This window comes from Arthrobacter sp. NQ7 (assembly GCF_029581595.2).
Taxonomy (GTDB): Bacteria; Actinomycetota; Actinomycetes; order Actinomycetales; family Micrococcaceae; genus Arthrobacter; species Arthrobacter phenanthrenivorans_B.
This window is the reverse complement of the sequence record NZ_JARFXU020000001.1, coordinates 1-455,026: the sequence shown is the minus strand read 5'-3', so window position 1 is coordinate 455,026 and position 455,026 is coordinate 1. Positions and strand designations below refer to the sequence as shown.

General features: G+C 66.8%; 424 protein-coding genes, 4 tRNA genes and 3 pseudogenes (1 of these 431 cut by a window edge). 187 read left to right on the top strand and 244 right to left on the bottom strand.

The genetic code is table 11. The features are described from left to right. The 9 genes and pseudogenes from PUN71_RS02150 to PUN71_RS02110 all read right to left on the bottom strand — a co-directional run. A protein-coding gene (locus tag PUN71_RS02150; RefSeq protein WP_277797196.1) for a Na+/H+ antiporter crosses the window boundary here: on the bottom strand, positions 1–694 show its start. Its footprint begins 878 nt before the window's first position; only the first 694 of its 1,572 coding nucleotides appear in the window; its start codon is at positions 692–694; its stop codon lies off the left edge, out of view. Between the two features lie 21 nt (positions 695–715). Then, a complete protein-coding gene (locus PUN71_RS02145; protein ID WP_043454075.1) occupies positions 716–1,372 on the bottom strand; it encodes an SDR family oxidoreductase in 657 nt (218 codons plus the stop codon). A gap of 84 nt (positions 1,373–1,456) precedes the next feature. Then, positions 1,457–2,254, bottom strand: a complete 798-nt coding sequence (gene yidC / locus PUN71_RS02140) for a membrane protein insertase YidC (RefSeq protein WP_277797195.1) — start codon at positions 2,252–2,254, stop codon at positions 1,457–1,459. A 368-nt stretch (positions 2,255–2,622) separates the two neighbouring features. After that, on the bottom strand, positions 2,623–3,234 hold the full coding sequence (locus tag PUN71_RS02135) for a tyrosine-type recombinase/integrase (RefSeq protein WP_277797292.1): 612 nt from the start codon (positions 3,232–3,234) through the stop codon (positions 2,623–2,625). A gap of 304 nt (positions 3,235–3,538) precedes the next feature. After that, complete coding sequence (locus PUN71_RS02130; protein WP_277797194.1) at positions 3,539–3,790, bottom strand: hypothetical protein; 252 nt, start codon at positions 3,788–3,790, stop codon at positions 3,539–3,541. Between the two features lie 281 nt (positions 3,791–4,071). Next, positions 4,072–4,145 (bottom strand) — tRNA-Met (locus PUN71_RS02125). A 60-nt stretch (positions 4,146–4,205) separates the two neighbouring features. Continuing rightward, a tRNA-Thr gene (locus PUN71_RS02120) sits at positions 4,206–4,277 on the bottom strand. Between the two features lie 308 nt (positions 4,278–4,585). Further along, positions 4,586–6,631, bottom strand: coding sequence for a DEAD/DEAH box helicase (locus PUN71_RS02115; RefSeq protein ID WP_277797193.1), 2,046 nt, complete (start codon positions 6,629–6,631; stop codon positions 4,586–4,588). 395 nt (positions 6,632–7,026) lie between these two features. Continuing rightward, a pseudogene (locus PUN71_RS02110) lies at positions 7,027–7,679 on the bottom strand (MOSC domain-containing protein). A gap of 180 nt (positions 7,680–7,859) precedes the next feature. Between PUN71_RS02110 and PUN71_RS02105 the strand changes: the two are divergent. Genes PUN71_RS02105 through PUN71_RS02090 form a run of 4 tightly spaced genes read left to right on the top strand, consistent with a single transcriptional unit; the run spans position 7,860 to position 12,359 of the window. Further along, positions 7,860–8,465, top strand: a complete 606-nt coding sequence (locus PUN71_RS02105) for a Tat pathway signal protein (RefSeq protein WP_277797192.1) — start codon at positions 7,860–7,862, stop codon at positions 8,463–8,465. Between the two features lie 12 nt (positions 8,466–8,477). After that, positions 8,478–9,680: a glutathionylspermidine synthase family protein gene (locus PUN71_RS02100; RefSeq protein ID WP_502859817.1), complete on the top strand. Its 1,203-nt coding sequence runs from the start codon at positions 8,478–8,480 to the stop codon at positions 9,678–9,680. A gap of 13 nt (positions 9,681–9,693) precedes the next feature. Continuing rightward, positions 9,694–11,187: an APC family permease gene (locus PUN71_RS02095; protein WP_277797190.1), complete on the top strand. Its 1,494-nt coding sequence runs from the start codon at positions 9,694–9,696 to the stop codon at positions 11,185–11,187. Next, positions 11,184–12,359 carry an acyl-CoA dehydrogenase family protein gene (locus PUN71_RS02090; RefSeq protein ID WP_277797189.1) on the top strand — a complete coding sequence of 392 codons (1,176 nt, stop codon included), beginning with the start codon at positions 11,184–11,186 and terminating at the stop codon, positions 12,357–12,359. The genes PUN71_RS02095 and PUN71_RS02090 overlap by 4 nt, the downstream gene beginning before the upstream one ends. 9 nt (positions 12,360–12,368) lie before the next feature. Here the strand turns inward: PUN71_RS02090 and PUN71_RS02085 are convergent, their stop codons facing one another. The 5 genes from PUN71_RS02085 to PUN71_RS02065 form a co-directional block, all read right to left on the bottom strand. After that, complete coding sequence (locus PUN71_RS02085) at positions 12,369–13,139, bottom strand: SDR family oxidoreductase (protein ID WP_277797188.1); 771 nt, start codon at positions 13,137–13,139, stop codon at positions 12,369–12,371. Positions 13,140–13,164: 25 nt separating this feature from the next. Beyond that, a complete protein-coding gene (locus tag PUN71_RS02080) occupies positions 13,165–14,514 on the bottom strand; it encodes an MFS transporter (protein WP_277797187.1) in 1,350 nt (449 codons plus the stop codon). Continuing rightward, entirely contained in the window at positions 14,511–15,017 is a 507-nt protein-coding gene (locus tag PUN71_RS02075) for a winged helix-turn-helix transcriptional regulator (RefSeq protein WP_277797186.1), read from the bottom strand. The genes PUN71_RS02080 and PUN71_RS02075 overlap by 4 nt, the downstream gene beginning before the upstream one ends. Positions 15,018–15,172: 155 nt before the next feature. After that, entirely contained in the window at positions 15,173–16,336 is a 1,164-nt protein-coding gene (locus PUN71_RS02070) for a cystathionine gamma-synthase (RefSeq protein WP_277797185.1), read from the bottom strand. A gap of 31 nt (positions 16,337–16,367) precedes the next feature. Then, entirely contained in the window at positions 16,368–17,753 is a 1,386-nt protein-coding gene (locus PUN71_RS02065) for a cystathionine beta-synthase (protein ID WP_277797184.1), read from the bottom strand. A 59-nt stretch (positions 17,754–17,812) separates the two neighbouring features. On the opposite strand from PUN71_RS02065, the gene PUN71_RS02060 reads away from it, so the two are divergent. Continuing rightward, complete coding sequence (locus tag PUN71_RS02060; RefSeq protein WP_277797183.1) at positions 17,813–19,000, top strand: SLC13 family permease; 1,188 nt, start codon at positions 17,813–17,815, stop codon at positions 18,998–19,000. Positions 19,001–19,009: 9 nt separating this feature from the next. Here PUN71_RS02060 and PUN71_RS02055 read toward each other — a convergent pair whose 3' ends face one another. After that, positions 19,010–19,417: a VOC family protein gene (locus tag PUN71_RS02055; protein ID WP_277797182.1), complete on the bottom strand. Its 408-nt coding sequence runs from the start codon at positions 19,415–19,417 to the stop codon at positions 19,010–19,012. A 134-nt stretch (positions 19,418–19,551) separates the two neighbouring features. On the opposite strand from PUN71_RS02055, the gene PUN71_RS02050 reads away from it, so the two are divergent. Both PUN71_RS02050 and PUN71_RS02045 read left to right on the top strand, forming a co-directional pair. Beyond that, a complete protein-coding gene (locus tag PUN71_RS02050) occupies positions 19,552–20,535 on the top strand; it encodes a DNA-3-methyladenine glycosylase family protein (RefSeq protein WP_277797181.1) in 984 nt (327 codons plus the stop codon). Positions 20,536–20,657: 122 nt separating this feature from the next. Continuing rightward, positions 20,658–21,170, top strand: coding sequence for a hypothetical protein (locus PUN71_RS02045; protein ID WP_277797180.1), 513 nt, complete (start codon positions 20,658–20,660; stop codon positions 21,168–21,170). A 10-nt stretch (positions 21,171–21,180) separates the two neighbouring features. Here PUN71_RS02045 and PUN71_RS02040 read toward each other — a convergent pair whose 3' ends face one another. Beyond that, on the bottom strand, positions 21,181–22,857 hold the full coding sequence (locus PUN71_RS02040; RefSeq protein ID WP_043454051.1) for an AMP-binding protein: 1,677 nt from the start codon (positions 22,855–22,857) through the stop codon (positions 21,181–21,183). 103 nt (positions 22,858–22,960) lie between these two features. Between PUN71_RS02040 and PUN71_RS02035 the strand changes: the two genes are divergently transcribed. Then, the gene (locus tag PUN71_RS02035) at positions 22,961–23,239 is read left to right on the top strand and encodes a putative quinol monooxygenase (RefSeq protein WP_277797179.1); all 279 of its coding nucleotides are present in this window, start codon (positions 22,961–22,963) and stop codon (positions 23,237–23,239) included. Between the two features lie 61 nt (positions 23,240–23,300). On the opposite strand, the gene PUN71_RS02030 is transcribed toward PUN71_RS02035, so the two are convergent. After that, positions 23,301–23,738, bottom strand: coding sequence for a thioredoxin family protein (locus PUN71_RS02030; protein WP_277797178.1), 438 nt, complete (start codon positions 23,736–23,738; stop codon positions 23,301–23,303). Between the two features lie 92 nt (positions 23,739–23,830). Continuing rightward, on the bottom strand, positions 23,831–24,385 hold the full coding sequence (locus tag PUN71_RS02025) for an acyl-CoA thioesterase (protein ID WP_277797177.1): 555 nt from the start codon (positions 24,383–24,385) through the stop codon (positions 23,831–23,833). 71 nt (positions 24,386–24,456) lie between these two features. Here PUN71_RS02025 and PUN71_RS02020 point away from each other — a divergent pair, with 71 nt between their 5' ends. Beyond that, on the top strand, positions 24,457–25,191 hold the full coding sequence (locus PUN71_RS02020; RefSeq protein WP_277797176.1) for a potassium channel family protein: 735 nt from the start codon (positions 24,457–24,459) through the stop codon (positions 25,189–25,191). 403 nt (positions 25,192–25,594) lie between these two features. Continuing rightward, positions 25,595–26,578, top strand: coding sequence for a LysM peptidoglycan-binding domain-containing protein (locus PUN71_RS02015; protein ID WP_277797175.1), 984 nt, complete (start codon positions 25,595–25,597; stop codon positions 26,576–26,578). 88 nt (positions 26,579–26,666) lie between these two features. Here PUN71_RS02015 and PUN71_RS02010 read toward each other — a convergent pair whose 3' ends face one another. The 3 genes from PUN71_RS02010 to PUN71_RS02000 form a co-directional block, all read right to left on the bottom strand. Beyond that, positions 26,667–27,092 (bottom strand): CBS domain-containing protein, encoded by a 426-nt coding sequence (locus tag PUN71_RS02010; RefSeq protein WP_277797174.1) that lies wholly within the window; start codon positions 27,090–27,092, stop codon positions 26,667–26,669. A 184-nt stretch (positions 27,093–27,276) separates the two neighbouring features. Further along, a tRNA-Tyr gene (locus PUN71_RS02005) sits at positions 27,277–27,358 on the bottom strand. A gap of 165 nt (positions 27,359–27,523) precedes the next feature. Continuing rightward, the gene (locus tag PUN71_RS02000) at positions 27,524–27,778 is read right to left on the bottom strand and encodes a hypothetical protein (RefSeq protein ID WP_043454040.1); all 255 of its coding nucleotides are present in this window, start codon (positions 27,776–27,778) and stop codon (positions 27,524–27,526) included. Between the two features lie 186 nt (positions 27,779–27,964). On the opposite strand from PUN71_RS02000, the gene PUN71_RS01995 reads away from it, so the two are divergent. The 4 genes from PUN71_RS01995 (at position 27,965) to efeB (ending at position 32,192) form a co-directional block, all read left to right on the top strand. Next, entirely contained in the window at positions 27,965–28,456 is a 492-nt protein-coding gene (locus PUN71_RS01995) for a YajQ family cyclic di-GMP-binding protein (RefSeq protein ID WP_009357171.1), read from the top strand. Between the two features lie 239 nt (positions 28,457–28,695). Continuing rightward, positions 28,696–29,559, top strand: coding sequence for an iron uptake transporter permease EfeU (gene efeU / locus PUN71_RS01990; RefSeq protein ID WP_277797173.1), 864 nt, complete (start codon positions 28,696–28,698; stop codon positions 29,557–29,559). 36 nt (positions 29,560–29,595) lie between these two features. Beyond that, positions 29,596–30,822, top strand: a complete 1,227-nt coding sequence (gene efeO, locus PUN71_RS01985; RefSeq protein ID WP_436976207.1) for an iron uptake system protein EfeO — start codon at positions 29,596–29,598, stop codon at positions 30,820–30,822. After that, positions 30,819–32,192: an iron uptake transporter deferrochelatase/peroxidase subunit gene (gene efeB / locus PUN71_RS01980; RefSeq protein WP_502859809.1), complete on the top strand. Its 1,374-nt coding sequence runs from the start codon at positions 30,819–30,821 to the stop codon at positions 32,190–32,192. The genes efeO and efeB overlap by 4 nt, the downstream gene beginning before the upstream one ends. A gap of 220 nt (positions 32,193–32,412) precedes the next feature. Here the strand turns inward: efeB and htpX are convergent, their stop codons facing one another. Both htpX and PUN71_RS01970 read right to left on the bottom strand, forming a co-directional pair. Next, positions 32,413–33,279: a zinc metalloprotease HtpX gene (gene htpX, locus PUN71_RS01975; protein WP_043453815.1), complete on the bottom strand. Its 867-nt coding sequence runs from the start codon at positions 33,277–33,279 to the stop codon at positions 32,413–32,415. A gap of 28 nt (positions 33,280–33,307) precedes the next feature. After that, positions 33,308–34,579 carry an MFS transporter gene (locus PUN71_RS01970; protein ID WP_277797172.1) on the bottom strand — a complete coding sequence of 424 codons (1,272 nt, stop codon included), beginning with the start codon at positions 34,577–34,579 and terminating at the stop codon, positions 33,308–33,310. Between the two features lie 80 nt (positions 34,580–34,659). On the opposite strand from PUN71_RS01970, the gene PUN71_RS01965 reads away from it, so the two are divergent. The 3 genes from PUN71_RS01965 to PUN71_RS01955 all read left to right on the top strand — a co-directional run bounded on the left by PUN71_RS01965 (position 34,660) and on the right by PUN71_RS01955 (position 37,407). Further along, positions 34,660–35,145 (top strand): Fur family transcriptional regulator, encoded by a 486-nt coding sequence (locus tag PUN71_RS01965; RefSeq protein WP_277797171.1) that lies wholly within the window; start codon positions 34,660–34,662, stop codon positions 35,143–35,145. Between the two features lie 7 nt (positions 35,146–35,152). Beyond that, entirely contained in the window at positions 35,153–36,634 is a 1,482-nt protein-coding gene (locus tag PUN71_RS01960) for a catalase (protein WP_277797170.1), read from the top strand. Positions 36,635–36,771: 137 nt separating this feature from the next. Next, complete coding sequence (locus PUN71_RS01955; protein WP_277797169.1) at positions 36,772–37,407, top strand: DUF2461 domain-containing protein; 636 nt, start codon at positions 36,772–36,774, stop codon at positions 37,405–37,407. 135 nt (positions 37,408–37,542) lie between these two features. Here PUN71_RS01955 and PUN71_RS01950 read toward each other — a convergent pair whose 3' ends face one another. From PUN71_RS01950 to PUN71_RS01910, 9 genes are all read right to left on the bottom strand, one after another. After that, a complete protein-coding gene (locus PUN71_RS01950) occupies positions 37,543–39,105 on the bottom strand; it encodes an amino acid permease (protein WP_277797168.1) in 1,563 nt (520 codons plus the stop codon). A 219-nt stretch (positions 39,106–39,324) separates the two neighbouring features. Further along, on the bottom strand, positions 39,325–39,732 hold the full coding sequence (locus PUN71_RS01945; RefSeq protein WP_277797167.1) for a DUF779 domain-containing protein: 408 nt from the start codon (positions 39,730–39,732) through the stop codon (positions 39,325–39,327). Beyond that, positions 39,732–40,754: an alcohol dehydrogenase AdhP gene (gene adhP, locus PUN71_RS01940; protein WP_277797166.1), complete on the bottom strand. Its 1,023-nt coding sequence runs from the start codon at positions 40,752–40,754 to the stop codon at positions 39,732–39,734. The genes PUN71_RS01945 and adhP overlap by 1 nt, the downstream gene beginning before the upstream one ends. 51 nt (positions 40,755–40,805) lie before the next feature. After that, positions 40,806–42,329 carry an acetaldehyde dehydrogenase ExaC gene (exaC, locus tag PUN71_RS01935; protein WP_043453793.1) on the bottom strand — a complete coding sequence of 508 codons (1,524 nt, stop codon included), beginning with the start codon at positions 42,327–42,329 and terminating at the stop codon, positions 40,806–40,808. Between the two features lie 134 nt (positions 42,330–42,463). Further along, positions 42,464–43,834, bottom strand: a complete 1,371-nt coding sequence (locus tag PUN71_RS01930; protein ID WP_277797165.1) for a GAF domain-containing protein — start codon at positions 43,832–43,834, stop codon at positions 42,464–42,466. A gap of 73 nt (positions 43,835–43,907) precedes the next feature. Next, entirely contained in the window at positions 43,908–45,188 is a 1,281-nt protein-coding gene (locus PUN71_RS01925) for a glycosyltransferase (RefSeq protein WP_277797164.1), read from the bottom strand. After that, positions 45,188–45,778 (bottom strand): TetR/AcrR family transcriptional regulator, encoded by a 591-nt coding sequence (locus PUN71_RS01920; RefSeq protein ID WP_277797163.1) that lies wholly within the window; start codon positions 45,776–45,778, stop codon positions 45,188–45,190. The genes PUN71_RS01925 and PUN71_RS01920 overlap by 1 nt, the downstream gene beginning before the upstream one ends. A gap of 79 nt (positions 45,779–45,857) precedes the next feature. Beyond that, positions 45,858–47,318: an FAD-dependent oxidoreductase gene (locus tag PUN71_RS01915; protein ID WP_502859804.1), complete on the bottom strand. Its 1,461-nt coding sequence runs from the start codon at positions 47,316–47,318 to the stop codon at positions 45,858–45,860. A gap of 45 nt (positions 47,319–47,363) precedes the next feature. Then, positions 47,364–48,359 carry a DNA topoisomerase IB gene (locus PUN71_RS01910; RefSeq protein WP_043453778.1) on the bottom strand — a complete coding sequence of 332 codons (996 nt, stop codon included), beginning with the start codon at positions 48,357–48,359 and terminating at the stop codon, positions 47,364–47,366. Between the two features lie 119 nt (positions 48,360–48,478). Here PUN71_RS01910 and rarD point away from each other — a divergent pair, with 119 nt between their 5' ends. Further along, entirely contained in the window at positions 48,479–49,507 is a 1,029-nt protein-coding gene (gene rarD / locus PUN71_RS01905) for an EamA family transporter RarD (protein ID WP_277797162.1), read from the top strand. 100 nt (positions 49,508–49,607) lie between these two features. Here rarD and gabT read toward each other — a convergent pair whose 3' ends face one another. Both gabT and PUN71_RS01895 read right to left on the bottom strand, forming a co-directional pair. Next, positions 49,608–50,978: a 4-aminobutyrate--2-oxoglutarate transaminase gene (gabT, locus tag PUN71_RS01900; RefSeq protein WP_043449094.1), complete on the bottom strand. Its 1,371-nt coding sequence runs from the start codon at positions 50,976–50,978 to the stop codon at positions 49,608–49,610. Between the two features lie 58 nt (positions 50,979–51,036). Beyond that, a complete protein-coding gene (locus tag PUN71_RS01895) occupies positions 51,037–52,467 on the bottom strand; it encodes an aminobutyraldehyde dehydrogenase (RefSeq protein ID WP_277797161.1) in 1,431 nt (476 codons plus the stop codon). A 168-nt stretch (positions 52,468–52,635) separates the two neighbouring features. Between PUN71_RS01895 and PUN71_RS01890 the strand changes: the two genes are divergently transcribed. Then, entirely contained in the window at positions 52,636–54,072 is a 1,437-nt protein-coding gene (locus PUN71_RS01890; RefSeq protein ID WP_277797160.1) for a PucR family transcriptional regulator, read from the top strand. A 39-nt stretch (positions 54,073–54,111) separates the two neighbouring features. Here PUN71_RS01890 and PUN71_RS01885 read toward each other — a convergent pair whose 3' ends face one another. Next, positions 54,112–55,698, bottom strand: coding sequence for a CYTH and CHAD domain-containing protein (locus PUN71_RS01885; protein ID WP_277797159.1), 1,587 nt, complete (start codon positions 55,696–55,698; stop codon positions 54,112–54,114). 135 nt (positions 55,699–55,833) lie between these two features. On the opposite strand from PUN71_RS01885, the gene PUN71_RS01880 reads away from it, so the two are divergent. Together PUN71_RS01880 and PUN71_RS01875 are read left to right on the top strand one after the other, a co-directional pair. Continuing rightward, the gene (locus PUN71_RS01880) at positions 55,834–57,162 is read left to right on the top strand and encodes an MFS transporter (protein WP_277797158.1); all 1,329 of its coding nucleotides are present in this window, start codon (positions 55,834–55,836) and stop codon (positions 57,160–57,162) included. 4 nt (positions 57,163–57,166) lie between these two features. Beyond that, on the top strand, positions 57,167–57,847 hold the full coding sequence (locus PUN71_RS01875; RefSeq protein ID WP_043449105.1) for a FadR/GntR family transcriptional regulator: 681 nt from the start codon (positions 57,167–57,169) through the stop codon (positions 57,845–57,847). Positions 57,848–58,031: 184 nt separating this feature from the next. Here PUN71_RS01875 and PUN71_RS01870 read toward each other — a convergent pair whose 3' ends face one another. Further along, positions 58,032–58,571, bottom strand: a complete 540-nt coding sequence (locus PUN71_RS01870) for a hypothetical protein (RefSeq protein ID WP_277797157.1) — start codon at positions 58,569–58,571, stop codon at positions 58,032–58,034. A gap of 158 nt (positions 58,572–58,729) precedes the next feature. On the opposite strand from PUN71_RS01870, the gene PUN71_RS01865 reads away from it, so the two are divergent. Genes PUN71_RS01865 through PUN71_RS01855 form a run of 3 tightly spaced genes read left to right on the top strand, consistent with a single transcriptional unit; the run spans position 58,730 to position 61,154 of the window. Beyond that, the gene (locus PUN71_RS01865; protein WP_043449107.1) at positions 58,730–59,020 is read left to right on the top strand and encodes a hypothetical protein; all 291 of its coding nucleotides are present in this window, start codon (positions 58,730–58,732) and stop codon (positions 59,018–59,020) included. 3 nt (positions 59,021–59,023) lie between these two features. After that, the gene (locus PUN71_RS01860) at positions 59,024–59,854 is read left to right on the top strand and encodes a DUF1206 domain-containing protein (RefSeq protein ID WP_277797156.1); all 831 of its coding nucleotides are present in this window, start codon (positions 59,024–59,026) and stop codon (positions 59,852–59,854) included. A gap of 28 nt (positions 59,855–59,882) precedes the next feature. Beyond that, positions 59,883–61,154 carry an SRPBCC family protein gene (locus PUN71_RS01855; protein WP_277797155.1) on the top strand — a complete coding sequence of 424 codons (1,272 nt, stop codon included), beginning with the start codon at positions 59,883–59,885 and terminating at the stop codon, positions 61,152–61,154. 73 nt (positions 61,155–61,227) lie between these two features. Here the strand turns inward: PUN71_RS01855 and PUN71_RS01850 are convergent, their stop codons facing one another. From PUN71_RS01850 to PUN71_RS01820, 7 genes are all read right to left on the bottom strand, one after another. Further along, positions 61,228–62,694, bottom strand: coding sequence for an FAD-dependent oxidoreductase (locus PUN71_RS01850; protein ID WP_277797154.1), 1,467 nt, complete (start codon positions 62,692–62,694; stop codon positions 61,228–61,230). A 23-nt stretch (positions 62,695–62,717) separates the two neighbouring features. After that, a complete protein-coding gene (cobA, locus tag PUN71_RS01845) occupies positions 62,718–63,974 on the bottom strand; it encodes a uroporphyrinogen-III C-methyltransferase (protein WP_277797153.1) in 1,257 nt (418 codons plus the stop codon). Positions 63,975–64,061: 87 nt separating this feature from the next. Beyond that, the gene (locus tag PUN71_RS01840) at positions 64,062–64,508 is read right to left on the bottom strand and encodes an SRPBCC family protein (protein WP_277797152.1); all 447 of its coding nucleotides are present in this window, start codon (positions 64,506–64,508) and stop codon (positions 64,062–64,064) included. A gap of 199 nt (positions 64,509–64,707) precedes the next feature. After that, positions 64,708–65,673, bottom strand: coding sequence for an ABC transporter permease (locus PUN71_RS01835; protein WP_277797151.1), 966 nt, complete (start codon positions 65,671–65,673; stop codon positions 64,708–64,710). Further along, positions 65,663–66,388, bottom strand: a complete 726-nt coding sequence (locus PUN71_RS01830; RefSeq protein ID WP_277797150.1) for an ABC transporter ATP-binding protein — start codon at positions 66,386–66,388, stop codon at positions 65,663–65,665. The genes PUN71_RS01835 and PUN71_RS01830 overlap by 11 nt, the downstream gene beginning before the upstream one ends. A gap of 27 nt (positions 66,389–66,415) precedes the next feature. Then, the gene (locus PUN71_RS01825) at positions 66,416–67,546 is read right to left on the bottom strand and encodes an ABC transporter substrate-binding protein (protein WP_277797288.1); all 1,131 of its coding nucleotides are present in this window, start codon (positions 67,544–67,546) and stop codon (positions 66,416–66,418) included. Between the two features lie 130 nt (positions 67,547–67,676). Beyond that, positions 67,677–68,843: an RtcB family protein gene (locus PUN71_RS01820; protein ID WP_277797149.1), complete on the bottom strand. Its 1,167-nt coding sequence runs from the start codon at positions 68,841–68,843 to the stop codon at positions 67,677–67,679. A 74-nt stretch (positions 68,844–68,917) separates the two neighbouring features. Here PUN71_RS01820 and PUN71_RS01815 point away from each other — a divergent pair, with 74 nt between their 5' ends. Continuing rightward, positions 68,918–69,355 carry an SRPBCC family protein gene (locus PUN71_RS01815; RefSeq protein ID WP_277797148.1) on the top strand — a complete coding sequence of 146 codons (438 nt, stop codon included), beginning with the start codon at positions 68,918–68,920 and terminating at the stop codon, positions 69,353–69,355. A gap of 96 nt (positions 69,356–69,451) precedes the next feature. On the opposite strand, the gene PUN71_RS01810 is transcribed toward PUN71_RS01815, so the two are convergent. The 5 genes from PUN71_RS01810 to PUN71_RS01790 are packed head-to-tail and all read right to left on the bottom strand — an operon-like array spanning position 69,452 to position 75,199. Then, complete coding sequence (locus tag PUN71_RS01810) at positions 69,452–70,861, bottom strand: sulfate adenylyltransferase subunit 1 (protein WP_277797147.1); 1,410 nt, start codon at positions 70,859–70,861, stop codon at positions 69,452–69,454. Continuing rightward, entirely contained in the window at positions 70,861–71,805 is a 945-nt protein-coding gene (cysD, locus tag PUN71_RS01805; protein WP_043449136.1) for a sulfate adenylyltransferase subunit CysD, read from the bottom strand. Before cysD ends, PUN71_RS01810 begins: the two co-directional genes overlap by 1 nt. Next, on the bottom strand, positions 71,802–72,530 hold the full coding sequence (locus PUN71_RS01800) for a phosphoadenylyl-sulfate reductase (protein WP_277797146.1): 729 nt from the start codon (positions 72,528–72,530) through the stop codon (positions 71,802–71,804). The genes cysD and PUN71_RS01800 overlap by 4 nt, the downstream gene beginning before the upstream one ends. Beyond that, complete coding sequence (locus PUN71_RS01795) at positions 72,530–74,275, bottom strand: nitrite/sulfite reductase (RefSeq protein ID WP_277797145.1); 1,746 nt, start codon at positions 74,273–74,275, stop codon at positions 72,530–72,532. The genes PUN71_RS01800 and PUN71_RS01795 overlap by 1 nt, the downstream gene beginning before the upstream one ends. 54 nt (positions 74,276–74,329) lie before the next feature. Next, the gene (locus tag PUN71_RS01790; RefSeq protein ID WP_277797144.1) at positions 74,330–75,199 is read right to left on the bottom strand and encodes a sirohydrochlorin chelatase; all 870 of its coding nucleotides are present in this window, start codon (positions 75,197–75,199) and stop codon (positions 74,330–74,332) included. Between the two features lie 60 nt (positions 75,200–75,259). Between PUN71_RS01790 and PUN71_RS01785 the strand changes: the two genes are divergently transcribed. Both PUN71_RS01785 and PUN71_RS01780 read left to right on the top strand, forming a co-directional pair. Continuing rightward, entirely contained in the window at positions 75,260–75,913 is a 654-nt protein-coding gene (locus PUN71_RS01785) for a trimeric intracellular cation channel family protein (RefSeq protein ID WP_043449146.1), read from the top strand. A 52-nt stretch (positions 75,914–75,965) separates the two neighbouring features. Next, entirely contained in the window at positions 75,966–76,394 is a 429-nt protein-coding gene (locus tag PUN71_RS01780; RefSeq protein ID WP_043449149.1) for a hypothetical protein, read from the top strand. A 112-nt stretch (positions 76,395–76,506) separates the two neighbouring features. Here the strand turns inward: PUN71_RS01780 and PUN71_RS01775 are convergent, their stop codons facing one another. The 4 genes from PUN71_RS01775 to PUN71_RS01760 all read right to left on the bottom strand — a co-directional run bounded on the left by PUN71_RS01775 (position 76,507) and on the right by PUN71_RS01760 (position 81,053). Next, entirely contained in the window at positions 76,507–77,358 is an 852-nt protein-coding gene (locus PUN71_RS01775) for a DUF559 domain-containing protein (RefSeq protein WP_277797143.1), read from the bottom strand. A 486-nt stretch (positions 77,359–77,844) separates the two neighbouring features. After that, complete coding sequence (locus PUN71_RS01770; RefSeq protein ID WP_043449154.1) at positions 77,845–78,945, bottom strand: polyprenyl synthetase family protein; 1,101 nt, start codon at positions 78,943–78,945, stop codon at positions 77,845–77,847. Further along, complete coding sequence (locus PUN71_RS01765; RefSeq protein ID WP_277797142.1) at positions 78,942–80,273, bottom strand: geranylgeranyl reductase family protein; 1,332 nt, start codon at positions 80,271–80,273, stop codon at positions 78,942–78,944. Before PUN71_RS01765 ends, PUN71_RS01770 begins: the two co-directional genes overlap by 4 nt. A 3-nt stretch (positions 80,274–80,276) precedes the next feature. Beyond that, positions 80,277–81,053, bottom strand: a complete 777-nt coding sequence (locus tag PUN71_RS01760; RefSeq protein WP_277797141.1) for a demethylmenaquinone methyltransferase — start codon at positions 81,051–81,053, stop codon at positions 80,277–80,279. Between the two features lie 120 nt (positions 81,054–81,173). Between PUN71_RS01760 and PUN71_RS01755 the strand changes: the two genes are divergently transcribed. From PUN71_RS01755 to PUN71_RS01740, 4 genes are all read left to right on the top strand, one after another. Then, positions 81,174–82,598: an isochorismate synthase gene (locus PUN71_RS01755; RefSeq protein WP_277797140.1), complete on the top strand. Its 1,425-nt coding sequence runs from the start codon at positions 81,174–81,176 to the stop codon at positions 82,596–82,598. Positions 82,599–82,783: 185 nt separating this feature from the next. Then, complete coding sequence (locus PUN71_RS01750) at positions 82,784–83,737, top strand: ABC transporter substrate-binding protein (RefSeq protein WP_043449165.1); 954 nt, start codon at positions 82,784–82,786, stop codon at positions 83,735–83,737. 35 nt (positions 83,738–83,772) lie between these two features. Next, on the top strand, positions 83,773–84,732 hold the full coding sequence (locus PUN71_RS01745) for an amino acid ABC transporter permease (protein ID WP_277797139.1): 960 nt from the start codon (positions 83,773–83,775) through the stop codon (positions 84,730–84,732). Then, the gene (locus tag PUN71_RS01740) at positions 84,729–85,505 is read left to right on the top strand and encodes an amino acid ABC transporter ATP-binding protein (protein WP_043449170.1); all 777 of its coding nucleotides are present in this window, start codon (positions 84,729–84,731) and stop codon (positions 85,503–85,505) included. The genes PUN71_RS01745 and PUN71_RS01740 overlap by 4 nt, the downstream gene beginning before the upstream one ends. Positions 85,506–85,607: 102 nt before the next feature. Here the strand turns inward: PUN71_RS01740 and menD are convergent, their stop codons facing one another. From menD to PUN71_RS01700, 8 genes are all read right to left on the bottom strand, one after another. Continuing rightward, a complete protein-coding gene (menD, locus tag PUN71_RS01735; protein ID WP_502859874.1) occupies positions 85,608–87,347 on the bottom strand; it encodes a 2-succinyl-5-enolpyruvyl-6-hydroxy-3-cyclohexene-1-carboxylic-acid synthase in 1,740 nt (579 codons plus the stop codon). A gap of 147 nt (positions 87,348–87,494) precedes the next feature. Beyond that, the gene (locus PUN71_RS01730) at positions 87,495–89,561 is read right to left on the bottom strand and encodes a PhoX family protein (protein ID WP_277797137.1); all 2,067 of its coding nucleotides are present in this window, start codon (positions 89,559–89,561) and stop codon (positions 87,495–87,497) included. A 171-nt stretch (positions 89,562–89,732) separates the two neighbouring features. Further along, positions 89,733–90,110 carry a hypothetical protein gene (locus tag PUN71_RS01725; RefSeq protein WP_277797136.1) on the bottom strand — a complete coding sequence of 126 codons (378 nt, stop codon included), beginning with the start codon at positions 90,108–90,110 and terminating at the stop codon, positions 89,733–89,735. Between the two features lie 41 nt (positions 90,111–90,151). Further along, complete coding sequence (locus PUN71_RS01720) at positions 90,152–91,153, bottom strand: o-succinylbenzoate synthase (protein WP_277797135.1); 1,002 nt, start codon at positions 91,151–91,153, stop codon at positions 90,152–90,154. Positions 91,154–91,214: 61 nt separating this feature from the next. Then, on the bottom strand, positions 91,215–92,231 hold the full coding sequence (locus PUN71_RS01715) for a magnesium and cobalt transport protein CorA (RefSeq protein WP_043449181.1): 1,017 nt from the start codon (positions 92,229–92,231) through the stop codon (positions 91,215–91,217). Then, entirely contained in the window at positions 92,228–92,779 is a 552-nt protein-coding gene (locus PUN71_RS01710; RefSeq protein ID WP_277797134.1) for a GbsR/MarR family transcriptional regulator, read from the bottom strand. The genes PUN71_RS01715 and PUN71_RS01710 overlap by 4 nt, the downstream gene beginning before the upstream one ends. After that, positions 92,776–94,398, bottom strand: coding sequence for an ABC transporter permease (locus tag PUN71_RS01705; RefSeq protein ID WP_277797133.1), 1,623 nt, complete (start codon positions 94,396–94,398; stop codon positions 92,776–92,778). Before PUN71_RS01705 ends, PUN71_RS01710 begins: the two co-directional genes overlap by 4 nt. A 1-nt stretch (position 94,399) precedes the next feature. Further along, entirely contained in the window at positions 94,400–95,386 is a 987-nt protein-coding gene (locus PUN71_RS01700; RefSeq protein ID WP_277797132.1) for an ABC transporter ATP-binding protein, read from the bottom strand. A gap of 53 nt (positions 95,387–95,439) precedes the next feature. Between PUN71_RS01700 and PUN71_RS01695 the strand changes: the two genes are divergently transcribed. Both PUN71_RS01695 and PUN71_RS01690 read left to right on the top strand, forming a co-directional pair. After that, positions 95,440–96,624 carry an MFS transporter gene (locus PUN71_RS01695; protein ID WP_277797131.1) on the top strand — a complete coding sequence of 395 codons (1,185 nt, stop codon included), beginning with the start codon at positions 95,440–95,442 and terminating at the stop codon, positions 96,622–96,624. Between the two features lie 36 nt (positions 96,625–96,660). After that, entirely contained in the window at positions 96,661–97,566 is a 906-nt protein-coding gene (locus PUN71_RS01690) for a phosphatase PAP2 family protein (protein ID WP_277797130.1), read from the top strand. A gap of 233 nt (positions 97,567–97,799) precedes the next feature. On the opposite strand, the gene PUN71_RS01685 is transcribed toward PUN71_RS01690, so the two are convergent. The 6 genes from PUN71_RS01685 to PUN71_RS01660 all read right to left on the bottom strand — a co-directional run bounded on the left by PUN71_RS01685 (position 97,800) and on the right by PUN71_RS01660 (position 101,480). Continuing rightward, positions 97,800–98,180: a VOC family protein gene (locus PUN71_RS01685; protein WP_277797129.1), complete on the bottom strand. Its 381-nt coding sequence runs from the start codon at positions 98,178–98,180 to the stop codon at positions 97,800–97,802. A gap of 299 nt (positions 98,181–98,479) precedes the next feature. Then, positions 98,480–98,977 carry a hypothetical protein gene (locus tag PUN71_RS01680; protein WP_277797128.1) on the bottom strand — a complete coding sequence of 166 codons (498 nt, stop codon included), beginning with the start codon at positions 98,975–98,977 and terminating at the stop codon, positions 98,480–98,482. Next, on the bottom strand, positions 98,978–99,622 hold the full coding sequence (locus PUN71_RS01675) for a signal peptidase I (protein ID WP_277797127.1): 645 nt from the start codon (positions 99,620–99,622) through the stop codon (positions 98,978–98,980). Next, positions 99,612–100,220: a hypothetical protein gene (locus PUN71_RS01670; protein ID WP_277797126.1), complete on the bottom strand. Its 609-nt coding sequence runs from the start codon at positions 100,218–100,220 to the stop codon at positions 99,612–99,614. Before PUN71_RS01670 ends, PUN71_RS01675 begins: the two co-directional genes overlap by 11 nt. Before the next feature lie 74 nt (positions 100,221–100,294). Beyond that, positions 100,295–100,834: an alternate-type signal peptide domain-containing protein gene (locus PUN71_RS01665; protein ID WP_277797125.1), complete on the bottom strand. Its 540-nt coding sequence runs from the start codon at positions 100,832–100,834 to the stop codon at positions 100,295–100,297. A gap of 163 nt (positions 100,835–100,997) precedes the next feature. Beyond that, complete coding sequence (locus PUN71_RS01660; protein ID WP_277797124.1) at positions 100,998–101,480, bottom strand: TetR/AcrR family transcriptional regulator; 483 nt, start codon at positions 101,478–101,480, stop codon at positions 100,998–101,000. A gap of 184 nt (positions 101,481–101,664) precedes the next feature. Between PUN71_RS01660 and PUN71_RS01655 the strand changes: the two genes are divergently transcribed. Further along, positions 101,665–102,015, top strand: coding sequence for a cupin domain-containing protein (locus tag PUN71_RS01655; protein WP_277797123.1), 351 nt, complete (start codon positions 101,665–101,667; stop codon positions 102,013–102,015). Between the two features lie 63 nt (positions 102,016–102,078). Here the strand turns inward: PUN71_RS01655 and PUN71_RS01650 are convergent, their stop codons facing one another. Beyond that, positions 102,079–102,753, bottom strand: a complete 675-nt coding sequence (locus tag PUN71_RS01650; protein WP_277797122.1) for a TetR/AcrR family transcriptional regulator — start codon at positions 102,751–102,753, stop codon at positions 102,079–102,081. 100 nt (positions 102,754–102,853) lie between these two features. Between PUN71_RS01650 and PUN71_RS01645 the strand changes: the two genes are divergently transcribed. Further along, positions 102,854–103,984, top strand: coding sequence for a flavin-containing monooxygenase (locus PUN71_RS01645; protein WP_277797121.1), 1,131 nt, complete (start codon positions 102,854–102,856; stop codon positions 103,982–103,984). Here PUN71_RS01645 and PUN71_RS01640 read toward each other — a convergent pair. Further along, the gene (locus PUN71_RS01640; protein WP_277797120.1) at positions 103,953–104,654 is read right to left on the bottom strand and encodes an esterase/lipase family protein; all 702 of its coding nucleotides are present in this window, start codon (positions 104,652–104,654) and stop codon (positions 103,953–103,955) included. The two genes, PUN71_RS01645 and PUN71_RS01640, sit on opposite strands and share 32 nt — an antisense overlap. A 91-nt stretch (positions 104,655–104,745) precedes the next feature. After that, positions 104,746–105,324, bottom strand: coding sequence for a TetR/AcrR family transcriptional regulator (locus tag PUN71_RS01635; protein WP_277797119.1), 579 nt, complete (start codon positions 105,322–105,324; stop codon positions 104,746–104,748). Positions 105,325–105,452: 128 nt separating this feature from the next. Between PUN71_RS01635 and PUN71_RS01630 the strand changes: the two genes are divergently transcribed. Next, positions 105,453–106,130 carry an NADPH-dependent F420 reductase gene (locus PUN71_RS01630; protein ID WP_277797118.1) on the top strand — a complete coding sequence of 226 codons (678 nt, stop codon included), beginning with the start codon at positions 105,453–105,455 and terminating at the stop codon, positions 106,128–106,130. A gap of 23 nt (positions 106,131–106,153) precedes the next feature. Further along, positions 106,154–107,008, top strand: a complete 855-nt coding sequence (locus tag PUN71_RS01625; protein ID WP_277797117.1) for an SDR family NAD(P)-dependent oxidoreductase — start codon at positions 106,154–106,156, stop codon at positions 107,006–107,008. A 10-nt stretch (positions 107,009–107,018) separates the two neighbouring features. Here the strand turns inward: PUN71_RS01625 and PUN71_RS01620 are convergent, their stop codons facing one another. The 3 genes from PUN71_RS01620 to PUN71_RS01610 form a co-directional block, all read right to left on the bottom strand. Further along, complete coding sequence (locus PUN71_RS01620; RefSeq protein ID WP_277797116.1) at positions 107,019–108,236, bottom strand: MFS transporter; 1,218 nt, start codon at positions 108,234–108,236, stop codon at positions 107,019–107,021. A 145-nt stretch (positions 108,237–108,381) separates the two neighbouring features. Continuing rightward, positions 108,382–108,819 (bottom strand): hypothetical protein, encoded by a 438-nt coding sequence (locus PUN71_RS01615; RefSeq protein WP_043449218.1) that lies wholly within the window; start codon positions 108,817–108,819, stop codon positions 108,382–108,384. A gap of 131 nt (positions 108,820–108,950) precedes the next feature. After that, the gene (locus tag PUN71_RS01610) at positions 108,951–109,565 is read right to left on the bottom strand and encodes a PAS and ANTAR domain-containing protein (RefSeq protein ID WP_277797115.1); all 615 of its coding nucleotides are present in this window, start codon (positions 109,563–109,565) and stop codon (positions 108,951–108,953) included. Positions 109,566–109,756: 191 nt separating this feature from the next. Here PUN71_RS01610 and PUN71_RS01605 point away from each other — a divergent pair, with 191 nt between their 5' ends. Then, a complete protein-coding gene (locus tag PUN71_RS01605; protein WP_043449220.1) occupies positions 109,757–110,098 on the top strand; it encodes a hypothetical protein in 342 nt (113 codons plus the stop codon). A 72-nt stretch (positions 110,099–110,170) separates the two neighbouring features. On the opposite strand, the gene trxB is transcribed toward PUN71_RS01605, so the two are convergent. Beyond that, the gene (gene trxB / locus PUN71_RS01600) at positions 110,171–111,148 is read right to left on the bottom strand and encodes a thioredoxin-disulfide reductase (protein ID WP_043449223.1); all 978 of its coding nucleotides are present in this window, start codon (positions 111,146–111,148) and stop codon (positions 110,171–110,173) included. Positions 111,149–111,170: 22 nt separating this feature from the next. Beyond that, entirely contained in the window at positions 111,171–111,605 is a 435-nt protein-coding gene (locus tag PUN71_RS01595) for an arsenate reductase ArsC (protein ID WP_277797114.1), read from the bottom strand. A gap of 157 nt (positions 111,606–111,762) precedes the next feature. Between PUN71_RS01595 and PUN71_RS01590 the strand changes: the two genes are divergently transcribed. Next, positions 111,763–112,086 (top strand): hypothetical protein, encoded by a 324-nt coding sequence (locus tag PUN71_RS01590; protein WP_277797113.1) that lies wholly within the window; start codon positions 111,763–111,765, stop codon positions 112,084–112,086. A gap of 188 nt (positions 112,087–112,274) precedes the next feature. Here PUN71_RS01590 and PUN71_RS01585 read toward each other — a convergent pair whose 3' ends face one another. Beyond that, complete coding sequence (locus tag PUN71_RS01585) at positions 112,275–112,718, bottom strand: hypothetical protein (protein ID WP_277797112.1); 444 nt, start codon at positions 112,716–112,718, stop codon at positions 112,275–112,277. Between the two features lie 62 nt (positions 112,719–112,780). After that, positions 112,781–113,299, bottom strand: a complete 519-nt coding sequence (locus tag PUN71_RS01580) for a MarR family winged helix-turn-helix transcriptional regulator (protein ID WP_043449232.1) — start codon at positions 113,297–113,299, stop codon at positions 112,781–112,783. Between the two features lie 204 nt (positions 113,300–113,503). Between PUN71_RS01580 and PUN71_RS01575 the strand changes: the two genes are divergently transcribed. After that, a complete protein-coding gene (locus PUN71_RS01575; protein ID WP_277797111.1) occupies positions 113,504–114,280 on the top strand; it encodes an ANTAR domain-containing protein in 777 nt (258 codons plus the stop codon). A 556-nt stretch (positions 114,281–114,836) separates the two neighbouring features. Here the strand turns inward: PUN71_RS01575 and PUN71_RS01570 are convergent. Both PUN71_RS01570 and ftsW read right to left on the bottom strand, forming a co-directional pair. Continuing rightward, on the bottom strand, positions 114,837–116,111 hold the full coding sequence (locus PUN71_RS01570; RefSeq protein ID WP_277797110.1) for an MFS transporter: 1,275 nt from the start codon (positions 116,109–116,111) through the stop codon (positions 114,837–114,839). Next, entirely contained in the window at positions 116,095–117,369 is a 1,275-nt protein-coding gene (gene ftsW / locus PUN71_RS01565; protein WP_277797109.1) for a putative lipid II flippase FtsW, read from the bottom strand. The genes PUN71_RS01570 and ftsW overlap by 17 nt, the downstream gene beginning before the upstream one ends. A gap of 201 nt (positions 117,370–117,570) precedes the next feature. Here ftsW and PUN71_RS01560 point away from each other — a divergent pair, with 201 nt between their 5' ends. Further along, positions 117,571–119,109 carry an LCP family protein gene (locus tag PUN71_RS01560; RefSeq protein ID WP_043449237.1) on the top strand — a complete coding sequence of 513 codons (1,539 nt, stop codon included), beginning with the start codon at positions 117,571–117,573 and terminating at the stop codon, positions 119,107–119,109. A gap of 214 nt (positions 119,110–119,323) precedes the next feature. Here the strand turns inward: PUN71_RS01560 and PUN71_RS01555 are convergent, their stop codons facing one another. After that, positions 119,324–121,024: an HNH endonuclease signature motif containing protein gene (locus tag PUN71_RS01555; RefSeq protein ID WP_277797108.1), complete on the bottom strand. Its 1,701-nt coding sequence runs from the start codon at positions 121,022–121,024 to the stop codon at positions 119,324–119,326. Between the two features lie 125 nt (positions 121,025–121,149). Between PUN71_RS01555 and PUN71_RS01550 the strand changes: the two genes are divergently transcribed. The 3 genes from PUN71_RS01550 to PUN71_RS01540 are packed head-to-tail and all read left to right on the top strand — an operon-like array spanning position 121,150 to position 123,275. Further along, entirely contained in the window at positions 121,150–121,476 is a 327-nt protein-coding gene (locus tag PUN71_RS01550) for an ArsR/SmtB family transcription factor (protein WP_043449369.1), read from the top strand. Further along, positions 121,473–122,351: a cation diffusion facilitator family transporter gene (locus tag PUN71_RS01545; protein ID WP_277797107.1), complete on the top strand. Its 879-nt coding sequence runs from the start codon at positions 121,473–121,475 to the stop codon at positions 122,349–122,351. The genes PUN71_RS01550 and PUN71_RS01545 overlap by 4 nt, the downstream gene beginning before the upstream one ends. 3 nt (positions 122,352–122,354) lie before the next feature. After that, a complete protein-coding gene (locus PUN71_RS01540) occupies positions 122,355–123,275 on the top strand; it encodes a cation diffusion facilitator family transporter (RefSeq protein ID WP_277797106.1) in 921 nt (306 codons plus the stop codon). A gap of 92 nt (positions 123,276–123,367) precedes the next feature. Here PUN71_RS01540 and PUN71_RS01535 read toward each other — a convergent pair whose 3' ends face one another. After that, positions 123,368–124,537 (bottom strand): acyltransferase family protein, encoded by a 1,170-nt coding sequence (locus tag PUN71_RS01535; protein ID WP_277797105.1) that lies wholly within the window; start codon positions 124,535–124,537, stop codon positions 123,368–123,370. A gap of 409 nt (positions 124,538–124,946) precedes the next feature. Beyond that, on the bottom strand, positions 124,947–126,437 hold the full coding sequence (locus tag PUN71_RS01530; protein ID WP_277797104.1) for an FAD-dependent monooxygenase: 1,491 nt from the start codon (positions 126,435–126,437) through the stop codon (positions 124,947–124,949). Between the two features lie 194 nt (positions 126,438–126,631). Here PUN71_RS01530 and PUN71_RS01525 point away from each other — a divergent pair, with 194 nt between their 5' ends. Both PUN71_RS01525 and PUN71_RS01520 read left to right on the top strand, forming a co-directional pair. Continuing rightward, a complete protein-coding gene (locus PUN71_RS01525) occupies positions 126,632–126,967 on the top strand; it encodes a YciI family protein (protein ID WP_277797103.1) in 336 nt (111 codons plus the stop codon). Beyond that, positions 126,967–128,154, top strand: a complete 1,188-nt coding sequence (locus PUN71_RS01520) for an RNA polymerase sigma factor (RefSeq protein WP_277797102.1) — start codon at positions 126,967–126,969, stop codon at positions 128,152–128,154. Before PUN71_RS01525 ends, PUN71_RS01520 begins: the two co-directional genes overlap by 1 nt. A gap of 329 nt (positions 128,155–128,483) precedes the next feature. On the opposite strand, the gene PUN71_RS01515 is transcribed toward PUN71_RS01520, so the two are convergent. The 4 genes from PUN71_RS01515 to pdhA (PUN71_RS01500) all read right to left on the bottom strand — a co-directional run bounded on the left by PUN71_RS01515 (position 128,484) and on the right by pdhA (PUN71_RS01500) (position 133,694). Further along, positions 128,484–129,497, bottom strand: coding sequence for a glycoside hydrolase family 16 protein (locus tag PUN71_RS01515; protein WP_277797101.1), 1,014 nt, complete (start codon positions 129,495–129,497; stop codon positions 128,484–128,486). A 290-nt stretch (positions 129,498–129,787) separates the two neighbouring features. Continuing rightward, positions 129,788–131,341 (bottom strand): dihydrolipoamide acetyltransferase family protein, encoded by a 1,554-nt coding sequence (locus tag PUN71_RS01510; protein ID WP_277797100.1) that lies wholly within the window; start codon positions 131,339–131,341, stop codon positions 129,788–129,790. A 2-nt stretch (positions 131,342–131,343) separates the two neighbouring features. Continuing rightward, a complete protein-coding gene (locus tag PUN71_RS01505; protein WP_277797099.1) occupies positions 131,344–132,471 on the bottom strand; it encodes an alpha-ketoacid dehydrogenase subunit beta in 1,128 nt (375 codons plus the stop codon). Next, entirely contained in the window at positions 132,468–133,694 is a 1,227-nt protein-coding gene (gene pdhA, locus PUN71_RS01500; protein ID WP_277797098.1) for a pyruvate dehydrogenase (acetyl-transferring) E1 component subunit alpha, read from the bottom strand. Before pdhA (PUN71_RS01500) ends, PUN71_RS01505 begins: the two co-directional genes overlap by 4 nt. A 160-nt stretch (positions 133,695–133,854) precedes the next feature. Between pdhA (PUN71_RS01500) and PUN71_RS01495 the strand changes: the two genes are divergently transcribed. Continuing rightward, a complete protein-coding gene (locus tag PUN71_RS01495) occupies positions 133,855–134,316 on the top strand; it encodes an Lrp/AsnC family transcriptional regulator (protein ID WP_277797287.1) in 462 nt (153 codons plus the stop codon). A 61-nt stretch (positions 134,317–134,377) separates the two neighbouring features. Then, complete coding sequence (locus PUN71_RS01490) at positions 134,378–134,821, top strand: YdeI/OmpD-associated family protein (RefSeq protein ID WP_277797097.1); 444 nt, start codon at positions 134,378–134,380, stop codon at positions 134,819–134,821. 172 nt (positions 134,822–134,993) lie between these two features. Here PUN71_RS01490 and PUN71_RS01485 read toward each other — a convergent pair whose 3' ends face one another. Continuing rightward, entirely contained in the window at positions 134,994–135,206 is a 213-nt protein-coding gene (locus PUN71_RS01485) for a hypothetical protein (protein ID WP_043449261.1), read from the bottom strand. Positions 135,207–135,797: 591 nt separating this feature from the next. Then, positions 135,798–136,727, bottom strand: coding sequence for a lipid kinase (locus PUN71_RS01480; protein ID WP_277797096.1), 930 nt, complete (start codon positions 136,725–136,727; stop codon positions 135,798–135,800). A gap of 261 nt (positions 136,728–136,988) precedes the next feature. Between PUN71_RS01480 and PUN71_RS01475 the strand changes: the two genes are divergently transcribed. Next, entirely contained in the window at positions 136,989–137,750 is a 762-nt protein-coding gene (locus tag PUN71_RS01475) for a glycosyltransferase family 2 protein (RefSeq protein WP_277797095.1), read from the top strand. Between the two features lie 58 nt (positions 137,751–137,808). On the opposite strand, the gene idi is transcribed toward PUN71_RS01475, so the two are convergent. Continuing rightward, positions 137,809–138,348, bottom strand: a complete 540-nt coding sequence (gene idi / locus PUN71_RS01470) for an isopentenyl-diphosphate Delta-isomerase (protein WP_277797094.1) — start codon at positions 138,346–138,348, stop codon at positions 137,809–137,811. 35 nt (positions 138,349–138,383) lie between these two features. On the opposite strand from idi, the gene PUN71_RS01465 reads away from it, so the two are divergent. The 14 genes from PUN71_RS01465 (at position 138,384) to PUN71_RS01400 (ending at position 151,131) form a co-directional block, all read left to right on the top strand. Then, positions 138,384–139,451: a polyprenyl synthetase family protein gene (locus PUN71_RS01465; protein WP_277797093.1), complete on the top strand. Its 1,068-nt coding sequence runs from the start codon at positions 138,384–138,386 to the stop codon at positions 139,449–139,451. Next, entirely contained in the window at positions 139,448–140,362 is a 915-nt protein-coding gene (locus PUN71_RS01460) for a phytoene/squalene synthase family protein (protein ID WP_277797092.1), read from the top strand. The genes PUN71_RS01465 and PUN71_RS01460 overlap by 4 nt, the downstream gene beginning before the upstream one ends. Beyond that, on the top strand, positions 140,359–141,984 hold the full coding sequence (gene crtI / locus PUN71_RS01455) for a phytoene desaturase family protein (protein WP_502859763.1): 1,626 nt from the start codon (positions 140,359–140,361) through the stop codon (positions 141,982–141,984). The genes PUN71_RS01460 and crtI overlap by 4 nt, the downstream gene beginning before the upstream one ends. Next, positions 141,981–142,322: a lycopene cyclase domain-containing protein gene (locus PUN71_RS01450; RefSeq protein ID WP_043449270.1), complete on the top strand. Its 342-nt coding sequence runs from the start codon at positions 141,981–141,983 to the stop codon at positions 142,320–142,322. The genes crtI and PUN71_RS01450 overlap by 4 nt, the downstream gene beginning before the upstream one ends. Next, the gene (locus PUN71_RS01445) at positions 142,319–142,684 is read left to right on the top strand and encodes a lycopene cyclase domain-containing protein (protein ID WP_277797090.1); all 366 of its coding nucleotides are present in this window, start codon (positions 142,319–142,321) and stop codon (positions 142,682–142,684) included. Before PUN71_RS01450 ends, PUN71_RS01445 begins: the two co-directional genes overlap by 4 nt. Continuing rightward, positions 142,681–143,544, top strand: a complete 864-nt coding sequence (locus PUN71_RS01440) for a prenyltransferase (protein ID WP_277797089.1) — start codon at positions 142,681–142,683, stop codon at positions 143,542–143,544. Before PUN71_RS01445 ends, PUN71_RS01440 begins: the two co-directional genes overlap by 4 nt. Before the next feature lie 362 nt (positions 143,545–143,906). Then, complete coding sequence (locus PUN71_RS01435) at positions 143,907–144,494, top strand: hypothetical protein (RefSeq protein WP_277797088.1); 588 nt, start codon at positions 143,907–143,909, stop codon at positions 144,492–144,494. 137 nt (positions 144,495–144,631) lie between these two features. Beyond that, complete coding sequence (locus tag PUN71_RS01430; protein WP_277797087.1) at positions 144,632–145,366, top strand: YcnI family copper-binding membrane protein; 735 nt, start codon at positions 144,632–144,634, stop codon at positions 145,364–145,366. A gap of 13 nt (positions 145,367–145,379) precedes the next feature. Next, the gene (locus PUN71_RS01425; protein WP_277797086.1) at positions 145,380–145,943 is read left to right on the top strand and encodes a copper resistance CopC family protein; all 564 of its coding nucleotides are present in this window, start codon (positions 145,380–145,382) and stop codon (positions 145,941–145,943) included. A 431-nt stretch (positions 145,944–146,374) separates the two neighbouring features. Further along, complete coding sequence (locus PUN71_RS01420; protein ID WP_277797085.1) at positions 146,375–146,824, top strand: hypothetical protein; 450 nt, start codon at positions 146,375–146,377, stop codon at positions 146,822–146,824. A gap of 73 nt (positions 146,825–146,897) precedes the next feature. Beyond that, positions 146,898–148,034 (top strand): COG1470 family protein, encoded by a 1,137-nt coding sequence (locus PUN71_RS01415; protein ID WP_277797084.1) that lies wholly within the window; start codon positions 146,898–146,900, stop codon positions 148,032–148,034. Between the two features lies 1 nt (position 148,035). Beyond that, positions 148,036–148,539 carry a hypothetical protein gene (locus PUN71_RS01410; RefSeq protein ID WP_277797083.1) on the top strand — a complete coding sequence of 168 codons (504 nt, stop codon included), beginning with the start codon at positions 148,036–148,038 and terminating at the stop codon, positions 148,537–148,539. Continuing rightward, positions 148,536–150,668 carry an OmpL47-type beta-barrel domain-containing protein gene (locus tag PUN71_RS01405; protein WP_277797082.1) on the top strand — a complete coding sequence of 711 codons (2,133 nt, stop codon included), beginning with the start codon at positions 148,536–148,538 and terminating at the stop codon, positions 150,666–150,668. Before PUN71_RS01410 ends, PUN71_RS01405 begins: the two co-directional genes overlap by 4 nt. Positions 150,669–150,732: 64 nt before the next feature. Then, positions 150,733–151,131 (top strand): nuclear transport factor 2 family protein, encoded by a 399-nt coding sequence (locus tag PUN71_RS01400; RefSeq protein WP_277797081.1) that lies wholly within the window; start codon positions 150,733–150,735, stop codon positions 151,129–151,131. A 68-nt stretch (positions 151,132–151,199) separates the two neighbouring features. Here the strand turns inward: PUN71_RS01400 and PUN71_RS01395 are convergent, their stop codons facing one another. Continuing rightward, positions 151,200–152,432: a glycosyl hydrolase gene (locus PUN71_RS01395; protein WP_277797080.1), complete on the bottom strand. Its 1,233-nt coding sequence runs from the start codon at positions 152,430–152,432 to the stop codon at positions 151,200–151,202. A 381-nt stretch (positions 152,433–152,813) separates the two neighbouring features. Between PUN71_RS01395 and PUN71_RS01390 the strand changes: the two genes are divergently transcribed. Together PUN71_RS01390 and PUN71_RS01385 are read left to right on the top strand one after the other, a co-directional pair. After that, entirely contained in the window at positions 152,814–153,032 is a 219-nt protein-coding gene (locus PUN71_RS01390) for a hypothetical protein (RefSeq protein WP_277797079.1), read from the top strand. Between the two features lie 232 nt (positions 153,033–153,264). Beyond that, entirely contained in the window at positions 153,265–154,170 is a 906-nt protein-coding gene (locus tag PUN71_RS01385) for a DMT family transporter (protein WP_277797078.1), read from the top strand. An 11-nt stretch (positions 154,171–154,181) separates the two neighbouring features. On the opposite strand, the gene PUN71_RS01380 is transcribed toward PUN71_RS01385, so the two are convergent. Beyond that, positions 154,182–154,541: a hypothetical protein gene (locus PUN71_RS01380; RefSeq protein WP_277797077.1), complete on the bottom strand. Its 360-nt coding sequence runs from the start codon at positions 154,539–154,541 to the stop codon at positions 154,182–154,184. 167 nt (positions 154,542–154,708) lie between these two features. Between PUN71_RS01380 and PUN71_RS01375 the strand changes: the two genes are divergently transcribed. Further along, the gene (locus tag PUN71_RS01375; protein WP_277797076.1) at positions 154,709–155,434 is read left to right on the top strand and encodes a hypothetical protein; all 726 of its coding nucleotides are present in this window, start codon (positions 154,709–154,711) and stop codon (positions 155,432–155,434) included. 29 nt (positions 155,435–155,463) lie between these two features. On the opposite strand, the gene PUN71_RS01370 is transcribed toward PUN71_RS01375, so the two are convergent. The 6 genes from PUN71_RS01370 to PUN71_RS01345 all read right to left on the bottom strand — a co-directional run bounded on the left by PUN71_RS01370 (position 155,464) and on the right by PUN71_RS01345 (position 163,989). Further along, positions 155,464–156,333, bottom strand: a complete 870-nt coding sequence (locus PUN71_RS01370; RefSeq protein ID WP_277797075.1) for a class II glutamine amidotransferase — start codon at positions 156,331–156,333, stop codon at positions 155,464–155,466. A 23-nt stretch (positions 156,334–156,356) separates the two neighbouring features. Beyond that, complete coding sequence (gad, locus tag PUN71_RS01365) at positions 156,357–157,757, bottom strand: glutamate decarboxylase (RefSeq protein ID WP_277797074.1); 1,401 nt, start codon at positions 157,755–157,757, stop codon at positions 156,357–156,359. A 255-nt stretch (positions 157,758–158,012) separates the two neighbouring features. Next, entirely contained in the window at positions 158,013–158,363 is a 351-nt protein-coding gene (locus tag PUN71_RS23140) for an acyltransferase (protein ID WP_502859872.1), read from the bottom strand. A gap of 433 nt (positions 158,364–158,796) precedes the next feature. Continuing rightward, positions 158,797–161,007: an acyltransferase family protein gene (locus tag PUN71_RS01355; RefSeq protein WP_277797072.1), complete on the bottom strand. Its 2,211-nt coding sequence runs from the start codon at positions 161,005–161,007 to the stop codon at positions 158,797–158,799. A gap of 105 nt (positions 161,008–161,112) precedes the next feature. Next, the gene (locus PUN71_RS01350; RefSeq protein WP_277797071.1) at positions 161,113–162,363 is read right to left on the bottom strand and encodes a MinD/ParA family ATP-binding protein; all 1,251 of its coding nucleotides are present in this window, start codon (positions 162,361–162,363) and stop codon (positions 161,113–161,115) included. A gap of 795 nt (positions 162,364–163,158) precedes the next feature. After that, positions 163,159–163,989, bottom strand: a complete 831-nt coding sequence (locus PUN71_RS01345; RefSeq protein WP_277797069.1) for an MBL fold metallo-hydrolase — start codon at positions 163,987–163,989, stop codon at positions 163,159–163,161. A gap of 347 nt (positions 163,990–164,336) precedes the next feature. Here PUN71_RS01345 and PUN71_RS01340 point away from each other — a divergent pair, with 347 nt between their 5' ends. From PUN71_RS01340 to PUN71_RS01320, 5 genes are all read left to right on the top strand, one after another. Further along, positions 164,337–165,791 carry an O-antigen ligase family protein gene (locus PUN71_RS01340; RefSeq protein ID WP_277797068.1) on the top strand — a complete coding sequence of 485 codons (1,455 nt, stop codon included), beginning with the start codon at positions 164,337–164,339 and terminating at the stop codon, positions 165,789–165,791. A gap of 533 nt (positions 165,792–166,324) precedes the next feature. Then, the gene (locus PUN71_RS01335) at positions 166,325–167,806 is read left to right on the top strand and encodes a tyrosine-protein kinase domain-containing protein (RefSeq protein WP_277797067.1); all 1,482 of its coding nucleotides are present in this window, start codon (positions 166,325–166,327) and stop codon (positions 167,804–167,806) included. A gap of 142 nt (positions 167,807–167,948) precedes the next feature. Continuing rightward, positions 167,949–169,466, top strand: coding sequence for a lipopolysaccharide biosynthesis protein (locus tag PUN71_RS01330; RefSeq protein ID WP_277797066.1), 1,518 nt, complete (start codon positions 167,949–167,951; stop codon positions 169,464–169,466). Positions 169,467–169,498: 32 nt separating this feature from the next. Continuing rightward, the gene (locus tag PUN71_RS01325) at positions 169,499–170,533 is read left to right on the top strand and encodes a polysaccharide pyruvyl transferase family protein (RefSeq protein WP_277797065.1); all 1,035 of its coding nucleotides are present in this window, start codon (positions 169,499–169,501) and stop codon (positions 170,531–170,533) included. 2 nt (positions 170,534–170,535) lie between these two features. Beyond that, positions 170,536–171,549, top strand: a complete 1,014-nt coding sequence (locus PUN71_RS01320) for a glycosyltransferase family 4 protein (RefSeq protein ID WP_277797064.1) — start codon at positions 170,536–170,538, stop codon at positions 171,547–171,549. 85 nt (positions 171,550–171,634) lie between these two features. On the opposite strand, the gene PUN71_RS01315 is transcribed toward PUN71_RS01320, so the two are convergent. Together PUN71_RS01315 and PUN71_RS01310 are read right to left on the bottom strand one after the other, a co-directional pair. Then, positions 171,635–173,500: a glycosyltransferase gene (locus PUN71_RS01315; RefSeq protein ID WP_277797063.1), complete on the bottom strand. Its 1,866-nt coding sequence runs from the start codon at positions 173,498–173,500 to the stop codon at positions 171,635–171,637. Positions 173,501–173,540: 40 nt separating this feature from the next. Then, the gene (locus tag PUN71_RS01310; protein WP_277797062.1) at positions 173,541–174,695 is read right to left on the bottom strand and encodes a glycosyltransferase; all 1,155 of its coding nucleotides are present in this window, start codon (positions 174,693–174,695) and stop codon (positions 173,541–173,543) included. A 442-nt stretch (positions 174,696–175,137) separates the two neighbouring features. Here PUN71_RS01310 and PUN71_RS01305 point away from each other — a divergent pair, with 442 nt between their 5' ends. The 5 genes from PUN71_RS01305 to rfbA all read left to right on the top strand — a co-directional run bounded on the left by PUN71_RS01305 (position 175,138) and on the right by rfbA (position 180,867). Further along, on the top strand, positions 175,138–176,523 hold the full coding sequence (locus PUN71_RS01305) for a sugar transferase (protein WP_277797061.1): 1,386 nt from the start codon (positions 175,138–175,140) through the stop codon (positions 176,521–176,523). 43 nt (positions 176,524–176,566) lie between these two features. Beyond that, on the top strand, positions 176,567–178,432 hold the full coding sequence (locus PUN71_RS01300; RefSeq protein WP_277797060.1) for a DUF4012 domain-containing protein: 1,866 nt from the start codon (positions 176,567–176,569) through the stop codon (positions 178,430–178,432). 169 nt (positions 178,433–178,601) lie between these two features. After that, positions 178,602–179,216: an LPXTG cell wall anchor domain-containing protein gene (locus PUN71_RS01295; RefSeq protein WP_277797059.1), complete on the top strand. Its 615-nt coding sequence runs from the start codon at positions 178,602–178,604 to the stop codon at positions 179,214–179,216. 292 nt (positions 179,217–179,508) lie between these two features. Beyond that, positions 179,509–179,895 (top strand): VanZ family protein, encoded by a 387-nt coding sequence (locus PUN71_RS01290; protein WP_277797058.1) that lies wholly within the window; start codon positions 179,509–179,511, stop codon positions 179,893–179,895. A 66-nt stretch (positions 179,896–179,961) separates the two neighbouring features. Continuing rightward, positions 179,962–180,867 carry a glucose-1-phosphate thymidylyltransferase RfbA gene (gene rfbA, locus PUN71_RS01285; protein WP_277797286.1) on the top strand — a complete coding sequence of 302 codons (906 nt, stop codon included), beginning with the start codon at positions 179,962–179,964 and terminating at the stop codon, positions 180,865–180,867. 69 nt (positions 180,868–180,936) lie between these two features. On the opposite strand, the gene galU is transcribed toward rfbA, so the two are convergent. From galU to paaA, 12 genes are all read right to left on the bottom strand, one after another. Next, the gene (gene galU / locus PUN71_RS01280) at positions 180,937–181,827 is read right to left on the bottom strand and encodes a UTP--glucose-1-phosphate uridylyltransferase GalU (protein WP_043449325.1); all 891 of its coding nucleotides are present in this window, start codon (positions 181,825–181,827) and stop codon (positions 180,937–180,939) included. A 59-nt stretch (positions 181,828–181,886) separates the two neighbouring features. After that, on the bottom strand, positions 181,887–182,801 hold the full coding sequence (locus PUN71_RS01275) for a nucleotidyltransferase family protein (protein ID WP_277797057.1): 915 nt from the start codon (positions 182,799–182,801) through the stop codon (positions 181,887–181,889). 5 nt (positions 182,802–182,806) lie between these two features. Continuing rightward, positions 182,807–184,357 carry a tyrosine-protein kinase domain-containing protein gene (locus PUN71_RS01270; protein WP_277797056.1) on the bottom strand — a complete coding sequence of 517 codons (1,551 nt, stop codon included), beginning with the start codon at positions 184,355–184,357 and terminating at the stop codon, positions 182,807–182,809. Between the two features lie 45 nt (positions 184,358–184,402). Continuing rightward, positions 184,403–185,620: a PqqD family protein gene (locus tag PUN71_RS01265; protein WP_277797055.1), complete on the bottom strand. Its 1,218-nt coding sequence runs from the start codon at positions 185,618–185,620 to the stop codon at positions 184,403–184,405. A gap of 4 nt (positions 185,621–185,624) precedes the next feature. Then, positions 185,625–185,885: a PqqD family protein gene (locus tag PUN71_RS01260; protein WP_277797054.1), complete on the bottom strand. Its 261-nt coding sequence runs from the start codon at positions 185,883–185,885 to the stop codon at positions 185,625–185,627. A gap of 23 nt (positions 185,886–185,908) precedes the next feature. Next, positions 185,909–186,508: a hypothetical protein gene (locus PUN71_RS01255; protein ID WP_277797053.1), complete on the bottom strand. Its 600-nt coding sequence runs from the start codon at positions 186,506–186,508 to the stop codon at positions 185,909–185,911. A 172-nt stretch (positions 186,509–186,680) separates the two neighbouring features. Next, positions 186,681–187,466, bottom strand: a complete 786-nt coding sequence (locus PUN71_RS01250; RefSeq protein ID WP_277797052.1) for an enoyl-CoA hydratase/isomerase family protein — start codon at positions 187,464–187,466, stop codon at positions 186,681–186,683. 41 nt (positions 187,467–187,507) lie between these two features. Further along, a complete protein-coding gene (gene paaE / locus PUN71_RS01245) occupies positions 187,508–188,734 on the bottom strand; it encodes a 1,2-phenylacetyl-CoA epoxidase subunit PaaE (RefSeq protein ID WP_277797051.1) in 1,227 nt (408 codons plus the stop codon). Positions 188,735–188,743: 9 nt separating this feature from the next. Continuing rightward, positions 188,744–189,274, bottom strand: a complete 531-nt coding sequence (paaD, locus tag PUN71_RS01240; RefSeq protein ID WP_277797285.1) for a 1,2-phenylacetyl-CoA epoxidase subunit PaaD — start codon at positions 189,272–189,274, stop codon at positions 188,744–188,746. A gap of 5 nt (positions 189,275–189,279) precedes the next feature. Continuing rightward, positions 189,280–190,206 carry a 1,2-phenylacetyl-CoA epoxidase subunit PaaC gene (paaC, locus tag PUN71_RS01235; RefSeq protein WP_043449336.1) on the bottom strand — a complete coding sequence of 309 codons (927 nt, stop codon included), beginning with the start codon at positions 190,204–190,206 and terminating at the stop codon, positions 189,280–189,282. Further along, entirely contained in the window at positions 190,203–190,598 is a 396-nt protein-coding gene (gene paaB / locus PUN71_RS01230; protein ID WP_043449338.1) for a 1,2-phenylacetyl-CoA epoxidase subunit PaaB, read from the bottom strand. The genes paaC and paaB overlap by 4 nt, the downstream gene beginning before the upstream one ends. Next, on the bottom strand, positions 190,595–191,599 hold the full coding sequence (gene paaA, locus PUN71_RS01225) for a 1,2-phenylacetyl-CoA epoxidase subunit PaaA (RefSeq protein ID WP_277797050.1): 1,005 nt from the start codon (positions 191,597–191,599) through the stop codon (positions 190,595–190,597). The genes paaB and paaA overlap by 4 nt, the downstream gene beginning before the upstream one ends. Before the next feature lie 401 nt (positions 191,600–192,000). Here paaA and PUN71_RS01220 point away from each other — a divergent pair, with 401 nt between their 5' ends. From PUN71_RS01220 to PUN71_RS01210, 3 genes are all read left to right on the top strand, one after another. Continuing rightward, entirely contained in the window at positions 192,001–193,020 is a 1,020-nt protein-coding gene (locus PUN71_RS01220) for a hypothetical protein (protein ID WP_277797049.1), read from the top strand. A 331-nt stretch (positions 193,021–193,351) separates the two neighbouring features. Beyond that, the gene (locus PUN71_RS01215) at positions 193,352–194,563 is read left to right on the top strand and encodes an alcohol dehydrogenase catalytic domain-containing protein (protein ID WP_277797048.1); all 1,212 of its coding nucleotides are present in this window, start codon (positions 193,352–193,354) and stop codon (positions 194,561–194,563) included. Positions 194,564–194,681: 118 nt separating this feature from the next. Next, entirely contained in the window at positions 194,682–195,656 is a 975-nt protein-coding gene (locus PUN71_RS01210; RefSeq protein ID WP_277797047.1) for a hypothetical protein, read from the top strand. Between the two features lie 76 nt (positions 195,657–195,732). Here the strand turns inward: PUN71_RS01210 and PUN71_RS01205 are convergent, their stop codons facing one another. Next, the gene (locus tag PUN71_RS01205; protein WP_277797046.1) at positions 195,733–196,149 is read right to left on the bottom strand and encodes an MmcQ/YjbR family DNA-binding protein; all 417 of its coding nucleotides are present in this window, start codon (positions 196,147–196,149) and stop codon (positions 195,733–195,735) included. Positions 196,150–196,339: 190 nt separating this feature from the next. Between PUN71_RS01205 and PUN71_RS01200 the strand changes: the two genes are divergently transcribed. Together PUN71_RS01200 and PUN71_RS01195 are read left to right on the top strand one after the other, a co-directional pair. Next, positions 196,340–197,128 carry an MBL fold metallo-hydrolase gene (locus tag PUN71_RS01200; protein ID WP_283532389.1) on the top strand — a complete coding sequence of 263 codons (789 nt, stop codon included), beginning with the start codon at positions 196,340–196,342 and terminating at the stop codon, positions 197,126–197,128. Positions 197,129–197,364: 236 nt separating this feature from the next. Further along, the gene (locus PUN71_RS01195) at positions 197,365–198,009 is read left to right on the top strand and encodes a hypothetical protein (protein ID WP_277797044.1); all 645 of its coding nucleotides are present in this window, start codon (positions 197,365–197,367) and stop codon (positions 198,007–198,009) included. Between the two features lie 224 nt (positions 198,010–198,233). Here PUN71_RS01195 and PUN71_RS01190 read toward each other — a convergent pair. Further along, positions 198,234–199,114: pseudogene (locus PUN71_RS01190) on the bottom strand (helix-turn-helix transcriptional regulator). Between the two features lie 92 nt (positions 199,115–199,206). Between PUN71_RS01190 and PUN71_RS01185 the strand changes: the two are divergent. The 4 genes from PUN71_RS01185 (at position 199,207) to PUN71_RS01170 (ending at position 202,663) form a co-directional block, all read left to right on the top strand. After that, positions 199,207–200,088, top strand: a complete 882-nt coding sequence (locus PUN71_RS01185) for an aldo/keto reductase (RefSeq protein ID WP_277797284.1) — start codon at positions 199,207–199,209, stop codon at positions 200,086–200,088. Between the two features lie 10 nt (positions 200,089–200,098). Next, entirely contained in the window at positions 200,099–201,127 is a 1,029-nt protein-coding gene (locus PUN71_RS01180; RefSeq protein WP_277797043.1) for an aldo/keto reductase, read from the top strand. A gap of 42 nt (positions 201,128–201,169) precedes the next feature. Next, positions 201,170–202,000: an oxidoreductase gene (locus PUN71_RS01175; protein ID WP_277797042.1), complete on the top strand. Its 831-nt coding sequence runs from the start codon at positions 201,170–201,172 to the stop codon at positions 201,998–202,000. A gap of 228 nt (positions 202,001–202,228) precedes the next feature. Beyond that, complete coding sequence (locus PUN71_RS01170; RefSeq protein ID WP_277797041.1) at positions 202,229–202,663, top strand: hypothetical protein; 435 nt, start codon at positions 202,229–202,231, stop codon at positions 202,661–202,663. A gap of 265 nt (positions 202,664–202,928) precedes the next feature. On the opposite strand, the gene PUN71_RS01165 is transcribed toward PUN71_RS01170, so the two are convergent. Genes PUN71_RS01165 through PUN71_RS01150 form a run of 4 tightly spaced genes read right to left on the bottom strand, consistent with a single transcriptional unit; the run spans position 202,929 to position 205,764 of the window. Continuing rightward, complete coding sequence (locus PUN71_RS01165; protein WP_277797040.1) at positions 202,929–204,290, bottom strand: FAD-dependent oxidoreductase; 1,362 nt, start codon at positions 204,288–204,290, stop codon at positions 202,929–202,931. A gap of 15 nt (positions 204,291–204,305) precedes the next feature. Further along, positions 204,306–204,716: an arsenate reductase ArsC gene (locus PUN71_RS01160; protein ID WP_043452278.1), complete on the bottom strand. Its 411-nt coding sequence runs from the start codon at positions 204,714–204,716 to the stop codon at positions 204,306–204,308. Then, complete coding sequence (locus PUN71_RS01155; protein WP_277797039.1) at positions 204,713–205,417, bottom strand: aquaporin; 705 nt, start codon at positions 205,415–205,417, stop codon at positions 204,713–204,715. The genes PUN71_RS01160 and PUN71_RS01155 overlap by 4 nt, the downstream gene beginning before the upstream one ends. Continuing rightward, positions 205,414–205,764, bottom strand: a complete 351-nt coding sequence (locus PUN71_RS01150; RefSeq protein ID WP_277797038.1) for a metalloregulator ArsR/SmtB family transcription factor — start codon at positions 205,762–205,764, stop codon at positions 205,414–205,416. Before PUN71_RS01150 ends, PUN71_RS01155 begins: the two co-directional genes overlap by 4 nt. A gap of 147 nt (positions 205,765–205,911) precedes the next feature. Between PUN71_RS01150 and map the strand changes: the two genes are divergently transcribed. Next, positions 205,912–206,685 (top strand): type I methionyl aminopeptidase, encoded by a 774-nt coding sequence (gene map / locus PUN71_RS01145; RefSeq protein WP_277797037.1) that lies wholly within the window; start codon positions 205,912–205,914, stop codon positions 206,683–206,685. A 3-nt stretch (positions 206,686–206,688) separates the two neighbouring features. On the opposite strand, the gene PUN71_RS01140 is transcribed toward map, so the two are convergent. Continuing rightward, positions 206,689–207,207 carry a GNAT family N-acetyltransferase gene (locus tag PUN71_RS01140; RefSeq protein WP_277797036.1) on the bottom strand — a complete coding sequence of 173 codons (519 nt, stop codon included), beginning with the start codon at positions 207,205–207,207 and terminating at the stop codon, positions 206,689–206,691. Positions 207,208–207,375: 168 nt separating this feature from the next. Here PUN71_RS01140 and PUN71_RS01135 point away from each other — a divergent pair, with 168 nt between their 5' ends. Next, positions 207,376–207,816: a hypothetical protein gene (locus tag PUN71_RS01135; RefSeq protein WP_277797035.1), complete on the top strand. Its 441-nt coding sequence runs from the start codon at positions 207,376–207,378 to the stop codon at positions 207,814–207,816. On the opposite strand, the gene PUN71_RS01130 is transcribed toward PUN71_RS01135, so the two are convergent. Next, positions 207,785–209,761 carry an APC family permease gene (locus tag PUN71_RS01130; protein ID WP_277797034.1) on the bottom strand — a complete coding sequence of 659 codons (1,977 nt, stop codon included), beginning with the start codon at positions 209,759–209,761 and terminating at the stop codon, positions 207,785–207,787. The genes PUN71_RS01135 and PUN71_RS01130 overlap by 32 nt on opposite strands. Positions 209,762–209,935: 174 nt before the next feature. Here PUN71_RS01130 and PUN71_RS01125 point away from each other — a divergent pair, with 174 nt between their 5' ends. Further along, the gene (locus PUN71_RS01125) at positions 209,936–210,688 is read left to right on the top strand and encodes a DUF4386 family protein (protein ID WP_277797033.1); all 753 of its coding nucleotides are present in this window, start codon (positions 209,936–209,938) and stop codon (positions 210,686–210,688) included. A 42-nt stretch (positions 210,689–210,730) separates the two neighbouring features. Here PUN71_RS01125 and PUN71_RS01120 read toward each other — a convergent pair whose 3' ends face one another. Together PUN71_RS01120 and PUN71_RS01115 are read right to left on the bottom strand one after the other, a co-directional pair. After that, on the bottom strand, positions 210,731–211,414 hold the full coding sequence (locus PUN71_RS01120) for a response regulator (protein WP_277797032.1): 684 nt from the start codon (positions 211,412–211,414) through the stop codon (positions 210,731–210,733). Continuing rightward, positions 211,411–213,981 (bottom strand): DUF4118 domain-containing protein, encoded by a 2,571-nt coding sequence (locus tag PUN71_RS01115; RefSeq protein ID WP_277797031.1) that lies wholly within the window; start codon positions 213,979–213,981, stop codon positions 211,411–211,413. The genes PUN71_RS01120 and PUN71_RS01115 overlap by 4 nt, the downstream gene beginning before the upstream one ends. A 168-nt stretch (positions 213,982–214,149) precedes the next feature. Between PUN71_RS01115 and PUN71_RS01110 the strand changes: the two genes are divergently transcribed. The 4 genes from PUN71_RS01110 to PUN71_RS01095 are packed head-to-tail and all read left to right on the top strand — an operon-like array spanning position 214,150 to position 217,816. Further along, on the top strand, positions 214,150–214,350 hold the full coding sequence (locus PUN71_RS01110) for a DUF2795 domain-containing protein (protein WP_277797030.1): 201 nt from the start codon (positions 214,150–214,152) through the stop codon (positions 214,348–214,350). A 43-nt stretch (positions 214,351–214,393) separates the two neighbouring features. Beyond that, complete coding sequence (locus PUN71_RS01105; RefSeq protein ID WP_277797029.1) at positions 214,394–215,140, top strand: ABC transporter permease; 747 nt, start codon at positions 214,394–214,396, stop codon at positions 215,138–215,140. Positions 215,141–215,170: 30 nt separating this feature from the next. Then, on the top strand, positions 215,171–216,283 hold the full coding sequence (locus tag PUN71_RS01100; RefSeq protein ID WP_277797028.1) for an FAD-dependent monooxygenase: 1,113 nt from the start codon (positions 215,171–215,173) through the stop codon (positions 216,281–216,283). A 57-nt stretch (positions 216,284–216,340) separates the two neighbouring features. Further along, positions 216,341–217,816: a TrkH family potassium uptake protein gene (locus PUN71_RS01095; protein WP_277797027.1), complete on the top strand. Its 1,476-nt coding sequence runs from the start codon at positions 216,341–216,343 to the stop codon at positions 217,814–217,816. A gap of 6 nt (positions 217,817–217,822) precedes the next feature. Here PUN71_RS01095 and PUN71_RS01090 read toward each other — a convergent pair whose 3' ends face one another. Beyond that, positions 217,823–218,368, bottom strand: a complete 546-nt coding sequence (locus PUN71_RS01090) for a YceI family protein (protein WP_043452293.1) — start codon at positions 218,366–218,368, stop codon at positions 217,823–217,825. A gap of 145 nt (positions 218,369–218,513) precedes the next feature. Between PUN71_RS01090 and PUN71_RS01085 the strand changes: the two genes are divergently transcribed. Together PUN71_RS01085 and PUN71_RS01080 are read left to right on the top strand one after the other, a co-directional pair. Beyond that, the gene (locus tag PUN71_RS01085) at positions 218,514–218,942 is read left to right on the top strand and encodes a hypothetical protein (RefSeq protein WP_277797026.1); all 429 of its coding nucleotides are present in this window, start codon (positions 218,514–218,516) and stop codon (positions 218,940–218,942) included. Positions 218,943–218,984: 42 nt separating this feature from the next. Next, complete coding sequence (locus tag PUN71_RS01080) at positions 218,985–219,728, top strand: CDP-alcohol phosphatidyltransferase family protein (RefSeq protein WP_277797025.1); 744 nt, start codon at positions 218,985–218,987, stop codon at positions 219,726–219,728. Here the strand turns inward: PUN71_RS01080 and PUN71_RS01075 are convergent. The 6 genes and pseudogenes from PUN71_RS01075 to PUN71_RS01055 all read right to left on the bottom strand — a co-directional run bounded on the left by PUN71_RS01075 (position 219,715) and on the right by PUN71_RS01055 (position 222,746). Then, positions 219,715–220,140 carry an alpha/beta fold hydrolase gene (locus PUN71_RS01075; RefSeq protein WP_277797024.1) on the bottom strand — a complete coding sequence of 142 codons (426 nt, stop codon included), beginning with the start codon at positions 220,138–220,140 and terminating at the stop codon, positions 219,715–219,717. The two genes, PUN71_RS01080 and PUN71_RS01075, sit on opposite strands and share 14 nt — an antisense overlap. Next, positions 220,034–220,540, bottom strand: a pseudogene (locus tag PUN71_RS23135) (alpha/beta fold hydrolase); the annotation flags it as partial. The pseudogene PUN71_RS23135 and the gene PUN71_RS01075, both read right to left, overlap by 107 nt. Positions 220,541–220,592: 52 nt before the next feature. Beyond that, positions 220,593–221,264 (bottom strand): haloacid dehalogenase type II, encoded by a 672-nt coding sequence (locus PUN71_RS01070; protein ID WP_277797023.1) that lies wholly within the window; start codon positions 221,262–221,264, stop codon positions 220,593–220,595. A 38-nt stretch (positions 221,265–221,302) separates the two neighbouring features. Beyond that, a complete protein-coding gene (locus PUN71_RS01065) occupies positions 221,303–221,911 on the bottom strand; it encodes a flavodoxin family protein (RefSeq protein WP_277797022.1) in 609 nt (202 codons plus the stop codon). 114 nt (positions 221,912–222,025) lie between these two features. Continuing rightward, a complete protein-coding gene (locus PUN71_RS01060; protein WP_277797021.1) occupies positions 222,026–222,442 on the bottom strand; it encodes a DUF302 domain-containing protein in 417 nt (138 codons plus the stop codon). 46 nt (positions 222,443–222,488) lie between these two features. Next, positions 222,489–222,746, bottom strand: coding sequence for a metal-sensitive transcriptional regulator (locus PUN71_RS01055; RefSeq protein WP_142117514.1), 258 nt, complete (start codon positions 222,744–222,746; stop codon positions 222,489–222,491). A 124-nt stretch (positions 222,747–222,870) separates the two neighbouring features. On the opposite strand from PUN71_RS01055, the gene PUN71_RS01050 reads away from it, so the two are divergent. The 7 genes from PUN71_RS01050 (at position 222,871) to PUN71_RS01020 (ending at position 228,267) form a co-directional block, all read left to right on the top strand. Then, on the top strand, positions 222,871–223,488 hold the full coding sequence (locus PUN71_RS01050; RefSeq protein WP_277797020.1) for a rhodanese-like domain-containing protein: 618 nt from the start codon (positions 222,871–222,873) through the stop codon (positions 223,486–223,488). Continuing rightward, on the top strand, positions 223,485–224,243 hold the full coding sequence (locus PUN71_RS01045; protein WP_277797019.1) for a sulfite exporter TauE/SafE family protein: 759 nt from the start codon (positions 223,485–223,487) through the stop codon (positions 224,241–224,243). The genes PUN71_RS01050 and PUN71_RS01045 overlap by 4 nt, the downstream gene beginning before the upstream one ends. Positions 224,244–224,276: 33 nt before the next feature. Continuing rightward, positions 224,277–224,618: a rhodanese-like domain-containing protein gene (locus PUN71_RS01040; protein WP_277797018.1), complete on the top strand. Its 342-nt coding sequence runs from the start codon at positions 224,277–224,279 to the stop codon at positions 224,616–224,618. Positions 224,619–224,667: 49 nt separating this feature from the next. Beyond that, the gene (locus tag PUN71_RS01035; protein WP_277797017.1) at positions 224,668–224,964 is read left to right on the top strand and encodes a rhodanese-like domain-containing protein; all 297 of its coding nucleotides are present in this window, start codon (positions 224,668–224,670) and stop codon (positions 224,962–224,964) included. Between the two features lie 51 nt (positions 224,965–225,015). After that, the gene (gene trxA / locus PUN71_RS01030; RefSeq protein ID WP_277797016.1) at positions 225,016–225,378 is read left to right on the top strand and encodes a thioredoxin; all 363 of its coding nucleotides are present in this window, start codon (positions 225,016–225,018) and stop codon (positions 225,376–225,378) included. Positions 225,379–225,487: 109 nt separating this feature from the next. Beyond that, positions 225,488–226,888 (top strand): MBL fold metallo-hydrolase, encoded by a 1,401-nt coding sequence (locus tag PUN71_RS01025; RefSeq protein WP_277797015.1) that lies wholly within the window; start codon positions 225,488–225,490, stop codon positions 226,886–226,888. A gap of 110 nt (positions 226,889–226,998) precedes the next feature. Next, positions 226,999–228,267, top strand: coding sequence for an MFS transporter (locus PUN71_RS01020; RefSeq protein WP_277797014.1), 1,269 nt, complete (start codon positions 226,999–227,001; stop codon positions 228,265–228,267). A 9-nt stretch (positions 228,268–228,276) separates the two neighbouring features. Here PUN71_RS01020 and PUN71_RS01015 read toward each other — a convergent pair whose 3' ends face one another. The 8 genes from PUN71_RS01015 to PUN71_RS00980 are packed head-to-tail and all read right to left on the bottom strand — an operon-like array spanning position 228,277 to position 235,967. After that, positions 228,277–228,519 (bottom strand): acyl carrier protein, encoded by a 243-nt coding sequence (locus PUN71_RS01015; RefSeq protein ID WP_277797013.1) that lies wholly within the window; start codon positions 228,517–228,519, stop codon positions 228,277–228,279. A 22-nt stretch (positions 228,520–228,541) separates the two neighbouring features. Continuing rightward, positions 228,542–230,005: a dihydrolipoamide acetyltransferase family protein gene (locus PUN71_RS01010; protein WP_277797012.1), complete on the bottom strand. Its 1,464-nt coding sequence runs from the start codon at positions 230,003–230,005 to the stop codon at positions 228,542–228,544. Next, positions 229,998–230,978, bottom strand: coding sequence for an alpha-ketoacid dehydrogenase subunit beta (locus PUN71_RS01005; RefSeq protein ID WP_277797011.1), 981 nt, complete (start codon positions 230,976–230,978; stop codon positions 229,998–230,000). The genes PUN71_RS01010 and PUN71_RS01005 overlap by 8 nt, the downstream gene beginning before the upstream one ends. Then, entirely contained in the window at positions 230,975–232,018 is a 1,044-nt protein-coding gene (gene pdhA / locus PUN71_RS01000; RefSeq protein ID WP_277797010.1) for a pyruvate dehydrogenase (acetyl-transferring) E1 component subunit alpha, read from the bottom strand. The genes PUN71_RS01005 and pdhA (PUN71_RS01000) overlap by 4 nt, the downstream gene beginning before the upstream one ends. Before the next feature lie 19 nt (positions 232,019–232,037). Continuing rightward, positions 232,038–233,906, bottom strand: coding sequence for an acetate--CoA ligase (gene acsA, locus PUN71_RS00995; RefSeq protein ID WP_277797009.1), 1,869 nt, complete (start codon positions 233,904–233,906; stop codon positions 232,038–232,040). After that, on the bottom strand, positions 233,885–235,243 hold the full coding sequence (locus PUN71_RS00990) for a phosphoribosyltransferase family protein (protein WP_277797008.1): 1,359 nt from the start codon (positions 235,241–235,243) through the stop codon (positions 233,885–233,887). Before PUN71_RS00990 ends, acsA begins: the two co-directional genes overlap by 22 nt. Before the next feature lie 5 nt (positions 235,244–235,248). After that, complete coding sequence (locus tag PUN71_RS00985) at positions 235,249–235,596, bottom strand: CU044_2847 family protein (RefSeq protein ID WP_277797007.1); 348 nt, start codon at positions 235,594–235,596, stop codon at positions 235,249–235,251. Positions 235,597–235,610: 14 nt separating this feature from the next. After that, positions 235,611–235,967 carry an SPW repeat domain-containing protein gene (locus PUN71_RS00980; RefSeq protein ID WP_043452311.1) on the bottom strand — a complete coding sequence of 119 codons (357 nt, stop codon included), beginning with the start codon at positions 235,965–235,967 and terminating at the stop codon, positions 235,611–235,613. Between the two features lie 297 nt (positions 235,968–236,264). On the opposite strand from PUN71_RS00980, the gene PUN71_RS00975 reads away from it, so the two are divergent. Beyond that, positions 236,265–237,506 carry an alkaline phosphatase family protein gene (locus tag PUN71_RS00975; RefSeq protein ID WP_277797006.1) on the top strand — a complete coding sequence of 414 codons (1,242 nt, stop codon included), beginning with the start codon at positions 236,265–236,267 and terminating at the stop codon, positions 237,504–237,506. Further along, complete coding sequence (locus tag PUN71_RS00970) at positions 237,481–239,124, top strand: phospholipase C (protein ID WP_277797005.1); 1,644 nt, start codon at positions 237,481–237,483, stop codon at positions 239,122–239,124. The genes PUN71_RS00975 and PUN71_RS00970 overlap by 26 nt, the downstream gene beginning before the upstream one ends. A gap of 8 nt (positions 239,125–239,132) precedes the next feature. On the opposite strand, the gene PUN71_RS00965 is transcribed toward PUN71_RS00970, so the two are convergent. Continuing rightward, positions 239,133–240,287, bottom strand: coding sequence for a carboxylate-amine ligase (locus PUN71_RS00965; protein WP_043452313.1), 1,155 nt, complete (start codon positions 240,285–240,287; stop codon positions 239,133–239,135). Positions 240,288–240,565: 278 nt separating this feature from the next. On the opposite strand from PUN71_RS00965, the gene PUN71_RS00960 reads away from it, so the two are divergent. After that, a complete protein-coding gene (locus PUN71_RS00960) occupies positions 240,566–240,823 on the top strand; it encodes a hypothetical protein (protein ID WP_277797004.1) in 258 nt (85 codons plus the stop codon). Here PUN71_RS00960 and PUN71_RS00955 read toward each other — a convergent pair. Further along, complete coding sequence (locus PUN71_RS00955) at positions 240,798–242,219, bottom strand: phenylacetate--CoA ligase family protein (RefSeq protein WP_277797003.1); 1,422 nt, start codon at positions 242,217–242,219, stop codon at positions 240,798–240,800. The genes PUN71_RS00960 and PUN71_RS00955 overlap by 26 nt on opposite strands. Before the next feature lie 167 nt (positions 242,220–242,386). Here PUN71_RS00955 and PUN71_RS00950 point away from each other — a divergent pair, with 167 nt between their 5' ends. The 8 genes from PUN71_RS00950 (at position 242,387) to PUN71_RS00915 (ending at position 250,966) form a co-directional block, all read left to right on the top strand. After that, positions 242,387–243,109, top strand: coding sequence for a VIT1/CCC1 transporter family protein (locus PUN71_RS00950; RefSeq protein WP_277797002.1), 723 nt, complete (start codon positions 242,387–242,389; stop codon positions 243,107–243,109). 66 nt (positions 243,110–243,175) lie between these two features. Next, the gene (locus PUN71_RS00945) at positions 243,176–243,661 is read left to right on the top strand and encodes a hypothetical protein (RefSeq protein ID WP_043452317.1); all 486 of its coding nucleotides are present in this window, start codon (positions 243,176–243,178) and stop codon (positions 243,659–243,661) included. A 168-nt stretch (positions 243,662–243,829) separates the two neighbouring features. After that, a complete protein-coding gene (ctaC, locus tag PUN71_RS00940) occupies positions 243,830–244,717 on the top strand; it encodes an aa3-type cytochrome oxidase subunit II (protein WP_043452319.1) in 888 nt (295 codons plus the stop codon). Between the two features lie 13 nt (positions 244,718–244,730). After that, the gene (gene ctaD / locus PUN71_RS00935) at positions 244,731–246,485 is read left to right on the top strand and encodes an aa3-type cytochrome oxidase subunit I (RefSeq protein WP_502859702.1); all 1,755 of its coding nucleotides are present in this window, start codon (positions 244,731–244,733) and stop codon (positions 246,483–246,485) included. Between the two features lie 209 nt (positions 246,486–246,694). Beyond that, on the top strand, positions 246,695–247,750 hold the full coding sequence (locus tag PUN71_RS00930; protein WP_043452321.1) for an iron ABC transporter substrate-binding protein: 1,056 nt from the start codon (positions 246,695–246,697) through the stop codon (positions 247,748–247,750). Positions 247,751–247,754: 4 nt separating this feature from the next. Continuing rightward, the gene (locus PUN71_RS00925; protein ID WP_205622246.1) at positions 247,755–249,344 is read left to right on the top strand and encodes an ABC transporter permease; all 1,590 of its coding nucleotides are present in this window, start codon (positions 247,755–247,757) and stop codon (positions 249,342–249,344) included. Beyond that, positions 249,341–250,498, top strand: coding sequence for an ABC transporter ATP-binding protein (locus tag PUN71_RS00920; protein WP_277797001.1), 1,158 nt, complete (start codon positions 249,341–249,343; stop codon positions 250,496–250,498). Before PUN71_RS00925 ends, PUN71_RS00920 begins: the two co-directional genes overlap by 4 nt. Before the next feature lie 195 nt (positions 250,499–250,693). Further along, positions 250,694–250,966 (top strand): hypothetical protein, encoded by a 273-nt coding sequence (locus tag PUN71_RS00915; protein WP_043452323.1) that lies wholly within the window; start codon positions 250,694–250,696, stop codon positions 250,964–250,966. Positions 250,967–250,994: 28 nt separating this feature from the next. Here PUN71_RS00915 and nhaA read toward each other — a convergent pair whose 3' ends face one another. Beyond that, a complete protein-coding gene (gene nhaA / locus PUN71_RS00910) occupies positions 250,995–252,347 on the bottom strand; it encodes a Na+/H+ antiporter NhaA (RefSeq protein WP_277797000.1) in 1,353 nt (450 codons plus the stop codon). An 82-nt stretch (positions 252,348–252,429) separates the two neighbouring features. Further along, a complete protein-coding gene (locus PUN71_RS00905; RefSeq protein ID WP_277796999.1) occupies positions 252,430–253,110 on the bottom strand; it encodes a PAS and ANTAR domain-containing protein in 681 nt (226 codons plus the stop codon). A gap of 265 nt (positions 253,111–253,375) precedes the next feature. Between PUN71_RS00905 and PUN71_RS00900 the strand changes: the two genes are divergently transcribed. The 8 genes from PUN71_RS00900 (at position 253,376) to PUN71_RS00865 (ending at position 262,702) form a co-directional block, all read left to right on the top strand. Next, positions 253,376–255,502: a heavy metal translocating P-type ATPase gene (locus tag PUN71_RS00900; protein WP_277796998.1), complete on the top strand. Its 2,127-nt coding sequence runs from the start codon at positions 253,376–253,378 to the stop codon at positions 255,500–255,502. A gap of 50 nt (positions 255,503–255,552) precedes the next feature. Continuing rightward, complete coding sequence (locus PUN71_RS00895) at positions 255,553–256,059, top strand: hypothetical protein (protein ID WP_277796997.1); 507 nt, start codon at positions 255,553–255,555, stop codon at positions 256,057–256,059. A 55-nt stretch (positions 256,060–256,114) separates the two neighbouring features. Beyond that, positions 256,115–256,744 (top strand): DUF305 domain-containing protein, encoded by a 630-nt coding sequence (locus tag PUN71_RS00890; RefSeq protein ID WP_277796996.1) that lies wholly within the window; start codon positions 256,115–256,117, stop codon positions 256,742–256,744. Between the two features lie 135 nt (positions 256,745–256,879). Continuing rightward, on the top strand, positions 256,880–257,554 hold the full coding sequence (locus tag PUN71_RS00885; protein WP_277796995.1) for an arsenate reductase/protein-tyrosine-phosphatase family protein: 675 nt from the start codon (positions 256,880–256,882) through the stop codon (positions 257,552–257,554). 132 nt (positions 257,555–257,686) lie between these two features. Beyond that, a complete protein-coding gene (locus PUN71_RS00880) occupies positions 257,687–258,823 on the top strand; it encodes an LCP family protein (RefSeq protein ID WP_277796994.1) in 1,137 nt (378 codons plus the stop codon). A gap of 240 nt (positions 258,824–259,063) precedes the next feature. After that, the gene (locus tag PUN71_RS00875) at positions 259,064–260,752 is read left to right on the top strand and encodes an alkaline phosphatase D family protein (RefSeq protein WP_277796993.1); all 1,689 of its coding nucleotides are present in this window, start codon (positions 259,064–259,066) and stop codon (positions 260,750–260,752) included. Positions 260,753–260,973: 221 nt separating this feature from the next. After that, on the top strand, positions 260,974–261,765 hold the full coding sequence (locus PUN71_RS00870; RefSeq protein ID WP_277796992.1) for a histidine phosphatase family protein: 792 nt from the start codon (positions 260,974–260,976) through the stop codon (positions 261,763–261,765). Next, positions 261,749–262,702 (top strand): ADP-dependent NAD(P)H-hydrate dehydratase, encoded by a 954-nt coding sequence (locus PUN71_RS00865; protein ID WP_277796991.1) that lies wholly within the window; start codon positions 261,749–261,751, stop codon positions 262,700–262,702. The genes PUN71_RS00870 and PUN71_RS00865 overlap by 17 nt, the downstream gene beginning before the upstream one ends. Positions 262,703–262,866: 164 nt before the next feature. Here the strand turns inward: PUN71_RS00865 and PUN71_RS00860 are convergent, their stop codons facing one another. From PUN71_RS00860 to PUN71_RS00850, 3 genes are all read right to left on the bottom strand, one after another. Then, entirely contained in the window at positions 262,867–263,289 is a 423-nt protein-coding gene (locus PUN71_RS00860) for an Hsp20/alpha crystallin family protein (RefSeq protein WP_043452334.1), read from the bottom strand. A gap of 594 nt (positions 263,290–263,883) precedes the next feature. After that, a complete protein-coding gene (locus PUN71_RS00855; protein WP_277796990.1) occupies positions 263,884–265,533 on the bottom strand; it encodes an FAD-dependent monooxygenase in 1,650 nt (549 codons plus the stop codon). Positions 265,534–265,545: 12 nt separating this feature from the next. Continuing rightward, positions 265,546–266,109 (bottom strand): hypothetical protein, encoded by a 564-nt coding sequence (locus tag PUN71_RS00850; RefSeq protein ID WP_277796989.1) that lies wholly within the window; start codon positions 266,107–266,109, stop codon positions 265,546–265,548. A 135-nt stretch (positions 266,110–266,244) separates the two neighbouring features. Here PUN71_RS00850 and PUN71_RS00845 point away from each other — a divergent pair, with 135 nt between their 5' ends. Continuing rightward, complete coding sequence (locus PUN71_RS00845) at positions 266,245–268,467, top strand: S9 family peptidase (protein ID WP_277796988.1); 2,223 nt, start codon at positions 266,245–266,247, stop codon at positions 268,465–268,467. Positions 268,468–268,558: 91 nt separating this feature from the next. On the opposite strand, the gene PUN71_RS00840 is transcribed toward PUN71_RS00845, so the two are convergent. Further along, on the bottom strand, positions 268,559–269,011 hold the full coding sequence (locus tag PUN71_RS00840) for an SRPBCC family protein (RefSeq protein WP_277796987.1): 453 nt from the start codon (positions 269,009–269,011) through the stop codon (positions 268,559–268,561). Positions 269,012–269,172: 161 nt separating this feature from the next. Between PUN71_RS00840 and PUN71_RS00835 the strand changes: the two genes are divergently transcribed. Both PUN71_RS00835 and PUN71_RS00830 read left to right on the top strand, forming a co-directional pair. Continuing rightward, positions 269,173–269,379: a hypervirulence associated TUDOR domain-containing protein gene (locus PUN71_RS00835; RefSeq protein ID WP_043452340.1), complete on the top strand. Its 207-nt coding sequence runs from the start codon at positions 269,173–269,175 to the stop codon at positions 269,377–269,379. A gap of 4 nt (positions 269,380–269,383) precedes the next feature. Further along, positions 269,384–270,580: an NAD(P)/FAD-dependent oxidoreductase gene (locus PUN71_RS00830; protein WP_277796986.1), complete on the top strand. Its 1,197-nt coding sequence runs from the start codon at positions 269,384–269,386 to the stop codon at positions 270,578–270,580. Here PUN71_RS00830 and PUN71_RS00825 read toward each other — a convergent pair. Next, positions 270,564–271,142 carry a GNAT family N-acetyltransferase gene (locus PUN71_RS00825; protein WP_277796985.1) on the bottom strand — a complete coding sequence of 193 codons (579 nt, stop codon included), beginning with the start codon at positions 271,140–271,142 and terminating at the stop codon, positions 270,564–270,566. The genes PUN71_RS00830 and PUN71_RS00825 overlap by 17 nt on opposite strands. A 129-nt stretch (positions 271,143–271,271) precedes the next feature. Here PUN71_RS00825 and PUN71_RS00820 point away from each other — a divergent pair, with 129 nt between their 5' ends. Continuing rightward, a complete protein-coding gene (locus tag PUN71_RS00820) occupies positions 271,272–272,414 on the top strand; it encodes a TRAP transporter substrate-binding protein (protein WP_277796984.1) in 1,143 nt (380 codons plus the stop codon). Between the two features lie 48 nt (positions 272,415–272,462). Here the strand turns inward: PUN71_RS00820 and PUN71_RS00815 are convergent, their stop codons facing one another. Both PUN71_RS00815 and PUN71_RS00810 read right to left on the bottom strand, forming a co-directional pair. Further along, positions 272,463–273,626: an acetate kinase gene (locus PUN71_RS00815; protein ID WP_277796983.1), complete on the bottom strand. Its 1,164-nt coding sequence runs from the start codon at positions 273,624–273,626 to the stop codon at positions 272,463–272,465. Between the two features lie 55 nt (positions 273,627–273,681). Next, the gene (locus tag PUN71_RS00810) at positions 273,682–274,038 is read right to left on the bottom strand and encodes a VOC family protein (RefSeq protein ID WP_277796982.1); all 357 of its coding nucleotides are present in this window, start codon (positions 274,036–274,038) and stop codon (positions 273,682–273,684) included. Between the two features lie 112 nt (positions 274,039–274,150). Here PUN71_RS00810 and PUN71_RS00805 point away from each other — a divergent pair, with 112 nt between their 5' ends. Then, positions 274,151–274,441 (top strand): hypothetical protein, encoded by a 291-nt coding sequence (locus tag PUN71_RS00805; RefSeq protein ID WP_043452346.1) that lies wholly within the window; start codon positions 274,151–274,153, stop codon positions 274,439–274,441. Positions 274,442–274,510: 69 nt separating this feature from the next. On the opposite strand, the gene PUN71_RS00800 is transcribed toward PUN71_RS00805, so the two are convergent. The 4 genes from PUN71_RS00800 to PUN71_RS00785 all read right to left on the bottom strand — a co-directional run bounded on the left by PUN71_RS00800 (position 274,511) and on the right by PUN71_RS00785 (position 279,470). Then, entirely contained in the window at positions 274,511–275,707 is a 1,197-nt protein-coding gene (locus PUN71_RS00800) for a fumarylacetoacetate hydrolase family protein (RefSeq protein ID WP_277796981.1), read from the bottom strand. Beyond that, a complete protein-coding gene (locus PUN71_RS00795) occupies positions 275,704–277,212 on the bottom strand; it encodes an aldehyde dehydrogenase (NADP(+)) (protein WP_277796980.1) in 1,509 nt (502 codons plus the stop codon). The genes PUN71_RS00800 and PUN71_RS00795 overlap by 4 nt, the downstream gene beginning before the upstream one ends. Next, positions 277,209–278,588 (bottom strand): enolase C-terminal domain-like protein, encoded by a 1,380-nt coding sequence (locus PUN71_RS00790; protein WP_277796979.1) that lies wholly within the window; start codon positions 278,586–278,588, stop codon positions 277,209–277,211. The genes PUN71_RS00795 and PUN71_RS00790 overlap by 4 nt, the downstream gene beginning before the upstream one ends. Positions 278,589–278,747: 159 nt before the next feature. Continuing rightward, positions 278,748–279,470, bottom strand: a complete 723-nt coding sequence (locus PUN71_RS00785; protein WP_277796978.1) for a GntR family transcriptional regulator — start codon at positions 279,468–279,470, stop codon at positions 278,748–278,750. A 273-nt stretch (positions 279,471–279,743) separates the two neighbouring features. Between PUN71_RS00785 and PUN71_RS00780 the strand changes: the two genes are divergently transcribed. Beyond that, positions 279,744–281,075, top strand: coding sequence for an MFS transporter (locus tag PUN71_RS00780; protein WP_277796977.1), 1,332 nt, complete (start codon positions 279,744–279,746; stop codon positions 281,073–281,075). Positions 281,076–281,167: 92 nt separating this feature from the next. Here the strand turns inward: PUN71_RS00780 and pta are convergent, their stop codons facing one another. Then, complete coding sequence (pta, locus tag PUN71_RS00775) at positions 281,168–283,246, bottom strand: phosphate acetyltransferase (protein ID WP_277796976.1); 2,079 nt, start codon at positions 283,244–283,246, stop codon at positions 281,168–281,170. Between the two features lie 302 nt (positions 283,247–283,548). Here pta and PUN71_RS00770 point away from each other — a divergent pair, with 302 nt between their 5' ends. The 5 genes from PUN71_RS00770 to PUN71_RS00750 all read left to right on the top strand — a co-directional run bounded on the left by PUN71_RS00770 (position 283,549) and on the right by PUN71_RS00750 (position 287,702). Next, the gene (locus PUN71_RS00770; RefSeq protein ID WP_277796975.1) at positions 283,549–284,019 is read left to right on the top strand and encodes a hotdog fold thioesterase; all 471 of its coding nucleotides are present in this window, start codon (positions 283,549–283,551) and stop codon (positions 284,017–284,019) included. A 7-nt stretch (positions 284,020–284,026) separates the two neighbouring features. Beyond that, on the top strand, positions 284,027–285,397 hold the full coding sequence (gene paaK, locus PUN71_RS00765) for a phenylacetate--CoA ligase PaaK (protein ID WP_277796974.1): 1,371 nt from the start codon (positions 284,027–284,029) through the stop codon (positions 285,395–285,397). A gap of 63 nt (positions 285,398–285,460) precedes the next feature. Then, positions 285,461–286,120, top strand: coding sequence for a TetR/AcrR family transcriptional regulator (locus PUN71_RS00760; RefSeq protein ID WP_277796973.1), 660 nt, complete (start codon positions 285,461–285,463; stop codon positions 286,118–286,120). A 123-nt stretch (positions 286,121–286,243) separates the two neighbouring features. Continuing rightward, the gene (locus PUN71_RS00755) at positions 286,244–287,383 is read left to right on the top strand and encodes a S1C family serine protease (protein ID WP_277796972.1); all 1,140 of its coding nucleotides are present in this window, start codon (positions 286,244–286,246) and stop codon (positions 287,381–287,383) included. Positions 287,384–287,396: 13 nt separating this feature from the next. Further along, complete coding sequence (locus tag PUN71_RS00750) at positions 287,397–287,702, top strand: hypothetical protein (RefSeq protein WP_043452355.1); 306 nt, start codon at positions 287,397–287,399, stop codon at positions 287,700–287,702. 97 nt (positions 287,703–287,799) lie between these two features. Here PUN71_RS00750 and PUN71_RS00745 read toward each other — a convergent pair whose 3' ends face one another. Both PUN71_RS00745 and paaZ read right to left on the bottom strand, forming a co-directional pair. Then, positions 287,800–288,207, bottom strand: a complete 408-nt coding sequence (locus tag PUN71_RS00745) for a VOC family protein (protein WP_277796971.1) — start codon at positions 288,205–288,207, stop codon at positions 287,800–287,802. A 169-nt stretch (positions 288,208–288,376) separates the two neighbouring features. Continuing rightward, the gene (gene paaZ, locus PUN71_RS00740) at positions 288,377–290,488 is read right to left on the bottom strand and encodes a phenylacetic acid degradation bifunctional protein PaaZ (RefSeq protein ID WP_277796970.1); all 2,112 of its coding nucleotides are present in this window, start codon (positions 290,486–290,488) and stop codon (positions 288,377–288,379) included. A gap of 144 nt (positions 290,489–290,632) precedes the next feature. On the opposite strand from paaZ, the gene PUN71_RS00735 reads away from it, so the two are divergent. Both PUN71_RS00735 and PUN71_RS00730 read left to right on the top strand, forming a co-directional pair. Then, the gene (locus PUN71_RS00735) at positions 290,633–291,076 is read left to right on the top strand and encodes a PaaI family thioesterase (RefSeq protein WP_277796969.1); all 444 of its coding nucleotides are present in this window, start codon (positions 290,633–290,635) and stop codon (positions 291,074–291,076) included. A 104-nt stretch (positions 291,077–291,180) separates the two neighbouring features. After that, on the top strand, positions 291,181–291,888 hold the full coding sequence (locus PUN71_RS00730) for a DUF4397 domain-containing protein (protein ID WP_277796968.1): 708 nt from the start codon (positions 291,181–291,183) through the stop codon (positions 291,886–291,888). Positions 291,889–291,953: 65 nt separating this feature from the next. Here PUN71_RS00730 and PUN71_RS00725 read toward each other — a convergent pair whose 3' ends face one another. Beyond that, complete coding sequence (locus PUN71_RS00725) at positions 291,954–294,176, bottom strand: S1 family peptidase (RefSeq protein ID WP_277796967.1); 2,223 nt, start codon at positions 294,174–294,176, stop codon at positions 291,954–291,956. A 58-nt stretch (positions 294,177–294,234) separates the two neighbouring features. Next, positions 294,235–294,945, bottom strand: a complete 711-nt coding sequence (locus PUN71_RS00720; protein WP_502859681.1) for a tyrosine-protein phosphatase — start codon at positions 294,943–294,945, stop codon at positions 294,235–294,237. Between the two features lie 158 nt (positions 294,946–295,103). Between PUN71_RS00720 and PUN71_RS00715 the strand changes: the two genes are divergently transcribed. Beyond that, entirely contained in the window at positions 295,104–296,009 is a 906-nt protein-coding gene (locus PUN71_RS00715; protein ID WP_277796965.1) for an SGNH/GDSL hydrolase family protein, read from the top strand. Between the two features lie 40 nt (positions 296,010–296,049). On the opposite strand, the gene PUN71_RS00710 is transcribed toward PUN71_RS00715, so the two are convergent. Then, positions 296,050–296,667, bottom strand: coding sequence for a GNAT family N-acetyltransferase (locus tag PUN71_RS00710; RefSeq protein WP_277796964.1), 618 nt, complete (start codon positions 296,665–296,667; stop codon positions 296,050–296,052). A gap of 74 nt (positions 296,668–296,741) precedes the next feature. Between PUN71_RS00710 and PUN71_RS00705 the strand changes: the two genes are divergently transcribed. Beyond that, a complete protein-coding gene (locus PUN71_RS00705; RefSeq protein WP_043452363.1) occupies positions 296,742–296,975 on the top strand; it encodes a DUF6480 family protein in 234 nt (77 codons plus the stop codon). Between the two features lie 25 nt (positions 296,976–297,000). On the opposite strand, the gene PUN71_RS00700 is transcribed toward PUN71_RS00705, so the two are convergent. The 4 genes from PUN71_RS00700 to PUN71_RS00685 all read right to left on the bottom strand — a co-directional run bounded on the left by PUN71_RS00700 (position 297,001) and on the right by PUN71_RS00685 (position 300,712). Further along, positions 297,001–297,873 (bottom strand): 3-hydroxyacyl-CoA dehydrogenase family protein, encoded by an 873-nt coding sequence (locus tag PUN71_RS00700; RefSeq protein ID WP_277796963.1) that lies wholly within the window; start codon positions 297,871–297,873, stop codon positions 297,001–297,003. Between the two features lie 3 nt (positions 297,874–297,876). Beyond that, the gene (locus PUN71_RS00695; protein WP_277796962.1) at positions 297,877–298,692 is read right to left on the bottom strand and encodes an enoyl-CoA hydratase/isomerase family protein; all 816 of its coding nucleotides are present in this window, start codon (positions 298,690–298,692) and stop codon (positions 297,877–297,879) included. Further along, positions 298,692–299,918, bottom strand: a complete 1,227-nt coding sequence (locus tag PUN71_RS00690; RefSeq protein WP_277796961.1) for a thiolase family protein — start codon at positions 299,916–299,918, stop codon at positions 298,692–298,694. Before PUN71_RS00690 ends, PUN71_RS00695 begins: the two co-directional genes overlap by 1 nt. Before the next feature lie 119 nt (positions 299,919–300,037). Continuing rightward, positions 300,038–300,712 (bottom strand): pentapeptide repeat-containing protein, encoded by a 675-nt coding sequence (locus PUN71_RS00685; RefSeq protein ID WP_277796960.1) that lies wholly within the window; start codon positions 300,710–300,712, stop codon positions 300,038–300,040. Between the two features lie 129 nt (positions 300,713–300,841). Here PUN71_RS00685 and PUN71_RS00680 point away from each other — a divergent pair, with 129 nt between their 5' ends. Further along, positions 300,842–301,018: a CsbD family protein gene (locus PUN71_RS00680; protein ID WP_043452369.1), complete on the top strand. Its 177-nt coding sequence runs from the start codon at positions 300,842–300,844 to the stop codon at positions 301,016–301,018. 158 nt (positions 301,019–301,176) lie between these two features. Here the strand turns inward: PUN71_RS00680 and PUN71_RS00675 are convergent, their stop codons facing one another. Further along, positions 301,177–302,247, bottom strand: a complete 1,071-nt coding sequence (locus PUN71_RS00675) for a DNA polymerase IV (protein WP_502859673.1) — start codon at positions 302,245–302,247, stop codon at positions 301,177–301,179. A 129-nt stretch (positions 302,248–302,376) separates the two neighbouring features. Between PUN71_RS00675 and PUN71_RS00670 the strand changes: the two genes are divergently transcribed. After that, positions 302,377–302,757: a dienelactone hydrolase family protein gene (locus PUN71_RS00670; RefSeq protein ID WP_502859870.1), complete on the top strand. Its 381-nt coding sequence runs from the start codon at positions 302,377–302,379 to the stop codon at positions 302,755–302,757. A gap of 86 nt (positions 302,758–302,843) precedes the next feature. On the opposite strand, the gene PUN71_RS00665 is transcribed toward PUN71_RS00670, so the two are convergent. Next, the gene (locus PUN71_RS00665) at positions 302,844–304,307 is read right to left on the bottom strand and encodes an amino acid permease (RefSeq protein ID WP_043452372.1); all 1,464 of its coding nucleotides are present in this window, start codon (positions 304,305–304,307) and stop codon (positions 302,844–302,846) included. 208 nt (positions 304,308–304,515) lie between these two features. Between PUN71_RS00665 and PUN71_RS00660 the strand changes: the two genes are divergently transcribed. Further along, on the top strand, positions 304,516–305,277 hold the full coding sequence (locus PUN71_RS00660) for a CPBP family intramembrane glutamic endopeptidase (protein WP_277796959.1): 762 nt from the start codon (positions 304,516–304,518) through the stop codon (positions 305,275–305,277). 39 nt (positions 305,278–305,316) lie between these two features. Here PUN71_RS00660 and PUN71_RS00655 read toward each other — a convergent pair whose 3' ends face one another. The 4 genes from PUN71_RS00655 to PUN71_RS00640 are packed head-to-tail and all read right to left on the bottom strand — an operon-like array spanning position 305,317 to position 310,258. Next, positions 305,317–307,062 (bottom strand): hypothetical protein, encoded by a 1,746-nt coding sequence (locus PUN71_RS00655; protein ID WP_283532388.1) that lies wholly within the window; start codon positions 307,060–307,062, stop codon positions 305,317–305,319. Positions 307,063–307,101: 39 nt separating this feature from the next. Next, positions 307,102–308,034, bottom strand: a complete 933-nt coding sequence (locus PUN71_RS00650) for a carbohydrate ABC transporter permease (protein WP_043452375.1) — start codon at positions 308,032–308,034, stop codon at positions 307,102–307,104. A gap of 3 nt (positions 308,035–308,037) precedes the next feature. Continuing rightward, complete coding sequence (locus PUN71_RS00645) at positions 308,038–308,979, bottom strand: carbohydrate ABC transporter permease (RefSeq protein WP_277796957.1); 942 nt, start codon at positions 308,977–308,979, stop codon at positions 308,038–308,040. 4 nt (positions 308,980–308,983) lie between these two features. Next, positions 308,984–310,258: an extracellular solute-binding protein gene (locus PUN71_RS00640; protein WP_277796956.1), complete on the bottom strand. Its 1,275-nt coding sequence runs from the start codon at positions 310,256–310,258 to the stop codon at positions 308,984–308,986. A 161-nt stretch (positions 310,259–310,419) separates the two neighbouring features. Between PUN71_RS00640 and PUN71_RS00635 the strand changes: the two genes are divergently transcribed. The 4 genes from PUN71_RS00635 (at position 310,420) to PUN71_RS00620 (ending at position 314,000) form a co-directional block, all read left to right on the top strand. Then, positions 310,420–310,860, top strand: coding sequence for a VOC family protein (locus PUN71_RS00635; RefSeq protein ID WP_277796955.1), 441 nt, complete (start codon positions 310,420–310,422; stop codon positions 310,858–310,860). 22 nt (positions 310,861–310,882) lie between these two features. Next, positions 310,883–311,836, top strand: coding sequence for a 1,4-dihydroxy-2-naphthoyl-CoA synthase (locus tag PUN71_RS00630; RefSeq protein ID WP_043452376.1), 954 nt, complete (start codon positions 310,883–310,885; stop codon positions 311,834–311,836). Between the two features lie 12 nt (positions 311,837–311,848). Then, positions 311,849–313,042, top strand: coding sequence for an AMP-binding protein (locus tag PUN71_RS00625; RefSeq protein ID WP_277796954.1), 1,194 nt, complete (start codon positions 311,849–311,851; stop codon positions 313,040–313,042). Positions 313,043–313,118: 76 nt separating this feature from the next. Then, positions 313,119–314,000: a 1,4-dihydroxy-2-naphthoate polyprenyltransferase gene (locus PUN71_RS00620; protein ID WP_277796953.1), complete on the top strand. Its 882-nt coding sequence runs from the start codon at positions 313,119–313,121 to the stop codon at positions 313,998–314,000. On the opposite strand, the gene PUN71_RS00615 is transcribed toward PUN71_RS00620, so the two are convergent. Next, on the bottom strand, positions 313,997–314,311 hold the full coding sequence (locus tag PUN71_RS00615) for a DUF4229 domain-containing protein (protein ID WP_277796952.1): 315 nt from the start codon (positions 314,309–314,311) through the stop codon (positions 313,997–313,999). The two genes, PUN71_RS00620 and PUN71_RS00615, sit on opposite strands and share 4 nt — an antisense overlap. A gap of 61 nt (positions 314,312–314,372) precedes the next feature. On the opposite strand from PUN71_RS00615, the gene PUN71_RS00610 reads away from it, so the two are divergent. Together PUN71_RS00610 and PUN71_RS00605 are read left to right on the top strand one after the other, a co-directional pair. Next, entirely contained in the window at positions 314,373–314,762 is a 390-nt protein-coding gene (locus PUN71_RS00610; RefSeq protein WP_043452380.1) for a PLD nuclease N-terminal domain-containing protein, read from the top strand. A 5-nt stretch (positions 314,763–314,767) separates the two neighbouring features. Further along, positions 314,768–315,322: a hypothetical protein gene (locus PUN71_RS00605; RefSeq protein ID WP_277796951.1), complete on the top strand. Its 555-nt coding sequence runs from the start codon at positions 314,768–314,770 to the stop codon at positions 315,320–315,322. On the opposite strand, the gene PUN71_RS00600 is transcribed toward PUN71_RS00605, so the two are convergent. From PUN71_RS00600 to PUN71_RS00555, 10 genes are all read right to left on the bottom strand, one after another. Further along, positions 315,319–316,812: a dynamin family protein gene (locus PUN71_RS00600; RefSeq protein ID WP_277796950.1), complete on the bottom strand. Its 1,494-nt coding sequence runs from the start codon at positions 316,810–316,812 to the stop codon at positions 315,319–315,321. The genes PUN71_RS00605 and PUN71_RS00600 overlap by 4 nt on opposite strands. After that, entirely contained in the window at positions 316,809–318,710 is a 1,902-nt protein-coding gene (locus tag PUN71_RS00595) for a dynamin family protein (protein ID WP_052260131.1), read from the bottom strand. Before PUN71_RS00595 ends, PUN71_RS00600 begins: the two co-directional genes overlap by 4 nt. A gap of 123 nt (positions 318,711–318,833) precedes the next feature. Beyond that, positions 318,834–319,892, bottom strand: coding sequence for an IniB N-terminal domain-containing protein (locus tag PUN71_RS00590; protein WP_277796949.1), 1,059 nt, complete (start codon positions 319,890–319,892; stop codon positions 318,834–318,836). Between the two features lie 164 nt (positions 319,893–320,056). Continuing rightward, on the bottom strand, positions 320,057–322,141 hold the full coding sequence (locus PUN71_RS00585; RefSeq protein WP_277796948.1) for a LuxR C-terminal-related transcriptional regulator: 2,085 nt from the start codon (positions 322,139–322,141) through the stop codon (positions 320,057–320,059). A gap of 1 nt (position 322,142) precedes the next feature. After that, the gene (locus tag PUN71_RS00580; protein WP_277797282.1) at positions 322,143–324,239 is read right to left on the bottom strand and encodes an Hsp70 family protein; all 2,097 of its coding nucleotides are present in this window, start codon (positions 324,237–324,239) and stop codon (positions 322,143–322,145) included. 184 nt (positions 324,240–324,423) lie between these two features. Beyond that, the gene (ccsB, locus tag PUN71_RS00575) at positions 324,424–325,512 is read right to left on the bottom strand and encodes a c-type cytochrome biogenesis protein CcsB (RefSeq protein WP_277796947.1); all 1,089 of its coding nucleotides are present in this window, start codon (positions 325,510–325,512) and stop codon (positions 324,424–324,426) included. Further along, positions 325,512–327,308: a cytochrome c biogenesis protein ResB gene (gene resB / locus PUN71_RS00570; RefSeq protein WP_277796946.1), complete on the bottom strand. Its 1,797-nt coding sequence runs from the start codon at positions 327,306–327,308 to the stop codon at positions 325,512–325,514. The genes ccsB and resB overlap by 1 nt, the downstream gene beginning before the upstream one ends. After that, complete coding sequence (locus PUN71_RS00565; RefSeq protein ID WP_043452386.1) at positions 327,308–328,063, bottom strand: cytochrome c biogenesis CcdA family protein; 756 nt, start codon at positions 328,061–328,063, stop codon at positions 327,308–327,310. Before PUN71_RS00565 ends, resB begins: the two co-directional genes overlap by 1 nt. A gap of 13 nt (positions 328,064–328,076) precedes the next feature. Continuing rightward, positions 328,077–328,637 carry a TlpA family protein disulfide reductase gene (locus PUN71_RS00560; RefSeq protein ID WP_277797281.1) on the bottom strand — a complete coding sequence of 187 codons (561 nt, stop codon included), beginning with the start codon at positions 328,635–328,637 and terminating at the stop codon, positions 328,077–328,079. Positions 328,638–328,690: 53 nt separating this feature from the next. Then, complete coding sequence (locus PUN71_RS00555) at positions 328,691–329,371, bottom strand: histidine phosphatase family protein (RefSeq protein WP_277796945.1); 681 nt, start codon at positions 329,369–329,371, stop codon at positions 328,691–328,693. A gap of 211 nt (positions 329,372–329,582) precedes the next feature. Between PUN71_RS00555 and PUN71_RS00550 the strand changes: the two genes are divergently transcribed. Both PUN71_RS00550 and PUN71_RS00545 read left to right on the top strand, forming a co-directional pair. Continuing rightward, positions 329,583–330,131, top strand: a complete 549-nt coding sequence (locus tag PUN71_RS00550; RefSeq protein ID WP_043452388.1) for a YceI family protein — start codon at positions 329,583–329,585, stop codon at positions 330,129–330,131. A gap of 208 nt (positions 330,132–330,339) precedes the next feature. Then, positions 330,340–331,203, top strand: coding sequence for a Yip1 family protein (locus PUN71_RS00545; protein ID WP_277796944.1), 864 nt, complete (start codon positions 330,340–330,342; stop codon positions 331,201–331,203). 127 nt (positions 331,204–331,330) lie between these two features. On the opposite strand, the gene PUN71_RS00540 is transcribed toward PUN71_RS00545, so the two are convergent. Then, entirely contained in the window at positions 331,331–332,035 is a 705-nt protein-coding gene (locus tag PUN71_RS00540) for a redox-sensing transcriptional repressor Rex (RefSeq protein WP_043452391.1), read from the bottom strand. 10 nt (positions 332,036–332,045) lie between these two features. Next, positions 332,046–332,300, bottom strand: a complete 255-nt coding sequence (locus tag PUN71_RS00535; protein WP_043452392.1) for a glutaredoxin family protein — start codon at positions 332,298–332,300, stop codon at positions 332,046–332,048. A 78-nt stretch (positions 332,301–332,378) separates the two neighbouring features. Between PUN71_RS00535 and PUN71_RS00530 the strand changes: the two genes are divergently transcribed. After that, positions 332,379–333,197 (top strand): HAD family hydrolase, encoded by an 819-nt coding sequence (locus PUN71_RS00530; protein ID WP_277796943.1) that lies wholly within the window; start codon positions 332,379–332,381, stop codon positions 333,195–333,197. A gap of 109 nt (positions 333,198–333,306) precedes the next feature. On the opposite strand, the gene PUN71_RS00525 is transcribed toward PUN71_RS00530, so the two are convergent. The 8 genes from PUN71_RS00525 to PUN71_RS00490 form a co-directional block, all read right to left on the bottom strand. Next, a complete protein-coding gene (locus PUN71_RS00525) occupies positions 333,307–333,405 on the bottom strand; it encodes a 30S ribosomal protein bS22 (protein WP_003792170.1) in 99 nt (32 codons plus the stop codon). A gap of 151 nt (positions 333,406–333,556) precedes the next feature. Continuing rightward, positions 333,557–333,769: a helix-turn-helix domain-containing protein gene (locus tag PUN71_RS00520; protein WP_043452394.1), complete on the bottom strand. Its 213-nt coding sequence runs from the start codon at positions 333,767–333,769 to the stop codon at positions 333,557–333,559. Between the two features lie 144 nt (positions 333,770–333,913). Next, positions 333,914–335,035, bottom strand: a complete 1,122-nt coding sequence (locus PUN71_RS00515) for a 3-deoxy-7-phosphoheptulonate synthase (RefSeq protein WP_277796942.1) — start codon at positions 335,033–335,035, stop codon at positions 333,914–333,916. A gap of 312 nt (positions 335,036–335,347) precedes the next feature. Further along, entirely contained in the window at positions 335,348–336,367 is a 1,020-nt protein-coding gene (locus tag PUN71_RS00510; RefSeq protein WP_277796941.1) for an acetylxylan esterase, read from the bottom strand. Between the two features lie 77 nt (positions 336,368–336,444). Beyond that, positions 336,445–337,944: a rhamnulokinase gene (locus PUN71_RS00505; RefSeq protein WP_277796940.1), complete on the bottom strand. Its 1,500-nt coding sequence runs from the start codon at positions 337,942–337,944 to the stop codon at positions 336,445–336,447. After that, complete coding sequence (locus PUN71_RS00500) at positions 337,941–339,977, bottom strand: bifunctional aldolase/short-chain dehydrogenase (RefSeq protein ID WP_277796939.1); 2,037 nt, start codon at positions 339,975–339,977, stop codon at positions 337,941–337,943. Before PUN71_RS00500 ends, PUN71_RS00505 begins: the two co-directional genes overlap by 4 nt. Before the next feature lie 6 nt (positions 339,978–339,983). Beyond that, positions 339,984–341,150 carry an L-rhamnose isomerase gene (gene rhaI / locus PUN71_RS00495; protein ID WP_277796938.1) on the bottom strand — a complete coding sequence of 389 codons (1,167 nt, stop codon included), beginning with the start codon at positions 341,148–341,150 and terminating at the stop codon, positions 339,984–339,986. A gap of 78 nt (positions 341,151–341,228) precedes the next feature. After that, the gene (locus PUN71_RS00490; RefSeq protein WP_277796937.1) at positions 341,229–341,570 is read right to left on the bottom strand and encodes an L-rhamnose mutarotase; all 342 of its coding nucleotides are present in this window, start codon (positions 341,568–341,570) and stop codon (positions 341,229–341,231) included. Between the two features lie 151 nt (positions 341,571–341,721). On the opposite strand from PUN71_RS00490, the gene PUN71_RS00485 reads away from it, so the two are divergent. After that, the gene (locus PUN71_RS00485) at positions 341,722–342,744 is read left to right on the top strand and encodes a LacI family DNA-binding transcriptional regulator (RefSeq protein WP_043452401.1); all 1,023 of its coding nucleotides are present in this window, start codon (positions 341,722–341,724) and stop codon (positions 342,742–342,744) included. 14 nt (positions 342,745–342,758) lie between these two features. Here PUN71_RS00485 and PUN71_RS00480 read toward each other — a convergent pair whose 3' ends face one another. Then, the gene (locus tag PUN71_RS00480) at positions 342,759–343,136 is read right to left on the bottom strand and encodes a DUF7793 family protein (protein ID WP_043452402.1); all 378 of its coding nucleotides are present in this window, start codon (positions 343,134–343,136) and stop codon (positions 342,759–342,761) included. A gap of 278 nt (positions 343,137–343,414) precedes the next feature. On the opposite strand from PUN71_RS00480, the gene PUN71_RS00475 reads away from it, so the two are divergent. Then, the gene (locus tag PUN71_RS00475; RefSeq protein ID WP_277796936.1) at positions 343,415–343,981 is read left to right on the top strand and encodes an ABC transporter substrate-binding protein; all 567 of its coding nucleotides are present in this window, start codon (positions 343,415–343,417) and stop codon (positions 343,979–343,981) included. A gap of 108 nt (positions 343,982–344,089) precedes the next feature. Here the strand turns inward: PUN71_RS00475 and PUN71_RS00470 are convergent, their stop codons facing one another. The 6 genes from PUN71_RS00470 to PUN71_RS00445 form a co-directional block, all read right to left on the bottom strand. Beyond that, positions 344,090–344,743 (bottom strand): DUF1961 family protein, encoded by a 654-nt coding sequence (locus tag PUN71_RS00470; protein WP_277796935.1) that lies wholly within the window; start codon positions 344,741–344,743, stop codon positions 344,090–344,092. Next, positions 344,744–345,436: a rhamnogalacturonan acetylesterase gene (locus PUN71_RS00465; protein ID WP_277796934.1), complete on the bottom strand. Its 693-nt coding sequence runs from the start codon at positions 345,434–345,436 to the stop codon at positions 344,744–344,746. A gap of 24 nt (positions 345,437–345,460) precedes the next feature. Continuing rightward, the gene (locus PUN71_RS00460) at positions 345,461–346,333 is read right to left on the bottom strand and encodes a carbohydrate ABC transporter permease (protein ID WP_043452406.1); all 873 of its coding nucleotides are present in this window, start codon (positions 346,331–346,333) and stop codon (positions 345,461–345,463) included. Then, the gene (locus PUN71_RS00455; protein WP_277796933.1) at positions 346,333–347,307 is read right to left on the bottom strand and encodes an ABC transporter permease; all 975 of its coding nucleotides are present in this window, start codon (positions 347,305–347,307) and stop codon (positions 346,333–346,335) included. The genes PUN71_RS00460 and PUN71_RS00455 overlap by 1 nt, the downstream gene beginning before the upstream one ends. After that, on the bottom strand, positions 347,308–348,837 hold the full coding sequence (locus PUN71_RS00450) for an extracellular solute-binding protein (protein ID WP_277796932.1): 1,530 nt from the start codon (positions 348,835–348,837) through the stop codon (positions 347,308–347,310). Positions 348,838–348,967: 130 nt separating this feature from the next. Further along, positions 348,968–349,639 (bottom strand): YesL family protein, encoded by a 672-nt coding sequence (locus tag PUN71_RS00445; protein WP_277796931.1) that lies wholly within the window; start codon positions 349,637–349,639, stop codon positions 348,968–348,970. A gap of 252 nt (positions 349,640–349,891) precedes the next feature. On the opposite strand from PUN71_RS00445, the gene PUN71_RS00440 reads away from it, so the two are divergent. Beyond that, a complete protein-coding gene (locus tag PUN71_RS00440) occupies positions 349,892–351,097 on the top strand; it encodes a Gfo/Idh/MocA family protein (RefSeq protein WP_277796930.1) in 1,206 nt (401 codons plus the stop codon). Continuing rightward, a complete protein-coding gene (locus PUN71_RS00435; RefSeq protein ID WP_277796929.1) occupies positions 351,097–354,375 on the top strand; it encodes a family 78 glycoside hydrolase catalytic domain in 3,279 nt (1,092 codons plus the stop codon). The genes PUN71_RS00440 and PUN71_RS00435 overlap by 1 nt, the downstream gene beginning before the upstream one ends. Here the strand turns inward: PUN71_RS00435 and PUN71_RS00430 are convergent. The 5 genes from PUN71_RS00430 to PUN71_RS00410 are packed head-to-tail and all read right to left on the bottom strand — an operon-like array spanning position 354,362 to position 359,491. Then, positions 354,362–355,633, bottom strand: coding sequence for an MFS transporter (locus PUN71_RS00430; protein ID WP_277796928.1), 1,272 nt, complete (start codon positions 355,631–355,633; stop codon positions 354,362–354,364). The genes PUN71_RS00435 and PUN71_RS00430 overlap by 14 nt on opposite strands. A 2-nt stretch (positions 355,634–355,635) precedes the next feature. Next, positions 355,636–356,268 (bottom strand): Poxvirus protein I5, encoded by a 633-nt coding sequence (locus PUN71_RS00425; RefSeq protein ID WP_277796927.1) that lies wholly within the window; start codon positions 356,266–356,268, stop codon positions 355,636–355,638. Positions 356,269–356,286: 18 nt separating this feature from the next. Beyond that, positions 356,287–357,201, bottom strand: coding sequence for a carbohydrate ABC transporter permease (locus PUN71_RS00420; RefSeq protein WP_043452414.1), 915 nt, complete (start codon positions 357,199–357,201; stop codon positions 356,287–356,289). Beyond that, complete coding sequence (locus tag PUN71_RS00415) at positions 357,198–358,151, bottom strand: carbohydrate ABC transporter permease (RefSeq protein ID WP_277796926.1); 954 nt, start codon at positions 358,149–358,151, stop codon at positions 357,198–357,200. Before PUN71_RS00415 ends, PUN71_RS00420 begins: the two co-directional genes overlap by 4 nt. Positions 358,152–358,201: 50 nt before the next feature. After that, positions 358,202–359,491 carry an ABC transporter substrate-binding protein gene (locus PUN71_RS00410; protein ID WP_043452416.1) on the bottom strand — a complete coding sequence of 430 codons (1,290 nt, stop codon included), beginning with the start codon at positions 359,489–359,491 and terminating at the stop codon, positions 358,202–358,204. Between the two features lie 176 nt (positions 359,492–359,667). Here PUN71_RS00410 and PUN71_RS00405 point away from each other — a divergent pair, with 176 nt between their 5' ends. After that, a complete protein-coding gene (locus tag PUN71_RS00405; RefSeq protein WP_277796925.1) occupies positions 359,668–361,683 on the top strand; it encodes a beta-galactosidase in 2,016 nt (671 codons plus the stop codon). Positions 361,684–361,953: 270 nt separating this feature from the next. Here the strand turns inward: PUN71_RS00405 and PUN71_RS00400 are convergent, their stop codons facing one another. The 3 genes from PUN71_RS00400 to PUN71_RS00390 form a co-directional block, all read right to left on the bottom strand. Next, positions 361,954–363,312: an ABC transporter substrate-binding protein gene (locus tag PUN71_RS00400; RefSeq protein WP_277796924.1), complete on the bottom strand. Its 1,359-nt coding sequence runs from the start codon at positions 363,310–363,312 to the stop codon at positions 361,954–361,956. 245 nt (positions 363,313–363,557) lie between these two features. Then, complete coding sequence (locus PUN71_RS00395; protein ID WP_277796923.1) at positions 363,558–364,499, bottom strand: carbohydrate ABC transporter permease; 942 nt, start codon at positions 364,497–364,499, stop codon at positions 363,558–363,560. Beyond that, entirely contained in the window at positions 364,489–365,433 is a 945-nt protein-coding gene (locus PUN71_RS00390; protein ID WP_043452421.1) for a carbohydrate ABC transporter permease, read from the bottom strand. Before PUN71_RS00390 ends, PUN71_RS00395 begins: the two co-directional genes overlap by 11 nt. Positions 365,434–365,775: 342 nt before the next feature. Between PUN71_RS00390 and PUN71_RS00385 the strand changes: the two genes are divergently transcribed. Genes PUN71_RS00385 through PUN71_RS00370 form a run of 4 tightly spaced genes read left to right on the top strand, consistent with a single transcriptional unit; the run spans position 365,776 to position 371,431 of the window. Next, positions 365,776–367,071: an ABC transporter substrate-binding protein gene (locus PUN71_RS00385; protein ID WP_277796922.1), complete on the top strand. Its 1,296-nt coding sequence runs from the start codon at positions 365,776–365,778 to the stop codon at positions 367,069–367,071. Between the two features lie 43 nt (positions 367,072–367,114). Then, a complete protein-coding gene (locus PUN71_RS00380; RefSeq protein WP_277796921.1) occupies positions 367,115–368,236 on the top strand; it encodes an acetylxylan esterase in 1,122 nt (373 codons plus the stop codon). 31 nt (positions 368,237–368,267) lie between these two features. After that, positions 368,268–370,319, top strand: coding sequence for a DUF6807 family protein (locus PUN71_RS00375; RefSeq protein WP_277796920.1), 2,052 nt, complete (start codon positions 368,268–368,270; stop codon positions 370,317–370,319). After that, positions 370,316–371,431 carry a M24 family metallopeptidase gene (locus PUN71_RS00370; RefSeq protein WP_277796919.1) on the top strand — a complete coding sequence of 372 codons (1,116 nt, stop codon included), beginning with the start codon at positions 370,316–370,318 and terminating at the stop codon, positions 371,429–371,431. Before PUN71_RS00375 ends, PUN71_RS00370 begins: the two co-directional genes overlap by 4 nt. Positions 371,432–371,659: 228 nt before the next feature. Here the strand turns inward: PUN71_RS00370 and PUN71_RS00365 are convergent, their stop codons facing one another. From PUN71_RS00365 to PUN71_RS00345, 5 genes are read right to left on the bottom strand one after another with little or no spacing between them, the layout of a single operon-like run. Further along, positions 371,660–373,111: an aldehyde dehydrogenase (NADP(+)) gene (locus PUN71_RS00365; RefSeq protein ID WP_277796918.1), complete on the bottom strand. Its 1,452-nt coding sequence runs from the start codon at positions 373,109–373,111 to the stop codon at positions 371,660–371,662. 33 nt (positions 373,112–373,144) lie between these two features. Next, positions 373,145–374,248: a mandelate racemase/muconate lactonizing enzyme family protein gene (locus PUN71_RS00360; RefSeq protein WP_277796917.1), complete on the bottom strand. Its 1,104-nt coding sequence runs from the start codon at positions 374,246–374,248 to the stop codon at positions 373,145–373,147. After that, the gene (locus PUN71_RS00355; protein WP_043452425.1) at positions 374,248–375,153 is read right to left on the bottom strand and encodes a 5-dehydro-4-deoxyglucarate dehydratase; all 906 of its coding nucleotides are present in this window, start codon (positions 375,151–375,153) and stop codon (positions 374,248–374,250) included. Before PUN71_RS00355 ends, PUN71_RS00360 begins: the two co-directional genes overlap by 1 nt. Further along, positions 375,150–376,115: an NAD-dependent epimerase/dehydratase family protein gene (locus tag PUN71_RS00350; protein ID WP_277796916.1), complete on the bottom strand. Its 966-nt coding sequence runs from the start codon at positions 376,113–376,115 to the stop codon at positions 375,150–375,152. Before PUN71_RS00350 ends, PUN71_RS00355 begins: the two co-directional genes overlap by 4 nt. A gap of 9 nt (positions 376,116–376,124) precedes the next feature. Continuing rightward, entirely contained in the window at positions 376,125–377,576 is a 1,452-nt protein-coding gene (locus PUN71_RS00345) for a Gfo/Idh/MocA family protein (protein ID WP_277796915.1), read from the bottom strand. A gap of 351 nt (positions 377,577–377,927) precedes the next feature. Here PUN71_RS00345 and PUN71_RS00340 point away from each other — a divergent pair, with 351 nt between their 5' ends. After that, on the top strand, positions 377,928–378,962 hold the full coding sequence (locus PUN71_RS00340; protein WP_277796914.1) for a LacI family DNA-binding transcriptional regulator: 1,035 nt from the start codon (positions 377,928–377,930) through the stop codon (positions 378,960–378,962). A 38-nt stretch (positions 378,963–379,000) separates the two neighbouring features. Here PUN71_RS00340 and PUN71_RS00335 read toward each other — a convergent pair whose 3' ends face one another. Next, positions 379,001–379,729, bottom strand: a complete 729-nt coding sequence (locus tag PUN71_RS00335) for a FadR/GntR family transcriptional regulator (protein WP_277796913.1) — start codon at positions 379,727–379,729, stop codon at positions 379,001–379,003. 61 nt (positions 379,730–379,790) lie between these two features. Here PUN71_RS00335 and PUN71_RS00330 point away from each other — a divergent pair, with 61 nt between their 5' ends. Beyond that, complete coding sequence (locus PUN71_RS00330; RefSeq protein ID WP_277796912.1) at positions 379,791–381,128, top strand: alpha-hydroxy acid oxidase; 1,338 nt, start codon at positions 379,791–379,793, stop codon at positions 381,126–381,128. Between the two features lie 3 nt (positions 381,129–381,131). Here the strand turns inward: PUN71_RS00330 and PUN71_RS00325 are convergent, their stop codons facing one another. Further along, the gene (locus tag PUN71_RS00325) at positions 381,132–381,839 is read right to left on the bottom strand and encodes an ArsR/SmtB family transcription factor (protein WP_277796911.1); all 708 of its coding nucleotides are present in this window, start codon (positions 381,837–381,839) and stop codon (positions 381,132–381,134) included. A gap of 80 nt (positions 381,840–381,919) precedes the next feature. Then, the gene (locus PUN71_RS00320) at positions 381,920–383,131 is read right to left on the bottom strand and encodes an acetoin utilization protein AcuC (protein ID WP_277796910.1); all 1,212 of its coding nucleotides are present in this window, start codon (positions 383,129–383,131) and stop codon (positions 381,920–381,922) included. Between the two features lie 104 nt (positions 383,132–383,235). On the opposite strand from PUN71_RS00320, the gene PUN71_RS00315 reads away from it, so the two are divergent. Both PUN71_RS00315 and PUN71_RS00310 read left to right on the top strand, forming a co-directional pair. Beyond that, on the top strand, positions 383,236–384,669 hold the full coding sequence (locus tag PUN71_RS00315) for a TrkH family potassium uptake protein (protein ID WP_277796909.1): 1,434 nt from the start codon (positions 383,236–383,238) through the stop codon (positions 384,667–384,669). Beyond that, positions 384,662–385,348 carry a potassium channel family protein gene (locus PUN71_RS00310; RefSeq protein WP_043452434.1) on the top strand — a complete coding sequence of 229 codons (687 nt, stop codon included), beginning with the start codon at positions 384,662–384,664 and terminating at the stop codon, positions 385,346–385,348. The genes PUN71_RS00315 and PUN71_RS00310 overlap by 8 nt, the downstream gene beginning before the upstream one ends. A gap of 7 nt (positions 385,349–385,355) precedes the next feature. Here the strand turns inward: PUN71_RS00310 and proC are convergent, their stop codons facing one another. The 5 genes from proC to PUN71_RS00285 all read right to left on the bottom strand — a co-directional run bounded on the left by proC (position 385,356) and on the right by PUN71_RS00285 (position 392,344). Next, positions 385,356–386,189 carry a pyrroline-5-carboxylate reductase gene (proC, locus tag PUN71_RS00305; RefSeq protein ID WP_277796908.1) on the bottom strand — a complete coding sequence of 278 codons (834 nt, stop codon included), beginning with the start codon at positions 386,187–386,189 and terminating at the stop codon, positions 385,356–385,358. A 220-nt stretch (positions 386,190–386,409) separates the two neighbouring features. Further along, positions 386,410–387,402, bottom strand: a complete 993-nt coding sequence (locus tag PUN71_RS00300) for a Ppx/GppA phosphatase family protein (protein ID WP_043452436.1) — start codon at positions 387,400–387,402, stop codon at positions 386,410–386,412. A gap of 7 nt (positions 387,403–387,409) precedes the next feature. Then, the gene (locus tag PUN71_RS00295; protein WP_277796907.1) at positions 387,410–387,829 is read right to left on the bottom strand and encodes an SseB family protein; all 420 of its coding nucleotides are present in this window, start codon (positions 387,827–387,829) and stop codon (positions 387,410–387,412) included. Positions 387,830–387,867: 38 nt separating this feature from the next. Beyond that, the gene (topA, locus tag PUN71_RS00290; protein WP_277796906.1) at positions 387,868–390,594 is read right to left on the bottom strand and encodes a type I DNA topoisomerase; all 2,727 of its coding nucleotides are present in this window, start codon (positions 390,592–390,594) and stop codon (positions 387,868–387,870) included. 112 nt (positions 390,595–390,706) lie between these two features. Beyond that, complete coding sequence (locus tag PUN71_RS00285; protein ID WP_277796905.1) at positions 390,707–392,344, bottom strand: DUF7059 domain-containing protein; 1,638 nt, start codon at positions 392,342–392,344, stop codon at positions 390,707–390,709. A gap of 43 nt (positions 392,345–392,387) precedes the next feature. Here PUN71_RS00285 and PUN71_RS00280 point away from each other — a divergent pair, with 43 nt between their 5' ends. Both PUN71_RS00280 and PUN71_RS00275 read left to right on the top strand, forming a co-directional pair. Further along, entirely contained in the window at positions 392,388–392,864 is a 477-nt protein-coding gene (locus PUN71_RS00280) for a DUF6023 family protein (protein WP_277796904.1), read from the top strand. Positions 392,865–392,914: 50 nt separating this feature from the next. Further along, a complete protein-coding gene (locus PUN71_RS00275) occupies positions 392,915–393,475 on the top strand; it encodes a DUF6023 family protein (protein ID WP_043452442.1) in 561 nt (186 codons plus the stop codon). A 2-nt stretch (positions 393,476–393,477) separates the two neighbouring features. On the opposite strand, the gene trhO is transcribed toward PUN71_RS00275, so the two are convergent. Further along, positions 393,478–394,374: an oxygen-dependent tRNA uridine(34) hydroxylase TrhO gene (trhO, locus tag PUN71_RS00270; protein WP_277796903.1), complete on the bottom strand. Its 897-nt coding sequence runs from the start codon at positions 394,372–394,374 to the stop codon at positions 393,478–393,480. 130 nt (positions 394,375–394,504) lie between these two features. Here trhO and PUN71_RS00265 point away from each other — a divergent pair, with 130 nt between their 5' ends. Further along, positions 394,505–395,197, top strand: a complete 693-nt coding sequence (locus PUN71_RS00265; RefSeq protein WP_277796902.1) for a GNAT family N-acetyltransferase — start codon at positions 394,505–394,507, stop codon at positions 395,195–395,197. 84 nt (positions 395,198–395,281) lie between these two features. Then, the gene (locus PUN71_RS00260) at positions 395,282–397,657 is read left to right on the top strand and encodes a DEAD/DEAH box helicase (protein ID WP_277796901.1); all 2,376 of its coding nucleotides are present in this window, start codon (positions 395,282–395,284) and stop codon (positions 397,655–397,657) included. A gap of 153 nt (positions 397,658–397,810) precedes the next feature. On the opposite strand, the gene PUN71_RS00255 is transcribed toward PUN71_RS00260, so the two are convergent. From PUN71_RS00255 to ssd, 7 genes are all read right to left on the bottom strand, one after another. Continuing rightward, positions 397,811–398,212 carry an Rv3654c family TadE-like protein gene (locus PUN71_RS00255; protein WP_277796900.1) on the bottom strand — a complete coding sequence of 134 codons (402 nt, stop codon included), beginning with the start codon at positions 398,210–398,212 and terminating at the stop codon, positions 397,811–397,813. Continuing rightward, complete coding sequence (locus PUN71_RS00250; RefSeq protein WP_436976254.1) at positions 398,212–398,580, bottom strand: TadE family type IV pilus minor pilin; 369 nt, start codon at positions 398,578–398,580, stop codon at positions 398,212–398,214. The genes PUN71_RS00255 and PUN71_RS00250 overlap by 1 nt, the downstream gene beginning before the upstream one ends. Positions 398,581–398,759: 179 nt before the next feature. After that, the gene (locus PUN71_RS00245; RefSeq protein ID WP_277796899.1) at positions 398,760–399,179 is read right to left on the bottom strand and encodes a DUF4244 domain-containing protein; all 420 of its coding nucleotides are present in this window, start codon (positions 399,177–399,179) and stop codon (positions 398,760–398,762) included. A 206-nt stretch (positions 399,180–399,385) separates the two neighbouring features. Next, entirely contained in the window at positions 399,386–399,991 is a 606-nt protein-coding gene (locus PUN71_RS00240; protein WP_277796898.1) for a type II secretion system F family protein, read from the bottom strand. After that, a complete protein-coding gene (locus tag PUN71_RS00235; RefSeq protein ID WP_277796897.1) occupies positions 399,988–400,788 on the bottom strand; it encodes a type II secretion system F family protein in 801 nt (266 codons plus the stop codon). Before PUN71_RS00235 ends, PUN71_RS00240 begins: the two co-directional genes overlap by 4 nt. Next, positions 400,785–401,951 (bottom strand): TadA family conjugal transfer-associated ATPase, encoded by a 1,167-nt coding sequence (locus tag PUN71_RS00230; protein ID WP_277797279.1) that lies wholly within the window; start codon positions 401,949–401,951, stop codon positions 400,785–400,787. Before PUN71_RS00230 ends, PUN71_RS00235 begins: the two co-directional genes overlap by 4 nt. Positions 401,952–402,085: 134 nt before the next feature. Continuing rightward, the gene (gene ssd / locus PUN71_RS00225) at positions 402,086–403,126 is read right to left on the bottom strand and encodes a septum site-determining protein Ssd (RefSeq protein ID WP_277797278.1); all 1,041 of its coding nucleotides are present in this window, start codon (positions 403,124–403,126) and stop codon (positions 402,086–402,088) included. Positions 403,127–403,658: 532 nt separating this feature from the next. Between ssd and PUN71_RS00220 the strand changes: the two genes are divergently transcribed. Continuing rightward, positions 403,659–405,386, top strand: coding sequence for a bifunctional 3'-5' exonuclease/DNA polymerase (locus PUN71_RS00220; protein ID WP_277796896.1), 1,728 nt, complete (start codon positions 403,659–403,661; stop codon positions 405,384–405,386). Between the two features lie 170 nt (positions 405,387–405,556). Further along, on the top strand, positions 405,557–405,748 hold the full coding sequence (locus PUN71_RS00215; protein ID WP_043452451.1) for a YegP family protein: 192 nt from the start codon (positions 405,557–405,559) through the stop codon (positions 405,746–405,748). Between the two features lie 2 nt (positions 405,749–405,750). Here PUN71_RS00215 and PUN71_RS00210 read toward each other — a convergent pair whose 3' ends face one another. The 3 genes from PUN71_RS00210 to PUN71_RS00200 are packed head-to-tail and all read right to left on the bottom strand — an operon-like array spanning position 405,751 to position 408,654. Then, a complete protein-coding gene (locus tag PUN71_RS00210) occupies positions 405,751–406,428 on the bottom strand; it encodes an NUDIX hydrolase (RefSeq protein WP_277796895.1) in 678 nt (225 codons plus the stop codon). Continuing rightward, on the bottom strand, positions 406,425–407,219 hold the full coding sequence (nth, locus tag PUN71_RS00205; protein ID WP_277797277.1) for an endonuclease III: 795 nt from the start codon (positions 407,217–407,219) through the stop codon (positions 406,425–406,427). Before nth ends, PUN71_RS00210 begins: the two co-directional genes overlap by 4 nt. A 43-nt stretch (positions 407,220–407,262) precedes the next feature. After that, entirely contained in the window at positions 407,263–408,654 is a 1,392-nt protein-coding gene (locus PUN71_RS00200; protein ID WP_277796894.1) for a hypothetical protein, read from the bottom strand. Positions 408,655–409,061: 407 nt separating this feature from the next. Here PUN71_RS00200 and acs point away from each other — a divergent pair, with 407 nt between their 5' ends. The 5 genes from acs to PUN71_RS00175 all read left to right on the top strand — a co-directional run bounded on the left by acs (position 409,062) and on the right by PUN71_RS00175 (position 415,428). Then, the gene (gene acs / locus PUN71_RS00195; RefSeq protein ID WP_277796893.1) at positions 409,062–411,083 is read left to right on the top strand and encodes an acetate--CoA ligase; all 2,022 of its coding nucleotides are present in this window, start codon (positions 409,062–409,064) and stop codon (positions 411,081–411,083) included. A gap of 205 nt (positions 411,084–411,288) precedes the next feature. Beyond that, positions 411,289–412,599: an ABC transporter substrate-binding protein gene (locus PUN71_RS00190; protein ID WP_052260138.1), complete on the top strand. Its 1,311-nt coding sequence runs from the start codon at positions 411,289–411,291 to the stop codon at positions 412,597–412,599. A 105-nt stretch (positions 412,600–412,704) separates the two neighbouring features. After that, positions 412,705–413,670 (top strand): carbohydrate ABC transporter permease, encoded by a 966-nt coding sequence (locus PUN71_RS00185; RefSeq protein ID WP_043452456.1) that lies wholly within the window; start codon positions 412,705–412,707, stop codon positions 413,668–413,670. Further along, positions 413,667–414,581: a carbohydrate ABC transporter permease gene (locus tag PUN71_RS00180; protein ID WP_043452457.1), complete on the top strand. Its 915-nt coding sequence runs from the start codon at positions 413,667–413,669 to the stop codon at positions 414,579–414,581. The genes PUN71_RS00185 and PUN71_RS00180 overlap by 4 nt, the downstream gene beginning before the upstream one ends. Before the next feature lie 58 nt (positions 414,582–414,639). Next, positions 414,640–415,428 carry a DeoR/GlpR family DNA-binding transcription regulator gene (locus PUN71_RS00175; RefSeq protein WP_277796892.1) on the top strand — a complete coding sequence of 263 codons (789 nt, stop codon included), beginning with the start codon at positions 414,640–414,642 and terminating at the stop codon, positions 415,426–415,428. A gap of 15 nt (positions 415,429–415,443) precedes the next feature. Here PUN71_RS00175 and PUN71_RS00170 read toward each other — a convergent pair whose 3' ends face one another. Together PUN71_RS00170 and PUN71_RS00165 are read right to left on the bottom strand one after the other, a co-directional pair. After that, positions 415,444–416,472, bottom strand: coding sequence for a LacI family DNA-binding transcriptional regulator (locus PUN71_RS00170; protein WP_430929404.1), 1,029 nt, complete (start codon positions 416,470–416,472; stop codon positions 415,444–415,446). Positions 416,473–416,477: 5 nt separating this feature from the next. Continuing rightward, positions 416,478–417,680 carry a Gfo/Idh/MocA family protein gene (locus tag PUN71_RS00165; RefSeq protein WP_277796891.1) on the bottom strand — a complete coding sequence of 401 codons (1,203 nt, stop codon included), beginning with the start codon at positions 417,678–417,680 and terminating at the stop codon, positions 416,478–416,480. A gap of 182 nt (positions 417,681–417,862) precedes the next feature. Between PUN71_RS00165 and PUN71_RS00160 the strand changes: the two genes are divergently transcribed. The 5 genes from PUN71_RS00160 (at position 417,863) to aroQ (ending at position 424,084) form a co-directional block, all read left to right on the top strand. Continuing rightward, entirely contained in the window at positions 417,863–418,795 is a 933-nt protein-coding gene (locus PUN71_RS00160) for a carbohydrate ABC transporter permease (protein WP_277796890.1), read from the top strand. 10 nt (positions 418,796–418,805) lie between these two features. Beyond that, positions 418,806–419,729, top strand: coding sequence for a carbohydrate ABC transporter permease (locus tag PUN71_RS00155; protein ID WP_043452463.1), 924 nt, complete (start codon positions 418,806–418,808; stop codon positions 419,727–419,729). Between the two features lie 84 nt (positions 419,730–419,813). Then, the gene (locus PUN71_RS00150; RefSeq protein ID WP_277796889.1) at positions 419,814–421,157 is read left to right on the top strand and encodes an ABC transporter substrate-binding protein; all 1,344 of its coding nucleotides are present in this window, start codon (positions 419,814–419,816) and stop codon (positions 421,155–421,157) included. Positions 421,158–421,308: 151 nt separating this feature from the next. After that, positions 421,309–423,501 carry an alpha-galactosidase gene (locus PUN71_RS00145; RefSeq protein WP_277796888.1) on the top strand — a complete coding sequence of 731 codons (2,193 nt, stop codon included), beginning with the start codon at positions 421,309–421,311 and terminating at the stop codon, positions 423,499–423,501. 118 nt (positions 423,502–423,619) lie between these two features. Then, positions 423,620–424,084 (top strand): type II 3-dehydroquinate dehydratase, encoded by a 465-nt coding sequence (gene aroQ / locus PUN71_RS00140; RefSeq protein WP_043452466.1) that lies wholly within the window; start codon positions 423,620–423,622, stop codon positions 424,082–424,084. A 9-nt stretch (positions 424,085–424,093) separates the two neighbouring features. Here the strand turns inward: aroQ and PUN71_RS00135 are convergent, their stop codons facing one another. Continuing rightward, a complete protein-coding gene (locus PUN71_RS00135; protein WP_043452467.1) occupies positions 424,094–425,278 on the bottom strand; it encodes a MarP family serine protease in 1,185 nt (394 codons plus the stop codon). Between the two features lie 195 nt (positions 425,279–425,473). Here PUN71_RS00135 and PUN71_RS00130 point away from each other — a divergent pair, with 195 nt between their 5' ends. After that, on the top strand, positions 425,474–426,151 hold the full coding sequence (locus PUN71_RS00130) for a Crp/Fnr family transcriptional regulator (RefSeq protein WP_011775987.1): 678 nt from the start codon (positions 425,474–425,476) through the stop codon (positions 426,149–426,151). Positions 426,152–426,203: 52 nt separating this feature from the next. Here PUN71_RS00130 and arfA read toward each other — a convergent pair whose 3' ends face one another. From arfA to sp36, 8 genes are all read right to left on the bottom strand, one after another. Then, the gene (gene arfA / locus PUN71_RS00125; protein WP_277796887.1) at positions 426,204–427,742 is read right to left on the bottom strand and encodes an arabinosylfuranosidase ArfA; all 1,539 of its coding nucleotides are present in this window, start codon (positions 427,740–427,742) and stop codon (positions 426,204–426,206) included. A gap of 55 nt (positions 427,743–427,797) precedes the next feature. Next, complete coding sequence (locus PUN71_RS00120) at positions 427,798–428,694, bottom strand: carbohydrate ABC transporter permease (protein WP_043452470.1); 897 nt, start codon at positions 428,692–428,694, stop codon at positions 427,798–427,800. A 2-nt stretch (positions 428,695–428,696) separates the two neighbouring features. Further along, on the bottom strand, positions 428,697–429,605 hold the full coding sequence (locus PUN71_RS00115; RefSeq protein WP_277797276.1) for a carbohydrate ABC transporter permease: 909 nt from the start codon (positions 429,603–429,605) through the stop codon (positions 428,697–428,699). Positions 429,606–429,702: 97 nt separating this feature from the next. After that, positions 429,703–431,037, bottom strand: a complete 1,335-nt coding sequence (locus tag PUN71_RS00110; protein WP_277796886.1) for an extracellular solute-binding protein — start codon at positions 431,035–431,037, stop codon at positions 429,703–429,705. Positions 431,038–431,253: 216 nt separating this feature from the next. Continuing rightward, positions 431,254–432,255, bottom strand: a complete 1,002-nt coding sequence (locus tag PUN71_RS00105) for a LacI family DNA-binding transcriptional regulator (protein ID WP_043452472.1) — start codon at positions 432,253–432,255, stop codon at positions 431,254–431,256. A gap of 59 nt (positions 432,256–432,314) precedes the next feature. Then, positions 432,315–433,226, bottom strand: a complete 912-nt coding sequence (locus PUN71_RS00100; RefSeq protein ID WP_277796885.1) for an NUDIX hydrolase — start codon at positions 433,224–433,226, stop codon at positions 432,315–432,317. Between the two features lie 15 nt (positions 433,227–433,241). Then, entirely contained in the window at positions 433,242–433,775 is a 534-nt protein-coding gene (locus PUN71_RS00095; RefSeq protein ID WP_277796884.1) for a RidA family protein, read from the bottom strand. Next, on the bottom strand, positions 433,775–433,930 hold the full coding sequence (gene sp36, locus PUN71_RS00090) for a Sp36 family protein (protein ID WP_009359196.1): 156 nt from the start codon (positions 433,928–433,930) through the stop codon (positions 433,775–433,777). The genes PUN71_RS00095 and sp36 overlap by 1 nt, the downstream gene beginning before the upstream one ends. Positions 433,931–433,967: 37 nt before the next feature. Here sp36 and PUN71_RS00085 point away from each other — a divergent pair, with 37 nt between their 5' ends. From PUN71_RS00085 to PUN71_RS00065, 5 genes are all read left to right on the top strand, one after another. Continuing rightward, positions 433,968–436,286 (top strand): transglycosylase domain-containing protein, encoded by a 2,319-nt coding sequence (locus tag PUN71_RS00085; protein ID WP_043452478.1) that lies wholly within the window; start codon positions 433,968–433,970, stop codon positions 436,284–436,286. A gap of 6 nt (positions 436,287–436,292) precedes the next feature. Beyond that, the gene (locus tag PUN71_RS00080) at positions 436,293–437,237 is read left to right on the top strand and encodes a metallophosphoesterase (protein WP_277796883.1); all 945 of its coding nucleotides are present in this window, start codon (positions 436,293–436,295) and stop codon (positions 437,235–437,237) included. A gap of 136 nt (positions 437,238–437,373) precedes the next feature. Beyond that, positions 437,374–439,182 (top strand): ABC transporter ATP-binding protein, encoded by a 1,809-nt coding sequence (locus PUN71_RS00075; protein ID WP_277796882.1) that lies wholly within the window; start codon positions 437,374–437,376, stop codon positions 439,180–439,182. Next, positions 439,179–441,008, top strand: coding sequence for an ABC transporter ATP-binding protein (locus tag PUN71_RS00070; protein WP_277796881.1), 1,830 nt, complete (start codon positions 439,179–439,181; stop codon positions 441,006–441,008). The genes PUN71_RS00075 and PUN71_RS00070 overlap by 4 nt, the downstream gene beginning before the upstream one ends. An 83-nt stretch (positions 441,009–441,091) precedes the next feature. Next, positions 441,092–441,168, top strand: a tRNA-Pro gene (locus tag PUN71_RS00065). A gap of 154 nt (positions 441,169–441,322) precedes the next feature. On the opposite strand, the gene PUN71_RS00060 is transcribed toward PUN71_RS00065, so the two are convergent. Next, positions 441,323–441,553, bottom strand: a complete 231-nt coding sequence (locus tag PUN71_RS00060; protein WP_043452485.1) for a hypothetical protein — start codon at positions 441,551–441,553, stop codon at positions 441,323–441,325. Positions 441,554–441,684: 131 nt separating this feature from the next. On the opposite strand from PUN71_RS00060, the gene PUN71_RS00055 reads away from it, so the two are divergent. Then, positions 441,685–442,950 carry a helix-turn-helix domain-containing protein gene (locus tag PUN71_RS00055; protein WP_043452488.1) on the top strand — a complete coding sequence of 422 codons (1,266 nt, stop codon included), beginning with the start codon at positions 441,685–441,687 and terminating at the stop codon, positions 442,948–442,950. 60 nt (positions 442,951–443,010) lie between these two features. Here the strand turns inward: PUN71_RS00055 and PUN71_RS00050 are convergent, their stop codons facing one another. Then, positions 443,011–443,949 (bottom strand): phosphoribosylaminoimidazolesuccinocarboxamide synthase, encoded by a 939-nt coding sequence (locus PUN71_RS00050; RefSeq protein ID WP_277796880.1) that lies wholly within the window; start codon positions 443,947–443,949, stop codon positions 443,011–443,013. Between the two features lies 1 nt (position 443,950). Continuing rightward, entirely contained in the window at positions 443,951–445,267 is a 1,317-nt protein-coding gene (purD, locus tag PUN71_RS00045) for a phosphoribosylamine--glycine ligase (protein WP_277797275.1), read from the bottom strand. 99 nt (positions 445,268–445,366) lie between these two features. Here purD and PUN71_RS00040 point away from each other — a divergent pair, with 99 nt between their 5' ends. Genes PUN71_RS00040 through PUN71_RS00030 form a run of 3 tightly spaced genes read left to right on the top strand, consistent with a single transcriptional unit; the run spans position 445,367 to position 448,427 of the window. Further along, entirely contained in the window at positions 445,367–446,953 is a 1,587-nt protein-coding gene (locus PUN71_RS00040) for a molybdopterin-dependent oxidoreductase (protein ID WP_277796879.1), read from the top strand. A 48-nt stretch (positions 446,954–447,001) separates the two neighbouring features. Beyond that, positions 447,002–448,018 (top strand): asparaginase, encoded by a 1,017-nt coding sequence (locus PUN71_RS00035; protein ID WP_277796878.1) that lies wholly within the window; start codon positions 447,002–447,004, stop codon positions 448,016–448,018. A 31-nt stretch (positions 448,019–448,049) separates the two neighbouring features. After that, positions 448,050–448,427, top strand: coding sequence for a sterol carrier family protein (locus PUN71_RS00030; RefSeq protein ID WP_277796877.1), 378 nt, complete (start codon positions 448,050–448,052; stop codon positions 448,425–448,427). 27 nt (positions 448,428–448,454) lie between these two features. Here the strand turns inward: PUN71_RS00030 and PUN71_RS00025 are convergent, their stop codons facing one another. From PUN71_RS00025 to PUN71_RS00010, 4 genes are all read right to left on the bottom strand, one after another. Beyond that, entirely contained in the window at positions 448,455–449,117 is a 663-nt protein-coding gene (locus PUN71_RS00025; RefSeq protein ID WP_277796876.1) for a Pr6Pr family membrane protein, read from the bottom strand. An 88-nt stretch (positions 449,118–449,205) separates the two neighbouring features. Next, complete coding sequence (locus PUN71_RS00020) at positions 449,206–449,967, bottom strand: SDR family oxidoreductase (RefSeq protein WP_277796875.1); 762 nt, start codon at positions 449,965–449,967, stop codon at positions 449,206–449,208. 13 nt (positions 449,968–449,980) lie between these two features. Then, entirely contained in the window at positions 449,981–450,724 is a 744-nt protein-coding gene (locus PUN71_RS00015) for an aspartate/glutamate racemase family protein (protein ID WP_277796874.1), read from the bottom strand. Positions 450,725–450,782: 58 nt separating this feature from the next. Continuing rightward, complete coding sequence (locus PUN71_RS00010; protein WP_277796873.1) at positions 450,783–452,351, bottom strand: NCS1 family nucleobase:cation symporter-1; 1,569 nt, start codon at positions 452,349–452,351, stop codon at positions 450,783–450,785. A gap of 309 nt (positions 452,352–452,660) precedes the next feature. On the opposite strand from PUN71_RS00010, the gene aceE reads away from it, so the two are divergent. Next, positions 452,661–455,026 (top strand): pyruvate dehydrogenase (acetyl-transferring), homodimeric type (gene aceE, locus PUN71_RS00005; RefSeq protein WP_277796872.1); only part of this gene is annotated, 2,366 nt, incomplete at its 3' end.

Here is a 455,026-nt window from a genome sequence, read left to right as displayed (position 1 = left end):
GGACTTCCTCGGCAAGGATGTAGGCGGCAAACGGCACCACCAGGGTGACCGCGCTGCGGGCCACCATGGAGCTGACCAGCCGGGTGACCAGGGCGATCAGCCAACCCATCGCAACGCCCACCAGGACGGCAAGTGCCGCGCCCACCAGGAACTGCAGGACGACGTCGGGCCGCACCTTGCTGCCGCCCACTGCGGCAGCGACGGCGGCCTGGAAGATGACGATGGCGGCGGCGTCGTTGAAGAGGCCCTCGCTTTGAAGGACCGTGGTCAGGCGGCGCGGCATATGCACGCGGCCTGCCACGGATTCCACGGCCACAGGATCCGGCGGTGCCACCATGGCGCCCAGGGCGATGGCGGCCGGGACCCCGATGCCCGGGATCATCAGCCATGCCGCCCCGGCCACCACGGCCGTGCTGATGACCACCAGGGCCACCGCCAGCATAATCAGCGTCCGCCACCTGACCCTGAACACGGCCCACGAGCTTCGCTGCGCGGTGGCGAACAACAGCGGTGGCAGGAAGATGGGCAGGATCAGTTCGGGGTCGATCTCCAGCGCAGGGAAGCCCGGGATGAACGTCAGGGCAACCGCCAGGAGGAGCATCAGGACCGGATACGGCAACCGCAGCCTGTCCCCCAGGCCCACGGCCACCACCGTGGCCAGGAGCAATCCAACGATGAGGGCAAGCTGATCCATCAGCCTCTTCCCGGCCCGCCGCTACGGGCGGGGATCCAGTGCCGCCGCCACGGGGAGCCTGCCGTCGCAGAACTCGATGGTCCGGCCCGCGGTGTGCGGCAGGTCCAGCACGGCCGCGGCCACGATCGCCGCGTTGACCCGGGACGTGTCAGCTTCCTCTTCGGGTGAGGGGTCCACATGGATCCGCCCGGTTCCGGGGCCGTCGGTCAGGGCACTTGGGCCAAGGATGGTCCATGCCAGGCCCGAGTTCCGCAGGTGCTCATCCGCCGCTGCCTTCGCTTCGGCGTAGGCAAAGAAGCTGTTGCTTTCCGGAACCCCGTGGTCCTTGCCGGCGCCGAAGTAGGACACCATGACATAGCGGTCCACGCCGGCCTGTTCCGCGGCGTCCATGGAACGGATGGCGGCATCACGGTCCACTGCATAGGTGCGCTCGGGATTGCCCCCGCCGGCACCGGCAGACCAGACCACGGCGTCGTGGCCCTTCAGCGCTTCGGCGATGTCCGCCGTCGTCGAATGTTCCACGTCCAGGACCGCGGGGACGGCACCGGTGGCAGCGACGTCAGCCGAGTGATCCGGGTTGCGGATGAACGAGGTGACCGAGTGGCCTTCGCCGGTGAGGAGTTCGGACAGGAGGAGGGCCACTTTCCCGTGGCCGCCGATGATGGCGATGCGTGTCATGCCTTCATTCTGCCTGCTGGGTCAACATCTGTAACGCACGTACACCACGCCGGCTGCGCCCTGGGCCCGCTCTTCCCGCAGGCATCACGTCCGGGTGGGCTCCCGGGACACCAGCGATTGCTGTCCCAGGGTCCAGAGGTTGGAAACCGTCCAGTAGACCAGGACGCCGATGGGAAAGAAGATCCCGCCCGCACCGAAGACCAGCGGCAGGACATAGAGGAGGATCCTCTGCTGGCGCACCAGCGGACTGTCGCTGTCCTGGCCGGCCATGGCACGGGAGGCTGCCAGCTTCTGCGTCACGAATTGGCAGGCGGTCATCACCAGGATCATGGCGACGGCGAGCACGGCCACCGCGGCGAGGTTGCCGCTGCCGTGCAGCAGGGAGGCCGACAACGGCGCCCCGAAGATGCTGGACGAATCGAACTGAACCACTTGGTCCGGGCGCATGGTCCCGATGCCTGTGCCCTGCCGCGCGGCGTTGGAGATTCCGGACAGTACCTGGAAGAGGGCCAGGAAGAACGGTGCCTGGATCAGCAGCGGAAGGCAGGCGGAGAACGGATTGGTGCCGTGTTTCTTGTACAGGGCCATCTGCTCCTGGGCCATGGCCTGCCGGGACGCCTGGTCCGTCCGGCCCCGGTACTTGTCCTGGAGCTCCTTCAGGTCCGGCTGCAGCAGCCGCATGCGGCGCTGCGCGCGGACCTGGGCCAGGAAGACCGGGATCAGCGCGGCACGGATCACCAGCACCAGGCCAATGATGGACAGCGTCCAGGTCCAGCCACTGGCCGCCGGCATGCCCGCGCCCGCCAGGAAGTCGTGGCATACGACCATTGTGGCGGACACGAGCCACCGGAACGGCTCCATCACCGCTGCCAGAATGTCCACCGAATCCCCCGTCCGCCAGTTGCTGCCAAGCTACTGCGCAATGGTGTGTCTTGTCACGACCCGCAGATTCCCTTCCGCACCCCATGGTCCATGTCGAGGCCCGGATGCGGGCAGCGCAGGTGAATATCCCTGGCGGGAATGGTTCAGCGCGTCGCTTGCGCCTGGATGGGCGGAGGCATCGTGCCCGGGAAACAGGAAAGCCCCCGGAATCTCGGGGGATTCCGGGGGCTTGGCCTGTAGCGGTGGGGAGGCTCGATCTCCCGACCTCACGATTATGAGTCGTGCAGTTCCGCTTCGTTTTTACTGCGCACATACGAACTTTTGTAGCCATTCTGTAGCCACCTTCTTTCTCTTCGCCACCTCCGTGGTTAAGCAACGTCGCCATTCAGCAGGGCATCCACAGCCCGTGCTGAGGAATGAGCATCGTGGGCGAAGAGTTGGGCGTACACGTCGAGCGTGGTTACTGCAGAGCTATGCCCGGCTATCTGCTGGACCACTTTCACGTTGGCCCCGGCACTGATCGCCAGGGTGACGGCGGTACGCCGGAGGTCGTGAAAGACAATCTCGGGGAACGTCGAGTCCAATGCCCGGCATCGTTCCACTGCTGGATGGAACACGCGCCGGGCAAAGTTGGAAGCCCTGAGTTGGGTACCGGTTGGCGAAGTGAACACCAGACCAGTGGGGGCCATAGGCCTCACGTGCACCTCAAGCTCACTCGCAACTGAGCGAGGGATAGGTACCGTGCGAGGCTTGCGCCCCTTGGTCGTCTCCCTGAACTGCAACCGCCCGTCCACCGGGACAAGGGTAGATCGGACGACAACCTCGGGGTTGTCGCCAAACATGAGGGTACCCGCCTTCAGGCCAGAGACTTCCGACCATCTCAACCCCGTGGTTCCAGCGAAGAGAATCAAGAGTTTGTAGGCATCGTGAGAGTGCCCGGCGTAGCGTCCGCCCGTGGCGGCCTGCTCCGCGAGCGCCATGAGTTGCGGGGCGGTGAGGGCGGCAGGTTCCCGTGCGGGCTCAGGGGTGGGTACGTTATTGATCGTGGCGTTACGTGCGGGGTTGGCGGCAAGGTAGCCCGAGTCCACCGCGTACTGCAACATCCTGCCGAGCTGCCGGTACGCCCGGCGTCGGGCGTCATCTGTGCTGAAGGTCGCCAGCCAGTCATTAATTACTGGAAGCTGCGGCCCTCCATGACCTGCTGGCAGGGCCTACAAGGGAGCAGGAAGCTAAGAGCGGTACCGGAGCGCCCTCTTTGAATTTGAGCCCATAAAGGGCCTGAGATCAAGTCTGCTTCTCAGCGTCCTCATCGTCTTCGTACCGGAACTCGTGTTGCAGGTCCTTGATCATCTTCCTCGCCAGGAACCAGAAGAGGATTGCCGCAATCACGGCGAGACCGGCCCACCAGAACCGCTCGGCCGTGGGGGCCTGCACAGCGAAGAAGATGAGGACAAGGGCAAGACCCGTAAAGCCGACTGCCTGCGCATTCCAATAGATCGTGCCGCGTCGCACTGTTGGATGGACCCACCCCTTCACAGAACCTCCTTAGTCCACTGACTTACGGAAGAACTTCAGCGTAAGCCGTGCATCTTCAAGCTCACAGAGGCTTGACGGGAAATTGATTGATTGTGGCAAGTGGGCAAGGCTAAGCCGCCGAACCCTTTGACGCGCTCCCGGAGCGCAGTAGCCATTTTGTAGCCACCGTGTGGAGATTCGGAGGGATTTCGGGGGAAACCAGGAGAATGCTCCACTCACCTGCATCTTCCCCCAAACAGGAAAGCCCCCGGAATCTCGGGGGATTCCGGGGGCTTGGCCTGTAGCGGTGGGGAGGCTCGATCTCCCGACCTCACGATTATGAGTCGTGCGCTCTAACCAACTGAGCTACACCGCCACGAATGAGAAAAACCTGCGTCAAGCCGGTCAAACCGCCTTGACGCAGGCCCTCATTCAGAGCCCCCCACCGGAATCGATCCGGTGACCTCGTTCTTACCAAGAACGCGCTCTACCACTGAGCTAGGGGGGCAACGAGTAAATACTCTACCGGAAGATTTCCGCACCAACAAATCGGCCCTCCGGGTGCTCCCACGATCCGGAATCGCGCACTTTTCCTGGCGCTTGTCGGTGGAAATTCCGCGGGATTCCGGGCCTGCAGAGGCCATGGAGCGGCGGGCGTACGACGGCGGAAGCCGCCGCCCGGGGCCCCTCCCCAAGGTCTTGGGCGCCAAATGTGTCGAGCCCCACACCGGCCGGACCTGGCCCCCGGTTAAATGCCGATGGGCCGGCTCGAAAGCCGGCCCATCGACGTCGTCAATTACTCAACGTCCGGAAGGTTTACCACTTGCCCTTGCGGTTGAAATCGCGGTGGCCGCTGTCACCGGCGCTGCGGGGCTTGCGGGAGCCATCGCCGTGGCCGGCGAAACGGGAGTCACCACGGTCGCTGAAGGAACGCTCGGAACGGTCGCTGTAGGAACGGCCGCCGCGGTCGGCGGAGGACCGCTCGCCGTCGTTCTTCCGGAATTCCTTCTTGAACCCGCCGTTGCCCTTGAAGTTGCCGCCCCGGTTGCCCTGGTAGGCGCCACGGTCACCGGAGGGCTTGCGGCCGTTGTCCAGCTCGAGGTGGATCAGCTCACCGCCGATCCGGGTGCGGGACAGTGCACGCAGCTGCTCGGCGCTCAGGTCCGCGGGCAGCTCCACCAGGGAGTGGTCCGAGCGGATGTCGATGCCGCCGATCTGGGCGGAGGAGATGCCGCCCTCGTTGGCGATGGCGCCCACGATCGAGCCGGGCATGACCCGCTGGCGCCGGCCCACCGCGATGCGGTAGGTGGCGTTGCCCTCGGTCAGGGCGCGGGTCGGCCCGCGGGAGCCGAAGCCGTCCTTGGAGCGTTCGCGCTTCTGGAACTCGGGCGCAGCAGGCAGTTCCTTGACCAGCAGCGGCTGCCCGCCCTGTGCCATGACGGCCAGTGCCGCAGCGATTTCTGCTGCCGGCACCTTGTGCTCTTCCTCGTAGGAAGCGATCAGGTCGCGGAACATCGAGACGTCCTCGGACTCGAGGGTCTCGGTGATGCGCTCGGCGAACTTGCCCAGGCGCAGCGTGTTCACGGTCTCGGCGGTGGGCAGGTGCATCTGCTCCACCGGCTGGCGGGTGGCCTTTTCGATGGCGCGCAGCAGGTACTTCTCGCGCGGCGTCATGAACAGGATCGCGTCGCCGTTGCGGCCGGCGCGGCCGGTGCGGCCGATCCGGTGCACGTAGGACTCGGTGTCGTGCGGGATGTCGTAGTTGACCACGTGGCTGATGCGCTCCACGTCCAGGCCGCGGGCGGCGACGTCGGTGGCCACCAGAATGTCGATGCGGCCTTCCTTCAGCGCGTCAACGGTGCGCTCGCGCTGCTGCTGCGGGATGTCGCCGTTGATGGCGGCAGCCTGGAAACCGCGGGACTTCAGCTTGTCAGCCAGGTCCTCGGTGGCCATCTTGGTGCGCACGAAGGCGATGACGCCGTCGAATTCCTCAACCTCAAGGATGCGGGTCAGCGCGTCCAGCTTGTGCGGGCCCATGACCTGCAGGTAGCGCTGGCGGATGTTGGTGCCCGTGGAGGTCTTGGTCTTGACCGAGATCTCGGCGGGATCGTTCAGGTACTGCTTGGACATCCGGCGGATCTGGCTGGGCATGGTGGCCGAGAACAGGGCAACCTGGCGGTCCTCGGGGGTCTGCTGGAAGATCTGCTCCACGTCTTCGGCGAAGCCCATGCGCAGCATCTCGTCGGCCTCGTCCAGCACCAGGTACTGGAGTTCGGACAGGTCAAGGGATCCCTTGGCGATGTGGTCGATGACGCGGCCGGGGGTGCCAACAACCACCTGGGCGCCGCGGCGCAGGCCGGCCAGCTGGGGACCGTAGGCTGAGCCGCCGTAGACGGGCAGCACGGTGAAGTCATCGATGTGCTTGGCGTAGGAGGTGAAGGCCTCGGCAACCTGCAGGGCCAGCTCGCGGGTGGGGGCCAGGACCAGGGCCTGGGTCTTGCGGGACGGGCCGTTGAGGTCGTGGAGTTCGGCCAGGCGGGACAGCGCCGGCACTGCGAATGCTGCAGTCTTGCCGGTACCGGTCTGGGCCAGGCCAACGACGTCGCGGCCTTCGAGCAGCAGCGGGATGGTGGCTGCCTGGATGGGTGAGGGCTTTTCGTAGCCGACATCCTGCAGGGCGGCCAGGACGCGGCCGTCGATGCCGAGGTCGGCGAACTTCACGGTGTTTTCGTCATCCTGCTGGGCCTGCGCGGTTGCGGGAGCTTCAGGGGCTTCACCGGCCGGAGCGGCCGCGGGAGCCTCAGCGGCGGCCACGGGAGCTTCTTCGATGACAGCGGTGGTTTCGTTCAGGTTTTCGGGCATAGGGAGATGTTCCTCATCCATAGGGGGCCAGGCGGCACTACCCGAGGTGAGCGGAGCCGCAGTACACGTGCCGATGGTGCCGGGCAAACGTTGACCGGCCGGTCACAGAAGTCCGGCGCTTTCGCAATCCCATGGCAGGACTTCGCGCTGCATCTCTTGGCTGCTATCCCAGCAGTCTGTACAGCGTTTTCTTTAGCCGGCTCTCCCTATGAAAATGCCCGCATCGCTTGCGCGGGCCCCAACACTTGCCAGTCCTGCCTCAAAAATTGGGCAGGAATAAGGGATTTCCGGAGTGGGGGATGTTTCAAGTGTAAGGCACGCAAGTGCCACGGTGCCAATCGGACGGACGACGGCGGCGGTGAGCTTGCGCACATGCCCCGCCCCGGGCGGGGCTGCTACTGCCCCAGCCGGCGCAGCAGCACCCCGAACTTGTGTGGTATTCGTCCTGCAGCCGGATCTCGCCGTCGGCTTCGGCACCCCGCAGGGCCGCGACCACGTCTGCATCCGGCTCGCTGAACCATCTGCCGATGGTGATGCCGTGGCGCGGGACGAACGTCCGCTCGATGGGATCCCCCGCCTGGATGCTGCCGGTGCGGATCACCCGCAGGTACGCCCCCACCCGGCCTTCCTCGGTGAAGCGCTTCACCCACTGGGGTTCCTTCATCCGCCGCTGGAAGGTGGCGCAGGGAACCCTGGGCGAGGTGACCTCCAGCTCGACGTCGGTCCCCACTTTCCAGCGCTCCCCAATCACGGCGTGGGTGGCTTCGATGCCGGACACCCGCAGGTTCTCCCCGAAAATTCCCGGCGGCAGCTCCCGGCCCAGGGCGCCGGCCCAGAAATCGGCGTCATTCTGGGAATAGGCGTAGACAGCCTGGTCTTCCCCGCCGTGGTGCACCCGGTTGGCCTGGACGTCGCCGCGGAGGCCCAGCTTGTGGACCTTGACGGGACCCCTGGCCGGGCGTTTGTCGATGGCCGTGACGCCCACGCTGCCCTGGTCACCGAGGAGCTGGTGGACGCGGCAGACGGCAAGCACAGAACCTGATTCCATGGCATCAGTCTAGGGTTTTCCCGCTGCACCGCCGCCCGGCGCCGGCCATGGGCACCTCTCCCCTGCTGCCGGGGCGGGTTCGTGCTCGCGGGCCGCACCGCCAGGGACTACGCTGATTCGAGACTTGCATGTGGGGGTGCAGTGCTGCGCCCAAACCGTTTAACAACTGAGGGGGACGCCGTGGACTCGGACGGGAAAGACCCGGAAAAGGATCCGGCAAACGGGCCCGAAAACACCGACAGCAGCGGCGGCAGCCCTGCCAAGCCACCGCCCTGGCAGGTCCCCAAGCCGGAGCTGCGGCCGGAACTCCTGAACGGGCCTGTTACCCCCGTGGATCCGTTCGCGCGCGAGCGGGAGAAGCAGCTCAACGAGGCGGCAGCGCGGAAGAAACGGTCCCAGCGGCGCACAGTGGTAGTTGGCTTGGGTGTTACCGCCCTCCTGGCCGGCACCATCACGGCAGTGGTTGCCAGCAACGAGGACGATCCCGAGTACGCGCAGGTGTGCTTCAACGACGAAACCGGCGAGCGCGTGGCAGACACCAACTGCGACAGTTCGGCCGGCCGCAGCGGCGGTGTCTACGCCTGGTACTTCTACTCCCGCGGGGCAAGCGTTCCGCCGATCGGGCAGAACCGGTCCACCGCACCGAACTACACCCGGACCATCCCCAGCGGCGCCAAGGCGTCCACCGGCTACAGCAGCAGCGGCGGCACGGTCAGCCGTGGCGGCTTCGGCACCAGTGCCAAGAGCGGGTCAAGCGGTGGCGGCGGCAAGGTCTCAGGGGGTTAACAAGTGAAGCGCATGTCCTCCCAGCCCCGCCCCGGCTGGAAGCAGAAGATCGAAGAACAGGGCCTGGTGTTCTCCACCACCACCATGGACGACGGCCGGAAGATCGAGTACTGGAACGAATCGGCCTACTACGAGTTCACCATGGACGAGGTGGAAACCCTTGAGGAGACCGCCGAAGAAATGCACCGAATGTGCCTGGAGGCAGCCAGGTTCCTGGCCACCGGCGCGATGGGCAGCATCGGCATCGGTCCCCAGGCCCTTGAGCTGGCGGCGGCCTCCCTGCAGGCCGGCGACGTGGACGTGTACGGCCGGTTCGACTTCATCTACGACGGGCAGGGCGGCCCAGCCAAGATGCTCGAGTACAACGCCGACACCCCCACCGGGCTCATCGAGGCCGCCGTTGCGCAGTGGTTCTGGCTGCAGGACGTCCACCCGGGGAAGGACCAATGGAACGGCATCCATGAGGCCCTGATCCGGCAGTGGAAGAAGTTCCAGTACCGCACGGGCATGAGCACCCTGCACGTGGCCCATTCTGAAGTGGAGGAATCCGGCGAGGACTGGATGACGGCGGCCTACATGCGGGACGTGGCCAGCCAGGCCTGCTGGACCACCATCGGCATCAACATGTCCGATATCGGCTGGGACCCCAACCTGAACCGCTTCGTGGACCTGGACAACTTTCTAATCAGCACCATCTTCAAGCTCTATCCCTGGGAGCTGATGATGAAGGAGCCCTTCGGCCACCGGCTGCTGGAGCGCGCCCACAACCCGCGCTGGGTGGAACCGGCCTGGAAGATGCTGCTCTCCAACAAGGCGCTGCTGGCCGCGCTCTGGCATCTGTACCCGGACCACCCGAACCTGCTCCCCGCGTACCTGTCCGATCCGGGTCCGCTCAAGGAATGGGTGGCCAAGCCCCTGCATGGACGCGAAGGCGACAACATCCGGATCCACGCCGACGGCATCCGCCTGGAGCAGCCCGGCGGCTACGGCCGCGAGGGCTGGTGCTACCAGCAGTACCACGCCCTGCCGGACTTTGACGGCAACCATCCTGTCCTGGGCCTCTGGGTGGTGGACGGCGAATCCGTGGGCTGCGGCATCCGCGAGTCGGACGGGCCCGTCACCGACTACTTCTGCCGCTTTGTCCCCAACACCATTGACGCGCCGGCGCCGCTTTCGGCAGTGGCCAATTCCACCAAGGCAGGTACCGCACTATGAACCCGGGAGCAGCATGAGCACGGACATGACGACGGCGGGCGGCCCCGGAGGCGCGCCCGGCACTCCGGTGCCCGCAAAGGGACTGCGGGCCGGGATCCTGGACCTGGGCGACTCCGTGATGCTGGGGCTGGCGTCCACCGCACCGGTGTATTCGCTGGCCGCCACGCTGGGCCTCATTGTTGCCGTCAACGGCGACTACACCCCCCTGGTCCTGGTGCTTGGGTTCATTCCGGTCCTGTTCATTGCCTACGCGTTCCGCGAGCTCAACAGCGCCATGCCGGACTGCGGCACCACCTTCACCTGGTCGCGCCGCGCGTTCGGTCCCTGGGCCGGCTGGCTCGGCGGCTGGGGCGTGGCACTGGCCGGGATCGTGGTCCTCGCCAACCTGGCCCAGGTGGCGGGGAAATATCTCTGGCTCCTGGTGGGTGACGGATCGCTGGCCGGCAACACGCTGCTGGTCACCGGCACCGGGGTCCTGTTCATCGTGCTGATGACGCTGGTGAACTACCGGGGCATCCGGCTGGGTGAGCATGTCCAGCGGGTCCTGACGTATGTGCAGTACATCGCGCTGGGCATCTTTGCCCTGGCCATCGTCTTCCGCATCGTTGGCGGTCCGCCGGAGGGCCAGGCCTTCGACGTCGAGTGGTTCAACCCGGTGGGCGCCTTCGCCGACCCCGGAGCCGTGGTGCACGGGGCTTTGCTGGCCCTGTTCATCTACTGGGGCTGGGACACGTGCCTGGCGGTCAACGAGGAGACGGAAAACCCGGCAACCACCCCGGGCCGCGGCGCCGTCATATCGGCGTTCGTGCTGGTGGCGATCTACGTTTCCGTGGCGCTCCTGGTGATGATGTACGCCACCGTGGGCTCAGAGGGGATCGGCCTGGGCAACGAGGCCAACCAGGACGATGTCTTCCTGGCCATGAAGGACGTGGTGCTCGGCCCCTGGGGCTGGCTGATCGTCGTCGCGGTGCTGGCGTCTGTCCTGTCCTCGACGCAGACCACCATCCTGCCCACGGCCCGCGGGACGCTCTCCATGGGCGTCCACGGCGCGCTGCCGGCCAGGTTCGCCGAGGTGCACCCGCGCAACCAGACGCCCGGGTTTTCCACCCAGGTGATGGGCGGTGCCGCCGCGGCCTACTACGTGGCCATGAGTTTCCTGAGCGAGAACCTGCTGGCGGACTCCATCAGCGCCATCAGCCTCTTCATCGCCTTCTACTACGCCCTGACCGGCTATGCCTGCTTCTGGTACTTCCGGGGAACACTGCGTGCGTCCGCGCGGAACCTGTGGTTCCGCGGCATCCTCCCCCTGTTTGGTGCGGTTCTCCTGACGGCTGCCTTCTTCATCTCGGCCGTGCAGATGTGGGACCCGGCCTACGGCGACACACAGATCTTCGGCATCGGCGGCGCCTTCGTGAGCGGCGTGGTGCTGCTGGCGCTCGGTGCGGTGCTCGCCGTCGTGTGCCGGTTCCTGCCCTCCACCCGCGGATACTTTGAGGTAAAGCCATGACCGCCGGCCCGTCCGACGTCCTGGACCTCGATTCCCTGCTGTCCGCAGAGGAACTGGACCTCCGGCAAAAGGTCCGCGACTTCACCCGGCAGCGGATTAAACCGGACATCGCCCGCTGGTACGACGACGCCGTCTTCCCCCTGGAGCTGGCGCAGGAACTGGGCGAACTCGGCGTCCTGGGCATGCACCTGGACGGCTACGGCTGCCCGGGCCGCTCCGCCGTCGACTACGGCCTGGCCGCAATGGAACTGGAGGCCGGCGACTCCGGCATCCGCACCTTTGTTTCCGTCCAGGGTTCGCTGGCCATGACGGCCATCCACACCTGGGGCTCGGAGGAGCAGAAGGAGGAGTGGCTGCCGCGGATGGCCGCCGGGGAGGTGATCGGCTGCTTCGCCCTGACCGAGCCGACCGCCGGTTCGGACCCTGCCTCCATGGCCACCGTCGCGGTCCGGGACGGCAGCGGGGACGGCGCCGGCTGGGTGCTCAACGGCACCAAGCGCTGGATCGGGCTGGCCTCGGTGGCCGGCGTCATGGTGGTGTGGGCCATGACGGACGACGGCGTGCACGGCTTCCTGGTGCCCGCCGGAACGCCGGGCGTGACGGCCACGCCCATCCGGCAGAAGCTGTCCATGCGCGCCTCCATCCAGTGCGACGTGGTGTTCGACGACGTCCGGCTGGGTCCCGGGGCCCTGCTCCCGGCTGCGCGCGGGCTCCGCGGCCCGTTCACCTGCCTTAACGAGGCCCGGTACGGGATCGCTTGGGGTGCCATGGGCGCCGCCCGGGATTCCTACGAGGCAGCACTGGATTACTCACTGGAGCGGCTGCAGTTCGGCAAGCCGCTGGCGGGATACCAGCTCACGCAGGAGAAGCTGGTGGACATGCTGCTCGAGATCCAGAAGGGCACCCTGCTGGCCCTGCACCTGGGCCGGCTCAAGGATGCGGGAACACTCCGGCCGGAGCAGATTTCGCTGGCGAAGCTCAACAACGTCCGCGAGGCGATAGCGGTGGCGCGGGAGGCCCGGACCATCCTGGGCGGCAACGGGATCACCGGGGACTATTCCCCCCTGCGGCACGCCGCGAACCTTGAATCCGTGCGGACGTACGAGGGCACCGACGAGGTGCATACCCTGGTCCTGGGCCGGTACATCACGGGCCTCGACGCTTTCCACTGACCCCAGGACCTAGGCCGAGAACCCGCCGTCCGCCTTGATCAGCTGCCCCGAAACCCAGCGGCCGGCCGGGGAGAGCAGGAACGCCACGGTCGCGGCCACGTCAGCCGGGGTACCCAGCCTGCCGGTGGGCTGCTGCGCCGCCAGGGCTGAGCGGACCTCGTCGTCCATCCAGCCGGTATCCACCGGACCAGGGTTCAGGACGTTCGCGGAAATTCCCTGCGGGCCCAGCTCACGCGCGGCGGCAATCACGATCCGGTCCAGCGCGCCTTTCGAAGCGCCGTACGGAAGGTTGAACGCCGTGTGGTCGCTGGTCAGCGCAACGACCGCGCCGCCGTCGTCCGTTGCCTGCCGCGCGAACGCGGCAATCAGCTGCCAGCTGGCGCGGGTGTTCACGGCGAAGTGCCGCTCAAAGGATTCCAGGCTGGTGTCCAGGATGCCCGAGTCGACGGACTCCGCGTGGCTGAGCACCAGGCCCTGCAGCGGCCCGGCCAGCTGCACGGCGTCGGCGACGAGCCTGTCCGGCACCGCGGGGTCCTGCAGGTCAGCGGGCAGCGTATGGACCGTGGCGCCGATGGCTTCGAGCTCGGCGGTCAGGCGGAGGACGTCGTCGGGTTCGCTCCCCCACGGCATGCGGGCGTCGTAGCCGGCCCAGTAGGAAATGACCAGGTCCCAGCCGTCCGCCGCCAGCTGCCGGGCGATGCCGGCTCCGATGTTCTCCAGCCGTCCGGCGCCGGTGACCAGGGCAACGGGGCGGGCAGGGACGGCTGCAACGGGTTCCATCCGACCAGCCTAGCGGCCGCCGGCGTCAGGCCGGCGCGGGCTCCGCTTCCTGCGGAGTGCGGTTCCTGCGGATGGTGGCGCTGATGACCGCGGCGATGGTGCACATGGCCGCGGCGCCAAACCAGGCGTAGGTGTAGTGGCCGGTGGCATCGCGCAGGGCGCCGGCGGCGATGGCGGCCGCGGCGGCGCCCAGCTGGTGGGCGGCGAAGACCCAGCCGAAGACCACGCTGCCGTCCGCTCCGAACGTCTCCCGGCAGATCGCCGCCGTCGGCGGGACGGTGGCCACCCAGTCGAGGCCGTAGATCACCACGAACACGATCATGCTGGGCTGGACCTCGGCGTTCAGCAGCAGCGGAAGCACCAGGAGGCCGATGCCGCGGAACTGGTAATAGACCGCGAGCAGGACGCGAGGGTTGAAGCGGTCGGTGAGCCAGCCGGAGGCGATGGTCCCCACGATGTCGAAGATTCCGACGACGGCGAGCAAGCCTGCGGCGGTGGTTTCCGGCATGCCGTGGTCGTGGGCGGAGGGGATGAAGTGGGTGCCGATCAGGCCGTTGGTGGTGGCGCCGCAAATGGCGAAGCCGGCGGCGAGCGCCCAGAACGTGCGGACCCTGCTGGCCCGGCGGAGCACCTGCAGGGCACGGACGGCGGCGTTGGGGCGGTCCCCCGCTGTTGTGGCGGGCTGTTCCACCGCCCCACCCTCCGCGGGAGCGGCTCCATAAGGCAGCACCCCTGCGTCGGCGGGCGAGTTTTTGAGGAACTTCAAGACCAGCGGCACCACGGCCAGGGCGCCGGCGGCAATCAGCAGCGATGCCTGCCGCCAGCCGGGGTCCTGCGCCAGGATGGCAATGAAGGGAAGGAAGACCAGTTGGCCCGCGGCGCTGCCGGCCGTAAGGATGCCGATCACCAGCCCGCGACTCCTGCTGAACCAGGTGTTGGCGATGGTGGCGGCGAAGACCAGCGCCATGGAACCGGTGCCCAGCCCGATCAGCAGCCCCCACGTGAGCAGGATCTGCCAGGACTGGTTGACCAGCACGGTCAGCGCGCTGCCCATGCCGATCAGGACCAGTGCTGTGGCGGTAACGGCGCGGATCCCGAAGCGTTCCATCAGCGCGGCGGCAAACGGGGCCGTCAGGCCGAACAGGACCAGGTTGATGCTGACCGCTGCCGAGAGGACTGTAGTTGACCAGCCGAACTCCTGCTGCAGGGGCACCATGAGGACGCCGGGGGCGGCCCGGAAGCCGGCTGCCCCGACCAGGGCGAGGAACGCCACGGCGGCCACGATCCAGGCGGGGTGCAGGCGGCGGCGCGGTCCGCGCGGCTGGAAGGCTTGGGCCGCCGGAATGTCGGCTGCTTCGTCCGGCAGGGTGCTCACTGTGCTGCTTCCTTCCCGGCTGCGGTGGACAGCCGGATGGGCTGTTCGGACCGGGACCGGCTGTGCCAGCTGGTGTTGGCCGCCGTGAGCCGCTCGCCGCATTCGGTGCAGGTGTCGGCCGAAGTGGTGGGTTTTCCGCAGCCGGCGTGGATCACGTAAAGGTGGGCCTGGTCCGAGGGCGCAGGCAGGTGCTTTTCCGCCCAGATGGTGACAGCATTCAGGACCGGGAGCGCATCTTCACCTTTTGGGGTGAGGACGTACTCCTGGCGGGTGCGGCCGCCGTCGTCGTAGGCCCTCTTCGCGAGCAGCCCTGACTCCACCAGGCCGGCCAGGCGTTTGGTGAGCACGGAGTCCGCCACTTCCAGCCGGGCCTTCATGGCGTCGAAACGCCCGTTGCCGAAGAAGACCTCGCGGAGGACCAGGATGGACCAGGGGTCACCCAGGATGTCCAGGCCTCGGGCCATGCTGCAGCTGCGTTGGGACCAATCGGAACGAAGAGGCATGCCTGAACCCTAACTGACTTCCCTAAAGAAAGCCAGCCCCCGCAAGATAACGGCAGTCCGGGGCGCGGACACTGCGATTGGGCCCACGCCCGCAGGGTTCCCTGGCCGAGCTTGCGAGGCGAGGGGGCGGGTGGGGACCATCTCGCGGGGAGGGGTTACGGGATCGCGGAGAACGCCTGCTCCAGGTCAGCGATCAGGTCCTCCACGTCCTCGATGCCGCAGGACAGCCGGAGCAGGTTCACCGGGACGGCCAGCTCAGTGCCCTTGACCGAGGCGTGGGTCATCTCCGACGGGTAATTCATCAGCGATTCGATGCCGCCCAGCGACTCGGCGAGGGTGAACACGGACGTGGACTCCGCCACCTTCCGGGCCGCTGCCTCACCGCCCTTGAACTGGACGGAGACCATGCCGCCGAAGCTGCGCATCTGCCGCTTGGCCAGCTCATGGCCGGGGTGCGTGGGCAGGCCCGGGTACAGGACGGCCTCGACTTCGGGCCGCTCCAGCAGCCATTCGGCCACGGCCTGGCCGTTGGCGCTGTGCCGGTCCATCCGCACGCCCAGGGTCTTCAGGCCGCGGGTGGTGAGGAAGGCATCCATCGGCCCGGACACGGCGCCGACGGCGAACTGGACGAACCCGATCTTCTCGGCCAGTTCGGCGTCCTTCACCACCACGGCGCCGCCAACAACGTCGGAGTGGCCGCCGATGTATTTGGTGGTGGAGTGGACTACGACGTCGGCACCCAGGGCGAGCGGGTTCTGCAGGTAGGGGGACGCGAAGGTGTTGTCGACCACCAGGAGGGCCCCGGCGTCGTGCGCTATCCCGGCGAGCGCGGCGATATCGGTGATCTTCATCAGCGGGTTGGATGGCGTCTCCACCCACACGAAGCGGGTCTTGTTGGCAGCGACGGCGCTGCGGATGGTGTCCAGGTTGGCCATGTCCACCGGGGTGTTGCCGATGCCCCAGTCCCCCAGTACGCGGCTGATCAGCCGGTACGTGCCGCCGTAGGCGTCGTTGCCGAGCACGATGTGGTCCCCGGGGCGGGTCAGTGCCCGGATGAGGGCATCTTCCGCGGCGAGCCCGGAGCTAAAGCTGTAGGCATGGGTGCCGAGTTCCAGGGCGGCGAGCTGTTCCTGCAGGGCATCGCGCGTCGGGTTGCCGCCGCGCCCGTACTCGTAGCCGCTGCGCAGCCCGCCAATCCCGTCCTGCGCGTAGGTGGAGCTGAAGTGCAACGGCGGCACCACCGCTCCCGTGCGGGGTTCGAAAGCCTGTCCGGCGTGGACGGCGCGGGTGTTGAAGCCTTGGTTTTCGGAGGCGGACATGGTGCTCCTTTGCGGGGAAACGTGCAGGGGTTCAGTGGCTGAGGTAGGCCAGCAGGTCGTGCCGGGTCAGGATGCCCACGGGCGCGCCCACGAAGGTGACCATGAGGGTATCCGAGTCCGAGAGCAGTTCCCTGGCGGCGGAGATGGTTTCCAGCGATCCGATCACGGGCAGCTTGGGGCCCATGTGCTCGGAGATCTTGTCCGTCAGCTTTGCTTCGCCGCGGAACAGTTTGGCGGTCAGGGTGCGCTCGTCCACGGCACCCAGGACTTCGCCCATGACCACCGGCGGTTCCTGGGAGAGGACCGGGATATGGCTGACGCCGAACTCGGTCATGATGTTGATGACGTCGCGCACGGACTCGTTGGGGTGGATGTGCACCAGGTCCGGGAGCTCGCCATTCTTGGACTTGATGACCTCGCCCACGGAGGTTTCCTCCCCACCGGAGAGGAAACCGTAGGACCGCATCCATTGGTCGTTGAAGATCTTGGCCAGGTAGCCGCGGCCGGAGTCGGGCAGGATGACGACGACGACGGCGCTTTCCGGCAGGTCGCGGGCCGCCTGCAGCGCGGCGACCACGGCCATGCCCGAGGAACCGCCCACCAGCAGGCCCTCTTCGCGGGCCAGCCGCCGGGTCATGGTGAAGGAATCGGCGTCGCTAACGGCGATGACCTCGTCCGGGATGGACTTGTCGTAGTTGGCCGGCCACATGTCCTCGCCCACGCCTTCAACGAAGTAGGGCCGTCCGGTGCCGCCTGAGTAGACCGAACCCGCGGGGTCCGCGCCGATGATCCGGACCACGCCGCCGTCGGATTCCGGCCGGTGCGCCGAAACCTCCTTCAGGTAGCGGCCGGTGCCGGTGATGGTGCCGCCCGTGCCGGCGCCGATGACGCAGTGGGTCACCCTGCCGTCGGTGTCCCGCCAGATTTCGGGACCGGTGGTCTTGTAGTGGCTGCCCGGCGCGGCCGGGTTGGAAAACTGGTCCGGCTTGTACGCGCCCGGGGTCTCGCGCGTGATCCGGTCGGAGACCCCGTAGTAGCTTTGCGGGCTTTCCGGCGGAACCGAGGTGGGCGTCACCACCACTTCGGCGCCGTAGGCCTGCAGGACGGCGCGCTTGTCCTCGCCCACCTTGTCCGGGACCACGAAGACGCACTTGTAACCCTTCTGCTGGGCCACGAGGGCCAGGCCTACGCCCGTGTTGCCCGAGGTCGGTTCCACGATGGTGCCGCCGGGCTTCAGCTTGCCCTCGCGTTCGGCGTCCTCGATCATCTGCGCCGCGATGCGGTCCTTGATGGAACCGCCGGGGTTCAGGTACTCCAGTTTGACCAGGACGGTGGCCCTGATGCCCTCGGTGACGTGGTTGAGCTTGATGAGCGGGGTGTTGCCGATGAGGTCCAGGACGGACTGGGCGTACTTCATAGATACAAAGCTACCGCTTCCTGCGGGCCGTTCCCTGCCGGGGGTGCGAGGATAGGCCGGTGAAGCAGTTCGCATGGCTGAAAGCCGCCCGCAGCTACCTGCTGCCCGGCGCTGCCCTGGCCGCAGGGGCGGCCACTTTGGCCGCCGGGGCCCTCCCCCTCCCCGCCTTCGGGGAGCTTGCGTCCCGGACCATCCCCATCCTGGCCTTCGTGCTGGCGATGTCCCTGGTGACCGAACTGGTGGACGAGGCGGGGTTGTTCAAGGTGCTGACGGACCGGCTGGCCGCCTTCGGCCGAGGACGGGTGTTCTCCCTGTGGCTGCTGGTAGTGGCCGTGGCGGCGGTCTCCACCGTGTTCCTTTCCCTGGATACCACGGCCGTGCTGGTTACTCCCGTGGTGGTGCTCCTGGCTGTCCATGCCCGGATCCCGCCGCTGCCGTTCGCCCTGACCAGTATTTGGCTGGCGAACACCGCATCCCTGCTGCTTCCGGTGTCCAACCTGACCAACCTTCTGGCCCAGGACCGGCTGGGCCTGAACCCGTTGCAGTTCGCGGGCCTGGTGTGGGCTCCGGCGCTGGTGGGCCTGCTGGTTCCGGTCGTGCTGCTCTGGCTGGCTTTCCGGCGGGACCTGCGGGGAACGTACGGGCCGCAGCCTGCGCACCGGGTGGGAGACCGGCTCCTGCTGCGGGCCGCGGCGGCCACCTTGCTGATACTGCTGCCCGCCCTGGTGTCCGGGGTTCCGGTGCAGTATCCGGCCCTTGCGGCCGCGGCCGTCCTGCTCGCCGTCTTTGCCTGGCGGCGGCCGGCGGTCCTGCGCTGGTCGATGGTGCCGTGGCGCCCGCTGATGCTGACCGTGGGCCTGTTCATGCTGATGGAGGCCCTGCACGCGCACGGGTTGACCGACCTGCTGGCGGGGGTGGCCGGGGCCGGGGACAGCCTGCCTGCCCTGCTGCAGCTGGCCGGGGTGGGAGCGGGGGCGGCAAACGCCGCAAACAACCTGCCGGCCTACTTGGCGCTGGAACCGGTGGCCGGCTCCCCTGCCCGTCTTGCCGCCCTGCTGATCGGAGTCAACCTGGGCCCGCTGGTAAGCCCCTGGGCATCCCTGGCCACGCTGCTCTGGCACGAACGGCTGCGGGTGCTGAATGTTCCGATCCGCTGGGGCGGGTTTGCCCTGGCGGGACTTGTGGCCGTTTTGCTGACGGTTCCGTTGGCCGTCCTGGCGCTCTGGCTGGCGTCCGGGGCGCCCTGAGCGTACCGGTCAGCTGCCCGCGGCCGCGCCGCCTTCGCCGGCGGGAAGGTTCTCCCAAAGGCCCAGCACGTTTCCTTCCGGATCCCTGAAATAGGCGGTGTAGCCCATCCCGGGAATCTCATTCCTGGGCACCACCACCGAACCGCCCAGCTCCTCCACGGCCTTGAGGGTGGCGTTGATGTCCGGCACGTCAATGGTGATGACCGGGCTGGTGATCTGCCCATCCCTGGCCATCATTCCGCCGTTGATGGCTCCTGGAGTTGTTGATTGCCCGGCGTCGTCCATTCCCGTGGTGATGACCATGGTGTAGTCCATGCCGGGCACCGGTTCGATCCGCCAGCCCAGTGCCTGCCGGTAGAACTTCCTGGCCCGGTCCTGGTCGTCGGCGGGGATCTCGAAATGCACTACTCCACCCATGGTGGCCCTCCTTTTTTCGCACCGCTTTTTTCGCACCGCTTTCTTTGCACCGCGGCGATCGTAAACCCGGGTTCCAAGGAGGAGAAGGGACTATGGTCCCGCCGCTGTCGGCGGTCCGTGGGACGATGGGAAACATGACGATCGCAGAGGCACCTCCCCGGCTGGCGGCCGCGGCGGACATGTCCGCGCGGTGGTATCCGGGGGCGCCATACAGCCTTTCCCGTACCCTCGGACCGCTCCTGCGCGGCAACAGCGATCCATCGTTCTTCGTGCAGGGCGACGTCATCTGGAACGCGTTGACGACGGCGGCAGGCCCGGCAACACTGCGGCTCGCCCCCGCGGGCGGTGAAGCGGGCGGCCCGCTCGTGGACATCCAGGCCTGGGGCCCCGGCGCCGCGGCAGCCGTGGCAGCAGCGCCGCGCCTCCTCGGGGCCGACGACGACTGGCAGGGCTTCGATGAACCGTCCTTCCACGCCACGCTCCCCCGGATGGTCCGCGAGGCGCGGCGGCGCAGCATGGCCATCCGGCTGCCTGCAAGCGGACGCATGGTGGATCAGCTGGTGCCGATCATCCTGGAACAAAAGGTGACGGTGATCGAGGCGCGGCGTGCCTACCGGTACCTGGTGCATCGATACGGGACTCAGGCTCCCCCCGCCGGGACGTCCACGCCTGGCGGCCTGGTCGTGGCGCCAACGGCCGAACAGTGGCTGCAGGTTCCCAGCTGGGAGTGGCACAAGGCCGGGGTGGGGCCGCAGCGGTCGGCCACCGTGATGCGGGCGCTGCGCTCCGCCGCGGCACTCGAACGCCTCGCCACGCTGCCGGCCGCGCTCGCCGCGGAAAAGATGCAGGTCATCCCGGGCATCGGGGTGTGGACTGCCGCCGAGGTGGTGCAGCGCACGCACGGCTGCCCGGACTCCATCTCCGTGGGCGACTACCACCTCGCTGCCTATGTGGGGGCAGCGCTGACCGGGCGCAGGACCGACGACGCCGGCATGCTCCGGCTGCTGGAACCGTGGCGGGGGCACCGGCAACGCGTGGTCAGGATGATCCAGGCCACCGGTTTCCGCAAGCCCACCTTCGGCCCCCGGATGACCATCCAGGACCACCGGGGGCACTGACCGGCGCATCCTTGTTGCGTCTCTTCCGCACATCACTGCTTGATCCGCCCTGCGATGGGTACGGCCACAGGTGACAGCCTCCCGCGGGGGCGGAACGCGGCACCACGACGGAAAGGACTCCAATGGCTTCCCCTTCAGGCAGCTCGGACCCGGCAGCAGATGAAAAGGTGCGGCTCCAGCTGGCCATCTTCGACGTCACCCGGGAGGCTGACGGCAGGAGCCTGGCCGAGATCCGGGAGATGCTGCTCGCCGCCTTTGCGCGTTACGAAGTGGAGCCGCCGCCGGCAACCTGGGTGGAGTCGGTGGCGTCGTCAGCCTTCTACGGCGAGCCGTATATCGTGGATCTTTCCGCGGCAGTGGCGGCGGACGCCTTGGCGCCCGCCCCCGACGGAGACGTGCGCGAACGGCTGGCCGCCCGGCGCGAACTCCAGCAGGAGAAGCTGCCGGCGGATATCTTCCCGGCGCCATCGGAGTGGAACGTCCCGGTCACCGAAGCCGCGGACGGCAGCACCCGCACGGTCTCGCTGACCAAGTGGGACAGCGGCGTGGTCCTGGCCGTGGCCGCGCTGGCGGCAGCGGTGGTGGCCGTCATTGCAGTCCGGGCAGGCACCTCCCGGCGCAGGGCGGCAGCCTAGCCCCGGAGAGTCAGAGCCCCAGCCGGGCCACGGCCTCCTCCCGCATCTGCACCTTGCGGATCTTCCCCGAAACAGTCATGGGGAAACTTTCGCGCACCTCCACATAGCGCGGGATCTTGTAATGCGCCAGCTTCCCGCGGCAGAACTCCGCGAGCGCCGCAGCGTCCAGCGGGTGGGCCCCCGGCTTGAGGATGATGCAGGCCATGAGCTCCTCGCCGTACTTGGGGTCAGGGACGCCGATCACCTGCACGTCCTGGATGGCAGGGTGCGTGTAGAGGAACTCCTCGATTTCCCGGGGGTAGATGTTTTCACCGCCGCGGATCACCATGTCCTTGATCCGGCCCTCCACCACCACGTAGCCGTCCTCATCCATCCGGGCGAGGTCGCCGGTGTGCATCCACCCGTCGGCGTCGATTGCCTCTGCGGTCTTGTCAGGCTGGTTCCAGTACCCGGCCATGACCGCGTAGCCTCGGGTGCAGAGTTCGCCGATCTGGCCGCGTTCCAGTTCCCCGCCGGTGGCGGGGTCCACGATCCGGCTTTCCAGCTGCGGCATGGTGCGGCCCACCGTCTCGGTGCGCTGCTGCAGGGTGTCGCCCTTGCGGGTCATGGTCGACACCGGGGAAGTCTCGGTCATGCCGTAGCAGATGGCCACGTCCACCATGTGCATTTCCGAGATCACCCGGTTCATCACCTCGATGGGGCACAGTGAACCGGCCATGACGCCGGTACGGAGGGTGGAGAGGTCGTAGGAGGCGAAGTCGGGCAGTGCGAGTTCGGCGATGAACATGGTCGGGACTCCGTACAGCGAGGTGCCGGCAAAGTCCTGGACTGCCTCCAGGGCTGCCGCCGGCGAAAAGCCGCGGCCGGGAATGATGGTGGCGGCGCCATGGCTGAGCGCGTTGAGGTTGCCGATCACCATGCCAAAGCAGTGGTAGAACGGCACCGGAATGACCACGCGGTCCCGCTCGGTGTACCCCAGCAGCTCACCAATGGCATAGCCGTTGTTCAGGATGTTGTGGTGGGTCAGGGTGGCGCCCTTGGGGAACCCGGTGGTGCCGGAGGTGTACTGCAGGTTGATGGGGTCGTGCGGGCTGAGCTCGGCCATGCGGGCTTTCAGGGCAGCATGGCCGACGTCGTCCGCGCGCCTGAGCAGTTCGGTGTACGTGAGTTCGGCGTCGCCTTGGGGGCTGCCGGCGTCCAGCGCATCCAGCCCGTGGTCCGGGAGGAAGACCAGTTCGTGCAGGTCCGGGCAGGTCAGGAGTGCCTGGCGGGCCATGGCCACATAGTCGCTGTTCTGGTCCGACGGTGCGGTGAACAGCATGCGCATGCCGTTCTGCTTGACCACGAACTCGAGTTCGTGGCTCCGGTAGGCCGGGTTGACGTTGACCAGGATGGCGCCGGCCTTGGCGGTGGCGTACTGCAGCAACGTCCACTCGGCGCAGTTGGGGCTCCAGATGCCCACCCGCTCCCCCTTGGCCACCCCCACTGCCAGGAGTGCCCGTGCCAGCCGGTCGACGTCGTCGTTCATCTTGGTGTAGCTCCAGCGGCGCGCATCCGCGCCCGGCACCGGGGCGGCCTCGATCAGGGCGTCATGCAGCGGGAACTGCGCGGCCACGCGTTCAAAGTTCGCGCCAATGGTTTCCTCCAGGAGCGGGACGTCAGTGTCCCCGGCTGTGTAAGCACGCATGCTGGCACGCTACCAACCCGATGGCGGCAGGAGAAGGAGGACAGGGCCGGAAGCCGGCGCAACACGGCCGGAACGCCCCATGGCGCCCGGTATTGTGAAATCCATGAGTGCACCCATTGACCTTGTAGCAACGTTCATCCCCAACGAGGGCGAGTTCTTCCGCGTGAAGCTGGCCTTGGAAATCGCGATCGATGAGGTGGTGAAGGAGCCCGGCTGCATCCGTTACGAGCTCACCGAAGCAACCGAGGAGAAGCTGGTGCTGACCGAACAGTGGGCGTCCGAGGAGGATCTGGACAAGCACTCAAAGGGCACCGCCGTGCAGGACCTGAACGAGTCGCTCAGCGCGCTGCTGGCCGAACCGGTCACGGTGGAACGCGTCTGAGGCAGACGCAAAAAGTGCAGGACCTCCGGTGGGAGGTCCTGCACTTTTGCTTTAAGGGGTCTTAGAAATCCGGGATCTGCGTGCCGTCCTGGGGACCACCCTGGGAACCGGCCGGCTTTCCGGCGGAGGCCGCCGCTTCCTCCCGCTGGCGGGCCACATGGGCGTGGACCTCTTCCATGTCCAGCGCCTTCACGGCGTCCACCACCTGTTCCAGCTGCTGGGCGTTCAGCGCGCCGGGCTGCGAGAACACCAGGACCTTCTCGCGGAAGGCCATCAGCGTGGGGATGGAGGTGATGCCTGCCTCCGCGGCGAGCTGCTGCTCCGCTTCGGTGTCCACCTTGGTGAAGAGGACATCCGGGTGCTTCTCGGAAACTGCCGCATAGGTGGGGCCGAACTGCTTGCAGGGGCCGCACCATTCTGCCCAGAAATCGACCAGGACAATGTCGTTGCCTTCGATCGTCGCTGCGAACTGTTCACCTGTGATGTCAAGGGTTGCCATGTGTCCACGGTACGCGTCCCGCCGGTGCGTGTCGCGGTTGTTCGCTCCCCGCGTCATTGGGAATACGGGTAAGGACGACGGCGGCGGAACGGTTAGGAGCCGGCGCCCCAAAGGTGCGGGGCGGGTGTGCGGCTGCCGGGGAGGGCGCTGGAGGCGCGCCAGTCGTGGATCCAATCCGGGAGCACGAGGTCGGCCGGAGGGGCGCCGAATTCGGCCATGATGTCCTCCTGGCTGACCGGACCGGCCTTGGTGACCAGCCGGGTGGCGATGTAGGCACGCGCATAGATCTCGCCGTCGGCCACCATGCGCTGTTCGAAGTAGATCGCCTTGGTGTCCAGCCCGATGATCCGGGTTTCGATGGCGTACTCCTGCCAGAGCTGCAGGGACTTGCGGAAGGAGATGGTTTCCGCGGACACCACCGGGCTCCAGCCGCGGCGGCGCATCCGCTTCCAGACGCCGCTGCGGACCATCAGGTCGAACCGGCCCAGGTCCATCAGGGACAGGTACATGCCGTTGTTCACATGCATGGCGATGTCGATGTCCGTGGGCAGGACGCGCAGCGGCAGGGAAGCCGGGTCCCACACGGACAGCGGCTGGCGGCGGCGGGAGCGGAAGAGCATCAGGAGGGTTCTCAGGAGCAGGTGCATGCGTCAATGTTACCCGCCAGTAACATTTTGCGGCAGGTGCTGCGCGGCCCCTCCCCCGTAGGATTTCCTGCATGACGCAGCAACGCTACCGGGCCTTGGCGGAGTGGCCCCTCATGGCTACGGCGCTGGTTTTCCTTGGTGCGTATGCCTGGCAGGTGATCGGCCGGGTGGAGGGCAGCGGGGCAGACTGGCTTGAAGGGCTGATGTGGGCAACCTGGTGCGTCTTCGTCCTGGACTACGCCGCGAACCTGTGGCTGGCGGAGAACCGCAGGCAGTGGTTCGTCCGGAACCTGCATGAGCTGCTGATCGTGGCGTTGCCGTTCTTCCGGCCCCTGCGCCTGCTGCGCCTGGTGACGCTGCTGTCGGTTCTGCACCGGACGGTCGGCGAAACGCTCCGCGGCCGGGTGGTGACGTACGTGGCATCCTCCGCAGCGCTGCTGGTCTTCGTCGGCGCCCTGGCGGTGCTGGATGTGGAGCAGTGGGCGCCGGACGCCAGGATCACCACCTTCGGCGATGCCCTTTGGTGGGCCACGGCCACCATCACCACGGTGGGCTACGGGGACATGTACCCCGTCACGGCCATCGGGCGGCTCGTGGCCACGGCGCTCATGATGAGCGGCATCGCGGTCCTGGGTGTGGTGACCGCGTCCATCGCCTCCTGGCTGGTCCAGCGGGTGGAGGATACGGCTGAGACGGTGGCCGAGGCCGTAGAGGAGCCGTTGCGCATCGAGGTGACCGAACTGGTGGCTGAGATTGCTTCGCTCCGGCGCGAGATCGCGGAACTGCGGGAACGCCGGACACTGTAGCCCGCCGCAGCCCCTGCGTCCGGCGCCCCAACGCGTGCTGCGGTTGCAAGGGCGCGCGGGGGCAAGTATCCGGGCTTCGCGGCCTGAGTAGCGGCGCCGCCCCCGGCGGGTAGCGCAGCCTGAAACTCGGGTAATTCCTACTGGTGCCTGCGCTGCGGCGTCATTCCTAGACTCGGGATTCCTAGGACCAAACATGCACTGGCAGGTCCCCCGGGTGGCTTCCGGGAATGCCCGCCTTCACGCGGAGCTCCGCATTTTCTGGGTATGCGGATGCCTCCAACCTGTGCCGCCTGCGGCTTCGGCAGATGCCGGGGCCGGCGGCGCACCACATCTCGATCCGTCCGGCGACCTGGCATGCCCCAAAGGCACTGCCTGGCCGGACCGTACCCGGATGGGCCTACCCATGAAACAGAAAGAATTCACCTCACCCGACGGCACGAGCAGAAGCTTCGCCACCGACGAACCAAGGACGGACCTTAACACCGTCCGCCCGGCCATCAGCAACAAGTTGTGGGCCGGCATGGCAACAGCGGCCGTGGTGGCCGCAGTGGGAGTGGGCGCCATGGCAGCGCCTCCCGCCACCTTCAGCGGCGGGGCCACGACGGCGGCCCAGGTGGCAGAGGCCGCTGCACCGCCGGCAACAACTACGCCCACCGAGCCCGCACCGTCCCGCGCCGGCAGCCAGGGTGACGAGGCTGCCGCACCGGCTGCCGCAGCTCCGGCGGCCGAAGCAGCACCGGCAGCGCCGGACCCGGTTCCCGCCCCCGCCCCGGAACCTGCCCCCGCTCCGGCACCCGAACCGGCCGGTGACCCCAATCTGTACACCGTGGCGCCGGGCGACACTGTCGGCGCGATCGCCGCCAGCCATGGCGTGGACATGAACGCGATGCTGGCGGCCAACGGACTGAGCGCCTACAGCATCATCTACCCCGGCCAGGCACTCCTGCTGACCGGTCCCCCGGTGGCGGTGGCGGCACCTGCCCCGGCTCCGGCGGCTGCGGCACCCGCGCCGGCTCCTGCCGCCGCCCCGGCGCCCGCGCCGGCACCCGCAGCGCCCGCCATCCGGACCATCTACGTTGCCGGCTCCGGCGGCCAGGCCATGGTGGACGCCTGCATCGGGCCGATCCACTTCACGCCGAACGACGGCTACTCGCTGTTCATCACCGAGCACGACTTCTGCGGCGGGTGGGCACGGTTCTCCGGCATCGGCGTGGGCGAGACGGTGAGCATCCCCGGCTATGGCACGTACACGGTGACCGGCCGCGGAACAGTCCCCAATCCAGGCACCACCAACGATGTGATTGCGGTCTTCGGCGGCTTCCCCCGGGCCATCCTGCAGACCTGCATCCCGGGCACCAGCCAGATGCTCCTGATCGCACTGAACTGATCCGCCCAGCCAACACTTCACAAGCTTGTCCGCGGGTCCGGCCCCCAAGGGGTGGATCCGCGGACAAGGCCACGATGCGCCGCCGGCGCTACACGCCGTGCCGCTCCGAGATGTGTTCAACCAGTTCGCCCACGCGCTGCTCGGAGTAGTTGCGCGCGATGTCGCCCTGGCTGATGATACCCACCAGCCTGTGGTCCGAGATCACGGGAAGGCGGCGGACCTGGTGCTTCTCCATCATGTCGATGGCAGCGTCAACATTCGCGTCGGCATCGATGCAGTACGGCTTGCCCGAGGCGAGGTCGCGGGCCATCATCTGCCCGGGATCGCGGCCGGCGGCGACGCACTTGAGCACGATGTCGCGGTCGGTGATCATGCCCTTGAGCTTGCCGTCGTCCCCGCAGATCGGCAGGGCGCCGCAGTCGAGGTCCATCATCATCCGGGCCGCGTCCACAAGGGACTCGCTTTCACCGATGCATCGCGCATCCGTGGTCATGAATTCACGTACAGCACTCATTGGCTCCTCCTTCATCGATGGATTATCGACGCAGGGCATCGGGCGCGTGCGCCGATTCTGCCAGACTACGCCCGCACCACCTTGGTGTCGACGGCGATTTGCGGCTCCGCGAAGGCCGGCCGCCACGGGCGTCGGACAACAAAAAACCTCCGGAACCTGATGGTTCCGGAGGTCTTTCCTTGGGTGGCAGATGAGGGATTCGAACCCCCGTAGGCGTTGCCAGCTGATTTACAGTCAGCCCCCTTTGGCCGCTCGGGTAATCTGCCGAACTTCAAAGAAGTACCCGCCGATGCAGTGTTCGGAGCGTCCGTTTCCGGGCCGTTCCGCTTCAGTAACCGCGGGCAAGACAACTTTACAGAACTTCCGCCGAAGAATCGAATCGGGCTCCGGGATGCCCCCGAAAGCCAGCACCGGCGCGGAAAACCCCGGGGTCACGAGCCGCCGAGGATGCGCCCGGCAAGCTTGGCCTCGAAGCTTAGGGCCTGCTCCTCGGTAATCTGGTTCAGCTGCACGGCCCGCTGCAGGTCCGCCCGCACCCCGTCCATCCGGGACGAGGCATCCGCCGCCGGGCTGAAGATGATGGAGGCCGCCACCGCAGCTGCAGCCACGGATGTCGCCGCCGTTGCCACCGCCCCCGCTGCTGCTGTCGTGGTGCGGGTGACGTAACGGGCGGCTTTGCGGTGCATGGTGTTCCCTTCGAACTGCGGTACAACTGCTCCAACTTTGGCCGGCGCTCCTTCGTTCCTTCAGGGTGTCCGCTGAGAGGGAACTGTGAATCCCGCACCCCCACCCGCCCGTGCATCCGTACTAGGCTGGATGGCAGTGATTTAGGCCCTGTTCCCGCGCAGGGCTCCCATCAACAAAGGAGAGTCATGGCAGGCGAGTCAACGTTCGACGTCGTAAGCAAGGTGGACAAGCAGGAAGTCGCCAACGCCCTCAACCAGTCGCAAAAGGAAATTGCCCAGCGCTACGACTTCAAGGGTGTCGGCGCGGAGATCGACTTCAGCGGCGAGAAGATCCTCATGAAGGCCAACTCGGAGGAACGCGTCAAGGCCGTCCTGGACGTCTTCCAGTCCAAGCTGATCAAGCGCGGCATCTCGCTGAAGTCCCTGGACAGCGGCGAGCCCTACGCCTCCGGCAAGGAGTACCGCCTGGAAGCTTCCATCAAGGAAGGCATCGCCCAGGACCTCGCGAAGAAGATCAACAAGCTCATCCGCGACGAAGGGCCCAAGTCGGTCAAGTCCCAGATCCAGGGCGACGAACTGCGGGTCTCCTCCAAGTCCCGCGACGATCTGCAGGCCACGATGGCCCTGTTGAAGGACTTCGACGAAGCCGACCTGCAGTTCGTGAACTTTCGCAGCTGATCTCCGCGCCGCGGTTTTCGACGCGCCTACAGTTTTCCGCTGCAGCTGAAGGCCGGCGCACCCCATATTCGGGGTGCGCCGGCCTTTTTGCGTGTCACGGGAACGCCCCGGGCGGCCCGGGGACGGGCCTCGTAACGTGGATCGGATTACGGCACATTTAGTTTGCGTAATCATCCATGGCAGGTAACCTCTTCCTTAGGACTGCCTAAGTAAGGGCAGCCTGAGCGAAAGAACACTTCATGACTGCCAACTTCCTGATCGGCCTGCGCGAAGGACTCGAAGCCACCCTGGTGGTGGTCCTCCTCATGGCCTACCTGGTCAAGACGGACCGCCGCCACCTCATCCCCCGGCTCTGGGCCGGGGTTGCAGCCGCGGTGGCGGTGTCGGCCGGATTCGGCGCGCTGCTCACCTTCGGGCCCAAGGGCCTCACGTTCGAGGCGCAGGAGGCGATCGGTGGCGGCTTGTCCATCATCGCCGTCGGTTTGGTGACGTGGATGGTCTTTTGGATGGCCCGCACTGCCCGGACGCTGGGACGCGACCTGAAGAGCCGCGTCGACCGGTCCGCCGGCGGAGCCGGCTGGGGCCTGGCCGTGGTGGCCGCGATTGCCGTGGGCCGCGAAGGCCTGGAAACGGCACTCTTCCTCTGGGCGGCTGCCAAGGCCACCGGCGAGTCCACGCAACCTCTGATCGGCGCCCTGCTGGGCCTGGCCGCGGCGGCAGCGTTCGGCTACCTGCTGCACCGGGGCGTGCTCAAGGTCAACCTCTCGCGCTTCTTCACCTGGACGGGCGCGGCCCTGATCGTCATCGCCGGCGGCGTCCTGTCCTACGGCATCCATGACCTCCAGGAAGCCCGCATCCTGCCGGGACTGCACTCGCTGGCCTTCGACATCAGCGCCGCCGTCCCGCCGTCGTCCTGGTACGGCACCCTGCTCAAGGGCACCGTCAACTTCTCCCCGGCCACCACGTGGCTGGAAGCTGCGGCTTGGCTGCTCTATGTAGTACCGGCGCTGTTCCTGTACCTGCGCACGCACTTCAAGCCACTGCCGCCCAGCACTGCCCCGGCCGGAAACGGGACCCCCGCCCAGACCCCGGCCGCTGCCTGACCCCTCACCGCCACCCCGCACCCAAAGGAATACCCCATGCCCGGCTTCACCCTGCCCCGGAACCCCATGCTCCGGACCCGCCAGCCCGGAACTTCCCGCCCCGCCATCCGGAACACGCGTACCGCACTTGCCGCCGCCGCCGTCGCCGTCCCGCTGGTCCTCACCGGCTGCACGGACAACACCAAGGCCGCGGACAGCTCAACCGGTGCCATCGAGGTTGTCAGCTCCAACACCGAGTGCAAGGTCTCTGCCAGCAGCGTGCCCAGCGGAAACCTCACCTTCTCCGTGAAGAACGAGGGCACCGAAGTCACCGAGTTCTACCTGCTGGCAGCAGACGGCCTGCGGATCCTGGGCGAAGTGGAGAACATCGGGCCCGGGCTGACCCGCAACCTGGTGGTCACCGCCCCGGCAGGCACCTACACAACGGCCTGCAAGCCGGGGATGGAGGGCGACGGGATCAGGGCTTCCCTGGACGTGACCCAGTCCGGAAACCAGCCGTCGGCCGATGCGGATTTCCAGCACCTCCTGGATACCGCCACCACGCAGTACGGGTCCTACGTCAAGGACCAGAGCGAACAGCTGCTCACCGGCACCGAGCAGTTCGCGGCGGCGTTTGCGGCCGGCAATGCGGAGCAGGCGCGCTCGCTCTACGCTGCCACCCGCCAGCACTGGGAACGGATCGAGCCCGTGGCAGAGTCTTTCGGGGACCTTGACCCGCAGCTCGATGCCCGTGAGGCGGACCTTGAACCGGGCCAGGAGTGGACCGGCTGGCACCGTGCCGAAAAGGACCTGTTCCCGCCGGCCGGTTACACGGCCATGGCGCCGGCGGAACGCTCCGCCATTGCAGACCGGATGGTCGCCGACACCAAGGACCTGGTGGAGCGCACGCGCACGCTGGAGATTTCCGCGGACATGCTGGGCAACGGAGCGAAGGAACTGCTGGATGAGGTGGCCACCGGGAAGGTGACCGGCGAGGAGGAGATCTGGTCGCACACGGATCTCTGGGACTTCCAGGCCAACGTCGACGGCGCCCGCATCGCCTTCGAGAGCCTGAAGCCTGCCCTGCTCCAGAAGGATTCCGCCCTGGCAGCCTCGCTCGATGAGAAGTTCGCCGCGCTGCAGGCTGAGCTGGCTACGCACGCCCAGGGTTCCGGCTTCACTTCCTACGACAAGCTGGCTCCGGAGCAGGTCCAGAAGCTGGCGTCCCTGGTGGACGCGCTCGGGGAACCGCTGTCCCGGCTGACCGCCGCGGTGGTCCTGTGACCGGCTGCCCCTTTGGCGGCCGGCCGCCGGAAACGTCCGCACCCCGGGGTGACGCCGCCGGAGAACTGCAGCGGGGCGCCGCGGACAAGGAGCAGCCGACGCCGGGCGCACGCTTGAGCAGGCGCGGCCTGTTTGGCATCGCCGGGCTGGGCGGTGCTGCCGCGGGGCTTGCGGCAGGTTTCCTGGGCCACGACGCCGTCGCAGCCTCCGCCGCCCCTCCTGCTGCCGACAGCCCGGTGGTTCCCTTCCACGGCGACCACCAGGCGGGCATCACCACCCCGGCGCAGGACCGGCTGCACATGGCCGCGTTCGACGTCACCACCACCAAGCGCGACGAACTCATCCAGCTGCTCGAGGACTGGACGCAGGCCGCGGAAGCCCTGACCCAGGGCCGCCCGGCCGGCGCGACCGGCGCGGTGGACGGCCCCTACGGAGCCCCTCCCGAGGACACCGGCGAAGCCCTGGACCTCAACGCCGGCAAGCTGACCCTGACCTTCGGTTTCGGTGCCGGCCTGTTCGAGAAGGACGGGGTGGCCCGCTTCGGCCTGGACGGGCGGAAGCCCGAAGCCCTGATCGACCTGCCGCACTTCCCCGGCGATGACCTGGATCCGGCCCGCAGCGGCGGCGACCTGGTGGTGCAGGCCTGCGCCGATGACCCCCAGGTGGCCGTCCACGCGATCCGGAACCTGGCCAGGATCGGCTTCGGGAAGGTGCGGGTCCGCTGGTCCCAGCTGGGCTTCGGCCGGACCTCGTCCACGTCCCGGTCCCAGCAGACGCCGCGGAACCTCTTCGGGTTCAAGGACGGCACCAACAACCTCAAGGTCGAGGATGAACAGCTGCTGGACCAGCACGTGTGGGCAGCAGCGGCCCGGCCCCAGGATGCCTGGATGGCCGGCGGCAGCTACCTCGTGGCCCGCCGGATCCGGATGCACATCGAAATCTGGGACCGCACCTCGCTGGGCGAACAGGAAGGGCTGATCGGCCGGACCAAGGGCTCGGGAGCGCCGCTGTCCGGCGGCGGGGAGTTCACCGAACCCGACTTCACCCGGCAGGGCAAGGCCGGCAAACCGCTGATTCCGCTCGATTCGCACGTGCGGATGGCCCACCCCAACCAGAACAGCGGAGTACGGATGCTGCGCCGGGGCTACAACTACACCGACGGTTCCGACGGCGTGGGGCACCTGGACGCCGGACTGTTCTTCATTGCCTTCGTCACCGATCCCCGGACACACTACGTCCCCATGCAGATGGCGATGGCCAAGGGCGACACGCTCGCGGTGGAGTACCTGAAGCACACGGGCTCCGGACTGTTCGCGGTACCTGGCGGGGTCAAGCCCGGCGGCTTCATCGGCGAGGGACTCTTCGCGTAAGGGGCTCTTCTTGTAGCCTGACCGCCCAAGCCGGCCCCGCCCCGCCGTCGTCCGCGACGCGTAAAAGGCTCAACGCTGCGCAGGTTCCTTAACGCACCCGAAATACCAGGGGCGCCAGGGAATCTGCGCAGCGAAAATGAAGGTGCGCGTCGCCGGGCGGCGGCGCGGGTCGCTGGTGGAGTAAGGGCGCCGGCGTGCAGGCCCGACGGCGGGTTCCCGGCTACAGCTGCCGGCCGGCCATCCGTTCCAGCCGGGCAATCCGGTCCCGCATCGGCGGGTGCGTGGCGAACAGCTTGTTGATGGCGCCGCCGCGGAACGGGTTGGCGATCATCAGGTGCGAGGCGTTGACCAGCCGCTGGTCCTGCGGCAGGGGCGCGATGCTGACGCCGCGCTCGATCTTGGCCAGGGCCGAGGCGAGCGCCAGCGGATCGCCGGTGAGCTGCGAACCGTCCTCGTCGGCGTCGTACTCCCTGGTGCGGGAGATGGCCATCTGGATCAGCGACGCCGCGAACGGTGCAAGCAGGGCCATGGCGATCATGGCCAGCGGGTTGGCGTTGCGCCGGTCCCCGCCGCCGAAGAACAGCAGCATCTGCCCCACGGAGGTGATGACCCCGGCGACGGCGGCCGCCACCGACGAGGTGAGGATGTCCCGGTTGTAGACGTGCATGAGTTCGTGGCCCAGCACGCCGCGGAGCTCGCGTGCATCCAGGAGCTGCAGGATGCCTTCGGTGCAGCAGACCGCCGCGTTTTGCGGGTTCCGGCCGGTGGCGAACGCGTTGGGGTTCATGGTGGGCGAAACGTAGATCCGCGGCATGGGCTGGTTGGCGCGCGCCGAGAGCTCCCGGACGATCTGGTACAGCTGTGGCGCCTGCGCCTCGGTGACCGGGAAGGCCTGCATGGACCGGATGGCGATCTTGTCGCTGTTCCAGTAGCCGTAGAACGTGGTGCCGACGCCGATCAGGGCCATGATCCAGATGGGCGCCGAACTGCGCGTCCCGACGCCGATGAGCCCGCCAAGGCCCAGCAGCACTGCCCACAGCACCCCGAAAAGGGCCGCGGTCTTCAGGCCGTTGTGGTGGTTGTGCACGTTTCCTCCTCACTACTGGAACGGCTTGCTAGGGCACCGGGTTCCGCGCGTCGTACCTGCGGAAGCCGGGCTGCAGTTTCGCCGCCAGCCATGCCCCCGCGATGCACAGCACACCGCCGAACAGCAGGACCCAGCCCTCATTGAGAATCCTAGTCGCGCCGCCGGCCAGCAGGTCTCCTATCCGGGGGCCGCCGGCAACCACCACGATGAAGACGCCCTGCAGCCGGCCCCGCAGGTGGTCGGGTGCCGCGGCCTGCAGGATGGTGTTCCGGAAGACGCTGCTGATGGAATCCGCAATGCCGGCCAGGGCGCAGCAGACGGCGGCCGGCGCCAGCCACAGTGTCGTCCCGCCGTCCGGTGCGGGGCCTGCGAGCAGCACCACCAGGCCGAAGGCGGCGATGGATGCGCCCCATCCCATCACGGACACCACCACGGCGGTCCCCTGGCGGCGCACGCTGCCCAGGGGACCGGAGAACAGGCCGGCCAGGAAAGCCCCGACGGCGGTGCACGCCAGCAGGATGCCCACGGTTGCTTCTCCGCCGCCCAGCATGAGGGCCGTGACGGCGGGCAGCAGCGCCCTCGGCTGGGCCAGGACCATGGCGATGAGGTCGATGATAAAGGTCATCCGGAGGTTGGGCCGGGTGCCGAGAAAGGCGAAGCCTTCGATGACGGAGCGGACCCCTGCCTTGTGGCTGCTCCCGGTAGGTGCCATGGGTGGAAGCCGGTACACGGCCCAGAGGACGAAGGCGAAGCTGGCGAAGTCGATGGTGTAGGTCCAGCCGAACCCGAACCAGGCCACCAGGAGGCCCGCCAGCAGCGGCCCGGCGGTCATGGCAAGCCCCAGGGACAGCATGCTCAGGGCGTTGGCGGCGGGCAGGAGTTCCTTGCGCAGGAGCATGGGGATGATGGCGCTGCGGGCCGGCTGGTTGATGGCCTGCGCCCCGCTTTGCAGCGCCACCAGGAGATACAGCACCCACACACTGCCCAGGTGCAGCCAGGCCTGAAGCGCGATCAGGCCGGTGGTGAGCCACAGGACGGTGGTGGCCAGCAGGGCTATCCGCCGCCGGTCGTGCGCGTCCGCGATGGACCCGCCCATCAGGCCACCCACCACCAGGGGAACCAACGCAAAGATTCCCAGCAGGCCAACGTAGAAGCTGTCCTGGGTCAGCCGGTACACCTCCAGGCTCACGGCCACCAGGGTGAGCTGGCTTCCGACGGCGGACACCGCCGTGCCCAGCCACAGCCTGCGGAATGCGGGGCTTTCCTTCAACGGAGTGACATCGGCAAGTAATTTCCCCACCCCGTAACAGTAATGGGCGACACGGAAAGGTTAGCCACGCCTTATTGTGAGTTGATCAAAATAAGTGTTTCAATGGAGCCATGACGGAGCACTTTGACGGCCAGGACGCATGGGCCGCAGCCCTGCGCGCACACGGCCGCAGGGTGACCAGGCAGCGGCTGGCCGTGCTGGCCGCCGTCGAACGCCACCCGCACTCCCCTGCCGAAAGCATCCTTGCCGCCGCCCGGGCGGAACTGCCGGAACTGACGGCCCAGTCCGTCTACGTTGTCCTGGGCGACCTGACGGACCTGCACATGCTGCGCCGCTTCGAGCCGCCGCACTCCCCCGCGCTGTACGAAACCCGGGTGGGCGACAACCACCACCACGCCATCTGCATCAATTGCGGACGCGTGGAGGACGTGGACTGCGCCGTCGGCCACGCCCCGTGCCTCACGCCGCACTGGAACCCGGACGCCAAGCCCATGACCATCCAGATCGCGGATGTCATGTACCAGGGCATCTGCCAGGACTGCCAGCAGGCCCAACAACTTCCTCCCCACAATCCCTCGCAAGAAAAAGAGAAATAGGAGAACAATGACTGCCGTTTCCACAACCCAGTCAGGTGCGCCGGTTACATCCGATGCACACTCGAAGTCAGTTGGTGCCGATGGTGCCATCATCCTGACTGACCACTACCTGGTTGAAAAGCTCGCCCAGTTCAACCGTGAGCGGGTTCCGGAGCGCGTTGTGCACGCCAAGGGCGGCGGTGCTTTCGGCACGTTCAAGACCACCGAAGACATCTCCAAGTACACCAAGGCCGCGTTCCTGCAGCCGGGCGTCGAGACCGAGATGCTCATCCGCTTCTCCTCCGTCGCCGGCGAGAACGGCTCCCCGGACACGTGGCGCGATCCCCGCGGTTTCGCCGTGAAGTTCTACACCACCGAGGGCAACTACGACCTCGTGGGCAACAACACCCCCGTCTTCTTCATCCGCGACGGCATCAAGTTCCCGGACTTCATCCACTCGCAGAAGCGCCTGCCGGGCACCCACCTGCGCGACGCCGACATGCAGTGGGACTTCTGGACCCTGTCCCCCGAGTCCGCCCACCAGGTCACCTGGCTCATGGGTGACCGCGGCCTGCCCGCCTCCTGGCGTGAAATGCAGGGCTACGGCTCGCACACCTACCAGTGGATCAACGCCGAGGGCGAGCGGTTCTGGGTCAAGTACCACTTCAAGTCCAACCAGGGCGTGAACTCCATGACCGGCGAGCAGGCTGAAGCCCTGGCCGGTTCGGACGCTGACTTCTACATCCGCGACCTGTCCGAGAACATCGAAGCCGGCAACTTCCCGTCCTGGGACCTGCACGTGCAGGTCATGCCGTACGAGGATGCCAAGACCTACCGCTTCAACCCGTTCGACCTGACCAAGGTCTGGCCGCACGCTGACTACCCGCTGATCAAGGTGGGCACCATGGAGCTGAACCGGAACCCGGAGAACTACTTCGCACAGATCGAGCAGGCCACCTTCGCGCCGTCGAACTTCGTGCCGGGCATCGCCGCCTCGCCGGACAAGATGCTGCAGGCCCGCATCTTCTCCTACGCCGACGCACACCGCTACCGCGTGGGCACCAACCACGCCCAGATCCCGGTGAACCAGCCGAAGAACCAGGTCAACAACTACAGCCAGGACGGCGCCGGACGTTTCCTGTTCAACGCCCCCTCGGTTCCGGTCTACGCCCCGAACACCTTCGGCGGCCCAGCTGCCCTTGAGCCGCAGAACCCGGCCGGAGGCTGGGAGAACGACGGCGAGCTGACCCTCGCCGCGCACTCCCTCCACGCCGAGGACGGCGACTTCGTCCAGGCCGGCGCGCTGTACCGCGAGGTCTACGACGAGGCCGCCAAGGCCCGCTTCCTGGACACCATCACCGGTGCGGTGGGCGGCGTCAAGCGCTCCGACATCAAGGAACGCGCCATCCAGTACTGGACCAACGTCGACGCCGAGCTGGGCGCCAAACTCCGCGCCAACCTCGGCGTGCCAGCCGCCTCCGATGCTGAGGCAGCCAACAAGATCGGCTAATCAGGCTTCCTGCCTGCTGAACTGATAGAACACCCCGTCACGGGCTTCCGTGGCGGGGTGTTCTGCTGTCCGGCCGCTTTTGCACATACGGCGGCGGGGATCTGGCCGGTTGCGGCCGGCCGCCCTAGGCTCCGTAGATGAACACTTTCGCAGGCATCCCCCTCGAGGCCTTCCGCTTCTACGCGCAGCTGGAGGACAACAACAACCGCGATTGGTGGCTGGAACACAAGGCAACGTACGACTCATCGGTCAAGGAACCACTCACCCTCCTGCTCTCCGAGCTGGAGCCCGAGTTCGGACCGGCCAAGCTTTTCCGCCCCAACCGCGATGTCCGCTTTTCACTGGACAAGTCGCCATACAAAACTGCCCAGGGAGCATTCGCTGCACGCCAGGAAGGCGTGGGTTTCTATCTCCAAATCAATGCCGACGGACTGTTGATCGGTGGCGGCTACCACTCCCATACCCCCGCCCAGCTGGCACGGTTCCGTGCGGCCGCCGACGCTTCCGCCAGCGGCGCCGCCCTGCAGGACATTGTTGATGCCGTGGCCGGCGCCGGTTTTGCCATCGAGGGCGAGAAGTTGAAAACCGTTCCGCGGGGATTCGACAAAGACCATCCCCGTGCCGAACTGCTCAAGCACAAATCGCTGTCCGCGGGAATCGAGGTGGGCCAGCCGGAGTGGGTTTCCACACCCGCCGCGAAGGAGCGGATCGCGGAACGGTGGCGGCAGCTGCGTCCGCTCGTGGAGTGGGTGGGCCGGTACGCTGCACCCTGACCCATTGCCGCCGGTTCCCGTGGCGCGCTGGCCGCAGGTCCGGTGGAGAGGCGCCGAAAATGCGGCTGCCCGCCCGGCGAAGGCCGGGCGGGCAGTTCAGGAGGCGGCAGTTCAGGAGATGTGGGTGGCGGGCCGTCAGGTGCGGCTCAGCTCATCCTCGTCGTCCCTTTCAGCGGCGGGGGCTGCCGCTGAACCCGCGGGGCGGTTAACGCTGGCGTTGGCCTCGGCGAAGCGCTCATTGAGCCGGGAGTGCCGCTGCCCGTAGGCGAAGTAGATCGCCAGGCCCAGGACCAGCCAGAACGCGAAGAAGATCCAGGTCTCCACGGCAAGGTTGGTCATCAGGTACAGGCAGAGGACTGCCGAGACGATCGGCAGCACCTTGCCGAACGGAACGCGGAAGGCCGGCTTCAGGTCCGGGCGCTTCCGGCGGAGCACCAGGATGCCCAGGCTGACCACAACGAATGCGGAGAGCGTGCCGATGTTGATCATCTCCTCCAGCAGGTCCACGTTGGTGAGTCCTGCCACCAGGGCCACGGCGGCACCGCAGATGATCTGGAGGCGGGCCGGGGTGGAGCGTTTGTCGCTGGTCTTGGACAGTGCCCGGGGCAGCAGGCCGTCGCGGCTCATGGCCAGCACCACGCGGGACAGCCCCATGAGGAGCACCATGATCACGGTGGTCAGGCCCACCAGTGAACCGAAGGCGATGACCTTGGCGGCGGACGTGTCGCCCACGGCTTCGAAGGCGGTGGTGAGGGTGGGGCTCTTGGCCTCGGCAAGCTGCGTGTAGGACACCATGCCGGTCAGGGCCAAGGAGACGAGGATGTAGAGCAGTGTCACCAAAGCCAGTCCGCCGAAGATGCCGCGGGGCAGCGTCTTCTGCGGGTTCTTCACTTCCTCGGCCGAGGTGGCCACCACGTCGAATCCAATGAAGGCGAAGAACACCAGTGCGGCACCGGCGAAGATCCCCATGGTGCCGTACTGGGCGGGCGCGGCACCGGTCAGGAAGCCGAAGAATGACTGCTTGAGGACATCGGCGGCCCCGGTGCCTGCCGTGGGCTCGGCGGCCGGAACGAACGGCGTGTAGTTCTCGAACTTCACATAGGTGAAGCCCACCACGATCACGAACAGCACGACGGCGATCTTGATCAGGGTGAAGATGTTGCCCACGCGGGCCGAAAGCTTGGTGCCCAGCACCAGCAGGACGGTGAAAATGGCCACGATCAGGAAGGCGCCCCAGTAAAGGTCAACGCCGCCCAGCGAGATGGCGGGGGGAACGTCCAGGCCGGTGAGCGCAAAGACCTTGCTGAGGTAGATGCCCCAGTACTTGGCAATGACGGCGGCGGCGGTGAACAGTTCAAGGATCAGGTTCCAGCCGATGATCCAGGCAAGGAGTTCGCCCATGGTGGCGTAGGTGAAGACGTAGGCGGAGCCCGCTACGGGGATGGCGGTGGCGAACTCGGCGTAGCACATGATGGCCAGTGCGCACGTGACGGCGGCGATCGCGAAGGAGACGGTCACGGCGGGGCCGGCAAAGTTGGCGGCGGCCTTGGCTCCAACGGAGAAGATGCCGGCGCCTACAGCAACGGCGACGCCCATGATCATGAGGTCCCAGGTGCTGAGGGAACGCTTGAGCTTGCGTCCGGGCTCATCGGCGTCGGCGATCGACTGCTCGATGGATTTTGTCCGCAGAAGGTTCATAGGGGGTTCACAATCCTGGTTTGTGATGGAAACAGACCTATCAACGATAGTGTCCATCCACTGGACGGCCCCAATCGTCCCGAATAATGAGACGGTCCGTTTGCCGAACTTTGTTCTGCCAAAAGGTGCGGGACCCTCCTTTCGGAGGGTCCCGCGTGCTTTCGGCCGAACGGCGCAGGATTGCTGAAGCGCGCCTCCAACCCCGCCGTGGTGCTGGCCCTAGCCCGGCCAGTCCACCAGCGTGGACCTGATCAGGAACCGTTTGCCTTCCGGGGCTTCCACCGAGAAGCCGCTGCCCCGGCCCTGGACCACGTCAATGGTCAGGTGCGTATGGCTCCAGTAGTTGAACTGTTCCCGCGACATCCAGAATTCCAGCGGCAGAGGTTGCAGCCCCTCCGCCAGGTCGAACAGCCCCAGCAGGACGTCCGAGTCGCCCGTGATGAACTCCCCCGCCGGGTAGCACATGGGCGAGGAACCGTCGCAGCAGCCCCCGGACTGGTGGAACATGAGCGGGCCGTGCCGGTCCCACAGCATCCGCAGCAGGTCCACGGCAGCGGGCGTGAGCGCCACCCGGGAAAAGTCTTCCCCGGGCAGCGTCACGGCGGCATCAAGCCGGTCGGGGGCCATCAGAACCTCAGGACCACGCGGCCATCGATCTTGGCGTGCTTCATCTCGTCCAGGACCGCGTTAACCTCGGCCAGCTCCCGGACGGAGACGGTGGGATGGATTTTCCCCTGGGCATAGAAGTCCAAGGCCTCGTCCATGTCCTGCCGGGTGCCGACGATGGAGCCGCGCACCGTCAGCCCCTTGAGCACGATGTCGAAGATCGGTGCCGGGAAGTCGCCCGGCGGCAGGCCGTTGAACACGATGGTTCCGCCCCGGCGCGCCATGCCGATCGCCTGGCCGAAGGCGGAGGGGTGCACGGCCGTCACCAGGACGCCGTGGCAGCCGCCGGTTTCCCGCTGGATGACCTCCACCGGGTCCTCGTGCAGGGCGTTGACCACCACCTCGGCGCCGTGTGACTTGGCCAGGGCCAGCTTGTCGTCCGCGATGTCCACGGCAGCAACCCGCAGGCCCATGGCCACCGCGTACTGGACGGCAATGTGGCCCAGCCCGCCGATGCCCGAAATGGTGACCCACTGCCCCGGCCTCGCCTCGGTCATTTTCAGGCCCTTGTAGACGGTGACGCCGGCGCAGAGCACCGGCGCCACCTCGACGGGGTCGGATCCCGCCGGTATGCGCGCCGCGAAGCGCGAGTCCACCAGCATGTACTCCCCGAAGGAGCCGTCCACGCTGTAACCGCCGTTCTTCTGCGCCTCGCACAGTGTTTCCCAGCCGGTGCGGCAATACTGGCAGTCCCCGCAGGCGGACCAGAGCCAGGCGTTGCCCACCAGGTCGCCCACGGCGAGGTCGGTGACGCCCTCTCCCAGTGCCACCACCTCCCCCACGCCTTCATGCCCGGGGACGAAGGGCGGGGCGGGCTTGACCGGCCAGTCCCCTTCTGCGGCGTGGAGATCGGTGTGGCAGACGCCGGTGGTGAGGACCCTGACCAGGGCTTCGCCCGGTCCCGGTGTTGGGATGTCGAGGGTCTGGACCTGCAGGTCCTTGCCGAATTCGGTTACTACGGCTGCTTGCATTGTCGTCGTCATTGGCGATCCTTGCGTTGTGGTGGTCGGTGGGGATGGGGTGTGCTGTGCGGCCTAGAAGAAGCCCAGCTTGTTCTCGTCGTAGCTGACCAGCAGGTTCTTGGTCTGCTGGTAGTGGTCCAGCATCATCGCGTGGTTCTCACGGCCGATGCCGGAGGACTTGTAGCCGCCAAACGCGGCACCTGCTGGGTAGGCGTGGTAGTTGTTGACCCAGACGCGGCCGGCCTGGATTTCGCGGCCTGCGCGGTACGCCACGTTGCCGTTGCGGGACCACACGCCGGCGCCGAGGCCATAGAGGGTGTCATTGGCGATGCCCATGGCGTCGTTGTAGTCGCTGAATTTTGTCACCGCCACCACCGGGCCGAAAATCTCCTCCTGGAAGATCCGCATCCTGTTGTGGCCCTCGAACACGGTGGGCTGGACGTAGAAGCCGCCGGCCAGGTCGCCGGGAAGTTCGGCGCGGGCGCCGCCCGTGAGCACTTTGGCACCTTCCTGCTTTCCGATGTCGATGTAGGACAGGATCTTCTCCAGCTGGTCGTTGGACGCCTGGGCGCCAACCTGCGTTTCGGTGTCCAGCGGGTTGCCCTGGATCATTTTCTCCACCCGGGCCACGGCGTCCGCCATGAAGGAGTCGTAAATCTCCTCCTGCACCAGCGCGCGGGACGGGCAGGTGCAGACTTCGCCCTGGTTGAACGCGAACAGCGCGAAGCCCTCCTGGGCCTTGTCGTAGAACGCGTCGTTCTCCTGTGCCACGTCGCTGAAGAAGATGTTGGGGCTCTTGCCGCCCAGTTCCAGGGTGACGGGGATGAGGTTCTGGCTGGCGTACTGGCTGATCAGCCGGCCGGTGGTTGTCTCGCCGGTGAAGGCGATCTTCCGGATCCGGGAACTGGAGGCCAGCGGCTTGCCGGCCTCCACGCCGAAGCCGTTGACGATGTTGAGCACCCCTGCGGGCAGCAGGTCCCCGATGAGTTCCACCAGGACCAGAATGGAGCTTGGCGTCTGCTCCGCGGGCTTGAGCACCACGGTGTTTCCGGCGGCGAGCGCGGGGGCCAGCTTCCAGACGGCCATGAGGATGGGGAAGTTCCACGGGATGATCTGGCCCACGACGCCCAGCGGCTCGTGGAAGTGGTAGGCGGTGGTGTTCTCGTCCAGCTGGGAGAGGCTGCCTTCCTGGGCCCTGACCGCGGAGGCGAAGTAGCGGAAGTGGTCAGAAGCCAGCGGCAAGTCCGCGTTGAGGGTTTCCCGGATGGGCTTGCCGTTGTCCCAGGTTTCGGCCACGGCGAGCATTTCGAGGTTCTCGTCGATGCGGTCGGCAATTTTGTTCAGGATCGCGGCGCGCTCCGCCACGGAGGTCTTGCCCCAGGAGGGTGCCGCCTTGTGCGCGGCGTCCAGTGCCAGTTCGATGTCCTCCGCCGTGCCGCGGGCAACCTGGCAGAATGCCTTGCCCGTCACGGGGGTGATGTTCTCGAAGTACTGGCCCTTCACCGGGGCCACCCACTCGCCGCCGATCCAGTTTTCGTAGCGGTCCTTGAAGGTGACCTTCGAACCGTCGGTTCCCGGCTGTGCGTAAACGGTCATGTGCTGAGCTCCTTTGCTGTGCAGAAGGCTGGCCCACAGGGGTGCCTGCCATTGCAGTAAGCGTAGGAGCGGGGAGGTTGCAGCCAGGTTGCAACAATGCGATCCAGGTCACACAAGGCGACGCCGGTGCAAACCTAGGCGCGGAGCTCGGCTTCCAGCTTTTCGATGTCAGCCACAACGGCGGCCCGCTTGGGTGAGCGCGGCGGCAGGAGGCGGAGCGCGGCACGGCGGATGCCGACGTCGTCCCTTGCCTCGGGCAGGGCAGCGTACTTGAGCAGGGACTCGGCGCTGCCGTCCGTGAGGACCGCTTCCCGGAGCAGGGATGAGACCCTGGCCCTCAGCTCGACGATGCCGGGGGCCTCGGAGCGCGGGAGCACCTCGCCGCGGTAGATCTCCAGGGCGATCCGGTGCGCCCCCCGCTGCAGGCAGCTGAGCACCTGGCCCGTGTCCGGCACCAGGTCGATGGGCAGCCGGTAGGGGCGGGAACCCGGGACGGCGTCCGGGCTGAGCTGCTGGACCACCTTGCGCAGGCGGACCATCTCGGCCCGCAGGGTGATGGTGGAGCCCTCCCCGGGGTACAGCAGCAAGCCCAGTTCCTCGGCGGTGAGGCCCTCCGGGTGGGTGCTGAGCAGGGCGAGGATTTCGCTGTGCCGGGCGGACAGGGCGACCGTCCGGCCGCCGAGGCTCAGCAGGGCCTGGTCGCGGCCCAGCAGTTGCAGGCTGTTCCGGTAGAGGCTGCCTTCCGCGGCACCCCCGCCGTGCGCGGCGCCGGCAGCCGGGGAGCGCCGTCGTGCTGGTTTCCTGGCCAGCTCCGCGGCGTGCTGCAGGCGCTCCACCCGCAGCTGCGCCTGTGCGGCGGCCACCGTGGCCTCCACCAGCGACAACGTATGGGGCGCCACCGCGGTGTCCGTGCCGGTAATGTCCACGACGCCGAGCACCGCACCGGAGTCGGGGTCATGGAAAGGCACTGCGGTGCAGCTCCAGGGGTGGACAGTGCGTTGGTAGTGCTCAGCGCCGGCGATCTGGATCCCGCGCCCCAGGGCCAGCGCCGTGCCGGGCGCGCTGGTGCCGACGCTGGCCTCGGACCAGTCCGCCCCGGGGACGAACATCATGCCTTCGGCGCGGCGCTGCAGGGCAGGGTCGCCGTCCACCCACAGCAGCCTGCCCACTTCGTCTCCCACGGCCACCAGGAGCCCGCTGTCGTGGCTGGGCTGGACCAGGAGCTTGTTGATCACGGGCATGATCGCGGCCAGGGGGTGCTGCCGGCGGTAGTCCTCCAGTTCGGCCCAGTCCAGGGCCAGCGGCGCTGCCGGGTTGTCGGGGTTGGCTTTGAAGCCCGCTGACCGCTGCCAGGATTCACGGATGAGTTTGCGGAGCCCGGGGATTTCAGGGGTACCGCCGCCGAAGCTATCGTCCGCGCCCTGCTTCGGCCCGGCGCCGCCCAGGCGCTCGTGGCCCGCAAGCGCGGCACGCTGGCGCGGTTCGGGCTGGAGCAGGTTCGTCATCGAACTCCCGGGAGGGTGCAGGGGTGTGGCGGCTATTCTAACCCTGCCGGTACGGAAGCCGGCAGGGCGCCGGTTATCGGGCCGTGCGTGGCAGCCGGACCAGTTCCTCCAGGGCATCCGCGCCGGCAGCAGCACCGCCGGCGGCCGCGTATCCTTCGGCAACCCGGCGTGCCCCCGGTGCCTTCGTGAGGGCCTGCTGCACGGCCGCCCTCAACCGGTCCGGCGTGAGGTTTGTCCGGCCAAGCCTCACGCCGGCGTCTGCGGCTACCACCCGTGCGGCCACCTCGTGCTGGTCCCGGCCGAACGGGACCACCACCACCGGCACGCCCTTCGACAGCGCCTTTTGGGTGGCGCCCATGCCGCCGTGCGTGATGGCGACCGCGGCGTGGTCCAGGACCGGGCCGTGCGGGACGAAGTGTTCCAGCCGGGCATTCGCCGGAACAGGGCCGAAGGCGTCGGTCCCGGATGCCCGGTGGGCGCCGGCGGACCCGGTGCGGGCAGCGGGCAGGGTGGCGACGATGGTGAAGGGTTCAGCGGCCAGGCCTGCCAGCGCCGCCCGGACAATGGCCTCGTCAGCCTGGTATTCGGAGGATGTGGTCACCAGGACCATGGGTTCCGTGCTGTCCCGGAGCCATGCGGGCGGCTCGGCGGGCGGTTCCCAGTCCAGCGCGCCGATCATCCGCACATCCGGAGCCCAGTCCGGATGGGGGTATTCGAACGGCTCAGACGTGGTGACGAGCATCAGCGGCGCGGTGCGGAACATCTCGTCGGCACCGCCCACCGGCGGGAGCGTCCCGCCGGAGAGGTCGGCGCGCAGTGCATTGATGCGCGGCAGCATCAGCTTCTCCACGGCGCCGATCACCAGGCGGCGCACCACGGCGTCACGGAGCGTCCCGAGGGGCCCGGACATCGGAAGCAGGCCGGGTCCGAAGGGAGGAGTTCCGCGCGACTGCAGCGGCGGGGTGTAGGGGCTGAACGTGGCCCAGGGCAGGCCGGATTCCTCGGCGGCTATCCTGGCTCCCCACGAGTTGATGTCCACGAGGAGCAGGTCCGGGCGCACCGCCATGGCTTGGCGGAGGTCCGGGGCATCAAACCGTGCCCGCGCCGCGAACGTGTCCACACTCGAGGCGAGGGCCTCCTTGGTTGAAGCCGCCGTGTAGTCGTGGGCCTCGATGTCCATCAGCCGCCCGTCCACCGGCCCGGTGTGCAGGCCGAGGGCAGACAGGGTGGGAACGTGCTTCGGAAGGGTGCGGACGTGGACTTCGTGGCCGCGGGCCTTCAGCTCCAGCAGTAACGGAACCATCGGGAACAGGTGTCCAATGGCGGGCGAGGTGTAGGCAAGGACGGTGGACATCACGGCCTCCGGGTCAAGGGCTCCAGCATTTCGATCAGGGAAAGTGCCACCTGGTCGCGGCTGAGCCCGGCATCGAGGCGCAGCAGTTTCCACGTGTAGACATCGCAGATGGCGACGAACTGGGCCAGCCGGCGGCCGTGGTCCGGCGTGCCGGCCAGCGGTTCGAGGAAGGGCCCGAAAACGCGGTCGCACCACTGCCGGTGCAGGTTCCGCCCGGCTGCGGTGATCCCGGCAAGTACCGGGGAGGTGTGTTCCTCGGCCAGCATTTTCAGGGCCAGGGCGCCGGTGGTCTCGTAGTGGTCCACGAGGTTCCCGACGGCGGCACGGACATTGCCGGCAGGGGCGGCGCCGCGTTGGCCTGCCACCCGCGCGGAGACGGATTCGGCAGTGGCGGTGATCAGTCCCATCCGGTCACCGAAGCGGCGGATCACGGTCTGGACTGTTACGCCGGCCTTCGCCGCCACGGCGTTCAGGGTGAGGTCCGCGAGGGGACCTTCCATGAAGAGGTCCTCGGTGGCCTGCAGGATGCGGCGGCCGGTTTCGGCAGCAGCGGAAGCACGCTTCCGGGCGTCGTAGGGTCGGCTTTTCACGCCGTCCATATTCATGTTAATCATACTAACTCGAATATGGGCGGTCCAACAGGGCCTGGGGAAGTTTCCTGCGGGCGGGTCAGCCGCGGGAAATGCGGATCATATCCTCGCGCGGAACCACCTTGATCCGCTCCCGGACCACATGGTCCAGGCCCTCGGGGCCGGTCCAGGCGGCGCCCAGGCCTGCCTCGTGGGCATCGAGCTTGTTCCAGCCTTCCCAGGTGGTGTACTCGATGCCGCGCTCTTCAAGCAGGTCGATGATGGCCTGGGGGTCGGGGTTTTGTGCCGCCGGCAGGTTCAGCCGGTCCTCCAGCAGGAACCCGATGGTTTCCAGCGCATCGCCCTTGGTGTGCCCGATCAGGCCGACAGGGCCGCGCTTGATCCACCCTGTGGTGTAGATGCCAGGGACGGGATTGCCCTCCGCATCCAGCACCCTGCCGCCTTCGTTGGGGATGACGCCGCGCTTGGCGTCATATTCCAGTTCGTCCAGGGCGGAGCCGTGGTAGCCGATGGCGCGGTAGACGGCCTGGACCGGGTACTCGATGTACTCCCCCGTGCCCTTGGCGTTGCCGGTCCCGTCCAGCTGCATCCGCTCGAACTTGATGCCGCCCACTTTGCCCGTGCCGTCGTCGAGCACTTCAACGGGGCTGTGCAGGAAGTGCAGGTGCAGCCGGCGGGAGGAGGGATTCTCCGACTCGGCGTGCTCTTCCACCAGCCAGTTGGTGAGGGTGTTCACCATGGTCTTGACCTGGTTGTTGGTGCGGATTGCTTCATCCGAGGCTTCGTCGAATTCAAAGTCCTCGGGGTAGAGGACGATGTCGACGTCGTCCATATGGCTGAGCTCGCGCAGTTCCAGCGGGGTGAACTTGACCTGGGCGGGGCCGCGGCGGCCGAAGACGTGCACGTCCGTGACGGGCGAGGCCTTCAGGCCGGCGTAGACGTTGTCCGGGATCTCGGTGCTGAGCAGTTCTTCGGGGTGCTTGACCAGCATGCGGGCCACGTCCAGGGCCACGTTGCCGTTGCCGATGACCGCGATCTCCTTGGCGTCCAGCGGCCATTCGCGCGGCACGTCCGGGTGCCCGTCGTACCAGGACACGAAGTCGGCGCCGCCGAAGGAGCCCTGCAGGGTGATGCCGGGAATGTCCAGGTCCGCGTCCTTGATGGCGCCGGTGGAGAAGATCACGGCGTCGTAGAAAGCCCGGAAATCGTGCAGGGTGAGGTCCCGGCCGTAGGTCACGTTGCCCAGGAACCGGATGTCGCCGCGGTCCAGGACCTTATGCAGGGCGTTGACGATGCCCTTGATGCGGGGGTGGTCCGGGGCCACGCCGTAGCGGATCAGGCCATAGGGCGCAGGGTAGGCCTCGAAGAGGTCGATGCTGACCTGGAAGTCGCCGTCCTTGACGCCGCTGGACTTGGTGAGGATGTCCGCAGCATAGACCCCTGCCGGTCCCGCGCCGACGATGGCGACGCGGAGGGGACGGTTGGCGGCGGTTTCGCTGTGGTTGGACACCGGGAGCCCTTCTGAACTGGTCCTGCTCATGATCCATGAGGGTGCGCAGCGTGGTGCTCCGCACAGTCCCCCATTCTAGTTGGCGGCAAGTGCCACCACCTTGCCTTCGCGGTACAGCAGCGCCCGGAGTTCGGCCTCCGCAGAGTCCAGGCGCTTCGGATCGATGGTTTCGCCGTCGTGGTAATGGTCCAGCACCCTGGGATCCACGTAGCTTTTGCGGGCGATGGACGGAGTGTTGCCGAGCGTTTCGGCGGCCTCGTGCATGGCGCGGCTGATGGCCCGTTTCCGTTTCGCGGCCGTGCGCTGCGGACCGGTGCGTGCCAGGCTCGCCGCGGCCGCGACGGTACCCCGCAGTGTCCGGAAGTCCTTGGCCGTGAAGTCGGAACCCGTGCGTTCCTTCACGTACGCATTGATGTCGGCGCTGGTGACCGGGCGCCACGTCCTGCCCTCCTTATAGGCCAGCAGCCGGGCGTTCGGGCCGCGGCGCTTAAGCAGGCGCAGCAGCACGGCGAGGTCGGGGTCCCGGATTTCCGATTCCCAGTCCTTGCCGCTCTTGGCCGGGAACCGCAGCATGATCCGGTCCTTGCGCACCTGGACGTGGGCGCAGAGCAGGGTGGCCAGGCCCCGGCTGCCGTTCTCGTTGGTGTACCGCTCGGAACCCACCCTCAACGAACCGCTGTCCAGCATCCGGAACGCGCCCGCCAGGACCCGCTCCCGGGTGAAGCCTTCACTGCGCAGGTCCATCGTGACCAGGCGGCGGGCTGCCGGCAGCGATTCGGCCAACTGGAGGGACCGGTCGAACTTCACCCGGTCCTTTCTTTCGCGCCACTCCGGGTGGTAGATGTACTGGCGCCGGCCCACCGCGTCCACACCGGTTGCCTGGATATGGCCGTTCTCGAACGGGGCAATCCATACATCGGTCCACGCCGGTGGAATGCCGATGCTTTCCAGCCGGTCCCGGACGGGTCCCGGCGGCAGGGTGGACCCGTCCAGGTCGCGGTAACTGAAGCCCTTGCCGGCAGGGACCCTGCGGTAGCCGCGGCCGGAGGCGTTGCTGCGCCGGAGCCTCATCGGGCCTGCTCCGGGATACGGGCACGTGTCATGAAAGCAAGCCTACTGACTATTTTTCCGTTTTCCCGCCTGCCTGCTGGAATACCTGTCCGGCGGCTGCTGTTATGGACATCGTGCCCATGCCAGAAGGAATCCCCGCCACGTCCGTAGCCACCTCCCCCACCGGCGCTTCCCCGGCGCCGGGCTCCGCGGCGGATACCCCTTCAGCCAAGGGTCCCGGGCCCATGGCAAAAGAGACGACGGCGGGAATGCTGTTCGGCATCGGCGCGTACGTCTTGTGGGGGCTGCTCCCGCTGTACTTCTTCATTCTCATGCCCGCCGGCGCCGTCGAAATCGTGGCCAACCGGGTGGTGTGGTCACTGCTGTTCTGCGCCCTCCTGATCACCGTCACCCGGGCATGGGGCGTCCTGGGCACCGCCCTGAAGGACCGCCGGGTCTTCGGCTCGCTGGCACTGGCGGCGTTCCTGATTGCCATCAACTGGCTCACCTACACCTACGGTGTCACCACCGGGCAGGCCGTGGAAACGTCCCTGGGCTACTTCATCAACCCGCTGGTCTCGGTCCTGCTCGGCGTGCTCGTCCTGAAGGAAAGGCTGCGCCCGCTCCAGTGGGCAGCGGTGGGCGTCGGGTTCGTGGCGGTGGGGGTCCTCACCTACTCCTACGGGAAGCTGCCGTGGATCGCGCTGACCCTGGCATTCAGCTTCGGCCTGTACGGCTTCGTCAAGAACCGGGTGGGTTCCAGGGTGGATGCCATCACCAGCCTCAGCGTGGAGACCATGGTGCTTGCACCGCTGGCTGCGGTGGCGATGGTGGTGCTGGCGGTGAACGGCAGCTCCACCCTGGCCTCGGAAGGTCCCGGGCACTTTTGGCTGCTGCTGGCGTCCGGCGTGATTACCGCCGTCCCGCTGCTCTTCTTTGGCGCGTCCGCGCGGCGCCTGCCCATGACCACCATTGGGCTGCTCCAGTACTTCGCCCCCGTCCTGCAGTTCCTGGTGGCCCTGCTGGTATTCCGGGAGGCCATGACCGTTGAGCGCTGGATCGGGTTCGGTGTGGTGTGGCTGGCCCTGCTGCTGCTGACCCTGGACATGCTGCGGACCGCCCGCAGGAACTCGGTGGCCCGAAAGGCAGCGCGCCGCCAGGTTGCCTGACCCGCCCCACGACATCCTCCACCGAGGCACTGCGAAGACACAGAAGGTGGGCTCCCGGCCGGGAGCCCACCTTCTGTGCGTTGCGGGAGGAGTGTTCTGCCTAGGCGTTGGCCTTGATGGCGGCGGCCAGGACTTCGAGGCCGTCGGCCAGCAGTTCGTCGGTGATGACCAGCGGCGGCAGCAGCCGGATCACGTTGCCGTAGGTGCCGCAGGTCAGGATGATGACGCCTTCCTTCAGGCAGGCGGCGGCAACAGCCTTGGTCAGTTCCGGGTTCGGTTCCTTGGAGCCGGCCTGGACAAGTTCAATGGCCAGCATGGCACCGCGGCCACGGACATCACCGATCACGGCGGTGCCGGCAGCAGCCAGTTCGGCCTGCAGGTCGCGGAGCCGGCCGAGGGCGAGTTCCTCGATGTGGCGCGCACGTCCGTTCAGGTCGTATTCCTCCATGGAGCCGATGGAAGCCAGCGCGGCGGCGCAGGCCACCGGGTTGCCGCCGTAGGTTCCGCCCAGGCCGCCCGGGTGGACGGCGTCGAGCAGGTCGGCGCGGCCGGTGATGGCGGACAGCGGCATGCCGCCGGCGATGCCCTTGGCCATGGTGATGATGTCCGGGACGACGCCTTCGTGGTTGACGGCGAACCATTCGCCGGTGCGGCAGAAGCCGGACTGGACCTCGTCCGCGATGAAGACGATGCCCTTCTCCTTGGCCCAGGCTGCCAGCGCCGGGAGGAAGCCTTCGGCCGGGACGATGAAGCCGCCTTCGCCCTGGATGGGCTCGATGATGATCGCGGCCACCTGGTCGCCGCCGATCTGCTTCTCGATCATGGTGATGGCGCGCTTGGCGGCCTCGGCGCCCGTGATGGCGGGGTTTTCCTCGCGGTACGGGTAGCTCATGGGCATGCGGTAGACCTCGGGCGCGAACGGGCCGAAGTTGGTCTTGTACGGCATGGCCTTGGCGGTCAGCGCCATGGTCAGGTTGGTACGGCCATGGTAGGCGTGGTCGAAGGCGACGACGGCGTCCCGGCCGGTTGCCAGGCGGGCCACCTTGACGGCGTTTTCCACGGCCTCGGCACCGGAGTTGAAGAGGACGGTGCGCTTTTCGTGGTCGCCCGGGGTGAGGCGGTTCAGCTGCTCGGCGACGGCCACGTAGCCCTCGTAGGGGGTGACCATGAAGCAGGTGTGGGTGAAGTGCTCCACGGCTTCCTTCACGGCGCCGACGACGGCGGGATCGGACGCGCCCACGCTGGTGACGGCGATGCCCGATCCGAGGTCGATGAAGGAGTTGCCGTCGACGTCATGGATGATGCCGCCGTCGGCGTCGGCAACGTAGACCGGGACGCTGGAGGCGACGCCGGCAGCCACCACGGACTTGCGGCGTTCGGTCAGTGCCACGGACTTGGGGCCCGGGAAGTCGGCCTGGACGTTGCGCTTCTGCTCCAGGCGGTAGGTGATGTCTGATGCGGTGGTGGTCATTGGGGTTCTTTCTTTCTACGTTTCCGGGGTTTCGGCAGGCTCGGCCGGCGGGGAATGGTCAGGCGTCGAGTGCGGACATGACGTGCTTGATGCGCGTGTAGTCCTCCACGCCGTACATGGAGAGGTCCTTGCCGTAGCCGGACTGCTTGAAGCCGCCATGCGGCATTTCGGCGGTCAGCAGGATGTGGGTGTTGATCCAGACGGCCCCGAAGTCCAGGTCGCGGCTCAGCCGCATGGCGGTGCCGTGGTTGGAGGTCCAGACGCTGGAGGCCAGGGCGTAGTCCACGTCGTTGGCCAGTTCCACTGCTTCGGCTTCGGTGCTGAACTTCTGCACGGTGATGACGGGGCCGAAGGTTTCCTTCTGGACCACGTCGTCGGTCTGCTTTGCGCCGGTGATGATGGTGGGCTCGAAGAAGTAGCCCTTCTCCCCTGCCCGGTGGCCGCCGGTCTCGATGCGGCAGTTGGCCGGCAGGTTCTCCACCACTGAGGTCACCGCGTTGAAGTGGTTGACGTTGTTCAGCGGGCCGAAGTAGTTGTCCTCGTCGTTCTGGGAGCCGGTGTGCAGGGTCCGGGTGTGCTCCACCATGGCTGCCACGACGTCGTCGTGCACGGACTCCTCCACCAGCACGCGGGTGATGGCCGTGCAGTCCTGGCCGGCGTTGAAGAACGCAAACTCGGCGATGGCCGCAGCGCTCTTCTTGATGTCGGCGTCCTTGAAGACGATGGCCGGGGCCTTGCCGCCCAGTTCCAGGTGGGCGCGCTTGAGGCTCTTGGCGGCGCCGGAGGCGACGGCGATGCCGGCCCGGACGGACCCGGTGATGGAGACCAGGCCAGGGACCTTGTGCTCCACCATCATGGCGCCGGTTTCGCCGGTGCCGAGGACCACGTTCAGGACGCCTGCGGGCAGGATGTCGCCGGCCAGGCGGGCCAGCACCAGGGTGGATTCGGGGGTGGTGTCGGAGGGCTTCAGGACCACGGTGTTGCCGGCAGCCAGGGCGGGGCCGATCTTCCAGATGGCCATCAGGAACGGGTAGTTCCACGGGGCCACCTGCGCCACCACGCCAATGGGTTCGCGGCGGACGTAGGAGGTGTGGCCCTCGAAGTATTCACCGGCGGACTTGCCTTCGAGGATGCGGGCGGCACCGGCAAAGAAGCGCAGCTGGTCGGCTCCGGCGGCCACCTCCTCGGAGGCAATGAGGGAGCGGACCTGGCCGGTGTTGCGGTGCTGGGCTTCGACGAGTTCGTCGCTGTTGGCCTCGATGGCATCGGCGAGCTTGAGCAGCATCAGCTGCCGCTGGCCGGGCGTGACGTGCTTCCAGGTCCTGAAGGCGTCCTTGGCGGCCGCCATGGCGGCGTCGACGTCTGCCTGCACCGAAACGGGGGCGTGCGCCACGACCTCGCCGTTGGTGGGGTTGACCACGTCCAGCAGGGTGGTGCCGGCGGGGGTGACGAACTTCCCGTTGATGAAGTTCTGCAAGGTTTGGACCACGGTGTGCAACCTCTTTCGTAAGGGCCATCGGCGGCCGGGCGGGCACCAGGACGGATGGATGGAACTGCATTGAGCCTATGCCAGCGACCTATGCGGGTGAATAGCCACCTGCACACCCTTCCGGAACAGGTTTAGTGCGGTTGCCCAGCTCACGTTTATCCTTGCTTCATGGCCATTTCCCTTGCTGCCCTGGTGGGCGTGACGTCCCTGAAGCTGTCCAAGGCGGGCGTCGCGGAGACCACCTGGAACCAGGACATCAACTGGGTGGCGGTTACCGAGCTTGAGGATCCGCAGCGGTTCCTCAACGGCGGCGAGCTGGTGCTCACCACCGGCCTGCGGCTCCGGTCAGCGCCCGAGCAGCGCCGGTTTGTCCGCCAGGTGCAGCGCGCCGGAGCGGTGGGCATCGGATTCGGCGTCGGGCTGTCGCACGAGGTGGTGCCCCCGGCCCTCCTGGCGGAAGCCAACCGCTGGGGCCTGCCGGTGGTGGAAGTACCGTATGAGACCCCCTTCATCGCCATCACCAAGCTCGTGGCGGACGCGCAGTCTGCGGACCACTACGCCAAGCTGGAACGGCTGATCGCCGGGCACCAGGTGCTGGCCCGGGCGCTGCTGACCGGCGGCGGCCTGGCCGAGCTGCTGAAGAACCTGGGCGGCATGCTGCGCACGGACATTGCCCTCACCCAGTTCACCGCCCAGCTGTACAACAGCAGCACCGCCGGCCCGTCGGCAGACACCTGGTCCAGCTACCCCGTCCCCACCGGGCGGCGCGACGCCTGCACCCTGTGGGTGCGCCAGCCCTTCGAGGACACCGGCATCATTGGTTACGCGCAGAACCTGATCAGCGTGGAGCTGAACAACATGGTCAAGCAGCGCCAGGCCCAGCGCGCCCTTTGCGGCCAGGTGCTGGAGGACGTGATCCACGGGGCGCTGGAGACCAGCGAGGCCCAGCGCCGGCTGGCCGGCGTGGGCGTGAACAGCACCCGCAAGAATGTGGTGCTGCTGGCCGTGTCGGCCGCCCACGGCAAGGCCCTGGGGAGCACGTCGGTGCCGCAGGAGCTGGAGAAGGCCGTGGCCGCCGTCGTGGGCAAGGACCTGGTGCTGGTGATTAACGACGACGGCGGGACCGCGCCGGCGCTGGCACGGAAACTAAGCGACCACCTTGCCGAGGCGGGCATTCACGCCACGATCGGCATCGGCGGTGCCTACACCAAGCCGAACGGACTGCGCTGGAGCTACTTCGAGGCCCGTGATGCCGCCAACCACGGCCTGCCGGTCAACGAACCCGAGCGGCTGAGCCTGACCTCGCTGCTGCTGGCCAGCGAGGACGTGCCGTTGGCGGACATGGCGCACGAGTCCCTGAACCCGCTGCGCTCCTTCGACGCCTCGCACGGCTCCGAGCTGGTGGCCACGCTGGAAAGCTACCTGAACAACAACGGCTCGGTGGCTGCGGTGGCCGAGGAACTCACGCTGCACCGCAACACCGTGCGCTACCGGCTGGCCCAGATCACCGAGCTGACCGGCTACGACCCCGCCGTCACCGCGGACCGCGTGCAGCTGTGGCTCGCCCTTGCGGTGGCCCGCCTCTCGGCCCGGCAGGGCAAGTAACGCCGCAAGTCACATAGGCGCACCTGCCGTGCCGGTCCGTCAGAGGACCCCGTGGCCCAACAGCTCGCGCGACTTCTTCCGCGCCTTCCGGTAATCGGTCCGGGCCGCCTGCATCTTTTCCTCCTGCAGGTTCAGCAGCTGCGCGTAGATCCCGGCGGTGGCAGCCTCTCCGTACTCCGCCGAAAGGGCGGCCAGCAGGTCACGGGCCACCACCGCATCCTGGAACCGGCCGAGGATCTTCTGCTGCCGGCGGGCCGCCTTGGCCACCTTGCCGGCGCTCTTCCCATGGACCAGGGCGGCCGACTCCGCCACGTGCCGGAGCCGCTTGGCATCCTTGCGCACCCGGTGCAGGGCAAGTTCCTGGTCCCTGCCGCGCCTGGCGTCCTTGACCGCCTTGTGCGAGCGCCGCAGCCGCTTGGCGGCTTTGTCCACTGCCTTCGAGGCGGCCCGCCGTCCCGGCTTTACCGCGTCGGCACGCACCGGCGGGTTGTCACGGAAATCCTCAAGCTTGTCCAGGAGCCGGAAGTAGCGGGCCGATTCCAGCGCTTCATGCAGCAGGCGGTACCCGGCGTCGAAATCGCCGCCGGCGCGCTCCTCCACCGTGCTTGCGGCAGCGGCAATCCCGTCAGCCGGGGGCAGTTCGCCCAGCTGGTCACGCAGCTGGGACCGCAGGATTTCGGCGTCGCGCGGCCGGCCGAGCAGTTGCCCCAGCCACTTCAGCTCGCTGCGCAGCTTCCGCACCGACGACGCGCGGTAGAGCCTGCCGTACGCGGCCAGGACCGAACGGATGCGGCGGGTGGCGGAGCGCATGTTGTGGACGGCTTCGGGTTCCTCGAGCCGGACGGCGGCGTCCCCGGCGAGGATCTGGTCGATCTGCGCGGCCACGTAGACGGTGACGACGGCGGCCGCCGGGGCACGTTTTCCCGCCAGGAGCGCCGGGGTGCTTTCGCCGCCGCCGCTGTCGGGAGCCTCCGCAGCGGCGGCGCGCTTCCCGGCTTTCTTGTCGGTGCCCAGGGCGCGGGCCAGCTTGGAGGCGTGGCCTGCCGGCCGGGCGCCGGCAGCGGTGAGCAGTTCCTCCACCGGTCCGAAGAGGTCCGGCTTCCCGTGGACCAGTTCCAGTTCCCATTCGCGCCACTGCAGGGCGTCCCCGGCCCCGTCCTCCAGCCGTACGGCCGTGACCTGGTCATCGGCGAGGTCGGCCAGGTGCACGCCGTCCTCGCCGTACAGCGGGTGGGTGGTGCGGCGGGTTTCCAGCCGCACCACGGGTGCGGGCACGGCACCGCGAAGGTAAGCCTGGAGGTGGGGCAGCAGGGCGTCGGGGACGACGTCGGGCCGGCCCAGGGGTGCGTGCAGTTCCGTCCGCTGCTGGGGCCCTTCCCCGGCCAGGGGGGCTGCCGGCGGCAGCTTCAGGTGCCAGCCGGCGTCTTTGCCGCCCGTGCGGCGGCGCAGCGTAATGCGCCGGGCTGCGAGGGCATGCTTGGGGGTGTCGAAGTACACCGCCTCGAGGACGTCGGTGTGCGGTTTGCCGGTCCGGGCCACCCCGGCGGCCTGGTCCAGCGGCGGCACTTCGGCGCCGGCATCGACGTCGTACTTCTTCTCGATCTCCAGTCCCCGGGAAGCCTCCACAGCCGTCCTTCCGCACCGCCTGGTCCGCGCCAGGCCCTCCGACAGTCCCTTGGAAGTCTATTCCAGCCGTCCACGGCTGGAGAGGTTCGCCACAAAACCTCAAACATCAAACGTCTAACCTTTAGAGTGGACAGTATGCCCGCCACTCCCCCCGCTTCCGCGCCAGCAGCCGCCCACGCTCCCGCCACCGGCACGGCTGCCCCGCCCAGTGCTGCCCCGCCCAGCGCCGCTCCCGGCGGTGCGGCTCCTGCGCGGCCGCGCTCCGCCGTCGTGTTCGGCGTCATTGCGCTGGTGCTGATCGGGCTCAACCTTCGGGCGGGCATTACCGGAGCTTCGGCGCTGCTGCACGATCTCCAGGCGGTCCTGGGCTACGGTGCGCTGGTGGCGGCCATCATCCCGTCCATTCCCACGCTCTGCTTCGCCCTGGCCGGCGCCGCCACCTCCTGGCTGACGGGCAAACTCGGCGTGGAGAAGGCCATCCTGCTGTCGCTCGCGCTGCTGGCCGGTGGCCTGCTGTTGCGCGGCATCCCCGCCACCGGAATGCTCGTGGCCGGCAGCGTGGTGGGCATGTCCGGGCTGGCTGTCTGCAATGTGGCCATGCCGTCCTTCATCCGCGAGCACTTCGCCTCGCGCACCTCACTCATGACGGCCGTCTACACGGTGACCATGACCACCGGCGGCACGCTGACCTCCGTCCTGGTCGTTCCGCTGGCCCAGGCGCTGGGATCCCCGTCCGCCGCCGTGGGCGCCGTGGGCATTGCTGCCGTGGCCGCCTTCCTGGGGTTCCTTCCCGTGGCACTGCACGCCCACCGGCACGCCGCCCCGGCCATGGCCCTCCGGGTGTCCCCCTGGCCGCTGCTGCGGACCCGCAAAGGGCAGCTGCTCACCGCGATCTTCGCCCTCCAGGCCCTGCTCGCGTACGCCCTGCTCAGCTGGTTTCCCTACATGCTCACCACCATGGGGCTGGGCGCTACGGACAGCGGGCTGATGTCTGGGTTGATGCAGCTGGTCTCCGTTCCTGCCGGCATGGTGCTGATCGCCCTCGGAGCCCGGCCCGGCATGCTGCGGCCGGCGTTCTACCTGGTGAGCACCACCATGATGGCCGGCATCGCGGCGCTGCTGGTCCTCCCCGTGGGGCTCGCCATTATCCCCGCCGTGCTGCTGGGTTTTGGCCTGGGCATCTTCCCGCTGGTCATGGTGATGATCAGCCGCAGCGGTACCAGCACGGCGGAGACCACCGCGCTGTCCACGCTGGCGCAGTCCTCGGGTTACCTGCTGGCCACCGTGGGCCCGTTTGGCATGGGCCTGCTGCACAGTGCCACCGGCGGCTGGACGCTGCCCCTGGTCCTGCTGCTGGTGCTGGCACTTGTCCAGATCGTGGTGTCCCACCTCATTACCCGCCCGGCCATGGCCGGTAAAGCGTCCGGCACCGCCAGCCGCCGGACCGCGGCAGGAAGGAAGTAGCAGCGTGTCCCTGAGCCCCTCTGTCCGTCCGCCGCTTGCCGCTGAAGTGACCGCCAAGCTGCGGGAAATGGTCCACTCCGGCGAATGGCCCCTCAATGGCCGGATCCCGCCCGAGCCTGAGCTCATGGCCAAGCTCGGCGTGTCCCGCGGCACCCTCCGGGAGGCCGTGAAGGCCCTTGCGCACGGCGGCATGCTCGAGGTCCGGCGCGGCGACGGCACTTATGTGCGCGCCACCAGCGAGATGTCCGGCGCGGCCCGGCGGATGTACCAGGACCATACCGAGCAGCACATCCTGGAGGTCCGGCTGGGACTGGATACCCAGGCCGCCCGCCTCGCCGCCCGGAACGCCACCGCCGGGGACATCACCGAATTGCGCGCCTTCCTGGCAACCCGGGACCACGCCTGGAACCAAGGGGACTTCGGGGCCTGGGCCGACGCCGACTGGCAGTTCCACGAAGGCATCGCCCGGGCTTCGGGCAATCCGCTGCTGCATGAGCTCTACGCCAGTTTCGGGACCGTGTTCCACCAGGATCTGCTCACCCAGCAGCCCCGGCCCGGCTTCAACGGGCTTCCCCGGGACGGCCACGAAACCCTGCTTGAAGCGTTGGAGCGCCGGGACGAGGACGCGGCAGTGGCCACCGTGAACCGCAACCTTAATTCCTGCGCGGAGTGGCTCGCGGAATAGTGCCCTGCCGGCCGGCTACCCGGTCTCCCCTTGCGTCGCGGAAATTCCCTGGCGCGGCGATACACGGGGCGCGTCACGGAATCTCCGCGTCCCGGCTGCATGTGCGCAGCGAGAAGCCAGACGTGCGGCGGCCCGGCACTTTGGTGCCGGGCCGCCGTCGTAAGCTCTGTGTTCTTTACCCGTCCTAGTCGCGGCGCAGGCCCGCGAGGACGTTCTTGGGGCGCTGCATCTCTCCGTGCTTGGCGCCAAGGACGATCACCAGGCCGGCAAAGCCGGGGATGATCCACTGCAGGAACTTGAGCTGCTGCTGGGCTGCCTTCAGTTCATCCGCGGCTGCACCGTGCGGCTCCGTTGCACCTTCGGCGCCCTCACCGGCAAGCTTCTCCACCTTCTTGCCCAGGATGCCGGAGTAGAGGGTCACGGCGGCGCCTGCCACGGTGACGGCCGTCTTGATGACGGTGTCGCGGGCCACGCCCTCCTGCTTGGCGATGCGGCCCTTGTTCTCCCAGGCGATCGCCAGGTCCGCCACCAGGTGGGAGGCGAACGCGGCCGTCTGGAACGGGGCCCACTTCATCCAGCCGGCGCTGGAAAGGCGCGTGCGCTCGGCCGGGTCCTTGGCCTGGGCCGCCGCGCCGTTGAGTCCGATGGCACCCATCAGTGACCCGCCGAACCATGCTGCTGCCGTCAGGTCGTGAACTGAACGGGCAATGAGATTTCCTGCCATGATGCGCATTCCTAACGTTATGAACTGGTTCCGGTTGCCGCTGTCCGCGGCCTTAGCTTGCTGTGTCCCATCGAGGTAGGGTGCGCCCATGGTAAGCACACTTACTAATATTACGAAAGCCCGGCCGGGACAGAGGCCGACCGCGTAATATCGTCGCCATGGGAAACACAGGGACATTGTTCGGCTGGGCCTTCGGCGATCCGGCCCGCGAAAGTGACGGCGGCTACGTTGACGGCCTGCAGCGCGAGGCGTTCGGCAACGCAAAGGAAACAGCGAAGGCCAAGGGCGTTGACGTGGTGGCGGGATCCGAGGTGTTCACCGTCCTCAGCGCAGATGATTCCCTGGTGGAGCTGGACAACGCCCCCGGCCAGCTGGTGGTCCGGTGCACCGTACACGTTGAGGGCCCCGGCGCGGAGAAGCTGCGGGCCGAAGGGCCCATGAACGGCTAGGTAATGTCCGACGGCGAATCCACCCTCAGCCAGGCAGCAGACGCTGTCGAGGAGGCGTCCAACCATAAGGTCCTGGACGTCCTGGCGCGCGCCGGGTTCGCCGTCATGGCCCTGCTCCACATCATCGTGGGGGTGATCGCCATTGCCATCGCGTTCGGCCATTCCGGTGAGGCCGAGGCCACGGGTGCCATCGCGCAGCTAGCCGACAACCCATGGGGTCCGGTGGTCATGTGGGGCTGCGTGGTGGCGTGCCTGGGCCTGGCGCTGTGGCAGGCCAGCGAGGCAACCCTGCGGATGCGCGGCGAACCACGCAAGGACCGGATCGCGAAACTCATTTCCTCCGGCTTCCTGGCCATCGCCTACGGCAGCGTGGGGCTCAGCTTCGCAGGCTTCGCCGTGGGCCTGCGCGGCGACTCCGGCGACAGCACACGCGACTTCAGCGCGGCACTGATGGACCAGCCGCTGGGACTGTGGGTGCTGGTAGCGGTGGGGCTGACCATCATCGGCATTGGCGTCTACTTCGTGGTCAAGGGCGTCTCCCGCGGGTTCAAGAAAGAGGAGCTTTTCCACTTCAACGGAACACGGCGGGGCACGGTCATCGATTCCCTCGGCGCCGTGGGCCATGTGGCCAAAGGCGTTGCCCTGGGCCTTACCGGGCTGTTGTTCATCATTGCCGCCGCAAAACACAGCCCCGAAGAAAACACCGGCCTCGATGGCAGCCTGAAGGCGTTGCAGGGGCATCCGTTCGGGCCCACGCTGCTGGTGGCGATCGGCGCCGGCTTCATCGCGTACGGGATCTTCGCCCTGATCAGGGCCCGGTTCGGACGTATGTAGTCCTGCGGTTTATGGGTAGGAAGGACGTATGACCCAGCAGCTGAGCCTTCTCTCCGCCGTCACCGGAAGCGCCGGGCAGGCCTTTGCTGCCCTGTTCCGGCTCCTGAAAATCGCCCGGCCCGACCGGCCCATCCACCCCGAGGGACTGGGGCTCGCCGGGACCCTGGCCAGGACCGGCAACCCAGCGGGACCCAGCGGCATCGACTGGCTGGACACCGCCGGAACCGACCAGGTGGTAGCCCGCTTCTCGCGGTCCCTGGGGCTGCCGCAGGCGCTGCCCGACATCCTGGGCCTCGCGCTCCGCGTTTCACCGTCGCGGGGTGCGGACGCTAAGGGTGCGGACCCCGGGGGCACCCACTTCAGGGACACGGGCGCCGGCCCCGCCGACTCCCGGGACACCGCCGCCGGCCCCGCCGACGTCCTGTTCGCCTCCACTGGCTGGGGACTTCCGGGCCGGTTCCTGCTGATGCCGCGGCTGGATGTTGCCGGAGCGGCCATGACCACGCTGATGCCGTACCGCGGCCGGAACGGACCCGTGCTGTTGGGGCTGCGGACCCGGAGCCTCCCGGCCGGATCCCTTGCCTCCGGCGAGTGGGTGCTGGCCCTGCACTGGGCGGCGCCGGGTGGCCGCTGGCGCAAATGCGGTGAGCTGCGGCTGACCGCGGGAGCCGACCCTGCGGACATCCCGCTGCGGTTCGACCCCCTCGAAAACCAGCCGCCCGGAGCCCGGACGTACGCGTGGAGCCGGCGGCTGCGGAAGCCGTCCTACCGGGCCGCCCGGCGGCCCACACCTCCCGCCGTCGGACGCCCGGCGGAACCGGCCCCCGAGCAGAGCACCACCGGAAGGAACTCCATGTCCACCGTCTCGCAGTTGTTCGAATGCCCCTCCGCGGACGTCTGGCGGGTCATCGCCGACGGCTGGCTGTATTCAGGCTGGGTGGTGGGCGCCTCCAGGATCAGGGACGTGGACGCCGAGTGGCCCGGGCTTGGAGCGCACCTCCACCACTCGGTGGGCGCCTGGCCGCTGGTGATCAACGACAGCAGCCGCGTCACCGCTGTGGAGCCCGGCCGCACGCTGGAGCTGGTGGCGCGCGGCTGGCCGATGGGCGAGGCCAAGGTGGACATCACCCTTGAGGACCGGGGCAGCCAGTGCCTGGTGACCATCGCCGAAGATGCGATCCGTGGCCCCGGCAAGCTGATGCCGAAATTCCTGCGGGACCCGATGATTTCGGCCCGGAACCGCGAGACACTGCGCCGCCTGGAACTGATGGCCATCGGGGGCGCAGGCAAACCCAAATAGCGCAGGCGGGTTAAACCGTTAAAAGCAGGAACCGCGGCACCGTCCGGTACCGCGGTTCCTGCTGTTCCAGCTCCTAGACCTGGGCGGACACGCCGTCACGCGAGATGTCCACCATGTCCTCGCGCGGCACCACCTTGATGCGCTCACGGGTGACCTCGACACCGTGCGAGCCGCCGGCCTCCGTGGCCGTCGCGCCCAGGGCGAGCTCGTGTGCGTCCAGTGCCAGCCAGCCTTCCCAGGAGGTGAACTTCACGCCGCGTGAATCGAGGAGGTCAACGACGGCGTCCTCCGCGGGAACGGTGGCGACGGGCAGGTTTTCGCGGTCTTCCAGCAGGTAGGTCACGGTCTCCAGGGCGTCACCCTTGGTGTGGCCGATCAGGCCCACCGGTCCGCGCTTGATCCAGCCCGTGGCGTAGAGGCCCGGCACATGCTGGCCTGATGCATCCAGGACGCGGCCGCCGTCGTTCGTGACGACGCCCTTCTTGTGGTCGAACTCGACGTCCGGCAGGGCGGAGCCGAAGTAGCCGATGGCGCGGTAGACGGCCTGGACGGGGTAGTCCACGAACTCGCCGGTGCCGCGGGCGTTGCCGGTGCCGTCCAGTTCGGTGCGCTCGAACTTGATGCCGGCCACCTTGCCCGGGGTCTCGGCGTCGTCGTAGATCTCCACCGGGCTGTGCAGGAAGTGCAGGTGCAGGCGGCGGGAGGCCTTGAGCTCGGAGAGGTCCTCGGGCTGCTCGGCGATCCAGTTGGTGAGCGTGCCCACCATGGTCTTGGTCTGGTTGTTGGTCTGGATCTGGCGGTCCGATTCCTCGTCGAACTCGAAGTCCTCCGGGTACAGGATGATGTCCACGTCCTTGGAGTGGGACAGTTCGCGCAGCTCCAGCGGGGTGAACTTGACCTGGGCGGGGCCGCGGCGGCCGAAGACGTGCACGTCCGTGACGGGCGAGGCCTTCAGGCCGGCGTAGACGTTGTCCGGGATCTCGGTGGTGAGGAGGTCGTCGGCGTGCTTGGACAGGACGCGGGCCACGTCCAGGGCCACGTTGCCGTTGCCGATCACGGCGATCTCCTTGGCCTCCAACGGCCATTCGCGCGGCACGTCCGGGTGCCCGTCGTACCAGGACACGAAGTCGGCGCCGCCGAACGAGCCCTCCAGCTCGATGCCGGGGATGTTCAGGTCCGCGTCCTTGATGGCGCCGGTGGCGAAGATCACGGCGTCATAGTGGGTGCGCAGGTCCTCGATGGTGAGGTCGGTGCCGTAGTCCACGTTGCCGAAGAAGCGGATGTCGCCGCGGTCCAGTACCTTGTGCAGCGCGTTGACGATGCCCTTGATGCGGGGGTGGTCCGGCGCCACGCCGTAGCGGATCAGGCCGTAGGGTGCCGGGTAGCGGTCAAAGAGGTCGATGCTGACGGTCAGCTCGCCGCTCTTGACGGCTTCGCTCTTGGTGAGAATGTCAGCGGCGTAAACGCCGGCCGGGCCGGAGCCCACGACGGCGACGCGCAGCGGACGTTCGGCAGAACCTACGGAGGTGCTTGATGACACGGCTGTGTTCCTTTTGTTCGGTCTTAGGCGGTGAGGACGCGGGGCTTGTTCGGGGTGGTGGTGCTGTAGTCAGCGGTTTTGAAGTGCGACGGCGCGAACGGGCTCACGCGCACCACGTCACCGATGACAATCACGGCAGGATTTGCGACGCCGGCCGCCTGGGCCTGGTCGGCGATGGAACCGAGCGTGCCGATGGTGACGCGCTGGTCCGGCAAATAGCCGTTTTCCACGATACCAACAGGGGTGTCGGCGGGCAGTCCGGCTTCGCCCAGCGCGGACGCGGATTGGCGCAGCTGGCCGACGCCCATCAGCAGGACGATGGTGTGGTCGGCGCGGGCGGGGACCTCGGAGAGTTCCTCGTGGCCGGTGACCACGCTGAAGCCCTTGGCCAGGCCGCGGTGGGTGACGGGAATGCCTGCCGCGGCGGGAACCGAGATGGCGGAGGTGACGCCGGAAACCACTTCCACCTCCACGCCGTGCTGCCGGCAGTATTCGGCTTCCTCGCCGCCGCGGCCCAGCACGTAGGGGTCGCCGCCCTTGAGCCGGACCACGCGGTGGCCCTTGAGGGCTTCCTCCACCAGGACGCGGTTGATCTCTGCCTGCGGCACGGGGTGGTGGCCGGGGGTTTTGCCCACTTCAATGACGCGGACGTCGGGGGCGAGTTCGTTCAGGAGTTCCCGCGGGCCGAGGCGGTCGGCCACCACGACGTCCGCCTGGCCCAGGAGGCGGCGGCCGCGGACGGTGATGAGGCCGGTGTCCCCGGGTCCACCGCCGACGAGGGCGACGCTTCCCCGGTGCGCACGGCGGCGGCGCAGCGGCAGGTCGCCGGTTTCCAGGGCCGTGGCGACCGCGTCACGGACGGCCATGGCGCGGCGCGGGTCTCCCCCTGCGTTGACGGCGATCTTGACGTCGTCCACGTGGGCGACGGCGGGGGTCCAGGCGGCAGAAGCTTCATGGTTGGAGGCGTTGACGCACCAGACCCGCTGCGCCTCGGCGTCGGCCGATACCCGGGCATCCACCCCGGGATCCCCGGTGGCGGTCTGGACGAACCAGACGCCGTCGACGTCCTTGGAGTCATACGGGCGCGCTTCCCAGGTGAGCAGGCCGGCGTCGGCCATGTCCTGCAGCGCGGGTGAGGCAACCGGAGCCACGACGGTGACGACGGCACCGGCGTCGAGCAGCCCCTTGGCGCGGCGGGCAGCAACGGGGCCGCCGCCCACCACCAGCACGGGACGGCCGAGCAGCCGCAGCGCGGTGGGGTAAATATCCTGAATTGCCATGGATCAACGGTAGGTCCGCGTCACATTCGCCCACAAAGGCCGAGCAACACCAGTTCACGCAAGGTAATGCTGCGTCACAAACGTTCCCTAGCCGCAGGTGGCAAGGAACTGCCCCCTGCGGACGATGAGTCGCTCCAGATACCGCGCCAGGAAGAGCCGCTCGACGGCGCGGCCCAGGAAACCAAGCGGCGCGCTGAACTCCACCCTGTCGATCATGACGCTTCCCGTGGCCGTCGGCGCGAAGTCGTGGACGTGACGGAAGGCCTTGAAGGGGCCCTTGACCTGTTCGTCCGTGAAGCTGTGCGGGTAGTCGAAGGCGGTAATGCGGCTGGTCATGGTGAGCGGTATGCCGAAGTGCGTGGCCCGCCAGGTGACGTCCTGGCCGTCGCCGATCAGTCCGCTGGTGACGCCTTTCACGGCCCGCTCCCCCGCTTGTTTTTGGGAGTCGAGGTGCAGGTCGATGTTGCGCGCCCGGTCGAAGAGCTGCTCCACGGGGAGCGCGGATACGGTGCGGCACTCGAAGCTCGCGGTCATCCGGCCAGTCTGCCACCGGTTCTTATCGGGCGTGACGCAGTTGCGTGATTTTCGGGCCTTTGCCGACTGGCAGCCCCCGTGGTTTGGGGGCCAAGGGCGAGGGGACGGCTAAAAGTGGCGCAAACGCGTCGGGACAGCAGAGAGCCCGACGGCGGGAGGTCGCCGTCGGGCTCTTGCGGTGCGTTGGGAGGGGGTTTGGTCAGCGGGTGCTGCCGGCCAGGAGGCCCCGGCGGCGCAGGAGCCGTTTCTCGATGGGTCCGAACACCAGGAGCTCGATGAGGATGCCGACGCCAAGGATCAGCAGGATCGCAGCCATGACCACGGACATATCGGACAGCGTGCGGCCCTGGTCGAGGAGGGAGCCCAGGCCGAAGCCGATGGTGCCGCCCACCGCGATGATTTCCGCGGCCATGAGGGAGCGCCACGAGAACGCCCAGCCCTGCTTGAGGCCCCCGAGGTAGCCGGGCAGTGCAGCGGGAAGGACCACCTGCAGGGCCATCTGCAGCCGGTTGGCCCCGAGGACGGTGCCCACGCGCCGGTATTGCGGCGGGATCTGGTCCACACCCGAGATCAGGCCGTTGATGATGGACGGGATGGCGCCCATGAACACCACGAAGTAGACGGTGGCGTCGGTCAGGCCGAACCAGATGATGGCCGCCGGGACCCATGCCACGGACGGCAGCACCTGGAGGCCGGAGATCAGCGGACCGAACGCACGCCGCAGCGGTGCCACCTGCGCCAGCAGCAGGCCCACCGGCGTGGCGATCGCCACCGAAATCAGGAAGCCCACCACCCCGCGCTGCAGCGAGGTCCACATGGATTCCTGCAGCTTGCCTTCATTCCAGAGCGAGCCCATCTGCGCCACCACGTCCAGCGGCCCGGGGACCAGGTCGCGGCGCTTCACACCGAGCGACACATAGAACTGCCAGACCAGCACCAGGACCACCAGAGCGGCCACGGGGAGCAGGATCCGGCTCCAGTCGATCCGGTGCTTGCGGTCGGCGTCGGACTGCAGCGAATCCAGGCCGGACTCAAGCTCCCGAAGGTCCTCATTCCCGGTGGACGTCCGGGTCAAAGCGGCATGCACGTGTCGGGTTTCGGTACCCGTGGTTTCGACAGGCTCAACCACCGGCTCCTCCTCGACCATGGGTGGGTTACTTGGCATGGCGGCGAATCTCCTCCCGCAGCCGGGCGGTGATGACCCCGGTCAGCTGGCCGGCGAGCCCGGCGTCGGTTCGGTGTTCTTCGGTGACGGCCCATTCCTGGACCACGCGGCCGGGGCGGGACGACAGCAGCAGCACGCGCTGGCCCAGCCGGACGGCTTCGCGGACGTTGTGGGTGACGAAGACGATGGTGCGCCCGGTTTCCTTCCAGATGCGTTCCAGCTCGTCGTGCAGCAGGTCGCGCGTGATGGCGTCCAGGGCGGCGAACGGTTCGTCCATGAGCAGCAGCTGCCGGTCCTGGGCCAGTGAGCGGGCCAGGGAGACGCGCTGCCGCATGCCGCCGGAGAGTTCGTGCGGGCGCTTGTCCCCGGCCGAACCGAGGTGCACCAGTTCCAGGAGTTCCTGGGCTTTGGTACGGCGTTCGGCCTTGCCCACGCCGCGCAGTTTCAGCGCGAGCTCGATGTTTTCACGGGCGGTGAGCCAGGGGAACAGGGCGGCGTCCTGGAACATGAAGGCGGCACCGTCGCTGGGCACTTCCAGGGCGCCCGACGTCGGCGCTTCCAGTCCCGCGATGATGTTCAGGAGGGTGGACTTGCCGCAGCCGGAGGCACCAAGGAGGGCAACGAACTCGCCCCTCCCGATGTTGGCGTTGACGTCGTCCAGGACCGGGGCGCCGTCGCCGAAGCGCTTGCCCAGGTGTTCCAGTACCACTGGCATGGTGGCGTCCTTCAGTAGTTGGGTTGGTCAGTCCTGGCCGAGGCCGGCCGCTGAAATCTTGTCGGTGCTGCCGGTGACCCCGTTGAGTGCGCGGAGGTCGAAGAGGCCGTTGATGTCGGCGTTCCTGGTGGTTCCTGCATCCACGCCGTCCTGCAGCAGCTTGGGGTAGCTGCCGGCCAGCGGGTCGAGGGTGAAGGTGATGTTCGCCAGCGACCTGGCCAGGACATCGTTCGGCAGTGCCGCGCCGGCGGTTTCCTGCAGGGCGGCGTTGATGAGGTTCGCCTTCTCGTCGGCCGGGGCCGAGTTGAGCCAGGCCACCGACTCCGCGTTGCCCTTGATCAGGGCTTTGACGGTGTCCGGGTGGTCGGCGGCGAACTTCTGGTTCACGATCAGGATGGTGGTGGGGAACTCGCCGGGCTTGCCGGTGCCGGTTCCGTCCCACAGGTCTTTTTCATCCACCAGGACTTTGGCTCCGGCGGTGAGCACCAGGCGGGACGCCCACGGTTCAGGCAACCACGCGCCGTCGATCTTTCCGTCCTGGAACAGCTTGAGCGTCTGGGCGTTGTCCGTGGGGTTGATGGCGACGTCGCCGCTGCCGTCCACGTTGGTCTTGTAGCCCTGCCTGGTCAGCCAGGCCCGGAGCGCCACATCCTGGGTGCCGCCGAGCTGCGGCGTCGCCAGGGTCTTGCCCTTCAGGTCCGCGGCCGAGGTGATCCCCGGCTTGACCACCAGCTGAGCACCGCCGGCCGCGGCGCCGGCAATCACGCGCACGGACTGGCCCTGGCTTTTGGCGAACGAGTTGATGGCGGGGTTGGGGCCGATGTAGGCGGCGTCGATGGCCCCGGCGTTCAGGGCTTCGATGGCGGCCGGGCCGGCGTTGAAGGTCTCGGTACTGAGCCGGGTGCTGCCCAGGGCACCGGCCAGGAATCCCTTTTTGACGCCTACCAGGGCGGCGGCGTGCGTGACGTTGCCGAAGTAGCCGAGCTTCAGTTCGGCGGCAGGGCTGGGCTCGGCAGCCTGGGCCTCGGTGTTGCGGGAGACGTTAGACGCCACAATGGCCCCAAAGGCGATCAGCAGGACCAGCCCGAGGGCCAGGGCAGCCTCGATGGCACGCTTGCGCTTGGGGACCGCGCTTTCGCCTGCCACGATGCGGGTCATCCCGGGCTTGGAACTAGTCATTGTTTCACCATAGGGAGTGGCCCAAACCCGTTCAATGAAGCGGAAACGGGGGGTCACGCACGTTCATCTAGCGTCACATTCGGCCGCGCTGCTGCCCGGTTTGGCAGGTTCAGTTGCCTTTGACGTTGACCAACTGCCGCAGCTTGTGCCGCACCCTGACAAGGTCCGCGGCGTCCTGCATCACCTGGTCGATCGGCTTATAGGCGGCCGGGATCTCGTCGATGAAGGCCTCCGACGCGCGGAACTCAATCCCGCGCATGGCCCGCTTGAGTTCCTCCAGGGTGAAGGCCTTGCGGGCGGCGTTGCGGGAGTACTCCCGGCCGGCGCCGTGCGGGGACGAGTTCAGTGACGCCGGGTTGCCCAGGCCTTCCACCACATAGGACGCCGTCCCCATGGACCCGGGAATCAGTCCGGGATCGCCCGGCGCCGCTTTGATGGCACCCTTCCGGGACACCCATACCGACTTCCCGTAATGCGTCTCCTGCTCGGTGAAGTTGTGGTGGCAGTTGATCCGTTCTCGTTCCCGCACCGGGCCGCCTACCCAGCGGCTGAACCGGGCCGTCACGCGGTCCATCATTTCCTCCCGGTTCAGCAGCGCGAAGTGCTGGGCCCAGCGCAGCTCGGCGATGTAGCGCTCAAACTGCGGAGTGCCCTCGTCCAGGTAGGCGAGGTCGGGGTCCGGCAGGTAAATCTGGTGCTTCCTGCTGACGTGCTGCGCGACGCCGATGTGGTGCTGGGCGATCCTGTTGCCGATGCCCCGCGAGCCCGAGTGCAGGAAGAGCCACACGCCGTCGTCCTCGTCCGCCGACACCTCAATGAAGTGGTTACCCGAGCCCAGGGACCCCAGCTGCAGTTCCCACTTGTCGACGTACTGCCCGGGGTTGAAGCCGGCCTTCGCGGCCCGGCGCTTCAGCTCGGCAATCCGCGGCTCCGCCGTGGCCAGGACTTTCCGGTTGTTGTGCCCGGCGGACAGCGGAATGGCCCGTTCGATGTCCTCCCGCAGGCTCTTCCGGTCCTTGGGCAGGTCCTTCACCGAGTACTGGGTGCGGACCGCGATCATGCCGCAGCCGATGTCCACACCCACTGCCGCGGGGATGATGGCGCGCAGCGTGGGAATCACGGAGCCCACCGTGGCCCCTTTGCCCAGGTGCGCGTCCGGCATCAGCGCCAGGTGCGGGTAGATGAACGGCAGCCCCGCCGTCATCACTGCCTGTTCGCGGGTCTTCTCATCCAGGATGGACGCCCAGTTCAGAAGCTTGGGACTGATGGTTTCCACAGCCGCCTCCCGCCGCGGTGACCAGGACTAGGGTAAGTCCTAGGCTAACCCCGCCTTCGAGAGGAGAAGCAGCCATGGTCAACGTCCAGACGGACATCCACATCAACAGGCCGCGCGCCGACGTGGCGGGCTTCGCGGCGGACCCGGACAACGCCCCCCGGTGGTACGTCAACATCCATTCCTCGCAGCGGCTGGACGGCGGCCCGTTGGGCACGGGCTCAAAGGTGGCCTTCACCGCGAAGTTCCTGGGGCGGGAGCTCAACTACACCTACGAGTTCGTGGAGTACGTCCCGGGTGAAAAGCTGGTGATGCGCACGGACCAGGGACCGTTTCCCATGCAGACCACCTACACGTGGACGGACGACGGCGGCGGGACCCGGATGACCCTGGGCAACAGCGGGAGCCCCTCGGGTTTCTCCCGGCTGGCCGGGCTGGTCATGGAGCCGATGATGCGCCGCGAGAACCGGAAGGACCTGGAGCGGCTCAAGGCGATCCTCGAGGGACGGCAGTAGGCCCCGGCCCTGGACACGACAAAACCGCGGCTTGTTCGCGTGTCCGTCCCTTGAAGGTTCGGATCTGCGAACAAGCCGCGGTTTCGGGGGCAGGACCTAGATGCTGTAGCGCTCGTCCTCGTGGTCGCCCGGGTGGTCCTTGACCAGGCCGGCGGCCAGCGTGTTGCCGTCCAGCGGATCGATCACCAGGAACGCACCGGTGCGGCGGTGGTGCAGGTAGTTCTCCAGCGGCAGCGGTGCGGCGAGCCGGAGCTGCGCGTGGCCGATGTCGTTCAGTTCCAGGGTGGACGCCGGCTCCAGCTTGAAGGAGGCCAGGTCCAGCTTGCCGGTGACGTTGCGGACCATCGCCTGCACGGTACGGGTGCCGTGCTTGACCAGCACCTTCTGGCCTTCCCGGAGGGGCTTGGGCGAGAGCCAGCAGAGTGCCGCGTACAGATCCGCGGAGGCTTCGCGGACGGTGCCGGCAGCAGCGATGGTGTCTCCGCGCGCGACGTCGAACTCGTCCGCCAGCCGGATGGCCACGGACTGCGGCGCGGCGGCTTCCTCAAGGGAGGCACCGGAGAAGTCGATCCCCACCACGGTCGTGGTGCGCGGGTCCTGACCGGGAGTCAGGACGGAGACCTTGTCGCCCACCTTCACGGAACCTTCAGTGATCTGGCCGGCGTAGGCGCGGTAGTCACGGAAGGCCTCAACGTCCAGGCCCGCGGCCACGGCGTCCGGTGCGAGGGCACCCTGCGGCCGGATGACCAGCTGCACGGGGAAGCGGAAGCTTTCCAGGTGGCTTTCCAGCTCGTCGGCCGCCGGGAGGGTTTCGAGGACCTCGAGCAGGGCCGGCCCGGTGTACCAGGGGGTGCGCTCGGAGCGGTCCACCACGTTGTCGCCGTCGAGGGCGGACACGGGGATGACAAGCAGGTCGCTGATGCCGTCGGAGCCCAGGCCCAGTTCGCGGCCCACCTGCTGCACGTCGGCTTCGATGTCGCGGAACACGGATTCGCTGAAGTCCACCAGGTCGATCTTGTTCACGGCCACGATCACGTGCGCCACGCGCAGCAGCTGCAGCACGGACAGGTGCCGGCGGGTCTGCTCCAGGACGCCCTTGCGGGCGTCGATGAGCACGACGACGGCATCCGCGGTGGAGGCGCCCGTCACCGTGTTCTTGGTGTACTGCACGTGCCCGGGGCAGTCGGCCAGGATGAAGCTGCGGCGGTCCGTGGCGAAGTAGCGGTAGGCCACGTCGATGGTGATGCCCTGTTCGCGCTCGGCGCGCAGGCCGTCGGTCAGCAGGGCCAGGTCGATTCCGCCCTTGTCTCCGCCGAAGCCGCGGTCGGCCGAGGTGCGGGCGACGGCGTCGAGCTGGTCGGCGAGGATGGCCTTGGAATCGTGGAGGAGGCGGCCCACCAGGGTGGACTTGCCGTCGTCGACCGATCCTGCGGTGGCGAACCGGAAGAGGGTGGTGGGCAGGGCTTCGTTGATGGATTCGGCCGGAATCTCAGAAATCGTGGTCATTAGAAGTACCCGTCCTTCTTGCGGTCTTCCATGGCGGCCTCGGAGATGCGGTCATCTGCGCGGGTGGCGCCACGTTCGGTCAGGGTGGAGGCGGCGACTTCAACCACGACGTCGGACACCGTAAACGCGTTGGACTCGACGGCGCCGGTGCAGGACATGTCGCCCACCGTGCGGTAGCGGACGGTCTTGGTGATGACTTCCTCATCCGGGCGGGGCTGGGACACCTCGCCCACGGCGCGCCACATGCCGTCGCGGGCGAAGACCTCGCGCTCGTGGGCGTAGTACAGGCCGGGAAGTTCAATGTTCTCGCGCTCGATGTAGCGCCAGATGTCCAGCTCGGTCCAGTTGCTGATGGGGAACGCACGGACGTGCTGGCCCACGGTGTGGCGGCCGTTGTAGAGGTTCCACAGCTCGGGGCGCTGGTTGCGCGGGTCCCACTGGCCGAACTCGTCACGGAGGCTGAGGATGCGCTCCTTGGCGCGGGCCTTGTCCTCGTCGCGGCGGCCGCCGCCGAAGACGGCGTCGAACTTGTTCTGCTGGATGGCGTCCAGCAGCGGGACGGTCTGCAGCGGGTTGCGGGTGCCGTCGGCGCGCTCGGCGAGTTCGCCGCGGTCGATGAACTCCTGCACGGAGCCCACCACGAGCTTCAGGCCCAGGCGCTCGACGGTGCGGTCGCGGAAGTCGATGACCTCGGGGAAGTTGTGCCCGGTGTCCACGTGCAGCACGGGGAACGGCACCTTGCCCGGCCAGAACGCCTTGGTGGCCAGGTGCAGCATCACCACGGAGTCCTTGCCGCCGGAGAACAGCAGCGCGGGCTTCTCGAACTCGGCAACAACCTCGCGGATGATGTGAATGGCTTCGGATTCGAGGGTGTCCAGGCTGGACAGGCGCGTGGTTACGGCGGTGTCAGTCACCTGGGTCTCCTCGGAAAGGGATGTGCTCATACGTGAAGTCCGCATTCTGTCTTGTCGGTTCCTGCCCAGCGGCCGGCGCGGGGGTCTTCGCCGGGCGCCACCTTGCGGGTGCAGGGCTGGCAGCCAATGGAGGGGTAACCCTGCGAGAGCAGCGGGTTGACGGGGAGGAGGTTGTCCTCGGAGTACTGGACCAGCTGGTCGAAGGTCCAGGCTGCCATCGGGTTGACCTTGACCAGCCCGTTCTTCTCGTCCCAGGTGATCAGCGGGGTGTTGGTGCGCGTGGGGGCTTCGTCGCGGCGGACGCCGGTGAACCAGAGTTCGTAGCCGGCAAGGGTCCGCTGCAGCGGGGCCACCTTGCGGAGGGCGCAGCACTGGGCGGCGTCCCGGGCGAAGAGGTCCTTGCCCAGCAGCCGGTCCTGCTGCTCCACGGTGTTCTCCGGCAGCACGTCCACCACGTTGACGCGGAGGTTCGCGGCCACCTCGTCACGCGTGGCGTAGGTTTCCGGGAAGTGGTAGCCGGTCTCCAGGAACAGGACGTCGACGCCGGGCATCTGGTCCGCCACCAGGGCGGGCAGGACGGCGTCGGCCATGGAGCAGGCGACGGCGACCGCGGGCAGGTCGAAGTTGCGCTCCACCCAGGCGATGACGTCGCGGGCGGGGGCGTCCCAGCCGAGCTCGGCGGCGCCGGCTTCGGCGAGGGCCTTCAGCTCTTCGACAGGGCGCTTGGCCGGTGCGGGTGCGAGATGCTTTGCCATTACTGCAGTGCCTCCTCGTCTGCTGCGTGGGCCCATTCGGCGAAGGTCTGGCCTTCGGCGCGGTCGGCGACGAACCGGCGCACCACGCGCTCCACATAGTCGGGCAGGTCGTCGACGTAGACCTTCAGGCCGCGCACGGTGCGGCCCAGGCCGGCTTCCTCGCGGTCGTTGTTGGCCAGCCCGCCGCCCAGGTGGACCTGGAAACCCGGGGAGGGATCGCCGTCGGGCGTTGGCAGCATCATGCCCTTGAGGCCGATGTCCGCGGTCTGGATGCGGGCACAGGAGTTGGGGCAGCCGTTGATGTGCAGCGACAGTGCCTGCGGCAGCTGGCCGGAGCCGGCGAGGTCGGCCAGGCGGCGTTCCAGCTCGGCGACGGCGGTGGCGGCCGTGTACTTGGTCTCCACAATGGCCAGCTTGCAGTACTCGATGCCGGTGCAGGCGATGGTGCCGCGGCGGAACACGGACGGCCGGGCGGACAGGCCAAGGGTGTCCAGCTCGGTGATGAGCGGCTCCACCTGGTCCTTCTCGACGTCCAGCACCACAATCTTCTGGTGCGGAGTGGTGCGCAGGCGGTAGGAGCCGCGGGCCTCGAGGGTGTCGGCGAGCTTGACCAGGGCGGCGCCCGAGAGCCGGCCGGCGATGGGGGTGGCGCCGATGAAGAACTTGCCGTCCTTCTGCTCGTGCACGCCCACATGGTCGCCGGGAGTGGCCGGCTTAGGGGCGGCGGGACCGTCGGCCAGCTTGTAGCCCAGGTATTCGTCCTCCAGGATCTGGCGGAACTTTTCCGGGCCCCAGTCGGCCAGCAGGAACTTCAGGCGGGCCTTGGTGCGCATGCGGCGGTAGCCATAGTCCCGGAAGATGCTGGTGACGCCCAGCCACACGTCTGCGGCCTGGTCCGGCTGGACGAAGGCGCCCAGGCGCTTGCCGAGCATCGGGTTGGTGGACAGCGCGCCGCCCACCCAGAGGTCGTAGCCAACGCCGAGCTCGGGGTGACGGACCCCCACGAAGGCGCAGTCGTTGATCTCGTGGACCACGTCCTGGCTGGGGTGCCCGGTGATCGCGGTCTTGTACTTGCGCGGCAGGTTGGACAGCAGCGGGTTGCCGATGAACCGCTCCCCCAGCTCGGCGATGAGCGGGGTGGGGTCGATGATCTCGTCCTTGGCGATGCCGGCGACGGGCGAACCCAGGATGACGCGGGGCACGTCGCCGCAGGCCTCGGTGGTGGACAGGCCCACGGACTCCAGCCGGTTCCAGATCTCGGGGATGTCCTCCACGCGGATCCAGTGCAGCTGGATGTTCTGCCGGTCCGTGAGGTCGGCGGAGTCCCGGGCAAAGTCCACGGAAATCTGGCCGATGACGCGCAGCTGCTCGGTGGTAAGGGCACCGCCGTCGATCCGCACGCGCAGCATGAAGTACTTGTCCTCAAGCTCGTGCGGCTCAAGCGTTGCGGTCTTGCCGCCGTCGATCCCGGGCTTGCGCTGGGTGTAGAGGCCCCACCAGCGGAAACGGCCGTGCAGGTCCTGGCCGGGGATGGCGTCGAAGCCTTCCTTGGCGTAGATGGTCTCGATACGCTCGCGGACGTTCAGGCCGTCGTCTTCCTGTTTCCAGGTTTCGTTGGCGTTCAGCGGCGTCTTGCCGTCCACTTTCCACTGCCCGTGCGGTTTTGCAGCGGGGCGGGACGGGCGTGCGGGGCGCTTGGCGGCAGCGGAGTCCGCCGACGCTCCGGCTAGAGCTGTATCAGTCATGCATCGACTGTAGGGCGACGCCGAATAGCGTCACAAAGGCCCGGAAACGCTAAGTCACCTAGGGAAATATTTCGTCACGAAACGCCGGACGGCCTTGAAGAAGCCTCCCTGCTGTGCATCGGCGGGCACCTCGATGGGGGCTGCGGCGGGAGCCGCGGGGGCGGCCTGTCCGGGGGCCTCGGCGGGGGTTGAATTCATCCGGGCGACGGCGGCGTCGTACCTATCCAGTGCAATTTCGGCCAGCACGCGGGAGGGCAGCAGCGGCGCGGTCACGACGTCGGCACCCGCCTTGGCCAGCTGGTCGTGGAAGAAGCCCGGCGCCAGGAAGTACGAGGCAACCACCACGCGCCCGCCGACGTCGACCGCCCCTGCGGACTCCCCCGCCCCGGCACCCCCGGCAAGTTCCTCGCGAAGCATGGCGACGGCGTCGGGCACGGACGGCTTGGCGGACGCACCGTAGGCGGCCACGATGCGGTTGGACCGCAGCTCCCGCAGCTGGCCCACCAACTCCTCCACGCTGACGGCGGCGTTCGGGTTGGAGGAGCCGGCCGCGGCCAGCACGATGACGTCGTTGTCCGTGGTGCCGGCCTCCCGCAGCCGCTGGTCCAGCAGTTGGGCGAGCCGCGGGTCGGGACCCAGCGGCGCGGCGGCCGCACTGCCCGGACGGCTCTTCACGGCACGGGCAATATCCACTTTCACGTGGTAGCCAACGCTCAGCAACAAAGGAACCACGACGGCGGGTTCCCCGCCCGGCAGGCCCGCCACCACGTCCACCAGGTCGGGCTGCTGGACGTCCACATACGCCTCCCGGACATCCAGTCCGGGGCGGAGTTCGGCGATGGCGGCGCGCAGGGCGTTGACCTCCGCGGCTCCCTGTGTGTTGGACGTCCCATGGGCGCAGGCGATCATGATGGGGCTGTTCATAGGGGTTAGCGTAACGTTGGAGCCGCCCTGTCCGCCCTCTTTGAATTGCCGGGACGCTCCATGACATTCGCCTTTGACAACTCCCCGGTGTGGCTGGATCTGCTGGGCGTGTTCTTCTTTGCCGTCTCGGGCTCGCTGCTGGCCGCGCGGAAGCAGATCGATATTGTCGGATCCCTGCTGCTGGCCTCCCTGGTGGGGCTTGGCGGCGGCGTGATCCGCGACATCATCCTTGCCGTGGTTCCCGCAGCCTTCACCAACCCCGCGTATCTGGTTCCGCCGCTGCTGGCCACCGTGCTGGTGTTCTTCCTGTTCTCCAGCGTCCAGCGCTACACGTCGCTGCTGGTCCTGTTCGACGCCGCCGGCCTGGCGCTGTTCTGCATGACCGGCACGCTGAAGGCGCTGGCCACGGGGTTGAATCCGGTGGCTTCGGTGCTGCTGGGAGTAACGACGGCGGTGGGCGGTGGCCTGCTGCGGGACATTACCGCCAACGAGGTTCCGGAACTGTTCAACCCCAAGGACATTTATGCCCTGCCCGCGTTCCTGGGCTCCTTGTTGACGGCGATCCTGTGGGTTTTCGGCGTGTTCAACGTCCTCACGGCGGCAGGCATCGCGGCCGTGGTTTTCACGTTCCGGGTGCTTGCCTGGCGGCGCTCCTGGCAGGCGCCCCTCGCGGTGCGTGGCTGGCAACGCCGGGCGGCCGATCCGGGCCTCTGAGGGTTCGGCGCGATGTCATTTTGGGGCCCTCCGGATTGGCTAGGATATGAGCATGACTGACATGTTCCTCGAGAAGTTCCGTGCGCTTGTTCCGAAGTATCTCGAGGATGAATGGCAGGAAGAGGACGGCCTGACGCCCGAGGAGCTGGACAAGGCCCTCGCCGACCACCAGTTCCAGATCCCGCTGGTCCTGCGCGAGTTCTACCTCGCCCTGGGCGGCTGCGAGGACCTGATGGAGGCGTACCACTACTTCTGGGACCCCGAGGAGCTCGAGGTCGATGACGAGGGCTTCCTGATGTTCCTCGAGGATGAAGAGGAACAGTTCACCTGGGGCTTCCGCGTAGGCGACCTCGGCGTCCCTGACCCCATCGTGTACCGGCGCAACAATGCCCGCGGCCAATGGAAGTCCGAGGAAGGGACCTTCTCCGAGTTCGTCTTCGACATGTTCGAGTGGGCGTTCGAGGACGAAGAGGAAGAGTAAGGGGCTTCCTTCTCTGGGCCCGCTGCCTTCAGCGTAAATGCGTCATCTATAGGTCATTTCAGGATCAGGCCTCCGGGATTGCAGGGGTTCACACCCTCTGCTGGCCTATAAATTACGCAAACGTGTTGCCGTCCCGGTTGTTCGTTGGCCTTCGCCACCTGCGCAACACCGCCTGGACTTCTGCCACCATGGCGTCGGGACGGTGGATGACGTCGTCATAGTAATAGCGCAGCACCAGGTAGCCCCCGATGATGCTTTGGTTGTTGCGGCGTTGGTCCCGCTTGACGGATTTTGGTTCGAAGTGGGTTGAACCATCTGTCTCCACCACCAGGCACTCCTCCACCAGGAAGTCCACTTCGCCTACTCCTGCGATGTAAACATGCCGCCGGAGCCGCAGTCCGGCGCGAGCAAAGTGGACATTTGCAAGTACCTCAAGCACGGAGTCCGCTCGGGGAATCACCAGGTCCAGCACCGATCGTGCCCGCCCGTTCCGGCGCCCCTGGCAACGCCCGTAAAGGAAATCAAGCGCGATGTCACCGCGGCCCACAGCCGACTGCACCATCACCAGCGCCTCAAGCTCCGGCAGGCAATGCAGCGCATGCAAAAGGACGTCTGCCAGACCCAATGCAGGCAGCCAGGAATGGCGCGGATGTTTGGGGCGGCCGTGGTCAATGACGCCAGGCGTATGTACGGGGTGGCTCCGGCTGACATGCAGGACGGCTGGATCGCCGAGGGTCCACAGGTCGTAGATCGGCGCTGCGGATAGACAAGTGAGCCGCCCGCCGGCGGCCACAGCCCGGACAGCGCGTTTGTCGCCGGGCAGCGAGTACACACCCCGCCTGATTTTCAGCACGAGGCCAAGAGCTACCGCCCGGCCCACCTTGGTACGCGTGAAGCCGGCCTTATGCAGCTCCAGCGATCGAGCAGCTCCGCCGCGCCTGGCCAGGTAGTCGCAGATATCCATCCTTCATCGTGCGTGGGGGGAGCACTCGCGGGAGCAGAGGGATGTGTCCATGTGGATAAGCGACAACGAAGCGGCCGACCCGTTGTGCGTAATTTACGCGGCGCAGCAAATCGAGGGTGCGCGTAAATACGGGGCTGGCACCTCGCGGCGAAGCCATAAGTAACGCATTTGGGGTAGGACCTCCCCCGCGAAAACTCTTTGACAGGGGAGTTACACGGGGACTTGCGTATTGTGACAAAGCTGTCATAAGCTATTCACGGATCCGCTAAACGCCTCCGGCGGGTCTGATGCGAACGGAGAGACAGCCCCGGTTCACAGCAGCTTCGGTTGCTGCGGACCGGGGCTGTCCCGTTAACGCCCCATCCATCGATTGCTCCGTAGTTGTCGTTATGGCGCGTCAAAACGACAACTACAGAGCAATCGATGAAGAGAAGAAGCCCGGCCCCACCTGGACAACCAAGGGAACCGGGCTCCTGACAGACCCAATCAGCTGGCGCGGTCCACCACGGCCAGCGCGAAGTTGGACAGCGACTCCTTGACCACGCCCTCGGGCAGCGGAGCCAGGGCGGCGATGGCCTCGTCGGCCCAGCGGCGCGCCACCACCCACGACTCTGCCGTCACGGGGTGCTCGCGGAGGCCGGCGACAGCGGCGGCGAGGGCCTCGTCCGAGGACAGGTCGCCGTCGATGAGCCTCAAAAGGTCGACGGCGGACTGGTCGCCGTCGGCGGCTGCCTTGCGCAGCAGCAGCACCGGCAGGGTGGGAACTCCTTCGCGCAGGTCGGTTCCCGGGGACTTGCCGGACTTGACCTTGACGCCGGTGACATCGATGACGTCGTCGGCCAGCTGGAAAGCCACGCCCACCTTCTCGCCGTATTCCACCAGGATGTCCTCGAAGGCCTCGTCGGCGCCGGAGAAGATGGCACCGAACTGGCCGGAGGCCGCCACCAGCGAACCGGTCTTGTCCGCGATCACCGACAGGTAGTGCTCCACCGGGTCCTCGTCCGGCCGGGGGCCGACGGTTTCGTGCAGCTGGCCCAGGCACAGGCGCTCGAAGGTGCGGGCCTGGATTCCGAGTGCCCGGCCGCCAAGCTCGGACACCAGGATGGACGCGCGGGCAAAGATCAGGTCCCCGGTGAGGACGGCCACGGAGTTGCCCCACACCTCGTGGGCAGTCGGCGCTCCGCGGCGGAACGGGGCGGAGTCCATGACGTCGTCGTGGTAGAGGGTGGCCAGGTGGGTCAGTTCAACCACGACGGCGGCCTGCACCACCGCAGGCAGGGACGCGTCGCCGAGGTGGGCGCAGAGCAGCGTCAGCAGCGGCCGGATACGCTTGCCGCCGGCTTCCACCAGGTGGCGCGACGTTGCGTCAGCCAGGGGATCCGAGTTGGCGATGGCTTCGCGGAGCTTCTTCTCCACCTTGGCCAGGTTGGTGGTGATGGCAGGGCCCAGTTCATCGTCCGCTGCGATGGCCGCGAAGCCGGCCGGCAGCTGGAGTCCCGTGGCGATGGCCGTGGTGTTGAGGCTGGGTTCGGAGTCCGGCAGGCCGTGCCCGGCGTGCGTCCAGCTGTGGTCTGCGGATTTGGTCACGGGTTAACCCTAACTTTTTGTTGCGGATACCGCTGGTTCGGAGCTGACGGGGTATTGGATGTGGCCGGAACCAGCGATTCCAGGACGCGGATCACCCGGTCCTCGAAGCCTTTCGCGGAGCTGTCCGTGAGGTTCGCCAGGAGCCGCACCACGAACCGCATCAGCACGGGGATGGGCATTCCGGTCCGCAGGGCCAGCTTCATGACGGCGGGCTTGCCGATCAGCGCGGCGAAGGCCCGGCCGAGGGTGAAGTGCGATCCCCACTGGTCCCGCACGTAGTCCGCGTACCGCGCAAGGTGCGCGTCGGCGTCGTACGTTCCGCCCGAAGCAGCCATGCGTGAGGAGGCGTCGATGATGAACTCCGCGGCGAAGCGGGCCGACTCCATGGCGTAGGAGATGCCCTCGCCGTTGAACGGGGACACCATGCCGCCGGCGTCGCCGATCAGGAGGAGCCCGGGTGAGTAGTGCGGCGTGCGGTTGAAGCCCATGGGCAGGGCGGCACCGCGGATTTCGCCCACCTGGTTTTCCGGCGTGAAGCCCCAGTCGGCGGGCATGCCGGCGGTCCATTCGCGCAGGACCTGCTTGTAGTCGAGCTTGCCGAATTCCTTCGAGGAGTTGAGGATGCCCAGGCCTACGTTGGAGGTGCCGTCGCCCACGCCGAAGACCCAGCCGTAGCCAGGCAGCAGCTTGCCGTCCCGGCCGGGGAGCTCCAGCCAGCCCTCCATCCAGTCGTCGTTGGTGCGCGGGGACGTGAAGTAGGTGCGGACGGCGACACCCAGCGGGCGGTCGTCGCGCTTCTGGAGCCCCATGGACACGGCGGTGCGGGTGGAGTTTCCGTCGGCAGCGAGCACGACGTCGGCGGGAAACTCGAGCGTCTCCCCCGTCTTGCGCCCGGACTCATCAAGGAGCGCTGCGCGGACCCCGGTGACGCGGCCGGCGTCGTTTGTCAGGGCATCGGTGACGCTGTGCCGCTCAAGGATGGTGGCACCGGCGGCCTGTGCGTGCCGGGCCAGTTCCTCGTCAAAGCCCAGGCGGGTGCGGATGAGCCCGTACTGCGGGAAGTCGGACACCTCGGGCCAGGGCAGTTCGATGGTGCGGCCGCCGGCGATGAGGCGCAGGCCCTTGTTCCGGCGCCAGCCGTCGTTCTCGGGGTGCGGCAGGCCGAGCTTCTGGATCTCGCGCACGGCACGGGGCGTCAGGCCGTCGCCGCAGACCTTCTCCCGCGGAAACGACGTCTTCTCCAGGACCGTGACGTCCAGGCCGGCCTTGGCGAGGTAGTACGCGGCGGTGGACCCGGCGGGACCGGCGCCGACAATCAGAACCTTCACAGGTCAGCGGACGATGTTGCGGCGCAGCTTGGCCACCGGGCCCTTGTGCGCGGCGATGGCGGCAGCGGCGCCGTTGGATGCCGAATTCGCGGGCTTGAACGCGCGGTGGACCGCCACGATGCCGCCGGTGAGGTTGCGGTAGGTGACATTCTCCCAGCCGCTTTCCTGCAGCCAGGCGGCCAGGTGGTCCTGGTCCGGCCAGGCGCGGATTGACTCGGCGAGGTAGACGTAGGCGTCCGGGTTGGAGGCGACTTTGGTGGCGATGGCGGGCAGCGCGCGCATCAGGTACTCGGTGTACATGGTGCGCCACAGCGGGACCACGGGCTGGGAGAACTCGGCGATGACCAGGCGGCCGCCGGGCTTGGTGACGCGCAGCATTTCCTGCAGCGCCTTCCTGGGCTCGTTGACGTTGCGCAGGCCAAAGGAGATGGTGGTCGCATCGAACGTATTGTCCGCGAACGGCAGGTTGGTGGCATCCCCTGCAACGAAGTTGATGTCCGGCCGCCGGCGCTTGCCCACCTTGAGCATGCCAAGGGAGAAGTCACAGGCCACTACATCTATGCCGGCGTCGGCATATGGCTCGCTGGAGGTACCGGTGCCGGCCGCGAGGTCCAGGACGCGCTGGCCCTTGGAGACTTCCATCGCGTCCACCACGATCTTCCGCCAGCGGCGGGTTTGCCCCATGGAGAGGACATCGTTGACGACGTCGTATTTCGGTGCGACGTCGTCAAACATCGTGGCTACTTCGTCCGGACGCTTATCCAAGGATGCTCGGTTCACCATGACATTGTCTCAAATGTTCCCGGAGGTCCTGACCAGCCCCGCCAGGAATGGATCCCTACTGGGTTCTATCCAGGCCACACAGTAAAACTCAGCAGAACACAGTAAGTTGGAGCAATCATGACGAGCACGCTCCGCACCTTGACATTTCCCCTCAACGGACACCAATACTCCGGGGGACTGCCCTCGTTTCTGGTCCGGGACGACGTCCTCTGCTGGAGCCGCCGCGAAGCCGGACTGGCAGGCTTTGGTGAGACCGCGCGCTTCACCGCCACTGGTCCCGACCGGTTCCTGGAGGCCGACATCTGGTGGCGGCACCTGGTCCTGGAAGCCGAGGTGACCGACTCCGTGGAGCTGCCCGGGACCGGTCCGGTGGCGTTCGGCTCCTTCGCTTTTTCCAAGACCTCCGCCCATGAGTCCCGGCTGATCGTGCCGGAGATCGTGGTGGGCGTGCGTGACAACCAGGCCTGGCTCACCCAGCTGACGTTCGACGACGGCCCCCTCACCGAGGAGACGGCCCTCGCCGCCCTGGACAGGTGGCTTGGCAGTGGTGCCGCCGGCACTCCGGTCACCGAAGGAACCGGCGAAGGCGCGGGTGAAGGCGCGACGGCGGCAGCGGACTCCGCCGGGGACGGCACCAGGGTGAGCGTGCCCGGCACGGCGGGGGGCGCCGTCGTACGCCCGCTCCGGCTGGCGGCCGGCGCGACACTGCATACCGGATCGCTCAGCGAGGAAGCCTGGATGGACGCCGTGGCCGCCGGGGTTGCCGAGATCCGCACGGGCGCGCTGGAGAAGCTGGTGCTGGCGCGGGACGTAGTGGCAACCATTCCTGCCGGCGTCCATGCCGCGGATGTGCTGCGCGAGCTCGCCGCCCGGTACCGCGAATGCTGGACCTACGGCGTGGACGGGCTCGTGGGAGCGACGCCGGAAATGCTGATCCAGGTGGAGGGGCGCACGGCGCAGGCCCGGGTTCTCGCCGGCACCCTGGACCGCCGGGACGCCCACGGCGAGGACGGCGCACCGATGGATTACGCAACGCGGGTCCTGGCCGGCTCCGAGAAGCAGCGGCATGAGCATGAGATCGCCATCCAGTCGCTGACCAGGCAGCTGGCGCCCTTCTCCGAGGCCATGAACGCCCACGATGAGCCCTTCATCCTGGAGCTGCCCAACGTCTGGCACCTGGCCTCGGACGTCAAGGCGGAACTCACCGAGGTGGAGGGCCACGTGCCCACCTGCCTTGCCCTGATCAACGCACTGCACCCTACGGCGGCAGTCTGCGGAACACCCACGCTGGTGGCGGGCGAGCTGATCCGGAAGCTGGAGCACCTGGACCGCGGCCCCTACGCCGGGCCGGTGGGGTGGCTGGATGCGGCAGGCAACGGTGAGTGGGGAATCGCGCTTCGCGGCGCCGTGATCGAATCCCCCGAGACTGTCCGGCTGTATGCCGGCTGCGGCATCGTGGACGGTTCGCAGCCGGAGGCCGAGCTCGCGGAGACGTGGGCCAAGTTCCGGCCGATGCTTGAATCGCTGGGCATCAGCAGCTGAAGTTTTACCCCTATCCGGGCGATGAGTCTGGGATGACAGACTATTCCCTTCCTTGAAGGCTTGATTTTGCCCCCGATACAGTTATCCAATAGTGAAACTTAGTTGCGTGTGACGTACCTCTCTTGTTGAGCGTTACACTATAAGCCGCGTTAGTACCTCATAGCCCCTGCAACAAAAGGTAAGAAATGCAGACTCCCCGTACCCTCCTGGGCACTTCCAAGCTGACTGCCGCCACCATGATCGCCATCAGCGCCCTGGCCCTCTCAGCATGCACGAACGCCTCGGAAACGGGCCCCTCCAGCGCGGCCACTTCATCCGGCAGCGCGGCCGCCAGCTTTGACCCCACCACCGTCAAGAAGGACGATGCCCTGGCCGCAATGGTTCCGGATGCCATCAAGTCCAAGGGCACCATCACAGTGGGCTCGGACACCAGCTACGCCCCTGCTGAGTTCCTCGGTCCGGACGGCCAGACGCCTGTTGGCTACGACGTTGACATTGCCAAGGCCATCGGAGCCACCCTGGGTCTCAAGGTCCAGGTGCAGACTGCAGAGTTCACCGGCATCCTCCCGGCCCTTGGCCCCAAGTATGATCTGGGCATCTCCTCGTTCACCATTAACCCGGAGCGCCTCGGCGCGGTGAACATGGTCAGCTACTTCAACGCCGGCACCGCCTGGGCCGTCAAGAAGGGAAACCCCAACAAGTTCTCCCTGGATGATGTTTGCGGCAAGTCCATCGGCGTGCAGACCGGCACCGTCCAGGAAGACCCGGACCTCGCCGACCGCAACAAGAAGTGCGTCGCCGACGGCAAGAAGCCCATCGACATCGTCACCCTGAAGAACCAGACGGATGTCACCACGCGCCTGGTCAACGGCAGCATCGACGCCATGGCAGCGGACTCCCCCATCATCGGCTACGCCCTGACCCAGACCAACGGCCAGCTGGAGAAGCTGGGCGACGTCTACGATTCCGCTCCGCAGGGCATCGCCGTGGCCAAGGCTGACACCGCCTGGGCAGAGGTCATCCAGAAGACCGTCACCAAGCTGATGGAAGACGGCTCCTACAAGAAGATCCTCGAAGGCTGGGGCAACTCCGAAGGCGCCATCTCCAAGTCCGAAGTTAACCCGGCGGTCAAGTCTTGAGTTTTCGGGTAACCGACGACAAGTCAGGTGTTCACATGCACGGGCAGCATAAGGACGAGGCACCGGTACTGAACAATCCGGTACCGGTCCGCCACCCCGGCCGCTGGGTCAGCGCTGCCGTCATCCTCCTCCTGGTTGCAGGTTTCCTGCAGAGCATGTTCACCAACCCCAACTTCCGTTGGGACGTCGTGGGCACCTACATCCTGGACGTCAAGGTTGTCCAGGGTGTGGGCTGGACGCTGTTGCTGACTGTCGCTTCCATGGTTTTGGCCATCGTCCTGGCCATTCTCCTGGCGGTGATGCGGCAGTCCGACAATCCGGTGTTCCGCTGGACCAGCTGGGTCTGGGTGTGGTTCTTCCGCGGCACCCCTGTCTACACGCAGCTGGTGTTCTGGGGACTGGTGACGGTTCTCTATCCTGCGATCACGCTGGGGATCCCGTTCGGACCGGAACTGTTCAGCTATGCACTCTCGGATCCCAGCAAGGGTCTGATTCCTGCCATCCTCGGTCTTGGCCTGAACGAATCGGCCTACCTCGCGGAAATCTTCCGGGCCGGCCTCAAGTCGGTTGACAAGGGGCAGCAGGAAGCCGCCGAGGCGCTCGGCATGTCCAAGGGCAAGATCATGTGGCGGATTATCCTGCCGCAGGCCATGCGGATCATCGTTCCGCCCACAGGCAACGAGACCATCGGCATGCTGAAGACCACTTCCCTTGTCCTCGCGGTCCCGTTCACCCTGGACCTGACGTTTGCCACCAATGCACTGGCAAACCGTATCTACCTTCCCATCCCCCTGTTGATCGTTGCGGCATTCTGGTACCTCCTGGTGACCAGCCTCCTCATGGTGGGCCAGCACTACCTTGAGGCCTACTACGGCAAGGGCGTGGACAACCTCGCCCCGGCGGCGGTGAATCCTGCCGCGGCCAAGGCAGCCGGTGCCGGCGCAGATGCCCAGCACTCGATGAAGACGGACTTCCCCGAGGAGAGTGCACGATGACGGTCACAGCAGAAATGCCGCTGGTCAAGATTGAGGGCCTCCATAAGTACTACGGGCACCACCATGTGCTCCGGGGTATCGACATGACGGTCAAGCAGGGCGAGGTGTCGGTGGTGATCGGTCCTTCCGGGTCCGGCAAGTCCACCATGCTTCGCTGCGTCAACCTGCTGGAGACCATCAGCGCAGGGCGGATCTCCGTAGGCGGCCAACTGATCGGCTACCGCGAGGTCAACGGCAGGCTCCACGACCTCAAGACCAAGGAGATCGCGGCCCAGCGCCGCGAGATCGGCATGGTGTTCCAGCGGTTCAACCTGTTCCCGCACAAGACGGCGCTCCAGAACGTCATGGAAGCACCAATCCATGTGAAGGGACAGTCGAAGTCCGAGGCCCAGAAGCGTGCGCTTGAGCTTCTGGACCGCGTGGGCCTCGGTGACCGTTCCGGCCACTACCCGTCCCAGCTCTCCGGAGGACAGCAGCAGCGGGTAGCCATCGCCAGGGCCCTGGCCATGGAGCCCGAACTGATGCTCTTCGACGAGCCCACGTCGGCGCTTGACCCGGAACTGGTGGGTGACGTGCTGAACGTGATGAAAGACCTGGCAAAGTCCGGCATGACCATGATCGTGGTGACCCATGAGATCGGCTTCGCCCGCGAAGTGGGCGATACCCTGACCTTCATGGACGGCGGCGTGGTGGTGGAATCGGGCGATCCCCGCGAGATCATCGCCAACCCGCAGCACGCACGGACCAAGGAGTTCCTCGGCCGCGTGCTCTGACGCCCCGCTAATTCATTTTCGACACGCAAATGCCCTGTCGCTACCGGCATATCGGTAGCGGCAGGGCATTTCCGCGTCAGCGGCTAGTTTGCGCGTCGGCAGCTACTGCCCGGCCAGCACGCCCTCGACGGCGGCGGCCACCGCTTCCTTGATCCGGGCGTGGAGTTGCCGGAGGTGCCGGCGGTCCGTGCGGACCTCCACGATGGTGCGCCCCTGCACAGGCTGGCCCAGCGCTTCGGCGAGTCCCGCCGTCGTGCTGACCAGTGAATGGCCGACGCCGTACGCTGCGGCGAGTGCCGCGATGTCCGCCGAGTGCGGGGTTCCGAAGAGGCGTTCGACGGCGTCCCCGTAGCGGCCGCCCTCCTCGACTCCCCCGTGCTCGAGCAGCCCGAAGATGGCACCGCCGGAATCGTTCAGGACCACGATCCGCAGGTCCGGCTGTTCTTCACCCGTGCCGAGGAGGAGCCCGCCGGCATCGTGCAGGAAAGTCACGTCGCCCATCAGCACCGTAGTTTCCTGCCGGCCGCCCAGCGCGATGCCGGTGGCGGTGGAAACAGTGCCGTCGATGCCGGCCAGGCCTCGGTTGGCGTACACGGTGGCGGCGGGATCCGGAGCGGGCAGCCCGGCCAGATCGACGTCCCGGATGCCGTTCGAGGACCCGAGCAGCAGCTGGCCGCGCGCATGCTTCCAGACCAGGGACGCGACCGAGGGACCGGTGGCGGCCGCCCCCGCGGATACCACCTGGTCCAGCGCGTGCTGCGCGGCCGAGCCGGCCAGGAGCCAGGTGTCCAGCCAGGCCGGGGTCCCGCGCCCGGCGAATTCGGCGAGGTCGGCCAGGTTTTCCAGCGGCAGTTCCGTACGCCGTCCGGGTTCGTACCAGGCCACGGGCACTGGCTGGTAGAGGGCTGACTCGATATCGGCCCGGGCCAGGAGGGCAGCCACGGGGCGGGACAGCGTGGGCCGGCCGAACAGCACCACACGCTCGATCGGCTGCGCCGAGCCGGACCCGAAATGCTCCAGCAGCAGCCGGTAAGGCCCCAGCGCGTTCGGTCCAAAGCGGGCATTGGAGGATGGTTCAGCGAGCAGCGGCAGGTTATGGGCGCGGGCGAAGGCCTCGGCGACCGGCCCGGCGTCGTGCCCCGCCAGCACCACCGTCCGCCGCTCCGGCATGGAATCGGGGGCCGGCGGCAGGTTCATGACCAGCGGCTCGGTGCCCACCCGGTAGCGCTGACGCTCCACCACATCCGGCAGCCCCTCGCCCGCGGAGGGAACCAGGGGGTCGCGGAACGCGAGGTTGAGCTGCACCGGGCCCGGCGGCAGGTCGGGGAACGCTCCGGTGGCTGCCGAGATGGCAGTCTGGACGGCGCGTTCGGGGCTGGTCCCGGCAGGAACGTCGGCGGCGAACCGGACCTGCTCGCCGAAGAGGTCCGGCTGCACGGTGGTCTGGTTGGCGCCCGTCCCGCGCAGTTCCTCGGGCCGGTCCGCAGACAGGACGATCAGCGGCACGGCGGCGTGGTTGGCTTCCATCACCGCGGGCATCAGGTTCCCGACGGCGGTCCCGGACGTGGTGAGCGCGGCGGCCGGCGACCCGGTGGACAAGGCCAGGCCCAAGGCCGTGAAGCCGGCGGACCGCTCGTCAATGCGGACCAGCAGCTCAACGCGGCCGGCCGCCGAAGCCTCGGCCAGCGCGTACGCCATCGGGGCCGACCGCGAACCCGGCGACACCACCACGTGCCGCACGCCGCCGTCGAGCAAAACCTCGACGGCGATCCGCGCCGCAGCCAGCGCGCTCAGTTCAGGCGCGTCCACCTCGGGGACATTCGGTGCAGATTCGTTCGGCAAAGTCACCCAACCAGTCTGCCACCCCCCGACGCCCCATCACTTCCTGCCGCAAAACACCCGACGCCCCATCACCTCCTGCCGCTGTGGACCGGAAGGTGATGGGGCGTCACCGAAAAGCCCACGGAAGGTGATCGGGCGTCCGGGAGGTTAGCCGCGGAACACCTGGACCACGGCGGGACGGGGCGCGCGCACCATGCCCGGTGCCGGCGTCGTGCCTGCCGGGACGTAGTCCGGGAAGAAGGAGTGCGGAGCCTCGAAGGTGCCTTCCTCGCCCGGGTGCTGGACGGAGACGAACACGGTGCGCTCGTCATCGCGGATGACCGGGCCGCAGGTTTCGGCGTCGCGCGGGACGGACAGGAACTGCTCCACCTTGCCGCGCTCGGCGCCGTCCAGGGTCACTTTGAAGAGGCCATCGTTGTAGCCGATGCCGGAGGGGGCGCCGTCGGTGGAGATCCAGAGGTTGCCCACGGAGTCGAACGCCACGTTGTCCGGGCAGGAGATGGGCGAGACCTTGTCCGCCGGGTAGCCGGAGAAGTAGGTGACATCGCCCTGCGCCGGATCGCCGCAGACCATCAGGAGGGTCCAGTTGAACTTGGTGGACGTCTGGTCGCCGGTTTCGGTGATTTCCACGATGTGGCCGTCGCGGTTCTGCGTGCGCGGGTTGACCTCCGTGGCGCCTTCCTTGGTGCCGGTGCCGCGGTCGGAGTTGTTGGTGCAGACAACGTAGACCTTGCCGGTGTGCAGGCTGGGCTGGACGTCCTCGCAGCGGTCCATCTTGGTGGGGCCCACCTTGTCCGCAGCCAGGCGGGTGTACACCAGGACCTCTTCGACGGACATGCCGGGAACCGCGGACTTGCCGCCGACCACCAGCGGCAGCCACTCGCCGGTGCCGTCAAAGGCCCCGTCCGAGGGGAGCGCCCCGGTTCCGGTGATTTCTGCTGCCGGTGAGTTGCCGGTGAACTTGGCGACGTAGAGGTCGCCCTCGGACAGCAGGTTCATGTTGTGCCTGCGGTCGCCCTCACGGTACTTGTCCGCCGAGACGAACTTGTAAAGGTAGTCGAACTTCTCGTCGTCGCCCATGTAGGCCACCACGTGGCCGGATTCGGCCACGATCACATTGGCGCCCTCGTGCTTGAAGCGGCCCATTGCAGAGCGCTTCTTGGGCGTGGAGGTGGGGTCGAACGGGTCGACTTCCACGATCCAGCCGAAGCGGTTGGCTTCGTTTTCGTAGCCGGCGTTGCGGGTGTCGAAGCGGGGGTCATCGAGTTCCCACTGGCGGGCGGTGGGCTTGGCGGTGAGGCCGTAGCGCTTGTCGGTGGCGGAGGTGCCGCCGGCAACGAAGTAGCCGTTGAAGTTCTCCTCGCCGGAGAGGATGGTTCCCCACGGGGTGGTGCCGCCGGAGCAGTTGCCGAATGTGCCCTTGATGGCGCGGCCGGACGGGTCGGCCACAGTCTTGACCAGCGCGGAGCCGGCAACGGGGCCGGTCAGTTCGTAGGTGGTGTCCGAGAGGTAGCGCCGGTTGAGCGGCGCACCCTTGACGTAGCTCCACGGCTTGGTGGTGTTCTGGCGCTCCAGTTCCACCACGGCCAGGCCGTGCGCGGCGCGGCCGATGGCACGGGTTTCCACGGGGTCGTAGCCGGCGGGCACCATGATGTTTTCGTTGGTGTACTCGTGGTTGGTGAACAGCACGGCGCGGCGGCCCTTGCTCCCCGGGATTTCCACGATGTCCGTGTAGTCGTTGTTGTAGCCGAACTGGCGGGCCTGGGCGGCGGCGGTCTGGTTGTTCAGGTCGAAGTCAGGCGAGTCGGCGAACAGCGGGTCGCCCCAGCGGATGATTGGCTGCCAGGTGAAGCCCTCCGGCACCGTGAACGCGTCAACGGCCTTGTCGACGGGCTTGATCGCGGTGAACTGCAGCTTGGAGTTTCCGAAGCCTTCCTTGGCGGCTTTGGACAGGCCCGCGGCGGAGGCAGGTTGGGCGGAGCTTACGGCTGAACCGAGGGCGACGGCGAGGGCACCGGCGGCGCCCAGGCCCAGGGCGGCGCGCCGGGACAACGTGGTGGAGGCGATGTCGCGGAAGTAGCTGTTGGAACTGGTGTTGCAAACATCGCCGGCGCAGGCGTTGTCGCATTTGAGCGCGCAGGTGACGGGGCTGCGCTTGCCCTTGGTATGGCCAAGCATGGGCAGCAGGGTGAACTTGCGGGCAGTTTCAGACATGGGAACCTTCCAAGGAATCTCACTGGGGTGCCCACCCACCCTTCCAGCCGCTTCCTACGGGACCCCATCGATTGGATGAAGTTCCGGTGAACTGCCCGTGACCCGCAGGAACATTGCCCAGTCCCTCATCGATTGCTGCGTAATTGTCGTTGTGGAGCCCCACAACGACAATTACGCAGCAATCGACGGTTTAGGCGGGAAGAAGGCGCGGACCGGCAGCAGGAGCCCGAGCAGCGAGAGCGCTATGAAGAGCACCTGGTGGACGTGGTCATCGCCTGGCGGGAGGTTCCCGATCAGATGCACCAGCCAAAAGAACGGGTAGAACCAGAGTGCATACCAGGCCCACCGCTCGCGCCGCCGGTACGGCACCAGCACGATCAACATACCGAACAGGCCCAGTCCTGCAGAGGCCAGCCCGTCCGCACGGTACACACCGGCATTCCCGTCCGGCGGAAACAGGGCAACCACCACACCGAACACCAGGATGCCCACGCTGACGGCAGCGAGGCAGAGCCACCCTAGCCGCACTGTCAGATTCACCCCGCGCACACAGCCACCCTACTGCCCGGTGGTATCGCTGGGCGCGCGTGTCAGCTGGTGAGGTGGGCGTGGACGCGGCGGAGCCGGGCCAGCCACCAGTCCCGGCGTTCGGGCGGCGCCGCGAACCGCTCCAGCAGCCCGGCGTCGGCGGCGGCGTCGCGGAGCCGGATGGCGCCGTCGTCGGCCACCAGCGGGTCCAGGGTGATGTCCGATTCGAACAGCGACACCGTCCCCAGGCCGCAGGCGTAAGGCAGGTCCGGCAGGGCGGCGGCGAGCGCCAGGCCGGCGCGGATGCCCACGGAGGTGTCCAGGGCGGAGCTGACGACGGCGGGAAGTCCGGCCTGCGCCACGATGTCCAGGGCACGCCGCACTCCCCCAAGCGGCGCCACCTTGACCACGATCAGGTCCGCCGCGCCGGCGCGGGCAACGCGGAGGGGGTCGGTTTCCTTCCGGACGCTCTCATCCGCCGCGATCAGCACGGGAGTCCCGGCATCCCGCAGCCGGGCCCGGACCTCGGCCAGGCCCTCGATGATGGGCACGGGCTGCTCCGCGTACTCCAGTCCTATCGGCGCGAGCCGCGTCAGCGCCTCCACCGCCCCCGGTACGTCCCACCCTCCATTGGCATCGACGCGGACGGCAGCCTCCGGCAGCGCGGAGCGGACCGCCCGCAGCCGGGCGACGTCGTCGTCCAGCGACTGCCCCTGCTCCGCCACCTTGACCTTGACGGCGTCCACCCGGCCGAACCGTGCCAGCACGTCCGGCACCCGGTCGGCGGAAACGGCCGGAACCGTGGCGTTCACCGGCACCACGGAACGCAGCGGGGCCGGAAAACCCTGCCACCCCGCCTCAATGGCGGCGGCCAGCCAGCGGGAGGCCTCGGCGTCGCCGTACTCCGGGAACGGGCAAAACTCGCCCCAGCCCAGGGGGCCGCGGAGCAGGAGGGATTCCCGCTGCATGATGCCGCGGAACTTCACCCGCATGGGCAGGCTGACCACGAAGGCGGCCGCCAGCAATTCGTCCAAGGGGGGGATGCGGGAATCGGAGGCAGGCATGGATTCACTGTACCGGCGCCGCCGGAACAGGCCGCCCGGGCACCTGCGCTATGTGGACAACCTAGATCCACTTGTTGTGCTTGAACGCCAGGTAGAGGACAAGGCCCATGGCCACCATCAGCCCCAGAGCGTAGGGGTAGCCGTAGGTCCAGGACAGCTCGGGCATATTGGCGAAGTTCATGCCGTAGATGGATGCCACCAGGGTGGGGGCGAACAGGATGGCCGCCCAGGAGGAAATGCGCTTGACCTGCTCGTTCTGTTCGAAGCTGGACTCGGTCATCCGCTGCATCTCGTCGTTTTGGCGTTGGGCCACCAGGGCAGCGTTGACGGCGAGCGCGTTCTGGAGCAGGGCCCGGAAGGAGGCCACGCGCTCATTGAGCCGGAGGACGTGGTCCAGGACGTCCCGGTAGTGGTCCCGAAGCTCGGTGGCTTCACCACGGTCCGGAGCACCGGCCATCAGGGCCTGCAGGATACCGGCCAGCGGGCTGGTGGCCCGCTGGAACGTGATGACCTGCCGGGACAGTTCGTAGATGCGGCGGGAGACGTCCGGGTCGGCGCCAAAGAGGTCGTCCTCGATCTCATCAATGTCGTTCTCGAGGCCGGCCACCACCGGCTCGTATTCGTCCACCACCTGGTCGAGGATTCCGTAGAGCACGGCGTCGGGCCCGAGGGCCAGGAACTCCGGCATGGACTCCATCCTCCGCCGGACCTTGGCGAGGTCCGGGGACTCGGCGTGCCGTACAGTCACCACGTACTCATCGCCGACGAAAACGTGGATCTCGCCGAAGTCCACCTTTTCCTCGTCATCCCGGTACCGTGCCGGCCTCAGCACCAGGAACAGGCACTCGCCGTAGTGCTCCAGCTTGGCCCGCTGGTGACCGGCAAGGGCGTCCTCCACGGCAAGGGCATTCAGGTCGAACTCCTCGCCCACGGACTGGAGTTCCCCGGCGTCCGGCCGGTACAGCCCAATCCATGCCATCCCCTCGCGCTGGCGGAGCAGGAAGTACGTCTCATCAAGGTCTTCCGGGTCCTCCGTCCGGACGCCATTGACGTAGACCGCGTTGTCGATGATGGTCACTGTCCGGCCTCCGTGGCCCGCTCCCGCTCCCAGTCGTCCAGCAGCGCCGGCATACGGGATTTGAGGAACCGGTAGAACCTTGCCATCTCCGCCACCCGGGCCCGCGCGGCCGACCCCTCGGGCAGCGCTTCGGCGGTGGCATCGGTCAGGGCCGCGAGCTTTTCGTATACCGGGCTGTTCCGCATGGACACCACGTACCACTCGTCCTCGTGCAGGGCGTAGAGGTCGCGGCGGCTTCCTGGCTGCGACACCCGGTGCACGAAACCCACGGTCTGCAGGTACCGCACGGCCCCCGACACCGCCGCGGCACTGGCCCCCAGCCGCTCAGACAGTTCCGCGGCCGTCAGGCTACCCTGCTCGGAGGACACCAGGGCCAGCAGCGCACGTGCGGGCATCTTCGGGAACCCGGCTGCGGCGAAAGCGGCTGCCGTCCGCTCGGCAGCGGCAGCGGCGGCGGCAGCGGCAGCGGCAGCGGCAGCAGCAGCAGCAGCAGGATAGCCGTCCGTTGAAGAAGGGGCCACAGCCTCCACCCTGGCACCGGTGCTCATGCCGAACCCACCTCCCGCCGGCGCATCGCCGCAACCGCCAGCGCCCCGGCCAGGAGGGCGATGGCCAGCATCCACCACGCCCCGCTCCAATCCGTGGCGTCCCCGTGCGGCACGGGCGTGTGGGTGAACGGCGACAGGTCGCGCAGGCTTTGGTCGATGCCCAGCATGCCGCCGAAAATACCCAGCAGCACGCCCAGGGCCAGCAGTGCCCAGCTGGTCCCGATGGCCGCCGCCGGCCACAGGACGAACACCAGCGCCGGAAGGGCGAGGTAGATCAGTGCCGCCGGCAGCTGGGCCAGGGCGGTCTGCCACAGCGCATCTGCCGGCATGGACTGGTCGCCGGAACCGTTAAGCGTGGCCCAGGCACCCACCCCCGTCAGGCCCACCACCAGCACCACGGCCCCCGCGCCCAGCAACAGGTAGCCGGCCAGCCAGCGGACCCGGCCGACCGGAACCGAGAGCAGGAGTTCGGCTGTTCCGGCCGCCTCCTCCTGCCGCATCCGAATCACCGCCTGCAGCGCGCAGGCCGCGGCCAAGACGCCGGCCATGGAGAAAAGCACCGAGACCATGAGCTGGGTGAGCGAGACCCCCTGCGCCTGGAGCATGGCCCGCATGACGGCGGTGATGTTGGTGTCCGGGGTGTCGACGGCGGCAATCGCCTTTCCCAGCGAGCCCGCCAGCAGCCCCAAGGCCAACCCGCTGAAACCCCAGCCGATGATCGATCCGGACTGCAGCCGGAGGGCGAGGGCCACCGGACTTCCAAGTCCGCGGCGGGCGGCCGCGCGTCCCGGCCGGGCACCCCAGATGCTGGCGCCGCTGTCCCGGCTGCGGAGGATGAGCCAGGCGGCGGCGATGCTGCCGGCACCCAGTGCCACCGGCAACAGCAGCGGCCAGCCGCGGTCTCCTGTGTAGGCATAGGTCTGCTGGCCCCATCCGATGGGCGAGAACCAGCTGGCCGCCCCCTCGGTCATGGTGGTCCCGTCCGGGCCGGGCGTGCCGGTGGCATCGCCGATGCCGCGCAGCAGATAGGCAAGGACAACCAGGGCAGCAGACACGCCGTTCGCACCGCGGGAGGTCCCCATGAACTGGGCCACCAGCAGCCCGACGCCAAGGAAGGCGAAGCCGACGGCGCCCGTTGCGGCGCCCGCGATCAGGGAACCCTGCGGGTCCAGGCCTTGGGCCGCGAACCCGGCGGACACCGCGATCGCCACGAGGAGGTTCGCCGTGGTCCCGTGCAGCAGGGTGGCGGCGGACGGCAGCAGGCGGCCGGCCGGCGTGGCGGCCACCAGTTCCGCGCCGCCGCTTTCCTCGTCGGCACGGGAATGGCGTACCGCCAGGAACGTACTCATCAGGCCCGCCAGCAGGGCGAGGAAGGCGTAGATCAGGAAGAACGTGAACGCGCCCTGGTCCGCCCCGCGGGGCAGGCCGCGCAGCAGCAGGATGGCCGGGGTGGCAATGGCCACCTGAAGGATTTCGGTCCGGCTGGCCACGTTGCCGTAGGTCTGGGAGACGGCAGCCGCCGCGAACACCGCAAACGCGCCGATGGCCACCACCCAGCTCAGGAGCTGCCAGCGGTCCCGGCGCAGCCGCTGACCCCAGAGGACCAGGAGGACTCCCATGTCAGCTGCGCCCCCTCGCCCCGAGAAGGTGGCGGCGGGCCGCCCGGCCGCCGTCCTCAGCGGGATCCACGGCCCCGGACGCCGCGGAGGCGTCGCCATAGTGCCGCAGGAACAGTTCCTCCAGCGACGGCGGGACGATTGTCAGGCCCTGCACACCCAGGGCGCCCAAGGCGGGCAGCACCTCGGCGATCCGGTCCGAGTCGGCGCTGAACCTGACCCGGCCGGCGTCGACCGTCAGGTCGTGTACGACGCCCAGGCGGGCCAGGGCGTCGGGGTCCAGCCCGTCCGCCGCAAAGGACACCTCCGACCTGGTGAGGTGCCGCAGCGAATCCAGCGTGCCGCCGTCGACAATCCTGCCGGCGCGGATGATGCTCACCCGGTGGCAGAGCACCTCCACCTCGGACAGGATGTGGCTGGAGAGGAGCACGGTGGCGCCGCGTTCGACGGCGGCGAGCAGCTCGCGCCGGAAGACCTCCTCCATGAGCGGGTCAAGCCCGCTGGTGGGCTCGTCCAGGAGGTAGAGCTCGGCCTCGGTGGCAAGGGCCGCGATCAGCGCCACCTTCTGCCGGTTGCCCTTGGAGTAGGCACGCCCCTTCTTGGCGGGGTCGAAGTCGAACACCTGGCACAGGCGGTCCTTCCGGCGGCGGTACGCTTCGCCGTCGGCCGTACCGCCGCGCAGCCGCGACAGCAGGTCGATGGTTTCGCCGCCCGACAGGTTCGGCCACAGCCGGACGTCACCGGGAACGTAGGCCAGGTGCCGGTGGAGTTCCACGGCCTGGGTCCAGGGCTCGAGGCCCAGGACGGTGGCGGACCCGGAGGTCGCCTTGGCCAGGCCGAGCAGGATTCGGAGGGTGGTGGACTTTCCGGCGCCGTTGGGGCCCAGGAAGCCGTGGATTTCACCGCGCCGGACGTCGAGGTCGAGTCCGTCCAGGGCCCTGACCTTTCCAAAGTGCTTGTGCAGGTTCGCCGTGTGGACAACGCTGTTCATGCCTCAAGTCTTCGAAGTTTTCACAACTTTGTGAAGGTACTAAAGTCCCCCGTATGAGCCCTGACAAACCCGTGCCCAGCCAGCAGGCAACCCGCGGGTCCTCGGCACCGCTTTATGCCGCAGGGTTCGTCACCGCCTTCGGCGCGCACAGCATCGCGGCGGGCCTGGGCGCGGAGAGCGGCAACATCGGCCTCAGCCTGCTGAACCTCGGCATCCTGCTGGCCCTCTATGACGTCGCCGAGGTCTTCCTGAAGCCGGTCTTCGGCGCGCTCAGCGACCGTATTGGCGCCAAACCCGTAGTGGTCGGCGGCCTGGCCGCCTTTGCCGCCCTGTCACTGATCGGCCTTGGCGCGGCGGACCCCCTGGTCCTTGCCCTCGCCCGGCTGGGACAGGGCGCCGCGGCCTCGGCCTTTTCACCGGCGTCGTCCGCCATGGTGGCCAGGATGGCCCGCGGCGGCAAGGCCGGCACCTACTTTGGCCGCTACGGATCCTGGAAGAGCCTGGGCTACATCATCGGGCCGCCACTGGGTGCCGGCCTGATCCTGGCGGGCGGCTTTCCCCTGCTCTTCGGCGCGCTGTCCGTGCTCGCCGCGGTGACTGCGGTATGGGTGCTGGTGTCCGTGCCGCATCTGGCGCCGCTGCCGCGGAAGCGGTACACGGTGATGGACCTGGCGCGGCAGGTGGGCGAGCGCCGTTTCCTGGTGCCCACGCTGGTCCTGGCCGCCTCCACCGGCGCGCTGGGTGCCGCCGTCGGCTTCCTTCCGGCGCTGGCCACCCGCCATGGCCTGGACGCCCTTGCAGGTACGGCGGCGGTGAGCGTGGTGGCGCTCGGCTCGGTGCTGACCCAGCCGTGGATCGGCAGGTTGCGGGACCGGCACGCGGTCACGGACAACAAGGGTACGACGGCGGGCCTGCTGCTGATCGCTGCAGGCGTGGGTTTGGTGGCGGCTGCGCCGGGCGTGGTCACCATTTTCGTTGCGGCGGCACTGGTGGGCACCGGAATCGGTGCTGTCACTCCCCTGGGCTTCGCGCACCTTGCCGACACCACGCCACCCGAGCGGATGGGCCGGACCATGGGCTCGGCCGAGCTGGGACGCGAACTGGGCGACGCCGGCGGCCCGTTGCTGGTGGGCGGCATCGCCACGGCAACCGCGTTGCCTTTCGGGCTCGGCGCGCTGGCCCTGCTGGTGGCGGCGGCAGCGATCCCCCGGCTCGACCCGGTCAAACCCGCCGCCTGAGCGGCCTTCCAGCTTTCTGTGTCACCCTTAACCGCGATGACTTCTTCACGGCAACTATCCACCAGGACTCCTGCCCGGCCCGCTCCGGGCTCGGCCTTCCTGTTCGTGCTGTCCACCCTGGCCTGCATTGCCGGACTCGTTGCCACCTACTACTTCTTCGTCCAGACCACCACGGGACAGTTCATTGACGAGTCCGCGCTGGTGGAGGCTGTGGAGATCCATGGCCCCGCCGGCAAGGCCGCCACCCGGTTCCTCGACTGGCTGCCCACCATCTCACTGGTGATGGCCGCCGTCGTGGTCCTGTTTGTGACCGTGATCCGGCGGCACTGGGCCGAGGCCGGGATCGCCGTGGCCGCGTGCGTCGGCGCCAACATAGCCACCCAGGTCCTGAAGGACCTGCTGCCGGCACGCCCGGATAAAGGCGTGCTGACGCTGGAACTGAATTCGCTGCCCTCCGGCCACACCACTCTCGCGGCGTCCGCAGCCGCCGCCGTGTTCCTCATGGCATCACCGCGCTGGCGCCCGATGGCTGGTTTCGTTGGCGGCACCTTTGCCATCGCCTCCGGGGTGTCGACGCTGATCAACCAATGGCACCGGCCTGCCGACGTGGTGGCCGCGTTCCTGTTGGTGGGCGCGTTCATGATCCCGGCCGGGTGGCTGATCCTGCGCCGCGGATCGTGGAACGAGTGGGACGGGTTCGGCGGCCACATCGGCTCGGCCCGGATCTGGCTCACGCTGCCGGTGCTGATCGGACTCGCCTCCGCCGGGGTGGCGGTATATTCGCTGATCCGGATCGCGCCCAGCCCGTGGCAGGAAAGCAGTACCACCAACTACTTCTGGGCCGGGATCTCCCTGATTGTGATCGCGGGCTACCTGGCCACCGTTGCCACCACTTCCCTGTTCGCCTTCGCCGCGCGACGGCGGGACGTACCCAGGCTGTAGGGCCTTCAGGCCATGCACGGCCTGCCCTAGCATGGAACACCGGCCGGCGGACGACTCTTGAGGAAACCTTGAGGAATTCGACCCCCTAAGCTTGAGCCGCCCCAGGCATAGTGGCAAGTGCTTGGCCGGCGTTTTGAAGTGGGCGCCGCCAGGCACACCCCTGTTCGCGCTCCCTCGTCCCCGAGGGAGCGTTGCAGTTTAAGGCGCAGGTTCCAGGGCGCCGCAGGACCTGGTTACAGGGCGTCCAGCCGCTTGCGCAGCAGGCAGAACTCGTTTCCTTCCGGGTCCTGCAGCACGTGCCATTGCTCGCCGCCGGCCTGCCCCACATCCGCGGGCCGGGCCCCGAGGGCCAGCAGGCGTTCCAGCTCGGCGTCCTGGTCGCGGTCCACCGGGTTGACGTCGATGTGCAGCGGAAGCCTTCCCACCCGCGGATTGGTGCTGGGGCTCAGGATGATCGTGGGCTGCGGTCCGCCGAATCCCGCGTCCGGCGGCCCGATTTCGATCGCCCCGTCCTCCCGGTCGAGCTCCACGTAACCCAGCACGTCACTCCAGAACCGGGCCAGCAGTTCGGGGTCGGCGCAGTTCAGGACAAGTTCACTGATTCGGCATGACATGGTGCCAGTGTACGGACGGCCGGCCGGTGGGCTGGTGCCGGACACGGGGCATTGGGTACGACGGCGGCAGATCCTTCCCGGGGCCGTGCCACCTTCGGCGCGGGTCACCGTCCGCGACGCGCATCTCCTCTTTCGACCCGCATATTCCCCTGCGCGGCCCGGATAACAGTGGCGGAAACAAAGCTGCGTATCGGTGGTGAATATCCGCGTCGCTGCTCCAGCTCGGCGGGAGGCGGTGCCGCTGCGTGGGGGGTTTTGCAGCGGCACCTTCTTCCACCGAGCTGGCGGTCCAGGGCCGGTTAGAAAGCGGTGGACAGGCAGGTGACCTTGTCGCTGTTGTTGCCTTGCTCCAGCGCCACTTTTGCCGTGGCCGTGCTTTGGCTCTGGTCCGGGTAGGTTGCCGTGACGCGGATGGTCAGTGGCGTTGTTGTCCGGTTGGCCAGCACGATCTGCGAGGTGATCGTCAGGGCAATGGTGCTTGTCGTTCCAAGGCTCACGGATTCGTTGTAGGACGGCCCGTAGGTTCCGTTGGCCTGGAGCGCAGCGTAGGTCAGGGTGGTGGGCGCCTTCGATCCGGCAGCTGTCAGCGTGGCCACTTTCTGCGGACTGTCGTTGGTGCAGGTGAAGTTCGAGAACCCGGCCGTGGGCCAGGTGCCCGATGCCGTGACGGTCATGGTCGCCGTCGCGCTCTGTTGCCAGAGTGCCGAGGCCGACGCCCCGCCAATTCCCAGCAGCACCGTGAGCACGAACGCGCCGAGGGCCAGGCCTGCGCCGGGAAGGTTACGGAACTTCTCCATCTATTCCACCCCAGCGCCCGGGGCGTCGTGCGGTTTCCGGGCTTTGCGCACCGACGTGTAGACGGTGATCGCCCCGTACCCGATCAGCGCGACGGCCGCGACGACCGTCCACATTCCGCGGTCCGAGTTGCCCAGGAAATTCGCTACGAAGCCCACATACGGGACGGCGTAAAACAGCTTGCCCTTGACCTGGATGGCGCGCACCGGGTTGGGGTCATTGGCGCCGTTGTTGTCGCCCTTGGTGATCAGCGTCTTCTCGCCCGCCTGGGTGGAGCCGAAGCCGACGATCCGGTGCGTTTCCACCTCGGGCTTTCCGGAGTACAGCTGGAAGGTGATGACGTCGCCGTACTTGAGGTCCTCGAACGGTGCCGGCTTCATCACCATGAAGGTTCCTGGCGGAAACTTCTGGGCCATGGAGTTGGTCAGGACCGTATAGGTCTGCGAGCCGGTCGCCACCGGCACCACGATGAGCACCAGGGCGGCAAACAGTGCCGCCAGCATGACGGCCATGCTGGCAAGACGTCCGACGACGGCCCAGGCACCGCGGCGTATACGTCCCGGCCGCGGAGTGGTTGCCGGCGTTTCCCCGCGGTTCCCAGGATCGGTGCCACCACCCAGGAGTCGTTCGGTCAGGTCAGCAGCCACTGGGCACCCCGCAAAGTTGACGTGCGGTGAGTTGGAGCGAGATGTTCACTGCCTGTCCTTTCACTGTGGATGGGGCGCTGGAGCTGAGGCTGACCTGGAAGCAGAAGACGGTGGTCCCGCCCTTGGCAACCGTCGGCGAGACGAGCCCGCCCGTACCCACCGGCGCAAAGCCGGTGGCGGTGCTGCACTCCGCCGAGGATGTTGCGTTCTTGGCGTTGACGCTGACGTAGCCGGCGAGGGCTCCGCCATTGACGTTTGCGATGCTGGGCTGGCTGGCCGTGATCGCCGTGTTGAACTGGCCGCCGGCGTTGGTGGTGTTGGTGACCACGACGCCGCCGTAAACGGAGGTGCCGGGACCGAGGGTCCCTGCGGGAGACAGCGTGAGCGTGGCTGCCGTCCCGTCCGCGAGTGTCATCGTCGTCGTCTGGCCTGTGTTGACGGCTGTGAGCCCCGTATCGAAGGATGCCGACGACACAATTCCCGGCGAGGCGGCTGCCGACGCACTCCACAACGCGTACGTTCCCTGCACCGTTAACAGGCCCAGGAGCACTGCCGCGGCAGCCAGCGCGGCCGCCTGCAGTCTGCGCTTGATGCGCATGGTCTCCTCCTGGTCCTGGTCCGCTGTGGTTGCCTTGGGCGGGTGGCTGGTCAGCAGCCACCCGCCTTCGGTGATCAGGAAAGGCCGGGCTGGGTTACCTGGGTCAGCTGGAATGCCACGTTGTTGAAGTTGTAGCTCACGCTGGTGTCCGCGCGGCCAGCGGTGCTGGAGAGGAACTCGAAGGTGATGGTCGCCGTGACCGTCTGGGCGGACCCCGTGGCCTTCAGCGGGTTGGCGACGGCAGTGCCGCCCAGGGTGAGTGCAGGACCACTCACGGATACGTTGGCCGGGGTGAAACCGTTGGTGGCGGTGATGCCGGTGGTGGCAACGTTGGCGGCCATTTTGTCTCCGACAAGGGTCACGGTGAGGTCCTGGGTGAAGGTGAGCTTGTCACCGGGGACCACCTTGTAGGTGGTGATGTCGATGGTGGCACCGGTGCGGTCCTTCCAGACGCCGGCAGCGGTCTTCGCGACGTTCAAGTCGCCGGAAACGATGGTGCCGGGAGCTGCGGTTGCCTCGGCGTTCCAGTTGGCCAGCGTTCCGCCGCCGCCCAGCAGCAGTGCGGCACCTACGGCGATGGCTGCGGTTCCCTTGATCAGCGTGCTGTTCTTCATGATGTCCCCTCAGACTTTGTTGGTGTGGTGTGGTCTAGCTGGGGACAACATTGCATGGCCAAGCTCAGGAAGTGAGGGGGTAAAGAGTCAACAAATGCTCAAGGTATTTGAAATTTCAACTAGGGCTTGACCTGCGCTTTTACTGTCCGGGCCGTGCCGGCTGTCACTGTCCTGCAAGGGCGGCACAGAGGACGGCCAGGGCATTGCCGCGCATCACGTCGAACGCCTGTCCAGGAGGGAGCCCCGCGACGTCCCGCAGCCACACGTAGGGTTCGATGCCGGCGACAGAGCGCAGCCTGACGGCGAGGGCGGCGGTGTCGCAGCCCGGTTGTGCTGACTCCAGCGGGGACAGGGCATCCCGGTACCAGGCGATGGCGCGGCCGCCGCGAAGCGTGGGGCGCGAGGTGCCGGGCGTGAGGGACAGCCGCAATGCGGCGCGCAGCTGTGGTTCCCAGGTCCGGATGAACTCGAAGTGGGCGTCCAGGGTGCGTGCAAGGCGGGCATGCACGTCCGACGGCGGGTCCTCACCAAGCAGCGAGCCGGCTCCGGCTTCGGGGAGCGCGGCGTGCAGGAGCGCCTCCTTGTCCGGAAAGTACCGGTAGGCAGTGGTCCGGGAGATGCCGGCGATCGCCGCCACTTCCGCCACTGACGGATCACGCCCGGCTTCGAGTTGGTCCGCAGGACGCCGACCAGGGCCTCGCGGGTACGCGACTTTTGCCTGGTCCTCCCGCTCAGCAAATATTTCTCATTGTGGTGTCCGGACACAGCTTTTATGATACCTACGTACCGTTATGGTACGCACGTCCCATGAAGCATGTGAGGGGTTTACCGTGGCCGATCCCATTGCAGTCAATCCGCAGCATTACCGGCTCGTCTTCGAAAATGAGCGGGTCCGCGTCCTGGAGTACACGGACGGCCCCGGTGACAGCACCGGCACCCATTCCCACCCGGACAGCGTGATGGTGACGCTGAGTTCCTTCGCCCGCAGGCTGCGTTCCGGAGACCGGGAGGCCGACGTGGAGCTGCTGGCAGGGCAGGCCCGCTGGCTGGATGCGCAGGAGCACTCCGGAACGAACATCGGCTCAACCCCCACCCATTGCCTCTTCGTGGAACTGAAGGAACCCCTCGCCGCAGCAGCCAGCGAGCAGCATGCCGGCCGCCTGGGCCCGTCCACATCCTGACCCCGCACGTCCGGAAGGAAGCAGTCCCGGAAGGAAGCAGTCCCCAAGGAAGCAGGGCCGTAATCACGTGCCGCTGTCCGGTGCCGGGACCGTACGGAGCAGCAGCCGGCACCAGGCGTCGGCCAACCATGCCGCAAACTGGTCGGGACTCCAGCCGCGCTGGTCCACCAGCAGGACCCAGTACTCCGGCCCGTTCATGCTCCACACCGCGTCGGCGAGCTCGGCGGCCGGGCGGTCCGCGCGGAGCTCCCCAGTGGCGGCCAGTTCGTCCACGAACCGGCGCATGTTGGCCGCACGCCGGTCGGAGATCTCGCGCCACAGCGCGGCACAATCGGGATCGGTGCCGGCGGCATCCCGCAGCGCCACATAAACCGGCGCCAGGCGGGGCTGGATACCGGCCAGGGCCTCGGCATAGATCCGGATCTTTTCGCCCGCATCCGCGGCATCCCGCACGCGGAGGACGTAGTCGCGGCGCTCCGCCGGCACTGCCTGGCCGGTCCCTGAGATGGCCGCTTCCACCACTTCCCGCAACAGGTCCGGCTTGCGCCCGATGGTGGCATAGATAGTGTCGACGGCGACCCCGGCCTGCCGCGCGATGGCCGCCACGGTGGTGGAACGGTACCCCTCCCCCACGAACAACCCGCGCGCGGCAGCCAGGACGGCGTCCCGGGTTGCTGCTGCCTGTTCCTTGCGCCGGGGCGAGTGGTAGCGGCGTGCCGGGGCATTGACTTCGTTCATTGCCGGACCTAGCCTTAATTAATCCGAATATGCTTCGGACGAATTCTAGCAGTACTCCGGCGACGCCGCGCAGCGGCGACGGGCAGAAGGGCAGGCCATCATGTCAGAACACTTCGACACCGTGGTGATCGGCGGCGGCCAGGCCGGTCTGGCCATGGGCTACCACCTGTCCCGCCTGAAGCGTCCCTTCCTCATCCTGGATGAAAATACCAGGACCGGGGACAGCTGGCGGACGCGCTGGGACTCCCTGAGGCTGTTCACTCCGGCGCGCTATGACGCCCTCCCCGGCAGCCGCTACCCGGCGCCGCAGTGGTCGTACCCAGCCCGCGAAGAGTTTGCCGATTACCTGGCAGGGTATGCGGACCGGCTCAGGCTGCCGGTGCGGCACGGCGTCCGCGTGACCAGCCTCAGCCACAACGGGCGCGCCTTCGTCGTCCAGGCTGACGGCGTGGTGTTCGAGGCGGACAACGTGGTGGTGGCTCCGGGCTGGGACCGGAAACCCAAGGTGCCCGAGTTCGCGCGGCAGCTCAGCCCGGAGCTCCGCCAATTGACCGCAGGGAGCTACAGGAACCCCGGGGACCTCGCTCCGGGCCCGGTCCTGGTGGTCGGGGCCGGCAACTCGGGCGCGGATATCGCCCTCGAGCTTGCCCCCATCCATAAGACCTACCTTTCCGGCCGGCACCCGGGGGAAATCCCGTGGCCCATCGACGCCACGGCGTCCAGGCCCCTCACGCTGGCTGTCTTCTTCGCCTTCTCGCACCTCCTGACGCTCAACACGCCCCTGGGCAGGAAAGCCCGGCCACAGATCCTTGCGCACAGCGGACCACTGGTCAGGGTGAAGAACCGGGATCTGGTGCGCGCCGGCGTCGAACGCGTCCCCCGGACGGAAGGCGCCCGGGACGGGTGGCCGGTGCTTGCGGACGGCAGGACCCTCGAGGTCTCCAACGTTGTGTGGTGCACAGGGTTCGGGCCGGACCTGGACTGGATCCAGCTGCCGGTGTTTGGCCGGGACGGGCAGCCGGATCAGCACCGGGGCGTGGCCGCGGCGCAGCCTGGGCTGTTCTTCCTGGGCGCCACTTTCCAGCAGTCGCTGGCATCCTCCATGGTCCACGGCGTGGGAGCCGACGCGGCGTTCATCGCGCAGCACATTGCCTCCCGGACACCGGCAGCACCAGAGGCCACGCAGGCGGCGGACGCGGTCAGGCCGGAAGGTTCAGCTGCTCCACAATGATCCTCGCCGTCTCGGGATCGCCCAGGATTTTGAAGTGCCCCGCCACGGGCAGTTCAATGTTGGTGGCGCCGGGCAGCACGCTCCCCTCCGGAATGTGCGGATCGAAGGGCCCGTAGATGGACGTGATGCGGCCGTTGATGGCCAACTCGCGGGACATCTGGAGGGTCAGGGCGTTCCGCGGCGAGAAGATCCGCAGGCTGGGCAGCAGGATGTACCGGGCATAGCGCGAACCGGAAAACGGGGCGCAGACGGCGATCATCCGGTCGATCCGGTGCCCGGGATCCAGCTGCAGCATGGTGTATTTGCCGATCAGGCCGCCCTTGCTGTGTGCCACCAGGATGGCATCGCGCAGCCCGGCTTCCTCCAGGTGCTGGGCCACCAGCCGGGCGGCGTCGGGCACCTTCAGCTTGTTGCGCTGCAGGACGGTGACCACGTGCACGGGATGTCCGGCGTCGTGGATCACCTGGATGAGCGGCATCATGAACTGCCAGTTTTCGTAGACGCCGGGAATGATCACCACGGGGGCGCGGGTTCCGTTGCGGAACGACCCCGGCTGCACGCGCGACAGGAATCCGCGCACCTGCCAGGCCGCGGCGTACACATAGTCCTGCGCCCACCACACGGCTTTCTGCAGTGGACTGATGCGGAGCTCTGCGCCAGGGTCACTCATGTGTTGAGGATAACGCGCCCCTGCGACACTTCCTGCGAACACCACCAGCGGCACGTCAAGCCAGGGCCAAACCCTGCAGGCTTTCCGCCAGTTAGAGCCCCGCGCAGGCGTCGTCGACGAGGCGCCGGGCAAGATTCAGGGCGCGCTTGCCGTAGAGGGCGCCGTCGAGAACCGCGCCCGTGGCGTAGGCCCCGTTGAGGACGATGAGCAACTCTTCGGCCAGCTCATCCGGATCACGCACTCCAGCCTCGACTGCAAGGGATTGGAACCAGTCCCGAACTTGCTGCTTGTGTCCCACCGCCGCCAGGTGCGCCGGATGGTTTCCCTCCGGGAACTCCGTGTTCGTATTCAGCATCGGGCACCCGCGGTAAGTGGCGCCCGCGGTGTCCTCCGCTAAAACCCGAAAAACGGCCATGAGCTTTTCCCGGGGTTCGTTGCATTCGTCGGCCACCTGCCGCATCCGCTCAAACCAGGCATCCGCGCGCCCCTGTACATATGCCGTAGCGAGGGCGTCCTTGGTGGGGAACTGACGGTAGATGGTGGCGTTCCCCACCCCGCACTCCTTGACCACGGTATCCATTCCCACCGCACGGATCCCCCGCTGGTAGAACAGCCGCGTGGCCACCTCAAGCACATTGCGCCGGTTCTCCTCGCCGCTCTTGCGTGCCACGGACAACCCACCTTCCACGTTCAAAACCACATGTCCTGCCTCCAAGTTTGACAGACGGATCGATCCGTCACAAACTTGTGAACGTTCCGTCACATACGGCGGCACCCACCAGCAGATAGGAAACCACCATGAAGATTGCCGTCCTTGGAACCGGCGTTGTAGGCCGCACCCTTGGCGCGCGGTTGGCAGAGCTCGGACACGCGGTGACCATTGGTACCCGCAGCCCCGAAGCCACACTGGCCCGCACGGAGCCCGGCGCCATGGGCACCGAACCCTTCGCCGACTGGGCCGCAGCCAACCCCGGCATCACACTGGCCAGCTACGCCGGCGCCGCCAGCGGGGCAGAGCTCATCGTCAACGCCACCACTGGCAGCGCCTCCCTGGATGTCCTGGCGCAGGCGGGCCGCGAAAACCTCGACGGCAAGGTCATCCTGGACATCGCCAACCCACTGGACTTCAGCCACGGCATGCCGCCGACCCTCTTCGTCAAAGACACCGATTCGCTCGGTGAACAGATTCAACGCGAATTCGCCGGCGCCCGCGTGGTGAAGTCGCTCAACACCCTCAACGCTGACCTCATGGCACGGCCGGGTACGCTTCCCGGGAGCAGCACCGTCTTCGTCTCAGGAAACGACGCTGACGCCAAGCACACGGTCACGGGGCTGTTGAAGGATTTTGGCCACGAGGACGTCATCGACCTCGGTGACATCTCCACCGCCCGTGGCACGGAAATGCTCCTCCCCGTCTGGCTTCGCCTCTGGGGCGCACTGGGCACCCCCGCGTTCAACTTCAAGATCGTTCGCTGACCCGGTTCGCCAAGGGGACTAGCATGGCATCCATGGATGGCACCGTGGCGATGGTGACAGGCGCGGCGAGCGGCCTGGGTCAGGCTGTGGCAACCGGTCTCGCACGCGAAGGCGCACTGGTCGTCGTAGTTGGCCGCTCACCCGCCCGCGCGGAAGCGGCAGCGAGCGCCATTCAGAGCGTCCTCCCTTCCGCCCTCCTGGAGCCACTGGCCTGCGACCTGTCGGTCCAGTCCTCGATCCACGCCGCGGCGGCTGACCTCCTCTCACGCCACGGCAGGCTCGATGTCCTGGTGAACTCGGCCGGAGTGTTCCGTAAGGAGCGCCAGGTAACGCCGGACGGGCTGGAACTGACGTTCGCCACCAACGTCATGGCATACTTCCTGCTCACCAACCTGATGCTTGACGCGCTCAGGAACGCCGCGGCGGTGGCAGGCACGGCCCGGATCGTGAACATCGCATCAAAGTACGGCAACACCAGAGTCAACTTCGACGACCTCCAGACCGCCAAGGGCCGGTACAGCTACCTTCGTTCCACACCACCCACCATGCTCGCCCGCGTTCTCCTCACGCAGGAGTTTGCCGAACGCCTGCGGGGCTCAGGCGTGGTGGCCAACGCCGTCCATCCGGGGCTGGCCAAGAACACGTCACTCCTCAAGGACGTTGGCGGCCCGTTCCGTCTGCTCACCAACATCTTCGGTGCACCGGCAGAAGAAGCGGCAGACACCGCCCTCTGGCTGGCGACATCAAGCGAAACAGCGGGAGTATCCGGGAAGCTCTGGGCGAAACGCAGGGAGCTTGGTACGCCGGGCATGGGATCGGACCCGCAGGCCCGCAAGCGCCTGTGGGACGCCTGCGCCGGCCTGGCCCACTTGCCGTGACTTGCGGGCGTCAGTAGTTCCGGCGGTGCTTCAGGCGGGGAATTTCGACGGCGAACACGGCCGCCGCCGCGAACCCCAGGAGGCCGGTGGCTGAGATCCCCGGGCCAAGCGAGGCGAGCGCCGTGACCCCGGAGAGCAGCACCGGTCCCCCGGTTGAGCCGGCATCCGCCATGAAGCGCCACAGGCCCAGGAACTGGCCGCGGCCGCGGTCCGGCGAGAAGTCGGCGCCGAGTGTCATCACCAGCCCGGAGCTGATGCCGTTGCCGAACCCGATCAGCAGCGCCGCCAGCAGGAGCCCCGTGAAGGACCCGGTGAGCGGAATCAGCAGCAGCGCCGTCCCCATGAGGAGGGTCGATGGCACCGCCACCCACTGCCGTCCCTTGCGGTCCATCAGCTTCCCGGCGGGATAGAACACCAGCATGTCGATGGCACCGGACAGCCCGTAGACCAGGGACGCGGAGGTAGCGTCCATGCCCAGGTGGTCGGCCCAGAGTGGAATCACCACCTGGCGGGAGGAGCGGAGGGCGCTCAGCAGCAGGATGCCTACGCCCAGCGAAAGGAACACCCCGGCGTGCGAGACCGCCACGCTCCGGAGCGTCGGCTGGGGGCCGGCATCCCTGCCGGGCTGGCCGTCCGGCGCCGCGAGGTCAGGGATGGTGAGGGAGAGCAAAGCGGCGGCCGCCATGGCCACCACGCCCACCCAGTAGGCACCGGCCAGCCCGAAGAACTGCATTACGGCAGCCCCCGCGAACGGCCCGATGAAGACGCCGATGCGGTTGACGCCGCCCAGCGTGGACAGCGCCCGGGCCCGGAAGGCCACGGGCACGGCCTCCGTCAGGTACTTCTGCCGGGCCAGGCCGAACACGGCACCGGACATTCCGACGACGGCCATCGCCACGGCCAGCAGCCACAGTCCGTTCGGGGCCAGGGCAGCAGTGGCAGCGGCCACCAGGGCCAGGCCGGCGGCGACGGCGGCCCCCACAATGGACCAGCGCTCACCGAAACGGAGGGTCACCAGGGAGGCCGGCAGGTTGAAGAACCAGGATCCCAGGCCAATGAGGGTAACGATCAGTGCTGCCACCGCCACGGAGGCACCCAGCCCGCGGGCGGACAATGCCACCACCGGAAGGATGGCGCCCTGGCCGATTCCGAAAAGCAGCGTGGGGCCGAAAGCGGCCACGGCAATACTGCGCAGGCTGAAGGGCTGGGGATCATCCGGGGAAGTCATCAGATTTATCCTATGGCCGGCTCCTTGCTCCACAGGGTCGGGTGTGACTCACCGGACAAGGCCATTGCTGCCCGGCGGGAAGGTCCTCGGGCGCGCGGCGGGAAAATCCTCGGCCGCCCGGCGGCCAGGGCCAAAGGCGCCCGGCTTAGCGCGGTCTGGGCTCGAACCCGGCCAAGGCACGGAAGAGGTTTACCAGCTCAACGATGGCGCCGATGATCGAGCCCGCGATTCCGAGCACCAGGAACACCCGGACCAGCACCGGCCAGCCGGGCCAGTTGCCGCCGAAATCGAAGGGGAAGACCTCCCATAGCCGGAGCAGCGCCGCCAGGCCTATACCTATCGACACCAGGTTTCCGAGGGCCAGGAGGGCCCTGGAGCGGATGACTGCGCACACCAGGTTGACCACGATTCCTGCGACCAGGGTTGCGTTGATGAGGTCCAGCACGCGGTCCATGTCCGCAGTCAGGAAGGGCACGATCCGCCAACCCGGCCAGATGTTGATGCCGTAGAGCAGCAGGGCGTTGACCACGGCGGAGCCGATGCTGCCGCCGCGCGTCCGGCTGGTCGAGGTCCTGTCCGCCATGCCAACAGGGTCGCCCTGGGTGCAGCCGGGCCGGAAGTGCCGAAGGTCCCAGCAGCCCGCCTGGGAACCGGTACTCCGGGAACCGGTCCTCCGGGAACCGGCGGCCGCCCGGACCGGCCGACGAGGCCTCCTCAGAAGCCCGTCAGGACTTCCCTGGCTTTGCCGTTGACTGCCGCGTTCACCAGTTCCTCGGCCACGATGTGCAGCTTGACGTTGGCATGCTGGCTGCAGGTGGCCAGCATCTCGAAGGCTGCCGGAGGTTCAACCCCCTGCAGCGCCATGATGATCCCCTTGGCCTGCTCAATCACGGCCTTGTGCGCGTAGGCGCCCTCAATTGCCTCCGTGGCTGCCTGCTGGGATTCGATGCGGAGGCTTTGGGTTACGTCCACCATGAACCCGCGCGCCTGCTCCACGCGCCCGGACGCTGCGGGCACCGCCTGGAGGGCCGAGAAGACGCGCCGCTCCCTTCCGCGCACGTCGATGATGCGGTGCAGCAGGGCGCCCTGGCCTCCGGACTGCAGCAGGTTCTTCCACAGGGCAAGGATCGGTTCACGGTCCTGTGGGTGTTTGTGGGACATCAGCAGTTCGAACGTGGGAACCACTTCCCCCGGGCGCAGCCCGTGGATGCCGAACATCCCGTCGGACCATTTCATCTTCCCGGTGGCGACATCCAGTTCAAAAGTGCCTGAGGGACATACCGTGCCGGCCTGGAGAGGAAAAAGGTAGGTATCAAGGTTTGACCACATATCTTTCTCCAAAGTTGTCTTATCTCCCCCTCGGTCGGCTGTCGGCATCACAATAGCCCAAATTCCGTTCCTGCGAAGCAGTCGAAAGACCCTGGGGCCCGCAAAAACGGGGGTCACAAACGCGCCCGCGAGGAGTAGCGTTCGCCTTATGGGGCACTGAAGCGCGTCCCAATCCAAGGGGAGGTCAATTCATGGGTGAAGTATGGATCCGCACGCTGGGCAACGGGCTGGTCCGCGCAGACCGGGTCACCGAAATATCATCCACCCGCGGGTCCCTTCATGAGGACCAGGGGTTTTCACTCAAGGTCATCGTGGACGGCAAGGGCCACGTAGTGATCGACGACGGCGGGCTGCAGGGTTCGCTGCCGGAGCGGCTGGAGTATGCCAGGCATGTGGAGGACGCCTTGCTGCTGGCCATTGACGAGGCGAACGGGAGCGATACATCCATGGTGGTCTCGTACGAGCCGGAGCGGGAGCGCTGGTCGGCTGCTCCGGTTTCAGTATTAACGGGACGGCTTCCCGAAGTCGTCTGACGCCGGAACGGCGCAGGACAACAGGAACCACGGCGGACTGCCCGGGCAGCCGAGGGTGCCCGGGCAGCCTCTCTAGCTGTGGGTCGGCTCCTCCACCAGTGCGGTAGCGATGCTTGCTGCATCTTCCAGTGCTGCCAGGAACCGCTCGGCGTCGAGGGCCGCGGCACACCCGGTACCCGCGGCGGTGATGGCCTGGCGGTAGCGGTGGTCCACGGCGTCGCCGCAGGCAAAAACACCGGGCAGGTTGGTGCACGTGGTGGGTGCATCGACCTTGATGTAGCCTTCGTCGTCCAAATCCACCTGGCCGGCCACCAGTTCGGTGCGCGGCAGGTGCCCGATGGCCACGAAGATGCCGGTGGCGCCCTGGTGCCTGGTTTCGCCGGTGCGGGTGTCGGTCAGGGTGACCCCGGTGACCTTGCCGTCGCCGTGGATGGCGGTCACGGCTGAGTTCCAGGCGAAGGAGATCTTGGGGTTGTCCTTGGCGCGCTGGGCCATGATGCGGGAGGCGCGCAGTTCACCCTTGCGGACCACCACGGTCACGGACTTTCCGAACCGGGTCAGGAAGGTTGCCTCTTCCATGGCGGAGTCGCCGCCGCCCACCACAATGATGTCCTGGTCCCGGAAGAAGAACCCGTCGCAGGTGGCGCACCAGGAGACGCCGTGGCCGCTGAACTTTTTCTCCTCCGGCAGCCCGAGTTCCTTGTAGGCGGAGCCGGTGGCCAGGATGACGGCGGGTGCCTCGTAAGTCTCCCCGGCGCCGGTGACCACACGCTTGACGGAACCTTTGAGATCAACCGAGGTGGCGTCGTCGTACTCAATGCGCGCGCCGAACTTTTCCGCCTGCTGCTGCAGCCCGTCCATCAGCTCGGGGCCCTGGATGCCGCCGGGGAAACCCGGGAAGTTTTCCACCTCGGTGGTGTTCATCAGCGCACCGCCGGCGGTGACGGACCCTGCCAGGACCAGGGGGTTCAGGCCGGCGCGGGCGGCGTAGATTGCGGCGGTGTAGCCGGAGGGGCCGGAGCCGATGATGATCAGCTGTTCTTTGCTCATGGAGTGTCCTTCGGTGGCGGTACTACTGGGCGTCCGCGTGCTGCGCGGGCAGGAGTTCGGTGATCAGTTGTTCAACGCGTGCCTTGATCTCATCACGGATCGGACGGACGGAGCCAACGCCCTTGCCGGCCGGATCCTCCAGCACCCAGTCCTCGTAACGCTTGCCCGGGAAAAACGGGCACTCGTCACCGCATCCCATGGTGATCACCACGTCCGATTCTTTCACCGCCTCGGTGGTCAGCACCTTCGGCACCTCAGCGGACATGTCGATACCCACCTCTGCCATGGCTTCGACGGCGGCCGGATTCACCTTCTCCGCGGGCTGGGAACCGGCCGAGCGGACCTCAACCGCTCCCCTGGACAAGGAGGCGAGGAATGCCGCGGCCATCTGTGACCTGCCGGCGTTGTGGACGCAGACAAAGAGGACGGACGGCTTATGGGCGGGCGGGATGGTCATGCGGCGCTCCTGAAACTGATAGCGGTCTTCGCAGGTGTAACAAACATCACCGTGTTGCGTGCATCACATTCGTTGCCTAATCTAATGGAGGCTCATGCAAACGGGCCATTGCAAGAAGCTGCAGCGTTGCAGCCAATGCCGGGGAAGGCTTTACAACTTGAACTCTAAGCTGAACATCGTAGTACGGGTGGATCTGGATCACAGCAAGGCCCAGGTGATTGCAAAGGGGCACATCACCGTCCATAGCATCAACGCACTGTATGTCGTGGCAAAACGCGCCAACTCCCTCAAGGGGGGCCTGGACCTGGAACTCGATATTTCCGGAGCCTGGGTGGATGAGGAAGCGCTGGATATGCTCCGCTCCGCCTCCGAGTCCAGGCAGCTGCCCGCCATGATCGATCCGGCCCAGCAGCCATGCACCCTCAGCGTGCTGGCCGGCCGGCGACATCCGCGTCCGTCAGCAGCCAGCCTGGCTGCATAAAACATTTTCCGGCCCCTCGCCGCGCCCAGGATTCGGGCCAGAGCCGGCCGACAATTTTCGAACTTCATCTCCATAACCCGAAGTGCAGCTGCATCTGAAGAGACGGATGGCTGCGCTTCAGGGTTTGCGGAGCATGACACCAATCGGGGCCTGCCTGAGGCAGGCCCCGCCCCTACCTGATTTTCGGGCTAGACGATCCTCTGGCCGTCGGCCAGAAATTCCTGAAGTTCCGCCGCACTAAGGCCTGCGGCCTCGCTGAGTGCCTCCTGGCAGGCGCCGAGCCGTGACGCGTTCCGGAGGGCAGTGCCAAACCGCTCCTGCGCCGTATCAAGTTCCCACTGAATGCTTTCCACCCTGGCCGACGCCAGGCGGACGGCCTCGAGCGGATCGCCGGCCGGGCCACCGTCCATCCGGTAACCGCAGGCGCAGCACCACTCGGACGAACCCAGCTCCAGCGGCGCCCATCCCAGTGAGGCGATGGGAATGGGAGACTCGGTCATTGCCACGCCGCAGTGGAAAGGCGCGCCCGGTTCAGGAAGCACCGCGGCAACTGCCGGCTGGTGCGGGAGGACTTCATAGGTATCCGCGGGAGTTGACTGTCCCGGCGCCTGAGGTTCAAGTACTGCAGTCATGCGATCCGCCATCCGGTAGTTAACTAACAATGTAGCTAGTCTAACTAGGATTATCCCTTTGTCTACCGGACAGTAGCGCCGGCCGGGGAATTCACCGCATCCACTGCTTCACGCATGCGCATCAGGAAGTGCATCACGGCCCGGATTTCCTCCTGGGACAGCGATTCGGCAGCCTCAAGCATGCGGGTATGCATCTGGTTGAGGTTGTGCCGGACCTCTTCGTCGGCGCCCGGGGTGGGCCGGAGGATGACCGCGCGGCGGTCGGACGGGTGAGGTTCGCGGGTGACGTAGCCATTGGCCACGAGCCGGTCAACGAGGCTGGTCATGGAGGCGGAGGTGATCCCCAGGCGGGCAGCGAGTTCCGTGGGCCGGATTCCGGTGCCGGCGGCGTCGGCGTCGATGAGGTAGCGCAGGGCCAGGAGGTCCGTCTCCCCCATCGCGACAGACGATCGGGTCCGCCTTCTCATGGCGGTCTCTGACGTACGGAACTCGCGGAGGGCGTTGATGACATCAACCGCTCCGGGCTGGGCGCCTTCCGTGGGCGGGTACCTGTATCCTTCGCTTGCACCATGCGGGTTCATGCGAATTCCTTCGATATCCTACTTGCTTGGCTGTCTAACAAACCTATGGTAGCCCACTCTGCCTCCCACCACCTCCACAACGTCGGGCAGCCCGTCCAAGTACCCGCGCAGGTGGTGCGAAAAAGTAGAGTACCGGCTACTCGTGCCGCGCGCGCACCCTGCTAATACATTGCAATGAAACCCGCGGCACCAGGGCCAAGGGACATGACGGGATGGGGGTGCAGGGTGGCAGGTGGCGGCCCGGCGAACAACAGGGAGCCCGAGCGGCAGGGATTCCTCCTGGACCTGGTGACAGGGGCCGACGGCGACGCAGAGTCCCTGCAACGACTTACCGATGCTGCCGCGCGCTGGATCAGCACGACGGCGGGCACAAGAATCGAGTGCGCCGCTGTCCTGCACCGGCAGCGCGCCTGTTATGCCACCGCCGGGAGCACGCCGGCCGCAGCAGGGCTTGCCGCTTCCGAGGACGAGCACGGGGATGGACCTGCAGCGCTGGGTTCGGCCCTGGCAGCGCCGGCGGTCATCAACCATGCCGGCTCCCGGTGGCAGGCATACCGGAAGCGCCTGCTGGACAACGGCTTCGGCTCCGCCCTAGCAGTCCCCCTTGAACTGCAGCCGGGCTCCGCCGCTGCCCTCATCCTGCTGGGCCCTCCCGGTTACGGGTTCACGGCCAAGGTCATCGGAGAAGCAGCCTGGCTTGGCGGGGTGGCGTCGCACAGCCTCAAGCTGGCGCTGGATGTGCACGGCATCATCCGGGCCGGCGACAACCTGAAGCAGGTATTGGAGAGCAGGACCAGCATCGACGTGGCCTGCGGGGTGCTCATGGCACAGAACCGCTGCTCTTACGCGGAAGCGTTCAGCAAGCTCGCCGGCACCTCGCGGCACCGCAACCTCAAAGTACGCAGCGTTGCGGACAGCATCCTGAAGGCCATGCCCAGCGGCCTGCCCGCGACGCGGTTCGAGCCGCCGGCCTTCGCCTAGGGCAGGCGCGTTACAGAAGCTGCCATCCGGGAAAATGCCGTAGCGCAGCATGAACGCCACCCGCATCCACCCGGGGCAGGCGCTTCACAGAAGCTGCCGCCCGGAAATGCCGTGCCGCCGTGTCAAACTAGTGCCGGGCCCGTGCCCGGATCAGGCCTGCTGCCACCAGCCCTGCGCATCCGAGTGAAGCCAGCATGCCGCCAAGAGCCACGAAGTAATCGGTAATGGTCATTGTCCTGCGCCCCTTCCCTACTGCCTACTGCGGTGATGAGCCCAAACTACGCCGCGAATCTCAGCGTTGACTGAAGGATCGCGCCGGGTTTTGGTCAAGATCCGGTTAAGAAGGGCTGCGGCGATCCACATACTTTCGGCCGCGAACTTCTCTTTGCGGGGCTGTTCCGTATTATTCATGCATGTGGACAAAACAAAGCCAGTGCTTCTGCCCCACGTGCGGCAGGACCACCAATCACGTCACCCATTTCCATAAGGACGACGCCGGTTCCCTGGTTGCTGACGTCCGCTGCGTTGAATGCCCCGAGACAGCGGGAGCCGTCGCCTAGGTGTTTTTCTTCCCCGAAGACCCCCGTTTACTGCTGCCGGCAACGGTTGAATGCGGCCGCACTATCGCGAAGACGGCCAGTGCCGCCGCCTGGACAACCGTTATGGTGACGGCCAGCGCCGGTACCGACTGTTCGTAGAGCAAGCCGATAAGCAAGCTTCCCGCCAGCCAGGCAAGGCCGTAGCAGGCCGTAAACATTCCATAGGCACTCCCCCGCCGGGCTGCCGGTGCAAGCCCTGCCACGCCGGCCCGCATGGTGCTTTCCTGGACTCCCATGGCTGCTCCCCACACCAGCGCCCCCACTACGGCCAGCGGGGCGCTGTTGCTGAAGCCCAGCCATGGAACCGCGGCGGCAAGGACCGGAAGGACCAGGAGTACCTTCAACCCCACCCGGTCATAGAGCCAGCCGGAGAGCAGTGCGGCCACGGCATCCACGCCCATGGCCGCCGCGTACAGGACCGGAACCAGGGCCGGCGCAAGGAGTCCTGTGGCCACCGCATGGAAGGAGAGCAGCCCGAATGTGGCATAGCCGAACATCGTCAGGCTGCTGAAGGCGGCGTAGAGCCAGAACTGGCGGGGCATCGGGGTGGCAGCGGGCGCGGCAGCCAACACGCCTGCCGGAGATGCGCCATCATCCATGCGCACCACGGTTTCGAAGGCGCCGGGATCAGGGACCCTGCGCTTGAGCCGGAACAGGATCAGCATCGCCACAAGACCGGGAACGGCCAGCAGCAGGAAACCCGGGCCGTAGCTGCCGGAGAGCGCCAGGGCCGCACCCACCAGCAGCGGGCCAACGAACGCGCCCGCCTGGTCGAGGGCTTCATGCAGCGCGAAGGCCTTTCCCCGGCCCAGGGAGGATCCGGCCTCGGCGAGCATGGTGTCCTTCGCCGGACTCCGGACTGCCTTGCCGAGCCGTTCGGCCAGGACCAGGAGGCAGGCGATCCACAGTGCATCGGTGATGCCCAGCAGGGGGACGGACAGTGCGGTCAGGCCGTAGCCGCTGATCGCCAGGGTCCACCGCAGGGCGGGCCGGTCTGCGAGCCGCCCAAAGACCAGGCGGAGGACCAGGGCCACTGCCGCACCGGCCCCCGTCACCACGCTGACCAGGAGCGCCGAGGCGCCGAGCGTGCCAAGGTACGGTCCCGTGACGCTGCGGGCACCCTCGTACACCATGTCCATCAGCGCACTGACAATCCCGAAGACCAGGATGAAGCGGATGGCGGTCATGGGCACCGCGGGACCGGTCCCCCCGGCGCTACCGCTGGTACTCATGCTCCCTGGGCTGCTTTGCGGTGCCGCCGCGGCTGTCCCGGCCCCGCGGGGCCGCGGCGGCGTGCAGGGCTCCGCTGGCAGGTGCCTGATCGGGACGGGTTACCGCCAGGATGACCCCGATTCCGGCAAGGGAAGAGACCATGGCCGAGCCGCCGTAGGAGATGAACGGAAGCGGCACGCCGATGACCGGCAGCAACCCGCTGACCATGGCGATGTTGATCACCGCCTGGCCCAGGATCCAGGTAATCACGCTGCAGGCGACGATGCGCGAGAACGTGTCCGTGGTGCGGGCGATGGTCTTGAAGACAGTGATGGCCAGGATGGCGAAGAGGCCCAGGACCAGCAGTGTCCCGGCCAGGCCAAGCTCTTCGCCCAGGATGGAGAAGATGAAGTCGTTGTGGGCTTCAGGGATCCAGTTCCATTTCTGCCGGCTCTGGCCCAGGCCCACGCCGAACCAGCCGCCGGAGGCAAGGGCGTAGGCGCCATGTTGGGCCTGGTAGCCCATGCCCTGGGCGTCCTCCGCGGATCCCATGCCGAGCCAGGATGAGATGCGGCCCATCCTGTTGCCGCTGGTTGCTGCAAGCAGCAGGGCCGCCACCACGCAGATCATGCCTGCCACCGAGAACACCTTCATCCGCACGCCGCCGTAGAACATGGTGGCGGCCAGGATCATCATGATGATCATGGTGGTGCCGAGATCATGCCCCAGCGCCACGACCAGCATGATCAGTCCGCCCGCAGGACCCAGGGGAACCACGGCATGTTTCCAGTTGGCCAGCAGCGCCTGTTTCCGGTCCAGGATGGCGGCGGCCCACACGATCAGCGATAGCTTGGCGAATTCTGATGGCTGTGCGGTGAAGCCGCCCACGCTCAGCCAGTTCCGGTTGCCGTTGACGGACATACCGAGCGGTGTGAACACCAGGACAAGGGCGATCAGGGAACCTATCAGCAGCGGCCAGCCCAGACGACGGATCCGCCGCACGGGCAAGCGGGCCAAGACCAGCATGATCACCACGCCGGCCACGGTCCACATGGCCTGCTTCAAGGGGAGATCGTACGGATTGTTGCCTTGTGCCACGGATTCAACGGACGACGCCGAGGCCACTTCCACGAGTCCGATTGCGGAGAGCGTGAGGACCACCGCCAGGATAAGGGGCCGCAGGCGTCCCGGGGAGTCATCTTCGAGCCACACCGCTACTTTGCCCAGCCCGCGCCGGGCAGGACGGCCCGTCGCGCGCTGCTTTTGTCCTGTATTCATCTGTCCGTTCCTCAGCCTGCACACCAGGACTTCCCCCATGGCCGGGCCCAGCTCCGGGGCGGTACCGCCGAGAAGAAAGAGTACGCCTCCCCACGCCGATGATGGCGGCAGCAGGGCCGCGCGCCTGATCGTTCTGAGGGAATTGCCAGCTAAGGCCTGTAGGGTATCCGAAACCCATCCCCTCCCGAAGGTCATTTTGCCGTGTTCGGTTCCAGAAAGTCCCCCGGCCAGGATCAGGTTGGCTCCAGCCCGAGTGCCTATCCCGGCCAAGGTGAGCTCTATGCCGCCAGTTCCCGCCACCGCCGGCCTGCCCGCCGGGTACCGCGCTGGCTCAAAGCCGTTACGGCCGTGGTGTCGGTCCTGCTCCTGGGCGCCGTGGCTTTCGGCGGCTACTGGGCCTGGCGCCTGCAGTCCAACATCAGCACGTCCGAGCTGACGGCGGGCGGGGAGCGGACCGAAGGTGCCGTTAATGACAGCACCGACCGGCTGCAGATCCTGGTCCTGGGATCGGACACGAGGGACGGAAGCAACAGCCAGTACGGCAGCGCCGAGGACTCCTCCGGCTACGGGCAGTCCGATGTGATGATGCTGTTGGACATCTCCGCGGACAACAAGCATGTGAACGTGGTCAGCTTTCCCCGCGACCTGCTGGTCGATGTTCCGGCCTGCACCGATCCCAAAACCAAGCAGGCTTATCCTGCGCGGCAGGACGTCATGATCAACAGCGCCATGGCGCAGGCTGGAATTGGCTGTGCGGTGGACACCGTGAACAAGTTGACCGGTTTGGAAGTGGACCACTTCATGATGGCTGACTTCAATGCGGTGAAGGAGCTGTCCAACGCCGTGGGTGGCGTGGAAGTATGCGTCAGTGATGCCGTGCACGATCCGGACAGCGGCCTGAACCTGCCCGCCGGCACATCGCAGGTTCAGGGCGAACAGGCCCTGGCATTCCTCCGCACGCGGCATGCATTCGCCAATGGCGGGGATTTGGGGCGCATCCAGGCCCAGCAGGGATTCCTGGCTTCGCTCAGCCGAAAGCTCAAGTCCGAGGGCACGCTGGGAAACCCGCAAAAGACCCTCACCATTGCCGATACCATCACGAGGAACCTGACGGTCGACTCGGGCCTGTCGTCCATCCCCTCCTTGCTGACTATCGCCAACAGGCTGAAGAACATTGACCCCGCCAATATCAACTTCATCACCACGCCAACAATGCCCGCGCCACAGGACCCCAACCGGCTCACCCTTGCTGAGCCGGCGGCGTCAACCTTCTTCACTGCGTTGCGCAACAGCCCGGACCTGAGCCAGCCCGCCCCGGCATCCCCAACACAAGCGCCCGCAACGCCCGCGGCGCCCGCCTACGACAAGTCGCTGCAGCCGATCTCCGTCGCCAACGGCACCGGCTTGGCGGCCCGGAGCAACGCGATTGCCGGGCTGCTCTCTGATGCAGGCTTCACGAAGCTGACCAAGTTCCAGGCCCAGACGCAGGACAAGACGATGGTGTACTACTCGGCCGGGTTCGAGGATGTGGCCGCCGACGTAGCCGTCCTGTTTGGACTGCCGGCAAGCAGCGTCCAGCAGGTTGGCAATATCCAGGGCGTGCAGCTCTACGCGGGCACCGATTTCACCACCGGCACCAAACCCACCGTGCCGCCGTCGACCCCGGATTCCCCGGGTGGCGTGGTGGCACAGACCGGCAGCGACCAGACCTGCCAGTCGGCCAACCCCACCGGCTACTAGGCGACGGGCTGCTCTGCGAACGCGGTCGCGGTGTATCGGCGGCCGGCCCGGCTTCCAGTCCGGGGGGATATGCGAGCCGGCGCCGATTCCAGCTATTCCGGACCGGCCGGTTGTCCTCCCCACCGGTGACGGCAGACCGGCCGGCCCGGCTTCCAGTCCGGGGGATGGCGAGCCGGCGCCGATTCCAGCTATGCCGAACTGGCCGGCCCGGCTTCTAGTCCGGGGGGATGTGCGAGCCGACGCCGTTTGCCTCAGGACAGGGCCAGCTGTTGAACGAAGGCCTCTTCCACAAGGCTCCGTTCTCTGCGTGGCTCGGTTCTCTAATTGGGATCCGTTGCTTGATTTTGCTGCGCACGCGAGGCAGGAACCCGGGAGGCCAGTGGGGTGGCTCCCAGTCCTGGTGTTCGCTGGCGTAATAGCGGCCTGTGGGTGAGGTCCAGCCGGGTGGTTCGTTTTTGGTCGCGGGGCTGGGTTTCCAGCCGGTGGTGTGGCGTAGTTTGTGGTGTTTGGGGCAGGGTTGTCCCAGGTTGCTGATCCCGGTGGTGCCGCCGTTGGCCCAGCCGAGGAGGTGGTCGGCCTCGTTGTCCAGGGAGTGGTTGCTGCAGCCCGGGAACGGGCACTTGCCGTCCCGCATCCGCAGCCACGCCCGCATCGCTTTCGTGAGGCGGTAGCTGGTCCTGCCGATCTCCAGCGGCGCTCCGTCCCGTGGATCCACCAACACCCGGTAGAACGAGCCGGCTCCGTCCGCGATTAGTTCCCTCGCCATGGACGGCGGGACGGGCCCGTACCCGTCCAGCATTGCCGGTTCATCGGTCAGGCCCAGCAACGAGAACACGGGAACGGTGACCAGCACCTGGGCCCTTATTGATGTCGGCGGGACATCTGTTTCTTCAACGCTCCCGGCAGCGGTACGGCAGTCTCCCCCGCCGCTGCTGTCGCTGTGGCGGGCCCGGGCGCCACCGGCCGTGGCGGGGGAAGCATCCGTGCCGGTGGACGTCGTGCTGGCATCCCTGCCGGCGGACGTCCCGTGGACGTCCGTGCTGGCTGCCGTCTTGTGGGCGTCCGCGCTGGTTCCAGTCGCGTGGGCGTCCGTGCGGTCTGATGTGCCGCCGCCCAGGACAGTGGCAGCAAACAGGTCCGCGCGGAGCTGGGTCAGGGTCCGGCGTTCGTCCGGGCCCTGCAGGGCACGGGCGACGGCGGTGAGCCGGTTCCAGCCCGCCACCGCCTGGTCCGCGGGCAGGCACGCGCTAAGCCAGGCCATTCCGTCCCGGTCCGGCCGGAACTCCACCCGCCGTTCCACCACCCCCTGGGCGTGCCGCTTCTCGATCGACTCCGAGTGGTGGCGTTCCCTCCAGGACCGGGCCTTGACCCGGAACCGGTGCGCCGGCAACTGCCCCACCGGGCACCCCCGCGCCGGGTCTGGGGCGTCGGGGTCCAGGAAATGGGCTTCCAGCGCCCCCGCCCCCGCGGCATCCAGGCTGGCGGTTTCATCGGCCATCACCACCGCGTGCTGCCAGGAAATCGTCCCGGCCTGCAAAGCCTCCAAGGTCCGCGGCAATGAGGAAACAACGGCGTGCGAGGTGGCCAGGAACGACCCCGCGGCCCGCGGCCCCAACGCCAACACACACCCGATCTCGGCCGTGACCGCCATCTCCTGCGCCACCACCGGCACATCCGGGCCCGCAACGGCACAAGCAGCCTCCGAATACTTCACCGCGGCCTTCGCCTTCAACCCCGCGAACCCGGCCTCCACCTCCCGCGCACCAGCCAAAATATCCAGGCACCTATCCGCCAAACCACCGAGAGGGTCAGCTGCAGAAAACGGCACCGAACCGGCCCCATCCAGCTCAGCATTCAGCACCGCTATGGCAGCCCGGATCTCCCCGAACGCCTGAGCCACCGCCGCTGTCCCCATAAACCCATCATCGCAAGGGGGTCTGACAATCACAGGGCCCACGTACCTATCCCGGCCACGGATCCCGGGCCCCGGCAAATGAATCCATGTTTGCGTGAATACATCGTCGGCTGTACTTTGGGGACATGCAGACCGTCACGCAGGCTCCGGTGCTGGCCCGTTTTGGCTACGCCGTATCGGACCCCACCCGCGCCCGTGTCCTCCTGGCCCTCGCGGAAGCGCCGTCCTATCCCTCGGATCTGGCGGACAGTCTGGGCGTCTCCCGGCAGAGCATGTCCAACCACCTGACCTGCCTGCGCGGCTGCGGCCTGGTGGTTGCCGTCCCCGACGGGCGGCGCAGCCGGTACGAACTGGCCGACGCGCGGATCGGCCATGCCATCAAGGACCTAATCAACGTTGTACTGGCCGTGGATCCGGCCTGCTGCGCCCCGGACGGAGAGTGCCTGGCATGACCACCGCCCTCTACCTTCCCACCATGGAACGCCGCCGGGTACTTAGCCGGCGGATCAGGCTTTTCGCGGCCGCGACCATCACCTACAACATCATCGAAGCGGTTGTGGCGTTGTGGGCGGGCGGCACCGCGGACTCCTCGGCCCTGATCGGCTTCGGGCTGGATTCCATCATCGAAGTGGCATCGGCCGTGGCCCTGTCCTGGCAATTTTCCGCCAAGGATCCGGAGCGGCGGGAACACGTGACCCTGCGGATCATCGCAGTTTCGTTCTTCGCCCTGGCCGCGTTCGTGGCCGTCGACGCCATCCGATCCCTGGCTGGTGCGGGTGAAGCGCAGCACTCCGTGCCGGGCATCGTGATCGCGGGCCTGAGCCTTGCCGTCATGCCGGTCCTGTCCTGGGCACAGCGGCGTGCAGGACGCGAACTCGGTTCACGGACGGCCGTGGCGGATTCCAAGCAGACCCTGCTCTGCACCTACCTTTCTGCTGTGCTTCTGGTGGGCTTGGTCCTGAACAGCACCCTGGGCTGGTGGTGGGCCGACGCCGGAGCGGCACTGGTGATCGCCGGCATCGCCATCCGCGAAGGCGTCAACGCCTGGCGCGGGGACGCGTGCTGCGCGGTTCCCCACGCCGCGGACCTCGGCGGACAGGAGGACGCGTGCTGCGCCACTCCCGGCGCCGCAGCACCCGGCGAACCGACAGACACCTGCTGCCCCGCTCCGAGCACCGCAGCACCCGCCAAAGCAGAAGACCCCGGCGAAGCGGCCACGCTTCCGGGGACCACAGAAGGGGACGGCTGCTGCCCGGGCTGCTCCAGCACGGCGGCCACGTCCGCCAAACACCAACCTCTGGGCCTGCCGATCGTCCGGAAGGGCTGACCGGTGGGCAGCGGCCACAACCATAGCCACAGCGCGGACGCCCACAGCCAGCGGGGCAAACTCCTGCTGGTTTTCGCCATCACGTTCACGGTGATGGTGGCCGAGGTGGTCGGCACGGTCCTCACGGGCAGCCTGGCGCTGCTGGCCGACGCGGGACACATGTTCACCGATTCGGCCGGGCTGCTCATTGCGGTGATTGGGGCGTCACTGGCCCTGAAACCCGCCACCTACAAGCGCACGTGGGGGTACAAGAGGGCGGAGATCATCGCAGCAGCCGGCCAGGCCGCACTGCTGCTGGGCGTCGGCGGGTTCGTCATCGTCGAGGGCATCCGCCGCCTGGTTGAACCACCCGAGGTTGGTGGGCCACTGATGCTGTGGTTCGGCGTCGTGGGCCTGGCAGGCAACGCGGTGGGACTGCTGGTGCTCGCTTCCGCGCGCCACCACAGCTTCAACATGAAAGCGGCCTTCCTTGAGGTGCTCAACGACGCCCTCGGCTCAATCGCGGTGATCGTGGCCGCGCTGGTTATTGCGCTGACCGGATGGACCCGGGCGGACGCCGTCGTCTCCCTGCTCATCGGCGTGCTGATCATTCCCCGGACACTGAAACTGCTCCGGGACACCGTGAACGTGCTGATGGAGAGCACTCCGCCGGGCCTGGACCTGTCCGAGGTCCGACGGCACATCCTGGCGCTCCCGCATGTCATCGACGTGCATGACCTGCATGCCTCCCTGGTCGCCTCAGGCGTCCCCGTGCTCTCCGCGCATGTCACCGTCCAGGATCAGTGCATGCGCGACGGGCACTCGGCCACCATCCTGGCCGACCTGCAGCGCTGTGTTGCCCAGGACTTTGACGTCAGCGTGGAGCACTCCACCTTCCAGATCGAACCCGCAGCCCACCGCGACCAGGAAAGCATCCCGCACTGACGGCGCAGCCGCGCCAGCGGCACCCAAGCCGCCTGCCGCCGTCGGCCCCGAACACTGTGACACCGCACGCCGGCAGGTCCGGGCTCCCCGCCCTACGCCGGCACGGACTCCTTGGCCCGTTCCGGGGCGGAAGGCACGACGGCGGGATCCAGCCTTTTGTTGGCCCAGCGGCGGAGCGGCCGCTCCACGCAGCGGAAGGACGCGTAGGCCAGCAGCACGGTGAGGACGGCGGTCAGGGCGATGCGGACGGGAAGGTGCGGGATGAGGGGCATCAGCAGCAGGTAGACGGGCAGGTGCCAGAGATACAGGCCGTAGGACAGGTCGCGGCCGGGGCGCGCCAGCCACGGATGGCTGAGGAGGCGCGACAGGAAACCGGCCGGCTGCAGGACCAAGGAGCCGATCAGGATTGCGGCCAGCAGCGCGAGCGCCGTGGGTCCGGCCGTCCAGAACGCGTTGAACCACGGGCCGGGAGTGTCGGGTTCCTTGAGCAGGAACAGCGCTGCCACCAGCGCGAGGCCGGCGGGGGCAGCGGCCCAGCGGGCTGCGGACACGAGGACGGTGTGGAGCCGGGAGCCCTGGCGTACAGCGGTGAACAGCAGGGCAAGGGCGCAGCCGACCAGGAGTTCATCGGCCCGGGTGTCCGGTCCGTTGTAGATCCGGTCCAGCGGTTCGCCGGCAGTGACCAGCAGGAACCGGTTCAGCACGAACGCGCCGGCCAGGGCCACCGTGGCCAGGGCTGCCGTGCGGATCTTCCAGAAGCGGAGCATCACCAGCAGGAGCACCGGCCACACCAGGTAGAACTGTTCCTCCACGGCCAGGGTCCAGGTGGGCCCCAGTGTTTCACCGGCAATCGAGTCGCCGAAAAAGCCAAAGTGCGCCAGGTTCATCACGTAGGCGGCCGCCGGCAGGACAAACCCGGCCTGGCCACCCCAGCCCGACCCGGGAAACACAAGACCGGTGGCCACAATCACCGCGCAGAGCGCCAGGAGCGCAGGCCACAGCCGGGCCAGCCGCTTGGCATAGAAGATGCCGAGATGGAGCCTGCCGGTGGCAAGGCGCTCCTTCATGATCAGCAGGGTGATCACGAAGCCGCTGAGCGTGAAGAACACGTCCACGCCGATGGATCCGCCCGGCATGGAATCGGTGGCGGTATGGAAGAAGAACACGCCCGCCACGGCGATGGTCCGGAGCCCGTCCAGGGCATGCTTGCGCCCGGCGATGACCCCTGCTCCGGGTGCCGAGGGCCTTCCTGATGCTGACACTTTTGCGCTGCTTATCCTCAAAACCACTAAGCAAGCATATATAACGTTTCCATAACTGCGCTGGGTGGAGGCTGGGCGCCGGCTGAAACTGCGGCGTCCGTCGGCCCTTGTTTCCGGGTAGTTGGCGGCGCAGAACTGACGATGCTGCACCGGAGTCCGGGAGCCAGCCACGCTGCTGGCTCCCGGAGCGTAAGGCGTGGATGTGGCCCACCCCCGAAAACTGGTTTCCCTTGGGCCACATCCGCGCCGGCTATGAGGGCACGGCCGTGCCGGGAGGTGGCTGGTGCGTGGCAGGGGCGGTCATGGCTTGGTCCTTCGACGGCAACTGAAGGCCGTCTGCCTGACCCGGGGTCAGCTTACAAGACCCGCCGCCGCTGCAATAGGGGGTTCAGCCGTAGTTTTCGCTCAATTACCCCGTATTAATGGATGTGTGGCGGACGGCCCCGGGTTCCTGGACCGGCCGGCCAAACCAGGAGGCAAGGGCATCCGCCAACCCGTCCGCGGAGCCTTCGCCCACCCAGGCGACGTAGCCGTCCGGGCGGACCAGGACTGCCGCCGGGGCGGCGACCTTGCCCAGCACGGGAAGCTGCCACGCGCCGTCGTAGGTTGCGGTGACGTGCTCTACGCGCCCTGACCAGCCGCCCGCCTGCAACGTTTGGCCGCCGAACTCCAGCAGCACCGGCCGGGCCCGGTGCAGCAGTTCGTAGACCCGCATGGAGCCGCGCGGGGTGGAGATGTCCAGGTCCGGCATCCGGCGGCCCAGCAGCGGGTGGCCCGTCCCAGGGTGGTAGGAAACGTCCAGGCCGGAAATGAGTGCGGCGACCGGCGTGCCCGCCCCGTCGACCCGCAGGACCTCGTCGAGCAGTCCCCGCAGCGCCTCCTGCCGGGGGTCGGCTTTTTGGAAGAGGGACTGTGCCATGGTGTACCCCAGCGCCCTGGCCCCGGCGGGATGGCGCTCGGCATGGTAGGTGTCCAGCAGGCCTGCACCTGAGATTCCCCGGACCACCTGCCCCAGCTTCCAGCCAAGGTTCACGGCGTCCTGCAGTCCCAGGCCGATGCCCAGCCCGCCGGTGGGTGAATGGACATGCGCGGCGTCACCGGCCAGCAGCACGCGGTCCTTCCGGTAGGACTCCGCCTGCCGGGTGGCATCCGTGAACCGTGACAGCCAGATGGGGCTGTGCACGCCGAAATCCGTCCCGAACACGTCCGTGAGGGCCTGCCGCAGGTCCTCCATGGTGGGCTCGGCGGCCGGACCCAGAGCAGTCTCGGTAACCACTACCCGCACGATCCCGTTTCCCATCGGGTAGAGCCCGTGGATTCCTCGGGCGTCCACCTTCCCCTGCTGCGCGGGTTCCCCGGCAACCTTGACCTCGGCGATCAGGCTGCTGCGGGTCGCGTCCGGACCCGCCATCGGAATGCCGGCAGACCGCCGCACCATGCTGCGCCCGCCGTCGGCGCCCACGACGTACCCGGCCCGCACTGGACCGGCGCCGGCAAGCTCAACGTCCACGCCGTCGTCGTCCGCGGAAACTCCGATGACCTCCACGCCGCGCCTGATCGGCACCCCAAGCTCCTCCACCCACTCCAGCAGCAGCCGCTCGATATGGTTCTGGAACAGAGCCAGGGTGTAGGGGTGGCGCGTGGGCAGGCTGCCCAGGTCCAGCTGCGTGCCGCCAAAAGAGGCCGTCTGGACGGTCTTGCCTTCGGCGAGGAACCGTTCCGCGATGCCGCGCTGGTCCAGCAGCTCGATGCTCCTCGAATGGATCCCGCCGCCGCGGGACCCGGCCAGTTCCTGGGAAGGCCGCCGCTCCAGGACCAGCGCGTCCACTCCCGCCAGCCGGAGTTCCCCCGCCAGCATCAGCCCGGTGGGCCCGCTTCCCACAATCACTACCTCGTGCATCCCAGCCTGTCCCCTCGTTCGTGGACCGCCAGTATGCGCCAGCCCCGGGCCCTTGCCGCAAGGCCCCCTGCGCGCGGTACCTTGGAAATGGAAGGGGAATTTCCCTGGCGCTGTCGATCTCCGCTTCCCTTGTGCGTCGTATTGGTAGAGGCTCCAGTGAGGAGCCTTTGAAGCCAAGCGAACGGAGCACAAAGATGTCCAAATACCTGATCCTGATCTACCAGGACGAGTCGGTGGCCAGGCAGGCCGAGGGCGAATCGATCAGCGCCAGCTACCAGGAATTCATGCAGCGCCGCGGTTCCTCCCTGCTCAGCGGAGCCGCGCTGCATCCCTTCTCCACGGCGACGTCCATCCGGCGTGACGGGGCCGGCGGCTTCCTGGTGACGGACGGCCCGTTCATCGAGTCGAAGGAAACCCTGGGCGGCTACTACCTCATCGAGGCGGCAGACCTCGACGAGGCGATGGAGATTGCCAAGGAGGTTCCCGCCGGCGTCGGGGTAGAGGTGTGGCCGGTGCGGGTGGTCAGCTGATGCAGCGGGCTGCCGGCACGGAGGTTGCCGCCGCGGTGGCGGATGCGCACCGCCGCGAGTGGGCCTTTGTGCTGGCGGCAACGGTGCGCGTCGCGGGTGACATCGACACCGCCGAGGAAGCCGTCCAGGACGCGTATGCCAGTGCGCTGTCGGCGTGGGGCTCGAGCGGGATTCCAGGGAATCCGGGGGCATGGCTGACCGTGGCGGCCCGACGGCGGGCCCTGGACATGCGCCGGCGTGCGGCTACGGCGCAGCGGGCCCTGCCCAAGCTGCTGGACCCGGAGGAACGCGGCGGCAGCGGGCCTGACATCGGCGGACAGGAGATTCCGGACGACCGGCTCCGGCTGATCTTCACCTGCTGCCATCCGGCCCTGGCACTTGAGGCCCGGGTGGCGCTGACCCTCCGGCTGCTGTGCGGACTGTCCACCGCGGAGGTGGCGCGCGCGTTCCTTGTCCAGGAACCCACCATGGCAGCGCGGATCACCAGGGCAAAGAAGAAGATCGCCGCGGCGAAAATCCCGTACCGCGTACCGGCGGTTTCCGAGCTGCCTGGGCGGGTGGAGGCAGTCCTGTCGGTGGTCTACCTGGTGTACACCACCGGGCATACCGCCCCCTCGGGAGGTGACCTGATGCGCCGGGACCTGGCCGAGCGCGGCCTGGAGCTGGCAAGGATGCTGCGGGTCCTGTTGCCCCATGACCCCGATGTTGCGGGGCTCCTGGCCTTGATCCTCCTCACGGAAGCCAGGACCGCCGCACGGGTGGACGGGCATCATGACGCCGTCCTGCTGGAGGACCAGGACCGGTCGAAATGGGACCGCCGGGCCATTGCGGAAGGCACGGCCCTCCTGCGTGAAGCTTTGGCATCGCGTCCGCCCGGCCGCTTCGCCCTCATGGCGGCCATCGCCGCTGTCCACGACGAGAGCGGCTCCTGGGCGGAGACCGACTGGGACGAAATCCTGGGCCTGTACAACCTGCTGATGGAACGGTGGCCCTCCCCGGTGGTCCGGCTGAACCGGGCCATTGCCCTCGGCTTCGCCGCAGCCCCGCCGACGGGCTGGCTGAGCTCGACGCCCTGGGAGCCGAACCGCAGCTGGCGCGGTATCCGTACCTTTCTGCCGCCCGCGGCGAGTTCCTTCTCCGGCTCGGCCGCCTGGAGGAAGCGCGCACAGCGTTTGAGGAAGCCATGATCCTCACGGACAACGAAGCAGAACGCCGCAACCTCCGCAGCCGGCTGGACAGGCTGGCCCGCTAACCCCGGCGGGCAAGGGGAAAGCCCCTCCTAGGAGGGGCTTTCAACGTTATTGTCACTTGTCTTCAGGTAATGGTCAGCGGTGATGCACTCCCCCTTCCCGGACGCCCCGGCGCCCATCCGGACTATGACCTACATCACTTTAATAGGGCCCGGAGGTGGGGTAAAGGGGTTCCGTGCCAAAAATTGGAAGGACGTACGACGCCGTCCTGCCGCCCGGGCGGGCAGCCCGGCTTTCCAGGATGGACAGCCTGTGCCCCCGGAACCCTATTCCCTGGTCCAGATAGAGACCCAGTCAAGCAGGACATGTCCCTGCGTTTCAGGCGCGGGGCAGCTGGGCGAGCAGGATTCGGTCTGCAGGATGTAGTGCATTGGCTTGGTTGGCGTGAATCTGGTGGAAATGCCAATGGATTTTCCGTCGAGGAAGAATTCGATGCCGTCGGGCCGCCACTCCGTGGTGGCGATGTGCCAGTCACCGTAGGGCTGGTTGGGCCGGAGGACGTCATTGTCGTGGATGCCGTTGTCCATGCCATGCACGGCAGCATAGATGACCTTGGACAGGTCCCCTTCGGGGAAATCGATCTCGCCGTCCTCGGGCCACTGCTTGCTGTCGGGCCACAGCAGCCACGCCAGCTTGAAGCCAGGCAGGACGTCGGCCTTGAAGCGCACGGAGTAGCGGCCGTACACCTGGCTGTTGTAGGGCCGCTGGCTGGCGCCGTCGAATTTGGGTGATGGCGCGGCACCCATGGCAACGCCGGCTTCAGAGTGCAGGAACATGTCCAAAACGCCGTCGTGGACGCTCAGGACTTTTGAGGGGAAATACCCGGATGTCCGCTGGCCCTTCGGCTGCTGCTGGGCGGCCGTGTCCGGCGTACCGTCAGCGTAGTTGGCGCTCCATCGCGTGCTGTAGACGGGGCCCGGGAAGCCGCCCAGGCCAACATCTCCTTCGGCGAAATCCTCTGCGAAGACCTGGCGCCAGCCGGGGAGGTCGCCGACGGGCACGGCATTGGAGGCCGCGGACGGGTCTGCGGGCCGGGACGGCAGCGGGGTGACGACGGAAGGCTCGGCGGTACTGAGGGGATCGGCGCCGGGAGGAGGCGCATCCGGGGTTGGGTCCGCCGAACCGGTGGCAGGTTCGGTGTCAGGGTTCTGGGGCGTCCGGTCGGCACTTTGGGGCGGCCCGGAACCCGCAGGACCGCTGAGGTCGCCACAACCCACAGCAGTCAGGGACATCACCGACACGAGGGCAAGAGCCCCGGCGAAGTGCTGGAATGTCTTCATTGGCGTCCCTCCTGCCACAAGGAGTGATTGGATTCTACCGCCGGGGCATTCCAAGCCGGCACCGGAGTTGCTGCGGCTGCTTGCATGGCCATCCCCCTTGGACTCGCGGAGGGACGCCGGGTGAAGTCCTGCCCGGCAGCCCTATCCCCTTGTCCGGTCCACCCTACGGGCTGCCCGTCAGCCGGTCATGAGTACCGGGTACTCATGTTTCCGGATCCTCACCCGGGGCGGGCACCCCGGGTACCTGTTTTGGCTCAACAGACCCCGGGCAACCCGCCCCGTCGGGGGGCTTAGAGGTCGAGCAGCAGCCCCTGCGGGTTCTCGATCGCATCGGCCACGAAGCGAAGGAAGCCGCCCGCCGTTCCTCCGTCGCAGACGCGGTGGTCGAACGTCAGGGTCAGCTCGGTGACCTTGCGGACGGCGAGCTCCCGGTTGACCACCCACGGCTTGTCGATGATCCGGCCCACGCCGAGGATGCCCACCTCCGGGTGGTTGATGATCGCCGCTGAGCCGTCAACGCCGAACACCCCGTAGTTGTTCAGCGTGAATGTTCCGCTGCCCAGCTCCGCCGGGGTTGCCTTGCCGTCGCGGGCCACCTGGGTGAGGCGGCGGATCTCGGTGTCCAGTTCCCGGGCGCTGAGCTTTTCGGCGCCGCGGACCGAAGGCACCACCAGGCCCCGGTCGGTCTGGGCGGCGAAGCCCAGGTTGATGCCGTCGAACGACACGATCTCCTGCGACCCGTCCCCGGATGTTTCGATCCGGGTGTTCAGTTCCGGGTACTTCTTCAGCCCCGCGGTGACGAACCGGGCGATGAAGGCCAGCAGCCCGGGGACTTCCGCGCCTGTGGCCTTGAGGCCTTCGCGCAGGTCCAGCAGCGCCGTGGCGTCCACGTCCACCCATACGGTGGCTTCGGGGATCTCGGAGCGGCTGCGGGCCATGTTCGCCGCAACCGCCTTGCGGACGCCCCGGACGGGGGTCCGCGCGGCGATGCCAAGGCCGGTGCGGGCGTCGCGGTCCTGCGGTTCTGCGGACTCGACCGGAGCCGACGGCGCTTCAACAGGTTCGGCTTGAGGCGCGGCTTCCGGTGCTGCCGCCGGTGCAACCGTCCGCAGGGCGGCCTCCACGTCGCGGCGCATGATCAGTCCGCTGTCGCCGGACCCGGAAATCTCCCCGAGGTCCACGCCGTGCTCCCGCGCCATCCGACGGACCAGCGGTGAGATCACGGCGCCCAGCTTTCCGGGCACCCGGGTACGCAGGAGCGCGAGCTCGTCTTCCTTGGACAACTCGGGAGCAGCGGAGTCGGCACGGTCAGCCACCGCCACAGAAGACTTCCGGGCACGGGTACGCCGTGCAACGCCATGCCCACCGGGAGTTCCATACCCGATCAAAACATTTCCAGATCCAGCTTTTTCTTCCTCCCGGTACGTTTCCGCCTCAGCTGCCGCGGATGATGCCGCCCCGGGAGTGGCATCGGGCCTGTCGGAGCCGGCAGCATCGTCCGCAGGACGAATGCTGCCCGGCGAAGGGGCGGGGGCGGCATCATCCGCGGCGGCAACCGGGTCGCCCAGTTCGGTTTCGGTGGGCTTGGTCTCAGGCTCACCGACAGGCGTCACCGAGATCAACGGCTTCCCCACGTCAATGGTCTCCCCCGGCTTCCCGTGCAGTTCGGCCACGATCCCGGCGTAGGGTGACGGCACCTCGACGGCGGACTTGGCGGTTTCCACCTCGGCGATCGGCTGGTCAACGGCGATCTCGTCCCCAACCGAAACATGCCAGGAAATCAGTTCGGCTTCGGTGAGGCCTTCGCCCAGGTCCGGCAGCAGGAATACGCGTGGTTCGCTCATGGTCAGTTCTCCCACTGAAGGTCGTCAACGGCGTCGAGGATGCGGTCCACGCCGGGCAGGTAGTACTTCTCGAGTTTGGGCGCCGGGTACGGGACGTCGAACCCGGTGACGCGGCGGATGGGGGCGGCCAGGTAGTGGAAGCAGCGCTCCTGCACCCGGGCCACAATCTCGGAGGACACGGAGGCGAAGCCGTGGGCCTCCGCGATGACCACGGCGCGGCCGGTCTTCCGCACGGACTCGCAGACGGTGTCGTCGTCGAACGGGACAATCGTGCGCACGTCAATGACTTCCAGCGAGCGCCCTTCCAGCGCCGCGGCTTCGGCGGCGGCCAAAGCAGTGGGCACGGAGGGACCGTAGGCAATCAGCGTCGCGTCGGTGCCGGGACGCGCGACGGCGGCCCTCCCCTCCGAGGTGCGTCCCGCCGTCGTGCCTTCCATGGAAGCAGCCTCCTCGTGGAGGCGCCGCAGCTCACCGAGGTCCACCGAGTCCTTGGTCCAGTACATCTTCTTGGGTTCCATGAAGACGACGGGATCGTCGGAGTCGATGGCTTCGCGGAGCATCCGGTAGCCGTCCGCCACGGTGGCCGGGGTGTAGACCTTCAGGCCTGCGGTGTGGGCGTAGTAGGACTCGGAGGAGTCGCAGTGGTGCTCCACGCCGCCGATGCCGCCGCCGTAGGGGATGCGGATGACCATCGGCAGCTTCACGGCGCCCTTGGTGCGGTTGTGCATCTTGGCCACGTGGCTGACGATCTGCTCGAACGCCGGGTACGCGAACGCGTCGAACTGCATCTCAATGACGGGGCGCATGCCGTTGATGGCCATGCCCACGGCCATGCCGACGATCCCGGACTCGGCCAGCGGGGTGTCAAAGCAGCGCTGCTCGCCGAACGTGGCGGTGAGCCCGTCGGTAATGCGGAAGACGCCGCCCAGCATGCCCACGTCCTCGCCGAACACCAGGACGGAGGAGTCCGCGTGCATGGCGTCGGCGAGCGCGGTGTTCAGGGCTTTGGCCATGGTGACGGGCTGGGGTCCGGCGGCTTCGGCAGACGCCGCGGCGGAGGCTGCGGCCCGGGCGGTGGCGGCGCTGACGTTGCCGTTGGCCTCGGACGAGGTGGTGATGGTGGGGCTCACTTGCCGGCCTCCTTTGAATCTGTAGCTGCTGCGTCGCGGGCAAGCTCGTCGGCCAGCATGGCGGACTGCTCTTTCAACTGCGGCGTCTGCCGGGCGAAGACGTGGCGGAACAGTTCCTGCGGGTCCACGGGGACGTCCTCGCTGAGGCCCTCCCGGAGCTGAGCGGCAACCGCCTCGGCGTGCTCACGGATCCGCGCTTCGCCGTCGTCATCCAGCAGGCCCCGCTCGGTGAGATACACCCGCATCCGGTTGACCGGATCCTTGGCCCGCCACTCCGCAACCTCGCTGTTTTCCCGGTAGCGGGTGTCGTCATCGGCATTGGTGTGGGCCTGCATGCGGTACGTGTTGGCTTCCACCAGCAGCGGCCCCGAGCCCTCGCGGGCGAGCTTCACGGCGCGGTCCAGGACGGCAAGGAGGGCCACAACGTCGTTGCCGTCCACGCGTTCGCCCGCCATGCCGTAGCCCACGGCCTTGTGCGCCAGCGACGGCGCCACGGACTGGTGCGCCAGCGGCACCGAGATGGCGTACTTGTTGTTCTGGACGAAGAAGATCACCGGCAGGTGGAAGACGGCGGCGAAGTTGAGGGCTTCATGGAAGTCACCTTCGCTGGTGGCGCCGTCACCGCACATGGCCAGCACCACGGTGTCCTCGCCGCGGAGCTTGGCGGCGTGCGCAACCCCGACGGCGTGCAGCAGCTGGGTGGTCAGCGGCGTGCACTGGATGCCCACCTTGTATTTGAGGGGGTCGTAGCCGCCGTGCCAGTCGCCGCGGAAGATGGTCATCACCTGGACGGGGTCCACGCCGCGGGTCATCACGGCCACGGCGTCGCGGTAGGTGGGGAACATCCAGTCGGCGTCCGAGAGGCACAGTGCCGCGGCCACCTGGCAGGCTTCCTGGCCGTGGCTGGAGGGGTAGACGGCCATGCGGCCCTGCCGGACCAGGGCGGAGTTCTGGTCGTTGACGCGGCGTCCGACGACGAGCTGCTCGTAGGCTGCCAACAGTTCAGTATCGCCGGGCACGGGGTATTCGTGGCCGGGCTGGGTGCCCTGCTCACCTTCAGGGATGAGCCGGCCGTCCGGATCCACCATTTGGATCTGGTGCCGGGCGGGGAGCATGTAATCCTCCACCGTGATGCCGAACTTCTTCACAGCTTCCGTCAGCGCATCGTCTGCGGGTGCGGTGCTGGCGGTGTCCGGCGCGGTGTGGTCTGCGGAGATCGTCATTGGTCCGTCCTTCGGTAGCCACTATTCCCTCCCAGTATTGTCCTGAGCGAGGTTTCGTATCCAGTACCTGCGCGGATCGTGGAGAAGCTGCGTTGAAGTGCCTACTATGGAAGACGATTTGTAACTGTGACGTGCATTACCGACGGGAGCCGTGGACAAAATGGCGGGCAAGGATGCGGCGGCTGAGGTTCCGCTGGATGAGATCGACCGGCGCATCATCAGTGAACTCACCCGGGACGGCCGGATGTCCGTGACGCAGGTGGCGGAGAATGTGCACATTTCGCGGGCACATGCGTATTCCCGGATTGCCCGGTTGACCGGCGACGGGGTGCTCACCAGGTTCACGGCACTGGTGGATCCGATCAAGGCGGGGCTGAAGTCCTCCGCCTACGTCACCCTGAAGCTGAAGCAGGATTCGTGGCGCGAGCTCCGGGACCAGCTGGGCGCCATCCCGGAAGTGCACCACATTGCCCTGGTGGGCGGCGACTTCGACGTGATCCTGCTGGTGCGGGCAGTGGACAACATCGACCTGCGCCCGGTGATCTTCGACCAGCTCCAGACCATGCCCGGCGTGCTGGACACGCAGACGTTCCTGGTCTTCGAGGACGTTGATACGCGGTAAGACCGGATGATGTCCGCGTGCCCGCGCGTGGTTGCCCCTCAAACGGCCGCATACTGTGGACATGAAATTCACCACCACCATCCAGGGCAGCGGCAACACCACAGGCATCGAGGTACCCGACGAGGTGGTCAGCGCCCTGGACGCCGGACGCGGGCCGCCGGTGGTGGTCACGATGAACGGTGCGAGCTATCGCAGCAGCATCGCCGTGATGGGCGGCAGGAACATGGTCAGCCTGAGCGCCGCCAACCGGCAGCTCACCGGGGTCGCTGCCGGCGATACGGTGGAGGTGGGTCTGGAACTGGACACGGAGCCGCGGGTGGTGGAGGTTCCCGAGGACCTTGCCGCCGCCCTGGCGGCCGAACCCGAAGCGAAGGACTTCTACGGCACGCTTAACTACAGCAGCCAGCGCCGCTACGTTGAGCCCATTACCGATGCGAAGACCCCGGAAACCCGCTCACGCCGGATCGCCAAGGCGGTAGAAGACCTCAAAGCGAAGAAAAAGTAGGCGCCGCGGCAGCAACCCGGCGGCCACGCGGCCCAGCTGCGGCAGGGCCCTGAGCGTATGGAACGCAGCGCCACACTGCTGGACACTACGCCCTTTTATCAGTGTACTTACTATCTCCGCGAATGTAAGGGGAAGCAGGCGTGCGTCAGCGCTGCTTCCCGCCCAGCCGGCGCTACCCCTGCTCAGGTATCCAGTAGGGGGCATCCACTCCTGCGCCGGTCAGGTTGTCGCAGCGGACCAGCTGGGTGCCGATGCGCTCCAATGGACAGTCAACGTAGGTATTGAGGACCTCGTCGTCATAGCCCGTGGTTGCGGCATCGGGCAACGGAATGAGGAAGAGTGCCGGGAAAACGGCAGCAAAAACCGGGACGTGGCGCTTGAACACGGCTGGGCTCCTTGAATTCAGCAAGGAAGGTTTGGGGGGGCAGCCAGCCCAGGACCTGGGCGGGTGCAACTGGATCCCCCAGCCGATTCCAACATGCGAGTTCCGCTAACGCGGGACTCTCCGGCAGACCCAAGGTACACCGGCGCCGCTCCCGCCAATAAGGGTGGCCGCACCCCAAATAGAGCCAACGGGCTACCCCAACAACAAGGCCTGGCTACCCAAATGGCGAGGGGTAGTGCATTGGGGAATCCCCCCGCTGTGGTCCTTAAATCGCCGTGCCGCACAAATGACCGTGCCGCCGTAACGTGGGCCTGTAAAAATTGAGGCGACCTTGATGCATTCTTGACCAAATCCGCGCAAGTCCTTGAGGCACGCCCTCCACAGTGATGCGTGAAGGACGGGAGCGCAGCTTGATGCACCTGGGTACTGGGCCCAGCACCCCGCGCCTGCGTCGGATAAAACCGATGGTCTCAGTTGCCTGGCGGCGCTAAGCAATCGCGCCGCCAGGCAACCACCCCCCATTCCACTAAAGCCAGGGGCCTGCGGCGGAGGCACGGATCAGCGTCGATCCGAAAAAGCTGCCAGGCCCCACTATCCGTCCAGCACCGCCGCGCTGCTGTGCCGCGGCACCACAACGTGTACGGCGTTGCGCTCCACGGTGAAGTCTGCCGGCGTCATCGTGGCGATCTCGCCGTCGAGGTTCACCGGCAGCGGCGGCTCGGTGACCAGCCTGGCGTGCTGGGTGGTCAGGTGGTGGACACCGTCCCGCTCCACGAAGCTGCCGTCCTTGAGCAGCCGGGCGATCCGTACATGCTCCCTGAGCGGCGCTCCCGGAATGGCATAGATATCCAGGGTGTGGTCGTCGATTCCTGCGGTGGGCGAGACCGCGTTGCCGCCCCCGTAATGCCGGCCGTTGCCTATGGCCACCTGCAGCATGTCGTCGAGTTCCAGCGTTCCGTGGTCCCCGTTGGGGAATTCGAGGCGGGCCCGAAACGGCTTGTGCCGGGCATAGGCGCGGACCGCCGCAACAGGGTACGCCAGCGGCCCGAGTGACCGCTTCAGGCGCGGGCTGAGGCTTTCGGTCACCCCCACTGACAGGCCCACGGACGCGACATTGAGGAACGGCTCGCCGTTCACCCGCCCAAGATCGATGTCCACTACCTTCCCGTCGGCGAGCGCCGCGCACGCCGCGTCCAGGCCGGCGGGGATCTCCAGGGTGCGGGCCAGGTCGTTGGCGGTTCCCAGTGGAAGGACCCCCAGCACGATCCCGGTTCCGGCGAGCCGGCCGGCGGCAAAGGAGACGGTGCCGTCACCACCGCCCACCACCACCAGGTCATGCCCGGCGGCAACCACCTGCTCCAGGGTCCCGGCCAGGTCGGCGCCGGACCGGACGTGGTGCACGGCGGAAATTGGCAGGCCTGCCTTCTGCAGCTTGCCCACCGCCAGCTCCGGCGCAGCCCCCAGGCGCGCCCCCGCATTGATCACCAGCGCAGCGGAGTCCGCATCCCGGGCAGCTTTCATGGGGACCATCCTAGGTGGGTGGAGCTGGGAGGTTCCTGACGGGTCACTTCCTGCGGCGCACCACCAGCACGATGTACAGGGCGGCGGCCACGGCCACCAGAGCCCCGATGCTGACCCCTGCGCTTGGACCGTCCATGCCGGAACTCCTTTGCAACCTCGTGGCTTATCGACATCACCAGCCTACGTCCGGCCCGGCGACTGCCGCCGCTCCGCCAAGTCGCAACCGCGGAAAGACAGCGCGAAACCGGTTAGCATCGGGGCATGCCGTCCCTGTCCGTGGTCATCCCGTGCAAAGACGACGCCGAATTCCTCGAGCACTGCCTCCAGGCCCTGGCGTCCCAGACCATTGCGCCGCTGGAGATCATCGTGGTGGACAACAACTCGGCGGACCACACGGCGCAGACCGCCGCCGCGCACGGCGTCCGCGTGCTGCACGAGGCCGTCCCCGGGATCACGGCCGCGGCGTCCGCCGGCTACGACGCGGCCCGCGGGGACGTCATCGCCCGGTGCGATGCGGACACTGTTCCGCCGCCGGACTGGCTGGAGCGCATCGCCGCCCGGTTTGACCGGGAGCCGGACCTTGCGCTCCTTACCGGGCCCGGGGTCTTCTACGGCACCGGCAAAATCCGCAGCCGGCTCGCCGGCATCGCCTACATCAAGGCCTACTTCGTGCTGATGGGTGCCGCGATGGGCCACTGGCCGCCCTTCGGCTCGAACTGCGCGTTCCGGCGCCGGGACTGGGAGCGGGTCCGCACCCGGGTGAGCCGGCTGGACCGGGACGTGCACGACGACGTCGACCTCGGCTTTGCGCTCGACCCCACCCGGCGCACGGCCTACGACAGCTCGCTGCAGGTGGGCATTTCGGCCCGGGCACTCGCTGGCGGAGCGGCGGCGAGGCTGCGCTTCAAACGCGCCTTCCACACTCTGGCCGTGCATTGGCGGCAAGTGCCGCCGTGGGAGCGCTGGAACCGGACCCTGGACGCGAACCGCGGGCGCCGCCGTCGGACGTCACCCCCAAGCTGATCCCGGGAACACGAGCCTGCCCCGGGAACCCAGCCAACGACCTATGCCAACCAACGACCTATGCCGGGCCGAACCGCTCCGGGTACAGCAGCGGCAGCTGCAGGGTGAGCCAGGGGCTGAACGCCCAGGGCGTGGCAGCCACGGCGGCGGTGATCAGGGCAGGATCGGTCCACTGCCATTCCATGACCTCGTCCGCACGGGGCTGCAGCGGCGACGCGGCACGGGCCGTGAAGACGGGGCAGATCTCGTTTTCCACCACACCTGAGGCATCCACGGCGCGGTACCGGAAGTCGGGCACCTTGAGCTCCACCCGGTCCAGTTGCAGGCCCAGCTCGTACTCCCCCCGGCGCCGCACAGCGTCCTCAATGTCCTCCCCGGGGGCAGGATGGCCGCAGAAGGAATTGGTCCAGACGCCGGGCCAGGTCAGCTTGGACAAGGCGCGGCGGGTGATGAGGATCCGGCCGTCGGGATCGTACACGTGGGTGGAAAAAGCCAGGTGCAGCGGGGTGGCGGACGAATGCACCGAGGCCTTGTCCTCTACGCCGACCGGTGACCCGTCGTCCGCGGCCAGGACCACCTGCTCTGCCTCTGCGTTCAATTGCCCTCCCATGGGTGCCCGTGTTTACTTTACCTATGGATATGGGGACCACGCTGGCGCACACCGATGACGGCCAACTGGTCAATGAAGTTCTGGATTCGTTCTTCACGCAGGCCAAGGCGAGGGCCGGTGCCATGCATCCGCATTACCTCCGCCTGTGGCAGCACCTTGAAGCCTGCACGGTGGGCGGCAAGCGCTTCCGCCCGCGGCTGGTCATGACCGTGTACTCCCTGCTGGGTGGCCGCGACAGGAGGGCGGCAGCCACCGTGGCCGCGTCCTTCGAACTCCTGCACACCGCCCTGATCGTGCACGACGACGTGGTGGACCGGGACTTCACCCGCCGCGGTGTCCCCAACCTCGCCGGCACCTACCGCAGCCTGGCCGCGGACCAGGGCGGCGACGCTGACCGGGCCGAGCACACCGGCCTGTCCGCCGCCGTCATCGCCGGCGACCTTGCCCTCTCCAACGCCTACCGGCTCCTGGCGGACGCCGCTGCGGAACCGGACACGCGGCAGCGGCTGGGCGACCTGCTGGACGAAGCCGTCATGGCGTCCGCGGCCGGTGAACTCCTGGACGTGCTGGCCCCGCTGAACCCGAACCCCCAGGCGGTGGACGAGGTCCTCGAGATGTCCAAGCTGAAGACGGCCGTGTACTCCTTTGACGTACCGCTGCGCGCAGGGGCCGTCCTGGCCGGAGCGGAGCACGCGCTGGTGGACGCCCTGGGCGAGTTCGGGCGGATCATCGGGACCGCGTACCAGGTGGCGGACGACCTGGTGGGCGCGTTCGGCGACGAATCGAGGACCGGCAAGACCGGCTGGGGCGACCTGCGCGAGGGCAAGCGCACGGCCCTGATCTCCTACGCGGCGCAGCAGCCGCACTGGACCCGCATCCAGGAACTGCTCTCCCGGGACCTCACGGCCAGGGACGCCGCCGAAATCCGCGAACTGCTGGTGGCGTCCGGGGCGCGGGACAAGACCCTGAAGCTCGCCGCCGACCTCACGGAGCGGGCGCTGGACGTCCTGGTCCAGCCGCTCGTGCCGCAGGTGCTGCGCGACGGCCTCTCCCCGCTGTCCCGCCTGGTGACCGAACGCATGGGCGCATGAAGCGGGACCGCGACGCGCTGGCCGACTACACGGCAGCCGCCCTCAAAGCCTCCGGCGTGGTGCTGCGCGCCTACTCCAGTTCCTTCGGCCTGGCGTCCCGGCTGTTCGACGACGGCGTGCGCCGCCAGGTGGACTCCGTATACGCGCTGGTGCGGGTTGCGGACGAGATTGTCGACGGCGTGGCCTCCGCCGCGGGCCTGTCCCCTGACGACAGCCGGCGGCAGCTGGACGGGTTCGAGCAGGAGACCGAACACGCCCTGGCCACCGGCTACAGCACCAACCTGGTAATCCATGCCTACGCGGACACCGCCCGCCGGACCGGCATCGGCACCGACCTCACCCGCCCCTTCTTTGCCTCCATGCGCGCGGACCTGGAGCAGGTGGAGCACACCGAGGAGTCCTTCACACGGTACGTCTACGGTTCGGCGGAGGTGGTGGGCCTGATGTGCCTGCGCTGCTTCCTGTACGGGCACCCGATAGCTGCGGAGGAACGGGCGCGGCTGGAGCGCGGCGCCCGGCACCTCGGCGCAGCCTTCCAGAAGATCAACTTCCTCCGGGACCTCGCCGAGGACTTCACCTCCCTGGGCCGCAGCTACTTCCCCGGCGTCTCGCCCGCCAATTTCGACGAAGCCCACAAGATACGGCTGCTGGCGGACATCGACCACGACCTGCACGAGTCCCGTGCGGTGCTGCGCGGCCTGCCCGGCTCCAGCCGGCTGGCGGTGGCCCTGGCCCAGGAGCTCTTTGCCGAGCTCGCCGAGCGGATCCGCGTCACGCCGGCGCCGGACCTGATCAGCGCCCGGATCAGCGTGCCCACCCACGTGAAGCTGCGGATCGCTGCCGCGGTGCTCACCGGCCGGCGGGGTCTGGAATCCGCAGGCCCCGGCCCGGCGCCGGTGGCAGCACAATGAGGAGGGTGCCCGTACGGACCGGGCAGGCGGTGGTGGTCATCGGCGGCGGCATCAGCGGATTGGCGACGGCGGCCCTGCTCGCCACCGAGGGGCACCAGGTCACCATCCTGGAGAAGCAGGAAGCCCTGGGCGGCCGCGCCTACACGTTCAGTGAGGCCGGTTTCCGGTTCGACGCCGGGCCCTCCTGGTACCTGATGCCGGAAGTCATCGACCACTACTTCCAGCTCCTGGGCAGCTCCGCGGAGCAGGAACTGGACCTGGTGAAGCTGGACCCAGGCTACCGGCTGATCTCCGAGGGAGCGGGCGGACCGGTGGATGTGCCGGCCGGGCGCTCCAAGGTGGTGGAACTGTTCGAGCGGCTGGAGCCCGGCGCCGGTGCCCGGCTGGAGCAGTACCTGGACTCCGCCGCCGAAACCTACACCATGGCCAAGCGCCGGTTCCTGTACCCGACCTTTGAGTCGTTTGCCCCGCTGTTGACGCCGGACATCCTGGCCCGGCTCCCCCGGCTTGCCCGGCTGCTGCTGCAGCCGCTGCACTCCTACGCCAAACGCTATGTCAGCAACCCCAGCCTGCAGCAGATCCTGGAGTACCCGGCGGTGTTCCTGGGCGCCTCGCCGTTCACCGCGCCCAGCATGTACCACCTGATGAGCCACCTGGACCTGGACGTGGGCGTCTCCTACCCCATGGGCGGTTTCGCCCGGCTGGTGGAGGCGCTGGAACGGCAGGCACGCGAGGCCGGGGTGACCATCCAGTCCAACACGGAAGTCCTGGCGATCGAAACGGTTCCCACCGGCTCCCGGCGCCGCCCGGCGGCCGTGCGCGGGGTGCGCTGCCGCATCGGTGACGGCGCGCAGGAAAGCCTGGCGGCCGACGTCGTTATTTCCGCTGCTGACCTGCACCACAGCGAAACTGCCCTGCTCCCCCGGCACTTCCAGACCTACCCCGAACGGTACTGGTCGCGGCGCACCGCCGGCCCCAGCGCGCTGCTGCTCTACCTCGGCGTGCGCGGCGGGCTGCCGCAACTGGAGCACCACACGCTGCTGTTCACCGCGGACTGGGAGAAGAACTTCAGGGCGATCTTCGGGAAGGACACGTTCATCCCGGAGCCGGCGTCGATGTACGTCTGCAAGCCCAGCGCCACGGATCCCGGGGTGGCGCCGGAGGGGCATGAGAACGTGTTCGTGCTGGTCCCCATCCCGCCGGACCCGGGGCTGGGCGGCAGCGGCGACGAGCGGCTGGAAAAGGCGGCCGACGCCGTGATCGGCCAGCTCAGCGAGTGGGCGGGCATCCCGGACCTGGCGGAACGCATTGTGGTGCGGCGGATGTACGGTCCGGCGGATTTCGAGCGGGACTACCACTCGTGGAAGGGCACCTCCCTGGGACCGGCACATACCCTGAAGCAGAGTGCATTCTTCCGGGCGGGCAACGTCAGCCGCAAGGTGCAGGGGCTGTACTACGCCGGGGCATCGACCATTCCGGGAATTGGCATTCCGATGTGCCTGATCAGCGCCGAACTGGTGGTCAAGCGGCTGCGCGGAGACACCAGTACAGGCCCGCTCCCGGTGCCGTTGCGTCCGGCCATGGCGGAGCGGGGAACCCTGCCGGACGGCACGCCGGCATGACGGCGGCGGCGTACCTGGTGTTCCTGCTGGCGTCGCTGGGCTGCATGGTGCTCCTGGACCAGCGGCTGCGGTTGTTCTTCTGGCAGGACGCGCGCCGGGCAGCCGTGGTGCTCGCCGCGGGGCTGGCGTTCTTCCTGGCCTGGGACCTGGCAGGCATCGGGCTGGGCATCTTCTTCCGCGGGCACAACAAGACCATCGGGATCGAGCTCGCCCCGGAGCTGCCGCTGGAGGAACCGGTGTTCCTGCTGTTCCTCTGCTACCTGGTGATGAACCTGTTCCAGCTGTTCCGTCGCTTCCTCGAAACCCGCTCACTCCACCCCGGGAAGGTGGACTCTTGAGCTACTGGGCCCTGAATGCCGTGTTCCTGCTCGCCGCCCTTGCCGCCGGAACCGCCGCAGCCTTCGCCCTCAAAGGCCGCGCCCGCAGCCGAGCCCTCGCGGCGGCAGGCGGGACGGCCGCCGTCGTCCTGGTCCTCACGGCCGTCTTCGACAACCTGATGATCGCCGCGGGCCTGTTCACCTACGCCCCGGACATGATCTCCGGGGCCCTGCTGGGCCTGGCCCCGCTGGAGGACTTCGCGTACCCGGTGGCCGCCGTGCTGCTGCTGCCGGCGCTGTGGATCCTGCTGGAGCGGAATTCCAAAACCGCTGCGCCGAAGACCCGCACGCCCACGGACCGAGCGCCAAAGGGGCGGCCATGAAAACCTTCCGGATGCTCCTGCTCTCCTCCCGCCCGCTGTCCTGGGTGAACACGGCCTACCCGTTCGCCGCCGCGTACCTGCTCACGGCACGGGAAATCGACCTCGCCTGGGTGATCGGCACACTGTACTTCCTGATCCCGTACAACCTGGCGATGTACGGCATCAACGACGTGTTCGACTACGAATCCGACCTCCGGAACCCGCGCAAGGGCGGCGTGGAGGGCGCGGTCCTGGACCGGACCATGCACGCCATCACGCTCCGGGCGGCGATCGGCACCAACGTGCCCTTCCTGGTGGCGCTGGTGATCCTGGGCAGTCCGCTGTCCTGGCTGGTGCTGGCCATCAGCATTTTCGCGGTGGTGGCGTACAGCGCGCCCGGGCTGCGGTTCAAGGAGCGGCCGTTCCTTGATTCGGCCACGTCCAGCACGCACTTCGTGAGCCCGGCGGTGTACGGGCTGGTGCTGGCGCAGGCACAGTTCACGGCCCCGCTGTGGGCGCTGCTGGGGGCGTTCTTCCTCTGGGGCGTGGCCAGCCATGCGTTCGGCGCGGTGCAGGATGTGTTGGCGGACCGCGCCGGCGGCATCGGCTCGATCGCCACCGTGATCGGCGCCAAGGCCACGGTGCGGTTTGCGGTTGTGGCGTACCTGGTCAGCGCCGCGCTGCTGCTGCTCACGCCGTGGCCCGGACCCCTCGCGGCCCTGCTCCCGCTCCCCTATGCGCTCAACATCCTCCCCTTCGCCGGCGTGACGGACGAGGACTCCGAGCGGGCGCACCGCGGCTGGGAGCGGTTCCTGTGGCTGAACTACGTCACCGGGTTCCTGGTCACCATGCTGCTGATCTGGTTCGTGTCGGTGCGGTAAGCGGGCACGCGCGTTTTTTGGGGACGACGGCGGCCCGGCAGCTTCCGCCGCGAACCCCACGTCCCGACCCGCATCCTCGCCACCGACGCGCATCGCCACCTGCGACGCGCATCCGGCTTCCCGACGCGCATCCGGCTTCCCGACGCCCACCCGGCTTCCCGACGCGCACCCTCACCACCGACGCGCATATTCCTTTTCGCGACCCACATTTGGTGCGCGCCAGGGAATCTGGGCCGCACAAATGACTATGCGCGTCGAATTCGCGGCAGCCCAGGCGATTGTCACCGGCCCGATTACCTGCCGAACCACGGTTTTCCCTAGAGTGGAGGGTGGCAACAGCGGATGGAAGGGCGGCGAGTGGCATGAGTGCTCCGTTCCGCTTCCCCCGTGCCATAGCGTTCACCGCGGCCATGTTCGCCCTCGCCGCGGGAGCCCACGTTCTCGCAGGGGGCCTGCTGCCGCAGCCGGCCATCGTCGCGGGCATCGTGGCTCTGGTCCTGGCACCGGTCACGATCCTGTCGAAGACCAAGATCAACATGCCGGCGATGATCGCGCTCCTGGGCTCCAGCCAGCTGGTCCTGCACTGGGCCTTCGACGCGTTCTCGGTGTCCGCATCGTTCACTCCCACCGCCGCCAGCCACGTCCATGACGCCTCGGCAGTGCCCCTTTCAACGGCCCTGATGCCGGAACATGCTGCCGTACCGGGTGCCCTGATGCTGGCCCTGCACGCCGCGGCAACCCTGGCCACGGCGTTGGTCCTGGCCAAGGGCGAGGCGGCTGTCTGGGCGCTGGCCGCCTGGCTGCGGCCGCTGGTCCGGATCCTGTCTGCCGTCGCCATCCCCGAGTGGCCGCACGTTCCCGCGCCGGCCGCCGTCGTCATTCCTTTCCAGTGGCGGAGCCTGCGCCTGCCTGCGCTGCGCGGGCCGCCGGCCTTCCACGCCGCAACCTGACGCGGCTCCCGACTTTCCGCGCCGCCCCCACCTGCCCACAGGCACCTGCCCCGGCGAGGAATGGGCCGGCCGCGTTGTCCCCTTTTTTGCGCCGCCGCACGCGGTTCTTTTTTGGCGCACCCCTTGGAAGGCTTACTTTGAACACCTCATTCCGCCGTACCCTCAAGACCCTCACCGCGGCCGCTGCCGCCGCGGGAATCATCGCCGCAGGCGCCACCGCCGCGTCCGCCCACGTGAGCGTGGACCCGGACGACACTGCGGCCAACGGCTACTCGCACCTGACGTTCAACGTCCCCAACGAGTCCCCCACCGCGAAGACCAACAAGCTCGAGGTCACGCTGCCCACCGATACGCCGTTCACGTCCGTCTCGGTCAAGCCTGTGGAGGGCTGGACGGCGCAGGTGGTCACGGGAGACCTGCCCAAGCCGGTCACGGTGGCGGGCGCCACGGTCACCAAAGCGCCGGTCTCGGTGGTCTGGACTGCGGACGAAGCCCACCAGCTGGGCCAGAACCAGTACCAGTCCTTCTCGCTGTCCGTAGGCCGGCTTCCCGCCGAGGGCACCAAAGTCACCCTGAAGGCTGCCCAGAGCTACACCGACGGCAGCGTGGTGAAGTGGGACGAAGAGAGCGCTGAGGGGCAGCCGGAGCCCAAGCATCCGGCCCCGTCCTTCGTTACAACGGCCGACGACGGCGCTGCCGCCACCGGCGCGTCAGCGGCACCGGGCGCCGAGGCAGTGTCGGAGACGAAGCAGGCATCCAGCGACGGCACCGCCGTGTGGGGCGTAGTGCTGGGTGCGGCAGGCTTCGTTCTCGGCGCAGCGGCCCTAGGGCTGGTTCTTGCCGGGCGCCGGACCCGCACCGCCGGCAAGTAGCGCGGGGAAACGAATGACGACACTGTCGCATAAGAGCCCGGCGGCGTGGCTGGCACGGGTGCTGCTGGCGCTCACCACAGCCGCGTTCGTGCTCGCTTCCCCGGCGCCGGCTCAGGCGCACGACTCCCTGGAGGCCAGCAACCCGGCCGATGGTTCCACGGTCAGCGCAATGCCCGCGAAGATCGAGCTGACCTTCGACCACACCCCGATCGCCATCAACTCGATCGTGCGGGTGGAGGATGCCACGGGCACCGACCAGGCGGACGGGCCGGTCCAGATCGTGGACAACCAGGTCAGCCAGCCGGTCAAACCGGGTGCTCCCGAAGGAAAGTACACCGTGGTGTGGCGGGTGGTGTCCTCCGACGGCCACCCCATCGAGGGAACCTTCACCTTCACGGCCGGCGGTCCAAATACCGCGCCTGCCACGGCCGCCGCCACGCCTGCTGCGGCAGCCGGCTCCGGGCTCCCGGGCCAGCTGGTTGTGGTGGGAGTCGTAGCTGCCGTGCTGGTCATCGGGCTGGTGGTTGCCGGGCTCATGATCAGGCGCCGGCTGCGGAATCCCGAGGGCGAAGACTGAGCACCACCCGGGCCCGCAGAACCCAAGGCTGAGCCATCCCAAACTGCAAGCAGCGCGTCCGGATATTGCCGGGCGCGCTGCTTCATTTAACGGCTTTGATACTCGTTCAGGGCAGGTTTTTTCGGGCGTTCAAGCTGCCGCGCAGGCACGGTACGCGGCGGTTCGATGGCACTACTTGCTTGGGTCCAAGTCGCCCTGAATTCCGGCCCCGGAACCAATCCCGCAGGTCAGGGCAGGAGGGACGGTCCTGAGTACTGGGGCATCCAGCCAAGTAGTGGCTTCCACGGCCCGACGAAAAGTCGGGTACCGGTACGTGTTGTTGGGCTTGGGGCGCAGCCGAAAACATTGGGTCATCGATCCACCGAAAGGCACCTGGATGGGGCCGCTCATGGGGGAACGGGTTCTCACTCACATTTACAAGGAGTCTTTCCATGCGCCAGATGACCAAGAAGAACAAGATCGCCGCCGTCGCCGCTTCCGCAGCGCTGGTAGCCGTCGGCGGCGGGGCCGCCTACGCCTACTGGAGCACCACGGGCTCGGGCAGCGGGTCTGCAAAGGCTGCGGCCGGGACCAACGCCGTCGTTATCCATGTCGCATTCGACGACAACATCACGCCGGGGTCGACGAAGCCGATCAGCTACACGGCGGATAACCCCAACTCCGGCAGCACTCCTGTTACCCTCACGGGTGCCGTAGTCACCGCCAGCGGTTCCTGTGACGCGAGCTGGTTCGCTGCCTCGGTTCCCGCCGGAACCAAGACTTTGGCGGGCAACGCTACCAACGTTGACATGGGCACGGGCACCCTCACCTTCAGTGACAGCACCTCGAACCAGGATGCGTGCAAGGGCGCGACTATCACCGTGACTGCATCCAGCAACTAAGCGACCGGGCCGGGGGCGGTGCGAATCCGCCCCCGGCCTGCCGTCATTTGCACCAACTGGGAAGGGGCACGGGGTGCACAACGAGGACGGGCAGCCGCGGCATCGCCTGCGGAATGCCATCAAAGTGGCGCTGATCGGGCTTGCCGTGATGCTGGCCAGCGCGGGGGCGCTGTTCGCGGCATCGCAAAGCGCCAAACCGGGCATTACGGTGCAGGTCTCCCCTGCCAGCCAGTCCGTCCAGCAGGGCCAGGCCGCGGCCTATACGGTGACGGTGACGTCCACCGGCGGCTTCACCGGGGCGGTCAACCTGGCCACGGCGGGACTGCCGGCCGGAGCAGCAGGTGCCTTCACGCCGTCGTCCGTCACCCTTAGCTCCGGAAGCACCGCAACCTCAACCCTGAACGTCACTACCGCGGCCACCACGCCCGCGGGCACCAGCTCCCTGACCATCACCGGCACCAGCGGCAAGGTCTCCGGCAGCGTCACTGCCAGCCTGACCGTCAACTACAAGATTTCCTCGGCCATTTCGGTCGCCGCTTCCCCGGATTCCCTGTCGGTCCCGCCGGGCGCCACCGCGGTCTACACGCTGCAGCTCACCCGGAACAACCTCTCCGGACCGGTCAGCTTCAGCGTCCTGGGCGGCCTTCCCTCCGGCGCCACGGCATCGTTCTCGCCCAATCCGGTCACCGGCACCTCCACCACGTTGCAGGTGGCAACCACCGCCGCTTCCCCCACCGGAAGCTACAACCTGTACCTGGTGGGCACGGGCAAGGATTCGAGCGGGAAGTCGCAGTATGCCTACGCGAACGTGCAGCTGGTCCTGGATGCGACCATCAAGCAGTTCGTCCTCTCCGCCAACGTCCCCGGCACCCTCTCCCCCGGCACGTCGGCCGGGCTGGACCTGCAGATCAACAACCCCAACAGCAAGGCGTTGTCACTGACCAACATGTCGGTGGCCGTGGCCGGTGTTACCCGCAGCGCGGATGCCGTGGCCAGGAACCTCGCCTGCACCGCGGCGGACTTCACCGTGACCCAGTACAGCGGCCCCTACCCCCTCACCGTCCCCGCGGGCACCAGCTCCCTGTCCGGCCTCCGGCTGGCATCGTCGGTGTGGCCCCGGGTGGGAATGCTGGACACCTCCGCCAACCAGGACGGCTGCAAGGGCGCCACCCTCCAGCTCACGTACTCAGGATCAGGACAGGGGAACTGAGATGACCGCCAGCACCAGGACTGCCAATGCCGGCAAGGGCCTCAAGGCCGCGGCCCTCGCCGGGATCCTCCTCGCCGCGGGCGCCGGAACCGCCTACGCCTACTGGGCCGCCGCCGGGACGGGCGCCGGAACCGCAGCCGCCGGCACCATGCAGGCCGTCACCGTTGACGCGCTCATTGCCGGGGACAGCCCCACCGCGGCGCTCGTTCCAGGCGGGACGGCCGACGTCGTCCTCCGCCTCACCAACCCCAACCCCTACTCCGTGCAGGTGTACAGCGTCACGGCCAACGGGCCGGCCACGGCGGACACCGCACATTCCGGCTGCACCACCACCGGCGTCAGCTTCACCGGACCCGCCGCGCCGCTGTCACCGGCAACCTTCATTCCGGCAAACTCGTCCACCCTGCTCACCCTTCCAGGATCGGCCGCCATGGATACCACCTCACTCGCAGCCTGCCAGGGGGCCACCTTCCACCTCCCCGTCACGGCGGAGGTGCGCAAATGAGCATCGCCATCCGGAAGATGCCGTTCGGCTTCCGTCTCCCCTCCGGGCGGCTGGCATGGATTGTCACCGCGGTCCTGCTCCTGCTGGGCACGGCCACCGCCGCCTACGGCTTCTGGGCCTCCACCACCAGCAGCAACAATGCCACCGCCGCGGCGGACACCCTGGCGCCGGGATCCAAGCCCGCCGTCACCGCCAACGGCGCCTCGCTCAGCGTCAGCTGGGCAGCGGGCACCACGGTCAACGGCCGTGCGGCCACCGGCTACACCGTCACCAGGTACGCGGCTGCCACGGGCGGCACGGGAACGCCGGCCACGGGCGGCTGCGCAGGAACGGTCACCACCCTGACCTGCACCGAACAGAACGTCCCCGGCGGCATCTGGTACTACACGGTCACCCCCACCATCGCGCTGTGGACGGGTGCCGAAAGCCCGCGCAGCTCCGGCGTTAGCAGTGACTCCACTGCCCCCATCGCTTCCGTTTCCGGGCTTACCCCGGCCCCCAACGCTGCCGGCTGGAACAACACCAGCCCGGTCACTGTGGCCATCACCGCCAACGACGGTGCCGGCGGCTCAGGCGTGGCATCCATCAGTTACATGGTCGACGGCGGCGCGCAGCAGACCGTGAGCGGGGCGTCCGCCTCTGCAACAGTCACGGGCGACGGCACCCACACTGTGTCCTACTTCGCCACGGACAACGCGGGCAACGCCGGGACGGCGCAGAGCCAGACGGTCCGGATCGACACCACGGCTCCGGCCGCCCCCGGGCTCAGCGTTCCTGCCTACGTGAACCTGGCCAACGTCGCCGCGGTGCCCGTCACAGGAACTGCAGAGGCGGGCGCCAAGATTTCCCTTACGGCCAGCGACACCGGCACAGGCACCCCTCATTCCACGTCCGCCACGGCGACCGCCTCGGCAACGGGTGCATGGTCAGTCACCTTGGACATGGGCACCTTCAAGCAGGGAACGGTCAACTACAGCGCCACTGCCGGCGATGCCGCAGGGAACACGAGCGCGGCCAAGGCAGCAACAAGCATCAAGGACACCGTGGCACCTGCAGCGCCCCAGGCCCTGAGCGTTCCGACGTACGTGAACAGCGCCAACTCTTCCGCAGTCCCGGTCTCCGGCACCGCAGAAGCCGGTGGAACCGTGACCGTCACCGCCACGGACGCCGGCGCCGTGCACACCGTTTCCGGTACGGCCACCGCCTCAGGCACTGGCGCATGGTCCCTGAACCTGAACCTCGGCACCCTGAACGACGGAACAGCCAGCTACGCCGTGACCGTGAAGGACGCGGCGGGCAACAACAGCAGCACCGCTACCGTGACGGACACGAAGGACACTGCGGCACCGGTCCTGAGCATCACGGCCCCGATGTACGTGAACCTCAGCAATTACACCGCGGTCCAGGTCAGCGGCACCACGGATACCTCCGGCACCCTCAACGTGACGGCCCGAAGCAGCGTGACCAACAGCGTCACCAAGCAGGTCACGGCGTCGGGCTCCACCTGGTCCACAAGCATGGACCTCACCCCCCTCGACCAGGGCACGGTGACCTTCACCGTCTCGCTTACCGACGCTGCTGGCAACACGGGCTCGGCGAGCGCCGCGAGTACCAGCACCAAGGACACGATTGCCCCGACCGTTAGCGCCATTTCACTGGTCAACAGCGGCGGCACCGCAGGTGTGGGTAAAGCGGAGCAGGGAGACTCCCTGACGATCCAGTTCTCGGAACAGATGGATGCCACCAAGATCTGCTCCGCATGGAACAACACCGGTACACAGACCTTGAACGGCAACGGCGACATCATTGTCAACATCAGCACCGCCAACGTGCTGACGGTCACCAGCGGAACCTGCACGCTCAACGTCGGCTCGGTTTTCCTGGGCTCGAACGCCAAGTACGGATCCGCAGGCGCCCTCAGCTTCAGCGGAAACGGCGCCAATGCGAGTTCCGTGAGCTGGAACGGATCAAACACCCTGACAATCAAGCTTGGAAAGGTGGGCACCGCAACTTCCGGGACAACCACCACGGCGGATTCACCGTCGTATTCGCCGGGAGCCGGCCTTGCCGACATCCCAGGGAACCCGCTTGGAGCTGGTCCGTTTGCCGGAGCTGCAGCCCGCTTCTAAGTGCAGCAGCTCCGGCAGCAAGTAGGCCCTCCCCCTGTTGCGGCCCCGCGACCATACTGATGGCATGGGTGATCGTGACGACTTCCTGGAATGGGTAAACACCGAGCTCTACGCCGCGGAACTGGCCCTCCACAACGGCGATCCCGCCCCGCGCCGGGCGCTCTGGTCCCGCAAGGAACCGGTCAGTGTCCTCGGCGCATGGCGCAATGCCTTCGGGCAGCACGAACTGGACGAATTGTTCACCAGCCTTGGCAAACAGTTCTCCAACTGCACCTCGTACCGGCTGGAGGTGCTCGCCTGCGACGTGGTGGGTGACATGGCGTTTACCGCCGCGTTGGAACACACGTCAGCGTCAGTCGACGGCGAACCGCGCAACTACGTGCTCCGGGCAACCCAGGTTTACCGGCGCGAGGACGGCGCCTGGAAGGTGGCCCACCGGCACGGTGACACCGTAACCGGGTAAGCAAGGCGCAGCGAGGCCGGGGAAGCTTCCACCTGGAACCCCTGGCCAGCCGCGGCCCAAACCCGTTGTCAGGAAGTACGCCGGGCCAGCAGGGCGTTCTTGAAGGCGGTGGCAGAGCCGGCGCTGCTGTTGATCCGCCAGTCCGTCTCCTTCTGCATGTGGAACCACACGAACCCCATCACGTCCGGCTGGGCGGCCAGGTAGGACACCAGCGCCGAGTTCCACGCGGCCTTGTCGCCGCCCAATTCGCTGGAGGCGGTCTCGGCCACGAGGATGGGCACACCGGGGGCCAGTGCCCGAAGCTGGGCGATGCCCGGCCCGAAGAGGTCCTGCGGGGAGATCCACGCGCTCCAGGAGGCGGAGGTGCCCCAGTTGTAGCCGTCCAAAGCAACGACGTCGACGTACCCGGCACCGGGATACAGGCCGGCAAGGTCGGTGGAGCCGTAGTACGGAACGTTCGGGCTCCAGACCCAGGTGACGTTGCTGGCACCCTGCGCCGCGACGACGTCGTGGACGTGCCGCCAGGCCTGGGCATAGTCACCCGCCTGGTTGCCGTTGACGCCTTCGGCCCACGGATACCAGTTGCCGTTCATTTCGTGGGCAAACCGGAGCTGCACCGGGTAACCCCAGGCTGCCAGCGACTGTCCCCACTGCGCGATGTATGAGTCGAAGGCACCGGCAGTGATCCTGTCCAGGCTGTAGGCGGGCTGGTCCACCCCGCCGCCCCAGAGCCAGGGTTCCCACGTCACCAGCGGCACGGCGCCCCCTGCCCGGACCGCGTTCAGCTCGGTGATGGGGGCAGGCTGTGCGAAGTCCTCGTAGAACAACACGCTGGACGGGGCTTCGCCGGCAAGGACCGCCACCTCGTCGAGCTCGCTGCCGGCAAGGGGGCCGCCGGCCGTGGCCGCGCCAAAGCGGAGCCTGGCATTGCTGATGGGCGGCACCGCGGTGGTGGGCGCGGACACGGTGAACACCGCCGACGCCTGCACGGAGGACGTCTTGGCAGTCACGGTGACCTTGCCGGTTGCGCCCGCGGGGATGGTGGCCGGGGCGCTGAAGGCACCGGCCGCCGTCGTCTTCAGGGGGAAGGTGGCCGATCCGATGATCACGGTTCCGGTGGTGGAGGCCCTGAAGCCGGTGCCGGTGACGGTGATGGCAGAGCCTGCGGGTCCGGTGGTGGGACTCAGGGAGATCTGTCCCGCGGCTGCCTGCGCAGCTGCGGGCTGGACCACTGTCAGGGCGAGCGCAAGGCCCAGGGCTGCGGCGACAGCCGCGAGGTGCGTCTTTATGGAGTTAAGCAAGGCAATCGATCCCCAGAATCGTCATGGCAGCAAAGCCTGCTGCCGGCCAGGTGCACCAGGCGGCACACGCCTGATCGTAGAGGCCCTGCGGTGAAACTGATCGCCCCTTGATCGAATAATGTGCCAAAAATGTGCCGGGACACGCGGCATGGTCGTTGAAGAACCCCGCACGGCCAACGGTTGGAATGGCACCGAGCCGATGGAAGGCCACCCGCTGATCCCGAATGCTCCGACGGCACCGGGACGGCGGCTCCGGGACGTCGGCTCGGCGGTTGCACCGTTCCCGGACGCCGCTGCGGGTTCCGTTTTAGGGTAGGCACCGGACGGCGTTGGGGGCGGCGTGCGCCCCATAATTGAAAGCATGATGAGTAGCTTTCCTGGGTGACGATTGCCCGTCAGAGGCCAGCTTCTGCCATGCCGTTCGTCTTCCTGTCCATCTCGGCCGTGGCCTTCGTGGCCTCGATGGTGCTCTATGACCAATGGCTGATGGCGGACCGGCGCGGGAAGTCCGGGCGGTACAGGAAGGGGTGCTGGATCGGCATGTGGGCCGGCTTGGCCCTGACTGCGGCCTTCGTCCTGCTCTTCGTCGCAACGGGCTGAAGACAGGAGGTGCCGCCGCCACACTTGGGGGTCGTGGGGCGACGGCACTGCACCCAACATAGACCCGCGCGCGGACCCACGACCGGGTCTTAGGTCCCGAACGCCAGTTCCTTGACGTTTTCTTAACGCCCGCCCGGCACCCCAGGGAAGCGGCTCCCCAAACAGGAGGAGTACGACGGCGGGTGGCTGGTTTTGGCGCTTGGCCCGGGGCCCGGGCGGGTAAGGTCTGATCATGATCCAGGCTGCGGCGGTGTCCGCACTGACGTCCTATCACTGGCTCGGGATTCCGATCGCCGCGGCCGGCGCCGTCATGCTCGCCCTGGGAACGCTGTTCCAGCACCGGGCCGTCGAAAACCAGCCGGCAGCGTCCGGCCGCTCCGCGGGAAGCATGGGCGGCGGCCGCCTCCAGGCCCTCATCCGGAAACCGCTGTGGCTGGGCGGGACGGCGATGCTCGGCGCCGCGATCCTGCTCCAGCTCACCAGCCTCCGCTTCTCGCCGCTGATCGTGGTGCAGCCCATCGGCGCCGTGGCACTGGTGGTCACCACGCTCGCCACCGCCCGGATGACCCGCCGGTCCCCCGGCCGCCGGGCGCTGACCGCCGTCGCGCTCTGTGTGGGCGGGGTGGGACTGTTCGTGGCGGTGGCGGCGCTCTCAGCGCAGGACGTGGAGATCACCGACCGGCAGCTGGTCACCATCCTGATCGTGCTGGCCGTGGTGCTGGCCTGCGTCGGCGCGGCCTATGCCCTGTGGCGGCACCGGTCGCACGCGGTGATCTTCACCGCGGGTGCCGGGATCCTGTTCGGGTTCGTGGCGGCCCTGGCCAAGACCGTGATCGCCCGCCTGTTCCAGGGCGACTTCGAGTGGCTCTCCCTGACCTGCCTGGCGGGGCTGATCATTGCCGCGCTGGCCGGCAGCTTCCTGGTCCAGAACGCCCACACCCGCGGAACGCCCGAACTCGTGGTCGCGGGCCTGACCGTCATCGATCCGCTCGTCGCCGTCGCCATCGGCATCACCATCCTGGGCGAGGCCGACGCCGCTCCCCCGCTGGCCATCGTGCTGTTCCTGCTGTCCGGGGCCACCGCCGTCGCGGGCGTCCTCCTGCTGGCAACCGTCAAGAAGCCCGTCACCGCGGGATAGCCCACAGGCCCTTAGGCGGCGTCCCGGGCGGTGGAACGCCGGATGTTGATGATCCGGGCCACGACGCCCACCAGCACCAGGAGCACCCCCAAGGCGATGAGGCTCCAGACGGGGATGGAATCGGAATCGATGTTCCGGTAGCACGCGGCCGCCGCCCCGATGCCGGCCTGCTCCAGGTCGACCAGTTCGGCGGCCTTGCTGGTGGGAATCAAGGGGCTGCCGCAGAGCGGGCCGGCGGGCCGCAGCCCGATCACGACGCCGAGGATGTAGATGTCCAGTCCCGCAGCCACAATCCAGAGCCAGGTCCGCTGCTGCCACAGGCCCAGTTTTCCGGCCGGTCCAGGCTGTGCCGCAGTACCTCGCATCTCCATAGTCCGAGCATAGGTGCCGCTCCCGGGTGGAGGTAGGGACCCGCTCTCAGCGTTTCCCCAGCATGCGCTCCTACAGTGATGCTGTGCGTGTCCACACGGCTCGGTGTTGGACGCAAGCGCTGATTTTTTGGAAGGAACACACCGTGGTGCAGCCATCTATTCCATCGATGAAAACCCGCATCGGCGTCGGGGCTGCAGCAGTCCTGGCAGCCGGCGCCATGGCCGCAGCGGGCGTGGGTGCCGCGTCCGCATCCCCCAGCCCAACGGTCGTCTCCGCAACGGCCTCCTCCCCCGCCGCAACCACCGATGCCGGCACGGATGCCAAGGCCGGCAAGGGCTTCGGCGGGCTGCAGGCCTTCCTGCGCCTGAACGCGGACAGCCCGCAGGCCGCCGGGGACCGCGCGGCGAAGGCGGCCGCGGCCTTGGTGGACCATCCGAAGCTGTTCGCCAAGCTTCCCGCTGCCCTGCAGACGGACGTGACCGCGCTGAAGGACGCCGCCCCGGCTGACCGGGTGAAGGACGCGTACAAGATCAAGACCACCGCCCTCTCCGGCGGGTACGGCGAGGAGATCCAGAAGCGCGCCGAGGCGCTGGAGAAGACCGCCACCGGCCTGGCCGGCCTGCGGCAGGAGCTGCGGACCGCGTTCAGCTCGGACAACCCGGGGGCCGGGCTGCAGAAGGTGGCCGACCAGCTGATCAGCCATCCGAAGCTGTTCGCCAAGCTTCCCGCGAACCTGCAGTCGGACCTTACGGCGCTGAAGAACGCCGCCCCGGCTGATCTGGATGCGCAGGCGAACAAGATCAAGGACACCGCACTGAACGGCGGCTACGGCGCCAAGGTGCAGAAGATGGCCGAGGCGCTGCAGAAGAAGGCGGAAACGCCCAGCACGTAAAGGCAGCAGCCGTCGGGACGGTCTGGCCGTCAGGACGTTTGCGACGCCGCCGCGGACGGATCCAGGTCGGCGAGCGTGAGCGGGTGGGCGGGTTGGTCCGGGAACGGGTAGGTGCAGGTCACCGCCAGGTCCGGGTCAACGTGCACCAGCTCGCCTGACGCAAGGGGGCGCCAGCCGGGGTTGTGGGTCATGGGTTCGGTGGCGAACAGGACGGACCGGGTTACCGAGAGTTCGGTGCTTCGCGAGTGGATCCGGGGGCTCCTGGCGTCCAGGGGTGCGGCCGGGGCGGGCTCGGCTGCCGGGTCCCGTTCCAGGATGTACAGCGGGTGGGTGGCCGGGTAGCGGAGTGCCCAGAGGTCGGTTGCCGTGGTCACGATGATGTTCAGGGCCAGGACGGGCAGCTCCGCGGCCACCCATTCAACGGCGCGGGTGATGCCTTCCGCCACGTCCCCGCCGGCCCGCCGGGTCTCGGCGGTGATGAGGGCGAAGAGGCGTTCGCTGTCGGTCTGGCCCTGCACTAGCCCCGCCACGCCGAGGTCCATCAGGCGTCCGTCGAGCCGGACCAGGCCGTGGAAGGCGCCGTTGTGCGCGAACAGCCGGCCGTCCTGCTCGAACGGGTGGGTATTCACCAAGGTGTGCGCGCCGGTGCTGGCGTAGCGGACGTGGGCCAGGAAGGTGGTGCTGGTCAGCTGCCGTGCCTCCCGGGCGAAGGCGTGGTCCTCCCATGCGGCGAGCGGCCGTTTGCTGACCCGCGCGCCGCCGTCGTCATCAAACGTGCCGATCCCCGCGCCGTCGGGCTCCCGCCTGCTCTGCCGGGCCAGGCTGTCCGGGGCGTCCAGGAGCCAGAAGGTGGCGTGGACGGGCCGGGACCCGGCGTGCAGCCCGAACAACCGGCACATGGGACGCTCCCTTCGGCGCGGGGCTAGTGGTGGAACGCTTCCTTCTGTTTCTGCGGGGGCATGGGCGCGGCGAGGGCGTCCAGGTAGGCCACTTCCTTCTTGAGGTCGGCCAGGAAGCTGGCGGCCAGGTCGCGGGTGAAGCCGTTGCGGACCACGATCCGCTGGACCGTGATGTCTGCGAGCCCTTCGGGCAGGGTGTAGGCCGGGACCAGCCAGCCGTTCATGCGGAGGCGTTCGGAGAGGTGGTGCAGGTTCCAGTTGTGGGTGTGGCCGTCGGTGAGCTGCCAGGCGAAGACGGGGATGTCTGACCCGTCGCTCCACAGGGTGAAGGCGTCCATGGCTCCGATTTCGTGCGAGAGGTAGAGGGCGACGTCGCGGGAGCTGGCCTGCACGGACCGGTAGCCGGCAAAGCCCAGCCGGAGGAACAGGTAGTACTGCAGCAGCACCTGCGCGCCGGGCCGGGAGAAGTTCAGGGCGAAGGTGGGCATGTCGCCGCCCAGGTAGCTGACGTGGAACACCAGGTCTTCGGGGAGGGCCCGCTGGTCCCGCCAGACGATCCAGCCCAGGCCGGGGTACACCAGCCCGTATTTGTGGCCGGAGGTGTTGATGGAGGCAACCCTGGGGAGCCGGAAGTCCCACACCAGTTCCGGCTGCAGGAAGGGGGCCACCATGGCCCCGGAGGCGCCGTCCACGTGGATGGGGATGTCCAGGCCGGCGCCGGCCTGGATGCGGTCCAGGGCGGCGGAGATCTGTTCCACGGGTTCGTAGGCGCCGGTGTAGGTGACGCCCATGATGGCCACCACGCCGATGGTGTTTTCATCCACGTACTGGTCCAGATCGTGGCCGTCCAGGGTGGGGTGCTCCGCGGACACGGGGACGTAGCGGGCTTCCACCTCCCAGTAGTTGCAGAACTTCTCCCAGCACACCTGCACGGCGGAGCTGAGGACGATGTTGGGTGCGTCCGTGGGCTTCTTGTCCGCACGACGGCGGTGTTGCCACCGGCGTTTGAGGGCCAGGCCGCCCAGCATGCACGCCTCGGAGGAGCCGACGGTGGAGGTGCCGATGCTGGCCGCCGGGTCCGGGGCGTTCCACAGGTCCGCGAGCATCCGCCAGCACCGGGTCTCGATCAGCGCGGTCTGCGGGTATTCGTCCTTGTCGATCATGTTCTTGTCGAACGTTTCGGCGTAGAGCTGGGAGGCTTCCCGCTCCATCCAGGTCCCTACGAACGTGGCCAGGTTCAGGCGGGAGTTGCCGTCCAGCATCACCTCGTCGTGCACCACCTGGTAGGCGGTGCCGGGCAGGGACTCCCCGTCCGGGATGGTGAAGCGCGGGAAGATAGTGGACTCCCCCGGCCGGCTGAACAGGGGGTTCAGTTCAACGCTCGTTTCGGGCTCGTGCCGTCCGCTCCGGTGTGACCTCGCCATGTCCAGTCCCTTCGCCCGCCATCGCCGCAGGCAGGCGCCCGCCGCTCACTTCCGCTGTTCCCAGCACTCCGTATTATTCATGGGCTTGGCGGAAAGGGCAGCAGGCGGGGCGGGTTGGGGGGTGGGAGGGTAGCCTCAGACGTACACGCCGAACGGGGGAAACCTGCCCGATTACACTTTCATGCCCAACGACCTGCGGCACCCGGTAGGCGCAGGTCACGCTCAGACGAGAACGGTGGCGGTACTCGGAGCGGGCTAGATGAACCAGGGAGCGTGACTGCGTGCGTTGGTCCACTCATAGGACAGGTCCGCAGTCCGCTCCCCGATCTTCTTGGCTGGGATGCCTCCGACGACCGTGTACGGCGGCACATCCTTGGTGACCACCGAATTAGCGGCAACGACTGCCCCCTCACCAATCGTTACGCCAGGCAGGATCGTCGAGCGGAAGCTGATCCAAGCGCGGTCTTCGATGACGATTGGGCCGCCCGATGTGGCGAACGTGGGGCTATTGTAGTCGTGCTGGAGAGTCCAAAGCGCTACCTCGCTGGAGAAGTTCACGTTCTTCCCAATCGTGATCCCCTTACGACCATCCAGGGTGGCCCACATGCCGATGATTGATCCGGCTCCGACGCTGATGTTCTGAGCGTCACGGACCTCCCGCCAGCGGTACAGCTTTGCGGTGGGGGCCACCTTCATGCCCATGAGCTTTGCGCCCAGGGTTCGGAGTGTGCCGGACGGAATGCTGCCCACAACTTCCCCTGCGGCGAAGGCGGCCCCTGATTTGGCGCCGCGGAGCTTAGGCCAAAGAGCGCTGGATTTGAGTCGGACTTTCAAGGATTCCATAACTAATGATCTTTGCTCTTTGGTAGGCCATGAGCCCGTACTCCGGCAAAGCTAAATAGCCCAGCGGTAAGGCCTAACAAGGAAACGCGCCCAAAGGCAGGCAGGTTCGCGGGCAGGGCGGTGGTCGCGAAGGAGAAAACGCAGAAAAGAACTGCCAGCACTATGGCAAGGCGCAGTTTTGTGTTCCCCCAGGAAGTCATGGCTTCAAGGATACGGCCTGATCACCGTTCAATGCTTCAGCCACAACAGCCGATAATGTCGCGGTATATTCGCCCACCATGTGGATGCCATCCACGCGCACAGGGTGGTTGCCGATATAAGGCGGGCAAACGGCGTTCGGCGTACAGAACCAATTTGCGACATCAACGTAGCGTACAGGCACGTTAGCCTTGCCTTCCGCTGCTACGGCGGCCTTTTCGCGGGCAGTGATTTTCCACCAGAAGTCAGAAATTTGGGCTGTACAGGTTTTGGGTGTGCTACCAGCTACCGCACAATCGTTCAGATTAGGGCCACGAGGTGGAACGCTAAGCATCACGATCTGCCTCGCACTGTTCAATTTGGATATGCTGTCACGCCCCCCGGTTTCCCACTCTGCCATCGCTGCCGCCACGTCCTTCCCAGCAACGGTGTTGCCGATTGAGTCTAGGTTGGCGATGACGATCAAGTCCGGCTTGTGATCGGCAACGTAGGCAAATGAAGCCGCTCGATGTGATCCGCAAGCTTCCTGGTCCTTATTGGCGAGTGTCACGGCAAAGACTGGGCAGGCAGACCTGGTGAGCATCTCGATACGATAGCCCTGAGGCTCAAGTGCCCCTCGAATGGCCGGCATCCAACTAGCAGCCATGCTGTCCCCCAAGACGACTGCCACCTTGGAGGACTTCTGGTCGCCATACACGCAGTCGACACCCCATTTGTCCACTGGCACTGTGAGGCAGCGATCCGCGTACACCTCCGGCGCCCATGAGGCGTTTCCAAGTGCGTCGAGAGAAGGGCTGAGCTCGGGCCAGGCGGTGCTGGCCAGGGAAGCAGCGATCTTGTCTTGGACTACTTGCACCGCCGGACTGAACTTTGGCGCAGTAGCAGCGGCAGAACCTGAGGCGTTAGGTGCCGCCACGTACGCAGCAGAGGAGGGTGAATCTTGAGGAGTTAGAGCAACCAATGACGTCCCGCCAGTTACTACGGCAAGTACAGCGAGAGCAATATATGTAGCCTTACTGGATAGCCCAGCACTCAACGGGAGGCGAGGCAGGCGGAATGGTCGGCGCGTTCGAGGTGCCCTCCTCTTACCCGCGTCTAGCCACGAGGACCGGCGAATCTTGTCTTCTACAAAGTGGTACGACAAGACCGAAAGGCCGACAGACATCGCAAGTGCAAGATAGAAATAAATGGGTTGCGTTGCCGGGACATAAGCCGTCAAGAGGATGATGACTGGCCAGTGCCAAAGGTATAGGGAATATGAGATGTCACCGATGTAGCCCGCTACTCGATTTGTTAGCGGTTTCAGGAAGTCCTTCGAGCTGCCGGTTCCCGAAACGATAACCAGTCCTGTGGCTAATACCGGAAGAGCCGCCCACGGAGCCGGAAAAGTCGATTCTGGGGTGACGATGAACAAACTGGCGAGGATGCCAACAAAACCAGACCACCCTAGTGCGGGCCGGACACCTTGGGGTATTCGTGCCAGGAGGCCAGTCGAGGCAGCGAGAATTGCGCCCACACCGAGTTCCCACGCCCTAGAAACGGTCGAAAAGTAGGCCCACGAAGGTGACGTTGCGGACTCATGCAAGGCCCATGCGAAGGAGCATGCCGTGAGGAGAACCAGAACGGACAGAAGAATGGTCTTGCGTGCCCGCTGCTGCCGCTCAGACTTGAAGCCGAAACCAAGAATCACGACCATTACTATTGGCCACACCATGTAGTACTGCTCTTCGACAGCAAGAGACCAGTAGTGCTGCAAGGGCGAAACAGGCCCTTGGTTCTGCATGTAATCCGTACCCACGAGAGCCAGATGCCAGTTCGCTGCAAAGAAGAAGGACCAAATAGCGTCGACAGCCACTGCCTGCGCTCTGGTCGCTGTATAGATTAACCACGCCGCAGCCGCCGTAGTTGCAAGGACCAACACGGCAACTGGCGTGATACGCCGAACTCGACGCCGATAGAACTCGACGAATGAAATCCGCCCAGACCTGGCATGTTCCCGTATGAGCAATCCAGTGATCAGAAAGCCCGAGATCACAAAGAAGACGTCGACACCAACGAAGCCACCAGCCGGAAACCTAAAGAGGTGGTCTGCGATGACAGACAGGACGGCCAAGGCACGAAGGCCTTGGATATCAAGCCGCTGAAGTGACTTGCCCGGCTCGGCTTTCGCCGCCGTGGCACGCCTGATCGCGGTCGCGGAACTACGCATTGTTTCCCCCAGAAGAAATGAGACTCACGGGCCATTCTACGGGCACGTAAGACCAGTTAAGTTCCCGATAGCAACTACTGGACAATCAAGGCAAGTCGACTGCAGTTACCGGTACCCGTCCACAATCGCGGCCGCGATCTCTTTGTAAGCCCGACGCGTCTCCGGCTTCAGCACGTCGAGGGTGACCAGGTCGCCATCGGCCACGCCGCGGTCATGCGGCACTGCGATCAGTTCGCGGCAGATCCCGGCCAGGTGCTCCTCGATAGCATCTTTGTCCACGCGGGACGACACCTCGTCTTTGTCCGTGATCACCACAATCGCGTTCCGGGCCAGGTCCTCGTAGCCGTGGCTGGCCAGCCAGTGCAGGGTGCTGCGTGCACGCTTGGCACCGGACACCGCGTAGCCGGCAGCGATGACCAGGTTGTCCGCCGACTGCAGGATCCCGCTCATCGCATTGTGGGTCACGCCGGTGCCACAGTCGGTCAATGCCACGGAGTAGTAGCTGGAGATGAGCTTGCGGATCCGCAGGTATTCCTCCGCCGTTAGGGAGTCCGAGACCTCCGGGTCCTGCTCCCCCGCGATCAGGTGCAGCCTGCCGGCATGGTGCATGTACCGTGCCAGGGCCGTGAGCGAGTCAATGGACTCGATGTTCTCCAGCAGGTCGGTAATGGTCCGCGGGCTTGCCTGCTGGTAGATCCCCTCGCCCAGGGCACGCTCCACCAGGTCGCCCGAGTCCGGATTGGCATCAATGGCACACGGCGCGTCACCGCGGTATTCGGCAAGGGTCAAACCCACACCAACCGTGGTGGAGGTCTTGCCGATCCCGCCCTTGAGGCTGAGGATTGCGGTGTTGTAGCTGCCCTGCAGCTGCCGCGAAATGCGGCGGGCCAGCTCGTCCTCCTGGCGCTGTTTGGGGCCGGGGCCCAGGTTCCAGGCGCCCCCACTCAGCTTGTATAGGGCTCCGCGAATGCCGCCAACGGGCCGGGGCTTCTGCTCCTTGACGAACAGTCCGGGCGAACTGATGAAGTCCGGCATCGGGCTGCCTTCGATCGCGTCGGCTACGGTGGGCCGACTGCGGCGGAAGGACGGAGTCTCGGAGGGTGCGTCCGACGGCGGCACAGCAGCTTCCGGGGCAGCGTCACCAGGAGCGCCGGACGGCACGGACGCTATGGCTGCCCCCGCGGGATCGGAAGCAGGCTGCCGGGTGGGTGGCACCGGTGGCGCCGGAGCAGGCGATGGTGCGCGGGACGGCTTGGTGGCATCAGCCGCGGCAGCTGCCTCGGCCCAGGACGTGCGTCGGGTCGCTGGTTTGCCGGCGTCGTTCGGGCTGGAAGGGGAAGGGTTTACTGCTGGCATGGTTCCTGTCCAGGCATCCTGAAGCGAGCCGTCGGCACGACGTAGGTCGCGGCGTCGGCGCAGCTGCGGCTGCCCTGCATCCTCTGCTTGGGCGCCTGCATTCTGATCCGCCGGATCTGGCATGTCTGTCCCCCCGGACGTTTTCGGCAAACGGTTCTGCGGCACTGGTTCAGTCTGTAAGTCTAGGGGGTCCGGTAGGGGCTCCTGGCGCTATTGGGAGTTCAACGGTGCCGGTCAGTGGTGGAGGAGCGCAGCTGAAACAACGGCCACTGTGAGCACCAGGAGAACGGCAAGAATTGTGTATCCCACCCATTTGGGGCGGCCTTTGTGGGGATTAATGTCGACATACGGCATGGTTAGCGCTGGTTACCTCGGGGGGCGGGGCGGACGGGGATCCGGAGTGCACGGCGCTTGAGCCGCAGCATCTGGTACAGGACAACAAAAGGTACCAGCAGCGTGCCCAATAGCGCGCATAGCGCCAGGGCGTAGTCAGACAAAGCCACAATAATCTCCATTGGTCATAAGCTTCCTTACTGATCATGACCTAAACACGTGGCTCCGAATTTGACAAGTCATGTCACACGGAAGTTGCGGGTCATCAAAACCCATCGATACGGCCGCGGAGAGCGCGCGGTCCGGCGATTACGAGAACCATGACAGCGAGGAATCATCCGAAGGCAGTCCTTGGGGCTGCCGCGGCCTTCTTGTTAGTAACGCTTCGTAAGTCTGAAGGGCCTTCACGTGGAGGGATAGTCGAATCCATCAAGCCCTGAGGAGTTGCTTGATGAAGCTCTCTTATTGCGCCGTTTCCTGCGGTTTCCGATTGGTCTCCTGCAGCCGTTTGATGAACCAGCGCGACTGCTCCGGGCCGTAGGGCAGTACCGGGATGGCTTTGGTGGCATCACTCGGGGTGTCGCGGATGGACTGCCGGGCCTGACGGACAGCCGTGCTCATGGTGTTGGCCATTGTCTTGACGAACTGGTCACTGCAGGGCTTTCCGTGTCCCGGGATGAGGAACTCGTATCGGTGGCGAAGCGCCGATATATGCCGGAGCACGTCGGCCCATTCTTCCGGGTAGGAGTCTTCAAAGGAGGGGTGGGCGCCATGTTCAACGACGTCGCCGACATAGAGAGTAGTGGGCGTGCCCACCAGGAGGTCGCCGTCGGTGTGGCCGCGCCCCAGATAAAACAGAGTTACGGTCAGGCCACCGAGATCAACAAGGACGGGCCGATCTTTGACGATCGCGTTGGGCACCACGATCTCGACGTTGTCCCCCTCACCGGCCGACATTTCGGGCTCGAGCGTTCCAACGTGCCGGCGCTGCAGGTCGCCCCTCTGGTCGATTTCCATGGCGCAGTTTTGGTGTGCCCAGAATTCAGTGGCCCCGCCTTCGGCGAAGACTGCGTTACCGAAGAAATGGTCGTAATGGGCGTGGGTGTTGACCACGACGAGAGGAAGGTGCGTCTTCTCACGGACTGCATTCAAGATCTCGCGTCCCTGACGAGGTCCACAGCCGGTATCGATGACCATGGCACGTTGGGAACCGACGATCAGACCCGTGTTCAGCAGGGATCCTTCAGTGACGAGTACATAGTTGTCCATGCCGACTTCGAGCCATTCCGACATTGTTTCTCCGTACCTCCGAGCAACTCGTCCACTTTGGTCTTGGTCCTCGATTGTACTCATCCGATACGGCGAAGCGTACGCATGCGGATCGCGGGACTGCGTTCGAAAGTCACATCACCAGCAAGCGTGACGAGAGCCCCCTCATCACAAAGTAGGGAGAAGATACTAGTCGCCAAAACTTTCCTCGCACTCGCCGACCGGGAGACGATCCATGGTGGTCACGCCCAAACATCGCGTGGAGTATTCAACACAAGCCCTACCTGCAGGCAGGGCCGCAGGAGCGTGGCCGCCTTGGTCAGGATCTCCTCCGCGAAGCATCTGGGTTCTGCTCTGCTAATCTGAACCCCATGTATGGGGCCATAATAGCGGGCATTTCAGCTCTTTCGATCGCGCTGATCCTGGTTTTTGGACCCGTCATCGCCGCCGTCACCGTGCTCGGAATATGCGGACTTACACTGATGGCCTTAAGACCTTCATGGTCGCTGTACGCCACGATTGCCGTTGGGCTTACTGCATTCCCGGCGGTAATCCCATATAGCGTACAAATCGGATCAACAACAGTCTTCCTGTTCGAGCCGTTCCTAATCGTTGCAGCGATTTGGTCCCTGCTAACCCATCCACACCCCAAGGTGTCCAGATTCCGCTTCACCGGGGTCGCACTGCTCCTTCTTTGTGCCACCTTGACCGGAGTGGCCCAACAGCATCCGACGCTTGAAATTATTGGTGATGGACGTGGATTGCTCGCCACTTTGCTGGCAGCATTTGTGGCGTCTCGCGTATACGGCACGCCGCACGCCAACATCTCGCTGAAGTTGATCAGGATTTCCCTTTGGGTGTCCTTGGCGGTCACCATTGCGGCATCCGTTTTGAAATTTCCCGTGGCAGGACGATCAGAAGCTGCTGCGCTTTTTCTTAGCAGTTCGGGCGCCGGAAGTAGTGAAGGCACACGGTATCTAACTTCGGCCTCCCAATTGGCGGTCCTAGTCGCCTCAGTCGGAATTGCACTCTTAATCTCCAATAGAACAACAATCAGGCAAGCAGCACCTTATCTGATACCTTCCCTGGCACTATCTTTTCTCTCATTTTCCCGAAACAGTTTTCTGGCGCTTCTAGTCGCGGCGATTTTTGCGATCATTGCCGCCCGGGCCTTGAGTTCTCTGACTGTTATCGCCAAATTGTCCCTTGTAATCGGCTTTCCTGTACTCATCCTTGTCTTGGCGCACGCATCCGTCGGGTTGCCTGGTGGCGACTACGTCATCGCACAACTCAATGCCTTCTCGACCCGCGTACTCGGTGGCCTCGATACCTCCACCCTCGCAGATGACACATCGGCCATAGCAAGGGTCAACGAAGACTCTTACCTTGTCGCGGCAATAGCCGAATCCCCTGTTACAGGCCACGGCTTCGGTTTCGCATATCGGCCACCGAGCGGACCTCCGGGTAGCTTCTCGGCCACTAAGGGACAGTATTACGGACACAACTTTTACCTATGGATCATGGTTAAGGCGGGACTCCTTGGACTCGCTGTATTCCTGTATTTCGCTCTTTCGCCGACACTGCAATCGTTTAAGCAGCCGAAAAACGACGTCCTCCTGGGACTTGCGGCAGCAAACGCTGGACTTCTTGTGGCTATTGCCTTTGCCCCATTCCCAAACGACGTTGGCAATGGCGGAAGCCTAGCCGTTGGCACTCTCTTTGGATTACTGATCGCCGCTGCCAGGAGGAACGAAGAAAGTCCCGCGACCGACTTACGGCTAGCACCTGCAAGCAACTCTCTTTCCATTAATTCCACCACGGAATAGAGCCACCAACATTGTGCGACCGCCGGAGAGCCGCCGTGAAAACATGGGCCGGAGGAAGAATCTTCTTGGGCAGGCAGCCGCGGCAATCTTCTGTCGGAACCGACCGGCATACGCACGAGAAGCGCCTGCCAAATAGGATCTCCATTTAGGCTAAGGTCGCCTTCAGGTATAAAACCCATTAACCCTGACACATAATCCTCGGAATTTCCGAGTTAGACGCCGCCAGACTCCAGTGGACGGTGGGTTAGGCATCAAGATTTCCGGATATCGCGCCTGGACCCGCAACATCCCTGAGCAGGGTCGGCCCCGTCGGAATCTTTGAGGCCCCACAAAACGAGAGCCTGCTGCCGTCATCGATGGAACACCACCAGTCAGCGGCATAGGATTGGCTACCAGAGCCACTTCTTCAATTCCACCAGCACACGGACGAGGTCGACACCGAGTCCAAGGTAGAATTGCTTGGACTTCACGCATATTGCCGTTCTGGGGGCGGCTGGTCTGAATGCCCCCTCCATCAACTAAGGGGCCCGAGCTTGGACCTACGCGAGTACCTGCGCACTTTTCGACGTAACTGGACCCTTATAGTGGCCGTCACCTTGGCGGGTCTACTCGCGGGCGGGACCTACTCCATTCTTACGAAGCCTACCTATACCGCTGAGACGCAATTGTTTGTAGCCATTCAGAGTTCCGGATCCGTCCAGGAGCTTCAACAGGGGAACACGTTCAGTCAGGCGCGAGTACAGTCCTACGTCAAGACGGTTTCTTCCCCTGTCGTACTGCAGCCGGCTATCGACTCGTTAGGCCTAGCTGTCAGCCCTCAGGACCTGGCAGCTCGGATAAAAGCAACAACAGACCCCAACACTGTTCTCATTACGATTTCAGTACAGGACAGCAGTGCCGTTCAGGCGGCAGCAACAGCTCAGGCGGTGGCTGATAGCTTGATAAAGGCTGTTGACACTCTAGAAAAGCCGAAGACTGGCGGCACATCACCGGTCAGCCTTTCGGTAATAACCCCCGCGACTGCACCGACTTCCCCCTCGGCCCCAAATACCAAGATCAATCTGCTTCTCGGCCTACTGGTGGGTCTCGCCGTGGGCGCGGGCGTATCTCTCTTGAGGTCGACGCTTGATACTAGAATCCGAGGTGAAGCTGATGTTCGCCGAGTAACTGACGCTCCACTGCTCGGTGGCATCAGCTTCGATCCCGCAGCGACCCGGAAGCCACTCCTCACACAAACAGCAACACAAAGCCCTCGGGCCGAATCCTTCCGTCAGCTTAGAACGAATCTTCAGTTCGCTAATGTCACCGGCCACGCTAAGTCGGTTTTAGTCACTTCCTCGCTGCCCGGAGAGGGCAAGAGCACAACTGCCACAAACCTTGCAATTGCCTTGGCGCAGGCCGGGAATTCCGTCTGTCTCATAGACGCCGATCTCCGTCGGCCCATGGTGCATGACTACCTGGGCCTCGACAGAAATGCAGGGCTGACAACGGCGCTGGTGGGGACAGCGCATGTCAACGACCTCCTTCAACCCTGGGGTGAAGACGATCTTCACGTCCTCACTTCAGGGCAGATTCCCCCGAATCCAAGCGAGCTCTTGGGGTCGGAGGACATGGCACGCCTTATCGCAGGTCTTGAAGGAGCTTTTGACTCGATCGTCATTGACGCACCGCCACTACTACCCGTCACGGATGCAGCCGTTCTTTCGCGGCACGTCGGCGGCGCAGTACTGGTTATAGGGTCTCAAAAGATCTCTCAACAAGACCTAGAAAAGTCGTTGAGCGCTCTGGATCTCGTCGGCGCGAACCTTCTGGGTGTCGTCCTGAACAGGCTTCCAATTAAAGGTCCTGACGCCTACAGCTATAGCTATTACAGCAACGAACAAGTCTCCGAAGCCCCGTCGTCAAGACGGGAGGCTTCTGCGACATCTCGGGTTCGTAGTACCCCCGAGGTTTCTCAAGGTGAAACAACAACTACGTACCGCTCCCCCAGCAAATTCCCGCTAGGCCACAACTAATACCTATGCCGCCGATCCCAAGCAGACCTGCCCAAGGTTAGGGCAGGTCTGCCGGCACACGTAGATGGCCAGCCAGCGCCTAGCTTCTGGTAGTCGCTCTCAAGCGAGTTCTCCGTTTCAATCTGAGCTGCAAGGAATTCACATGGCCGCTTTGCCCCGCACGGGTCGCGCCACCGCCCGCCGAGGCAATACGGCTAAGGGCATATCATTCAGTGCTCTGGCCGGGGTCGTTTCCCTAGTGGCCGGCATCGTTTTGCTTCCCGTGGTGCTCTCGGCCGTCGGCCCCGCGGCCTACGGCACCTGGCTGTTTCTCCTGGCGGTCGCGTCCTTCTTGTTTTTCCTCGATTTGGGTGTGGGGACAGCCATAGTCCATTTTCTTTCGCGATCCAGGAGCGGTGACCAAGACGCTGATCCTGATACTGTCGCGTCTACTGCCCATGCTTGGGCCCTAGCAGCCTGTTTAGTCGCTATAGGGATATATATTTTGGTGGCCATCAACTATGCCGCAGAGGGTCTTCAGAGTGTGAGCAGCAGCGACTTCGTAGTCATGGTCGTAGCTGGCATCGCCATACTCTCCACTATGGCTGTGCGCCCAATGAGCTCCGTACTGTTTGGTACCGGGTTCTTGCATGTGGAACGAACGTACCAAGTTGTCGGAGTCCTCGTTCGGGTCGTGGGGACTTTGGCGGCCTGCTGGATAGACGGAAGCATTGTTGGTGTTGTCTTGGCGGAGACGGCGGCCCTTATGATTCCGCCCATCATCGCTTTGTGGAAGGTTCGTCGCCTGCATCTCGTCCAAATCCATTGGCGCCATGTGTCGAAGCGCGAATTGAAACGGATGATGGGTTACAGCTTGGGCGCGTTTAGCGTTTCCATGGTAGGGGCATCCATACTCCAGTTCGGAACGTTGGTCATCGGCGTTTTAGGAAATGCAAACCAAGTTGCATACTTCAATGCTGCCTTCCGCATCTATGCGAGCGTCAGACAGATAATTGGTTGGCTCACAGATCCATTTCGCTCGGTGCTAAGCCGGCTGTATGTAAACGATAGTCGAAGGGCAAGTGTCGTTCTCTACGACCTCTTGTTTGTAGCCTTTCTTGTATCCACGCTTGGTTGCCTCCTACTTCTGGTGACACTCCCAGTAGTACTAGACGTCTGGCTTGGAGGAACGGTGCCAACAGAAGAGGTGTCTGCTGCTGCAAGTGCGCTGCTTGCGGGACTAATTCTGAATGCTCTTCATATCCCTCTTATCCCGGCCTCTGACGCAGCGGGCAGTCCCGGCGCTTTTCTTCCCCATCAAATTTTTTGGCTTGTCTCGTATGCCGGCCTCGCCTTTGTACTCTTTCCTGCGCTAGGCATCATCGGCGTGGCACTGGCAATGACAGCGCCTTTGCCGATATTGGAGTTTGCTTATCTGCTGACAGCAGCAAGGACCGTGAAGCTGGATTTCAAAGTGTGGTTTACGCGAGTGACACGGCCCACTCTTCCAATTCTGCTGTTGGGATTGGCTGCTGCATCGTCGACGAATCTTTTTACTGAACCAGCTTGGGTGATATTTGTGGGTGTACTTTTTGCCGTAGCAAGCCTCGCCGTCTTGTTTTTCACACGTGTTAGTTGGTCGTACCGGTCCGTGCTAGGTTCCCTAAAAACCGAAGCATAACCAGGGTTTAGAACCGTAGATAGGAAAATGTATTGAGCACAACGACGAAATCCATTTTGTCCGGATTTAGACGACAAACAGAAGCATCTCTCCTCGACGCACTTGAGGGGCTTGACCAGGTCGCGTTGCTCGACTTTCCGTCCCATATGAACGTCGGCGATGGAATGATCTGGGCAGGTGAGCGGGAGTATCTGAAGTCTCTAAACATAGAGGTACGATACGCCTGCGATATAGAGCGCTACAGCACCGTCGCTCTGAGGAGACTGCATCCCACTGGCGCCATTCTGCTCCACGGCGGTGGAAATCTTGGCGATGTCTGGCCCAAGTTTCAGAGTTTTCGCGAGCAGGTAGTTCGTGATTTTCCCGAGAGAAAGGTCATCCAGCTTCCACAGACGCTCTATTTCAACGCGTTTGAAAGAGCGAGGGAAGCAAATAAGATCTTTGGTGACCACCCGGATCTGACCGTCATGCTGCGTGATGAGAACTCTATGCACAGGGCGGAGAAGCTACTTCCGTCGGTTCGGACAATGTTTGTCCGTGACATGGCCCTGGGTTGGACCCCAGACGTTGCTGCTTCGGACGAGACCCGCGAGATTCTCATCCTGGCGCGCAACGATACGGAAGCCAAAGGTTCAACTGCCAGCCTTGCAGGCGAGCTTGGTGACTTCGGTCGCGTCGAAGTCGCAGACTGGGGCTTGCGAGGGATGGAGCTTGCGAAGTGGAAGAGCACGAAGCTTCCAGGAAGGATCGCGAGACAGCATCGCCTACTCCTAGATTCACAAATGACCAGTAACTTGCTTGCCTCTTCCTATGCGCAAATGCTCAGTTTGAACCTCAGGGCTGGTCTCGACCAGTTTCGCAACCGTAAGCTCATCGTCACAGACAGGCTTCATGCCCACGTGCTTGCTTCTATGATGCAGATTCCTCACGTCGTTCTGGATAACTCCTACGGCAAAGTCCGATCAATCTACGACGATTACACCCACGAGTTTCCCTCAGCTCATTTCGCGTCGTCCCTCAGTGAGGCCAGGGAGATGGCTGCGCACATATTGACGGGGAAGGGATGAACTTGAATACTGTCGAGGTCCTTTATGCGACTGGACGCGATGTGCCGGGCTGGGAGAGGGCACATGCCCAAGGCATGGTTCCGGATCGCTGGCCCTATGGACTGCACCAGATTCAATCTGGCGCCAAAGACGCGCCCCTATGGGCTGAGGCGTTACCGCTGAGACCGTTGTCTGTCCTGAAGACAGGTGTGGCCGGCCTTCGCACTCGACCGGATGCACATACAGCGATTGCTTGGGATGAGGATACTGCAATACGTCTCTTCGTACAGAGGCCACGAGCGAAGAAGTTTGCCGGAGTCATATGGGCAACTGACCGCCTCGCCCGCAGAGAGTTCAATCCAAAGGATGTTATCCTTCGCAGGATTCTTCCTAAATTTGATGGCCTTTGGGTACTGAGCCGTGCCCAGGAAGAAGTACTCCGAAATTGGTTGGGGCCCGATGCACCCCCTATTTCATTCTTACCCTTTGGCATCGACCAAGAATTCTTTCCACCCTGCACTTACCCTGACAAGCCTCTCGTCCTAAGCGTAGGGCGCGATCGGGATAGAGACCCGTCCACTCTTTTTGAAGCGTTGGAGGAAGTGAAGCGGGTGCGGCCCGACGTGGATGTAGCGGTCCAAACAATGGCGTCATTAACAGCACCAGCGGGTGTACGGACCCTGCCATTGATGCCGCATACCGAGCTCAGGAAGTACTATCAGGCCGCTTCTGTGGTTGCCGTAGCGACCCGGCCCAATATTCATGTATCAGGCATGACAGTTGCACTCGAGGCTATGGCGACTGCCCGGCCCGTGGTGATCAGCGATACCTCAGGAATGTCCGACTACGTGGATCACGGTCGTACAGGGCTTTTGGTGGAGCCGCAGAGCGCTGAATCCATGGCTGCGGGAATACTCGACCTTTTGAACAATCCTGACACGGCCGCGCAGATGGGGAAGAAAGGGCGCCAGAAAGTCGAGCTGCAACACACCACCCGACAAATGGCCAGATCTCTTTCGTCAATTATCCAGAAGTAACGGGTGCTGCGACGTCAACACCCGGGTCTACCATCAGGAGGGCCCTAAGGCATATACCTTAGGGCCCTCCTGGTGCATGCCCGCCCTAACGCTTGTCCCTTGTCCTCACATCGGCACCTTGGGTCCAAGCGGACCATTCGCGAATATTCTTCTCCCGCCAACCGGTTGCCGCCTGCCTTGCTAACTGGGGGCCCTCAGCTATTGCATATTTGACCGCTTGCTTCCACGAACTCTCCGAATCCGAATTGACTAAAAGATTGGAATCGCGGCCAAGCATCTCGGCCAGCACACTGTCCCGCGGACCAACAAATGGCGTTCCTTGTTCCAAGGCTCTCACTGCAATCCCACTCTGAAAGAATCGCTTGTATGGAATAAGTACCGCGGCACTGTCCGCCATCAACTCGTCCAACTTTTCCTCATCGACGAAACCCTCTACGACCTTCCAGCCGTCGATCGCGGGCCATCCTCTTCCATGAACTTCGAAGATGGCTGCATCCGAAAGGTCCTGCCCCAGTCGGCGAAGTGCTTCCAAGTCTCTGTCAGCTTTGTACTGCCCCAAGACCCTGACTACGGGGAGCGACTCTGAGCGGGATCGGATTTCGGTCGCGGGGCGAAGAATCGGGTGCGGCAGTACGTCTACATTGAATGCGGAGTCGTCAATTGCTTCGCGAGCCTGGTTGCTGTGGGCAAGAATCCGGATCCGGGACCGAAATAACCAAGCGAACCTCTTGGCCCACTCTGAATAGCCCACTGATCGCACAAGAGGCTGCGGGTCATGCAATACAACTGCCACGTTCCGAAGCCCCAGCAGTCCGATAAGCACCACGTCCAAGTAGCCCAGCACGGGCCATGTGATGACCGTTATCGAGTGTTTTGTTGCTGTGAAACGTGCTTGTACCAGGGTTGCGCCGTACTTTGCCAACCAACCCAGCGGGTTATTTCCACTAGCAGACGGTTCCAGGATCCTTGCTGAAGAAACGGTCAGCCCGACTTCCCGCAGTACGCTTGTTAATTCATTTTCATAATGAAGCAGCGCAGCTCCCAGCGGGTTAACAAGGTGCGCATGGCATATTTCCTCGGGCGAAGTGCTTACTGACGGCAGTTGCGCGAAAAGACCACGTAGATATTCCTTCACTCTACCGATACCTCGTCCCCGAACTAGATCGGCAACTATTCTTCGACCTACGATGAGCGGCGGAACCAGATGAGCCCGGAATGGGCCTCCGTGTTCGCGCAGAAAAATCCGGATGTTCCTAGCAAAATAAAAAGGTGGAATTCCTCCGGATTCTTGCCATACACGAGCCTGAGGTACCCAAATCACTTCGCGCCCCGACTTTAGGAAATTTAGATGTAGATCGGTTTCTTCCATGTACAGGAAATACCCTTCGGGAACAGAGCGCTCCGAAATGTCTTTCCATCGGTACAGCAAGAATGCACCGTCCAGCCACGCGCGTCGTGTCGGTGAGTCATAGCGTTCGAGTGCCTTGATGTCACTCTTATGATCGTAGTGGCCTGGTACACCTGTGCGCCGATCAATGTAGCCCCCTGTCGACCAGATGTATTCTTCCTGTCTTCCTGATATCAGTGTGGGACCTGCTACTGCTGCCCGCGGATTATGCTCAAGTGCGACTTGCAGGTGCATTAGAGCATCCTTCGAGGGCCTCGCTTCGTGCGTCGAAACCAAGAAGTAGTCGGGGGTTTCAGAGCGTTCGGAAAAATAATGACGTGCGTGGTTTACGGCTGCGGCATATCCACGGTTGAGAGTGTGCGCGATCGGTACATCGCGATTGATTTCTTGCCGGAGCCGGTTGCGCTTGTCAGGCTCTTCACTGTTATCGACAACCAAGATATTCTCAGGCCTAAGACCCTGAGCCAGTAGGGCGTCGACCACTCCAGCCACGGAATCATAGCTGCGATGATGAACCACCACCCCCGCGATATTACTTAGCAAGCTGTTCCCCCTTATCAATGACATTGAAAGCGCTTGCCCTCTAACGCGCTACAGGCGCTATAGCGGCACGGCGAGAAGTAGTAGCTCTGTCAGCTTCTCGCTCGTAAGCTTCACAGACCTTTTCCCAGGAGTACGTGGTTGTGGCACGCGTCAGCCCATTGGCGGACGCTTCTTGCTGTAGCCGGGAATCATCCATGAGTTTCCGAACTGCAATGACTATGTCACGAGGCTCTATGGTCGTGAATGATCCTCGCTCCCCCAGCACTTCCCGGTTGTACACCGTGTCCCGCGCGACTGTCGGCGCACCACACGCCATGGCTTGTACCAGCGCCGGATTCGTTCCTCCGACACTGTGGCCGTGGAAGTAGACACCACAGTGCTGCCAGAGTGAGAGCAGTTTCGCATCGTCACTTACATGCCCCAGCCAATGAACGTTCTCGAGTTGCCTGCTGAGTGCATCCGCTTTTTCATCAAGAGGGCCTCCATAACCGGATGAACCAACAATGACGACAGGATAATTTTTGGCAATCGTCGGTACCGCCTCAAAGAACTCCTCAACAGAGTTCTCAGGCACGAAACGCGCGACAATGAGTACGTAGCCCCTGTGCTCCAAGCCTTGGACCAGTGGGAGGTCCTCTGGTACGTCGCCTCCGTAGGGAATGAAGACAGATTCCCTAGCGAAGTCAACCTTCCAGCGCCGTGCAATCTCCATGGAGTCAGCAATGAGCGTTTGTCCAAAAAACGCAGTTAATCGAGCCCCGAGTTTGAACATCATTTTCGCCAAACGACCCCATTTAGCGCGTTCCCACTCGATTCCATCAACATTAACCACAGTGGGTATACCCCGGAGCCGGAGCAGCGGTAGCCAAAAGCCATTGGCGACATTCATGACGATTGCGGCGTCCGGCTTCCGAATGCACGCGTGCAGCACAGATGTGAGCCCAAAAGTCAGGGTGCTTAGGGATTTAGTTTCAAGCCCTCGTGTTTCTACTGCCTCCACGCGCTTGTCCCGCGCCGGGTCGTCCATTCGGGCAGCACCGGGCCGCCCATATACGACTGTATGCCAGCCTCGCTCCACAAGGAACGGCGCAAGTTTTCGAACCGCGGTCTCGAAACCACCGTAGTAACTTGGGTAACCCCTGGTACCGATAATGGCGACAGACCGGGTGATTTCCCGGTCAGAATTGCTCTTCATCTATGTCCATCTTCTCGCGGTGTCTACTTCTAACCCTTGCGGTCGCCGACCCCAAGGGATGGTCGCATTCAGGTGAGGCTGCATCATGCGGCGCTTGTTGCCGGTCCTGCTGTTTTCGTTCCATTAAATGCTTGTATGGGTGACGTCACATCTGGCGCTGCAAGAGTTCTAATCGCCCCGCTAACCATAACCCGCACAGGGAATCATGACCTGCGAGCAGCCTCATGGAAAGCGACCAGGAGATCGGTCCCCCTCGCCCACGCCGTAGCGACTGCAGTTTCTGGGCAGAGCAGCTGCGTGTGTCATGAAACAATCAGGGATGCGCTCGGGAAGGGCTGTATCGTAGCGACGGGACTTATTCCCGGACAATCTAACTTGTGGGGATGCTGACTTGGGGACAGTACGTGATTGGCGGCATCGAACGTCTCGCAGGCTTCGTGTCGTGGACGCGTTCGTAATAGTTTGGGCGATTTCTGGCGCTTACATCGTCAGGTTTGGCTTTGATCCCAGCCTCGTTGTCGAAGGACAAGACGTCTCGTATGTCGGGCTCTCAATCGCCTTGGTGATCGCCTGGTGGTTGATGCTCGGTGCATGGAACAGCAGACAAAGTCGGATTCTGGGGTCGGGGGCAGACGAGTACAAACGCGTCGCGGCTGCTTCCCTATGGCTATTCGGAATTGTGGCCATAGTCTCTTATGTCCTTCGCATTGAAACGGCCAGGGGGTATGTCGGTATAGCGCTCCCGGCGGGGTTGCTTGGCCTACTTCTTGCTCGTTGGCTGCTCCGACAGCATCTCTCTGTGGACCGGCAGGGCGGGTCCAGCATGTCACGCCTGATGATTCTGGGCGGCCCAAGCGCTGTCGCACATTTGGCGACCACGCTGGCCGGAGCAAAGCACTCCGGCTACCTCCCCGTTGCCGCCTACACTCCCGGCGGACCTGAGAAGAATCAAAGCCAGACCATTTCGGGTCTTCCTGTGCTTGGGTCAGACCCGGGAATTCCGTCGATCATAGCTGCCATCGGTGAATCCCAAGCCGATGCTGTGGCCGTATCTGCAGGCGTACAGTTGCATCCCCAAACCCTTCGCCATCTGGGTTGGGAGTTGGCGGCCAGGAACGTTGGCCTCATCATGGCTCCGGCTCTGACGGACATCGCCGGGCCTCGTATTCATACGCAGCAGGTCGCAGGACTTCCGCTCATTCATGTGACTACTCCCACGTTGGAAGGCGGCCAGCGCGTTGCGAAACGGCTCTTCGACATCACGGTAGCTGCAGCCCTCATATTCTGCTCATCTCCCTTGATGGCCTTCATCGCACTCGCTGTGAAGCTTGATAGCCGTGGCCCTGTATTGTTCCGCCAAGAACGCGTGGGAATCGAAGGAACTCCCTTCAAGATGTTGAAGTTCCGCTCCATGGTGGTGGATGCCGAATCCCGCCTCGAAGAGCTAGCCGCTCAGAATGAAGGCAACGGGGTTCTCTTCAAAGTGAAGAATGACCCGCGCGTCACTCGCATCGGCGGCTTTTTGCGTCGCTACAGTTTGGATGAAGTCCCCCAGTTGTTCAACGTCTTTGCCGGCTCCATGAGCTTGGTAGGGCCACGGCCTCCCCTTCCTCGAGAAGTCGAGGCTTACGAGCACGATGTGCGTCGCCGGTTGCTGGTCAAGCCCGGGCTAACAGGCCTATGGCAAGTAAGCGGCCGGTCGGACCTTTCCTGGCAAGACTCGGTTCGGCTAGACCTCTACTACGTGGAAAATTGGTCTCTCGCCGGCGACCTGCTGATTCTGCTCCGGACGGCACGCGCTGTGTTTCAAAGTACCGGCGCCTACTAACCGCTGAAATTTCCTTGGATACAAGCCGGAAGGATTCCGCCACATGACAGAACCTCAGGAGATCCGACCGCAAAGTCGTGATCGCGACGAGGCCATGAGACGAACCCGTAGGCGACGAAATCGTCGTCTACTGATATCGCTTCTTGGTTGTTTACTGCTCATCGTCGCAGCGGTTTCATGGCTTGCGTACAAGGCGTCCAAGATTAGTGCAGACCTGTCGGCGGCAACCGGGCTTGTCCAGCACCTAAAACACGAGATCTCTACATCCGACATAGCCGGTGCCGCTGCAACCGTCGACCAGATCGCGCAGAACACGGAAAGCGCCAAGAACGCAGCGCAGGACCCGGTCTGGACGCTTGCATCCGGGCTGCCGTGGATTGGACCGAATCTATCAGCCGTGGCAGAAGTCGCCCGCTCCGCTGACGACGTTGCAGACTTGGGTATCGCTCCGCTGGTGCGAATTTATGACTCGCTCGACTGGAAAGAGCTGATTCCCAAATCTTCGGGATCGAACTTAAGTCCTCTCAAGGACGCTGCTCCGACAGTATCGTCAGCAGCCTATGCCGTTGCCGCGTCTGCTGACAGACTCAACAGCATCGACTCCTCCAATCTTTTCCCACAAGTGTCAGACCCCTTAGAGCGTGCACGAGACGAACTCCAGCAGGCCACCTCAGCGCTCAACACCGCGGCAAACGTGGCAAAAATCGCGCCCGACATGTTGGGTGCAGATGGAGGTAAGCGATATCTGCTAATGATCCAGAACAATGCAGAGTCACGGGCATCCGGAGGCATTCCTGGTGCTCTGGCCGTGCTATCGATTGATCAGGGAAAGCTAACGCTCGGAAAGCAGAGCTCTGCGACTGAGCTGGGGGCGATGAGGCCCGTCCTTCCCGTGGAAACCGAGCAACAAGAAATCTTTTCCAGTCGAATCGGCAAATACATGCAGGACGTCAACCTCACTCCTGATTTCCCGACGGCAGCCGCCACAGCGAAAGCCATGTGGAAACAAAAAACCGGTGAAGACGTCGACGGCGTTATTTCAATCGATCCAGTTGCCTTCAGTTATCTCCTGGACGCGACCGGACCGATCAAGATCAGGAACGCACAACTAGCAGCGCTGGCAGGTGGAAAGCTACCACTCGATCTGACCCGCCAAAACGTGGTTCCAACCCTCCTGTCCGAGGTTTACGCCAAGATTGACGACCCACAGCTACAAGACGCATATTTTGCAGGCGTGGCACAGGAACTGTTCAGCGCCCTATTATCCGGAAGCGCTGATGCAAAGGCCTTGATCGGCAGTCTGACGCAAGGAGTTGACGAAGGTCGCGTCTCCTTATGGTCCGCAGATAGTGCCCAGCAGGCCGTGATTGCAAACTACAGGTTGGGTGGGGCTGTCAACGGACCCAATGTCGCGCCGGCCGAATTTGGAGCCTACTTTAACGATGGAACCGGCGCAAAAATGGATTACTACGTCAAGCGCACCGTTCAGCTCGTTCGTGAGTGTCCGAAGGACGGCTATCAAGAGACAACTGTCCGAGTGATAAGCACGAACACGGCGCCAGCCGACGCAGCAAGAGCACTGCCTGCTTACGTGACCGGCGGAGGACACTACGGCGTGCCGGCCGGCACGATCCAAACTAACGTCGTCGCCTATGGACCCGCGCAGTCAAATATAGAGTCAGCTAGCCTCGACGGCGAAAAAACACCTTTCGCGCCGCACTTCCAAGCCAGCCGCCCTGTCGGCATCGTCGCCCAACAGCTCGCACCTGGGGAAACCAAAACCCTGGAGTTCACTTTCGGAAAAATTGTCCAGCACGCAGAACCTAACCTGGTTGTCACGCCCTCTGTCCAACCTGTAAAGGACGTTATCCTTCCGACGGAAAATGCCAGCTGCTCCGAAGGCCAGTGACGTCAGCGTTAACACTATGTAAACCGTCTGGATTGAGGTTGGTCACTAGCGGCTCCGGATGGTAACGTTTTTTTGGGATATCTATCCGTAGTTCCGTACTTGGTCTCGTACGGAGGGGGAATCTCCCCAAATTCGGGTATCACAACTTAACGTCTCCGGGGGGACACACATGAAGAAAACACTCGCTGCACTCGCCCTTGCTGGGTCCATCGCGCTCGTTGGTTCTGCACCCGCCATGGCTGCAACCTATCCAGCCCTTCCGCCGCAGGCCGCCGTTTCCGATGGCGTTGTTGGTCCTGGCGAAACCTTTGTCTTCCGCGGCCAGGGATTCCTCGCCGGTGAATCACTCACGATCCGTGTTACGCCGGGCCAGGCCCCTGCTTCCAATGGCGCCAACATCGCCGGTAGCCGCGCCGTAGCTGCGCGTATCGCCGTCGTTACGGAAGCGCAGAACCTGTCCGCAGTCGCTGACGCTCAGGGCGCGGTCTCGCTGCCTATCTCCATCAGTGAGGCAGGAACCTACTCGATCACCGCAACAGGTAACACTTCGGGTGTCACCGTTGGGCCCGTCACCGTGACCGTGGCAGCTTCGCTGGCCAACACCGGCGGTTCAGTTGCGGGCACCACGGGCGGCGCTCCGCTGGCCAACACCGGCGGCCTTGCCAACACCGGTGCTGACTCCGGCCTTGTTCTTTGGACCCTGGTTGGCGCTGGTGCACTGGCTGCCGGGGCAACCTCGGTAGTAGTGGTTCGTCGCCGCGCCAAGGCTGAGGCTGCCGCCTAAGCGCAAACTCTCATAGCACCAACGAAGGTGGGTGCTTCTCCGACATTGGAGAAGCACCCACCTTTTGCTTTTGTGGTATCTATTTGATCTATGGGGAGACATTGGAGCAAAGCACCTCGCGAATACGACTTTTCCATCCCGCCTCCAAACCCGCAGGTGCTTCGCTACGCCGTGTTGGCGATGCTCTTCGCCGGCGCCATGGGAACCGCCGCGTTCGCCCTTCTACTTACCAGCTGACGCGTACTTGACACTCCTCCAGAACCGTCGGGTCTGGCGCGGGGTCCTTGCCTTCATGCTCGTTCCGCTGGCATTTATCGCATTTTGGCCATCCCCCGTTGACCACCCGATCCAAGGGCAGCTGGCAAGCATCTTGTATTTCCTGCACCGGCATGGGGTTCCAGCCTGGGTGAACTACGCTTTCATCGAAGCGGCCGCCAATGTTGCGGTTTTTATTCCACTCGGGATTGTGGGCAGCTTGGCCTTTCCTGCAAAACTCTGGTGGCAGTTAGCTGCACTCGGGATGCTGGTTTCGGGTTGCATCGAACTTGGCCAGGAGCTATTTCTTCATGATCGTTTTGCAACCTTGTCAGATATTGTCACCAACACTGCAGGAGCCGCGCTCGGGGCGCTCTCGGTCACGTTGTTCAGGCATAAGCTCGGCGCTCCCGGGCCTACCTAACCTGTGTCTATCCTCTTTGATGTGACAAATGTTGGTCCTTTTTCCGATCTAGCGGAAAATGTACAAATGCGCGGAATTATCCTCGCCGGGGGAACCGGTTCACGTCTTCATCCAATCACCATGGGTATCAGCAAACAGCTGGTCCCGGTGTACGACAAGCCCATGATCTACTATCCGTTGTCAACGCTCATGCTGGCTGGCATCCGAGACATCCTGATCATCACCACGCCGCACGACGCCGACCAGTTCCAGCGCCTGCTGGGCGACGGCAGCCGCTTCGGGGTGAATATCTCCTATACCCAGCAGCCCTCGCCCGACGGCCTTGCTCAGGCCTTTGTCCTGGGCGCTGAACACATTGGTACTGGCCCCGTCGCTTTAGTGCTTGGCGACAATATCTTCTATGGCCAGGGCATGGGGACTCAGTTGCGGCGGTTCGAAAACATCGACGGCGGAGCTGTCTTCGGCTATCGCGTTGCCGATCCCTCTGCCTACGGCGTGGTGGAATTCGACGAGAAGGGGCGGGCTATCTCCCTTGAGGAAAAGCCTGCTGAACCGAAAAGCCACTATGCCGTGCCGGGCCTGTACTTCTATGACAACGACGTAGTGCAGATTGCCCGCGACCTGAAGCCCTCCGCCCGGGGCGAGTTGGAAATCACTGACGTCAACCGCGTCTACCTGGAGCGGGGCAAGCTGCAAGTGGAGATCCTCCCCCGCGGCACCGCCTGGCTGGACACCGGGACCTTCAATGACCTCAACGACGCATCTGAGTTTGTCCGTACCGTGCAGCATCGACAGGGACTGTCCATCGGCTGCCCGGAGGAAATCGCCTGGCGTTTGGGTTTCCTGACGGACGACGAACTGCGGGATCGGGCCGAACCGCTTGCGAAGAGCGGTTACGGCAGATACCTGTTGGACCTGCTGGCAGAAAGTGCCGAGGGATCCGCCGAGCGGCTGGAACTCGTAAGCAGGTAGTCTCTAACAACAAACTTAACGACGAGGGCCCACCACTAAAAAGTGGTGGGCCCTCGTCGTGGTCGGAAATTAGCCGACGAAGCTCTTCATCCAGGTCTTAAGGTCCTCGCCGAACTCCACGCGTTCCGACGCGAGGGTGATGACGGCCTTGAGATAGCTCAGCTTGTCACCGGTGTCGTAGCGGCGGCCCTTGAAGACCACGCCGTAGACGCCGGAGCCTTCGCCCTCGCCGGCGGCCAGGGTCTGCAAGGCGTCGGTCAGCTGGATTTCGCCGCCACGGCCGGGCTCGGTGTTCTCCAGGACACTGAACACGTTGTGGTGCAGGACGTATCGGCCGATGACGGCCAGGTTGGACGGCGCCTCGCCGACGGCGGGCTTCTCCACCAGGCTGTTGACGCGGACGTAGTCCTCGCCTTCCACAGCAGTGATGTCTGCGCAACCGTAGGCACTGATCTGCGACGGATCAACCTCGATCAGGGCGATCACAGAGCCGCCGGTCTTCTGCTGCACCTCCATCATGGTGCTCAGCAGGTCCTCAGCCTCGTCAATGAGGTCGTCACCCAGGAGCACGGCAAACGGCTCGTCGCCCACGTGCTGCTGTGCACAGAGCACCGCGTGGCCCAGGCCCTTGGCTTCGCCCTGGCGGACGTAGTGGATGGGACCCAGGTTGGAGGCGTACTCCACCAGCCCCAGCTTGTCCTTGTCACCCTTGGCCTCAAGAGCAGCCTCCAGGCCCGGTTCGCGGTCGAAGTGATCCTCGAGTGCGCGCTTGTTGCGGCCAGTGATCATGAGCAGGTCCGAGAGGCCTGCATCGATCGCTTCCTCCACCACATACTGGATGGCCGGGCGGTCAACCACCGGCAACATTTCCTTCGGCATTGCCTTGGTGGCGGGCAGGAAGCGTGTTCCCAATCCGGCAGCAGGAATGACGGCTTTGGTAATAGCTTTCCCCGTAGTCATAGCTGAACCTTAACAAATTTGCTGTGGTAAACGGCAATCGGATGCGGATTACGGAAGGCTTATTCACCGGCGGATCGGAGTCCGCGGAGGTCCCTAACAAGCCTCGGAACGGCCTTGGAAAACCTTACCCACCTGCTGCGATGTTGCCTCAGTCGTCCCAGGAAAGACATATCTGCATAGATGTTCCCACTCAGGAAGACCTCGGTCCGAGGAAAGACCGCCCGCCACAGCAGACGCGGTTTGTCCCGCCAGGGAGCCTGGAGAAGGGCAATGATTCGCGCACTCCCGGGTTCACGCGCAGCCACCCGATTGCGCCACTCCGGGGAGGGCTCCGGCCAAGCCACGGTGAGGCCTTCGGAAACCAAGTTTTCCAGGAAGGGCCTCATGGCGGCCAGGGAACCCGTGGCCGAGGCGAGGTCCAGTAGCGCCTCCGCCTGGGATTGCCCCTGTATGAGGCCCGTCAGGTACTGAAGCTCCTGGTGACAGGCGGGCAGCTCGGGCGACCGCAAGGCATGCAATGCCAGAAACAAGATTCCAAGAGGCTTCGCGGGGACCCTCAGCCTCTGCCCTGCAAGGTCCATATCAACCGTGTTTGCCCACAGCGTCTCAAAGCAGTCCGCACTTGGTTTTTCCATTCCAGGAAAGCGGAAGTGGAGGTCAAGACAACAAGGCCACTCGGGGTGGTCAACGGTGACCGAATGTTTGGGAAACGTCTTTTGGTCCGGGTCCGCGGGGCGTTCCCGCCAACCCCGCGCACGAAGGCCCTCCAACAAGTCATCCAGCATTGCGGGGTCAACATAGACGTCCACATCAGACGACACTTTCGCCGGTCGTAGCCCTTGGAGGACACTTGCCGGCCCTTTGATGAAGAAGACGCGAATGCCCAGGCTGTCCGCCAGCCGCGCTACAAGTGCGTGGCCAAGGAGTACGCCTTCCGGGATACTCAGTTCCGCGTCATGGGCAGCGTCAGTCATGATGCCTAGATCCTGGCCCTACGGCCGCCAGGAATTGCCTCCGGCACCTCTAGAGCGTCCGGCTCTGGCCATTCGCCGAGGGGCTCCGGCTCCGCCGGTGGGTGCGCAGCAGCCGAGGTGTAGGTTCCGTAGTACGAGTAGGCATCCGTGCCCTTGGTGGGAACGTAATTGAGGACGGCTCCCAGGACGCGTCCCTTGACCTTTTCAAGGTTCCCCAGGGACTGGTCCAGCTGCTCCTGCGTGGTCCTGCCGGTCCGGATCACCACAATGGCACCGTCGGCCACGCGGGAGAGGACAGCAGCATCCGTCACCGGAAGCAGCGGCGGTGCGTCAATGAGGACAACAGCATCCTTGGCCAAGGTGGTGAGCATGTTCTTCATGGCCCGGGAGCCAAGCAATTCACTGGGGTTCGGCGGGATTCGTCCCGAGCCCAGGACCGAAAGGTTGGGCAACGCCCCCCACGGCTGGAGGACATCGGCGAGCTCGGCGGTGCCCGTGAGCACATCGGTGACCCCGATTCCCGGAACAAGGTTGAAAACGTCCACCAGCGTGGGCCGGCGGAGGTCGCCGTCGACCACCACCACGTTCTCCCCCGCTGCCGCCATGGTGACCGCAAGGTTGGCCGTGACGGTGGACTTGCCCTCCGCCTGCATGGAGCTGGTGACCACGATGATCCGTGGCGGCTGGTCCACGTCAAGGAAGCTGAGGTTGGTGCGCAGCTCGCGGAGGGCTTCGGCCATGGCCCCGCCGGCGTCGTGCAGCTGCGCGGCAGTGCCCGCGTCCACGATGGTGCTTTTTCCGTCCAGCCGGTGGTCCACCGGGAGGGTGCCGATCACCGGGACGCCGAACAGCCGCTCGATGTCCGCAGCCTTCCGGATCCGCCGGTCCAGGTGCCGGCGGATCAGCGCATACGCCACTCCGAGGGCCAGGCCCACAAGCGCGCCGAGGGCCAGGTTGAGCCTGGTGTTGGGTGAGGTGGGGCTGGCGGGAAGGACGGCTTTGCCCAGGGGCAGTACGCGGACTGCTGTGGCTGCATCCGGCTGCCCGGCGCCGGCCTCCCCGGCTGAGTCAGCGGCTGGCGCGGTTTCTATGGCCTCCACCTGGGCGGCCAGGCCGTTGACCCAGGCATCGGCCACGCGCTGGGCCGTTGCGGGATCCGTGGACTGTGCGGTGACCTTGATCTCTGCCGTGTCCAGCGGAACCTTGATGGTGATGCTGCCGAGCAGGGCATCGGCCGAAGTCTTCAGGTCCAGGGACTGGATGACGCGGTCCGCGACGAGGCGCGATTTCGCCACCGACTCATAATTCTTGACCTTCGCCTTGGCGAGGCTGTCCCCGGCGAGGGCCAGGCTGACGTTGTCAGAGCCCGGTGTGACCACGATGCCGCTGGAGTCGGAGGAGTAGACCTTGGGCTGCAGAACGGTCCATCCCGCCGCTGCCAGGGTGGCCAGCAGGGTGAAAGCCACGATGGCCTTCCAGTAGACCCGCAGGATGGCCAGGTAGTCCGCAAGGTCCAGGCCCGGCGACGCCTCCGTGGGCGTGGTTGTTGTGCTCATGGTGATTCCTCAAATCCAAGTCTTTGTCTGCGCCTTGAGCGCTGTTCAGTGTTCGCCGCGTTCCAGTACGGACTTGGCGATGAGCTGCTCCACGGCTGTGGCGACGGCGGCCCGGTAGCCTTCAGGCTCGCCGTGCACTTCCGCGATGTGTTCCGTCAGTTCGTCCAGGCCCCTCGGCGCGGAGCAGGCTTCCCAGAGCGCCGGGCCGATACCGCTGAGGCGGACGATCTGGTTGTCCAGCATGACCAGCAGATCGCCGCCGATCCTGACGGCATCCCTCGATGCCCTCCGCCGGATACTCCCGGCGGGAAGGGGAGGCCTGCGGGCTGCATCGGGCGCCGCAGCTTCCCATTCCTGCCCTGACGTGGACTGCAGCCGGAACAGGGGTTCCAGGGACCCCGGAAGGTCCGCTGCCTCCGCGTAGGTCACCTGCCACACTCCCCCGACGCTCTCGATGAGGCGGCACAGCGACTGCAGTGGATCCACGACGTCGCCCTGCGAGGACGATTCCGGGATCAGTGCGAGCAGGGCGTCGGCCAGCGGCACCTTCTCCAGGACAGGTGCTACCGGATGGGGCGCCTGGACGCGGTTCAGGAGCACGATGGACTGGATGAAGGGCATGGCCGGGGCCGGCTGCAAACCAAACTCGTCCGGCCCCACCTGGCGCTTGGGTGTGCCTGCCTCCTGCTTGACCGACAACGGCTTGGGATAGGGAACCACGGACCCGTCCCAGGCGACGGCCACCGTCTCATCAGTGACATAGCCATAGATCCTGGCCAGTACGGAAGCCGCGGTAGTCTTCCCTGTCCCCGACCTGGCCACCAACGCCACCACAGCCCCCGTCCCTGGGTCCGCCACCCCGCAGGCATGGAGCATGGTCAGTTCGCCCGCGTTGGCCAGGATGGCGGACACGGTAAGGCGCGAGGTGAGGTTCTCCGCCAGTTCCTCAAAGGAAGCGGCCTCCAGCTGGAATGTTCCGGCACTGTGCTTGGAGGACGTGCAGGTAACCGACGCGGTGAACGGCCTTCCACCTGTTGGTTCCGCAGGCACCGGCGGCAGCAGCGGCTCCGGGCCGGCGATACACCGGGCCCAGGCCGAGCTCATGGCCACCCGCTGCTGCCTGGTGACCGCGCGGCCCCAGCGCACAACAAACCGCTGTCCCAGGACCTCAAGGCACAGCAGGTCGCTGCCCTTTGCCAGTTCCTCGAGCAGCCGTTGCTGCCACGCCAAGTGCGCGTTTCCGGTGATTCCTGCGGACGTCATGCCGTTAGCGGGAAGTGCCGCGGGCAGCTTCGATCAGGCGCTGCGCTTCGAGGCTGGCCAGGAATCCTTCCACCTGGGCCTGCATCTGTCCCGACTGGTCCTCAAAGGTTGCCTCGAGCTCAGCGAAGATGTCCCGCTCGCTCCGCTGGCCGTCAATGAGGTCCCAGATGACCGCTGCCGGTCCTTCCAGGACCACGGGCTGTGTTGCGTCGAGGTGCAACAGGGCGACGCGGGCCCGCGGTTCAGTGCAAACCTCTGCGACCAAGCCGCCACGTTTCCAGACCATGGTCAGTAGGTGACCGTCAGGGCGCCGGTGACAATCCTGCTGGTGCCATCGGGAAGCCTGAGCGTAATGGTCAGCGTGTAGTTGTACGTTACTTTGCTCGGCTGCGAACCGGAGATGCGCTCATATTGGAACGAGATGGGGAAATTCAGGGTTTGGCCAGCCGTGAGACCGCCACTGTAGGTGAACGTGGCGTTGTATTCATGGGTGCCTGAGTACGAGGGAGTACCCAGGGCCAGCGTGGTTGAACCAGCCTGGAGGGACTGGACGCCCGCCCCTGCGGCAACCGTTGCTGTTGGCTTGATGTTGATAGTTCCGCTGATTGCCCCGGTAAAGGCGGTCCCGCTGTTCGTGATCTGGAATCCGGTGGGACCGGTGCCCGCGCGGTTGGTGCCCGAACCCGTGCCCGTTGAGCTAATGAAGGAAATGCTCGAGCCAGGGCCGGTCAGGGCGGCCGTAGCGGAGACGCCGGACGCCGCCGCAGCCGGAGCAGCGATGGCCGTTGCAATAACCGGCAGCGACCAGGCAACGCCTGCGACGACCCTCCGGCGGCTGAAACCGTTCTCTTCCTGACTATCGACTTCCGCGTTCAAAACCTCAGACAATTGTGCCCCCAGAGTAGTCTTCACACACCGCTGCCCAGGTGAGACCGGCAGCGCGCATCAACCGGATTTGTCCGGCTGCGCCTACTCTTTCGAACGCGAATTAATATTTCTGCAATTGCCTTGCAAGGTTCAATCAAGAATTCTTCAAGAGGCCTTGATCAAGAATTCGAAATCAGCGTCCGCCCGTGAATTTCGGTTCGCGCTTTTCCTGGAACGCGCGGAATCCCTCGGCGTAATCATCGGTCTTGCAGAGCCGGGCCTGCTCCTCGTTTTCCTCCTGCATGGCCTGCCACAGGCCAAGCCGCTGGTCGCGGATGTGCGCCACGAGCTCCTTCGAGGCGACGAACGCCTCGGTGGCCCCGGCTGCCACCCGCGAGACGATCTCCCGGGTTGAGTCCAACAACGAATCAGCCGGCATGGCCCGGCTGAACATCCCCTGCGCCACCGCCTCCGCACCGGAGATCAGGTCTGCCGTGTAGATCAGGTCCAGCGTCCGGTGCATGCCCAGCCGCTCCGTGAAGTACCAGTGCCCGCCCGAATCCAGCGTGGCGCCCAGCTTGGCGAACGGCGAGCCGAACTTGGCATTCTCCGCCACGTACACCACGTCCGTGGCCAGCAGCAGCCCCAGCCCCACGCCCAGGCACGCACCCTGGGCCGCCGCGAACGTCGGCGCCGGAAAGGCCGCCATCTTCTTCAGCAGCGGCTCCACCAGCCCGCCCAGGTACGCGGCGGCGTCGTCGCTCTCCGGGGTGACCCCGGCGATGTCCCGGCCCGCGCAGAAGGCCCGGCCCTCTCCCCTCAGCAGCAGCGCCCGCACCTCGCCGCGCGAGGCGGCGGCAGCAGCGTCGTCGTACGCCTGTGCCAAATCCCGCAGCGCCTGCTCATCCAGGGAGTTCAGCTTCTGCGGCGCATCCAGCACTACCTCGGCGATGCCGTTGCTGATGGAAAGGGAAATCATGGGGCTCCTATAAGTTCAGGCGGGCACGGGGTGACAGTGGATCACACGTCGAAGTCGACGGTGACTTCCTTGCTGGTGGGGTGGCTCTGGCAGGTCAGGACGTAGCCCTTGTCCAGCTCATCCTGCTCCAGCGCGTAGTTCTCGTCCATGGTGACGCTGCCGGTGACCACCTTGGCGCGGCAGGTGCCGCACACTCCCCCGGCGCACGCGAACGGCACGTCCGGGCGCACCCGCAGCGCTGCGTTGAGGATCGACTCGCGGGCGTGCGTGGGGCTGGCCACCTCGCCCTGCAGGCCGTCCAGCTTGAACGTGATCTTGTACGTCTCCTTGGACTCATCCACGATGACGGGACGGCCGGCCTGCCCCTCCGGGCGGTCCGGCTTGCCGGACGTGAACAGCTCGAACCGGACGTTCTCCGGCTTCACCCCGCGCTCGGCCAGGGTATCCCGGCACAGCTGCACCAACTCGAACGGCCCGCACAGGAACCATTCGTCCACGTCGTCCGCGTGCAGGGCGGTGCCCAGCAGCTGCTGCAGCTTCTCGGCGTCGATCCGGCCGGAGAGCAGCGGCGCGATCCGCTGCTCGCGGGACAGCACGTGGTGGATGGCCAGCCGCTGCGGGTACTTGTCCTTCAGGTCCGCCAGCTCCTCCAGGAACATCACGTCCATGGCGGCCTTGTTGGCGTAGATCAGGTCGAACCGGGTCTCCGGGTTGGCGGCCAGCAGCGTCCGGGCGATCGCGATCACCGGGGTGATGCCGGACCCGGCGGCGATGGCCACGAAGTTGCCTGCCTCCCCCGCCAGCTCCTCCGGGTGGTTCATGGAGTTCATGACGTTCTGCTCCACGGCCACGCCGTCGCGGCCATGCTTGGACACGAACGCGCCCATGGGGCTCATCACGTCCAGGGTGTCGCCGGCCTTCAGCTCGGCGTTGGCCCAGGTGGAGAACAGCCCGCCCAGGTCCTTCTTGATGGCCACGCGGATCTCGCTGGTGCCGTCCGCGAAGCTCCGAGGCTCCGCACAGATGGAGTAGCTGCGGCGGATTTCCTTCGGCTCGCCGTCCTCATCCGGCAGCGTGGTGCGCAGGGCCACGTACTGGCCGGGCAGGTAGTCGAACTTGCCGGCGAGCTCCGCCGGCACATGGAAGCTGACCTCGATGGCATCGTCGGTGAGCCGGCGCACCTCCTTCACTTCAAGGGTGTGGAAGGACGGACGACGGCGGCCGGTCACCTCAGCCTCTTCGGCGGCGGTCTGGCGGACAACAGGCATGGGAATTCCTTACAGGACTTTGAAGTAGTCGAACGGTTCCTTGCAGTCCTGGCAGACGAACAGCGCCTTGCAGGACGTGGAACCGAAGCGGGTGAGTTCCTTGGTGTTGAGGCTGGAGCACTGCGGGCACTTCACGGCCAGGCTCAGCCGGACGGGGCCGGAGTGGCCGCCGGCGCGGGAATGTCCGCTGGGCGGGGCAATGCCGTATTCCTGCAGCTTCTGCTTGCCGGCCTCGGTCATCCAGTCAGTGGTCCACGCCGGGGCCAGGACCAGGTCCACCTGGACATCCTCGTAGCCTTCCTTTTCGAAGGCCTTGTACAGGTCGTCCCGGATGGCGTCCATGGCCGGGCAGCCCGAGTACGTGGGCGTGATGGTGACCCGCACGCCGCCGTCCGTGCCGACGTCGACCTTCCGCAGGATTCCCAGGTCCGCGATGGTGAGCACGGGGATCTCCGGGTCCACCACCGTGGCGGCGATGTCCCAGGCCTGCTGCTCGGCCGTCCGGGCAGGCGTTTCGAAGTCGCTGACGTAGATGTCCATGACGGTCACCAGCTGGCCCCGGGATGCTCGCGGGCCAGCACCTGCATCTCCGCGAGGATGTAGCCCAGGTACTCCGAGTGCTTGCCCTGCCGGCCGCCGCCCGGCGCTGCCGGAACATCCGGCACCTCCAGTTCGGCTTCGGCAAGGACTTCGGCGGTCAGGCGGTCAAAGTCGTCCTTCAGCGAGGAAGGCGCGACGACGGCACCCGCCTCCGCGAGGCGCTGCGTCAACTCATCGTCGCGGAACAATTCGGCAACGTACGGCCACATGGTGCGCAGGCCGTGAATCATCCGGGTGCGGGATTCTTCGGTGCCGCCGGCCAGGCGCAGGATCCACTGCGAGCTGTGATCACGGTGGTAGTCCACTTCCTTCACGGCCTTGGCGGCGATGGCTGCCAGGGTCTGGTCCGTGGATCCGGTGAGGCGGCGGTAGAGCTCGTACTGGTAGTAGCTCACCACGAACTGGCGGGCGATGGTGGCCGCGAAGTCGCCGTTGGGCTGTTCGAACAGCTGCACGCTGCGGAACTCGTGTTCGCGGCGGAAGTAGGCCAGGTCATCCTCGGACTTGGCGGTGCCGTCCTCGTTGGGCATGCCGGCTCCGGCGTAGGTGAGGAAGCTGCGGGCGTGCCCCAGCTGGTCCAGGGCGATGTTGCCCAGGGCGATGTCCTCCTCCAGCTCCGGGGCGCGGGAAATCCAGTGGCCCAGGCGCTGGGCGAGGATCAGCGCGTCGTCACCCAGGCGCAGGGCGTACTCGGCGATGTCCCCGGACGGCTTCACCAGGCCGGTCCTGACTTCCAACGCGATGTCCTCCGGGCGGAGGGCGTTACCGGGGGTAATTCTTGTGGCGCTGGCGTTGCTGTCCCCGCCTGCGACGCCGGTGGAGATGTCGCCGTGGCCGGTGGTTTCGGGGGTGCTGGTTTCGGGGGTGCTCACAGGTGCTTCACCCCTTCGCTCTTGGTGTAGTACGTGGCGTGGCGGTAGTCCTTGCCCTGCGGGCTTTCAAAAAAGCTGCCCTTGGAGTCGGGGTCGCTGGCGGCGATCGCGTCAGCCGGGACCACCCAGATGGAGACGCCCTCGTTGCGGCGGGTGTACAGGTCCCGTGCGTTCCGGAGGGCCATGGCGGCATCCGGCGCGTGCAGGGATCCGGCGTGGACGTGGCTCAGGCCGCGGCTGGACCGGACGAAGACCTCCCACAGGCCCCAGGCGGAGCGGTCGTGGTGCTCGGCGGGGGCCGGGTTCTCCGGGGCGGGGCTTGCCTTCGGGGCTTCGCGGTTGATCTCGGTGGCGGCGCTTGCGGGAGCGTCGGGGTTGCCGTGCGGGCTCATGCTGCGTATTCCTTCGTCTTCATTGACTGTTTTGCTGCCTGTTTTGCTGCGTAGGCGGCTGCCGCCTCACGGACCCAGGCGCCGTCGTCGTGCGCTGCCCTCCGGCGCTCCAGGCGCTGGGCGTTGCAGGGACCGCGGCCGGCCAGGACTTCCTGGAACTCGTGCCAGTCCAGGGGCCCGTGCTCCCACTTCCTGGTGTCCTCGTTGAAGCGGATCTGGTCGTCAGGGAGGGTGAGGCCCAGGACCCGGACCTGCTCCACCATCATGCCCACGAAGCGGCTGCGGAGCTCGTCATTGCTGAACCGCTTGATGTTCCAGGCCATGGACTGCTTGGAGTTGGGTGAATCGTCGTCCGGCGGCCCGAACATCATCAGGGCCGGGGCGTACCAGCGGTTCACGGCGTCCTGGGCCATCTGCTTCTGCTCGGGGGTGCCGTTGGAGAGTTCAAGGAGGATTTCGAAGCCCTGGCGCTGGTGGAAGGACTCTTCCTTGCAGATGCGCACCATGGCCCGGCCGTAGGGGCCGTACGACGCGCGGCACAGCGGGACCTGGTTGCAGATGGCTGCGCCGTCCACCAGCCAGCCGATGGCGCCCATGTCCGCCCAGGTCAGCGCCGGGTAGTTGAAGATGCTGGAGTAGCGGGCCTTGCCGGCGATGAGGTCGTCCATCATCTTGTCCCTTGTTTGCCCAAGGGTCTCGGCGGCGCTGTAGAGGTAGAGCCCGTGGCCGGCCTCGTCCTGGACCTTGGCCATGAGGATGGCCTTGCGCTTCAGGCTCGGGGCGCGGGAGATCCAGTTGGCCTCCGGCTGCATGCCGATGATTTCCGAGTGTGCGTGCTGGGAAACCTGGCGCAGGAGGGTCTTGCGGTAGGCCGCCGGCATCCAGTCGCGGGGCTCGATGCGCGAGTCCTCGGCGATGATGCGGTCAAAGTGGGCCTGGCCTGCGGCTTCTTCTTCCGGGGATAGCTCAGCGGGCACTGACTGCAGGTTCTGCGCTGCCATGGGTTGCTCCTATGCAATGACCTTCTGGGACGTGCGGAATTATTTACCGACCGTTCGTTCAGGATATGTTGGCGCGGCGGAACTCGTCAAGCGCCCCTCCCTCACCCGACGCCCCATCAGTTCCTGCCCCCTCCCCCGCGACGCCCCATCAGATCCCGCCCCCTCCCCCGCGACGCCCCATCAGATCCCCCCCCCCCTCCCGCCACGCCCCATCAGATCCCGCCCCAGGCGGGCCGCCGCCGTCGTCATGGCCTGTCAACTCTGGTTTTCCCGCTCAGCCCGGGCATATACTTTCCACGCTCTACCGGGCCCCACACAGCGAAACATTCCACGGTTCGGCGTTCCGGCGCCGGCGACAGCACATGCACGCTCGCAGTTTTCCCCGTGAAGGATGGATGGTCATGAGACGGTTCCTGGCACTGGCTGCGGCTGCCGCGCTGGCCTGCATGGCGATGACCGGCTTCAGTCCCAGCCCCGCCAAGGCCGCCCCCGGACCCTGCATGGGAGCCCCCGCCGCGGATGGCACGGTGTACGGGGAGACGCGGCAGTTCGTTGATACGCAGTCGTGGTGGATGCCGGACGCCGACCAGGCCAACAACGCCATCACCAACACCGGCCACGTGCACCTCGGGGCGTGTATCCCCGAACGGGAAACCATCAGCTCGGGGGACCTCACCGTAAACGTCCGGGTGATCCTCCACGACAACCCGGGCGCCGCCAACTACGTGGCAATGGTATTCAAGACCTCGGACCGCGAGACCACCGTCCAGAAGTGCTACCTGCGCGCCGCGGCACCGGACTTCAGCTGCCCCGGCCCGGCCGGTTCGGGCGCAGGCGACTTCACCTGCGCCGGCACCTGCGAGCGCTGGGTGACGTTCTCGGCCCCCATTTCCAGGTTTAACCACTCGGGCCTGCAGGAAGTCCGGTTCCGGGCGTTCGTCCCCGAGCCGGACGGCAACGAGATGAGGGCCAACTTCAACTGGCAGGTGGACATCCAGAACGGCAAGTCCGCCTCCGATATCACCAGGGACGCGTTCCTGCGGGGCAAGGGCTGGTACACTCACGCCGGGTACTGCGAGTCTTCGGTCCGCGGCCTTCCGCTTCCTGACGGGCCCGCGTCGGGGGTCTGGGCTCCTGCGGTCGGCCTGACCAGCCACACGGACGGTTCGCGGCCGGCGACCCACTCCTTCATTTCCGTGGACCCGGACTTCCATGCGATTCCGGCCAATCCGGGCCTGGTCCTCTGGGACTCGGCCGGCGCCTACGGACCGGAACCGTTCGGGGCCGCCCCCATAGCGATCGACACCCGGATGCTGGCCAACGGCGTGCACAAGCTGCACCTGCGGACCTCATGCAGGGACGACAAGCTGGGGTCCACCAACTCCGGCGTGACCGTGGTTCCCTTCACGGTAGCCAACTGACGGCAGACGGGCGGGGCGCCGCCGTCGTACGTCTTCCTTGACGCTGCCTGCCGGTTCCTTGACGCTGCCCGCCCTCTTTTGCGGCTTCCTTGTGCGGCTTTTCGACGCGCACCTGCACCCTCGAAGCGCAGGCTCCTTTTCGCACCCCAAATCCGGGGCGCGCCAGGGAATGTGCGCTGCTAAAAGGAGGATGCGCGTCGCCAGGAACAGAAGGTCGGCCCTCGCACCACACCAAAATAGGCAGTATGCTTACTATCTTGCAGCTGGGCGCGCTACGTGCCTGATGACCTGAACCCTACCGGCGGCATGAGCCCGTAAAAGGAGTCACATCATGAAAGCTCTCGTATGGCACGGTGAAGGCGACATCCGCCTGGACACCGTTGACGACCCCTCGATCCTGGACCCGAACGACGCGATTGTCCGCATCACCCGCAGCGCCATTTGCGGCACGGACCTGCACTTCATCCGCGGCACCATGGCCGGAATGAAGGAGGGCACCATCCTGGGCCATGAGGCCGTGGGTGAGGTGACCGCCGTGGGCAAGGCCGTGCGCCGGTTCGCCCCCGGGGACCGCGTGATCGTCTCGTCCACCATGTCCTGCGGCGTGTGCTGGCAGTGCCGGGCCGGGCACACCGCCCAGTGCGACACCGCCAACCCGAACGGTCCGGAGGCCGGCACCTGCTTCTTCGGCGGCCCGGAGACCACCGGCCCCATCAACGGCCTGCAGGCCGAATACGCCCGCATCCCGTGGGCCTCCAACACCCTGACCTCCCTCCCCGACAACGTCAGCGACGAGCAGGCCATCCTGCTCTCCGACATCTTTCCCACCGCCTGGTTCGGCGCCCAGCTGGCCGGCGTGCAGCGCGGGGACACGGTGGCGGTGTACGGCGCGGGGATCGTGGGGCAGCTGGCCATCGCATCGGCCTTCCGGCAGGGTGCGTCGCGGGTGTTCGCGATCGACGGCGTGGAGACCCGGCTGGTGCAGGCGCTGGATCAAAACGCGGACGTCATCAACTTCAACAGCGAGGACCCGGTGGAGGCGCTGAAGGAAGCGACCCTGGGCATCGGCGTGGACGCGGTCATCGACGCGGTGGGCGTGGACGCGCAGCGGCCGTGGGCCGGACCCGCCGCGGCGAAGGGCGAGGAGCAGGCGGAGCAGTTCGCGCAGGAGGTGGCCGAGGTGGCACCCGAGACCAACGTCCAGGGTGACAACTGGGTGCCGGGGAACGCGCCGTCGCAGGTATCGCAGTGGAGCGTGGAGACGGTGCGGAAGTACGGCCGGATCGGGATCATCGGGGTGTACGGACCCACGATGACCTCTTACCCGATCGGCATGGCGATGAACAAGAACCTGACCGTGCGGATGGGCAACTGCGACCACCGCTCGGTCACGCCGCCGCTGGTGGACCTGGTGGCCTCCGGCGTCTTCGACCCGACCAGGTTCATCACGCAGCACGAACCGATCAGCGACGTGGTGGACGCCTACCTGAACTTCGACCGGCGCGAGGAAGGCTGGCTGAAGACCGTGCTGACCACGGCCTAGCCTCCCCCTGCCCGGGCGGCCTGCTCCTCTTCAGGGGCGGGCCGCCGTCGTGCGTAGTTTTTCCACATAGCGGCCAGGCGCACTCCCGCCCCTGACCCGCGACGGGCAGTGTGGGTGCATGGCCGACCTCCCGCCGCTCCTGCTGTCCCGGGACCGCATTCTGCACGGACTTACCGCCAACGACCTCGCCAAGCGGGTGCGCTCCGGCGGGCTGGTCCGTATCCGGCACGGGGTGTACATCGACGGACCCACATGGCGGGCCATGCTGCCGTGGGACCAGTACCGGCTCCGCGTCCAGGCTGCCGCGGAAACGTTCGAAAGCCCCACGATTTTCGCCCGCGATTCGGCGGCCAGCGTGTTCGGCATCCCGACCATCGGGCAGGACCAGCCGGTCCGGGCCCTCACATTGAAGAACGACGGCGGCAGGTCGCGTGCGGGGGTCAGGCGCCACTTCGCTGCGCGGGCCGGGTTGCAGGTGGTCCGGTGCGAGGGCCTGCTGGTCACCGATCGGATCCGGACCGTCCTTGACCTGGCGGCCTTCTGCCCCTTCGCGGAGGCCGTGGTGCCGCTGGACCACGTGCTCCGGCCGGACCCGGTCCGGCAGCTGCCGGCCCTTTCCAAGGCCGAACTGGAGGACGGAATCGGATCGATCTACTCGGCCGCGGCAGCACGGCGGATCCGGACGGCCCTCGCGTTTGCCGATCCCGCCTCCGGCTCGGCCGGCGAGTCCTGGAGCCGGGGGCTGATCCATGCGGCGGGCTTCGAAGCTCCCGTCCTGCAGCACCGGTTTACGGATGCGTCCGGACTGGTGGGCTACGCCGACTTCTATTGGAAGCGGTCCAGGGTTGTTGGCGAATTCGATGGTGAGGAGAAGTACGTCAAGGACGCGTACCTCAAAGGCTTGACCGCCGCACAGGCCGTGGTGGCGGAGAAGAACCGCGAGAACCGGATCCGCGCGCTGGGCATCAACGTGGTGCGCTGGGACTGGGCCGATCTGAAGGTGCCCGGAGCGCTGGAACGGAAGCTGGCGGCGGCAGGTGTGGGCCGCCGTCGTGCGCGTTCTGCCGTTATCGACGCGCAAAACCGCCTGTGACGCGCACATTCCCTGGCGCGGCGCGGATGTGGGTCGCGAAAGGGAACCTGCGCAGCGCGGATGAGTACGGGCGTCCTCAGCGGCCGGCGAAAAAGTCGGCAACCAGCTTTTTCGGAGCCCGGGTTGCCCATGCCTCAACAATGATCTCCGCCAGCTCCTCCCGGCTGACTTCGCCCAGCCGGGACTCCTGTACCAGGACGGCGTTGTAGCCATCGAAGTGCGGAATGGTGAAGAACGGCAGAGACGGGTCCTCCACCAGGGCGGCCTTGGCGGCGTCGTCCGGGACCACGATGACCAGCAGGTCCCGGAAGGGCTCCCCCGTCTCCGGATCGATGGCCGTTTTATGCGGTGCACGGTACAGGACAAAGCCCCTGCCTTTCGGCCCGCGGGGCACTTTGTATGTCGGGCGGTCCCCCCACGACGTTCCGAGCTCCACCTCCGGCAACCCAAGGCAGATCGCGCCCACATCATCGGGGACGGCCATGCGTTCCATGGCCACACGGTAGCCCTGCCGCCTGGGTGATTCAACAGGCGCTGGCCCACCGTCTTCACGACCCGCCCGGCCGTTAGCCCCTGTGCGGGGAAGCAACACCCAAACCTGTTGCCCGTAGAGGCTTCCCGCGCGGGCCGGCAGGCATTAGCGTCACCACCAGGTGTTGGTCATTCACAACTGAAGGAGCCCTATGCTGCGGCAGATCGCGGAGCGCGTCCACGTGCATCAAAGTTCGTTCATGCAAAGCAACGCCCTGATAGTCCAGGGCAGCGGCGGCGCGCTGGTGATCGATGCCGGCATCACCACGGACGAATTGACCTGCCTCGCCGGGGACCTGCGGGAACTGGGCCAGCCTGTGGTTGCCGGGTTTTCCACCCATCCGCATTGGGACCACATGCTGTGGCATCCGGAGCTGGGAGATGCACCTCGCTATGCCGGAAACCGGTGTGCAACCACGGCGAGGGAACGGCTGTCCGCTCCGGGCGCCAAAGAGCGGCTTGCCTCCGTGATCCCTCCTGATCTCAGCGGCCAGGTACCCCTTGATCTCCTGGGGCAGCTCACCGCGCTTCCCCCGGACACCACCCACGTTCCATGGGAGGGTCCGGCCATCCGCATCCTTGAGCACAACGCGCACGCGCCAGGCCATACAGCGCTGGTCATCGAGGACGCCCGAGTCCTCGTGGCCGGGGACATGCTCTCCGACATCCTGATCCCGATCCTGGACTTCGGCAGCAGCAGTGATCCCATCCAGGACTACCTCGATGCCCTGGAACTCCTCGAGGGGGAATCGGGGAACATCGACGTCGTCGTCCCGGGGCACGGCTCCCCCGCAGGCGCCGACCAGGTGGCCGCCCGCATCGGGCTCGACCGCGCCTACCTCCGGACGCTTCGCGATGGCGGAGCCTTCGATGACCCCCGCGGCGGCCCAAGCCCCGACATCCACGACCGGCAACTCGCGCAGCTCGCGGGCAGGAAATAAGAACCGCCGGGCGGCGGTGGAGGGGCAGCGGCTCAGCCCAGATTGCTCGGTGCTGCGTTCTGCTGGAATCGACGCGCATCTTCGTTCCGGCCGCGCACGTTCCCTCACGCATCTGATATCCGGGCAGCGCAACGGAATATACGCACCGCGGAGGTTTATGCGCGTCGAAACCCGGCACTCGCGGCGGCACTCCAGAAGCATTTAACGCGGCCTTGTTACCGGCCAGCGGCGGGTCTATGTTGGTGCTGACCCGGGCCCTGCTGGGACGGCTGCCCGCTACAGGTCTCGCCGAGGCAGACATGAGTTACATCCCCGTCAGCAGGCGCACGCTCCGGCTGCACCGCGAATCAGAGCGGTCCACCCGTCGACTGGTTGCCGGCCTGTCCGCCGCGGCCTTCGTTGCATGGCTGTTGTCCGTGCTGCTGTCCTCCACGGTGTTCGTTGACGGCTACGTCCACGCCATCGATCTGGTGGTGCATGACCTCTTCCTGGTGGTGGCCTTCGGTGCCATCATCCTGGTCGACTGGCACGGGCTCCTGTGGCTGATCGGCCGGCGCACGCTCGGTGAGATCATCCGGCTGGACGGGGCCGCAACACCGTTGATTTGGGGCGGCCTCGCCGGGATGCTGGCCACCGGCGTGTTCCTGAGCCCGCACCTGGACAGCCCCATGACCGAGGTGAAGCTCGCGGCGGTCCTGGTGCTCAGCCTGAACGGAATCATGCTGATCCCGCTGATGCGGCGGCTCGCCCGGCTCCCAGCCAGGACCGCATTCGGGGATTTGTCCACCGGGCAGCGGGTTCACCTCATGTCGTGCCTGGTGATCTCGCAGCTGTGCTGGTGGACCGCAATCATCATTGGATTCATCAACGCGCAGTCCTGACAAAGGCCACCTGGCCGCTTTGCCCTGCTGCCGCCGTCGTACGTGCCCTGCCGTTGCCGACGCGCGAACTCCCCTGAGGGCCGCATCCTACTTTTCGCGCCCCTGATACGGGCCGCGCCGGGGAATATGCGGACCGCGCCGGGGAATATGCGGGTCGAAAAGGAACCAGCGCGTCCCACCCGAAGACGCGCGTCAAAAAAGGATCCGGGCAGCGAAGGCGGGGTTCAGCGGCCCTCCGGGACCGCAACCCCGGGGGCAGAGGTTTGCGTGGCGGCCCAGCTGGCCAGCATCTTCAGCGCGTCTTCGGAGGGCGTCCCGGGTTCGGCTGTGTAGATGTTGATCCGCAGCCCCGGATCCGCGGGCAACTCCATCGCCTCGTACGTCAGGTCCAGATCCCCGACGATCGAATGGTGCAGCCGTTTGCGGCCGGTGCGGTGGTACTTCACGTCGTGCCGGGCCCAGCGGACGCGGAACTCCTCGCTGCGCGTTGAAAGCTCGCCGATCAGGTCGGACAGGTCCTTGTCGAACGGGTTCCTGCCAGCCGTGGAGCGGAGGACGGCAACGATGTCGTCGGCGGCGCGCTCCCAGTCGCGGAAGAACTCCCGTGCCTTCGGATTCAGGAAGGTGAACCGTGCGCTGTTGGGCGGGGTGCCGGCGTCGGCCATCATCTCCAGGTACAGGGCACGGCCCAGCTCATTGGAGGCCAGCACGTCGCCGCGGTCGTTCCGGACCCATGCCGGCGCCGTCGTAATCGCATCTATGACCCGCTGCACGCTGGGGCGCACCGTCTGCGGATCCGCTTCCGCCGCACCCGCGGGGCCGCGGTAGACGCCCGGGCCAGGTCGAACAGGTGCGCGGTCTCGGCGTCGTCCAACTGCAAAGCCCGGGCCAGTGCCTCCAGGACACTGTCCGAGGCGCCCGAAAGGTTTCCCCGCTCCAGCCGGATGTAGTAGTCGATGCTCAGGCCCGCGAGCATGGCCACTTCCTCGCGCCGGAGGCCCGCAACGCGCCGGTTGCCGCCGTACGCGGGCAGGCCGGCGTCCTCGGGCGTGAGCCGGGCGCGGCGGGAGGTCAGGAACTTCCGCACGTCGTCGCTGTTGGTCATGCCTCCACGCTACGCCGACGCCGGGCCGCGAAGGAGGGACTGACAAGCCCTCCCACAAACCTCCACACCCGCATAGCGTGAAGGGCATGGTTATGGAACTCACGCTCAACAACGGAATCACACTGCCCGCGCTCGGCCTGGGCGTCTTCCAAAGTCCCCCGGAAGAGACGACGGCGGCCGTCCAGACAGCGCTCGAGGTGGGCTACCGGCACATCGACACCGCCGCGGCGTACGGCAACGAGCGCGAGGTGGGCGAAGGCATCCGCCGCTCCGGCCTGGACCGCTCCGACGTGTTCATCGAGACGAAGGTCTGGGTCAGCGACTACGGCTACGACGAGGCACTGCACGCCTGGGACAAGGCGGCCGGCAAGCTCGGGGTGGAGCAGCTGGACCTGTTCATCCTGCACCAGCCCGCGCCGGACCGGTTCGAGAAGACCATCGCCGCGTACAAGGCGCTGGAAACCCTGCTGAAGGACGGGCGGGTGCGGGCCATCGGCGTCAGCAACTTTCTGCCGCACCACCTGGAACGGCTGCTGGCGGAAACGGACGTGGTGCCGGCCATCAACCAGATCGAACTGCACCCGTACTTCACGCAGCGTGACGTGCAGGCCGCGGACGCTGAGCACGGCATCCTCACCCAGGCGTGGTCGCCGATCGGCGGCATCACGTTCTACCCGGGCTGGGGCGAGAACCGAAGGAACGTCATGCGCGACCCGGCGATTGCCGCCGTCGCGCAGGCCCATGGCAAGACCCCGGCCCAGGTGATGCTCCGCTGGCACCTGCAGCAGGGCCGCTCCGCCATCCCCAAATCCACCAACCCGGCCCGCATCGCCGAGAACTTCGACGTCTTCGACTTCGAGCTGGCGCCGGAGCAGGTGGCCGCCATCGACGCCCTGGACACCGGCACCCGCAGCGGCCCCGACCCGGACGTCGCCCGCCCTGAGCGGTTCGCCATGGTCATCCCGGAAGCCTAAGGAGAGAAGAATGGAATACCGCCCACTCGGCCGCACGGGGGTAAAAGTCAGCCCCCTCTGCCTCGGCGCGATGATGTTCGGCCCCTGGGGCAACGACGACCGCGCCGACGCCACCCGCATCATCCACCGCGCCCTGGACGCCGGCATCAACTTCGTGGACACGGCGGACGTCTACTCCGCCGGGGCCTCGGAGGAGATCGTCGGCGAAGCCCTGGCAGGCAGACGCGATGACGTCTTCCTGGCCACCAAGTTCTTCATGCCCATGAACGAAAAGGACCCCAACCAGCGCGGCGGCTCCCGCCGCTGGATCATGCGCGCGGTGGAGGACTCGCTCCGCCGGCTGAACACCGACTACATCGACCTCTACCAGGTGCACCGCCCCAGCCCGGACACCGATGTGGAGGAAACCCTCGGCGCCCTCACCGACCTGGTCCGCCAGGGCAAGGTGCGGTACATCGGTTCGTCGTCCTACTCCGGGTCGCAGATCGTGGAGGCGCAGTGGGCGTCCCGGGAACGGAACCTGGAGCGGTTCGTCACCGAACAGCCGCCGTACTCCATCCTGACCCGCGGCATTGAGGAGGACGTCCTGCCCACGGTCCAGCGGCACGGGATGGGCACCCTGACCTACAGCCCGCTGGCCGGCGGCTGGCTGTCCGGCCGGTGGCGGAAGGACTCCGCGTCCCGGCCCACCTCGAGTGCCCGGCCCAGCGCCCGGTTCGACATGACCCAGCCCGCCAACCAGCGCAAGCTGGACATCGTGGAGGAGCTCGCCCAGGTGGCCGAATGGGCAGGCGTCACGATGATCGAGCTGGCCATCGCATTCGTGATCAACCACCCCGGCGTCACGGCCGCGATCGTGGGGCCCCGCACCATGGAGCAGCTGGAGTCCTACCTCCCCGCCGCGGACACCAGGCTTGCCCCCGAGGTCCTGGACCGCATCGACCAGCTGGTGGCCCCCGGCGTTACCGTCAACCCCGAGGACAACAGCTACGGCGCCCACGAACTGACAGCACAGGCACGACGGCGGCACCGGCCTTAAGTGCCGGGCCGCACCTCACCCAACCCTACGAAAGGACATCCCATGGCAACGTGGCTCATCACAGGCTGTTCGACCGGACGTGGCCGGGCACTGGCGGAAGCCGTGCTCGCGTCCGGGCACAACGCCGTCGTCACCGCCCGGAACGTCGATGCGGTTCAGGACATCACGGCCGGCTTCCCCGACACAGCCCTGGCACTCCCCCTCGACGTCACGGACAAGGCCCAGATCAGCGCGGCGGTGAAGGCAGCGGAGGACCAGTTTGGGGCGATCGACGTGCTGGTGAACAACGCCGGCTACGGGTACCGCGCCGCGGTGGAGGAGGCGGACGACGCCGATATCCGCCGGCTGTTCGACACCAACTTCTTCGGCGCCGTGGACATGATCAAGGCGGTGGTCCCGGGCATGCGGGCGAACAAGTCAGGGTCCATCCTGAACATTTCGTCCATCGGCGCCCGGATCACCCCGCCCGGCTCCGGCTATTACACGGCCACCAAGGCGGCACTGGAGGGCATGTCCGGGTCGCTGCGCAACGAGCTGAAGCCGCTGGGCATCAACGTCACCGCCATTGAGCCGGGCGGCTTCCGCACCGACTTCGCCGGCCGTTCGCTCACTCAGTCCACGACGGCGATCGGGGACTACGCGGATACGGCCGGCAAGCGCCGCAAGGAGCACGACACCGCGCACGGCACCCAGCCCGGGGACCCGGACAAGGCTGCCAGGGCGATCATGGCCGTCGTCGATTCCCCCAACCCGCCGGGCCTCCTGGTCCTGGGCACCGACGCATTCGACGCCTTCGGCAAGGTGGCCGAGGCGCAGCGGGCCGAGCTGGACCAGTGGCAGGAGCTCAGCACCAGCACGGACATCACGGACTGACCTGCCGGCCGGCGGCCCGCGACGCGCAAAAGCATCTTCGCGGCGCAAATTCCCGCACGCAGCCCATATTTGGGCAGCGATCTGGAAGGTGCGCGGCACAAATGAGCATGCGCGTCGCGGCCGCATAAGCCAGCAAAATCGAGTACCCGGTACTCATGACATGACGCTTTCCCGGTGCGAGAGTGGAGATGTTCCGTCAACCTGCGACTCAAAGTTGGAAACCGCACCATGGCAGCAAAGCGGCGGCGATCAGGCAGCAAGGGCGCCGGCGGCATCGGATGTGCCCCGTTCCTCATCCTGATCGGCATAGCCCTGATCATTCAATACTGGTGGGTCCTGCTGATAGCTGCGGGCATGGTTGCGCTGACTGTGGCCCTGGTACACGCGGCAAAGGCCCCGCCCCGCCCGGCCCGCGTACCCCCGCCCAAGCCGCAGCCCGCCGTCGTCCCACCCCGGCCGGTCCTTGCCGGCGATGACCTCACAGCCCAGATGCGGGCCCAAAAGCAGGTGGGCCGTATACGGGACATGCAGGAGTGGGACTACGAGTGGATCCGGCTTGCCCATCCGGGGAAGAGCCTGCGCGAAGTCAACGACATCGCGAACGCCCATTTCGCCCGGGGCCGCTCCATCGGCATCAACTGGGGAGACCCCTCCGCCCCCTGAGCTCCATGGGGATGCGCGGCTGGGTCTAGGCGACCGTACCCTCGCGACGCGCATCTGCATTTTCGCGGCGCACATTCCATCACGCAGCCCACATGTGGGTAGCGGTTCTGCAGGTGCGCGTCGAAAATGAGCAGCCGCGTCGAAAATGAGTCTGCGCGTCGCGAACGAACTTGCGCGTCGAAAATGAGTCTGCGCGTCGAAAATGAGCAGCCGCGTCGCGAACGAACCTGCGCGTCGCCGCCGGGCAGGCCGCCGGCGCCCATCCCTACACAGGCGCCGTTTCACCGGTGCGGCCGTGCTGCAGGCCGGTGGCGAAGCCGATGGTCACGGGCACCGGGGCGGAGCAGCAGGAGCCGTCAGCAGCGTCCGCCGCGTCGTCCGGCACGGATGTGGAGCAGACGCCGGTTTCCGGGAGCTCGAGTTCCACGGCGTCCGCGGCCTCGGTGTCCCCGGCCAGGGCGGCGACGATGGAGCGGACCTGCTCGTAGCCGGTGGCCATGAGGAAGGTGGGTGCCCGGCCGTAGGACTTCATGCCGGCCAGGTAGAAGTCCTTCTCCGGCTGGGCCAGGATGCCGGCGCCGTGGGCCGGGACCGTTCCGCAGCTGTGGAAGTCCGGGTCGATCAGCGGGCCCAGGGCCCTGGGTGCCTCGACGGCCGGGTCCAGGTCCAGCCGCAGCTCTGACAGCATGGCCAGGTCCGGGCGGAACCCGGTCGCGGGAATGACGCGGTCCACGGAAACGCTGCGGCCGTCCGCAGCGTGCACGGTCACGGCGTCGCCATCCACATCGATGGAGGCCGTGTGGAAGTTGGTGAGGAGCTGGACGGCCCCGGTGTCGACGGCGGTGCGGAGCCTGGCCCCGAGCTGGCCGCGCGCGGGGAGCTGGTCGGCGTCCCCGCCGCCGTACGCGCGGGCCGGGCTGGCGGCGCGGATAGCCCAGAGGACTTCGGTGCCGGGGTTGACGCGGGCCAGCCGGGCCAGGTCAAGCACCATGTTCGCGGCCGAGTGGCCGGAGCCGATGACCAGCGTGCGGCGGCCGGCAAACCCGCCGGCGGCAACGTCCGGGAGCGGTCCGGTGACGAGTCGCGCGGCACGCGCTTCAGCCTCACCCGGAACGGCCAGCCCGGACGATCCCAGCGGCGCCGGGGTGGTCCAGGTTCCGGACGTATCGATCACGGCGCGGGCCGGCACCTCGGTGACCGTGCCGCCGTCGTGCTCTACGCGCAGGAGGAACGGCGCCTGGTCACGTCCCTTGCTGCGGCCCTTGTCCATGCCCTGCCGGGCGACGGCCACAACACGCGCCCCGGTCCGAATCCGGTCCTTCAGCTCCGGCGTGGCCGCCAGCGGCTCGAGGTAGTCGGAGACGATCTGGGAGCCGTAGGGCAGTGCGGTGGGCCGGGGCGCTTCCCAGCCGTTGCGTTCCAGGAGCCGGACGGAGGCGGGGTCGAGGTTGTACTTCCAGGTGGAGAACACCCGGACGTGGCCCCATGAACGGATGGCGAAGCCCACCGTGGGGCCGGCCTCGAGGACGAGCGGTTCCAGGCCGCGTTCCAGCAGGTGCGCGGCGGCGGCCAGCCCCACCGGCCCGGCTCCGATCACGGCAACGGGCAGGGACTCCTTGGATGTCATGGCGTCAACAACCTTTCAGGCCGAAGCAGGGATAAGGGAGGCAATGAGGGATTCGACGCGGGTCTTGATCTCGTCGCGGATGGGCCGGACGGAGTCCACGCCCTTGCCGGCGGGGTCCTCCAGGACCCAGTCCTCGTAGCGCTTGCCCGGGAAGTAGGGGCATTCGTCGCCGCAGCCCATGGTGATCACCACGTCGGAGTCCTTGACGGCCTCGGTGGTGAGGACCTTGGGGATTTCGGCCGACATGTCGATGCCCACCTCCGCCATGGCCTCGACGGCGGCCGGGTTCACCTTTTCCGCGGGCTGTGACCCGGCGGAGCGGACCTCGATGGCGCCCTGGGAGAGGGTGGTGAGGAAGGCGGCGGCCATCTGGGACCGGCCGGCGTTGTGGACGCAGACAAACAAAACGGAGGGCTTGTGGCTCATGAGAGCACCTTTCGGTCGGCCGCCGGGGCAGCAGGAGCGTCGGTAAAGGAGGGGTAGAGGATGCGGACCAGGACGTAGCCGGCGGCGGCGCCGAGCAGCTGCGCGAGGATAAAGGCAGGGGCCGACGGCGGTGCGATGCCGGCGAAGGTGTCCGTGACGGTCCGGGCGATGGTCACGGCGGGATTGGCGAAGCTGGTGGAACTGGTGAACCAGTACGCGGCGGTGATGTACCCGCCGACGGCGAAGGCCACCCGGTCCGCGCGGCCGGACCGGACGGTGCCGAAAATGACCAGCAGCAGCCCCACGGTGGCGATGACCTCGCCCAGCCAGAGCCCGGCGCCCGTGCGTTCATGGGTGGAAAGGGTCACCGCGTCCAGCCCGAACATCAGGTTTGCCGCGACGGTGCCAACCAGGCCGCCCAGGACCTGCCCGCCGACCAGGGCGCCGGTGGTCCGGGTGTCGATGAGCCCCAGCGCCCGTTCCACCAGGGTCACCACGGGATTGAACGACGCCGACACCGGCTGGAGTGCCACAATCAGCGCCACCAGCGCGGCACCCGTGGCGAGGCTGTTCTGCAGGAGCTGCAGCCCGGCCTCGTGCGGGGACAGCCTGGACGCCATCACGCCCGAGCCGACCACCGCCATGACCAGGAACGCGGTACCCACAAACTCCGCCGCGGCGCGGCGTGCCAGGACATTCACGACGCCTGGCCACCGATCAGTGCCGCGAGGTTCTGCAGCGCCCCGGTGCGGGCCCGGTAGTAGACCCAGACGCCGCGCTTCTCCCGGTCCAGCAGCCCCGCCTCGTGCAGGATCTTCAAATGGTGGCTGATGGTGGGCTGGGAGAGGTCAAAGGCATCGTTGAGGTCGCAGACGCAGGCTTCGCCGCCTTCATGCGAGGCGACCATGGACATCAGCCGCAGCCGGACGGGATCGGCCAGCGCCTTCAGCAGCGGGGCAATCCCCTCCGCTTCCTGTTCTGACAACGGCTCGCGCGCCAGCGGGGCGCAGCAGGCTGCGGCCTCCACCGGGGTCAACTCCATAGACATAGACACACGTAAATATATACATCCATCTATGTCTTTCGTACAACCCCTCTCCGCCTCCCCTAAATGCCCCCGCCCCTTGCTGCCCCACCATGCGCGGACCATAGGATGGCCCCTGTAGTTTGTTTGCCACAGATGAAGGGCCCACCCATGATCGAGATCCTGACCCCTGCTGAAGTGGCCCGGGCACGGGAGACCGGGGCCCTGGTGGCGGACATCCTGCAGTCGATGAAAAGCCGCGCCACGGTGGGCACAAACCTGCTGGACATCGACCAGTGGACCAAGGAGATGATCACCGATGCCGGGGCCGAGTCCTGCTACGTGGACTACGCGCCGTCGTTCGGCCGCGGCCCGTTCGGGCACTACATCTGCACCGGTGTCAACGATGCCGTGCTGCACGGACTCCCCCACGACTACGCGCTGGCCGACGGCGACCTCCTGACCCTGGACCTCGCCGTCGTCTTGAACGGGGTGGCCTCGGACGCCGCCATCAGCTTCATCGTGGGGGAATCCCGGCCCGCGGAGAGCGTGGCGATGATCGAGGCCACCGAGCGGGCGCTTGCGGCCGGGATCGCCGCGGCCGGGCCGACCGCCAAGATCGGCGACATCTCCTACGCCATCGGCCGCGTCCTCACCGATGCCGGGTACCCGGTGAACACCCAGTTCGGCGGCCACGGCATCGGCTCCACCATGCACCAGGACCCGCACGTGCCCAACAGCGGACGGCCCGGGCGCGGCTTCAAGCTGCGGCCCGGCCTGCTGCTGGCGCTGGAGCCGTGGATCATGGCGGACACGGCGGAACTGGTGACGGACGACGACGGCTGGACCCTTCGGAGCGCCACTGGCTGCAGGACGGCCCACACGGAGCACACCATCGCCATCACCGAAGACGGCGCCGAGATCCTGACCCTGCCTTCCCGGTAGCGCCTATTCGGTCCCGGCCACCTGGCTGCGGCGTTCCAGCAGCAGGGTGTCCTGCCAGTGCCCGGCCTTGGGCCCGTGGCTGATCCGCGCGATCCGCTCCCGAGTCCCCACCACCCGGAAGCCCAGCTTGCGGTGCAGCGCAAGGCTGGCCAGGTTTTCGGGGAAGATGCTGGACTGGATGGTCCAGATCCCCGCAGCCTCCGTGGAATCGATCAGGGCGCTGAGAAGCAGCCGGCCCACGCCCCGGCCGTGTGTCTGCGGCGCCACATAGATGGAATGCTCCACGACGCCCCGGTACACCTCCCGCGAGGAAACCCGCGACACCGCGGCCCAGCCCAGGACCCGGCCGGCGTCCGCGGCGATGAGCCGGTGCTCGGCCAGCCGGCCGCCGTCGAACGCCTCCCAGGTGGGTGGCTCGCTCTCGAACGTCGCCTCACCGGTGGCGATGCCCGCGGCGTAGATGGCGTGCACGGACTCCCAGTCGTCCGGGCACATGGGGCGGATCGTGACGGGGCTCTGCATGGGTTTCATTATGGTGGCCGGGCCAGCCCCGACTCGCGGTTCCCGGCCATGGCCACCACCGGGCCCGGGTGTAAATAATCCGTCAATTAAACGTTCCGGCCGTCCGCGCCGCGCCTGCACCGGCCTTTGATGGATGCAGAGACAGCACGTGTGGAGGCAGGAGCACAGATGCGGTGGGATGAGGCACCCGAGGACCGCGGCAGGATCAGGTTTGCCGCGGCTGCCGAGGCGGTGGAGGGCTACGGCGGCCGTGGAGTGAACGGCCGTGCCCTTCCACCGGCCACCGGCTACGTGTTTCCTGACCAGGACGGCGAGGAGTGGTGGGTCATCTTCCAGCCTTGGCCGTCCCCCGGCCCTGCCGGCCACAACGTTCCCGGTGACATCCTGGCGTGCAACGACTCGTACGGCGACATGGTGCACGTCGTGGTGCTGGCAGCGGGCGTTCGCGAGGACGACGCCGAGGCCGCCTTCCGCGCGGACCGCCCGGTCAGCCTGGCGGACGCCGTCCGGGTTGCGGGTGCTGTTCCGCACCTGGCGGCAGTGGTCCACAAGTCCGGGACGACGGCGGAGCCTCCGCTCAGCCGACGTGGACCCACGGACGCTGGGTGACGTCAGGGACAGCCTCGCGGAGCACCTCCCGGGTTACCGGCGCAATCTCGCCCTCGCCCAGGAACAGGAACCGGACAAGGTTGGTAATGGGGTTGCCCTCCGTCCAGCGGAAGTAGATATGGGGCATCAGCCCTGTCACGTCCCTGATATGCAGCAGCACCGAAGCGATGGTGTTGGGAACCACCGGACCGTGGACCTCGAGGATGTGAAAGCCGTGCCGGTTCACCCCGCGGACGAACAGTTCGGTCTCAAAGTCCGACGAGTCGTCCACGACGACTTCAAGGAACAACGCCTCGCCGGCAAGCGGAAGATGGCTGACCTCGACCGCTGACTCAAGCTTGTCCCGGTATGCCTCCGCGGACATCCGCAGCGGTTCGTGCGCGATGATGGCGATGGGCCCGTCCAGGGTGCTGGACATGAATTCCAGGGCCTGCTGGTCCAAGTGCACCCGGGTTGCATGAAGTTCGAAAGACCGGCGGACCCTGGACAGCAGTGAAATCACGATGATGCCCAGGATGAAGATCGCGGCGATCCGGATGCCCTCGGGCCGTTCGAAGATGTTGGCCACCGTGGTGTACGCGAACACCACGGAAATCGCACCAAAGCCCCTGGTGAGGTTCCGCTGCCCGCGCCGGCGCGCCGACAACGTCACGGCGACGGCGGCGGAGGTCATCAGCACCAGCACACCGGTGGCGTACGCGCCACCCTGGGCGTCGACGTCGGCGTTGAAGATGAAGGTGATCAGGAAGCCAACCAGCGTGAAGACGAGCACCAGGGGCCGGACCGCCTTGGCCCACTCTGGGGCCATGCCGTAGCGCGGCAGGTACCGGGGAACCAGGTTCAGCAGGCCCGCCATGGCGGACGCGCCGGCGAACCAGAGGATGGCGATGGTGCTGATGTCATAAAGGCTGCCGAACCCTACGCCGAGGTATTCGTGGGCCAGGAAGGCCAGCGCCCGGCCGTTCGCCTGGCCGCCCGGCTGGAATTCCTGTTCCGGAATCAGGACGACGGTGATGAAGCTGGTGGTCAGCAGGAAGCCGCTCATGATCACCGCGGCGGTGGTCAGCATGCGCCGGGCACCCCGGATACGGCCGGCCGGGTTCTCTTCGGTGTCCTCCCCGGCTCCCCGCACCTGCGGCATCACGGCAACGCCGGTCTCGAAGCCGGACAGGCCCAGGGCCAGTTTGGGGAACACGAGCAACGCAATGGCCACGGCCATGAACGGGTTTCCGTGCGAGACCCACATATTGGTCCACCAGTCCCCCATGGCCGCTGGGTGGGTGACGACCTGCGCCAGGGTGGCAACCACCACGATCGCGTTCAGGCCCAGGTAGAGGACCACCAGCACGACCGCGACACCGATGGCTTCCCGGAATCCCCGCAGGAAGACGGCGGCCAGCAAGGCCAGCAGGACGAGGGTGACGGGGACGTTCTGGTCCTGGAGCCAGCCGGGGGCGACGGGGTTGTGGATGAGGTGGGCGGTGGCGTCGGCGGCCGAAAGGGTCATGGTGATCATGAAGTCGGTGGCGGCGAACCCGAGGAGGACCAGCACCAGGAGCTTGCCGCCCCATTTGGGCAGCAGCCGCTCGAGCATCGCAATGGAACCTTCGCCGCGGGGGCTCTCGCCGGCCACCCGGCGGTAGACCGGAAGTGCTCCCAGCAGCGTCACAGCCACCAGCACCAGGGTGGCAAGCGGGGAGATGACGCCTGCTGCCAGCGCTGCGATGGCCGGTTGGTAGCCCAGGGTGGAGAAGTAGTCCACGCCGGTGAGGCACATGACCTGCCACCACGAATGCTTCTTTTCATGCTGGGTGGGCACGCCGCCGGGGCCGGGGTGGGCGCCCTTGCTGTCCTGCAGCCCGAACAGCAGCCAGTCCTTCAGCGCCTCTTTTCCATGCGGATGGGGCGCGGAGGGATCCGCCGGGGGCCTGCTCAACGTGGTCATGTCTGCCTTTCCGCGCTGCCCTGTGCACCGCGACCACTGCGAAGCTAGCACCGGCGAAAACGGCTGACCTGCGGAAAAGGCATTTATTGACGAATCCTTTACGCCTGGAATTGCGGCCGCCGGGAGGACTTTCGCCCCAAGTGCGTGAACACCGCGCGCGCCTAGCATCAAGGCATGTCGGCGCAACTGCCCAATGCCCAGGCCTGGTGGCCGCTGTACCGGATCGGCGGTACTGCCGGACTGCTGTTGGTCGTTTCCGGTGTGGCCGCCCTCGCGCTCTACGTGGTGGATCCGCCGCCCGTTTCCGGTGGGGAGGCTACGCTGCGGTTCATCGCGGACCACAAGGCCTCGTACATCGCCCAGCAACTTCTCTGGCTTGTCCCGTCGCTGTTCGGGCTGGTCGTCTTCGTTGCCCTCCTGGTGGCCCTGTTCCCGGCTAGTCCCAGCCTGGCGGTCCTGGGCTTCGCGGTCGGCGCAGCCTCGTGGACCGCGCTCCTGGCGGTGCCGGTGACCAGCGAAGGAACCCTTTCGCTGGTCTACTTAAGCGACCAGTACGCGGCCGCGGCCCCCTCCGCGAGGCCTGCCTTCGTGGCGGCTGCGGAGGCCTTCGTGGCCGAGAACAACGCGGTCTCGCTCGCCGGGGCGCTCACACCGCTGGGGATCCTCCTGATCTCGCTGCCCATGGTCCGGGGTGTCCTTCCGCACTGGGCTGGCTGGCTTGGAATTGCCACGGGCGCCCTCGGCCTCGCCAGCGAGGCCCTGCGCTTCATCATGCCGTCCCTCTACGCCGTCTACGGGCCGCTCCTTTGGGCCTGGTTCGCCGTCGTCGGCATCTCGCTCCTGCGGCTGTCCCGCCGCGGCGGATCCCCCGCCCCTCCCGCCCGGCGGCCCTCACTGCGGGCCTACAAAAGAGAGCGCGCTGCATGACAATGATTGCCGGTCCGTCTGAAGCTCGCGGGCGAATCGTGGTCACGGTTCGAAGCGGTAGCCCATGCCGGCCTCGGTTAGCAGGTGGCGGGGACGGGCGGGGTCCGCCTCCAGCTTCCGACGCAATTGGCCCATGTAGACGCGCAGGTAATGGGTCTCATTCCCGTACCCCGGGCCCCAGATCCTCGCAAGCATCTGCTGCTGCGTGATCAGCCGGCCGGGATTCCGCACCAGCAGCTCCAGGATGGCCCATTCCCTGGGGGTAAGCCGGACCGCCGCGCCGCCCCGGGCCACCTTCCGGTTGGCCAGGTCCACCTCGAAGTCACCCACATCGACAGGGGCCTCGTCCGCCGCTGTCTCCGGGGTACCGCCCCGGCGCCCCGCGGCGCGCAGCCGGGCCAGGAGTTCGTCCAGTCCGAACGGCTTGGTGACGTAGTCGTCCGCGCCGGCGTCCAGGGCCCTGACCTTATCCACGGAGCCGTGACGGGCGGAGAGGACGATGATCGGCGTACTGCTGGTGCGGCGGATCGTGGTGATCACGTCCACGCCGTTCATGTCCGGCAAGCCAAGGTCCAGGACGATGATGTCGGGATGGCTGCCTTCCGCATGCCCGAGCGCGGCCATGCCGTCCAGGGCAGTGAGCACCCGGTATCCCTCCGCCTCCATATTGACCTGGAGGGCGCGCAGGAGCTGCGGCTCGTCATCGACGATCAGTACGGTCCTCATGAAGTGCTGGTGCCTGCTTTCCTTGGAATGCCTGTTATCCGGGGTCCGGTGGACAAGGGAAGGCGGATCACCATGGTCAGTCCGCCCCCGGGGGTTGGTTCCGCCTCAAGCTGGCCACCCATTGCATCGGTAAAGCCTTTGGCGACAGCGAGGCCAAGGCCGATGCCCAGGCCCTCGGGAGCGTCATGGAGCCGCTGGAACGGCTGGAACATCGCCGCGGCGGCGGCAGCGGGCACGCCCTGCCCGTGATCGACAATGCGCAACTCGCCAAGCGGCATACCGCCGTCGTCCGTTTCGTTCGCCGCTCCCGAAACGCCGATGATGACGACATCCGATGCAGGCGCATATTTCAGCGCATTTTCCACGATGTTGGCGATGACCCGCTCCAGCATTCCCTGGTCGGCATCAACAGCCGGCATGTTGGCGGCGAGGTCCACCCTGATTCTGTCTGTGGGGATGCCGCGGAGGGCGTCTTCCACCGCATCCCGCCAGGTGACCGGGGCCGTATGGGGCGCAGCGGAACCACTTGATATCCGCGACATGTCCAGGAGGTTGGAGATGAGGGCGTCAAGGCGCTCGGTGTACGACTCAATCGTGGCAAGCATTTCGCCCCGCACCTCCTCCGGCAACCTGCGGTTTTGGCGCTGCAGGGCTGTCACGGCCAGCTTTATTCCTGCGAGGGGGGTCCGCAGGTCATGGCTGACAGCCCGCAGGATGGCCGTGCGGACATTGTTGCCCTCAGCCAGTTTGGTGGTGCTTTGCAGCTTCCGCTGCAGGGCGTGGTGCTCGCGCAACAGCAGGAGATGGGCTCCGTGTGCCGCCAGCAGGAGCCGGTCACCCGCGGTGAGCGTGCGGCCGGAAAGAACCAGTGCCGTACGGGAATCGGCACGTTCCACGCTGTCCGTGGCAGCTGTGGCCGCGTCCGGGGAGGGTGGCGGGGTGTCCCCGGAAAAGGCCTGCAGTGCCCAGTCCGCTTCCCCGTCTCCGGGACGGGTGTAGAGGCCGGCAGCCGGGACCTGGAAGGTTTCGCGGACCCTGTCGAGGAACGCAGCGATCGTATCGTCCGCCAGGAGTGCCCCGCGGGCAAGGTCTGCCAGGGTGGCCGCTTCGGCGCGGGCCCGGGTCGCTTCCCGCCTGCGCCGTTCAGACAGGCCGACCACCAGCGACACAGCCACCGCTGCGGCGAGGAACACCAGCAATGCGAAGATGTTCTGCGCGTCGCTGATGTTGAAGGTACCAATCGGTTCTGTCTCAAAGTAGTTGAGCAGCAGCGAACCCAGGACTGCTGCCAGCACAGCCGGCCACAGGCCACCGATGACCGCTACCGCCATCACCCCGGTCAGGTGCACGAGCGCATGGGTGGCGAGGTTCAGCCGGGGGTTGAGGGAAAGCACCGCCGTCACCAGGACTGGAAGGAGCACGGCGAGCACGAATCCGGCCATGGTGCGCCTTCGGCTGAGGGTGGCTGGACCTGGACCGGGCAATCCGCGGCGAACCTGCGGATGGGACACAATATGCACGTCGATGTCGCCCGAGTCCCGGACCACTTTGGCTCCGGCGCTGTTGCCAAGAATCCTGTTTCGGAGCCTCCCCGGCGAGGCCCCGATGACGATTTGCGTGGCATTGACGCCGCGGGCAAACTCCAAAAGGGACGTCGCGGGGTCCTCACCCGACACCGTGTGGCAGCTGCCGCCGAGTCCGCTGATGAGCCGCCGCTGTGCTTCCAGTGCCGGCTCTGAAACACTTGCCTCGGCCCGGCGGACGTGTACGGCCAGCAGATCGCCGCCGTTGACCCTCGACAGAATGCGGGCTGCCCTCCTGATGAGCAGTTCCCCCTCCGGGCCTCCGCTGAGTCCGACGACCACCCGCTCGCGGGCCGGCCACGTTGCGGTGATCCCCTGGTCTTTCCGGTAACCTGCCAAGCCCTCATCCACCCGGTCCGCCAACCAGATCAAGGCAATTTCGCGCAGGGCGATGAGGTTCCCCAGGCGGAATTCGTTGGCCAGGGCAGCGTCGATCCTGTCCCGCGGTACCACCTGTCCGTCAGCCACTCTCTGGCGCAGAAGCTCAGGCGATATGTCCACCAGTTCGATGTGGTCCGCGCGCCGCACCACCGCGTCCGGGACGGATCCACCGCCCGGGTGGTCGGTGATCGCAGTGACGACATCCCGCAGGGAGGCAACGTCCTGGATGGCGAGCGTGGTCAGCACATCCATACCGGCGGACAAGAGCTCTTCGATGTCCTGCCAGCGGTGTCCATGCCGGCTGCCCGGGAGGTTGGCGGCCGCGTAGTCATCGACGAGGACCACTTCCGGCTTGCGGGCCAGCACGGCATCCAGATCCAACCCGCTTACCTGCATGCCGGCACCGTCCCCGCGGACGCAGGGCGGCAGAGCATGGAGACCGTGAAGGAGTTGCACGGTTTCGCGCCTGCCGTGATGGGTGGCGATGCCGACGGCAACGTCCCTGCCGGCGGCGGCGAGGCGATGCCCTTCACGCAGCATGGAATACGTGGTGCCGGCTCCTGCCGCCGCACCCAGGAAGATCCGAAGGGTTCCCCGTGCCATATCCACAGTCTTATCCCGTGTGGCCGCCGTGACCAACTCACTGCATCCAGCGGGCGGCCACCAGCGGCCATTCCCGCTGTCAGCGCGCGGGGCTACGATGAAACCCACCGCGGCCCGGCCGTGGTGGACTCCGGAGAACACAGCCAACCTCGAAGGGAAACCGGAACCATGGCAGACACTCCCAACCCCATCCAGATCCAGAAGTTCCTGGGCGGCATCGACTACCCCGCCAAACGGGACGACCTGCTGTCCCGGGCCAAGGACGCCGGCGCCGACAGCAACGTGATCGAGGCCCTGGAAGCCCTCCCGGACCGCGAATACGACAGCCCCACCGCGGTGAGTTCGGCCATCTCCGACAGCAACTCCTAGGCGCATTCCGCGGGCCGGATGCCCGCGCAGCTAAGCTGGCGGCATGCCCGCCCCCGCCGTCCTGCTGCCCACCCTGGTGGCCGTCGCTGTCCTGGCGGCTCTCACGGTGGGCCTGCTGTGGGGCTCGCGTACGCCGTCGCACCTGTCCCCTGCCCTGGCGATCCTCCGAGGCGCCGCCCAGCTGGCCGCCATCAGCCTGGTGCTGGGCGGCGTCATCACCAGCCCGCTCTGGGTGGGCGCGGCCCTGCTGGTCATGTTCAGCGTGGCATCCGTGACGGCCACCCGGCGCCTCACCTGGTCCTGGCGCCGCTTGGCCCTGGTGGCAGCAACCATGGCCGCCGGGATCCTGGTGACCCTCGCCGTCGTCTTCGGAACGGGTGCCATCGAGTTCACGCCGCGCTACGTGCTGGCGGTGGGCGGGATCGTGATCGGCAACTCCATGACCATCGCCACCCTTGCCGGCCGCCGCTTCTTCGAGGCGGTGGTGGAGCAGTGGGACCAGGTGGAGGGCTGGCTGGCGCTGGGTGCCACGCCCCGCCAGGCCACGGTGATCCAGGCACGGCAGGCTGTGCATGCGGCGTTGATTCCGTCCACGGACCAGACCAAGACCACGGGCCTGGTCACCCTGCCCGGCGCGTTCGTGGGTGCGATCTTCGGCGGCGCCTCACCCCTGGAAGCAGGGCGGTTCCAGGTGGTGGTGCTGGCCTCCATCATGGCCGCCGGGTCCATCACGGCCGTAGCCCTGATCCGGGCGCTCGGTACCGTGAAAGTCCGGCCTCAGCCGCTGTAGGTCCGGGGCCGCTGCACTACGCTGAGGCCTGTGGGACAACCGACGGTGCTCGTTTGCGGAGCCGGAATTGCGGGCCCGACGCTGGCATTCTGGCTGGCACGGTCCGGGTTCCTGCCCACTGTGGTGGAACGCGCCTCCGGCCTTCGCTCCAGCGGCAACCCTGTTGACGTGCATGGAGCCGCCACCGGGATAGCGCGGAGCATGGGGATACTGCCCCGGCTTCAGGCGGCGGCCACCCGGGCGCCGGGGCTGACGTTCGTGGCACCGTCGGGCCGGCGGATCGGCCCCATGCGGCTGGGCCGGCCCCGCGGGGAGGACGTGGAAGTTCCCCGCAGCGACCTCGCGGCCATACTCTGCGAGGCTGTCCGGGACGACGCCGAACTCCTCTTCGGCGATTCCGTTGCCGCCCTGGACGGGGATGAAGCCGGGATTAACGTGTCGTTCGAACACGCCCCGCCGCGCCGCTTTGACCTGGTGGTGGGTGCCGACGGGCTGCATTCCACCGTCCGGAGCATCGCCTTCGGGCCGGAGGACGCGTTTGTCCGCCCGCTGGGCCTCTACATCGCAACCCTGTCCCTCGGAAGACCTGCCGCCGACCCCGATTCCGTGGTCATGTACAACCAGCCGGGCCTTTCGCTGACGGTCCACCCCGTCAGCGGAACCGCGGGCGCCGGGTTCATCTTCCGTGGTCCCAGGCACCCCGGCCCGGCGTTCAGCGACAGCGGGGCGCAGCGGCGGATCGTGCTCGGTGCCTATGCAGGGTACGACTGGCCGGTGCCCGAGCTGCCCGACCTGCGGCAGCAGCTGGAGAGCGCCGGGGACCTGTATTTCGACGCTGTCAGCCAGGTCCGGCTGGCCTCCTGGTCCCGGGGAAGGGTGGCCCTGCTGGGCGACGCTGCTTCCTGCGTCTCCCTGTTCGGCGACGGCTCCAGCCTGGCCATGATCGGCGCTGCAACACTCGCCCAAGAACTGGCCGCCGCTCCCGGCGACCCCGGCACAGCATTCCGCCGGTACGAGGCGCGGCACCGTAAGCTGGCAGCATCCCGCCAGCGCGGCTACAGGCTCGGCGCCCGGCTGCTGGTTCCGGCATCCCGACGCGGCCTGGCAGTCCGCAACCTCATCGCCCGGCTACTTCCGGGCTGACGGGCGCCCGGAGATGGGACCAGCAAGGGCAGCACCGGCACAGTGGAGGAAAAGCACATGAGCACTGACCGGACCGCCCGGCAACCATCGGGCGGAAGCCCGCGTGCTGCGGCCGGCGGGATCCGTCCTCCAGGCCCCAGCGGGAGCCGCGGGAGCCGCGCGGGCCGCCAACGGAACAGCGGCGGGGGCGCCGGGTCTGGCCTGGGCCGCGTCCTGCTGCATCCAGTCCGGCTGGTGCCGCTGGCCTTCCTGGTCGTTATCCTTCTGGGCGCCGGACTGCTGATGCTCCCCGCCGCGCACACCAACGTCCAGCCGGAACCGCTGCTGACAGCCCTGTTCACTTCGGTGTCGGCGGTCTGCGTGACGGGGTTGGCCACGGTGGACACGGCAACGTTCTGGACTCCCTTCGGGCAGGCCGTCATCCTGGGGCTCATCCAGGTGGGCGGGTTCGGCATCATGACGCTGGCAACCCTGCTGGCGCTCCTGGTGCGCAAGACCATCGGCGTGCGCGGGCAGTTGATTGCCCAGTCCGAAACCCACACGCTGAACTTCGGCGATGTTCGGGCCGTGCTTTTCGCCGTGGCCAGGACTATGGTCCTGTTTGAGGCAGCCACCGCCGTCATCCTCACGGGCCGCTTTTGGCTCGGCTACAACCAGGATCCCCTGAGCGCGCTTTGGCACGGCGCCTTCCATGCCGTTTCCGCGTTCAACAACGCCGGGTTCGCGCTCTACAGCGACAATCTCATCGGCGTTGCCTCGGACCCCTGGATCATCGTCCCCATCTGCGCCGCGATCGTTGCCGGCGGGCTGGGGTTCCCGGTTCTCATTTCCCTGCTGCGGGGCGGCGTCAGAATGAAGGACTGGACCGTGCACATGCGGCTGACCATTTACGGCAGCCTGTTCCTCCTCGCTGCCGGCGCGCTGCTCTTTGCCGGCTTCGAGTGGAACAGGGACCAGACCCTGGGCCCGTTGTCGTTGACGGGCAAAATACTCACCAGCCTCGCCGGAACGGTCTTCCCCCGCACGGCAGGTTTCAACAGCATCGATTACGGCGCCGCAGCACCGGAGACCCTTCTGGTCACGGATATCCTCATGTTCATTGGCGGCGGCAGCGCCGGGACCGCCGGCGGCATCAAGATCACCACCTTCCTGGTCCTGTTCTTCGCGATCTGGAATGAGGTCCGTGGCCGGGAACACGTCACGGTTGCCCACCGCTCCATCAGTTCGTCATCGCAGCGGCAGGCCCTGTCCGTGGCGCTCCTGGGCGTTGCGGCGGTCATCGCCGGCACCCTCCTCCTGCTGATCTTCACCGACCAGTCCCTGGACAGGGTCCTTTTCGAGTCCATCTCGGCGTTCGCCACCGTTGGCCTCAGCACCGGCATCACCCCGGGCCTCCCCCCGGAGGCCCAGTGGGTGCTGATGGCGCTGATGTTCACGGGGCGCATCGGAACCATCACGGTGGCCTCCGCGCTCGCGCTCTCCTCGCGGCCGCGCCTGTACCAGCTCCCGGAAGAGCGTCCGGTCATCGGCTAGCCAGGCTTAGCCCTGCTTTACCAGCGCTGCCTCCAGGTTGATCTTCACCTTGTCGCTCACCAGCACGCCGCCGGCCTCCAGCGCGGCGTTCCAGGTCAGGCCGAAGTCCTTGCGGCTGATCTCGGCCTCGGCGGAGAACCCTGCGCGGGTGGCGCCGAAGGGGTCAACGGCCACGCCGGTGAATTCGACCTCGAGCTCCACGGGCCGGGTGACGTCCTTGATGGTCAGGTCACCGGTGAGCGTGTAGTCCTCGCCGTCGCCCTCGATGTGGGTGCCGCGGAAGGTCATTTCGGGGTACTTTTCCACGTCAAAGAAGTCGGCGCCCTTCACGTGCGCGTCGCGGTTGGCGTCGCCGGAGTTGAAGCTGGCGGTGGAGACCGTGGCGCGCACCGAGGAGTCCGACAGCGACTGCCCCACGTGCGCCTCCGCCTGGGCCTCGGTGAAGCGGCCGCGGACCTTGCTGATCCCGGCATGCCGGACCGTGAAGCCAATCTCGCTGTGCGCCATGTCCAGGACCCATTTGCCGGGGGTCAGTTCCTTGGGAAGGGTCATCGCAGTTCTCCTTGCTCGTCGGGCCGCAGGCTTCGCTGCCTGCTACAGGCGCAAGGCTGCGGATCCCCCTAAATATTCCCCAGATAACCCGCCGATATAAGGGGTCCGGGTGAACCGGGAGGAAACTTCGGGCGTATACATAAGCGTGGCTCTACGATTACTGACCGCCCTGGCGCTGTTCATCGATGCCGGCGTCCACCTGTTCCTGGCCCCGGGCTACCAGGCGGCGCAGCCGGGCACCATCAGCCAGGGCACGCTGTTCCTGCTGGAAGCGGCTGCCGCCTTCGTAGCGGGCGTGTACGTCCTCATCCGCGGCAGCAGCGCTGCCTATGCCCTGGCCCTGGTGGTCGCCTTCAGCGCGTTCGCCGCCGTCGTACTGTACAGGTATGTGGATATTCCGGCGATCGGACCGATCCCTGCCATGTACGACCCCGTCTGGTTCTTCTCCAAAACCCTCAGCGCCGTTGCTGAAGGGGTTGGCGCCCTCCTGGCGCTCGCCGGCCTGGTCCGCGCCCGGCGCACGGAAACGTCCGACGGCGGCACAGCCTTCGCGGCCGCACGGCGCCGCCGGTGAGGGTCACCCAGGCCGTGGCCGGCGGTCGGGCGGAGGTGCCGCGTGAAGGCAGCTGACCGGGCGATGCCCGACGCCGTGGCCGCCGTTGCCGGCTACGCGGTTCCGGCCCTATGGCTGTCTTCCCTGCTCCCGTGGGGCGTGCTCCCGCAAATGGCAGGCGTCGGTGCTGGCGCTGCGGTGACCGGGGCCGCCGTCGTATCCGTCCTGCGCCGCATCCCCCGCTTTTCAACTCCCGCGGACCGGGTCACGCTGCTCCGGGCAGTCCTGGTGGGACTGTGCGCGGCCGTGGCGGTCCCGGCGGTCTTTGCCGGGGACCAGCCAGGGGTCCTGGTTCCGGTCCTGGGCGGCGCGGCCTTCCTGCTGGACGGCGTGGACGGTGCCGTGGCGCGGCGCACGGGGACAGCGTCAGAGGCCGGAGCCCGCTTTGATGCCGCCACGGACGCCGCCCTCGTGCTGGTGCTCTCCGTCGCGGCGGTTCCCGTGGCGGGGCCGTGGGCGCTGGGCATCGGGGCCATGTATTACGTGTTCGTGGCCGCCGGGCTCCTCCGGCCCCACCTCCGCGCGCAGCTTCCACCGAGCACGTCACGCAAGGCGATCGGGGCCTTCCAGCCGTTCGCGCTGCTGGCCGCCCTGGTTCCGGGCGCCCCGCCCACCCTTGTTGCCGCTGCTCCGGCGGTGGCACTCATACTGCTGGCGTTCTCTTTCGGCCGGGACGTCGTCGACCTTGAACGGCGCCACCGCGCCGGTCTTCCGGCGGCGGCGGGAGTGGGATCTACCGCCCTGTAGCCAAGTGTTCGAGGATGGCTGCGGCGACGGCGTCCGGTGAGTCTTCGGTGGGGATGTGCTTGCCGGCCACCTCCACAAGGTCGGCGTTGGGGATGTCTGCCACGTACCGGCGGGCAAACTCGATCTTCTGGAAGTCGTCGTCCCGGCCCCAGACCAGCCGGGTGGGGAGGGCGGCCTCCTTGAGGGCGGGCACCAGGTCCAGGGTGTAGCGGGAATCGGCGGCCGCCGCCATGGCCATCCAGGACCGGGACCGCGCCGGGTCCTGCCACGGCGAAAGGTAGTCCTCCAGTTCCTCCTCGCTGAAGGTGCGGACGGCGCAGCCCTGGGTCGATTTCCGCCTGGCGGCGAGGAGGTCCTCCTCCGAGGTGTTCCGCCGGACCTCGGGATCCCGGAAACGCTCGACGGCGGGCACGGGCCAGGAGTGGGAGCATGACGGCGTTCATCAGCACCATTTTGCCGATCCTGCCGCTCGTGGCGGCCAACTGCTGGGCCACACCGCCGCCGATGTCATGGGCTGCGACGTCGAACCTATCGACGCCCAGGGCGTCGGCCGCTTCGAGGACCGTCCGGGCAAGGGCGGGGACGGTTGCGTCCCCGACGGCGAGCTCTCCCCCGCTGCGGCCGAACCCCGGAAAGTCCAGCGCGTAGCAGCGGTGGTGTTCCCCAAGTGCCGGCAGGACCGGTTGCCAGACCCTGCTCCAGAAGGTGCCGTGCAGCAGGATCAAGGGCGGGGCGGCCGGGTCCCCCGCGGCAAGGTAGGAGAGCGGCACGACGTCCACCTCAACGGTGCGGCGGTCAACGGGCTGGGCCATGCGTGGTCTCCGTGTTCTGTCGTTCGTTGCGGTGCCGTGCGGAGCCGGCAGCCTACCGGGCGAGGGCCCCGGGCAGTTCCGTCAGGGCGCTGACGGTAATGTCCGGGGACTGGAAATAGGAGGGGTAGCGGGCGCCGGTCCGGTTGATCCACGCCGTCCGGAGTCCGGCCTTGGCTGCCCCGTGGATGTCCCAGGGGTGCACAGCGACCAGGAGCATGTTCGAGGGCTCTGCTCCGGCCGATGTTGCCGCATACCCATATGCTGCCTTGGCGGGTTTCCACGCCGGGGCGTCCTCCACGGAGAGGAGCAGCTCGAAGTGGTCCCTGATGCCGCCGGCGACGAACAGCTTGTCCGTGTTGGCGGCCGCGCCGTTGGTCAGGGTAATCAGCCGGTGCCCGGCGGCGGCCAGGGCACGGACGCCGTCAGGAACGTCGGGGTGCAGCGAAAGGTTCTGCATAGCAGCCATGACGCGCTCGACGGCGGCGTCCCGGTCCCCAGGGATGCGTTCGGCGGCCAGCAGGGTGTGGAGGGCGTCGGCGCCGATGGTGGCGAAGGCCTCCTTGCCGCCGCTGGCGGTGAGGGCGAAGCCGTCGCGCAGGAGCGTGGCGAACCACAGCCTGGCGAGTTCCTTGGGCGCGCCGGCCCCGGCGAACGCATCGCCAAGGGGTGCCATGTTGGACAGGGTTTCGTTGACGTCGAAAACAATCACCAGGGGGTCGGCCATGGTTCTCCCTTACTGGGCGGGTTGCTGGGCTGGGACCGCTACTTGGCGGGGTACTGGTTCGAGCGGAGGAACCGCGCCAGGTGCACGGCGTTGCGGGCCAGGCCTGCGTTGGTCGATGCCACCGGGTCCGGCACCTCGTCCAGGTCCTTGAAATCCACGGTCTGCATGGCCTCGCCCACCCAGTAGGTGCCGCCCTGCGCTGGAAGGCTGAAGCCGACGTCGTTCAGGCCCTGCATCATGTCGGCGATGGTCTTGTGGGCACCGTCCTCGTTGCCCACCACGGCAACGGTGGCGACCTTTCCGTACATGACGGGCCTGCCGTCGCCGTCGGTTTCGGACAGGTCGGCATCCAGCCGCTCCATCACCTGCTGGGCGACGCTGCAGGGGTGGCCCATCCAGATGGGGGTGGACAGGACCAGGATTTCCGCTGCCAGGATCTTCTCCCGGATGGCCGGCCATTCATCGCCGTTGCCCATATCCACCTGCACGCCGCGCTTCACGTCGTAGTCCACGATGCGCAGTGATTCGGTGGCCACCCCGTGGCCCTCCAGTTCGTCCAGGATGTGCTGCGCCATCAGCTCGCTGCTGGACGGATCCGGGGACGGGGTCAGGGTGCACACGAGGGCAAGGGCGGACAGGTCGGACATCGGCGGGAGCTCCCTCTGGTCGCTGCAACAGAATAGTCAGGCTACTGAGCAGTAGATCACAAAGGCGCTGCAGGCACTACCCGCCGGCGCCGGCCCCGGCAGTTCCGGAGCCCGTTACTCCGGCTGTCCGCCCAGGCTGGCGAGGGCCGCGCGCAGGCGCGTGCCGGCGTCGTCCGCCACGTCCTTGACGGACGGGGATTCGCTGAGCTGCACCATGGTCTGGGGGTCGATGGCCTCAACCGTGGTCTCGGCGGCACCGGTGTTCCGGCGCACCACCACGTTGCACGGCAGCAGGACGCCCATCTGGGGCTCCGCGGCGAGGGCGCGGCTGGCAAGGGCCGGGTTGCAGGCGCCCAGGATGACGTAATCCCCGACGGCGTCCGCGGCTTCGGCGCCGAGCTTGGCTTCGAAGGTGGCCCGGACATTGATTTCCGTCAGGATCCCGAAGCCCTGCGCGGCGAGGGCCTCGCGGGTTCGCTCCACCGTTTCAGCCCAGGGCAGGGGAACGGTGGTGGCCAGGGTGTAGGTCATGGCACTCCTTGAAGGTTGCGTCAGGTCCGGCGTACGGCTGCGCCGGTCAGGCGAGGGAAAGGAAGAGCTTTTCCAGGTCCTTCCGGTCCATGGTTGCGTCCTTCTGGACGATGCACTGTTCCAGCCCGGTGGCGATGATGGCGAAGCCGGCGCGGTCAAGGGCCTTGGAGACGGCCGCCAGCTGGGTGACGACGTCCTTGCAGTCCCGGCCCTCCTCCAGCATGCGCGTGACGGCGGCGAGCTGGCCCTGGGCGCGCTTGAGGCGGTTGATCACGGGCGTGAGTTCAGTCGGGTTCAGTTCCATAGGGGTCTCCATCGATGGTGTGCTTGCCCTCGACTATATACCCCCACGGGTGTTTTGCGTACCCCTGGGGGTATCTGCAATACTCGGTGGGGTATCCACTCTGATCCCTTCCGAGAGGCCATCAATGACTTCCCCTTCCACAGCAGCAGCCGTCACCGCACTCGCTCCCGAAACCCTTCAGTCCTGGATTACGGAGCACCGGGATGTGATGGTGATCGACGTGCGCTCGGCCGCCGAGTTTGAGTCCATGCACATCCGCGGCTCCTACAACGTGCCGCTTCCGCTGCTCTCCGAGCACACCGACGAGCTCGCCGCCCGGCTGGGTTCACGCGTGGTCCTGGTCTGCCAGTCCGGAGTCCGGGCCGAGCAGGCCCGCCAGCGGATGGCCACAGTTGGCCTGGACACCGCCTACGTCCTCACCGGCGGGGTTCCCGGCTTCGCCGCCGCCGGCGGCGACGTGGTCACGGGCAAGGACCGCTGGGATCTGGAGCGCCAGGTCCGCCTGGCCGCCGGCTCCCTGGTCATGCTTGGCCTGGCCGGCGGCAAGTTCGTCTCCCCCAAGGTCCGCATGCTCGCCGGGGCCATCGCCACCGGGCTGACGTTCTCGGCAGCGACCAACACCTGCGCCATGGGCAAGGCCCTGTCGGCCATGCCGTGGAACAAGGCCGCGAAGGAACCCACCCGCGAAAGCGCCATCCTGCAGCTTCCCGTGCAGACCGCTGAAGAGGGCGCTGCAGCATGATCGCGGCCCTGGGACTGGGGCTCGTCGTCGGCGTCGTCCTGGGCGTGGTGGGCGGCGGCGGGTCCATCATCGCCGTTCCGGCGCTCGTGTACGGCGTCGGTATGAGCCCCACCCAGGCCATTCCCACCTCGTTGCTGGTGGTGGGCATCACATCGCTGGCGGCCCTGCTCCCGCGGATCCGGGAAGGGCTGAACTGGCCCGTGATCGCCCTGGTCGGGGGCGCCGGCATCCCGGCAGCCTGGGCCGGTGCGGCCCTCGGGAAGCTGCTGGACCCGAATATCCTGATGCTGGCCTTCGCCGTGATCATGGTGGCCGCGGGCATCCGGATGCTCATGAAGCCCCGCGAGAGCGAGGGGTCCTGCAGCACCGGGGCGGACCGGGCCTTCAGGTCCTGCGCCCCGAAAGCCGTGGGAGTCGGCCTGCTGGTCGGATTCCTCACCGGACTGCTGGGCGTGGGCGGCGGCTTCCTCATCACCCCGGCCCTGACCATCCTCCTGGGACTGCGCATGAAACAGGCCGTAGGAACCTCCCTGGCAATCATCGTGGTCAACTCCGCCGCCGGGTTCAGCGCCCACGCCGCCGGCTACACGATGGACTGGGCCACCACCCTGGCGTTCGCCATCCCGGCGATCGTGGGATCGGTGGTCGCCGCGCGGTTCGCGCGGCACCTGAAAGACAAGCACATCAGAATCTCGTTCGCGGTCCTCATCTTCGCCGTCGCGGCGTGGGTCACCGCCGGCACTGTCACCGCCTGACCCCTCCAACCCGTTACGTCAAAGGAGAACATCATGGGACTGATCGATTCCCTCAGGAAGGCCTTCAGCAAGCCCTACAAGACCATTTCCGTGGCTCAGGCCAAGGAGCTCCTGTCCTCAGGCGCCACGCTCATCGACGTCAGGTCGGCCCAGGAGTGGAGGACCGGCCGGGCGCCGCAGGCCAAACATGTCCCCCTGGACCGGCTGCAGGCAAGCACGGCAGGCATCCAGAAGACCCGTCCGGTGATCGCCGTCTGCGCCTCCGGCGTCCGCTCCGCCTCGGCAGCCAGGCTGCTGGCCGCCAAGGGGTACGACGCCTACTCGGTGCGCGGCGGCATGGCCGCCTGGCGCCAGGCCGGCGAACCCGTCCGCTAGCAACACCACCACCAGCTCCAGCCACACACCACTTCGAAGGAGAACCACCATGGCTGAAATCACCATCACCGAAGCCGACCAGCGCCGCTCCACCGCCCGGATCCTCGACGTCCGCGAGGACTTCGAGGTCGCCGAGGGCATGATCCCCGGTGCCCTGCACATCCCCATGGGCCAGCTGCAGGCCCGCCTGGGCGAGCTTGACCCGGCCGTGCCCGTCATCGCCGTCTGCCGCAGCGGCAACCGCAGCGCCGCCGTCGCCGATGCTCTCAACGGCGCTGGCTACAAGGCGGACACCATGGCCGGCGGCATGACCGCCTGGACCCGCGCCGGACTCCCCACCACCTAGGCCCTGCCGCAGGGCACTCAAGAACTCCCGCCCGAAAGGACACGACAGACCATGGCACCCATCGACATCACCCAGCAAACCTTCGCCCGGACCGTGGAAGACAACGACATCGTCTTCGTTGACTTCTGGGCAGCCTGGTGCGGCCCGTGCCGCATGTTCGCACCCACCTACGGCGCCGCAGCGGAACGCCACCCGGACATCACCTTCGCCAAAGTGGACACCGAAGCCGAACAGGGCCTCGCCGCCGCAGCGAACATCACCTCCATCCCCACCCTGATGGCCTTCAAGGACAAGACCCTCGTCTTTTCCCAGCCCGGAGCACTCAACGCCACCGGCCTGGAGGAAGTGATCCAGGCCGTAAAGAACCTGGACGTGGACAAGCTCCGCGCCGAGGCCGGCCGGCGGCACACCTGACCAACTGGTCCGCACCAGTGGCATACCCCTCGTTGCGGGATACCCCCGGGGGTATCTATACTGAACGTAGAACAACGTCCCAACCCCCTTTTCCGAAGGAGAGCAGCACATGCTTATCGAGCGCATTTACGACGAAGACCTCGCCCAGGCCAGCTACCTGATCGGCTGCCAGGCCAAGGGCGAAGCAATCGTGGTGGACGGCCGGCGCGACATCGCCGCCTACCAGGACCTGGCCGCCAGGAACGGCATGAAGATCGTGGCCGTCACCGAAACCCACATCCACGCCGACTACCTTTCCGGCACCCGGGAACTGGCCGCGGCCACCGGGGCAAAGATCTACGTGTCCGGTGAAGGCGGGCCGGACTGGCAGTACGAATTCGACGGCGAGCGGCTCTACGACGGCGACACCATCGCCCTGGGCAACATCACCATCAAGGCGGTCCACACCCCCGGCCACACCCCGGAGCACCTGTCCTTCCTGGTCACCGACGGTGCGTTCAGCGACCAGCCCGGCTACCTGCTCTCCGGAGACTTCGTCTTCTCCGGCGACCTGGGCCGGCCCGACCTGCTGGACGAAGCCGCCGGCGGAATCGACACCCGCTTCGAGGGCGCCAAGCAGCTCTTCGCCAGCCTCCGCGACAAGTTCCTCACCCTGCCGGACTACGTCCAGGTCCACCCCGCCCACGGCGCCGGCAGCGCCTGCGGCAAGGCCCTGGGTGCCATCCCGTCCTCCACGGTGGGCTACGAACGCCTCTACGCCTGGTGGGGCCCCTACCTTGCCGCCAACGACGAGCAGGGCTTCATCGACGAACTCCTCGACGGCCAGCCCGACGCGCACGCCTACTTCGGCCGCATGAAGCGGGAAAACCGTATGGGTCCGGCGGTCATGGGCGGGCGTGCCCCGCTGCAGGAACTGGACACCGCCGCGGTGGCCCAGGGCCTGGCGGACGACACCCTGACCTTCATCGACACCCGCTCCAACGGCGACGTCCACCAGGGCACCGTGACCCGGTCCCTGAACGTCCCGGCCGGCAAGTCCGTAGCCAGCTACGGCGCCTGGGTGGTCAACCCGGAAACCGACAAGAACCCGCTGGTGCTCCTGGCCAAGGACCAGGACCAGGCCCAGGACATGTGGGACCACCTGGTCCGCGTGGGCATCGACAACGTGGCCGGCTACCTGACCGGCATCGAGGGACTGCCCAGCTTCACACCGAAGCTGGTCAAGCCGGAGGAACTCGAGGGTTTCGATGCTGCCATGGTCCTGGACGTCCGCAACAAGACCGAGCACAAGGCAGGCCACATTCCCGGCTCGTACCAGCTCAGCGGTGGCCGGGTCATGTGGCACCTGGACGAACTCCCTGCCGGCGGCACGATCGTGACCTACTGCCAGTCAGGCGTCCGGAACTCCGTCGCCGCCAGCGCCCTGCGCAGGGCCGGGTACGACGTCGTCGAACTGGACGGCAGCTACGCCGCCTGGAACGCCTGGCGGAACAGCGTCCCCGCAGCCTAGCCAGGCCCAACCCCAGACCGCCCGGGCAGGTCCCCCCTCCAGCCCGGGCTTCCGGCCCGGGCGTGCCCCCTCACGCCCGGGCCACCTTCCGCCTACCGAAAGAAGCAACCATGCCCACCACGCCCCGGACGCCAATCCCGGCCGGTACGGCGCTGGGCCTGCGCCGGAACCTGGCCCAGTTCATGCTCCTGGTTGCCGTCAACGCCCTGGTGGGCGGCACCCTGGGCCAGGAGCGCACCGTCCTGCCCCTGCTCGCATCCCAGGAATTCCACCTGGACCTGTACTCCAGCGCGCTGACCTACATCCTCGCCTTCGGCCTGTCCAAGGCAGCAATGAACTACTTCGCCGGCACGCTCTCGGACCGGTACGGCCGGAAACCGGTACTCATCGCCGGCTGGCTGGCCGCGGTACCGGTCCCGGTGCTGCTCATTGCCGCCCCGTCCTGGGGCTGGGTGGTTGCCGCCAACGTGCTCCTGGGCATCAGCCAGGGCCTCACCTGGTCCACGGCCGTGATCATGAAAATGGACCTGGTCGGCCCCCGGCAGCGGGGCCTGGCCATGGGCTTCAACGAAGCCGCGGGCTACCTCGGCGTGGCAGTAACGGCGCTGGCCACCGGCTACCTGGCCACCGCCTACGGCCTCCGCCCCGCACCGTTCCTCCTGGGCGCCGCCTACATCGCACTCGGCCTGGGACTGACAGTGCTGACCGTCCGGGAAACACACCACCACGCCAGGACCGAGGCGTCCGGGCACGGCAACGGGCACGGCAACGCCCACGCCGGGCTCACCACCGGCCAGGTGTTCACCCTGACCAGCTTCAGGGACCGCTCGCTCTCCGCCGCCAGCCAGGCCGGCCTGGTCAACAACCTCAACGACGGCCTGGCCTGGGGCCTCTTCCCCGTCCTGTTCGCCGGCGCGGGGCTGGACCTTGGCCAGATCGGCATCCTTGCCGCGGCCTACCCGGCCGCGTGGGGCGCCGCCCAGCTGGCCACCGGCGCCGCGTCCGACCGGTGGGGCCGCAAATGGTTCATCGCGGCCGGCATGCTGGTCCAGGCCGCAGCCCTGGTGATGACCGCCTCGGCGCACAGCTTCGGACCATGGCTCGCCGCCGCCGTCGTCCTGGGCCTTGGCACGGCCATGGTCTACCCCACCTTGCTGGCAGCGGTCGGCGACGTGGCCCACCCTGCCTGGCGGGCCCGCTCCGTAGGGGTCTACCGGCTGTGGCGCGACGGCGGATTCGCCGTCGGCGCCCTCCTGTCCGGCGTCCTCGCCGACCTGTACGGCATCCCCGCCGCCATTGCCGCCGTCGCGGTCCTCACCGCGGCTTCCGGCGTTGTGGTTGCTGTCAGGATGCGCGGGAACGACCACGCGGCGGCGTAGGGCGGCACTTCATCCGTGCCCGGCGACGTACGTGACCAGGCCGTCCACGGTGGCCACCGCGGGATAGTCGGCCTCGGGAATGTCCACCCCCGTCGCCTCCGCAATGACCTCCACCAGGCGGAGGAAATCCAGCGAGTCCAGTTCCAGGTCCTGTCGGAGCCTGGCGCTGCCTTCCAGGTCCTCGGGCTCGACGTCGGGGGCTACTTTCCCGATCGCGGTCTCCACCGCCTGGCGTGCGTCCTGTTGGTTCACGGGTCCTCCTCGCTTCCACGTTTCACAGCTTGTCCGGTGCCTGCAGCAGTTCGTCGATGCGGGCCAGGAAGCGGCCGCCGCGCAGCCCGTCGCTCACCCGGTGGTCCGCGGAAAGCGTGGCGATGGCCGCATGCCGGATGCCGATCATCCCGTTGTGCGCCCACGGCTGCTCCAGGACCTTGCCGAAGCCCACCATGGCCACCTGCGGCGGGTAGATCACCCCGTAGACGCTTTCGACGCCGAGGTCGCCCAGGTTGGTCACGGTGAGGGTGGGGTCCGCCATCTCCGCGCGCTGCAGCCGGCCGGCCCGGGCGCGACCGACCAGGTCGCGCAGCTGGTCCATGAGTTGGTCCAGGCTGAGGGTGTCGGCGTCATGCAGGGCCGGGGCCACCAGGCCGCCTTGCCGCAGTGCCACCGCCACGCCCAGGTGCACGGCGCTGCTGGGCTGGAAGGAGCCCTTGGTGAAGAAGCCGTTCATGTCCGGCACGTCCCGGGCCGCGAGCGCGGTCGCCTTCAGCAACAGGGCCGACGGCACCAGGCGGGACGAGACCGGCCGCTGCCGGTTCGCCGCCTGCATCCAGGCCATCGCCGCCGCCAGGTCCAGGGTGGTGGACAGGTAGTAGTGCGGGATCTCCTTCTTGGACCGGGACATCAGCGCGCCGATCGCCTGCCGGAGACTCTCCGCTTTGCTGCCGGCCGCCGTCGTGCGTTTCCGCGCCGGCGCCTCTTCCGGGGTTTCGCGCGGCGGTTCGGCGACGGGGACTTCCGACGGCGGTGCTTCCGCCGGCGCCTCCGCCCCCGTTGTGGCGGCTGCCCGTTCCCTGGGCGGGACGGCGGAGAGCACGTCATCCTCCGTCACCGCGCCGCCCGGGCCGGTGCCCGCGATCCCGGCCAGGTCCACGCCAAGCTCCGCCGCCAGCCGCCGGGCCAGCGGCGAGGACCGAACGCGGCGCGTTTCGGCCGGCCCAGCTGCGGCCGGCTCTTCCGGCTGCACCGCTTTGTCCTCCTTCGCGTGGGCGGCGGACCGAGCTGCGGCGCGTTCGACGTCGGCCCTGGTCACCTCGCCGTCCATGCCGCTCCCGCTGATGCGTCCGACGTCGACCCCCAGCGTGTGCGCCAGGTGCCGGACCGGCGGCGGGACCTTTGCGCCCGGCTCCTTGTGCCCTCGCCCGGCGGGCTGGTATCCGGCGGGCTGGGATCCTGAGGGCGGGGGTTGGGCTGGCGGTGGTTGGGCTGGCGGGAGTTCGGCGGGGGTGGCGGTGATCCGGGCGATGGGTGTGCCCACCTCCACGGTGTCGCCGATGTCCACCAGGAACTCGGCCACCACGCCTTCCTGGAACGACTCGATGTCCATCACGGTCTTGTCCGTGTCCACGGCCGCCACCAGGTCGCCCTTGTGGATGTAGTCCCCGGGCTTGACCAGCCACTCCACCACTTTGCCGTGCTCCATGTCCGCGCCCAGGGACGGCATCCGGAACTCAGCCACGGGCACCCACGGCCCTTCGCGCGGCGGCCATGACCCTGTCCACCGATGGCAGCGCGGCCTGTTCCAGGTGCTTGGCGTACGGGACGGGCACCTCCAGGCTGCACACGCGCTCCACCGGGGCGTCCAGGTCGTAGAAGGCCTGCTCCGCAATCCGGGCGGCGATCTCGGCCGAGATGCTGCCGCTGCGCCAGCCCTCGTCCACCACCACGGCCCGGTGCGTCCTGGCAACACTGTCCAGGATGGTGTGGGCGTCCAGGGGGCGGAGGCTCCGCAGGTCGATGACATCGGCCCCGATGCCCTCCCCTGCCAGCTGGCCCGCGGCGTCCAGCACCATGGGCAGGGTTCCGCCGTAGGTGATGAGCGTCAGGTCGTCCCCTTCCCGTACCAGTGCTGCCTTGTCGATGTCCACGGCGCCGGCGTCGTCGTCGAGCTCCCCGGCCACGTTGTACAGCGAGCCGTGCTCGAAAATCAGCACCGGGTCCGGGTCCTGCAGCGCGGTCCAGAGCATGCCGCGGGCGTCGGCAAGGGTGGCGGGGGCCAGGATGCGCAGGCCCGGGATGTGGGCGTACCAGCCCTCCAGGCTGTGCGAGTGCTGGGCCCCCAACTGCCGGCCGGCACCGGTGGTCATCCGGATGACGATGGGGACGTTGAACTGCCCGCCGGACATGTGCAGCAGGGTGGCGGCGTTGTTGATGATCTGGTCCAGCGCCAGCAGGCTGAAGTTGACGGTCATGATTTCGACGACGGGACGCATCCCGCCCAGCGCCGCGCCGATGCCTGCGCCGACGAAGCCGGATTCGGACAGCGGAGTATCGCGGATCCGTTCCGGCCCGAACTCCTCCAGCAGGCCCAGGCTCACGGCGAAGCTGCCGCCGTACCGGCCAACGTCCTCACCCATGAGGAACACGCGTTCGTCGCGCTGCATCGCGTCGCGGAGGGCCGCGCGCATGGCTTCCCGGTAGGTGGTTTTCATCGTGCAGCCCCGTCTTCCCGTGGTTTTCCGTCGCTGGCCGCGATGGCGTCCGCTGCCGGGTCGCTGTAGACGAACCGGGTCAGCTCGGACACCGGCTCGGGCGTGCCGTTTTCCGCGAACCCCACCGCGGTGCTGATCTCGGCGTCCACGTCGGCCTGGAGATCGGTCCAGTCCTTCTCGGGCAGCTGCCCTGCCGCCTCCAAGGCACCCTGCAGCAGGCTGATGGGGTCCCGTTCCATCCACTGGGCCACCTCGGTCTTCTCCCGGTACAGCTCGGGATCGAACATGGAGTGGGCCCGGAAGCGGTAAGTTCGCAGTTCCAGGAAGTGCGGGCCGCCGCCGGAGCGGACGGCGTCCACAGCGCGCCGGGCGGCCTCCTCCACGGCGAACACGTCCATGCCGTCCACCGCCCAGGCGGGAATCTCGTACCCGGCAGCCTTGAGCGCGATGTCCGTCTGTGATTCGGAGCGGCCCAGGGCGGTGCCCATGGCGTAGAGGTTGTTCTCGCAGCAGAACAGCACCGGCAGCTGCCACAGCGCGGCCAGGTTCATGCTCTCGTGGAACTCGCCTTCGGCCACGGCCCCTTCACCGAAGAAGCAGACCGTCACCCGCTGCCGCCCGGCCATCCGGTCCGCGAGCGCCAGGCCGACGGCGAGCGGCAGCCCGCCGGCCACGATCGCGTTGCCGCCGTAGAAGCGGGTGGCGGCATCGAAGAGGTGCATTGACCCGCCGCGGCCCCGGCAGCAGCCCTCGGCATGGCCATACATTTCAGCGAGGATGGCCCCGGCCGAGACGCCCCGCAGGAGCGCATGCCCGTGTTCGCGGTAGGTGGCAACCACGGCGTCCTCCGGTTCCAGGGTTTCCATGATCCCAGCCGCCACGGCCTCCTCGCCGATGTAGACGTGCAGGAAGCCGCGGATCTTGGCGGCGCTGTACAGCTCGATGCACTTCTCCTCCAGCCGGCGTACGCGCAGCATCTGCCGCAGCAGGTGCAGACCGTGCTCCGGATCGGGGACGCGCTGGTTCTTCAGGGTGCTCATGGCCGGTTCCTGCTTGTGCTCATGGCCGGTTCCTCAGTTCCGCTGCCGGGGCCGCCGGTGTTTCCAGCGTGGACGTATCGCCCTCCGGCAGCCCGAGCTCGCGGGATTTCAGGAGCCGCCGGAGGATCTTGCCGCTGCGGGTCTTGGGCAGGGCGGTGGTGAATTCGAGGAGCCGGGGAGCGACGGCGGCACCCAGGCGTTTCCGTGCGAAGCCGATGATTTCCAGCTGGAGGTCCGGGCTGGGTTCATGGCCGGGCTTCAGCTCCACGAACGCCTTGACCACTTCCCCGGCCACCGGATCGGGGACCCCGATCACGCCGGCCTCTGCCACGGCCGGGTGCTCCATGAGGCAGCTTTCCACTTCGAAGGGACCGATCAGGTGGCCGGATGACTTGATCACGTCGTCGCCGCGGCCAACGAACCAGAAGTAGCCGTCGCCGTCGCGCTTTGCCAGGTCGCCGGTCAGGTACCAGCCGCCGGCGAAGCAGCGCCGGTACCGCTCGTCCTCGTTGAGGTAGCCGCGGAACATGGACGGCCAGCCGGGGCGCAGGGCCAGTTCGCCCATGGTGTCCGGTTCGGTGACCAGCACGGCCTGGCCGTCCGTGACGATGGCTTTGCCGTCCGCGTCGCGGGCCACCAGGGCCGCCTCGATGCCGGGCAGCGGGCGGCCCATGGAGCCGGGGCGGATATCCATGGCGGGATAGTTGGCGATCATGATGCCGCCGGTCTCGGTCTGCCACCAGTTGTCATGCACCGGCAGGCCCAGGACGTCCCGGCCCCACACCACTGCCTCGGGATTCAGCGGCTCCCCCACGCTGGCGATGAAGCGCAGCGCGGACAGGTCGTGGCCGGCGGCGCGCTCCGCACCTGCCTTCATCAGCATCCGCAGGGCCGTGGGGGCGGTGTACCACACGGTGACGTGCTGCTCGGCGAGGATGCGGTACCAGCGGTCCGCATCCAGTTCCTCTTCGTCCACGATGGCGGTGACCCCGTGGACCAGCGGGGCGATGATGCCGTACGACATGCCCGTCACCCAGCCGGGGTCGGCGGTGCACCAGTAGATGTCGCCGGGGTGCAGGTCAAGGGCGAAGCGGCCGGTGGCGTAGTGGGCGGCCACGGCGTCGTGCACATGGATGGCGCCTTTCGGCGTGCCGGTGGTACCGCTGGTGAAGTGCAGCAGGGCCATGTCCTCCGGCTGCGTGTCCGCGATGTCCGCCCCTGGCTCCCTCCCGTCCGGCCGCGGTGACTGCGCCAGGAGTCGGGCCAGGTCCAGGGTTCCCGGTTCGGGGCTGCCGCCGGCGTCCACCAGCAGGACATGGCGGAGTTCTGGCAGTGCGTCCCGCACGGGTGCCACCTTCTTGCGGTAGAGCGCCTTGCTGGTCACCAGCACCCGGCCGGTCCCGAGGTGCAGGCGCTGCCGCACCGGTTCGGGGCCGAAGGCGGAAAAGAGCGGGCAGAAGACGCTGCCGTTCCGGAACGTACCCAGGACCGCAACGTAGAGCTCCGGGCTGCGGCCAAGGAGGGAGAACACCCGTTCGCCGCGCCCCACCCCCAGTGCCCGCAGCGCTGCCGCGAACCTGCCGGACTGCTCCGCAAGGTCCCCGTAGCTCAGGGAGCGGGTGCCGCCGTCGGCCCCCACAAAACGCAGCGCCTCCGCGCCTCCCCGGCCTTCGGCCACATGGCGGTCCACGGCCTCATAGGCGATGTTCAGCCCCCGGCCGCCAGGCAGCCCCGCGAGGGCCCGCCGCGCCTGGTCCCAGGTGAAGTCCCGGCACGCCGCACCGTAATCCAGCAGGTGCGGCTGGACCGGGAGCGCCGCCACGTCCTTGGTGATGGCAGGCCAGCGCGTGGGCCCGGCCCCGGCGGTCACGGTGATTCTCTGGTCCATGGCGTGGCCTCCGGAACGGACCGTCCCACCGGGGACGGGAGGAGGTAGTGCCGGAACCAGTCGGTGGCAAGGCTGGCCGCCATGGCCAGGGTCCCCGGCTCCTCGAAAAGATGCGTTGCTCCGGGGACGATTTCCAGCCGGGTGGGGGCCTGCATGCTTGCCATGGCCTGCCGGTTGAGTGCCAGCACCTGGGTGTCCGCGCCGCCCACGATCAGGAGGGTGGGGGCCCTCACGGCGGCGAGCCGTGGTCCGGCCAGGTCCGGCCGGCCGCCGCGGGAGACGACGGCGGCAACCTGCGCCCCGGTTTCGGCTGCGGCCCACAGGGCGGCACCCGCTCCGGTGCTGGCACCGAAGTAGCCCACCCGTCCCAGGGACCCGTCGTGCCGTGCTTCCAGCCAGTGGGTGGCCGAGGAAAGCCGCTGGGCCAGCAGGCCGATGTCGAATACGTTGGCCCGGTTGACTTCCTCTTCCGGTGTGAGCAGGTCAAGGAGCAGTGTCCCCAGGCCGGCTCCGTGCAGGACCGAAGCGACGAACCGGTTGCGCGGGCTGTGCCGGCTGCTGCCGCTGCCGTGGGCAAAGAGGACGGTGCCGTCACATCTGGGCGGCAGGTGCAGGTTGGCACGCAGAGCCACCCCTGCCACAGGTATTTCCAGGTCCTCCTGCAGGCTCCCGTCTGCACCTCCCCCGCCGGTGTGGTGCGCTGCGGAGGCAGCGGCATCAAGCAGCTGCACCACCTCGCGGTCCTCCGTGGGCGAGAAGTCGTGGTAGTAATAGCCCACCGCTTTGAAGTCCTGCGGTGAGAGCAGGCAGACGACGTCGTCCGGTTCCTTCAGTTCCACCACGGCGCGGGAGGGCGCAACCGGAACGGCAAGGATCACTTTTGCGGCCCCCAGTTGCCGGGCCACCTGGCATGCCACCCTGGCCGTGGAACCGGTGGCGATGCCGTCATCGACGATGACCACGGTCCGGCCGGTGAGGTCCACCGGGTGCCGGCCCTTGCGGAGCCGGGCCACCCTGCTTTCCAGGACGGCCCGTTCCTGCTGTTCGACCTGGCGCAGGTCCTCCTGCGACACGCGGGCCACACTGATGGTGCGTGGATCCAGGACACGGACGTTGCCCTCGCCGATGGCCCCCATGGCCACTTCGGGCTGGAACGGGACGCCGAGTTTCCGCACCACAATTACATCAAGCGGCGCATCGAGGGCCTTGGCCACCTCGAATGCCACCGGGACGCCGCCCCGGGGCAGGCCCAGCACCACAACATCCTGTCCGCGCAGGCCGGCGAGCCGTTTGCCCAGCCGCCGGCCGGCGTCGAACCTGTCATGAAACGCAGCCACGCCCCTCACCCACTGTGTGCGGTTTCGTCCCCGGGAAGCTCTGCCGCCGCCGGGGTCCAGGACATGCGGAGGACGAAATGGGCGTCGGAACTGCTTTTGGCGATCACTGCCCCTGCGTCCCCCGCGAGTTTCACGCCGAATTCGATTTCCATCTTTTCGGGGGTCAGCTCCGCCATGGCCTCCACTGCGGCACGCGCGGCCGGGCGGACGCTGGCGAGTGCATCTTCCAGCCGCCTGCCCGTATCCAGGATCCCCTGTTCGTTGCGGGCGGGATGATCCACCCCGTAGCTGCCGTCGGCAGCTTCAACGAGCACGGTCCCGGAACCGACTTCATACCGCAGTACTTCGGTCATGGCGGATGCCTCCGCTAGTGGGAAATCCGGAGATTGCGGTGCGCGTCAGTGCTCGGCTTGATGGCCACGGCGGTGACCACCAGCGCGACTGCCCCCGCGATCCAGGATGTCCACGCGGCGCCGGTTGCGCCGGTGTAGGAGCCCAGCCACGGCGAGAGGACCAGCAGGGCGGCAAGGACGGCCTGGGCGTATTCCATGACCGGTGTGCCGGGCATGGCCAGGTTGATGATGCCGCTGATGATCAGGAGTCCGCCGAAGAGGAGCATGAACGTGGTGGACATGTTCTGCTGCCGCGTCCACAGGACCGCAATCGCGGTGAAGAGACCGGCGGCGACCGTTACGTAGTCCTGCCACCGATACCACTTTTTCACTGTTTCTTCCTTTCACTTCCGGGCGGCAAGCCTTGCGCTTTCCGTTCCCGGAGGGCGTTTTCCGCCCGCAGTCCAAGTCAACGCCTGCCGCCCGGCGCCTTCTAGGGCAGAAAGACCTAGGCGGGATCCCTGCGTGGCCGCGCTCCGATTCACGGCCAATTCACAGCTATTGCCCCTGCAAAAAGTGGCGTCTGTATGCAAGAGTGGCGGCATCGCTGGGGTGCGACCACCTGCCGGCCGGGACTCATCCAGAGGCCGGCCGGCAGGATCATCAGCGACGAACAAAAGAGGCCGGGCATGAAGGCAGGTTCAGCTCCCCGATCCAGAGGCCGCCGGTGGCACGGGCCCTGTTTACTCCTGCTGCCCCTGCTGCTGATCCCCTCGCTGGCAGCCTGCCAGTCCAGTCCGGCCGCACCTGGCCAGGCGCGCACCGCGGCCCCCGCCCAAAGCCCAGCCGCCCCGCCCCCCGGCGCCACGGCCGGCGCTGCACCCGGCGGCGCTTCCGGTGCCGCCCCAAGCCCGGGTGGCGGCGTGACGCCCAACCCGGCCCCGGCGGATGCCGCCGGGCGCCCCGGCCACATCTTCGTCATCAACCTGGAGAACAAGAGCTACGACTCCGTGTGGGGTGACAACTCCTCCGCCCCTTACCTGTCCGGAACACTCCGGAAGCAGGGGGTGCTGCTGGAGGACTACTACGGCATCGCCCACAATTCCCTGCCCAACTACCTCGCGCAGATCTCCGGACAGCGGCCCAACGACAACACCGAGCAGGACTGCCGCACCTATACCCGGTTCAACGCCACGGGCACCGACGGGACGGGCACCCTGCAGGGAACCGGCTGCGTCTACCCTGACCAGGCCCAGACCCTGGCGGGGCAGCTGACCGCCCAGGGCAGGACGTGGAAGGGCTACATGGAGGACATGCAGCAGCCGTGCGAACACCCGGCCCTCGGTGAGCCCGACAACCACATCCGGGCCACGGCGGATGACATGTACTCCACCCACCACGACCCCTTCGTCTACTTCCAGTCCATCACCGATTCCCCGGACTGCGACAAAGACGTGGTGAACCTTTCGGAACTCGCGGATGACCTGCAGTCCGTCGGCACCACCCCGAACCTTTCCTACATCACACCCAACCTCTGCCACGACGGGCACGACGACACCTGCGCCGACGGTACCCGCGGGGGCCTTGAAGCCGCGGATGCCTGGCTCCAGGACCACATCCCGGCCATCCTGTCGTCCCCGGCGTACCGGCAGGACGGCATGCTGGTCATCACCTTCGATGAGACCGAGGGCGGCACCGCAGGCCCGGCCCAGGGGGACTCCGGGAGCCCCGCAGGCGGTGCCGCCGGGGGCAAGGTGGGGGCGCTGGTCCTGTCCCCGTTCAGCAACGCCGGGGCCACGTCGGACCGGCCCTACAACCACTACAGCCTGCTGGCCACCATCGAGGATCTCTTCCAGCTCCCGCGGCTTGGGCTGGCCGGCGAGCCGGGTGTGAAAACCTTCGGCGATGACGTCTTCCGGTCGGGGTCCTGAGGTGCGGCTGCCCGTGTTCCGGCGGCGGCGGACCGTCCTCGCGGCGTCGGTGACGGTGGTGGCCCTGGTGGTTCTCGCCGTCGCTATTCCGCGGATCTGGCCCGGGGACACCGGGATCGCCAAGATCAAGCACGTGGTGATCATCACGCAGGAGAACCGGTCCTTCGACAGCTACTTCGGCACCTACCCGGGCGCCGAAGGCATTCCCATGAAGGACGGCAAGCCGGTGGCCTGCCTTCCTGCGCCGGGGAGGGGAGGCTGTGTTTCACCCTTCCTGGACTCATCGGACAGCAACGCCGGCGGCCCGCACAGCCCGGCAGACGCCACCGCAGACATCAACAACGGGGCGATGGACGGCTTTGTGGCCCAGGCGGAGAAGGGCATTGCGCACTGCCAGCCGGATGCCACCGACTGCAAATACAAGACTCGACGCACCGACGTCATGGGGTACCACGACCGGAACCAGCTGCCCACCTATTGGACCTACGCCGACAACTTTGTCCTGCAGGACCACATGTTCACCTCCGCCGCCGCCGGAAGCCTCCAGGCGCACCTGTACATGGTCTCGGAATGGTCCGCAAAGTGCTCCAGGACGGGAGACCCGTCGTCGTGCATCAACGCGCTGGACGGCGTTGAAAATGAACCCGAGAAGGCAGAATTCGAGGAAAGCCTGATCGGCAGATGCCAGCCCAACCCGGACCCGCAACCATGCCGGGACGCCCTCCAGGCCGCGGGGCTTGGCCCGGACCTGGCAGCCCAGACAAGCCAGGTGGTCTCGGCCGGCTGCAAGCGCACCGATTCATACGCCGCCTGCAAGGGCGCGGTCCAGGCCGCAGACCTGCCGGGAGCCCTGAGGGACAAGCTGGCCGAAGCGGCGAAAACCCTGAAAGGGCCCAACTACTCCTGGACCGACCTGACCTACCTGCTCCACAAGCACTCCGTGTCCTGGGCCTACTACGTGTTCGGCGGCACTGAACCCGACTGCCGGAACGACGCCGCCACCTGCGCCCCCGTGAAACAGGACGCCGAAACGCCTGGCCGGTGGAACCCGCTGCCGTACTTCGACACCGTCACCGAGGACGGCGAGCAGGGCAACATCAAACCCCTGAGCGGCCTGTACGACGACGCCCGGCAGGGCAGGCTGCCCGCCGTCACCTGGGTGGCACCCACCGATGAGGTCAGCGAACATCCCCCGGCCAAAATCAGCACCGGCCAGCAGTACGTTGCCGGGCTGGTCAACGCCATCATGAGCGGCCCGGACTGGAACAGCACCGCCATCTTCCTCAACTGGGACGACTGGGGCGGTTTCTATGACCATGTCCAGCCGCCCGAGGTGGACAACAACGGCTACGGCCTGCGGGTTCCGGCCCTCGTCATCAGCCCCTACGCGAAGAAGGGGTATATCGACCACCAGGTCCTGAGCCAGGACGCCTACTTCAAGTTCATCGAGGACGATTTCCTCGGCGGTGAACGGATCGATCCCGCCACCGACGGCCGGCCTGACAACCGCCCGGATGTCCGCGAAAACAACCCGCTCCTGGGCGACCTCACCAACGCCTTCGACTTCAATCAGGCGCCGCGGCCGCCGCTGATCATTCCCAACGCCACCACCTACTAGGCCTGGGACTACCAGGCCTGGGACGCGGAAACCGTGCAGTCCGCCGCGTCCGCCACCACCCGTTCCAGGTCCCCCGTGCGGTGAAGTACCTCCATTTGCCGGACCGCGCCGGTGCCTTCGGCGAGCAGCCTGTCCACCTGTTCCTCCACGCGCTGCAGGTCCCCCATGTCCGCCAGCGCCTGGCGCACGTGGTTGAGCAAGGCATTGACGACGGCGAGCGCGGGCGCCGGGCGGTGCGTGTGCGGATCCAGCAACTCGCCGCGCAAGCCCCAGCGGCTGGCTTTCCAGCCGGCCAGCCGGAGCAGGGCGGACGGGACGGAAACGGGTTCGGTGCCCTCCCGCCACTCCCTTGCGGCGGTTTCCACCAGGCCACGGGCGATGCCCGCCAGCAGCACGGTGTTCTCTGGACGCAGGCACACGTCAGCCACCCGGATCTCCACAGTTGGATAGTGCCGCGAGAGGCGTGCGTCGAAGTAGACCATGCCTTCATCCAGGGCGACGCCGGTGCTCACCATGTCATGCACCAGCTGGTGGTAGGCGTCCGGTCCACCCAGGATGTCCAGCGGCCCGGCGGAGGGCCAGCGGTTCCACACCTGGGCCCGGTAGCTGGCATAGCCGGTGTCCTGGCCATGCCAGAAGGGCGAGTTGGCGCTGAGCGCGATGAGCACGGGCAGCCAGATCCGCATCCGGTCCAGCACGGCCACGGCTTCCTCCGGAGATTCCACGGAAACGTGGATATGACAGCCGCACGTGAGCTGTTCGCGCGCCGTGAGGCCGTATTCCTCGGCCATGGCCTTGAAGCGCCGGAGTTGTACCGGGTGGGGGTTGGCCGGAAGCGGGGAGGTGCCCAGCGCGGCCACTCGGACCCCCACATCCCCGGCGGCCTGGTGGGCAATGGCCCGCCCGGCCACGATATCCTGCTGCAATCCTGCGAGGGTGGCGTGCGGCGGGGTCACCACCTCGATCATTTCCTGCTGGAACTCGGCCGTCAGGATGGGCCCGGAAGCCGCCTCCAGCGGTCGGACATAAAGGTTCAGCAGCTCCCCGGCCTTGGGCACGGCCTCCCCGTTGGCCGGATCCACCAGGAGCAGCTCCTCCTCGATCCCCAACGTGCGCCTGCCTGCCCCGGCGCCGCCGGTGCCGTCATTGCCGTAGGTGTCCATCGCCGTCGTCCCCTATCCCTTGCTCCCTTGCAGACACCGTTGGAGAAGATGCCAGCGCCGCGTTCCACAAGGGAATACATGATAAGCACCCTTAGCATTGCGCGGGAAGCAGTTCGGGCTTCCGGGGGCACTACCTGTACTTCCGAGCTACCCGCGGGTAAATTTGAGTCTGTGACGGGCACCGCGACCCGCCCTCCCGGCCCTTCTGCAAAGGCCTCAGGGAGACGCTGCTGTAGCCGAACGGCAGCCCATAATGCAAGAGCGAAAGAGCCTTGGCCATGTCTGCCTCGCATTTCCAGCAGTTCCTGAATGAAGCAACAGCCTCCGATCCGTCCGGAGATTCCCCTCTCGGCCCCGACTGCCTCTACGGCCTTTACGTCAGCTGGGCGGAACTCCACGGACTGACCCCCAAGCCGGACCAGGCCTTCCGGGCCGGGATGCTCCGCTGCGGCGTAGACATCCGGAATTCCCGCCTTCGGATGAAAGGACCCGCTGCGGCCGACTACATCCTCAGCAGCTACCCCGCCGTCGCCTGACGGTCGGGTGGGAGGGCACCTGCCCTCCCACCCCCCATCGCTGATTCCGCAGCGCCCGCACAAACGGAGCCTTGCCCAAGGCCGTGCGCTCGAGGCGGTCCACCGGCTCCACGACAATCGGGAGCGGGGATGCGCCCGCCGCTGCCAGGGCAGTCTCCACCGCTGCCCGGATATTGTCCGGGGAATGTCCGGGCGTGCGGCCGGCGATAAGGATGCGCAGCCCCGAGGATTCCTGGATGACCTGCCACCCGCCGGTGGACACATCGCCCAGCACATCGTGGAACACCAGGGGGTGAAGCCTCACGGGACCTTCCTGGCCGGGCAGCGTCAGCACGTCCTCCACGCGGCCCTCGACCTCCTCCAGGATCCTGAGGGACCGCCCGCAGGGACAGCCGCGCCCTCCCAGCCTGACCGTGTCCGACATCTCGTAGCGGATCAACGGCAGGGTTCGGGAAAACAGCACCGTAACCAGCAGTTTCGCCCCGGTTGATCCGGCAGGGACCACCTGTCCGGCGCTGTCCACCGGCTCAACAATCACCAGGTCCTCGTAGACATGCCGGTTCCGGTAGGGGCACGGCGAGGCAATACCCGCCGTTTCGGTGGCGGCATAAACGTCGAAGGGGGCGCTTCCCCATGCGTCCCGCATCCCGGCCGCCGCCTGCGGAGTAAGCACTTCGGAAGTCGACATGACGCCCTCGGGCGCAATGCGCAGCCGCCCGTCCCGCTGTTCGGCCGCCAAAGGTGCCAGGGCCGAGGCGTACCCCACCAGCACCCTGGGCTGGAACCGGTTGAGCGCTGCCACCGTCCTGTCCATGGGTGCGGTGACGTCCAGGCGAAGCGTTGGGACGAACCGCGAGTTGGCAGAAGCACCAACGACGGCGGACTGGTGGGTGGGGACACGGGAGCTGACCAGCGCTACCCTCATGGGCCTTCCCGGCCCGGGAGAGATCCCGGCCCAGTCACCGGCCCGCGCGTAGGATGCCAGGACCGAGGCAAACTCCGAGCGGTTCCAGGCAAAGACACCGCTGCGGCCCGTGGTCCCTGCCGTGGCCGCCACCCACCACCGCCCTCTGAACGGCCGGCCGGGATCACCCGAACTTTCGGTCAGGGCCCGCAGGTGCTGTTCCAGGTCAGCGAGGCCCAATTCCGGGGTGGTCACGGCTTCGCCGAAATTGTCCATGAGGTCGGCCTTGCTGACCGGGGGCAGGTCACCCAGGGGTGCGTTGCGCAGCCCGGCGTGGTGCCGCCGGTAGAACGCGGAACCGGCGTACGCTGCCTCGCGCAGCCGTTTCAGCGCCTGCTCCTGATAGGCGGCGATGCGAACGGGATCCCACTGTTCCCGCCGGCGTCCTGCCGCCCGCAGGGACAGCACCTGCAGGAGGAGACGTAGGTCCATGACAACTCCTTGGCCTGGATTGCCCCCAGAGTCGCCGCTGCCGGCAGGAACCGCAAGGGCCGAAAGTCTGCTGCTCCAGTATCACGCCCGAAAAGCGGCGCGACGGGCCCGGTTAGGGGATGCAAACCTTCGTGGCACCCGGCCGGTTACGGTGCTTTACTGCCAGCATGTCTGAAACCCTCAAACTCAGCCACAACGAACCCCACGACAGCAGCGTGGCAGCGCGCCTGAACTGGCTGCGCGCCGGAGTCCTCGGTGCCAATGACGGCATCGTCTCCGTAGCGGCAACCGTGGTGGGTGTGGCGGGCGTGACCAACGAGCTGGCGCCCATCCTGGTTGCCGGCACCGCCGCCGTCGTGGGCGGAGCCGTGTCCATGGCCCTGGGCGAATACGTTTCCGTGAGCAGCCAGAGCGACAGCCAGCGGGCATTGATCGAGAAGGAACGGCAGGAACTCCAGGACGATCCCGAGGGCGAGCTGGCCGAACTTGCCCACCTCTACCAGGCCAAGGGGCTCAGTGAAGCCACGGCGCGGACAGTGGCCGAGGAACTGACGGCAAAGGATGCCTTGAAGGCACACCTGTCCGCGGAACTGAACATCGACGAGGAGGAAGTGGCCAGCCCGTGGCATGCCGCGTTCGCCTCCGCGATCGCCTTCACCGTCGGCGCCGTCCTGCCCATGCTGGCCATCATCTTCCCGCCGTCAGAAGCCCGGATCCCGGTGACGTTCGTCGCCGTCATCCTGGCGCTCGCACTGACCGGAACCGTCAGCGCCAGGATCGGCGGCAGCTCCAAGCGCAAGGCAACCATCCGGCTGGTGGTGGGCGGCGCGCTGGCCATGGCCTTCACGTTCGGGGTGGGAAGCCTGCTGGGTACCACCGGGGTGGCGTAATTCGCCCTGCGGCCGTGCGACACTGACCGTACGCAGCAGAGCGCCCACCACTGATCGGAGTATCCCTTGCTGGAGATCGCAGGCCTTCCGGCCCACATCCTGTTGATCCACGGCGTGGTGGTGCTGGGCCCGCTGGCCGGGGTTGCAGCGGTGGCCTTCGCCTTGATCCGCCGGTCCAGGCGCTTCCTGGCATGGCCGCTGGGTGTCCTGGCCCTGCTGCTGGTTCCGTTGTCCGTCCTCACGGCGGAAGCCGGCGAACAGCTGGAGAAGGCAACGGGAAGATCACAGCTCATCGAGGAGCACGGCCACCAGGGAAGCTTCCTGCGCTACGTCACCGTGCTCTTCCTGGTGGCTGTCGCGGTGCAGATCGCCGCCGCCTTCCCGTCGCTCCTCACCCGCCGGCCCGCCTTCCGCGGCCTGCGCGGCCTCCTCGAGTCCCGCTGGCTGGTCCCTGCCACCTCGGTGGTCGGCGTCCTGGCCGGAATCTTCCTGGTGTACCAAACCATCGTGACCGGCCACTCCGGGGCAGTGTCCGTCTGGGCCGGCCGGTAACACCACGGCCACCCCCGCCACTCCGCCGGCGGAGCCCGCTTGTCCGGCCGCCCAAAACCCCTTCCCATAGCATCCTCCCCGCGTTACTGTGGGCACACAACCCGTCGGCTCTGACGCCGGTGGTGGGCTCAGGCAGTTGGGTCTCTGGAGCAGCCGGAGGGACCAGGAATGGGTACAAAACCGTTCAAGAACCGGAGACTGCAGCGCGTCGCCGCAGCAGCCGTGGTGCTCGCCGCCCTGCCGGCCCTGACCTCCTGCTCCGACCTAGTGTCCCGCGGATTCCTGCCCGGGGCCCGCGACACCACCAACAACACCGAGCTGATCACGGACCTTTGGGTCAACTCCTGGATCGCGGCGCTGGTTGTGGGCGTCATCACCTGGGGCCTGATGATCTGGGTCGTGGTGGCCTACCGGCGCCGGAAGAACACCGTGGGATTCCCGGCACAGCTGAGCTACAACCTTCCACTGGAAGTGTTCTACCTGGCCATCCCCCTGATCGTTATCGGCGTCCTGTTCGTCTTCACCGACCGTGAGCAGCGGGCCATCGACGAACGCTACCCCAACCCTGATGTCGTAATTGACGTGTTCGGCAAGCAGTGGTCCTGGGATTTCAATTACGTCAAGGAACAGGTCCACGAGGATGCCGGCCAGCAGGCCCACCTGACCGGGGCCTACGGCGCGCCGGACCGGCTGCCCACGTTGTATCTTCCCGTCGGGAAGAAAGTGGAGCTGCACCTCCAGTCCCGCGATGTTCAGCACTCCTTCTGGGTGGTCGATTTCCTGCAGAAACGCGACCTGTACCCGGGGCACGAACAGTACAACCCCTACATCAACATCACCCCAAACCGTATCGGCGAATACATGGGCAAGTGCGCCGAGCTCTGCGGCGAATACCACTCAGAGATGCTTTTCAAGGTCCGGGTGGTCAGCCAGCAGGACTATGACAGCCACATCGCCGACCTGAAGGCGAAGGGAAACACCGGCAACCTGGGCGCCGACTTCGACCGGCAGCCGTTGTCGGCCCCTGCACCACAGGTCACGGAACCAGCAGAGTAAAGGACGGCAGGCCATGACCACCACAGGGCAGAGAATGGGCGGAACCGCGGCCACGGCTGCGCCGGCAGTGGTCCGGCGGCCCAAGGGCACCATCGTGGTCAACTGGATCACCTCCACCGACCACAAGACCATCGGGTACATGTACCTGATCGCGTCCTTCATTTTCTTCTGCGCGGGCGGCGTGATGGCGCTGCTGATCCGTGCCGAACTGTTCGAGCCCGGCATGCAGATCCTGCAGACCAAAGAGCAGTACAACCAGCTGTTCACCATGCACGGCACCATCATGCTGCTCATGTTCGCCACCCCGCTGTTCGCCGGGTTCGCCAACGTAATCATGCCGCTGCAGATCGGCGCCCCGGACGTTGCGTTCCCGCGGCTGAACGCGCTGGCCTTCTGGTTCTTCCTGTTCGGCTCCACCATCGCCGTGTCCGGCTTCATCACCCCGCAGGGCGCCGCAGCATTCGGCTGGTTCGCCTACGCACCGCTGTCCAACACCACCTTCACCCCCGGCATCGGCGGTGACCTGTGGGTCTTCGGCCTGGCGCTGTCCGGCTTCGGCACCATCCTGGGCTCGGTCAACTTCATCACCACCATCATCTGCATGCGCGCACCGGGGCTCACCATGTGGCGGATGCCGATCTTCACCTGGAATACCCTGGTCACCGCCATCCTGGTGCTCATGGCCTTCCCGCCGCTGGCCGCGGCCCTGTTCGCGCTGGGCGCCGACCGGAAGTTCGGTGCGCACATCTTCGATCCTGCCAACGGGGGCGCCATCCTGTGGCAGCACCTGTTCTGGTTCTTCGGCCACCCCGAGGTGTACATCATCGCGCTGCCGTTCTTCGGCATCGTCTCGGAGATCTTCCCGGTCTTCAGCCGCAAGCCCCTGTTCGGCTACAAGGGCATCGTGTACGCCACGATCGCCATTGCGGCCCTGTCCGTCACGGTCTGGGCGCACCACATGTACGTCACGGGCGCGGTGTTCCTGCCGTTCTTCGCGTTCATGACCATGCTCATTGCAGTGCCCACTGGGGTGAAGTTCTTCAACTGGATCGGCACCATGTGGGGCGGCTCACTCACGTTCGAGACCCCCATGCTGTGGAGCATGGGGTTCCTGGCCACCTTCCTCTTTGGCGGCCTGACGGGCATCATCCTGGCCTCGCCGCCCATGGACTTCCACGTATCGGACTCCTACTTCGTGGTGGCGCACTTCCACTACGTGGTTTTCGGCACCGTGGTGTTCGCCATGTTCGCCGGCTTCTACTTCTGGTGGCCCAAGTTCACGGGGACCATGCTCAACGAGCGCCTGGGCAAGATCCACTTCTGGATGCTCTTCCTGGGCTTCCACGCCACGTTCCTGATCCAGCACTGGCTGGGCGTCCTGGGCATGCCCCGCCGGTATGCGGACTACATGCCGGAGGACAACTTCACCTGGATGAACCAGTTCTCCACCGTGGGGTCCTACCTCCTGGGCGCCTCGCTGATCCCGTTCTTCTGGAACGTCTACATCACCTGGCGGGCCGGGAAGAAGGTCACGGTGGACGACCCCTGGGGCTTCGGCGCCTCGCTCGAGTGGGCCACGTCCTGCCCGCCGCCGCGCCACAACTTCACGTCCCTGCCCCGGATCCGTTCGGAGCGCCCGGCCCTGGACCTGCACCATCCCGAGCTGAGCGTCAGGGTCCATCCGTCCGAAGACGCACCGGCGGAAGGGCTCCTGGGCGCGGCGGACATCGGCGAGCACGACGTCCATGACCCCAACCCAAACACGTAGCGGCCAGCCCGCACCTTCCCCACCGCGGACGCGGCCCTGCAATTAGGTCATGCCAAAGTGTCGTAATTGATGTGAACCTCGTCACTTAAAGCGCTTTCCTGCTTGGTGCTTAGGTTTGCCTACCCTACAGTTTCTGAACATAGGCACTGTCTTCCGGTGCCCATCAGGACTTAGGTTCACGCAGACTTTTCCCCACGAAAGCAGCCTCAATGAAGATCCGCAACAGCGCGCTGGCAGGCATCGCACTCGCCGCCACCGCAGCTCTCGGCCTGACCGCCTGCGGCGGCGGCACTCCCGCCGGCGACAGCTCCTCCGCCGCTTCCAACGGTGCCGCCTCGGGCGAGATCACCGTCTACAACGCCCAGCACGAAAGCCTCACCAAGGAATGGGTGGACGCCTTCACCGCCGAAACCGGCATCAAGGTGACCCTGCGCCAGGGTGACGACACGGAGATGTCCAACCAGATCATCCAGGAAGGCCAGGCGTCCCCCGCCGACGTGTTCCTCACCGAGAACTCCCCCGCCATGACGCAGGTGGAGAACGCCGGGCTGTTCGCCGACGTCAACAAGGACACCCTGGCCCAGGTCCCCGCCGAATTCTCGCCGTCCACCGGCAAGTGGACGGGCATCGCCGCCCGCTCCACCGTCCTGGTGTACAACAAGACCAAGCTCACCGAGGACCAGCTGCCCAAGTCCATGCTTGACCTGGCCAACCCGGAGTGGAAGGGCCGCTGGGCCGCCTCGCCCACCGGCGCCGACTTCCAGGCCATTGTCTCCGCGCTGCTGGAGCTGAAGGGCGAGTCCGCCACCGAGGACTGGCTCAAGGCCATGAAGGACAACTCCAAGGCCTACAAGGGCAACAGCACCGCCATGAAGGCAGTCAACGCCGGCGAAGTCGACGCCGCGCTGATCTACCACTACTACTACTACGGCGACCAGGCCAAGACGGGCGAGAACTCCAAGAACGTCGCCCCGTACTACTTCAAGAACCAGGACCCGGGCGCGTTCCTGTCGGTCTCCGGCGGCGGCGTGCTCAAGTCCTCCAAGAACGCGGACGCGGCGCAGGCATTCCTGAAGTTCATTACCGGCAAGAAGGGGCAGGAAGTCCTGAAGAACGGAACCTCCTTCGAATACGCCATCGGCTCCGACGTGCCGGCTAATGACAAGCTGGTCCCCATCAAGGACCTGCAGGCACCCAAGGTGGACGCCGCGAAGCTCAACTCCCAGAAGGTCTCCGACCTGATGACCCAGGCCGGACTCCTCTAATTCCGTGACCACCGATCTATCGGCTCCCGCCAAGCGGAGCACGACGACGGCGGGCAGGGGCAACAGCCCCCGCCCGCCTTTCGGCGTTTCCGCGGTGTCCGCGCTGGCGGTGCTGATTGCCCTCTTCTCCCTCGTCCCGCTGGGGTACGTGGCCTACATGACGGTGGCGACCGGGTGGGATACCGCCGTCGCCCTCATCATGCGGCCCCGCGTGGGCGAACTGCTGGTGAACACCCTGCTCCTGATGGCTGCCACCATCCCGCTGTGCCTGCTGCTGGGCGTGGCAGGGGCCTGGCTGGTGGAGCGGACGAAGCTTCGCGGCCACCGGGTCTGGGCCGTGCTGCTGGCCGCACCGCTGGCCGTCCCCGCATTCGTCAACAGCTATGCCTGGGTTTCGGCCGTGCCGTCGCTGGGCGGCCTGGGTTCGGGAATCCTGATTTCCACCCTGTCCTACTTCCCGCTGGTATACATTCCGGCGGCCGCCACCCTGAGCCGGCTGGACCCGGCCATTGAGCAGTCTGCCGCCGCGCTGGGGCTGGGCGCCTGGCGGGCCTTCTTCCGGGTGGTGCTCCCACAGCTCCGGATTGCCCTGACGGGCGGCGCCCTGCTGGTGGGGCTGCACCTGCTGGCCGAATACGGTGCCTTCGCCATGATCCGGTTCGATACCTTCACCACCGCGATCATGACCCAGTACCGGTCCACCTTTAACGGGGCGGCCGGGAACATGCTGGCCAGCGTGCTGGTGTTCTTCTGCCTGCTCCTGCTGGTGGCGGAGGTCCGCAGCCGTGGTACCGCCCGCTACGCCCGGATTGGTTCCGGGGTGCAGGCCAGGGCGCTGCGACTGCCGCTGCACGCCTACCAGGTTCCCGCCCAGCTCTTCCTGCTGGCGCTCACCGCGCTGGCGTTCGGCCTCCCGCTGTACTACGTGCTGAAGTGGATCGTGGCCGGCGGGGCAGACATCTGGACGGCGTCCGAGTTCCTTCCGGCCCTGCTGGCCACGTTCTGGTACGGGCTCGTCGGAGCCGCGGCCACAGTGGTGGTCGCCTTCCCCATGGCGTACCTTGCGGTCCGGAAGCCCGGCTGGTTCAGCAAGTCCCTGGAACTGTCCAACTACGTCACCAGTTCCATGCCGGGGATCGTGGTGGCGCTGGCGTTCGTCACGGTCAGCATCCGCGTGATGCCCGGGATCTACCAGACGGCAGGGGTGCTGGTGGCCGCGTACGTGCTGCTGTTCCTCCCCCGGGCACTGGTGAACCTCCGGGCCGGCCTGGCGCAGGCCCCCAAGGAACTGGATGAGGCAGCGCAGGCCCTGGGCAAGCCCCCGCTGGTGGCCTTCATCCGCGTCACCCTGCGGCTCACCGCACCCGCAGCGGCCGGCGGAGCGGCCCTGGTGTTCCTGGCCATCGCCAACGAACTGACCGCCACCTTGCTCCTGTCCCCCAACGGCACCAAAACCCTGGCCACCGAGTTTTGGAGCAAGAGCAGCGAGATTGATTACGCGGGCGCCGCACCCTACGCCCTGCTGATGATCCTGCTGTCCGCGCCCATGACCTATCTCCTCTTCCAACAGTCCAAGAAAGTAGCCGGACAGTGACAGCACCATCGACCCGCCGGCTGCCCGAGCCCCGGGTGGCCCCTTCCGTGGCGGCAACCACCAACAGCCACCTGCAGATCACGGACGTCACCAAGAACTTCGGATCACAGGCGGTCCTGAAGGGCGTCAACCTGTCCGTGGCCAAGGGCGGTACCACCGCCATTGTGGGCCCGTCCGGCTCCGGCAAGACCACACTGCTGCGCCTGATTGCCGGATTTGAACACCCGGACACCGGGAGCATTTCCCTGAACGGAACCCTGGTGGCCGGTGAGGGCGCCTGGCTGCCGGCCCACAAACGGCAGATCGGGTATGTGGCCCAGGATGGCGCCCTGTTCCCGCACCTGACCGTGGGCCAGAATGTCGCCTTCGGCCTCAATCCGGCCAAACGTGAGGGTGGCCGCCGTGCCGTCGCGGCCCGCGTGGCGGAACTCTTGGAAATGGTCTCCCTGGACGCATCCATGGCCAAGCGCCGGCCGCACCAGCTTTCCGGGGGCCAGCAGCAACGTGTTGCCCTGGCCCGCGCGTTGGCACGCGAACCGGAGCTCATGCTCCTGGACGAACCCTTCTCCGCGCTGGATGCCGGCCTTCGCGTGGCCACCCGGCGCGCCGTGGCCAAGGTCCTGGCCGAAGCCGGGGTCACCACCATCCTGGTCACGCACGACCAGGCCGAGGCCCTGTCCTTCGCTGACCAGGTGGCCGTGATGCGCGGCGGCAAGCTCGCCCAGATCGGCAACCCGTTCGTGGTGTACACCCGCCCCGCAGACCGGGCCACCGCCGAATTCCTTGGCGATGCCGTCATCCTGGACGCGTGGCTGGAAGGGTCGCTGGCCACCTGCTCGCTGGGCGGCATCCCGGTCCGCCGGCCCCCGGCCCAGGGACGGGTGCAGCTCATGCTCCGGCCGGAACAGATCCGCATCGCCGAGGACGGTCCCATCCGGGGCGTTGTGGTGGACACGGACTACTTCGGCCCGGAAACCACTGTCCGGCTGAAACTGAACGTGCCCGAGGAAGTGGCCGGGCACGCCGACCACCGCTACCCCGGCGGCGGCGAAGTGATCACCATCCGGCACTGGAACGCCTCGATCGCCCGGCCCGGCATGGAGCTGTGCCTGCGGGTTGTGGGCGAAGCGGTCGCGTTCCCCGTGGAGGACTGACAGCCCCGCGCTGTCCTGCGACGAATCAGAAGCTTGTCCGCACGTCCGAACCTTCAGGACACGGATACGCGAACAAGCTTCTGACTGACAGCCCGCCACCGGGTGACACAGAAAAAACACCGCGCGGAAACACTCCGGCAACCTGTCCACGGCAAGCTGTGCTTACGGGGATACAACAGCAGGAGGCAGCCCATTATGGAGGCACAAGGAATACGTACGGCCCAGCTCCGCATCGGGGACGAAATCGAGGCGTGGCACCGGGGCAGGCTCTTCCACAAAGGCCGGGTGACCGACGTCGTCCCGGCCCTTGAACTCTTCTGGATCCTGGACGCCCGGACCGGCACCCGCAAGCTGCTGGACCCGGAGGCCCTGGAGATCCGCCACGTCGAAACCCCGGTTCAAGCGCCGGTAAAACTGGACGTACCGGTGAAACCGGGGCCCGCGGGCAAACCGCTCGCCACAGCCTAAAGCCCGCCAGGCAACGCTTTCACGCGCCTTAGCTGCGCTCCTGGTAGACGTCCGGGACGCCGTCGTGGTCCGAATCCACTTTTTCGAGCTCTTCGGCCAGCCGGTACTGACGGTTCCGGGTGCGCAGCACGGCCGTTGCCAGCAGGGCAGCGAGCAGTGACGCGGCCAGGATGCCCACCTTGGCGTGGTCGTCGTGCAGGCTGCCGTTGCCGAAACTGAGCTCGGCCACCAGCAGGGAGACGGTGAACCCGATCCCGGCCAGCAGGGCAACACCTGTGATGTCGATCCATTTGTAGGAGCTGTCCAGGGTTGCCCGGGTGGCCTTGGTCAGGACCCAGGTGGTGCCCATAATGCCGATCGGCTTGCCCAGGACCAGGCCCAGGATGATGCCGAGCGCCACGGGGTCAGTCAGCGCCTTGCCCAGGCCTTCCCAGCCGCCCACGGCCACACCGGCGGAGAAGAACGCGAAGATGGGAACGGCCACGCCGGCCGAGATGGGCCGGAACCGGTGCTCGAAGATTTCAGCGAGCCCCGGACCGGCCTCCGGGCCGCCGGACGCCTGCGAGCGGACCACGGGAATGGCAAAGCCCAGCAGGACGCCGGCGACGGTGGCGTGGATGCCTGATGCGTGCACCAGCGCCCAGGTGACGGCCCCCAGCGGCAGCAGGATCAGCCACGCGGCGGCGGCATGCCGGCCGAAGAACCGGCGGTACTTGTGGGCCAGGACGGCGTAGACGGCGAGCGGGATGAGCGCCAGGAGCAGCGGCACCGGCTGGATGTCGCTGGAATAGAAGAACGCGATGATGGTGATGGCGATCAGGTCATCCACCACCGCCAGGGTCAGCAGGAAGATCCGCAGGGCGCTGGGCAGGTGGGATCCGATGATCGCCAGGACCGCCACGGCAAACGCAATGTCGGTTGCCGTCGGAATGGCCCAGCCGCGCAGCGTCTCGGGCGAGGCGAGATTGACGACGGCGTACATCACCGCCGGGACGGCGACGCCACCTACGGCGGCGGCTACGGGAACGATTGATTTACTGATCTGGCGGAGGTCGCCGGCCACGAACTCACGTTTAAGTTCCAGGCCCACCAGGAAGAAGAAAATGGCCAGCAGTCCATCTGCCGCCCAGGCGCCCAGGCTCAGGTCAAGGTGCCACGGTTCGTAGCCAACCTTGAAGTCGCGGAGGGCAAAGTAGCTCTCCGATGCAGGGGAGTTGGCCCAGACGAGGGCGATGACGGCGGCGATGACCAGGAGCGCGCCGCCAACGGTTTCCTTGCGGAGGATTTCCCCGATGCGCAGGGCCTCGGCATAGCTGCCCCGGGAGAAAACGGTGGAACCAAAAAACGTGTTCCTGCGGGGGGTGGGCGGGGTGGAGTTCATCCAGGCGTCCTTAAATCCGGGTTCGACAAAGCCATGCCGACCAGACTTCCCGGCGCACCTCCCTCCATCCTACGGGAAGGGCTTAACCCACACGCCTGCCTCCGGCCCGGTCCGGCCGGCTGTTCAGCTGAATGGCGCGGACGGCCCGGTCCAGGTAGGTCCGCGCCTCCGGCGAGTTGGCCAGCTGCACCAGTTCCGCGGCGACCACCACCAGCTTGACGTTCCGGTGGCTGCTGGTGCTGACCAGCATCCGGAAGGCCTCGTCGGAGCCGAGTTTCAGCTGGCCCATGAGGATGCCGCGGGCCTGGTCGATCACGGTCCGGGTGGCCGTAGCCCCTGCCACGGCATCCCGCGCGGCCTGTTCGGTTTCACGCTGCAGGGTCCGGCTCAGGTCCACTGTCACGCCCTCCAGCGCAATGACCGCCCCGTTGCCGTCCAGGAATCCCTCCCCCGCGGTGAGCACCCGCCGGGTCTTGCCCCGGGCGTCGACGATCCGGTGGTACATACAGAAGAATCCGCCGTTGCGGGACACCTGCGCCACGATTTCCTCACACCGTTCCCGGTCCTCCGGGTGCTTGTGGGCAAAGATCAGTTCCAGGCTGGGAACCACCTCGCCGCGCTGGTAGCCGTGGAGCCGGAACATGCCATCGGACCACTGCAGGGCCGGGCCTTCGGGGCCAAGATCCACCCTGAACGTCCCGGCGTCGTTTTCGCTGTCCCCGAGCACACTGGAATACGTGTACAAGTCGTTGAGCTCCGTCACCGGACTACCTCCCCTGGACCGCCCGGCCCCCCGCGGGCCGGCGTTGTCCTCGCTCATTTAAGTATGGCCGTCCGCGGAATCAGAAGGTAGTGCGGGAGGCCCTATGGACCTCTGGCCCGGCATGGCATAGTGCTCTTGACCTTGATACCCCCTAGGGGTATATTGGCAGTGTTGTCAGTGAAGTGGTATGTCCCGGCCGGTGCTTCCACCGCCTTCACAGCCGTTCAACCCCAGCGCCGAATAATCCCAACGGATTGGAACTGACATGAACACCGGGAACCACCATCATCAGGACCCCGACCAGAGCCGGCCCGGCGGCGGGACGCTCACCCAGCCGCCGGCACACGCCGCCGGACACGGCCCCCACGGCGGCCATGCCGAAGACGACCATATGGTCCACACCCACGGCCAGCACGCCGGGCACAGTACCGCCATGTTCAAGAACAGGTTCTGGCTCACCCTTGCCCTGTCCCTCCCCGTGGTCTACTTCAGCCCCATGATGGCCCACCTGCTGGGCTACATGCCGCCGGAGTTCCCCGGTTCCGCATGGATTCCGCCGGTTCTGGGCACCGTCATCTTCCTGTACGGTGGCCAGCCCTTCCTCAAGGGCGGACTGCAGGAGCTCAAGGACCGCGCCCCGGGAATGATGCTGCTGATCGGGATGGCCATCACGGTGGCCTTTGCCGCGTCCTGGGTCACCAGCCTGGGGATCGGCGGTTTCGACCTGGACTTCTGGTGGGAGCTGGCGCTGCTGGTGGCCATCATGCTGCTGGGCCACTGGATCGAGATGCGCGCCCTCGGGTCCGCACAGGGCGCCCTTGACGCCCTCGCCGCGCTGCTCCCGGACGAGGCTGAGCGCATCACCGAAAGCGGCACCGAAACCGTCCCGGTGTCTGCACTCAGTCCCGGGGACATGGTCCTGGTCCGGCCCGGCGCCCGCATGCCCGCCGACGGGAACGTGGTGGACGGGCAGGCCGAGTTCGACGAGTCCATGATCACGGGTGAATCCAAAACCGTGGCGCGGGGCGCCGGCGATCCGGTGGTGGCCGGGACCGTGGCAACCGACAGCAGCGTGCGCGTGCGGGTCACGGCCGTGGGCGACCAGACCGCCCTGGCCGGGATCCAGCGGCTGGTGGAGGAAGCACAGGCTTCATCGTCCCGCGCCCAGGCACTTGCCGACCGTGCAGCGGCTTTCCTGTTCTACTTTGCTGCCGGCGCCGGCGTACTGACCTTTATCGCCTGGACGCTGCTGGGAAGCGTTCCCGACGCCGTAACCCGGACTGTCACCGTGCTGGTGATCGCCTGCCCGCACGCCCTCGGGCTGGCCATCCCGCTGGTGATCGCCATCTCCACCGAACAGGCAGCCAGGGCCGGGGTGCTGATCAAGAACCGGATGGCACTGGAACGCATGCGCACCATCGACGTGGTCCTGTTCGATAAGACCGGCACCCTGACCACCGGGGAACCGGAGCTGAAAGACATCGCCGTTGCTGACGGTGCCGACGCCGACGCCGTGCTGGCCCTGGCCGCCGCCGTGGAATCAGACAGCGAACATCCGGTGGCGCGGGCCATCGTCCGCGCCGCCACGGCACGGAACCTGGCACTGCCGCATGCCACCGGCTTCACCTCCCTGACAGGCCGTGGCGTCCAGGCCACGGTGGATGGACGGACGGTGCACGTGGGCGGGCCGGCGCTCCTGCGTGAGCTTGGCGCCGTCGAACCCGCCGCTTTGGCCGCCAGCACCCGGGCGTGGATGAACCGCGGGGCAGCCGTGCTGCACGTGGTCGACGGCGGCAGGATCCTTGGTGCCGTGAGCATGGAGGACGCCATGCGGCCTGAGTCCCGGCAGGCGGTTGCAGCCCTGCAGCGGCGCGGCATCAAGGTGGCGATGGTCACCGGCGACGCGCACCAGGTGGCGCAGGCAGTGGCCGCGGACCTGGACATCGACGAGGTGTTCGCCGAGGTCCTGCCCGCGGACAAGGACAAGAAAGTGGCCGAGCTGCAGGGCCGCGGGCTGAAGGTGGCCATGGTGGGCGACGGCGTCAACGACTCCCCCGCGCTGGCCCGCGCCGAGGTGGGCATCGCCATCGGCGCCGGAACGGACGTCGCGGTGGAATCCGCCGGCGTGGTGCTGGCCGGGAATGATCCCCGCGCCGTGCTGTCCATGGTGGACCTGTCCCGGGCGAGTTACCGGAAGATGTGGCAGAACCTGGTCTGGGCCACCGGCTACAACATCCTGTCCGTACCCTTGGCCGCCGGCGTCCTGGCCTTCGCCGGGGTGGTCCTCTCGCCCGCGGCCGGGGCTGTGCTGATGTCCGCGTCCACGGTGGTGGTGGCCCTGAACGCCCAGCTCCTCCGGCGCCTGAAACTCAACCCGTCCGCGGTACGTTGATCCTCCGGACCGATCGGCACACCCGAATCAGCCCGAAGGAGGGTCCTGCCATGACCAGCCGCGCCCTGCCGTCCCTCCTCTGCCGGGCCTGGCTGCTCGCCGGCATCCTGGCCGTTATCGCGGGGCTGCTCGGAATGCATGTGCTGACAGCAGGACACGCATCGCACGGGCGGGGTTCGCACGGGCTGGATTCGCGCGGGCTGGATTCACACAGTCCCGTTACCCACAGCCCCCTCCCTCCCGGCGGCGGTGCCCCCAGCGGTCCGGGAGCCGTGGCACCCGCCGGCCATGTCGCCGTCGGGCATTCCGCCCGTGGGGACCATGCGGACGGGGTGGCCATGGCTGCTGCCGCCACCTGCGGCAGTCCGTGCCCTTTGGCCCGGGAGCCGGGGGCGCAGTGTATCCCGTCCGCACCCAGCGCCCCGCAGACGGGACATCCACCGCAGGCAACCCTGGCCGGCCTGCCGGCGCTGCATACGGTCACCGGGCCCGGCTCCGCCTACGGCTACCTGCCGCCCAGCCCCACGCCATGCGAGTTGTCCATCAGCCGGACGTAGACCGAACTGCTCCCGACCAACCGGACCAGTTCCACTACCTTCCTGAAGGACAACCATGAACACCACCCTGAAAACCCTGTCCATTACTGCTGCCCTGGCCGCCTTGCTGGGCCTTGCGGGATGCGCCGCCAGCGCGGGTTCCGGCAGCATGCCCATGGACCACGGCACGTCCGGCTCCATGGCCAGCTCGATGCCCGGCGCCACCGCGCTGGCGAGCACGGGCGCCGACCACAACCAGGCCGACGTCATGTTCGCGCAGATGATGATCCCCCACCACGCCCAGGCGGTGGAGATGAGCGGCATCATCCTGGCGAAGCCGGACATGCCCGCAGAGCTGACCGCCCTGGCCATCGGGATCAAGGCCGCCCAGGCTCCGGAGATTGAGCAGATGACCGGCTGGCTCACGGGCTGGAACGTGCCCACCATGATGGCTGACCACTCCGGGCACGGTATGTCCGGCATGGTGGACGATGCAGGCATCGACAAGCTCAATTCAGCCACCGGTACCGAGGCAGCGCGCCTGTTCCTTGAGCAGATGATCGGCCACCACGAGGGCGCCATCGACATGGCCCAGCAGGAACTCAGTGCAGGCAAGTCAGCGGACGCTGTGAAGCTGGCCCGCGGCATCGTGGACGCCCAGCAGTCGGAGATCACGCACATGAGGCAGCTCCTGGCCACGCTCTAACCGTCACGCCGGGCAATGCCATGCGGCGCGGCGGCGGCACCCACCCTATGGGGGCAACCGCCGCGCCAATGCGTGTTAAGTTGAAAAGCACGGGTCCGAACGGATCAGCCGCCAGCTGGGAAAAGAGAAACCTCCTTGGACACTTCCGCGCCAGTACGAATCCTTACCGTCTGCACCGGAAACATCTGCCGGTCACCGGTGGCCGAACGGTTGCTGCAGGCTGGACTCGACCAGGCGGTCCCGGGCGGTTTCCAGGTGGCGAGCGCCGGCACCCGCGCCCTCGTAGGCGAACCCATGCAGCCCATCTCGGCGGACATCGTACGGACTTTCGGCGGCAACCCCGACGGCTTCGCGGCGCGCCAACTGACGCCCAGGATCCTGCGCGGCGTGGACCTGGTCCTCACCATGACCTCGGGGCACCGCGGCGAGGTGCTCCAGCTGGATGCCTCCCTGCTCAAGCGCACCTTCACCATCCGCGAGTTCGCGCGGATGCTCGATGTCCTGCACCAGCGGGAAGCTGATGCGGGCAGCCAGCCCGCCGTCGTCGTACCTTCCCAGGCAGCGTCCGACGGCGACGCCGGGCTCGCTGCCAATGCCGCCCTGTGGCGGAGCTTGCCGGCGCGGGCGTCCGGCGTGCGGCATCTCTCCCTGCCCGCCGATCCGGCGGACAACGACATCGTGGACCCGTACCGCCGCGCGCCCGAGGTGTACCGGGAGATGGAGGACCAGCTCGCCCCGGCGATCGTGTCCATCCTGCGCCACGCCCGGCTCAACGCGCCGGCCGGCGGCCACGCGTCACAGCCGCTGTAGGGCCGCACCCGCTTCGTGCACACGCCGGACCATGGCGCCGGCCTTTCAGGTGACAGTTTGGATACGCCCGTAGCCAAGCGGGGCCTGCGGGACGGACACTGATCCCACCAGTCACAGTGAGGTGGAGGCGTCATGAGCATCCCAGGCGGTTCTGATCCATCCGGTCCCACCGGCGGTCCGCGGCCAGGCGGCCCCTCCAGCTCCGGCCGGCCTGCCTGGATGGCGGCCCTGGGCCGGCGCCGCTGGATCGCTGCCCTTGTTGCGCTGGTGCTGGTGGCGGCGGCCGGAGTCGCGGTCTACAGCCTGAACCGTGCCGGCCAGCAGGCGCAGCCGGCGGCGACCCAGACCCAAGCCCCGACGCCCAGCGCCACCCCCACACCTACTCCGTCCGAAACGCCTCCGCCGGCTCCTGCTCCCCCACCTCCACCGGCCCCGATTCCGGATCTGCCGGCGGCCCCGATGAACATCCTGGTGATCGGCAGCGACATCCGCGACACCCCGGCCCGTGATGCGGCGGCCCGTACGGCGGCCACCGGCGAACCCCAGGACCAGCGGGCGGACACCCTGATGGTGGTCCACGTCCCCGCCGACCGCAAGAATCTCTACTTCATCTCCATCAACCGCGACAACTGGGTGGACCTGCCCGGAATTGGCGGCGCCAAGATCAACGCCGGGCTTCAGTACGGCGGCATCGACCTGCAGACCGCCGTGGTGCAGCAGCTCCTGGGAATCACCATCGACCACACCCTGATGCTCGATTTCGGCGGGTTCAAGATCCTGGTGGACGGCCTGGGCGGCATCGACGTGAACGTGCCGATCGCCTTCCAGTCCACGATTGAGACCGAACACGTCTTCAGCGCCGGCATCAACCACCTGGATGGACAGGCCGCCCTGGAGTTCTCCCGCGAGCGCCATGCCTTCGCCGACGGCGACTTCCAGCGTGTCCGCGACCAGCAGATCATGCTCCGCGCCATCCTGGCACGGCTTACCGGCGGCGGCGCCCTGAACGATGTCAACGCCGTCCGTTCGCTGGTGGACTTCGCGTCGTGCTGCCTCACTGTGGACAAAGGCTTCGACCCTGTCCAGGCCGCAATCCTTGCCTACAGCCTGCGGAACGTGGACGTGAACGCCATCGGCACCATGACCCTTCCCACGTTGGGCTCCGGCTTCGTGGCCGGGCAGTCCGTCCTGTTCCCCGATTACGACGGCATCGCGGCCGTGGGCGCCGCGTTGCGGGAGGGCCGGATCGGCGACTTCGCGAAGCCGTAGCGCAGCTTAGTTCGCGATCCGCAAAGCCGCCCGCGACGCGCGAATTCCCTGACGCGCCGCTATGTGGGGTGCGCCATCCAACACCCGCGTCGCGAAGTGTATTGCGCGTCGCGGAGTGTTTTGCGCGTCGAACGGCGGCGGCCCGGAAGCCCCCGGCTGCCGTTTCCTGTTCAACCGCGGCTCACTGCCGGTTCACCCGGGGGACAACGTCCGTGTGCCCGGCGGAGGAAGCCTGAGGGCATGACTGAGTCTTCCAAGGCAGGGGTTTCCCGCCGCACCATTGTCAAGAGTTCCGTCCTCGCCGCCGCGCTGGCCTCCGTGCCGGCCGCCAACGCTTCGGCCGCCACTGCACCGTCCGGCGTGGCCCTGGTGCGCAACCGGCTCACCCTGCCCAGCGGCATCGCCACCGGCGACGTCACCTCCGACTCGGCCGTGCTGTGGTCCCGCGCCTCGGGCGCCGGCCGGATGACGGCAGTGCTGCGGGCAGTGGACGACGGCGGCCAGGTCCTGCGCGGGCGGGGCGCCTTTGAGCGGGTACTCCGCGGGCCCCGGGCCACCCAGGCGTCCGACTTCACCGCCAAGATCCACGCCGGAAACCTGCCCTCCAACACCCGCTTTGCGCTGGAGATCAGCTTCGAGGACGACGGCGGCGCGGCCGGTGAGACGGTCCGCGGCAGCTTCCGCACGGCGCCGGACGCCGGGACGTTCAACGGCGCGGGCCGCACCGGCGACCTGACAGGCGGCGGTGACGTCCCGGCGTCGTCCTCGCAGAGCTTTGTGTGGACCGGCGACACCGCCGGCCAGGGCTGGGGCATCAACGAGGAAATCGGGGGGATGCGCGGCTACCGGGCCATGCACCAGACCCGGCCGGACTTCTTCATCCACTCGGGCGACACCATCTACGCTGACGGGCCCATCTCCGGATCGGTGACTGAAAAGGACGGCCAGGTATGGCGGAACCTGGTGACGGAAGAGGTCTCCAAGGTGGCCGAAACCCTGACCGAATTCCGCGGCAGGCACCGCTACAACTCCATGGACGCCAACATGCATGCCATGTTCGCGGACGTGCCGGTGATCGCCCAGTGGGACGACCATGAGACCCACAACAACTGGTACCCCGGGCAGATCATCGATGACTCCCGCTACACGGTCCGGGACGTCAACACGCTGGCGGCGCGCGGCCGGCAGGCCTGGCAGGAGAACATGCCCATCGCTGACAGCTCGGCCATCTGGCGGCCCGGGACGTTCGACGACGCCGGCCAGTACCAGCCGGCCCGGATCTACCGGAAAATCTCCCGTGGACCGCAGCTGGACATCTTCTGCCTGGACATGCGCACCTACAAATCGCCCAACACGGACGGCAAGGAACCCTACGCCACGAACATCCTGGGCCAGGAGCAGGTGGACTGGCTGATCCGCGAGGTCAGCAAATCCAAGGCAACGTGGAAGGTGATCGCCGCCGACCTGCCGCTGGGCATCATCGTCCCGGACGGCCCCGTGAACCAGGAAAGCCTGTCCAACCGCGATCCCGGCGCCCCGTTGGGCCGCGAACTGGAGATCGCCGGGGTGCTGAGCGCGTTCAAGCGCAACGGCGTGAAGAACACGGTCTGGCTCACGGCCGACGTGCACTACTGCGCAGCCCACCATTACTCCCCCGAACGGGCTGCCTTCACGGACTTCGACCCGTTCTGGGAATTCGTGGCCGGGCCCATCGCCGCCGGCTCCTTCGGCCCCAACGCCATGGACGGCACGTTCGGTCCCGAAGTGGTGTTCTCCAAGGCCGGGCGCTTTGCCGGCGAGTCCCCTCGCGACGGCGAAAACCAGTTCTTCGGGCACGTCCAGCTGGGCGCGGACAACAGCTTCACCGCGAGCCTCCGCAACGCCAACGGCGCCACGGTGTTCTCCAAGGTGCTGACGCCGGAACGGTAGCTCCCGCTCCACACATCACGCGGCGACGCGCAAAGCTTCCGGCGACGCGCAAATTCCCTGGCGCCGGGATATATGGGGCGCGGAAATGAATCTGGGCGTCGCGAAGGGGTATGCGCGTCGAACAACGGCGGCCGTTATTTCGCGCCGGCCCCTGGGTACGCCCTTGGTAGTTGTCCTGCATTTCGGCACGGCATTCGGCACGGCGAAGGACGGGGTGTTTCTTGAAGGGTAACTCAGCGAACGACGACGGCCTGACGGAGGCGGTGGAGCAGGCCGGGGCGGTGGAGCTGCTGCTGATCCGGCACGGTGAGAGCGAAGGCAACGTGGCAGCCACGGAAGCCCGGGAGGCCGGCGTTGAGGTCATCCCCGTCCCGGCCCGCGACGCGGACGTAAACCTCTCCGCGACCGGCAGGGAGCAGGCCACGGCACTGGGCGTGGCCCTGGCCCGGACCGCCCCGGAATTCCGTCCGGACGCGGTGGTTTCGTCCCCCTATGCACGCGCCCGGCAGACCGCGGAAATTGCGGTGGAAACGGCCGGTTGGCCGCTGCAGGTCCGCACCGACGAACGGCTGCGGGACCGTGAGCTGGGCATCCTGGACCGGCTGACCCGGCTGGGCGTGGAGAACCGCTACCCCGAGGAGTCCGAGCGCCGGGACTGGCTGGGCAAGCTGTACTACCGGCCGCCGGGAGGCGAATCGTGGGCCGACGTGGCGCTGCGGCTGCGCTCAGTCCTGGCCGAACTGAACAGCCTCGGCATGGGCCAGCGGGTGATGCTTGTATGCCACGACGCCGTAATCATGCTGTTCCGGTATGTCCTGGAAGGGCTCAGCGAGGAGGAACTGCTGGACCTTGCAGCCAGGGAAGCCATCCTCAACGCTTCGGTGACCCGGTTCGTCCGCCCCTCCGGCGTGGGGCCGTGGACGCTGGAGAGCTTCAACGTCGCCGACCACCTGGCCGAACAGGGCGTCGCCGTCACCGAGCACGCCGGAGACACCAGTGTCCGGCCGCGGTGAACCTTCCGGCGCCACCCTGGTCACGCCGTCGCTCCTGCGGCAGTGGCCGCTGCCGGCCCCAGGCGGGGACAAATATTCGCGGGGATCGGTGCTGGTGGTGGGTGGAGCGCGGGCAACTCCCGGCGCCGCCCTCCTGGCCGGAGTTTCGGCGTTGCGGGCGGGGGCCGGGAAACTCACGCTGGCGGTGGCCGAGTCCGTGGCCGTGCAGCTGGGGGTGGCACTGCCGGAATGCGGCGCGGTCGGGCTTGCGGAGACGGCCGGCGGCTCGGTCAAGGCGGAACTGGACAGGATGTCCGCCTACCTGGACCGGGCGGACACCATCCTGGTGGGGCCAGGACTCGACGATCCCGACCTGGCCGGTGAGCTGATGGCGGCGATGCTCGACCACGAGGCCGGCCGGGACCGCGGGCCGGACGGGGATTCCGGCGACGGAGGTGGCGATGGCACCGCGGGAGGTGCCGCCGTCGTCCTGGATGCCTACGCGCTGGGCGCCCTGGTGCCGCTGGAAGACCGGCTGGACCCTTGGCGCGGCCGGCTCATCCTCACCCCAAACCCCACGGAAGCAGGGATCCTCCTGGGACGGGACGTGGATGACCTCGAAAAGGACCTCGCCGACATCTCCGCCCGGTTCGACGCCGTGGTCAGCTGCCAGGGTCTGATCACGCAGCCCCCGGGCCTGGTGCCCGACGAACCGGAGCTATGGAAGATCACCACCGGCTACGGCGGCCTGGGCACCTCCGGCAGCGGCGATGTGCTGGCCGGAGCCATCGCCGGGCTTCGGGCCCGCGGCACCAGCAGCACCCAGGCGGCCTGCTGGGGCACCCACCTGCACGCCGCCGCGGCGGACCGGCTGGCCAGCCGGCTGGGGCCGCTGGGGTTCCTGGCCCGCGAACTCGCGGACGAACTCCCCGCGCTGATGCTGGAGTTCAGCGTCTGACCGGACACATGGATGGCCCCCGGCCGAAGCCGGGGGCCACCGTGGCGGGAGGTTAGGGCCTAAGCTGCCGGTGCGCTGTCTGGCGCTGTGGCGTGCACAGAATGGCGATTCGCCCCAAAATAGGCAGTCAACAGATCTGGCCGCCTCCCGGGCCTGCGTTGAAACTAAGCGGCGATTTCCTGCTTTGCCCCCTTCGTCTCGATCTCAATCTTGCGCGGCTTGGCCTTTTCGGCGACAGGGATCCGCAGCGTCAGGACGCCGGCGTCGTAGCTGGCCTTCACATTCTCGGTATCAAGCGTGTCGCCGAGGATCAGCTGGCGGCTGAAGACGCCACGCGGCCGCTCAGCGGCAATCAGTTCGGTGTCCTTGCCCGTGGGATCGGGCCGTTCGGCCCGGACCGTCAGGACATTCCGTTCAACATCCAGGTCAACCGAATCAACCGCTACGCCGGGCAAATCGAAGGCCACGACGAACTCCTGGTCCTCACGCCATGCATCCATTGGCATCGCCGCCGGGCGTGCTGCCGTGCCGAGGACCTGCTGGGCCAGCCTGTCCAGCTCGCGGAACGGATCGGTTCGCATCAACATGGCTTCCCTCCTCGTAAGAGATGGTCCAACACAGTTTCCATATCAGCCGATCTGTAGTGGCTGATACAGATTTTTTAGCACCGCAGGGACAGGTCTTCAAGGGTTCGGGCAAGAATTTCTGGAAGATTTTCCAGCCCTGCCAGGACGCGGAAAAGGGGCCTTCCAACCAGTGCGGGTGCACTGGCGGAAGGCCCCGTGGCGGCCTGATTCGGGTCAGTCCCGGGTGGGGTCGGGGCGAAGCGGCGCGGGCCCGGGGTCCGGGACCGGCAGCGGCCCCGGTGACGGTGGTGCGGGGAACGGATTCGGGGACGGCGGGCCGGGAGGCCTCGGCTGGGTGGGATCCGGCGACGTGGGCTCCGGACCGGGTTCAGGCGGAAACGGCTCTGGTTCGTGCACTGGCGGGATGGTCATGGAACTTCCCCTCTCACGCTGGGCGGATGTGCCTTGAACTGAACAGAATACGCCTGCCGTCCACCCGCAACCAGCCTCCCCCTTCCCCGTTTGCTCCATCAGTTGTGGTTCCTCACCACCGGTTTTGGGAGCCATAAGTGATGGAGCATCACGACGGCGGGAGGTTGGCACCGTGGGCAGCCTTCAGTCCGCGGCACCCACCAGGCGCAGCCATGACGCCAGCTGGCCGGGGTCCGCCACGCCGCAGCGGTAGCCGACGTACCCGTCCGGGCGGACCGCCACCACGCCCCGCCCGGGGTGGCTGGTGAGCTGGTGGACGTGGACCAGCGGCGAACCGGGCAGCGCGGTGAAGGCGGGGCCGGCACCCGCGGGGCCGGGGCCGGCGTCGCGCTCAAACAACAGGTGGATGCCCGGCACGGCGGTCAGTTCGTGAAGGCGGGCCACCCGTCCGCCCACGGAGACGGGCCCGTCCGGCAGCCGCTCGCCCGGCCGCGGCCACCGGCCGGCGCGGGGCATGCAGTCGTGGGAGAGGGCACTGCCGCGGTAGTGCACGAACGGCTGGGCAAGCAGCCTGATGCCCTTGGCGGTGACCCACCGCTGCCGCAGCAGCAGCGGCAGTGCCGGCGCGAAGACGGGCAGGACGCTCCGGGCCAGCCGGGCCACCGGATGCGGCGAGGCTTCGCCGAAGAAGATCACGTGCGTCAGCGCCAGCACCCGCCGGGCCGCCAGCCGCCGCTCCTGCCCGTAGCTGTCCAGCAGTTCGGGGAGCGGCGTGCCTGCGGCCGAGGCGAAGCCCAGTTTCCAGCCGAGGTTGAGGGCATCGAGGATGCCGTTGTTCATGCCCTGGCCGCCGGCGGGTGAGTGGGCGTGCGCGGAATCTCCGGCCAGGAAGACGGGACTGGCACCGAAGGTGCTGGCAATCCTGTGCTGCAGCGGAATCTGCGCCGACCAGCGCACCTCGCTGACCGCAGCACCCAGGCCGGATCCGCCCGGACCGGATCCACCCAGTCCCGATTCCCCCACCAGCCGGGCCACCTCCTCTGCGGAAACGGGCGGACCGAGCTGGCCGAAGCGGGCTCCCGCCGCCGGGGTTGCCGGGCGGGTGGCCAGCATCCGCCAGGTGGCGCCCTCGCCCAGCGCGAACAGGAAGACCAGCCCGGCGGCGCCGACGGCCACGTGCAGCATCCCCTCGTCCAGGGCGCCGTCCAGTTCGAGGTCGGCCATGACCGCTTCCACACCGTACGGGCCCCCGCGCCACTGTGCACCGGTCAGGCCGCGGACGGTGCTGGACTGACCGTCGCAGCCGGCCAGGAACCGGGACACGTGGTGCTCCGCCAGGTTGCGCCCCGGGCCGCCGGCGGGATGCAGCTGCGCGTTTACTCGGCCCTCCCCCGACACGAGGGCTGGTTCATGCTGGAGCCCGCGGAACTCCACGCCCCAGTCCACGTGGATCCCTCGGGCCTGCAGTGCCTGGCAGAGGACGTCCTCGACGTCGGCTTGCCGGACCAGGGTGAGGTGCGGGAAGGCCGTGTCCGGGAGGTCAGCGTGGCCCAGCCGGGCTTCGACGACGTGCCGGCCCAGGTGGATGCGCGCCTCGGGAGTGGTGTCGCCGCGGCTGAGCAGCTCATCGGTCACCCCCAGGGGGCGCAGGCCCTCCAGCGCCCTGGCGTGCAGCATCATGGCGCGGGACGGACGGGCCCGGTGCGGGCGCCGGTCCACCACCCGCACTGTGGCGCCGTGGGCGTGCGCCTGGAGGGCAGTGGTGAGCCCGGCGGGACCCGCGCCCACCACCAGGACGTCGCTGTCCGACGTCGTGCCTTGCCCGGGTGCCATGGATGGCGGATGTCAGTTGGGGTTGAGGAGCCGCCACCAGGCGTGGTCCGGCTGGGTTGCAGCAGGCATCCTCGCCGGGTTGGCGAGCACCTCGTCGCGGCGCAGCCCGGGAAGCACCTTGTAGCTGATGGACCCGGGGACGCTGACCAGTTCCAGGACCCGCCACAGGGCGGCGGCGTACTTGCGGGCGCGTTCGGAGCCGTCCCATTCATACAGCCCGCGGTAGGCGCCGAAGGTGTCGTGGGCGCACCAAAGCTTGGAGACAAACCCCGGGAACCCCACGAAGAGCGGGGTGTTCAGCAGGCTCTCCGCCTCGAACAGGCGGTGCGCCCTGCCGCGGACCAGCCGGAGCGTGAAGGCGACCACCAGGACGCAGGGCTCGGCGGCCCCGCGGTCGACGGCGGTCTCCCGGTAGACCCGCGCGGTGCTTCCGTCGGCGAACCGCAGCACCCTGCCAACATTCTGTTTCGGAAGATGGACCTGCCGGCGCACCAGCATGGCGCAGGACACTGCCACGCAGCGGGCCACCGCCAGCCAGGCCTGGGCCCGGGGAGCCGGGCCGGATTCGGGGGTCATGGCGTCTCCTTTCCTCTCAATGCCCTTCCAGCCTGACCGGCGGCGGGGCGGGGACCCAGAGTCTTTCGCCCTTTTCGGCTCCCCCGGTAGCGAACGGCCTGCGGGGTTGCCGGAGGGGGTCTATATATTGAATCCATGACCTCCACTTCCCTGCAGGATTCCACCGGTACCGCCGTCCCGGTCCCCCCGGTTGCCAAGAAGATCCCCACCGAACGCACGCACCACGGGGAGACGTTCGTGGACAACTACGAATGGCTGCGGGACAAGGAATCCCCGGAGGTGGTGGACCACCTGCGGGCCGAAAACGCGTACCAGGAAGCGGTCACCGCGCACCAGCAGCCGCTGCGCGAGGCCATCTTCCAGGAGATCAAGGGCCGCACCCAGGAAACGGACCTTTCCGTCCCGCACCGCAAGGACGGCTGGTGGTACTTCAGCCGCTCTGCCGAGGGCAAGGAATACGGGATCCACTGCCGCGTGAAGGCGCAGGACACCGGGGACACGGTGGCCGACTGGACTCCGCCGGCCGTGGAGCCCGGGGTGGAAATCCCCGGCGAGGAGATCCTGCTGGACGGCAACGTGGAGGCCGAGGGAAAGCCCTTCTTTTCGGTGGGCGGCACCGCCGTCACCGTTGACGGCACGCTCTACGCCTATGCGGTGGACAACTCAGGCGATGAACGGTTCACGCTGCGGATCAAAGACCTTCGCACGGGCGAACTGCTGCCGGACGTCATCGAGAACATCTTCTACGGCGTCTCCTTCTCGCCCGACGGACAGCGCCTCTTCTACACCGTGGTGGATGACTCCTGGCGGCCCTACCAGGTGAAGGCCCACGTCCTGGGCACGCCGGTGGCCGAGGACACTGTGGTCTACCAGGAGGACGACGCCGCCATGTGGCTCGGTTTTGAGCTCTCCGCGGACCGGCGCCACCTGGTGCTGGGCATCGGATGCTCGGAGTACAGCGAGACCCGCCTGCTCCGCTTCGACGACCCCGAACAGGCCGTCACCACGGTGATCTCCCGGAACGAACGGGTCCTCTACGAAGCCGAGCCCTTCCTGCTGGACGGTGTGGAAAAGATCCTGCTCACGCACAACCGCGGGGCCATTAACTCCATGGTGTCCCTGGCGGACCCGGCGGAACTCAAAAAGCCGCTGGCGGAACAGACCTGGCAGACCGTCGTCGACCATTCCGACGACGTCCGTGTCAACGGCGCGGGCGTCACGGCCACGCACCTCATCGTGTCCATCCGCAAGGACACCATCGAACGCGTCCAGGTGATGGGGCTGGCCGGCATGGGCACCACCGCCCAGCAGGCACCGGTGGAACCGGCCTTCGACGAGGAGCTCTACACTGCGGGCGTCGGCGGCTCGGACTACGAAGCCCCCGTGATCCGGCTGGGCTACACCTCCTACTTCACGCCGTCGCGCATCTACGACTTCGTGCTTCCCACGCCTGAGCAGCCGGCCGGCGAGCTGCTGCTCCGCAAGGAAAGCCCGGTACTGGGCGGTTACGACGGCAGCGACTACGTGGCCACCCGGGAGTGGGCCACTGCCGGGGACGGCACGCGGATCCCGCTTTCGGTGCTGCGGCACAAGGCGGTGAAACAGGATTCGACGGCGGCGGGCCTGGTCTACGGGTACGGCTCCTACGAGATGAGCATGGACCCCGGCTTCGGCATCGCCCGGCTGTCGCTGCTGGACCGCGGCGTGGTGTTCGTGATCGCACACATCCGCGGCGGGGGCGAGCTGGGCCGGCACTGGTACGAGGACGGCAAGAAGCTGACCAAGAAGAACACCTTCACCGACTTCGTGGACGCCACCGACTGGCTGGCAAACTCCGGCTGGGTGGACCCTGCCCGGATCGCGGCGCTCGGCGGCTCGGCCGGCGGCCTGCTGATGGGCGCCGTGGCCAACATGGCGCCGGAGAAGTACGCGGCCATCGTGGCGCAGGTGCCGTTCGTGGACCCGCTCACCAGCATCCTGGACCCGGACCTGCCGTTGTCCGCGCTGGAGTGGGAGGAATGGGGCAACCCCATCACCGACCCCCAGGCCTACGCGTACATGAAGTCCTACTCCCCGTACGAGAATGTGCGGGAGGTGGCCTACCCCAAGATCGCCGCCGTCACGTCCTTCAACGACACCCGGGTCCTGTACGTGGAACCGGCCAAATGGGTGCAGGAGCTGCGGAACAAGACCACGGGGTCCGAGCCGATCGTGATGAAGATCGAGATGGACGGCGGCCACGGCGGCGCGTCCGGCCGGTATGTCCAGTGGCGCGAGCGGGCCTGGGATTACGCGTTCATCGCCGATGCCCTGGGAGCCACCGAACTGCTGCCCGGCGCAGGGCTGAAACAGGACTGAAGCGTACGACGGCGGGCGCGTCCCGCCGTCGTACGCCTGCGTTTGCCCGCGCCCCCTGCCTTGCCCGCGCCGGGGCCGGCAGGGCTTCAGTTCACGTCTGCGGGTGCTCCGCCAGCCACTCAGCGAGCGTCTCAAGGTTGGCCCGGACTGTCCGTCCCTGGGCGCGCTCCACCAGCGGATCAGCCATCTTGCCAAAGATGCCGCCCAAGCCGGAGTCGGCGTCAATTCGCTGGGTGACGCGGGTTCCGCCATCGGCCGGTTCCAGCGTGAAGGTCACCGTGAAGTTCAGCTTTCCCTCAACGGAGCGGGACACCATCCGCCAGGGCGGGTCGAACTCCACCACCTCGACGGTCCAGTCGAAGCGGCGCCCCATGATCTTGCTTGTTCCCCGGCCCCGGGTTCCCATCCCCACGGGACCGTCTCCCACCTGCTCAGAGGCGGTAACCGAGGAGTCGTAGGCCGCGGTGTTATCGAACTTCGACAGGAAATCGAAGACTTCCTGCGGCGGCCGGGCGATGACTGCGGATTCTTCTACTACTGGCATCGGGCTCTCCTGGGACAGCGCCTGGTGCCGGCACGGCTCGGCCGGCAGGTAGGCACAGCGCCAGCTTGGACCGCTGCCTCTTCGCTGTCAATGCACCAATAAGCTAATCATGCTTACTATTGTGGGTACTTGTTTTCCGCAGGGATACCGAAGGAGCGGGCATGTCATTGAGCAAAGGAACGCACGTGGAGTGGAACACCTCCCAGGGCAAGACGCACGGCAGGATCGTGGAGAAGAAGACCAGCGACTTCGAGCTCGACGGCAACACGCACCGCGCCAGCGAGGATGAGCCGCAGTACGTGGTGGAGTCGGACAAGACCGGGGCGCGCGCGGCGCACAAGGCATCCGCGCTGACTGAGAAGAAGTAGCCCCGTGGCTGCCCGGCATGAGGTAGTGATCATCGGCGGCGGCAATGCGGGAGTGTCGCTGGCAGCCCGGCTGGAGCGGTACGGCGTGAAGGACGTGGCGCTCATCGAGCCCCGGGACCACCACCTGTACCAGCCGTTGTTCTCGCATATCGCGGGTGGTCGGGCGCAGGCCAAGGAGGCCGTCCGGACCCAGGAGTCGGTGACTCCGCAGGGCGTCACCTGGATCCGGGACGCCGCCGTGGGCGTGGACGCCAATGCGAACACGGTCATGCTGGAATCGGGGACAACGGTCGCCTACGGCCAACTGGTGGTCTGCCCGGGGCTGCAGTACGACTGGGACGCGGTGCCGGGGATGGCCGAGGCCGTCCACTCGCCCTACGGGACCTCGCACTATGAGTTCGAACTGGCCCCCAAAGCCTGGACGCTGCTCAGTGCCATGACCTCCGGCACCGCCATCTTCACCATGCCGGCAGGTCCCATCAAGTGCGGCGGGGCCGCCCAGAAACCCATGTACCTCGCCTGCGACTACTGGCGCGAACAGGGGGTCCTGGACAACATCCGCGTGGTGATGGTCCAGCCGTATCCCACCGTATTCGGTGTCCCGGAAGTGGACCGGGAACTGGACCGGAAGATCGCCGAGTACGGGATCGAGCTGCGGACCAACAGCGAGCTGGTGGCGGTCAGCCCCACCGGCCGGCGGGCAACGGTCCGTGACAACGCCGCCAACACCACCGAGGACCTGGAGTATGACGTCCTCAACGCCGTCCCGCCGCAGTCGGCGCCTGACTGGCTCAAGGCCACTGACCTGCCGGCCGCCGGTGACGCCGGCGGTTTCGTGGAGGTGGACCGGCAAACCCTGCGGCACCTGCGGTATGCCAATGTCTGGTCCCTGGGTGACGCTGCGGGCACCACCAACTCCAAGTCCGGCGGGGCGCTCCGCAAGCAGACCAAGGTGCTGGCCCGGAACCTGGTGGCTGCCCGCAAAGGCAAGCCGCTGCGGGCGAAGTATGACGGCTACTCGGTGTGCCCGTTCACGGTCTCGCGGGACACCGTGGTGTTCGCCGAGTTCGACGACCGCTACCGCCCCAAACCCACTATCCCCCGCGTCCCTACCTGGAATGAGAGCCGGCTGTCCTGGGTGGTGGACCGCGATCTGTTCCCGAAGATCTACTGGAACCTGATCCTCAAGGGGCGGGCTTAGAAGCCGCCTGTGAACCGATGCGCCACTCATCGGCAAGGATGGCGTAGATCAGCTCGGTGGCCCACTGGCCCTTGTAATGCCACTTGTCGACGTGCCTCGCCTCCAGCCGCATGCCCAGCCGGCCGCACAGGGATGCTGAGGCCACGTTGAGTTCGTCCAGCCGGGCTTCGATCCGGTGCAGGCCCAGTTCCTCAAAGCCCAGGCGCAGCACGGCGCCGGCGGCCTCCGTCCCGTAGCCCTTGCCGCGGGCTGCGGGTGCCAGCGTCCACCCGACCTCGCCCTGCCCGCGGCCGGGCAGCCATTTGAGCACCACTTCCCCCTGCAGCCCCGGCTCACCGGCGGCCTCGATGGCGAGCGCCACCCAGTCCCCCTCCTTCTCGAAGACAAAGTTGGCATAGTGGCCCACCCGCTCCATTGACTGCGTGTAGGTCTTCGCCGGGCCGGGCAGGAAACGCGCGGTTTCCGGCAGCGAGTGGTAGGCGTGGAAGGCGTCCAGGTCGCCGCCCTCAAACCGGCGCAGGACCAGCCGTTCGGTCCGGATGGGTAGGGATATCTCGGGCATGGATCGAGGCTACGCCACCGTCACGCTGAAGAACGACGACGGCAGTCATCATCGAGGGTGGGAGAGCTCTTGTTCCCATGGGCCTCCGGGAGTACGGTTCGCGTACGGCCTGCTGGCGCCCGTTTGCGCATGTCCCATTCCCCGGAGGTGGTGGTGATAGTGAAGCCGGCGAAGACGTGGGCAGCAATACTTGCGTTCGGTGTGCTGTTGGCTGCCGTCGGGTGCACCTACCGTGACTCAACTGAAGACCCAACCCAGGCAGTGATCACAGCAAAGCCCAGCCCCAAGGTGCTCCACGTCGGCACCCAGGACGACGCGAATGTACCGACCCGCGGCCAGATCGAGGAATTTGCCCAGCAGGTCCACGACTTGTCGAACGGGGGCCTGGTCGTTGAACCGGTTTACAGGGCCGGAGGGGATGGTCAGGGGGGCTGGGACCAGCGCGTCGCCCAACGGGTGATAAGCGGGGATCTGGAGATGGCTGTGATTCCCGCCCGTGCTTGGGACACCGAGGGTGTCCTGGCTTTCCAGGCACTGTCCGCTCCCTTCCTGGTGACATCCGGCGCCATGATCAGGGAGGTCGTTAAACCGGATTTTGCGAACGGAATGCTGGCCGGCCTCAAGGGTTCAGGGGTCACAGGATTGGCACTGTTTCCGGACGGGCCGCGGGTGCTGTTCTCTTTTTCCGAGCCGATCCTCACCCTGGCGGACATCAAGGGAATGGTGATCAGGGCTCCCCTGTCCGCCACGACGTACGCAGTCCTGGAGTCACTTGGCGCCATACCCAGGGACCTGGCTGACCAGGAATTCGGTGAAGAAGTTGAGTCAGGAACCGTGGGGGCCGCAGAATCCTCGATGGCCTACGCCTCCAATCTGCCGGGCGCGCAGAACAGGACCGGGCATGCAGTCGCCACGGGAAACCTTGTCCTGCATTCGAAGATCAGCACACTGGTCATCAATAACAAAGCAAAAGCGGCCCTCACTGAGGAGGAAAATCAGGTTCTCCAGGAGGCAGCGGACGCCACCAGGGACTGGGCCGCATCGCTGCTCTCACCGCTGTCACGTGAGGCACGCAAGTATTGCGAAAACGGAGGCAGAGTGGTGCTGGCAACGGAACAGGAGATCACCGCTTTCCACGATGCCGCAGCCCCGGTCTTCCGTGCCCTCGAACAGGACGCCTACACCAGGAGCCTTCTTGAACGGCTCCGTGATCTGGCTGCCCGGACCCCGGCCGAGCCGGCAGTGGAACCCTGCGACTTCGATACGTACTGAGGTGCGGAAGAACCTGCTCCCCCGGGATGTCCTGCCGCCCAGGGGCAATCAGGGTGCGGATGACCCGACGACGGCGGCCGTCGCCTCCGCGATGGCGCGTTCCTCGTCCGTGGGAACCACCAGCACGGGAATGGCGGAGCCCGGCGTGGATATCACGCGCGGTTCCTTTGACCGCCCGGCGTTCAGGCCGGCGTCGAGTTCGATGCCCAGGGCGCCGAGCCGGTCCGCCACATGGGCCCTGAACTGCTGCGAGTTCTCGCCGATCCCGGCAGTGAAGACCAGGGCCTTCGCCCCGCCGACGGCAACGTGGTAGCCGCCGATGTACTTGGCCAAGCGGTAGGAGGCCACGGCCAGGGCCATGGCGGCTTTGTCGTCGCCGGCCTCGGACGCTTCCACCACCGAGCGCATGTCGTTGTTGCCCGCCAGGCCCTTCAGCCCGGATTCCCGGTTGAGCATGGTGTCGATGTCCTCGGGTGTCCAGCCGGCACGGCCAAGGAACACCAGGATGGAGGGGTCCAGGTCGCCCGAGCGGGTGCCCATCACCAGGCCCTCAAGCGGCGTGAAGCCCATGGAGGTATCCACCGAATGTCCGCCGCGGATGGCCGTGACAGAGGCGCCGTTGCCCAGGTGGGCGATGACGCCGTCGAACTCCTCCATGGGGATGTCCAGCAGGGCTGCTGCGCGGCGGGCCACGTACTCGTGCGAGGTGCCGTGGAAGCCGTAGCGGCGGATTCCGTGGTTGGTGTACAGCTCGTCCGGGACCGCGTAGCGCCAGGCATGCTCGGGCAGGGTGCGGTGGAAGGCGGTGTCGAACACGGCCACCTGCGGCATCTTGGGCCATTTCCTGGTGATGGCGCGGATGCCCAGCACGTTGGCCGGGTTGTGCAGCGGCGCCAACGGGTTGAGCCGTTCGATGGCGCGGGTGATCTCGTTGTCCACCAGGACGGGCTCGGCGAACCGTTCGCCGCCGTGCACCACCCGGTGGCCCACCGCCGCCAGCTCCAGGCCGCCCAGTTCGCGGTGGATGGCGGCGTCCACCTGTTCCAGCGCCTCCGCGTGGTCCCGCGGGCCCTCAATCTCGCCGTCCCCGCCGCCGCCGTTGCCCATGCCGATCTTCTCGATCAGCCCCTCGGTGAGGACCGTCCCGGCGGCGACGTCACGCACCTGGTATTTCAGCGACGAGGAACCGGAATTGATGACGAGCACGAGCATGCGGGGCCTCCTGGGGCTTGCGTCTGCAGTTCAAACCCCACTATAGGTGGCGCGCCTAGCGGTCGGTCAGCAGGAGCGTGTTGCCGTCCGGGTCCTGGGTGGTAAAGAACAGGCAGACGTCCGGCGCGCCGGCAATGGAACCCACCGGCACCCCGCTGTCCTCCAGCCGGGCGTGCGTCCCGGCCAGGTCGACCACCCGGAAATTGCAGGTGGCCCACCGCAGCCCGGGGGACGCCTGGATGCCGCTGTCCGGACCCATCAGTGTCACGGATGCCGTTCCGCCGCCGGTGAGCACGGCAGAGAAACTGCCCGCTTCCGCAATGGAGAGTCCGAGCACCCGGCTGTACCAGGCGGCCGCGGCCTGCGGGTTCCGGACGGGTATGAAGGCGGTGGTGATGGCGGTCCCGGTCATGCCTGTGATGCTAGCCGACGCCGGCTTGCCGCCCGACGTGATCCTTGCGGATCGGGCCGCGCTGTGCCTATTGTCGGCGGACAAGGCTGGACCACGCCGAGAGGACAATTCCATGACGAACGAGCCCAATTCGATCGACGAGAACGACCCCACCAACACGGGATCCAGCAGCACCGCCCCGCTTAACGCCCAACCGGACTCCGGCAGCAAGAAGGACCCCACCGGGGTGGAGGGCGCCAACCCGGCCCTGGACGACACCGGTAACCTCAAGGCGGCGGAAACGGGGGAAGCGCCTGAGGCTCCCGAAGACCGGGAAGGCCTGGACCTCACGCCGCAGGGCCTGTCAGACGAGCCTGCCAAGGAAGAGGATCCGGAGAGCCTGGCCAAGCCGGACAACAGCTGACGCCCCCCGCGCAAAAGTACGACGCCGGTACTCACCCGAGTGCCGGCGTCGTACTTTTTTGTGTGGCGGCTACGCCCTTGCTTCCTGCCCCTGCCGGGACAGGTAGTCGAAGAGCCGGCGCAGGCCGAAGGTCCATTCCGGCAGTTCCTCGCAGGGACCCACCCGGTTCACCAGGGCGCCCAGGTGGCGGCTGCGGATGGTCACCAGGTCGCCGTGCTTGTGGGTGAAGCCCTGTCCCGGCTGGTCCCGGTCCTGGGTTGGCGCGAACAGGGTACCGGTGAACAGCGCGAACCCGTCGGGATACTGGTGATGCTTACCGTGCGTGGCGGCCACCAGTTCCTCGAAGGGCCTGCTGATCCGGGAAACGCTGTTGCGGCCTTCCAGCAGGTATCCTTCCGGGCCTTCCACGCGGAGCAGGATCTCCTCCGTCCGCAGGGTTTCCAGGGTGAAGCCGGCGTCGAAGAGCCGGATGAGCGGGCCCAGGGCACTGGAGGCGTTGTTGTCCTTGGCCTTGCCCAGCAGCAGGGCACTGCGCCCTTCGACGTCGCGGAGGTTCACGTCATTGCCCAGCGTCGCCCCCACCACGCGGCCCTGGGAAGTGGCGATGAGCACCAGCTCCGGCTCAGGGTTGTTCCAGGAGGAAAACTCGGGGATGCCGATGCCCGCGCCCAGCCCCACGGAGGACAGCACGGGCGCCTTGGTGAAGACCTCGGGGTCCGGGCCGATGCCCACCTCAAGGTACTGCGACCACAGCCCCTCCTGGATCAGGATGCGCTTGGCCTCCGCGGCCTCGGCCGATCCGGGCCGCAGGGCGGCGATGCTGCCGCCCAGGGCCCGGCCAACCAGCTCCCGGATGTCGGCTGCACGGGTGGCGTCGCCTGCGCACCGCTCCTCGATCACCCGTTCCACCATGCTGTCCACGAACGTCACCCCGCAGGCCTTGATGACCTGCAGGTCAACCGGCGCCAGGAGCCGGGGCCGCGCCGCATCCCCGGCGAGGGAGGCCTGCACAACGTCGGCGGTGGCCCAGCGGCGTTCCGCCACGTCGGGATCCGCCAGGGCGGACCGGACGGCCGCGGCAGGGTCCGGCAGCTCCAGCAGTTCCGAGACTGTTGCCGCCAGCCGGCTGAGGTCGTACACATCAGGTCCGCTGACAGCCACCACGCGGGGGCCGGCGCTGTCCACGTCCCAGATCCGGCCGATCAGCAGCGCCTGGTCTGCATCCTCGGGAAGGACGCTCTGTGCCTCCTTGGAAAGCCCAGTCACCGGAGCTCCTCCTTCGCAGCATCCGCCGGGCGCTGCCAGACGCCGTCGATCCGTTGGGGAACCCGCCACGGATTGCTGTCCTGCAGGGGCTCGGGCAGCCGTGCCGCGGGGAATGACTGGTACGCCACGGGCCGCAGGAAGCGGCGGATGGCCGCCGTGCCCACTGACGTGGTGGTGGACGTGGTGGCCGGGTAGGGGCCGCCGTGATGCTGGGCGTAGCTGACCGTGACGCCGGTGGGCCAGCCGTTCCACAGGACCCTGCCGCTGATGTCGGCCAGGCGGCCCGCGAGCGCGGAGACGTCGTCGTCCTCCTCGGCCTGGAGGGTTGTGGTCAGCTGGCCTTCCAGCAGCCCGGCCAGTCCGGGAAGCTCCGCCTGGTCCTGGTACTCCACCAGCAGGCTGGCAGGACCGAACATCTCCTGCCGGAGCAGGCCGGGATTCTTCCTGACCGCATCCGCGGTGGTGCGCAGGACGGTGGGGGCCGGCTCGTCGGCGAAGTCTCCCTGCACCAGGACGTCCACGCCGTCGCTGCCGCTGAGCCGGCCGACGGCATCGGCGTAGCCCGCATGCAGGCGGTCGCTGAGGAGCCTGGCGGGCGCAAAGCCCGCCAGCGCGTCCTGGAGCTTCGTGCGGACGGCGTCGCCGTGGCCGGCGGGAACAAACAGCAGCCCGGGCTTGGTGCAGAACTGGCCCATGCCGAGGGTGAAGGAGGCTGCGTAGCCTTCGAGGATGCCGGCACCCCGGGCCGTCCAGGCCGCGGGCGTGACAAAGACGGCGTTGATGCCGCCCAGCTCGCCGAAGAACGGGATGGGCTCGGGACGGGCGGCAATCCGGTCCAGCAGGGCCCGGCCGCCGGCGGTGGAGCCGGTGAAGCCGATGGCTTTGACCAGGGGATGGTCCACCAGGGCTTCGCCCGCCTGGCGGCCGGTCACCAGGGAGAACAGGCCCGACGGCGCCCCGGCGGCATCGAGCGCATCGGTCACCACCCGGGCGGTGCGGTACGCCAGCTCCCGGTGCGCGTCATGCGCCTTGTTCACCACCGCGCAGCCTGCGGCCAGGGCCGACGCGCTGTCCCCGCCCATCACGCTGAATGCAAAGGGGAAGTTGGAGGCGCCAAAGACCCCCACGACGCCGAGTGGCACGTTGTACCGCCGGAGGTCCGGCCTCGGGCCCATGCCCCAGGCGGGGTCCTCATGGTCGATGGTGGCGTCGAAGTGCTCGCCGCTGCGGATCTCCTGCGCGAAGAGCCGAAGCTGGAACACGGTGCGCTTCAGTTCGCCTTCAAGCCTGGCTGTTCCGAGGTGCGTTTCCCGCACGGCGGTCTCCACGAGTCCGTCCGCGTCCTGGACCAGTCCGGCCGCGATGGCCTCCAGCCAGCGTGCGCGGGCAGCAGGAGCCACCTGCCGGGCCGCCTCGAACGCGGAGGCAGCGGCGTCGACGGCGGCGTTCAGTTCCGCCGCCGTGGCGGGAGGGGCGGTGGCTTCAGTTTGCGTTGCGTGGCTCATCGGCTTGCTCCGGCATGGCTCGGTGCTGCGGCGGGGCTTGCGGCTCCGGCAGGACTTGAGCCTCCGGTGACGGCGGCGCGGCCGCCCACTTCCTGCCAGCCCTGCCCGTTGGGGAACTCCCAGCGGATCCGGGATGCGCTGAGCATCTCCGCGCCGGTGCCCGGCAGCTGGGGGGCGGCATAGCGGCCACCGGTGATGCGTACCGGTTCGGCGAAGTGTTCGTGGAGGTGGTCCACGAATTCGATCATGCGGTTGTCCTGGCTGCGGCCCACCACGGCGTAGTCGAAGAAGGAGAAGTGCTGGACCAGTTCGCACAGCCCCACTCCCCCCGCGTGCGGGCATACGGGGACCCCGAACTTGGCGGCCAGCAGCAGGATGGCAATGTTCTCATTGACGCCGGCCACGCGGGTGGAGTCCAGCTGCAGAACGTCGATGGCACCGGCCCGCAGGAGCTGCTTGAAGACAATCCGGCTGGCCACGGCCTCGCCGGTGGCGACCCGTACGGGCGCGACCCCTCTGCGGATGTCGGCGTGGCCCAGGATGTCGTCGGTGCTGGTGGGTTCCTCGATCCAGTAGGGATCGAACTCTGCCAGCTGGTTGACCCATTCGATGGCATCGGAAACCTCCCAGCGCTGGTTGGCATCGATGGCAATGGGGAGGCTGCCCACGGCGTCCCGCGCCAGGGCCATGCGGCGGCGGTCATCGTCGATGGACCCGCCCACCTTGAGCTTGATCATGGAGAAGCCGTCAGCCGCGGCCTCCTTGCTCAGCCGCACGAGTTTTTCGTCGCTGTAGCCGAGCCACCCGGGCGAGGTGGTGTAGGCAGGGAAACCGTCGGCCTTGAGCGCGGCGATGCGTTCGGCCTTGCCCTCCTGGCCGGCCCGGAGGATCTCAAGGGCTTCTTCGGGGCTGAGGGCGTCCCGGATATGGGTGAAATCAACCACGCTGACCAGCTCTTCGGGGCTCATTTCGCTGAGCAGGAGCCAGAGCGGCTTGTTCTCCCGGCGGGCACGGATGTCCCAGAGGGCACTGACCAGGGCACCGCAGGCCATCTGCGTCACGCCCTTTTCGGGGCCGAGCCAGCGCAGCTGGGAGTCGTGGATGAGGAGCCGGGACGCCGCGCCCAGGTCATAGATCAGTTCATCGATGTCACGGCCCACCAGCAGTCGGGCGTAGGCGTCGATGGCCGCGGTAAGGATTTCGTTGCCCCGGCCGCAACTGAAGACGAAGCCGTGGCCCTCGTCCCCCGCATCGGTGCGGATGACGACGTAGGCGGCGGAGTAATCGGGGTCAACGTTGACCGCATCTGACCCGTCAAGTTCCAGGGATGTGGGAAAGCGGACGTCCTGGGTGTTGATGGACGTGATGGTAGGCATGGATCTCAACTTTCGAGGGCAGGACTGGAAGGGGAAAGAATTCGATTCCTATACGAATTTCTAAAATCATATAGGTTATGTGATCCACGTCAAGGCCTTCGGCGTTCGCCGGAAACGCAAAAGCCCCGGCCGCGTAGGCCGGGGCTCGATCCGGGCAAGCTACGTCACGATCCGCCTGCGGGGTGGTCCATTGTCCTCCAGCGGGGCAAGTTCGCCCTTGAAGGCCTGGGCAAAACGGTCGAACGAGTTGCGGATGTGGGTAGTCATGGCCGCCTCGGCCCCTTCGGGATCGCAGGCCTCGATCGCCGCCCGCACGGCCGTATGCTCGGCCACCGTAATGGCACCATCCACGTCCGCGGGATACAGCCGGAAGGTGTGGAGGTGGCAGTGGGTCTGGGCAAAGGCATGCCGGACCACGGGATTGCCGGAGGCCGCGAGGATGGTGTCGTGGAAGCGGGTGTCATGGGCCACCAGGTCCTGGCGCAGGTCCTTGCTCCGCTTCATCGTTTCGCGGAAGCCGCCCAGTTCCTTCTCGAGCGCGGCTGCCGGATTGGCGAGGCGGTCCACAGCTGCCGCCCTGGCCGCCCAGGGTTCCACGAGGAGCCGGAACTCAAAGAGCGAGCGCAGCTCCGGCAGGTCAAGCAGGGGCGTGGTGCTGTAGCCCCGCCCGGGGTTGTAGACCACCAGGTTGTCGCCTTCAAGCCGCTGCAGCACCTCCCGGACGGGCGTCTGCGAAACCCCCAGGCTGCGTGCCACGGCGTCGATGTTAATCCTGGTACCGGGCGCAATTTCGCCATCCAGGATCGAGGCGCGTATGGCGGAATAGACGTCCGTGACGGCCGCCTTGCCGCGGGAGATTTCGGATGGCTGGCGTGGGGGCAAAGCGGCTACCTCTTGAACTGGGGTTGGTCTGGCGTGGACCGGCGGACTGGGCAACAGCCCCGCCGGCGCTGATAACGGAGTCCTTGGGGGAATCATAAGCCACCCGGCACCGCGGGCCCTTCGAAGTATTTTTCCAGGGGCACTTGATCCGGATCACAATATCTATATGATTAAGCAGATTCCTATACGATTTTGGCGCTGAGATCTTCCGCGTCTCCCCCTCCCACCCGTGCTCCCCGCACCCGAAGCCATGTATACGTCGAAGGAGACCGCATGACTACGCTCGGAAGTAAGACAACCAATGCCACCCAAGCCCGGCAGCCCCGCATGATGACCCGCAAGCGCTGGGTCATCATCTGGCTCGCCTTCGTTGGCCTGAGCATCAACTACCTGGACCGCTCCAGCCTCAGCGTCGCCCTGCCGTTCATGGGCAAGGACTTCGAACTCAGCGCCACCCAACAGGGGCTGATCTTTGCGGCCTTCTTTTGGGCCTACGACTTCTTCCAGCTGGCCGCCGGCTGGTATGTGGACAAGGTAGGTCCCCGCCGCTCGTTCTCGCTGGCCGCGCTGTGGTGGTCCGTGTTCACCATGGTCACGGCCGCCGCCTCGAGTTTCTGGTCGCTTTTTGCGGCCCGTTTCCTCCTGGGCGTGGGCGAAAGCCCTGCCCCGAGCACCGCCGCCAAGGTGGTGGCAACCTGGTTCCCGGTCCGGGAACGCGCCTTCGCCACCAGCATCTGGGACTCCGGCTCACGCGTCGGCGCCGTCATCGCGCTGCCGATCGTCACCCTCATCGTCGCCTTCACGTCCTGGCACGCCGTCTTCATCATCATCGGCGTCCTCGGCATCATCTGGGCCGCCGTGTGGTGGAAGTACTACCGCAGCCCGGAGGAACACGCCGGGGCCAACGCCGCAGAGGTCAGCTATATCCAGGAAGGCGGCGCCCGCGGCGCGGCCAGCGACGACGAGGGCGCCGCCAAGCTCCCGTGGCGTTCCCTGTTCAAGTACCGCACCATCCTCAGCATGATGTTCGGCTTCTTCTGCCTGAACAGCGCCATCTACTTCTTCATCACGTTCTTCCCCAGCTACCTGGTGAAGGAACGCGGCTTCGACCTGCTCAAGCTGGGCTTCTTCGGCGCCATACCCGGCATCTGCGCCGTCCTGTTCGGCTGGCTGGGCGGATACCTGGCGGACCGCGCGGTGCGCGCCGGTTCGTCGGTCAGCAAGGTCCGCAAAACGGCCATCGCCGGCGGCCTGGCCGGAGGCTCGGTCATCATGTTCGCGGCATTGGTACCCGAAGCCTGGATGGCCCTGGCCCTGCTGTCCGTCGCCTACTCCAGCCTCACGGTGGCCGCCACCGGCATCTGGTCCCTGCCGGCCGACGTTGCACCCAGCTCGCGGCACGTGGGTTCCATCGGCGGGCTGCAGAACTTCGCTTCGAACCTGGCCGGCATCTTCACGCCCATCCTGATCGGCGTGCTGGTGGACCAGACGGGATCCTTCGTGGCGCCGCTGGCCGTGATCGGCGCAATCTCCCTGATTGGCGCAGCCAACTACCTGTTCGTCATCGGCAGGATCGAACCGCTGAAGGTCAAGGCAGCCGCCTAGTTCCCTTCCCGGCACCCCCGGCAAAAGGACGACGCCGGCACCCGCCCAGGTGCCGGCGTCGTCCTTTTTGGCGTGCAGGGCTTGGCAGGCTCCTAGGAAGCCGGAGCCTGCGCCTGGATGGCCGTGATGGCCACCGTGTTCACGATGTCCTCCACCGTGCAGCCGCGGGAGAGGTCGTTGACCGGCTTCCGCAGCCCCTGCAGAACCGGCCCCACGGCGACGGCACCGGAACTCTGCTGCACCGCCTTGTAGGTGTTGTTGCCGGTATTCAGGTCCGGGAAGATGAAGACCGTGGCCTGGCCTGCCACGGAGGAACCGGGCATCTTGGACGCGGCGATGGAGGCGTCCACGGCGGCGTCGTACTGGATGGGCCCCTCCACCGCGAGGTCCGGGCGGCGCCGGCGGACCAGTTCGGTGGCCTGCCGCACCTCGTCCACGGCCTCACCGGCACCGGAGCCGCCGGTGGAGTAGGACAGCATGGCCACCCGCGGTTCCACGCCAAACTGGGCGGCGGTCTCGGCCGAGGCCAGGGCGATGTCCGCCAGCTGCTCCACGTTGGGATCCGGGTTGACGGCGCAGTCGCCGTAGACCAGCACCCGGTCCGGCATGAGCATCAGGAACACCGACGACACGATCTTCACGCCCTCGCGCGTCTTCACGAATTCAAGGGCCGGCCGGATGGTGTGGGCGGTGGTGTGCGCGGCACCGGACACCATCCCGTCCACCACGCCCAGCTGGACCATCATGGTGCCGAAGTAGCTCACGTCCTGCATGATCTCCAGCGCCTTGGGCAGGTCCACCCCCTTGTGCGCCCGCAGTTCGGCGTACTTTTCGGCAAACTTCATCCGCAGGTCGGAGGTGGCGGGATCGATGACGTTGATGCCGGACAGGTCGATGCCGTTAGAGGCTGCGAGTTCGCGGACCTCGGAGTCCGGTCCCAGGAGGGTCAGGTCGCAGACGTCGCGGCGGTGCAGGATTTCGGCCGCACGCAGGATCCGCACATCGGTTCCCTCCGGCAGGACCACGTGGCGCCGCTGCGCCCGGGCGCGCTCGATCAGGTCATGCAGGAACCGCAGCGGGGTCATCCGCTCGGCGCGGGGCAGGTGCAGCCGCTCCACCAGCTCGGCCTCGTCCACCCGCCGGGACCACAGCCCCAGGGCCGACGCCACCTTGCGCCGGTGCCCGGACCAGATCTCGCTGCGCACCTCGGAGACCCGCCGGGCCGTCTGGTAGGTGTCCTCGTCGGCGGCAAACACCGGGAACGGTGCCTGGGCCAGGAGCGGGTAGATGTTGGCGTCCGGGGCCAGGCCGCCGGTGAGGATCAGCGCGGACGCCACGGGAAACTCCGGCGAGAAGGACGAGGCGAGGCAGGCCACCATCACGTCCGCCCGGTCCCCCGGCACGATCACCAGGGCGCCCTCGTCCAGCACGTTCAGGAAGTTGCCCACGTTCATGGCCGCCACCTTGATGTCCTTGACGTCGCGTTCCATGTCCGGCGTCCCGGCAATCTGCCGCACGGCGAGGGCGGCGGCCACTTCGCCGGTGGTGGGCCGGGCAATTTCCTCCAGTTCCGGCAGGATGTACACGGGGCGGCCGGAGGCCCCCGGTTTCAGGGCGGCGGCGATGGCGTCAAGATCACCGGGGTCGGCGCGGTTGACCATGATGGCCAGCAGCGCGCACCGTTCGGCGGCGAGTTCCTTGCGTGCCACTTCGACGGCGGCGGCGGTCTCGGTCACGGTCCGCCCCTTGGCGCCCACCACGGCCACCACGGGCGTGGCAAGGTTGTTGGCCAGCCGGGCGTTGAGGTCGAATTCGACGGCGGAGTCCTGGCCCACCAGGTCTGTTCCCTCCACGATCACCACGTCGCAGTTCCGGGCGATGTCCGCGAAAATCTCCACGCAGCGGGCGTCGATTTCCGCGCGGTTCCCCTCGGCGAGCAGGGTCCGGACCTCGTCGTAGGTCAGGCCGCCGCGGCATCGTTCGTCCTCCAGCGCGAACCGGGCCTTCATCAGGGCCACCATCGGATCGTCCGCTGCGGCCGGGCCATGGACCACGGGCTTGAAGAAGCCGATCCTGTCCGCATGCCGGTGCAGGGTGTCCGCCAGGCCCAGGGCCACAAGGGACTTTCCCGAGCCGGGGGTGGTTGCGCTGACGTAGATGCCTTTGGCCATGGTCCGCCCTTTGCTGTTCTTGCTGGTGCCGGTCCCCCCATCCTTGCACTTCGATCCGCGCGCGTGGCACCTCATCCAGCGTCGACTGCTCCGTAAACGTCGTTATGAGCGCTCAAAACGACATTTACGGAGCAATGGATGATGCGGCTGGGTCCATCCGCGGAAGCGGCGGGCCGCCGTCGTGGTTCCTCCAGGCAAAGGGGCGGGAAGGTGCGGTGCGCGAGCCGCTTCCCCTTGACACCGGACCCCCTCATGGGATTACCTAATGAACATTCGGTAAATAAAGCTGGAGGCAATGACGCATGGCTGAAGCAACACTTTCCGGGGCCACCCACCCCATCCTGGAAAACGACTACGCCTCCGAATGGATGGGAATCGAGGTCCTCGCCCTCAGCGACGGCCACGCCACCATCCGGATGACCCTCCGGCAGGAAATGCTCAACGGCTTCGGCATGGCCCACGGCGGAATGATCTTCGCCTTCGGCGACACCGCCTTCGCCCTCGCGTGCAACCCCATCCAGCCTGCACCCGGCGAGGAAGGCACCATCACCGTGGCGTCCGGCGTCGACATCAACTTCCTCAAGCCGGCATTCCGCGGCCAGGTGCTCACCGCCGTCGCGGACCGCCGCTCCAGCGCCGGACGCAGCGGCCTCTACGACATCCAGATCTTTGCCGCCGACGCCGCCGCACCTGCTACCGAAACCCAGCCCAGCTCCCCGGGCGAGCTCATCGCCGAGTTCCGTGGACGCAGCCGCACCATCCCCAAGAAGTAGGAAAATCATGACCCTGCATGCCCCCGAAACCCCCGCCGCTGCCGTTTCCACCCCGGCGGAAAGCATCGACCCTGGCGTGGACCGCGAGGAGACCATCTCCCGCGACGAGCTCGAAGCCCTCCAGCTCAGCCGCCTGCAGCACACCGTGGCCTACGCCTACGAGCGGGTCCCGCTGTACAAGCGCAAGTTCGACGAGGCCGGCATCCACCCCACCGACCTCCGCGAACTGGAGGACCTGGGCAACTTCCCCTTCACCACCAAGGAAGACCTGCGCCAGGAGTACCCGTTCGGAATGTTCGCGGTGCCGCAGAACCAGGTAGCGCGGATCCACGCGAGCTCCGGCACCACCGGACGCCCCACCGTGGTCGGCTACACCAAGCAGGACCTGGCCGACTGGGCCAAACTGGTGGCCCGCAGCTTCCGCGCCTCCGGCATCCGCCCGGGCATGAAGGTCCACAACGCCTACGGCTACGGCCTGTTCACCGGCGGCCTGGGCGCCCACGCCGGCGCCGAGGCCCTGGGCTGCACCGTCATCCCCATGTCCGGCGGCCAGACCGAGCGGCAGATCCAGCTGATCCAGGACTTCCAGCCGGATGCCATCCTGGCCACCCCCACCTACCTGCTCACCATCGCCGACGCCATGGCGCACATGGGCATCGACCCGGCCTCCACGTCGCTGAAGTTCGCCGTGCTCGGCGCCGAGCCGTGGACCCAGGAGATGCGGCACGAGCTCGAAGTGATGATGAACATCAAGGCCTGCGACATCTATGGCCTGTCCGAAGTCATGGGCCCGGGCGTCGCCGGCGAGGCTGTGGAAACCCAGGACGGCAGCCACATCTGGGAGGACCACTTCCGCCCCGAAATTATCGACCCCTTCAATCCCGCCCCGGGCAAGGAAAACGTGCTGCGCGACGGCGAACACGGCGAACTCGTGTTCACCTCCCTCACCAAGGAAGCCCTGCCCATCATCCGCTACCGCACCAAGGACCTGACCCGCCTGCTGCCCGGTTCGGCACGCCCCGCACACCGCCGGATGGGCCGGATCACCGGGCGCAGCGACGACATGATCATCCTGCGCGGCGTGAACTTGTTCCCGTCCCAGATCGAGGAAATCGCCCTGCGGATCCCCGAGCTCAGCCCGCACTTCCAGCTCGAGCTCACCCGGCCCGAGGGCCAGCGGATGGACCAGCTGACCGTGCGCATCGAGCGCCGCGACGCCGTCAGCACGGAGCAGAGCACGACGGCGGCACGCACCTTGAAGGAGCAGATCAAGATCCACGTGGGTTCTTCGTGCGTGGTGGACGTCGTGGAGCCGGGGTCGCTGGAGCGGTCCAACGGCAAGCTGCGCCGGATCTACGACCTTCGCCCCAAGGCCTGACATGTTTCGGTGGTGCTGCGCCGTCCCCCGGACTTACCGACCGTTCGTGAGAAACTAGCGACTATGCCCAGCGCCAGCCAGACTTCCAGCACCACCGAAACTTCCACCACCGCCAACGGAAGTGCCGTTAATGGCAGTGTTAAGCGGGGGCGGCCCGGCTATGACCAGCAGTCGGTGCTGCGGATCGCCGTCGACGTCTTCAACCGGCACGGTTACGATGCCACGTCCATGGGCATCCTGGCCGAGAACCTTGGCATCTCCAAGTCGGCGATCTACCACCATGTCCCGTCCAAGGGTGACCTGCTGAAGCTTGCCCTCGACCATGCCCTGGGGGGCCTGGAGGCCATCCTGGAACAGCCCGAGGCTACGTCCGGCGCTGCCGACGCCCGCCTGGAGTTCGTGCTGCGGCAGACGGTGGCCGTCCTGGTGGACCGCCTGCCCTTCGTCACCCTGCTGCTGCGCCTTCGCGGCAACACGGAAATCGAACGGGATGCCCTGGAACGGCGCCGCGCGTTCGACCACAAGGTGGCCGTCCTGATTTCGGCCGCCCGCGACGAGGGCTCGCTGCGTGCGGACATCGACCCGCGCACGGTTTCGCGCCTGCTGTTCGGCATGATCAACTCCATCGTGGAGTGGTACAAGCCGGGCGGGCCGCTCTCGCCGCAGCGGCTGGCCGACGACGTCATCACCATGGCGTTCGACGGCCTGCACGCGGACGCCTAGCCACTTCCCGGCAACCCGCCGCCTGCCGTTTGGCGGCGCCAGGAGGACAATACTAAGCGTGCTTGGTATTTCTCCTCTGCCCCGCTACGGTGGTAAAAAGCCACCGTCCGCAGGGAGGTCCTGGTGAGCCACGTCAGCCATCCACAGCGTTCCCGCTGCCTCCCGGCAGTCCTGGGCGCCGGTGCACTCGTGGCCGCCCTCACGCTCAGCGGATGCACCGGCACGCCAAGCCCCCCGGCCACCAGCGGGACCTCCTCGAGCCAGGTGTCGCCGTCGGCCTCCGCCAACCCAACGCCGGCGGCCTCCTCCCCCGCGCCTTCCACTTCGGGGACGGGAGGAGGTTCCGGAACCGCGGCCGGCAACCTGCCGCAACTCGTGGAAAACCTGTCGCCGTCGGTGGTTACCATTTTCACGCAAAGCGGCCTTGGCAGCGGCGTGGTGTACTCCGCGGACGGGCTGATCCTCACCAATGAGCACGTCATCCGCGGCGCCACCACCGTCGAGGTGGGATTCGCCGACGGGCAGCGGGTCGAAGGAACGGTCAAGGCCAGCGACGCGGTCACGGACCTGGCCCTGGTGCAGGCGAAGCGCACAGGCCTGCCCAAGCCCACCTACCAGAGCGACCTGCCCAAGGTGGGCGAAGGCGCCCTGGTCCTTGGCTCCCCGCTGGGCTTTGAGAACACCGCCACCGCCGGGATCATCTCCGGACTCCACCGCTCAATTCCCGGTTCGGCATCGAACAGCCTCTCGCTGGTGGACCTGATCCAGACGGATGCGCCCATCAGCCCCGGGAACTCCGGCGGCGCGGTGATCAACATGCGCGGCGAGGTGATCGGGATCAGCGAGGCCTACATCCCGCCGTCGTCCGGGGCCGTTTCCCTCGGTTTCGCCATTCCCGCCGCGACCGCCGTCGACGTGGCCGAGGAGCTGCTGGCCAACGGCACGGCCAAGCACGCCTACCTGGGCCTGACTCCCGGCGAACTGACCGCACAGATCGCCGAACAGCTGGGCATCGAGGCCGGTTCCGGGGTAGTGGTGCTCGCCGCCGACCCGGACGGCCCGGCGGGGCGGGCCGGAATCCGGCCCGGGGACGTCCTGCAGTCCATGGAGGGCGTGGAGCTCACCACGCCGGAGAAGCTGTTGGCGGAACTCCGCAGGCGCAACCCCGGCGACACCGTAGGCTTCAAGGTCAAGCGCGGCGACCAGAGCCTGGATATCAAGGTGGACCTCACCGACCGCCCCGCGAGCACAACCACCCGATAGGAAGGAAAAGAATATGAGCCACCCGAAGGAAGAACCCGAGGCAGGATTCATCATCCCGGACCCGTCAAAGATCCGCGAAGACGTTCCCGGCGACGCCGGCGACGAGGCCAACGTGATCCGCTTCAGCGAGGAACAGGCCCTGATCGAGGAACAGTCGCACGGCGTGCGCCCGGACACCTACAGCGTCCCCTCCGGCGGCCCCACAATGGACGAGGCCCGTGGCAACATGGACCTCTCGGACCGCAGCGAAGACGGCCGCGGTACGGGGCGCGAGGATGACAGCAGCGACGACGGCCTGCACGGCGGCGCCGAAAGCTGACCTCCGGTCACAGACAAGCAGCAGGGGTGCCCCGATCCGACCGGGGCACCCCTGCTGCCGTGTTTAACGGCGGAGCCGCGTTCGTCCGTGGGCGCGCCTAGACCTGGTACTCCATCTTGCCGCCCAGGTTCTCGTGGACGCACAGGATGTTGTGCTCCGTGTCCATGAACCACGCGCACTTCTCCGACTCCGTGGTGCAGATGTGGTTCTCCGTCTTCAGGGTGGGCAGGTCGTAATCCTGGAACATCACGCCCCTGGCTTCCATGTCACGGACGGTCGCTTCGATATCGGTGACCTCGAAGCTCAGGGCAGTGTGCTCCGAGTGCTTGCCGTCGGAAACGGGCATCAGCTGCAGCAGCGGGCCACCGTCGGTGCCGAGTATTTCGCTGCCATCGTCAGCCTGTCCACGGTGCGGGAGCCCGAGCTTTTCCGTATAGAAGCTGCGGGCACGGGCGGCATCATCGACCGGCAGGATGGTAGTGGCGGTGTTCATCTTCAGGCTCATGGGGGCCACCTCCTACGGGCAGAATCTTACGCCCGGCCAGCCCAAAAAGAACCGGCCAAACGCCCCATCACCTCCCGACCCCAAACGCCCAACGCCCCATCACTTTTTTAGAAGAAGTGATGGGGCGTTCGGGAAGAACCTGCGAAAGGTGATGGCGCGTCGTAAGGGGTTATTTTTCGACGAGGGTGAGGACGTCGTAGGTGGCCACGATGTCGTCGTTCTGGTTGGTGAGGACGGCATCCCAGGCCACCTCGCCGTATTCGTCGGTTTCGCGCGGGGTGATCTTCTTGGCGGTGAGCGTCACCCGGATGGAGTCGCCGGCGGCCACGGGCGTGATGAAGCGCAGGTTCTCCAGGCCGTAGTTGGCCAGGACGGGGCCAGGCGCCGGCTCAACGAACAGTCCGGCGCCCCAGCTCAGCAGCAGGTAGCCGTGCGCCACGATGCCGGGGAAGAACGGGTTGGCTTCCGCGGCTTCCTGGTTGGTGTGGGCGTAGAAGGTGTCGCCGGTGGAGTTGGCGAAGGCGGTGATGTCCTCCAGGGTCACCTGCCGCAGGTCCGAGCGGACGGCGTCGCCGATCCGGAGGGTGGACAGGTGCTTCCGGAACGGGTGCGTCCCTTCGGTTTCGACCGTGAAGTTGCGGTCGGCGCCCGTGTGCCAGACGCCCGTGACGGCGGTGAGCATGTTCGGCGAGCCCTGGATCGCGGTGCGCTGCATGTGGTGCAGCACGGAACGGATGCCGCCCAGTTCCTCGCCGCCGCCGGCCCGTCCGGGTCCGCCGTGGACCAGGTGCGGAACAGGTGAACCGTGTCCGGTGGACGAGCGCGCGTCCTCCCGGTTGAGCATCAGCACGCGGCCGTGGTGCGCGGCGATTCCGGTGACCAGTTCGCGGGCCACGCCAGGATCGTTGGTGCACACCGAGGCCACCAGCGAACCGCCGCCGCGGGCAGCCAAGCGGACGGCGTCAGCCAGGTCCCTGTAGCCGATGACGGAGGAGACCGGCCCGAAGGCCTCGAGCGAGTGGATGGCTTCCGTCTCCGGGTTGGTCCAGTTCAGGACCACGGGAGCCATGAAGGCCCCGCCGTCCACCACCCCGGTGGTTCCGTCGGCGGAGGTGACCGACGGCGAATCCAGCGTTCCGTATGCAAGCTCACCGCCGGCGTCGAGCATGGACTGCACGGCGGCGCGGACGTCCTCCAGCTGTTCCACCGAGGCCAGGGCGCCCATGGTGACGCCCTCGCCCCGCGGATCACCCAGGACAACCCGCTCCGAAATGCGCTTGCCGATTGCCGCGGACACGGCGCCCATCAGCTCCTGCGGCACGATGGCACGGCGGATCGCGGTGCACTTCTGGCCGGCCTTGACGGTCATTTCGGTGACCACGGACTTGACGAAGGCGTCGAATTCCGGGGTGCCCTCCACGGCATCGGGGCCGAGGATGGCGGCGTTGAGGGAGTCCGTCTCCGACGTAAACCGGACGCCGCCTTCCACCACGTTCGGGTGCGCCTTGAGGGACTTGGCCGTAGAGGCGGAACCGGTGAAGGCCACCAGGTCACGGTAGTCCAGCACGTCCAGCAGGCCGCGGACCGAGCCGGAGACCAGCTGCAGCGACCCGGCCGGCAGGATGTTGGATTCGACGATGGCCTTGACCACGGCGGCGGCGACGTAGCCGGTGGGGGTGGCGGGCTTGACGATGGTCGGAACGCCGGCAAGAAATGCGGGGGCGAACTTCTCCAGCATGCCCCAGACCGGGAAGTTGAACGCGTTGATCTGCACGGCGACGCCCGGGATCCGCGTGTAGATGTGCTCGCCCGCGAAGGATCCGTCCTTGGACAGCACCTCCATGGGGCCGTCCACCACCACCTGGGAGTTGGGAAGCTCGCGCCGGCCCTTGGAGCCGAACGTGAAGAGGACGCCGATGCCGCCGTCGATGTCCACCATGGAATCGACCTTGGTGGCGCCGGTCTGGAAGGAGAACTCGTAGAAGTGGTCGCGGCGGGCGTGCAGGTACTGCGCAAGCTCCTTGAGCTTGAGCGCGCGCTGGTGGAAGGTGAGCTTGCCCAGTTCCTCCTGGCCGGTGGTGCGGCCGTAGTCCACGACGGCGGCAAGGTCCAGGCCTTCCGTGCTCACCCTGGCCAGGACTTCCCCGGTGCTCGCATCCCGGACGGGGACGGCGGATCCCAACGCGCCGGCGTCGGGCGTCCACCAGGCATCCATGACGAAGCTGGGCACTGTCTCCACGGTGTCGACCGTGGCCTGGGGAGCTGTGGCTGTGGTGGTCATCGTTGACGGTCCTTCCAACAAGGGGGCAGGCAAACAGGACGGGCCATTACTGACCGTCCGTTCGGTAATATATTCACCATACATGAAGTGCCGTGCTGCACACTAGAAGGCCAGGACCGGTTTGGCCAGCAAAAAGGAGACCGCATGAACGCCCCCTCGCCCCAGGACGCCGGCGAAAGCCAGCCCTCCCCGCACGAACTCTGGAAGATCACCCTTGGCGAACTGGACGAGAAGATGGGCGTGAAGATCCTCGAGGAGTCCGTGGAGCGGGTGGTGGCCACGATGCCGGTGGAGGGCAACCGGCAGTCGTTCGGGCTGCTGCACGGCGGCGCTTCCCTTGCCGTGGGCGAAGCCGTGGGTTCCTGGGCAGCCGTGATCCACGCCAGCACCATGGGCAAGACGGCGGTGGGAGTGGATGTTTCGGCCACCCATCACCGGTCCGCCCGGGAAGGCCAGATCACCATCACTGCCACCCCTATCCACCTGGGCGGAACGCTGACCACGCACGAGGTACTGATTACCAATGAGGCCGGCCAGCGGCTGTGCACCCTGCGCATCACCAACCTGCTGATGAAAAGAAAAAGCTGACTTAAAAAAGATGCCGGGCCGTGCATCCAGGGGCGGTGCTTTGGCGGTAGTAAGCGCGTAAGCATCCTCAGCCCGGCTACCGGGCTTCACCCAAGGAGTTCGACATGCGCAAAATGACCTACGCCGCTGGAGCACTTTCCCTTGCCGCTTCACTGGCCTTCGCCGCCCCCGCACAGGCCAGCGGCCGGCACCATCATGATGATCCCGTCCTGCTGTCCGTCCTGCACGGGGTCCCGGGCCTGACCGTGGACGTGTGGGTGAACGGGGAGCGCACCCTCGATGATTTCACCCCGGGGACGCTGGCCGACCCGCTGGAACTGGCCGAGGGCGACTACACGATCGCCATTACCGCGGCGGACGCCACCAGTGCGGAGCACCCGGTGATCGGCCCGGTCGACGTGGAGCTCGACGAGGGCCGCAACTACACGGCCGTGGCGCACCTCGCCGCGGACGGCACCCCCACCGCATCGCTCTTCGAGAACGACACGAAGGCCCCACGGAACGACAAGAAGGGCAAGCTGACCGTCCGGCACGTTGCCGCAGCCCCCGCTGTTGACGTCCTGGCCGGCGGATCCGCGGTGATTGAGGACCTCAGCAACCCTGACGAAGCCACCCTGAAGCTGAAGGCCGGGACCATCTCAGCCTCGGTAGCCGCAGCCGGGACCACCGATCCCGTGATCGGCCCAGCGGACATCACCGTTGAAGCCGGGAAGAACACCATCGTCTACGCCTGGGGAAGCCTGGCCGACAACACCCTGAACGTGGCCGTCCAGGTAGTTGGCGGCAAGGAGAACTGCGACGAGCACGACTAACCGGCGAAGTCACCGGTGGTATCGCAGCCGGCAGGGCCTCCTGGCGGAGGCCCTGCCCGGCGCGGTTACCGTGATGCACGCCTGTTCCGCCGGCGGACAAGGACCATGAGCAGGATTCCGACGGCGAGGGCTCCCGCCGCCCAGGCCGCGGCGGTGATCACCCCCGACGCTCCGGTGGAGGCCAGCGCGCCGGCGCCAGGATCATCGCGCCCACCCGTGTTGGCAAGGTCCGCAGGTGGTGCGCTGGGAGTCGGGCTGGCCGCCGGCGGAGGTACGACGGCGGCAGTTTCAGTCGGCAGGGCAGGCGACGGGTCTGCGGGGGTTGGGGCAGGGGTGGTTGGTGCAGCGCTGGTTGGCGAAGGAGCAGGGCTGCTTGGCACGGGAGTGCCCGGCGTGGGCGCTGTGGGAGTCGGGCTTGCCGTTGGGGTCGCCGTCGGCGATGCAGTCGGACTTGGCGTTGGGGTCGGTGGTTCCGCCGCGGCGGCCGCAAACTCGAAACTGCTGGCCCCAGACATGCTGTACCCGTTCACCGTTTCGGCCGTGAACTTCAGCGTTTCGGTGCCCTGCGGGGCCGTGAAGCTCCAGTTGCCGGCGCCGTCCACGGGTACCTCAAAGGGGTCTTTCCCCTCGAGTGTCACCCGGACCGTGGAACCAGCGGCCACGGCCGACGCGGGTGCTGCGGGAACCTGGCCGGTAATGACCTGGCCCGGCTGGTAGGTTTCGGCAGGCGCGGGCGCCGTGACGGCAGGCTTGTTGAGGAAGAGTTCCAGCTGGTAGCCGGGCAGCACGGCCAGGCTGTCCCGCAGGGTGGCGCCGACGGCGAAATTCCGGATCACGTTACCGTTCGCATCGGGAGTGTCCCCCGCCGCGTGCGTGCCCACTGCGTAGTTGCCGGAGACGTAGGGGCCTCCGGAGTCGCCGCCGCTGGACTGCACGCCGTAGGACAGGAAGCCGTTGTATGCCCGCAGGTCCGTGGCGTCGGTGCCATGATCCGGACCGGGAACAATGAAGATGCCGACGGCGTCAACAGATCCACAGGACCAGGCCGAGGTCCGGCCGGACCGGCAAACAGGCATTCCGACCACCGGATCAGCAGAACCAATGATCTTCACATCCGGCCCGGGCTCTGACGGATCGCCCCAGGTACTGGCGGCAGGAAGCGGATCGATGTCCTGCCGCAGCGACTGGACGACCGAGATATCTGTTCCCACGTTTCCCGGGTTGTTGGGGTCCAGTGGATTCTCGACAACCCTGGAGTTACCGGGGCCGCCGAACTGGCTGAAGCCGAACTTTCCCAGCAGCCCCGCGCGCACTCCCTGGAATTCCAGCGTGGCAGTCTTCGCGGCGCCGTCCGACGCACAGTGGCCGGCAGTGAGGACGGCGGGAAGGCCCGCCGGGTCGAATGCCGAGAAACCGGTGGAGCAAATGAACCCCAGGTCCGTCTGATAACCGACGCCGCCTGGGACGTCCGCCTCGGGCTTGAGCGGAGTCCCGCCGTCGAGCTCCACGTTGGCGTAGCGGGACACAAACTGTTCAGGGGAAACCTTGCCGGTGCCCTTGACCCCGGCGTCTGCCCCGGCTGCGGGGGAGGTGGCGGAAAGCGCCTCCGGCGTGTTGATTCCGCCGGTCCTGATCACGAATTTCCCCCCGGCTGCCATGACTGCCTGCAAACCCTGCGGTCCGACGTCGCGGATGTACGCCTGGAACAGCTGCCGGGTGCTCAGTGCCAGTTGCGACCTGGAGCTGTCCGCAGCCGTGGAGGGCGAGGGAGCCGACGGGGCCGTGGGCGGCTGCGCAGCGGGCGCTTCGAGCGAGAAGGGGAAAGCATTGCCGGCAAGACCGGCAATCGCCTTCTCCAGGTCGCCGCCCGATCCGGTCACGATGATGGTGCGGCCCTCGATGCGGATGCCCACGTAACCCGGAAGCTGGCGCAGCTGGACAGCCGCGGCTGCTGCACGCGCGCCCAGCTCACCTGCCGCCTCGAATTCCTGCGGCGTCATCTTGAGGTCCCGCTGCACCGCATCATCCAGCGCTGCCTGGGACAGACCGGTTGTAGCTGCCGTCGGAGCCGCGGTGGCCTGGGCAACGGTGCCCGAAGCGCCGCGCGGCTGCGGGGACTGCCCGCCGTCGGGTTCACCTGCGGAGAAAGCAGGGGCTGCCACGAATACGGATGACGCCAGCACACCGGCTGCTGCGCCCAGCGAGAGCCTCCGCCGCATAGTGTCCGCGTTGGACCCCAGCTTTGGCTGCGGGGAGGTCCTGGCGCCTGATGGTGTTGTCCCGATCATGTCCGTCTCTCTGCCGATCATCGTGACAGAGGAACAGGAGCACCTCACGTCACATGAGTCACACTGGTCCCAGTGTATCGGCGCCGACCCGGCAAATGGCCAGCACGGATTCCAGATCGGCGGGGCTCAGCCCGTTGGACAGCAGGTAGGAGCGGGTATCCAGGCCCCGGACGAACGCCACGACGGCGAGCCCGCGCTGCTCCAGGAGGGGTCCAAGCTCGGCCTCCTCCAGGTAGCGTTCACGGCTGTGCGGTGGCCCGTGGGTGCGGTAGCGCTCGTTGATGCCGCGGGCCGCCCGCCGGTAGCCCTCGGCAATTGCGTCGTCGGAGTCGCCCGCCAGGTCCTGGACCATGGCGGCCACCATTCCGCTGCGGTCGCGCCCGGCCGCACAGTGCAGCAGGACGTCCCCCTTGGGCGCGGCCGAGGCGATGGCACGGAAGACCCCCACCAGCTTCTCCGGAAAAAGACGTGCATTCGCGGCATAGTGGGCAGGATCGTTCAGGTAGGGTCCGGTAAGGGCTGTAAACCGCGGGTCGCCGGGCTCTTCCGTGGGAGCGTGCAGCACGTCGATGCCGCCCATCGCCCCGGCGGGCAGCACCGGGTCAGTGTTTCGGCGTTGCCCCTCGCCGCTGTTGCGAAGATCCACGACGGTGCGGACGCCGTCGTCGAACGCCTGCCGCCACCCCGCCAGGGTGAGCCATTCACGCCGGCCCATCCTGTAGATGCCCCCGGAGACGTGCCACGCGTTGACAGCACCATCCCAGTCCACGGGCCTGCCCCTTGTGTCCATCCGCACAGCTAACCACATAACCCAAAACCAGCGCTTAAGAAAGGGCTTCCCGGCCCGGGCGCACTTAGTGGTCGCTGGATAGCCTGACATTCTCCAGCCCCACTGCGGGGCAGTACGACACAACAGGGGACAAACAGATGAAGATCTCAGTACGACGGCGGCACTCGGCCTTTCTGGCCGGCGTCGCCAGCCTGGCAATGGCGCTGGGCGCGACGGCGATGCCAGCCGAAGCGGCCACCCAGCACCGCGACGTTGACTACGTGGCACTGGGCGACTCCTACACAGCCGGCACCGGCGCGGGACCTTTTACGCCCACACTGCCGTGCACCCAAACCCCCGGCGGCTACGTGGACATCGTTAACCAGGAAGCCTTGGTCGAGCTTGCGGACAACGAAGCCTGCCACGGATCCCTCCTGACCAAGCCCACGTGGGACGGCGTTCCCAGCGTGATCGACCAGCTTGCCAGCTTGGTCACGTCAGGGAAGCTCTCGAAAGACACTGAACTCGTCAGCATGACAGCGGGCGCCAATGATGTCGGCGTAAACACCGTTCTCTTTACCTGCGCAACATCCGCGACCTCCACTTGCAGCCAGTCACTTGCAGCGTCGACCGCCACCATGCCAAGCGTGGGGGCCGACTTGATCAAGGTACTTGCTGCCATTCATAACCAGGCGCCCCGCGCCCGGGTTGTGGTGCTCGGATATCCCCGCCTGTTCAACACCTTGGGCGCACCGGTTATCCCAGTCGAAAATCAAGCCCTCGTAAACCAGGGAACGGCGTTACTGAATACCACCATTGCCGCATCCGTGGCCACAGCCAACGCTTTATACGGGGCAAACGCTCAGTTTGTCGACGTCACGGCTCGATTTGCCGGACATGAAGTGAACACCGCGGCGCCCTGGATCTTCCTCGCCGCCTCACTGGACTCCAACGGGGTGCTGCAATTCGATCCCCGCAGCTTCCACCCCAATCTGGAAGGACACGCCCAATATGCCGCGGCGCTGCTCGCGTCCGTGAAACTGACGCAACTCGCCCGACCCTAGGAGGCCGCCAAGCCTGCCCAACTGACGCTCCACTAGCCCGCTACTGCCCCTGTCCGCGCCGGTCCAGCCGGTATTCCAGGCCTGCGCGGACAGCAGGCCATTCGTGGTCCAGGATGGAGAACACCACCGTGTCCCGGAGGTTTCCGTCGCTGGTCCGTGAATGGCTGCGCAATACGCCGTCCTGCTTGGCACCGAGCCGCGCGATTGCCTCCCGCGACTGGTGGTTCAGCCAGTGCGTGCGGAACTCCACGGCCGGGCAGCCGACCACCTCGAAGGCATGCCGGAGCAGCAGCAGCTTGGAGTCGGGATTGGTGCCGCTCCCCTGCGCAGACGCCGCGTTCCAGGTGGAGCCGATTTCCACCCGGGGCGTTGCGGCGTCGATGTTCATGTAGGTGGTCATGCCGATGATCCGCCCCGGGCCCCCGGTGCCGGGGTCAATCAGCCGCGTGGTGAAGGGGAGCATCGAGCCCTGTTCCTGCAGCGCGAGCCGGCGCCGGATTTCCGCGGCCATGCCCTGCGGCGAGGGCACGGACGTGTACCAGAGCGTCCACAGCTCGCCGTCCCTGGCGGCCTCCACCAGGCCGTCGTGGTGCTCTTCAGCGAGCGGCTCCAGGATTACGTAGCGTCCCGTCAGGGTAAGGGGTTCAAGGAAAGTCACTGCACCAGCCTAGGCCCCTCCATGGGCCGCGTTAGGCTGGGGACAGCAGCGCGATGTCGAGCGAGGGAGTTAATGTGTCAGGAACCAACCCGGATCCCGAGGACGACAAGGTCACCGGCCTGGAGCCCGGCGGCGGCGTGCCGCCCGGGGAAACCCCGCCGGCAGAAGCATCCACCGCAGGGCCCCAGGGCCACGAAGAGCACGGCACCCGGAAGGGCACGCAGTTCCTGTGGATCGCCATTATCGGCGTGGTGGTCGTGCTGTGCCTGCTGTACTTCATCGGCTACATCGTGGGCTTCTTCGACTAAGCCCTCCTGCGGGAGCCGGACAGCCTTAGCTGGGCCAGTCGAAAAAGCCCTTGCCCGTCTTGCGCCCCAGCTCACCCCGGGCCACCTTGTCCTTCAGGATCTGCGGGGGCGCGAACCGGTCGCCAAGTGTGGACTGCAGGTATTCCGCGATCCCCAGGCGCACGTCCAGGCCCACGATGTCCGTGGTCCTGAGCGGCCCGGTGGGATGTTTGTAGCCGAGCACCATCGCGTTGTCGATGTCCTCGGCTGAAGCGACGCCTTCCTCCACCATGCGCATGGCCTCCAGCGCGATGGCGACTCCCAGGCGTGAGGACGCGAACCCCGGAGCGTCATTCACGACGACGGCGGTCTTACCGAGTGCCTCAACCCAGGATTTGGCGGCGGCAGCGAGTCCGGGGGACGTGCGCTCCCCCAGCACCACTTCGATGAGGGTGGACGCCGGGACCGGGTTGAAGAAGTGCAGCCCCAGGAAGTTTTCCGGCCGCTTCAGCTCCCGGGCCAGCCCGTTGACGGACAGGGAGGAGGTGTTGGAGGCTATGCAGGCGGCGTCCGCCAGCCGTTCCTCGATCCCGCGCAGTGCCGTGACTTTAAGGTCCCAGTCTTCGGGGACGGCTTCCACCACCAGCTGGCGGTCCTGGAAGGCGTCATAGTCCACGCCGACAGTAAGCCGGGAAACAAGCTCATCAAGGTTTGCGTCTGTGGCCCCGCGCTCGATGCTCTTCGCCGCCGCGGATTCCACCCGTTCGCGGGCAGCCTCGGCGGACTGTTCGTCGCGCTCCACCACCAGGACATCGGCCCCCTTGATGAGGAACGCGTGCGCAATCCCGGCACCCATGCGGCCGCCACCAAGCACCCCCACCAGGGAGGGGAGGCCGGGGTTCACTATTGAGTCAGTCATGGTCTACTTTCCGTCGGCGGAATTGGCAGAGGCGGGAGCGCCGGTGGCTTTCCTGGCAGCGTTGCGGTCCAGGAAAGCCTGCATGCGGTCGAACTTGGCCTGGGATTCGAAGAGGATGCCTTGGGCCAGCTGGTCGATCAGCGGGTGCGCTTCGGCCGGTGCATGGAAGACCGACTTGGTGATGCGCACGGCCAGCGGATCCTGGCGCCCGATCCGGTTTGCCAGGCTGTGGGCGGCTTCCAGGAGGTCTGCGGGATCATGGATTTCGGTGATGAGGTTGGCCGCTTTGGCTTCCTCGGCGCCAAGGACCAGCCCGGCCAGCAGGATCTGCTTGGCCAACGGCTCACCCACGAGTTCCTTGAGCCGCCAGCTGGCTCCGGCCGCCGCCAGGATTCCCAGCCCCGTTTCCGGGTTGCCGATCCGCACGTTGGGCGTGCCGATCCGGAAGTCCGCGGCGTAGGCGAGTTCCGCCCCACCGCCCAGGCAATACCCGTCAAGTGCGGCGATGACCGGCATGGGCAGCTTGGCGATCCGCACGAAGATGGTGGAATTGATGCCCTGCAGGGCATCATCGCGCCGGCGTTCGCGCAGCTGGGCAATATCGGCGCCGGAGGCGAAGACTCCTTCCACGCCGGCGATGATCAGCACTTTGGGGTTTTGTTCCAGCGCGGCGCACACGGTGTGCAGTTCGTCCACCATCTGCTGGTCGATCGCGTTCTTCACCTCGGGCCGGTTGAGCAGCACCACCACCCGGTCCTCGCGCTCCTCCACGAGCAGCGCGGAGAACTTTTCGGACGCCAGGTCCACAGCGGCGGCCATCAGATCTTCTCCAGCAGCATGGCGGTGCCCTGTCCAACGCCGACGCACATGGTGGCGAGGCCGATCTTTGCGTCTTCGCGTTCCATCCGTCCCAGCAGGGTGATGGCGAGCCGTGACCCGCTGGAACCGAGCGGGTGCCCCAGGGCGATGGCGCCGCCGTCGCGGTTTACGATGTCCGGTTCCAGCCCCAGGCGCCGGATGCAGGCCAGGGACTGGGTGGCAAAAGCTTCGTTAAGCTCGACGGCGGACACGTCGCCGACGCTCAGGCCGCTGCGCTTCAGCACCTTCTGGGTGGCAGGGACGGGGCCGATGCCCATAATTTCCGGTTCGCAGCCGGCAGAGGCGCCGTCGATGATCCGGGCGCGGGGTGTGAGCCCGAGCCGCTCAATGGCTGCTTCCGAGGCGACGATGATGGCGGACGCGCCGTCGTTCAGGGACGAGGAGTTACCGGCCGTGACCACGGAGCCGCCGTGGGCCACGGGCTTCAGCCCCGCCAGGACGTCCATGCTGGTGCCGGGGCGGGGGCCTTCATCGGTGTCCACGACAGTTTCGGCTTTCCGGGTTTTGACGGTGACCGGAACAATCTCGTCCTTGAAGCGGCCGGCTTCGATGGCGTCGAGGGCCAGTTGGTGGGAGCGGACGGCAAACGCGTCGGCATCCTCGCGGGAGATGTTGTCCACACGGGCCACTTCCTCTGCCGTCTCCGGCATGGAGTAGGTCATCTTTCCGTCCCGTGACAGGCCGCCGTGCTGGAAGTGCGGGTTGGTGAACCGCCAGCCAATGGAGGTGTCAAAGATCTGGCCCGGTTTGGCGAACGCGCTGGTGGGCTTTTCCTGAACCCAGGGAGCCCGGCTCATGGACTCCACGCCGCCGGCGATGACGATGTCGGCGGCACCGGCCTTGATCATGTGGCTGGCTTGGATGATGGCGCTGAGGCCCGAGGCGCAGAGCCGGTTAACGGTGATCCCGGGGATGTGGAGCGGAAGCCCGGCCAGGAGGGTGGCCATCCGCGCCACGTTCCGGTTCTCCTCACCCGCACCGTTGGCGTTGCCCAGGATGACCTCGTCGATGCCCTCAGGATCCAGGCCGGCGCGTTCCACGGCTTCCCGGAGCACCAGCGCTGCCAGGTCATCCGGCCGGACGGAGGACAAGGCGCCTCCGTACCTGCCCACCGGCGTTCGGACCCCGCCTACAAGGAAAGCCTGCGGACCTGCGGTTGCAGCCATGGAAACACCCTTCACGCGATAAACAGCACTGTCATCGGCGGCGCGGACAGGAGAAAACTCTACTTACCGACCGTTCGTTCTGTAAATGGTACACGGCAACGGCCAGGATGCGCATCCGGTTACAGGACGGTCACCCCCAGGTGCGCGGCAAGGTGGGGCGCGAGCAGCCCTAGCTGGTACTCATCAATCACCAGGCCTGCCAGGCTGCCCAGCCCGCTGATCCTGCGGAACCCGGTGCCCCGAAGGTCGAAATCCTTCAGCTTGGCGCCGGCGAGGTCGAGGGACCCCACCGTGCAGTCCTGCAGCTTCACGCGGGTTGCGGTGGCGCCGCCAAGGTCCAGTTCGTTGATGATGCAGCCGCTGATCAGCACGTCGGTGAGCTTTGCGCCTCGGAGGTTGAGGAAGTCAAGCTTGCCGCCTTCGATCCGGACTGACTGCCAGCCGCTTTCGTAGGCTTCGGCCGACCCCAGGCGGGGATTGCGGAATTCAACATCACGCCACGTGCTGCGGGCAGCCCGGAAGACAGGCGCATACGGCTCAGCCAGGATGCAGTCGCGGAAGGAGGCTCCCCGGAGCTGCGTCTCATGGAAGGATGCGCCATCAAACCGGCACTCCGCGAAGGTGGCGCCGCCCAGGTCCAGGCCGTCGGCGGCGGGACGGTGGAAATGGGCACCGTCCTGCCTTCCGCCGTCCGGAAAGACGAGGTCCGGGCAGTCCTCGAGGTCCTGCAGTTCCACCTGAGAGATTCGGGGTGGCGCCACCTTGGCCGCACTCCTGCCGCGCGCTGTATTCATAACCAGAGCCTAGCGGCGCTCCCGGCACCGAACAGGATGTCCACCTGCGGGGCCCTTGAAATAATAAGCAAGCTTTGCTTATCGTGGGAGGGCACGGTTGATCGATCGAGACGAAAGGAGGCCGGAACCATGGGCCTCGGAGACAAGATCAGTAACGCGGCGGAAGACCTTGGCGGCAAGGCCAAGGAAGCTGCCGGCAACGCAACCGACAATGACCGACTGAAGGCGGAAGGCCAGGCCGACCAGGTCAAGGCAGACGCCAAGAAGGTCGGCGAAAGTGTCAAGGACGAGTTCAAGCGCGACTAGTTCCTTGCTGGGGCAGCCGCAGCGAACGGCGTGCTGCTCCAGCCTGACGGCGGCGGGTCCACTGGATCTGCCGCCGTTTCGCTGTCCACTCGTCATCGACTGCTCCGTACTTGTCGTTTTGAGGGGTCAAAACGACAAGTACGGAGCAATGGATGGGCTCACCAGCCGCTGCGGGTGGGTGTGTGGCCCTTCCGGGAATCTTCGGGCATGGTCATGCCGGCCCGCAGGCCGAGCAGCCGGATCGGGTGCCCCGGCTCGATCCTGGACAGCAGGTCGAGCGCAGTTGCCAGGACGACGGCAGGATCCGAGGTTTCAGGGATCTTGCGTGCATAGGTTTTGGTGGTGAATGGGGCATAGCGCACCTTCAGCGTCACGCCGGTAACGGGCCTGCCTTCGGCGGCGACATCCTCCAGGACGTGCGCGGCCAGCTCCCGGACGGCGTCCTCAATCTGTGCCCCGTCGGTCAGGTCCCGCTGGAAAGTGGTCTCGCGGCTGTGCCCGCGCGCCACCCATGGGGTGTCATCGACAATCCGGGAGCCGTCTCCCCGTCCCAGTTGCGCGTACCAAGGGCCCATTCTTGGCCCGAACTCCGGAACCAGGTCATCGGGGTTGGCAGCCGCCAGTTCAGCAACAGTATTGATCCCAAGGGTGGCGAGCCGGCGGGACACTGCCTTTCCCACACCCCAGAGGTCGATGGTGGGCCGCTCCCCCATGACCCCAAGCCAATTCGCTTGGGTGAGGCGGAAAACGCCCGCGGGTTTGCCGAACGTCGTCGCGACCTTGGCACGCACCAGGGTGTCCCCGATGCCGACGCTGCAGTGCAGGCGTGTTTCCGCAAGGACAGCCTCCTGCAGCCGGCGGGCAGAGGCTTCGGGATCAGCCGTCTCAAGGCCGACGAATGCCTCATCCCAGCCGAGCACCTGGACAGTGGTTCCCGGCTGGGAGCGCAGGACCGCCATGACCTTGTCCGACGCGTCAAGGTAGGCCTCATGGTCCACGGGCAGGATGACGGCATCGGGTACTTTCCGCGCAGCGATGCGCAGCGGCATCCCGGACCCCACCCCGTAGGCCCTGGCCTCGTAGGACGCGGTGGACACCACGGCCCGCTCGGTGGGGTCGCCGCGTCCGCCCACAATGACGGGCTTGCCGGCCAGTTCAGGTCTTCGCAGCACCTCAACGGCAGCGATGAACTGGTCAAGGTCCACATGCAGCACCCACGGTTCGCTCACAAGCCCCAGTCTGCCCCGGCCACGCAGCACGCACCACCCCGCCTCCCGCCGTCGAATACCCCGGGGCGCACAGGGGCTCCGCAGGGACGGCGGGTTAGCCTTGGCCCATGACCAACGTAGACCTCAGCGCTGCAGGCAGCGCTGCCGGCGGGTCCCCTTCCCTGCACGGCCGCCGCCTCGGTGAACTACGGCCGGCTGCCTGGAAAAGGGCAGGAAGACCTGGTGGAGGCACTGCGCGGCGCCTGCCCGATCGTGGCCAACTACGGCGGTGCGGACCGGTCGCTGAAGGGTGCGGCCGCGCGGCTCGACTCCGCTCTTGGCGAGCTGGGCATCGAGCACAGCGTGAAGGAATTCCCCGGCGCCGGCCACTCCTTCCTCAACGATGAAGAAATGGGGCCGGTTCTCCTCAGGCCGCTGATGCGGGTCATGGGCGTTGGTCCGGATCCGGAGTCGTCACCGGAAGCCTGGCAGCGCATCGAGGACCATTTCGCCCGCTACCTGAAAGGCTAGGCGGGGCACCGGACTGTCCGGTGAAACGACGACGGCGGGCCGCCCACTGAAGGGGCGTCCCGCCGTCGGACGTGGTCTTGGAGCCGTCAGCTGTAAAGCTCGCTCTTGGGCTCGTTGTTCTTGACTTTCTGCCAGCCAAGCCACAGGACCAGCGCGAAGAAGGGGATGGTGGCCAGGGTCCACAGCCCCAGGTAGAACACCTCGCCGTCCTTGCTGGTCATGGTGTCGAAACCGATCAGCACCGTGATGGCCAGCAGCCCCAGCAGGCCGGCCCAGCTGGTCCAGGGTGACCCCGGCATGGGCAGGGATGACACGGCGCCCTTCTTCTTCCGCAGTACGATCTGGCTGGCGAAGATGGAGCCCCAGCAGAAGATCACGCCGATCGAGGCGGTGTTCAGGGCGAGGTCGAACGCGTGCGATCCGCCCAGCCAGATGTTCAGCATGATGCCCACCAGGTAGAACGCCGCGATGGCGAGGATGGCCGCGTAGGGGACGTGGCGGGAGGACATTTTAGTGAGCCACTGCGGGGCGTGGCCGTTGTTGGCCATGGTGCGGAACACGCGGCCGATCGAGTAGAGGCCCGAGTTGCAGGACGACAGCGCGGCAGTGATCACGATCATGTTCATCACGTCGCCCACCCAGCCCAGGCCCATCTGGCCGAAGACGGTGACGAAGGGGGACGTGCCGGCCTTGTACTGGTCGGACGGCAGCAGCATGGCGAGCAGGGTCACCGAACCGACGTAGAACACCACGATGCGGAGCACGACGGCGCGGATCGCCTTGGGCACTTCGCGTTCCGGGTTCTGCATCTCACCGGCCGTGATGCCGACGAGTTCGATGCCGTTGTAGGCGAAGATGACGGCGTTGAGGACCAGCACCATCACGAGGGCGCCCTTGGGGAACATGCCGCCCTCACCTGCGAAGAGGTTGGCCACGGAGGCGTGGCCGCCGCCCACCTGGGCATTGGTGACCACCATGAAGGTGCCCACGGCCAGGAAGATCAGGATGGCGCCCACCTTGAGGCATGACGCCCAGAATTCGAACTCGCCGAACGCTTTGACGCTGAGCAGGTTCACGGCGACCAGCAGGGCCAGGGCGGCGATGGCTGAGGCTTCCACCGGGACATTGGGAAAGAAGAACTGGAAGTACAGGCCAATGGCGATCAGTTCGGCGATGCCTGTCATGCCCCAGTTGATGAAGTACATCCAGCCGGAGAGGTAGGCGCCCTTCTTGCCGAACATCTCGCCGGCATAGCTGACGAACGAGCCGGAGGTCTGGCGGTACATGATGAGTTCGCCCAGGGCACGCATCAGCAGGTAGGCGATCACGCCGGCGATGGCGTAGGAGAAAACCAGGGCCGGGCCGGTGGACGCGAGGCGTCCGCCGGCTCCCATGAAGAGGCCGACGCCGATGGCGCCGCCCATGGCGATCATGGTGACATGGCGCCGGCCGAGTGTCTTGCTGTAGCCCTCGGCGCTGAGGGTGGGGTCGACGACGGCGGCGGATGGGGCCGTGCTGTTCTTGAGGTCTGTGGGGGTACTTTGAGGCACAACTGTTCCTTGTGGGTTGGGGGTTGGCCGCATCCGGGCTTCGTATGATCAAGCTCACAAAATTCGGCCATTCAGCCTTGAGGCCAGCATTTGTGAGGGCAATCCGACGAACTGCCGAAGCTTCAAGCGGCCTGTCCATCCTACAAGACAGTCCGGGGTGCTACGTGACGCGCACTACACAGGGGGCGCGCGGCGCTAGGCTGAAACCATGGCCACAGCCCACCGCTTACCGCCCGCCCCGCAGCCGCAGCTGTACCGGTTCTCGCCGATCGACGGCGCGACGCTCTGCCTGTACGTTGCCATCGCCGGCTTCTTTGCAGTCGCCGGGGATCTGGTGGAACCCCTCCTTCGGCAGGTGGCCCCATCCCCTGCGGCTGCCTCCTACGCTGTGAATCTGCTTTTCTATGCCTCAGTGGGAATACTGGCGCTGGTGGCGGCCCGTAAGGTGGTGGTCCGTGACCTCAAAGTCCTGGCAACCCGGCCATGGTTCACGCTGCTGATGGTCCCGGCGGCCGTCATCGCCATGCTGATTCTCACGGCCATTGTGGTGGCGGCGAACGGACAGGTGCAGACCTCCCAGAACCAGGCGGGACTGCAGGCCCTGATGCAGCAGGTACCGGCGTGGTTGATGGTTCCGCTGCTGGTGGTGGTGGGTCCGTTCGTGGAGGAGTACATCTTCCGCCACCTGCTGATCGGCAAGCTCAGCAGGCGCGTGAACATCTGGATCTGCTGCGCGCTGTCCGTGGTGCTGTTCGCCGCGCTTCACATCGTGGGGCAGGAGGCGGTCACCCTCACAGCGTTGCTCCCGTACCTGGCGATGGGCGCCACACTGGTGTCCGTCTACATGTGGACCGGGAAGAACGTGATGTTCTCCTACCTGGTGCACGCAGCCAAGAACCTGCTGGCGGTGGTGCTGGTGTACGCCATCCCGCCGGAGCTTTTCGAACAGATGCAGAATGTGCAGGCGTAGGCCTGCACGTTCTGTCCCGCACCCGCCCGCGCCGTGGCCTTAAGCCGGCAGCGTGTACCCCCGGCACGTGAACCGGCTGCTGCCGTTCGTCCAGCCCGTGACGTAAACCTTGATGCCGAAGGCGGCGTTGGTGCCGCCAAGGTAGCGGTAGCTTTCGCCGGGGTTGTAGCCCGCCGGGGCATCCGGATCGGCTGCCAGGCCAGGTCCGAACTCGATGACGTCGCGTCCAACCCGGTACGTGCCGGTACCGGCCACCAACTGGAAGGTGCCGGGCGCACCCGCAGGCTCGACGCCGTCGAGCACCCCGCCCGGCCGGAAGGTAAGTTCCAGGGCAAAGGCGGTCCTGGTGCCCTCGAAACCGATGTCGATGCGGGCCTGGGGGCCCTCGCAGTGCACTGATATTTCCGTCGCCAGCCGGTGGACGTCGGCGGGGCGGGCGCTGAACTCCATGCCGGCGCTGAACCTGCCTTCGTGCTCCAGGGCGTAGATCCCATCTGCCCGCACCTTGTCCGGCGGCAAGGGCTGGTAGAAGTTCGCCTCCACCTCCTCCGAGAGCACCACCGAGCTGCCCTGCCGGACCGTGTGCTGGCTGCGGAACGGGCCCAGGTCGAAGAAGCTCCTGGACAGCCGGACGTCGGAGAGCAGCGCCGCGCCGTGGCCAAAGCGGAGGAATGTGGGGTTGGTGGCCAGGCCCGAGCCCACGCCCGGGACCAGGGGGTCGCAGCCGCCGTACACCGTGGCCACCGAACCGCCGGAACGGAAGCGGTAGACCCCGCAACTTTCCAATGCGGCCTCGCCCGGGGCCAAGGCCGGGGGCAGTGGCTGGCCGCCGCCCAGTGCCTGCTCCCCGGCGGCAGACGGTACTGCCGGGCATGCCGCGGCCAGCCACGGGTCCACCCTGGCGAGGGCCAACAGCTTGGCGGGTTCGTGCAGTTGAAGCCCGGCCAGCCAGGCGGCTGCGGCAGCAAAGTCGGGCCGCCCGTCCTGTGCGGCCAGTCGCAGGTAGGAGTGGAGGAAGGGGGCGGCGTCAAAGGCCATCCATTGGTCCTGCCGGCGGGAGAACAGCGATTCCACGGTGCCGTCACCGTTGAACCAGGGCAGGAAGGCGGTGAGGTTGCGCCGGACGTGGTCCAGAAGCTCCGGATGGTCGGCGCAGTCCGCAATGGCCAGCAGGGACGGGTTGGTGACGGCCGTGGCGTACAGCGGACTTCGCTCCGAGTACATGCCGTCCGGCAGCTGGTCGATGCCTTCCGCCAGCCACTGGGCGATCCGGGCGGGAATATCAGGCCGCGGCTGGAGCACGTTGATCTGGGCCAGGGCCGCGCAAAGCTCCCAGCGGTGGTTGGGGGTGTGCACCCCTCCCGCCACCATGGCGTCGACGGACCGCGCCACGATGCCGGCCAGCCGCACGTCCACCCGTTGCAGCAGGTGGCCCGGCACAGCCGTCCCGCGGATGAGCCGCAGTGCCAGGCATACGTCATTGAGGGTGAACGCCGAGTCCGGCGGCGAGCACAGGTTGGTGCCGTCGAACAGGCCCGTAGGTCCCTGAAGCGCCTCCAGCCGGTCCAGGCACGCGGCCATCGCCGCGCCGGCCCGCTCCGCCCCATGGAAGGCGGAGCCGGGCTGGGTATAGACCGTGACCAGGTCCAGCAGCCTGGCCATGGCGGGCCGGTGCGCCAGGGCCGGAACGTCGCCGTCGTGCGTTGCAAGGAACGCGTCCACGTGCCGGTCCGCGGCCCCTGCCACCTGGTCAAGGAATGCTGTGTTCACAGTTGCTGTCTGCACTGTTGCTGCCTTTCACCGGTCCCGCCGTGCGGGACCGTCCTAGTCCTTCAGGCCGGCGCTGACATCCGCGTTCAGCACGTACTTTTGGAAGACGAAGAACACCAGTACCAGGGGCAGGAGGGAAATCACGGAAGCCCCCAGGAGGACCGGCCAGTCGATGTTTTCCGCACCCACGATGCTCCGCAAGGCAACCTGGAGGGTGTACCACTTGGGATCGTTGAGCACGATCAGCGGCCAGATGTAGTCGTTCCAGCGCCACTGGAAGGAGAAGATGGCCAGCGTGAAGAGGATCGGCTTGGAGAGCGGCAGCATGATCCTGAAGAAGATGGCCAGTTCGCCGGCGCCGTCGATCCTGGCGGAGTGCAGCAGGTCGTCCGGAACCGTGAGGAAGAACTGCCGGAACATGAATACCCCGGTGGCGGTCAGCACGGACGGCACAATGATGCCCGCCAGCGAGTTGTACAGGCCAAGGTCCCGGATCACGGAGAACGTGGGGTTCAGGATGACCTCGGTGGGGAGCATGGTGGTGGCGAGGATACAGACGAAGAACAGCCTGGTGCCCTTGTTGTTGTACTTGGCGAGCGCATATCCCGTGCACGCGCTGAAGAAGACCGTCAGTACGGTGGTCACGATGGACACCGTGGCCGTGTTCAGGAAGTACTGGGCGAAGTCCACCCGTTCCCAGGCATCCACAAAGCCCTGGAACGTCCATTCGCGGGGAATCATCGACAGCGGGTAACTGAACAACTCACTGCCTGGTTTGAATGAGCTCAACAGGAACCAGAGCAGGGGCAGTGCGTACAGGGCGGCGATCAGCCACATCAGGACGGTCAGCGGGATGGATGCCTTGGCACGGAGTTCCGTGTTGCCCGGCCGCTGGCGCGCCCGCCTGGCGGGCGTTGCGGAGGCGCGCTCCGCGCCCAGGACGGGTTCCTCCGCCACGGCGGGAGGCAGGTTGGCAGCTGTAGCCATGGGTCAGCCCTTCTTCCGGTTGAACCGCAGCTGGATGAGGGCGATGGCCAGGAGGACCACCATCAGCACCATGGAGGCAGCGCTGGCGTAGCCCACCTTTGACTGCTCGAACCCGGTTTTGTAGATGTACTGCACGATCAGCGTGTTCTGCGTCCCCGGTCCGCCACCGGTCAGCGCCTGGATCATGGCGAATTCCTTCATGGCATGGATGGTGGAGAGCAGGATGACCATGAACGACGTCGGCGCGATCCCCGGGAGCGTGACGTGCCGGAAGCGTTGCCACGCGTTGGCCCCGTCCAGTTCCGCTGCCTCGAGCAGGGACTCCGGGATGTTCTTCAGCGCAGCAATGAACAGCAGCATGTTGAAGGCGGTGCCGCCCCAGGCCGAGGCGAAGATGACGACGGCCAGGGCGAGGTTGCCGTCGCTTGACCAGGGCAGGGGGTTCCCGCCCAGCGTGGAAATCACGAAGTTGACGAACCCGAAGTCCTGGCCGAACAGCCACTTCCAAATGACGCCGACCACGATGGGCGAAATCAGCCAGGGCAGGAAGATCACCATTTTGGCTGCCGTCCGGCCGCGCACAGCCTTGCTGACCAGCAGCGCTGCGACGCCCAGGGAGCAGACGTACACCAGCGGGACCGATAGGACTGTGTACGCGAAGGTCCGGCCCAGCGCGCTGTAGAAGGCGGCGTCGGCAAAGAGCTTCTGGAAGTTGGCCAGGCCGATGAAGTGCAGTTTGCCGATGCCGCGGTAGTCGGTGAAGGAGTACAGCAGGCCCAGCGCCCCCGGCCAGACGAAGAAGACCAGGAAGAGGACCACGTTGACGCCGATCAGGACCAGCGGCGCAATGACGTAGCGGTTCCGGCGCTTCTGTGCGGATTTGCTGCGGGGCGGCAGCGCTGGCGCTTCGGGCGCCGCCACCGTGCTGATGGTTGGTTGCGCCACGGGATCAGGCTCCGTTGTAGAGCTTCACGATGTTATCCACCGTGGTCTTGGCGTCCTGGCTTCCGGAGAGCATCTTGACGGTCTCCTCGCGCAGCGGGTCACCCGAGAACGGGGTTTCGGCGTAGGCCTCGGCCACGACGCGCTTGATGGCGTTGTCGCCCTTGGCCTGGTTCCCGGCAATCTGCTTCTGGTAGAGCTCGAATGATGGCTGCTGGAACTGGTACTCCACCTTGAGGTCCTTGGCCGGCAGGTAGCCGCCAAGCTGCGCGAACTCGATGTAGTTGGCGTCCTGATAGAACCAGTCGATGAACTTCTTCGCTTCCTCGTCCGCCCCGGTGTCCTTGAAGGCCACCATGAAGCCGCCGCCCAGGTTGGTGGCGTTCACTTCCTTCTTCGGCAGCGGGACCGACAGCCATTCGAAGTCCTTGATGTTCTTGTTGAAATCGGCAACCTGCCAGCTTCCGGAGTAGTAAGCCGCAACCTGGCCGCTCTTGAACATGGCATTCCCGTCCTCGCCGCTGAGCCAGACGGACTTGGGCATGGTCTGGTCGTCGTTGATCTTCCGGAAGTACTCCAGCGTCTCCACGGCCTTGGCATCCCCGGTGTACTTGCCGTTTTCCTTGGCGAAGGCGGTGCTGCCGAACTCGTACATCATGGCGCGCAGGCGGTGCCCGGAACGGTCCATGACCACGCCGTACTTGGCGCCGGCCTTCTCGCGGACCTGGTTGACGGCCGTGATGAACTCGTCCCATGTCCAGGTATTCCCGATGTCGGCCGGATATGTGACGCCGGCCTTGTCGAACAGGCTCTTGTTCACGAACAGGCCCACCGCGGTGAGGTCGGAGGGGATGGCAGGAATGATGCCGTCCGGGGATTCCTGAAGGTACTTTTCGTCGATCCCGTGGGACTTGGCAATGTCTGACAGGTCCTGGAGCTGGTTCGCCCAGAGCGGGTCCAGCCCGGTGACGCGGGCCAGGGCCGGGAGGTCGTTTGCCGTGGCCGCGTTCTTGAGCTTCGTGGTGATGTCGGCCGTGGGAACGTCCACCACCTCGATGGTGACGCCGGTGGCTTCCTTGTACTTCTTGGCCGCGGCAGCAAAGGCGCCGCCCTGGTTGGTGTCGCCGGACAGGATAAGCTGCAGGGTCTTGGCCGCAGCGTCCGAGGAACCCCCTCCTCCCCCGCCACAGGCCGTGAGGCCCGCGGCCAAGGCTGACAGTCCGAAGGCCGTCAGGCCGAACTGGCGGCGGCTGATGCTGGAGATTCTTGTCTTCTCTGACAATGCTCTGTCCTGTCTCTCGCGGTCTGGAGGGAAAACCCTTTCCGCAGAAAACTGACCTATGTCATGACATAAAGTCAAGAATACTTTTCAGTGCCATAGAACTTTCGCACACCTTCAGCGCGGTCCTTCCGCAGCGCTCCCGGCGGCCGTACGGTGGACGGATGGCACTGAAAATCCAGGTGGTTGTCGATTCAGTACGTCCGCATGAGCTTGCCGATTGGTGGGCGGAAACCCTGCAGTGGGAAGTGGAACCGCAGGACGGGGACTTCATCCGGTCCATGATCGAGCAGGGCTTCGCCGGCGAAGACCAGACCATGACCCACCGCGGGCACCTGGTCTGGAAGGACGGGGCTGCCATCCGGCCGGCGGAGGAGATCGAATCGAAGGACCCGGAGCGGCGCATCCTGTTCCAGACGGCGCCCGAAGGGAAAACCGTGAAGAACCGGGTGCACTGGGACGTCCGGCTGGACGGCCGGGACAAGGACGAGGTCCGGAGCGAACTGGAAGCCCGCGGCGCCACGTTCCTCTGGACGGCGCGGCAGGGCCCGCATTCCTGGCACACCATGGCGGACCCCGAGGGCAACGAGTTCTGCATCAGCTGACGCCGATTACTAGACTTGGACGGTGAGCAACCAGATCCCCGCCCCGGTGTCCGATGTCTTCGATCCCACCCGCTGGCGGGTGGTCTCCGGTTTCGAGGACTTCCAGGACATGACCTACCACCGGCAGGTGGAGCGGGATTCCGACGGCGGCTGGGTGCGTGACCTGCCCACGGTCCGGATTGCGTTCAACCGGCCGGAGGTCCGCAATGCGTTCCGTCCCGGCACCGTGGATGAGCTGTACCGCGCCATGGACCACGCCCGGATGACGCCGGACGTCGCCACCGTCCTGCTCACCGGCAACGGCCCCTCCCCCAAGGACGGCGGCCACTCGTTCTGCTCCGGCGGTGACCAGCGCATCCGCGGCCGAGACGGCTACCGCTACGCCGACGGCGAGACGCAGGAAACCATCGACCCCGCCCGGGCCGGCCGGCTCCACATCCTGGAAGTCCAGCGGCTCATGCGCACCATGCCCAAGGTGGTGATCGCCGTCGTCAACGGCTGGGCGGCGGGCGGCGGCCACTCCCTGCACGTGGTCTCAGACCTCACCATCGCGTCACGCCAGCACGGCAAGTTCAAGCAGACGGACGCCACCGTGGGAAGTTTCGATGCCGGCTACGGCTCCGCGCTGCTGGCACGGCAGGTGGGGCAGAAGACCGCCCGCGAAATCTTCTTCCTGGCCCGCGAATATTCCGCGGAGGACATGGTCCGCATGGGGGCGGTCAATGAAGCCGTAGACCACGAACGGCTGGAGGAGGTGGCCCTGGAGTACGCGGCGGACATCGCCCGGCAATCCCCGCAGGCCATCCGCATGCTCAAGTTCGCCTTCAACCTCGCCGACGACGGCCTCGCCGGCCAGCAGGTCTTTGCCGGCGAAGCCACCCGCCTGGCCTACATGACGGACGAGGCCGTGGAGGGCAAGGAGGCCTTCCTGCAAAAACGCGACCCCGACTGGTCCCGCTTCCCGCACTACTTCTAAGGCAGGACGGCAATGAACAGCGAAACTCCCCCTGTCCCGGTCCAGCACGGACCACTCAACATCGAACCCGCCCTGAAAGCCCTGGCGGCCGCCCTGCACGGTGAGGGTCCCGCCGTCGAACTGTCCGTTGGCCCGGACGGCGCCCTGGTGGTGGGCCATGTGGAAACCCCCGGCTGCGACGACGCAGTGGCCGTGGTGCGCACGTCCGGGTCCACCGGCACGCCCAAAGCCACCCTGCTGACCGTGGAATCCCTGGCGGCCTCCTCCATGGCCACTGCGCTGCGGCTCAAGGGCGAGGGGCAGTGGCTGCTGGCACTGCCCGTGCAGTTCGTTGCCGGCATCCAGGTGCTGGTGCGGTCCCTGTTCGCCGGGACCCGGCCCTGGGTGATGGACATGTCCGGCGGCTTCACTCCCGAGGCCTTCACCGCCGCGGCGCTGGAGCTGACGGACAAGATCCGCTTCACGTCACTGGTGCCCACCCAGCTCCAGCGCCTCCTGGAGGATCCGTCGCCGGAAACGCTGGCAGTGCTCCGCCGCTTCAACGCCATCCTGCTGGGCGGCGCCCCGGCCCCGGAAGCACTCCTGGCGGCAGCGCGGGACGCCGGGGTCCGGGTCATCACCACGTACGGATCCGCGGAGACCTCGGGCGGCTGCGTCTACGACGGCTACCCCCTTGAAGGCGTTTCGGTCCGGGTGGCAGAGGACGGCAGGATCCTGCTGGGCGGGGACACGGTGGCGGCGGGCTACATCGAGGCCCCGGACGAAGAAACCGGAACGTTCTTCGAGGAGGACGGGGTCCGCTGGTACCGCACCAGCGATCTCGGCTCGATTGACGACGACGGCCGGCTCACGGTCCTGGGACGGGCCGACGACGTCATCATCACCGGCGGCGTCAAAGTTTCCGCCGGGCACGTGCAGGAGCAGTTGGAGAAGTCCGACGACGTCGCCGCGGCTTTCGTGGCCGGGGTCCCTTCCGTGGAGTGGGGCCAGGCGGTGGCCGCGTACGTGGCGCTCACGCCCGAAGGCGCGTCCCGGCACGATGCCGGGGACCCCGCCGTCGTGCTTCAACAGCACTGGCAGCGGCAACTGGGGGTGCTGGCGCCCAAGACCGTCGTCACCGCCCCGGCCCTGCGGATGCTCGCCAACGGAAAACCGGACCGGCTCGCCATGACTGCCGAACTCAGCGCCCTGCACCGGGGAAAGTAGAGTTGGACCTGCACCACCGAGGCGGGTGGGTACGTCCCGTCCTGCCGTCTGACCGAAACAACACGAGGTACTAACCGTGGCCACAGCCGCCCAATGGATCCAAGGCGCCCGACTCCGGACGCTCCCGGCAGCGATCGCGCCCGTGCTGATCGGCACCGCCGCCGCCTACGAGATGGACTCGTTCATCCTGCCCAACGCCATCCTCGCGGGGCTGGTGGCGCTCCTGCTCCAGGTCGGCGTCAACTTCGCCAACGACTACTCCGACGGCATCCGCGGCACCGATGATGACCGTGTGGGCCCGCTGCGGCTGGTGGGCTCCGGCGCCGCCAAGCCCGAACAGGTGAAGTGGGCCGCGTTCGGCACCTTCGCCCTCGCCATGGTGTTTGGCCTGGTCCTGGTGTTCCTCACCCAGGCGTGGTGGCTGATCCTGGTGGGGCTCGGCTGTGTCATGGCCGCGTGGGGTTACACCGGCGGCAAGAACCCCTATGGCTACATGGGCCTGGGCGACCTCTTTGTCTTCGTCTTCTTCGGCCTGGTGGCCACCCTGGGCACCACCTACACCCAGGCCGGGCACATCAGCCTGTCGGCCGTGATCGGCGCCATCGGTACCGGCCTGATCGCCACCGCACTGCTCATGGCCAACAACGTCCGGGACATTCCCACCGACATGCAGGCCGGCAAGAAGACCCTTGCGGTGCGGCTGGGCGACAAGCACGCGCGCGAAAGCTACGTCCTGATGCTTGCCGTCGCCATTCTGCTGGTGGTGATCCTGGCGCCGGGCCGGCCCTGGATCCTGATCGTGCTGCTGCTCATCCCGGCCTGCCTGATGCCGGCCTGGCTGATGATCAACGGCCGCAAGCGGAAGAGCCTGATCCCGGTCCTGAAGCAGACCGGCCTGATCAACCTTGGCTACAGCGTGCTGTTCTCACTGGGGCTGATCCTGAGCCACGGGCTCTAGCTGTTCTTGTTGCTGCTGCCCTTGGCGTTGTTGATGGTGATGTCCGGGTTGGCGTCCAGCAGGGCGTCCTCGGCGTTGGCGTCCTGGACCTCGCCGGCCGAGCGCAGGGGCTTGGCCTTGCCGGAGAACCGGTGCTGCAGGGCTGCGGCGGCAGCGTCCCGCTGCTTCTGGAAGAACAGGTAGCTGATGGCGAAGGCGATGAGCGCGGCGCAGATCACGGACATCAGAACCCCCACCTGCAGGAGCGCAAAGAGGACGAACAGGGGCACGAAGATTGCCAGCCGGATCAGGGAATATTTCAAAAAGGCCACTATTCAAGTTTAGCCGCCTCCGCCGGGGGCCCCTGCCCGTCCGGACGATAGACTTAATGGCATGCTCTTCCGTGTGGCATTGGCCGTGGCAGTCCTCGTCATCTTTGTGTATGGCCTGGTGGACGTGATCCGCACCGAAGGCCGCCTGACCAGGGGCATCTCCAAACCTGCCTGGATTGTCGTCCAGATCGTGCTGCCCGTCCTCGGCGCCATCCTGTGGCTGCTGATCGGCCGGCCCCGCGGCACAGCCCAGCCCCGGCCCAGCTATCCGCACCCCACCGCGCCCGACGACGATCCGGACTTCCTGCGCAACCTTGAGGCCCGGCGCCGCAACCAGGCCGAGGCCGACCGCCTGAAGAAGCTCCGGGACGACCTCGAGGCCAAGGCCAAGGAGGAAGACGGGAAGGGCCGGCGGGGCACCGACGAACATGACACCGACGGACTGAAATAGGTCCCGTGGCGTCCCAACCCGGCGGTGAGGAGCAGCATCTGCCTGCTCCCCCTCCGAGACCCGGGTTCTCCTACTCCGCGCCCCCGCCCATCCCGGTCACTCCTCCGCCGCCATGGCCGGTCCGCACCTCCCGCACCCTCTGGATCCTCAGCTTCATCGCCGGATCGGCTGTCCTGCTCGGTTCCTACGTCGCCCGCGACTCCAACCTGCAGCGGCTCCGCGGCGTGGTGGCGGACATGGCAGCGGGCAGTGACGCCGGCTCGGTGGGCACCGCGGCGGAGATCGTTTTTTGGGGCAGCATCGCGGCCCTGCTGCTGGTCACCCTGCTGGAGGCGGCCGTCCTATCGATGCTGATGGGCCGCCGGATATGGGCCCGCTGGACCCTGGTTCCCCTCCTCGCCACCCATGTCCTCCTCCTGCTGCCGGCCTCAGCGTTCCTGGTCCCCGGTGGTGCCGCGGGAAGCTACGTGGTGATGCTGTGGGCTGCCGGCGTGGCCCTGGCCTTCGCCGGACTGGTACTCCTGTTCCTGCCTTCCGCCGGAGCGTGGTTGAAGCGCTAGGCTGGCTGCGCTTGCCGGTCCTGTCCCGCGCACTCGGCCAGTACGCCCTCGCAGCTGCGGATCACCACCCGGCACGCTTCGGCTGCGGACCGCGCCGTCAGCGGGTTCTCGGCGATCCTGCGCCAGCGCGTGAGGCAGCGCCGGGCTTCTGCAGCCAGCAGACCGGGAGCGGCATCCGGGGCAAGGCCCAGCCGCAGCCAGGCCGGCGTGCCGCGGCCGCCCACCAGCCGTTCAGCCTCCGCCGCGAGTTCCGGGGCCAGCTCCACCCGGGCAGCCCGGAGCGCAGCCAGCAGCCTGAGCTCGCGGAATTCGTGGTCGCCGGCCTCAAGCCGTTCCAGGGACGCCGAAAGGTGTTCGGTGCCCGGGCGGGGGCGGCTGTGCAGGAGGTCTGCCACCGCCACCAGGGCGGTCCTGGCCTTCAACACCCCCGCCCTTGACTGGAACTGGCAGTCCAGCAGTTCCAGCAGCGGGTCCAGGCCGCTGCGGCGCACCAGTTCGTGGGCCAGCGGCGTGGGTTCGGTGAACCCGTTACGGATCAGGACCACGGCAAGCCGGATGCCAAAAAGCCCAAAGCGTTCCAGCAGGGAGGCCCTTGCTGCTTCCGTCAGCCCTTCCGGCACCGCGGACCGGCGGAACCTGTCCGCCGAAAGCATCATCCGTTCGCGGTCGCTCCGGTCCAGCGCTGCCAGTGCCTGGAGGGATTCGAAATCGGGCTGGCGCAGGGTACGGGCGCTCTGGGCCAGCAGGCCCGCCACCGGAAGCACGTCAAGGGCCAGCTTCCGAAGGTTGGGGTCCCGGCTGTAGCGTTCGGCGATGGTGGCCGCCGAAATCAGCGAGTCGATGCGTCCGGCCCCCACCTCGTCGGCACGGGACAGCACCGCAATGGCGTTGACCGTGCCTGAGCGGCCGGCGCCGGTGTCCCGGAACGACTCAAGGAAATGGACGTCCGAGGCGTGCAGGTGCCGCATCAGGTAGATGACGGCATCGGCTTCCGACGGCGAGTCCTCCGGTGCCAGGAACCGCAACGACCGCGCTGACACGTCCTGGGACAGGGACGCGATTCCGGGGGTGTCGATCAGGGTTACCGCCTGCAGCGCAGGCGACGGCCATTCGACGTCGAGCCTTTCCACACGCTCCGCAGGCACACCGTCGAGGGCGAAGGCCAGGCGGCCGTCCACCCGCCTCAGCGGCAGGGCCCGCGATCCCCCATCCGTGGCGTGCAGGGTGATCCGGGGGGTATGGCCGTGGCGGTACCAGGTGACGATCCTGGTGCATTCGCCAGTGTCCGTGGGAGCAATTTCCTCCCCGATAATTGCATTCAGGAGCGTGGACTTTCCCGCCTTCACCATGCCGGCCACCGCTACCCGCAGCGGCTCCGCGAGGCGCTGCGCGTACCCCCGGAGCGCCTCGGCGGCCTGGGCGTCATCGCCATAGACCTCCAGCGCTTCGCGGAGGAGGGCCGCCGCGCCCGCCGTGGTGGGTACCGTCATGGGACCCCCGCCGCCCTGGGGGTCCCGGCCGCGGCGACTTCCGCCGATACAGCCTCTGCTGCCCGGTGCAGCGCATCCACCTTGGTGAGCCGGGCCCTGATCTCCCGTACGCGCCCTTCCCTTTCCTGTGCATACGAGTTGGCCGACTTCTGGGCGGCGGCAACAGAATCGGACAGCGAGCGGTGGTATTCATCCGCGATATCGGTGAAGTGGTCCCGGATGGTCCGCTGGACCAGGCGCAGCCGGTCCTTCAGCTGCTTTCCCACCTGGAACGTCACATCGTCGAGCTGCCGCCGCACCAGGGCCTTCGCTTCGGCCTGGCGGCGCTTCAACCGGTTTTCCTGGTCGTCCCGGTACGCCTTGCGGCCAAGCAGGAGTCCGGCACCCACCGACAGCGGATTGATCAGGGCCATTCCGAAAATGCCCGTCAGGAGGCCAAACATCAGGACTCCGCCGTACGAACCGCGCATCCCGATCAGGACCTTCTGGACAGGATTCACGCGCCCCGGGTCCAGGTCCGCCATTCCGTCCACCGGGTCCAGGGCATCACCGGAATCGGCCACATGCAGGACGGGCAGCGACACCTCGTCAGCGGCGAAGTGTGCCGCCACCTGCCCGGCAAGCCATTGCGCCCGCTCACTGGTCCAGACAAAGGTGTCCGAGACCGCGTCGGCCACGCATTCCTCGAGCCATTGGGAGAATTCGGCCCAGACGGGTCCGGGATCGCCCTGGTCGATGGCATTTTCGGCTTCCTTTTGGATGTGGCGCAGCCGGTCCCGAAGGTCGTACTCCATGTCCGCGATGAGGTCGTTGATGCCGTCGCTGAGGGTCAGCTGCCAACGCGCTGAACGCTTCCTCAACTCATCTGCCTCGGTCTTGGCCTGTTCCAGGGCGGCCAGCATTTCAGGCTTGCCCTCCGGGTTCTCCAGTGCCCCAAGCTCGGACTGCAGCGACAGCCGGAGGTTTTCGGTGACGGACAGCAGGTCCTGGCTGACGGAGTGGCGCTGGATGCGCTCCGCCTTGCCCACGACGTCGTTGCGGAGGTGGGTGACGAGGTCCGGGAAACCCGATTCGGCATTGAGTTCGCTGTCCTGCAATCGCGAGGCCTCGAGGCGCAGGTCTGCGGAGAGCGGAAAGAGCGGAATACCCGGGGCGACCTGGTCCAGGTGCTCCCTGTCCAGCTCCTCCACCCGCCGCCAGTCCGGGTAGAGATCGGTTTTGGACAGGACCGCGGCAACGCTGGGGGTGATGCGCATGGCCTGCCGCAGGAACCGCAGCTCCGGTTCCGTGTATTCCTGGGAGGCATCCGAGACCATCAGCAGGGCGTCGGCTGTGGGAAGGGCGGTGAGGGTGGTCAGCGTGTGCGTGGAGCCCATGCCGCCCACGCCCGGAGAATCGATGATGGTGAGCCCGCCGGTAAGGATCCGGCGGGGCAGGCAGACTTCGGCAGCCGCGAGCTTCCGGCTGTTGCCAGGATTGCCCTGCTCCGACACGAGCGCGGGCAGTTCCGAGAGATCCACCGGCCTGCGCTCCACGCTGCCGTCCCTGCCGTCGGCCGCTTCCGTCCCGGACGGACTGTCCGCGGGAACCAGGACGGCGGCCGAAGCCGGTTCGCCGTAGCGGACGATGGTTGGGAGTGCGGTGGCAATATCGTCATCCACCGGGCATACGGGCGCGTTCACCAGGGCATTGATGAGCTTGCTCTTGCCTTGTTTGAACTCGCCCACCACGATGACCCTGACGCTGGGGTCCTTCAGCCGGGCCATGGCTTGCTCCAGCCGCCGGCGCAGGTCCGCGCGGTCCCCGCCGCCCACCAGCCGCAGGCCTTCCTCCACCAGCTTCACCAGCTGTCCGGCGGCCGCAGGCCCAACCGGCCCGGCCAGTCCTCCTTCTGCCACAGCGTGCGTCCTTCCACTGCCGAAACCTGTCACGGTGCCGAAAATCCCGCCGTCGGTGGTACTGGAAGAGCCCGCAGGCGGCGGATGCCTCCTGCGGGCGGTTTGCTTCCCGGGACCAGCCTGTTACAGCGCGGTGGAGTCGTCAACCACTGAATCGTCGATAGTGGCGTGGTTGTCCAGGTCCACATCGGTGTGGGTGGAGTTGTCCTCCGTGAAGTCGAGCTGGTTGTCCGCCACCACCAGGTTGTCCTGGACGATGGTTGTGGCGGCGTTGTCCTGGAACGAGTCGTCCACCTGCACGTCCGTGGTGGCGGAGTTGTCCTGGTTGAACGAGTCGTCAACCGCGGTGGAGTTGTCCTGGTTGAACGAGTCGTCAACCGCCACCGTGTTTTCCGTGGAGTTGTCCGAGTTGTCGTTGAAGGAGTCCGTCAGGTCCACGTCGGTGCTGACGGAATGGTCGGAGTTGTCCGAGTTGTCGTTGAAGGAATCGTCCACATCCAGGCTGAGATCAGTGTTGAAGGCGTCGGAGATGTGCGTCTCCTCGGTGCCGACGCTGACGCTGCCGCCGGCGTGGATCGAGTTGTCCGTTGAGTTGTCGGTGGAATTGTCGGTGTTGTAGGAATCCCTGATGTTGTTCGAATCCCTGACGCTGGCGTCGTCGCCTGCTGCCACGGCCCGGTCCCCGGTCGCGACGGCGGCCGCATTGTCGAACCACTGCTCCACGTCACCGTCCGCCCAGATGTTCTGGTGGACCGACTGGTCCGTAACGGTGTCCCGGTCATCGAGCATGGTGGTGCTCGTGGTGTAGGAGAAGTGGTTCACTACATGATGGAGCTGCTGCACCGCGTACGCATGGTCATCGCCGCCGTACCCCGCACCCTGTCCACCGGCATGGACGGCGGCCGCGCTCCCGGAGTGCGCGGCAGACGCGTTCACCTGTCCTGCCCAGGCGCTGTTGCCGCCACTGCTGGCGTATCCCCGGTCAAGTGCGGGGGCACTGACGCTGATGGGCGCGTAATCCAGGACGACGGGCATGGCCGCATCCACGTCAGCCGAGCACACGTTGGCCAGGCCGTGTTCCGCCAGGGTCTTTTCCGGGTTGTCCAGGAAATTCTGGATGGCCTTCCGGTTGCCGAAAAGATGCATCAGGAACTGGACAAGGTCGTTGGCGAGTGTTGGCATGTGCGTGGTCCTCACATCTTCGTCGAGTTGTGGATCATGCGGCGAACGGATCCGGTTGGCTTAAACCTAGGTTCCTTGCCGGGACGGGGCATCGGGGCGCGTCCCCCCTGCCCGCAGGTTCGGCTCCGGGGCCCGGAGGCCTCCGGCGGTAGGGGTACTAGGGGTCACTCCTGTTGCGGATTCAGTGGCTGCTGGTTGTCCACACCCAGCGCCAGGCGCAGCCTGGTCAAGAGGTCGGAGCGGTTCTCAGCGCCCAGGCGGCGCCGGATGCGGGCAATATGGTGCTCCGCGGTCCGGGGCGAAATGTAGATCGCCTCACCAATTTCCCGGTAGGTCTTGCCTTCCAGCACCAGCCTGGCCACCTCCTTCTCCCGTTCGCTCAGTCCCGACGCATCCGATTGGGCCCGGCTGCCCGCAGTCTCCGCCGCTCCCGGCCGCAGGTCCGCGGCACGGGAGGCAGCACCGGCAGGAGGGCCCTGTGGGTGCAGGTCCCTGGCACAGGCCAGCAGGCGCATCATGTCGCGTCGTTCATCGGCACGTGCGGCCGCGTGCCCGGCGAGCCTCGCCCCTTCCCAGGGCATTCCCACGGCACCCAGCAGCCGTGCAGCGCCCTCCACATCAGCCGGACGGAACCGCCCGGCCAGTACGGACACCCAGGCTTTGCCCGCCGTGGCCAGGACCGCGGCAAGCTGGCTGTGGGCGGACGCCCGGGCCAGCGCCGTGGCGTGCGGGGCAAGATCGGCGGGGCTCTCGTTCAGCAGCGCTGCCTGGACCGCGGCCCAGTGCAGCGGCACGGCCCACAGGGCGGGGTCGTCCAGCTGGCCCAGCAATTTCCACGCCTCGTCCAGGTACTGCGCCACACGGGGTGTTTCGCGGAGCCGGGCGGCCGCGATGAGCAGTTCCCCCCACGGCAGCAGGCTGTACAGGTCTACGGACGTGTGGAGCATGGCCTCGCGTGCCCGTTCCCACGCCCGGAGCAGTTCGGGTACGTCACCGTTGCGGCGGGCCAGTCCTACTTCCAGAGCCGCACACATGAACTCGTCGCGCGGGACCAGGGGCCACGGGTTGGCTTTGGCGGCTTCGGTTGCGGCGAGCCTGGCCTCCTCGGGTTTGTCCTGCATCATGGCGGCCCAGCCCTGGAGCAGCAGGAGCCGGGGCTGGGCGGAATTTCCCCCCTGCCCCGCTGCCGCCGCCGACCGGCAGACGGTCTCCGCGAGGTGGGGGTCACCACTGTGAAGGGCCAGCAGGGCTGCGAGGGCTGCCGGCGTTTCAGGCAGCGGAAGTGCGATGCGCGCAGAGTTCAGCATGTCCGAGGCGTGGATCAGCAGGGATATTCCCTGGTGCGGTTTGTCCCCCAGCGATGCGATGATGCCCTGGCCGGTCTGGACCAGCGCGGCTGCCAGGAGCGTTGGCGAGGCCGCAGGTGCGTCCGGCTGGAAGATCGACTCCGCACCGGACCTGTCACCGGCTCCGATCATGGCCACCGCTGCGAGCGGTGCGGAGGGCCCCACCCGGGCAGCGCCCAGCCAGCTGTAGACGTCCGCCGCCCGGGCGAGCATCCCGCGTTGGGCCCAAACAGAGGCAGCCACGTCTGCCCCGCGCCGCACATCCGGGGGGTCCGGGCTGACCAGGAGGGCGTCGATGATCCGTGCCGCGGCATCAAGCTCCCCGTCGCCGGCTGCGGCCTGGGCGCGCCTTGCCGCCGTTGCCAGCGGATCGGCGCCGGCCAGGAGCGCCTCCTCGTAGAGCTGGGATGCAAGCCGCGGGTCACCCTCCAGCGCCGCATCGGCCGCCTGCTCCAGTTCTGCAGCCACCCGGTGGTCGGCGAGGCCGCCACGTGCCAGCTCCCGGGCCAGGCTGCCAAGCGGTTGTCCGGCCGACATGAAGACCGATACGAGTTCGCGTTGGAGCGCATGCACCTTGGCCGTTGGGGTGCTGGCCAGCAGGGCATGCTGGACAGTTCCGAGTACCGTGCCGTCCGGCCGCAGCAGGCCCGCGGCCTCCGCCCGGTCCACCAGGGCGTCCAGGTCTTCCACCGTTCCGCTGTCGAGCTTGTGCTGCAGGTCTGCAGGCAGCGGCCCCGGGAGGGCGAAGCCCACCGAGAGTGCCAGCAGGAGGTCCCGGACGGCGGCCTGTGCGCCCCTCAACTGGCTGGCGACCAGCTCCGTGACGTGGGGTGGATGCCCTTGGTGGTCGGGGGAAGCCTGCAGGGGTACGGGGCGTTCCGCCCGCTGGAGATGCCCGTCCATGTCAGGCCGCCGGAGGAGTGGTCGGGGCCGTTGCCATGGCGGTTTCTTCAACAGGGGGTGTTGTTTCGGCTGGTGGCGCCTGGGGCGTTGGGCTGGCTTCCGCGGCCAGGTCTGTTGGGGTCAGGGAAGGTTCGGTGGTGTCCGTAGGACTCGGGCTGTCCGTTGCGGTGGGCGTTCCGGTGTCCCCCGCCGGAGGCTCCGTCGCCCCCGGGGTCGTGGGGTCGGCGGTTCCGGGATCGGTGGTTCCAGGATCAGTCGTTCCGGGATCAGTTGGATCCTGGGTGCCCGTCGCTGTGGGGTCGCCGGGCGTCTGGGTCGCCGGAGGGGTTGTGGGATCCCCGGTGGCGGATTCGGGGGTTGGCGCGGTCCCGTCCGTTGCCCCTGGGGCTGGTGCTCCGGCCCCTGTTCCGCCCGTGCCAGGATCGCCCGGGACCGCCGGTGCACCGGCGGCGGCTGCCGGGCCTGCCGCGGCAGGGCCGGCTGCCGGAGGATTTGCTCCCGCCGTGGGCGTTGCGTTGACGGCAGCCTGTCCGCTGGTGGGGAGGGCGGAGGCACTGAGCCCCGGTCCCTGTGCAAGGGGTTTCCTGGCGCTGGCCTCAACGCCGGCGAGTGGCTGTGGGCTGTCCGGGGCAGCGGCTCCCCCGCCGCCGGTGTCCGCAGCGCCGGAACCGCCGGTGGTGCTAGCCCCGGCCTGGGGCACGAACATCGCGGTCAGGCTGCCGAAGCCGTCCGGGCTTTGCGCGGCGGTGGCCGTGAGGACTGTGAGGAGGGCCGCGGCTGCGGCCACGGCGGTTACCCGCACGGTGGGTGCCGGGGCATGCGCTCCCCGGCGCCTGCGTTGCGGGCCGCGGAGGGCCGGGCCCGCGGGGGCGCCTGCCACCAGCGTGTACTTGCGCGACCAGCTGGGCCTGCCGGCTGCGGCCGGAGCGGGCGGTACGACGGCGGGAACGACGGCGGCCAGTGCCTCATCGGCGCCTGCCTCGGACCGTGCCGGGGCAGCAGCCTCTGCGGCAGCATGGTGGGCAAGGACGGCGGCCACCGCCGCCCCAAGGCAAATGGCCGACTTGGGGTCGGCGTCGACGGCGACCGGAAGGTCCAGTTCCTCCGATACCACCTGGGCCACCAGGGGAATCCGCGAGGACCCGCCGATCAGCAGCACCGTGGAGAGGTCTGCCGGTGCAAGCTGAAGCTGGGCCAGGGACCGTTCAAGCGCGGCCACCGTTTCATGCACGGGTTCTTCGATCAACGCCTCGAACTCGGCACGGACCAGGCGGACCTGCTGCTGGACGCCGGGCAGGAGCACCGGGATGGTGGCCTCGCTGTCCACAGACAGCGCTTCCTTGGCCTCGACGCATTCGCGCCGGAGCCGGGCCAGGGCGCCCAGCACTGCCGGGTCCGCGGGGTCGAGGCCGCCCAGCGCATTCCCGGTGTGGTCGGCAACGTAGCGGAACAGGGCCGCGTCGAAGTCGGCGCCGCCAAGGTCTTCGATGCCCTCGGGGCGGCCCAGGAGCTCAAAGCGGCTGCTGCCGGCCTTCCGCAGGACGGCCGTGTCGAAGGTGCCGCCCCCGAGGTCGTAGACGGCGATGGTGCTGCCGTCCTCCACCCTCACCTGTGAGGCGTAATGCAGGGCCGCCGCCTCGGGCTCGGGGAGGAGGGTCACGTTGTGCAGTCCGTGGGCTGCGAGGGCGTCGCGGATGCTGGAGAGGCGGTGGCTGCCCCACGCGGCGGGGTGGGTCAGGAAGACCTCCGACGCCGGACCGCCCTCGCGTTCGGCGGCCCGGTCCGCCACCCAGCGTGCCATGGTGGCGAAGATGTCCTCGGGCTGCAGTGCGAGTGTCCCCAGGATGATGGGAACCTCATCGCCGATCCGGCGCTTGAATTCGCGCACCACGCGTTCAGGGAAGTCCAGGCCGCGGCGTTCCGCAGCCTCGCCCACCAGGACGGCACCCTGCTCCGGATAGTAGAGCACGGAGGGGATGGCGGCTCCGCGGGCGCCCAGCGGCAGGCACTCGGGCACGCGTGAAGCACCATGGTCAAAACGTACAACGGCAGCTGCCGTGAAACTGGTCCCGACGTCAACGGCGAGAGCGTAGCTCATGGATACCTCGAAAGGCTGGTGGTCCACCTGCAAGCTTCATCACAGTGAACAGTCACCAAATTAGCATTCCGGGGAAGCCGGGAACACCCCTGTTGCTACATCGAATGGTTAAACGACAAACACGGCCTTGAAGGCTCCCAAATTCAGGCCTAAAGGCCCTTGTATCGGGCCCGGTCGATCCGGATTAAAGGCCGGAGTATGAGTGGAGCCCGTTGAAGAACGTGTTCACGATGGTGAAGTTGAAGATCACGCACAGGTAGCCCACGATCGACAGCCATGCGGCCCTAGTTCCGGTCCAGCCACGGGTGGCGCGGGCGTGGAGGTAGCCTGCGTAGACCACCCAGATCACGAAGGTCCACACTTCCTTGGTGTCCCAGCCCCAGAACCGGCCCCAGGCCTTCTCTGCCCAGATTGCGCCGAACATCAGGGTGAAGGTCCAGCCGATGAACGCGATGGCGTTGATGCGGTAGGAAAGGTTTTCCAGGCTGAGCGCCGACGGCACCAGGCGCATGAAACCAAGCTTGTCGGCGCCGCCGGCCGCCACGGTCTTCTGCCGGTGGGACTGCACCAGCTGCAGGGCGGACATGGCGAAGGTCAGGGTGAAGAGGGCGGAGGACAGCACCGCAATGGAAACGTGGATGACCAGCCAGTAGCTCTGCAGGGCGGGCACCAGGTGGCCCACGGGGGTCCAGAAAGCCACCGACGCGGCTACGAGCATGATGATGACCAGGCCCACCACGAAGGTGCCCAGGAAGCGGAGGTCGCGCCGGATCAGTGAGAGCAGGAAAACGGCCGCGACAAGGAATGCGCCGGTGGTGAGGAATTCGTACATGTTCCCCCACGGCACGCGGCCTGCGCCGAGCGCGCGGGTGACCACGCCGGCACCGTGGATGACGGCGGCGAGGGTGGTCAGGGCTACGGCGACCCGCGCCGGTACCCGGCGTTCCGTGGCGTACTTCATGTCGCCGTCGGCCGTCATGACGCCGTCTGTTCCTGCTCCGCCGGCCTTGGCAGCGGACGACGACGGGCGCTCGGCCCGGTCTGCCGGCCCGTCCAGGCGGGCCCCGGCAGAGCCCGCACCGACGCCGGCGACGGCCGGAACCTTGGCGGCAACGCCGGCCTGCGCGGCCTTAAGGTCCACAGCCCGCAGCGCCTTGCTGCTCTTGGCCAGGTCCCAGGCGAAGGCGATGAAGGCCACCGTGTAGGTACCCGCCGCCAGCAGCATGAAGAGTTCGCTGTACTGGCCCATGGTTTCGTTGATTCCAAATGGCATTACTGGTCCTTTTCGGGCCCGGTGGGGCCTGCTGGGGTGGTGACGGAGCCGTCGGCATTTTCGGCGGGGCCTGTGGCGTTATCGACGGAGCCTGCGACATTATCGCTTGTCCGGCTGGGAGTTTGCTGGGATCCGCCGGCAACTTGGGCGGCCTGGCCTTCGGCCTCCCCGTCCGGGAGCTGCCACTCCGTGGAGAAGAGTTTCCGGAGCGCCGCTGCCTCGCCGGCAAGGCGGTGGTCCTCGCCGCGGGCCAGGAGGCCGTATTCCACCATGGTGCGGCCGTCCGCCGCGGTGCCCGTACGCACCCACACGCGGCGGCGGTTGACGTAGAGCGACAGGATCAGCCCGGCTACGGCAAGGAGGGCGAAGACCAGTGCGGATACCTGGCCCGGGTTGTGGTGGATGTCCACGCCGATGTAGCGCTTCACGCCGTCGAAGCTGATGCTGCCCTTGCCGTCCGGCAGGGTGTAGGTGGAGCCGGGAGCCAGGGTGATGCCGCCGGCTGCCAGGTTCCTGGCGTTCAGCGGGGTGAGGTTCTTGACGTCGAGTTCAAAGACGTTCTGCGGCGCGCCGGTGTCCAGGCCCAGGTTCCCGTAATAGGAGTTCAGGGTCAGCTGCGGGTTGAAGAGTTCGGGGTCGGCGCTGAATGACACGTTCTTGTCCGTGACGAACGCGGTGGGAAGGAAGAAGCCCACGAAACCCAGCTGGTCCGGCTTGGCGTCCGGGACCTTGATCACCACGGAGGAGTAGTAGTTCTCCCCCTGCAGCTTGGCCACCACCGGCCCCTGCATGGCCACGTTGCCGGCACCGTCCCGGACGGTCACCACGGGGGCATAGCCGTTGCCGGTGAGGTAGATGCTGGTGCCGCCCAGGCTGACGGGATCGTTCACCTTCAGGATTTCCTGCTTGGGCGGGGCGTCCGGGTTCTCCTTGGTGGTCACGGTGGCCGCAAAGTCGATGGGCTGTCCGAACTTGCCCTTGGATTCGCGGTCGAACGTGATGTTGAACTTGTCCAGCTGGAGCGAGTAGGGCTGCAGCTGGCTGGACTGGAAGTTGGTGCCCGGATTGAACTGGTCGTAGCCCACCAGGGTGTTCACGAAGGTGTCGCCTTCCACCAGAATGCGCTGGCCGCTGTAGCCGAACAGGCCGCCGGCGGCGACGGATACCAGCACCCCGATCAGCGAGGTGTGGAAGACAAGGTTCCCCACCTCCTTCAGGAAGCCGCGTTCGGCACCCAGGGACGGCAGGGCGCCGTCGGCATCCCTGACCTCCACCCGGTAGCCGCGCTTGCGCAACAGCCCCGCCGCGTTGTTGATGGCGTCCGAGGCCGGGATCCCGGCGTCGGACGGGATCACCAGGGTGCCGTATTCGGGCAGCCGGGACAGGCGCTGCGGGGTACGCGGCGGCTGGGAGCGCATGGCCTTGTAATGGGCGATGGCGCGCGGAACCACGCAGCCGATCAGCGAAATGAACAGCAGCAGGTAGATGGCGGAGAACCACACCGAGGAGTAGACGTCGTAGAGCTGGAGGGTGTCCAGCAGCTTTCCGTAGTCTGGGTGGTCCTTGATGTATTGGGTGACAGTGGCCGGATTCGCGGGCCGCTGCGGGAACAGCGAGCCGGGCACGGCGGCGACGGCGAGGAGCAGCAGGAGGAACAGCGCGGTGCGCATGCTGGTCAGCTGGGTCCAGGCCCACCGCAGCATGCCCCTGGGGCCCAGGGCGGGGAGGGCAGCCTGGGCCTTTGCCTCCGCGACGGGGGCGGTTTGCTTCTTCTTTACGTTCACACGCTCGCTCATCAGATCGGCAACTTCACGTCGGTTTGGAACCAGTACTGCAGCCCGGTGACCCAGGCACCCCATACGCCGGTGGCCATCAGCAGGCCCAGCACCACCAGGATCCCGCCGCCGGTCCGCTGGATGGCGAGCCGGTGCCTGCGGAAGAAGGCCATGACGCCCATCCCCCGGCGCAGGGCCAGCGCGATCAGCAGGAACGGAATGCCCAGTCCCAGGCTGTAGACGAAGGCAAGGAAGGCGCCCTTTGCGGCCGAGGACCCTCCGGAGAGGCTCAGCAGCTGGACGGCGGAGTAGGTGGGACCGATGCACGGAGCCCATCCCAGGCCGAAGGTCAGGCCCAGCAGCGGCGCACCCCAGAGCCCGGCGGGCGGCTTGGCATGGATCTTCGCGTCCCGCTGCAGCCAGCTGAAGCCGCCCATGAAGACGATGCCCATGATGATGACCAGGACGCCCAGCAGCTGCGTGATCCAGGCGTTCTGGCTGCCGGTGATCAGGGTGCCCAGCTGGCCGAACGCGCCGCCGAGCAGGACGAAGATCACGGAGAAGCCAAGGACGAACAGCCCGATCCCGGCCAGCATCCGGCCGCGTTTTTGCTTCTGCAGGTCCACCCCGCTCAGCCCTGTGACGTAGCCCAGGTATCCGGGGACCAGGGGAAGGACGCAGGGGGAAAGGAACGACACCAGTCCGGCGAGCAGCGCCACCGGAATGGCCAGCAGGATGGAGCCGCTGAGGATGGCTTCGGCGAAGGGGCTGTTCACGGTGGCGGCCGCCCTACTCCGCCACGGCGGCAGTGATAAGGGCTTTCAGGGTGCCCTTTTCGATCTCGCCGAGGACGCGGGAGGCCACCCGCCCCTGCTTGTCCAGGACCAGGGTGGTGGGCACGGCACCGGGGGGCACCAGGCCGGACACGGACAGCAGGACGCCGCCGTCCTTGTCGTCAAAGCTGGGGTAGGTCAGGTTGAACGTCTTCTCGAATGCCTCGGCCGTGGGCTTCTCGTCCCGGAGGTTGACGCCGAAGAACTGCACTCCCTGGTCCTTGAACTCCTGGTGCAGCGCTTCGAGGAGTGGCGCTTCCACCCGGCAGGGCGCACAGGCGGCGAACCAGAAGTTCAGGACGCTCACCTTGCCCTGGAAGTCGGCAGGGGTTACGGCGGTGCCGTCGAAGAGGGTGCCCTGGATCTGCACGGCTTCCTTGCGGTCTCCGGCGGCGAACTCCGTGACGGAGCCGTCACCGGCAACATAGTTCTTGTTGTCCCCCGCCTTGGCCTGCTTGGCCAGTGCATCCTCCTGGGCACAGCCGGACAGGCCAAGGGTCAGCGCGGTCAGGGCCATGCCGCCGGCGGCCAGCAGGCCACGGCGGGAGGGAAGGTTGTGATAGCTCACTGCTAGGCTCCAGGGGTGCTGGCGGCACCGGGAAGAAGGGATGCCGCGGGTTCGTTGTACTCGACCCGCAGCAGCGAGCCGTCGTCAGCGAACACCAGGGACGTAACGGATGTCAGGGTGCACTCGCGCTTGCGCGGGTCATGCCAGAGGGGCCGGCCTTCCGCGCTCAGCCGTGCCGCCCAGATCGGCAACTGATGGCTCACCAGGATGGCTTCGGGACCGCCGGCGCCAAAATCGCCGTCGGCCAGCTCAATCGCCCGCAGCCGCGCATCCCGCGCAGCCTCAGCCATCCTCGCCGCCTGCCGCTTGTAGGGTTCCCCCCAGGACGGGCGCAGGGGGTTGACCAGGTGCGGCCAGTGCCTGGGCCGGCGCAGTTCCGCCTGGGTGACCCGCATGCCCTCGAAGTAGTTTTCCGCCTCGATGATCCGCTGGTCAGTATGGACGGCCAGGTGCAGGGCTTCCGACGTCGGACGCGCGGTTTCCTGTGCACGCTCCAGCGGGGAGGCGGCCAGGTAGGTGATCCGGGCACCGTGCGCGGCACGCTGCCGGAAGTGCTCGGCGAGCGTCCGCGCCATCTCCTGCCCCAGCTCGGAGAGGTGGAATTCGGGAAGCCGCCCATAGAGCACGCCGTCGGGATTATGGACCTCGCCGTGGCGGAGCAGATGGACAGTGGCTTGGGGCATGTTTACCAGTTTCTCAAAGATGGCGTGCGATCCGAAATCATCGCAGCTGCTTTCTACAAAGAGTAGAACTCAAGTTTTTGAAGAAATGTTCCGAAGCCGGGAACAAAACATGCAAACGCATGTTTATACTGGATGCAGCAAGATAGTTGAGACTTCAACTGATGAAGCTTCAACAGCATGGCAACCGATACATATTCAAAGGAGCAACATCATGGCACTTCCCGCAGACGTCACCACCGGCACCTGGACCCTGGACAACTCGCACAGCGAAATCGGGTTCACCGTCCGCCACGCAGGCATCAGCAAGGTACGGGGCCAGTTCACCGAGGCCGCCGCCACCCTCGACCTCGCAGAAGACGTGGCCGCTTCCCGGATCAACGCAACCATCAAGACCGCCAGCTTCGACTCCGGCGATGCCAACCGCGACGGCCACGTCAAGGGCGAAGACTTCTTCGACGTGGAGAAGTTCCCGGAGATCTCCTTCGTCTCCAACGGCCTGGTGGCCAAGGGCAACAGCTACGAGCTCACCGGCGACCTGACCATCAAGGGCGTCACCCGCCCGGTCACCCTGGAAACCGAGTTCAACGGCGTTGCCGTGGACCCCTTCGGCAACACGCGCGCCGGCGTCTCCGCCGAGACCACCATCAGCCGCAAGGACTTCGGCCTCACCTGGAACGCCGTGCTGGAAACCGGCGGCGTGCTGGTCAGCGACAAGGTTGCCATCAACCTGGAGCTGGCGTTCATCGCCCCCGCAGCATAATGACCCTTCCCGGGCATACCCCGGCGCCAAGCCTGCAATGCTTGGCGCCGGGGTCCGCTGTTTAAGGGCAACCACCTGCGCGGATACCGGACGAATTATCCACAACGCTGCCCGCCGGGGGTACGGTGGACCTAAGCCATGCTGGGGGGAAGGCAGAGGACCGATTCCCGGCAGCCTACCTGGATCCCGACCTGCAGAAGGAACGCCCATGAGTACTCCTCCCGTCCCACCCCCCGCGCCCCAAGATCCGCACTCCGGCAACGGCCAAACGGGGAATGACCCGGCCGGAACCGGCGAGCCCGGAAGCCAGCAGCAGCCCGGGTCCCAGCCCCGCTACGGCCAAAACGCGCCGCAATATGGCCAGAACGCACCGCAGTATGGCCAGAACCAGCCCCCGTACGGACAGAACCAGCCGCCGGCGCCGCCGCAATACGGCCAGAACGCGCCCCAGTACGGCTCCTCCTACGGGCAGAACGCGCCGCAGGCTCCGGGCTACGGCCAAGGGGCCGGACAATTTGGCCAATCACAGTACGGACAGTCACCCTATGGCCAGTCACCCTACGGCCAGTACCCTTCCGAACAGCCGCAGCCGGCCGGCAGCAACGGCATCCCGCAGCTGGTGAACATCTCCTTCTGGCTGCTGATTGCTTCGGCCGTGATCTTCGTCGTTTCAATGCTTGCCGGCCTGACCCAGCTCGACGACCCGCAGTTCCGGCAGATTTTCGACCAGCAGATGGCGGCCGGTGGGGCCTCGGGAGTCACCTATGACGACATCAAGGGGGTCATCGCCGGCACCCTGATCGTGTTTGCGGTCATCGGTACGGCCCTCTACCTGCTGGTGGCGTTCTTCGTCCGCAAGGGCAGGAACTGGGCCCGGATCCTGGGAACAGTCTTTGCGGCCTTGTCCGTCTTCGGCCTGTTCGGCGTTCCCGGCATCGGAACCATCGGGACCATCCTGGGCATCGCCGCCATTGTGCTGCTGTACCTGCCGGCGGCTGCCCCCTACTTCCGTAAGCAGCAGCCTTTCGCCAACCCGTACTCGGGCGGCTTCGGCAACCCCTACGGACGGTAACCGGCACGTCCACACCAGGCAGGCGGCCCGGGATGCAGCAACGCATCCCGGGCCGCCTGCTTTTAACGGGTCGCGTGACATGCCCGGACCACGCCTGGCCGCCGGCCGCCTGCTCTAAACCCTGCCCCTAGGCTGTCTGCCCGGGGGCCTGGGCGCGCTGGGCGTGGTAAGCCAGGATCTGCAGTTCGGTGGCCATGTCCACCTTGCGCAGGTTGACGCCCTCGGGAACCTGCAGCATGACGGGCGCGAAGCTCAAGACGCTGTGGACGCCGGCTGCCACCACGCGGTCACAGACCCCCTGGGCCACTGCCGCCGGCAGGGCGAGCACCACCATGTTGGCTCCGGTGCGGTGCAGGACCGTTTCGAGGTCGGCCACGTCGCTGACCCGCAGCCACCCCACCTCATTGCCCACCACCATCTGGTCGGCGTCGAAAATCGCCACGACGTCGAAGCCCCGGGATTCGAAGCCGCCGTACCGTGCCAGTGCCTTGCCCAGGTTTCCGGCACCGACGATGGCCACTTTCCAGTCATGGGTCAGCCCCAGCGCGGCGGCGATGTGCCTGCTGAGGTACTGCACCTCGTAGCCCACGCCCCTGGTCCCGTAGGACCCCACGTGGGAGAGGTCCTTGCGGAGCGTTGACGAACTGACGCCGGAGGCTTCCGCCAGGGATTCGGAGGAGACCCGCTCCACGCCCTCGGCCAGCAGCGTGTTCAGGGCCCGGAGGTAAAGCGTCAGCCGTGCCACGGCGGCAGGCGGGATCTGCTTGGCCGCAGTGCCGGCGGCATCCGGAAAGTCCGGCGCGGGCTGGGACGTGGAATCCAAGGACGTCACTGGCGTTCCCCTACCGGGCCATGGCGCGCTGCAGCACGCGTTCCAGCCGGGCCTCGTCGATCTTCCAGAAGTCGCGCTGCACACCATCCACCAGCACCACAGGGATCTCTTCCGCGTAGCGCTCCCGAAGTTCGGGCTGGTTGTCCACCAACTCTTCGCTCCACGTAAGGCCCAGTGAGGCAGTAACGCGCCCGACGGCGTCGCGCGCCTCCTCGCAAAGGTGGCAGTCAGCTTTGGTGACCAGGACGACGCGGGGTGTAGCCATGGCTTAACGGTATCGCCGTTCGCGGCATGCGGGTGACGCCGACGGCGGCAGGCCACCTGATTGACTAGACTCGGGACCATGCCCGAGGAGAAATACGTCGCCGTAGTCACGCGGCCGGCCGTTGCGCCGCAGCCCGCCGAGGCGGCGTTCTTCGACGTGGACAACACCCTGATGCGCGGCGCCAGCCTCTTCCACGTGGCACGGAAGATGCACCAGCGCGGTGCGTTCACGCTGGCCCAGGCGGCCGGCTTCGCCTGGAAGCAGTTCAAGTTCGTGGCCCGCGGGGAAAACATCGACGACGTCCACGCCGTCCGCGATTCGGCCCTGACCCTCGCCGCCGGCATTACCGTCGATGACATCAAGGCGCTCGGTGAAGAGGTTTACGACGAAATGATCGCGTCCCGGATCTGGCCCGGCGCCAAGGCGCTGGCGGAGCAGCACCTCCGGGTGGGGCGCCGCGTCTGGCTGGTGACGGCAACGCCCATCGAGGTGGCCACGGTGATCTCCACCCGCCTGGGACTGACGGGGGCGCTGGGAACGGTGGGGGAAGTTTCCGAGGGCATGTACACGGGCCGGCTGGTGGGCGACATCCTGCATGGCTCGGCCAAGGCCGTGGCCGTGCAGGCCATCGCCGACGAGGAGGACCTGGACCTCAAGCGCTGCTGGGCCTACAGCGACTCCTACAACGACATCCCGTTGCTGTCCCTTGTGGGGCATCCGGTGGCCATCAACCCGGACGCCAAGCTCCGCCGCCACGCCCGCGACCGGAACTGGCCGGTCTACGACTTCCGTGCCGGCCGCCGTGCCGCCACCCTCGGCCTCAAGGCTGCCACCTTCGGTGGAGCCGTCTACGGCCTGTGGAAGGGCTTCGCCCGCATCCGCGGCCCCCGCGGGTAGCCGCTCCCCCTCGGCCACGGAAAGGCCCGGACAAACGAGAAAGCCCAGACAAACGAAAATGCCCGCCGCCTGGAAGGCGACGGGCATGTCCACGCTGCTGGAAGTATTGCTACTTCTTGTTGCGGCGCTGGTGACGGGTCTTGCGAAGCAGCTTGCGGTGCTTCTTCTTGGCCATACGCTTGCGACGCTTCTTAATAACTGAACCCACGAAAGTTCCTTACAAACTAGATGCAGTACCTGTCTGATGGAGAATGTCCGTGGACAAAGCTACGAACTGAACAACTGACAGATTCTTACAATGACGTAAAACGTTCCTTAACAGGGTACCGCCTATCGGGAGCGGCTCAGGACAAGCCCTCTCAGGCGGTCTCGGTGTGGCCGTCCACCACAGCACCCTTGAGATACTGCTCGACGGCGTTTTCGGGGACGCGATAGGAGCGGCCAAAGCGCACTGCCGGCATTTCGCCGGAATGCACCAGCCGGTAAACAGTCATTTTGGAGACTCGCATGACCTCGGCTACTTCAGCCACGGTCAGGAACTTCGCGTTGGAGAAGTTCTGTTCTGCCGACATTTCCCTATATTCCTTTGCTGACGGATGGACAACAGTGACCCCAGGTACGTGCCAATGCGGTGTTCCGATGCTGAGCCATCCACCAACCACCTAAGAAGATACTCTAGATGTTCATGTGGCAGATGTGAAAGTAGGTAAAACCCCCTATTTCGACTGCCGCCGCTGCGCCGCCGATGCCGCCAGCTGTTCCAGGACGGAGGCGGAAACCTCCCAGTCCATGCACGCATCCGTAACGCTCTGGCCGTACACCAGTGCAGACCGCCCGGCGGCGTGCTCCGCGACGTCCAAGTTCTGGGCTCCGCCCACCAGGAAGCTTTCCAGCATGACACCGGCAACGGCGTGCGCGGCAGCACCGCCGTCCTCAAGCTGGGCACCGATTTCGAGGGCAACCTCTGCCTGCCGGTGGTGGCTCTTGCCGCTGTTGGCGTGGCTCGCGTCCACGATCAGGCGTGGGTTGAGTCCCTTGCCGGCCAGTTCGCCGGAGGCGCGTTCGACGTCGTCCGCGGAGTAGTTGGGTCCCTTCCGTCCGCCGCGGAGGATGACATGGGTGTCGGGGTTTCCTGCGGTTGATACCAGTGCGGCCCGGCCGTCGCCGTCGATCCCCAGGAACGCCTGGGCCGCCCCGGCGGCGCCGCAGGCGTCGATGGCTACCTGCAGGCCGCCGTCGGTCCCGTTCTTGAAGCCGATCGGCATCGACAGGCCGGAGGCAAGCTGCCGGTGGATCTGGCTTTCCGTGGTGCGGGCGCCGATGGCACCCCAGGAGATCAGGTCCGCCATGTACTGCGGGCTGATCGGTTCAAGGAACTCGGTGGCAGTGGGCAGGCCCAGGGCGGTGACCTGCTGCAGGAACTGGCGGGCGGTGCGCAGCCCGGTGACCATGTCATGGCTTCCGTCCAGGCGGGGGTCGTTGATCAGGCCCTTCCAGCCCACCGTGGTGCGCGGCTTCTCGAAGTAGGTCCGCATGACGATCAGCAGGTCTTCCTTGTGCTTTTCGGCCTGGCTGACCAGCCGGCGGGCGTACTCCAGGCCGGCCTTGGGGTCGTGGATGGAGCAGGGCCCCACGATCACCAGCAGACGGTCGTCCACGCCGTCCATGATGGCGCGCACTTCGTCGCGTCCGCGTTCGACGACGGCCGCGGCCCGGGCGTCCAGGGGCAGTTCGGCGAGGAGTTCGGAAGGAGTGGGCAGCGCGGTGAATTCGCTGACCCGGAGGTTCGAGGTGGACGTCGTGTTGCCGGCGGGGGCTGCTGTGGTAGCGGTGCTCATGGTTTGGGTCCTGTTCCAGATGGGAAGCGGGCCCGGATTTCAGAACCCGCCGGAGAAACGGCGAAGGGCAGAGAATCATCTCTGCCCTGTTGGCTCTGAAGGAATACTGGATGCGTGTCAGTTAGACGCGGGCCCCTCCAGAGCCAACGAAAAATACGCATACCAACGGTTAGTCATGGAAGAGACCATAAGCCCACGGCGGCGCGGCCGCAAAATCGGCTGCGTCACATTTGGTCCCGAGCTTGTTCGCGGATCCGGACGTACAGGCACTGATCCGCGAACAAGTTTAGGTTCTACCAGAGCTGCCCGGGCTTACCCCAGGAGCTTGCGGAGGAACTCCAGTTGCCGGATCCAGTGGTGTTCCTGGCCGCCTTCGTGGTTGTTGAACCGGTAGACCTCGATCTCCTTCGCGGCGCCGGTGCTGGAGGAAGCATTGGTGCCCGAGCCGTAGGCGTTGAAGCTGGCGAACACGGTGGACGCCGGGCAGATGTCGTCCATCAGCGCCGCGGAGTACAGGGCCGGGGCGGTGGCAAGCCGGGCCAGGTTGACGCCGTCAAAGTAGTTCAGGACGTCCAGCGCGGACTCGTAGCGGTCCCGGTGCCGCGCCAGGAACTGGGCGATCTCCGGGTAGGGCCCGCGTGGGGTGATGTCGATGGCGCGGGGGAAGTCCTGCAGGAAGGGGACGTCCGGCAGCGCGGCGATGACGCCGTCGAGCCGTCCCGCGGTGAGCCCGGCCGTGGCAACCACCAGGCCGCCGCCCTGGCTGATGCCCGCCAGCACCACCTTGGCGGGGTCGACGGCGGGGTGGGCCTGGGCAGCCTCGACGGCGCGGAAGGCATCGACATAGACGCGCCGGTAGTAGTAGTCCTCACGGCTGGAGATCCCCCTGGTCATGAGGCCGGCGTGGGCCACGTCCCCGGCCGAGGGATGTGGGTCGGCAGTGTCCCCCAGGGTGCCGCCATACCCCTGGCCGCGGGTGTCCATGATGAAGTGCGCGTAGCCGGCCTGCGCCCAGCGCGTGTCCTGGTTTACCAGGCCGCGGCCGCCGGAATAGCCGATGTAGTTCACCACCACCGGCAGCCGGGCGCCTTCCCCGCGGTTGGCCGGCAGGTGCAGCCAGCCCTTGACCGGTGCGCCGCCAAAGCCGGCAAAGGTGACGTCGAAGGTGTCGATGACGGTGAGGTAGTTCTCCACCGGCTCGAAGGACGCATCCAGCGGAAAGGCGCGGGCTTCGTCGAGGGTGGCATCCCAGAAGGCGGCCAGGTCGTCCGGCGGGGTGACGCCGGACGTGTAGCTGCGGAGCTGGGCCAGGGGCAGGTCGAAGAGGGGCATCGTTGTCCGTTCCGGTGTGGGTGGTGGCGGCCTCGCGGTGGCGTTCCTCTATTTGTAGCGCACGTTGTCCACGACGTTCAGTTCCTGGCGGCGTTGAGGGTGAGGTCCAGTGGTTCGAAGCGGCCAAGGCTTGCCCCTGCCGCGATGATCGAACGCAGTTGTGCCAGGCCTCCGGCCGCCGCGCCGGCCGCACGTGCCTGCACCAGGACGTTGCCCATGGCCGTGGCCTCCACGGGACCGGCAACCACGGGCCTGCCCGTGGCGTTGGCGGTGAGCTGGCAGAGCAGCCTGTTCTGGGAGCCGCCGCCCACCACGTGCACCACGTCCACCCGCCGGCCGGCGAGGCGCTCGGCGACGGTGATGGTCTTGGCATATCCGGTGGCGAGGCTGTCCATGATGCAGCGGGTGATGGCCGCGGGGTCGTTGGGCAAAAGATCCCCGGTGCGCCGGACCGCCGCGCGGATGCGTTCGGGCATGTTGTCCGGGGCAATGAAGTAGGGGTCGTCCGCATTGATCTGCGGACCGCCGGCCGGCAGCGCTGCCGCGGCCGCCAGGAGGGCGGGAAGGTCAGGCTGGAAGCCTTCGCCGGCCCACGTCCGCTGGCATTCGCTGAGCAGCCAGAGGCCGCCGACGTTGCGCAGGTAGCGGATGGTGCCGTCCACGCCGCGTTCGTTGGTGAAGTTGGCTTCGCGGCTGGCCTCTGTCAGGACCGGGTGCTTGAGTTCCAGTCCAACCAGGGACCAGGTGCCGGAGGAGATGTAGGCGAAGCTGTCCCCGCCGTTGTCCGGTGTCGCGGGAACGGCGGCGACGGCGGAAGCGGTGTCATGCGAGCCCACGGCCACCACCCGGGTTTCCCGGGACAGGTCCACGGCGGCAGCAACCTCCGGGAGGAGCCCGCCGTAGGCTTCTCCGGGCTGGATCAGCGGCGGGAACAGGTCCTTCCGCAGCCCCAGCGCGGTGAAAAATTCGGTGGCCCACTCCCCTGCCATGGCATCAAACAGCCCGGTGGTGGAGGCATTGGTGGCCTCGGTCCTCCGCACGCCGGTGAGGCGGAACGCGATCAGGTCCGGGATGAGCAGCGCCTGCAGTCCTGCCAGGTCCTGTTCAGTGGCGAGTTGGTAGATGGTGTTGAACTGCAGGAACTGCAGACCGGTGGTCTGGTACAGGCGGGCGGGGTCCAGCTTGGCGTGCACGGGTGCGACGGCCGCGCGGCTGCGGTCGTCGCGGTAGCTGTGGGGCTGCGCCACGAGCTTCCCGGCCTTGTTGACCAGCCCGTAGTCCACTGCCCAGGTGTCGATGCCAATGCTGGCGATCGTCTCGCCCTGCACCGCCGCGACCGTGGCCGCGGCCTTGAGTCCTGCCAGCACCTCGGCGTAGAGGGCGTCGAAGTTCCAGCGGAGGCCGCCGTCGATCTCCACCACGCCGTTGGGGAACCGGTGGACGGTCTCCAGTGCCACTCCGGCGGGGGAAACGCGGCCCAGCATGACCCGGCCGGAGGACGCTCCGATGTCGATGGCGGCGAACACCACCCCGGCGGGTGCCGGAGCGGTGTCCGCGGCTGATTCGGCGGTGCTCATCGGAGGAAGGCTGCGGCCACTCCGGCGTCCACGGGGATGTGCAGGCCGGTGGTGTGTGACAGTTCGTTGCTGGTGAGGACAGCGGCGGCGTTGGCCACGTGTTCGGGCAGGACTTCGCGTTTGAGCAGGGTGCGCTGGGCGTAGTACTCGCCCAGTTTCTCCTCGTCCACGCCGTAGACCGCGGCGCGCTTGGCGCCCCAGCCGCCGGCGAAGATGCCGGAGCCGCGGACCACGCCGTCGGGGTTGATGCCGTTGACGCGGATTCCGTGCTCGCCCAGTTCCGCGGCGAGCAGGCGTACCTGGTGGGCCTGGTCCGCCTTGGTGGCGGAGTAGGCGATGTTGTTGGGCCCGGCGAACACGGAGTTCTTGGACGAGATGTAGATGATGTCCCCGCCCATGCCCTGGGCGATCATGACCTTCGCTGCGGCCTTGGCCACCAGGAACGAGCCCTTGGCCATGACGTTGTGCTGCAGGTCCCAGTCCTTCCCGGTGGTTTCCAGCAGCGGCTTGGAGATGGACAGGCCGGCGTTGTTGACCACCAGGTCCACGCCGCCGAAGGCCAGGACGGCTGCGTCGATGGCTGCAGCGACCTGGGCTTCGTCGGTGACGTCGGCCTGGACACCAACAGCAACGTCCGGGCCGCCGAGTTCCTCGGCCACTTTTTGCGCGTTCTCCAGGTTGAGGTCGGCGATGACCACGCAGGCGCCTTCCGCGGCGAGGCGGGTGGCGATGGCCTTGCCGATGCCCGACGCCGCGCCGGTCACCAAAGCGATGCGGGTGGCGTGGGATTTCGGCTTGGGCATCCGGGCAAGTTTGGCTTCCTCCAGCGCCCAGTACTCGATCCGGAACTTCTCGGATTCTTCGATCGGGGCATAGGTGGAGATCGCCTCGGCGCCGCGCATGACGTTGATGGCATTGATGTAGAACTCGCCGGCAACGCGTGCGGTCTGCTTGTTGGCGCCGAAGGAGAACATGCCCACGCCCGGGACCAGCACGATGGCCGGGTCCGCGCCGCGCAGCGCCGGGCTGTCCTCGTCCTTGTGGCGGTCGTAGTAGGCCTGGTAGTCCTCGCGGTAGTCGGCATGCAGCTCGTGCAGCCGGGCAATGGAGTCCTCGATCGAGGCGTCCGCGGGCAGGTCCAGGATCAGGGGTTTGACCTTGGTGCGCAGGAAGTGGTCCGGGCAGGAGGTGCCCAGGGCGCCCAGCCGCGGGTGCTCGGCGGCTTCCAGGAAGTCCAGGACGACTGCGTCATCGCTGAAGTGCCCCAGCTGCGGCTTGTCCGTGGAGGCCAACCCGCGGATCACCGGTGCCAGCGCTGCGGCCTTGGCGCGGCGTTCCGCCTCCGGCAGCGCACCGTAACCGGGAAGCTTGGGCCCGAAGGGTTCGGCCTTGCCGTTGTCCGTGATGTACTTTTCTGCCTGCTCAATGATCCACAGGGAGTTGGCTTCGGCTTCTTCGCTGGTGGCGCCCCAGGCGGTGATGCCGTGGCCGCCCAGGATAGTCCCGATGGCCTGCGGGTTGGCGTCCTTGATCGCGGCGATGTCCAGGCCAAGCTGGAACCCGGGCCGGCGCCAAGGCACCCACACCACCTTGTTGCCGAAAATCTTGGTGGTCAGCGCCTCGCCGTCCACGGCCGTGGCAATGGCGATGCCGGAGTCCGGGTGCAGGTGGTCCACGTGGGCGGCGTCCACCAGGCCGTGCATGGCGGTATCGATCGAGGGTGCAGCGCCGCCCTTGCCGTGCAGGCAGTAGTCGAACGCGGCCACCATCTCGTCTTCACGCTCCACTCCGGGGTAGACGTTCTTGAGCGCGTTGAGCCGGTCCAGGCGCAGCACCGCCAGGTTTTCTGCCTTCAGCGTGCCCAGGTCCCCGCCGGAGCCCTTGACCCAGAGCAGCTGGACGTCCTCGCCGGTGACGGGGTCCGTTGCGGTGCCCTTGGCGGAGGTGTTGCCGCCGGCGAAGTTGGTGTTCCGCTTGTCCGCGCCCAGGCGGTTGGAGCGGGTAATCAGGTCTTCAACAGTCTTATTGGTCATAACTAATCAGGCGCCCCATCCGGCTTGCTGGCCGCCCACGCGGTCCTCATTGATCTGTTTCTGGTAGCCGCTGGCCTTGAAGGCGGCCATCGGGTCCGCGGGCAAACCGCGGGATTCGCGCCATTCGGCCAGGATGGGCCGGACGTCGGTGTAGAAGGCATCGTTGAAGATGCCGTTCGCTGCCAGGACATCGCCGGCACCCTGCGCTTCACCCAGCGCCGCGGTGTCCACCAGCAGGGCGCGCAGGGTCATCTCCTGGACGTTGAGCACGGAGCGGATCTGGCCCGGGATCTTCTCCTCCAAGTTGTGGCACTGGTCCAGCATGAGCGCCACCCCGGAGTCCTTGCCGAAGCCGCCGCCGCGGATCACCTCGTGCATGATGCGGAAGAGCTGGAACGGATCCGCCGCACCCACGATGAGGTCGTCGTCGGCGTAGAAGCGGGAGTTAAAGTCGAAGGAGCCCAACTTGCCCAGGCGCAGCAGCTGCATCACGATGAACTCGATGTTGGTGCCCGGCGCATGGTGGCCGGTGTCCAGGCAGACGAACGCCTTCTCCCCCAAGGCCAGGGTCTGGGCGTAGGAGGTGCCCCAGTCCGGGACATCGGTGTGATAGAACGCCGGCTCGAAGAACTTGTACTCCAGCACCAAACGCTGCTCATCCCCCAGGGCGGCGTAGATCTCCTGCAGCGACTCGGCCAACCGGTCCTGCCGCCCGCGCAGATCGTCCTGGCCCGGGTAGTTGGTGCCGTCCGCCAGCCAGATCTTCAAGTCGCGGGACCCCGTGGCATGCATGATCTGGATGCAGTCCAGGTGGTGGTCGACCGCCCGCCGCCGGACGACCTCGTTGGAGGAGGTCAGGGAACCGAACTTGTACTCATCATCCTGGAAGGTGTTGGAGTTGATGGTGCCCAGCCCCACGCCCAACCCCGCCGCGTACTCCTTCAAAGCGGAATAGTCGTCCACCTTGTCCCACGGGATGTGCAGGGCCACGGTGGGCGCCAGGCCCGTCAGCTCGTGGACCTTGGCGGCGTCCGCCAGTTTCTCCTGGACGGTCCGGGGCGTGCCGGGCGTACCGAACACCTTGAACCGCGTCCCTGAATTTCCATAGGCCCACGAAGGGACCTCGATGGCAAGCTCCCCGAGCCTGCCCAGCGCCATTGCTACGTCGTTCATGATGGTTCTTTCCGGTGTTTGAGCGTCTGTTTGCTGGTCTGCCTGGTGCCCCGCTGCTGGAGCCTGGTACTGCTGTGGTCAGTGGGAGCCGGCCGCTGCCAGCTGGCTGTCGAGGTTGAAGACTTCTTCAAGGACCTGGAACCCTTCATCGGGCGCCTGGCCGGAGTCTTCGAAGAGGGTGGCCATTTCCGCCTGCCAGCGGGCGTTGACCTCTGTCAGCGCCATTCGGGAACGGGCGGCGTCGAAGTCGTCGCATTCCACGTAGCCCACCAGGAGCCCGTCCTCGGCCAGGAACAGCGAATAGTTGTGCCAGCCCGCCTCCTTGAGGGCGCGCAGCATATCTGGCCATACCGCGGCGTGGCGGCGCCGGTACTCGTCCATCAGCGCCGGCTGGATGGAGGAACGGAAACACACCCTCATCGGGACCCTCCTTCAAAGTTTCCAAAATTTGAATCGTTTCATTGGTACGATTCAAAGTACTCTTGGATTTGAGCGTGTGTCAAGCAATGGCAGAAACTTTTAATCCCCCTGCGGACGAGGACAGCCGCGGGCAGACCAGCACGGAGAATCGATGAACCGCACAGCCAGTATCAAGGACGTTGCCGTCCACGCGAGCGTGGCCGTGGGAACCGTCTCCAATGTCCTGAATTATCCGGACCGGGTGTCGGAGCGGACCAAGGAACGCGTCCTGCGGGCCATCGACGAGCTGGGGTTTGTCCGCAACGACGCGGCCCGCCAGCTGCGCGTCGGCCACAGCCGCACCATCGGACTGATCGTCCTGGACGTCGGAAACCCCTTCTTCACCTCGGTGGTGCGGGCAGCGGAGGACGCCGCGGCACTGCAAGGCAGCGCGGTCCTGCTGGGCGACAGCGGCCACAATGCCGGCCGGGAGGCCAACTATATCGACCTCTTCCAGGAGCAGCGGGTCCAGGGCCTGCTGATATCGCCGGTGGGCGACGTCACGGACAGGCTGGACCTCCTCCGCGAGCGCGGCGTACCCACGGTCCTGGTGGACCGGCTGGCCGACGAATCCAAGTTCAGTTCCGTGGCAGTGGATGACGACGCCGGCGGGTACCTCGCAGCCCGGCACCTGCTGGACACCGGCCGCCGCCGGCTCGCCTTTGTCGGCGGCCCCACGTCCATCCGCCAGGTGGCGGACCGCCTCCAGGGCGCCCGGCGGGCGGTGAAGGAGGAACCGGACGCCACGCTTGAAGTGCTGGACTCCGAGGGCCAGACGGTCCTGGCAGGCCGCAGCGTGGGCGACATGCTGGTGGAGCGGGGCCGGGAGGAGCTGCCGGAGGGCATCTTCTGCGCGAACGACCTCCTGGCGCTGGGCGTCATGCAGTCCCTGACCATGACCCACACCTTCCGCATCCCGGAGGACGTGGCGCTGATTGGCTATGACGACATCGACTTCGCCGTCTCAGCCGTGGTGCCGCTCTCCTCCATCCGCCAGCCCACCGAACTGCTGGGCCGGACAGCCATTGAACTGCTGTCCGAGGAAGTGGAGTCCCGGAATCCTGTACACCGGGCCGTGGTGTTTACGCCCGAGCTGGTGGTCCGGCAAAGCACGGCAACGCCAGACGCGGGCTGATCCCCGGGGTCCGGCTATTTTCCGGTCTGCTGCAGCCATTTCATGGATTCGTCCCGCGAAGTGAAGAAGCGGGTGGGGCAGGGCGGTATGTGGACGCCCAGGAAGAAGTTCGCGATGATCCGGTCCACCGGGCTCGACCCGAGGAGGGCGATGCGGTTGGCCGCGCAGGGGATTGAGAAGACCGAACGGGCCTGAATGCTGACGTTTTCCGTGGTGGCCATATCCACCAGCATCGGGTAGCTGCCCTCCCCGGCGAGCCGGTTCACGGCAGCCATCGCCGCCTTCGCATCCTCCGCCTCGATCCGGACCTTCGGTTCCCAAATGAGGTGGATGACGCCGTCGGAGCGCAGCTCCACGGTGCCCTTGCCGCCGTCGACCGTAACGGGCTCCATCCCCCGCCTCCCTCCAGTGGGCAGTTCCTGAACTCCTCTATCTTGCCTCAGCCGGGGAAATCGGCACGAGCCGGCACCAGGGTTGACTCATCAGCATGCTTACTAATACGTTGGTCCACGTGCCGTGGTCCGGATCACGTGCCGGTCCACGCGTCGCGGCCCGCAAGGCTGCATCAACAACTGCATTTGGAAGAAACATCTCCGCCGGGATTCTCCATGGGGGCGGGATTCCGGGGGTTCACTGCGCCGCAACCCGGCGCTGAAAGGATTAACCGAAAATGCGAACCAAGGTCTCAGCTTCGATCACCGCCGTCGCCCTCTCCGGCGCCATGCTCTTTGGCATGGCAGGCCCGGCGACAGCCGCCGCACCGGCGGCTCCTTCGGCCACCTCACAGTCCTCACAGGTTGCCGGCGTTACGGGAACCATCAACCAGACCATCGACAGCGTGGGCACCTTCGTCGGCTCTTTCACCCCGTCCGGATTCAGCGCCCAGGACGGCCAGCTGATGGTCACCGGGCTGGTTGAAGGAACGTTCACCAACCTCGCCGGCGTTGCCACTCCGGTCAGCCAGACGGTGACCACCACCGCGGCCGCCGCGCCGACGACCAACGCGGCAACGGCCTCGGGCGGAGGCTGCGACATCGTGAACCTCGTCCTCGGCCCGCTGCACCTGGATGTCCTGGGGCTTAATGTCGACCTGAACCAGGTGGTGCTGGACATAGTCGCGCAGTCGGGCGCGGGCAAGCTGGTCGGCAACCTTCTCTGCGCCGTTACCGGGCTCCTTGACGGCGGCAACGGGCTGAGCGGCCTGGCCAACCTGCTCAACAGGCTCCTCGGACTCTAGTTTCCGCAAGAGCCGCATAACAACGGATGCCGCAGGAGGCGGACGGTTCCCCTGGGAGCCGTCCGCCTCCCCGCATAGCCGAGTGCCCGGCCGCCGCAAGCCTTCCGGCTACAGCTTCTCCACCACCAGGTTGCGGTAGGCGGCCCGGAGGGGGGCCATCTGGCGGAAGCCCACCCGGCCGCCGCGCAATACCTTTTCCGAGGCATCCCGCCATTCGAAGAGGCACAGCCCGTTGATGGAAAACGCCACGTGCGGCCCGTCCTTCACCACGTCCAGCCGGTAGAAGTCCACGGCGTCTTCGGTGGGCGGCAGCGGGTCCGCGCCCTGGGCCACCAGCTCGAAGCCTGCACTCTTGCGCAGGTTGCACGTCCGGAAGGCGCGCTCTGATTCGTACTTGTGCCGGAAGTAGGAGACGTGCAAAGCATCGATGTCCCCCGAGTGGTACTGCGGATAGTAGCCCGTCCGGGGCGCGAGCTTGGGGCTGAAGAGGTCCAGCCCGTGATGCCCCGTGGCGGCGAAGAACAGCATGGCCAGGCCGGGCTCCGCAAGGGGCAGGAACTCCCAGCTGATCCGGATGCCGTCCGGAAACTCCTCGGGGCACCAGAAGGTCCAGTGCGCATGAGCGCCGAATTCCCGGTCGTCGAGTGCACCCGACAATGCCAGCGTGCCGCCGTGGCTGCCCAACGCGACCGGCCCTTCCTGCACCCACCCCGCAACGTCTCCCGGTCCTGCCAGCGGGTTGCTGTAGAGGATGCTTCCCACCTAGCCGCGTCCCGCGGTCGGGCTTGAGGCCAACGCCCTTGGCCCGTAGCCCAGCCGCTCCAGCGCCCTGGCCACCTCGCCGGCCACCAGCGCGGCGCCCCGCTGCGAGAAGTGTGTGTTGTCTGCCAGGCCGTTCGGCCAGTGCGCATGTTCCCCCGGGGCGAAGTGGCAGAAGAGATCCCGCGAACCCTCCCGGCCCAGCCGGACGTAGAGGTCCCGGGTCCAGGCGTTGAGGTCGATCACTGCGGTCCGCAGTTCCAGGCCAAGTTCACGGACCACGTCCGGATAGTCTTCGAGGCTTTCCTCGAGGACAGCGTCCGACGGCGGCACGGCCAGGAAGTGCCGCCGCTCCACCGGAGTGCACAGCACCGGAACGGCGCCCGCCGAGCGCACCTCCCCCACCATCGTGCGCAGGTTCGCTGCATACCCGGTGCGGGCCGCCAGGTGCTGCTTCTTCTGGTCGTTGTGGCCGAACTGGACGAGTACAAGGTCCCCGGGCCCCGCGCCGGCGAGAAGCCCGGCCCACAGCCCTTCGTCACGGAAGGATTCGGTGCCCGCGCCGCCCTTGGCATAGTTGTGGACCGGGCCCCACGTGTACGTCAGCGGGGCAAGCCGTGCTCCCCAGCCGCTCATGGGGAACTCGTGCGTGGGACAGGTGGCCACGGTGGAGTCCCCGGCCAGGAGGATCTTCATGGTGTCCTTTCGTCGGACGGTGGATTAGCCCTTGACGGAGCCAATGAGCATGCCCTTGGCAAAGTGCTTTTGCAGGAAGGGATAGAAGATGAGGATGGGCAGGGTGGCCACCACGATCACGGCGAACTTGATCCCCTGTTCCGGCGGGATGTAGTTCGGGTCCACGTTGCCGGTGCCCAGCAGGTCCGAGGCCGCCGTAACCTGCCGCAGGTACATCTGCAGGGTCCATTTGGAGTTGTCGCTGAGGTAGAGCAGGGGCGACATGAAGTCGTTCCAGATGCCCACCGCATAGAAGAGCGCAAAGGTGGCCAGGACCGGCTTGGACAGCGGCAGCAGGATCCGCCACAGGATCCCGATCTCGGTGGCCCCGTCCATCTTGGCCGATTCTTCAAGCTCCGCGGGGAGTTCCTGGAAGAAGTTCTTGATGATGATCAGGCTGAACGGGTTGATGGCCGCCGGCAGGATCAGGGCCCAGTACGAGTTGAGCAGTCCCAGGTCCTTGACCAGCAGGAAGGTGGGGATCATGCCGCCGGAGAACACCATGGCGAACACCACCAGGGAAAGGATGACGTTCCTGCCCCGCAGGGTCTTCTTGGCCAGCGGATAGGCCATGGTCACTGTGAAGGCGAGCTGGACCAGGGTACCCACCGCGGTGACCAGGACGGTGGTCACCAGGGCGCGGATGAACGCCGGAGTGGCAAAAATGTACTCGTAGGAGCCCAGGGTGAACTGTTCCGGCCAGACGAAGAACGCCCGCCGGGTGATCTCCGCTTCCGAGGCGAAGGAGCCGGCGAAGACGTAGACGAACGGCAGCAGCGTGACGATGCCGATCAGGGACAGGAACACGTAGTTGGCGGCGTCAAAGATCCGCCCGCCGCGGGTGTTGTGGATTTTCATTAGAACAATCCGCTCTGGTTGAATCGCTTGGCCAGCCAGTTGGTGCCGAAGATCAGTACGATGCCCACCACGGACTTGAACAGGCCGACGGCGGTGGAGTAGCTGTAGGCGCCCTGGGTGATGCCCACGAAGTAGACATAGGTGTCAAAGACATCCGCAACTTCACGGTTCAGGGCATTGGTCATCAGGTAGATCTGCTCGAAGCCGGTGTTGAGCATCTGCCCGATCGCCAGGATCAGCATGACGATGATGGTGGACCGGATTGCCGGCAGGGTGATGTGCCAGACCCGCCGGAACCGGCCCGCACCGTCGATGATCGCCGCCTCATACTGGTCCTGGTCCACGGTGGCGAGGGCGGCCAGGAAGATGATGGTGCCCCAGCCCGTGTTCTTCCAGATTTCCTGCAGCACAATCAGGGGCCGGAACCAGGCCGGGTCCGACAGATAGTCGATGTCGGTGCCCATGGTGTTGTTCAGGAACTGGAACAGCGGCCCGATGTCCAGGGCGAACAGCAGGAAGCTCAGCGACGCCACGATGGTCCAGGACAGGAAATGCGGGATGTACACCAGGGTCTGGACGGTGCGCTTGAGGACGGACAGCCTGACTTCGTTCAGCAGCAGCGCCAGGACGATGGTCAGCGGGAACGCCACGCCAAGGTTAAGGAAGGCCAGGATCAGGGTGTTGCCCAGCAGCCGGGGAAAGTCGGGGTTGGCGAAGAAATCCTCGAAGTTCCGCAAGCCCACCCAGGGGCTTCCGTTCACGCCAAGGAACGGGACGTAGTCCTTGAACGCGATGGACACCCCGTACATGGGGGCGTAACGGAACACCGCAAAGTACACCACGCCGGGCAGCAGCAGCAGGTAGAGCCATTTGTAGTGCGCGAAATGGACGGAGAACCTGCCCCGGTTCCGGGGAGCGGGTGCGGACGTGCGCAGCCGCTCCCCGGCCAGGGGGTCGATGACAGGGGCTGCCATTTACTTGTTGTCCTGCCAGAGCTTGTTGATTTCTTCCTTGACCTTGTTGCCGCCGCTGGTGTCCCAGAGCTTGATGGCGTCCTTGAGGCCCTGCTCGTCGATCTGGCCGGCCAGGTACTTGATGCGGGCGTCGGCCACGATGTTGTCCAGCTGGGCGCCCTTGGCCACGTAGGTTTCGGAGACGTAGGGAGCGGCCGGGTTGTAGACGGCGCTCTTGAGGTCCTCCGCCATCACTTCGGTGCGCTTGTCGAAGACCTGCTGCTCGTAGTCCGACGGCTGCTTCACGGGGTAGAACTGGTTGCCGGCCACGTTCGTGCCCAGCTGCGCGTAGCTCTTGATGTCCGTGGTGACGGCCTTGCCCTCAGGGGTTTCGGGCTTGATGGTTGCGGCCTTGCCGTCCTCCACCGCGAAGTTCACGCCTTCGATGCCGTTGTTCAGCAGGACAGCCACGTCCTTGCCGTTCATGGTGTTCAGGAATTCCAGGACCTTGTCCAGCTCCGCCTCGGTCCTGACGCTTGCCTTGGGGATGGCCAGGAAGCCGGAGTAGCCATCGGTGGGGTGGGCATGCAGTTCGCCGTCCGGGCCTTCGAGGTTGCCCACGAAGCCCACCTTGTTCTGGAAATTGTTGGGATCCGCCTGCTTGAAGAGGTTGATGAGGACGCTGACCCGGGAGTCGACGTCGACGATGATGCCGCCCTTGCCGTTGAGGAAGGGTTCATTCCATTTCGTGGAGTCAAACGTGGCGAAGTCCGGGTTGATCAGCTTCTCGTCCACCATCTTCTTGATGAAGCGGTCGGCCTCGAGGAACTCGTCGGTTTCGAAGCTGGGGACCAGCTTTCCGTCGCGTTCGGTCCACCGGTTCCCGGCGCCGTACCATTCCTCGATCAGGTCGTAGGGGCTGTTGGTACCCAGGGCGCCCCACTTGGGGATGGTGATGCCCCAGGTGTCGTTCTGGCCGTTGCCGTCCGGGTCCTGCTCGGTGAAGGCCTTGGCAACCTTGTACAGGTCTTCCGTGGTCTTGGGCGGCTGCAGGCCCAGCTTGTCCAGCCAGTCCTGGCGGAACATCACGGCGGCGCGCATTGGTGAGCGGCCCCGGAAGACGCCGTAGACCTTGCCGTTGACGCTGGCATTCTTCTGGATATCAGGGAACGTGGTCTTCAGGTTGGGGTACTTGTCCAGCTTGCCGGTGAGATCCCAGAACGCCCCTGCCTGCGCGTTCTTGACGAAGCCGGGGGTCTTGCCCTGGATCACCATGACCTGCGGGAGGTCCGAACCCGCAAGCGTGATATTGGTCTTGTCCTCGTAGGAGGCATTGGGTGCCCAGTTGATCTTGACCTGCTTGCCCGTGAGCTCCTCCAGCTTCTTCTGGACGGCGCCGTCCGCGCTGGGCGGCTGCGCTTCAAGGAACGGGGCCATGATGGTGACGGACGTGAGGTCGGCGGCCGGGGCGTCACCTCCACTGCAGGCGGTGAGGGTCATGGCCGTGGCGGTGGCGACGGCGGCAGCAAGGGACAGTTTCCTACGGATCATAATGTTCCTGTTCCACTTCGTTGGGGTGCGCCAAGCGGGTTGGCGCAGCAGATTGATACGTTTCATTAACTCCGCCGCCGGCGGGCGCCAGCGGCTCACGGCAGTCGCCGGCGGCAGCCGGCGCCGGGCTTCAGCCGCCGGCTGCGGCCCGCAGGACAGGGGTCGCGGCGGCAGTTCCGCCCACCCCTGCAACCGACTGGTCATTGGCGGTAAAGAACCGGTCGCAGAGCCATCCCGTGACGTACAGCCAGGCTCCGATGCTGAAGAACGGGACCAACCCGGGAAGGGCGCTGCCGGCGTACACCGCAGCGGCGGAGACAAAGAGCAGGACGACCGTCCCTGCAAGATGCCGCACCGCAAACCGGGATGACATCAGGAGGTACTGCGGCAGCGCCAGGTGGTACCGGGCATACATCGGGAACACATAGCAGGCGCTCCCCGCCAGGAAGACCGCCAGGACAGGGATCCCGGCCGCCATGAATTGCGGGAAGATTCCCCGCATGCCGGAAAAGTAGTTCCAGTTCAGGGCCAGCGCGGCGGCGACGGCCATGATCGGCAGCGCAAGTGCGTTTGCCCTGAAGAAGTTCCGGAAGTACGCGGAGGCGAAGCCGCGCAGCAGGGGTGCGGCGTCCCCGGCGGCCCGCCTGCGGACCAGTATCTGCGCGGCGGCAGTGGCCGGACCTGCGCCGAACACCCCTGCGCCCAGGAGGGTAAAGGCCATCCACAGCAGGTTCAGGCCCGCAATGCATACAAGCGTGTCGAAAAACGAGTAGGCACGTGCACTGACGGTCCCGGACAGCATGGCAGGGCTCCCTTCTGTTCTCCATCGTTGCAGAGGCGAAGCGGAAAGTGTCCCGCATCACGCTGGTAATCGGTTTCTCGAAAATCTAGACCGCCTTCGGCCGCAGGTCAAGCAGATTTTTGAATCGTTACATAGCTGGACTCGGCGCCGCCCCATACCGCACACTAAAAGGTGGAAAGCGCTTGCTGGCCGAGGCGCGGGCTGGATGCAGGTGCCCGATTTGCTGGCCAGCGCCGGGTAGAACGGAGAACCATGGAAACGGCAATGGAAGCCGCCGGCAGAGACGCCGGAACAGCAGCAACGGCAGCCGCAAGGGTCGCCCTGGTGGGCGTGCACGGCTTCGGCACCCACCACTTGCGGAACCTCGAACGGCTCCAGTCGGCCGGGACCGTTGAACTCGTGGCCGTGGCCGATCCGCAGCCGCCGGCACCCGGGGGCGTCCCGCCGTCGGCCGCTGTCTACCCGGGGCTCGACGACCTCCTCGAGGCGACGCCGGACCTGGACGTCATCATCGTTGCCACGCCCATCCAGACCCATGCCCCGCTGGCGCTGGCCGCCCTGAACACGGAAGCGGAACTGTACCTCGAGAAGCCGCCGGTCGCTTCCCTGGCGGACTTCAACCGTCTTGCCGACGCCGCCGGACAGTCCGGCCACGGGGTGCAGATCGGATTCCAGAGCCTCGGCTCACACGCGCTGACGGCGATTGAGCAGCTACTGGCCGCCGGAACCATTGGCACGCTGGAGGGCATTTCCGCCACCGGCCGCTGGGTCCGGGACAGGGCGTACTTCAAGCGCTCCCGCTGGGCGGGAAAGCGGAGCATCAATGGGGTTGACGTGGTGGACGGCGTCGCCACCAACCCCCTGGCCCACGCCGTGGCCACCGCCCTCCGGATTGCCGGGGCACGCACCACGGCGGACGTGGCCTCCGTGGAGACGGAGCTGTACCGCGCCAACGACATCGAATCGGACGATACATCGGTCATCCGCATCCGCACCGCCACCGGGCTGCCCATCACCTGCGCCCTGACCATCTGCGCCCCGGAGTCCGTGGAGCCGTATGTCACCCTCCAGGGCTCAGCCGGGACCGCTGTCTTCCACTACACCGAGGACCGCCTGACGGTGGAGACGGCGAACGGGCGCACGGAGGAAACCTACGGCCGTGACGACCTGACGGAGAACCTCCTGGCCCACCGACGCAACGGGAGTCCGCTCATCAGCAGCCTGCTGGACAGCGGCGCCTTCATGCTGGTCCTCGAAGCCGTCCGCACGGCGCCCCTCCCGGCCCCCATCGATCCCGCCCACGTCCGGTGGGAGGGCGACGGCAACGCCGGCCACGCGGTGGTGGACGGGATCGAGGAGGTGCTGGAGCGGGCGGGCCGGCAGCATGCCACCTTCAGCGAGCTCGGGCTCCCCTGGGCTGCCGCCGCCCCCACCACCTTCCGGTTTCCTGCCTCCTGATGGGATTGCAGGAGACGCTGCCATCCGGATCAGCAGAAGTGTCCGGGGACAGTGCCCCGGCCGGCGTCGGCTGCCTCTACGCGGCCAGCCTCCTGACGGAGGGGCTGTCCCATTGCCTCACCGCCTCCCCATTTCCCACCTTCGGATGGCAGCTGGGACAGGACGACGACGGCGATCCCGCCCTTTCGCGGCAAGCCGGCTACGAGCTTGAGGTCCGCGACGCCCAGGGCGCCGTTATCTGGAGTTCCGGACCGGTGGCCTCGGCCTCACAGTGCGGCGTCCCGTACGGCGGACCGGCACTCGGTGACGACGCGGACTACAGCTGGCGTGTCCGCATCGCGGATGCCGCCGGGGTTCCCGGGGCCTGGTCGGACCCTGCACCCTTCAGCACCGGCCTGACGGATGCTGCCTGGCAGGCCGGGTGGATATGCCGGGCTCCGGGCGGACGAGCACCACTGGAACTCTTCGATCGGGCACTCCGCGTGGCGGGGTCGCCGTTCCTGCCGTTCCCCTGCCCCGCGCTTTCCAGTGTCAGGCTTGACGCCCGGCTGCGTCCCGTGATGGGCCGGGCCGGGCTGCTCCTGCGCAGCAGCGGCGCCGGAACAGGCCTGCTGCTGGAGCTGGGCCCCACCGGGGATGTGGTTCTTCGCCGCGCCCCGGTGTGGGAAATCCCCTCCCCCGCCGTGCCGGACACCGACGTGCTGGCGTCCGCGCAGGCGGCCCCGGCGCCTGGTTCGTGGCGTGAGCTTACCGTCAGCGACGACGGCCGGATGATCCGTGTCGCCGTGGACGGTGCCGAACTGCTGGTGGTTGATGAGCCGGCTGCCCCGGGGACTGCAGGCACCCCCGCCTTCCACCAGGGGCCGCGGAGCCAGGCAGAGTACGCGGCGCTGCGCGTCACGGGCGCCGCTCCCGGCCAGGGCGAAACAGTGCTGCTGGACCACCGCTTCGACCACGGCACAGCAGAAGCATTCCCGGCAGGCTGGCCCCGGCTCACCGGCCACCGCCAGCCCGATGAATGGACCCTGTTCCGTGCGGCCATCCCGCTCACCGGCACGGTCCGCCGCGCCCGGCTTTACGCGGCAGCCCACCACCAAGCCCAGTTCTCCGTGGCAGGGACGCCCTGCCTCAGCACCACGTCGTTCGGCTACCCGGGCGAGGGATATTACGACGCCGCCGACATCACCGGGCTGCTGGCCGGGCACCCCGCGGACACTCCCGTTCCCGTCACGGCGCTGCTCCACTGGTACGGCCCAGGCCAGGGACGTGCCGCGGGCATCCCCGGGCTCCTGGTCCGGCTCACGGTGGACTACGACGACGGACGCCGCGAAGTCCTCGTCTCGGGCCCGGGCTGGTCTGCCGGCGAAGCGCCCTACCGCCAGTCGGGCTACCGCAACGACGAGGGCGATCCCGTCGAACACCTTGACGGCCAGGCCGCGGCGTCCCCCACGGTTGACGACTGCCTGGCCGCCGCTGTCAGCTCCGGCGCCCACCCGTCGTCGGACTTTCCCCGGCTGCACCCCCGCCGGACGTTCCTGGCCGGGGACTTCGTGGCACCGCAGCAGTTCCTGACCGCCGATGACGGCACCCTGGTGGCGGACTTCGGCCGGGTGGTTCCCGCGCGGCCGGAGGTCGACTTCCTGGCCGGAGTTCCCGGCCGCACCATCATGCTGCGCGCCGGCTACGTCCTCCGCTCCGACGGAAGGGTGGACGCCGGGAAGACCGCCAGCCAGAACACGGACATGTCCTTTCCCTACACCCAGGCCGCCGGGCCGCAGCAGTACCGGGCGTCGGTGCACCTAGGCTTCCGCTACCTTGAGCTGCCGGGCATTGATGCGGCGGAGGTGTCCCGCGTCGGCGCCGTCACCGTGCACGGCAGCCATCCCGGCGAAGGCAGCTTCAACAGCTCGGACCCCGCCCTGGACGCGGTATTCCGGCTGCTCCGGGACTCAGCGCTGTACGGCGTCCAGGAGCAGTTCGTGGATACTCCCACGCGGGAAAAGGGCCAGTTCCTGGCAGATGCGGCCAACATTTCGTACGCCACCATGGCCTTGTTCGGCGAACGTTCCTACACAGCCCAGGCGCTGCGGGAGTTCGCGTGGTCCGCCCGCCGCTATTGGGCTGCCGCCGGGGAAAAGGGCCGCTACAACGCCGTCTATCCCAATGGAGACGGCAAGCGCGACATCCCGGATTTCTCCCTGATGCTGCCGGAGTGGGCGGCGGAGTACCACCTGCGTTCCGCAGACCTGGCCCTCATCCGCGAACTGCTCCCCCACCTGCGCGACACGGCGGAGTACGCCCTGTCCTGCATTCCCGCAGAAGGCCCGACGGCGGGACTGGTCACCGCCCTGGGCGGCGGCTCAGGCCCCTACCTGCACGGCATCGTGGACTGGCCCGCACCCGGCCGGTACGGCTACGACATGGAATGCGCGGCGAAGACCACCGTCAATGCCCAGGCCTGTTCGGCGCTGATGTCCACGGCCCGCCTCTGCAGCGCGGCAGGCGATGAGGACGCAGCGGTGCGCTATGTCGCCGCTGCCCGGACACTGGCAGCGGCCATCCGGGCACGCCTGCGGGTGGGCGGCGTCATGGTGGACGGCCTCCACGCCGACGGCACCCCCAGCGCCCACGGTTCGCAGCACGCGACCTCTTTCCCGCTTTCACTCGGCATCACCGCTCCGGAGGACGCGGCGGCGGATGCCGCGCGGATCGCCGCGATGGGCATGCGGCAGGGGCCCATGACGGTGCACCGGCTGGTCCGCGCGCTGGCAGGCCAGGGGTTGATGGACGCCGTGCTTGACCTGCTCACCACCAAGGAACAGCCCGGCTGGGCGCGGCTCCTGGACCGCGTGGCCACCTTCACCTGGGAAGCCTGGGACCTGGAGGACGGCAGCGACTACAGCCAGTCGCACGCGTGGTCGGCGTCGGTGGTCAAGGAGATCCTGGAGTACCTGCTGGGCGTCCGGTACAGCACGCCGGGCGGCAGCGAAGTAGTGGTGGAGCCCCCGCTCTGCCGGCTGGCGCATGCCCGCGGCAGTGTCCCCGTGGCCAACGGCTATGTCCAGGCCGGTTGGCGCCGGCGGGGCGAACTGGTAGAGCTGGAGTGCACCGTTCCGCCCGGCACCACCGCAACCGTCCGGCTGCCCGCCGGCACCTATGGGGTCAAGGGGCCCGCTGCGGATGCCGCCGTCGTGGTTTCCGCACCGGAAGGCCGTGCAGACGGCGCCACCAGGGACTTCCGGGTGCACGCCGGGACGTGGAGCTTTACCCCGGCGTAGCAGCCCGCCGTCGCCGCCCGTGCCACCACAGCAGCAGACCCACGACGGCGGCGGACAGCATGCCCAGGCCGCCGGTGGCCACCAGGCCGGCCCGGACGCCGAACTGCTCGGTCAGCCACCCCGCCAGGAGGCCCCCGCAGGCATGCCCGCCCAACAGGAGCGGCAGGTACAGGGCCATGACCCGGCCGCGGATGGCGGGACCGGCTTCAAGCTGGACGGCCGTGGCGGCTGAGGTCAGGAACAGCAGCGTCATCAGGCCCACCACCAGCAGCATGGCCACAAACAGTGCCAGGGTGGGCATCAGCGCGGCCACCAGCTGGGACAACCCGAACAGGCCCGCCGCGGCCACGATGCCCTTCCGGCCCATGGTGCCCAAGCGGGCCGCCAGGAGCGCACCGGCCAGGGCACCCAGGGCGCTGACCGTGTTGAACAGGCCAAAGCCTTCCACCCCGTTGTGCCACACGCGCTCGGCAAAGGCGGCGAGGACCACCGGCCCGTTCATCCCGAAGGCACCCAGGAGGCCTGCGAGCAGGATCAGGAGGAGCAGGCGCGGCCGTTCGCGGACATACCGGAAGCCGGCAAGGACCTGGCCCCTGCCCCTTTCGGCCGGTGTGCCGGGGTGAAGTTCGTGCAGCCTGATGCCGGCGATCAGTCCGAGCACGCCCATCCCGATCAGGGCGTTCACCGCGAACGCCGCGGCCGGTCCTGCCTGGGCAATCACCACGCCGCCCAGGGCAGGGCCGGCCATGGCGCCCAGTTGGGACAGGGCGTTGTTGAGTCCGATCGCCGGGCGCAGGGCGGCGTCGCCCACCACTTCATTGACGAAGACCTGGCGGGTGGGCTGGTCCACTGCGGCGGTGACGCCCAGCGCGATGCAGCCGGCGTAAACCACCCAGACGGTCAGCGAGCCGCTTGCCGCCCAGGCCGCAAGCCCCAGGCCGAGCAGCACAATGACGGACTGGCAGACCATCATGATCCGGCGCTTGGGGAAAATGTCCACTACGAGCCCGGCAAGTGGCCCCACCACCAGCATGGGCAGGAACTGCAGCGCGACGGCGGCACCCACCGCCGCGGGACTGCCGGTCAGCTGCAGTACCAGCCAGTCCTGCGCCAGCCGCTGCATCCAGACGCCAAGGCTGCCGGCGAGCTGCATGGCCAGGAAGAGGCGGTAGTTGTGTTGTTTGAGGGGGTGGTACCAGCGGGGCCGGGCGGTGCGGGGACTGGCGGCGGGTTCGGAACGGGTTCGTCGGGAAGGCACAGCTACCGGAGGGTGCGGCGGGAACGGAGTTTGACCGCGGCTGCGGCGAGGATCAGGGTGCCGGGGACCACGACGAAGAGTGCGGCGAGCATCCAGACGAACACCACGGCGCAGAACAGGGCGGCGGCCAGCAGCACTGACCCGGTCCAGTCGCGCAGGGAGATGTCCTTGCCTGTCTGGAGGGCCTGGTGCCAGGTGTCCTTGCCGGTGGACTGGCTGGTCTGGCTGTCGGACCAGGCGGACGCGGTGCGCAGGAGCAGGATGGCTGCCCCGGCGGCAAGGACCAGGGTGGCGGGCAGGACGATGTCCCGGCCGGGGAGCTGCCCCGCCCAGGCGAGCAGGAGGTTCAGGACAATGACGACGGCGGCTGCCGCCGTCGTGATGCCCAGTTTCCAGCTGCCGGGCAGAGCGGCCTTGAACAGGCCCCAGAGGCCGCGGACCGAATCGTCCCTGCCGTTAAGGTGCCGGTCAAGGTGTGCGGTGCCGGCGGCGTAGGCGGCCGGGATGGTGACCAGCGGGATGGACAGCACCAGCACCAGCACGCCGGCCAGGAGGGTTTCGGAAAACAGGGCGAACCGGTTCACCGGAATGGGCTCGCGCCCGGGGGCGGGTGTGGTGCTGTCCATGGTGCTCATATTCTGTCCTGTTGTCCGTCAGCCTTTGAGGCCCTGGGTGGAGACGCCTTCGACGATGTAGCGCTGGAAGATCAGGAAGAAGACCAGCACGGGGAGCAGGGCCAGGACGGACATGGCGATCATGGCGCCGTAGTCCGAGGACTGGGTCTGGTCCACGAAGAGCCGCAGGGCCAGCGGCAGGGGGTATTTCTCCGGGGTGTTCAGGTACAGCAGCGGGCCCAGGAAGTCGTTCCAGCTCCAGATGAAGGAGAAGATCGAGGTGGAGATCAGGGCCGGCTTCATCAGCGGGAGCATGATGGAGCCGAAGATCCGGGCGTGCCCGGCCCCGTCGATGCGTGCTGCCTCGTCCAGTTCTGCCGGCAGGCCGCGCATGAACTGGACCATGAGGAAGACGAAGAACGCGTCCCCAGCGAGGAACTTGCCGATCAGCAGCGGGACGTAGGTGTCCACCAGGCCCAGCTGCTGGAAGATGATGTACTGCGGGATGATCACCACGTGGAACGGCAGCAGCAGGGTGGCGATCATCATGCCGAAGAACAGGCTGCGGCCGGGGAAGTTGATCCGGGCGAACGCGTACGCGGACACTGACGCGGAGAGGATGGTGCCGATGACGGCGCCGAGGGCCAGGATCAGGGAGTTGGTGAAGAACTGCAGGGTGGATACCCCGCCGATCCCGTCCATCGCGGTGACGAAGTTGTCGAAGCTGAAGTTGTTGGACCACAGGGACGTGTTCTGTCCGCCGATTTCGGAGTTCGGCTTGAACGACGAGGCAATCATCCACAGCCCGGGGTAGAGCACGATCGCGGTGAGGATGAGGGCCACGGCGTGGAAGATGGCGCTCTTGGCGCGTTTGGCGCCGATCGACTCGGACTTCGGGTTGTAGGCCGGGGCCGTGTCCGGGGTGGACTGGGTGGGGGTTGCCATGGTTGTCATCGTGAATCACCGCTGTAGTGGACCCAGGACTTGGACGTGCGGAAGAAGATCAGCGTGATGATGCCGACCACGATGACCAGCAGCCAGGCCATCGCCGAGGCGTAGCCCATCCGGAAATCGCTGAAGCCGCGCAGGTACAGGTACAGGGTGTAGAAGAGGGTGGATCCGGCGGGGCCGCCTTCACCGTTGGAGATGATGTAGGCCGACGCGAAGATCTGGAACGCGTGGATGGTCTCCATCAGCAGGTTGAAGAAGATCACCGGGGAGAGCATGGGCCAGGTGATGTTGAAGAATTTGCGCACCGGGCCGGCACCATCCATGGACGCCGCCTCGTAGAGCTCGCCCGGGATCTGCTTGAGGCCGGCCAGGAAGATCACCATCGGGGCGCCGAACTGCCACACCGTGAGCAGGATGAACATCGGCATGGTCATGGCCGGGTTGCCCACCCAGCCGCCAAGGTTGATCCCGAAGAAGGACAGGCCCTGGTCCACCGGGCCGGAATCGCCGAACATGGCCTTCCAGACAATGGCGATGGAAACGGACGCGCCGATCAGGGACGGGGCGTAGAAGGCGGACCGATAAAAGCCCTGGCCGCGGCGCTTGCTGTTCAGCAGCATCGCCACCGCCAGGGCCGCCGCGAGCTTCAGCGGGGTACCGAAGACGACGTAGCCCACTGTCACGCCCACGGACTGCAGGAAGCGCTCGTCCTGGAACAGCGTGGCGTAGTTGTCGAAGCCGATCCACTTGGGCGGCTCGAACAGGTTGTAGTTGGTGAAGGACAGGTACAGCGAGGAAATCATCGGCCCCACGGTGAGGGCGATGAACCCCAGCAGCCAGGGCAGCAGGAAGGTATAGCCGGCACGGGCATCCGCTCCCCGCTGCCGCGGCTTGCGCGGCAGCGGGGCGGCGGACGACGCCGAACGCCTGCTCAGGGTTGGGCTTTGAGTCACGAGTTCATTCCGTCAGTAGTGGAACCTGGATGGGAGGGCATGGTGCCGGGTCAGGCGTTCTGCTTGATGAGGTCCTCGGCTTCCTTGAACCAGGCGTCCGCGGCACCGTCGATGGTGAGCTTGCCGTAGTTCAGGTCCGAGGCAATGCGCTTGAAAGAGGCTTCAAGGGTGCCGAAGCCCACGATGGGCGGCTCGGGCGCGTCCTTGAGGTACTTTTCGATGGACTTCTCGTAATCGACCACCAGCTTGTCCGTGCCTTCGAAGGTGGTACCGTCGCGCTGGGTCTTGGAGGCGGGAACACCGCGGGAGGTCTTGAAGATCTGGCCCACCTCGGGATCGTTGACCATGAAGTCGATGAAGCGGGCGGCGGCATCCTTGAACTTGGTCTTGGCGCTGGCCACCATCAGCATGGACGGTTTGAGGAACAGGCCCAGGTTGTCCTGGTCGTCGGACGGAACCGGGACCAGTTTGAGTTCCTTGGCGCCGCTGTCGGCCAGGTAGCCGGCCATGAAGTTGTCCCAGGTGACTTCGGTGGCCGTGACGTTGGAGCCGAACGGGGACTTGGGCTGAAGCTGGGTCACGCGGTCCTCGGGAACGATGCCGCCCGTACCGCGCAGTCCCGCAGTGAGGTTCCACCACTTCTTCAGGTCGTCCTTGCTGAAGCCCAGCTTGCCCTCGGACGTAAAGGCCTGGATCTTGTTCTGGCGCAGCCAGATGTTGAACATCCACCACACCCCGGTGTAGTCGGTGCCGCCAAACAGTGCACCATTGCTCTTGGCGCCCACCTGGCTCAGGAAGTCGTTGAATTCCTTGTAGGTCCAGCTGCCGTCCGGCTCGGCAATGCCCAGCGAGGCCAGTTTGGCGGGGTCGTAGTAGACGGCGAAGGCGTTGGTGCTGGTGGGGATGCCGTAGGTCTTGCCCTTGATCTGCCCGGAGGGCAGCAGGGACTTTTCGAAGGCGGAGGTATCGATCTTGACCGTGCTGAGGTCCAGGAGCTGGTTGCGCTGGCCATAGTCACGAAGGTAGGACAGGTCCCACTGCATGACGTCCGGCAGGCCGCCGCCGGCGGCTTCGGTGGCGCGCTTTTGCCAGTAGCCGGCAAAGTCGGTGAAGTTGCCGTTGACCTTGATGTCCGGGTTCTTCGATTCAAACAGCGCGATCGCCTTCCGGGTCCGCTCTGCGCGGTCGTCGTTGCCCCACCAGGTGTAGTTGATGGTGACGGGCTTCTCGGCGGTTCCGGTCTGGCCGGAAGAGCCGGATCCGGAGCCGCATGCCGAAAGGGCGGCGGCAGATGCGGTGCCGACAGCCACGGTGGTGAGGAAATGCCTTCTGTTGATCACGGGAGCCTCCTTGCTCGATGTGTGCTACGCCTTGTCTCGGCCTACAACGTGGGTAGTGAGCTGGCTTACACGGCTTCTGAAACGATACAATAGCGGCATTCCAGAAATTGGGCAAGCGTTTTCCAAAGGTCTGATATCTGTCGTGTTCCACCTCTTCCAGTAGACAAAGGAGTCCCATGACATCGCAGGAAACCAGCCGCCCCGGAAGCATATGGAACAAGGTCGGGGGCATCGCGTTCGGCGGCGATTACAACCCCGAACAGTGGCCCGTCAGCGTCCGGCTTGAGGACCTGGACTTGATGCAGGAAGCCGGTGTGAATTTCCTCAGCGTCGGGATCTTTTCCTGGGCCCTGCTGGAACCGGCCGAGGGGCAGTACGACTTCGGCTGGCTGGATGAGGTCATGGACAACCTCGCGGGCATCGGCGTGAAGGTCGCCCTGGCCACCGCCACGGCCGCTCCCCCGGCCTGGCTGGTCCGCAAGCATCCGGAAATCCTGCCGGTCACGGCTGACGGAACCGTGCTGGGGCCGGGCTCACGGCGGCACTACACACCGTCGTCGGCCGCCTACCGCCGCTATGCCACCGGAATCACCCGTGTCCTGGCCGAACGGTACAGGGCCCACCCGGCCCTTGCCCTGTGGCACGTGGACAACGAACTGGGCTGCCACGTCTCGGAGTTCTATGGGGAGGAGGACGCCGCCGCCTTCCGTGGCTGGCTGGAACGCCGCTACGGGACCATCGATGCCCTGAATGCCTCCTGGGGCACGGCATTCTGGTCCCAGAACTATGGCTCCTTCGACGAAATCCAGCCTCCCGCCGTCGCGCCGTCCACGCTTAACCCGGGCCAGCAGCTGGACTTCCAGCGGTTCAGCTCATGGGCGCTGATGGACTACTACCGGGAGCTGGTGGCCGTCCTGCGCGAGGTGACCCCGGACGTTCCCTGCACCACCAACCTGATGGCGTCAAGTGCCACCAAGTCCATGGACTACTTCGACTGGGCCAAGGACCTGGACGTCATCGCCAACGACCACTACCTGGTTGCGGCGGACCCCGAACGGCATATCGAACTCGCGTTCAGCGCAGACCTCACCCGTGGCATTGCGGGCGGCGAGCCGTGGATCCTGATGGAACATTCGACGTCGGCCGTTAACTGGCAGCCCCGCAACCAGCCCAAGATGCCCGGCGAGATGCTCAGGAATTCGCTGGCGCACGTGGCCCGCGGGGCAGACGCCGTGATGTTCTTCCAGTGGCGGCAAAGCTTCGCTGGCTCCGAGAAGTTCCACTCCGCGATGGTGCCGCACGGCGGCCGGGATACGAGGGTGTGGCGGGAGGTGGTGGAGCTGGGCGCGGCGCTGAAGCGGCTGGAGCCGGTGCGCGGGTCCCGGGTCCGGTCCCGTGCTGCCATTGTCTTTGACTACGAGGCGTGGTGGGCCAGCGAGATTGATTCGAAGCCCAGCGTCGACGTGAAGTACCTGGACCTGCTGCGGGCGTTCCACCGCGCCCTGGTCCTGCGCGGGATCTCCGTGGACCTGGTCCACCCTTCAGCGTCGCTGGAGGGCTACGATTTGGTGCTGGTGTGCACGCTGTATGCGGTTTCGGATGGGGACGCCGCCAACATCGCTGCTGCCGCCGCTGCCGGTGCCACGGTGCTGGTGAGCTACTTCAGCGGGATCGTGGACATGCAGGACCACGTGCGGCTGGGGGGTTATCCCGGGGCTTTCCGTGAGCTCCTCGGGGTACGGGTGGAGGAGTTCCATCCGCTCCTTGCCGGCGGCCAGCTCAGGTTGAGCGACGGCGCGGTGTCATCGGTCTGGAGCGAGCACGTCCACCTGTCCGGGGCTGAGGCCATCCAGACCTTCACCGGGTATCCGCTGGAAGGCGTTCCGTCGCTGACCCGGCGTGCCGTGGGTTCGGGTGCCGCCTGGTACCTCGCCACCTTCCCGGACCGGGACGGGATCGAGTCGCTGCTGGACCGGCTGCTGGCGGAGTCCGGGGTCTCCCCCGTTGCCGCCGCTGATCCTGGCGTGGAACGTGTGCGCAGGTTCGCTCCGGACGGGCAGAGCTTCCTGTTCGCGATTAACCACACCCGCTCGGAGGCTGCAGTGGAAGCCTCCGGGACCGACCTGCTGACGGGTAAGGCGTTCACGGGCACGGTTCCTGCAGGCGGTGTGGCGGTGGTGGCGGAGGGTTAGGCCCGCATTCCGGGAAGTTCGACCGCACTGACCGGCCGTCCCGGGGCACTTTGACCGCGTTTTTCGGTGTACATGACGACGGCGGCCGGCATGTCCGTGTCGAAGTGCCCCGTTTCGGACGGCTTGCGCCCGGGAGTTCTCCCGGCCTTAAACAGCCCTGCCCGGCAGGAACCGTTGGTTCCTGCCGGGCAGGGCTGCCACCCGCCGTCGGACGTCTGGGATGGGGAGGCATCCATCCGATCTGTCCGGAGCCGTGTTGGCGGGGTAGGACTAGCTGCTGATGGCGGACTTCATTTCGTCCGTCGCTTTCTTGCCGGCTTCCTCGGGGGAAAGCCGCTCGAACAGGACTTCCGAGGTGTAGCGTTTGATGATTTCCTGGATTGCTCCGGCGCCCTTGGGCGGCGGGGCCGGGGCCTCGCCGAGTTCATCCTTAATCTGGTCGATGAACGTGACCACCTTGACGTCGGCCGGGGTCAGTTTCGGCTGGATGGCTGCGCGGACCTCCGAGTTCGGGTAGACGCCCCGGTCGGCCAGGAGAGCCTCGCCGGCTTTGACGTTGTTGGTCAGGAAGTTGATGAACTTGGCTGTCTCCTGCGGGTGCTTGGTCCGTGAGGATGCCGACCAGAACTGCGAAGCCTTGTACCAAAGCTGGGCGTCGGCCGCCGAGCCGGTCTTCGTGGGGAACCGTAGGATCTTCAGGTCTCCGCCGCTGGCCTTTTCCAGCGCCGGCGCCTGGTTGGACCACCAGAACGCCATGCCGTTCTTCCCGGTCGCCAGGCCGCTTTGGTCAAGCGGCGCAGCTTCGGCTTCAACGACTTCGGACGCGGAGGGCACTGCCTTCTTCTGGCTCAGCTCCTTCAGGAACGCCCACCATTCGGCGATGTCGCCCGGCTCGAAGCCGAGCTTGCCATCGGCCGTGTACAGTGACTTGCCGTTCTGCCGCAGCCACACACCCAGCGAAGCCTCGTCGGTACCGTATGCTGCTGCGCCGTAGGTCCCCTTGGGGGATTTGGCGGTGATTTCGGCGGCGATGCGGCCAAAGTCGTCCCATGTCCACTTTGAGTCGTCAGGCAGGGGAACCCCGGCGGCCTGGAAGACGGCGGGGTTGGCCAGGATCGTGGCGGCGTTGATGCCGGCGGCGATGCCGGTCAGCCCCTTTTCGCCCTTGCCGGCGTTCAGTGCAGCCTCGTCCAGCTTGGACGTGTCGATGTCGTACTTGGACAGGTCCAGGAGGGCGCCACGACTGGAGTACTCAGTGATGTACTTTTCATCCATTTGGATGATGTCGGGGGCGTCGTTGGCCGCCACCTGGGTGGCGAGCTTGTCCCAGTAGCCGCTCCAGTCCCCGAATTCCGGCTTGATCTTGATCTTGGGGTTCTCTGCCTCGAACTGCTTGATGGCTTCCTGGGTCAGCTGGGCGCGCTTGTCGCCGCCCCACCAGGAGAAGCGGAGCTCCACGGTCCCGTCGGCGTTCTGCGGTGCTGATCCTCCTCCGCAGGCGCTGAGGGCCATCACGGCGGCCACGGCAGCGGCGACAACGGCGGCCTTACGGGGTCGGCGCCTGGCGCCTGATGTTGGTGCCCCTGCATGCTGCGTGGCAGCGGATGCAGGTCGGGGAAAAAGCGGCACTGTCTACTCCGATCTTCGTTGATCATGGTGCGGTGGGTTTCCGGGTTGCGGTTGGGGTGCTTCACCGCCCCTCGAAGGGCGGCCCGGATGTTCTGAAAGCGCTTTCTGACTCTAGATACTACAAGTAGGCTACTTGTAATACAAGAGCTTTCTCCGACCGGCACCGCCGGTACTAATCGCGGCGGACAGCCGAACGGCCCGCCAATAGGGACGGGCCGTTCGGGGTGGGGACTTGGGAGGCGGGACTATTTGATGCCGGTGGTGGCGATGCCCTTTATGAGGAACCGCTGGCCGAAGAGGAACACCAAGAAGACGGGCAGCAGCGACACGATGGACATGGCGAACAAGGACCCCCAGCTGGTGGCTGACTGCGAATCCACGAACGCACGCAGCGCCACCGGAACGGTAAACATATCCGGGTCCGTGAGGTAGATCAGGGCACCGAAGAAGTCGTTCCAGGTCCAGATAAACGTGAAGATGGTGGTGGTGGCCAGTGCGGGCACCATCAGCGGCAAAATCACGCGCAGGAAGATCCGGGGGTGGCCGGCGCCGTCGATCCGGGCGGCCTCATCGAGTTCGCGCGGGATGCCGCGGATGAACTGCACCATCAGGAAAACGAAGAAGGCGTCGGTAGCCAGCAGTTTGGGCACCAGCAGCGGCCAGAACGTGTTAACCCACCCGATCTGGGAAAACAGGATGTACTGCGGCACGATGACCACGTGGAACGGCAGCATGATGGTCAGCAGCATAATGCCGAAGAACAGCTTCTTGCCGGTGAACTGCAGCCGGGCAAAGGCATAGGCGGCCATGGAACAGGAGACCAGGTTGCCCAGGATCGAGCCGATCACCACGATGGCCGAGTTGAGCATGTAGTGGCCGAACGGGTGGGTCAGGGCTGACCAGCCGGAGGTGTAATTGCTCATTTCCAGGCTGTTCAGCCACAGGCCGGGCTCGCGGAAGATGAGTTCGTTGGGACGCAGGGAGGAGACCACCATCCACAGCAGCGGGTAGATCATCAATCCACCGGCCAGGATCAGGATGGCGTGCTTCATCAGCGCCTTGCCGCGCTGGGCCCGGCTGAAGGACAGGGTTCCCCGGGACTCGCGGACCCTGGGCTTGCGGTTCGTAGGCTTGCCGTCACCCGCGGACTTGCCAGTGGTGGGCAGCGTCTGAAGCTTAGTCGTCATAGAAAACCCAATACTTAGAAGCGATGAAGTTGATGGCGGTGAAGACACCGATGATGAGCAGCAGCACCCAGGCCATGGCGGACGCGTAGCCCATGTCGAACTGGCCGAAGCCCTTCTGGTACAGGTACAGCGTGAAGAACATGGTGGAGTCCGACGGGCCGCCGTTGCCGCCGGAGACGATGAACGCCTGGGTGAACGACTGGAAGGACCCAATGATCTGCAGCACCAGATTGAAGAAGATGATCGGGCTCAGCATCGGCATGGTGATCCGCCAGAACTGCTGCAGCGTGCTGGCACCGTCCACCTTTGCGGCCTCGTAGTACATGGTGGGGATTTGCCGCAGGCCCGCCAGGAAGATGATCATGGGCGCCCCGAAGGTCCACACATGCAGCAGGATGATGGAGCCCAAAGCGGTGCTCGGGTCCGAAATCCATCCGGGCCCCTGGATCCCGAACATCGCAAGCACCTGGTTGACGAGTCCGGTGGTACCGAAGATCTGCTTCCACAGGATGGCCACGGCCACCGAGCCGCCCAGCAGCGACGGCAGGTAGAACACCGAACGGTAGAACGGAAGACCTCGGAGGCCCTTGTCCAGGACGAGGGCAATCAGCAGCGCCACCGCCAGCTGCAGCGGCACGCCAATGAAAACGTACGTAAAAGTCACCCGCAGCGAGTTGTGCAGCCGGGCATCACTGAGCATCCGCGTGAAGTTGTCCAGCCCGGTCCACTCCGGGGGCTGCAGCAGGTTGTAATCGGTGAAGGAGAGGTAGAGGGACATCAGCATGGGACCGATGGTGATCGCCACCAGGCCCACCAGCCACGGAAGCAGGAAGATGTAGGCGGCCTTGTTGTCCCGCCTGTTGGCCTTCTTTTCTTCAGGAGTGGCCCTGCCTTTCCTGCGGCTCAGCGAGGACAGTTCACTGATGGCGCTCACCGGAGCTCCTTCCTGCGGTACGCCGGGCCTGCTGCGGCCGGCCAGGCCGGACGCAGTGCCCTGGGAATGTGTTTTGCGGCCATGTGGTCTCCTTTGGTCATCGTGGCCTCCACGTTGCGGTCATCGCCAGGCGATGCGGGGTCCGGCACCTTCCGGCGCAGCAGCCTGCCGATACCCTTCCGGGAGATTCAGCAGTGCGGCGGCCGGGTACCGGTGAAAATTGCGGCTCCGTACCAAAGTAAACGCTTTCTTGACTCCTGTATAGCCCTTTGTTAGTTTTGAGAAAACGCTTTCTGTTGCCCGGGTCATGCCGGTTCAAACTACAAGCCAAGGGGCGCAACAATGAAGTTCGGTCTCAAGAAATCCGTCATGGGCGTCACCGGCGCCGCCGCCGCGCTGGCCCTGGTCCTGACCGGCTGCGGCAGCAGCCCGCAGGCAGGAAAGGTGGGGACGGCCGAAGATCCGGTGACCATCCGCTTCGCCTGGTGGGGCAACGATTCCAGGGCCAAGACCACCATGGAGGTCATCAAGGCCTTCGAGGCAGCCAATCCCGGTATTAGGGTGCAGGGCGAAAACACCGAATACAGCTCGTACTGGGACAAGATGGCCACCCAGATCGCGGGCGGGACCACCCCGGACGTGATCGCCATGAGCGGCGCCTATCCCAGTGAGTACGCCAGCCGCGGTGTCCTCCTGGACCTGGACAAGGTGAAGGACCAGATCGACACCTCAAAGTTCGCGGAAGGAACCGTGGACCTGGGCAAGATCGACGGTACGCAGTACACCATCACCGCGGGCGTCAACTCCATGTCCATGGTCCTCGACCCGAAGGTCTTCGAGGCCGCGGGTGTGGCCATGCCTGATGACGAGACCTGGACCTGGGACGACTACGCGAGGATCGCCGCCGACATCACCCAGAAGTCGCCCGCCGGAACCTTCGGCACTACCCCGATGGCCAACGACTCCTTCCTGGCCGTCTGGGCCCGCCAGAACGGTGAAGAGCTTTACACGGACGACGGGAAGAAAATGGGCATCAGCGAGGACACCCTCTCCCGCTGGTTCGAGCTCAACAAGAAGCTCATGGACACCGGCGGCGCCCCTTCCGCATCACAGACCGTGGAGGACGGCTCCGCGCAGCCGGAGCTGACCCTGATGGGGCAGGGCAAGCAGGGCATGAAGATCTCCTGGAGCAACCAGATGACGTCCTACTCGGGGGCGCCGCTGGTCATGGCCAAGCTGCCCGGCGAAAGCAGGCAACCCGGCGCCTGGCTGCGGTCCTCCATGGAATACGCCATCTCATCCAAATCCAAACAGCCCAAGGAAGCGGCGCTCTTCATCAACTACCTGGTCAACACCATGGACGCAGCGGCCAAGATCAAGAGCGACCGCGGCATGCCCGCCAACACGGAGCTCAAGGCCGGCATCACTCCCCTGCTGAAGGAAACCCAGCAGAAGGAGGCGGCCTACCTGGACCGCATCGCCGCGATGAAGGTCGGGGCCCCCAAGCCGTTCCCGGCCGGGTCCTCCGCGACCATGGAAGTTTTGAACCGTTACAACACGGATGTACTCTTCGGAAAGATCTCGCCGCGCGACGCCGCGAAAGGCATGATCTCCGAGGTCAACCAAAACCTCACCTGACCCCCGCCGCACCACGCATACCTCATCGAAAGGAGGCAGGCAGATGACCCAGGCACCCCGCCCCAGCGCCATTCCGGGCTATGACGACTGGCCTGCCTACGTCCGCCGGCATCCCCGCCACCAGGCCTCCCATGCACCTGGGCAGGAGCTTTCGGACGCACTCGACGTGCCCGGGCTGTCTGCACCTTCCGCGGTAACGGTGCATTGGGAGGAGACGTACGACGGCGCCACCACCTCCCAGCTCAGCTGGCAGTTGGGATTCGGACCCCGCAGCACGGGCTGGCTGGTCCGCCCGGCCGGAGGTACCGGCCCCCTTCCCGGCATCCTCGCACTGCACTGCCATGGCGGAAACAAGTTCGGCGGCGCCGACCGCCTGGTCGACCTTCCGGAGGCGCACCCGTCGGCCGCTGCTGCCCGCGCGGGCCACTACGACGGCCGGGCACTGGCCACGGACATCGCACGCCGCGGTTTTGCGGTCCTGGCACACGACTCGTTTGCCTGGGGCAGCCGCAGGTTCGACCTTTCCACGCCGCCCTGGCGGACGGGCGCCGCAGCAGCGGCGAGACAGGCACAGTGGCGGGAGGACGGCGTCGTACCTTCGGATGCAGACGAATACAACGCCGCGGCAGCCTTCCACGAGGACACCGTTGCCAAGGCCGCCGGCCTGCTGGGCACCAGCCTGGCAGGAATGGTGGCCCACGACGACCTCGCCGCGCTGGACATCCTGGCAGCGCTCCCCGGCGTGGACAGCGGGCGCCTCGGCTGCATCGGGTTCTCCGGTGGCGGCGGCCGGTCCCTCGCCCTCGCCGCCCTCAGCCCCCGGGTCCGCGCCGCCGTGGTGGCGTGCATGATGACCACCTTCGAATCGCTCCTTCCCGCCTACCTCGACGCACACTCCTGGCTGCTGCAGACCCCCGGGCTGTGGAAGCTGGGCGACTGGCCGGAACTCACGGGCAAGTCGGCCGCCGCCCGGTTCCTGGTCCAGTACGCCCTGGCCGACGAGCTCTTTCCGGAAGACGGCATGCGCACGGCGCACCGGCTTCTGGAAGCCCTTCACAGCGGCACGGACACGTACACCGGCAGGTTCTGGCCCGGCGGCCACATCTTCACTGCCGGCATGCAGGATGAAGCCATCGATTTCCTGGCCGAAACCCTGGCCGCCTGACCCCCTTTCCACCAGCTCCCCAAGGACCACCGTGACCACACAGTCCTCCGCCGCCGCGGACGCACCACACCAGCAGCCCGCCTCCACCGCCGTCCCGCGGATTGCCCTGGTGGGTGTGCACGGGTTCGGTGAACGCCACCTCGCCAACCTTGCCCGGCTCGAAAAGGCCGGCGCCCTGGATCTGGCAGCCGTCGCCGATCCCAACCCGCCCCTGCCCGGCACTTTGGCGGGCACTGTTGCGGTGTTCCCAGGCCTGGACGGGCTGCTGGCCGCGGACCCTGGCGTCGACGTCGTCATCATCGCCACGCCCATCCAGACCCATGCGCCGCTGGCCCTCGCCGCGCTGGCGGCGGGCAAGGACGTCTACGTCGAGAAGCCCCCGGTGGCTTCCCTCGCCCAGTTCGAAGAAGTCCTCGCCGCTGCCAAAGACAGCGGACGGCTGGTCCAGGTGGGTTTCCAGAGCCTGGGCTCCCACGCCCTGCCCGCCATCCACAGCCTGGTTGCCGGCGGGGAGATCGGGACCGTGCTTGGCCTGAGCGCCACGGGACAGTGGTTGCGGACCAAGGCCTACTTCAAGCGCTCACGCTGGGCCGGAAGGCGCAGCCTGGACGGAACCGACGTCGTGGACGGCGTGGCAACCAACGCACTCGCCCATGCCGTGGCAACGGGCCTCCACCTGGCCGGTGCACACACCTTGGCGGATGTCGCATCCGTTGAGACGGACCTGTACCGGGCGAACGACACCGAAAGCGATGACACCTCGGTCCTGCGGGTGCGAACGGCCCGGGGAGCCACGCTGCTGTGCGCCCTCACCCTCTGTGCACCCGGGCAGCTGGACCCCACGGTCACGGTGCACGGCACCCTGGGCGACATCACCCTCTCGTACACGAAGGACGAGGTAACCATCACCACCCCCGACGGCGAGCGCCGGGAGGCGTACGGCCGCACCGACCTGCTCGAGAACCTATTGGCTGCCCGCGCCACGGGGGCGCCGCTGCTGGCCGGCCTGGAGGACACCGGAGCCTTCACCGCCGTCCTGGAAGCCATCAGGACATCGCCCGCGCCTGCCCCGATCGATTCCGCCTACCTGACGTGGGAGGGCGAAGGCGACGGCGCCCACCCGGTGGTCCGGGGCATCTCCGACCTCATGGAGCGCGCCATTAAGGCGGAGGCCACGTTCGCCGAACTCGGCGTCCCCTGGGCCCGCCCCCTTCCGCCGGTCCGGACACTGACCGTAGACGGCCGCTCCGTTGCGGACTACCAGGACGGCAACCACATCCGCGCGGTCTCCTCCCCCCGCCCCTACCTCCACCCCGTCCGCACCCTGGGCGGAACCGTGGTCACAGACCACATGCCGCTGGACCATGTGTGGCACCTCGGCGCCGGCGTTGCCCTCCAGGACGTGGACGGCGTGAACTTCTGGGGCGGCCGCACCTACACCAGGGACGCCGGACGCTACATCTGGCGCCCGGACCACGGCAGCATCGCCGTCACCAGCACCGTGACCGAGGAGAACGACGCCGTGGACGGCCGGGAGGGCCGGCTGCAGGAGGACCTCGTCTGGAGCGGCCCGGACGGTTCGCCCGTCCTGGTGGAGGAACGCACCTGGGCGTGGGCCGGCGTCGCGCCGTCCACCTGGCGCCTGTCGCTGGACTTTGCGCTGTCGCCTGCGGGAGACCACCCGGTCAGCCTGGGCAGCCCCGGATCCAACGGCCGCTTTGAGGGCGGCTACGGCGGATTCTTCTGGCGCCTGCCAGGTTGCCGGGACGCCACGGTGTGGACGCCGGCGGGCAGCGGCGAAGCAGGGACCCACGGCAGCGTCACCCGCTGGCTCGCCTGGTCAGGACAGTTCGACGGCGGCCCAGCCACCCTGGTCTTCGTTGCTCCGGAAGGCTCAACCGACCCGTGGTTTGTCCGGGTGGACGGCTACCCGGGCGTGGGCCAGTCGCTGGCCTGGGACACTCCCGTCATCGCAGCGCCGGGCAGTCCGGTCCGGCGCAGCATCACCGTTTTCGTGGCCGACGGATTCCTGGCCACACCCGACATCGAAGCACTGCTCAACCACCAGGGGGACCCGTCATGACACAGGCAACAACCGCAGCCGCCCCTCTGCAGGAGGCGCGCCTGGCTCCGGGATCACGGACGGACCGGGCCATCAAGCGCCGGCGGGTGCTGGACATCCTGGATGCCGCCGGCCGCGATTCCCTGCTCCTGACCTCCAATACGGCCCTGACCTGGTACCTGGACGGCAGCCGCGTCCACATCAGCCTGGCCGGGGATCCCATCGCCGCCCTGCTGGTGGACCGCAGCGGCGACCACCTGGTGACGTTCAACAACGAAGCCGGCAGGATCGCGGCCGAGGAGCTTCCCGCGCAGGTCAACCTGCACACCGTGCCCTGGTACGGCAACCTGCACCAGGCCGCGGCCGCCATCGGGACCAGCACGCAGCCTCCGCTGGCCGAAGCGGAGGCCGCCACTGAACTGCGCGCCGCGCGCCAGCAGCTCCTGCCCGCGGAAAGTGCCCGCTACTCCCTGCTCAGCGCCGAACTGGCCGCCATCCTGACGGACGTCCTGTCCGCCGCCCGGCCGGACACCACGGAATTCGGCCTGGTTTCGGCGCTGGCCGCCCGCGTGGTGGCCGCCGGCGCGGAACCGCTGGTACTCCTGTGCAACGGCAGCTCCCGCAGCGCCTTCCGGCATCCCTTGGCCACGCACTCCCCGCTGGGCAGGCGCGCCATGGCCGTAGTCTGCGCCCGGCGGGACGGCCTGGTTGCCAACATCACCCGATGGGCGAGGTTCGACGCCAGCACCCCGGAAGAGCGCGACGCCGAGGCGCGCATCGCGGCCGTGGAGGCGGACATTTTCGACGCGACTGTCCCCGGCGCACGGCTGGACCGGATCTTCGCAGAGATCCAGGCCGCCTACGTCCGGCACGGCTTCGGGGCGGACCAGTGGGAGCAACACCACCAGGGCGGTCCGGCCGGCTATGCGGGACGCGATCCGCGGGTCACCTCGAGTGCCACCGATGCCGTGGTGCTGGACCAGGCCTTCACCTGGAACCCCACCGGCCCCGGGGTCAAGATCGAGGACACGGTGCAGCTCACCGATTCCGGGCTGCGCATCCTGACCGTGGACCCGCGCTGGCCGGTGACCACGGTCAACGGCCTGGCCCGGCCGGTCACGCTGCAGCTGTAACAAAGGTGGCAGGCAAGTACCCCGGAGCCGACCGGCTCCGGGGTTTTCTCCGTCTGACGCCCGCTATCGACGCGCAAATTCACTGTCGACCCGCGCGTACCCTAACGCACCCCATATTTGGGCGCGTCCGGGAATCTGCGCGTCGAAGGAAAATTTGCGCGTCGCCAGGAGCCGCGGCAACAACTGCGGGAGCGTTTGTGCTCGTCCCGTATTCGGTGAGAGAGCGTGTTACGGAAGCACCAGTTCCCCGTCCACCCGCCGCGGGATACCCAGCGGGTTGTCCTCGCGCAGCGCCGGGTGCAGGACGTCCTCCGGGGCGTCCTGGTAGGCGACCGGACGCTGGAACCGGCGGACCGCCGTCGCGCCGACCGAGGTGAACAGGGACGTGGTGGCGGGGTAGGGGCCGCCGTGCTGCTGCGCCCAGTTGACGGCTACCCCGGTGGGCCAGCCCTCGAAGAGGACGCGTCCGGCCAGCCCGGACAGCTGCTCCACCAGGCCCGCGATGTCTTCACCGGGCTGGGCGTGCAGGGTGGCGGTGAGGCTTCCCGGGACCTTTGCCAGGACGGCGGAAAGCTGGTCCTGGTCCGCGTACTCGATAAGGATGGTGGTGGGTCCGAAGCATTCCTCCAGCAGCTGCTCCGGGCGTTCCAGGACCTTCCCGGCCGTGGTGGAGAAGACCACCGGCGCCGCTCCGTTGGCAACGGCGTCCTGCTCCACGCTGCCGCTGACCACGTCAACGCCGTCCACCGCGGCAAAGCTGCGCAGGCCGTGCGGGTAGGCTTCCGCGATGCGGCTGGTCAGCATGCCGTGGGCCGGTTTGTCTTTGCTGGCCGCGGCAACTTCGGCGGCGAACTGCGTCCCGGCGGGGATGAACACCAGGCCCGGCTTGGTGCAGAACTGCCCAGCGCCGAGGGTGAAGGACCCGGCAAGGCCCGCGGCGAGCTCTCCCGGGCGGGCCTGCAGTGCAGCGGCCGTGATGACCACAGGGTTGAGGCTGCCCAGTTCGCCGTAGAACGGGATGGGATCGGGCCGGGAGGTGGCGAGGTCGAACAGGGCGCGGCCGCCGGGGATGGAGCCGGTGAAGAGCACGGCTTTGATGGCCGAATCCTGGACCAGTGCGGTGCCCACTTCGCGGCCGTGGACCAGGGCGAAGATACCTTCGGGTGCTCCCGCGCCGCGGAGTGCCTCTGCCACGATCTCCGCGGTCCGCTCGGAGAGCCGCAGGTGGCCGGAGTGGGCCTTCACGATGACGGAGCAGCCCACGGCGAGGGCCGAGGCGGTGTCGCCGCCGGCAACAGAGAAGGCGAATGGGAAATTCGATGCGGAGAAGACGGCCACGGGGCCGATGGGCTTGAGGATCCGGCGGAGGTCCGGCCGGGGCGGGGTGGCGGCCGGATCCGCGTGGTCGATGATGGCTTCCAGGTAGGAGCCCTCGGTGATCACGCGGGCGAACAGCCGCAGCTGGCCGGTGGTGCGTGCCACCTCGCCGGTGAGCCGCGTGGCGCCAAGGCTTGTCTCGGAATCGGCGATCTCCACCAGTTCACTGGCGTGGGCGTCCAGGGCGTCGGCGACGGCGGTCAGCCAGACCGCGCGTTCGGCGTCGGAGGCAGCCGCGGCGATTTTGGCTGCCGAGGTGGCGGCGGCGGTGAGTTCGGTCAGGGAAAGCGTTGCAGTTGTCACGTCAGGTACCTGTTCTTGTCTCGGGGTTCTTGGTCACAGCCCGTCCTTAAAGCGGAAACCCAGCCCGGGCCGGTCCGCCAGGGTGACCCTGCTGGAGGTGAACCGCACCGGCGGCGGCCCGGCCAGGATGCCCAGCTGCTCGAACGACGCGTCTTCAACGTCCTCCACCAGGGTGGGCTCGGCCAGGGTCAGGGCCAGCTGTCCTGACAGTTCGGGCAGCAGGTGCGGCATCACCCTGATGCTGTTGGTCCGCGCCAGCTCCACGATCCGCCGGAAGGGGGTGATGCCGCCGACCCTGATGATGTTCGGCTGGATAATGTCCACTGCTTCCGCCTCAATGAAATCGCGGAACCGGTAGATGGTGTGGAGGTTTTCGCCAAGGGCGATGGGTACCGGTGAATGTTTCCGGAGCCGCCGGTAGGCCCACAGGTCGTCGGCCCGGAGGGGTTCCTCAAGCCAGTCAAGGCCGAATTCGGACAGGACGTCCAGGGCCCGGAAGGTGGCCGGCAGGTCCCAGCGCTGGTTGGCGTCAATCATGAGCCTGCGGTGCGGGCCCAGGACGGAGCGGACGGCCTGCACGCGTTCGTAGTCTTCGCGGAGGTCCGGCTTGCCCACCTTGATCTTCACCGCCTGGTGGCCTGCGGCAACCCAGCGTTCAGCCTGCGCCACCAGCTCCTCCAGCGTGTAGTGCAGGTTCACCCCGGACCCGTACACCTCGGCGGATTCCTGCCGCCGGCCGATGAGGCCGGTGACGGAGGTGCCGGCCCGGGTGGCCTGCAGGTCCCAGAGCGCCAGGTCCACGCCCGCCATAGCGATGGTGGTGAGTCCCCCGCCGCCGGCCTCGTGGAGCCGCTTCCACAGCGCGTCCCATACTGCCTCCGGCGACGCGGGCAGTCCCGTGATGAACGGGGCGATGTCGTAGTCCAGCAGCGCCTTGGCGGCCTGCGGGCCGATCGTGGGTGTCCAGGAGAACCCGTAGCCCGTGCCGCCGTCGTCCGTATGGACCTCGGTGGCGATCACGTGGTTCTCCGGTGCCTCCGCACCCCAGGACCTGCGCAGTGGAACTGTCAGGAGCCGGGTGGACAGGCCGGTGATGCTGGGAACAGTCCGCACAGCCTGGGCCGCCGGCGCGCTCATCAGTGGCCGGCCAGCTCGTAGCCCTTGGCCAGGATGGCCTTCAGTTCCACGAGCTGCTCTTCCGTGGGGTCGACCAGCGGCGGCCGGACGGATCCCACCGGCAGTCCGGCCAGGCGCAGTCCGGCCTTGATCAGGGAAACGCCAAAACCGGGGGTCTGGTCGCGGAGGCGGACCAGCGGCGCGTAGAAGCCCTCGAGCAGTGCGTTGCGGCGGTCCTCGTCCCCCGCGGTGTAGGCGTCGTAGTAGGCCTTGGCGATTTCGGGCGCCATGGCGAACGCGGCCGAGGAGTAGAGCGGGATGCCCAGTCCCCGGTAGGCGCCCTGGGTCAGTTCGGCGGTGAGCAGGCCGTTGAAGAAGGCGAAGTCGGTCCGGCCGGCGGCGTGGACCGCCGTGACGATTTCCTGGGCCAGGCCAACGTCGCCCAGGCCGTCCTTGAAGCCGATGACCTTGGGGTTGCCGGCGAGTTTGGCCATGGACGCGGCGGTGAACTTTGCGTTGCCGCGGTGGTAGACGATGACCGGCAGGCTGCTGGCGCCGGCAACAGCCTCGATGTAGGCCACCAGCCCGTCCGTAGGACCGGTCACCAGGTAGGGCGGCAGCACCAGGAGGGCGTCCGCGCCGGCTTCTTCAGCAGCTTTGGCCGCGGCAAGGGCGTGGCCCAGGGGTCCGCCGGCGCCGGCCACCACGGGCACTTTTCCTGCGACGACCTCGACGGCGGCGGCCACCACGGTGCGGACTTCATCGATGCTGAGGGCATGGAATTCGCCGGTGCCGCAGGCGGGGAACACACCGCCGGGACCAAAGGGCAGCCGGGAGCTGATGTGTTCCTTGAGCAGTTCCACGTCGACGGAGCCTTCGGCCGTGAACGGGGTGACGGGGAAGAAGAGTACGCCGTCGAATTTCATGATGTCTCCTTGCCTCCGCCGCCGGCGGTGACCAGCGGCAGGGCCTCGTCGTTGAGGGTGTGGTTGGACTTGAGTTCGGTGCGCCAGGTGCGCCTGGGCTGCCAGCCGAGCAGTTCCCGGGCCTTGGCAATCGAGAACGCCGGGCTGGTGCCGGTGAGGCCGGCGCTGAGCGCCTCGCTTCCCGGCAGGAACCGGGGCATCAGTTCCGCTAGGGGTGCCGTGGCAAGGGCGTCGGCTGCCCCGACGAAGAAGGTTTCCCCGTTGGGAATGTCCCCCATCCGCTGCAGGAGCAGGTCCAGGAAGTCCGCCACATCCCGCGCGTCCACGTAGTTGAACAGTGCCGGCGCGGAGAGGGCGGGGTCGGCCAGCCGTTCGGCGAGCGTGTGGCCCTGCTGGGTGGGGGCACCGTCCCATTCCTCGGGCGAGATCACGAAGCAGGGGCGGAACGCCGCATAGCGGATCTTTTCCCCCTGGGCGGCGGCGAACATCTGCACGGTCTGTTCGGCGATGAGCTTGGACAGGGCGTAGGCGTTCCAGGGCTTGGGCGGGGTGCGTTCGTCCAGCGGGAACGACGGCGGCAGCCAGCCCGCGGGACAGCCGTAGCCCAGGACGGTGGGGCTGCTGGCGGTGACGATTTTTGGCACGCCCAGCTCCGTGGCAGCGCTGATGACGGCGAAGGCAAGCCGCGTGTTGGTGCCGAAAATGACGTCCTCCGGCGCGCTGAACGGCACGGCGATCGCCGCGAGGTGGATGACGGCGTCGGGCCTTACTGCCCCGATCAGCCGGGCAGCCTCCCCGGGCGCCAGGAGGTCCGCGGTTTCCTGGACGACGCCGGCCGGCAGAAGTCCGGCGGGCACCGCCTCGCGGTCAACCGAGACCACCTCGTGGCCTGCGAGGGCCAGTCCCGCCACCACGCTGCGGCCCAGGCGGCCCGAGCCACCGGTGACGAATATCCTGCTCATGTTTTTTCCTTACTTGCCGCGGCGCAGGTCGACGCCGAGGTCCAGGTCCTCGACGCGGACGGGCAGGGAGGTTTCGAGCGACCTGTTGCCGGCGATGCCCACGGAAACGGACCGCAGGCCGTCCAGGTAGCCGGAAGGACGGCCCAGCGGATCCTCGCCGGGGCCGTTGAACAGGTCCGAGAGCAGCAGTTCGTCGCCGCCGCCGTGGCCGCCTTCGCCGTTGACGATCGGCACCTCGTAGGCGGCCTCCCAGTGGCGCTGGACCACCAGGCGTTCACCGTTGCGGCGTACTGCGTCTTCTTCCTCCACCGGCGTCGCGCTGGGATCCACCACAGTCTTCCGGTCAGTGCTGTGCAGGACCGCGGCGCGTTCCACCACTTCCAGCTCTGCACGCCCCTCGGTACCGTTGACTGCCACGCGGTAGCCTTCCCAGGGGCTGTGGGCGTTCAGCGAGTAGCTCAGTCGCGGGCCGCCCTGGTACTCCACAACGAGGGCGAGGTTGTCCTCGATGGTGATGCCGGCGGTGAAGACGTCCTGGTCGCGGCGGTAACCGTCGTAGTGCTCGTTGTCGAGGAAGAGGGCCTTGAGCCGCTCATCCTCCCTGAGGTCCAGCGCGAAGGGGTCCTTATCGCCGGCGGGGGCATCGGCGTCGGGCGTCCCGCGTTCAGGGCGGGGGCCCAGGCCGCGCTCGGCGGCGTTCCTGTCGCCGTAGAACTTCAGGCCGCCGGAGGCAAAGACCCGTTCGGGGACGTCGTCGATCCACCAGTTGACCAGGTCGAAGTGGTGGGAAGCCTTGTGGATCAGCAGGCCGCCGGAGTTTTTCTTCTCCCGGTGCCAGCGGCGGAAGTAGTCCGCGCCGTGGACGGTGTCCAGGACCCAACTGAAGTCGATGGAGGTCACTTTGCCGATCACGCCGCTCTGGATGATTTCCTTCAGCGCACTGTTGCGCGGCGAGTAGCGGTAGTTGAAGGTCACCACCACGTTCCGGCCGGTTGCATGGACGGCCTGGACAATGCGACGGCAGCTTTCCGCGTCGATGGTCAGGGGTTTTTCCACGACGACGTCCGCCCCCGCCTGGAGTCCCTCCACGATGTAGTCGGCGTGGGTGTAGTCGGGCGTGGTGACGATAATGCGGTCGATGGCATTGGCCTGGACGAAGCTGGTGAGCTCCGCGGGGTCGAACGATGCCACAGGCCCCGGGGCGCCCAGCTCCTGGACGAGCTTCTGGTAGAACTCCACCCGCCCGGGGTTGACGTCGGAAAAGGCCACCAGCTCGGCCGTGTCCGCGTGCTTGCCGAAGATGGCACGGACGTACATCTCGGAGCGGCCGCCGGTGCCGATGAGGGCGATCCGGGCCTTTCCGTCCTTTCCGGGTGCGGCAAGTGGGGCGGCGGTGTCAGCGGCGGCGGTGCCGGTGTCGGAAGCAGCGGCGGCCGACGTGGTCTCGGCTGTGTTGACCATGGGGTCCCTTTCGAAAACTTGTGTTCCGCAGCGGGGTGCGGGGATTCGGCGGCGGCACTTTGCTGCACCATGCGAAGAGAGCTGAGAAAGCGTTTTCTCATTGCCCTATAGATGTTGTATCAACCCCTCGGCGTATCCGTCAACCATTTGCTGGCACGGAAGAAAGCGTTTTCCATGACATCCGTGCAAATCCGGATGCGCGGCTCCGGAAACCAGCAGGAAGCAGGGTAGAAATCGGTTTCCTGCTCCCGTATATGCTGTCTGTCAAAGCACCTGCCGTCCGGGCGCGGCTGCCGCGGTGACCAGTCTGTCGCGGCGGGACTGCCCGGCGGCGCAAACGAAGGGTTCCTTATGGCCAGGAAATCGGCAAGCGGCAGGATCGGCATCGCGGATGTCGCCGTGAAAGCGGGAGTTTCGCATGCAACGGTTTCACGCGTCATGAACGGGAACTTCACCGTGGATCCCGACATCGCGGCCCGGGTCCGTGCCGCCGCCGCGGAACTGAAGTACCAGCCCAACCCGGTGGGCCGCAGCCTGGCCCTGGGCAAAACGGACACTATCGGCATCGTGGTGCCGGACCTGGCCAACCCCACCTTCCAGGCGATCCTTCGCGGCCTGAGCAGGGCCGCCGCCCAGGACGGCTACCGGGTGCTCATTGCCGATTCCTTTGAAGTGTCCAGCGAGGAGTCGATCCTGGCGGGCGAAGCGAGGCGGCGGTGCGACGGGCTGGTCTTGTGCGCCCCCCGCATGACCGATGCGGAATTGGAGGAGATTGCCCCGTCGCTCCATCCCCTGGTGCTGATCAACCGCACCACGGCCGCCCCGGATGTCCCCAGCCTGGTGGTGGACTACGGCCAAGGCGTCCAGGACATCGCCGGGCACCTTGTGGAACTGGGCCACACACGCCTGGCCTTCCTCGCGGGACCGCCCCGCAGCGCTTCCAATGAAATGCGCCTCAAGGGCCTGGAAAACTTTAAGGCTGCCCATCCCGAGGTTGACGTGACCATGCTGGAAGGCGGGTCGGACTTCGATACCGGGCATGAAGCCGTTGATGCCGTGCTGGCCAGCGGCGCCACCGGAATCCTGGCCTTCAACGACCTGGTGGCCATGGGCCTGATGAGCGGGCTGCACGAGCGCGGCCTGGATGTCCCGGGTGACATTTCCGTCACCGGTTTCGACGACATTCCCTTCGCCAGGTATACGACGCCGGCACTCACCACCGCGGCCGTCCCCATCACCGAACTGGGCGAGCAGGCATGGCACCAGCTGCGCGCATTGATCCGGAAGGAAGGAAACGAGGCCCCTGGCAGCCGCTACCAGCCGCGGCTGGAAGTCCGGGCCAGCACCGGTCCGGTCAAGGCTCCGCGCAGCACTGTGCACGGCTAAGCAGTCGATGGCTGAATGGAAGCCCGACCCGGGGCCCCTTAGGCGCTTCTCCCCAGCCCGGCCTCTTGGTAGTACCCCTCGATATGGGCGGCCACCAGCCTGGCCGCACGCCCGCCGTCGTCGTTCCTGATGGCTGCCAGAATGCCCTGGTGCTCCCCATGCAGCCTGGCCGCGGTTGCCTTCCAGTCCGGAAGGCCGGCCGTCAGCTCAGCCGCGTAGCCCTGGATGGCTTCGCGCAGCGAGCCCATCATGGCGCTGACCACGGCATTGCCGGCGGCGTTGGCAAGGGCCAGGTGGAACCGGACATCGAGGGCCAGGAACTCATTGACCGCCAGATCCTCCGGCATGTCCATGGCGTCCAGCAGGGCCGCGGCCTCCGCCAGCTCCGGGGCGTCCGGACGGGCCTTGCCCGCCGCCCACGATTCCAGCAGGATGCGGGTTTCCACGATGTCCGCCACGGGCAGGTGCTGGGTAGCGACGTGCAGCCGGAGGGCTGAGCCAAGAGCGGAGGTGGGGTCCGAAATCACCACTGTGCCTGCGTCCGGGCCCGACCCCACGCCGGCGCGGACCACCCCCATCGCCTCCAGGATCCGGACTGCCTCGCGGACCGAGGTGCGGGACACCTTGAGCTGCTCGGCCAGGCTTCTTTCCGCGGGCAGCCGCCCACCCACGGTCAGCCTTCCGGCGGCGAGCTCGTTCTCGATCCACGACAGGACCAGCTGATGGGTACGCACCGGTCCATGGTACTTGATGTGGTCCAACCACATGGCCTAGAGTGTGGTTGGACCACAGCAGACCGGACCGGCACCAGCCGAACGGAAGGACGCCATGACGCACACCATCCAGCCGAACAATCCCGAGGCCACCCCGGCTCCGGGGACCACGGACATTCCGGCAGCACCGGCAGCCAGCCCGGCGCCGCCGTCGTACGCCCTGCCTCCTGCCCTCAAGCGCCGCATCCCCAAGTACTCGGACCTGGCACCCCTGATGCAGTTCAAGAAGCCGGAGTTCAGCAAGGAAGCGCGGCTGAAGCGGGCCAGCACCATCTGGGAACTGCGCGACATCGCAAAGCGCCGCACGCCCAAAGCGCCGTTCGACTACACGGACGGGGCCGCCGAGGAGGAGATCACACTCCGCCGCGCCCGCCAGGCCTTCCTGGACATCGAGTTCCGGCCCGGCATCCTGCGCAATGTCTCCAGCATCGACCTCAGCACTGACATCCTCGGCAAGCCTTCCCGGCTGCCGGTCGGGATCGCGCCCACGGGCTTCACCCGGATGATGCAGTCCGAGGGTGAATACGCGGGCTCGCGGGCCGCCGAAGCCGCCGGCATCCCCTACACCCTTTCCACGATGGGCACGGCGTCGATCGAGGATGTGGCGGCAGCCGCGCCGAACGGCCGCAACTGGTTCCAGCTGTACCTCTGGACGGACCGGGACCGCTCCCTTGAACTGATTGAACGCGCCGCGAAAGCCGGCAATGACACCCTCATGGTCACCGTGGACACTGCCGTGGCCGGCGCCCGCCTCCGTGACGTCCGCAACGGCATGACCATCCCGCCGGCACTGACGGTCAAGACTGTCCTGGACGCCTCCTACCGGCCCGCCTGGTGGTTCAACTTCCTCACCCACGAACCGCTGACCTTCGCGTCGCTGTCCCGCTACACCGGCACCGTCGCGGACCTCATCAACTCCATGTTCGACCCCACCCTCACCTTCGAGGACCTCGACTGGCTGCGCGAAACCTGGAAGGGCAAGCTGGTGGTCAAGGGCATCCAGACCGTGGAGGACGCCCGCCGCGTGGTGGACCACGGCGCTGACGGCGTTGTCCTGTCCAACCACGGCGGCCGCCAGCTCGACCGCGCGCCCATTCCCTTCCACCTGCTCCCGGAGGTAAAGCAGGCCTTCGCGGGGGACAACAGCGAAGCCGCCATCATCCTGGACACCGGCATCATGAGTGGCGCGGACATCGTGGCGGCCCTGGCGCTCGGTGCCGATTTCACCCTGATCGGGCGCGCCTACCTGTACGGCCTGATGGCCGGTGGCCGCGCCGGCGTGGACCGTGCCCTTCAGATCCTGGAAAAGGACATGGCACGCACCATGGCCCTGCTGGGCGTCAGCCGTATTTCCGAGCTGACCCCGGAGCACGTGCGGCTGCTGGGGAAGTAGGCGCTACTTCCGGCGCCCGAACTTGGGCAGCGTCGGCAGGTTGGCCAGCAGGTCCGCGGCCTTCGTGGCGGCGCGGCCCACGGTGCGGCCAATCTGCTGCGGGACGCTGTCGTCACTGAGCGGGGCTGCGGTGCCGCCGGGAATCACGACGGCGGGACTCAGCTCGGCGCCTTCCCGCACCAGGACGGGCGCCGGGACCTCCTCCCGTGCCGGCTGCTGCGGCTCCGCTGTCCGGGAGGCCGGGGGCAGGGCGGCGGCAGCAGCGGCCACGCCTTCCTTCAGGTGGGCGGGCGCCTGCTCCGCTGCGGCTTGACCGGTCTCCTTCCGGCCCTGGGCGGCCGGGTCCAGGGCTTTCCCTGCGGGCACTTCCCCGCCCCGCGCTTCCTGGCTTTGGACCGACGTGTGTGGAACTGCCTGGAGCGTGCTGTTGGGCGACGCGGACGCCTTGGCGCCGACGTCGAACGTCTCGAGCCAGCTTGCGATCCCCTCCAGCGGCCCGCGGTTAAGCGCGTAGTACCGTTTCTGGCCCTGCGCGCGCATGCTGACCAGCTGGGCTTCGCGAAGGACTTTCAGGTGCTTGGAAATGGTGGGCTGGCTCGCCGCCAGCTCCTCCACCAACTCCCCCACGGCTTTATCCCCCGCGCGCAGGGCCACCAGGATGTCCCGCCGCGTGGATTCCGCTATGACGGCAAATACGTCGTCTGTCACCATGCCTCCCACCCTAGCGACATATACGCCGAAAGGCATCAACTATTTCGGGCTGCCGCACGCCGACGGTGGCCGCATTTGTGCTAGTCGAACCAGGGGTCCAGCCCGTGCAGCGGAAACACTGCCTTGCGGGTGGCCATGACGGTGCGGTCCACGGCGTCGTTCGGGTCGAAGCCCACTTCCCAGGAACGCCACCACAGCTCCACGTCATCGCCCATGAGGGCGGGCGCCTCTGTGCCGAACTTCTCCATCACGTACTGCCGCCAGTCGCCCGGCACCGGGGTGCGCACCGGCACGGGCCGCCCCGCGGCGATCGCCACCAGGTGGCTCCACGCCCGCGGCACCACGTCCAGCACGTTGTAGCCCCCGCCGCCGGTGGCGATCCAGCGGCCACCGCAGTAACGCTCCGCAAGATGCCCGACGGCGTTCGCTGCCTCGCGCTGTCCGTCCACACTGAGGTTGAGGTGCGTAAGGGGGTCGCTGCGGTGCGAATCGCAGCCATGCTGGCTCACGATCACCTCCGGCGCGAACGCGCCCACCAGTTGGGGCACCACGGCGTAGAAGGCCCGCAGCCAGCCGGCGTCCGCGGTGCCGGCCGGCAGGGCGACGTTGACGGCCGTTCCTTCAGCGGCAGGGCCGCCGATCTCATTCGCGAACCCGGTCCCCGGGAAGAGGGTCAGCCCCGTCTCGTGCAGCGAGAGCGTCAAAACGCGGGGATCGTCCCAGAAGATGTTCTGCGTCCCGTCGCCGTGGTGGGCGTCGACGTCGATGTAGGCCACTTTGCGTACCCCGCCGTCCAGCAGCTTCTGCACGGCAAGGGCGGCGTCGTTATAGATGCAGAAGCCGCTGGCCCGGTCACGGGCCGCATGGTGCATTCCGCCGCCGAAGTTCACAGCATGAAGGGCTGACCCGTCAAGCACCCGTTCGGCGGCCAGCAGGGACCCGCCGGCCAGCCGGGCGGACGCCTCATGCATGCCGGCAAACGCGGGGTCATCCTCCGTCCCCAGGCCCCGGGATTCGTCCGGCTGTGAAGGATCGGCGCTGACCCGGCGCACTGCCGCCACGTAATCGGGCGCATGGACGGACTCCAGCTCCGCGTCGGAGGCCACCTCCGGCGCCGCCACGTTGACGTGGTCCAAATCGAAAAGCCCCAGGCTGCGGGCCAGGCGGGCGGTCAGGTCCATCCGCTCCGGCGCCATGGGGTGGCCGGGACCAAAGTTGTACGCTGTCATGTCTGGACTCCACGCCACCATCGTCGGCGGCGCGGGCTGGCTGAGTCCCGGCAGGTATGTCATCAATCACAGGCTACCCGAGCGCGCACCGCCGCCCGTCCGGCCATGACGCGGCCTTTAGTGGTTTACTACTGGGGGAAGCCGTTTCAACCGAGGAAAAGCCACACATGACGCAGAGCCAGTCGAGGCCCCGGACCCCGGCCACCTGGCACCCCCCGGCGCAGGAGCGGGAGGGCCTTTGGATCTTGACGCGGCTGCGCGACTTCATCGACGACATCGCCAACACCACCCCGGCCCGGCTGGCCCTGACGGCCTTCGCCGCGGTCTGCACGGTCTTCACGTTCCTGCTGTCCCTGCCGGTCTCCTCTGCCGACGGAACACCCACACCGGTCCACCAGGCGCTCTTCACCGCGGTCTCGGCAGTGTGCGTCACCGGCCTTACGGTGGTGTCGACGGCGGTCCACTGGTCCTTCTTCGGCCAGCTGGTGATCCTGGTGGGCATCTTCATCGGCGGCCTGGGAACGCTGACGCTCGCGTCATTGCTGGCCCTGATGGTCAGCAAGCGGCTTGGTGTCCGCGGCAAGATCATCGCCGCGGAGTCCATGAACAACGCCGGCCGCCTGGGCGAGGTGGGTACCCTCCTCCGGATCGTCATCAGCACGTCCGTGGTCATCGAAGGGGTCCTTGCGCTTGCGCTGGTACCGCGGTTCCTCGGACTGGGCGAGCCCTTCTGGCAGTCCGTCTGGCACGGCATCTTCTACGCCATTTCGTCCTTCAACAATGCCGGTTTCACCCCGCACTCGGACGGCATCGTGCCCTACGAGACCGACCTCTGGATCCTCATCCCCCTCATGGTGGGTGTGTTCATGGGCAGCCTGGGATTCCCGGTGGTCATGGTGCTGCAGCAGAACGGGCTGAACTGGAAGAAGTGGAACCTGCACACCAAGCTCACCATCCAGGTCTCCCTCATCCTGCTGGTTGCGGGAGCATTCCTGTGGGGCCTGATGGAGTGGGACAACGTCCGGACCATCGGCACGATGAGCGTGGGGGACAAGATCACCCACGCGCTCTTCGCCTCCGTGATGACCCGTTCGGGTGGATTCAACCTGGTGGACCAGAACCAGATGGATTCCACCACCATGCTGCTGACCGATGCCCTGATGTTCGCCGGCGGCGGCTCGGCCTCCACGGCCGGCGGCATCAAGGTCACAACCATCGCCGTGATGTTCCTTGCCATCATCGCCGAGGCCCGCGGCGACGCCGACGTCAAGGTCTACGGCAGGACCATTCCGCAGGGCAGCATGCGGGTGGCCATCTCCGTGATTGTGGCCGGCGCCACCCTGGTGTCAGTGTCGGCTTTCCTGCTGCTGCACATCAGCGGCCAGTCGCTTGACCGGGTCCTGTTCGAAACCATTTCCGCGTTCGCCACCGTGGGGCTCAGCACGAACCTGAGCGCGGAAGTCCCGCCCGCCGGGGTCTACGTCCTAACGGCGCTGATGTTTGCCGGCCGCGTGGGTACAGTTACCCTCGCCGCTGCACTGGCCCTGCGCCAGCGCAGCCAGTTGTACCACTACCCCGAAGAGAGGCCGATCATTGGCTAGTTCCACCGACGCCCCCAGGCGCCCCGCCCACAACGCCCCGGTCCTGGTCATCGGGCTGGGCCGCTTCGGATCGTCCACCGCAGAGCAGTTGGTCAAGCAGGGCCGGGAAGTCCTCGCGATCGAACGCGACCGGAGCCTGGTGCAGAAATGGGCTCCGCTGCTGACCCACGTGGTGGAGGCCGACGCCACCAACATCGACGCCCTCCGCCAGTTGGGCGCGCAGGAGTTCAGCTCCGCCGTCGTGGGCGTGGGCACCTCCATCGAGTCCTCGGTGCTCATCACCGTCAACCTGGTGGACCTTGGCATTGAGCACCTCTGGGTCAAGGCCATCACGCCGTCCCACGGCAAGATCCTCACGCGGATCGGCGCCAACCACGTCATCTACCCGGAGGCAGACGCCGGTGTCCGTGCCGCGCACCTGGTTTCGGGGCGCATGCTGGACTTCATCGAGTTCGACGACGACTTCGCGATCGTGAAAATGTACCCGCCGCGCGAGACGGTGGGGTTCACGCTGGACGAGTCCAAGGTCCGGTCCAAGTACGGCGTCACCATTGTGGGCGTGAAGTCGCCCGGGGAGGACTTCACGTACGCCCGGCCCGAGACCAAGGTGTCCTCGCGGGACATGCTCATCGTCTCCGGCCACGTGGACCTGCTGGAGCGGTTCGCGGCCCGGCCCTGATCCGCGGCTAGCCGAGCTGGCGGGTGATCTCCGCTGCGCGGTCGGCTGCAGCCTTCGCGCCGGCGGCAATGATGGCTGGAATGCCCTGCTCGTCAAAGGTGGCGATGGCGCGCTCGGTGGTGCCGTTGGGGCTGGTGACCGCTTTGCGCAGTGCGGCGGGATCCGCACCGGGCTCGGCCAGCATCAGCCCTGCGCCCGCCACCGTTTCGCGTGCCAGCAGCACCGACAGCTCGCGGTCAAGGCCCAGCTTCTCCCCGGCGGACGCCATCGCCTCCGCCAGGTAGAACGCGTAAGCCGGTCCGGACCCGCTGATGGCCGAGAGCGCGTCCACCTGTTCCTCGGGAACCTCGACGACGGTGCCGGCACCCTCCAGGATGTCCTTGACTTTCCGGAGCTGCCCAGGCGTGCAGTGGGTACCGGGCGAGACGGACACGACGCCGCGGCCCAGCCTTGCCGGCGTGTTGGGCATGGTCCTGATGACCGGCTGCCCCTCAGGGAGCGCCGCTTCCAGTTGGGCGATCGAGACCGCGGCAGCTACGCTGACCACGACAGTGTCCGGTGAAAGCGCGGGTCCGATTTCGCGGGCCAGGTCCGCGATGCCCACCGGCTTGACGCCGAGGATCACGACGGCGGAGCCCTTGGTGGCCTGCCGGTTGTTGTCGGGTTCCTCCTCGCCGGCGATGGCGGTGATGCCGGGGTACCGCTCGGCCAGTTCCTGGGCGCGGGCGGCACGGCGGACCGTGGCCACCACATCCCCGGGTTCCGTTCCTGCTTCCAGCAGGCCGCCAAGAATGGCCTCGTTCATGGATCCACAGCCAAGGAATGCGATTCGGTTGCTCATGCCTCCATCATTGCAGTTCCCACGCATTCACAGGCAACTCCCATCTTGGGCGCAGGCAGCACACAACTTGGGGTCCTAACGTAGTTATTACCTCATTGAGGGTGCGAGTGATGCGGCAGGCATGGGGATGCCTGCCAGGGCACCGGCGGCGCGGCAACAGGTTTTCCCCCATTTTCCTGTTGCCCGCCCCGGTGCTTCCGCATTTAACGGCGGGGTGGGACTAGACGGGCGCTTCCACCACACGCGAAGCGGCGGCCACGTGGGGTGCGGGTTCCAGCGGTCCTGAGAACACCAGCTGGTCCAGGCGCCGGAGGATGAGCCCTTCACGGAGCGCCCAGGGGCAGATGCGGAGTTTCTTGAACTTGAACATTTCCAGCGCGGCCTCTGCCACCAGGGCGCCGGCCAGGAGCTGGTGGGCGCGGGCCTCGGAGACGCCCGGAAGGTGCAGCCGGTCTTCCGAGCTCATTGCCGAGATCCGTTGGGTCCAGATCCCCAGGTCCGAGGCATGCAGTTCGCGTTTGACGTAGGGGCCCTCGGCGCTGGGGGCGGCGCCGGCGATCCGGGCCAGGGAACGGAACGTCTTCGAGGTGCCGGCCACCACGTTCGCGCGGCCCAGGCCGTCGAATTCGCGGACGGCAGGCTTGAGGGTGGCCCGGATGTAGCGCCGGAGCTCCTTCACGCTCTTGGCCGACGGCGGGTCCTCGGCCAGCCAGTCCCGGGTCAGCCGGCTGGCGCCGAGCGGCACGGATGTTGCCACTTCGGGCAGTTCGTCCTGGCCGAACGCCATTTCGAAGGAGCCTCCGCCGATGTCCAGGTTGAGGATGGGGCCTGCGCCCCAGCCGTGCCAGCGCCGGACAGCGAAGAAGGTCATGGACGCTTCCTCGCTGCCGGTGAGTTCCTGGAGCGTCACGGTGGTCTCGTGCTTGACCCGGGCCAGCACCTCCGGACCGTTGGTGGCTTCACGGATGGCCGACGTACAGAAGGCCAGCAGGTCCTCGGCTTTGTGCCTGGCCGCGAATTCCCAGGCCTCCAGCACGAACTCGGTCAGTTCATGCTGGCCTTCGTCGTTGATGCTGCCGTCCGGTTCAAGGTACTGCACCAGGGACAGCGGCCGCTTGTGGGACGCGAACGGGACCGGCTGCGCACCGGGGTGGGCATCCACCAGCAGCAGATGGACGGTGTTGGACCCTATGTCGAGGACGCCTAGACGCATGGGGACATTATTGCTCGTCAGCGCGCTTGAAGTCGCGCCGGATGTTGGCCACACCTTCCGGATTGATCTCGAAGCCATAGGCGGCACCCGGGTTGATCACCATGCCCAGTTCGTCACCAAGGTTGGCGATGATCGCGGCGCCCTGCGTGCCCAGCACGTTGGGTGCGGCTTCCAGGTACTGCTGGTCCACCCTGCTCGGGTGCGAGAAGACGGCAAGGACGGGGTCGCCGTCGGCGTTGGCCAGCACCAGCGGTTCCACCTGGGAGTCCATACCCTCCACCGTGTCAGAGCTGATGATGTAGACCTCGCTGTTCAGGAACGACAGGATGACGTCCACCGGGTTCGCGTCAGGCTGCCCGCCGGTGGCGAGCTTCTCCTCGAGGTCGTTGAGCGGGTTGGTGTCGTCGATTCCCTGCTGTTCAGTCATGTGACTAGCCGATCACGATCCGGAACCGCATGCAAACGCTACTTCTTGGCGGTTGCCTTCTTCTTGGCGGGTGCCTTGCGCGTGGCGGTCCGCTTGACCGGACCCTTGGCCCGCTTTTCCGCCAGCAGTTCCACGGCCTGCTCCCGGGTCAGCTCTTCAAGGGAGGTGGCCCGGGGAACCGTGATGTTGGTGATGCCGTCCGTGATGTAAGGGCCGAAGCGTCCCTCCTTCACCACGATGTTCTTTTCCGACACCGGGTCCGGGCCGAACTCGGCCAGCGGCGGTACCGCGGCACGCGCACCGCGCTGCTTGGGCTGGGAGTAGATCTCCAGGGCCTGTTCCAGGGTGATGGTGAAGATTTCCTCTTCGGAGCCGATGGAGCGGGAATCCGTCCCCTTCTTCAGGTACGGGCCGAACCGGCCGTTCTGCACGGTGATGAGGTTGCCTTCGGCGTCCTCCCCCAGCGCCCGGGGCAGGCTCATAAGCTGAAGTGCCTCGTCCAGGGTGACTGACTCAACGGTCATCGACTTGAAGAGCGAGCCCGTCCGGGGCTTGGCCTTGACCGGCTTCTTGGGCGGCTTGGGCTTGCCGTTCTTGTAGTACTCCACCGGCTGCTTGGCCAGTTCTTCCTCGGTCATCTCAGGGATGATTTCGGTGACGTACGCGCCGTAGCGGCCGTTCTTCGCCACCACGGTGTGCCCCGTGTGGGGATCGGTGCCGAGCACCCGTTCCTCCGGCGCAGCCGTCTCCATCAGTTCAACGGCCTTGGCTGCGGTCAACTCGTCCGGGGCCAGGTCCTCGGGGACGTTGGCGCGGGCCGATTCCACGATCTCCCCGGTCTTCGGGTCCACAAGGGCGGCGGAGCTTTCCAGGTACGGGCCGAACTTGCCCACCCGGAGGGTGATCTCGTCCGTGATGGGAATCGAGTTGATTTCCCGTGCGTCGATCTCACCGAGGTTGTTGACGATGCTCAGCAGGCCCGGATCGGAGCCCTCGCCGAAGTAGAAGTGCCGGAGCCAGGACGCGCCGGCTTCCTGGCCGTTGGCGATCTTGTCGAGGTCGCCTTCCATGTCCGCGGTGAACTCGTAGTCCACGTAGTCCGAGAAGTGCTGCTCCAGGAGGCGGATCACGGAGAACGCGATCCAGCTGGGAACCAGTGCCGAGCCCTGCTTGCGGACGTAGCCGCGGTCCTGGATGGTGGAGATGGTGGAGGCGTAGGTGGACGGGCGTCCGATGCCCTTCTTCTCCAGTTCCGCGGTAAGCGACGCTTCTGTGTACCGCGGCGGCGGCGAGGTCTCGTGTCCCAGGGCCTGGATGTCCGAGGCAGACAGGGCATCGCCCTTGGCCACGTTGGGCAGGCGTCGTGCTTCGTCGGAATCGTCGTCGCCGCGGGTCTCGTCCTTGCCTTCCTCGTACGCTGCGAGGAAGCCGGGGAACGTGATCACCGTGCCGGAGGCGGAGAACTCTGCGTCCCGCCCGTCGGTGGACACGGCACCGAGCCGGATGGTCGCCGTCGAACCCTTGGCATCGCCCATCTGGGAGGCGACGGTGCGCTTCCAGATGAGTTCGTAGAGGCGGAACTCGTCGCCGGAGAGCTGCTTGGCCACTTGGGCGGGCGTGCGGAAGGAGTCGCCGGCAGGGCGGATGGCCTCGTGGGCTTCCTGGGCGTTGGCGGCCTTGTTCGAGTACACGCGCGGTGACTGCGGAATATATTCCGGGCCATACAGTTCAGAGGCCTGCCGGCGGGCGGCGGTGATGGCCTCGTCGCTCAACGCGGACGAGTCCGTACGCATATAGGTGATGTAGCCGTTCTCATACAGCCGCTGCGCGATCTGCATGGTGCTCTTGGAGGAGAAGCGGAGCTTGCGCCCTGCTTCCTGCTGGAGCGTGGAGGTGGTGAACGGGGCCGCGGGGCGGCGGGTGTACGGCTTGGTGTCCACCGAGCGGACGCGGAACTCCGCGTCCTGCAGCCCGGCAGCCAGGGACGTCGCCAGTTCCTCGTTGAGGTGGGCAACATTGCGGGACGTGAGTTCGCCGTTGTCATTGAAGTCACGGCCGGACGCCACCTTGGCGCCGTCGACGGCGGCGAGCTTGGCCTTGAAGGAGCCCGAATCCGCGCCGAACTGGCCGGTCAGGTCCCAGTAGGAGGCGGCCTTGAAGGCCATGCGTTCGCGTTCGCGGTCCACCACCATGCGGGTCACCACGGACTGCACGCGCCCGGCGGAAAGGCCGCGGGCCACCTTGCGCCACAGGACAGGCGAGATTTCGTAGCCGTAAAGGCGGTCCAGGACGCGCCGGGTTTCCTGGGCGTCCACCAGGTCCTGATCCACGTCGCGCAGGTTGCCCATGGCACGCTGGATGGCTTCCTTGGTGATTTCGCCGAACGTCATCCGGTAAACGGGAACCTTGGGCTTGAGAACTTCCAGCAGGTGCCACGCGATGGCTTCGCCCTCGCGGTCCCCATCGGTTGCGAGATAGAGTTCGTCGGCATCTTTGAGCGCGGCCTTGAGCTCGGTGACCTTTTTCTTCTTGTCCGGGGACACCACGTAGTACGGCTTGAAGTCGTGCTCAATGTCGACGGCGAACTTGCCGACGGAGGTCTTCTTCAGCTCAGCGGGCAGTTCGGAGGGCTGCGGCAGGTCGCGGATGTGACCGATGGAGGCCTCAACGATGAAGCCCTCGCCGAGGTACTTGGCGATGGTCTTGCTCTTGGCCGGAGACTCCACAATCACGAGTTTCTTGCCGGTTTTGGCCTTGCTTGGCACGGTGCTCCTACAGAAAAAGGTTGCTGGGGCAGATGAGCCCATGTTCGCCTAGTTCACCATATTTTGGGGAATCGTGCGCATTCATGTGGAAAAGCAGGGGGCCTAAGGGGGCTTACTGTTCGGCGGTAAACGCGGCCGGAACAAGGAACCCGTCCTGCACCAGGTTGGCAACATCGGCCAGCAGCGAGCGCTGGAATGTCCCTGCGTCTCCGCCCAGGAGCGCCTCCAAAGCCGCGGCAATCTGTCCGGCGGCCAGGTCGCCGTCGCACGCCGACACGAAGCCGGCCAGCTCGGTGCTCATCAGGTTGGTGCGGCGCAGCCCGGCACCCTGCCGGAGCAGGATCACTCCCGGGTGTTCGGCACCGGGGCGCTGATGGCGTTCCTCGGTGACGTCGTCGGCCACGAGCAAATGCGTGCCGGCAAGATCATGCGTGTCCAGCCAGTCGCTCCGGTCGACGGCGGCGCCCAGGTGGGGTCCGATGGGCTGCTCGATGGGGTACGTGATTTCCTCAAAACGGCTGATGGACGCCTGCCGCCCTTCAGCCGGGCGCCGCAGCCACACCATGCCGAAGCCGATTGCCTCGACGTTCCGGGACCCGAAGTCCGCGAGATAGGCGGCGTACGCCTCCCGGTAGTGCTGCCGGTCCCGGGACTCGGACGCGTCCTGCAGCCAGGTTTCGGCGTATTGTTCCGGGCTGACCTGCTCGCGCTGGATAAACCAGGCGTCCGTTCCGGGCCGCACCCATGAGCGTGGCCTGCCGTCCCAGTCCGCACCGGCGGGCACTTCCCAGTTCCCCAGCATCTGCGCCCATCCCCCGGGCGCCAGGATGCCGGGCAGGTCCGCCACCAGGTCCGCGACAATCCGGTCGCCGGGCAGGCCGCCGTCGCGGTAGGTGAACTGGTCCGCCGCCTCCTCCCCGTCGCTGCGCGGGGTGATGACGAAGGGCGGGTTGGAGACCACCAGCCCAAACTCCTCGCCTGCCACCGGCTCCAGCAGCGATCCCAGGCGCAGGCTCACCCGGTCCTCGAGCCGGTCCGGGTCCACGGAAAGCGCCCCGGCGTTGAGCAGGATGTTGAACCTCGTGAAGGCCAGGGCGCGCTCGGAGATGTCGGTGGCGGTGACGTGCTGGCAGTGGTGCAGCAGGTGGAACGCCTGGATGCCGCAGCCGGTACCCAGGTCAAGGGCGCGCTCGGTGTGGCGGCGGATGGTGGCCTGCACCAGGGTGGTGGATGCCTGCCCGATGCCGAGGACGTGGTCGTGCCGCAGCACCCCGGCCTGCTGGTGGGCGGCGAGGTCGCTGGCCACCCACAGTTCGGCGCCGCCGCTGCCGTCGTCATTCTTGTCCCAGCCATAGGGCCGCAGGTCCGCCTTGGCCGTGAGCAGATCCGAGCAGGGGACGGGCTGCACCAGCCCAAGGTCCACGAGGCCCTTCGCGCCGGTGCCCGGCAGCGCGGCGTCGAGCGTTTCCCGGTCCTGCGGCTCGGCCAGGAGCCACAGGCGGACGACGGCGGCAAGCGGCGCGGCGCCGTCGTCCTCCCGGACTGCCCGCTCGGCGGCAAGCAAGGCGGGAATGATCTGGTCCCGGTTCAGTGCCGCGGAGGCCGTGGGGCCCAGCAGCCCGGCGACGCCGTCGAGGGTGTAGTCCAGGCGGCGCAGGTCTGCCGCCAGGGCGGCCAGCAGGTCCGGAAGGTCGCTGCGGGGCGCATCGGGGGTGTTGCCGGCGGTGAACTCGTAAGGGGATCTAGGCACCGCTCAAGTTTAGTCCGGCGTTGCTGCGGGGTACGGTGGAGCCATGCCTTCCCGCCTTGCCTTGATTCCGCGCGCCCGCCGGTCAGCAGCTGCGGCGCGCCGCCTGCCGCCCGTGGCAGTGGTTGCCGTTGGCCTCAGCCTCGCCGCGGCGGGATGCTCGCCGGCGACGTCCGTGGAAAACGCCGACGTCCCCAAATGGCGGGCCACGGCCCTGCCCAGCACCCCTCCGGGCGTCGTACTCCAGGACTCCGGCAAGATCCTCAACCGCAACCGCATTGTGCAGGAAGCCGCCAGCGTGCCGGCCGGCAACTACGTGCTCACAGCGGTGTGCGACGGGACCGGCAAGGCCTTCTTCGCCGTGACGCTGGACGGCAAGCCGGTAACCGAGGCCGGGGCCGCCTGCAACGGCCGGCGGGAGACCACCAAGGTCAGCCTGCCCGCGGCCGGACGGGTCGACATCAGCAGCTCCAGCGTGGACGCTCCGCTGCTCTACGCCTACCAGCTGGCGCCGGCGCAGTAACCGCCTTTTCGGCTCTGGCCCGCCGCCCTCGGCGGGCATAAAGTCGGACTATGCCCAGTGTGCGGGGAACCCCCGCGCCCCTTCCCAGAGGGACAGCACGGGCGCCCCTGGCACCGAGGCCGGCGGCCGCCGTCGTCCTTGGGCTGGTGCTTGCGGCAGGTGCGCTGGCCGGCTGTGAATATACGTACGACGACGGCAGGGCCGGCAGTGCGCAGGCCGCCACTGCCGCCCCGGCGCCGGCCCCCACCAGGGATCCGTTGCAGCAGGACCCGGTCAGCGCCGCCGATCTGCCCGACTGGGTGTTCCGGGCGCTCCCGGACGGCACCGGCCCGGTAGTCCAGGCCGATGCCGGGATCCTGGGCGACGGGGAGGTGCAGACCGTTATGTCGCCAGTGCTGGAGACCGGAACCTACAGCCTGGCAATCGCCTGCCGGAGCCAGCGCAGGGTCACCTTCACGGTGCGCACCGAAACCCTTACCCTGCTGGACCTGGCCCTGAGGTGCGGAATCAACCGCGACAACGTCATCTACCTGTCCACGGACAGCGTCCTGATGGTCAGGGTTGAGGCCAGGACCGCAGCCAACTTCGCGTTCCGGGTGCGCCGGCTCTGACGTCAGGCCGCCGCGCAGCTGTCCGGGCAGCGGAGCGTTTCGGGGCTGGCCGCGCACACGTCGCAGTACAGGATGAGGGTGCGGCAGCTGGGGTTGGAGCAGTTCTCGAATTTGCTGGTGGGCGCGTCGCAGCGGGCGCACTGGCCAATGGTCTTGGCTTCGTCGCTGAATTCCAGGTGCATGCGCTTGTCGAAGACGTAGAGCGAGCCTTCCCACAGCCCCTGGTCCTTGAACGCTTCGCCATAGCGCACAATGCCGCCGTCCAGCTGGTAGACCTCTTTAAAGCCGCGGTTCACCATCAGGCTGGAAAGGACCTCGCAGCGGATCCCTCCGGTGCAGTAGGTGACCACCGGTTTGTCTTTCAGGGCGTCGTATTTGCCGGAGTCCAGTTCCTTGATGAAGTCGTGGGTGGTGGCGACATCCGGGACAACTGCGTCCTTGAACCGTCCGATTTGGGCTTCGAAGGCGTTCCTGCCGTCGAAGAACACCACGTCCTCGCCGTCCCGCTTCCTGGCGTCCACCAGCTGGTGAAGTTCCTCGGGCTTGAGGTGCTTTCCGCCGCCCACTACGCCGTTGGCGTCGACCTTCAGTTCGCCGGGGGCGCCGAAGGAAACGATTTCATCCCGCACCTTGACGCTGAGCCGGGGAAAGTCCTCCGCACCGCCGTCGGACCATTTGACGTCGATGCCGCGGAAGCCGGGATATTCGCGGGTGGTCTTGACGTACTGCTTAACGGCGCCGATTCCGCCGCCCACCGTGGCGTTGATCCCGTCCTTGGAGATGATGATGCGGCCGGTCAGGCCAAGCTTCTCGCACAGGGCACGCTGCCAGAGCCGCACCGCGTCCGGATCTGCGATGGGGGTAAAGCCGTAAAAGAGCACAATCTTGTTTAAAGCCACGTACTTAAGGGTACCGGGTGGGGTGCCGGACCGTTTCGGCCGCTGCTTCCCGCGGCCGGTGCTGATCACAATTGCATAAGCTCTTCGCCACCCCCTGTTGCTGGCGATCCGGCTGGAATAATCTCTTGCCATGAGTCCGGAAACCGTGGTTGAAGACATCACTGGCCTGCTTGAAGTGTGGGTAGCGGGCTGGGCCGGCTGCCGCGGCTACCGGACCTCTACCGAAGGCCGCTTTCCTTCCGCGCTACGGACTGACACCAGCGGTGAGTGGGAAGTTTTTGCCTCCGAACCCACCGATGACGAGTTCGCTGCACTGGCCGGCAGGACGGCGGAGGCCCCGGCCCGGGTCCTGACCATCCTCACCAACGACCCCGCGCGGTACGCGGCGATGGCAGGCCGACAGGGCCTGAATGTCACCTCCGATTCGCAGGCGATGATGATCGTTGACATGGAGACCCAGGACGCGGAGGACCCGTGGCTTTCCGATGACGACCTGAGCCTTTCCACCTATGAACAGGGCGGCGTGTATTACGCCGAGGTCCGTTCCGGCAGCGTGATTGCGGCCAGCGGCCGGGCCTTCGTGGTGGGTGACACCGCCGTCTTTGACAAGATCATTACCCAGCCTGCATTCCAGCGCAGGGGCCTCGGAAGCCTGATCATGCGGGCACTGGCGGCCCAGGCATCCGGCCGGGGCATCCGGACCGGCCTTCTCTTGGCGTCGGTGGACGGGCAGAAGCTGTATTCGCATCTCGGCTGGTCGGTCGTGGCCCGGGTCCTGATGCTGTCCGCCTCGCACGACGGCTCGGACCTGTCCCTGAGCTGACGCGGCACCGGCTGTGCCGGACTCCGGGGTTCCCCGTGGGCGAACCGTGGCCTGACGCGGTGCATCGGATGAAAGAATGGTGGGGTGAAGCCCCATGACTCGCTGATTCCCATGCTGGGCCGCGGCCCGGAACCGGAGCAGCTCCGTCATGTGCGCACCATCCCGGCACGGGATGCGGTCCACGCACCGTGGCCGGCGTGGGTGCACCCGGATATCGCTAGGGCTTACGCGTCCCTGGGCATCCGCGAGCCGTACCGGCACCAGGTGGATGCTGCCGACGCGGCCCACGCGGGGCAACACGTAGTGGTGGCCACCGGAACTGCTTCGGGAAAGTCGCTGGCCTACCAGCTGCCGGCGCTGGATGCGATCCACCGTTCCGAACTGCGTGTGCTGGCGGACCCGGGGAAGATCCACGACGACGGCGCCGTCACCCTGTATCTCTCCCCCACCAAGGCGCTGGCGGCCGACCAGTTGAATGCCGTACGTTCCCTGCGGTTGCCCACGGTTCGGGCCGAAACGTACGACGGCGACACGGATCCCGCCGCCCGGCGGTGGATTCGGGACCACGCCAACTTCATCCTGGCCAATCCTGACATGCTGCACTTCGGCATCCTTCCCAACCATGCCTGGTGGGCCGGCTTCTTCCGCCGGCTGCGCTACGTCATCGTGGACGAGGCCCACAGCTACCGGGGCGTGTTCGGATCACACGTGGCCAACCTGATGCGCAGGCTCCGCCGGATCTGCGCATACTACGGGGCCGGAACCGCCTTCCCCGAACCGGTGTTCATCGCCGCGTCCGCCACCGCCTCCGACCCCGACGTGTCGTTTTCCCGCCTTATCGGCGCCCCCGTGAAGGCAGTGTCCCAGGACTGTTCGCCGCATGGTGCTACGACGGTGGCGTTGTGGGAACCGGCCCTGACGGAAGTCCGGGGCGAGAACGGGGCCAAGGAGCGGCGGACCGCCGTGGCCGAAACTTCCGACCTGCTCGCCAACCTGGTTTCCGCCCGGATCCGGACCATTGCCTTCATCAAATCCCGCCGCGGCGCCGAGACCATCTCCGCCATTACCAAGCGGCTCCTGGACGAGGTGGACCCCAGCCTCCCGCAGCGGGTGGCGGCCTACCGTTCCGGATACCTGCCGGAAGAGCGGCGCGCGGTGGAGAAAGCGCTGCGGTCGGGCCAGCTGCTGGGTGTCTCCAGCACGTCAGCCCTGGAATTGGGAATCGACATTTCCGGCCTGGACGCGGTCCTGGTGGCCGGGTGGCCCGGAACACGGGCCTCCCTGTTCCAGCAAATCGGCAGGGCCGGCCGGGCCGGACAGGATGCCATAGCCGCGTTCGTGGCCAGTGACGATCCGCTGGACACGTTCCTGGTGAACCACCCGGAAGCGATCTTCGACGTGTCCGTTGAAGCCACGGTCTTTGACCCGTCCAACCCCTATGTCCTGGGACCGCACCTGTGCGCGGCAGCGGCGGAGCTCCCCCTGGGTCCGGCAGAGCTTGACCTCTTCGGCCCCACCGCCGAAACGCTCCTGGACCGGCTGGTGGCCCAAGGCTACCTGCGGCGGCGCCCAGCCGGCTGGTTCTGGACCCATTCACAGAGCGCCGCGGCCATGGTCAATCTCCGGGCGGACGGCGGAGGCCCGGTGAGCATCGTCGATGCCGAAACCGGCTCGCTGCTGGGGACCATGGACTCGCCGCAGACCCACTACCAGGCCCACACCGGTGCGGTGTACGTGCATCAGGGAGATACCTACGTGGTGGAGGACCTGAACGAAGACGACCACTGCGTCATGGTGAGGCGGGCCAACCCTGACTACTACACCACGGCGCGGGACGTGACCCAGATCGAGGTGCTGGACACCCTCCGGAGCATGCAGTGGGGCGATATCACCGTGCATTTCGGGGACGTGAAAGTTACTACGCAGGTCGTCTCCTTCCAGCGCAAGGCGTTGATTTCCAATGAAGTCCTGGGCGAAGAGCCGCTGGAACTGGGGGCCCGCGAGCTTTTCACCAAGGCGGTGTGGTTCGTGGTGGACAACCGCTCCCTGACCGGGGCAGGACTCATTGAGGCCCAGTTCCCCGGAGCCCTGCACGCCGCCGAGCACGCGGCGATCGGACTCCTGCCGCTGGTTGCGTCCAGCGACCGCTGGGACATCGGAGGGGTCTCCACTGCCCTGCACGCCGACACCGGGGCGCCCACCATCTTCGTGTATGACGGACACCCCGGCGGGGCCGGGTTCGCCGAGCGGGGTTTCGACAAGGCCAAGGTATGGCTGGCGGCTACCCGCGACGCCATCAAGGCCTGCGAGTGCGAGTCCGGCTGCCCGTCCTGCGTTCAGTCCCCCAAGTGCGGCAACAAGAACAACCCGCTGGACAAGGCCGCCGCGGTGACCCTGCTCGACGTCCTGCTCAAGGACGCGACCGAAGTCTCCGGAGTGGCAGTGGAAGCACGCGGCTGAGGACCGGTTGGTGTCTCCCCGCACCGGTTGGAGTGGCCCAGCAGGACACCCGGTAAGGCAAAACACATGGGGTGCACCGTATCCTCGCCGCACCCGCCACGGCATCAGGGCGCGGCATGGCCGTCTGTTACGCCCGGACATGGGCGGGCTTTCCTAGGGCGGTGGCCCCGCCCGGGCATGCCCGGTTGCTGCGCCCAGCAGGGGGTTCCCGCCAAGCTCGGTCCGCACCTCGACGGTCTGGCCCGAACCTTCGGAGCAGCTGGCCACGGTGGCGCCGTGGCGGGACGCCACCTCGGCGGCCACTGTACAGGGATCACCCGTCGTAATGCCGCGAAGGGCGTCTGCTGCGGCAAGGGCGGCAAGGTCAGCAGCCGCAGCCGCCCTGCTCGCCAGTACGGCTGACTGGGCAAGCAACAGCATGATGACCATGGCCAGCATGACCACGAGTGCCAGCCCGCCGGCCAGGACGGTTCCCGAACCACGCTCACTGCCATCGGGCGGGCCTACGCAGCCATGATCCCCGCCGCGGCCTGCGCGTCCGCCTATCCCCGTCATCACGTACTCCTGCCGGCCGCCCGTCCGATGCCGCTGCCTGTTCCGCCCGCGGCTCCGGTTCGCGTCCCTGGTGTTTCGCTGCGTGTCGAAGCGCGTGCCGTGAGTGTCCAGGGGATGGAAGCCCCCAACGGTCCGGTCACGTGGTCGGTGACGGTGACGGTGAACCATTCCCCGTCGGCAGCAACGGATGCCGCAGCAGACCCGCCGGTGAGCACCTTGACCGCCCGTTCCACCGCCGCCGGATCATCACCCCTGGCGAGCGCCCGGGCACCTGCGCGGGCTCCCTCCTCGATGCGCAGCTGGGTCATGCCCGCTGCGGCACCGGCCAGCAGCATGGCCAGAAGGGCGAGCACCGCGGGCAGCGCCACCGCAAACTCTGCTGTTACGGTGCCGCGGGCGCTGCCAGCCGCGGTGCCAGTCCAGCGTTGATCCCGACGAGGCAGGCTCCAACGCCGGTTACCCAGGCTCCACGCCCGGTGACGCAGAGCCTGGGCCTTCGGGCACCGGTCACACAGGCTCCGCCAGCGCTGCGCCGGCGGCGAAAGGATCACGGCAAGGCCAGGGCGGTCCGGATGAGGTTGAGCAGGAAGCCGCGTACCTCATCGCTGCGGAGGATGAACACGAGCAGCCCGGCGAATCCGACCGCGGCAAGGGTGGCGATGGCGTACTCCGCCGTGGCCATGCCGGCCTCGGAGGCCCAAAGCCGTGGGCTGCGCCGAGCCTTCGGATCAACGCTGGATCCCGGGTAAAGCTCCACCACGTTGCCGGGAAGTGGGGCCGTCGCACTCGTGATCGTTGCGCTCATCGTAGAGGTCCTGCCAGCGGCGGCGGTGGCAGTGGGAGGTGGAGGCACGGCAGGCATCCCGGTGCTTACCATGCGGGAATCCCCTTCACCGCGCCTTTGACGCGACAGGGCGAGCGCGGATGTTCCCGCGGAGTAGTGGCGGCGGTAGCGGTTGCTGGACATGTGGTTCCTTTCGGTTGTTCGCCGGGAGGGTTCCCGGCTGTCTTGACTCTTCCGCGCCGTGACGTGACGGGTAAGGGAGGCGGTGCGCTAAGTGGAAAAGTGCGGTCGCTCCCCCGCTGTGGAGGAGTTGATGCACAGCGGTCGCGGGATTGCCGGCCCACGAAGATGGAGCACATCCCAGGAACGCCGCGGAGCGGCCTTGAATGCTAGGACCCGGACGGCACCAGGGCGAGCAGCACCGGGACGACGCCAAGGCAGATAAAGGCGGGAAGCGAGCACAGACCCAGCGGCACCACCAGTTTCACCCCGAGCGATGCGGCCCGTTTCTCGGCAGCGCGGAACCGTTCCCGGCGAAGCCGTGCGGCCTGGGCGTAGAGGATCGCGGACGAAGGCGCGCCCGTGAGCGCGGCGAAGCCCAGCGCCTCACGAAGCTCCAGGACCTCCGGGAGGCGTACGGCGGAGCTGCGCCAGGCCGTATGCCAGTCGGCCCCGATGGCCAGCGCCGACACCACGGGCCGCAGGGCATCCCTGTACCGGGGCGAGGCGGAGGCAGCCAGCAGTTCCAGGGAGCGGCCGATGCTGGCTCCGGCATCAAGCATCGCCGCCACCAGTTCGAGCATCATGGCGGTGTCTTTCAGGCCGCTGCCGGTTTCCGTCGCGGGCCCCGCGGTTGCTGCCTGCCTCCCCAGCGGCGTTCCACCGGCCAGGTGGCGCAACCGCCGCCGCGAGGCGTCCTGCCCCCGGCAAACCAGACAGGCACCGGCCGCCAGGAGCAGGAACAGTGCTATTCCGGAAGGCCAGAACGGCGTCATGCCGCTCCTGACCCCGCGGCTGCCGCCACCAGCCGCGCGGACCAGACCCTCCCGGCGGCGGTGAGCACCACGCCCGCAAGCAAGGCGGCCATTCCGATGGGTGTCCCCAGCAGGGTGGCCAGCGGGTCGACGCCCAGGGCAGCGCCAAGCCCGAGCCCCATCAGAGGAAGCCAGGTCAGGAGCCGCACTGTTGCCTTGGGCCCGGCAAGGGCAGTTTGCCGCGCCGCATCCGCGTCGTCTTCCGCTTCCAGCTGCGCCGCGAACCTGGTGAGCACGTCGGCAAGCGGACATCCGCTGGCTTCAGCGATGTCGAAGCAGGCGGCGAGCTGGGACCAGATCCTGGCTTCCCTGTCCCTTTGCGGGAAGGCGGAAGCTACGGCCCGCCTGATTGCCGCCGAGACGGGAGCACCTGTTGCCGCAGCTGCACGGGCGGAGCCCAGTACCGCAGTTGAACCTTGTGACAGCGCCTTCCTTGACGGATGTTCCTCCTGGGGCTGTTGCCCGCCACCGGGGTCGGCGCCATAAACCGTCCAGAGCTCGTCCCACAGCCGCCCGGGCGTCCTTCCGCCCCTGAGCAATGCCGCCAACTGCTGCACCACCAGGGTCAGGTTTGTTCCCTGCGTCCTTGCCGTCCTCCCGGCTCGCCGTATCGGTGGCAATATCCGGCCGCGCACGGCACCTGGCGCTCCCCGCCTTCTTCCTGTCGTGGCCGCCCGCAGCCGGGATGCCGCGTTCAGCGGCGGTTTGAGCAGGAGGAGGGCCGCGCCGCAGAGAACCAAACTGAGGAGGAGCGTCACAGGATTCCTCCGGCGTCCATCCCCAGCCGGGCAGCCAAGGCCGGCCACGCCGGACCGGGCGCCCCCGATTCTTCAATGGCCGGAACCACGGTGAGCCCCTCCGCATCTTCTGCCATAAGGCCGACGCATAGAACCTTCCTGCCCAGGGCAGTCCGGCCGACATGGATAACGGCATCGAGGGCGCTGGACGCCTGGAGCCGCACGGCGTCGGGGCCCAAGCCTGCCAGCGCGCCCAGGGCGTTAAGCCTGGCGGGCACCGCGGCGGCTGTGTTTGCGTGGATGGTGCCTCCGCCGCCGCTGTGTCCGGTATTCATGGCGGTGAGGAGTTCGCGCACTTCAGCGCCACGGCATTCACCCACCACCAACCGGTCGGGACGCATTCGCAGCGCCTGCCGGACGAGTTCCCCCAGGTCCACCGCGCCGCCGCCCTCGAGGTTCCCGTGCCGTGATTCGAGGGCCACCACGTGCGGATGGACGGGGTTCAATTCTGCTGCGTCTTCAATCAGGACCAGCCGCTCCCCGGCTGCGCACAGGCCCAGCAGGGTGGACAGCAGGGTTGTCTTCCCTGAGCCAGTGGCGCCGCTGATCAGGAAGCTCAGTTTCTTTTCGATAATTTTCTCCAGCACGCCCTGCACCCCGGGACTGAACATGCCGCCCGAGCCCAACTCCGCCATGCTGAAGACCCTTTCCCTGCGGATCCGGACGCTCAGCAGGGTTCCTGAGGTGGAAACCGGCGGCAACACGGCGTGGACACGGTAGCCGCCGGTAAGCCGGACATCGACGCAAGGTGAACCATCATCGAGGCGCCGGCCGCCCGCAGCCACGAGTCGGCAGGCCAGTGCCCGCAGCTGTGACTCGTTGTCGAACTGGACCGGGACGCGTTCGATGCCCCGGCCTTGGTCCACCCATACGGAGTCGGGTGCATTGACGAAGATGTCTGTAACGGCGGGGTTCCGGGTCAGGACCTGCAGCGGTCCAAGCCCGTTAAGCTCGGCGCTGATCCTTTCCACGGCGGCCAGCGACCCGGCGGTCCCCAGCAACCTTCCGCTGGCCTGGACGGCTGCCGCCACCCGCGAAGGAGTTACAGTTCCGGCCTCCGCCATCATCGATTGGCGGACTGATTCCAGCAGCCCGGCATCGACGGTCCTGCCGCCGCGGGCCATGTCCCTGCTTCGCGGCTGGCTGCCGGCCTGGTCCGACGCAAGGATTCGGGCCCTCCGACGGGCGCCCAAGGCTTCAGTTTGGGTGGCCCGGCCCGGTTCGCTGGCGGGAACCGACGGACCGGCAGAAGTCCTGTTCATGCCGTTTCCCCGGCGTGCATGTCCGCGCCAAGCCAATCAAACACGGAGGCTCCGAACTGCCGGATGGTACGCCGCTTGCCAAGGTCAAGCAGCCTGCCGGTTTCCATGGCTGCCGGGACGCCGCGCAGCTCGGGAATGCGCCCTTGCACCGGGAGTCCAATGGCCTCGGCGATCAGGGAAGCATCCAGCGCTGCTCCGGGCCGTCCGCGCACCAGCAGGGCGGCCTCCACCGGTGGAAGCTCTTGCAGCAGCCTCAATGCCGCGACGGCCGCCTTCAACTGCGCCGGCACCACCATCATGATCCGGTCGCAGTCCCATGCCGTCGTGTGAAGCGGGCCGGCGCCGCGGCCGACGTCGACCACCACCAGTTCATAGCCGCGGCGGGCGGCGTCCAGCACCCCCGTGGTGGCGGCAGCAGGGACCGGACCAGCCTGCTCCCGGGTGGCAGGCCATGACAGGAAGGAGAACCCTCCTGCCACGGGGAGGGAATCCGCGAGCTGCAGTGGGTCGATGCTTCCCCGGGCCTCCGCCAGGTCCGGCCAGCGCAGTCCCGGGGTTTCCTCGGCGGCGAGCGCCAGTTCCACGCCTCCGCCCCAGGGGTCGCCGTCAACCAGCAGGACCCGGGCACCCAGGCCTGCGGCGCCCTGGGCAATCCAGATGGCCGCCGTGGTGGCGCCCGCGCCGCCACAGCCGCCGGTGATGCCAAGGACAAGCCCGCCAGGTCCGGGAGACCGCGACCGGCTGAGGTGGTCGGCAAGCCACGCCGCGGCGTCGGGAAGCACGGCGACCCGTTCTGCACCCAGTGCGGCCGCCAGATGCCAGAGGCTGTCCCCCTCTCCGTCGAGGCCCACCATGACCGCCGGTGTGCGCCGCCGTGGCGGCAGCTCGCGGACATCACTGCCCAACAGGACAGCGGAAGCGGCGTCCCAGTAACGCCCGCCATCCACTGCGTCGGAGACGACACGCAGGCCTGCCCCGGCTGCGGCCACGATGCGCTCCACCTCGGTGCGGAGAACGACGGAGGCGGTGACCAGCAGCACTTCCCCGGAACGGTCCGGCCCCTCATGGTCCCGGGCCCAGTGGTCCACGTCCCTAACGACCGGCACTGAATGACCCGTTGCCGGTGTATCCGGGCCGGAGCTCTCCGGCAGCCATGGGACTCCCGCCGGTGCAGCATCGTGGGCCCCGCCGAGGGGCAAGGGATCCGCATGCGCCGGTGGCCCCAGACCGGAGGGCCGGCTGGATGACCTTGTGGTTTCGCCGGGCCGGGGAAGGGACGGATCGAGTTGGTGCCTGCTCATGCAGCCACTCTGCCGTGATGCCACAACGCGGGTAAGGGAGCAAAACCCCTATGTGGACAACCGGTGTCCGCGCACTCCCGGACATGGCCGGTCCCGCCCGGTCGGGCGCAACCTCACCGGCCCAAGCGCACCTGCCGACCTCACTGGCCCAAGCGCGCACCTTCCAACCTCACCGGCCCAAGCTCACCCCGCGGGCTCCACCAGCCCGGACGGGCTGCACCTGCCGGTGTGGCCCAGGCGGCCCGCACCGGCAGGGCACAATAAGAACATGTACCTGCTGCTCGCCGCCCATCCCCGCGGCGTCGCGCTCCAGGAAATCCTGCAGGCGGGCCAGGCACATCCGGCCAACCCCGAACCCCGCCTCGTGGCACCCGGCGACCTCCCCGCCGTCGTCCGTGAACTCGAAGCCCGGCGCCCCGGAGGCCAGCCGCCCCGCTGGATCTGGCACCGGACCCAGGACTGGTACCCCGCACTGCTCGCCTCGGGAGTGGAGGTGGAGCGCTGCTACGACGTGGCCCTGTGCGGCAACATCCTGGCGTTCTCCCAGTTCAGTGCCCATACCGCGTACGCCCGGAACACCGACAGGGTCCCGGTGGAGGATCCTCTCCTCCCGCCGAAGGCACTGCTGCCTCCGCGTCCGCCGGCGGACCAGGGGGCGCTGTTTGATGACCCCGGTACCGGGCAGGCATCCAGGTGGACGCTTGAAGAGCTCCGCGCAGAATATGCGGAACAGCAGGGCGCGCTGCGTGAGGTGGACACAGCGGAAAACCGCCGGAACCGCCTCCAATTGCTGCTGGCGGCCGAGTCCGCGGCCGCGATGGTGGCCGCCGAAATGCAGCACGCGGGCGTCCCTTGGCGGGAGGACCTGCACGAACAGATCCTGGTGGATCACCTCGGGCCCCGGCCGCCCGCCGGCCGGCGCCCAGCCAGGCTGGAGGCGCTTGCCGCGGAACTCCGTGGCCTGCTCAACTCCCCCGGCCTCAACCCGGACTCGCCGCAGGACCTGATGCGGGCGCTGCACCGCAACGGGATCGAGGTGAAGAGCACCCGGAAGTGGGAACTGCGCAAGTCCAGCCACCCCGCCATCGAGCCGCTGCTGGAATACAAGAAGCTTTCGCGCCTGCACACGGCCAACGGCTGGGCCTGGCTGGATGCCTGGGTGTCCGGCGGCAGGTTCCGCCCGGAGTATGTGGTGGGCGGTGTTGTCTCGGGACGGTGGGCGTCCCGGGGCGGCGGGGCCCTGCAGATCCCCCGGCAGGTCCGGGGCGCGGTGCACGCTGACCCGGGCCACAAGCTCATTGTCGCCGATGCCTCGCAGCTGGAACCCCGGGTCCTGGTGGCGCTGGCGCAGGATTCCATCATGGCGGAGGCGGCGCGGGACCAGGACCTGTATGCCGGCATCGCAGCAAAGGGCTTTGGCGGCGACCGGGCCAAGGCGAAGATGGCCCTGCTGGGCGCCATGTACGGTGCGACGTCGGGCGAGGCGGGCCGGCTGATGCCGCAGCTGGCGCGGACTTATCCGCGCGCCGTCGACTTCGTGGAGCGGGCAGCCCGGGCGGGCGAGGCCGGCGGGACGGTGACCACCAGGCTTGGCCGCAGCAGCCCGCCGCCCTCGGAGCACTGGTACCTGAGCCAGCGCTCATCCACTGCAGAGGAGCAGCGCAGGGCAGAGTCCATCGCCCGGTCCCGGGGGCGCTTCACGCGGAACTTCGTGGTCCAGGGCTCGGCCGCGGACTGGGCGGCGTGCTGGCTGGCGGAATTACGACGGCGGCTGCGCGCCTTGCGGACGGCCGGCACCGGCGGAGGAGCCGGCGGTGAGCTCGTCTTCTTCCTGCACGACGAAGTCATGGTGCATGCGCCTTCGGAAGGTGTGGACGCCTGCATCAAAGCAATCGAGGAATCGGCCCGCGCTGCGAAGGAACTGCTGTTCGGGCCAATTCCCGTGGAGTTCCCGGTCAGCCTGGCGGTTGTGGACTCCTATGACCTCGCCAAATAGGAGTCCCCACAGGCTGTTGCCGCGTCTTCCGGAGCCCATTGCGGAACGCCAAGTAATCTACCCGGCGGTAGCTATGCGGGCACGGTGACGGACGTTACAGTCGAAGCGGCGACTGATGCAGACCGGTCCATACGCTGATGCAACGACGCATACCAGGGAGGTCCCCGTCCATGGCGGGAAGATTTGAAATACACCGTGCAGGCGACGAGTCGTACCGGTTGCGGCTCACCGACGCGGAGGGCAACATCGTTGCGGTCTCGCCAACATTCAAGTCCCTGAACCTGCTCCGCGACGGCATCAAGGCCATGCGTGAAAATGCCGCCACCGGAATCGTGGTGGATCTGCGCCAGCAGCAGGCGTAGGCCTAAACTCCCATGGGGTGCAGCCGGTTCCGGTCCCACGGAACGGACCAGCCGAGCTGATCGAAGAGGCCGCTCAGGACAATCCCGGTGAACCCCCACACCACCACGCCGTTGACGGTAAAGGCAGGGCTGTCGAAGGTGCGGCCCGCACGGTGGACGGTGGCCATCACGCGGTTGTCCGGGTCCAGCAGGTCCCTGACGGGGACACGGAAGACCTGGGCGGATTCGGCGTAGTCAACCACCCGGACCGGCGACGGCGATTGCCACCATCCGAGCACCGGCGTCACCAGGAAGTTGCTGTGCGCCAGCCCGAGTTCCTGCAGCGTGCCCAGTACCTCCACACCGCCGGAATCCAGTCCGGTCTCCTCCTCGGCTTCCCGGAGGGCGGCAGCAACGGGTGTCTCGCCCCTGTCGATACTCCCGCCGGGAAACGCCACCTGGCCCGGATGGGACCCCAGGGTGTGGGCGCGTTCCAGGAGCAGGACGTCCAGGTCCGCGGGCGCCAGCGGCTTGCCCGATTCGGCCGGGACATCGTCCAGGACGCCGAAAAGCATCAGGACCGCTGCCCTGCGGGCGCGCGCGGCATCCACGGTCAGTGTGGCCCAGCGCGGATCGGCCGGCCCTGGCGTTCCGGATTCCGCCCGGCGGACCAGCTCCGCCAAATCGTCCCGCGCGCTCACGGGGTTCTCTTCTGGGACGCCATCCGGATCTCCGCGGCCCGGTGCTGTTCCGCCAGGTATTGTTCCAGCAGTGCCTCGTTGCCGGGCGCGAGTTCATACTTCAGCAGCTTGGCGGCCTTGACGGGGTCCGTCTCGCCCAGCCCATAGCTGGGACACCAGGTGGCCACCGGGCACGCGCCGCAGGCCGGCTTCCTGGCATGGCAGACGCGCCGGCCGTGGAAGATCACGCGGTGGGACAGCATGGTCCAGTCCCGCCGTTCGAACAGCTCCGCCACGTCCTGTTCGATCTGCACCGGGTCCTCGGACTGGGTCCACCCGAAGCGCTTGGCCAGCCGGGCGAAATGGGTGTCCACGGAGATGCCGGGGATGCCAAAGGCATTGGCCAGCACCACGTTGGCGGTTTTGCGGCCCACGCCGGGCAGCGTGACCAGGTCCTCCATCCGCCCCGGGACTTCGCCGTCAAAGTCATCCACCAGCCGTCCGCACAGCGTCAGGACATTCCGCGCCTTTGCCCGGAAGAATCCCGTGGGCTTGAGGATGGCCTCAAGCTCCGTGGCGTCCGCCTCGGCGAGGGATTTCGCGTCGGGCCAGCGCGCGAACAGCACTTTTGTGACCTGGTTGACGGTGACGTCGGTGGTCTGGGCGGACAGGACCGTGGCCACGAGCAGTTCGAACGGGTTGCGGAAATCCAGTTCCGCGTGCGCGTAGGGATACTTTTCGGCCAGGGCTTTGTGGATGCGCCGCGCCCGCCGCTTCAGTGCCAGGACGGATTCGGACGAGACCACGGGCATTCCTGCGGCCTGGCCGGTCTTGGTGCGGGGCCCGGCCACGGCGTCAGCCGCGCTCGATGTTGCTGAGGTCGCGCAGGACGCCCAGCCGTCCGTCGGTGTGCTGGACCAGGAATTCGTGGCCACGGTCCTCCAGGGCCAGCACCCACCCGCCAGGTTCAATCACGAATGCCGGGGCCCCGGTACGGGGGTCGAACGCGGTGCGGTGCTGTGCCACCGCGAACCAGAAGGCTTCATGGATCGGCTGCCCATCGCTATCGTCGTGCCGGCTGGCCGGGTCCACGGTCGCTCCAATGGGCTGCTCCGCCTGGACCTGCTGATGCACGGCGGTGGCGGCCGGCGGTTCCCACGCGGCCTGCGGGGCCTGGGCAGCGGGAACCTCGCCGTGCCGGGTCTCCTCCGCTTCAGCCGACGAGGCGGGACGGACGACGTCGGCCGCCTGGGTGGGCGGGCCGGCATCCACATCAGGGGTACGGTCGGAAACTTCGGGGGCGGTTGACACCGGCGTGGAGCCAGGGGCGCCCGCGGCCGGGCCTGCTTCGGCGGCGGGGGCGCTGGGCGCTGCGGCGGCAGCCCCGGCCGTGGCCACGGGGACGGCTGCGGTGGCGGGAAACTGGGCGGAACGGACGGGTTCAGGGCTGGGGCCGGTGCTTCCGGCACCCGGCTGGACGGCGGAGGACCCCGGCTGGGCAGCAGAGCCTGGCTGGACGGCCGAAGACCCGGCACCCGCGCCGCCAAACAGGCCACCTGCCTTGCCGCCGGTCTTGGACGGGCTGGGACCGGATTCGGGCTTGGCTGCTTTGGGGGCGCGTGGCTTCCGCGCCGGGACGGCAGCGTCCCTGGCCACAATATGTGCGGGCGCCTCCGGCCGGTCCCTGAAATCGCCGGACAGGTACGGGAGGAAACGGCCCAGCACGGTGGCGGCGAACAGAATGAGCGAGCCGATCAGGCCCACCAGCAGGCTGGTGACGTACCCTCCGGCGACCGAGAGGAAGAAGAAGGCGACGGCGAAGGAAGCCACCACGGAAGCGAACTGGTCGATCGAAAGCGAACCCACCCGGAGCCGGGTCGCAGGGGCAAGGCGGCGCGCGGCGAAGAGGGCGCTGGCGATGACCGGCAGGATGATGCCCAGCCCCAGGAAGAACAGGTTGTTCAGGTTCCACAGGTTGTACCGGGTGCCGAAGAGGGGCAGCAGGGACGCGACAAACAGGATGAGTGTTCCGCCAAAGACGGCCAAGTCCCGCACCGTGAACGGGCCGAGGACCGCCTGGTTGGCGTTGGGGTCGATCTTCCCGGAAGCAGCCTTCTGGCCTGCAGCCTGTCCCTTGGCGGCGTTGCCGGCGGGCGCGGTCCCTGATCCGCCGGGGGCGGATCCGAAGCCTGCGTGGCCGGTCCCGGTGTCCGGGCCCGTTCGCTGGCCGAAGCTCTGCTGGTTCATTCTGCTCTCCTTAGCGTGGCGGCACCGGGCCCGGTGCGGACCCGAAAACTGTGCCGTCTTGACATGCGGTCCGGGCCCGGCATGGCACTGTCCGTGCCGGTCCGGAGGGGTCCGAAGTGAAGTCACAATTCCATCTCAGCCTAGTCAACAGCCAGGCTGATCACTAGCTGGCTCGGGCCTTCCCGGCCGCCGTGCGGGCAGCGGGAACGCCATTCACCGCTTAAAAAATGCCGCTTACGGGTGTGCATGTGACGCGCCGCACAGCGGACGGCCGGCAAGCATTAGGCTTGATTGCGGAACAGCTCTTTGCGGTATGTCCGCTCCCGGCTGGAGCCGGCGCCGTGAGTACGGCAGGCCCGAGGGGACGGCATGCCGCGCGGCAAAGATCGATGAATGATGAGGTTCACATGTCCCAGGACACTCCCAGCTCCACTGCCACCGTTCCGGCCGGATCCGGCCGGCAAGGCCACCAGGGCGACGCCTTTGAGAACCTGCTCAATGAGACCCGGGCGTTCCCGCCCACTCCGGAATTCGCAGCGAACGCCGTCGTAACCGCTGGGGAGTATGAAGACGCTGCCGCGGACCGTCCGGCGTTCTGGGCGAAGAAGGCGCGCGAGCTGTTGACGTGGTCCAAGGACTTTAGGCAGGCGCTGGACTGGTCTGATCCGCCGTTCGCCAAGTGGTTCGTTGGCGGGGAGGTCAACGCGGCCTACAACGCGCTGGACCGGCACGTGGAGGCCGGTAACGGCGACCGCGTGGCCATCTACTTCGAGGGCGAGCCGGGTGACACGCGCACCTACACGTACGCGCAGCTGACCGAAGAAGTGAAGAAGGCAGCCAATGCCTTCGAGTCCCTGGGGGTGGCCAAGGGTGACCGGGTGGCGGTGTACCTGCCCATGATCCCTGAAGCCGTCATCACCATGCTGGCCTGTGCGCGGATCGGGGCCGTCCACTCCGTGGTGTTCGGCGGCTTCTCCGCCGAAGCCCTGCGTTCCCGCATCGATGATGCGGAGGCCAAGCTGGTGGTCACCGCCGACGGCACCTACCGCCGCGGCAAGCCAAGCCCCCTGAAGCCGGCCGTCGACGAAGCGCTGGCGCACAAGGGAGATGGAGACGGCCACACGGTGCAGAACGTGGTGGTGGTCAAGCGCAATGGCCAGGACGTTGACTGGCAGGAGGGGCGCGACCACTGGTGGGCCGACACCGTGGAGAAGGCATCCGCCGAGCACACCGCGGTGGGCCACGATTCCGAGCACCCGCTCTACATCCTGTACACCTCCGGCACCACCGGGAAGCCCAAGGGGATCCTGCACACCACCGGCGGCTACCTCACCCAGACTGCCTACACGCACCGGGCGGTCTTCGACCTGCATCCGGAAACGGACGTGTACTGGTGCACGGCCGACGTCGGCTGGGTTACCGGCCACTCCTACGTCACCTACGCCCCGCTCATCAACGGCGCCACACAGGTCATGTACGAAGGCACCCCGGATTCTCCGCACCAGGGCCGCTGGTGGGAGATCGTGGAGAAGTACAAGGTCTCCATCCTCTACACCGCCCCCACCGCCATCCGCACCTTCATGAAGTGGGGGGCGGACATCCCTGCGAAGTACGACCTCTCCTCGCTGCGGGTGCTCGGCTCGGTGGGTGAACCCATCAACCCCGAAGCGTGGATGTGGTACCGGAAGGTTATCGGCGGCGACAAGACCCCCATCGTGGACACCTGGTGGCAGACCGAAACCGGCGCCCAGATGATCGCCCCGCTGCCCGGGGTCACCGCAACGAAGCCCGGCTCCGCCCAGGTCCCGCTGCCCGGCATCGCTGTGGACGTGGTGGACGAAATGGGCGAATCGGTCCCCAACGGACACGGCGGCTTCCTGGTCATCCGCGAGCCCTGGCCGTCCATGCTGCGCGGCATCTGGGGCGATCCCGAGCGGTTCAAGGACACCTACTGGTCGCGCTTCGAGAACATGTACTTCGCCGGGGACGGGGCCAAGAAGGACGAGGACGGCGATATCTGGCTGCTGGGCCGGGTGGATGACGTCATGAACGTCTCCGGTCACCGGCTCTCCACCACCGAAATCGAGTCCGCCCTGGTCAGCCACCCCGCCGTGGCGGAGGCCGCCGTCGTGGGTGCCACGGACGAGACCACCGGCCAGGCAGTGGTCGCGTTCGTCATCCTCCGCGGCGACGCCGCGAACAACGGTGACGCCACGGTGCAGGAACTGCGCAACCACGTGGGCAAGGAAATCGGCCCCATCGCCAAGCCCAAGAACATCTTGGTGGTGCCGGAGCTGCCCAAGACCCGGTCCGGCAAGATCATGCGCCGCCTCCTCAAGGACGTCGCAGAAGGACGTGACCCGGGCGACGCCACCACCCTCTCCGACCCGACGATCATGCAGCAGATTGCCCAGTCGCTCAGAAAGTAACACTGGCTTAGCATCAGCTCCACAAGGGCCGGACGGCCCTGTTTCCCCGCCAATCCGGGGAAGCAGGGCCGTTTTTTCTTTGTGACGATTCAATCATCCCCGTTGCCAAAATTGTTATTTAACGTTCTTCCATGTTCGGTTTTGCACGGTTATAGTCGAGCTATGTGAGGTGCCTCACACGCGGCTATTTTTCAAGGGAGAGAACATGGCGACAAGGCCCGATGCGTCGGCCAACGCATTTCCAAGCAGGCGGACCATCCTCAAAACAGTTGGCGTGGGGGCAGCCGGCCTCGCCGGCATCCCGTTCCTGGCAGCCTGTACGGGCGGCAGCGCCCCGTCGGCAACAGGCACGGAATCATCCGGCCTGACATTCGGCTCGGGCGCTTCGGACGACGTTCCCAAGCGTGCGTACCAGGCCGTCGCAGACGCTTTCACGGCAAAGACCGGCAAGAAAGTCACCACCAACGTTGTGCCCCACAACGATTTCCAGAACAAGATCAATTCGTACCTGCAGGGTTCACCGGACGACGCCTTCACCTGGTTTGCCGGCTACCGCATGCAGTACTACGCCGGCAAGGGGCTGCTTGCCCCCATTGATGACGTCTGGCAGACCATCGGCGGCAACTTCTCCGACGCGCTGAAGAAGGCCTCCACCGGGCCGGACGGCAAGATGTATTTCGTTCCCAACTACAACTACCCGTGGGGGTTCTTCTACCGGAAGAGCCTGTGGGCGGAAAAGGGCTACCAGGTCCCGGAAACCTTCGACGCACTGAAGTCCCTGGCCACGAAGATGAAGGCCGACGGCATCATCCCCATTGGCTTCGCCGACAAGGACGGCTGGCCGGCGATGGGTACCTTCGACTACATCAACATGCGGCTGAACGGCTACCAGTTCCACGTGGACCTCTGTGCACACAAGGAATCCTGGGACCAGCAAAAGGTCAGCAACGTTTTCGATACGTGGAAGGCGCTCCTTCCGTTCCAGGATCCCGCAGCGCTCGGCCAGACCTGGCAGGACGCCGCCAAGGCCCTGGAAGCGAAGAAGACCGGCATGTACCTCCTGGGTTCCTTCGTCACGCAGCAGTTCACCGATCCCGCGGTACTGGACGACATCGATTTCTTCGCCTTCCCGGAAATCGCGATGGAAGGCCGGGACGCGGTCGAGGCACCCATCGACGGCCTGCTGCTCTCGAAAAAGGGCGGCGAGAACAAGGCGGCCCGGGACTTCCTGGCGTTCCTCGGCACGCCCGAGGCGCAGGACGCCTACGCCAAGGTGGACAACTCGAACATCGCGACCGCCAAGGGTGCGGACACCTCGAAGTTCACGCCGCTCAACAAGAAGTGCGCGGACACCATCAAGAACGCCAAGTACATCAGCCAGTTCTTTGACCGCGACGCATTGCCGGCCATGGCCAACAACGTGATGATCCCTGCCCTGCAGAGCTTCATCAAGGACGGCAGCGTTGATGTCAAGAACCTTGAGGCGCAGGCCAAGACCCTTTACGCAGCGCAGTAACTGAACACAGCGCAGTAGTCCCGTCAAAGGAAGGACGACGGCGGCAGGAAACTTTCCGCCGTCGTCCTCCCACCTGCACCAGGCCCCAGCAAGGGAAAGATTTCCATGAGCAGCACCGCACAAGAACTGATTCCGCCGGAAGCGCGGGAACCCGCCGGCCCCCGGGGCGCCAAAGGAGGCCGCGTCCGCCGTTTGTCCGGCCGGGACAAGCTGGTCCTGTCCCTGATGGTGGGCATCCCCACCCTGATCGAACTGGCCCTCGTCTGGCTGCCCACGCTGATGTCCGTGGGACTCAGCTTCACCCGCTGGAACGGGCTGGACCTGGCGGACATCCGTCCGGCAGGGACGGAAAACTACCAGTTCATTTCCCAGGACTACCCGCCGTTCTGGCCCGCAGTCCAGCACAACATGCTGTGGCTCCTGTTCCTGGCCCTGATTGCAACGCCGCTGGGCCTGTTGCTGGCCGTGCTTCTGGACCAGAACATCCGCGGCAGCAAGATCTACCAAAGCATCTTCTTCGCCCCCGTCATGCTGTCCCTGGCCCTGATCGGGATTATCTGGCAGTTGTTCTACCAGCGGGACAACGGGCTCCTGAATTTCCTCCTGGGCACCGCCGGCACACCGCGGGCCGTTGATTGGTTCGGCGACTCGTCAATCAACATCTGGGCCGCCATGATCGCGGCCACCTGGCGCCATGCCGGCTACGTCATGCTGCTCTACTTGGCCGGCCTGAAGGGTGTCGATCCGAGCCTCAAGGAAGCCGCGGCGATCGACGGCGCCAATGCCGTGCAGACCTTCTTCCGGGTGGTCTTCCCGGCCATGCGCCCCATCAACATCGTCATCGTGGTGATCACCATCATCGAGTCCCTCCGCGCCTTCGACGTCGTCTACGTCATCAACCGCGGCACCAACGGCCTGGAAATGCTCAGCGCCCTGGTGATCCAGAACCTGGTGGGCGAGGGCCAGGTGATCGGCGTCGGATCCGCCCTGGCAGTGGTCCTGCTGGTCATCTCGCTTGTTCCCATCGTCTTCTACCTCAGCCGCACCTTCGGCAAGGAGAACCAAGCATGAGCATTGCCGCTGCCCGCGCCGCCGGGAACGACACCACCAGCCAGTCCCGCTCAGGCAGCCGGCCCAAGCGCCATTACGGAACACACATCTTCCTGGTGGCCATGGCTGTCATGTGGCTGGTTCCGCTGGGCTGGGCCCTCTACACCGCGCTCCGGCCGGTGGCCTCCACCAACGAGCATGGCTACTTCAGCGTGGCCGGGGATTTCAACTTCGACAACTTCGTCCAGGCCTGGACGCAGGGCGGATTCGCCACGTATTTCTGGAACTCGGTCATCATCACGGTCCCCGCAGTCCTGGTGACGCTGTTCCTTGCCTCCCTGATGGCGTTCGCCGTGAGCCGGGTGAACTGGAAATTCAATATCACGCTGCTGATCATGTTCACGGCCGGCAACCTCCTGCCCCCGCAGGTCCTGGCAGCGCCCCTTTTCGAGATGGCCAAGCACCTGGAGGTGCCGTATTCGTTCAGCGACTCCGGCAACCTGCTGAACACGTACATCGTCGTGATCGCCATCCACATCGCATTCCAAATGGGGTTCTGCACCTTCGTCCTGTCCAACTACATGAAGGCGCTCTCCGCCGACCTGACCGAGGCTGCGCTGGTGGACGGTGCGGGCATCTGGCGGCAGTACCGCGAGATCATCCTGCCGTTGTGCCGGCCCGCGTTCGCCGCACTGGCCACGCTCGAGGTCATCTTCATCTACAACGACTACTTCTGGCCGCTCCTCTTCATCCAGAGCGGCAACCGGCTGCCGATCACCACGGCAATCAACAACCTGCAGGGACAGTTCCTGAGCAACTACAACCTCCTGGCCGCGGGGGCGGTCATCACCGTCATCCCCACCCTGGTCATCTACCTGCTCCTGCAGCGGCAGTTTGTTGCGGGCCTGACACTGGGTTCGAGCAAGGGGTAGGTAAAGATGGAGTGTGACCGGGAGCCAGCTCCCCCAGACGCCGCCCGAAAGGAACAGCATGCTCCCCGCCGCTCGACACCAGGCCATCGTGGACACAGTCCAGCGGGAACGGGTCGTCCGCGTGTCCGACCTTGCCCAGCAGCTGGGCGTCTCCCTCATGACGGTCCGGCGGGACATCGAGCTCCTCGAGGAGAGCGGCCAGGTGGAGCGGATCCACGGCGGTGCCAAGCTGCCCGGCGGAGCCACCACGCATGAGCCCGGTTTCGAGCTTAAATCCACGCAGTTGCCCGCCGAGAAGCGGGCCATCGCCGTTGAAGCCGCTGGAATGGTCCATGAGGGCATGGCAGTGGGACTCAGCGCGGGAACCACCACGTGGGCGCTGGCCCAGGAGCTGGCACGGGGACCGCGGATCACCGTGGTGACCAACTCCGTGCGGATTGCCGATCTTTTCCACCCGGCCGCCCCGTCCGGGACCACCTTTGGCTCCACGGTGATCCTGATCGGCGGCGAGCGCACGCCGTCGGACGCGCTGGTGGGGCCAATCGCGACGGCGGCACTGAAGCAGCTGCACCTGGACCTGCTGTTCCTGGGCGTGCACGGCATGGACAGGGATGCCGGCTTCACCACCCCAAACCTGCTGGAAGCCGAGACGGACCGTGCCTTCGTGGCGGCATCCCGCAAGCTGGTGGTGGTGGCCGACCACACCAAGTGGGGCACGCAGGGCATGAGCACCATCGCCGCGCTCGAGGAAGCTGACGAGGTCATCAGCGATACGGGCCTGAGCGCCGATGCGCGGCGCACCCTGGAGGAGAGCGTCAGCCGGCTGCGGATTGCCCAACCCGTCTGACGGAAGCCCCGTGCGCTACGGGCAACCGCAGGACTGCCTGATGTGCAGCTTGGTGGAAAAGATCCGGTGCCGGGGCTTTTCCCCCCTCCCGGCGCCGACCAATGCCGCAACGGCGGCCTCGGCCATCGCGACCACCGGCTGCTCCACCGTTGTCAGCGGCGGCCAGGAGTATTCGGAATCCGCCGAGCCGTCAAAGGAGGCGACGGCCATGTCACCCGGCACGGACAGCCCTGCCTCATGGATTGCCCGCAGGAGTCCGATGCCCTGCATGTCGGATGTTGCGAAGATCGCGGTTGGCCGGTTCACCGATGCCAGCAGCCGCTGCCCTGCCGTGTAGCCTCCGGGCCGGGTGAATGCGCTGTAGGCGATGGGCCCTTCGGGCAGGCCCGCCTGCTGCAGCGCCTCACGCCAGCCTACTTCGCGGCCATCGGTGGAACCGGACACGTTGGTGCCCATCGCCAGGCCGATGTTCTTGTGCCCGTGTCCGATGAGATGTTCCACCGCCATACGCGCCCCGGACGCCAGGTCCACGCCGATGCTGTTGAACCCGGGGGCATCGCGCTCCTGGTTCAGCAGCACGGACGGGATGTCGGCCGTTTCCAGCGCCTCCAGGTCCGGCTCGAAGAGAACGCTGGCCAGCAGCACCCCGTCCACCTGCCGGGCGGCCAGGTTGCGGATGTTCCGCCGCTCCTTGGCAAGGTTGCCGTCCGAGTTGCTGAGTACCAGGGCGTAGCCCAGGGTCGCGGCGGCGTCTTCCACGGCGTGCGAAAAGAGCGAGAAGAATGGGTTGGAGATGTCCGGGACAATGAGCCCCAGGGTCTCGCTGGACCCCAGTTTCAGCGCGCGGGCTGCAGCATTGGGCCGGTACCCCAGCACACGGATGGCGTCCTGGACCTTGGCTTCGGTGGCTGGCGCCACCTTCTTGGGGCCGCCATTGACCACGTAACTCACGACGGCGGTGCTGACGCCGGCATACCGCGCCACGTCCTTGCGGGTCACGGGGCCGCGCGGCGCCGGCACAGCCGAGGTGGTCATGGAATACATGCTAGCTAGGAGTTGGCCGGGGCATCACCAAAGTCGCGGATGGGCAGCCGCGCGCCGTTCTGCTGGGCCGACCGGTGGGCCACGATTCCGGGGAGGGTGAAGCGGGCGGCCACCCACGCGTTGATCGGGGGCAGGGTGCGGCTGTTGACGGCGGTCACGAAGTCGTCCACCAGGAAGTGGTGGCTGCCTTCATGCCCGTTGGGGGCGCCGCGGAATTCTTCGGGCAGCCTTTCCGCGTCGTGCACCGGTGCCAGGCCTGACACGAAGGCGTCCCGGAGTTCGGGGGCAACGTGGGCCAGGGACGGGTCGTCCAGCGGGATGCTGGGGCGGGTTTCCATCTGCCCGGAGATGTCGTGGACGTCCTGCTTGTCCTGCCAGACGGTGACCTTGGCGAGTTGTTCGAAGCTCGCCTCCGTGCCGAAGAACCTGAACCGGGATTCGCGGATATGGGAGGGGTAGCCCACGCGGCGCATTTCATTTGTCCGCATCGCACCGCCGTCGCTCAGTTCAAAGAGCGCCGTGGCGTTGGAGAAGTCGTTGCCGAACATGCTGATGTCCTTGTCGAACACGCCGTCGTTCCGCCCGTCCCTGACCCCGACGCAGCTGACGCTCACGGCGTGTGCCGGAATGGCGCCCAGGACACCTCCGATCGCGTGCGTGGGGTAGAGCATGGGCGGGTAGCTGGCCGTTTCCTTCCACCGTTCACCGCCGCTGTACTGGTACGCATCGTAGAAGCCGAGGTCCATGTCGTGGACGTAGTCGCCCTCGGAGTAGAAGACCCGGCCGAATTTGCCGGCAGCATGCTGTTCGCGCGCGTAGACGGTGGCGGGGTTGTAGTAGCTGGTCTCCCCCATCATGTAGACGTTCCCGGTCTCACGGACAGCGGTGATGATGCGCTCGATCTCCTCCTCCGAAACCGCCATGGGAACGGCCGAGTAGACGTGCTTGCCGGCGCGGAGGGCCCGTTCCACCAACGGGCCGTGGGTCCAGCGCTGGGTGAAGATGGCGACGGCGTCGACGTCGGACGCCAGTAGGGCATCGAAGTCGGCTTCCTGGCCCGCCAGGTGGTAGCGCTCAACCGCCTCGGCGGCCCGCTCGGGGCGCTCGTCCACCACATGGACGGCGCTTACACCCGGATGGAGGTTGAAGAGGTGCGCAAACTGGGAGCCGAACTGGCCGGCGCCCACGATGCCGATGGAGAACGTCATTGTCTCTTGCCTTTCGTTAGGGATGCTTGAGTCTTGCACCAGCATCTACTCGAGTCAATATCCATTAGCTACATGAAAACCCGCAGGAAAAAACAAAAAGTAACCTCTTGCAGGTCATTGATCTACTCGTGTAGATTGCGTTGCAGCCTGTTACTTCCATCACACTCAGGAAAGGGTCGACGATGACCACCCTTACCAGGACCGCCAGCCCGGCAGAGCACGCCCTGCGCCGGTCGCTGAAGCGCCGGGGACACAGTGATTTGAAGATCGCACTGTTCTTCATCGCTCCGGCAATGATCGGATTTCTCGTCTTCTACCTGGTGCCGACCCTTCGCGGCATCTACCTCAGCTTCACCGAATACAGCATCCTCGGAGACCCGACGTGGATCGGCACCGGCAACTACGAAGCAATCGCCAAGGATCCCCTGTTCTGGAACGCCTTGGCAGTGACATCGCAGTATGTCCTGATCAACATCGTCCTGCAGACCGCGCTCGCCCTGGGGTTGGCCCTGCTGATGCACCGGGTGGCCAAATCAACCCTGATCCGCGGCGCACTCCTGCTGCCATATCTGATGGCCAACGTGATCGCTGCCCTCCTCTGGTTCTGGCTGCTGGACTACCAGATCGGGATCGTCAACTACTTCATCGAGTCCGTCGGCCTGCCCAAGGTGGCGTTTTTCGGCAGCGAGGAATGGGCCATCCCCACCCAGGCACTCATCAATACGTGGCGGCACATGGGCTACACCGCGCTGCTGCTCTTCGCCGGCCTGCAGGCCATCCCCCACCATGTCTACGAGGTGGCCAACCTGGATGGCGCATCCCCTTGGCAGACCTTCCGCAAAATCACCGTGCCGCTGCTGCGTCCGGTGCTGGTCCTGGTTCTGATCGTCACGGTCATCGGCTCCTTCCAGGTGTTCGACACCGTGGCCGTGACCACCCTTGGCGGTCCGGTCAACGCCAGCCGGGTGCTGCAGTTCTACATCTACCAAAAGGCCTTCACGGAATCGGACTTCGGATACGGCTCCGCCCTGGCAGTCATCCTCTTCGTCATCCTCGCCTTGGTGGCCTTCATCCAGATGAAGTTCCTCAAGGGCAACGAATCAGACCTGGACTAAGGACACTTCCATGACCACTACAAAAGTTTCCGCCCCAGCCCGGGCCGCGGGCCGCCGTCGTCCATTCAGGTGGCGCCGTGCCGCCGCGTGGGCCCTCGTCGCCCTCGCCGTCGCCGTATCCGTCCTCCCGTTCTACTGGATCCTGCGGACTGCGCTGTCCACCAACGGGTCACTTGCCGGCAATGCCACCAACCTGCTCCCGGCTGACTTCAACCTGGGCGCCTTCAAGCGCGTTTTCGGCCTGCAGTCACCGGAGGAAGCTGTGGCCGAGGGTGGCTCCGGCGCCCAGATCGACTTCTGGATCTACCTCCGCAATTCCGTGCTCTTCGCCTCCATCACCACCATGGGGGCCGTGTTCTTCAGCGCCATGGCGGCCTACGCTTTCGCCCGGCTGCGGTGGCGGGGACGGAACCTGGTGTTCAGCCTGTTCCTGGCCACCATGATGGTGCCGCCGATCTTCACGGCCCTGCCCAACTTCCTGCTGATCAAGAACCTGGGCCTGCTCAACACCCTGGCGGGGCTGGTACTCCCCTACATCTTCATGACCCCGTTCGCCATCTTCTTCCTCCGGCAGTTCTTCCTGAACATGTCCCGCGAGGTGGAGGAAGCGGCCATGCTCGACGGCGCCAAGCACCTTCGCATCTTCTTCCAGATCATCCTGCCCAACGCCGCAGCACCCATCGCCACGCTCGCCCTGCTGACCTTCATCGGGCAGTGGAACGAGTACTTCTGGCCCTTGCTGGTGGGCCAGGAAGAATCCGTCCGTGTCCTCACTGTGGGCCTGGGCGTCTTCAAATCCCAGTCGCCGCAAGGCGCACCGGACTGGTCCGGGCTGATGGCAGCCACCCTGGTCTCCGCCCTGCCCGTCCTGATCCTGTTCGCCGCATTCGGCAAGAAGATCGTCAACTCCATCGGCTTCTCCGGCATAAAGTAACCCTCCTTCCCGCATAACCCACCCGTCCCATCCCCGGCGCCGGGCCATGGCGGCCTGCCCGGAGGCACTGTGAAAGGAACACCCATGAAAAAGAAAGCACTCACCTCCCTGGCCGCAGCGGCAGCCGCAGTCCTGGCGCTCTCGGCCTGCGGAGGCGGCGGATCAGCCGAGGCCGGCAAGGGCGAAATCAACTACTGGCTGTGGGATGCCAACCAGCTCCCGGCGTACAAGCAGTGCGCTGACGACTTCCACAAGGCCAACCCGGATATCACCGTCAAGGTCACCCAGCGCGGCTGGGACGATTACTGGGGTACCCTCACCAACGGCTTCGTGGCGGGCACCGCTCCGGACGTCTTCACCGACCACCTGGGCAAATACCCCGAATTCATCAAGAACAAGCAACTGCTCGCCCTGGATGACGCCGTCAAGAAGGACAACATCGACACCGGCATCTACAACTCCGGGCTGGCTGACCTCTGGGTAGGCCAGGACGGCAAACGGTACGGCCTCCCCAAGGACTGGGACACCATCGCACTGTTCTACAACACCAAACTTGCTGCCGACGCCGGCGTCACCCCCGAACAGATGGCCAACCTGACCTGGAACCCCCAGGACGGCGGCGGCACATACGAAAAGACGATCGCCCACCTGACCGTGGACAAGAACGGCAAGCGCGGCGACGAGCCGGGCTTCGACAAGAACAATGTGGCCCTTTACGGTCTCGGCCTCAACGGGTCCGGCTCCGGCCAGGGCCAGACCGAGTGGAGCTACCTGACCGGCACCACCGGCTGGACGCACACGGACAAGAACCCGTGGGGCAAGCATTTCAACTACGACGACCCCACGTTCCAGGAAAGCATTGACTGGTTCGCGGGGCTGGTGGACAAGGGATACATGCCAAAGCTTGAAACCACGGTGGGCGCCAGCATGGCGGACACCCTTGCCGCCGGCAAGTCCGTCATCAATGCCAACGGTTCGTGGATGATCGGTCAGTACACCGGCTACAAGGATGTCAAGGTGGGAATCGCCCCGACGCCTACGGGAGTCGACGGCAAGCGCGCCAGCATGTACAACGGCCTGGCGGACTCCATCTACGCCGGCACCAAGAAGCCGGAGGCCGCCATCAAGTGGGTGGAATACCTGGGGTCCGCGGCTTGCCAGGACGTGGTCGCTGCCAAGGCAGTCGTCTTCCCGGCGATCAAGACCTCCGCCGACAAGGCAGTCGAAGCGTTCAAGGCCAAGGGCGTGGACGTGACACCATTCAGCCAGCAGGTCAAGGACGGCACCACCTTCCTTTACCCGATCGCGGATAACGCCGCCAAGGTTGACGGCATCATGAAGCCGGCCATGGACGCCGTGGTGTCCGGCAAGGCCAAGGCGGGTTCCCTGACGCAGGCCAATGACCAGGTCAACGCCCTGTTCAAGTAAACCCTCCAGCGTGGCTGCGTATGTGGTCGCAGCCACCGGCCGGGCGACGCCGTCCTCCTCCTCGCGGCGGCGGCGCCCGGCCACCCCTTCCCGGATTTCCCTCCTGTGCGTAACTTAAGACGCAACGCTGAACACTGAAAGAGACCTCCCTATGGATCCCCTGCATCTCCGTTCCGCCGGCACCAGCCTGGTGATCAGCTTCGACAGCGGGGAGGCCGAGGTCATCCACTGGGGTGCCGACCTGGGCCCTGCCCTGCCGGACCTGGCCATCCTCGGCGCTGCCGTTCCGCCGTCGTCGATTGACGCCCGGGTTCCCGCCGGCCTGCTCCCGCAGGCGTCCTCCGCCTGGCGCGGGCGGCCCGCCCTGCGCGGCCACAGGATGACCGACGACGGCCCGGGCCACGACTTCTCGTCCCGCCTCCGCACCACGTCGGCATCAGTGGAGGGCAACACCGCCACCATCGTGCAGGCCGATCCCGACACCGGCATCAGCGTGGCCTCCTTCCTCGCACTCCACCAGGGCGGCCTGCTGGAACTCCGTCATACCGTGACGAACAAAGGCACCACCCCATTCCAGGTGGATGAACTGGCCACCGTCCTGCCCGTGGCGCCGGACGCCGTCGAGCTTCTCGACCTGACCGGACGGTGGTGCCGGGAACGCCACCCGCAGCGGCACGCCATCCAGCAGGGCACCTGGGTCCGGAGCGGACGGCACGGCCGCACCGGTCACGACTCCTCCCTCTTGTTCGCCGCCGGCACCCGGGGCTTCGGCAACCGCCACGGCAAGGTCTGGGCGACGCATTTGGCGTGGAGCGGCAACCACGAACAGTTCGCGGACACCATCGGCGACGGCCGGACCATGATCGGCGGCTCGGAACTCCTCGGCCCTGCGGAAGTCGTCCTCGAACCCGGGGCCAGCTACTCCACGCCCGCCTTGTTCGCCGCCTACTCGGACCGCGGCCTGGACGGCATCACCGAGGCCTTCTACAGCTGGTTCCGCTCCCGGCCACATCACGTGCTGCCGGCCGCGTCCACCGGCCTGCACACCGGCAAGGCCCGGCCGGTCGTCCTCAACGTCTGGGAAGCGGTCTACTTCAACCACAACCTGGACGTCCTCACCGAGCTGGCAGAATCGGCCGCCGACCTCGGCGTGGAGCGCTTCGTGCTCGACGACGGCTGGTTCCGCGGGCGCCGCGACGACCATGCAGGCCTGGGCGACTGGTATGTGGATGACACCCTCTGGCCGGACGGCCTGGCACCCCTGATCGACGCCGTCACGTCGCGCGGGATGGAGTTCGGGTTGTGGGTGGAACCGGAAATGGTGAACCTGAACTCCGATATCGCCCGCGCCCACCCTGAATGGATCGTGCGCCCGTCGGCGGCAGCGCACAAGGACGGCGGCCGGCTGCCGCTCGAATGGCGCAACCAGCATGTGATTGACCTCGTGAACCCCGCTGCGTGGCAGTACATCTACGACCGCATCGATGCCCTCCTGTCTGAAAACAACATCAGCTACCTGAAGTGGGACCAGAACCGGGACCTCGTGGAGCACGGCCATGCGGGCCGCGCGTCCGTCCACGCGCAGACCCTTGCCGCGTACCGGCTGTTCGACGAGCTCCGCAAGGCCCATCCCGGCGTCGAAATCGAAAGCTGCTCCTCGGGTGGCGCCCGGGTTGACCTGGGGATCCTGGAGCGGACAGACCGGATCTGGGCCTCCGACTGCAACGATGCGCTGGAGCGGCAGACCATCCAGCGGTGGACCGGGGCGGTGGTACCGCCGGAGGTGGTGGGCAGCCACATCGGACCCACCACCTCGCACACCACGGCCCGCACCCATGACTTGTCCTTCCGCGCCATCACCGCCTTCTTTGGCCACTTCGGGATGGAGTGGGATGTGCGGGGCGTGCAGGGAAAGGAACGCGAAGAACTTCGGCGGATTGTGGGGTTGTACAAGGAGCACCGGGGCCTGGTCCACAGCGGCCGGCGGGTCAACGCCGACGTGGCTGACGAGTCGTTCCTGCTGCACGGCGTGGTGGCGGAAGGATCTGTAGCGGAAGGAACGACGGCGGCCCTGTTCGCCGTCGTCAGCACCCGCACCTCCGCTGCCGAGCAGCCGGGGCGCATGGGACTTCCCGGCCTGGAACCGGAGCGGAATTACCGGGTGGAGCTCATCGCTCCTGTCCCGGAGGACGCCGATTACGCGCACACCTTCACCCAGGCGCAGCCCCCGTCCTGGCTCGCCGACGGCGCTGTTGCAGGCGGCCGCTTCCTGGCCGAGGTGGGGCTGCCGATGCCGGTCCTCAACCCGGAGCATGCCCTGCTGCTGAGGGTCACGGCCCTCTGACATCCATTGCCGTGTACTTGTCGTTTTGGAGCTTCAGAACGACAAGTACTCAGCAGTCGATGGTGTGTGCCGGCGTAAAAATGCGCGGCGGACCGGGCCAGCCGATAGATTTGCAGGCATGACTGAAGCCTCCTCCACCGCCGGCGCCGGCCGCGGCACCATCCTGGTCATTAATGGCCCCAACCTGAACCTGCTCGGCACGCGGGAACCCGAGAAGTACGGGACGTCAACCCTTGCCGATGTGGAACAGCTGGCAGCGTCCGCCGCAAAACAGCATGGCTTCGCCGTGGACTGTGTCCAGTCCAACCACGAAGGCGTCCTGCTGGACGCCATCCACGCCGCGCGCGGCACGGCCGCCGGAATCGTCCTGAACGCGGGGGCTTTCACGCACACCTCCGTGGCGCTGCGTGACGCCCTGGCAGCCGTCCAGCTTCCCGCCGTCGAGGTCCACATCACCAATGTGCACCAGCGCGAGGAATTCCGGCACCACTCCTACCTGTCGCCGGTGTGTGCGGCCGTTATCGTGGGCGCCGGCGTCTTCGGCTACAAACTGGCCATCGACTACCTGGCCGAAGTCCTGTAACCGGAAGGGTCACTTCTGGATGCACTGCCCCGAGGACACCGGAGATGACAGTGCGGGCGCCTGCTCCACGACAGGTTCCAGGTCATTCATGGTGATGGCGAATCCCACTTCGGCGTCCGAGGTTGCCTTGGCGAAGACCACCCCGGCCACCTGGCCGTCAGCGGTCAGCAGCGGGCCGCCCGAGTTGCCGGGCTGGACGTCCCCCGCCAGCCGGTAGATGTCCTCCGGCGAAGGGTTGTTGCCATAGATGTCCGGGACCAGGACGGTGGCGATGTCCTGGACGGTGGCGGGCTTGGACTGGAACGGTCCGCCGTGCGGATACCCGGCGAACGCAGCCTGGCTGCCGCCGGGGAGGTCGCGGCCCAGCGGCAACGGCTGGGACGGCAGGTTGTCCACGGCCAGGACTGCCAGGTCCCGCCGGGTGTCGAAGTAGACCACACGGCCGGGCATCGCACCGCCGTCGGGCATCTCCACCACCGGCTGCGACACTCCGGCCACCACGTGCGCGTTGGTCACCACGCGGTCCGGGGACACGACAAAACCGCTGCCGGTCTGGTTCTGGCCGCATTCATACGCCGTGCCCGCGATCCTCAGCACGGACTGCGCCGCTTTGTTCAACGCGGGCGTGTTGGTGCTCGTGTTGGGGACCTGGACCTTCTGGCCCTGGTCCAGCCCCTCAAGCAGCGTGGGGATGCCGTTGCCGATCACCGTGGAACGCAGCTCCGCCATGGTGGCCTTGACCGGGGTGGGGGTCAGGCCCTCGATGAAGCGGATGACCTTGGATTCGGCCAGCTGCTGGGAGACCACCGGCACGCCGAGGGAACTGACGCTGAATGCCAGCATGGACATCACCAGGGCGGAGACCACCAGGTTGAGCACGCCGCCCACCAGCCGGTCCACTGCCCGGAGCGGGCCAATCCGCACCACGCCCCGGAGTTGCCGCCCCACCATGGTGCCCAGGCCGTGGCCCAATGCCATCAGGACGACGGCGGCGGCGATGATGGCGGTCAGCCTCCAGCCGGAGTCCGCTACGAACGAGCTGACGAGGGGGACGGCGAAGAAGGCGGCGACGGCGCCGGCGGCAAACCCGGCGAGGCCGCCAACGGTGACCAGGAACCCGTTGCGGAGGCCATAGACCAGATATGACAACAGCGCCAGGATCAGGACGAGGTCCAGGACAGTCAGGCCGACCACAAAGGCTCCTTATTAACAGTTGAACCCCCATTCTAGTGGCGGACGCTGACAATCCTCTGTGGGGTGCAGCACCGCGCGGGAGGCCCACGACCGGCTGCCCGCGGGCGTTTCGGCTGCCAAGTTCGTCACAGAACGTTGAAAATTCTGAAACAATGGCACAAGCGCCACAGCCGATACTTTTACTCAGGAGATTTCATGGACATCGAGGTACTGCGCCGAGCACCCCTTTTCGCCACGCTCGACGACGACGCATTCCGCCTGCTGACGGATGAGCTCACCGAGGTGGACCTGTCCCGCGGCGCGTCGGTGTTCCGCGAAGGAGACCAGGGCGACCAGCTCTACTTCATCGTCTCCGGCAAGGTGAAGCTCGGCCGCACCTCCCCCGATGGCCGCGAGTCCCTGCTGGCCATCCTCGGCCCGGGTGAGCTCTTCGGCGAGATGGCGCTGTTCGATCCCAGCCCCCGCACCGCCACTGCCACGGCCGTTTCCGAGACCCGGCTGGCCGGGCTCAAGAACGAAAGCCTGAACGCCCTGCTGCGCACCCGGCCCGAGGTCTCGGCCCAGCTGCTGCAGGCCCTGGCCCGCCGCCTGCGGCGCACCAACGACTCCCTGTCCGACCTCGTCTTCTCCGACGTCCCCGGCCGCGTGGCCAAGGCCCTGCTGGACCTTGCAGACCGCTTCGGCCGCCCGGCAACGGACGGCGTCCTGGTGGCGCACGAGCTCACGCAGGAGGAACTGGCACAGCTCGTGGGTGCGTCCCGCGAAACGGTGAACAAGGCCCTGGCCGAATTCGTCCAGCGTGGCTGGCTCCGCCTGGAGGCCCGCGCAGTGGTCATCCTGGACATGCAGCGCCTCCGCCAGCGCTCGCGCTAGACCCCACAAGAAAGGCCGCCCCGAGGGGCGGCCTTTTTCGTGGCTTTGCCGATCAGTTCTTCACCACGTCCAGTTCGACGACCGCCCAGGACAACGCGGGAAGGCTGAGCCGCAGCTCGGATCCGGTGGCTTTCGCCCCCGCCAGCGGCTTCAGGCCCACGCGGTCAGGATGTTCCTGGTTGTTGATGCTGAAGCGGTCGCCGCCGTCCGGGATCTCCAGCACTTCGGCCCGGATTACCCGCTGCGCGTCAAAGCCCCGCAGGGCCACCTCCACGTCCGCAGCCTCATCCAGGCCGCGGTTGGCAAAGAACAATGCAACGCGGCCTGTTTCCTCGTTCCATGTGGCGCTGACGTCCACCAGGTCGGTATCACCAAACCGGATATTGGTGTACTTGTCGGAGTCAACTGACAACCGCAGGATCCGGCCCTTCGCCAGTTCTGCCATCCGTGAGAACGGGTGGAAGATGGTTTGCCGCCAGGCCGGTCCGTTCTCCTCGCTGAAGATGGGGGCGATGACGTTGACCAGCTGTGCCTGGTTGGCGATTTTGACCCGGTCGCCATGGCGGAGCAGCGAATTGAGGAGGGTGCCCACAACGACGGCGTCCGTCACGTTGTATTTGTCCTCGATGACCCGCGGGTGTTCACGCCAGCCGGCCTTGGTGACGTTGTGCGGCTGGTCCTCCGTGTCAAGGCCGCGCTGGTACCAGACGTTCCATTCGTCGAAGGACAGGTTGATGTGTTTCCTGTGCTTGCCCTTGGCCCGGACTGCGTCGGCGGTGGCGATGACGGATTCGATGAAGTAGTCGGTGTCGACGGCGCTGGCCAGGAAGCTGCCGACGTCCCCGTCATGCTCCTGGTAGTAGGCGTGCAGTGAAACATAGTCGACGTCGTCGTAGGCGTGAGTCAGGACGGTCTGCTCCCAGGCGCCGAAGGTAGGCATGCCGGAGTTCGAGCTTCCGCACGCTACAAGTTCGATGTCCGGGTCCACGAACCTCATCGCCTTGGCTGCTTCCTGCGCAAGCCGGCCGTACTCTTCGGCCGTCTTGTGCCCGATCTGCCAGGGGCCGTCCATTTCATTGCCCAGGCACCAGAGCTTGATGTTGAACGGGTCCTTGTGTCCGTTCTTTGCCCGCAGGTCTGAAAGGCGGGTTCCGCCGGGATGGTTGGCGTACTCGACGATGGCGCGGGCGGCGTCCACTCCCCGGGTTCCCAGGTTGATGGCTTCCATGATTTCGGTACCGGCCTGGCGGGACCAGTCCACGAACTCGTGGAGGCCGAAGGCGTTGGTTTCCAGGGTGTGCCAGGCCCCGTCAAGCCTGCGCGGCCGGTCTTCGCGGGGGCCAATTCCGTCTTCCCAGTCATAGCCGGATACGAAGTTGCCGCCGGGATAGCGGACCACGGTGGCGCCGAGCTCCTTGACGAGCTTGAGGACGTCCTGGCGGAAGCCGTTTTCGTCGGCCTCCGGGTGGCCCGGTTCGTAGATGCCGGTATAGACGCAGCGGCCCATGTGCTCCACGAAGGAGCCAAAAAGGCGCGGGGGCACTTCGCCGATGGTGAAGTCGCGGTCGAGGGTGATTCTGGCGCGGGACATAAGAATGATCTCCTTGGTTGAACTTCAGGCAGGTGGTGGAAAGCGAAGGTGGGCGTCAGGTGCCGGCGAGTCCCGTCGTCGCAACGCCTTTGATGATCTGGCGCTGGAAGAACAGGAAAAGCAGGATCAGCGGCAGGGCCGCGAGCAACGCGGACGCCATGTTCTGGGCGTACTGGATGCCGTAGGCGCTCTTGATGGTCTGCAGCCCCACGGGGAGAGTAAGGACGGACCCGTCGTTGGTGGCGATGAACGGCCAGAGGAAGTTGTTCCAGGCGCCGATGAATACGAAGATTGCCACGGCCGCGAGGATGGGGCGGGACAGCGGAAGGATGACCTGGAGGAAGATCCGCATCCGGCTGGCGCCGTCCATGACCGCGGCTTCTTCGAGCTCGCGCGGGATCTGGTCGAAGAACTTCTTAAGCACGAACACCATGGCTGGGTGGATGACCTGCGGCAAGATGATGGCCCACGAGGTGTCGATCAGGTGCAGTGCCACCATTTGGTAGAACAGCGGGATGATCAGGACCGGCGGGGGAACGATGATGGACGCGATGATTACGGTCATCAGGACCTTCTTGCCCCGGAAGTCGATGCGGGACAGCGCGTAGGCCACTAGCGCGGAAATGACCAGCGTGATCACCGTGATGGCCGCCGAGGTGTACAGCGAATTCCAGGTCCACAGCGGGATGTTGCCGTCCTGGAACACCTTGACGAAGGCATCGGCGGTGAAGCCCGACGGCGGGATCCAGCTGATCTTCGGAGCGGCGGCATCAGTCTCGCTCTTGAAAGCAGTGGCGGTTGCCCAGGCGAAGGGCACCATCCAGAGGACGGCCAGCAGGGCGGCGACTGCCAGGACCGCAACGCGGCCGGGGCTCATCCTGCGGCCGTTCCTGCCGCCGGCGGACGGCGTGGCCGTGGAGGGAACAGGGCGGGCGAGGGTTTCAGTTGCCATGGCTATGCACTCCTGCGGCGGGTGATGAGGAACTGGATGACCGAAACCGCCACGATCAGTCCGAAGAAGATGTAGGAGATGGCTGCCGAGTAACCCAGGCGGTATCCGGTGAAGCCGGTTTCGAAGATGTACTGCACCACGGGCCGGGTGGCGCCCCCGGGGCCGCCGGCTGTCATTTGGTAGACCTGGTCGAAAATCTTCAGCGACGCCAGGATCTGGAGGAGCACGATCATCACGGTGGTGGGGGCCAGCTGCGGCAGGGTGATGGAGAAGAACTGCCGCCAGGCACCGGCGCTGTCCAGGGACGCCGCCTCATAATGTTGGGCGGGAATGTTCTGCATCGCCGCCAGGTACAGGAGGAAGTTGAAGCCCACCGTCCACCACAGTGTTGCGATGACGATTGCCCACATCGCGACGCCGGGGTCGTTCAGCCACGCAACTTTCGGCAGCCCTATTTTGGCCAGCGAGTCGTTGATCAGGCCCAGCTGGGGGTTGTACATCCAGGTAAAGAACAGGGAGACAACAGTGGAGGCCAGCAGGTACGGGGCAAAGTAGGACAGCCGCCACAGCCATTGCGCGGGCAGTCCAACATTGACCAAGGCGGCCATGACCAAGGCAACGACCACCAGCGGGACGGTGCTGATGACCGTGAAGTAGAGGGTGTTGCCCAGCGAATGCCACATGTCGGAGTCGGCGAGGGCTTCGCTGTAATTCGCCAGCCCGATCAGGCTGTCGTTGGCGCCGGTAAGGGACTTGCCGGTCAAGCTCATGTACAGCCCGTAAAGGAGGGGCCAGACGAGGAAGACCAGGAAAAATGCCAGGAACGGTGCGGCAAAAGCCCAGCCGTTGAAGTTGTCCCTGCTTCCCTGGGAACGGGACCCGGCGGTCCTGGACCCCGCCTGCCTGGACATTCTTTGCCGGGACAGCCCGGGCAGCGAATCCACCGGGCCCTCGCTGTTGTGTGATGTTGCTACGGAACTCATTTGGACTCCTGTGTCGCTTGGCGGTTCAAACCGGGTTGGGACGGGAAAGCAGGGTGTTGGTACGCCGCACGAAGGCATCCCAGCCATCAGTTGCCTTGTCGCGGCCGAGGAGCACGTTCTGCACGGTCTCCGCAAAGTACGTTTGCCAGTCGGAGCCCGATCCGCTGAACCAGGCCTCCGGGTCGTAGGCGATGATGTCTGCTGCGTTGGCGTAGTGGATCTGGGGCGTGAGTTCGCGGTAGGCCTGGGATTGCACCACCGGCTGGAAGGCGGGGATATGTCCTGCCTCGGCCCAGGAAAGCGAGCCTTTGAGGATGTCGCTGACGAATTTGTAGACGTCGCGGCGCTTGGCGTCGTCGACGTTCAGCTGCCGGGGAAGCACGAAGGAATGCGAGTCAGCGTAGGCCGCCGGCGTTCCGAACAGCGTGGGGATGGTGGCAGCGTCAACGGGCAGGTTCGCCTTCTTGAAGGTGGGAAGCTCCCAAACCCCGCTGAAGAGCATGCCTGATCCTCCGCGGGCGAATTCCGCGATGCCCGTACTGATGTCGCCGCTTTGCGCCGCGATGGTGTCATCGAACAGTGACGTCATGAATTCCAGGGACTCGACGGCGGCCTCGTTGTCGGCCACCATTGGCTTGCCGGGGGTCAGTTCCATGCTTGCCCCGTGCTGCCGGTAGAGGGTGTAGAAAAGGCGCCACATCTGTGACCCGCTGCCGAGGTACCCAAAGGACAGACCGTGCGCCTGGGTCACTTTCTGCATTTCCCGGGCGATGCTGATGAATTCCTGCGGGGACTTCGCTTCCTGCAACTGCCCGTTGCTGCCAAGCAGTCCTGCCTTTCCCGCCACGTCACGGTTGTAGAACATGACAAAGGGGTGCGAATCCAGGGCGATGGAGAAGACTTTGCCGTTGTTCTGGCTCTTGTCCCAGATCCTGGGCGCGAAGCTCTGGCTGGTCACACCGAACTCTGACAGCAGGTCGAGGTCCCACGGGTCAATCAGGCCCCCGGGCGCATAGCCGGGAACGCGGCTGGCATGCATGATGGCCAGCTGCGGCGGACGTCCGCCGGCGGATGCCATGGCCAGCTTGGTGTAGTAGGGCGGGCCCCAGGCAAGAACTGTCGGATGTACCTTGAACGCGGGGTTGGCGTCGTTCACCTTGCTGATCATGTTCTGCATCTTGATGCCGTCACCACCCGACAGGAGATGCCAGAACTGGATGTCCCTGGGGGCCGCGGCGGAGGCGTTTCCGCCGCATCCGGACAAGGCCGCCGCGGCGAACACGCTTCCCAACGCTGCGGTTCCGGACAACAGCCGGCGCCTCGACAGTTGCCTGTCGTCGAAAAAATCAAACTGCTTCACCCGTCACTCCTTTGGATGGGTCCGCTGAAAGTCGTTCCGTTGCCACAACCGTTGCTGCCGGATATCCCTCGTTGCAGTCCCGCCGGCTTCGGTGTGACGCACGCCTCACATTACATCGATGTAATGACAGCCGCAATGAAAAATTGTTAGCGCTCGCAAAGTGACGGGGCTATCTCGATTTCCCGCCTGCCGGGTCAAGGCCGGGAAGGGGATATTTCAAGAGGGGGTACTTTCCCGTTCGACGATCTCGTAGTCCACGGCAACCACCTTCTGGGGGCCTCCCCGGTCGCCCATCCGTTCCGTGAGGAGGCGCAGGGCCTCACTGGCCACGTGGCGCTTGTTAAACGAAACGGTTGTCAGGGACGGAACGGCGTACTGCGCATCTGCGATGTCGTCGAAGCCTGCCACTGCGACATCCTCCGGGACCCTCAGGCCGCGCTTCCACAGGACGCTGAGGGCACCGATGGCCATCGAATCGGTGAAACAGAAGAGGGCATCAGGCACGGGGTGAGAGCCAAGATAGCCTGTCAGCGCGTTGGCCGCGGCATCCGGGCTCCACTTCTCGCAGGGAATGATCAGGGAGTCGTCCCAAGGGATGCCGAGTACCGCCAAAGCAGCCTGGTACCCGCGGGTGCGCAGTATGGCTGCAGCGGAACCCCTGCCCTCCGCGGCGCCGAGGACGGCGATACGGCGCCTGCCCGTCCTCCCCAGTGCCAGGGTCATGTCACGGGCTGCGGCGACACTGTCCACCCACACGCGGTCCGCAAGCTTCTGGGTGACCTCCCCCAGCAGCACCACCGGAGGAAGGGAGACTCCGACCTTGACGGCACTTTCGTCCAGTACCACGGGGTTGAGGATGAGCCCGTCGATCAGGTTGGAGCGGGCACGCGACATCAGTTCGTATTCGCGGGTGGGATCGGATCCCGTCTCCTCGATCTGGACGCTCCACCCCTGTTCGTGGGCCACTTCAACCACGTTGTGCGCGATTTCCGCCGAGTAGGGAGTAGCCAGGTCAGGCAACGCCAGCGCAATGACGCCGGACCTGCCGTTCCGCAGCCCCCGGGCAGACAGATTGGGAACGTAATCCAGCTCCGCCATGGCCTGCTCAACCCTGAGGCGGGTGGGACCACTGACCGGGACGATTCCATTCATGACGTTCGAGACCGTCTTTGGCGAAACCCCTGCCAGGCGCGCTACGTCCTTGACCGTCGCCCGCAACGGCGCCCCCTTGCTCCCCGGTGTGGCTTTTGAACGATGTTACTCTGACCGCCGGCGCGTCAGCGTTCGCGCTGGTGGTCCCCCGCCACTGTTTTGGCGGCCTCCACTTCAAGCATGAGCTTGCCGTCTTCCTCGACCAGCGTGGGCTGGTACACATGCGGCTTGCGTTTGTAGCTCAGGTAGGCGATGCAGCCATTGGCAGACGCCATCTTCTCGAGCATGATTTCGGACCCGGGAACCAGCAGTTCACCCAGGGGGCGGCCCACGGTGTTCTCCTGGCCCGCCTCGTCTCCCAGGGCGCTGGTGTTCCGGTCATGGATCACCTGCGCCACGTTGACCCACCTGCCCCAGACTCCCTTGCCCTCAAGCAGTGACGGCTCCTGGCCGAGCGGCACGGTGGCCGCGAAGTACCGGGTGTCGAACCGTCGGTGCGCAAAGTCGGGGCTGCGCCAGTTGACGAGGGATTTGAGCAGGTCCGTGCGCAAGGACAGGCCACGCTTGCCCAGCACCTGGGCAAGCGTCTTCTCCTGGTCGGCCACCGCTACGCGGGCACGCATCCATTCGGGTGTGGAGGTGGCCTCCACAGTGTTGGACATGTCGGGACCGGCCAGCAGTATTCCCGTTTCCTCAAACAGCTCCCGGACCGCACCCACCACGTGGCGTCGTGCCAGCCCCACGTCGTCGGTCCCCATCTGCTCGGCCCAATGCTGCGGCGACGGACCCAGCCAACCCATGGCGTCGTCGTCGGCCGGGTCCAGGGAACCGCCAGGGAACGCGAGCACGCCCAGCGGCGAGGAGCCGGGCCGGTAACCCAGCCACGTCTCCAGGCCGGTGGGCGAATCACGCAGGAGGACTACGGATGAGGCGTAGCGGGCGGCGCGGGGGGTCCGCTCGCCGTGTTCGAGCCAGCTGTGCGCTGCCCCTTCAAGATCCTGGGGAAGTGCAAAAAGGCGTCGTGCGAGGTGTGGCAAGGGAATAGTCCGGTCTTAGCTGAATTCGGCAATCAGCTCGACCTCAACGGGAGAGTCGAGCGGAAGTACGGCAACGCCGACGGCGGAACGGGCATGCTGCCCGGCGTCACCAAGGACGCGGCCCAGCAGTTCCGAAGCGCCATTGACGACGGCGGGCTGGCCCGTGAACGAAGCATCCGAAGCGACGAATCCAACAACCTTGACGATGCGGGTGATCCGATCCAGGTCCCCGATGACGCTCTTGACGGCGGCGAGGGCGTTGACAGCACAGACGGCAGCGTACTTCTGCGCGTCCTCCGGGGAAACCGTGGGCTCGTCGGCAAACCCTTCGGTACCGGCCGACACCTTGCCCGTAGCTTCGAGTTTGCCGTTAATAAACGGCAGCTGGCCCGAGGTGTAGACATGGCTTCCGGAAACAACGGCGGGAACGTAGGAGGCCACCGGGGCGGCGACCTCCGGAAGGGTGATGCCCAGTTCCGCGAGGCGCTGCTCGACGGCGGATACGGGCGCGGTTGCGGCGCTGGGCTGGGCTTCTGCGGGTGTGCTCATTACTGCTTCTCCCTCTTGAGGTAGGCGACAAGGCCGTTGCCGTCCGGTCCGGGGACTACCTGGACGAGCTCCCAGCCGTCCTCTCCCCACTGGTCCAGGATCTGCTTTGTGGCGTGAATGATGAGCGGAATCGTCGCGTACTCCCATTTGGTCATGAGAGAAAGCGTAGCCGTTGCCGGTAAAGTGGAAAACATGGCGACTCGCAACAACCCCTTATTCGACACTGCCACCACACTGGGTAAAATCCTTCTTTTCCTTGGTGTGAGCGCGATTTGCGGTGTCCTGGTGGCCGGCCTGCTGGTCCCCGCCGCCGCCGTTTCAGGCAGTGCGGCAAGCGGTTCCATTGACTTCTTCGACTCCCTCCCGGCGGAGCTGAAGGTCGATCCGCCGAGCCAGACCACCAGGATCCTGGCGGCGGACGGCAGCGAGATCGCCAGCGTTTACACGGAGAACCGCACCAAGGTCCCGCTGGACCAGATTTCCCCGAACATGAAGAACGCCATCATCGCCGTGGAGGACAGCCGCTTCTACGAGCACGGCGGCGTGGACACCACGGGTATCCTGCGTGCACTGGTCGCCACCGCACGCGGCAACAAGCAGGGTGCTTCAACCATCACGCAGCAGTACGTCAACAACGTCCTCAACGCGAACCTCGCCGCCGCCGGCGAGGAAGACCAGATCAAGCTCAACGGCGTCAACAAGGGCGTGGGCGACAAGCTCCGCGAAATGAAGCTTTCCATCGCCCTTGAAAAGGAGTTCAGCAAGGACCAGATCCTTGAGGGCTACCTGAACATCGTGTTCTTCAACCGTGACGCGTACGGCATCGAAGCCGCTTCCCGCTACTTCTTCAGCACCACCGCCAAGGATCTGACCCTGCCTCAGGCGGCACTCCTTGCCGGCCTGGTGAACAGCCCGTCGGCCTTCGACCCCATCACCAACCCCGAGAAGTCCAAGCAGCGCCGCGACCTGGTGCTGGGGCTGATGAAGGACCAGAAGAAGATCACCCCCGAGGAATACGAGGCTGCCGTCGCAACACCGGTGGAGCCCAAGGTGACCCAGCCCAAGCAGGGTTGCGCCTATGCCGCGTCCGCCCCGTACTTCTGTGACTACGTCCTGCACCTGCTGGAGAACAACCCGGCCTACGGCGCGGACAAAGAGGAACGGCAGCACGTCATCTACGGCGGCGGCCTGACCATCACCACCACCCTGGACCCCAAGGCCCAGGCCACAGCCCAGGAGCAGGCCGATGCCGCTGCCGGAGCCAACCCGGACAAGTGGGGCGCCTCGATGGTGTCGGTGCAACCGGGTACGGGCAAGATCATCTCCATGGCCCAGAACACCTCGTTCCTGGCCGGCGCGGGGGGCTTCAATTCCCAGTTGAACTTCAACGTTGACCAGCTCGACAAGGACGGAAACGACCTCAACGGTGTCGGCGGCTTCCAGCCGGGATCCACCATGAAGCCCTTCACTTTCGCGGAGTGGCTCAATGAGGGCAAGAGCATGAACACCGTGGTCAACGCAGCCCAGCGCGTCTACCCCATCGGCTACCCGTGGAAGAACACCTGCGGGAAGGTCCAGGGTGCTTACAGCACGGCCCAAAAGAACGCACGCCTGGACGCCGCCGATGACCTGCAGAACGCCGAACCGCAGTGGTACAAGCCGTTGACCGTCCTGGAGGGTCTTTACAACTCCATCAACACCGTGACGTTTGCGTCGGCAGCACAACTGGACTTCTGTGGGATCCAGAAAATTGCGGATGCCGTAGGCCTGCACAGCGGCCTCCCGTCTGCGGATGAACCGAACCCCAAGATCAACATGATGACGCTGGGCAACCTGCTGGGGTCCACCCAGACGTCCCCGCTCACCATGGCCAGTGCATTCGCCACCTTCGCGAATGACGGCAAGTACTGCGAACCCATCGCCATCACCTCGGTGGTCGATGCCAGCGGCAAACAGCTTCCGGCGCAGTCGAGCAGCTGCCGCGATGCCATCAAGCCGGAGGTTGCCCGCGGCGTGAACTACGCGCTGCAGGAAGTGTTGAACCGGGGTTCAGGCTCCCTGATCCAGCCCCGCATCTCGACCAAGACCAGCTTCCCGATCGGCGCCAAGACCGGTACATCCAACAACAACGGCTCCACCTGGGTTGTGGGCCACACCACCGGCCTGGCCACCGCTGCCTGGTTTGGTGACCCGTTGGGCAACCAGGGCCGTGCCGGCCAGAACATCACCGTCAACGGCAAGTTCTACCAAGGCATTGACGGCTACATGATCGCCGGCCCCATGTTCTCCAACTACATGGCAAAGGTCGCCCCCGGGTACGGCGCCAATCCGTTCCCGGCTCCGCCGAGCAACATGGTCAACGGGACCACCCGGACCACCACGCCGGCCACGACAGCTCCCCAGGCCACCCAGGCTCCGGCCCCGCAGGTTACCCAGGCTCCCGCGACCCAGGCGCCGGCCCCCGCCCCCACCAGCAATGGCAACGGGAACAATGGAAAGGGCAACGGCTAACCGCGCATGAGCATCGATAGCCTGGCAAGCCGCGCCCGTTCCTTCGGGCGCGGCTTTGCCGTCACTGCCGGCGCCGGAGCTGCAGCCGGGATGGCCGCCTTCGGGTATGGACTGTGGGAAAAGAACCAGTTCGTCCTTCGCGAGGAAACCCTCGCCATCCTGCCACCCGGCAGGGACCCGTTCCGCATCCTGCACCTAAGCGACATCCACTTCGTACCCGGGCAACACAAGAAGGCTGACTGGCTGGGGTCGCTGGCCGGGCTCCGGCCGGACCTGGTGGTCAACACCGGCGACAACCTCAGCCACGCCAAGGCGGTGGATCCCCTGCTGGATGCCTTGAAGCCGCTGCTGCAGTTCCCCGGCGTCTTTGTCCCCGGATCCAACGACTACTTTGCGCCCACGCCGAAAAACCCGGCGTCATATCTGCTCGGACCATCCAAGGCGAAACCCAAACCGGTGGCCCTCGACTGGCCCCGGCTGCGTTCCGGCTTCGGCATGAGCGGTTGGGTGGACCTCACCAACCGGAGCCAGTCCCTGGTCCTCAAGGGCATGCGCTTCGATTTTTCCGGCGTTGACGACCCCCACCTGAACCGGGAACGGTACGCGGGCTGGCCCCGCGGAACCGTAAGCCAGGACGCCAAGGACCACCTCAAGGTTGCTGTCATCCACGCGCCCTACCAGCGGGTGCTGGACCACTTCACGGAAAGCGGCGCGGACCTGCTGCTGGCCGGGCACACGCACGGCGGCCAGCTGTGCATCCCCGGCTACGGCGCCCTGGTGGCCAACTGCGACATCCCCACCTGGCGGGCAAAGGGCCTCCACGACTGGTCCAGCAACGGAAGCACGACGCCGGTCAACGTCTCGGGCGGCATCGGCACCTCGCGCTTCGCCCCGGTCAGGATCGCCTGCAAGCCCGAGGCCGTCCTGCTGACCCTCACCTCCCCCAGCTGAACCGCACGCATTACGGTCCGCAATAACTGGGCAAGCAGCCGCCGGGGCGCCACAATCCCTGTGAATCGTCTCACGCCCATGGCATAGGGTAGTTGCTAGAGGAAACTACATTCGTTTTAGAGCTTGAGAAGCGGGCATGGCCAAGCAGACTCCATTCTTTCGATCCATCAGCCGTCTCTACCCCCACGTCCGGCCCATCATCCCCCGCCTTTTGCTGGGCCTTCTCTGCGCGCTCCTGGCCAGCATCGTGGCGCTGACCATTCCGCAGGTGCTGCGGATCCTGGTCAACACCGCCCTGCAGCCCGGCGGCGCACCGGAAGCAGTCTGGACTTCCGCGGGCGTCATCCTGGTGCTGGGCATCGCCGAGGCCGCCCTCGTGGCCCTGCGCCGGCAATTCGTGATCAACCCCGCAACCTCGGTGGAAACCCGGATGCGGGTTTCCCTCTACGACCACCTGCAGGACCTGGCCGTGTCGTTCCACGACCGGTGGGGTTCAGGCCAGCTGCTGTCCCGGGCCATGACGGACCTGAACTTCCTGCGGCGCTGGATGGCCTTTGGCGCCATCATGCTGGTGGTCACCTCCCTCACCGTGATCATTGGCATCGTCGCGATGTTCGCCATGAGCTGGCAGCTGGCGCTGATCTTCCTGGCCGCGGCGGTTCCCATCACCGTCAACAGCTTCCGGTTCCGGACCCGGTTCAGCAAAGTAGCCCGGCGCAGCCAGGACCAGGCCGGCGACCTTGCCACCACGGTGGAGGAATCCGTCCACGGCATCCGGGTCCTCAAGGCCTTTGGCCGCAGCCGCGAAGCCCTGGAGAACTTCAATGAACAGGCAGAGGAACTGCGCCAGACGGAGATCGCGAAGGCGCGCCACCAGGCAACGTTCACCATGGTGGTCACCCTGCTCCCCGAACTCGCCCTGGGCGCCGGGCTGGTGGTCGGCGTCATGCTCTGCGCCAGCGGCCAGCTGAGCATCGGGTCGCTGGTGGCATTCTTCGCCACGGCCGCAGTCATCGCCTCACCCGTCGAGTTCTCCGGCATGCTGCTGGCCATGGCACTCACCGCCAAGACCGCCGTCGACCGCCATTACGAAGTGATGGACACGCCGAACACCATCACCAGCCCCGCCCAGCCCCGCCACCCGAGCGAACCTGCCGGCGCGCTCCGCTTCAGCGACGCCACATTCGCCTTCGAGGACGCCCCGGACAGGCCCATCCTCAAGGACATCACCCTGGACATCCGGCCCGGTGAGACCATGGCCCTGGTGGGCACCACCGGCAGCGGCAAGAGCGCCCTGATCCAGCTGGTGCCGCGGCTGTACGACGTCACCGGCGGCGCCATCACCATCGACGGTGTGGACATCCGGGACTACGACGTGGCGGAACTGCGCCGGGTCGTGGCGGTGGCTTTCGAGGACACCACGCTCTTTTCCAACTCGGTGCGGGACAACGTCCTGCTCGGCGCGCCGGTGCGCAGCGACGACGTTTTGGATGAAGCCCTCGATGTGGCGCAGGCCCATTTTGCCTATTCCCTGCCCCAGGGCGTGGACACGCTGATCGGCGAGGAGGGCCTGAGCCTGTCCGGAGGCCAGCGCCAGCGCATTGCCTTGGCCCGTGCCATTGCTGCCCGGCCCCGCGTCCTTGTCCTGGACGATCCCCTGTCCGCCCTTGATGTCCACACCGAGGAACTGGTGGAGGCCCGGCTCCGCGAGGTCCTCAAGGACACCACCACCCTGATCGTGGCGCACCGCCCCTCCACCGTGGCCCTGGCAGACCGGGTGGCGCTGCTCGAGGACGGCCGCATCACCGCCGTGGGGACACACTCGCAGCTGCTGGCCGCCAACCACCATTACCGGTATGTCATCGCAAGCCTGGACCGGGAGCCCCGGGACCTGGACTCTGAACTGTCCGCCCTCGAGGACCAGGCAGAGGAAGTGACCCGATGAGCACCGCAACGTTCGGCACCGCCAACGAAGACAACGCCCACCTCAGCAAGAGCGACAGCAGGGCAGTACGACGGCGGTCACTCGCCTTGCTGCGGTCGCTGATCCGACCCGTGCGGGTACGGTTCTGGCTGACCATCACCATGGTGGTCCTGTCCCAGGCTGCCCGTGTGGCCGGCCCGGCGCTGATCGCCTTTGGCATCGACCACGCCCTTCCGGCCCTCCGCTCCGGGGACAACCTGCCCCTGGTGTTCACCGGTGCCGCCTACCTCCTGGCAGCCATAGCGACGGCGGGACTCACCGCCCTGTACGTCACCTCCACCGCGCGGCTCAGCCAGGCCATGCTCCTCGACCTGCGGGTCCGCGTCTTCCGCCACACCCAGCGGCTGAGCCTGGAATTCCACGAAAAGTACACCTCCGGCCGGATCATCGCCCGGCAGACCTCGGACCTGGAGGCACTGCGCGAACTGCTCGATTCAGGGGTCAGCTCGCTTGCCTCGGGCATCCTGTTCATGGCGTTTACCGCCGCCACCATCTTCGCCCTGGACTGGCGGAGCGGCCTGCTGGTGCTGGCCGCGGGGGTGCCCATGTTCTTCCTGTCCCGCTGGTACCAGAAGCACTCGCAGATCGCCTTCCGCGAGTCCCGGGTGGTCTCCGCCCGGCTGATCGTCCACTTCGTGGAAACCATGACCGGAATCCGCGCCGTCAAGGCCTTCCGCAAGGAAAAGGAGAACTCGCAGCGCTACGGACAGCTCGCCGAAGACTACCGCCTGGTCACCGTCCGCTCCATCAACCTCAACGGCATCTTCCAGCCCGGACTGGTCCTGATCGGCAACGTCTGCGTGGCCGTGGTGCTGCTGGTGGGCGGATTCCGGGTACTGGGCGGCAGCCTTGCCGTGGGCGTGCTCCTGGCCCTCATCCTCTCCACCAAGCGGTTCTTCCAGCCCGTGGACCAGATGGCCATGTTCTACAACTCGTTCCAGAGCGCCCAGGCAGCCCTGGAGAAAGTCTCGGGCCTCCTCGAAGAGGTGCCCACCGTCCGGCCGCCGAAGAATCCGGTGCCCCTTCCCGCTGCCACGGGCCGGATCGATTTCAACGCGGTCGAATTCCGCTACGGCGACGACGGACCCCTGGTGGTGCCCCGCCTGGACCTGCATATTCCGGCAGGGCAGACTGTGGCCCTGGTGGGCCAGACGGGAGCGGGAAAGTCCACCCTGGCCAAGCTGATCGCCCGGTTCTATGACGTCACCTCCGGAACGATCACCCTGGATGGCGTGGACCTGCGGGACCTGGCCACCACCGATCTCCGCCGGAACATCGTGATGGTCACCCAGGAAGCCTTCCTGTTCAGTGGCTCGGTGGCGGACAACATCGCCCTGGGCCGGCCGGAGGCATCGCGCGCTGAGATCAAGGAAGCGGCAAAAGCGGTGGGGGCACACGGGTTCATCATGGAGCTTCCCGAGGGTTACGACACCGACGTCAACAAACGCGGCGGCCGCGTGTCCTCCGGCCAGCGGCAGCTGATCAGCTTTGCCAGGGCGTTCCTGGCCCGGCCGGCGGTGCTGATCCTGGACGAAGCCACCTCCTCGCTGGACATCCCGTCCGAACGCCTGGTGCAGGCCGGGCTGGCGCGGCTCCTGGCGGGAACGGAGGCCGCACGACGTACGGCCCTGATCATCGCGCACAGGCTCTCCACGGTGGAGACGGCGGACCGGGTGCTGGTGGTCCACGACGGACGGATTGTGGAGGACGGCACGCCCGGGGAGCTGATCGGTGGCGGCGGACGCTTCGCCGACCTGCACGGGGCATGGAAGGATTCCCTGGTCTGAGCCCGGCCGGGACTCCGGCCGGGCCGGATTTCGCATCGGGGCCGGGAATCGGCTATCCTTGTAAAGTTGCTTTTGCAGCGGATCGGGATGTAGCGCAGCTTGGTAGCGCGCTTCGTTCGGGACGAAGAGGTCGCAGGTTCAAATCCTGTCATCCCGACCAACAGTGAAAGAGGGTCTCCTTGCGGAGGCCCTCTTTTTTCATCCCACCTTTTCATCTCAGTACGGTTACGGCAGCTGCCTTTCACTTAACAGAAACAGCCCCGGAGCTGGTGCTCCGGGGCTGCTTCATCGCCTCCTGTTGATGAGGAAGCTGTTTACATCGGGTCCGGCCAGTTGCCCACGTAGGTGGTGTACGTGGTGTCCGTCGTGTCGGTGGTGCTCTTCTTGCCCTTGACCGGCTTGGACATCGGGTCCGGCCAGTTGCCCACGGCTACCGAGGTACCGCTGTGGTCCGCGAGGGAACCGGCAGACAGCACGGCAGGAGCCGCAGCGGAAAAGGCCAGCGCGCCGGCCATGACGGCCGCAGTTGCGATCTTCTTCAACATAGAAAGGTTCCTCAATACGAGTCGGATTCGTTACAAAGCCAGCACTGTCCTTGTTGACACACATTGTAAAATATTTTCCACAGGGGCTGTCAAGCATTCGGCGGCCCAGCTGTCCGGAAGGAGGAAGCGCCGTGGGCAATGGATTCGGAGAAAAGCTCCGAGCGGAACGCCTTGAGCGTGGACTGACGCAGGCCGAACTGGGCAAGGACCTGTATTCACCAAGCTACATTTCCCTGCTCGAAACCGGCCGGCGTGAACCGACGGCGGAAGTGATTGAGGAACTGGCCCGCAGGCTGGAGCTGGCGCCCAAGGCCCTGGAGGCGTGGAGCCAGCCCATCTCCGTCAGCGACGCGGAGTACGTGCTCGCCGGGCTCTATGCGCGCCAGGCCTGGGACCTCAGGGACTACGAGCTGGCCGCAAGCCACGCTGCCACCGCAGCGAAGATCGCCCTCGAGGGCCGCAACACCAGCGCCTGGTGGAACATGATGTACATGCAGGCGGAATGCCTGATCAAGCAGGGCAACTGGCAGGAATGCCAGCGGATCATGGAGCACCTGCTGGAGCATCCCATGGCCACCGAATCCGCAGGCCTGGCCGTCCGCGCCCGGCAGATGCTCGCCGGCGTCTGCCAGGGACAGGGGCAGCTCAGTGCCGCGGTGGAGCATGCCAGCGAGGCAGTGAAACTATGCTCGCAGCTGCCTAAGGGCTCCACTTTGATTATCGGCGCCTATCGGGCGCTGATCGGTGCCCTCGCCGAAAGCGGCAGGCTGGATGAGGCCTGGAAATACTGCCAGGCAATGATCGACCACGTGGACGAGCTCTCCATGACCCAGCTCGCGGGCGAGGTTGCCTGGGTGGTGGGAAACGTCGCCTTCATGCGCCACGACTACACCGAGGGCGTCAAGCACCACGAACGGGCCGCGCGGCTCCTCTCCCCCGCCAACGACATCGAACTCTGGGCCAGGTTCAACAAGGCCTCCGCGGCGGTGCGCCTTTCCTCCGGGATTGTCGAGCCGGAAACCCTGTCGGCAATCGAGCGCGCCGAACTGGCGCTGTCCATTGTGGGTGGGAACAAGTCAGACCAGCTGGAGGTCGCCTTCATCCGGGCCCGCTGGCTGTACCTGACCGGGGACATCGTGGCCGCCGTCGAAAAGCTCCGCGAAATCCACGCCGAACGCGAGCACCTGGCAAAGCACACGGCCGGGGAGGTGTCCCTGCTCCTGGGCAAATCCCTGAAGGCCGCGGGCGACAACGACGAAGCCCTGGGGCACCTCGAGGAAGCGCAAAAGGCGTTCGCCGCGGCGGGGGCGCAGGACCGGGTCCAGCAGGCCCTGGACGCGATCCTTGAAATCAAGCTGGCCCAAAAACGGGCTGAGGCCGCAGCGAAAGCCAGCTGACAAACCGGTTACCGGAAGCAGGGGACCCGCAGCCGCGGGTCCCCTGCTTCCGTCCGTATGTCAGGAAAACGTGTTTCCCGTGATCTTTTCGTAGGCCTCGACGTAACGGCTGCGGGTGCGCTCCACGACCTCCGCGGGCAGTGCCGGCGGCGGGGTGTCTGAGGCCTTGTCCCAACCGGACTCTGCCGAGGTCAGCCAGTCCCGGACGTACTGCTTGTCGTAGGACGGCTGGGCCTGTCCGGGCTTGTAGGTTGCGGCGTCCCAGAAGCGCGAGGAGTCCGGGGTCAGCACCTCGTCGCCCAGGGTGATGGACCCGGAGACCGCATCGTAGCCAAACTCCACCTTGGTGTCCGCCAGGATGATGCCGCGCTCCCGGGCGATCTTTTCCGCCGTTGTATAGATCTTCAAGGTCAGCTCGCTGAGGCGGGCGGCAATGTCGTCACCCACCAGCGCAACAACGGCGTCATAGGTGATGTTCTCGTCGTGCTCACCCACCAGGGCCTTGGCCGACGGCGTGAAGATGGCACGCTCCAGCCGTGATCCGTCCACCAGCCCCTCAGGCAGCGGAATGTTGCAGACGGTGCCTGAGGCCTTGTATTCCTGCAGTCCGGAACCGGTGAGGTAGCCGCGGGCAATGCATTCCACCGGGAACATGTCCAGCTTCTTGCAGATCATGGCCCGGCCCTCGACCTCGGCCGGCACGCCGTCTTCCACGGTGGACCCCAGGACGTGGTGTTCGACGCCCAGCTGGTCGAACCACCAGAGGCTCAGCTGGGTGAGGATGCGTCCCTTGTCCGGGATTTCGCTGGACAGCACGTGGTCGTAGGCGCTGATCCGGTCGCTGGCCACCACCAGCACGCAGTCCTGGCCCAGGCGCTGCTGGACGGACCCGTCGGCCGGCTCATAGAGGTCGCGGACCTTTCCGGAATAGACGTGCGTCCAGCCGGGCAGGTCCAGGGTCTTGGCAGCGTAGCCGCGGTTTCCTGCTGTTTCACTCATGTTAGGCCTTTGCTTTCACGATGGGCAGCGAACCGGTGGCACCGTAGGGGACCTTGATCTCCCCGCGGGCGGCCTTGCGGGCGATGTCCGTGCGGAACTGGGAGCCGTCCAGCTGCACCAGTTCAACGCCGTCGTATGCCCTTTCGCGCGCCTCCACCAGGTCACTGCCCAGGGCGACGACGGCGAGGACGCGGCCGCCGGCGGAAATTACCTTGCCGTCCTCATCCAGCGCCGTTCCGGCATGGATGACGTGCACGCCTTCCAGGGCTTCGACCTTCTTCAGGCCGCGGATCCGGTCACCGGTGCGCGGTTTGTCCGGGTAGTTTTCGGCAGCAATCACGACGGCGACGGCAGTTTCCTTGGCCCACCGCAGCTCTTCCGCCTTGTCCAGTTCGCCCTTGGCGGCTGCCATCAGGAGCGCACCGAGGGGCGTCTTGAGCCGGGCAAGGACAGCCTGGGTTTCGGGGTCGCCGAAGCGGACGTTGAATTCGATGACCCGGGTGCCGCGCGACGTCAGGGCAAGGCCGACGAACAGGACCCCGACAAACGGGGTGCCGCGCCGGGCCATTTCGTTGACGGTGGGCTGGGCCACCCGGTCCAGGACTTCCTGGACCAGGCCTTCGGGGGCCCATTCCAGTGGCGTGTAGGCGCCCATGCCGCCGGTGTTCGGGCCTTCGTCGTTGTCGAAGATGCGCTTGAAATCCTGGGCGGGGGAGAGCGCCACGGTGTTCTGGCCGTCGCAGAGGACGAACAGCGAAACTTCCGGGCCGTCAAGGAACTCTTCGATGACTACGGAGCCGCCGGCGTCGAAACAGGACTGGGCATGCGCCAGGGCTTCGTCGCGGTCCCTGGTGACCACGACGCCCTTGCCCGCGGCGAGCCCGTCGTCCTTGACGACGTAGGGGGCTCCGAAGGTGTCCAGGGCGGACGCGGCTTCTTCCGCGTTGGCGGCGACCATGGCCATTGCCGTGGGGACGCCGGCTTCCGCCATGACCTCCTTGGCGAACGCCTTTGACGCTTCAAGCTGCGCTGCGGCCTTGCTGGGTCCGAACACGGGAATGCCCGCTTCCCGCACGGCATCGGAGACGCCTGCGGCCAGCGGAGCTTCGGGGCCCACCACCACGAGGTCCACCGCAAGCCGGGTGGCCAGCCCGGCAACCGCTTCGGGATCGTTGCCGTTGATGTTGTAGGTGGGGACCAGCTTGCTGATGCCGGCATTGCCCGGCGCCGCGTGGACCTCGGACACGTTGGGGTCGGCAAGCAGGGAGCGGACAATGGCGTGTTCGCGGCCTCCGGGGCCAATGACGAGTACCTTCACAGTGTCCAAGGGTACTTTGTGCACCCTTCCCGCTCCTAAGCTGTGTCCTTCCCCGGCCGCCGGATCAATCCCTGCTGCCCGCGGCTCCGAACCCTATGCATGACAAAGCTTCGGAACAGGTTTGCAGGCCCCGCTCCCATGGCCGCATTGGCAGGCGTGGTGGCGGCCGCCGTCGTGCTCGCCGTTGCGGAGCTGATCGGGGCATTCTTCACCACGAGGGCGACTCCCCTGTTCGCTTTGGGGTCCACGTTCATTGACTTCACGCCGCCCGGGCTGAAGGACTTCGCCATCGCCACCTTCGGCACCAACGACAAGGCGGCCCTGTTTGTGGGCATGGGCCTGACCATCGCGGTGCTGGCCTGCGTGCTGGGCGTCCTGGCCTACCGCAAGTGGGCCCTGGGCGTCCTGGGCGTGCTGTTCATGGGCGCGGTGATCGTGGCCTGCGTCGTGACCCGCGCCGGAGTCGGACCCGCCGACGCCATCCCTTCGATCCTGGGAACCCTGGCCGGCCTGGTGGTCCTGCGCCGCCTTATGGTGCCGTTGTGGGGTTTGAAGGCGTGGCCGGAAGCCCCGGCAGATACAGCGGCCGACGTCGAAGACATGGTGGGGAGCGACGGCACCAGCCGCCGGCGCTTCTTTACCGCTGCCGGAGTCACGGCAGTGGCCGCCGGGGTGGCCGCCACCGGCGGCCGGCTGCTGGGAGCCGCGCGAAGCAATGTGGCCAAGGCACGCGAGGCACTGCGCCTGCCGTCACCTGCCCAGCCCGCAGCCCCCGTGCCGTCCGGAGTCCAGTCGCCCGTGGCAGGAGTGACGCCGTGGCTCACGCCAAATAACGAGTTCTACCGGATCGACACCGCGCTGAGCGTTCCGGAGATCAACGTTGACGACTGGGAACTGCGTGTCCATGGACTGGTGGAGCAGGAAGTCAGGCTCACCTTCCAGGACCTGCTGGACGCCCGCCTCATCGAATCGCACGTCACCCTCACCTGTGTCTCCAACCCCGTGGGCGGCAACCTGGCCGGAAACGCCAAGTGGCTGGGCCTTCCCATCCGCGAGGTCCTGGCCCGGGCCAAACCCAAAGACGGGGCGGACATGGTGCTCTCCACCTCCATCGACGGCTTTAGCGCCTCCACCCCGCTGGAAGTCCTCCAGGACGACCGGGACGCCATGTTGGCCATCGGCATGAACGGCGAACCGCTCCCGCTGGAGCACGGCTACCCGGTCCGGATGGTGGTCCCGGGGCTGTACGGGTTCGTCTCCGCCACCAAATGGGTGGTGGACCTGGAAGTGACCCGCTTCGCGGACAACAAAGCCTATTGGACCAACCGCGGCTGGTCCGAGCGGGGCCCGATCAAGACCATGGCCAGGGTGGACGTGCCCAAATCCTTCGCGAAGGTACCTGCGGGTAAAGTCGCCGTGGGCGGTACCGCGTGGGCCCAGACCCGGGGCATCACCAAGGTGGAAATCCAGATCGACAACGGCGAGTGGGCCGAGGCCACCCTTTCCACCGAAGCCTCTACGGTCACCTGGCGTCAGTGGTCCTACGAGTGGGATGCCACGCCGGGCCCCCACTACATCAAGGTCCGTGCCACGGACGGCACCGGCGAGGTCCAGACCGACCGGCGTGCCGACCCCGTCCCCGACGGCGCCTCCGGCTGGCAGTCGGTGATGGTCACCGTTCAGTAAGGACCGCTCCTCAGCAGGCGCCACCCTCCTGGCCCCTAGACTGGCACCATGCCGCATAATCCGCATGCCACCTTCACCGTGGACTCCGCCGTCGAACTGGCCGTGATCGAGCGCAGTGGCTTCGTGGAGTCACGGCACGTAGGCTCCGCCGTCCTCCTGTCCGCCGACGGATCGGTGGTGACCGAACTGGGCGACATCAACACCCCCATCTATGCCCGGTCCACCCTGAAACCGTTCCAGGCCCTGGCGTCCATGCAGTCAGGCGTCCCCCTGCGCGGCGCCCAGGTTGCCGTTGCCTGCGGAAGCCACACCGGTTCCCTGGACCACATGGACGTCGTATCCGGGATGTTGAAGGCCGCCGGAGTCCGCGAAGACCAGCTGCAGTGCCCCGAAGCGTGGCCGCAGGACGAGACAGCCCGGAACTGGCTGGTGCGCTCCGAAAAAGGCAAGTCGAAGCTGGCCTGCAACTGCTCCGGCAAGCACGCCGCCTTCCTTTGGGCCTGCACCGAGAACGGGTGGGACACGCACAGCTACCTGGAGCCGAACCACCCGCTGCAGCAGCGGGTCCGGACCGTTATAGAGGAATACACCGGCGGGAAGATCGCGCACCTGGGGATTGACGGCTGCGGCGCGCCCGTGGCGGCTGTTTCCCTTAAAGGCCTGGCCCGCGCTTACTCCCAGCTGGCCAAGGCTCCCGGGGACCAGAGCTTCAGCGCCCGGGCTGCCACCATCGCCACCTCAATGCTCGATTATCCATGGGCCGTCCAGGGCCGCGGCGAAGCCAACACCCTGGTGATGGATGAGCTGGAGATCATTGCCAAGATCGGCGCCGAAGGGGTCCTGGCCATGGCCACGCCGCAGGGCGTTTCGGTGGCCGTCAAGATCCTGGACGGAAATGTGCGCGCCACCTCGCTGGTGGCCCTGACCCTGCTGGCCGCGGCAGGCGCGGTGGACATTCCCGGGGTTGCCGGCGTCCTCGAGCGGGTGGTGGAGCCCGTCCTCGGCGGCGGCCGGCCGGTGGGCAGGATCCGGCTCGGCCCGGCGGTCTCCGCGCTCCTGGACTGAAGCAACCACCGCCGAAAGGAAGACCGGAAACATGGCCGTAGCCCGCCGTCGTATTGATGCCCAGGAAGGCAAGGCAGCACTGAAGGCCTGGCTGGAAGCCGGCCGGCCGCCGTCGGCCACTGCCCTGCCGCGGACTGTCCTGGCCACGGCCGTCAGGTACTCATTGGAGGAGCTGACAGCACGCGCGCCCGGGAACTCCGTGGAGGTCCGGGTGCCGCCGTTTGGCGTCACCCAGTGTGTGGAAGGCCCGCGGCACACGCGCGGCACCCCGCCCAACGTCATCGAATGCGACGCCGCCACCTGGCTTGCGATGGTCACGGGCCAGTTGGACTGGGCGGACGCCGTCGGCGCCGGCAAGGTGGCCGCGTCCGGACTGCGCGCGGACCTGTCGGCCCTGCTGCCGCTCTAGGAAAGCCGACGGGCCCAGGAGGAGTGCCTAGGACAGTTGCCGGGCGGACGGGCCGGCGTCCGCGGTGATGGGCTGCGAAACCCGGTTCTGGAGCCGGGTGGACAGCGCGGCCACGACGGCGAAAGCGAAAGCGCCCACCGCGATGAGAACGCACATCACGGCGACGGTGCCGTAGCCCGTGCTCCGCGGATCGAGGAACGGGTAGGGGTACCAGTCCACGACCGGGCCCCGGATGAGGCTGTAAACCAGGTAAAGCAACGGGAACGAAAGCCACAGCAGCGAGGTCCGGATGGAGATCCTGGTCCTGGGCAGGTCCACCAGCCAGTCGATCACCATGACGGTGGGCACCGTGTAGTGCAGCACCACGTTGACCCACGGAATGGGCGTGTTCACATCCACATCGCTCAGCAGCAGGCTGTAGGTGATCCCGGTGACGGTCATGTAGACCGTGGCAGCGCCGCGGAGGAGTTCCAGCCACCGCGGGCTCTCCCCCTGCCACGCGAACCAGCCCGCGATTCCCAGGGTTACGAAGGCAATGATGTTGGATTCGATCGTGAAGTAGCTGAAGTAGTTGCCGGCCTTGGCGCCGGGGACGTTCTGCATGAGGTGCAGGAATTGGAACAGCACCGCGGCAAAGCCCAGCAGTGCGAACCAGAAGCGGAAAAGGGCCAGTCCCCGGTTTGCGGTCATGAGCTGATCCTAGGCCCTGCCGGGGCCGCCGCCGCGCCTGGCCTCCCGACGTGCCTGGCCGCGGCCGATGAAGGGCATCCCGGCGTGCCTAGCCGCGGCCGATGAAGGGCATCCCGGCCGCGGTGACCACCACGGATCCCACGCTGGCCGTTGGCGGCATGTTGGCCATCATCAGCACGGCGCGCGCCGCATCCGCCACCGGGAACATCGGCTCCACCTTGCGGCTGCCGTCCGCCTGGAGCGCCCCGGAACCGACTCCGATGGTGTCCATGATCTCCGTGGCCGTGTTGCCGATATCGATCTGCCCGCAGGTGATGCCAAAGCCGCGGCCATCCAGTTCAATGCTCTTGGTCAGCCCGGTCATGGCGTGCTTGGTCACGGTGTAGGCCACCGTCCTGGGCCGGGGGGAATGGGCCGAGATGGAGCCGTTGTTGATGATCCGGCCCCCCTGGGGTTCCTGCGCCTTCATGGTCCGGACAGCAGCCGCGGCGCACAGCATTGACCCGGTAAGGTTCACGGCCACGGTAGCGTTCCAGTCCGCCACGCTGATCTCGTCCACCGCTGCCGCGGGGCCAAACACCCCGGCGTTGTTGAACAGCACATCCACCCGCCCCCACTCGTGGCGGACGGCCTCGAAAAGCCGCCCGACGTCGTCGGGCCGGGTGACATCGCAAGGCACCACCAAGGCGTCCGGGCTGCCGTCCGCCGTCTCCTTCAACTGCGCTTCCCGCCGGCCGGCAAGGGCCACCCGGTAGCCGTCAGCCAGCATCTGCCGGGCCACCTCCCGGCCAATGCCGGATCCGGCCCCGGTGACGACGGCGACCCGTGCGGTGGGGAGGGAAGTGTTCATGCGTTCTCCTGGGTTAAAGCTGGGCCGGCACGGCCGGCGTGTTCAGCGGCCAGCCTATGACGGTCTTGGGCCGTGGGGCAGCAAAGGTCCGTACCTTGGAGGTGGACAGGCGCATCCGCACCAGGGATTCGGCGATGGTCACTGCAGAGGCTACGCCGTCCACCACGGGAACGCCGGCCCGCTGCCTGATCTGCTCGTCCAGGCCGGCCATGCCACCGCAGCCCAGCACAATCACTTCGGCTTTATCCTGGCTGACGGCCAGCATTGCCTGGTTGACGATGGCCTCCACGGCACGCTCGGGCTCCTCCTCGAGCTCGAGCACGGCCATCCCGCTGGCCCGCACGGAAGCGCACCTGGCCTCCAGGCCGGCCAGCTTCAGGCGGTCTTCGATGAGCGGAACCGTGCGGTCCAGGGTGGTGACCACCGAGTACTTGTGGCCGAGGAACATGGCGGTGCTGGCGGCGGCTTCGGTGATGTCCACCACCGGTACGTCCAGCAGTTCCTGGAGACCTTCCCTGCCGTGTTCGCCATAGCCGGCCTGGATCATGGCGTCGAACGTGTCCGGGAATGAGGTCACGGCGTCCATGACGGCGATGGCTGCTAAATAGCTCTCGAAGTTGCCTTCGCAGGAGTCGGCGCCGAACCTCGGGGTGATGCCGACGATTTCCGTGCCCGGCGCGGCCACGCTGCGCGCGGACGCCGCGATGGACTCGGTCATGGACTGCGTGGTGTTGACGTTTGCGACGAGTATGCGCATGGGAAAATCCTTTGTCCGGCGGGTTGCCGGGGTTCCTTGCGGGGTGGGATGGGCGGGGTCAGTGGGTGCTGACGACGGCGATTGCCTCGCCGTCCCGGTCGACCAGCCTTTGGTTCCGGTCGGCAATGAAGAAATAGAGCGCCGCGGCAATGCCCGCCGCGAAGAACCAGGCGAAGGGGGCCGCGGATGCCAGCGCCGGCACGAAGGCAATCACCAGGGCGAGGACTGCGGCCGGCACCATGGCGATGATCGCGCGGGGGTTGACGCCCTTCCGGTAGAAGTACGCTCCCTCCGGCGAGGCCGTGTAGAGCTCCGGCACGTTGACCTTGCCGCGGCGGATCAGCCAGTAGTCAGCCATGACGACGCCGAACAGCGGGCCGAGCAACGCGCCGAGGCCGCCGAGGAAGTACACGATGACCAGCGGGTTGTTGTAGAGGTTCCACGGCAGGATCACCAGGCCGATGGTGGCCGAGACCATGGCCGCCCTGCGGAAGTTCAACCGCCGCGGGAACAGGTTGGTGAGTGCGTAGACGGGGGCCACGAAGTTGGCCATGAGGTTCACGGCAATGGTCAGGATCAGCAGGGCCAGGCAGGCGAGGACCAGGAACAGCGTGTTCGGAATGGTCTGGACGATGTCCGAGGGGCTCTTGATGATCGTGCCGTTGATCTTGAACTGGCCGCCGGCCATGACAACGACGATGGCGCCGAACACCAGCATGTTGATGGGGATGCCCCAAAAATTGCCGCGGACCACTGCCTTCTTCGAGACCGCTGAGCGGGTGAAGTCGCAGAAGTTCAGGACAAACGTGCCGTAGATGGACACCCAGAGGGCACCGCCCGCGAAGATGGTCAGCCACATTTCCGGCCCTTCCAGGGCCTTGTTGGAGGACCAGGCGATGCTTCCCCCGGCTTCCACAAAGATCCAGATGGCCATTGCAGCCATGGTGGCCAGGATGACAGGGCCGGCGAAGGCCTCGTACTTGCGGATCATTTCCATGCCGAAGCTGACGATGACCAACTGGACCACCCAGAGGGCAACGAAGGCCATCCATCCCAGCGTGGAGAGGCCCAGGATGGAGTCCTGGTCCAGGTCGTGGAGGCCCGGGAACATCGCGACGAGCATGACGCGGAAAACGACGGAGGCAAGGTAGGTCTGGATGCCGAACCAGGCCACGGCCACTGCGCCGCGGAGAAGGCTGGCGATCTGGGCGCCCCTGATGCCGAAGCTGATGCGGCTCATCACCGGAAAGGGGACACCGGTCTTGACGCCCATGAAGCCGGAAAGGGTCAGGAGGCCGAACAGGAGCGCAGCACCGATGCCGAGCGCCATGAGGATCTGCCACCCGCCCAGGCCAAGGGCGAAGAGTCCGATGGCGAAGGCATAGTTGCCTAGGCTGTGCACATCATTGGCCCACAACGTGAAGATACTGTAGCTGGTCCAGCTGCGGCCGGCCCGCTTGGTGGGGGCAAGGTCCACGTTGTAGAGGGATGGGCTGATGCTTGTGCCTGAGACGGCACTCGCCGATTCGCACAGGGCTTCGACACTGCCGGAGGCGTGGGCGGAACCGGCTGACGGCGTTGTCAGGTCCGTGTCCGCGGCAACGGCCGCCGATGGAGGGGTTTGCATAAAGGTCTCAATTCATTGGGGATTCCGCGTGGTGAGGCCACCCAAGGGGCGTTTCTGTTATTCCACATTGCGGAATCAAGATATTGAATAGTGAAATAATGGTATGACCTGCGTCACTGGGGGTCAAGCAGGAGCGGATTGGCTTGGCAGTCACAAACGGTTTCCTAATGCCCTCGGCCTGCCGTGCCGGGCGTGCGGCCGACATCACATTGACCGCACCGCCGACTCTCACTAATCTCGTCTAGCAATAATGTTTTCTCATATTGCGAAAACATAAGCCGATGCGTTCAAAGATGAGAAGAGGCTGACGTGGCTGCAGGAGAAGATACCTCCCATATCCTCAGCGGGTTGACTAACCAGCTGCCTGATCGTGATCCGGAAGAGACTGCCGAGTGGGTTGAGTCCCTGGATGCGTTGATCAGGGAACAGGGCACCGAGCGTGCCCAATACATCATGCGGAGCCTGCTGCAGCGCGCCGGCGCGCAGAGCGTGGGTGTGCCGATGGTGACCACCACCGATTACGTGAACACGATCCCGGTGGACCAGGAAGCGGAATTCCCGGGCAACGAGGAGTACGAGCGCCGGTACCGGGCCTACATGCGGTGGAACGCCGCGGTCATGGTGCACCGGGCGCAGCGGCCCGATATCGGCGTCGGCGGGCACATCTCCACTTATGCCGGTGCCGCGACCCTGTACGAGGTCGGGTTCAACCACTTCTTCCGCGGCAAGGACCACCCCGGCGGCGGGGACCAGGTCTTCTTCCAGGGCCACGCCTCCCCCGGGATGTACGCCCGGGCGTTCATGGAAGGCCGGCTCTCGGAGGAGGACCTGGACGGGTTCCGGCAGGAAAAGTCCCGCGCCGGGCACGCCCTGTCCTCCTACCCGCACCCGCGGCTGATGCCGCAGTTCTGGGAATTCCCCACCGTGTCCATGGGCATCGGGCCGATGAACGCGATCTACCAGGCGCAGAACAACCGCTACCTGCACAACCGGGGCCTGAAAGACACCTCGGACCAGCAGGTCTGGGCGTTCCTGGGCGACGGCGAAATGGACGAGCCCGAATCCCGTGGCCTGCTCCAGCTCGCCGCGAACGAGAACCTGGACAACCTGAACTTCGTGATCAACTGCAACCTCCAGCGCCTGGACGGGCCGGTGCGCGGCAACGGCAAGATCATGCAGGAACTCGAAGCGTTCTTCCGCGGCGCGGGCTGGAACGTGATCAAGGTCGTCTGGGGCCGGGAATGGGATGACCTGCTCACCCGTGACACCGACGGGTCCCTGGTGAAGATCATGAACGAGACCGTGGACGGGGACTACCAGACCTACAAGGCCGAATCCGGCGGGTTCGTCCGCGAACACTTCTTCGGCAAGACCCCGCAGACCAAGGACCTCGTCGCGGACCTCACCGATGACCAGATCTGGAACCTCAAACGCGGCGGCCACGACTACCGCAAGGTCTACGCCGCCTACAAGGCAGCCACCGAATTCAAGGGCAAACCCACCGTCATCCTCGCCCACACCGTCAAGGGCTACGGCCTCGGACCACGGTTTGAAGGCCGGAACGCGACCCACCAGATGAAGAAGCTGACGGTCGAAGACCTCAAGGACTTCCGGGATTACCTGCGCATTCCCATTTCTGATGAACAACTCGATGCCGATCCGTACCGGCCGCCCTACTTCCACCCGGGATTTGATGCGCCCGAGATTGCGTACCTCCTTGAACGCCGAAGGGCCCTCGGAGGGTCCGTTCCTGAACGGCGTTCCGGGCATCAGGCCGTTGAACTGCCGGACGCGAAGTCCTACGAGGTGGCCAAGCGCGGGTCGGGGAAGCAGCAGGCCGCCACCACCATGGCATTCGTCAGGCTGCTCAAGGATTTGCTTCGCGACAAGAAGTTCGGGAACCGGATTGTGCCCATCGTGCCGGACGAGTCACGCACGTTCGGCATGGACGCGTTCTTCCCGACGGCGAAGATCTACAACCCGAAGGGGCAGAATTACCTGTCCGTGGACCGGGACCTGGTCCTGGCCTACAAGGAATCCCCCGCAGGCCAACTGATCCACCCGGGCATCAACGAAGCCGGCGCCGTGGCAGCCTTCACCGCCGCCGGCACCTCCTACGCCACCCACGGCATCCCCCTGGTCCCGGTCTACGTGTTCTACTCCATGTTCGGCTTCCAGCGCACCGGCGACGCCTTCTGGGCAGCAGCAGACCAAATGACCCGCGGCTTCATCATCGGCGCCACCGCAGGCAGGACCACCCTCACCGGCGAAGGCCTCCAGCACGCCGACGGCCACTCCCCCCTGCTCGCCGCCACCAACCCCGCGGTCATCACCTACGACCCCGCCTACGGCTACGAAATCGGCCACATCATGCGCTCCGGCCTGGAACGCATGTACGGACCCGACTCGGACGACCAGAACGTCATGTACTACCTCACCGTGTACAACGAACCCATCGTCCAGCCCGCCGAACCCGAGAACCTCGACGTCGAAGGCCTCATCAAGGGCATCTACCTGCTCGCCCCCGCAAAGATCGACGGTCCCCGCGCCCAGATCCTCGCCTCCGGCGTCTCCGTGCCCTGGGCCCTGGACGCCCAGCGCATCCTCGCCGACGACTGGAACGTCTCCGCCGACGTCTGGTCCGTCACCTCCTGGAACGAACTGCGCCGCGACGG

Excerpts from the sequence above, each read along its gene's own strand:
- PUN71_RS02145 (WP_043454075.1), bottom strand. The coding sequence starts at position 1,372 with ATGACACGCATCGCCATCATCGGCGGCCACGGGAAAGTGGCCCTCCTC.
- PUN71_RS02135 (WP_277797292.1), bottom strand. The coding sequence starts at position 3,234 with ATGGCGCTCGCGGAGCAGGCCGCCACGGGCGGACGCTACGCCGGGCAC.
- PUN71_RS02115 (WP_277797193.1), bottom strand. The coding sequence starts at position 6,631 with ATGCCCGAAAACCTGAACGAAACCACCGCTGTCATCGAAGAAGCTCCC.
- PUN71_RS02100 (WP_502859817.1), top strand. The coding sequence starts at position 8,478 with ATGTCCTCCCAGCCCCGCCCCGGCTGGAAGCAGAAGATCGAAGAACAG.
- PUN71_RS02095 (WP_277797190.1), top strand. The coding sequence starts at position 9,694 with ATGAGCACGGACATGACGACGGCGGGCGGCCCCGGAGGCGCGCCCGGC.
- PUN71_RS02090 (WP_277797189.1), top strand. The coding sequence starts at position 11,184 with ATGACCGCCGGCCCGTCCGACGTCCTGGACCTCGATTCCCTGCTGTCC.
- PUN71_RS02085 (WP_277797188.1), bottom strand. The coding sequence starts at position 13,139 with ATGGAACCCGTTGCAGCCGTCCCTGCCCGCCCCGTTGCCCTGGTCACC.
- PUN71_RS02075 (WP_277797186.1), bottom strand. The coding sequence starts at position 15,017 with ATGCCTCTTCGTTCCGATTGGTCCCAACGCAGCTGCAGCATGGCCCGA.
- PUN71_RS02070 (WP_277797185.1), bottom strand. The coding sequence starts at position 16,336 with ATGTCCGCCTCCGAAAACCAAGGCTTCAACACCCGCGCCGTCCACGCC.
- PUN71_RS02065 (WP_277797184.1), bottom strand. The coding sequence starts at position 17,753 with ATGAAGTACGCCCAGTCCGTCCTGGACCTCATCGGCAACACCCCGCTC.
- PUN71_RS02055 (WP_277797182.1), bottom strand. The coding sequence starts at position 19,417 with ATGGGTGGAGTAGTGCATTTCGAGATCCCCGCCGACGACCAGGACCGG.
- PUN71_RS02050 (WP_277797181.1), top strand. The coding sequence starts at position 19,552 with ATGACGATCGCAGAGGCACCTCCCCGGCTGGCGGCCGCGGCGGACATG.
- PUN71_RS02045 (WP_277797180.1), top strand. The coding sequence starts at position 20,658 with ATGGCTTCCCCTTCAGGCAGCTCGGACCCGGCAGCAGATGAAAAGGTG.
- PUN71_RS02040 (WP_043454051.1), bottom strand. The coding sequence starts at position 22,857 with ATGCGTGCTTACACAGCCGGGGACACTGACGTCCCGCTCCTGGAGGAA.
- PUN71_RS02035 (WP_277797179.1), top strand. The coding sequence starts at position 22,961 with ATGAGTGCACCCATTGACCTTGTAGCAACGTTCATCCCCAACGAGGGC.
- PUN71_RS02030 (WP_277797178.1), bottom strand. The coding sequence starts at position 23,738 with ATGGCAACCCTTGACATCACAGGTGAACAGTTCGCAGCGACGATCGAA.
- PUN71_RS02025 (WP_277797177.1), bottom strand. The coding sequence starts at position 24,385 with ATGCACCTGCTCCTGAGAACCCTCCTGATGCTCTTCCGCTCCCGCCGC.
- PUN71_RS02020 (WP_277797176.1), top strand. The coding sequence starts at position 24,457 with ATGACGCAGCAACGCTACCGGGCCTTGGCGGAGTGGCCCCTCATGGCT.
- PUN71_RS02015 (WP_277797175.1), top strand. The coding sequence starts at position 25,595 with ATGAAACAGAAAGAATTCACCTCACCCGACGGCACGAGCAGAAGCTTC.
- PUN71_RS02010 (WP_277797174.1), bottom strand. The coding sequence starts at position 27,092 with ATGAGTGCTGTACGTGAATTCATGACCACGGATGCGCGATGCATCGGT.
- PUN71_RS02000 (WP_043454040.1), bottom strand. The coding sequence starts at position 27,778 with ATGCACCGCAAAGCCGCCCGTTACGTCACCCGCACCACGACAGCAGCA.
- PUN71_RS01995 (WP_009357171.1), top strand. The coding sequence starts at position 27,965 with ATGGCAGGCGAGTCAACGTTCGACGTCGTAAGCAAGGTGGACAAGCAG.
- efeU (WP_277797173.1), top strand. The coding sequence starts at position 28,696 with ATGACTGCCAACTTCCTGATCGGCCTGCGCGAAGGACTCGAAGCCACC.
- efeO (WP_436976207.1), top strand. The coding sequence starts at position 29,596 with ATGCCCGGCTTCACCCTGCCCCGGAACCCCATGCTCCGGACCCGCCAG.
- PUN71_RS01965 (WP_277797171.1), top strand. The coding sequence starts at position 34,660 with ATGACGGAGCACTTTGACGGCCAGGACGCATGGGCCGCAGCCCTGCGC.
- PUN71_RS01960 (WP_277797170.1), top strand. The coding sequence starts at position 35,153 with ATGACTGCCGTTTCCACAACCCAGTCAGGTGCGCCGGTTACATCCGAT.
- PUN71_RS01955 (WP_277797169.1), top strand. The coding sequence starts at position 36,772 with ATGAACACTTTCGCAGGCATCCCCCTCGAGGCCTTCCGCTTCTACGCG.
- PUN71_RS01950 (WP_277797168.1), bottom strand. The coding sequence starts at position 39,105 with ATGAACCTTCTGCGGACAAAATCCATCGAGCAGTCGATCGCCGACGCC.
- PUN71_RS01945 (WP_277797167.1), bottom strand. The coding sequence starts at position 39,732 with ATGGCCCCCGACCGGCTTGATGCCGCCGTGACGCTGCCCGGGGAAGAC.
- adhP (WP_277797166.1), bottom strand. The coding sequence starts at position 40,754 with ATGACGACGACAATGCAAGCAGCCGTAGTAACCGAATTCGGCAAGGAC.
- exaC (WP_043453793.1), bottom strand. The coding sequence starts at position 42,329 with ATGACCGTTTACGCACAGCCGGGAACCGACGGTTCGAAGGTCACCTTC.
- PUN71_RS01930 (WP_277797165.1), bottom strand. The coding sequence starts at position 43,834 with ATGACGAACCTGCTCCAGCCCGAACCGCGCCAGCGTGCCGCGCTTGCG.
- PUN71_RS01925 (WP_277797164.1), bottom strand. The coding sequence starts at position 45,188 with ATGTCCACCGTCCTTGCCTACACCTCGCCCGCCATTGGACACCTGTTC.
- PUN71_RS01915 (WP_502859804.1), bottom strand. The coding sequence starts at position 47,318 with ATGAGCAGGACCAGTTCAGAAGGGCTCCCGGTGTCCAACCACAGCGAA.
- PUN71_RS01910 (WP_043453778.1), bottom strand. The coding sequence starts at position 48,359 with ATGAGGCTCCGGCGCAGCAACGCCTCCGGCCGCGGCTACCGCAGGGTC.
- rarD (WP_277797162.1), top strand. The coding sequence starts at position 48,479 with ATGCCAGAAGGAATCCCCGCCACGTCCGTAGCCACCTCCCCCACCGGC.
- gabT (WP_043449094.1), bottom strand. The coding sequence starts at position 50,978 with ATGACCACCACCGCATCAGACATCACCTACCGCCTGGAGCAGAAGCGC.
- PUN71_RS01890 (WP_277797160.1), top strand. The coding sequence starts at position 52,636 with ATGGCCATTTCCCTTGCTGCCCTGGTGGGCGTGACGTCCCTGAAGCTG.
- PUN71_RS01880 (WP_277797158.1), top strand. The coding sequence starts at position 55,834 with ATGCCCGCCACTCCCCCCGCTTCCGCGCCAGCAGCCGCCCACGCTCCC.
- PUN71_RS01870 (WP_277797157.1), bottom strand. The coding sequence starts at position 58,571 with ATGGCAGGAAATCTCATTGCCCGTTCAGTTCACGACCTGACGGCAGCA.
- PUN71_RS01865 (WP_043449107.1), top strand. The coding sequence starts at position 58,730 with ATGGGAAACACAGGGACATTGTTCGGCTGGGCCTTCGGCGATCCGGCC.
- PUN71_RS01860 (WP_277797156.1), top strand. The coding sequence starts at position 59,024 with ATGTCCGACGGCGAATCCACCCTCAGCCAGGCAGCAGACGCTGTCGAG.
- PUN71_RS01855 (WP_277797155.1), top strand. The coding sequence starts at position 59,883 with ATGACCCAGCAGCTGAGCCTTCTCTCCGCCGTCACCGGAAGCGCCGGG.
- cobA (WP_277797153.1), bottom strand. The coding sequence starts at position 63,974 with ATGGCAATTCAGGATATTTACCCCACCGCGCTGCGGCTGCTCGGCCGT.
- PUN71_RS01840 (WP_277797152.1), bottom strand. The coding sequence starts at position 64,508 with ATGACCGCGAGCTTCGAGTGCCGCACCGTATCCGCGCTCCCCGTGGAG.
- PUN71_RS01835 (WP_277797151.1), bottom strand. The coding sequence starts at position 65,673 with ATGCCAAGTAACCCACCCATGGTCGAGGAGGAGCCGGTGGTTGAGCCT.
- PUN71_RS01830 (WP_277797150.1), bottom strand. The coding sequence starts at position 66,388 with ATGCCAGTGGTACTGGAACACCTGGGCAAGCGCTTCGGCGACGGCGCC.
- PUN71_RS01825 (WP_277797288.1), bottom strand. The coding sequence starts at position 67,546 with ATGACCCGCATCGTGGCAGGCGAAAGCGCGGTCCCCAAGCGCAAGCGT.
- PUN71_RS01815 (WP_277797148.1), top strand. The coding sequence starts at position 68,918 with ATGGTCAACGTCCAGACGGACATCCACATCAACAGGCCGCGCGCCGAC.
- PUN71_RS01810 (WP_277797147.1), bottom strand. The coding sequence starts at position 70,861 with ATGACCACGATTTCTGAGATTCCGGCCGAATCCATCAACGAAGCCCTG.
- cysD (WP_043449136.1), bottom strand. The coding sequence starts at position 71,805 with ATGAGCACATCCCTTTCCGAGGAGACCCAGGTGACTGACACCGCCGTA.
- PUN71_RS01800 (WP_277797146.1), bottom strand. The coding sequence starts at position 72,530 with ATGGCAAAGCATCTCGCACCCGCACCGGCCAAGCGCCCTGTCGAAGAG.
- PUN71_RS01795 (WP_277797145.1), bottom strand. The coding sequence starts at position 74,275 with ATGACTGATACAGCTCTAGCCGGAGCGTCGGCGGACTCCGCTGCCGCC.
- PUN71_RS01790 (WP_277797144.1), bottom strand. The coding sequence starts at position 75,199 with ATGAACAGCCCCATCATGATCGCCTGCGCCCATGGGACGTCCAACACA.
- PUN71_RS01785 (WP_043449146.1), top strand. The coding sequence starts at position 75,260 with ATGACATTCGCCTTTGACAACTCCCCGGTGTGGCTGGATCTGCTGGGC.
- PUN71_RS01780 (WP_043449149.1), top strand. The coding sequence starts at position 75,966 with ATGACTGACATGTTCCTCGAGAAGTTCCGTGCGCTTGTTCCGAAGTAT.
- PUN71_RS01775 (WP_277797143.1), bottom strand. The coding sequence starts at position 77,358 with ATGGATATCTGCGACTACCTGGCCAGGCGCGGCGGAGCTGCTCGATCG.
- PUN71_RS01755 (WP_277797140.1), top strand. The coding sequence starts at position 81,174 with ATGACGAGCACGCTCCGCACCTTGACATTTCCCCTCAACGGACACCAA.
- PUN71_RS01750 (WP_043449165.1), top strand. The coding sequence starts at position 82,784 with ATGCAGACTCCCCGTACCCTCCTGGGCACTTCCAAGCTGACTGCCGCC.
- PUN71_RS01745 (WP_277797139.1), top strand. The coding sequence starts at position 83,773 with ATGCACGGGCAGCATAAGGACGAGGCACCGGTACTGAACAATCCGGTA.
- PUN71_RS01740 (WP_043449170.1), top strand. The coding sequence starts at position 84,729 with ATGACGGTCACAGCAGAAATGCCGCTGGTCAAGATTGAGGGCCTCCAT.
- PUN71_RS01730 (WP_277797137.1), bottom strand. The coding sequence starts at position 89,561 with ATGTCTGAAACTGCCCGCAAGTTCACCCTGCTGCCCATGCTTGGCCAT.
- PUN71_RS01720 (WP_277797135.1), bottom strand. The coding sequence starts at position 91,153 with ATGCCTGCCTCCGATTCCCGCATCCCCCCCTTGGACGAATTGCTGGCG.
- PUN71_RS01710 (WP_277797134.1), bottom strand. The coding sequence starts at position 92,779 with ATGAGCACCGGTGCCAGGGTGGAGGCTGTGGCCCCTTCTTCAACGGAC.
- PUN71_RS01705 (WP_277797133.1), bottom strand. The coding sequence starts at position 94,398 with ATGGGAGTCCTCCTGGTCCTCTGGGGTCAGCGGCTGCGCCGGGACCGC.
- PUN71_RS01700 (WP_277797132.1), bottom strand. The coding sequence starts at position 95,386 with ATGAACAGCGTTGTCCACACGGCGAACCTGCACAAGCACTTTGGAAAG.
- PUN71_RS01695 (WP_277797131.1), top strand. The coding sequence starts at position 95,440 with ATGAGCCCTGACAAACCCGTGCCCAGCCAGCAGGCAACCCGCGGGTCC.
- PUN71_RS01690 (WP_277797130.1), top strand. The coding sequence starts at position 96,661 with ATGACTTCTTCACGGCAACTATCCACCAGGACTCCTGCCCGGCCCGCT.
- PUN71_RS01685 (WP_277797129.1), bottom strand. The coding sequence starts at position 98,180 with ATGTCATGCCGAATCAGTGAACTTGTCCTGAACTGCGCCGACCCCGAA.
- PUN71_RS01680 (WP_277797128.1), bottom strand. The coding sequence starts at position 98,977 with ATGGAGAAGTTCCGTAACCTTCCCGGCGCAGGCCTGGCCCTCGGCGCG.
- PUN71_RS01670 (WP_277797126.1), bottom strand. The coding sequence starts at position 100,220 with ATGCGCATCAAGCGCAGACTGCAGGCGGCCGCGCTGGCTGCCGCGGCA.
- PUN71_RS01665 (WP_277797125.1), bottom strand. The coding sequence starts at position 100,834 with ATGAAGAACAGCACGCTGATCAAGGGAACCGCAGCCATCGCCGTAGGT.
- PUN71_RS01650 (WP_277797122.1), bottom strand. The coding sequence starts at position 102,753 with ATGAACGAAGTCAATGCCCCGGCACGCCGCTACCACTCGCCCCGGCGC.
- PUN71_RS01645 (WP_277797121.1), top strand. The coding sequence starts at position 102,854 with ATGTCAGAACACTTCGACACCGTGGTGATCGGCGGCGGCCAGGCCGGT.
- PUN71_RS01640 (WP_277797120.1), bottom strand. The coding sequence starts at position 104,654 with ATGAGTGACCCTGGCGCAGAGCTCCGCATCAGTCCACTGCAGAAAGCC.
- PUN71_RS01630 (WP_277797118.1), top strand. The coding sequence starts at position 105,453 with ATGAAGATTGCCGTCCTTGGAACCGGCGTTGTAGGCCGCACCCTTGGC.
- PUN71_RS01625 (WP_277797117.1), top strand. The coding sequence starts at position 106,154 with ATGGCATCCATGGATGGCACCGTGGCGATGGTGACAGGCGCGGCGAGC.
- PUN71_RS01620 (WP_277797116.1), bottom strand. The coding sequence starts at position 108,236 with ATGACTTCCCCGGATGATCCCCAGCCCTTCAGCCTGCGCAGTATTGCC.
- PUN71_RS01615 (WP_043449218.1), bottom strand. The coding sequence starts at position 108,819 with ATGGCGGACAGGACCTCGACCAGCCGGACGCGCGGCGGCAGCATCGGC.
- PUN71_RS01610 (WP_277797115.1), bottom strand. The coding sequence starts at position 109,565 with ATGTGGTCAAACCTTGATACCTACCTTTTTCCTCTCCAGGCCGGCACG.
- PUN71_RS01605 (WP_043449220.1), top strand. The coding sequence starts at position 109,757 with ATGGGTGAAGTATGGATCCGCACGCTGGGCAACGGGCTGGTCCGCGCA.
- trxB (WP_043449223.1), bottom strand. The coding sequence starts at position 111,148 with ATGAGCAAAGAACAGCTGATCATCATCGGCTCCGGCCCCTCCGGCTAC.
- PUN71_RS01595 (WP_277797114.1), bottom strand. The coding sequence starts at position 111,605 with ATGACCATCCCGCCCGCCCATAAGCCGTCCGTCCTCTTTGTCTGCGTC.
- PUN71_RS01585 (WP_277797112.1), bottom strand. The coding sequence starts at position 112,718 with ATGACTGCAGTACTTGAACCTCAGGCGCCGGGACAGTCAACTCCCGCG.
- PUN71_RS01580 (WP_043449232.1), bottom strand. The coding sequence starts at position 113,299 with ATGAACCCGCATGGTGCAAGCGAAGGATACAGGTACCCGCCCACGGAA.
- PUN71_RS01575 (WP_277797111.1), top strand. The coding sequence starts at position 113,504 with ATGACGGGATGGGGGTGCAGGGTGGCAGGTGGCGGCCCGGCGAACAAC.
- PUN71_RS01570 (WP_277797110.1), bottom strand. The coding sequence starts at position 116,111 with ATGAGTACCAGCGGTAGCGCCGGGGGGACCGGTCCCGCGGTGCCCATG.
- ftsW (WP_277797109.1), bottom strand. The coding sequence starts at position 117,369 with ATGAATACAGGACAAAAGCAGCGCGCGACGGGCCGTCCTGCCCGGCGC.
- PUN71_RS01555 (WP_277797108.1), bottom strand. The coding sequence starts at position 121,024 with ATGGGGACAGCGGCGGTGGCTCAGGCGTTCGGGGAGATCCGGGCTGCC.
- PUN71_RS01550 (WP_043449369.1), top strand. The coding sequence starts at position 121,150 with ATGCAGACCGTCACGCAGGCTCCGGTGCTGGCCCGTTTTGGCTACGCC.
- PUN71_RS01545 (WP_277797107.1), top strand. The coding sequence starts at position 121,473 with ATGACCACCGCCCTCTACCTTCCCACCATGGAACGCCGCCGGGTACTT.
- PUN71_RS01530 (WP_277797104.1), bottom strand. The coding sequence starts at position 126,437 with ATGCACGAGGTAGTGATTGTGGGAAGCGGGCCCACCGGGCTGATGCTG.
- PUN71_RS01525 (WP_277797103.1), top strand. The coding sequence starts at position 126,632 with ATGTCCAAATACCTGATCCTGATCTACCAGGACGAGTCGGTGGCCAGG.
- PUN71_RS01520 (WP_277797102.1), top strand. The coding sequence starts at position 126,967 with ATGCAGCGGGCTGCCGGCACGGAGGTTGCCGCCGCGGTGGCGGATGCG.
- PUN71_RS01515 (WP_277797101.1), bottom strand. The coding sequence starts at position 129,497 with ATGAAGACATTCCAGCACTTCGCCGGGGCTCTTGCCCTCGTGTCGGTG.
- PUN71_RS01510 (WP_277797100.1), bottom strand. The coding sequence starts at position 131,341 with ATGAGCGAACCACGCGTATTCCTGCTGCCGGACCTGGGCGAAGGCCTC.
- pdhA (WP_277797098.1), bottom strand. The coding sequence starts at position 133,694 with ATGACGATCTCCGCAGACCACACCGCGCCGGACACCGCCAGCACCGCA.
- PUN71_RS01495 (WP_277797287.1), top strand. The coding sequence starts at position 133,855 with ATGGCGGGCAAGGATGCGGCGGCTGAGGTTCCGCTGGATGAGATCGAC.
- PUN71_RS01490 (WP_277797097.1), top strand. The coding sequence starts at position 134,378 with ATGAAATTCACCACCACCATCCAGGGCAGCGGCAACACCACAGGCATC.
- PUN71_RS01480 (WP_277797096.1), bottom strand. The coding sequence starts at position 136,727 with ATGAAAGCTGCCCGGGATGCGGACTCCGCTGCGCTGGTGATCAATGCG.
- PUN71_RS01475 (WP_277797095.1), top strand. The coding sequence starts at position 136,989 with ATGCCGTCCCTGTCCGTGGTCATCCCGTGCAAAGACGACGCCGAATTC.
- PUN71_RS01465 (WP_277797093.1), top strand. The coding sequence starts at position 138,384 with ATGGATATGGGGACCACGCTGGCGCACACCGATGACGGCCAACTGGTC.
- PUN71_RS01460 (WP_277797092.1), top strand. The coding sequence starts at position 139,448 with ATGAAGCGGGACCGCGACGCGCTGGCCGACTACACGGCAGCCGCCCTC.
- crtI (WP_502859763.1), top strand. The coding sequence starts at position 140,359 with ATGAGGAGGGTGCCCGTACGGACCGGGCAGGCGGTGGTGGTCATCGGC.
- PUN71_RS01450 (WP_043449270.1), top strand. The coding sequence starts at position 141,981 with ATGACGGCGGCGGCGTACCTGGTGTTCCTGCTGGCGTCGCTGGGCTGC.
- PUN71_RS01440 (WP_277797089.1), top strand. The coding sequence starts at position 142,681 with ATGAAAACCTTCCGGATGCTCCTGCTCTCCTCCCGCCCGCTGTCCTGG.
- PUN71_RS01435 (WP_277797088.1), top strand. The coding sequence starts at position 143,907 with ATGAGTGCTCCGTTCCGCTTCCCCCGTGCCATAGCGTTCACCGCGGCC.
- PUN71_RS01425 (WP_277797086.1), top strand. The coding sequence starts at position 145,380 with ATGACGACACTGTCGCATAAGAGCCCGGCGGCGTGGCTGGCACGGGTG.
- PUN71_RS01420 (WP_277797085.1), top strand. The coding sequence starts at position 146,375 with ATGCGCCAGATGACCAAGAAGAACAAGATCGCCGCCGTCGCCGCTTCC.
- PUN71_RS01410 (WP_277797083.1), top strand. The coding sequence starts at position 148,036 with ATGACCGCCAGCACCAGGACTGCCAATGCCGGCAAGGGCCTCAAGGCC.
- PUN71_RS01405 (WP_277797082.1), top strand. The coding sequence starts at position 148,536 with ATGAGCATCGCCATCCGGAAGATGCCGTTCGGCTTCCGTCTCCCCTCC.
- PUN71_RS01400 (WP_277797081.1), top strand. The coding sequence starts at position 150,733 with ATGGGTGATCGTGACGACTTCCTGGAATGGGTAAACACCGAGCTCTAC.
- PUN71_RS01385 (WP_277797078.1), top strand. The coding sequence starts at position 153,265 with ATGATCCAGGCTGCGGCGGTGTCCGCACTGACGTCCTATCACTGGCTC.
- PUN71_RS01380 (WP_277797077.1), bottom strand. The coding sequence starts at position 154,541 with ATGGAGATGCGAGGTACTGCGGCACAGCCTGGACCGGCCGGAAAACTG.
- PUN71_RS01375 (WP_277797076.1), top strand. The coding sequence starts at position 154,709 with ATGAAAACCCGCATCGGCGTCGGGGCTGCAGCAGTCCTGGCAGCCGGC.
- PUN71_RS01370 (WP_277797075.1), bottom strand. The coding sequence starts at position 156,333 with ATGTGCCGGTTGTTCGGGCTGCACGCCGGGTCCCGGCCCGTCCACGCC.
- gad (WP_277797074.1), bottom strand. The coding sequence starts at position 157,757 with ATGGCGAGGTCACACCGGAGCGGACGGCACGAGCCCGAAACGAGCGTT.
- PUN71_RS23140 (WP_502859872.1), bottom strand. The coding sequence starts at position 158,363 with ATGTGGGCCACCCTGGATGGTCGTAAGGGGATCACGATTGGGAAGAAC.
- PUN71_RS01355 (WP_277797072.1), bottom strand. The coding sequence starts at position 161,007 with ATGCGTAGTTCCGCGACCGCGATCAGGCGTGCCACGGCGGCGAAAGCC.
- PUN71_RS01350 (WP_277797071.1), bottom strand. The coding sequence starts at position 162,363 with ATGCCAGCAGTAAACCCTTCCCCTTCCAGCCCGAACGACGCCGGCAAA.
- PUN71_RS01345 (WP_277797069.1), bottom strand. The coding sequence starts at position 163,989 with ATGTCGGAATGGCTCGAAGTCGGCATGGACAACTATGTACTCGTCACT.
- PUN71_RS01340 (WP_277797068.1), top strand. The coding sequence starts at position 164,337 with ATGTATGGGGCCATAATAGCGGGCATTTCAGCTCTTTCGATCGCGCTG.
- PUN71_RS01330 (WP_277797066.1), top strand. The coding sequence starts at position 167,949 with ATGGCCGCTTTGCCCCGCACGGGTCGCGCCACCGCCCGCCGAGGCAAT.
- PUN71_RS01310 (WP_277797062.1), bottom strand. The coding sequence starts at position 174,695 with ATGAAGAGCAATTCTGACCGGGAAATCACCCGGTCTGTCGCCATTATC.
- PUN71_RS01300 (WP_277797060.1), top strand. The coding sequence starts at position 176,567 with ATGACAGAACCTCAGGAGATCCGACCGCAAAGTCGTGATCGCGACGAG.
- PUN71_RS01295 (WP_277797059.1), top strand. The coding sequence starts at position 178,602 with ATGAAGAAAACACTCGCTGCACTCGCCCTTGCTGGGTCCATCGCGCTC.
- PUN71_RS01290 (WP_277797058.1), top strand. The coding sequence starts at position 179,509 with ATGCTCGTTCCGCTGGCATTTATCGCATTTTGGCCATCCCCCGTTGAC.
- rfbA (WP_277797286.1), top strand. The coding sequence starts at position 179,962 with ATGCGCGGAATTATCCTCGCCGGGGGAACCGGTTCACGTCTTCATCCA.
- galU (WP_043449325.1), bottom strand. The coding sequence starts at position 181,827 with ATGACTACGGGGAAAGCTATTACCAAAGCCGTCATTCCTGCTGCCGGA.
- PUN71_RS01275 (WP_277797057.1), bottom strand. The coding sequence starts at position 182,801 with ATGACTGACGCTGCCCATGACGCGGAACTGAGTATCCCGGAAGGCGTA.
- PUN71_RS01270 (WP_277797056.1), bottom strand. The coding sequence starts at position 184,357 with ATGAGCACAACAACCACGCCCACGGAGGCGTCGCCGGGCCTGGACCTT.
- PUN71_RS01265 (WP_277797055.1), bottom strand. The coding sequence starts at position 185,620 with ATGACGTCCGCAGGAATCACCGGAAACGCGCACTTGGCGTGGCAGCAA.
- PUN71_RS01250 (WP_277797052.1), bottom strand. The coding sequence starts at position 187,466 with ATGATTTCCCTTTCCATCAGCAACGGCATCGCCGAGGTAGTGCTGGAT.
- paaE (WP_277797051.1), bottom strand. The coding sequence starts at position 188,734 with ATGCCTGTTGTCCGCCAGACCGCCGCCGAAGAGGCTGAGGTGACCGGC.
- paaD (WP_277797285.1), bottom strand. The coding sequence starts at position 189,274 with ATGGACATCTACGTCAGCGACTTCGAAACGCCTGCCCGGACGGCCGAG.
- paaB (WP_043449338.1), bottom strand. The coding sequence starts at position 190,598 with ATGAGCCCGCACGGCAACCCCGACGCTCCCGCAAGCGCCGCCACCGAG.
- paaA (WP_277797050.1), bottom strand. The coding sequence starts at position 191,599 with ATGGCAGCGCAGAACCTGCAGTCAGTGCCCGCTGAGCTATCCCCGGAA.
- PUN71_RS01220 (WP_277797049.1), top strand. The coding sequence starts at position 192,001 with ATGAGACGGTTCCTGGCACTGGCTGCGGCTGCCGCGCTGGCCTGCATG.
- PUN71_RS01215 (WP_277797048.1), top strand. The coding sequence starts at position 193,352 with ATGAAAGCTCTCGTATGGCACGGTGAAGGCGACATCCGCCTGGACACC.
- PUN71_RS01210 (WP_277797047.1), top strand. The coding sequence starts at position 194,682 with ATGGCCGACCTCCCGCCGCTCCTGCTGTCCCGGGACCGCATTCTGCAC.
- PUN71_RS01205 (WP_277797046.1), bottom strand. The coding sequence starts at position 196,149 with ATGGAACGCATGGCCGTCCCCGATGATGTGGGCGCGATCTGCCTTGGG.
- PUN71_RS01200 (WP_283532389.1), top strand. The coding sequence starts at position 196,340 with ATGCTGCGGCAGATCGCGGAGCGCGTCCACGTGCATCAAAGTTCGTTC.
- PUN71_RS01195 (WP_277797044.1), top strand. The coding sequence starts at position 197,365 with ATGTTGGTGCTGACCCGGGCCCTGCTGGGACGGCTGCCCGCTACAGGT.
- PUN71_RS01185 (WP_277797284.1), top strand. The coding sequence starts at position 199,207 with ATGGAACTCACGCTCAACAACGGAATCACACTGCCCGCGCTCGGCCTG.
- PUN71_RS01180 (WP_277797043.1), top strand. The coding sequence starts at position 200,099 with ATGGAATACCGCCCACTCGGCCGCACGGGGGTAAAAGTCAGCCCCCTC.
- PUN71_RS01175 (WP_277797042.1), top strand. The coding sequence starts at position 201,170 with ATGGCAACGTGGCTCATCACAGGCTGTTCGACCGGACGTGGCCGGGCA.
- PUN71_RS01170 (WP_277797041.1), top strand. The coding sequence starts at position 202,229 with ATGGCAGCAAAGCGGCGGCGATCAGGCAGCAAGGGCGCCGGCGGCATC.
- PUN71_RS01165 (WP_277797040.1), bottom strand. The coding sequence starts at position 204,290 with ATGACATCCAAGGAGTCCCTGCCCGTTGCCGTGATCGGAGCCGGGCCG.
- PUN71_RS01160 (WP_043452278.1), bottom strand. The coding sequence starts at position 204,716 with ATGAGCCACAAGCCCTCCGTTTTGTTTGTCTGCGTCCACAACGCCGGC.
- PUN71_RS01150 (WP_277797038.1), bottom strand. The coding sequence starts at position 205,764 with ATGTCTATGGAGTTGACCCCGGTGGAGGCCGCAGCCTGCTGCGCCCCG.
- map (WP_277797037.1), top strand. The coding sequence starts at position 205,912 with ATGATCGAGATCCTGACCCCTGCTGAAGTGGCCCGGGCACGGGAGACC.
- PUN71_RS01140 (WP_277797036.1), bottom strand. The coding sequence starts at position 207,207 with ATGCAGAGCCCCGTCACGATCCGCCCCATGTGCCCGGACGACTGGGAG.
- PUN71_RS01135 (WP_277797035.1), top strand. The coding sequence starts at position 207,376 with ATGCGGTGGGATGAGGCACCCGAGGACCGCGGCAGGATCAGGTTTGCC.
- PUN71_RS01130 (WP_277797034.1), bottom strand. The coding sequence starts at position 209,761 with ATGACCACGTTGAGCAGGCCCCCGGCGGATCCCTCCGCGCCCCATCCG.
- PUN71_RS01125 (WP_277797033.1), top strand. The coding sequence starts at position 209,936 with ATGTCGGCGCAACTGCCCAATGCCCAGGCCTGGTGGCCGCTGTACCGG.
- PUN71_RS01120 (WP_277797032.1), bottom strand. The coding sequence starts at position 211,414 with ATGAGGACCGTACTGATCGTCGATGACGAGCCGCAGCTCCTGCGCGCC.
- PUN71_RS01115 (WP_277797031.1), bottom strand. The coding sequence starts at position 213,981 with ATGGCACGGGGAACCCTTCGGATCTTCCTGGGTGCGGCGGCAGGAGCC.
- PUN71_RS01110 (WP_277797030.1), top strand. The coding sequence starts at position 214,150 with ATGGCAGACACTCCCAACCCCATCCAGATCCAGAAGTTCCTGGGCGGC.
- PUN71_RS01105 (WP_277797029.1), top strand. The coding sequence starts at position 214,394 with ATGCCCGCCCCCGCCGTCCTGCTGCCCACCCTGGTGGCCGTCGCTGTC.
- PUN71_RS01095 (WP_277797027.1), top strand. The coding sequence starts at position 216,341 with ATGAGCACTGACCGGACCGCCCGGCAACCATCGGGCGGAAGCCCGCGT.
- PUN71_RS01090 (WP_043452293.1), bottom strand. The coding sequence starts at position 218,368 with ATGACCCTTCCCAAGGAACTGACCCCCGGCAAATGGGTCCTGGACATG.
- PUN71_RS01070 (WP_277797023.1), bottom strand. The coding sequence starts at position 221,264 with ATGGCCGACCCCCTGGTGATTGTTTTCGACGTCAACGAAACCCTGTCC.
- PUN71_RS01065 (WP_277797022.1), bottom strand. The coding sequence starts at position 221,911 with ATGTCCGACCTGTCCGCCCTTGCCCTCGTGTGCACCCTGACCCCGTCC.
- PUN71_RS01060 (WP_277797021.1), bottom strand. The coding sequence starts at position 222,442 with ATGACCTACACCCTGGCCACCACCGTTCCCCTGCCCTGGGCTGAAACG.
- PUN71_RS01055 (WP_142117514.1), bottom strand. The coding sequence starts at position 222,746 with ATGGAACTGAACCCGACTGAACTCACGCCCGTGATCAACCGCCTCAAG.
- PUN71_RS01050 (WP_277797020.1), top strand. The coding sequence starts at position 222,871 with ATGACTTCCCCTTCCACAGCAGCAGCCGTCACCGCACTCGCTCCCGAA.
- PUN71_RS01045 (WP_277797019.1), top strand. The coding sequence starts at position 223,485 with ATGATCGCGGCCCTGGGACTGGGGCTCGTCGTCGGCGTCGTCCTGGGC.
- PUN71_RS01040 (WP_277797018.1), top strand. The coding sequence starts at position 224,277 with ATGGGACTGATCGATTCCCTCAGGAAGGCCTTCAGCAAGCCCTACAAG.
- PUN71_RS01035 (WP_277797017.1), top strand. The coding sequence starts at position 224,668 with ATGGCTGAAATCACCATCACCGAAGCCGACCAGCGCCGCTCCACCGCC.
- trxA (WP_277797016.1), top strand. The coding sequence starts at position 225,016 with ATGGCACCCATCGACATCACCCAGCAAACCTTCGCCCGGACCGTGGAA.
- PUN71_RS01025 (WP_277797015.1), top strand. The coding sequence starts at position 225,488 with ATGCTTATCGAGCGCATTTACGACGAAGACCTCGCCCAGGCCAGCTAC.
- PUN71_RS01020 (WP_277797014.1), top strand. The coding sequence starts at position 226,999 with ATGCCCACCACGCCCCGGACGCCAATCCCGGCCGGTACGGCGCTGGGC.
- PUN71_RS01005 (WP_277797011.1), bottom strand. The coding sequence starts at position 230,978 with ATGAAAACCACCTACCGGGAAGCCATGCGCGCGGCCCTCCGCGACGCG.
- pdhA (WP_277797010.1), bottom strand. The coding sequence starts at position 232,018 with ATGAGCACCCTGAAGAACCAGCGCGTCCCCGATCCGGAGCACGGTCTG.
- acsA (WP_277797009.1), bottom strand. The coding sequence starts at position 233,906 with ATGGACCAGAGAATCACCGTGACCGCCGGGGCCGGGCCCACGCGCTGG.
- PUN71_RS00985 (WP_277797007.1), bottom strand. The coding sequence starts at position 235,596 with ATGACCGAAGTACTGCGGTATGAAGTCGGTTCCGGGACCGTGCTCGTT.
- PUN71_RS00975 (WP_277797006.1), top strand. The coding sequence starts at position 236,265 with ATGAAGGCAGGTTCAGCTCCCCGATCCAGAGGCCGCCGGTGGCACGGG.
- PUN71_RS00970 (WP_277797005.1), top strand. The coding sequence starts at position 237,481 with ATGACGTCTTCCGGTCGGGGTCCTGAGGTGCGGCTGCCCGTGTTCCGG.
- PUN71_RS00965 (WP_043452313.1), bottom strand. The coding sequence starts at position 240,287 with ATGGACACCTACGGCAATGACGGCACCGGCGGCGCCGGGGCAGGCAGG.
- PUN71_RS00960 (WP_277797004.1), top strand. The coding sequence starts at position 240,566 with ATGTCTGCCTCGCATTTCCAGCAGTTCCTGAATGAAGCAACAGCCTCC.
- PUN71_RS00955 (WP_277797003.1), bottom strand. The coding sequence starts at position 242,219 with ATGGACCTACGTCTCCTCCTGCAGGTGCTGTCCCTGCGGGCGGCAGGA.
- PUN71_RS00950 (WP_277797002.1), top strand. The coding sequence starts at position 242,387 with ATGTCTGAAACCCTCAAACTCAGCCACAACGAACCCCACGACAGCAGC.
- ctaC (WP_043452319.1), top strand. The coding sequence starts at position 243,830 with ATGGGTACAAAACCGTTCAAGAACCGGAGACTGCAGCGCGTCGCCGCA.
- ctaD (WP_502859702.1), top strand. The coding sequence starts at position 244,731 with ATGACCACCACAGGGCAGAGAATGGGCGGAACCGCGGCCACGGCTGCG.
- PUN71_RS00930 (WP_043452321.1), top strand. The coding sequence starts at position 246,695 with ATGAAGATCCGCAACAGCGCGCTGGCAGGCATCGCACTCGCCGCCACC.
- PUN71_RS00915 (WP_043452323.1), top strand. The coding sequence starts at position 250,694 with ATGGAGGCACAAGGAATACGTACGGCCCAGCTCCGCATCGGGGACGAA.
- nhaA (WP_277797000.1), bottom strand. The coding sequence starts at position 252,347 with ATGAACTCCACCCCGCCCACCCCCCGCAGGAACACGTTTTTTGGTTCC.
- PUN71_RS00900 (WP_277796998.1), top strand. The coding sequence starts at position 253,376 with ATGAACACCGGGAACCACCATCATCAGGACCCCGACCAGAGCCGGCCC.
- PUN71_RS00895 (WP_277796997.1), top strand. The coding sequence starts at position 255,553 with ATGACCAGCCGCGCCCTGCCGTCCCTCCTCTGCCGGGCCTGGCTGCTC.
- PUN71_RS00890 (WP_277796996.1), top strand. The coding sequence starts at position 256,115 with ATGAACACCACCCTGAAAACCCTGTCCATTACTGCTGCCCTGGCCGCC.
- PUN71_RS00880 (WP_277796994.1), top strand. The coding sequence starts at position 257,687 with ATGAGCATCCCAGGCGGTTCTGATCCATCCGGTCCCACCGGCGGTCCG.
- PUN71_RS00875 (WP_277796993.1), top strand. The coding sequence starts at position 259,064 with ATGACTGAGTCTTCCAAGGCAGGGGTTTCCCGCCGCACCATTGTCAAG.
- PUN71_RS00860 (WP_043452334.1), bottom strand. The coding sequence starts at position 263,289 with ATGTTGATGCGAACCGATCCGTTCCGCGAGCTGGACAGGCTGGCCCAG.
- PUN71_RS00855 (WP_277796990.1), bottom strand. The coding sequence starts at position 265,533 with ATGGCACCCGGGCAAGGCACGACGTCGGACAGCGACGTCCTGGTGGTG.
- PUN71_RS00850 (WP_277796989.1), bottom strand. The coding sequence starts at position 266,109 with ATGACCCCCGAATCCGGCCCGGCTCCCCGGGCCCAGGCCTGGCTGGCG.
- PUN71_RS00845 (WP_277796988.1), top strand. The coding sequence starts at position 266,245 with ATGACCTCCACTTCCCTGCAGGATTCCACCGGTACCGCCGTCCCGGTC.
- PUN71_RS00840 (WP_277796987.1), bottom strand. The coding sequence starts at position 269,011 with ATGCCAGTAGTAGAAGAATCCGCAGTCATCGCCCGGCCGCCGCAGGAA.
- PUN71_RS00835 (WP_043452340.1), top strand. The coding sequence starts at position 269,173 with ATGTCATTGAGCAAAGGAACGCACGTGGAGTGGAACACCTCCCAGGGC.
- PUN71_RS00825 (WP_277796985.1), bottom strand. The coding sequence starts at position 271,142 with ATGCCCGAGATATCCCTACCCATCCGGACCGAACGGCTGGTCCTGCGC.
- PUN71_RS00820 (WP_277796984.1), top strand. The coding sequence starts at position 271,272 with ATGTCCCATTCCCCGGAGGTGGTGGTGATAGTGAAGCCGGCGAAGACG.
- PUN71_RS00815 (WP_277796983.1), bottom strand. The coding sequence starts at position 273,626 with ATGCTCGTGCTCGTCATCAATTCCGGTTCCTCGTCGCTGAAATACCAG.
- PUN71_RS00810 (WP_277796982.1), bottom strand. The coding sequence starts at position 274,038 with ATGACCGGGACCGCCATCACCACCGCCTTCATACCCGTCCGGAACCCG.
- PUN71_RS00805 (WP_043452346.1), top strand. The coding sequence starts at position 274,151 with ATGACGAACGAGCCCAATTCGATCGACGAGAACGACCCCACCAACACG.
- PUN71_RS00795 (WP_277796980.1), bottom strand. The coding sequence starts at position 277,212 with ATGAGCCACGCAACGCAAACTGAAGCCACCGCCCCTCCCGCCACGGCG.
- PUN71_RS00790 (WP_277796979.1), bottom strand. The coding sequence starts at position 278,588 with ATGCCTACCATCACGTCCATCAACACCCAGGACGTCCGCTTTCCCACA.
- PUN71_RS00780 (WP_277796977.1), top strand. The coding sequence starts at position 279,744 with ATGACTACGCTCGGAAGTAAGACAACCAATGCCACCCAAGCCCGGCAG.
- pta (WP_277796976.1), bottom strand. The coding sequence starts at position 283,246 with ATGGCCAAAGGCATCTACGTCAGCGCAACCACCCCCGGCTCGGGAAAG.
- PUN71_RS00770 (WP_277796975.1), top strand. The coding sequence starts at position 283,549 with ATGGCTGAAGCAACACTTTCCGGGGCCACCCACCCCATCCTGGAAAAC.
- paaK (WP_277796974.1), top strand. The coding sequence starts at position 284,027 with ATGACCCTGCATGCCCCCGAAACCCCCGCCGCTGCCGTTTCCACCCCG.
- PUN71_RS00760 (WP_277796973.1), top strand. The coding sequence starts at position 285,461 with ATGCCCAGCGCCAGCCAGACTTCCAGCACCACCGAAACTTCCACCACC.
- PUN71_RS00750 (WP_043452355.1), top strand. The coding sequence starts at position 287,397 with ATGAGCCACCCGAAGGAAGAACCCGAGGCAGGATTCATCATCCCGGAC.
- PUN71_RS00745 (WP_277796971.1), bottom strand. The coding sequence starts at position 288,207 with ATGAGCCTGAAGATGAACACCGCCACTACCATCCTGCCGGTCGATGAT.
- paaZ (WP_277796970.1), bottom strand. The coding sequence starts at position 290,488 with ATGACCACCACAGCCACAGCTCCCCAGGCCACGGTCGACACCGTGGAG.
- PUN71_RS00735 (WP_277796969.1), top strand. The coding sequence starts at position 290,633 with ATGAACGCCCCCTCGCCCCAGGACGCCGGCGAAAGCCAGCCCTCCCCG.
- PUN71_RS00730 (WP_277796968.1), top strand. The coding sequence starts at position 291,181 with ATGCGCAAAATGACCTACGCCGCTGGAGCACTTTCCCTTGCCGCTTCA.
- PUN71_RS00725 (WP_277796967.1), bottom strand. The coding sequence starts at position 294,176 with ATGATCGGGACAACACCATCAGGCGCCAGGACCTCCCCGCAGCCAAAG.
- PUN71_RS00715 (WP_277796965.1), top strand. The coding sequence starts at position 295,104 with ATGAAGATCTCAGTACGACGGCGGCACTCGGCCTTTCTGGCCGGCGTC.
- PUN71_RS00700 (WP_277796963.1), bottom strand. The coding sequence starts at position 297,873 with ATGACTGACTCAATAGTGAACCCCGGCCTCCCCTCCCTGGTGGGGGTG.
- PUN71_RS00695 (WP_277796962.1), bottom strand. The coding sequence starts at position 298,692 with ATGGCCGCCGCTGTGGACCTGGCGTCCGAAAAGTTCTCCGCGCTGCTC.
- PUN71_RS00690 (WP_277796961.1), bottom strand. The coding sequence starts at position 299,918 with ATGGCTGCAACCGCAGGTCCGCAGGCTTTCCTTGTAGGCGGGGTCCGA.
- PUN71_RS00685 (WP_277796960.1), bottom strand. The coding sequence starts at position 300,712 with ATGAATACAGCGCGCGGCAGGAGTGCGGCCAAGGTGGCGCCACCCCGA.
- PUN71_RS00680 (WP_043452369.1), top strand. The coding sequence starts at position 300,842 with ATGGGCCTCGGAGACAAGATCAGTAACGCGGCGGAAGACCTTGGCGGC.
- PUN71_RS00660 (WP_277796959.1), top strand. The coding sequence starts at position 304,516 with ATGGCCACAGCCCACCGCTTACCGCCCGCCCCGCAGCCGCAGCTGTAC.
- PUN71_RS00650 (WP_043452375.1), bottom strand. The coding sequence starts at position 308,034 with ATGGCTACAGCTGCCAACCTGCCTCCCGCCGTGGCGGAGGAACCCGTC.
- PUN71_RS00635 (WP_277796955.1), top strand. The coding sequence starts at position 310,420 with ATGGCACTGAAAATCCAGGTGGTTGTCGATTCAGTACGTCCGCATGAG.
- PUN71_RS00625 (WP_277796954.1), top strand. The coding sequence starts at position 311,849 with ATGAACAGCGAAACTCCCCCTGTCCCGGTCCAGCACGGACCACTCAAC.
- PUN71_RS00610 (WP_043452380.1), top strand. The coding sequence starts at position 314,373 with ATGCTCTTCCGTGTGGCATTGGCCGTGGCAGTCCTCGTCATCTTTGTG.
- PUN71_RS00600 (WP_277796950.1), bottom strand. The coding sequence starts at position 316,812 with ATGACGGTACCCACCACGGCGGGCGCGGCGGCCCTCCTCCGCGAAGCG.
- PUN71_RS00590 (WP_277796949.1), bottom strand. The coding sequence starts at position 319,892 with ATGCCAACACTCGCCAACGACCTTGTCCAGTTCCTGATGCATCTTTTC.
- PUN71_RS00585 (WP_277796948.1), bottom strand. The coding sequence starts at position 322,141 with ATGGACGGGCATCTCCAGCGGGCGGAACGCCCCGTACCCCTGCAGGCT.
- PUN71_RS00580 (WP_277797282.1), bottom strand. The coding sequence starts at position 324,239 with ATGAGCTACGCTCTCGCCGTTGACGTCGGGACCAGTTTCACGGCAGCT.
- ccsB (WP_277796947.1), bottom strand. The coding sequence starts at position 325,512 with ATGCCATTTGGAATCAACGAAACCATGGGCCAGTACAGCGAACTCTTC.
- resB (WP_277796946.1), bottom strand. The coding sequence starts at position 327,308 with ATGAGCGAGCGTGTGAACGTAAAGAAGAAGCAAACCGCCCCCGTCGCG.
- PUN71_RS00560 (WP_277797281.1), bottom strand. The coding sequence starts at position 328,637 with ATGGCCCTGACCGCGCTGACCCTTGGCCTGTCCGGCTGTGCCCAGGAG.
- PUN71_RS00555 (WP_277796945.1), bottom strand. The coding sequence starts at position 329,371 with ATGCCCCAAGCCACTGTCCATCTGCTCCGCCACGGCGAGGTCCATAAT.
- PUN71_RS00550 (WP_043452388.1), top strand. The coding sequence starts at position 329,583 with ATGGCACTTCCCGCAGACGTCACCACCGGCACCTGGACCCTGGACAAC.
- PUN71_RS00545 (WP_277796944.1), top strand. The coding sequence starts at position 330,340 with ATGAGTACTCCTCCCGTCCCACCCCCCGCGCCCCAAGATCCGCACTCC.
- PUN71_RS00535 (WP_043452392.1), bottom strand. The coding sequence starts at position 332,300 with ATGGCTACACCCCGCGTCGTCCTGGTCACCAAAGCTGACTGCCACCTT.
- PUN71_RS00530 (WP_277796943.1), top strand. The coding sequence starts at position 332,379 with ATGCCCGAGGAGAAATACGTCGCCGTAGTCACGCGGCCGGCCGTTGCG.
- PUN71_RS00520 (WP_043452394.1), bottom strand. The coding sequence starts at position 333,769 with ATGTCGGCAGAACAGAACTTCTCCAACGCGAAGTTCCTGACCGTGGCT.
- PUN71_RS00515 (WP_277796942.1), bottom strand. The coding sequence starts at position 335,035 with ATGAGCACCGCTACCACAGCAGCCCCCGCCGGCAACACGACGTCCACC.
- PUN71_RS00510 (WP_277796941.1), bottom strand. The coding sequence starts at position 336,367 with ATGCCCCTCTTCGACCTGCCCCTGGCCCAGCTCCGCAGCTACACGTCC.
- PUN71_RS00505 (WP_277796940.1), bottom strand. The coding sequence starts at position 337,944 with ATGAGCACCGCCGAATCAGCCGCGGACACCGCTCCGGCACCCGCCGGG.
- PUN71_RS00500 (WP_277796939.1), bottom strand. The coding sequence starts at position 339,977 with ATGACCAATAAGACTGTTGAAGACCTGATTACCCGCTCCAACCGCCTG.
- rhaI (WP_277796938.1), bottom strand. The coding sequence starts at position 341,150 with ATGAACGACGTAGCAATGGCGCTGGGCAGGCTCGGGGAGCTTGCCATC.
- PUN71_RS00490 (WP_277796937.1), bottom strand. The coding sequence starts at position 341,570 with ATGAGGGTGTGTTTCCGTTCCTCCATCCAGCCGGCGCTGATGGACGAG.
- PUN71_RS00485 (WP_043452401.1), top strand. The coding sequence starts at position 341,722 with ATGAACCGCACAGCCAGTATCAAGGACGTTGCCGTCCACGCGAGCGTG.
- PUN71_RS00480 (WP_043452402.1), bottom strand. The coding sequence starts at position 343,136 with ATGGAGCCCGTTACGGTCGACGGCGGCAAGGGCACCGTGGAGCTGCGC.
- PUN71_RS00475 (WP_277796936.1), top strand. The coding sequence starts at position 343,415 with ATGCGAACCAAGGTCTCAGCTTCGATCACCGCCGTCGCCCTCTCCGGC.
- PUN71_RS00465 (WP_277796934.1), bottom strand. The coding sequence starts at position 345,436 with ATGAAGATCCTCCTGGCCGGGGACTCCACCGTGGCCACCTGTCCCACG.
- PUN71_RS00460 (WP_043452406.1), bottom strand. The coding sequence starts at position 346,333 with ATGAAAATCCACAACACCCGCGGCGGGCGGATCTTTGACGCCGCCAAC.
- PUN71_RS00455 (WP_277796933.1), bottom strand. The coding sequence starts at position 347,307 with ATGGCAGCCCCTGTCATCGACCCCCTGGCCGGGGAGCGGCTGCGCACG.
- PUN71_RS00450 (WP_277796932.1), bottom strand. The coding sequence starts at position 348,837 with ATGATCCGTAGGAAACTGTCCCTTGCTGCCGCCGTCGCCACCGCCACG.
- PUN71_RS00445 (WP_277796931.1), bottom strand. The coding sequence starts at position 349,639 with ATGCTGTCCGGGACCGTCAGTGCACGTGCCTACTCGTTTTTCGACACG.
- PUN71_RS00440 (WP_277796930.1), top strand. The coding sequence starts at position 349,892 with ATGGAAACGGCAATGGAAGCCGCCGGCAGAGACGCCGGAACAGCAGCA.
- PUN71_RS00435 (WP_277796929.1), top strand. The coding sequence starts at position 351,097 with ATGGGATTGCAGGAGACGCTGCCATCCGGATCAGCAGAAGTGTCCGGG.
- PUN71_RS00425 (WP_277796927.1), bottom strand. The coding sequence starts at position 356,268 with ATGAGCACCATGGACAGCACCACACCCGCCCCCGGGCGCGAGCCCATT.
- PUN71_RS00420 (WP_043452414.1), bottom strand. The coding sequence starts at position 357,201 with ATGACAACCATGGCAACCCCCACCCAGTCCACCCCGGACACGGCCCCG.
- PUN71_RS00405 (WP_277796925.1), top strand. The coding sequence starts at position 359,668 with ATGACATCGCAGGAAACCAGCCGCCCCGGAAGCATATGGAACAAGGTC.
- PUN71_RS00395 (WP_277796923.1), bottom strand. The coding sequence starts at position 364,499 with ATGACGACTAAGCTTCAGACGCTGCCCACCACTGGCAAGTCCGCGGGT.
- PUN71_RS00385 (WP_277796922.1), top strand. The coding sequence starts at position 365,776 with ATGAAGTTCGGTCTCAAGAAATCCGTCATGGGCGTCACCGGCGCCGCC.
- PUN71_RS00380 (WP_277796921.1), top strand. The coding sequence starts at position 367,115 with ATGACCCAGGCACCCCGCCCCAGCGCCATTCCGGGCTATGACGACTGG.
- PUN71_RS00370 (WP_277796919.1), top strand. The coding sequence starts at position 370,316 with ATGACACAGGCAACAACCGCAGCCGCCCCTCTGCAGGAGGCGCGCCTG.
- PUN71_RS00360 (WP_277796917.1), bottom strand. The coding sequence starts at position 374,248 with ATGAGCGCGCCGGCGGCCCAGGCTGTGCGGACTGTTCCCAGCATCACC.
- PUN71_RS00355 (WP_043452425.1), bottom strand. The coding sequence starts at position 375,153 with ATGAAATTCGACGGCGTACTCTTCTTCCCCGTCACCCCGTTCACGGCC.
- PUN71_RS00350 (WP_277796916.1), bottom strand. The coding sequence starts at position 376,115 with ATGAGCAGGATATTCGTCACCGGTGGCTCGGGCCGCCTGGGCCGCAGC.
- PUN71_RS00345 (WP_277796915.1), bottom strand. The coding sequence starts at position 377,576 with ATGGTCAACACAGCCGAGACCACGTCGGCCGCCGCTGCTTCCGACACC.
- PUN71_RS00340 (WP_277796914.1), top strand. The coding sequence starts at position 377,928 with ATGGCCAGGAAATCGGCAAGCGGCAGGATCGGCATCGCGGATGTCGCC.
- PUN71_RS00335 (WP_277796913.1), bottom strand. The coding sequence starts at position 379,729 with ATGTGGTTGGACCACATCAAGTACCATGGACCGGTGCGTACCCATCAG.
- PUN71_RS00330 (WP_277796912.1), top strand. The coding sequence starts at position 379,791 with ATGACGCACACCATCCAGCCGAACAATCCCGAGGCCACCCCGGCTCCG.
- PUN71_RS00325 (WP_277796911.1), bottom strand. The coding sequence starts at position 381,839 with ATGGTGACAGACGACGTATTTGCCGTCATAGCGGAATCCACGCGGCGG.
- PUN71_RS00320 (WP_277796910.1), bottom strand. The coding sequence starts at position 383,131 with ATGACATACCTGCCGGGACTCAGCCAGCCCGCGCCGCCGACGATGGTG.
- PUN71_RS00315 (WP_277796909.1), top strand. The coding sequence starts at position 383,236 with ATGACGCAGAGCCAGTCGAGGCCCCGGACCCCGGCCACCTGGCACCCC.
- proC (WP_277796908.1), bottom strand. The coding sequence starts at position 386,189 with ATGAGCAACCGAATCGCATTCCTTGGCTGTGGATCCATGAACGAGGCC.
- PUN71_RS00300 (WP_043452436.1), bottom strand. The coding sequence starts at position 387,402 with ATGCGTCTAGGCGTCCTCGACATAGGGTCCAACACCGTCCATCTGCTG.
- PUN71_RS00295 (WP_277796907.1), bottom strand. The coding sequence starts at position 387,829 with ATGACTGAACAGCAGGGAATCGACGACACCAACCCGCTCAACGACCTC.
- PUN71_RS00280 (WP_277796904.1), top strand. The coding sequence starts at position 392,388 with ATGCCTTCCCGCCTTGCCTTGATTCCGCGCGCCCGCCGGTCAGCAGCT.
- PUN71_RS00275 (WP_043452442.1), top strand. The coding sequence starts at position 392,915 with ATGCCCAGTGTGCGGGGAACCCCCGCGCCCCTTCCCAGAGGGACAGCA.
- PUN71_RS00265 (WP_277796902.1), top strand. The coding sequence starts at position 394,505 with ATGAGTCCGGAAACCGTGGTTGAAGACATCACTGGCCTGCTTGAAGTG.
- PUN71_RS00255 (WP_277796900.1), bottom strand. The coding sequence starts at position 398,212 with ATGACGGGGATAGGCGGACGCGCAGGCCGCGGCGGGGATCATGGCTGC.
- PUN71_RS00245 (WP_277796899.1), bottom strand. The coding sequence starts at position 399,179 with ATGTCCAGCAACCGCTACCGCCGCCACTACTCCGCGGGAACATCCGCG.
- PUN71_RS00240 (WP_277796898.1), bottom strand. The coding sequence starts at position 399,991 with ATGACGCCGTTCTGGCCTTCCGGAATAGCACTGTTCCTGCTCCTGGCG.
- PUN71_RS00230 (WP_277797279.1), bottom strand. The coding sequence starts at position 401,951 with ATGGCCCGCGGCGGCAGGACCGTCGATGCCGGGCTGCTGGAATCAGTC.
- PUN71_RS00220 (WP_277796896.1), top strand. The coding sequence starts at position 403,659 with ATGTACCTGCTGCTCGCCGCCCATCCCCGCGGCGTCGCGCTCCAGGAA.
- PUN71_RS00215 (WP_043452451.1), top strand. The coding sequence starts at position 405,557 with ATGGCGGGAAGATTTGAAATACACCGTGCAGGCGACGAGTCGTACCGG.
- nth (WP_277797277.1), bottom strand. The coding sequence starts at position 407,219 with ATGCCCGTGGTCTCGTCCGAATCCGTCCTGGCACTGAAGCGGCGGGCG.
- PUN71_RS00200 (WP_277796894.1), bottom strand. The coding sequence starts at position 408,654 with ATGAACCAGCAGAGCTTCGGCCAGCGAACGGGCCCGGACACCGGGACC.
- acs (WP_277796893.1), top strand. The coding sequence starts at position 409,062 with ATGTCCCAGGACACTCCCAGCTCCACTGCCACCGTTCCGGCCGGATCC.
- PUN71_RS00190 (WP_052260138.1), top strand. The coding sequence starts at position 411,289 with ATGGCGACAAGGCCCGATGCGTCGGCCAACGCATTTCCAAGCAGGCGG.
- PUN71_RS00185 (WP_043452456.1), top strand. The coding sequence starts at position 412,705 with ATGAGCAGCACCGCACAAGAACTGATTCCGCCGGAAGCGCGGGAACCC.
- PUN71_RS00180 (WP_043452457.1), top strand. The coding sequence starts at position 413,667 with ATGAGCATTGCCGCTGCCCGCGCCGCCGGGAACGACACCACCAGCCAG.
- PUN71_RS00175 (WP_277796892.1), top strand. The coding sequence starts at position 414,640 with ATGCTCCCCGCCGCTCGACACCAGGCCATCGTGGACACAGTCCAGCGG.
- PUN71_RS00170 (WP_430929404.1), bottom strand. The coding sequence starts at position 416,472 with ATGTATTCCATGACCACCTCGGCTGTGCCGGCGCCGCGCGGCCCCGTG.
- PUN71_RS00165 (WP_277796891.1), bottom strand. The coding sequence starts at position 417,680 with ATGACGTTCTCCATCGGCATCGTGGGCGCCGGCCAGTTCGGCTCCCAG.
- PUN71_RS00160 (WP_277796890.1), top strand. The coding sequence starts at position 417,863 with ATGACCACCCTTACCAGGACCGCCAGCCCGGCAGAGCACGCCCTGCGC.
- PUN71_RS00155 (WP_043452463.1), top strand. The coding sequence starts at position 418,806 with ATGACCACTACAAAAGTTTCCGCCCCAGCCCGGGCCGCGGGCCGCCGT.
- PUN71_RS00150 (WP_277796889.1), top strand. The coding sequence starts at position 419,814 with ATGAAAAAGAAAGCACTCACCTCCCTGGCCGCAGCGGCAGCCGCAGTC.
- PUN71_RS00145 (WP_277796888.1), top strand. The coding sequence starts at position 421,309 with ATGGATCCCCTGCATCTCCGTTCCGCCGGCACCAGCCTGGTGATCAGC.
- aroQ (WP_043452466.1), top strand. The coding sequence starts at position 423,620 with ATGACTGAAGCCTCCTCCACCGCCGGCGCCGGCCGCGGCACCATCCTG.
- PUN71_RS00130 (WP_011775987.1), top strand. The coding sequence starts at position 425,474 with ATGGACATCGAGGTACTGCGCCGAGCACCCCTTTTCGCCACGCTCGAC.
- arfA (WP_277796887.1), bottom strand. The coding sequence starts at position 427,742 with ATGTCCCGCGCCAGAATCACCCTCGACCGCGACTTCACCATCGGCGAA.
- PUN71_RS00120 (WP_043452470.1), bottom strand. The coding sequence starts at position 428,694 with ATGGCAACTGAAACCCTCGCCCGCCCTGTTCCCTCCACGGCCACGCCG.
- PUN71_RS00115 (WP_277797276.1), bottom strand. The coding sequence starts at position 429,605 with ATGTCCAGGCAGGCGGGGTCCAGGACCGCCGGGTCCCGTTCCCAGGGA.
- PUN71_RS00095 (WP_277796884.1), bottom strand. The coding sequence starts at position 433,775 with ATGAGCACACCCGCAGAAGCCCAGCCCAGCGCCGCAACCGCGCCCGTA.
- sp36 (WP_009359196.1), bottom strand. The coding sequence starts at position 433,930 with ATGACCAAATGGGAGTACGCGACGATTCCGCTCATCATTCACGCCACA.
- PUN71_RS00085 (WP_043452478.1), top strand. The coding sequence starts at position 433,968 with ATGGCGACTCGCAACAACCCCTTATTCGACACTGCCACCACACTGGGT.
- PUN71_RS00080 (WP_277796883.1), top strand. The coding sequence starts at position 436,293 with ATGAGCATCGATAGCCTGGCAAGCCGCGCCCGTTCCTTCGGGCGCGGC.
- PUN71_RS00075 (WP_277796882.1), top strand. The coding sequence starts at position 437,374 with ATGGCCAAGCAGACTCCATTCTTTCGATCCATCAGCCGTCTCTACCCC.
- PUN71_RS00070 (WP_277796881.1), top strand. The coding sequence starts at position 439,179 with ATGAGCACCGCAACGTTCGGCACCGCCAACGAAGACAACGCCCACCTC.
- PUN71_RS00060 (WP_043452485.1), bottom strand. The coding sequence starts at position 441,553 with ATGTTGAAGAAGATCGCAACTGCGGCCGTCATGGCCGGCGCGCTGGCC.
- PUN71_RS00050 (WP_277796880.1), bottom strand. The coding sequence starts at position 443,949 with ATGAGTGAAACAGCAGGAAACCGCGGCTACGCTGCCAAGACCCTGGAC.
- PUN71_RS00040 (WP_277796879.1), top strand. The coding sequence starts at position 445,367 with ATGACAAAGCTTCGGAACAGGTTTGCAGGCCCCGCTCCCATGGCCGCA.
- PUN71_RS00035 (WP_277796878.1), top strand. The coding sequence starts at position 447,002 with ATGCCGCATAATCCGCATGCCACCTTCACCGTGGACTCCGCCGTCGAA.
- PUN71_RS00030 (WP_277796877.1), top strand. The coding sequence starts at position 448,050 with ATGGCCGTAGCCCGCCGTCGTATTGATGCCCAGGAAGGCAAGGCAGCA.
- PUN71_RS00025 (WP_277796876.1), bottom strand. The coding sequence starts at position 449,117 with ATGACCGCAAACCGGGGACTGGCCCTTTTCCGCTTCTGGTTCGCACTG.
- PUN71_RS00020 (WP_277796875.1), bottom strand. The coding sequence starts at position 449,967 with ATGAACACTTCCCTCCCCACCGCACGGGTCGCCGTCGTCACCGGGGCC.
- PUN71_RS00015 (WP_277796874.1), bottom strand. The coding sequence starts at position 450,724 with ATGCGCATACTCGTCGCAAACGTCAACACCACGCAGTCCATGACCGAG.
- PUN71_RS00010 (WP_277796873.1), bottom strand. The coding sequence starts at position 452,351 with ATGCAAACCCCTCCATCGGCGGCCGTTGCCGCGGACACGGACCTGACA.